Source organism: Paenibacillus sp. R-74696 (genome assembly GCF_055814915.1).
The window spans coordinates 229,401-690,773 of record NZ_JBPULM010000030.1 but is presented as its reverse complement, the minus strand read 5'-3'; the positions used below and the strand labels follow the sequence as shown (position 1 = coordinate 690,773).

General features: G+C 49.7%; 364 protein-coding genes, 1 tRNA gene, 2 other RNA genes, 7 pseudogenes and 1 other annotated feature (2 of these 375 running past the window's edge). Of the genes and pseudogenes, 304 read left to right on the top strand and 70 right to left on the bottom strand.

Going from position 1 to position 461,373, the window contains the following annotated elements; translation table 11 throughout:
- The 5 genes from ACSR9A_RS14665 to ACSR9A_RS14645 form a co-directional block, all read left to right on the top strand.
- Nucleotides 1-1,624, top strand: the 3' portion of a protein-coding gene (locus tag ACSR9A_RS14665) for an ABC transporter ATP-binding protein (RefSeq protein WP_473757859.1). Its footprint begins 104 nt before the window's first position; 1,624 of the gene's 1,728 nt are visible here — the last part of the coding sequence; its start codon lies off the left edge, out of view; it ends in the stop codon at nt 1,622-1,624.
- On the top strand, nt 1,621-3,504 hold the full coding sequence (locus ACSR9A_RS14660) for an ABC transporter ATP-binding protein (protein WP_473757858.1): 1,884 nt from the start codon (nt 1,621-1,623) through the stop codon (nt 3,502-3,504). Before ACSR9A_RS14665 ends, ACSR9A_RS14660 begins: the two co-directional genes overlap by 4 nt.
- 252 nt (nt 3,505-3,756) lie before the next feature.
- The gene (locus ACSR9A_RS14655) at nt 3,757-5,247 is read left to right on the top strand and encodes an alpha-N-arabinofuranosidase (RefSeq protein WP_473757857.1); all 1,491 of its coding nucleotides are present in this window, start codon (nt 3,757-3,759) and stop codon (nt 5,245-5,247) included.
- Nucleotides 5,248-5,283: 36 nt separating this feature from the next.
- Nucleotides 5,284-5,580, top strand: a complete 297-nt coding sequence (locus tag ACSR9A_RS14650) for a hypothetical protein (protein WP_473757856.1) — start codon at nt 5,284-5,286, stop codon at nt 5,578-5,580.
- Between the two features lie 60 nt (nt 5,581-5,640).
- Complete coding sequence (locus ACSR9A_RS14645; protein WP_473757855.1) at nt 5,641-6,579, top strand: glycoside hydrolase family protein; 939 nt, start codon at nt 5,641-5,643, stop codon at nt 6,577-6,579.
- A gap of 148 nt (nt 6,580-6,727) precedes the next feature.
- Here the strand turns inward: ACSR9A_RS14645 and ACSR9A_RS14640 are convergent, their stop codons facing one another.
- The gene (locus ACSR9A_RS14640; RefSeq protein WP_473757854.1) at nt 6,728-8,782 is read right to left on the bottom strand and encodes a beta-galactosidase; all 2,055 of its coding nucleotides are present in this window, start codon (nt 8,780-8,782) and stop codon (nt 6,728-6,730) included.
- A gap of 145 nt (nt 8,783-8,927) precedes the next feature.
- On the opposite strand from ACSR9A_RS14640, the gene ACSR9A_RS14635 reads away from it, so the two are divergent.
- The 10 genes from ACSR9A_RS14635 (at nt 8,928) to ACSR9A_RS14590 (ending at nt 17,999) form a co-directional block, all read left to right on the top strand.
- Nucleotides 8,928-9,767 carry a helix-turn-helix transcriptional regulator gene (locus ACSR9A_RS14635; RefSeq protein ID WP_473757853.1) on the top strand — a complete coding sequence of 280 codons (840 nt, stop codon included), beginning with the start codon at nt 8,928-8,930 and terminating at the stop codon, nt 9,765-9,767.
- Nucleotides 9,768-9,890: 123 nt separating this feature from the next.
- Complete coding sequence (locus ACSR9A_RS14630) at nt 9,891-11,000, top strand: GerAB/ArcD/ProY family transporter (protein ID WP_473757852.1); 1,110 nt, start codon at nt 9,891-9,893, stop codon at nt 10,998-11,000.
- 96 nt (nt 11,001-11,096) lie between these two features.
- Entirely contained in the window at nt 11,097-12,230 is a 1,134-nt protein-coding gene (locus ACSR9A_RS14625; protein WP_473757851.1) for a GerAB/ArcD/ProY family transporter, read from the top strand.
- Nucleotides 12,231-12,307: 77 nt separating this feature from the next.
- Nucleotides 12,308-13,807: a spore germination protein gene (locus ACSR9A_RS14620; protein WP_473757850.1), complete on the top strand. Its 1,500-nt coding sequence runs from the start codon at nt 12,308-12,310 to the stop codon at nt 13,805-13,807.
- 11 nt (nt 13,808-13,818) lie between these two features.
- Nucleotides 13,819-15,039, top strand: a complete 1,221-nt coding sequence (locus tag ACSR9A_RS14615) for a Ger(x)C family spore germination protein (protein ID WP_473757849.1) — start codon at nt 13,819-13,821, stop codon at nt 15,037-15,039.
- 10 nt (nt 15,040-15,049) lie between these two features.
- Nucleotides 15,050-15,277, top strand: a complete 228-nt coding sequence (locus ACSR9A_RS14610; RefSeq protein ID WP_473757848.1) for a hypothetical protein — start codon at nt 15,050-15,052, stop codon at nt 15,275-15,277.
- Nucleotides 15,278-15,294: 17 nt separating this feature from the next.
- A complete protein-coding gene (locus tag ACSR9A_RS14605) occupies nt 15,295-16,395 on the top strand; it encodes a GerAB/ArcD/ProY family transporter (RefSeq protein ID WP_473757847.1) in 1,101 nt (366 codons plus the stop codon).
- Between the two features lie 138 nt (nt 16,396-16,533).
- Nucleotides 16,534-16,932 (top strand): phage holin family protein, encoded by a 399-nt coding sequence (locus tag ACSR9A_RS14600; RefSeq protein ID WP_341278507.1) that lies wholly within the window; start codon nt 16,534-16,536, stop codon nt 16,930-16,932.
- Between the two features lie 89 nt (nt 16,933-17,021).
- The gene (locus ACSR9A_RS14595; protein WP_341278506.1) at nt 17,022-17,417 is read left to right on the top strand and encodes a YhjD family protein; all 396 of its coding nucleotides are present in this window, start codon (nt 17,022-17,024) and stop codon (nt 17,415-17,417) included.
- A gap of 192 nt (nt 17,418-17,609) precedes the next feature.
- Nucleotides 17,610-17,999 carry a cupredoxin domain-containing protein gene (locus ACSR9A_RS14590; RefSeq protein WP_473757846.1) on the top strand — a complete coding sequence of 130 codons (390 nt, stop codon included), beginning with the start codon at nt 17,610-17,612 and terminating at the stop codon, nt 17,997-17,999.
- Between the two features lie 197 nt (nt 18,000-18,196).
- Here ACSR9A_RS14590 and ACSR9A_RS14585 read toward each other — a convergent pair whose 3' ends face one another.
- Nucleotides 18,197-18,454 (bottom strand): hypothetical protein, encoded by a 258-nt coding sequence (locus tag ACSR9A_RS14585; RefSeq protein WP_046230008.1) that lies wholly within the window; start codon nt 18,452-18,454, stop codon nt 18,197-18,199.
- A 111-nt stretch (nt 18,455-18,565) separates the two neighbouring features.
- Between ACSR9A_RS14585 and ACSR9A_RS14580 the strand changes: the two genes are divergently transcribed.
- The 6 genes from ACSR9A_RS14580 to racE all read left to right on the top strand — a co-directional run bounded on the left by ACSR9A_RS14580 (nt 18,566) and on the right by racE (nt 22,429).
- A complete protein-coding gene (locus ACSR9A_RS14580; protein WP_056029594.1) occupies nt 18,566-18,853 on the top strand; it encodes a Dabb family protein in 288 nt (95 codons plus the stop codon).
- A gap of 230 nt (nt 18,854-19,083) precedes the next feature.
- A complete protein-coding gene (locus ACSR9A_RS14575) occupies nt 19,084-19,524 on the top strand; it encodes a DUF86 domain-containing protein (RefSeq protein ID WP_473757845.1) in 441 nt (146 codons plus the stop codon).
- A 72-nt stretch (nt 19,525-19,596) separates the two neighbouring features.
- A complete protein-coding gene (locus ACSR9A_RS14570) occupies nt 19,597-20,268 on the top strand; it encodes a helix-turn-helix transcriptional regulator (protein ID WP_473757844.1) in 672 nt (223 codons plus the stop codon).
- Nucleotides 20,269-20,352: 84 nt separating this feature from the next.
- Complete coding sequence (locus tag ACSR9A_RS14565) at nt 20,353-20,877, top strand: hypothetical protein (protein ID WP_473757843.1); 525 nt, start codon at nt 20,353-20,355, stop codon at nt 20,875-20,877.
- A 58-nt stretch (nt 20,878-20,935) separates the two neighbouring features.
- Entirely contained in the window at nt 20,936-21,355 is a 420-nt protein-coding gene (locus ACSR9A_RS14560; RefSeq protein ID WP_473757842.1) for a YtxH domain-containing protein, read from the top strand.
- A 264-nt stretch (nt 21,356-21,619) separates the two neighbouring features.
- Nucleotides 21,620-22,429 carry a glutamate racemase gene (racE, locus tag ACSR9A_RS14555; protein ID WP_473757841.1) on the top strand — a complete coding sequence of 270 codons (810 nt, stop codon included), beginning with the start codon at nt 21,620-21,622 and terminating at the stop codon, nt 22,427-22,429.
- Nucleotides 22,430-22,617: 188 nt separating this feature from the next.
- Here racE and ACSR9A_RS14550 read toward each other — a convergent pair.
- Nucleotides 22,618-23,082, bottom strand: a pseudogene (locus tag ACSR9A_RS14550) (transposase); the annotation flags it as partial.
- Between the two features lie 323 nt (nt 23,083-23,405).
- Between ACSR9A_RS14550 and ACSR9A_RS14545 the strand changes: the two are divergent.
- Both ACSR9A_RS14545 and ACSR9A_RS14540 read left to right on the top strand, forming a co-directional pair.
- Nucleotides 23,406-24,125, top strand: a complete 720-nt coding sequence (locus ACSR9A_RS14545) for a hypothetical protein (RefSeq protein ID WP_473757840.1) — start codon at nt 23,406-23,408, stop codon at nt 24,123-24,125.
- The gene (locus tag ACSR9A_RS14540) at nt 24,106-24,345 is read left to right on the top strand and encodes a hypothetical protein (RefSeq protein WP_341278499.1); all 240 of its coding nucleotides are present in this window, start codon (nt 24,106-24,108) and stop codon (nt 24,343-24,345) included. Before ACSR9A_RS14545 ends, ACSR9A_RS14540 begins: the two co-directional genes overlap by 20 nt.
- 147 nt (nt 24,346-24,492) lie before the next feature.
- Here the strand turns inward: ACSR9A_RS14540 and ACSR9A_RS14535 are convergent.
- Nucleotides 24,493-24,921, bottom strand: a pseudogene (locus ACSR9A_RS14535) (transposase); the annotation flags it as partial.
- Between the two features lie 173 nt (nt 24,922-25,094).
- On the opposite strand from ACSR9A_RS14535, the gene ACSR9A_RS14530 reads away from it, so the two are divergent.
- The 5 genes from ACSR9A_RS14530 (at nt 25,095) to ACSR9A_RS14510 (ending at nt 28,692) form a co-directional block, all read left to right on the top strand.
- Nucleotides 25,095-26,072 (top strand): M14 family metallopeptidase, encoded by a 978-nt coding sequence (locus tag ACSR9A_RS14530; protein WP_473757839.1) that lies wholly within the window; start codon nt 25,095-25,097, stop codon nt 26,070-26,072.
- Between the two features lie 198 nt (nt 26,073-26,270).
- The gene (locus ACSR9A_RS14525) at nt 26,271-26,507 is read left to right on the top strand and encodes a hypothetical protein (protein ID WP_056029577.1); all 237 of its coding nucleotides are present in this window, start codon (nt 26,271-26,273) and stop codon (nt 26,505-26,507) included.
- Between the two features lie 50 nt (nt 26,508-26,557).
- A complete protein-coding gene (locus tag ACSR9A_RS14520; protein WP_341283032.1) occupies nt 26,558-26,860 on the top strand; it encodes an iron-sulfur cluster assembly accessory protein in 303 nt (100 codons plus the stop codon).
- 44 nt (nt 26,861-26,904) lie between these two features.
- Entirely contained in the window at nt 26,905-27,129 is a 225-nt protein-coding gene (locus tag ACSR9A_RS14515; protein ID WP_341278496.1) for a YuzB family protein, read from the top strand.
- A 120-nt stretch (nt 27,130-27,249) separates the two neighbouring features.
- Nucleotides 27,250-28,692, top strand: a complete 1,443-nt coding sequence (locus ACSR9A_RS14510) for a S16 family serine protease (RefSeq protein ID WP_473758019.1) — start codon at nt 27,250-27,252, stop codon at nt 28,690-28,692.
- A 110-nt stretch (nt 28,693-28,802) separates the two neighbouring features.
- Here ACSR9A_RS14510 and ACSR9A_RS14505 read toward each other — a convergent pair whose 3' ends face one another.
- Together ACSR9A_RS14505 and ACSR9A_RS14500 are read right to left on the bottom strand one after the other, a co-directional pair.
- The gene (locus ACSR9A_RS14505; protein ID WP_473757838.1) at nt 28,803-30,881 is read right to left on the bottom strand and encodes an LTA synthase family protein; all 2,079 of its coding nucleotides are present in this window, start codon (nt 30,879-30,881) and stop codon (nt 28,803-28,805) included.
- 65 nt (nt 30,882-30,946) lie between these two features.
- Nucleotides 30,947-32,113 (bottom strand): THUMP domain-containing class I SAM-dependent RNA methyltransferase, encoded by a 1,167-nt coding sequence (locus ACSR9A_RS14500; RefSeq protein WP_473757837.1) that lies wholly within the window; start codon nt 32,111-32,113, stop codon nt 30,947-30,949.
- Between the two features lie 114 nt (nt 32,114-32,227).
- Here ACSR9A_RS14500 and ACSR9A_RS14495 point away from each other — a divergent pair, with 114 nt between their 5' ends.
- From ACSR9A_RS14495 to ACSR9A_RS14480, 4 genes are all read left to right on the top strand, one after another.
- Nucleotides 32,228-32,860 (top strand): O-methyltransferase, encoded by a 633-nt coding sequence (locus tag ACSR9A_RS14495; RefSeq protein ID WP_341278492.1) that lies wholly within the window; start codon nt 32,228-32,230, stop codon nt 32,858-32,860.
- A gap of 430 nt (nt 32,861-33,290) precedes the next feature.
- Nucleotides 33,291-35,063: a ribosomal protection-like ABC-F family protein gene (gene abc-f, locus ACSR9A_RS14490; protein ID WP_473757836.1), complete on the top strand. Its 1,773-nt coding sequence runs from the start codon at nt 33,291-33,293 to the stop codon at nt 35,061-35,063.
- Between the two features lie 163 nt (nt 35,064-35,226).
- Complete coding sequence (locus ACSR9A_RS14485; RefSeq protein ID WP_473757835.1) at nt 35,227-36,126, top strand: DMT family transporter; 900 nt, start codon at nt 35,227-35,229, stop codon at nt 36,124-36,126.
- Between the two features lie 99 nt (nt 36,127-36,225).
- Entirely contained in the window at nt 36,226-37,008 is a 783-nt protein-coding gene (locus ACSR9A_RS14480; RefSeq protein WP_473757834.1) for an MOSC domain-containing protein, read from the top strand.
- A gap of 193 nt (nt 37,009-37,201) precedes the next feature.
- Here ACSR9A_RS14480 and ACSR9A_RS14475 read toward each other — a convergent pair whose 3' ends face one another.
- Nucleotides 37,202-38,413, bottom strand: a complete 1,212-nt coding sequence (locus ACSR9A_RS14475) for an MFS transporter (protein WP_473757833.1) — start codon at nt 38,411-38,413, stop codon at nt 37,202-37,204.
- A gap of 221 nt (nt 38,414-38,634) precedes the next feature.
- Here ACSR9A_RS14475 and hemE point away from each other — a divergent pair, with 221 nt between their 5' ends.
- The 6 genes from hemE (at nt 38,635) to ACSR9A_RS14445 (ending at nt 45,305) form a co-directional block, all read left to right on the top strand.
- Nucleotides 38,635-39,711 carry a uroporphyrinogen decarboxylase gene (hemE, locus tag ACSR9A_RS14470; protein WP_473757832.1) on the top strand — a complete coding sequence of 359 codons (1,077 nt, stop codon included), beginning with the start codon at nt 38,635-38,637 and terminating at the stop codon, nt 39,709-39,711.
- Nucleotides 39,698-40,639 (top strand): ferrochelatase, encoded by a 942-nt coding sequence (gene hemH, locus ACSR9A_RS14465; RefSeq protein WP_473757831.1) that lies wholly within the window; start codon nt 39,698-39,700, stop codon nt 40,637-40,639. The genes hemE and hemH overlap by 14 nt, the downstream gene beginning before the upstream one ends.
- Nucleotides 40,640-40,665: 26 nt before the next feature.
- Nucleotides 40,666-42,153, top strand: coding sequence for a protoporphyrinogen oxidase (gene hemG, locus ACSR9A_RS14460; protein WP_473757830.1), 1,488 nt, complete (start codon nt 40,666-40,668; stop codon nt 42,151-42,153).
- Between the two features lie 70 nt (nt 42,154-42,223).
- Nucleotides 42,224-43,615, top strand: coding sequence for a CapA family protein (locus ACSR9A_RS14455; RefSeq protein ID WP_473757829.1), 1,392 nt, complete (start codon nt 42,224-42,226; stop codon nt 43,613-43,615).
- A gap of 20 nt (nt 43,616-43,635) precedes the next feature.
- Nucleotides 43,636-44,412, top strand: coding sequence for a glycerophosphodiester phosphodiesterase (locus ACSR9A_RS14450; RefSeq protein ID WP_473757828.1), 777 nt, complete (start codon nt 43,636-43,638; stop codon nt 44,410-44,412).
- Nucleotides 44,406-45,305 (top strand): DUF92 domain-containing protein, encoded by a 900-nt coding sequence (locus ACSR9A_RS14445; protein WP_473757827.1) that lies wholly within the window; start codon nt 44,406-44,408, stop codon nt 45,303-45,305. Before ACSR9A_RS14450 ends, ACSR9A_RS14445 begins: the two co-directional genes overlap by 7 nt.
- Before the next feature lie 122 nt (nt 45,306-45,427).
- Here ACSR9A_RS14445 and pepF read toward each other — a convergent pair whose 3' ends face one another.
- The 3 genes from pepF to ACSR9A_RS14430 form a co-directional block, all read right to left on the bottom strand.
- A complete protein-coding gene (gene pepF, locus ACSR9A_RS14440) occupies nt 45,428-47,218 on the bottom strand; it encodes an oligoendopeptidase F (protein ID WP_473757826.1) in 1,791 nt (596 codons plus the stop codon).
- Nucleotides 47,219-47,495: 277 nt separating this feature from the next.
- Complete coding sequence (locus ACSR9A_RS14435) at nt 47,496-47,678, bottom strand: hypothetical protein (protein WP_099519659.1); 183 nt, start codon at nt 47,676-47,678, stop codon at nt 47,496-47,498.
- A gap of 78 nt (nt 47,679-47,756) precedes the next feature.
- Nucleotides 47,757-47,990: a hypothetical protein gene (locus tag ACSR9A_RS14430; protein ID WP_341278478.1), complete on the bottom strand. Its 234-nt coding sequence runs from the start codon at nt 47,988-47,990 to the stop codon at nt 47,757-47,759.
- A 199-nt stretch (nt 47,991-48,189) separates the two neighbouring features.
- Here ACSR9A_RS14430 and ACSR9A_RS14425 point away from each other — a divergent pair, with 199 nt between their 5' ends.
- From ACSR9A_RS14425 to ACSR9A_RS14410, 4 genes are all read left to right on the top strand, one after another.
- Nucleotides 48,190-48,891, top strand: a complete 702-nt coding sequence (locus ACSR9A_RS14425) for a class I SAM-dependent methyltransferase (protein ID WP_473757825.1) — start codon at nt 48,190-48,192, stop codon at nt 48,889-48,891.
- Nucleotides 48,892-48,973: 82 nt separating this feature from the next.
- Nucleotides 48,974-49,171 (top strand): cold shock domain-containing protein, encoded by a 198-nt coding sequence (locus tag ACSR9A_RS14420; protein WP_046229980.1) that lies wholly within the window; start codon nt 48,974-48,976, stop codon nt 49,169-49,171.
- 169 nt (nt 49,172-49,340) lie between these two features.
- The gene (locus ACSR9A_RS14415) at nt 49,341-50,894 is read left to right on the top strand and encodes a hypothetical protein (protein ID WP_473757824.1); all 1,554 of its coding nucleotides are present in this window, start codon (nt 49,341-49,343) and stop codon (nt 50,892-50,894) included.
- Nucleotides 50,895-51,011: 117 nt separating this feature from the next.
- On the top strand, nt 51,012-51,728 hold the full coding sequence (locus ACSR9A_RS14410; RefSeq protein ID WP_341278475.1) for a YebC/PmpR family DNA-binding transcriptional regulator: 717 nt from the start codon (nt 51,012-51,014) through the stop codon (nt 51,726-51,728).
- A gap of 130 nt (nt 51,729-51,858) precedes the next feature.
- Here the strand turns inward: ACSR9A_RS14410 and ACSR9A_RS14405 are convergent, their stop codons facing one another.
- Nucleotides 51,859-53,037, bottom strand: a complete 1,179-nt coding sequence (locus ACSR9A_RS14405) for an MFS transporter (RefSeq protein WP_473757823.1) — start codon at nt 53,035-53,037, stop codon at nt 51,859-51,861.
- Between the two features lie 260 nt (nt 53,038-53,297).
- Here ACSR9A_RS14405 and ACSR9A_RS14400 point away from each other — a divergent pair, with 260 nt between their 5' ends.
- Nucleotides 53,298-54,326, top strand: a complete 1,029-nt coding sequence (locus ACSR9A_RS14400) for a tetraprenyl-beta-curcumene synthase family protein (protein WP_473758018.1) — start codon at nt 53,298-53,300, stop codon at nt 54,324-54,326.
- A 31-nt stretch (nt 54,327-54,357) separates the two neighbouring features.
- Nucleotides 54,358-55,326: a 6-phosphofructokinase gene (pfkA, locus tag ACSR9A_RS14395; RefSeq protein WP_341278473.1), complete on the top strand. Its 969-nt coding sequence runs from the start codon at nt 54,358-54,360 to the stop codon at nt 55,324-55,326.
- A 175-nt stretch (nt 55,327-55,501) separates the two neighbouring features.
- On the opposite strand, the gene ACSR9A_RS14390 is transcribed toward pfkA, so the two are convergent.
- Both ACSR9A_RS14390 and ACSR9A_RS14385 read right to left on the bottom strand, forming a co-directional pair.
- Nucleotides 55,502-56,689, bottom strand: a complete 1,188-nt coding sequence (locus tag ACSR9A_RS14390; protein ID WP_473757822.1) for a putative glycoside hydrolase — start codon at nt 56,687-56,689, stop codon at nt 55,502-55,504.
- A 208-nt stretch (nt 56,690-56,897) separates the two neighbouring features.
- Nucleotides 56,898-57,092: a hypothetical protein gene (locus tag ACSR9A_RS14385; RefSeq protein WP_046229973.1), complete on the bottom strand. Its 195-nt coding sequence runs from the start codon at nt 57,090-57,092 to the stop codon at nt 56,898-56,900.
- A 272-nt stretch (nt 57,093-57,364) separates the two neighbouring features.
- Here ACSR9A_RS14385 and cshA point away from each other — a divergent pair, with 272 nt between their 5' ends.
- The 4 genes from cshA to ACSR9A_RS14365 all read left to right on the top strand — a co-directional run bounded on the left by cshA (nt 57,365) and on the right by ACSR9A_RS14365 (nt 60,684).
- On the top strand, nt 57,365-58,963 hold the full coding sequence (cshA, locus tag ACSR9A_RS14380; RefSeq protein ID WP_473757821.1) for a degradosome RNA helicase CshA: 1,599 nt from the start codon (nt 57,365-57,367) through the stop codon (nt 58,961-58,963).
- Nucleotides 58,964-59,158: 195 nt separating this feature from the next.
- On the top strand, nt 59,159-59,947 hold the full coding sequence (locus ACSR9A_RS14375) for a YesL family protein (protein ID WP_341278470.1): 789 nt from the start codon (nt 59,159-59,161) through the stop codon (nt 59,945-59,947).
- A gap of 45 nt (nt 59,948-59,992) precedes the next feature.
- Nucleotides 59,993-60,177, top strand: a non-coding RNA gene (ssrS, locus tag ACSR9A_RS14370) — 6S RNA.
- A 111-nt stretch (nt 60,178-60,288) separates the two neighbouring features.
- Nucleotides 60,289-60,684 (top strand): DUF1499 domain-containing protein, encoded by a 396-nt coding sequence (locus tag ACSR9A_RS14365; RefSeq protein ID WP_341278469.1) that lies wholly within the window; start codon nt 60,289-60,291, stop codon nt 60,682-60,684.
- Between the two features lie 72 nt (nt 60,685-60,756).
- Here the strand turns inward: ACSR9A_RS14365 and tpx are convergent, their stop codons facing one another.
- Nucleotides 60,757-61,275 (bottom strand): thiol peroxidase, encoded by a 519-nt coding sequence (gene tpx / locus ACSR9A_RS14360; RefSeq protein ID WP_473757820.1) that lies wholly within the window; start codon nt 61,273-61,275, stop codon nt 60,757-60,759.
- Between the two features lie 94 nt (nt 61,276-61,369).
- Here tpx and ACSR9A_RS14355 point away from each other — a divergent pair, with 94 nt between their 5' ends.
- Nucleotides 61,370-62,026 carry a rhomboid family intramembrane serine protease gene (locus ACSR9A_RS14355; protein ID WP_341278467.1) on the top strand — a complete coding sequence of 219 codons (657 nt, stop codon included), beginning with the start codon at nt 61,370-61,372 and terminating at the stop codon, nt 62,024-62,026.
- A 25-nt stretch (nt 62,027-62,051) separates the two neighbouring features.
- Nucleotides 62,052-62,954 carry a glutamate biosynthesis transcriptional regulator GltC gene (gene gltC / locus ACSR9A_RS14350; RefSeq protein ID WP_473757819.1) on the top strand — a complete coding sequence of 301 codons (903 nt, stop codon included), beginning with the start codon at nt 62,052-62,054 and terminating at the stop codon, nt 62,952-62,954.
- Nucleotides 62,955-63,114: 160 nt separating this feature from the next.
- On the opposite strand, the gene ACSR9A_RS14345 is transcribed toward gltC, so the two are convergent.
- Nucleotides 63,115-63,798: a zinc metallopeptidase gene (locus ACSR9A_RS14345; protein ID WP_473757818.1), complete on the bottom strand. Its 684-nt coding sequence runs from the start codon at nt 63,796-63,798 to the stop codon at nt 63,115-63,117.
- Nucleotides 63,799-63,863: 65 nt separating this feature from the next.
- Nucleotides 63,864-64,313, bottom strand: a complete 450-nt coding sequence (locus ACSR9A_RS14340; RefSeq protein WP_473757817.1) for a MerR family transcriptional regulator — start codon at nt 64,311-64,313, stop codon at nt 63,864-63,866.
- 345 nt (nt 64,314-64,658) lie between these two features.
- On the opposite strand from ACSR9A_RS14340, the gene ACSR9A_RS14335 reads away from it, so the two are divergent.
- The 3 genes from ACSR9A_RS14335 to ACSR9A_RS14325 are packed head-to-tail and all read left to right on the top strand — an operon-like array spanning nt 64,659 to nt 67,883.
- On the top strand, nt 64,659-66,029 hold the full coding sequence (locus tag ACSR9A_RS14335) for an ammonium transporter (RefSeq protein WP_473757816.1): 1,371 nt from the start codon (nt 64,659-64,661) through the stop codon (nt 66,027-66,029).
- A gap of 34 nt (nt 66,030-66,063) precedes the next feature.
- A complete protein-coding gene (locus ACSR9A_RS14330; RefSeq protein ID WP_473757815.1) occupies nt 66,064-67,131 on the top strand; it encodes a DUF294 nucleotidyltransferase-like domain-containing protein in 1,068 nt (355 codons plus the stop codon).
- A 17-nt stretch (nt 67,132-67,148) separates the two neighbouring features.
- The gene (locus ACSR9A_RS14325) at nt 67,149-67,883 is read left to right on the top strand and encodes a 3'-5' exonuclease (protein WP_341278462.1); all 735 of its coding nucleotides are present in this window, start codon (nt 67,149-67,151) and stop codon (nt 67,881-67,883) included.
- On the opposite strand, the gene ACSR9A_RS14320 is transcribed toward ACSR9A_RS14325, so the two are convergent.
- Nucleotides 67,870-68,298, bottom strand: a complete 429-nt coding sequence (locus ACSR9A_RS14320; protein WP_473757814.1) for a M67 family metallopeptidase — start codon at nt 68,296-68,298, stop codon at nt 67,870-67,872. The genes ACSR9A_RS14325 and ACSR9A_RS14320 overlap by 14 nt on opposite strands.
- Nucleotides 68,299-68,501: 203 nt before the next feature.
- Between ACSR9A_RS14320 and ACSR9A_RS14315 the strand changes: the two genes are divergently transcribed.
- Together ACSR9A_RS14315 and ACSR9A_RS14310 are read left to right on the top strand one after the other, a co-directional pair.
- Nucleotides 68,502-69,032: a TlpA family protein disulfide reductase gene (locus tag ACSR9A_RS14315; protein ID WP_341278460.1), complete on the top strand. Its 531-nt coding sequence runs from the start codon at nt 68,502-68,504 to the stop codon at nt 69,030-69,032.
- 24 nt (nt 69,033-69,056) lie between these two features.
- Nucleotides 69,057-69,968 carry a DMT family transporter gene (locus ACSR9A_RS14310; protein WP_473757813.1) on the top strand — a complete coding sequence of 304 codons (912 nt, stop codon included), beginning with the start codon at nt 69,057-69,059 and terminating at the stop codon, nt 69,966-69,968.
- A gap of 256 nt (nt 69,969-70,224) precedes the next feature.
- On the opposite strand, the gene cimA is transcribed toward ACSR9A_RS14310, so the two are convergent.
- A complete protein-coding gene (cimA, locus tag ACSR9A_RS14305; protein WP_473757812.1) occupies nt 70,225-71,838 on the bottom strand; it encodes a citramalate synthase in 1,614 nt (537 codons plus the stop codon).
- Between the two features lie 338 nt (nt 71,839-72,176).
- Between cimA and ACSR9A_RS14300 the strand changes: the two genes are divergently transcribed.
- From ACSR9A_RS14300 to ACSR9A_RS14290, 3 genes are all read left to right on the top strand, one after another.
- Complete coding sequence (locus tag ACSR9A_RS14300; protein ID WP_473757811.1) at nt 72,177-73,445, top strand: DNA polymerase IV; 1,269 nt, start codon at nt 72,177-72,179, stop codon at nt 73,443-73,445.
- A 131-nt stretch (nt 73,446-73,576) separates the two neighbouring features.
- On the top strand, nt 73,577-73,810 hold the full coding sequence (locus ACSR9A_RS14295) for a ferredoxin (protein ID WP_046229957.1): 234 nt from the start codon (nt 73,577-73,579) through the stop codon (nt 73,808-73,810).
- Between the two features lie 339 nt (nt 73,811-74,149).
- Nucleotides 74,150-75,565, top strand: coding sequence for a L,D-transpeptidase (locus ACSR9A_RS14290; RefSeq protein ID WP_473757810.1), 1,416 nt, complete (start codon nt 74,150-74,152; stop codon nt 75,563-75,565).
- Here the strand turns inward: ACSR9A_RS14290 and ACSR9A_RS14285 are convergent, their stop codons facing one another.
- Complete coding sequence (locus ACSR9A_RS14285; protein ID WP_473757809.1) at nt 75,566-75,706, bottom strand: hypothetical protein; 141 nt, start codon at nt 75,704-75,706, stop codon at nt 75,566-75,568.
- Between the two features lie 159 nt (nt 75,707-75,865).
- Here ACSR9A_RS14285 and ACSR9A_RS14280 point away from each other — a divergent pair, with 159 nt between their 5' ends.
- The 4 genes from ACSR9A_RS14280 to ACSR9A_RS14265 all read left to right on the top strand — a co-directional run bounded on the left by ACSR9A_RS14280 (nt 75,866) and on the right by ACSR9A_RS14265 (nt 78,941).
- Nucleotides 75,866-76,963 carry a quinone-dependent dihydroorotate dehydrogenase gene (locus tag ACSR9A_RS14280; protein ID WP_341278454.1) on the top strand — a complete coding sequence of 366 codons (1,098 nt, stop codon included), beginning with the start codon at nt 75,866-75,868 and terminating at the stop codon, nt 76,961-76,963.
- An 18-nt stretch (nt 76,964-76,981) separates the two neighbouring features.
- Nucleotides 76,982-77,785: a GTP diphosphokinase gene (yjbM, locus tag ACSR9A_RS14275; protein WP_341278453.1), complete on the top strand. Its 804-nt coding sequence runs from the start codon at nt 76,982-76,984 to the stop codon at nt 77,783-77,785.
- 86 nt (nt 77,786-77,871) lie between these two features.
- Nucleotides 77,872-78,627, top strand: a complete 756-nt coding sequence (locus tag ACSR9A_RS14270) for a pseudouridine synthase (RefSeq protein WP_473757808.1) — start codon at nt 77,872-77,874, stop codon at nt 78,625-78,627.
- Nucleotides 78,628-78,728: 101 nt separating this feature from the next.
- The gene (locus ACSR9A_RS14265) at nt 78,729-78,941 is read left to right on the top strand and encodes a hypothetical protein (protein ID WP_473757807.1); all 213 of its coding nucleotides are present in this window, start codon (nt 78,729-78,731) and stop codon (nt 78,939-78,941) included.
- A 95-nt stretch (nt 78,942-79,036) separates the two neighbouring features.
- Here the strand turns inward: ACSR9A_RS14265 and ACSR9A_RS14260 are convergent, their stop codons facing one another.
- Complete coding sequence (locus ACSR9A_RS14260; protein ID WP_081418580.1) at nt 79,037-79,129, bottom strand: sporulation protein YjcZ; 93 nt, start codon at nt 79,127-79,129, stop codon at nt 79,037-79,039.
- A 263-nt stretch (nt 79,130-79,392) separates the two neighbouring features.
- On the bottom strand, nt 79,393-81,177 hold the full coding sequence (locus ACSR9A_RS14255; protein WP_473757806.1) for a DEAD/DEAH box helicase: 1,785 nt from the start codon (nt 81,175-81,177) through the stop codon (nt 79,393-79,395).
- 285 nt (nt 81,178-81,462) lie between these two features.
- Between ACSR9A_RS14255 and ACSR9A_RS14250 the strand changes: the two genes are divergently transcribed.
- From ACSR9A_RS14250 to ACSR9A_RS14235, 4 genes are all read left to right on the top strand, one after another.
- Nucleotides 81,463-81,663, top strand: a complete 201-nt coding sequence (locus ACSR9A_RS14250) for a YwbE family protein (protein WP_473757805.1) — start codon at nt 81,463-81,465, stop codon at nt 81,661-81,663.
- Nucleotides 81,664-81,675: 12 nt separating this feature from the next.
- Nucleotides 81,676-81,978, top strand: coding sequence for a hypothetical protein (locus ACSR9A_RS14245; protein WP_473757804.1), 303 nt, complete (start codon nt 81,676-81,678; stop codon nt 81,976-81,978).
- Between the two features lie 194 nt (nt 81,979-82,172).
- Nucleotides 82,173-83,429, top strand: a complete 1,257-nt coding sequence (locus ACSR9A_RS14240) for a GNAT family N-acetyltransferase (RefSeq protein WP_473757803.1) — start codon at nt 82,173-82,175, stop codon at nt 83,427-83,429.
- A gap of 27 nt (nt 83,430-83,456) precedes the next feature.
- Nucleotides 83,457-83,900 (top strand): VanZ family protein, encoded by a 444-nt coding sequence (locus tag ACSR9A_RS14235; protein ID WP_473757802.1) that lies wholly within the window; start codon nt 83,457-83,459, stop codon nt 83,898-83,900.
- A gap of 49 nt (nt 83,901-83,949) precedes the next feature.
- On the opposite strand, the gene lplA is transcribed toward ACSR9A_RS14235, so the two are convergent.
- Nucleotides 83,950-84,945 carry a lipoate--protein ligase gene (lplA, locus tag ACSR9A_RS14230; RefSeq protein WP_473758017.1) on the bottom strand — a complete coding sequence of 332 codons (996 nt, stop codon included), beginning with the start codon at nt 84,943-84,945 and terminating at the stop codon, nt 83,950-83,952.
- A 274-nt stretch (nt 84,946-85,219) separates the two neighbouring features.
- Nucleotides 85,220-85,435 (top strand) — a binding site (T-box leader).
- Nucleotides 85,436-85,515: 80 nt separating this feature from the next.
- Between lplA and leuS the strand changes: the two genes are divergently transcribed.
- Entirely contained in the window at nt 85,516-87,954 is a 2,439-nt protein-coding gene (gene leuS / locus ACSR9A_RS14225) for a leucine--tRNA ligase (RefSeq protein ID WP_473757801.1), read from the top strand.
- A 46-nt stretch (nt 87,955-88,000) separates the two neighbouring features.
- Here the strand turns inward: leuS and comER are convergent, their stop codons facing one another.
- Nucleotides 88,001-88,840 carry a late competence protein ComER gene (gene comER / locus ACSR9A_RS14220; RefSeq protein ID WP_473757800.1) on the bottom strand — a complete coding sequence of 280 codons (840 nt, stop codon included), beginning with the start codon at nt 88,838-88,840 and terminating at the stop codon, nt 88,001-88,003.
- Nucleotides 88,841-89,071: 231 nt separating this feature from the next.
- Between comER and ACSR9A_RS14215 the strand changes: the two genes are divergently transcribed.
- The 7 genes from ACSR9A_RS14215 to holA all read left to right on the top strand — a co-directional run bounded on the left by ACSR9A_RS14215 (nt 89,072) and on the right by holA (nt 98,115).
- Nucleotides 89,072-89,863 carry a ComEA family DNA-binding protein gene (locus tag ACSR9A_RS14215; RefSeq protein ID WP_473757799.1) on the top strand — a complete coding sequence of 264 codons (792 nt, stop codon included), beginning with the start codon at nt 89,072-89,074 and terminating at the stop codon, nt 89,861-89,863.
- A gap of 118 nt (nt 89,864-89,981) precedes the next feature.
- Nucleotides 89,982-90,512 (top strand): deoxycytidylate deaminase, encoded by a 531-nt coding sequence (locus ACSR9A_RS14210; RefSeq protein ID WP_341278443.1) that lies wholly within the window; start codon nt 89,982-89,984, stop codon nt 90,510-90,512.
- A gap of 506 nt (nt 90,513-91,018) precedes the next feature.
- Nucleotides 91,019-93,730 carry a ComEC/Rec2 family competence protein gene (locus ACSR9A_RS14205; RefSeq protein WP_473757798.1) on the top strand — a complete coding sequence of 904 codons (2,712 nt, stop codon included), beginning with the start codon at nt 91,019-91,021 and terminating at the stop codon, nt 93,728-93,730.
- A 949-nt stretch (nt 93,731-94,679) separates the two neighbouring features.
- Nucleotides 94,680-95,054, top strand: coding sequence for a hypothetical protein (locus ACSR9A_RS14200; RefSeq protein ID WP_473757797.1), 375 nt, complete (start codon nt 94,680-94,682; stop codon nt 95,052-95,054).
- A 202-nt stretch (nt 95,055-95,256) separates the two neighbouring features.
- Nucleotides 95,257-95,805, top strand: a complete 549-nt coding sequence (locus ACSR9A_RS14195; RefSeq protein WP_056029404.1) for an RNA polymerase sigma factor — start codon at nt 95,257-95,259, stop codon at nt 95,803-95,805.
- The gene (locus ACSR9A_RS14190) at nt 95,802-96,845 is read left to right on the top strand and encodes an anti-sigma factor family protein (protein WP_473757796.1); all 1,044 of its coding nucleotides are present in this window, start codon (nt 95,802-95,804) and stop codon (nt 96,843-96,845) included. The genes ACSR9A_RS14195 and ACSR9A_RS14190 overlap by 4 nt, the downstream gene beginning before the upstream one ends.
- A gap of 232 nt (nt 96,846-97,077) precedes the next feature.
- Nucleotides 97,078-98,115 (top strand): DNA polymerase III subunit delta, encoded by a 1,038-nt coding sequence (gene holA / locus ACSR9A_RS14185; protein ID WP_473757795.1) that lies wholly within the window; start codon nt 97,078-97,080, stop codon nt 98,113-98,115.
- Between the two features lie 84 nt (nt 98,116-98,199).
- Here holA and rpsT read toward each other — a convergent pair whose 3' ends face one another.
- Nucleotides 98,200-98,472: a 30S ribosomal protein S20 gene (rpsT, locus tag ACSR9A_RS14180; RefSeq protein WP_341278438.1), complete on the bottom strand. Its 273-nt coding sequence runs from the start codon at nt 98,470-98,472 to the stop codon at nt 98,200-98,202.
- Between the two features lie 182 nt (nt 98,473-98,654).
- Here rpsT and gpr point away from each other — a divergent pair, with 182 nt between their 5' ends.
- The 16 genes from gpr to ACSR9A_RS14100 all read left to right on the top strand — a co-directional run bounded on the left by gpr (nt 98,655) and on the right by ACSR9A_RS14100 (nt 116,431).
- Complete coding sequence (gene gpr / locus ACSR9A_RS14175) at nt 98,655-99,656, top strand: GPR endopeptidase (protein WP_341278437.1); 1,002 nt, start codon at nt 98,655-98,657, stop codon at nt 99,654-99,656.
- 200 nt (nt 99,657-99,856) lie between these two features.
- Nucleotides 99,857-101,083 (top strand): stage II sporulation protein P, encoded by a 1,227-nt coding sequence (gene spoIIP, locus ACSR9A_RS14170; RefSeq protein WP_473757794.1) that lies wholly within the window; start codon nt 99,857-99,859, stop codon nt 101,081-101,083.
- Between the two features lie 34 nt (nt 101,084-101,117).
- Nucleotides 101,118-101,573 (top strand): hypothetical protein, encoded by a 456-nt coding sequence (locus ACSR9A_RS14165; RefSeq protein WP_473757793.1) that lies wholly within the window; start codon nt 101,118-101,120, stop codon nt 101,571-101,573.
- 104 nt (nt 101,574-101,677) lie between these two features.
- Nucleotides 101,678-103,495 carry a translation elongation factor 4 gene (gene lepA, locus ACSR9A_RS14160; protein ID WP_341278434.1) on the top strand — a complete coding sequence of 606 codons (1,818 nt, stop codon included), beginning with the start codon at nt 101,678-101,680 and terminating at the stop codon, nt 103,493-103,495.
- 115 nt (nt 103,496-103,610) lie between these two features.
- Nucleotides 103,611-104,780: a radical SAM family heme chaperone HemW gene (gene hemW, locus ACSR9A_RS14155; protein WP_473757792.1), complete on the top strand. Its 1,170-nt coding sequence runs from the start codon at nt 103,611-103,613 to the stop codon at nt 104,778-104,780.
- A 134-nt stretch (nt 104,781-104,914) separates the two neighbouring features.
- Complete coding sequence (locus tag ACSR9A_RS14150; protein WP_081418578.1) at nt 104,915-105,394, top strand: N-acetyltransferase; 480 nt, start codon at nt 104,915-104,917, stop codon at nt 105,392-105,394.
- An 839-nt stretch (nt 105,395-106,233) separates the two neighbouring features.
- Entirely contained in the window at nt 106,234-107,259 is a 1,026-nt protein-coding gene (gene hrcA / locus ACSR9A_RS14145; protein ID WP_473757791.1) for a heat-inducible transcriptional repressor HrcA, read from the top strand.
- Between the two features lie 22 nt (nt 107,260-107,281).
- Nucleotides 107,282-107,854: a nucleotide exchange factor GrpE gene (gene grpE / locus ACSR9A_RS14140; protein WP_473757790.1), complete on the top strand. Its 573-nt coding sequence runs from the start codon at nt 107,282-107,284 to the stop codon at nt 107,852-107,854.
- Between the two features lie 64 nt (nt 107,855-107,918).
- A complete protein-coding gene (gene dnaK / locus ACSR9A_RS14135; protein ID WP_341278430.1) occupies nt 107,919-109,745 on the top strand; it encodes a molecular chaperone DnaK in 1,827 nt (608 codons plus the stop codon).
- Nucleotides 109,746-110,104: 359 nt separating this feature from the next.
- Nucleotides 110,105-111,232, top strand: coding sequence for a molecular chaperone DnaJ (dnaJ, locus tag ACSR9A_RS14130; protein WP_473757789.1), 1,128 nt, complete (start codon nt 110,105-110,107; stop codon nt 111,230-111,232).
- 133 nt (nt 111,233-111,365) lie between these two features.
- Entirely contained in the window at nt 111,366-111,560 is a 195-nt protein-coding gene (locus ACSR9A_RS14125; RefSeq protein WP_473757788.1) for a hypothetical protein, read from the top strand.
- Between the two features lie 213 nt (nt 111,561-111,773).
- Nucleotides 111,774-112,772 carry a 50S ribosomal protein L11 methyltransferase gene (prmA, locus tag ACSR9A_RS14120; protein ID WP_473757787.1) on the top strand — a complete coding sequence of 333 codons (999 nt, stop codon included), beginning with the start codon at nt 111,774-111,776 and terminating at the stop codon, nt 112,770-112,772.
- Entirely contained in the window at nt 112,769-113,443 is a 675-nt protein-coding gene (locus tag ACSR9A_RS14115; protein WP_473757786.1) for a site-2 protease family protein, read from the top strand. The genes prmA and ACSR9A_RS14115 overlap by 4 nt, the downstream gene beginning before the upstream one ends.
- Nucleotides 113,444-113,674: 231 nt before the next feature.
- A complete protein-coding gene (locus ACSR9A_RS14110) occupies nt 113,675-114,454 on the top strand; it encodes an RsmE family RNA methyltransferase (protein WP_473758016.1) in 780 nt (259 codons plus the stop codon).
- Nucleotides 114,455-114,458: 4 nt separating this feature from the next.
- A complete protein-coding gene (mtaB, locus tag ACSR9A_RS14105) occupies nt 114,459-115,889 on the top strand; it encodes a tRNA (N(6)-L-threonylcarbamoyladenosine(37)-C(2))-methylthiotransferase MtaB (protein WP_473757785.1) in 1,431 nt (476 codons plus the stop codon).
- A 110-nt stretch (nt 115,890-115,999) separates the two neighbouring features.
- Nucleotides 116,000-116,431 (top strand): NUDIX hydrolase, encoded by a 432-nt coding sequence (locus ACSR9A_RS14100; RefSeq protein WP_473757784.1) that lies wholly within the window; start codon nt 116,000-116,002, stop codon nt 116,429-116,431.
- 22 nt (nt 116,432-116,453) lie between these two features.
- Here the strand turns inward: ACSR9A_RS14100 and ACSR9A_RS14095 are convergent, their stop codons facing one another.
- Nucleotides 116,454-117,428: a Na/Pi cotransporter family protein gene (locus ACSR9A_RS14095; protein WP_473757783.1), complete on the bottom strand. Its 975-nt coding sequence runs from the start codon at nt 117,426-117,428 to the stop codon at nt 116,454-116,456.
- Between the two features lie 103 nt (nt 117,429-117,531).
- Between ACSR9A_RS14095 and ACSR9A_RS14090 the strand changes: the two genes are divergently transcribed.
- From ACSR9A_RS14090 to ACSR9A_RS13895, 40 genes are all read left to right on the top strand, one after another.
- Nucleotides 117,532-118,911, top strand: coding sequence for a class I SAM-dependent rRNA methyltransferase (locus ACSR9A_RS14090; RefSeq protein WP_473757782.1), 1,380 nt, complete (start codon nt 117,532-117,534; stop codon nt 118,909-118,911).
- 152 nt (nt 118,912-119,063) lie between these two features.
- Entirely contained in the window at nt 119,064-122,651 is a 3,588-nt protein-coding gene (gene addB, locus ACSR9A_RS14085) for a helicase-exonuclease AddAB subunit AddB (protein WP_473757781.1), read from the top strand.
- Entirely contained in the window at nt 122,626-126,618 is a 3,993-nt protein-coding gene (gene addA / locus ACSR9A_RS14080) for a helicase-exonuclease AddAB subunit AddA (RefSeq protein WP_473757780.1), read from the top strand. The genes addB and addA overlap by 26 nt, the downstream gene beginning before the upstream one ends.
- Nucleotides 126,619-126,704: 86 nt before the next feature.
- Complete coding sequence (locus ACSR9A_RS14075; protein ID WP_473757779.1) at nt 126,705-127,322, top strand: hypothetical protein; 618 nt, start codon at nt 126,705-126,707, stop codon at nt 127,320-127,322.
- Nucleotides 127,323-127,451: 129 nt separating this feature from the next.
- Nucleotides 127,452-127,796, top strand: a complete 345-nt coding sequence (locus ACSR9A_RS14070; RefSeq protein WP_473757778.1) for a histidine triad nucleotide-binding protein — start codon at nt 127,452-127,454, stop codon at nt 127,794-127,796.
- A 43-nt stretch (nt 127,797-127,839) separates the two neighbouring features.
- A complete protein-coding gene (locus tag ACSR9A_RS14065; RefSeq protein WP_473757777.1) occupies nt 127,840-128,769 on the top strand; it encodes a polysaccharide deacetylase family protein in 930 nt (309 codons plus the stop codon).
- Between the two features lie 143 nt (nt 128,770-128,912).
- Complete coding sequence (locus tag ACSR9A_RS14060; protein ID WP_473757776.1) at nt 128,913-130,847, top strand: FAD-dependent oxidoreductase; 1,935 nt, start codon at nt 128,913-128,915, stop codon at nt 130,845-130,847.
- Nucleotides 130,848-130,947: 100 nt separating this feature from the next.
- Nucleotides 130,948-131,121, top strand: coding sequence for a 30S ribosomal protein S21 (gene rpsU, locus ACSR9A_RS14055; protein ID WP_046230300.1), 174 nt, complete (start codon nt 130,948-130,950; stop codon nt 131,119-131,121).
- Nucleotides 131,122-131,136: 15 nt separating this feature from the next.
- Nucleotides 131,137-131,580: a GatB/YqeY domain-containing protein gene (locus ACSR9A_RS14050; RefSeq protein ID WP_046229920.1), complete on the top strand. Its 444-nt coding sequence runs from the start codon at nt 131,137-131,139 to the stop codon at nt 131,578-131,580.
- Nucleotides 131,581-131,893: 313 nt separating this feature from the next.
- Nucleotides 131,894-133,282 (top strand): NfeD family protein, encoded by a 1,389-nt coding sequence (locus ACSR9A_RS14045; RefSeq protein ID WP_473757775.1) that lies wholly within the window; start codon nt 131,894-131,896, stop codon nt 133,280-133,282.
- A 47-nt stretch (nt 133,283-133,329) separates the two neighbouring features.
- A complete protein-coding gene (gene floA / locus ACSR9A_RS14040) occupies nt 133,330-134,322 on the top strand; it encodes a flotillin-like protein FloA (protein WP_056029336.1) in 993 nt (330 codons plus the stop codon).
- A gap of 55 nt (nt 134,323-134,377) precedes the next feature.
- Complete coding sequence (locus ACSR9A_RS14035) at nt 134,378-134,917, top strand: hypothetical protein (RefSeq protein WP_473757774.1); 540 nt, start codon at nt 134,378-134,380, stop codon at nt 134,915-134,917.
- A gap of 173 nt (nt 134,918-135,090) precedes the next feature.
- Nucleotides 135,091-135,369 carry a sporulation protein YqfC gene (yqfC, locus tag ACSR9A_RS14030; protein ID WP_341278412.1) on the top strand — a complete coding sequence of 93 codons (279 nt, stop codon included), beginning with the start codon at nt 135,091-135,093 and terminating at the stop codon, nt 135,367-135,369.
- A 12-nt stretch (nt 135,370-135,381) separates the two neighbouring features.
- Nucleotides 135,382-136,575, top strand: coding sequence for a sporulation protein YqfD (gene yqfD, locus ACSR9A_RS14025; protein WP_473757773.1), 1,194 nt, complete (start codon nt 135,382-135,384; stop codon nt 136,573-136,575).
- Between the two features lie 6 nt (nt 136,576-136,581).
- Complete coding sequence (locus ACSR9A_RS14020) at nt 136,582-137,553, top strand: PhoH family protein (RefSeq protein WP_338551966.1); 972 nt, start codon at nt 136,582-136,584, stop codon at nt 137,551-137,553.
- 17 nt (nt 137,554-137,570) lie between these two features.
- The gene (locus ACSR9A_RS14015) at nt 137,571-139,829 is read left to right on the top strand and encodes an HD family phosphohydrolase (protein ID WP_473757772.1); all 2,259 of its coding nucleotides are present in this window, start codon (nt 137,571-137,573) and stop codon (nt 139,827-139,829) included.
- Entirely contained in the window at nt 139,826-140,323 is a 498-nt protein-coding gene (gene ybeY, locus ACSR9A_RS14010) for an rRNA maturation RNase YbeY (RefSeq protein WP_473757771.1), read from the top strand. Before ACSR9A_RS14015 ends, ybeY begins: the two co-directional genes overlap by 4 nt.
- The gene (locus ACSR9A_RS14005) at nt 140,323-140,694 is read left to right on the top strand and encodes a diacylglycerol kinase family protein (protein ID WP_473757770.1); all 372 of its coding nucleotides are present in this window, start codon (nt 140,323-140,325) and stop codon (nt 140,692-140,694) included. The genes ybeY and ACSR9A_RS14005 overlap by 1 nt, the downstream gene beginning before the upstream one ends.
- Nucleotides 140,695-140,715: 21 nt before the next feature.
- The gene (gene cdd / locus ACSR9A_RS14000) at nt 140,716-141,162 is read left to right on the top strand and encodes a cytidine deaminase (RefSeq protein WP_341278407.1); all 447 of its coding nucleotides are present in this window, start codon (nt 140,716-140,718) and stop codon (nt 141,160-141,162) included.
- Nucleotides 141,162-142,085, top strand: coding sequence for a GTPase Era (era, locus tag ACSR9A_RS13995; RefSeq protein WP_473757769.1), 924 nt, complete (start codon nt 141,162-141,164; stop codon nt 142,083-142,085). Before cdd ends, era begins: the two co-directional genes overlap by 1 nt.
- A 107-nt stretch (nt 142,086-142,192) precedes the next feature.
- Nucleotides 142,193-142,351 carry a YqzL family protein gene (locus ACSR9A_RS13990; RefSeq protein ID WP_338556873.1) on the top strand — a complete coding sequence of 53 codons (159 nt, stop codon included), beginning with the start codon at nt 142,193-142,195 and terminating at the stop codon, nt 142,349-142,351.
- 53 nt (nt 142,352-142,404) lie between these two features.
- Complete coding sequence (gene recO / locus ACSR9A_RS13985) at nt 142,405-143,151, top strand: DNA repair protein RecO (protein WP_341278405.1); 747 nt, start codon at nt 142,405-142,407, stop codon at nt 143,149-143,151.
- 160 nt (nt 143,152-143,311) lie between these two features.
- Nucleotides 143,312-144,850, top strand: coding sequence for an MDR family MFS transporter (locus tag ACSR9A_RS13980; protein ID WP_473757768.1), 1,539 nt, complete (start codon nt 143,312-143,314; stop codon nt 144,848-144,850).
- A gap of 364 nt (nt 144,851-145,214) precedes the next feature.
- Nucleotides 145,215-146,375: a pectate lyase family protein gene (locus tag ACSR9A_RS13975; RefSeq protein WP_473757767.1), complete on the top strand. Its 1,161-nt coding sequence runs from the start codon at nt 145,215-145,217 to the stop codon at nt 146,373-146,375.
- 326 nt (nt 146,376-146,701) lie between these two features.
- Entirely contained in the window at nt 146,702-147,559 is an 858-nt protein-coding gene (locus ACSR9A_RS13970; RefSeq protein ID WP_473758014.1) for an ABC transporter permease, read from the top strand.
- A gap of 39 nt (nt 147,560-147,598) precedes the next feature.
- Nucleotides 147,599-148,480: a carbohydrate ABC transporter permease gene (locus ACSR9A_RS13965; RefSeq protein WP_473757766.1), complete on the top strand. Its 882-nt coding sequence runs from the start codon at nt 147,599-147,601 to the stop codon at nt 148,478-148,480.
- A 45-nt stretch (nt 148,481-148,525) separates the two neighbouring features.
- A complete protein-coding gene (locus ACSR9A_RS13960; protein ID WP_473757765.1) occupies nt 148,526-150,139 on the top strand; it encodes an extracellular solute-binding protein in 1,614 nt (537 codons plus the stop codon).
- A 60-nt stretch (nt 150,140-150,199) separates the two neighbouring features.
- Nucleotides 150,200-151,174 carry a LacI family DNA-binding transcriptional regulator gene (locus ACSR9A_RS13955; protein WP_341278399.1) on the top strand — a complete coding sequence of 325 codons (975 nt, stop codon included), beginning with the start codon at nt 150,200-150,202 and terminating at the stop codon, nt 151,172-151,174.
- Nucleotides 151,175-151,303: 129 nt separating this feature from the next.
- Nucleotides 151,304-152,332: a pectinesterase family protein gene (locus ACSR9A_RS13950; RefSeq protein WP_473757764.1), complete on the top strand. Its 1,029-nt coding sequence runs from the start codon at nt 151,304-151,306 to the stop codon at nt 152,330-152,332.
- Between the two features lie 390 nt (nt 152,333-152,722).
- Complete coding sequence (glyQ, locus tag ACSR9A_RS13945; RefSeq protein WP_473757763.1) at nt 152,723-153,604, top strand: glycine--tRNA ligase subunit alpha; 882 nt, start codon at nt 152,723-152,725, stop codon at nt 153,602-153,604.
- Nucleotides 153,604-155,688: a glycine--tRNA ligase subunit beta gene (gene glyS, locus ACSR9A_RS13940; RefSeq protein WP_473757762.1), complete on the top strand. Its 2,085-nt coding sequence runs from the start codon at nt 153,604-153,606 to the stop codon at nt 155,686-155,688. The genes glyQ and glyS overlap by 1 nt, the downstream gene beginning before the upstream one ends.
- Nucleotides 155,689-155,772: 84 nt before the next feature.
- Nucleotides 155,773-156,588: a pyruvate, water dikinase regulatory protein gene (locus ACSR9A_RS13935; RefSeq protein ID WP_473757761.1), complete on the top strand. Its 816-nt coding sequence runs from the start codon at nt 155,773-155,775 to the stop codon at nt 156,586-156,588.
- 37 nt (nt 156,589-156,625) lie between these two features.
- Nucleotides 156,626-157,096, top strand: a complete 471-nt coding sequence (locus ACSR9A_RS13930; RefSeq protein ID WP_473758012.1) for a YaiI/YqxD family protein — start codon at nt 156,626-156,628, stop codon at nt 157,094-157,096.
- A gap of 42 nt (nt 157,097-157,138) precedes the next feature.
- The gene (gene dnaG / locus ACSR9A_RS13925; protein ID WP_473757760.1) at nt 157,139-158,974 is read left to right on the top strand and encodes a DNA primase; all 1,836 of its coding nucleotides are present in this window, start codon (nt 157,139-157,141) and stop codon (nt 158,972-158,974) included.
- 34 nt (nt 158,975-159,008) lie between these two features.
- Nucleotides 159,009-160,145, top strand: coding sequence for an RNA polymerase sigma factor RpoD (rpoD, locus tag ACSR9A_RS13920; RefSeq protein WP_341278393.1), 1,137 nt, complete (start codon nt 159,009-159,011; stop codon nt 160,143-160,145).
- Between the two features lie 149 nt (nt 160,146-160,294).
- The gene (locus ACSR9A_RS13915) at nt 160,295-161,140 is read left to right on the top strand and encodes a hypothetical protein (RefSeq protein ID WP_473757759.1); all 846 of its coding nucleotides are present in this window, start codon (nt 160,295-160,297) and stop codon (nt 161,138-161,140) included.
- Nucleotides 161,140-161,928: a tRNA (adenine(22)-N(1))-methyltransferase gene (locus ACSR9A_RS13910; RefSeq protein WP_473757758.1), complete on the top strand. Its 789-nt coding sequence runs from the start codon at nt 161,140-161,142 to the stop codon at nt 161,926-161,928. Before ACSR9A_RS13915 ends, ACSR9A_RS13910 begins: the two co-directional genes overlap by 1 nt.
- Nucleotides 161,895-163,016 (top strand): Nif3-like dinuclear metal center hexameric protein, encoded by a 1,122-nt coding sequence (locus ACSR9A_RS13905; protein ID WP_473757757.1) that lies wholly within the window; start codon nt 161,895-161,897, stop codon nt 163,014-163,016. Before ACSR9A_RS13910 ends, ACSR9A_RS13905 begins: the two co-directional genes overlap by 34 nt.
- Before the next feature lie 75 nt (nt 163,017-163,091).
- An RNA gene (rnpB, locus tag ACSR9A_RS13900) (RNase P RNA component class A) lies at nt 163,092-163,498 on the top strand.
- A gap of 315 nt (nt 163,499-163,813) precedes the next feature.
- Nucleotides 163,814-164,239, top strand: coding sequence for a DUF488 family protein, N3 subclade (locus ACSR9A_RS13895; RefSeq protein ID WP_473757756.1), 426 nt, complete (start codon nt 163,814-163,816; stop codon nt 164,237-164,239).
- A gap of 117 nt (nt 164,240-164,356) precedes the next feature.
- On the opposite strand, the gene ACSR9A_RS13890 is transcribed toward ACSR9A_RS13895, so the two are convergent.
- Complete coding sequence (locus ACSR9A_RS13890; protein WP_473757755.1) at nt 164,357-166,237, bottom strand: S8 family peptidase; 1,881 nt, start codon at nt 166,235-166,237, stop codon at nt 164,357-164,359.
- A gap of 207 nt (nt 166,238-166,444) precedes the next feature.
- Here ACSR9A_RS13890 and ACSR9A_RS13885 point away from each other — a divergent pair, with 207 nt between their 5' ends.
- The 3 genes from ACSR9A_RS13885 (at nt 166,445) to ACSR9A_RS13875 (ending at nt 167,747) form a co-directional block, all read left to right on the top strand.
- The gene (locus ACSR9A_RS13885) at nt 166,445-166,945 is read left to right on the top strand and encodes a YpuI family protein (RefSeq protein WP_338551943.1); all 501 of its coding nucleotides are present in this window, start codon (nt 166,445-166,447) and stop codon (nt 166,943-166,945) included.
- Between the two features lie 54 nt (nt 166,946-166,999).
- On the top strand, nt 167,000-167,209 hold the full coding sequence (locus tag ACSR9A_RS13880) for a DUF1540 domain-containing protein (RefSeq protein WP_056029269.1): 210 nt from the start codon (nt 167,000-167,002) through the stop codon (nt 167,207-167,209).
- Between the two features lie 88 nt (nt 167,210-167,297).
- Nucleotides 167,298-167,747: a hypothetical protein gene (locus ACSR9A_RS13875; protein ID WP_473757754.1), complete on the top strand. Its 450-nt coding sequence runs from the start codon at nt 167,298-167,300 to the stop codon at nt 167,745-167,747.
- 60 nt (nt 167,748-167,807) lie between these two features.
- On the opposite strand, the gene ACSR9A_RS13870 is transcribed toward ACSR9A_RS13875, so the two are convergent.
- On the bottom strand, nt 167,808-168,437 hold the full coding sequence (locus ACSR9A_RS13870; protein ID WP_341278386.1) for a GTP pyrophosphokinase: 630 nt from the start codon (nt 168,435-168,437) through the stop codon (nt 167,808-167,810).
- 174 nt (nt 168,438-168,611) lie between these two features.
- Between ACSR9A_RS13870 and ACSR9A_RS13865 the strand changes: the two genes are divergently transcribed.
- Both ACSR9A_RS13865 and ACSR9A_RS13860 read left to right on the top strand, forming a co-directional pair.
- Nucleotides 168,612-169,400 (top strand): ABC transporter ATP-binding protein, encoded by a 789-nt coding sequence (locus tag ACSR9A_RS13865; RefSeq protein ID WP_473757753.1) that lies wholly within the window; start codon nt 168,612-168,614, stop codon nt 169,398-169,400.
- Nucleotides 169,397-171,703, top strand: a complete 2,307-nt coding sequence (locus ACSR9A_RS13860) for an alpha/beta hydrolase (protein ID WP_473757752.1) — start codon at nt 169,397-169,399, stop codon at nt 171,701-171,703. The genes ACSR9A_RS13865 and ACSR9A_RS13860 overlap by 4 nt, the downstream gene beginning before the upstream one ends.
- 159 nt (nt 171,704-171,862) lie before the next feature.
- Here ACSR9A_RS13860 and ACSR9A_RS13855 read toward each other — a convergent pair whose 3' ends face one another.
- Entirely contained in the window at nt 171,863-172,564 is a 702-nt protein-coding gene (locus ACSR9A_RS13855) for a queuosine precursor transporter (protein WP_473757751.1), read from the bottom strand.
- 289 nt (nt 172,565-172,853) lie between these two features.
- Between ACSR9A_RS13855 and helD the strand changes: the two genes are divergently transcribed.
- Nucleotides 172,854-175,193: an RNA polymerase recycling motor HelD gene (gene helD, locus ACSR9A_RS13850; protein ID WP_473758010.1), complete on the top strand. Its 2,340-nt coding sequence runs from the start codon at nt 172,854-172,856 to the stop codon at nt 175,191-175,193.
- Between the two features lie 37 nt (nt 175,194-175,230).
- Here helD and ACSR9A_RS13845 read toward each other — a convergent pair whose 3' ends face one another.
- A complete protein-coding gene (locus ACSR9A_RS13845) occupies nt 175,231-176,127 on the bottom strand; it encodes a helix-turn-helix domain-containing protein (RefSeq protein WP_473757750.1) in 897 nt (298 codons plus the stop codon).
- Nucleotides 176,128-177,268: 1,141 nt separating this feature from the next.
- Between ACSR9A_RS13845 and ACSR9A_RS13840 the strand changes: the two genes are divergently transcribed.
- The 17 genes from ACSR9A_RS13840 to ACSR9A_RS13760 all read left to right on the top strand — a co-directional run bounded on the left by ACSR9A_RS13840 (nt 177,269) and on the right by ACSR9A_RS13760 (nt 199,824).
- On the top strand, nt 177,269-178,435 hold the full coding sequence (locus ACSR9A_RS13840; protein ID WP_341283026.1) for a glucose-1-phosphate adenylyltransferase: 1,167 nt from the start codon (nt 177,269-177,271) through the stop codon (nt 178,433-178,435).
- A complete protein-coding gene (gene glgD, locus ACSR9A_RS13835; protein ID WP_473757749.1) occupies nt 178,432-179,541 on the top strand; it encodes a glucose-1-phosphate adenylyltransferase subunit GlgD in 1,110 nt (369 codons plus the stop codon). Before ACSR9A_RS13840 ends, glgD begins: the two co-directional genes overlap by 4 nt.
- 108 nt (nt 179,542-179,649) lie before the next feature.
- Nucleotides 179,650-181,107 (top strand): glycogen synthase GlgA, encoded by a 1,458-nt coding sequence (gene glgA, locus ACSR9A_RS13830; RefSeq protein ID WP_473757748.1) that lies wholly within the window; start codon nt 179,650-179,652, stop codon nt 181,105-181,107.
- Entirely contained in the window at nt 181,089-183,050 is a 1,962-nt protein-coding gene (locus ACSR9A_RS13825; RefSeq protein WP_341278378.1) for a glycoside hydrolase family 15 protein, read from the top strand. The genes glgA and ACSR9A_RS13825 overlap by 19 nt, the downstream gene beginning before the upstream one ends.
- Before the next feature lie 545 nt (nt 183,051-183,595).
- Nucleotides 183,596-185,041: a 4-hydroxyphenylacetate 3-hydroxylase family protein gene (locus ACSR9A_RS13820; protein WP_473757747.1), complete on the top strand. Its 1,446-nt coding sequence runs from the start codon at nt 183,596-183,598 to the stop codon at nt 185,039-185,041.
- Nucleotides 185,028-185,408: an NUDIX hydrolase gene (locus ACSR9A_RS13815; protein WP_473757746.1), complete on the top strand. Its 381-nt coding sequence runs from the start codon at nt 185,028-185,030 to the stop codon at nt 185,406-185,408. The genes ACSR9A_RS13820 and ACSR9A_RS13815 overlap by 14 nt, the downstream gene beginning before the upstream one ends.
- Nucleotides 185,409-185,420: 12 nt before the next feature.
- Complete coding sequence (locus ACSR9A_RS13810) at nt 185,421-186,620, top strand: M24 family metallopeptidase (protein WP_473757745.1); 1,200 nt, start codon at nt 185,421-185,423, stop codon at nt 186,618-186,620.
- 4 nt (nt 186,621-186,624) lie between these two features.
- Nucleotides 186,625-187,644 carry a PLP-dependent cysteine synthase family protein gene (locus tag ACSR9A_RS13805; protein WP_473757744.1) on the top strand — a complete coding sequence of 340 codons (1,020 nt, stop codon included), beginning with the start codon at nt 186,625-186,627 and terminating at the stop codon, nt 187,642-187,644.
- A 19-nt stretch (nt 187,645-187,663) separates the two neighbouring features.
- Nucleotides 187,664-188,320 carry an orotate phosphoribosyltransferase gene (pyrE, locus tag ACSR9A_RS13800; protein WP_473757743.1) on the top strand — a complete coding sequence of 219 codons (657 nt, stop codon included), beginning with the start codon at nt 187,664-187,666 and terminating at the stop codon, nt 188,318-188,320.
- A 184-nt stretch (nt 188,321-188,504) separates the two neighbouring features.
- Entirely contained in the window at nt 188,505-189,695 is a 1,191-nt protein-coding gene (locus tag ACSR9A_RS13795; RefSeq protein ID WP_473757742.1) for an MFS transporter, read from the top strand.
- Nucleotides 189,696-189,827: 132 nt separating this feature from the next.
- Nucleotides 189,828-190,622, top strand: a complete 795-nt coding sequence (locus ACSR9A_RS13790; protein ID WP_473757741.1) for a Cof-type HAD-IIB family hydrolase — start codon at nt 189,828-189,830, stop codon at nt 190,620-190,622.
- A 283-nt stretch (nt 190,623-190,905) separates the two neighbouring features.
- Nucleotides 190,906-191,859, top strand: coding sequence for an ABC transporter permease (locus ACSR9A_RS13785; RefSeq protein WP_341278377.1), 954 nt, complete (start codon nt 190,906-190,908; stop codon nt 191,857-191,859).
- 27 nt (nt 191,860-191,886) lie between these two features.
- On the top strand, nt 191,887-192,786 hold the full coding sequence (locus ACSR9A_RS13780; protein WP_430157036.1) for a carbohydrate ABC transporter permease: 900 nt from the start codon (nt 191,887-191,889) through the stop codon (nt 192,784-192,786).
- Between the two features lie 114 nt (nt 192,787-192,900).
- The gene (locus tag ACSR9A_RS13775; protein ID WP_473757740.1) at nt 192,901-194,688 is read left to right on the top strand and encodes a type 2 periplasmic-binding domain-containing protein; all 1,788 of its coding nucleotides are present in this window, start codon (nt 192,901-192,903) and stop codon (nt 194,686-194,688) included.
- Nucleotides 194,689-194,949: 261 nt separating this feature from the next.
- Entirely contained in the window at nt 194,950-196,704 is a 1,755-nt protein-coding gene (locus tag ACSR9A_RS13770) for a sensor histidine kinase (RefSeq protein WP_473757739.1), read from the top strand.
- The gene (locus tag ACSR9A_RS13765; protein ID WP_473757738.1) at nt 196,697-198,112 is read left to right on the top strand and encodes a response regulator transcription factor; all 1,416 of its coding nucleotides are present in this window, start codon (nt 196,697-196,699) and stop codon (nt 198,110-198,112) included. Before ACSR9A_RS13770 ends, ACSR9A_RS13765 begins: the two co-directional genes overlap by 8 nt.
- 35 nt (nt 198,113-198,147) lie before the next feature.
- The gene (locus ACSR9A_RS13760; protein WP_473757737.1) at nt 198,148-199,824 is read left to right on the top strand and encodes an extracellular solute-binding protein; all 1,677 of its coding nucleotides are present in this window, start codon (nt 198,148-198,150) and stop codon (nt 199,822-199,824) included.
- Nucleotides 199,825-199,984: 160 nt separating this feature from the next.
- Here the strand turns inward: ACSR9A_RS13760 and ACSR9A_RS13755 are convergent, their stop codons facing one another.
- From ACSR9A_RS13755 to ACSR9A_RS13730, 6 genes are all read right to left on the bottom strand, one after another.
- Nucleotides 199,985-200,077, bottom strand: a complete 93-nt coding sequence (locus ACSR9A_RS13755; protein WP_099521728.1) for a dihydroorotate dehydrogenase — start codon at nt 200,075-200,077, stop codon at nt 199,985-199,987.
- A 245-nt stretch (nt 200,078-200,322) separates the two neighbouring features.
- On the bottom strand, nt 200,323-200,781 hold the full coding sequence (locus ACSR9A_RS13750) for a spore germination protein GerPE (RefSeq protein WP_473757736.1): 459 nt from the start codon (nt 200,779-200,781) through the stop codon (nt 200,323-200,325).
- Nucleotides 200,778-200,993, bottom strand: coding sequence for a hypothetical protein (locus ACSR9A_RS13745; RefSeq protein WP_473757735.1), 216 nt, complete (start codon nt 200,991-200,993; stop codon nt 200,778-200,780). The genes ACSR9A_RS13750 and ACSR9A_RS13745 overlap by 4 nt, the downstream gene beginning before the upstream one ends.
- Nucleotides 200,986-201,645: a spore germination protein GerPC gene (gerPC, locus tag ACSR9A_RS13740; protein ID WP_473757734.1), complete on the bottom strand. Its 660-nt coding sequence runs from the start codon at nt 201,643-201,645 to the stop codon at nt 200,986-200,988. The genes ACSR9A_RS13745 and gerPC overlap by 8 nt, the downstream gene beginning before the upstream one ends.
- A 17-nt stretch (nt 201,646-201,662) precedes the next feature.
- A complete protein-coding gene (locus ACSR9A_RS13735) occupies nt 201,663-201,866 on the bottom strand; it encodes a spore germination protein GerPB (protein WP_046229874.1) in 204 nt (67 codons plus the stop codon).
- The gene (locus ACSR9A_RS13730; protein WP_046229873.1) at nt 201,863-202,102 is read right to left on the bottom strand and encodes a spore germination protein; all 240 of its coding nucleotides are present in this window, start codon (nt 202,100-202,102) and stop codon (nt 201,863-201,865) included. The genes ACSR9A_RS13735 and ACSR9A_RS13730 overlap by 4 nt, the downstream gene beginning before the upstream one ends.
- Before the next feature lie 210 nt (nt 202,103-202,312).
- Between ACSR9A_RS13730 and ACSR9A_RS13725 the strand changes: the two genes are divergently transcribed.
- The 8 genes from ACSR9A_RS13725 (at nt 202,313) to ACSR9A_RS13690 (ending at nt 220,176) form a co-directional block, all read left to right on the top strand.
- A complete protein-coding gene (locus ACSR9A_RS13725) occupies nt 202,313-202,747 on the top strand; it encodes an Hsp20/alpha crystallin family protein (protein WP_338551915.1) in 435 nt (144 codons plus the stop codon).
- Nucleotides 202,748-203,174: 427 nt separating this feature from the next.
- Nucleotides 203,175-209,432, top strand: a complete 6,258-nt coding sequence (locus ACSR9A_RS13720; RefSeq protein ID WP_473757733.1) for a family 43 glycosylhydrolase — start codon at nt 203,175-203,177, stop codon at nt 209,430-209,432.
- A gap of 188 nt (nt 209,433-209,620) precedes the next feature.
- Nucleotides 209,621-211,294 carry an extracellular solute-binding protein gene (locus ACSR9A_RS13715; RefSeq protein ID WP_473757732.1) on the top strand — a complete coding sequence of 558 codons (1,674 nt, stop codon included), beginning with the start codon at nt 209,621-209,623 and terminating at the stop codon, nt 211,292-211,294.
- Nucleotides 211,295-211,375: 81 nt separating this feature from the next.
- Complete coding sequence (locus tag ACSR9A_RS13710; RefSeq protein ID WP_473757731.1) at nt 211,376-213,118, top strand: sensor histidine kinase; 1,743 nt, start codon at nt 211,376-211,378, stop codon at nt 213,116-213,118.
- Entirely contained in the window at nt 213,111-214,772 is a 1,662-nt protein-coding gene (locus ACSR9A_RS13705; RefSeq protein ID WP_473757730.1) for a response regulator, read from the top strand. The genes ACSR9A_RS13710 and ACSR9A_RS13705 overlap by 8 nt, the downstream gene beginning before the upstream one ends.
- A 117-nt stretch (nt 214,773-214,889) precedes the next feature.
- Nucleotides 214,890-215,879, top strand: coding sequence for a glycoside hydrolase family 43 protein (locus tag ACSR9A_RS13700; RefSeq protein WP_473757729.1), 990 nt, complete (start codon nt 214,890-214,892; stop codon nt 215,877-215,879).
- Nucleotides 215,880-216,406: 527 nt separating this feature from the next.
- Nucleotides 216,407-219,106, top strand: coding sequence for an endo-1,4-beta-xylanase (locus tag ACSR9A_RS13695; protein WP_473757728.1), 2,700 nt, complete (start codon nt 216,407-216,409; stop codon nt 219,104-219,106).
- 53 nt (nt 219,107-219,159) lie between these two features.
- Nucleotides 219,160-220,176 (top strand): endo-1,4-beta-xylanase, encoded by a 1,017-nt coding sequence (locus tag ACSR9A_RS13690; RefSeq protein WP_473758007.1) that lies wholly within the window; start codon nt 219,160-219,162, stop codon nt 220,174-220,176.
- A gap of 121 nt (nt 220,177-220,297) precedes the next feature.
- Here the strand turns inward: ACSR9A_RS13690 and ACSR9A_RS13685 are convergent, their stop codons facing one another.
- Entirely contained in the window at nt 220,298-221,050 is a 753-nt protein-coding gene (locus tag ACSR9A_RS13685) for a response regulator transcription factor (RefSeq protein ID WP_473757727.1), read from the bottom strand.
- Between the two features lie 283 nt (nt 221,051-221,333).
- Between ACSR9A_RS13685 and ACSR9A_RS13680 the strand changes: the two genes are divergently transcribed.
- From ACSR9A_RS13680 to ACSR9A_RS13640, 9 genes are all read left to right on the top strand, one after another.
- Nucleotides 221,334-222,746 (top strand): extracellular solute-binding protein, encoded by a 1,413-nt coding sequence (locus ACSR9A_RS13680; protein ID WP_473757726.1) that lies wholly within the window; start codon nt 221,334-221,336, stop codon nt 222,744-222,746.
- A 96-nt stretch (nt 222,747-222,842) separates the two neighbouring features.
- Nucleotides 222,843-225,740, top strand: coding sequence for an extracellular solute-binding protein (locus ACSR9A_RS13675; RefSeq protein WP_473757725.1), 2,898 nt, complete (start codon nt 222,843-222,845; stop codon nt 225,738-225,740).
- Nucleotides 225,741-225,756: 16 nt separating this feature from the next.
- Nucleotides 225,757-226,716, top strand: a complete 960-nt coding sequence (locus tag ACSR9A_RS13670) for a carbohydrate ABC transporter permease (RefSeq protein ID WP_473757724.1) — start codon at nt 225,757-225,759, stop codon at nt 226,714-226,716.
- Nucleotides 226,717-226,724: 8 nt separating this feature from the next.
- Entirely contained in the window at nt 226,725-227,594 is an 870-nt protein-coding gene (locus ACSR9A_RS13665; RefSeq protein ID WP_341278358.1) for a carbohydrate ABC transporter permease, read from the top strand.
- A 16-nt stretch (nt 227,595-227,610) separates the two neighbouring features.
- Nucleotides 227,611-229,074 (top strand): hypothetical protein, encoded by a 1,464-nt coding sequence (locus tag ACSR9A_RS13660; protein WP_473757723.1) that lies wholly within the window; start codon nt 227,611-227,613, stop codon nt 229,072-229,074.
- The gene (locus tag ACSR9A_RS13655; RefSeq protein ID WP_473757722.1) at nt 229,055-229,690 is read left to right on the top strand and encodes a YIP1 family protein; all 636 of its coding nucleotides are present in this window, start codon (nt 229,055-229,057) and stop codon (nt 229,688-229,690) included. Before ACSR9A_RS13660 ends, ACSR9A_RS13655 begins: the two co-directional genes overlap by 20 nt.
- Before the next feature lie 16 nt (nt 229,691-229,706).
- Entirely contained in the window at nt 229,707-232,259 is a 2,553-nt protein-coding gene (locus ACSR9A_RS13650; RefSeq protein ID WP_473757721.1) for a DUF5696 domain-containing protein, read from the top strand.
- Nucleotides 232,256-233,167, top strand: a complete 912-nt coding sequence (locus ACSR9A_RS13645) for a carbohydrate ABC transporter permease (protein ID WP_473757720.1) — start codon at nt 232,256-232,258, stop codon at nt 233,165-233,167. The genes ACSR9A_RS13650 and ACSR9A_RS13645 overlap by 4 nt, the downstream gene beginning before the upstream one ends.
- 22 nt (nt 233,168-233,189) lie before the next feature.
- Nucleotides 233,190-234,131 (top strand): carbohydrate ABC transporter permease, encoded by a 942-nt coding sequence (locus ACSR9A_RS13640; protein ID WP_445933867.1) that lies wholly within the window; start codon nt 233,190-233,192, stop codon nt 234,129-234,131.
- Between the two features lie 152 nt (nt 234,132-234,283).
- On the opposite strand, the gene ACSR9A_RS13635 is transcribed toward ACSR9A_RS13640, so the two are convergent.
- Nucleotides 234,284-235,024, bottom strand: coding sequence for a hypothetical protein (locus ACSR9A_RS13635; protein ID WP_473757719.1), 741 nt, complete (start codon nt 235,022-235,024; stop codon nt 234,284-234,286).
- Nucleotides 235,025-235,437: 413 nt separating this feature from the next.
- On the opposite strand from ACSR9A_RS13635, the gene ACSR9A_RS13630 reads away from it, so the two are divergent.
- The 4 genes from ACSR9A_RS13630 to ACSR9A_RS13615 all read left to right on the top strand — a co-directional run bounded on the left by ACSR9A_RS13630 (nt 235,438) and on the right by ACSR9A_RS13615 (nt 239,280).
- On the top strand, nt 235,438-236,796 hold the full coding sequence (locus ACSR9A_RS13630; RefSeq protein WP_473757718.1) for an FAD-binding oxidoreductase: 1,359 nt from the start codon (nt 235,438-235,440) through the stop codon (nt 236,794-236,796).
- Between the two features lie 216 nt (nt 236,797-237,012).
- Nucleotides 237,013-237,717 (top strand): metallophosphoesterase, encoded by a 705-nt coding sequence (locus ACSR9A_RS13625; RefSeq protein ID WP_473757717.1) that lies wholly within the window; start codon nt 237,013-237,015, stop codon nt 237,715-237,717.
- A 187-nt stretch (nt 237,718-237,904) separates the two neighbouring features.
- Entirely contained in the window at nt 237,905-238,714 is an 810-nt protein-coding gene (locus ACSR9A_RS13620) for an alpha/beta hydrolase (RefSeq protein ID WP_473757716.1), read from the top strand.
- Nucleotides 238,715-238,746: 32 nt separating this feature from the next.
- Nucleotides 238,747-239,280, top strand: a complete 534-nt coding sequence (locus ACSR9A_RS13615) for a MarR family winged helix-turn-helix transcriptional regulator (protein WP_473757715.1) — start codon at nt 238,747-238,749, stop codon at nt 239,278-239,280.
- 116 nt (nt 239,281-239,396) lie between these two features.
- Here ACSR9A_RS13615 and ACSR9A_RS13610 read toward each other — a convergent pair whose 3' ends face one another.
- From ACSR9A_RS13610 to ACSR9A_RS13600, 3 genes are all read right to left on the bottom strand, one after another.
- Nucleotides 239,397-240,881 (bottom strand): Lsa family ABC-F type ribosomal protection protein, encoded by a 1,485-nt coding sequence (locus tag ACSR9A_RS13610; RefSeq protein ID WP_473757714.1) that lies wholly within the window; start codon nt 240,879-240,881, stop codon nt 239,397-239,399.
- 304 nt (nt 240,882-241,185) lie between these two features.
- Complete coding sequence (locus tag ACSR9A_RS13605) at nt 241,186-243,540, bottom strand: MMPL family transporter (RefSeq protein WP_473757713.1); 2,355 nt, start codon at nt 243,538-243,540, stop codon at nt 241,186-241,188.
- Between the two features lie 47 nt (nt 243,541-243,587).
- Entirely contained in the window at nt 243,588-244,220 is a 633-nt protein-coding gene (locus tag ACSR9A_RS13600) for a TetR/AcrR family transcriptional regulator (RefSeq protein ID WP_473757712.1), read from the bottom strand.
- Between the two features lie 335 nt (nt 244,221-244,555).
- Between ACSR9A_RS13600 and ACSR9A_RS13595 the strand changes: the two genes are divergently transcribed.
- Complete coding sequence (locus ACSR9A_RS13595) at nt 244,556-244,936, top strand: hypothetical protein (RefSeq protein ID WP_473757711.1); 381 nt, start codon at nt 244,556-244,558, stop codon at nt 244,934-244,936.
- 130 nt (nt 244,937-245,066) lie between these two features.
- Here ACSR9A_RS13595 and ACSR9A_RS13590 read toward each other — a convergent pair whose 3' ends face one another.
- Nucleotides 245,067-245,957 carry a LysR family transcriptional regulator gene (locus tag ACSR9A_RS13590; protein WP_473757710.1) on the bottom strand — a complete coding sequence of 297 codons (891 nt, stop codon included), beginning with the start codon at nt 245,955-245,957 and terminating at the stop codon, nt 245,067-245,069.
- A gap of 126 nt (nt 245,958-246,083) precedes the next feature.
- On the opposite strand from ACSR9A_RS13590, the gene ACSR9A_RS13585 reads away from it, so the two are divergent.
- The 4 genes from ACSR9A_RS13585 (at nt 246,084) to ACSR9A_RS13570 (ending at nt 248,183) form a co-directional block, all read left to right on the top strand.
- A complete protein-coding gene (locus tag ACSR9A_RS13585; protein WP_473757709.1) occupies nt 246,084-247,388 on the top strand; it encodes an MFS transporter in 1,305 nt (434 codons plus the stop codon).
- A tRNA-Ala gene (locus ACSR9A_RS13580) sits at nt 247,379-247,451 on the top strand. The genes ACSR9A_RS13585 and ACSR9A_RS13580 overlap by 10 nt, the downstream gene beginning before the upstream one ends.
- 136 nt (nt 247,452-247,587) lie before the next feature.
- Nucleotides 247,588-247,881: a hypothetical protein gene (locus tag ACSR9A_RS13575; protein WP_473757708.1), complete on the top strand. Its 294-nt coding sequence runs from the start codon at nt 247,588-247,590 to the stop codon at nt 247,879-247,881.
- On the top strand, nt 247,878-248,183 hold the full coding sequence (locus ACSR9A_RS13570; RefSeq protein ID WP_473757707.1) for a hypothetical protein: 306 nt from the start codon (nt 247,878-247,880) through the stop codon (nt 248,181-248,183). Before ACSR9A_RS13575 ends, ACSR9A_RS13570 begins: the two co-directional genes overlap by 4 nt.
- 159 nt (nt 248,184-248,342) lie before the next feature.
- Here ACSR9A_RS13570 and ACSR9A_RS13565 read toward each other — a convergent pair whose 3' ends face one another.
- Complete coding sequence (locus tag ACSR9A_RS13565; RefSeq protein ID WP_473757706.1) at nt 248,343-248,615, bottom strand: helix-turn-helix domain-containing protein; 273 nt, start codon at nt 248,613-248,615, stop codon at nt 248,343-248,345.
- A gap of 208 nt (nt 248,616-248,823) precedes the next feature.
- Between ACSR9A_RS13565 and ACSR9A_RS13560 the strand changes: the two genes are divergently transcribed.
- The 17 genes and pseudogenes from ACSR9A_RS13560 to ACSR9A_RS13480 all read left to right on the top strand — a co-directional run bounded on the left by ACSR9A_RS13560 (nt 248,824) and on the right by ACSR9A_RS13480 (nt 269,504).
- On the top strand, nt 248,824-250,020 hold the full coding sequence (locus ACSR9A_RS13560) for a stalk domain-containing protein (RefSeq protein WP_473757705.1): 1,197 nt from the start codon (nt 248,824-248,826) through the stop codon (nt 250,018-250,020).
- A 292-nt stretch (nt 250,021-250,312) separates the two neighbouring features.
- Nucleotides 250,313-251,056: a hypothetical protein gene (locus tag ACSR9A_RS13555; RefSeq protein ID WP_473757704.1), complete on the top strand. Its 744-nt coding sequence runs from the start codon at nt 250,313-250,315 to the stop codon at nt 251,054-251,056.
- On the top strand, nt 251,049-251,990 hold the full coding sequence (locus tag ACSR9A_RS13550) for a DNA adenine methylase (protein WP_473757703.1): 942 nt from the start codon (nt 251,049-251,051) through the stop codon (nt 251,988-251,990). Before ACSR9A_RS13555 ends, ACSR9A_RS13550 begins: the two co-directional genes overlap by 8 nt.
- Nucleotides 251,991-252,466: 476 nt before the next feature.
- Entirely contained in the window at nt 252,467-253,129 is a 663-nt protein-coding gene (locus ACSR9A_RS13545) for a hypothetical protein (protein ID WP_473757702.1), read from the top strand.
- 1,011 nt (nt 253,130-254,140) lie between these two features.
- Nucleotides 254,141-254,824: a hypothetical protein gene (locus tag ACSR9A_RS13540; protein WP_473757701.1), complete on the top strand. Its 684-nt coding sequence runs from the start codon at nt 254,141-254,143 to the stop codon at nt 254,822-254,824.
- A 124-nt stretch (nt 254,825-254,948) separates the two neighbouring features.
- Nucleotides 254,949-255,833 (top strand): hypothetical protein, encoded by an 885-nt coding sequence (locus ACSR9A_RS13535; RefSeq protein WP_473757700.1) that lies wholly within the window; start codon nt 254,949-254,951, stop codon nt 255,831-255,833.
- 298 nt (nt 255,834-256,131) lie between these two features.
- Nucleotides 256,132-256,734, top strand: coding sequence for a recombinase family protein (locus ACSR9A_RS13530; protein ID WP_473757699.1), 603 nt, complete (start codon nt 256,132-256,134; stop codon nt 256,732-256,734).
- 587 nt (nt 256,735-257,321) lie between these two features.
- Complete coding sequence (locus ACSR9A_RS13525) at nt 257,322-257,729, top strand: recombinase family protein (RefSeq protein ID WP_473757698.1); 408 nt, start codon at nt 257,322-257,324, stop codon at nt 257,727-257,729.
- Between the two features lie 107 nt (nt 257,730-257,836).
- Nucleotides 257,837-258,043 carry a hypothetical protein gene (locus ACSR9A_RS13520; protein WP_473757697.1) on the top strand — a complete coding sequence of 69 codons (207 nt, stop codon included), beginning with the start codon at nt 257,837-257,839 and terminating at the stop codon, nt 258,041-258,043.
- Nucleotides 258,044-258,381: 338 nt separating this feature from the next.
- A complete protein-coding gene (locus ACSR9A_RS13515; protein ID WP_473757696.1) occupies nt 258,382-260,145 on the top strand; it encodes a recombinase family protein in 1,764 nt (587 codons plus the stop codon).
- 141 nt (nt 260,146-260,286) lie between these two features.
- Complete coding sequence (locus ACSR9A_RS13510) at nt 260,287-261,621, top strand: MORN repeat-containing protein (protein WP_473757695.1); 1,335 nt, start codon at nt 260,287-260,289, stop codon at nt 261,619-261,621.
- Between the two features lie 265 nt (nt 261,622-261,886).
- The gene (locus ACSR9A_RS13505) at nt 261,887-263,299 is read left to right on the top strand and encodes an ApeA N-terminal domain 1-containing protein (RefSeq protein WP_473757694.1); all 1,413 of its coding nucleotides are present in this window, start codon (nt 261,887-261,889) and stop codon (nt 263,297-263,299) included.
- 788 nt (nt 263,300-264,087) lie between these two features.
- Nucleotides 264,088-264,984: an AraC family transcriptional regulator gene (locus ACSR9A_RS13500; protein WP_473757693.1), complete on the top strand. Its 897-nt coding sequence runs from the start codon at nt 264,088-264,090 to the stop codon at nt 264,982-264,984.
- Nucleotides 264,985-265,072: 88 nt separating this feature from the next.
- Nucleotides 265,073-266,608: a nitrilase-related carbon-nitrogen hydrolase gene (locus ACSR9A_RS13495; RefSeq protein WP_473757692.1), complete on the top strand. Its 1,536-nt coding sequence runs from the start codon at nt 265,073-265,075 to the stop codon at nt 266,606-266,608.
- Nucleotides 266,609-266,757: 149 nt separating this feature from the next.
- Nucleotides 266,758-267,877, top strand: a pseudogene (locus ACSR9A_RS13490) (IS3 family transposase).
- Nucleotides 267,878-268,267: 390 nt separating this feature from the next.
- Nucleotides 268,268-268,831, top strand: a complete 564-nt coding sequence (locus tag ACSR9A_RS13485; RefSeq protein WP_341278337.1) for an RNA polymerase sigma factor — start codon at nt 268,268-268,270, stop codon at nt 268,829-268,831.
- Entirely contained in the window at nt 268,812-269,504 is a 693-nt protein-coding gene (locus tag ACSR9A_RS13480) for a DUF4367 domain-containing protein (protein ID WP_473757691.1), read from the top strand. The genes ACSR9A_RS13485 and ACSR9A_RS13480 overlap by 20 nt, the downstream gene beginning before the upstream one ends.
- Nucleotides 269,505-269,928: 424 nt before the next feature.
- On the opposite strand, the gene ACSR9A_RS13475 is transcribed toward ACSR9A_RS13480, so the two are convergent.
- From ACSR9A_RS13475 to ACSR9A_RS13465, 3 genes are all read right to left on the bottom strand, one after another.
- A complete protein-coding gene (locus ACSR9A_RS13475) occupies nt 269,929-271,596 on the bottom strand; it encodes a S8 family serine peptidase (RefSeq protein ID WP_473757690.1) in 1,668 nt (555 codons plus the stop codon).
- A gap of 1,083 nt (nt 271,597-272,679) precedes the next feature.
- Complete coding sequence (locus tag ACSR9A_RS13470; protein ID WP_473758005.1) at nt 272,680-273,234, bottom strand: S-layer homology domain-containing protein; 555 nt, start codon at nt 273,232-273,234, stop codon at nt 272,680-272,682.
- A gap of 57 nt (nt 273,235-273,291) precedes the next feature.
- Nucleotides 273,292-274,032, bottom strand: coding sequence for an NHL domain-containing protein (locus tag ACSR9A_RS13465; protein ID WP_473757689.1), 741 nt, complete (start codon nt 274,030-274,032; stop codon nt 273,292-273,294).
- A gap of 180 nt (nt 274,033-274,212) precedes the next feature.
- Here ACSR9A_RS13465 and ACSR9A_RS13460 point away from each other — a divergent pair.
- The 12 genes and pseudogenes from ACSR9A_RS13460 to ACSR9A_RS13405 form a co-directional block, all read left to right on the top strand.
- A pseudogene (locus ACSR9A_RS13460) lies at nt 274,213-274,598 on the top strand (transposase); the annotation flags it as partial.
- A 277-nt stretch (nt 274,599-274,875) separates the two neighbouring features.
- Nucleotides 274,876-278,007, top strand: coding sequence for a carbohydrate binding domain-containing protein (locus ACSR9A_RS13455; RefSeq protein ID WP_473757688.1), 3,132 nt, complete (start codon nt 274,876-274,878; stop codon nt 278,005-278,007).
- A gap of 19 nt (nt 278,008-278,026) precedes the next feature.
- Nucleotides 278,027-279,718, top strand: a complete 1,692-nt coding sequence (locus tag ACSR9A_RS13450; protein WP_473757687.1) for an S-layer homology domain-containing protein — start codon at nt 278,027-278,029, stop codon at nt 279,716-279,718.
- A gap of 80 nt (nt 279,719-279,798) precedes the next feature.
- Nucleotides 279,799-281,334, top strand: coding sequence for an ADP-ribosylglycohydrolase family protein (locus tag ACSR9A_RS13445; RefSeq protein ID WP_473757686.1), 1,536 nt, complete (start codon nt 279,799-279,801; stop codon nt 281,332-281,334).
- 116 nt (nt 281,335-281,450) lie between these two features.
- A complete protein-coding gene (locus ACSR9A_RS13440; protein WP_473757685.1) occupies nt 281,451-283,235 on the top strand; it encodes a cache domain-containing sensor histidine kinase in 1,785 nt (594 codons plus the stop codon).
- A gap of 42 nt (nt 283,236-283,277) precedes the next feature.
- A complete protein-coding gene (locus ACSR9A_RS13435) occupies nt 283,278-284,012 on the top strand; it encodes a response regulator transcription factor (protein WP_473757684.1) in 735 nt (244 codons plus the stop codon).
- 138 nt (nt 284,013-284,150) lie between these two features.
- Complete coding sequence (locus ACSR9A_RS13430; RefSeq protein ID WP_473757683.1) at nt 284,151-285,455, top strand: ABC transporter substrate-binding protein; 1,305 nt, start codon at nt 284,151-284,153, stop codon at nt 285,453-285,455.
- Between the two features lie 77 nt (nt 285,456-285,532).
- A complete protein-coding gene (locus tag ACSR9A_RS13425; protein ID WP_473757682.1) occupies nt 285,533-286,423 on the top strand; it encodes a carbohydrate ABC transporter permease in 891 nt (296 codons plus the stop codon).
- Nucleotides 286,420-287,232, top strand: a complete 813-nt coding sequence (locus ACSR9A_RS13420; protein ID WP_473757681.1) for a carbohydrate ABC transporter permease — start codon at nt 286,420-286,422, stop codon at nt 287,230-287,232. Before ACSR9A_RS13425 ends, ACSR9A_RS13420 begins: the two co-directional genes overlap by 4 nt.
- A 15-nt stretch (nt 287,233-287,247) precedes the next feature.
- Entirely contained in the window at nt 287,248-288,162 is a 915-nt protein-coding gene (locus tag ACSR9A_RS13415; RefSeq protein WP_473757680.1) for a glycoside hydrolase family 130 protein, read from the top strand.
- Nucleotides 288,137-288,916 (top strand): alpha/beta hydrolase, encoded by a 780-nt coding sequence (locus ACSR9A_RS13410; protein WP_473757679.1) that lies wholly within the window; start codon nt 288,137-288,139, stop codon nt 288,914-288,916. The genes ACSR9A_RS13415 and ACSR9A_RS13410 overlap by 26 nt, the downstream gene beginning before the upstream one ends.
- A gap of 50 nt (nt 288,917-288,966) precedes the next feature.
- Nucleotides 288,967-290,910, top strand: coding sequence for a glycoside hydrolase family 127 protein (locus ACSR9A_RS13405; RefSeq protein WP_473757678.1), 1,944 nt, complete (start codon nt 288,967-288,969; stop codon nt 290,908-290,910).
- Nucleotides 290,911-291,175: 265 nt separating this feature from the next.
- On the opposite strand, the gene ACSR9A_RS13400 is transcribed toward ACSR9A_RS13405, so the two are convergent.
- The 4 genes from ACSR9A_RS13400 to ACSR9A_RS13385 all read right to left on the bottom strand — a co-directional run bounded on the left by ACSR9A_RS13400 (nt 291,176) and on the right by ACSR9A_RS13385 (nt 295,964).
- A complete protein-coding gene (locus ACSR9A_RS13400; RefSeq protein ID WP_473757677.1) occupies nt 291,176-292,615 on the bottom strand; it encodes an L-fucose/L-arabinose isomerase family protein in 1,440 nt (479 codons plus the stop codon).
- A gap of 33 nt (nt 292,616-292,648) precedes the next feature.
- On the bottom strand, nt 292,649-293,953 hold the full coding sequence (locus ACSR9A_RS13395) for a carbohydrate kinase family protein (RefSeq protein WP_473757676.1): 1,305 nt from the start codon (nt 293,951-293,953) through the stop codon (nt 292,649-292,651).
- Nucleotides 293,856-294,758 (bottom strand): sugar phosphate isomerase/epimerase family protein, encoded by a 903-nt coding sequence (locus tag ACSR9A_RS13390; protein WP_473757675.1) that lies wholly within the window; start codon nt 294,756-294,758, stop codon nt 293,856-293,858. Before ACSR9A_RS13390 ends, ACSR9A_RS13395 begins: the two co-directional genes overlap by 98 nt.
- 165 nt (nt 294,759-294,923) lie before the next feature.
- Nucleotides 294,924-295,964 carry a LacI family DNA-binding transcriptional regulator gene (locus ACSR9A_RS13385; protein ID WP_473757674.1) on the bottom strand — a complete coding sequence of 347 codons (1,041 nt, stop codon included), beginning with the start codon at nt 295,962-295,964 and terminating at the stop codon, nt 294,924-294,926.
- 497 nt (nt 295,965-296,461) lie between these two features.
- On the opposite strand from ACSR9A_RS13385, the gene ACSR9A_RS13380 reads away from it, so the two are divergent.
- Nucleotides 296,462-296,863, top strand: a complete 402-nt coding sequence (locus tag ACSR9A_RS13380; protein ID WP_473757673.1) for a hypothetical protein — start codon at nt 296,462-296,464, stop codon at nt 296,861-296,863.
- Nucleotides 296,864-297,351: 488 nt separating this feature from the next.
- On the opposite strand, the gene corA is transcribed toward ACSR9A_RS13380, so the two are convergent.
- Nucleotides 297,352-298,302, bottom strand: coding sequence for a magnesium/cobalt transporter CorA (gene corA / locus ACSR9A_RS13375; RefSeq protein WP_473757672.1), 951 nt, complete (start codon nt 298,300-298,302; stop codon nt 297,352-297,354).
- 67 nt (nt 298,303-298,369) lie between these two features.
- Nucleotides 298,370-299,800, bottom strand: a complete 1,431-nt coding sequence (gene pdxR / locus ACSR9A_RS13370) for a MocR-like pyridoxine biosynthesis transcription factor PdxR (RefSeq protein ID WP_473757671.1) — start codon at nt 299,798-299,800, stop codon at nt 298,370-298,372.
- A gap of 158 nt (nt 299,801-299,958) precedes the next feature.
- Between pdxR and ACSR9A_RS13365 the strand changes: the two genes are divergently transcribed.
- Nucleotides 299,959-301,014, top strand: coding sequence for an LLM class oxidoreductase (locus ACSR9A_RS13365; protein WP_473757670.1), 1,056 nt, complete (start codon nt 299,959-299,961; stop codon nt 301,012-301,014).
- A gap of 3 nt (nt 301,015-301,017) precedes the next feature.
- Nucleotides 301,018-301,578, top strand: coding sequence for a methylated-DNA--[protein]-cysteine S-methyltransferase (locus ACSR9A_RS13360; protein WP_473757669.1), 561 nt, complete (start codon nt 301,018-301,020; stop codon nt 301,576-301,578).
- A gap of 254 nt (nt 301,579-301,832) precedes the next feature.
- Here the strand turns inward: ACSR9A_RS13360 and ACSR9A_RS13355 are convergent, their stop codons facing one another.
- Nucleotides 301,833-302,969, bottom strand: coding sequence for a glycoside hydrolase family 88/105 protein (locus ACSR9A_RS13355; RefSeq protein ID WP_473757668.1), 1,137 nt, complete (start codon nt 302,967-302,969; stop codon nt 301,833-301,835).
- A 151-nt stretch (nt 302,970-303,120) separates the two neighbouring features.
- Between ACSR9A_RS13355 and ACSR9A_RS13350 the strand changes: the two genes are divergently transcribed.
- The 9 genes from ACSR9A_RS13350 to ACSR9A_RS13310 all read left to right on the top strand — a co-directional run bounded on the left by ACSR9A_RS13350 (nt 303,121) and on the right by ACSR9A_RS13310 (nt 312,810).
- The gene (locus ACSR9A_RS13350) at nt 303,121-303,957 is read left to right on the top strand and encodes an AraC family transcriptional regulator (protein WP_473757667.1); all 837 of its coding nucleotides are present in this window, start codon (nt 303,121-303,123) and stop codon (nt 303,955-303,957) included.
- Nucleotides 303,958-304,093: 136 nt separating this feature from the next.
- The gene (locus ACSR9A_RS13345) at nt 304,094-304,657 is read left to right on the top strand and encodes an NAD(P)H-dependent oxidoreductase (protein WP_473757666.1); all 564 of its coding nucleotides are present in this window, start codon (nt 304,094-304,096) and stop codon (nt 304,655-304,657) included.
- 187 nt (nt 304,658-304,844) lie between these two features.
- Nucleotides 304,845-306,926 (top strand): serine hydrolase domain-containing protein, encoded by a 2,082-nt coding sequence (locus ACSR9A_RS13340; protein ID WP_473757665.1) that lies wholly within the window; start codon nt 304,845-304,847, stop codon nt 306,924-306,926.
- 148 nt (nt 306,927-307,074) lie between these two features.
- A complete protein-coding gene (locus ACSR9A_RS13335; RefSeq protein WP_473757664.1) occupies nt 307,075-307,758 on the top strand; it encodes a response regulator transcription factor in 684 nt (227 codons plus the stop codon).
- A gap of 12 nt (nt 307,759-307,770) precedes the next feature.
- The gene (locus ACSR9A_RS13330; protein ID WP_473757663.1) at nt 307,771-308,793 is read left to right on the top strand and encodes a sensor histidine kinase; all 1,023 of its coding nucleotides are present in this window, start codon (nt 307,771-307,773) and stop codon (nt 308,791-308,793) included.
- A gap of 24 nt (nt 308,794-308,817) precedes the next feature.
- Nucleotides 308,818-309,603 carry an ABC transporter ATP-binding protein gene (locus ACSR9A_RS13325; RefSeq protein WP_473757662.1) on the top strand — a complete coding sequence of 262 codons (786 nt, stop codon included), beginning with the start codon at nt 308,818-308,820 and terminating at the stop codon, nt 309,601-309,603.
- Entirely contained in the window at nt 309,581-311,503 is a 1,923-nt protein-coding gene (locus ACSR9A_RS13320; RefSeq protein ID WP_473757661.1) for an FtsX-like permease family protein, read from the top strand. Before ACSR9A_RS13325 ends, ACSR9A_RS13320 begins: the two co-directional genes overlap by 23 nt.
- A gap of 174 nt (nt 311,504-311,677) precedes the next feature.
- Nucleotides 311,678-312,274 carry a TetR/AcrR family transcriptional regulator gene (locus ACSR9A_RS13315; RefSeq protein WP_473757660.1) on the top strand — a complete coding sequence of 199 codons (597 nt, stop codon included), beginning with the start codon at nt 311,678-311,680 and terminating at the stop codon, nt 312,272-312,274.
- An 86-nt stretch (nt 312,275-312,360) separates the two neighbouring features.
- Nucleotides 312,361-312,810, top strand: a complete 450-nt coding sequence (locus ACSR9A_RS13310; RefSeq protein WP_473757659.1) for a DoxX family protein — start codon at nt 312,361-312,363, stop codon at nt 312,808-312,810.
- 134 nt (nt 312,811-312,944) lie between these two features.
- On the opposite strand, the gene ACSR9A_RS13305 is transcribed toward ACSR9A_RS13310, so the two are convergent.
- Nucleotides 312,945-313,427 carry a hypothetical protein gene (locus ACSR9A_RS13305; RefSeq protein WP_473758003.1) on the bottom strand — a complete coding sequence of 161 codons (483 nt, stop codon included), beginning with the start codon at nt 313,425-313,427 and terminating at the stop codon, nt 312,945-312,947.
- Nucleotides 313,425-314,372: pseudogene (locus ACSR9A_RS13300) on the bottom strand (endo-1,4-beta-xylanase); the annotation flags it as partial. The pseudogene ACSR9A_RS13300 and the gene ACSR9A_RS13305, both read right to left, overlap by 3 nt.
- 288 nt (nt 314,373-314,660) lie before the next feature.
- Between ACSR9A_RS13300 and ACSR9A_RS13295 the strand changes: the two are divergent.
- Together ACSR9A_RS13295 and ACSR9A_RS13290 are read left to right on the top strand one after the other, a co-directional pair.
- Nucleotides 314,661-316,616, top strand: a complete 1,956-nt coding sequence (locus ACSR9A_RS13295) for an ABC transporter substrate-binding protein (protein ID WP_473757658.1) — start codon at nt 314,661-314,663, stop codon at nt 316,614-316,616.
- Nucleotides 316,603-317,394 (top strand): IucA/IucC family C-terminal-domain containing protein, encoded by a 792-nt coding sequence (locus ACSR9A_RS13290; RefSeq protein ID WP_473757657.1) that lies wholly within the window; start codon nt 316,603-316,605, stop codon nt 317,392-317,394. Before ACSR9A_RS13295 ends, ACSR9A_RS13290 begins: the two co-directional genes overlap by 14 nt.
- Before the next feature lie 321 nt (nt 317,395-317,715).
- Here the strand turns inward: ACSR9A_RS13290 and ACSR9A_RS13285 are convergent, their stop codons facing one another.
- Nucleotides 317,716-318,423 (bottom strand): hypothetical protein, encoded by a 708-nt coding sequence (locus tag ACSR9A_RS13285; RefSeq protein ID WP_473757656.1) that lies wholly within the window; start codon nt 318,421-318,423, stop codon nt 317,716-317,718.
- A gap of 288 nt (nt 318,424-318,711) precedes the next feature.
- Nucleotides 318,712-319,626 carry an arginase family protein gene (locus ACSR9A_RS13280; protein ID WP_473757655.1) on the bottom strand — a complete coding sequence of 305 codons (915 nt, stop codon included), beginning with the start codon at nt 319,624-319,626 and terminating at the stop codon, nt 318,712-318,714.
- 105 nt (nt 319,627-319,731) lie between these two features.
- On the opposite strand from ACSR9A_RS13280, the gene ACSR9A_RS13275 reads away from it, so the two are divergent.
- The gene (locus tag ACSR9A_RS13275; RefSeq protein ID WP_473757654.1) at nt 319,732-320,073 is read left to right on the top strand and encodes a winged helix-turn-helix transcriptional regulator; all 342 of its coding nucleotides are present in this window, start codon (nt 319,732-319,734) and stop codon (nt 320,071-320,073) included.
- Between the two features lie 456 nt (nt 320,074-320,529).
- Here the strand turns inward: ACSR9A_RS13275 and ACSR9A_RS13270 are convergent, their stop codons facing one another.
- Nucleotides 320,530-321,933 carry a sensor histidine kinase gene (locus ACSR9A_RS13270; protein ID WP_473757653.1) on the bottom strand — a complete coding sequence of 468 codons (1,404 nt, stop codon included), beginning with the start codon at nt 321,931-321,933 and terminating at the stop codon, nt 320,530-320,532.
- On the bottom strand, nt 321,917-322,603 hold the full coding sequence (locus ACSR9A_RS13265; RefSeq protein WP_473757652.1) for a response regulator transcription factor: 687 nt from the start codon (nt 322,601-322,603) through the stop codon (nt 321,917-321,919). Before ACSR9A_RS13265 ends, ACSR9A_RS13270 begins: the two co-directional genes overlap by 17 nt.
- Nucleotides 322,604-323,177: 574 nt before the next feature.
- On the opposite strand from ACSR9A_RS13265, the gene ACSR9A_RS13260 reads away from it, so the two are divergent.
- The 10 genes from ACSR9A_RS13260 (at nt 323,178) to ACSR9A_RS13215 (ending at nt 330,775) form a co-directional block, all read left to right on the top strand.
- The gene (locus tag ACSR9A_RS13260) at nt 323,178-323,378 is read left to right on the top strand and encodes a hypothetical protein (protein WP_473757651.1); all 201 of its coding nucleotides are present in this window, start codon (nt 323,178-323,180) and stop codon (nt 323,376-323,378) included.
- Between the two features lie 33 nt (nt 323,379-323,411).
- Nucleotides 323,412-323,636, top strand: coding sequence for a hypothetical protein (locus ACSR9A_RS13255; RefSeq protein ID WP_473757650.1), 225 nt, complete (start codon nt 323,412-323,414; stop codon nt 323,634-323,636).
- Nucleotides 323,637-323,728: 92 nt separating this feature from the next.
- A complete protein-coding gene (locus ACSR9A_RS13250; RefSeq protein ID WP_338551865.1) occupies nt 323,729-324,190 on the top strand; it encodes a Fur family transcriptional regulator in 462 nt (153 codons plus the stop codon).
- The gene (yidD, locus tag ACSR9A_RS13245) at nt 324,190-324,459 is read left to right on the top strand and encodes a membrane protein insertion efficiency factor YidD (RefSeq protein ID WP_473757649.1); all 270 of its coding nucleotides are present in this window, start codon (nt 324,190-324,192) and stop codon (nt 324,457-324,459) included. The genes ACSR9A_RS13250 and yidD overlap by 1 nt, the downstream gene beginning before the upstream one ends.
- A gap of 48 nt (nt 324,460-324,507) precedes the next feature.
- A complete protein-coding gene (locus tag ACSR9A_RS13240) occupies nt 324,508-324,732 on the top strand; it encodes a hypothetical protein (protein WP_473757648.1) in 225 nt (74 codons plus the stop codon).
- Nucleotides 324,733-324,853: 121 nt separating this feature from the next.
- On the top strand, nt 324,854-326,869 hold the full coding sequence (metG, locus tag ACSR9A_RS13235; protein ID WP_473757647.1) for a methionine--tRNA ligase: 2,016 nt from the start codon (nt 324,854-324,856) through the stop codon (nt 326,867-326,869).
- Nucleotides 326,870-327,225: 356 nt separating this feature from the next.
- Nucleotides 327,226-328,275, top strand: coding sequence for a metal ABC transporter solute-binding protein, Zn/Mn family (locus tag ACSR9A_RS13230; RefSeq protein ID WP_473757646.1), 1,050 nt, complete (start codon nt 327,226-327,228; stop codon nt 328,273-328,275).
- Nucleotides 328,276-328,395: 120 nt separating this feature from the next.
- Nucleotides 328,396-329,241, top strand: coding sequence for a metal ABC transporter ATP-binding protein (locus ACSR9A_RS13225; RefSeq protein ID WP_473757645.1), 846 nt, complete (start codon nt 328,396-328,398; stop codon nt 329,239-329,241).
- Nucleotides 329,225-330,034: a metal ABC transporter permease gene (locus ACSR9A_RS13220; protein WP_473757644.1), complete on the top strand. Its 810-nt coding sequence runs from the start codon at nt 329,225-329,227 to the stop codon at nt 330,032-330,034. Before ACSR9A_RS13225 ends, ACSR9A_RS13220 begins: the two co-directional genes overlap by 17 nt.
- Nucleotides 330,035-330,055: 21 nt before the next feature.
- Nucleotides 330,056-330,775, top strand: a complete 720-nt coding sequence (locus ACSR9A_RS13215) for a cytochrome c biogenesis CcdA family protein (RefSeq protein WP_338551858.1) — start codon at nt 330,056-330,058, stop codon at nt 330,773-330,775.
- A gap of 10 nt (nt 330,776-330,785) precedes the next feature.
- Here the strand turns inward: ACSR9A_RS13215 and splB are convergent, their stop codons facing one another.
- Nucleotides 330,786-331,856 carry a spore photoproduct lyase gene (gene splB, locus ACSR9A_RS13210; RefSeq protein ID WP_473757643.1) on the bottom strand — a complete coding sequence of 357 codons (1,071 nt, stop codon included), beginning with the start codon at nt 331,854-331,856 and terminating at the stop codon, nt 330,786-330,788.
- Between the two features lie 336 nt (nt 331,857-332,192).
- Here splB and mntR point away from each other — a divergent pair, with 336 nt between their 5' ends.
- Nucleotides 332,193-332,615: a transcriptional regulator MntR gene (mntR, locus tag ACSR9A_RS13205; protein WP_341278281.1), complete on the top strand. Its 423-nt coding sequence runs from the start codon at nt 332,193-332,195 to the stop codon at nt 332,613-332,615.
- 123 nt (nt 332,616-332,738) lie between these two features.
- Here mntR and ACSR9A_RS13200 read toward each other — a convergent pair whose 3' ends face one another.
- On the bottom strand, nt 332,739-333,044 hold the full coding sequence (locus ACSR9A_RS13200; RefSeq protein WP_473757642.1) for a hypothetical protein: 306 nt from the start codon (nt 333,042-333,044) through the stop codon (nt 332,739-332,741).
- Nucleotides 333,045-333,057: 13 nt separating this feature from the next.
- Nucleotides 333,058-333,975 carry a DUF1385 domain-containing protein gene (locus ACSR9A_RS13195; protein ID WP_473758002.1) on the bottom strand — a complete coding sequence of 306 codons (918 nt, stop codon included), beginning with the start codon at nt 333,973-333,975 and terminating at the stop codon, nt 333,058-333,060.
- Between the two features lie 271 nt (nt 333,976-334,246).
- On the opposite strand from ACSR9A_RS13195, the gene ACSR9A_RS13190 reads away from it, so the two are divergent.
- The 7 genes from ACSR9A_RS13190 to ACSR9A_RS13160 all read left to right on the top strand — a co-directional run bounded on the left by ACSR9A_RS13190 (nt 334,247) and on the right by ACSR9A_RS13160 (nt 340,553).
- Nucleotides 334,247-334,804, top strand: a complete 558-nt coding sequence (locus tag ACSR9A_RS13190; protein WP_473757641.1) for a YqhR family membrane protein — start codon at nt 334,247-334,249, stop codon at nt 334,802-334,804.
- Nucleotides 334,805-334,897: 93 nt separating this feature from the next.
- The gene (aroQ, locus tag ACSR9A_RS13185) at nt 334,898-335,338 is read left to right on the top strand and encodes a type II 3-dehydroquinate dehydratase (RefSeq protein ID WP_473757640.1); all 441 of its coding nucleotides are present in this window, start codon (nt 334,898-334,900) and stop codon (nt 335,336-335,338) included.
- Between the two features lie 25 nt (nt 335,339-335,363).
- The gene (locus tag ACSR9A_RS13180) at nt 335,364-336,437 is read left to right on the top strand and encodes a M24 family metallopeptidase (protein WP_473757639.1); all 1,074 of its coding nucleotides are present in this window, start codon (nt 335,364-335,366) and stop codon (nt 336,435-336,437) included.
- A gap of 69 nt (nt 336,438-336,506) precedes the next feature.
- Nucleotides 336,507-337,064: an elongation factor P gene (gene efp / locus ACSR9A_RS13175; protein WP_473757638.1), complete on the top strand. Its 558-nt coding sequence runs from the start codon at nt 336,507-336,509 to the stop codon at nt 337,062-337,064.
- 284 nt (nt 337,065-337,348) lie between these two features.
- Nucleotides 337,349-338,182: an amino acid ABC transporter substrate-binding protein gene (locus tag ACSR9A_RS13170; protein WP_473757637.1), complete on the top strand. Its 834-nt coding sequence runs from the start codon at nt 337,349-337,351 to the stop codon at nt 338,180-338,182.
- A 116-nt stretch (nt 338,183-338,298) separates the two neighbouring features.
- Nucleotides 338,299-339,552, top strand: a complete 1,254-nt coding sequence (locus ACSR9A_RS13165; protein WP_473757636.1) for an aspartate kinase — start codon at nt 338,299-338,301, stop codon at nt 339,550-339,552.
- Nucleotides 339,553-339,665: 113 nt separating this feature from the next.
- Nucleotides 339,666-340,553 (top strand): aminoglycoside phosphotransferase family protein, encoded by an 888-nt coding sequence (locus ACSR9A_RS13160; protein WP_473757635.1) that lies wholly within the window; start codon nt 339,666-339,668, stop codon nt 340,551-340,553.
- Between the two features lie 73 nt (nt 340,554-340,626).
- On the opposite strand, the gene ACSR9A_RS13155 is transcribed toward ACSR9A_RS13160, so the two are convergent.
- On the bottom strand, nt 340,627-341,343 hold the full coding sequence (locus ACSR9A_RS13155; protein WP_473757634.1) for a 2-phosphosulfolactate phosphatase: 717 nt from the start codon (nt 341,341-341,343) through the stop codon (nt 340,627-340,629).
- A 162-nt stretch (nt 341,344-341,505) separates the two neighbouring features.
- On the opposite strand from ACSR9A_RS13155, the gene ACSR9A_RS13150 reads away from it, so the two are divergent.
- From ACSR9A_RS13150 to ACSR9A_RS13005, 30 genes are all read left to right on the top strand, one after another.
- Entirely contained in the window at nt 341,506-341,772 is a 267-nt protein-coding gene (locus ACSR9A_RS13150; protein WP_473757633.1) for a YqhV family protein, read from the top strand.
- A 186-nt stretch (nt 341,773-341,958) separates the two neighbouring features.
- Entirely contained in the window at nt 341,959-343,014 is a 1,056-nt protein-coding gene (spoIIIAA, locus tag ACSR9A_RS13145; protein WP_473757632.1) for a stage III sporulation protein AA, read from the top strand.
- Complete coding sequence (spoIIIAB, locus tag ACSR9A_RS13140) at nt 343,008-343,526, top strand: stage III sporulation protein SpoIIIAB (protein WP_473757631.1); 519 nt, start codon at nt 343,008-343,010, stop codon at nt 343,524-343,526. The genes spoIIIAA and spoIIIAB overlap by 7 nt, the downstream gene beginning before the upstream one ends.
- Before the next feature lie 15 nt (nt 343,527-343,541).
- A complete protein-coding gene (spoIIIAC, locus tag ACSR9A_RS13135) occupies nt 343,542-343,745 on the top strand; it encodes a stage III sporulation protein AC (RefSeq protein ID WP_046231940.1) in 204 nt (67 codons plus the stop codon).
- Between the two features lie 36 nt (nt 343,746-343,781).
- Nucleotides 343,782-344,186 (top strand): stage III sporulation protein AD, encoded by a 405-nt coding sequence (gene spoIIIAD, locus ACSR9A_RS13130; RefSeq protein WP_046231941.1) that lies wholly within the window; start codon nt 343,782-343,784, stop codon nt 344,184-344,186.
- Nucleotides 344,183-345,541: a stage III sporulation protein AE gene (spoIIIAE, locus tag ACSR9A_RS13125; protein WP_473757630.1), complete on the top strand. Its 1,359-nt coding sequence runs from the start codon at nt 344,183-344,185 to the stop codon at nt 345,539-345,541. Before spoIIIAD ends, spoIIIAE begins: the two co-directional genes overlap by 4 nt.
- 31 nt (nt 345,542-345,572) lie before the next feature.
- Nucleotides 345,573-346,355, top strand: coding sequence for a stage III sporulation protein AF (gene spoIIIAF / locus ACSR9A_RS13120; RefSeq protein ID WP_473757629.1), 783 nt, complete (start codon nt 345,573-345,575; stop codon nt 346,353-346,355).
- Nucleotides 346,356-346,379: 24 nt separating this feature from the next.
- Nucleotides 346,380-347,018 (top strand): stage III sporulation protein AG, encoded by a 639-nt coding sequence (gene spoIIIAG, locus ACSR9A_RS13115; RefSeq protein ID WP_473757628.1) that lies wholly within the window; start codon nt 346,380-346,382, stop codon nt 347,016-347,018.
- 35 nt (nt 347,019-347,053) lie between these two features.
- On the top strand, nt 347,054-347,662 hold the full coding sequence (locus ACSR9A_RS13110; RefSeq protein ID WP_473757627.1) for a SpoIIIAH-like family protein: 609 nt from the start codon (nt 347,054-347,056) through the stop codon (nt 347,660-347,662).
- A 137-nt stretch (nt 347,663-347,799) separates the two neighbouring features.
- Nucleotides 347,800-348,405, top strand: coding sequence for an acetylglutamate kinase (locus ACSR9A_RS13105; RefSeq protein ID WP_473757626.1), 606 nt, complete (start codon nt 347,800-347,802; stop codon nt 348,403-348,405).
- A gap of 462 nt (nt 348,406-348,867) precedes the next feature.
- Complete coding sequence (accB, locus tag ACSR9A_RS13100; protein ID WP_473757625.1) at nt 348,868-349,368, top strand: acetyl-CoA carboxylase biotin carboxyl carrier protein; 501 nt, start codon at nt 348,868-348,870, stop codon at nt 349,366-349,368.
- Between the two features lie 48 nt (nt 349,369-349,416).
- Nucleotides 349,417-350,802: an acetyl-CoA carboxylase biotin carboxylase subunit gene (accC, locus tag ACSR9A_RS13095; RefSeq protein WP_473757624.1), complete on the top strand. Its 1,386-nt coding sequence runs from the start codon at nt 349,417-349,419 to the stop codon at nt 350,800-350,802.
- 109 nt (nt 350,803-350,911) lie between these two features.
- Nucleotides 350,912-351,319: an Asp23/Gls24 family envelope stress response protein gene (locus tag ACSR9A_RS13090; RefSeq protein WP_046231945.1), complete on the top strand. Its 408-nt coding sequence runs from the start codon at nt 350,912-350,914 to the stop codon at nt 351,317-351,319.
- Nucleotides 351,320-351,418: 99 nt separating this feature from the next.
- Nucleotides 351,419-351,976: an alkaline shock response membrane anchor protein AmaP gene (gene amaP, locus ACSR9A_RS13085; RefSeq protein WP_473757623.1), complete on the top strand. Its 558-nt coding sequence runs from the start codon at nt 351,419-351,421 to the stop codon at nt 351,974-351,976.
- A gap of 14 nt (nt 351,977-351,990) precedes the next feature.
- On the top strand, nt 351,991-352,221 hold the full coding sequence (locus ACSR9A_RS13080; protein WP_473757622.1) for a DUF2273 domain-containing protein: 231 nt from the start codon (nt 351,991-351,993) through the stop codon (nt 352,219-352,221).
- Nucleotides 352,222-352,441: 220 nt separating this feature from the next.
- On the top strand, nt 352,442-352,906 hold the full coding sequence (nusB, locus tag ACSR9A_RS13075; RefSeq protein ID WP_341278259.1) for a transcription antitermination factor NusB: 465 nt from the start codon (nt 352,442-352,444) through the stop codon (nt 352,904-352,906).
- A 49-nt stretch (nt 352,907-352,955) separates the two neighbouring features.
- The gene (folD, locus tag ACSR9A_RS13070) at nt 352,956-353,816 is read left to right on the top strand and encodes a bifunctional methylenetetrahydrofolate dehydrogenase/methenyltetrahydrofolate cyclohydrolase FolD (RefSeq protein ID WP_473757621.1); all 861 of its coding nucleotides are present in this window, start codon (nt 352,956-352,958) and stop codon (nt 353,814-353,816) included.
- Nucleotides 353,817-353,820: 4 nt separating this feature from the next.
- Nucleotides 353,821-355,203 (top strand): exodeoxyribonuclease VII large subunit, encoded by a 1,383-nt coding sequence (gene xseA / locus ACSR9A_RS13065; protein WP_473757620.1) that lies wholly within the window; start codon nt 353,821-353,823, stop codon nt 355,201-355,203.
- The gene (gene xseB / locus ACSR9A_RS13060) at nt 355,175-355,429 is read left to right on the top strand and encodes an exodeoxyribonuclease VII small subunit (protein WP_074904853.1); all 255 of its coding nucleotides are present in this window, start codon (nt 355,175-355,177) and stop codon (nt 355,427-355,429) included. The genes xseA and xseB overlap by 29 nt, the downstream gene beginning before the upstream one ends.
- A 3-nt stretch (nt 355,430-355,432) precedes the next feature.
- Nucleotides 355,433-356,347, top strand: a complete 915-nt coding sequence (locus ACSR9A_RS13055; RefSeq protein ID WP_473757619.1) for a polyprenyl synthetase family protein — start codon at nt 355,433-355,435, stop codon at nt 356,345-356,347.
- A 115-nt stretch (nt 356,348-356,462) separates the two neighbouring features.
- Nucleotides 356,463-358,361, top strand: coding sequence for a 1-deoxy-D-xylulose-5-phosphate synthase (gene dxs / locus ACSR9A_RS13050; RefSeq protein WP_473757618.1), 1,899 nt, complete (start codon nt 356,463-356,465; stop codon nt 358,359-358,361).
- A gap of 16 nt (nt 358,362-358,377) precedes the next feature.
- A complete protein-coding gene (locus ACSR9A_RS13045; protein ID WP_473757617.1) occupies nt 358,378-359,208 on the top strand; it encodes a TlyA family RNA methyltransferase in 831 nt (276 codons plus the stop codon).
- A 191-nt stretch (nt 359,209-359,399) separates the two neighbouring features.
- Nucleotides 359,400-359,852, top strand: coding sequence for a hypothetical protein (locus ACSR9A_RS13040; protein WP_473757616.1), 453 nt, complete (start codon nt 359,400-359,402; stop codon nt 359,850-359,852).
- 28 nt (nt 359,853-359,880) lie between these two features.
- Entirely contained in the window at nt 359,881-360,333 is a 453-nt protein-coding gene (ahrC, locus tag ACSR9A_RS13035; RefSeq protein WP_046231955.1) for a transcriptional regulator AhrC/ArgR, read from the top strand.
- Between the two features lie 27 nt (nt 360,334-360,360).
- Nucleotides 360,361-362,073 carry a DNA repair protein RecN gene (gene recN / locus ACSR9A_RS13030; protein WP_473757615.1) on the top strand — a complete coding sequence of 571 codons (1,713 nt, stop codon included), beginning with the start codon at nt 360,361-360,363 and terminating at the stop codon, nt 362,071-362,073.
- A 123-nt stretch (nt 362,074-362,196) separates the two neighbouring features.
- Nucleotides 362,197-363,528: a SpoIVB peptidase gene (gene spoIVB, locus ACSR9A_RS13025; protein WP_473757614.1), complete on the top strand. Its 1,332-nt coding sequence runs from the start codon at nt 362,197-362,199 to the stop codon at nt 363,526-363,528.
- 260 nt (nt 363,529-363,788) lie between these two features.
- Nucleotides 363,789-364,601: a sporulation transcription factor Spo0A gene (gene spo0A / locus ACSR9A_RS13020; protein ID WP_473757613.1), complete on the top strand. Its 813-nt coding sequence runs from the start codon at nt 363,789-363,791 to the stop codon at nt 364,599-364,601.
- A 407-nt stretch (nt 364,602-365,008) separates the two neighbouring features.
- Nucleotides 365,009-365,566, top strand: a complete 558-nt coding sequence (locus ACSR9A_RS13015; RefSeq protein ID WP_473757612.1) for a hypothetical protein — start codon at nt 365,009-365,011, stop codon at nt 365,564-365,566.
- A gap of 210 nt (nt 365,567-365,776) precedes the next feature.
- Nucleotides 365,777-366,034: a DUF7660 family protein gene (locus tag ACSR9A_RS13010; RefSeq protein WP_473757611.1), complete on the top strand. Its 258-nt coding sequence runs from the start codon at nt 365,777-365,779 to the stop codon at nt 366,032-366,034.
- 17 nt (nt 366,035-366,051) lie between these two features.
- On the top strand, nt 366,052-366,669 hold the full coding sequence (locus ACSR9A_RS13005; protein WP_473757610.1) for an immunity protein Imm33 domain-containing protein: 618 nt from the start codon (nt 366,052-366,054) through the stop codon (nt 366,667-366,669).
- A 202-nt stretch (nt 366,670-366,871) separates the two neighbouring features.
- Here ACSR9A_RS13005 and ACSR9A_RS13000 read toward each other — a convergent pair whose 3' ends face one another.
- Nucleotides 366,872-367,504 carry a hypothetical protein gene (locus tag ACSR9A_RS13000; RefSeq protein ID WP_473757609.1) on the bottom strand — a complete coding sequence of 211 codons (633 nt, stop codon included), beginning with the start codon at nt 367,502-367,504 and terminating at the stop codon, nt 366,872-366,874.
- Between the two features lie 176 nt (nt 367,505-367,680).
- Here ACSR9A_RS13000 and ACSR9A_RS12995 point away from each other — a divergent pair, with 176 nt between their 5' ends.
- Both ACSR9A_RS12995 and ACSR9A_RS12990 read left to right on the top strand, forming a co-directional pair.
- Nucleotides 367,681-368,010, top strand: coding sequence for an ArsR/SmtB family transcription factor (locus ACSR9A_RS12995; protein WP_341278245.1), 330 nt, complete (start codon nt 367,681-367,683; stop codon nt 368,008-368,010).
- Between the two features lie 175 nt (nt 368,011-368,185).
- A complete protein-coding gene (locus tag ACSR9A_RS12990) occupies nt 368,186-369,973 on the top strand; it encodes a SulP family inorganic anion transporter (RefSeq protein WP_473757608.1) in 1,788 nt (595 codons plus the stop codon).
- Between the two features lie 49 nt (nt 369,974-370,022).
- On the opposite strand, the gene ACSR9A_RS12985 is transcribed toward ACSR9A_RS12990, so the two are convergent.
- Nucleotides 370,023-370,721 carry a hypothetical protein gene (locus tag ACSR9A_RS12985; RefSeq protein ID WP_473757607.1) on the bottom strand — a complete coding sequence of 233 codons (699 nt, stop codon included), beginning with the start codon at nt 370,719-370,721 and terminating at the stop codon, nt 370,023-370,025.
- Between the two features lie 376 nt (nt 370,722-371,097).
- The gene (locus ACSR9A_RS12980; protein ID WP_338551817.1) at nt 371,098-371,391 is read right to left on the bottom strand and encodes a DUF2627 family protein; all 294 of its coding nucleotides are present in this window, start codon (nt 371,389-371,391) and stop codon (nt 371,098-371,100) included.
- A 189-nt stretch (nt 371,392-371,580) separates the two neighbouring features.
- Between ACSR9A_RS12980 and lpdA the strand changes: the two genes are divergently transcribed.
- From lpdA to lipB, 5 genes are all read left to right on the top strand, one after another.
- Nucleotides 371,581-373,008 carry a dihydrolipoyl dehydrogenase gene (lpdA, locus tag ACSR9A_RS12975; RefSeq protein WP_473757606.1) on the top strand — a complete coding sequence of 476 codons (1,428 nt, stop codon included), beginning with the start codon at nt 371,581-371,583 and terminating at the stop codon, nt 373,006-373,008.
- Between the two features lie 217 nt (nt 373,009-373,225).
- Entirely contained in the window at nt 373,226-374,260 is a 1,035-nt protein-coding gene (locus tag ACSR9A_RS12970; protein WP_473757605.1) for a thiamine pyrophosphate-dependent dehydrogenase E1 component subunit alpha, read from the top strand.
- Nucleotides 374,260-375,243 (top strand): alpha-ketoacid dehydrogenase subunit beta, encoded by a 984-nt coding sequence (locus ACSR9A_RS12965; RefSeq protein WP_046231967.1) that lies wholly within the window; start codon nt 374,260-374,262, stop codon nt 375,241-375,243. Before ACSR9A_RS12970 ends, ACSR9A_RS12965 begins: the two co-directional genes overlap by 1 nt.
- Before the next feature lie 91 nt (nt 375,244-375,334).
- Entirely contained in the window at nt 375,335-376,681 is a 1,347-nt protein-coding gene (locus ACSR9A_RS12960) for a dihydrolipoamide acetyltransferase family protein (protein WP_473757604.1), read from the top strand.
- 17 nt (nt 376,682-376,698) lie between these two features.
- Complete coding sequence (gene lipB / locus ACSR9A_RS12955; RefSeq protein ID WP_473757603.1) at nt 376,699-377,445, top strand: lipoyl(octanoyl) transferase LipB; 747 nt, start codon at nt 376,699-376,701, stop codon at nt 377,443-377,445.
- Here the strand turns inward: lipB and prli42 are convergent.
- Nucleotides 377,401-377,526: a stressosome-associated protein Prli42 gene (gene prli42 / locus ACSR9A_RS12950; RefSeq protein ID WP_150131586.1), complete on the bottom strand. Its 126-nt coding sequence runs from the start codon at nt 377,524-377,526 to the stop codon at nt 377,401-377,403. The genes lipB and prli42 overlap by 45 nt on opposite strands.
- A 48-nt stretch (nt 377,527-377,574) precedes the next feature.
- On the opposite strand from prli42, the gene ACSR9A_RS12945 reads away from it, so the two are divergent.
- Entirely contained in the window at nt 377,575-378,702 is a 1,128-nt protein-coding gene (locus ACSR9A_RS12945; protein ID WP_473757602.1) for a M20/M25/M40 family metallo-hydrolase, read from the top strand.
- 119 nt (nt 378,703-378,821) lie between these two features.
- Here the strand turns inward: ACSR9A_RS12945 and mciZ are convergent, their stop codons facing one another.
- Nucleotides 378,822-378,962, bottom strand: coding sequence for a Z-ring formation inhibitor MciZ (mciZ, locus tag ACSR9A_RS12940; protein ID WP_341278237.1), 141 nt, complete (start codon nt 378,960-378,962; stop codon nt 378,822-378,824).
- A gap of 112 nt (nt 378,963-379,074) precedes the next feature.
- On the opposite strand from mciZ, the gene ACSR9A_RS12935 reads away from it, so the two are divergent.
- The 3 genes from ACSR9A_RS12935 to fur all read left to right on the top strand — a co-directional run bounded on the left by ACSR9A_RS12935 (nt 379,075) and on the right by fur (nt 380,946).
- Nucleotides 379,075-379,638, top strand: a complete 564-nt coding sequence (locus ACSR9A_RS12935) for an NUDIX domain-containing protein (RefSeq protein WP_473757601.1) — start codon at nt 379,075-379,077, stop codon at nt 379,636-379,638.
- A 90-nt stretch (nt 379,639-379,728) separates the two neighbouring features.
- Nucleotides 379,729-380,373: a stage II sporulation protein M gene (spoIIM, locus tag ACSR9A_RS12930; protein ID WP_473757600.1), complete on the top strand. Its 645-nt coding sequence runs from the start codon at nt 379,729-379,731 to the stop codon at nt 380,371-380,373.
- 105 nt (nt 380,374-380,478) lie between these two features.
- Nucleotides 380,479-380,946 carry a ferric iron uptake transcriptional regulator gene (gene fur / locus ACSR9A_RS12925; protein ID WP_046231973.1) on the top strand — a complete coding sequence of 156 codons (468 nt, stop codon included), beginning with the start codon at nt 380,479-380,481 and terminating at the stop codon, nt 380,944-380,946.
- A 93-nt stretch (nt 380,947-381,039) separates the two neighbouring features.
- On the opposite strand, the gene ACSR9A_RS12920 is transcribed toward fur, so the two are convergent.
- Nucleotides 381,040-382,200 (bottom strand): S8 family peptidase, encoded by a 1,161-nt coding sequence (locus tag ACSR9A_RS12920; RefSeq protein ID WP_473757599.1) that lies wholly within the window; start codon nt 382,198-382,200, stop codon nt 381,040-381,042.
- A gap of 192 nt (nt 382,201-382,392) precedes the next feature.
- On the opposite strand from ACSR9A_RS12920, the gene ald reads away from it, so the two are divergent.
- From ald to sigF, 10 genes are all read left to right on the top strand, one after another.
- Complete coding sequence (ald, locus tag ACSR9A_RS12915) at nt 382,393-383,508, top strand: alanine dehydrogenase (protein WP_473757598.1); 1,116 nt, start codon at nt 382,393-382,395, stop codon at nt 383,506-383,508.
- Between the two features lie 171 nt (nt 383,509-383,679).
- Nucleotides 383,680-383,913, top strand: a complete 234-nt coding sequence (locus ACSR9A_RS12910) for a DUF4227 family protein (RefSeq protein ID WP_473757596.1) — start codon at nt 383,680-383,682, stop codon at nt 383,911-383,913.
- Between the two features lie 107 nt (nt 383,914-384,020).
- Nucleotides 384,021-384,911: a site-specific tyrosine recombinase XerD gene (gene xerD / locus ACSR9A_RS12905; protein ID WP_473757595.1), complete on the top strand. Its 891-nt coding sequence runs from the start codon at nt 384,021-384,023 to the stop codon at nt 384,909-384,911.
- Nucleotides 384,912-385,046: 135 nt separating this feature from the next.
- Entirely contained in the window at nt 385,047-386,231 is a 1,185-nt protein-coding gene (gene deoB / locus ACSR9A_RS12900; RefSeq protein ID WP_473757594.1) for a phosphopentomutase, read from the top strand.
- Between the two features lie 64 nt (nt 386,232-386,295).
- Nucleotides 386,296-387,120, top strand: coding sequence for a purine-nucleoside phosphorylase (locus ACSR9A_RS12895; protein WP_341278230.1), 825 nt, complete (start codon nt 386,296-386,298; stop codon nt 387,118-387,120).
- A gap of 165 nt (nt 387,121-387,285) precedes the next feature.
- Nucleotides 387,286-387,456 (top strand): aspartyl-phosphate phosphatase Spo0E family protein, encoded by a 171-nt coding sequence (locus ACSR9A_RS12890; protein WP_338551801.1) that lies wholly within the window; start codon nt 387,286-387,288, stop codon nt 387,454-387,456.
- Between the two features lie 421 nt (nt 387,457-387,877).
- Nucleotides 387,878-389,083, top strand: coding sequence for a D-alanyl-D-alanine carboxypeptidase family protein (locus ACSR9A_RS12885; protein ID WP_473757593.1), 1,206 nt, complete (start codon nt 387,878-387,880; stop codon nt 389,081-389,083).
- Nucleotides 389,084-389,253: 170 nt separating this feature from the next.
- A complete protein-coding gene (gene spoIIAA, locus ACSR9A_RS12880; protein ID WP_056028909.1) occupies nt 389,254-389,607 on the top strand; it encodes an anti-sigma F factor antagonist in 354 nt (117 codons plus the stop codon).
- A 14-nt stretch (nt 389,608-389,621) separates the two neighbouring features.
- Complete coding sequence (gene spoIIAB, locus ACSR9A_RS12875; protein WP_473758000.1) at nt 389,622-390,050, top strand: anti-sigma F factor; 429 nt, start codon at nt 389,622-389,624, stop codon at nt 390,048-390,050.
- Between the two features lie 19 nt (nt 390,051-390,069).
- The gene (gene sigF, locus ACSR9A_RS12870) at nt 390,070-390,825 is read left to right on the top strand and encodes an RNA polymerase sporulation sigma factor SigF (protein WP_046231980.1); all 756 of its coding nucleotides are present in this window, start codon (nt 390,070-390,072) and stop codon (nt 390,823-390,825) included.
- A gap of 398 nt (nt 390,826-391,223) precedes the next feature.
- Here sigF and loaP read toward each other — a convergent pair whose 3' ends face one another.
- The gene (loaP, locus tag ACSR9A_RS12865) at nt 391,224-391,778 is read right to left on the bottom strand and encodes an antiterminator LoaP (RefSeq protein WP_473757591.1); all 555 of its coding nucleotides are present in this window, start codon (nt 391,776-391,778) and stop codon (nt 391,224-391,226) included.
- An 849-nt stretch (nt 391,779-392,627) separates the two neighbouring features.
- Here loaP and ACSR9A_RS12860 point away from each other — a divergent pair.
- The gene (locus ACSR9A_RS12860; protein ID WP_473757589.1) at nt 392,628-393,308 is read left to right on the top strand and encodes an MBL fold metallo-hydrolase; all 681 of its coding nucleotides are present in this window, start codon (nt 392,628-392,630) and stop codon (nt 393,306-393,308) included.
- Between the two features lie 36 nt (nt 393,309-393,344).
- Entirely contained in the window at nt 393,345-396,743 is a 3,399-nt protein-coding gene (gene fabD / locus ACSR9A_RS12855; protein WP_473757588.1) for an ACP S-malonyltransferase, read from the top strand.
- 173 nt (nt 396,744-396,916) lie between these two features.
- Here fabD and ACSR9A_RS12850 read toward each other — a convergent pair.
- A pseudogene (locus ACSR9A_RS12850) lies at nt 396,917-397,138 on the bottom strand (IS110 family transposase); the annotation flags it as partial.
- A 134-nt stretch (nt 397,139-397,272) separates the two neighbouring features.
- Here ACSR9A_RS12850 and ACSR9A_RS12845 point away from each other — a divergent pair.
- The 10 genes and pseudogenes from ACSR9A_RS12845 to ACSR9A_RS12800 form a co-directional block, all read left to right on the top strand.
- Nucleotides 397,273-408,783: an SDR family NAD(P)-dependent oxidoreductase gene (locus tag ACSR9A_RS12845; RefSeq protein WP_473757587.1), complete on the top strand. Its 11,511-nt coding sequence runs from the start codon at nt 397,273-397,275 to the stop codon at nt 408,781-408,783.
- Nucleotide 408,784: 1 nt separating this feature from the next.
- A pseudogene (locus ACSR9A_RS12840) lies at nt 408,785-424,297 on the top strand (SDR family NAD(P)-dependent oxidoreductase); the annotation flags it as partial.
- A gap of 96 nt (nt 424,298-424,393) precedes the next feature.
- On the top strand, nt 424,394-432,694 hold the full coding sequence (locus tag ACSR9A_RS12835) for an SDR family NAD(P)-dependent oxidoreductase (protein WP_473757585.1): 8,301 nt from the start codon (nt 424,394-424,396) through the stop codon (nt 432,692-432,694).
- Nucleotides 432,695-432,989: 295 nt separating this feature from the next.
- On the top strand, nt 432,990-449,009 hold the full coding sequence (locus tag ACSR9A_RS12830) for an SDR family NAD(P)-dependent oxidoreductase (protein ID WP_473757584.1): 16,020 nt from the start codon (nt 432,990-432,992) through the stop codon (nt 449,007-449,009).
- On the top strand, nt 449,006-449,254 hold the full coding sequence (locus tag ACSR9A_RS12825; protein WP_473757582.1) for an acyl carrier protein: 249 nt from the start codon (nt 449,006-449,008) through the stop codon (nt 449,252-449,254). Before ACSR9A_RS12830 ends, ACSR9A_RS12825 begins: the two co-directional genes overlap by 4 nt.
- A complete protein-coding gene (locus tag ACSR9A_RS12820; RefSeq protein ID WP_473757581.1) occupies nt 449,232-450,458 on the top strand; it encodes a beta-ketoacyl synthase N-terminal-like domain-containing protein in 1,227 nt (408 codons plus the stop codon). Before ACSR9A_RS12825 ends, ACSR9A_RS12820 begins: the two co-directional genes overlap by 23 nt.
- Nucleotides 450,459-450,469: 11 nt before the next feature.
- A complete protein-coding gene (locus tag ACSR9A_RS12815) occupies nt 450,470-451,729 on the top strand; it encodes a hydroxymethylglutaryl-CoA synthase family protein (RefSeq protein WP_473757579.1) in 1,260 nt (419 codons plus the stop codon).
- Complete coding sequence (locus tag ACSR9A_RS12810; RefSeq protein ID WP_473757577.1) at nt 451,729-452,502, top strand: enoyl-CoA hydratase/isomerase; 774 nt, start codon at nt 451,729-451,731, stop codon at nt 452,500-452,502. The genes ACSR9A_RS12815 and ACSR9A_RS12810 overlap by 1 nt, the downstream gene beginning before the upstream one ends.
- Nucleotides 452,503-452,524: 22 nt before the next feature.
- Nucleotides 452,525-453,274 (top strand): polyketide synthase, encoded by a 750-nt coding sequence (locus ACSR9A_RS12805; RefSeq protein ID WP_473757576.1) that lies wholly within the window; start codon nt 452,525-452,527, stop codon nt 453,272-453,274.
- Nucleotides 453,275-453,327: 53 nt separating this feature from the next.
- Nucleotides 453,328-461,373: the 5' portion of a PfaD family polyunsaturated fatty acid/polyketide biosynthesis protein gene (locus ACSR9A_RS12800; RefSeq protein ID WP_473757575.1), read on the top strand. The gene runs 4,377 nt beyond the window's last position; only the first 8,046 of its 12,423 coding nucleotides appear in the window; the start codon lies at nt 453,328-453,330; its stop codon lies off the right edge, out of view.

The following is a 461,373-nucleotide window of genomic DNA, read 5'->3' as shown; positions in this document are numbered from 1 at the left end:
AATGGCGGACATCGTCGATGATGGTGTAGCTAAAGGAGACACTCCGCTTATTTGGAAAATCGGTTCCTTTATGCTACTAATAGCGGCGGTAGGGGGCATCAGCTCCATCGGCGCCAGCTATTTTTCGGCAAAAGCCTCAGCGAGCTTCGGGCGCCTCGTGCGGGAGAAGGTATTTGGGCATGTGCAAAACTTCTCGCTGCAGGAGTTTGACAAAATCGGCACGGCCTCGCTCATTACGCGGACGACGAATGATATTACGCAGGTACAGCAAGTATTGATGATGATTTTGCGCATGATGGTGATGGCGCCGATGATGTGCATCGGGGGCATTATTATGGCCGTTTCGAAGGATGCGAAGCTGTCGCTGGTGCTTGTTGTCGCACTGCCGGTTCTCGCTGGCGCGATTTTGCTCGTCGTCCGCAAAGGGATTCCGCTGTTTAAAATGATGCAGATTCGTATCGATAAGCTGAACTTGGTGCTGCGCGAAGGACTGACAGGCATTCGGGTTATTCGCTCATTCGATCGGACAAATTATGAAAATAAGAAATTTGATGCTGCCAACAGCGATCTGACCGAAACAGCGATTAAAGTGAACAAAATTATGGCCGTGATGATGCCGCTAATGATGCTCGTCATGAATTTATCTACAGTGGCGATTATTGCCATCGGCGGGTTGCGCATCGAGAATGGCGATATGGAAGTCGGCTCATTAATGGCTTTTATCCAATATGCGATGCAAATTATGTTCTCGCTTCTGATGTTATCGATGATGCTCGTTATGGTTCCGCGTGCGTCGGCATCGGCGGTGCGTATTAATGAAGTGCTGGACATGGTGCCTGATATTGCAGACAGCGCCAGCGTTAAGAACACAGGCACGCGTAAGGGCTATATCGAGTTCCGTGATGTGACGTTCAGCTATCCTGGAGCCGAGCAGCCTGCTTTATCGAATATATCGTTCAAGGCGGCGCCAGGCGAGGTGACGGCTATTATTGGAGGAACAGGTTCAGGCAAGTCAACGCTCGTTAATTTAATCCCGCGTTTTTACGATACGGCGGGTGGCAGCATTATCATTGATGATGTGGATATAACAGAGCTATCACAGGAAACGCTGCGTGAAAAAATCGGCTTTGTCCCGCAAAAAGCCGTATTGTTCACAGGCACGATCGCCGAAAATATCCGCTATGGCAAAGAAAATGCGACCGATGAGGAAATGGAGCACGCGGCAGAGGTGGCGCAGGCAGCAGAGTTCATTGGGACGATGAAGGAAGGGTTTGGCGCAAGCGTATCTCAGGGAGGAAGCAACCTTTCTGGCGGGCAAAAGCAGCGGCTGTCCATTGCCAGGGCGCTTGTGCGCCAGCCAGAAATTTATGTGTTCGACGACAGCTTCTCGGCGCTTGACTTTAAGACGGATGCGAAGCTGCGTGCCGCCTTGCGTGAGGAAACAGTAGATTCGACGGTGCTGCTCGTTGCCCAGCGGGTAAGTACAGTGCTTGATGCCGATCGCATCATTGTGCTTGATGAAGGACAGCTAGCTGGAATCGGGACGCATCAGGAGCTTATGGAGTCTTGTGATGTGTACCGAGAAATCGTCTATTCACAGCTTTCGGAGGAGGAAATCGCATGAGTGAGCAAAAGCAGAATTCCCCGCAAAGGCCGAAAGGGATCGGCATGGGCCCGCCCGGAATGGGCATGATGATGCCTCCTCAGAAGGCGAAGGATTTCAAGGGGACCTTGAAACGGCTGGCTGCCTACTTGAAGCCGCATCGCACGAAGCTTGCACTTGTGCTGCTGACCGCGATTTTAAGTACCGTATTCAGCATCGTCAGCCCGAAAATGATGGGGCATGCGACAACGAAGCTGTACGAGGGAGTAATGGGAATAGCCCAAGGCGTGCCGGGTGCACGTATTGATTTTGATGCCATTAACACGATTCTGCTGACGCTAGTCGTGCTGTATTTGATCAGCGCCGCATTTGGCTTCATTCAGCAGTATTTAATGGCTGGCGTCGCCCAGAAAACCGTCTACGACCTGCGCAAGGATGTAAATAATAAATTTGCGCGCTTGCCGCTGAAGTTTTTCGATTCGCGCTCCAACGGTGAGGTGCTGAGCCGGGTCGTCAACGATGTGGACAATATTAGCAATACGCTTCAGCAAAGCTTGACGCAGCTTATCACGTCATTCATTACCCTAGTCGGCGTCATCGTTATGATGCTGACCATCAGCCCGCTTCTAACGCTGATCGTTTTCTTGACGATTCCAGCGAGCCTACTTGCAACGAAGGCGATCGCCACGCGTTCGCAGAAATATTTTGCCGGCCAGCAGGCGGAGCTCGGACGCTTGAACGGACATGTCGAGGAAATGTACACGGGGCACAAAATCGTCAAAGCATTCGGCCATGAGCGCAAATCGCTGGATGAATTCAACGAAATGAATGAGAAGCTGTATGATTCCGGCTGGCGCGCACAATTTGTGTCAGGCATCATTATGCCGATTATGAGCTTCATTAGTAATATTGGCTATGTGCTTGTATGCGTCATCGGTGGTTTGCTAGTTACGAGAAATGCAATAAATATCGGTGATATTTTGGCATTTATTCAATACACAAGACAGTTCACAATGCCGATTACGCAGCTTGCCAACATTGCGAATATTATTCAATCTACAATCGCCTCCGCAGAGCGGGTATTCGAGCTGCTTGATGAAGAGGACGAGGTGCCCGAGGCGAAAAATGCTAAAGCGATTAGCAAGCCGACCGGCGCCGTTCGCTTCGAGCAGGTGGATTTCGGCTACAAATCGGATGAGCCCCTCATTAGTGGGATGAATATTGATGTTAAGCCAGGCCAGACCGTCGCCATAGTCGGTCCGACCGGAGCGGGCAAGACGACGATGATAAATTTGCTGATGCGCTTCTATGAACTGAATGGCGGCCGCATAACGATTGACGGCGAGGACATTACAGCGCTTCAGCGCAGAAGCTTGCGCCGGGTGTTCGGCATGGTGCTGCAGGATACGTGGCTGTTCAATGGCAGCATTCGAGACAACGTCGCTTATGGGCGTGAGGATGCTACGGAGGAAGAGGTCTATCAAGCGGCAAGGGCGGCGCATGCCGATCATTTCATTCGGACGCTTCCAGAAGGCTATGACACGATCCTGAATGAGGAAGCGTCGAATATTTCTCAAGGGCAGAAGCAGCTGCTGACCATTGCCCGGGCAATTTTAGCAGATCCATCGATTCTAATCCTTGATGAAGCGACGAGCAGCGTCGATACGCGTACGGAAATTATTATCCAGCGGGCGATGGGCGAGCTGATGAAAAATCGCACCAGCTTTGTCATTGCCCACCGCCTGTCGACGATTCGCGGCGCTGATCTGATTTTGGTCATGAACAACGGCTCTATTATCGAGCAAGGTAGACATGAGGAGCTGCTGGAGCAGGGCGGATTTTATGCCGATCTGTATAACAGCCAGTTCACGGGCAAGCGCATAACCAGCGAAGTTGTATAAGGTTTGAAGTAGAAAGCTTCTCCATCCGAGTGAGGATGGGGAAGCTTTTTTTGGTGTCACGCTGCAGTCCGAATAGTAGGGTAGACGACATATTTAGGTTTATAGCGAGCAATGACGTAAGCGTTTACGTTTATCCGATTTATTTTTCAAAAGAGGGTTGATAATTGTGGTTGGATTGTTTATGATGAAGCTAAATTAATGTTATCAATAAATGATTTATATTTTTATTAATCCATTTGGGAGGCTATAACGATGAGCAATCAAATTACAATTAACGCAGACATTGCTAAAGGTACGATTAATCGCAACATTTATGGACATTTCTCCGAGCATTTGGGACGCTGTATTTATGAAGGCTTCTGGGTTGGCGAGGATTCGGTTATTCCAAACACGAAAGGCATTCGCAACGATGTTGTGGAAGCGCTCAAAAAATTGAATATTCCGGTGCTGCGCTGGCCGGGCGGCTGTTTTGCCGATGAATATCACTGGAAGGACGGCATTGGCCCAAGCGAAGAGCGCAAGCGCATGATCAATACCCATTGGGGCGGTGTAGTTGAAAATAACCATTTTGGCACACATGAGTTTTTGCTGCTTTGCGAACAGCTCGGCTGCGAGCCTTATATTTCCGGCAATGTAGGCAGCGGAACGGTGCAGGAGATGTCCGAGTGGGTTGAATATATGACCTTCGATGGCGTATCGCCGATGGCGGAGCTGCGTGAGAAAAACGGCCGCGAGAAGCCGTGGAAGCTGAAATATTTTGGCGTCGGCAATGAAAACTGGGGCTGCGGCGGCAATATGCGTCCGGAATATTATGCAGATTTGTACCGCCGTTATCAGACTTACGTTCGCAATTATGGCGACAATGAAATTTACCGCATTGCCTGCGGTCCGAACGTCGACGATTACAAGTGGATGGAAGTGCTGATGCGGGAAGCTGCGAACAAAATGGACGGCATCAGCCTCCACTACTACACCGTTCCGAAGGATTGGCAGGACAAGGGAGCAGCTACCGGCTTCCCAGAGGACGAGTGGGCTCTTACGCTTAGAAAAGCGTTGTGGATGGAGGAGCTTATTACGAAGCATTCGGCGATTATGGATCAATATGATCCAGAGAAGCGCGTTGGCTTGATCGTCGATGAGTGGGGCACATGGTTCAATACAGAGCCGGGCACAAACCCAGGCTTCCTGTACCAGCAAAATTCGATTCGTGATGCGCTCGTTGCCGGCCTTACGCTGCATATTTTCCACGATCATTGCGACCGTGTACAAATGGCAAACATTGCGCAAATCGTTAACGTGCTGCAATCGGTTATTTTGACTGAAGGGGAAAAAATGCTGCTGACGCCAACCTATCATATTTTTGATATGTTTAAGGTGCATCAGGATGCAGAGCTTCTGGACACGCATACGACTAGCGCCCGTTACGAGCATGGCGACGAGAAGCTGCCGCAAATTTCTGTATCGGCTTCCAAAGCGGCAGACGGCAAAATCCATATCAGCTTGTGTAATCTGGATCATAGTGCCGAAGCGGATGTATCCATTGCGCTGCGCGGTTTGACACAAGGCTTGAAAACAATTAAAGGTACGGTGCTGTCGGGCGCGGCCATTGACTCGCATAATACGTTTGAGCAGCCAAATGCAGTAGAGCCAGCCGCTTTCACAAGCTTTACATGGGATGGCGCACAGGTATCCGCTAAGCTTCCAGCGATGTCGGTTACGGTGCTTGAGCTGATCGAGCAATAATAAAGTTAGGATTAGAATGAAAAGGAGTCGGACGGCATGAAGCCAGGCATGGACAGGAGTGCGAGAAACTGCAAAGGCTGTGATGACAGCTATACCGTCACAGAAGCGCAGATCCAGCGGATTTTGGCTGCGCCGATGTTTCAGTCGTCTGAACGCTGCGTGGACGATGACGTGTACGCAGCGCGCCTTCGGGAATGCGGCAGCTGTCCGAAGCTCATGAGCGGGACAACCTGCATCGTTTGCGGATGTATTGTGCAAATCTCCGCTAAATATAAGGAAAAAAGCTGTCCGAATCCAAATGATGTCAGGTGGCGCTCTGTTGCAAGCCATTAACCATTGACAGCAGCTGTTTATTTTAGAATGATAACAGAGCTTGCCGGGAGGAATAAGCAGATGAAGGCGCCATTATTCAGAGATCCAATCTTTGACGGAGCGGCGGATCCGGTCGTAATTTATAATCGCGAGCAGCAGGAATGGTGGATTATTTATACGAATCGCCGTGCTACGGTGGAAGGTCCAGGCTTTGCATGGGTGCATGGCACGGATTTAGGCGTCGCATCTTCCGCAGATGGCGGCCGCAGCTGGAATTACCGAGGAACGCTGACGGGGCTGGATATTGAATGGGGACGAAATACATTTTGGGCCCCGGAAATCATTTGGCATAATGGGCATTACCATATGTACGTCAGCTATATTCAAGGTGTGCCCGATGATTGGGCGGGCCATAAACGGGAGATTTTTCATTATACAAGCACTAATTTGCTCGACTGGACGTTCATTTCCAATGTGCGTCTCAGCTCGGACCGAGTTATTGATGCCTGCATCTATGAGCTGCCGGATGGGCGATTCCGCATGTGGTATAAGGATGAGGCGCTCGGCTCGTTCACTTACGCTGCCGACAGCAGCGATTTGTATAGCTGGAAAGTGGTTGGTCCTGTTATTACGGGGCGAGGGCATGAGGGGCCGAATGTATTCCGGCTGCAAGGCTCGTATTGGATGATTGTCGACGAATGGCGGGGACAAGGCGTTTTCCGCTCGGATGATTTGGAGAGCTGGGAGCGCAACAACTTGATCTTGGATGAGCCTGGCCAGCGTGAGGATGACGGGACCATTGGCTTACATGCCGATGTTGTTGTCCAAGGCGAGCAGGCGTATATTTTCTATTTTACCCATCCGGGCAGACGCGGCGATTGGGAGGCACCAGGTCAGGTGCCGGGGTATCTCACGCGTCGAAGCTCCATTCAAGCAGCCAAGCTTGAGGTGAAGGAAGGCAAGCTGGTCTGTGACCGCGATGCAGAGTTTGAACTGGCGCTGGAGGCGGAAGCGAAATAGTGAGATACGATTGACATTTGCTAGCTACCTTCTGCTTGTGGCAAGGTTAAAATAACAGCACCCCGAATCTTCCTCAGCTGATGAGGCGGATTTGGGGTGCTGTTTGCTTTAGGTTATATTTTTTGAATGCAGCTTAGCCAAAGGTCATTTACGTCAATATAAGCACGCCATAAGGCTCCAGTACGACTGAGCCTTGAAGCGTATCGCCGCTTATAAGGTCGGTGCGCGGCTCGCTGAGAGTAAGCTCGGCAGCCTCTTCCGCATAGTTGAGGAGGAAGTAGAGCGGCCCAGCCTCGCCCTCGCGAATAGTCAGCTCCACCTGCTCTGGCAGGGAAAGCCAATTGGCAACAGGCGATGACAAGCCAAGCAGGCCAATCACATGACGAGCCGCTGCCTCATTGAATACAGCTCCGTAATACCAAGCTGAGCCTGCCCCAACGGCATTGCGGGTAACAGCGGGCTTGCCTGCATAATAATCGGAGGCGTATTCGCCAATGATTTCTACGGTATCGCTTTCGACTGCGAGTACATCATTAAACAGATCCGCCGTAGTTGCTTCACCGCCTCCTTGCTTCCACTCGATCGTTGCCGGCTTGCGCGTACCTTTAATTTGCGTAAACTCCTCGACGGAAATGCCGACAAGGCTTGCAGCGGCGCCAGGGAATGGACGCATGTAGCAGTGACCGCGCTCATCCTTGTAGCCCGTGCGGCAGCCGAATATAATAGTGCCGCCGCTCTCGGCGTATTGCTCCAGCAAAGCAGCTGTTTCATCCCGCATAATGGCCGGATGCGGATAGACGAGCACGCGGTAGCGCTGCAGGTCAGCAAGCGTTGTGCCGCTTCGCATGTAAAGAACATCACTTGGAATATGCTGGTGCTGCAGCGCCTTGAACCATTCCTTGCTGCTTTTCCAGGAGAAAGGGCCGTGCCAAATATCGTATTCGCCATCCCACTCATTGTCATAATCGCGTACGAGGGCAACCTCCGCCTGATTGCGCGTACCGACAATGTGCGGACCGGCCTTGGCAAGCTCAGCGCCTATTTGCGCTGCTTCACGAAGGCGGCGGTTCGGCCCATTATGGTAGTCGTTCAGGCCATGCCAATAGATTTCATTGCCGAAGGCTGCCGTGCGCCAGCGGAAATAAACGACCATATCTGCGCCATGGGCAATGGATTGGTACGTCCACAAGCGCATTTGACCCGGCTTCGGCGAAGGCATATCCATGCGGTTCACCCAGCCGCCTGGTCCAGCCTGCTGCTCCATAATGCAGAAATTCGGTGAAATGGAGCGGGTTGTAGACAGCGTCAGGCTCCAGCCGCGATCGAGCAGCGGGTTTTCTTCATTTTTGTCAAAGTTAATAGTGGAAAACTGCGGGTAGGAATCGTAGCTGAAAAAGTCCAGCAGCTCGTCCGTCATCCGGTGGCTGTCGAGATGGCCAAACAAGCCGTTCGTCGTTACCCATTGCTTGGGAGCTGCCTCACGCAGCACCTTGGCCTGCACCTCGGCGTAAGAAATGGTGCTGTCGGATATAAACCGCTTCTCATCCAGCGCTTGATGCGGATTCGGCTGTCTTGGCGCCGCAGTTGGACGCGGAAGAAAGACTTGCTCCCAGTCGGAATACGTCTGATTCCAAAATACAGCGCCCCAAGCCTCATTCAGCTTATCCAGCGTAACGTATTTGCGCTGCAGCCATTCACGAAAAGCCAGATGATCCGCTTCCGAATAAAATTCAGAAATTTCACAATTGAATTCATTGTCGATTTGCCAGCCAACGACTGCCGGATGATCGCAGTAATGCTCCGCCATTTGACGAGCAATGCGGGCGCTCAGCTCCCGATATTTGGGACTGTTATAGTTGGTATGGCGGCGCAGCCCATGCTGAAGCGTGACCCCATCATAGGTTACGTTGAGCACCTCAGGATACTTAAAAGTCAGCCATGCGGGCGGCGTTGCTGTTGGGGTGCCGATGATGACCTTCAGACCATGCTTATGGGCAAGGTTAATAACTTTGTCGAACAGATCGAACTGGAAGACACCTTCCTCGGGCTCGAACACCGACCAGGCAAATTCGGCTACCCGAATGATCGACAGCCCCATTTCCTTCATCCGGCGAAGATCATCATCCCACAGCTCCTCCGGCCATTGCTCAGGGTAATAGCAGACGCCAAGGGCAAACTCATTTATTGGATTTACGTGTGTCATAAGGGGTGTGCCTCCATCAAAATAATAATAAATTGCTATCTATCGGTTATTTTATTATTGTAGAATCAGTATTTCAGTGCGTATATACTATTATGTTGTGATCGATATGAAAATATTGCGATCTTTAACGGAAAGGAGCTAATCCATGCGTTCCTACTATCAATTGCCCGAGCCGGCTGCTTCACATTATGTCTGCTATCCGGATGCAGTTGGCCGATATAATGATTTTCCCCAGCATAACGAGCAGCGGGCGGCAGGGGCTATAGCTGCCTATAATTTGCATGTGATCTGCTCTGGAAGCGGATTTGTTATGAAGGAGGACCAGCGTATTGCTCTGAAGCCAGGGGATGGTTTTCTGTATCCGCGAGGGGCGTTCCAGCATTATGGAACTGATCCCGGGCAGCCATGGGATGTGCGCTGGGTTCATTTTATGGTACCGATGGAGCTGTTGCTGCTGCGGGCAGCGGATGCTTCCAGCGTGTGGCTGTTTGCTGTATCGGAAGCCTCGCTTGCGCGTTTTATCGAGATTACAGAGGAGATGTACGAGTTGTGTGACAGCTTCGAGACGCGGCATGAGCCGCGGATGTCAGCACTTCTATATGAGCTGCTGGCGGAGCTTGCCCATAATTCAGAGCGCCTGGAGCATGATGCGCTGCCGCTTATTACCAAAAATGCGATACGTGAAGCAGCAGATCTTATACGCGGCACGAGTGGACAAGCGTGGACGCTGCCGGAGATGGCAGCGCTGTGCGGCTACAGCCCCTATTATTTTTTACGGCTATTTCGGCAGGTAATGGGGCGTACGCCCCAGCAATATTTGACCAGCTGCCGTATTGCCGCCGCCAAAAGCCTGCTAGTTGCGACCAGACTGCCGATCAGCGAAATCGCCAGCCGAACGGGGTTTTCGCAATCCAGCTATTTCATTCGCGTTTTTCGCAAAGCGGAAAACGCCTCCCCGAAAGCATACCGTGAAATGTACAGCTAGCCTCCCGAGCGGAGCTTGCACAGCTTCGCTTCCCCCGTGCATGCTGGATAATTATTCATTCCTGTGGACAAAATGGATAACGGCAGCAAGTCAACATTTTAAGCGCAAAGCGGGTGAAGCAACATGCAGCAGGGACAGCCATCGATAAGCGCAAGGCAGCTAGCTATCCTCGTTATTTATTTTATTATGGGCGATATGCAGTTGTTTTTACCCTCTCTTACGGCCGAATTCGCAGAAGAAGCTGCCTGGATATCCGGGTTAATAGGTCTGCCCATCGGGCTTGGCATGGCTTGGTTTATATATAGCCTAAGCAAATACTTCCCCAATATGACACTCATTGAAATCAATAATCAGGCTTTTGGCAAATTAGCCGGAAGCCTTGTTTCTCTGCTGTTTTTGACGATGATGTTCAACACCTCGATTACCCAAATTCGGGAAATCGGTGATTTTGTCTCCACACAAATATTGATCGAGACGCCAATTATTATGATCTGCCTCCTGATGATTTTTCCATTAGCGATCGCAATACATGGGGGGATTCGAGCCGTCGGCAGAGTGGGTGAAACCATATTTCCCCTATTTGTAATGGTATTTGTATTGCTGCTGCTGATGCTGCTGCCGAGTTTGACTGCCACTGAACTTTTGCCTATCTGGGGTGCGGGCGCTGCCGGCATCATGAAGGGCTCCATCTTTTTTGTTGGCTTTCCTTTTTGCGAATTGTTCGCTTTTTTGATGATTTTTCCGAATGTTGCTCAAAGCAAACACCGTGCCCGTGACTACATGCTTGGGGTTTTAATAGGTGGGCTGGCGATATGGATTATGGTGCTGCTGTGCTTGCTCGTGCTCGGTACTTACATTACCCAACATTCCTTCTATTCCCCGTACATCATGTCGAAAACAATCAACATCGGCAACTTCGTTCAGCGGATGGAGGCGATTTTTGCCATCAGCTTCATCATTACCGCCTATTTTCGCAGTTTGATCTACGGCTATGCCTTTGTTCTTGGCGTTTCTAGGCTGTTCAAGCTGAGAGATTTTCGAATATTGACGGTCCCCTACGCCTTTATGGCGTTAGGCTACTCCTATATGGTGACGCCGGGGATTGTGTTTCTTAACACGCTTGCCGTACCTTGGGTGCTCTGGATTTTGACCTATTCACCGGGACTACTGCTGCTCGGGTGGGGATTTGCTAAACTACGTGGCAAGCTGCCGAAGAAGGAGACGGCCGAATAGCCGAACGCTGCCGTCATTCCAATTATGGATAATTCAACATCTTGCTGGACAAAATGGATTACGGTTATATTTCAAACGCGAAGCGGGTGATAAGAAGTGCAGCAGCAACGACAAACGATTAGCGTGAGGCAGCTAGCCATCCTCGTTATGTTTTTTATTATCGGCGATATGCAGCTATTTCTGCCACCCTTGACGACTGCTTTTGCAAAACAATCAGCATGGATGTCGGGACTAATTGGCTTGCCGCTTGGCATTGGAGCCGCTTGGTTTATTTTCAGCATTAGCAGGCGTTTTCCAGGGAAAACCTTAATCGATATCAATAATCAGGCATTTGGAAAAATAGCTGGTGGGCTTGTATCCCTCGTGTTTCTCGTGATGATGTTTAATACATCGATTACCCAAGTTCGGGAAATCGGAGATTTTGTATCGACGCAAATAATGACGGAGACGCCGCAAATAGTCATTTGCTTGCTGATGGTTTTGCCGATTACGCTAGCCATACGCGGTGGTATAAAGACGATTGCCCGGCTGGCTGAGGTTATTTTTCCGCTTTTTTCGGCTTTGTTTATTTTACTCATCATTTTGCTTATTCCAAAAATAGATCTTACTCAATTGCTGCCAATCGAGGTAACGGGATTCCCGGGTATCGTGAAGGGGGCGCTTTTTTTTATCGCGTTCCCCTTTTGCGAGATGTTCGCATTTCTCATGATTTTTGATAGCGTGGAGGAAAGCGAGCACGCTGTCCGTGATTATTTGCTGGCTGCTTTCGTTGCAGGAATAGCTATTTGGGTCGTTATTGTGATGTGTATATGTGTTCTGGGGGTATTCACTACTGAACATACCGTATATTCGCCCTATGTAATGGCTAAAAAAATCAATATCGGCGACTTTGTGCAGCGGCTGGAAGCGGTGTTGGCGATTGACTACATCATTTCCACTTATTTTCGATGTCTCATCTATGGCTATGCTTTTATACGGGGAATGCAGCAGCTGTTTAAGCTTCAGGATCATCGGTTTATGATGCGCCCATTTGGATTTCTTATCGTTGGCTACGCTTATTTTTTGGCACCAAGTATCGTTGCTTTTGTACATTTCGATGTGGCGTGGCTGTTCTGGGTGTTTAGTTACTCGCCGGGGCTGCTGCTGCTGAGCTATGTAGCGGCCCGGTTAAGACAGGGCTGGAGTAAGAAGGGGGAGGACTGGCATGAAGCAGGAGAAACAGGCGATTAATAACACCCCATTACATAATTAGTAAACCAGTTGGACAATATATGCAATTATGTGCAGCTTTGAGAGGTGGTTTGTAGATGAACGCTTCTATGGATAAGCGGCTGGACCTTAAACTAATGAGCAATCTCTCGTTCATCAGAGCCAGCCTTGGCAACAGCCAGGATCTCGTGATTAAAGAATTGAATAATGACAATGGCCTGCAGGCGGCGCTTGTTTATATGGATGGCTTAACGGATTCCACGATCATTAATCATTTGATCCTGGATTATTTTATGTCAGAGGAGCAAACGGCGAGCCACAAGAGCGGAAATAGGCTGTTATATTTGAAAAATGCGGTGCTCGCGGTCGGTGAAACCGTTACGATCAATGAATGGGACCCGTTGTTTTATCAACTGCTGTCCGGTTGGGCCATTCTATTATTGGCAGATAGTTCAGAAGCAATATGTATAGCAGCCGAGGGCTGGAAGGATCGCAATGTCAGTGAGCCTACCTCCCAGGTTGTCGTTCGGGGCCCAATGGAAGCATTTACTGAAAATATTGGTACCAATAGAGCGCTCATCCGGCGCAAGATCAAGGACCCGCAGCTGTGGACAGAAGGCATGGACATTGGCAAGATTACGAAAACCGCTATATCGGTCATGTATCTGCGCAATATAGCGGATGAGAAGATCGTGCAGGAAGTGAGAAAGCGGCTCGGTGAAATCAATATCGATGGTATTCTGGAGAGCGGCTATATTGAGGAGCTGATTCAGGATACTGCACTGACGCCCTTTGCTACGATCTACAATACGGAACGGCCAGATACAATTGCTGCTGGTCTGCTTGAAGGCCGAGTTGCGATTTTGGTAGATGGTACGCCCTTTGTGCTGCTGGTGCCAGCGCTGTTTATTCAATTTTTTCAATCGGCGGAAGATTATTATCAGCGGGCAGACATCAGCACCCTGCTGAGGATGCTGCGGTTTGTTGCTTTTATGATCACGCTGCTTGCTCCCTCGCTTTATATCGCCATAACGACCTTTCATCAAGAAATGCTTCCAACAAGCCTGCTTATTAATTTGGCAGCTCAGCGTGAGGGCGTGCCATTTCCGGCCTTTATAGAAGCGCTTGCGATGGAGCTCACCTTCGAAATTTTGCGGGAAGCTGGCGTGAGAATGCCGAAAACCGTCGGACAAGCGGTTTCGATCGTCGGAACGCTCGTTATTGGGCAGGCCGCTGTAGACGCGGGCATCGTCTCGGCGGCGATGGTTATTATCGTGTCCATTACAGCGATATCAAGCTTTGTCATTCCGGCTACGAGCATGTCCATATCGGTACGGATGATTCGATTCGTCTTAATGGGGCTTGCCGCTTCCTTTGGTTTGTTTGGCATTTTGCTGGGCTATATTTTGCTCGTCCTGCATTTGAATAGTCTGCAATCGTTCGGCATTCCCTATATGCAGTCGTTCTCCCCATTCGTATGGAGCAATCAGAAGGATACGCTGTTCCGGCTGCCCTGGACGAAAATGCGCACCCGCGCTGTGGCAACCGCAGAGAAAAATTTGGTTCGGCAAAGACCAAGTAACAAATCGAAAATTTAGGAGGATACAGCATGAGCAGATTTACCAGGCGAGCAGGGAAGCTGCTCTTGCTATTGCTGATAGGGTCGCTTGCCGCTTCTGTGGTCAGCGGCTGCTGGAATCGGCGGGAGCTAGATACGCTTGGCATCCAGCTGGGAACGGCCATTGACAAGGTGGGCAATCAATATCGCGTATCAGTGCAGGTTGTTATTCCTAGCGAGCTGTCGGCCAAGGCAGGCGGGGGAGGGCGCTCGCCGGTAGCCATGTATGAGGCAACTGCGCCAACCGTATTTGAAGCGTTCCGTAAACTGACGGAAACCAGCTCGCGAAAAATATATTCCGCTCATATCCGGGTGCTGATCATTGGGGAATCGCTGGCGAGAGAAGGGATTGCCAACGTACTTGACCTGCTGTCACGAAATCCGGAAGCCCGGACGGATTTTTACTTAATGATTGCGCATAAGGCGCCGGCGAATCAAATTTTGAAAATTTTGACGTCGCTGGAGAAGATCCCAGCGGAAAATTTATTTTACGCGCTGGATACGTCTGCCAAGACGTGGGCGCCTACGACAACGGTTACGATAGAACGTTTGATTGAACAGCTAGTAACAGACGGTATTAGCCCGGTGCTAACCGGTGTACAGCTGGAAGGCAATGCCCGTGAAGGGGAAAATATTTCAAATATCCAGCAGGCAGATTCGCGAACGCGTACCCGAATTACGGGGCTTGCTGTTTTTCATTCTGACAAGCTGGTCGGCTGGCTCAATGAAATTTACAGCAAGGGCTACAATTATATAATGGATAATGTGACAAGCACAGTAGGCCATCAGATTTGTCCGGATGGAGGCTACATTGTTATGGAGGTCATACGCAGTAAAACGAAGCTTACCCCAAAGGTCGTTGACGGGAAGCCGGTCATTAAGGTGAAGATGAAGCAGGTCGCATCGGTGGCCGATGTGGAATGCAAAATCGATTTAACGAAACCGGAAACGATTGAAATGCTGGAAAAAAACGGGGAGAAAAGGCTGCAGGAAATCATTCAGGGAGTGGTTGAGCATGTGCAGAAAACCTATAATACCGACATATTTGGCTTCGGCAATACGTTTCATGAATACAAGCCTCAGCAGTGGGAGAAGTGGAAGGACGATTGGGATGAGCTTTTTCCGCAGGTCAAGCTGCAATATGATATTGAGGTTCAGATTCCAAAGGTCGGCACGACAAATGATGCGTTTCAAAACTATTTGAAGAAATGAGTGAGGCCAAGTGGCTGGAATTTTATTTGTATCGGCTCTGGCCATAACGCTTGCATGTATTGAACTGCCGAAGCTGGCGAAAAAAGGCTGGAAGAAAGAAATCGTTGTTTATTTGATTATGCTGCTGGGTGGGGCTTTTCTGAGCATATGTGCGATCAACCAAATTAGACTGCCCAGTCCATTAAATATTATTGTGTACATTTATAAGCCGATGGAAAATTGGTTCAATGCATTATAATTGGAGGGGGCGAGGGCATGCTGCAGCGGGAAAGCATAAGCACAAGACAAATGGCAGTACTCGTGCTATTTTTCATCGTGGGCGACATGTTTTGGTTTATTCCAACCTTGCTCGCTTCCATTCTGGACTCTGACGCATGGATTCCCTCTTTGCTGAGCATGTTCTCAGGACTCGTCGTCGTCTGGTTTATTGATAAGTGCCACCGCCTTTTTCCTGGACTTACGTTGATCGAGATTTATCGAACTGCACTAGGAAAATGGCTGGGCGGCCTATGCAGCCTGTTTTTCTTATTTCTGCTTTTCAATGCTATAGGTGTTCAATTGAGGGTCGTTGGCGACTTTGTTACGACTCAAATGATGCCAGAAACACCAGCTCGGGTGACCGTCCTAATGGTTACACTTATAGTTGTCATTACCTTAAGGGCTGGTCTGGCTGTTTTTGCAAAATCGGCCGAGATTTTTATCATGGGCGTGGTGCTGATGTTCATTATGTTTATTGTTATGCTGCTGCCGGAGGCATCCCTCTCCAACCTGCTGCCTGTATTTCACCATAAAGCAGTGGACTATGGCAAAGGTGTACTGTATGCCACTTCGTTTCCCTTTTTTCAAATGGTTACCTTCTTTATGTTCTTTCCTTCCATGAAGCAGACGGACGGCTGGACCAGAGATTTTATGCTGGCTTCTCTAGTTGCGAGCTTTTCTTTATTTCTGATCGTTATTATGTCGCTGCTCGTACTGGGTGATTACATGACGGAGCATCAAATTTATGCTGCCTACGCCATGGCCAAAAGAATTAGCATCGGCCGATTTATAGAACGGGTAGAGGCTGTGTTGGTCATCAGCTATATCGTTTCGACCTATGTGAAAATGACCATTAATGCTTTTGCTTTTATATATGGCATATCTCAATTTCTGGGTTTGCGAGAACAACGTGCAATGATATTTCCCTTCGGCTTGCTAATATTTGGACTTGCTTATGCAATTGGCCCCAGCATCCCGTTTATAAATGGACTTGCAACCATATGGCCCTTCTGGGATTTGACCAATATTCTGCTTTTGGTCCTGGCAGCTGTCATCATGGTAGTGTTTAAGAAAGGGAGGACAAGCAATCTGGGGTAAAGTTAGAAAGAAGCTATTAGATCTGGACAGCAGATGAAAGAGTTCTACATAGTTATATGCATATTTAATAGAATGAACAGGCCATCCCTAATCTCTCGGCATACGATAGTGTATAGATTGAGAAGAGGAGGATACCTGATGCCAGGGTTTGTATATCTTTGCTCCATTTGTGCGTTTTTAGGCTCTATTGTGACTTTTGCTTTTGGTGTATGGATGGAATCGCTTACACTGCTCATCGTTGTCATGGCTATAGACTATGTGACCGGGGTGTCTGCATCGTTAAAGGAAGGAAGGGGCCTTAATAGTTCATTTGGAGCATGGGGGATTGCTCGCAAAGGGCTTATGCTGCTCGTCATACTCATCGCCCACCGTGTAGATCTGCTGTTGGATGCCAATAATATGACGATGGGAGCAGCCATTTATTTTTATATTGCCAATGAATTAATCTCCATCACTGAAAATTACGGAAGATTGGGTTTGCCGCTACCGGATAAGATTCGCCAAATGATTGAAGTTTTAAAAGATAAAAATAAATAAAAGTTCATCGTGCAGCACTTGTATATAGCAGCTCGCTTTGTATATAATAGGAACAAATGTTCTTATTGCGAAGGGGGCTGTTTATTTCGATGAAGCCATTGGAGAAACCGACTGCGCGCGTACTGGTTATGAAGCGAGAGCCGATACAGAGAGAGGAGGAGCTTGTGCTTGCAAGGCGTTATGTGCTGCTGGGCATCATTGTGAGGATTTTGGATCATGATATTCGTGTGCTTCATTCAAGCGAAGCAAAGCTTCCTAAGCTTTATGAGACGATGCTGCTTGGTTTGCAGGACCGTGTGCTGCTGGAGCTGGCTGCTCTTCGCAAGCAGCTGCGAAGCAAGGGCATTGAGATGCTTGAGGAGATACGAAGTGAGGATGGGCTGGAAGCCCAGTATATATGCCGAGGCTATCGCCATCGCTTCATTTTATTATGGGGGTATATTCGATCGGAATCTGAGCAGCTGCTTCGGACGTATTGTCGATAATAATAAGTTCTGCTTTACAATTGAAAAGTCAAGCTTCACTCCTGCTGCTTTTAGTGAGGAATGAGAAAAGTTCATCATTTTGTCATAATCTCCAAAAAAGTTTTCCCCTTAGTCAGTTTAAGCTTGAGTACATACGACAATCTTATGTAATATAAGAAGTAAACATTAGATAGTAAAGGGGAGTACGTTGTAATGCATAAGTGGATTATGTTTGTATTAATGACAGCGGCATCACTGCTAGGTGTTTATTTGCTAACAGTAGGTTTGCCTGCAAAGCCAGTGGATGAATCTGCTGCATTGCCTGAAGGAACGGTGCTAGTTAACGTACAAGCCAACGCAGATTTCACTTTTGATCAAACAGAATATAAAGTGAAGGTTGGAGACAAGGTCATTCTTCGTCTGAAAAACAAAAGCGGTATTCATGGTCTGAAAATTGATGAGCTGAATGTTGATCTTGAAGGCGAGCAACTGGAAACAAATATTGAGTTCGACAAGCCAGGCGAATATGTGATGCATTGCTCTATCCCATGTGGTACAGGGCATACGGAAATGAAGACGAAGCTTATTGTAGAAGCGGCTTAATAAACGAATTTTTCATTAAAAAGCGAAGGTGCTCTGGGGCGCTTTCTGTCACATAGGTTTTATCAACAAGAAGAGGAGCCGGCTGGCTCCTCTTTTTAAAAATATAAACAAGTATAAGTTAACCCCTTATAATGGGCTCGTATTTCACCTGCGAAACGGTAGCTTTGCTTCCAGAGGACGGCTTTCGGCCGTTTACACTAGGCGCGATAACGCGTTCTGGATGAGGTGCGGTACACGATGGTGTCGGCAATTAATCCGAGCAGCGCCCATGTTGCGACTGTAAGTACATACATGAGCATTACACTTACCTCATGAACATCAATAAACAAATCAACAAACCAGGCTGGGACGCTGAACATAAAAAACACCATGTTATGCGGATCGTAACCGGTGGAATTATACAGGCATAAGGCGAGTCCAATCAAGGCGGCGATGGCCGTGAATTTATAACGCATGTTAAATCAGTCCTCTCTCATCGGTTTGACGTTGCCGGAATACGGCTGCTTAGGTTATTATGTGACAAAAGGGTTTAAGCAATTCCACTAGTTGAAGGGAGTAATACAATAATGATTACGCATATTGTTTTGTTTAAACTTAAGGATAACAGTGCCGAGAGCGTGGAAACGACCGCACAGGTGCTTCGCAATATGGAAGGTAAAATTGACGAATTAAAATCGATTACGGTTGGTCTGGACGTCCTGCATTCCGAGCGGTCTTATGATATTGGCCTAATCACAACTTTCGAATCGCTTGATGCGTTGGCAGCTTATCAGGTTCATCCAGTGCACCAGAAAGTAATTGAGCATATGACCCAGGTTCGCGAAGCGTCTGTCAGCATCGATTTTGAAAGCTAAGGAGCTGTGAGGAAATTAGTACCGCTTTTGTCAACAAATTAGCGGTGCTTTATTTCATCGCAATCTCCAAGACACGCCAGCCTTAAGAGAGGACGTTAGTGGCAATGGGAGAAGATGTATATCAAATAATGACGTATTTAATCGTCATTATTGCCAGCAGCATTATTATGGTCGCTGTGCTAAAGCGCAAGGCCAAAAAAAAGAAGTAACGATAAAGGTGGCGTAGCGGTATGTATTACGTGAATCGCGAACAAATTGCGGTGAGGCTTGATGCCATTCCTGACATAGCTGAGGCGCTGAACTTTATTGCAGCACAGTGGGATGGCAGTATGCTGCAAGGACTGGCACAGGAGCGGGCGCTGCATCTTGCAGTTGAAACTGTTACCGATGTCGGCAGCTATCTTATTGACGGATTTATGATGCGTGATGCGAGCAGTTACGAGGATATTGTTGATGTGACTGGAGCCGAAGGCGTATTTTCCGCAGAGCTGCTGCCGACATTCAAACAATTGGTACAGCTGCGCAGGCCGCTCGTTCAGCAATATTATGAATGGCAGCGAGCTGAGCTGCATCCTCTAACAAGGCAGCTTGCTCCGCAATTGCTGCGCTTCAAACAGGAAGTGGAGCTTTATCTGGAGCGCGAGCTGGTTGATTTTGAGGGGAAAGTTTAATCCGAATCGTACACATCATACTTTGAGAATATGTTACAATACCTGTAACAAGCGTTCGAAGGTGGCGATAGGATGAAGCAGCAAAATCAACGAAGCTCCGGTCCTGCGCCGGATAAGAGAACGTCTCCAGGCTTTACACGTCAGCGCATTTTGCATTTGCTCAAGATGAATGGCTCCATGAATGCCGCGCAGCTTGCAAGTGAGCTTTCGCTGACTGAAATGGCCGTAAGGCGGCATATGTACGCACTAGAAGAGGAGCAGGCCATTCAAATTGTTACGGTCAAGCAGGCTATGGGAAGACCGATGCATCGTTATGAGCTCACCGCTCACGCGGATGACCGTTTTCCGAAGAACTACCATACGCTGGCGCTTGATTTGCTTGGCGAGCTGGCAGATGAGGCCAATACGGCAGGTCTCATTACCCATATGTTTGAAGGGCGTAAGCAGAAGCTGCTGGAGCGTTACGCGCCTCGAATGGCGGGAAAAACGCTGGAGCAGAAGGTGCTTGAGCTTGCAGCTATTCAAAATGCTGGTGGCTATATGGTTGAGGTCGAGCCGGCAGGCGAGGGGCATTTTGTATTAAATGAGTATAATTGCCCAATTGCTCAGGTAGCGAATCAATATCAGCAGGCTTGCAGCTGTGAGCTGACATTATTTCAGTCGCTGCTTCATGCTGAGGTAGAGCGGACCGAATGTCTCGCTAAAGGCGGGAACAAATGCACATACAAGATAAGTGCCGTATAGGTATCATATACGTTAATGGGATAAACCGATGGATAGGCGGGTCATATGACCTTGCTCTAGCCATCGGTTTTTTTGCATGCAGTTGTGTCAAGTCAAGCCCATGCTGCTTATAATGGCATTACGAAATGGGCAGATGCCCTGCTCTGGTCAACAGCGGGAGGTGAATGGACGATGGACGTTATAGCGGGATGCGCGATAGCAGCGACGTTAGCATTTATTGGGTTGGTGGCGGGCCTATTGCTTGGCTTGCGCAAAGGGTTGGTTCAGCTCGAAAGGCTGCAAACAAGTGCTGATGAGCTGCGGGGACAGCTGCAGCATACAGCGGCCGAGACAGTCGCTTTAATAGAGCCAGCGAAGCAATCCCTCCTGCTGGTGCACCAGCAGCTGCAAAATGTCCAGTCCTTGTTTACAGCGGCAGGACAAATTGGCGAGACGATTGAGCAAACGACAGAAACCGTTAGCAAGGTCTCCTCGCTGTTGTCCGAATCCGCTGCTGAGCATATAGCGAAGGCTGAAACGAGAAATAAGGCAAAAGAAGCGATGGAATGGGCAGAGCTAGGTATGCTGGCGTGGCAGCTTTGGCAAACTAAGCGCAAGCATAATGGCTGACTGCAACAACGGCGCGAAAATGGCGGAATGCGCCGCAATTATGAAGGGAGCGAATCGTATGGCAAAGCAGAAGCAAACGAAAGGATTTTTGTTGGGGGCATTGGCGGGGACGGTCGCAGGGACGGTTACAGCGCTGCTGCTCGCTCCAAAAGCAGGCAAGGAGCTGCGTCAGGATATTGCAGGCGGCGTTCACGATCTGAGCGGAAAAACGGCTAGAGCGGTAGAACAGGCCAGCGAGAAAACGACTAGAACGGCTAGACAGCTGGGCGATAAAGCGGTTCACATCGCAGACCGTGCCAAGGATGGAGCAGAGGCATTGATCAGCAGTGCGCGTACATGGAGGAAAGGCGAGCCCCAATTTACGACGGAGGCTGCCGGCGAAGTGGGGCAAACTGGCTTAGAGGAAGCGGCAAGCCGCTCAGAGGAACTGGAAACGGTGGAAGTTGAGACGGAAGCCACTGAAACGATTGAAAGATAGGGCGTCGACCGCTCTGTGAAGCTGCATTAATATGAGGAATTGAGCAGCAGCGATGCATGGAGCCTGCCTTAAATAGGGAGCAGGCTCTTTCCTTTTGTCCATATTTTCCAGGGCACGCATCGCGCCGTAACTTAAGCGTATTTCTTGATGGCTGTACATAATTGAGATAAGATGTAGGTACGTTTTGATAGCAGAAAACATATGCTGTTGATGAATTATTCTTCTTATGAGCGACTACATTACGTTTAAGAAAGCGGTGTGTTTGTGCAGCAACCGATTGCCATACTAGACTCAGGAGTGGGCGGGCTTACCGTCGCCAAGGAAGTTATGCGCCAACTGCCGCGTGAGAAAATTATTTATTTTGGAGATACGGCTCGAACGCCGTATGGATCGCGCCCTTCTCAGGAAGTCGTTCAATTTACACGGGAAATTGTCGATTATTTAATCCAGTTTCGGCCGAAAATGATTATTATAGCTTGCAATACCGCTACGGCGGTTGCGCTTGAGGATATACGTTCTAGAGTAGACATACCTGTCATTGGTGTTATCAATCCCGGGGCAAGAGCGGCCATCAAGCGCACCCAGACGGGCTGTATTGGGGTCATCGGTACAGAAGGCACGATAAGCAGCGGCGCTTATGAGCTGGCTCTCAAGGAGCTGTCACCAAGCGTGCGTGTTATAAGCGAGGCTTGTCCGTTATTTGTTCCGCTTGTAGAGCGGGGCAACTTTCGTTCCAGCGAAACGTATGAGACGATTCGCCGATCTATCGGTCACTTAAGCCAATATCCGATGGATTGCCTCATTTTAGGCTGTACGCATTATCCTTTTTTGACAGAAGCGATCGCTGAGGTTATTGGCTCCCGCATTGAGCTCATCAGCTCGGCAGACGAGACGGCTCGTGATATTAGTACGATCCTTCATGATAAGGGCCAGCTTTCCCGAGGCGAAGTGCTGCCTGTTCATCAGTTTTTCTCTAGCGGCGACCCAATAATGTTCAAAGCCATTGCCCAGCAATGGCTTGGCGAGCAAATTGAGATGACGCCTGTCGTATGGCAGGTGCCGACGATCGGATAACGGCTCTAGCCGTCTCTGCCATCCTTCGAAAAAGCTTTCCAAGCCGCTGGCAAGTGGCAGAGGCCACTGAAAAACTTGTGATTTTAGAGGAGAGCAATCAAGCACAAAATAAAAGACGACCCAAATTCCCGTTTTAAGGAATATCGGTCGTTTTTTCGCTTTCTAGACAGGCCATTATGGCTGGTTTTTCATTTCATCAGTTTCAATATTCTCTTCATATTTACAGCGAAGATCGCCATAGCTCCTTGTAATTCCATGCCAACAAGACCCGAGGATGAGGCTACATCATACCTGTGTCGGTGTTTCAACTCACTGTTTTTCGCTTCTATTTTGTAGCGTTCCTTTGCCTTTTCTTTGAAATACTCGCTTTCTTGGAACGCCATCTGGTCCGTGTGCTCGCTAGATTTAATCGTCACCGATTTTAGCCCCTTCCGTATAGCATCCCTCTTGAAAGGGGCATCGCTTGCACTTCTCGACATCGAAGTAAAAGGGATCGGTTTGGTTTTTCCTTGCTCCTTTTTGCCTTGCCGTGCTTTCCGAATCGCCAGATGACCAGCTTTGCAAACGTACATACCGGCGTCTTTGTTAAACTCAAATGCTTCTTCTTTCTTGCGACCCCCTTGCGTAATTTGGGGATTCAGCTTCGCCGCTAGCTCCATATCTGAAGAATGCATTTCGACGTTTACCTCTATATGTTTTTTTTATTTGTTTGTTATCTGGTTGCGGTGGAACCGTTACGAATTCTGCCCATGAAACTGAAAGGAGTAACCAACCTGTGGCAAGTGATCTCGTCGATGAGGAACAGGCGACAGAACCACATTTTTTCTTTGATTTCCAGCTGGATTCAGATTTTACGGAAAAAAATAATGAGAGTCAGTAACCATATTATAAACTTAATGGTAAATTTAATGGTGAGTTAACAGGAAAGGTTTTTATTGAAAATACCCAGATAGATAGCAAAATAACATTAATCGCAATGCAAGGGAGGGATACGATATTAATTTCGGAGAAAGGTAAGGAAAAATGGGGTAAATCCTATATTCTTAATTCTAAGAAGAATGAGACGATTGATCTGGATTTAGATATTAAATGGGATCAAAATGGAAGCGAAGAAATCATTATTTTCCCTTTGGTCGATTCGTTTTCCAATTTCTATTTAGGTGCGCATGCGTCAGTGGTTCGTTTATATGTTGGTGATAATAAGGAATACACATTTTCTGATAATGATTTGCAAACTATGGCCTATGATAAGAATGAAGATCTTAGATTGATTCCAGAATTAGTATGGGTTGATGGTAATAATAATAGGATAAGCACAGCGGAGAAAAATGGTTATTTCTTTGCAAAAGGCGCCTACAATTCGCTATTAATTACTTCACTGATCAAAGACTCAACTTTTGACCTTGTTTACTTAAACGAGTTAGGTGAAAGTAAGATCTTATTTAATGACTATTACCAGGTAAAAAACAAAGAAACGGTTATCACTTTTAAGGATGAGATGATGCAGCTCTTCTTTGATAATGATATTAGGCAATATATATTAGTAATTAACAACGAAAATGATTTAATGTTAAGGGACATTATGGCTGTAAATGAAAATATAAATTCAATAACGACAAGTTTTCAAGCAGTTATCCAAATAATTCCGCCTAAAATAGAATGGGATGGTGATTTTCTTGGACGAGAACATCCGTAAATTTATAGAATGGTCTGTAAATGAGAGACGTTTTGTGCTAATTGGCGTAAAAGAGAAAAACGATTTCGTACGAGGTTTTTGTGAAGATATGGACGAAGAATTTTTAACACTTCATTCATTGGAAGGGGAAGTTATAAAAATCCCTACAACCGAGATAATTGATTGCGCCAGTCCGGTAGATCAAAGCATCGAGGCATTGACCCGTAAATTAGAAAATTAACACGCGTTATAATTCACAGCGGCAGCCTAGAAAATTTCGGCTGCCGCTTGACGTTGAAGACATAATACGAATTGCGACATAAGGAAGCAGCCTAACCTATACGAATCGAAAGAGAATGGGGAATGTACTAAAGTTCTTGTCATCCGACATTTCCCGTGGGGACTTCTGATTGTACCGGGCTTTTGTATGGGGCGCGTCGACGATGATCACTTTACTCTGGATTACACCTTTCTCGATTGCAATGGCTACCGTTTTGTTGATCAGCAGGTCCAGCAGATTCATATCCTTTAGCCGCAACTTGCGGAACTTGGTTAACGAACGGGAGTCAATCACCGACTCTTCTGGGGCCATATCCAGAAAGTACTTAAACGACATGTCGTATGTAGATCGCTCGACAAGATCACCGTCAGACCATTCAAAAAGGGCTTTAAGCAGCAAGTACTTAAACATCCGGATCGGGTCGATAGCATTTCTACCCTTGTTCAGGCAATCGTTTACTTTCAATTCCTCATATACAAAAGAAAAGTAAACGAGCTCATTGATTTACCGCAGCATATTATCCTTGGGTATAACCAGTTTATAAAGTTAAATATATGGACAGACAACCAGCGTTTGCTGCATTTGAATCATTAGCTCACCTGTTTTTCTGTATTCCTTTCATTAATACAAGAAAAAAGGTACATTCTCCTCATTTTTCATGAGTGAATGTACCTTTCTTGCTTCAAAAGGACTTTTTCAGTGGCCTCCAAGTGGCATGGGAAGCTTTTTTGCCGAATACAATCAAGGAGAAGCGATTTTGGAGCGAGGTGAGGCATACGGATAATGAAGTAGGGGGAGGAAAATACGGCTATCAGGAGCTGCTGGCGAACTGCCGCGAGCTGACGGGGGCATACCCATTTGTCACTGTTCATACAATTGGGCACAGCGTACTGGGCAAGCCCATCGTTGCGCTGCGCTGCGGAACGGGTGCAAGAAGCATTCATATGAATGGGGCGTTCCATGCGAATGAATGGATTACGTCAGCTTTGCTTATGCGATTTGTAGCGGATTATGCTGCGTCTTGCGCTGAGGGCCGCTCCATCTGCGGGGAGATGGCAGCACGTCTGCATGAGGAGACGACGCTGTGGGCGGTGCCCATGGTCAATCCCGATGGCGTGGAGCTTGCGCAGCAAGGAGCGCTGCCCGCCCACCCTTTCTATTCCCAGCTCATGGAATGGAATGAAGGCCGGGAGTCCTTTGCCGATTGGAAGGCGAATGCGCGCGGCGTTGATTTAAATGACCAGTTTCCGGCGCATTGGGAGGAAGAGTGTCAGCGGCGCGAAGTTCAGGGGCCAGGTCCACGCGATTATCCGGGACCTTATCCTTTAAGTGAGCCAGAAGCGATGGCGATGGCGAATTTAACGACAGCACAGCGCTTTGATTTGACCGTCGCGCTACACACGCAGGGCGAGGAAATTTACTGGAACTACCGGGGCTATGAGCCAAAGGAATCGGAGCAGCTGGCGGAGCGGCTAGGGCTCGTCAGTGGCTATAAGCCCGTGAAGCTGACAGGCAGCGATGCTGGCTATAAAGATTGGTTTATTCAGCGTTTTAGAAGGCCGGGCTTTACGATTGAAGCGGGAAGGGGAGAAAATCCGCTGCCGCCTCAGCAGCTGCCCGCCATCTATGAGTCGGTGAAGCCGCTTCTTGTGGAGGCATTGTCGCTTCATCGGGCACGGGAGCTTTAGCCATTTTCAAATGCAAGCACTGTACGTAAAGCAGAGAGCGAATAGCCGTAGGAAATGAAGCGCTAGCTTCGAATTCCTACGGCTATTGCCGGATGTACGGGGGAGAGCAGCGGGAGTACCCGCCTTTAGTCCAGCTTTTTAGCGGGGATGGTTATGCTATAATGAAGGCGAAAATAACAAAGAAAGGCGGCGAAAGACATGCGTAAATTTTTATCGCTCCGGCATTGGCAGCGTACGTTCAGCCGAATTTTTCAGCTGCTTCGCTCCAAGGAGGTTTCTTGGAAAGACAAGCTGCTGTTCCTTGTTCCGGTGCTGCTGTATTGGGTTTTGCCTGACGCATTGCCCTATTTGCCGTTTGATGATATAGCCGTGACGATGATTGTTGCAGAATGGTTTGCCCGCAGAACCGAGAACAAGTATAATAGGATAAGCTAAAATTTTTTTCTAATTGCTGGTTAGACAAATGAAGGAGTGTTTAAGTGATGATGACAGTCAAAATTTCGCGCAATGCGGCAAAGATATTGAAGCTTGAGCTGGACAAGCCTGAGAATGAAGGAAAGAAGCTTCGCGTACATGTGACGCATTCTCACGGCGACCATGCGCACTATGGCATGGGCATTGATGATCCGACGGATAAAGATATTGTCGTATCCACAGATAAAGATATCGAAGTTATTTTGGAGAAGGACAACAAATTCCTTGATGGCATTCGCATTGACTACTTCTATGTGCCTGAAGAAGGCTTTGCCATTACGAACCCTTCCCAAGGCAATCACGGCGACCATTAACAGGCTGTGATACCGAAGATAATACGGAAGTAGGACTAACAATAATGGCAAATGATATAATGGTATGTGACAAATGCAGGTATTATCAGGTTAAGACTTTGGTGCCAAAGCTGCAAAAGCTTGTGCCCGATGCGGAAATTCGGGTTGGCTGCAAGTCTTATTGCGGGCCTTGCGCTAGGTCGCCATTTATTTTTATTAATGGGCGTTATATTAAAGGCGCTACAGAAGATGAAGCGATTGAGAAGGCCAAACGTTACATTAAAGGATAGTCAAGATAGGGCAGCAGTGAAGGGACTCAACATCTGTTGGGTCTTTTTTGCATCAGCTTATCCATTGGGGAAAAATCAAGCGACCTTCCTCGAAAGGTCCACATGAGAGGTTGAGTGAGCATGCGTCGTTTCCGCTATTATATCGCTGGATTGGTTCTGGCCTTGCTGTACATTGTGGCTGTCGAACTGATCTGGCTCCCCGCACCGCTGAAGCTGGCCGCTTCCGGCATGCTTTGGATTGATATGATCAACTGGCTGCTTTATGCGCTCGCTATCATTCCTTTGCTTTGGCTGGTGGGCGTCTGCCGAGGCATTGTGGAGCGTAGGAAACGAAGCGGCGGTTTTGCACCTGTTGCGACTATTCGTTTCGAGCGGCTGCTTGCCGTTGTTCAATACGGTATCGCTATACTCGGTGTGTCCGCTATTTTTTGCATTGTTATTTTCCCGCAAAGGTTGATGCTGTCACTGCCTCTCATCGGCGGCATGCTGCTGATCGTATGCATTGAAATGGTCTGGAGCGAGCTGCTTGTGCGGCGCAGTCATTCGAATAGCGGAGGGCGCTGGCCTAAAACCTTTGTTTGGATGCTGGGCTCTGCGCTGGTCGCTGCTTTTGTACTCGTGTACCCGACAAATTATATCGTCACTTATCCGGGGCTTACGATGAACATGAACCGCTACGCCCATGTCGAAGGAGGAGCCGCTGGAGGCAGCATTAGCGGCGTGCTGGTGTTTGATCGGCCTGCGGTGCCTGCTGACTGGCTCTACAGCCTGGTGCTGCCGGAATATACGTTTGAGCGCAAGCCTGAGAATGAGCCCTCCTTGTCAGAATCCTATACGCTCGTTTCCACGATGAAAACCGATGCGAACAGTGTAGCCGCGGCGATTGCCGAAGGCAAGGCGGGCATAGGAAATGGCGTAACAACGACGGGGGTCCGCATTGTTGGCATGACGAAGGATTCTATTGCACAGGGCGTACTCGTTCCTGGCGATTTAATCGTCAGCTTGAATGGCAAGGCAGTGGATAATGTGATGGAACTGACTTCCTTTATGGCAGATTCAGCCTTTGTTATACCGGGAAAATCGGTTCAAGTCGGTGTTCAAAGAGGAACGCTGGCAGAAAAATTAACACTTGAGGTGAAGACAGCTGCCGCAGCAGCTACCGATCAATTGCCTGTGCGCGCCGTATTCGGCATATCGGTGCAAAATGAACTGAAGCTGGATGCCCCAAGGCCTGTCAGCTATTATTCGTATATTGCTCATATCGGCGGTCCGTCCCATGGCGCCATGCTGACGCTTGCGCTTTTGGATCAGCTTACGCCAGGCGGGGTGACGCATGGGCTGAATGTTGCCGGCACAGGCACGATAGAGCCGGACGGCTCGGTAGGCCTTGTAGGTGGTGTGCCGCAGAAGGCTTATGCGGTAAGCCGGACCGATGCGGATGTTTTTTTCGTGCCGGAGGAGCTTGCGCCGGAGGCGAAGAGCGCAGCGCCGGAGCTGCTCGTCGTGCCGATAAGGACAATCGACGATATTTTGCTCTGGCTGCAAACCCATGGGAAATCCTGACCAGCGGGTGAAAATAAATCGGAGGGGCTGGCGGCTTGCTTATAAGCGAGCCCCATAAAAATTCCCCATGACACGCCGCGATACAAGCGGTGTGTCATGGGGGATTTGCTTTATTTTTGAACGGCCATTTGATTGCTGCCCGTCCGAACCGTGCTTGTTGCATAAAGCTCCGGGATCAAATTATGAATGACCAGAAGGTCCGACATGGACAGCTGGGTTTGCGCGGCAGCTCGCAGGCTGAGACAAGGAGCCAGCTCTCCAGGTGATTGCTGCGCTACGTTCCAGCATATGCCATGCTCGGCAAGCCCATCCGCGGAAGGGATATAATAAACGTCGCCATTCGTAAATGCGCCATTGCGCAGCACAACAAGCTTGCGGTTCTGATTTTGCAGCTGCGGCTGACTCATGCTTTCCGTAATAAGCGGTGTTCCTATCATAGCAAGCTCGCTTGAGGATATTCCGAGCAAATGCAGCAGCGTTGGCGTGACATCCAGCTGTCCGCTCGGAGAGGGATATGTTCCTGCATAACGATCGTCTGGCAAATGAACGAGAAACGGCACCTGCTTCATGATCTGTTCCCGCTCAAGCTCGTTTAGCGGTTTGCCCAGAAGCGTTTCATACAAGCTCCAATCGCTGATCGAATTATCATGATCGCCATACATGGCAAATATCGTATGCTCCCAAAGTTCTTCCTGCTGAAGCCGTTCAACGAGTTCGCCAAGCGCTTCATCCACGTAATGGATTGCTTGCAAATAATCGCCCATCATCGTGCCTTCAAGCTCGCCGAGCGAAAGCTTCTGGTCAGCTTCTGGCATTTGGTAAGGATGATGGCTGGACAGCGTAATGAGAAAAGAATGAAACGGCTGCGGCTGCTCGGCAATTCGGTCAAGCGATTGGCGGAAAAAGGATTTATCTCCAAGCGACCAGCCGATGGGCTCGTCCAGCTCGTATTGTTTTTTGCTAACAAAAGCATCGTATTTCATATTCGCGTACATCGTATTGCGGTTCCAGAAGCTTCCTTCATAGGCGTGGAAAACACTAGTGTAGTAGCCGTTATTATGCAGTGTTTGCGGCAAGCATTGAAATGCATTCCCGGCATATTGAATAAATACCGAGCCGCTGGCGAGCGGCTGAAGCGAGCAATTGCTGGCAAAATCAGCGTCCGACGTTCGGCCTTGCGCGGTTTGGTGGAAAAAGGAGCTGAAATAAGCGCTGCTCTTCACCAGCTTATTGACGTTCGGTGTTATTTCCTGGCCGTTGAACGACCTGCCGATCATGAAGTTTTGGAAAGCCTCCGCCTGTACCAAAATAATATTGCTGCCTTTATACGCTCCAAAGCTCAAGTCCTGCTCCAGATTGGATCGCGATTGCCCGGATTCCTCCGTCCAGGCGCGCAACTGCGAAGTCGTCTCGGCAGAGACGGCTTCTGCATTCAGCCAATTCAGCGAGGCATAACGGTACAAATCATAGCCGTGAAAGCCCAGAGCACCTGTCACATTGTACAGCGATAAATTCCACCAGTTGCTTTCGAACAATCCTTTTGCCCATGTGCGCTTGGCATCATTAATACCGCCAAAGGTAAGCATCAAGCCCATCACCAGCAGGACGGAGCTTAGAATTATACGCCGTGCGATTGTTGCCCAAGGCGACTGCTTGAAGAATGGGAATAAAGCGGCCTCAGCGTTTGTGGCAGCTGGCAGGGCGACTGCCTTAGCAGCGCGCCGCCTCCATGCGAGCAGACAGATATAGCCAAGCAGCAGCGGGATATCCGCCAGCAATATAAAATCCTTCGCCTCCAGCAGCGTAGCGATGCTGCCCCCAAGTGCTTCTACCTGCCCTGCCTGCAGCAGGACAGGTACGGAAATCAAATCCTCGAAGTAGCGATAATAAATTAAATCGGCATACAAAATAGCCGAAAACAGGGCATTCATCGCGATGAGCGTGATGAATCGGCCCCGTAGCGGCAGCAGCAGCGTCCAGAAGCTGCAAAGCGCAAGTGTGCCAATAGCGATTTTGACATCGTAGATGTTCATTTTCATATTAGGCACCGCTATAAATAAATCAAAGGCATACAGCTTAAGCAGCAGTACTCCGAAAAAGAGCAGGAGCTCCGCGCCATAGGGACGCCATCCCCAGCGGGCTGCCGCTTGCAAGCTGTAAGCTAGAGCTTTGCGATTTTTTTGACGCATGAATTGAAAGTTCCTCTCTTAAAGTCCCTTTCCTCTCCTGAATGGTGAGTCTATTTCTCTATTTATTATTTTTCCGAGGATTGGGATTTGCGGTTCGCATACAGGCCGCCTGGTCCGAAAAATTGATAATAGTTGCATTCAATCCGACCGTTAAACAGCTTGCGTTTCTTGTCGGCAGGACGGCCCATATAATGCTCTATAGCAGCAACAGGCGTAAAAGCGAAAAATGACCAAGTCGGCAAATGGAGCGCCGACATGCCGAACTGGCGCAGCGCCGCTTCCGCCTCGCGATCATCGCCAAGACGCTCTCCATAAGGCGGATTCGTCACGATGACACCGTATTCGCCCTCGGGCTTTATCTTTGCTGCTGGCATGACGCTCAGCTTAATGTCTTTGCCGAAGCCGGCTTTTTTGATGTTGGCTGTTGCGATTTCGATGGCGCCCGGGTCAATATCAGATCCGGCAATTTGCAGCGCGACATCATCCTTCACCGCATCAAATGCTTCTTCGCGTGCCGTTTCCCACAGCTGGTCCGGCACAAGCGGCCAGCCTTCGCTGTTGAAGGAGCGGCGCAGCCCTGGAGCGACGTTCCAAGCCAGCATAGCGGCCTCGATCAGAATAGTACCTGACCCGCAGAACGGGTCATACAGGGGACGCTCGGGCTGCCAGCGGCTAATTTGCAGCAGCGCGGCTGCCATCGTCTCGCGCAGCGGCGCTTCCGTCGCCACATTGCGATAGCCCCGCTTATGCAGGCCAGCTCCCGTCGTATCGAGCGTCAGCTGCGCGCGATCATTAAGCAGCGTCACTTCGATGACATAGCGGCCCTCATTTTCCGGAAACCATTCAGTTCCGTAGCGCTCTTTCATTTTTTCTACGACGGCCTTCTTCACAACGCTCTGGCAGGCAGGAACGCTTGAAAGCTGCGACTTGTGGGAACGTCCATCCACTGGGAACTCGCCATCTCCGGGAATCCAGTCAGGCCAGTTTAGCGCCTTCGTGCCTTCGAACAGCTCCTCGAAGGTGGTCGCCTGAAATTCGCCCATCTTGACCAAAATCCGTCCTGCCGAGCGCAGCCATAAATTCGTGCGGCAAATATCGATCGGCTCGGCTGGGAAGGTAATGCGTCCATTTTCTACTGTCAGATCGGTATAGCCGAGGTCCTTCAGCTCGCGTGCGACAATCGCCTCAAGGCCCATCGGCGTCGTTGCGATCAATTCAATTTTCGTTGTCATTCGTGTCACTCTCTCCTTCGTATGTAAAGCGCAGTTGAATCCTCACGGTCAAAATCATACAATCAAGTATAGTAAACGCAGCTTGTTTTGACAAATGAAAGGATGAGTAAAAAAATGACGAACGAAAATGAACAATATGCAGACAGCTTATATAAGGAAGATTTAGACCTGATTCGGGTGCGTGAAACCCTTGCGGCAAGCGGCATGCCGGACATTTCCGTTGCTGACGGCTATGGCCGGCTGCTGACGATGCTCGTCACCATGTCAGGAGCGAAGCAACTGCTCGAAGTTGGGGCCCTTGGCGGCTACAGCGGTATTTGCCTGCTGCGGGGAGCGGGAGAAGGCGGACGGCTGACGTCGCTGGAGCTGAAGGCGGAATACGCGGAGGTCGCGCGCGGCAATGTGGAGGCAGCGGGCTACGGACAGGCTGTCACGTTCAAAATTGGCGATGGCAAAGCGAGCTTGGAGCAGCTTAAAGCAGAGGGTCAGCAGTTTGATTTTTTCTTTATTGATGCGGATAAGGAAGGTTATCCCGCGTATTTGGAATATGCGCTTGCTCTAGCAACGCCTGGAGCCGTTATTGTAGGCGACAATGTATTTTTGCGTGGACGGACTATGAATGCGGCCAGAGTTGGTCCAGCTATACAAGCGGTAAGAGCGTTTAATGAGCGGATTGCAAATGATGAGCGGCTGCTGAGCACGGTACTTCCCGGCTATGATGGACTGGCTATTGCGATTGTTAAATAGCAGGTGAATGGCGATGGCCGGGCAAATGATTGTCTGTCTGCTTAGCGCGGGGAGAAGGTTGACGCTCGCAAGCTCATTATTCTATAATGAGGGGGAATTAAAATCAGCGCCCCGCGAGAGAGGGAACGGTGTCCGAGGAACATGAGAAAATAACCTATTCGTTCAGAAGCTTGTAAATGACAACTTATGATTCATTAAAAGTTCATTTTCTGAAGATAGGATTATTGCGCCCATTTCCGGACATGTCCCGTATATTTCACCCTCGATACGGTAGGCTTTGCCGCCAAAGGACAGAGACAGCCGTTTCACCTTGGCGTGCTTGTTTGCTGCTATACGTGAACAGGGGTAACTGCATGTTTTTTCGGAATGGCTATAATTGGCGAATAATCCTCTTCAGATCGATACTTATTCGAGCTGGGGAGGTTTTTTTATGGGAAAATTAGAGGTTAGGCATATAGAAATAGCAGTACAGGATCGATTGTTAGGCAAGCTGGACGGTGTCTGGGAGCTGGGTGATCGTGATCGCGTTGGCATCATTGGCGTCAATGGAGCGGGCAAATCGACGCTGCTGGCTGTGCTGGCAGGCAGGCTGGAGCCGGATAAAGGCTTATTGACCCGCAGCGGCTCTATTGCCGAGCTGCGCCAGGCAGCGGGCTATCGGGGCGAGGCAGAGGAGGATGAACAAGCAGAGCAGCGGCCCTCGGATGTGCTCAGCGAGAAGCATGAGCTGCAAGAGGACGTGATTTGCCGCTCCCGCAGCCATAGCGACGGGGAAAATGCCAGCCGCTGGCAGGCGCTGGCTGCGGAGGAGGCGAAAGGCTTTGGCAGCGGAGGCGAAAAGACGAGAACGGCGATAGCCGAGCTGTTCGCAAGCGGAGCGGAAATATTGATTGCGGATGAGCCGACGAGCCATTTGGATGCGGCAGGCATTCGCCAACTGGAAGAAGCCTTCGCGGCGTATCCGGGAGCCGTCATTTTCGTCTCCCATGACCGCGAGCTGCTGGACCTTGTATGTACCTCGATTGTTGAGCTGGAGGATGGGGAAATCCTTATTTTCAAAGGCAATTATTCGGCCTATAAGCGGGAAAAGGAAGCGAAGCGGGCCCGCGCAGCTTTTGAATACGAGCAGTACGCCAAGGAAAAGAGCCGTCTGCTGGGTTCGCTCGCCAAAGTGCGCCAAGCGGCACAGGGCATCAGCCACAAGCCGAAGCGAATGAGCTATAAGGAGGCGAATCTAGGGCTGGAAGGCATGCGCAGCTCACAGGCGAAGCTGAACAAGGCGGCGGATGCGCTGGAAAGCCGTTTGGAGCGGCTGGAGGTGAAGCAGAAGCCGGCAGAGCTGGAAATGCCCTTGTTCGATGCGCAGGTGCATGAGCCTTGCCGCAGCAAGCATGTGCTCAGGCTGGATCAGCTGGAGGCAAAGCTGTCTGATGGCCGCAGGCTGTTCCACGAGCTGTCCGTTCAAATCAAGCCAGGCATGCGCATTGCGCTGGTAGGCGGCAATGGGGCGGGCAAAACGACGCTGCTTCGGAGCATATATGAGTTGGCGGAAGGGGTTATAGTGGCACCATCCTGCCGTATGGGCTATTTTCGCCAGGATTTATCGCTGCTGGATGAATCCAAAAGCGTCTTGCAAAACGTATTGGCATCAGCCGTCTACCCCGATGCGCATGTGCGTACCGTATTGGCAAGGACGCTGTTCAAAGGCGAGGATGTGTTTAAGCAGGTGGCACTGCTGAGCGGCGGCGAACGGGTAAAGGCAGCGCTTGCGAAGCTGCTGCTGGGGCGGCATAATACGCTGCTGCTCGATGAACCGTCCAATTATTTGGATATTTACGCCCGTGAGCAGCTGGAAGAAACGCTTCGGGCGTATCCCGGAACGATTATATTTGCGTCGCATGATCGGCGCTTGGTTAGCGGGGCGGCGACACATATCCTGCAACTGCTCGGTGACGGGGAATGGCGCTTTAGCGAGAATGAAGCGATTGACGATGGCGGCGCTGCTGCAAGCAACTCGGCAGCAGCAGGAACGGAAGCGGCGAAGGCGAGCGTGGAGCAGGAGGAGCTGCGACTGAAGCTGGAGCAAGAGTTCGCGGAGACGTTGGCGCGGCTGTCGCTGCCCCAGCGTTCAGCCGAAGACAAGGCGGCGCTGGAGCTGAAATTCAGCGAGCTGGTCGCTAAGCGCAGGGAGCTGGAGCTTTAAAACGCAGCTTATCGCGCAAGTGCAAGTCGCGCAAGCTTTATTTTTCATGGCGTAAGCGTCTTGGGAAATAAAGCTTTTTTGCTGCTGTGTGTAACATTTATTTTATTTATGCTAAAAACTATTGTATCATTCGGTAAAATGACCTCACAAGGAGCTGTTCAAGGTGCCTGGTATTTCCCGATCAGCGGCAACGATGTATTTAATTTTTCTCGTGTTTATATGGGGCATTAATTGGCCGCTCACCAAATATGCGCTGGACTTTTCTCCACCCTTATTATTTGCAGGCATTCGCACGCTGATTGGCGGCATTTTGCTTGTAGGCTTTGCGATTTGGAAGCGTGGGCCGCTGCGCCTTAAGCAGAATTGGCATATTTATCTCATTGCTTCGATACTGAACATCATCTTGTATTACAGCTTTCAGACGATAGGGCTCCAATATATGCCGGCTGGACTGTTCACGGCGATTGTCTTTTTGCAGCCTGTGCTGCTCGGTGTGTTTGCATGGCTTTGGCTTGACGAGGCAATGTATCCGCTAAAAATTTTCGGTCTGCTGCTAGGCTTCGCCGGCGTTGCCGCGATTACGACGGGCGGCATCTCCGGCCATATTTCCGTGTGGGGCGTGCTGCTTGCGATTGCGTCGGCCATATGCTGGGCGGGAGGAACGATCTATACGAAAAAAATGGCGCCGCGGGTCGATTCCCTTTGGATGACCGCGATGCAGGTGATCATTGGCGGTATTGCCATTTTGGGCGCAGGGTCGGTGACCGAAAGCTGGTCCGATATTGTATGGAATATGCCATTCATATTCGATACGCTGTTCATCTCTGTTTTTGTTATCGCGGTCGGCTGGCTTATCTACTTCAAGCTTATTCGCAATGGCGATTCTGCGAAGGTCGGCTCGTTCATGTTTCTGATCCCGCTTATAGCGATCGTATTCAGCGTATTGTTTTTGAATGAGCATGTAACGATTAATTTGGCGGTGGGCCTCGCGCTTGTGGCATCCAGCATAATCGTAGTAAATAGGAAGCCCAGACGCTTGAAGAAAGAGCTTCCTGTGCTATGATAGCTGATAGAATCGTATAAATATAAACGGGCGCTGCCGCTCTATGGGGGCAGCGCCCGTTTTATGCAGTTATTTTGCAGGAGACAGGAGAAGTGGGCATTGGAAGAAAAACCGGCAGTCGGACTTGTAAAAACACGGATTGGCACGATTAAGGAAATGAACCGTTACCCGATTAAATCGTTTGCGGGCGAGCGGCTCACATCCAGCAGGGTGGAGACGTATGGGCTGTACGGCGACCGCAGCCATGCTTTTATAGATGAAACGAAGCAAGGCTGGGACAGCTTTATTACGGCGCGGCAAATTCCGGCGATGCTTGGCTACAAGGCGAAGCTCCAAGGCAATGCTGATTGTGAAAAGGGTACGGCAGCGGCTTCCGAGTTTCCCGAAGTGACGGTCACGTCGCCTGACAATCGCGAGCTCGCCTGGAGCGAGCAGCTGCTCGCCGAAATACAGGCGCACACCCGCACGATCATTTCCATGCGGCGTTATGCGCCGCAAACACCGGATTTGCTAGGCGCGGATGCCAGCAGCGTGCTCATTGTGACGGATGCGCTGCTAAGCAGGCTGGAGGCGATGTGGGGCAAGCCGCTCGATGCGCGGCGGTTCAGGGCAAACCTGATTGTGGCGCTTGCGGGTGATGCGCCGGATGAAGACAGCTGGATCGGCAAGCGGCTCCAGCTTGGCAGCGCGGAGCTGCGAGTAGATGAGCATTGCGAGCGCTGCTCCATGATTGCGCTAGACCCCGATACGCTGGAGCGGGATATGTCGCTGCTCAAAAAAGTAAATCAGGAGCTTAATCTGCATGTCGGCTTGTACGCCTCGGTTACGAAAGCGGGGCTTGTGCATGTTGGCGACGAGCTATTCCTGCTGTCTGACGATTGAGCGGGCAACCAAGCGTAAACGGCTGTCGCCGTGCTCTGGAGGCAAAGCAACCGTTTCGCGGCTTATATTTTGAAAAAGCAGCCTCGGCGTAAATGCCGAGGCTGCTTTTATCTCCTTTTTCCCTGTGAAGTTTACGTTACAGTTTTGCTGGGAGAGGATTCGCAAGCGCAGAGCTATCTAGAGCTATCTCAAGCTAACTTTGCGCAGCTCTACGTTTGCCCCGCAGCAGCGACCGATACACCCACAGTGCATTCAGCAGCATCATAACTGCGGACACAATGAACAGCCCCCGAATGCCAATCCAGCCGGATAGCGCGCCGCCGGTAATCGGGCCGACCATATTGCCAAGGCCGAGCGTGCTGCTGTTAAAGCTATAGGCACGGGATTCCATGCCGTCCGGCGTATATTTGCGAATGAGCGAGTTGACCGTTGGCACAAGTCCGCCGAGGAAAATACCCAGCACAAACCGGGAAATGAGCAGCTGCGGTACGCTGTCGGCGAGTGCCTGCGGGATAAAGGTCAATCCCGCGCCAATAAGTGAATAGCCGAGAATGCGCTCCGACCCGATGCGATCGCTGAGCTTACCTAGCACGGGCGACGCAATGAGATTGGAGATGCCAGCAGCCGAGCCGACGAAGCCCGCCCAAAAAGCCAAATTGGCTGTCGGGCCGTGCAGGCTTTGGACATGCAGCGGCAGCAATGTCATCGAGCTCATCATTGCGAATTGGATGAGGAAGGTGACCGCATACAGCGATGTCAGCTCATGAATGCCGCGCAGCCGTTTGAAGCCCTCGATGACGGAAATTTGAACTTTAGCTGCTGCCTTTTGCAAATCGAACGTCTCCTTCACGACGAACAATGCCAGCATAGATGCGGCGAACAAGAGGGAGCCTGTCAAATAAAATATCGGACGGTAGCCGACAGCGTCAGCCAGCAGCCCGCCGATAAAAGGGCCTAATATCGTTCCGGCAATGCCGCCTGATTGGAGCGTTCCCATCGCATAGCCCATTCGATCCTTAGGCGTGCTGGCGGATATTAATGCCACCGCTGCGGGGTTAAAGCCGGAAATCGTGCCGTTCAGCATGCGCAGCAGCAGCAGATGCCATGGCGTCGTCGCAAAGCCCATCAGCACAATGACAATCGCCATGCCAATACCGGAGCGAAGCAGCATCATCTTGCGTCCGTAGCGATCGGCGTATTTTCCCCATATCGGCTGAAAAATAAATTGCGTGACGAAGTTGCCGGCGAAAATAAGGCCAGCCCATACGGCAATTTCATGCGGATCGGTTAGACCCAGCTCAAATTGCAAATAAAACGCCATAAAAGGAATGATCATGGTCATTCCAGCCATTACGAGAAATTGCCCGAACCAAAGTACGATGAGATTTTTTTTCCACTGTTCCATGTTTTTTAGTATAGCACAAGCTGCAGGGCAGACAGAAATACGAAGAACAATTTGTCAGAAAAGCACGAAATTCGCCTTGAATCAGGTTATAATAAAGTGAATGCGTAAAGAGAGTGTCATAACATTGTCATAGGAAGTCCGGTGCTGGCGGTTGTTAGCCCCTGCAAAAACGGGCATAATGGAGTTAATAGAAAATTATATAGAAAAGAGGAACGGCGAACATGAGCTATAATGACCGTTTCATTCGGGCCTGCCGCAAGGAACAGCTGGATCAGGTACCCGTCTGGTATATGCGCCAAGCTGGAAGATACGACCCTGAATATCGAAAAATAAAAGAGAAATATTCACTGCTGGAAATTTGCAAGCAGCCGGAGCTGGCTGCGGAAGTGACGATGATGCCGGTGCGCAAGCTCGGCGTGGATGCCGCTATTTTATATTCGGATATTATGAATCCGGTTGCTTCAATCGGTATTGATTTTGATATTGTGGCGAATGTTGGCCCCGTAATCGATAACCCGATCCGCTGCGCGGCGGATGTAGATCGGCTAAAGCCAATCGATGTAGAAGGCGATCTCGGCCATGTGCTGGAGACGATCCGGATTTTAGACCGGGAGCTTGATGTCCCGCTTATTACATTTGCCGGAGCGCCGTTTACGATTGCCAGCTATTTGATTGAAGGCAGACCGTCCAAAAACTATTTGCGCACGAAGGCTATGATGTACAGTGAGCCAGAAGTGTGGAACAAGCTGATGGACAAGCTGGGCGATATGGTTATCGCTTATTTGCGTGCGCACATCGCCAGTGGCGGCAAGGCTTTTCAATTATTTGATAGCTGGGTAGGCGCGCTTGCGCCAGCAGATTTCCGCAAGTTTGTACTGCCGACGATCGAGCGGATTTTCAGCGAGCTGTCGGATTTGCCGCAGCCGAAAATTTATTTCCCAGGCGTAAGCTCGGGCGAGCTGCTGCCGGAGCTGCACAAGCTGCAGGCTGATGTGATCGGTCTTGACTGGAGAGTATCGATTCCCGAGGGACGCCGCCGTTTGAATCACGGCTTTGCGGTACAAGGCAATCTGGATCCTGTCCTGCTGACAGCTCCAATGAGCGTACTTGAATCGTATGCCGCGGAAATTATTGAGCAGGGACTGGAAGAGCCAGGATTTATTTTTAATTTGGGGCATGGATTATTTCCTGAGGCCTCGCTTGAGAAGCTTCAAGAGCTGACGGCTTACATACATTCGTATTCAAAAAAATACATTGCAGCGCGCGAAGGGAAGGAAACGAGCCATGTCGGAAGCTGAAAACAGCAAAATCGGAGTTCTCGTTATGTCATATGGAACACCGGAAAGCCTTGATGATGTAGAAGCGTATTATACGCATATTCGTCGTGGAAATCCGCCTACTCCAGAGCAGTTAACGGATTTATATGGCCGGTATGAGGCGATTGTCGGCGGCGTATTCCCGCTGCGTGAGAATACGAACGGACAGGTGGCTGGCCTTCAGGATAAGCTGGAGCAGCTCGCTCCAGGCCGTTATGCCTGTTATCAGGGGCTTAAGCATGCCCGTCCTTTTATCGAAGACGGTGTGGAGCAAATGGCTCGTGACGGAATTAAGCAGGCAGTAGGCATTGTACTGGCCCCGCATTATTCGACGATGAGCGTTGGCAGCTACATCAAGCGTGCGCAGGAGAAGGCAAGCGAGCTTGGCCTGGAGATGACGTTTGTCAAGCAATACCATCTGCATCCGAAGCTGCTCAAGGCATTGACGGAGCGGGTGACGGACGGGCTTGCACGGTTAAGCGCATCATCTGGCGGAGAGACGAATGTAAAAGTGCTGTTCAGCGCGCACAGCTTGCCTGAAAAAATTCGGGAGCTAGGCGATCCTTATGAGGAGCAGCTGCTGGAGACGTCGCGAGCGATTGCGAAGCAGGCTGACATTGCGGACGATATATGGCAGTTTACTTGGCAAAGTGCAGGCCGGACGAGAGAGCCTTGGCTGGGACCGGACATTTTGGAGACGCTTGCCGAGCTTGCTGAACAGGGGGTTAAGGCTGTACTGGCCGCGCCAATCGGCTTTGTGTCGGATCATCTTGAGGTATTGTTTGACCTTGATATTGAAGCGAAGACAACAGCGAAAAATATGGGCATTACCCTTGAGCGTATTAAAATGTTAAATCGCGACCCGCTGTATATGGAGACGCTAGCGGAGTCTGTAATAGAAGCAACTTAGAGTTTGGTAATGAAAGGATGAATGAGATGCGGAGAATCGGAGAAGCTGATCGAATTGTCATTATTGGCGGGGGGATCAGCGGGCTGAGCTCCGCTTTTTATTTGCAGCGGGAAGCGGAGCGGCAAGGTAAAGCGATTCATATTACGCTTGTCGATAGCGCCGAGGTATTGGGCGGCAAAATTAATACGCTGCAGCGTGACGGCTTCGTCATCGAACGCGGCCCGGATTCTTTTCTTAGCCGCAAGCTGGCGATTATAGAGCTGGCTAAAGAGCTCGGCATAGAGTCCGAGCTGACGGGGACGAACCCAAAGGGCAAGCAATCCTATATTTTGTTCAAAAATAAGCTTCATGCGATGCCGCAGGGACTCGTGCTCGGCATTCCGACGGAAATTATGCCTTTCGCCCGGACGGGCTTGCTTACTTGGGGCGGCAAGCTGCGGGCGCTGCTTGACTTCATCAAGCCTTCGCGTAGTGAAGCTGGCGACGAATCGCTGGGAGGCTTCCTTGGCCGGCGGCTGGGGACGCAGGTTGTGCAGCGCATTGCAGAGCCGCTGCTGGCGGGCATTTACGCTGGCGACCTTAACAAGCTGAGCATTCAAGCGACGTTCCCACAGTTCGCAGCTGCAGAGCGCAAGCATGGCAGCTTGATTCGCGGGATGCGCAGCAACAAAAAGCTCGCTAAGGCTCCCGATATGAGCATGCTGCCGGAAGGGGCAAGAAGCAGCGTGTTTCTTACATTTAAAGGCGGGCTGTCTACTTTGGTAGATGCGCTGGACCGAGCTTTGCCGGGCATGGAGCGTAAGTTAGGTCAGGCGGTGACTGCGATTCATGATAAAGCTGCGGGTGATGAAGCAGCAGCAGGTTTTACTGGCATGACGGCTGGAGAACAGTCCGGGTCCCGTTATACGATTGAGTTGGCAAACGGGGAGCAGCTGTCTGCCGACAAAGTCATTGTGACTGCACCAGCTTTTCAGGCAGCGGAGCTGCTGGAGCCGCTGGTCGATTGCGCGGAGCTGCGGGCAATTGATTATGTATCGGTCGCAAATGTCGTAATGGCTTTTGACAAGGCGAGCCTGGGTATAACCTTCAAAGGTTCAGGGTTCGTTATTCCGCGTTCGGAAGGCTTGCGTATTACGGCATGCACATGGACCTCGACGAAATGGCTGCATACAAGTCCTGGAGACAAAGTACTGCTTCGCTGCTATGTAGGCCGGGCAGGCGATCAAATCACGCCTTTTTTGCCGGATGACCAGCTAATGGCTGCCGTAAGAGAAGATGTGAAGAAGACGATGAATATTGCCGCGGCGCCTTTATTTACGGAAATTACACGGCTGCCGCGCTCTATGCCGCAATATCCGGTCGGCCATCTGGCCCATACGAAGCGTCTGCGCGAGCGAATGGCCCGGCAGGTGCCGGGCATTCATATTACAGGAGCGGCTTTCGACGGCGTAGGTTTGCCGGACTGTATTCGGCAGGGCAAGGAAATTGCGGCTTCCGCGCTGTCCTCTTCCTAGTTATTTCGCATATTTATAGCAAGCTTGCTATAATAGACAGGAAACTTTATTCATAAAGGAGCATCCTGTCATGAATAGATCTAGAACAGAATCGCGACAGCAGCAAAAAATCAGGCGTAAAAGAAGACTAAGACGCCTCATCATTTTCAACGGCTTTATGTTAGGTCTTATTGCAGTCGTTATTGGTTTATGGCTTAATACGCAAAACTGGTTTGATGCTGGGTCCTTATTTAATAGGGAAAATAAGCCTCAGGCAGCCGATGCCGCTTCCGCGGGCACGAGCGATGGTCAGAAGCCGCAAAACGAGGAAACGGACACAGGCAGCAGCTCGCCTTCTCCATCTGATGAAGCGGCAGCAACGAAGGAACCTGCTCCTACAGCCGATGAGGCTAACGGCGGCGCAGGCGAGCCAGCGGCAACGCCGGAGAAGCAGCCGGAAGAGGTTGGCAATGAAGCGGTCGATGGCACAGGTGGCAATGACGTTTCTGGCGAGCAGCCGTCGTTTCAGGCTGGGGACGAGGATACGGTGAAGCTGAGCTTTGTTGGCGATATTTTGCTGGCAGCTTCGGTTGGCGACATGATGAAGCTGAATGGGTACGACTATCCATATAAGCAATCGCTGCTTTATTTGAGCGAGCCGGATATTATGGCCGCTAATTTGGAGTATCCGGTGACGGATAGCGGTGTTCCAGCGCTAGATAAGACGTATGTGTTCAAAGGTTCTCCAGATGCGCTTCCTGCATTTCGCGATGCCGGCTTTGATATCGTCAGCTTGGCGAACAACCATACGCTTGACCAAGGCGTCGAAGGTTTATTTAATACGATGAAGCATCTCGATGAGACGGGAATTTCCCATATGGGAGCCGGCAAAAATGATACGGATGCGTTTGCGCCTGTCATTAAAGACGTGCGCGGCATTAAAGTAGCGTACATTGGACTGAGCAGAGTTGTACCGGAAGTATCGTGGAAAGCAGACAAAAATGTTGCAGGCGTAGCGGAAACCTACGATACGACGAGAGCGAAGGCGGCAATTAAGAAAGCGAAGGAGCAGGCCGATCTGGTTGTCGTGATGGTTCACTGGGGAGAAGAGCGCAAAGATACGCCGCTGCAATATCAGCGGGATTTTGCACGTGAATACATAGATTCGGGAGCCGATCTCATTATCGGCAGCCATCCGCATGTGCTTCAAGGTTTTGAGACGTATAAAGGCAAGTGGATTGCATACAGTTTAGGGAACTTTATTTTTAGCGCTTACCCGAAGGGGCCGACTGCCGAGACAGGTGTGCTGGATGCGATTTGCACGAAAAAAGGGAACTGTGACCTGAAGTTTTACCCGATGTCCTCGGACAAAGCGCAGCCAGTGCTCATGGAACCCGAAAATGCGGCAGCGCTGCTGAAGCGCCTGACGAGCCTGTCCTTTGGCGTGAAGCTCCGTGAGGATGGCGCTCTCGTCTCTAAATAAAGAGCAGCGAGGAGGAGCGCATGGCTGAGCCAAGAAATGTATGCGTTGCCCACCGCGGGTGGTCAGGACGCGCACCGGAGAACACGCTTGCAGCGGTAAAGCTGGCGATGGAAGAGCCTGATGTGTTTTGGATTGAAATTGATGTGCAGCTATCGAAGGATCATATTCCGGTCGTTATTCATGATTATAAGCTAAGGCGCACAACGAATGGCAAAGGCGATGTCCGCAATTGGACGGCTGCCGAGCTTGGCGCGCTTGATGCGGGCAGCTGGTTTTCGCCCTTGTTCAAAGATGAGGGTGTGCCGACGCTTGATCAAGTGCTGGCATTAACAGCCGGGCGCTGCAATGTAAACATTGAGCTCAAGACGAACGGCATTCGCTATCCTGCGCTTGAGGAGCAAGTTCTTGCAAGCGTGCGCCGATTCAGCGTGGAAAATGAAGTGGTGCTGACCTCTTTCTATGCCGGAGCGCTGAATAAGCTGTTTAAGCTGACGGAAGGACGTATTCGTACTGGCTTAATTATTGACGGCTGGCGTCAGACGCTGCCTCTGGAGCTGAGTCAGACGGGGTCGACCTTGCTTTCAATTGATTATTCGAGGCTGAATAAGGAGCGAGTGAAGCTGCTTAAGGAAGCTGGCATTCAGGTAATGGCCTGGACGATAAACGAGGAACGGGCTATTCGCAAAATCGCGGAGCTGGACCGGGAGCTAATGATTTGCACGAATTTCCCGAATCGCTGGCGTCAGGCAATGGCAGGACTGAGAGATAGAACTGGAGAGGAGCGAGAAAAATGGTAGGCTGGATCGATGAATGGTGGCTTAGGCTGCTTGGCGGTCTGTTTGGAAGCGGCTTAATTGCTTTCGTCGCCTATCGTTTCCGCTCTCTTTCGTTATCGGGTGCTTTATCGGCAATGGCAATGGGCACGGGCTTTGTGACATGGGGCGAACCAGTATGGTTCGCCTGTCTTATTGCGTTTTTCGTTACCTCTACCCTATGGTCGAAATGGAAAAAGCACTCCCGAGCGAAAGCGAAGGCGGAAGCGGGATATGAAAAAACAGGACGTCGCGACGCTGGACAAGTGTGGGCGAATGGCGGAGTAGGCCTGCTGCTGTGCTTCGGCCATGCGCTGTTTCCAGCAGCTGGCGATGGCTGGCTGCTCGCCTATATTGGAGTTATGGCGGCCGTAAATGCCGACACATGGGCGACGGAGATCGGTGCGCTGAGCAAGCGCCCACCTCGATCGGTGACGAGCGGCAAAATAGTTGCTCCCGGCACGAGCGGTGCTGTGACGCGGCTCGGCTCACTGGCGGCGCTCGCTGGAGCAGCCTGCATTGGCGCCATCGCCGCCGTTATGCTGGCCTGGTTTCATCCAGCGTCTGCAGCCGATCTGCAGGCTGGAACAGCGGGGCTTGCAGGCGGCGGCCTTAGCCTTGCTTCAGCTGCAGCTCTTATTGCTGCTGCGGCAATGGCTGGCTTTGCTGGATGCTTCGCCGACTCATGGCTTGGCGCCACTTGGCAGGCGATGTACCGCTGTACAAGCTGCGGCAGCGAAACGGAGCGCCGCATGCATTGCGGCGTGCCGGCCGAACGGATACGCGGGTTTGATTTTATGAACAATGACCGGGTTAATATGCTGTCATCCTTGCTTGCAGGTGTAGTCGGTTTGACACTAGGCCTTTGGTGGCTTTAATTGCAAAATAAATAACACCTTTCACTCCATGATGCCGGAGTGGAAGGTGTTATTTTTGCTTTTAGCGCATATCCCCTTAGCTCAGAAAGCAAGCTGGGGAGCAGAGAGGCTGAACAAATTAATTATTTTGTCAGCTCTTCCATTTGGCCGATGAGACTTTCAAATACGCTCATCGCTTGCTCAATCGGCTCTGGCGAGGACATGTCGACGCCCGCTTTTTTCAAAATATTGATCGAGAAGTCGCTGCCGCCGCTCTTCAGGAAGCCGAGATAACGCTCGACTGCTGGCGCGCCTTCCTCCAAAATTTGCTTGGAGAAGCTTGTTGCTGCCGAGAAGCCAGTTGCGTATTTGTACACATAGAAGCTGTTATAGAAATGGGGAATACGTGCCCATTCCATCGCAATATCTTCATCTACGGCCATATCGTCGCCATAATATTGAACATTGAGGTCATAGTAGATTTTGCTCAAATCCTGCGGTGTCAGCGATTCGCCTTGCTCGCTTCTTTCGTGAATGATTTTCTCGAATTCGGCAAACATCGTTTGACGGAACACCGTCGTCCGGAATTGGTCCGCATAGTAGGTGAGCAGGTACATTTTTTCCTTCGGATCGGTAGACTTGTCAAGCAAGTAGTCCATCAGCAGCGCTTCGTTCAGCGTGGAAGCCACTTCCGCGAGGAAAATCGTATATTGCGCATCACGGTAGTTCTGGGTCGTGTCGGAATAATACGAATGCAGGGCGTGGCCCATTTCATGCGTCAGCGTAAACATGCTGTTCAAGTTGTCCTTGTGATTGAGCAGCACGTAAGGATGTGTGCCGAACGCTCCCCAGCTGTAAGCGCCGCTGCGCTTGCCTTCATTCTCATACACGTCAATCCAGCCATCGTCAAAGCCATGCTGCAGCACGTTCAAATAATCGTCGCCGAGCGGCTTCAAGCTTTCTTTGACCGTTTTTTTCGCATCCTCATACGTAATGTTCATATCGAATTCCTCTACAAGCGGAGCGAACAAATCATACATATGAAGCTTGTCAACGCCGAGCAGCTTTTTGCGCAGGTTCATATAGCGATGCATCAGCGGCAAATGCTTATGAATCGTGTCAACCAGGTTTGTATAAACCGTCTCGGGAATGTTATCCCCATAGAGCGACATGGCGAGAACGGAATCATGCTTGCGGGCACGGGAGTAAAAAATATTTTTCGTTACATTGGCATTCAGCGTTGCACCGATTGTGTTTTTGAGCTTTCCGTATGTATCGTACATCGCTTGGAAAGCTTCTTTGCGCACCTCGCGGTTTTTGCTCTCAAGAAACTGAATGTAACGGCCCTGCGTCAGTTCAACCTCTTCGCCGTTCTCGTCCTTGACCTTCGGGAACTTCAAATCGGCATTGTTCAGCAGGTTGAAAATCGTGCCGGGAGCCGAGCTCATATTGCCCACTTGCGCAAGCAGCGCCTCTTCATTTTTCGAGAGAACATGGGCCTTCTGGCGGCGCATTTCTTCGAGCGTATGGCGGAACGCTGTCAGCTCCGGATTCGCGATCAATTGATCCAGCGCCTCATCGCTTAAGGAAAGCACCTCTGGCGTAATGAAAGAGAGAGCTTCGCCTGTTTCTACGCTCAGCTTCTTGGATTTGTCGGACAAAGCCTGATAGGTCGGCTCAGCCGTATCCTCATGATGCTTCATATTGGCATATACGTATAGACGCTCCACATGCAGCGACAATTCATCCTCCTGCTCGAAGCAGGCTTTCAGCTGGGCGGGGTCAGCCAATGTGCCTTGAAAAGCGCTGATTTTGCCAATCAGGCTTTTGGCAGCGGCAAACTCCTTATCCCATGCGGCTTGATCTGCAAACAGGTCTTCGAGCTTCCAACGGGCTTCTACTTTCGTTTCGGAACGCTTAGGTACGTGATTCATCGAATTCCTCCTTGGTATAATGGTAGATGAAGTAGCATGTGGTGCTGTTTTGGAATAGACGGGCTGAATCATTCCCTCAGCGCCACTAATCCCGGCTGTCAGGCTTAAAGAAACAAGGACGGGTAGCCATTTCATAGTTGCAATCGCCTCCGGGCATAAATTTGTACCTAGTATGTACCGGAGGCGGTCTTGTTATGTTGAAATACAAGAATTTACCTTGTATTTGATGCGTTGGCGGCTGCTCCTTGGTGTATGGCTTGTCAGCTGCCGCCAGCGTTTATGAGCTTCCCATCTGAAACAGACTGAATACAATGAGGAAAAACGAGAATGCAATTAAAACAATCGAAGCAAGTGCCAGCCCGCGGCGCAAATTGGGAGCGAGAGTATCGCGTTTTGCAAGGACAATCCACCCCAGTGCAAAGGAAGCGACAATAAAGATGATATTAGTCATTAAATCCATCTGGAAATGTACACCCCCTGTAGCCGCAAGCACAACACTGCCTCGTTAGTCTTCGCTCTAAAGGCTAATTTTTCCTGCTTATACTTCCTTGAAAGCACGGATGATGTTCTCCCGTTCTTCCTCGCGGCCAACATACTGGTCAGCACGGAATCGATTTTCGGCCCAATGCATCATTTCAGGACGGCTTACGAACGTAAAGCATTCTTCGCCCCATTGATCAGAAATATCACGTACGACGAGGGTTTTCCCCTGTACTTCTACCGTCAGCATATTGTATTTGTCGGTTTTGAATATCTCGTGTTTCTTGAACATGTATAGGTCACCTTACCTTTCATTACGGCTTACACCGTATTCTTACTATTTTAGCTATCCAGGGGGTGGAAAGCAATAAGGGACGGTGTTATAATATCAGCTATAATGCGGGAAAGTGGCATTTGTGAGGCGAAGCTTCTATAGAGATAGGAGCGTATTCGCGAGGAAGAGTGTAGCTGAGACGAGGAGAGTTGAGAAGATGAAGCAATTGAAGTATGAGCAGGTAGGCGTTGCCATCACCTGCCGGGGTTTTGATGAGTATGTACACATGTTCGGATTAGCAGAAGACGATTTGGGTGCGGGGCCTTTACTCGACATTGCTGCTGGAGGCGCTTCTTTTACCGCTGAGGCATGTGCCCGAGGGTATGATGCCCATGCTATTGATCCGCGTTATGCCGGAGATGTGGAGTCGTGGATTGCACAATCTGCAGAAGAAATTGAAGTTTCCACAAACAAGCTGATCGCTTTGCAGGAGGCATTCGACTGGAGCTACTATAAGGACGCTGCGAATCATCGCGCGGGAAGAGAGCGTTCGCTTGAGCTGTTTGCAAGTCATTTGCGATCTGTTGCCGGGAAAGCCCGTTATCGTTTTGGGCAGCTGCCGGAGCTCCCTTTTGAACAAGGAACCTTCTCGCTTGTGTTATGCAGCCATTTTTTGTTTTTGTATGCGGAGCAGTTTGATTTCAATTTCCATAAGCAGGCTGTTTTGGAAATGATGCGACTGTGCAAGCCGGGCGGACAGGTGCGGATCTACCCGCTGTTGTCGCTAAGCTGGAAGGCTTACCCGCACATGGATGAGCTGCTAAAGGCTGTCGCAGAGCGGGGCGGTCAAGCTGAGCTTATGCCGGCGAAGCTTCCTTTTATTCCTGGATCAGATTATTTTTTGAAAATAAGGGTTTAATTGCATTTTCCAGTTTAAGACTGTATAATATAGGGTATACGCTGATTAAACAGCGGTTTATTTTTTCTAGGAGGTTGTTCATTTGAAAGGAACAGTTAAATGGTTTAACGCAGAGAAAGGCTACGGCTTTATCTCGGTAGAAGGCGGCGAGGATGTATTCGTTCATTTCTCCGCTATCCAAAGCGAAGGCTTCAAATCGCTTGACGAAGGCCAAGAGGTAGAGTTCGACATCACTGAAGGCAATCGCGGTGCACAAGCGGCTAACGTCGTTAAATTATAAGATTCGAAGTTTCTTATAATACTTGATTGCAGCATGTACAGGAGCTTCCGGTTAATTCGGGGGCTCCTTTTCGCATTTTAACAGGCTATTAGGATAGTGGTCAGTGGATGGTGCTGTATAATTGAGCGAGATAAGCCTCGTATTGAACTATTTTTAAAGGGGGACAATGATGATGGAAGCCGGTGCCGAGTTTCAGCGGTTTCGCTTTAGTGAAATCAAGCAGAAATTGCCTCGCGAGAGCTGGTATTACTTGCGCCATGAACAAAATGATGGCGAATTTGAAGAAGAGGAAGTTTGGTATTATAAAGGGGATTTGCGGCTTAGCGTGCTTTTGCTCGACCTGAATGCTATGCTCATTCTCGTTGAAGGAAATTTAGTTGTGGATCGTTATGTTGGCAATACAGATACAGACGGTGCTACCGGCCTGATCGTTCTTGGCAATATGCGCGCCAGCCATATGGTTGTTGGCGGACAGGAGATCCATGTTGCAGGCAATTTGCAGGTGGATGAAATGTTCTGGGGAGATTATAATCACGGTGATCTCATCGTTGAGGGCAATATGCAGGCAAAGCTGATGATGATAAGCGATCAATATAGAGTGCGTATTCAAGGAACATCAGCTTTTGAACGCTACATAGAGGAATGGGACGACTTCGGTGTATGGCAGGGCTTCGACATGACCGAGCTTTTTGTCCCGGACATTATTTTAGATGAGGATGAGGAGCCGTCCGTCTGGCGAGAGGAAATGCTGCGTCTTCTGAAGGAAGACAAGCCAATTTTATATGAAGCTCTAATTAAGCCGATTCATGAGCAGCCGCAAATTCCTTTTCTATTCGAAGATACACAGCTCCGACCGCTATATATGCAGCAGGTGACTGCTGATTCTCTCTGCTTCCTGGGTGAAACCGAAGCGGCCAGTTCAAGCCATGAGTTTTGGCTGGGAGATCAGTTTTTCCGTGCAACCGCATATGGCAATGAAGCGGTTTCTGGACATTTTCGAAGCGTCTATTTTCAAGATGGGGAAGCGTATGGAGCGTTGCTTAAAATAGAACCTATTGCTGCACAATCGGGCTCTGTAGATCAGTCACGCACGATGCAATGGCAGTTATCAGGCAAATATCGCAGCGTCACGGGCGAGCATACGGATTGGTCGGAGATCGATGATGATTCTCCAGCCGCTATCCAGCAGCTTTGCCAGCAAAACTGGATTCATTTGCTGCAAGCTGTATCGACCTATGAATACGCTCGTCATCTCATTGATCCGCAGCAGGTGCGCGAGCTGTTGGCTCTCCCGCTTGTCGAGCCTTATAACGATTATGATGATGAAGAGCGGAACGGGCTATGGATCGGCGATGTATATTTTTCATTTCGGCAGGAGGGAGAACTTGACAATGATGCTCCGCGATTGGCATTGGTGCGCATGGCCAGAGACTATACCGATGAACAGGGTGATGCTAAGGTCGAATATTTCTCTTACCGTATCCAGAAGCATATGGACGGCTCTGAATGTATTTCCGTTCAGTATTCAGAAGATGAAGATGATGACGATTATACGATGGTCAATTACGAAGGCGGAGCTAAGTTGCTGGATGCGGTCAAATTTTTTGAAAAAGGCCGAAAGCTGCTTACACGCTGCAACCAAGACATGCTGGATGGAACGAAACCTTTTTTTGGCGAAGATTTTGCTATGGAATATTGGAGGGAGAAAGGCTATATTTCTTAAGGATATGTGACAGGAGTTCGTAATTTTGCCATGCGCTTTTCGCATTTTAGACTTTGACCGGATTAGGCGGGAAATGATACACTGTTAGGTGGAATCTTTGTCGGAGGAGCGAGTGGCATGAAGTTTAAATTGTTTAAGGATCGCAAAGGGAAGGCCGATCAGGCTAAAAATAATAAGTTTGTAAAGCTGTCGCGTGAGATTTATGTGCAGGCACGTAAAGGCGGAGCGAATCCCGAAGCGAATTTTGGCCTGAAGACGGCCATTGCCAATGCACGTGCGGAGCAAATGCCCAATGATAACGTTGAGCGGGCAATCAAGAAGGCGACGGGCGGCGACGCAGTCGATTATGAAGAAATTATGTATGAAGGTTACGGCCCAGGAGGCGTAGCGATTATGGTTCGTTGTTTGACGGATAATCGCAATCGTACGGCGGCTGATGTACGTTCGTCTTTTAATAAGCGTGGCGGCAATATGGGAGAAAGCGGCTGTGTAGCCTATATGTTTGATCATAAAGGCTTGCTTGTTGTAGACCGTGAGGATTTAGAAATTGATGAGGACTCTATGATGATGGTGACGCTGGAAGCTGGAGCAGAGGATCTTGTCGTAAACGACGACAGCTTCGAGATTTTGACGCATCCGCATGAGTTCGAGCAGGTGAAAGGCGCACTTGAAGCGGAAGGCTATACGTTCGTTAGCGCAGGTGTACGCTGGCTGCCACAAAACATGGTTGCCGTAGAAGGTGAAAATGCGGACAAGCTGTCCAAAATGATGGACTCCTTCGACGATAATGACGATGTACAGGACGTGTATACAAACTTCGAGCTTGAGGACTAACTTGGGGATTAACGTCTACATAGTCAGGCTGGAACAAAAACAGCTTCAGGAGCCACATGATCGTGTGGAGCCGAAGCTGTTTTTTTGATTTATGGCATGAGCTATGGAGGGACGCTCAGTTAGCGTAAGTTCATGCGCTGCGCCTCGTATAATGTTTATAAATAAAACCTGCTGCTGCAATTAAAGCAAGCGTAGTACCTAAGTTAAAGAAGGCAGTGCGTCCGAAGCTTTCATATACATAGCCGCCAACGGTTCCACTGATCAGACCGGCAAGGCCTGTCCATACAACGGCGTATACCGCTTGGCCAGATGCACGAAATTCATCGGGAATGATCTGCGAAATATAACGCAAAGCAGTCGAGAAATAGATGCCGAATGTAATGCTGTGCATGAGCTGTGTCGCCACGACGAGATAAGGGCTGCTCAAATGTCCAATGAGCCACATTCGCAGGGCATACAATACGCATGCAATAAACAGCAGCGGCAGCTCCTTGAATTTATGGCCGTACTTTCCAAGCAGAAACAGCACGGGAATTTCGCTGCAGGCGGAAAGTGTCCAGGCGAGGCCAATAAGTGAATCGCTAGCTCCCATTTGATGCAGCGTTACAGCAAGAAAGCCTTCATACATGCGATGCGCGATCGATACGATCAAAATGAGGACGAAAAAGGAAACGACCTCTCTTTTGCCCAGCAGCTTGAAAAAACCGCTGAAATCCACTTTGCGGGCACTCCCGCGATAATCACGCAGCAGAAAGGAGAGCGCTAGCGTTATCGTTATCGTACAGACTGCGAGCGGCAGCGTCCAATTGGAGCCCATCTCCTTCAATAAAATGCCGAACAAGTAGGCCGATATGGCAAACCCGAGCGAGCCGAAAATGCGAATGAGCGCATAAGGAACACCTGTATATTGACTGGATAATAAAATCAAGCTGTCATTCAAAGGGTTAATAGGCGTCTGAAAAAAATAAAAGATCGTCATTACTAGACAGATCATCGTAAAATCTTGAATTGGGAACAGCAGCGAGATCATGACTAGCTGCCCGAATAATAAAAATATAAACAATTTTTTTATCGTCTGAAACCGGTCGCTTGCCCAGCCTAACAGTAAATTCGCAAAGACAGATATGAAGGGCCCAGTTGCATATATAATGCCGATTTGATGCTCGGAGTAGCCTCGCGCCAGAAAGTATAATGGCAGGTAGGAGACGAGCAGTGCCTGTGTTGAGTAGGCAGAAAAGCTGAAGGCGCGGAGGCGCAGCGTTTCTTGGGCTGTGTTAGGCTTCGCCTTGTCAAGGCCAAGTTGTGTCATTGCTGTATTCACTCCATAACTGTAAAAAACCTTGATTATACAGGTGTTATAGCTAATTATTAATAGATTGTAAACCATTATAACATGAACTGCTGGATTATTGTTTATTGAAATGGTACATTTATGAGTGGAGGTTTCATTCATCGTGTAATAATGGGCTGGTAGCCGGCGGTTATTCAGCATTTTTTAAGAGGAGGAGGTGCATCGTGAGATTGACAACATTTTCAGGCAGCCGTGCGCCCCGAGGGCCTTTAAAACTTATGCATCGCGTATATAAATATGTGCTGCCGGAAGTTGAAGCGCAGCTTGGGAAGCTGCGGGCAATGGCAGAGCAAATTCCTGACAGGGAGCTGCGGACGCAAGCGCTGAGCAGCATAGCGAGCAAGAAATTCCATTGTCAGGGCGGCGCTGTGTATGCAGCGGCCAACTTGGAACAGCGGCATATTCTGATACCGCTTATTGTTGCGCTGCAAACGATTAGCGACTACCTGGACAATTTGTGCGATCGCAGCACTTCTCTTGATGCGGATGATTTCCGCCTATTGCACCAGTCCATGCTTGATGCGGTTAATCCGGCAGCGCCGCTCCGGGATTATTATGCCCACCGGAAGGAGCGGGACGACGGTGGATATTTGCACCACCTCGTTGCCGTGTGCCAGCACCAAATAGCGCTGCTTCCTTCCTATGCCAGCGTTCAGCGTGATGTAACCGAGCTGGTCAGCCTATATGGCGATTTGCAGGTGTACAAGCACATTCGCCATGACTTGCGTGAGCCGAAGCTGCTCGCTTGGTGGGAGAAGCATGCACAGCGCTACCCGCACTTGCAATGGAATGAATTCGCAGCTGCCAGCGGATCGACGCTTGGCATGTTTATGCTATTTTTAGCTGCCAGCGGTGATGGTCTGTCTTCGCCGGATGCGGCGGCGATTAAAGAAGTTTATTTCCCCCACGTATGCGGCCTGCATATTATGCTTGATTATTTGATTGATCAGGCGGAGGATCAGGAAGGTGGAGATTTGAATTTCTGCAATTATTACGACAGCTTCCATTTAATGGCGGAACGGATCGGTACAATAGTGGAGTGGGCAAGGGAGGATGTGCGGCATTTGCCGGCTTCCCGGTTTCATCGCCTTATCATTGAAGGGCTGCTTGCCCTGTATTTATCCGATCCGAAGGTGCGTGCGCAGAAAGAAGTGCGCAGCGTAACGCGCAAGCTGATGAAGAACAGTCCGCTTACCCGCCTGTTTTTCCTGGTTAACAGCGTGTGGATCAGGAAACAGCAGGCTTAGCAATATATTACATCATTTTGGAGGAATGACTATGTCTTCAGTAAAATCAATCGCAGTATTAACCAGTGGTGGTGACTCCCAAGGAATGAACGCAGCCGTTCGTGCTGTAGTGCGGAGCGCTTTGTATAACGGGCTGGAAGTATACGGTGTACAACGCGGTTATCAGGGTCTTCTGAATGACGATTTGCGTCAAATGGATCTTCGCAGCGTAGGCGATATTATACAGCGCGGGGGAACCATTTTGCAGACGGCGCGCTGCAAAGAATTTATGACAGCTGAAGGCCAGGAGAAAGGCGCTGAAGTTTTGCGTGGGCGTGGCATCGACGGTTTGGTCGTTATTGGCGGCGACGGCTCTTATCAAGGGGCTAACAAGCTGAGCAAGCTCGGCATTAAGACGATGGCATTGCCAGGAACAATCGATAACGATATTCCTTTCACGGATTACACAATCGGTTTTGATACTGCTGTGGGCATCGTTGTTGATGCCATCAACAAAATTCGCGACACGATGTCATCTCATGAGCGTTCGTCTGTCGTTGAGGTTATGGGCCGTCATTGCGGAGATATTGCGCTTTATGCTGGACTTGCAAGCGGCGCCGAGACCATTCTTGTACCGGAAGTGCCGTTCAATTTAACGGAGGTTTCGCAGCGGATGGAAGCCAACTTTGCCAAAGGCAAACGTCACAGTATCGTTGTTGTTGCTGAAGGAGCAGGCAATGGGCATGATGTATCCAGCGAAATTACGCGTGGTTGTGGACTTGAGCCGCGGGTAACCGTCCTTGGACATATTCAACGCGGCGGAACACCGACCGCTGTTGACCGTATTCTTGCAAGCCGTCTGGGCGATTATGCTGTGCATCAACTGATGGCGGGCGATTCGGGCAAAGCTTGCGGTATCGTGCGCGGGGAGTTTCTTTCCACGGATATCGACACGGTTGTCAATACGAAAAAGCCATTCAACCTGGATTTGTATGAGCTTGCGCTGCGTCTTTCGCAATAATGCTTACAGGCCCGTCTGGGCAATAGCAAGGGCTCGTATGAAAAAACAAACAAATAACCTCCGGCAACGCTTAAAAGCAGCGTACCGGAGGTTATTTGTTTGAAATATAGAAAAAGATATCCTAACGCTATCCTTTCTCTATATTTCTCGGAATGAAACGCGCATTATCAAATCGCTATTCGTAATTAACGCCTTCTGAATATTTATTGCCTGCATTCCATAAGAGAAATTCATGAATGTCGGTGTCGGAGAGCGCCTTAATTTGTGCCTCGACTTCTTTCTTGCCATATTTCATATAATTGCCCTGTCCAAGCCAGCTGGCTGTAAAATCCTGAATCCAAGGGCGGATAATTGGCTTAGCATCACCGATCGGGTCCAGCTTGGCATGTGTATCCTCCATAGCGCCTACGATGGTTTCATAAGGGCTTTTGTCCGGCACCTTCTGCTTAAACCAGCCAGTGCTGTAATGGCTCGGATAAACCATGGGAGATATGACGTGCACATCGTTGGAAATTTTCACAAAGTCCTGGCCAATGCCTTCGGCTGCAGGCACCGATGCGGCATAGCCGAAAATATCGACCGATACACGCACGCCAAGCGGCTCAAGCTGCTCACGGGCATATTTTACGAATCCCGCTACGGCATCGACTCTGCTCTGCTCTGTTTTCTCATACTTCAGCGAATCGGCTTTCTTATCAAAGCCTTCAGGAAAACGAACATAATCAAACTGGATTTCTTTAAAGCCCAGCTTAGCTGCTTCCTTGGCAACGGCTACATTGTAACTCCAGACTTCCTTCATATAAGGATTAACAAAGCTTTCACCGCGGCCATTTTTCCAAATCGTTCCGTCGGAATGGCGGAACGACAGCTCCGGATGCTGGCGTGCCAGCACAGTGTCCTTAAAGACGACAATTCTGGCAATCGGGTAAACCTCATGCTGCTTTAATTTCTTCATCAAGTCGCCAATGTCGCGAATGTACTTCTGGGTAGTTCCCAGTTCGAGCAGCTCCGGCGTCTCGGTCGGATAAGTAATATAGCCGTTGTCGTCTTTGACATCGATGACCATGCTGTTAAGCTTCGTATCATCCACAAGCTTAAGCAAGCTATCCATACGCGCTCCACCTGCACTGTGAGCCGTCACGTAGATGCCCTTCACAATGGGAGCATCTTTCTGCGGATCACGCTTAGCGCCCGTCTCAGACGTCCCCTGGCCTTCTCCACCCGATGGGCTTGCCTGCACGATATTTGTTCCTATTGAAGCGTTTAGTACCGAGGCTGCGAGCTCCCGGGCGGCTGCATGATCCTCTCCGCTTCCCGTCAACAAGCTGTATAACAGCATGACAGTTGAAAAGATGATGTCCATTTCCTTCTCTCCCCGCTAGCTCTTCTTTCCAAATTATAAAGCAGAATTAGGCTGCGTGACACTTATTTTTTTCAAAAAGCGTAATTTTACACAGAGAAATGTTGCTTAATGCACCATTTTTGGGCGGGAATTTCCGGAGAGAAAAGCATGCAAAAAACCTGCTGACGCATGCGTCAGCAGGTTTACTATCAATCGGTATATCCCCTTGTCATTGCAGTAAGGCTTCTCTTTGGTGCTCGCAAATGCTGTGCTGAACAATCTCCATTGCATCCGCAGGTTCAAGTACAGCCAGTCCGTCCCTCAATACGATATTGATCGAGAGTTCCCGATCCGTAAGAAAAGGACTGAGCTCGGGTGCTAGCTTCTCTACAATTTGTGACAGTGTTACGGTTTCGATATCCACCTGGCATCACCCTTTCATCATAGGTTCAGGGCAAAACATATGGCATGAAAACGTTAAAACAGCGGGATAACCACATTATAGCAGGATCAACTTTAAAAAAACAGGGTTAACTGCCATGTGCGCTGCGGGCAGGGGCTATACAATAAAGCAACCGCTTTCTCGTACGCCTTTTGATCTGTTTTTAAGCTTCGCTGGTAAACGTGTATGATTGTATGCTATAATAGCTTGGATATTTTTCAAGTAGGCTGAAGATAAAAGGAGTATGAGAAAGTTTGAAAACATTTGCTGAATTTGGCTTGGAACCTAAAGTGTTGCAAGCAATCACGGAGCTGGGGTTTGAGGAGTCAACTCCGATCCAGTCCAAAGCTATTCCAATTGCAATGGCTGGTCAAGATTTAATTGGTCAGGCACAAACAGGAACAGGAAAAACAGCGGCATTCGGAATTCCGCTCATTAATAAAATTCCGACAAGCGAGGAGCGCATTGTCGCCTTAATTATGACGCCTACCCGTGAACTCGCTATTCAGGTAGCTGAAGAAATCGGGAAGTTGACTCGATACAAAGGTTTACGCTCATTGCCAATTTACGGCGGACAAGAAATTGGACGTCAAATTCGCGCTTTGAAGAAGAAGCCGCAAATTATTATTGGTACACCAGGACGTTTGCTTGACCACATCAACCGTAAGACGATCCGTCTTGAAGATGTACAGACGGTCATTCTTGATGAAGCAGATGAAATGCTGGACATGGGCTTTATGGAAGACATTCAGTCGATCCTGAAGCAAGTTCCAGACGAGCGTCACACCATGTTGTTCTCGGCTACAATGCCGGCGAACATTCAGAAGCTTGCACAGCAATTTCTGAAAAATCCAGAGCATGTGTCGGTTATTCCTAAGCAAGTTACGGCGCCGCTTATCGATCAAGCGTATATTGAGGTTCATGAGCGTCAGAAGTTTGAAGCGCTGAGCCGTTTGCTTGATATGGAATCCCCAGAGCTTGCTATCATCTTCGGTCGCACGAAGCGCCGGGTTGATGAGCTGAGCGAAGCTTTGCAAAAACGTGGTTACACGGCAGACGGCCTTCACGGCGACTTGTCCCAAAACCAACGCGACAGCGTAATGCGCAAATTCCGCGATGGCAGCATTGATGTGCTGGTTGCAACGGATGTAGCTGCTCGTGGCCTCGACGTATCGGGCGTAACGCATGTTATCAACTTTGACCTTCCGCAAGATCCGGAGAGCTATGTTCACCGTATCGGCCGTACTGGCCGCGCAGGCAAAGAAGGTACGGCATGGTCGTTCGTAACGCCTCGTGAACTGGATCACCTGCATTTCATCGAGAAAATTACACGTCAAAAAATCAATAAAAAACCTTTGCCTAGCATTGCGGAAGCGATTGAAGGCAAACAGCGCTTGACAGCTGAGCGTTTGCTCGAAGTTGTTCAAGAAGAAGAGTTCACGGAATACAAAGCAATTGCAATTCAATTGCTTGAGCAATATGATTCCGTTCACTTGCTTGCAGCAGCCGTTAAATTGCTGACAGGCGAGAAGAAGGAAGTCAATATTGAATTGACACCGGAAGAGCCGCTTCGTGCGAAAAAACGCAAGCCGGACATTCGTTCGAATGGTCGTCGTTACTCTGGTTCCTCGTCCTTTAGCGGCGGCAGCAGCCGCAGCTCCAGTGGCGGTGGTGGCGGCTATCGTGGCCGTGATGACAGACGTGGCGGCAGCGGCAGCAGTTCGAGCTCCAGCTCGCGCAGCAGTAGCAGCAGCTATGACCGTAACCGTGATGGTGGCAGCAGCAGACCTCGCACTAGCGAGAATCGCCGTCCAAAACCATCGTCCGAAAGCTTCAACAATAACAACAACTAGGGTCATATCATCTTGATAAGCCCGAATAACAAAGCTTAAGAAACCGGGGAAGTCCGTGATGCCTTACGGGCGTCCTGACTTCCCCTTTTTTATTGTTCATTTGATTAAGCCAGCCTGCTTGATTGAATAATATGCTTTGGTGCATGTCACAACCAAAATAGTAACGAACAAGACGGAATAGTGGGGGCAGATCACATGGAGCCAAGGGGTTTAATGGGAGGTTTTTACCGCATCTCCGAATGGATTATGCGATTATCGGTAATCAATGTATTATGGCTAATATGTTCAATTCCTTTTGTATTATTGGCGTTTGTGGGCGTATTTCCAGGAAATGCTTCAGCATTAGATGAGGCGGCTTATCTGGACCATGTTAAAACAACATTGATTTTCATGGCGATTGTTGCTCCGTTCACCTTATTTCCAGCTACAGCTGCGATGTTTGCGGTAGCTCGCAAATGGGTGATGGGTGAAACGGATGTCCCGCTATTCAAAACTTACTTTAGAGGATATAAGGAAAATTATCTTCAAAGTATGATTGGCGGGTTTTTCTACGCTATTCTGTTTGCCATTATGATTGTCGATTTTATTGTTTATCGCGACCAGTACAGCCTGATTTCTTATATCTTTATTGCGTTGCTGCTTCTGCTGGTCATTTCCTTGTTCAACTTTTTCTCGATGCTTGTCCATTATCACATGAAAACGTTTCAATTGTTGAAAAATGCTATTCTGATTACGATTGGCCGTCCAATACGCTCATTCTCTTCTGCGGTAATGAGTGGTGCGGTCATCTATATCAGTACGCGCTTCACCTTTTTGATTCCGTTTTTTATGGGCAGCATTATTGCTTATCTGTCGTTCTGGAATTTCTACATGATTTACCAGAAGCTGCAGGAGCAGGCGGAGAAAGCTAGGCTTGCCCAGGAGGCAGAAGAGGTCGAATTTGCAGAGCTTACAGATGGCGATTCGAGCTCGTCCAATAAATAAACGTTTAGACATTTACAATTGTAAAGGTAACGTTTATAATAACAATACATCCTGCGATGTTCGTTTCGGCTTTACGTTGTTTTGAACCAATGGCTGTTTCTCGGGAGACCTAAATTGTTACGTTGCTGACATGCCCTCTAAAGGGGACTTCAAATTCGTTTCTGCGGACACCCACCTTGCGAAAGCGAGGTTCAGAAACATGTAAGTCGGACGGCATAGGCGGGTTTTTATCTACACTCAAGAGACTCTGCTGCGCTAACACGCTCAGGGTTCTTTTTTTGTGTAACAAAACATGTTAATATAGATATTACATACAAAGATGCTGGAGGGGGAGATCGTTTTTGTTGAAGCGGACCGTAATCGGGCTGCTGCGCAGTCATGAACAAACAGGCGATAAAGCCAAAGACCCGATGCTCAAATCCCATTTTTACAAGTTGTCCAAGGAAAAGGCTTGGGAAGAAGTAGTTTCTACGCTGAAGAAAATGCAGGGCTACAAGGTGCTGCATGAAGTTCAATCGGTTGGGGAGATTGTGCTCGAGAAACGCACGGCTTTCGGCCGGACGATGGACATTACGGTGTCGGTCATTAGTGTGAATCCAGTAAATGCAGCCGTTGATATTTATTCGGCTTCCAGAGGCTCTTTTGGCGACCTTGGTTCGAACTACCGGGTTATTCTTGAGCTTTATCGGACGCTGGACAAGAAGCTCTCTGCTTATAAAACGACCGGAAACTCATAAAACGTACAAAAAGCGAGGAAGGTTTCCCTTCACTCGCTTTGTTTGTGCACATAAAAGATTGTATACTGGATTTTATACGAGCGCTTTAGTCGCGTTAATTGCCGCTTCGTAATTCGGGTGCTCCGTCATTTCTGCCAAGTACTCGACATATTGGATCGTATCATTGGCATCGATAACAAAGATTGAGCGCATATCCAGGCCAAATTCTTTAATGTAAACGCCATATGCTTCGCCGAAGCTTTTAAGTTTGTAGTCCGACAGCAGCTCGACTTTATCGATACCTTCGGCACCACACCAGCGGGCTTGAGCGAAAGGCAGATCTACACTGATTGTAAGTACAGCGACGTTGTCCCCAAGCGAAGCAGCAGCTTCATTGAAGCGGCGAGTTTGAGCGTCGCAGACGCCTGTATCAATAGAAGGAATAACGCTGATTAACTTGATTTTACCAGCATAATCTTTCAAGGATACGCTATCAACGAGTGTTTTGTTTACCTGAAAATCAGGAGCTTTATCGCCGACTTTCAATTCTGGTCCGATTAATGTAAGTGGATTGCCCTTAAATGCGGCAGCTCCAGCACGTTCTTGAGACATGTATAACGTCCTCCTCAAAGTTAAATGGTCAATACCCATTAATTATAATCGGAGCGCGGCAATATTGTCCAATTCTAGAGCGGGGGAATTACTGATGATTTTTTTAAGATACGAAAGCTTTCGCGTTTATTTAAGATCTTATCCCATAACTTCTGCGATAATCGCGTTAAATACGCTCTTTTTTATATTTGTTGCTTTAAATGGTGGAACGACTGGCGGAGAAAACTTGTACCGCTGGGGTGCCTTTTTAACGTTTCATGGAGATCCGTACGGACTGGAAGAGCCATGGCGCTATTTAACGTCCATCTTTATGCATGGAGGCTTTCAGCACTTGCTTTTTAATATGTTTGCCCTGCTCGTGTTTGCACCGCCCTTGGAGCGTCTGCTACGCTCTGTGAAGTATGTTGTTTTTTATCTGCTTTGCGGGCTGCTCGGCAATTTGTTCAGTGCAGTTATTACGGTTATGACAGAGGGTGGCAATGGGGAATTTGTCCATTTGTCAGTGGGAGCATCCGGTGCGATTTATGGCATTTACGGAGCGTATCTATACTTGTCGCTGTTCCGTAAAGCTTGGCTGGATGATGGATCACGCAAAACCGTATATATGATTTTGGGAGCAGGCATCATTTATTCCATTATTTTGCCGACAATAGATTTATGGGCGCATGTTGGGGGTGGCCTTGCTGGCTTCCTCATGTACGGTTTATTCGATCGGGCAATGGTACGCAGGCAGCGGATCGTCCGGAGATAATGTTTGGATAAGATAAGGAGAGATCATGGAACTTCGTCAGCTTTATTATTTCGTCAAAGTAGCGAGAAAAGAGCATGTGACACAGGCGGCGGAAGAATTGCATGTTGCTCAGTCAGCTGTGAGCCGTCAAATTCATCAATTGGAGGAAGAGCTTGGCGTAAAGCTTTTTTTACAAAAGGGCAGAAATCTGCAATTGACGCCTGTAGGTCATTTGTTTTTGAAGCGGGCTGAGGTCATATTGGCTGATCTGGACCGGGCTGTTGTGGAAATACATGAATTTCTTGATCCGGAAAAAGGAGAAATTCGGCTAGGCTTTCCGCATAGCCTCGGCGTATCCTTAATCCCGCAGGTTGTGGCCGCTTTTCGCAAGCATCATCCGAATGTGAAGTTTCGTTTTAGGCAGGGGATGTATCCATCGCTCATACGAGATATGGTGAAGGGTGATATTGATCTTGCTTTCATTTCTCCTTTTCCGGATGAGCATGAGCATGTATGCGGGCAGGTGCTGCTGACAGAGGAGCTTTATGCGATATTGCCGCCATCACATCCACTTGCTGGAGAGAGCTCGATTCAATTGAATCAGCTTAAGGACGAGACGTTTGTCTTGTTCAGCGAAGGTTATTCGTTAAGGCCCATCGTATGGGAAGCGTGCCAGGAGGCAGGGTTTACACCGAAAATCGGATTCGAGGGCGAGGAGACGGAGACGATCCGCGGGCTGGTCGCCGCTGGGATGGGTGTCAGCTTGCTGCCGGAAATGGCGCTTCATCATACGGGTATTTTACAGCCAGCGAAGGTGCGCGTAGAGCAGCCCCATGTAACTCGCAATATCGGCATCATTCATCGTTCTAATGAGAAGCTGTCGCTCGTTGCGAAGGTGTTCCATGGCTTTCTGCTGCATTATTTCAATGAGAAGAAGCATGAGGATTAAAGCAAGAACAGTTATAGGTAGTAGGAGAAAGAACCGCTGCAGGCGCCAATTTTATTCTGGCTGCTGCAGCGGTTCTTTTTTGCGGGAAAAGAAGAGTGGGCCTGCCTAATGCTTAGGCGGGCCCACTCTTCTGAGTTGATCATGTTAGTCTGTAAGCTAGTTATTCCCGGTTTGATGATGAGAAGATCATAATATATTTGACGAGCTCCAGCAGGGAGATGAGCGCGGCTGCTACGTAAGTGAGGGCGGCAGCGTTCAGAACTTTGGCAACACCGCGTTCTTCCTCATTCGTTATAAAGCCTTCGGCAATCATAATATGGCGGGCACGGTTGCTTGCATTAAATTCAACGGGCAGTGTAATAACCTGAAAGGCTACTGCTACGGAGAAGAAGATGATGCCAAGACCAATCAGATTAGCCTGTTGCAGCAAAAATCCGGCGATCAGCATGAATGGAGCAATGCCGGATGCGATGTTAACGACCGGGAAAATGCGATGGCGCAGCGCCAGCATCGGATAATTCGCCTTATGCTGAATCGCATGGCCGACCTCATGGCAGGCAACGGACAAGGCGGATATGGAGTTTTCATAATAAACATGCTCGGAAAGTCGTACTTTACGTGATATTGGATCATAATGATCGCTTAGGGTGCCTCGTACAGGTTCAATCTGTACATGCTGCAGCCCATTAGCATCGAGCATTTTGCGTGCGGCCTGGTAGCCGGTTAGTCCGCTCATGGAGCGAACGGTAGACCAGGTTTTGAACGTTCCTTTAACCCTAAATTGCGCCCAAATCGATAAAGCGAAAGCGATTAGGATGAGAATGTCCATTTTGTGAAAAAACATAACGTCATTCCTCCAAATGATAATTTTGACTTACCAATCAAGGGGTGAAGCTATTATTGTACAACTTACATAAAATTCCCCTTGTTTAGCAGCAGCATTAGCGCTTCTATACAAGCTGCCGTTTGTGGCATGAGACGAGTGTAGAGCTTGTTAGCCTGGCGTGGCTTCATTTGCTTGATTACAGGCTCCAAGTCTTTAACCTCGCGTTCCAGCTCGCTTAGACGAAGCTGTAGGTCGGTTAGCTTGCGTGATACCTGCTCTTCAGCAGTTACGCTATCCCACTGCGCTAATGAATGTTTAATTTCTTCAAGCGTGTGCTTGTTTTGCTTCATTTGTTCAATACGTTTCAAACGGATCAATGTTTCAGAATTATACAAGCGGTAGTTCGTAGAAGAGCGTTCCGCCGGTTCGATAAGTCCCATTGAAGTATAATAGTCAATTGTTCGCGGACTGATGTTGGCCAGTTTAGCGAGTTCTCCAATTTTATAACGTTCAGCAGATTCCAATCCGTTCACCTTCTTTCCTCTATCTATATATGTCTATGTTTAATGATAATCGGAAAGTAACCATACAGTCAAACGTATGACATGGATATGTGAGTGCAGGAGAATTATGCCTAGGAAGATGCTTCCTATAATAGAAGGTGAAAAGCATAAAGGTTAAACTTCAGCGCGACGAAAGCTGCCAAGATCAGGCAGGGACTGTGAAAAAACTTAACATTAACCGCTTTCTTGAGGTAGAATGTTAGATTTTTTTTGAAAATAGAATAAAACGTATTGTCAAATGCGACTATACTGACTATAATGACATTAAGTCTTTCCTGAAATGTTAGGAAACATAACGTATAGGGAGTGGTCGTAATGATTAGAAAGATGTTATTCACACTAGGGGCAATGTGCTTAGTATTCCCGGCAATGGCTTTTGCGAATGACCCATCCAATGCAACATTGAATATGGGTATCGACTCCTTATGGGTCATGGTGGCATTCGTGTTAGTTTTGCTCATGCAAGGCGGCTTTATACTTTTGGAGACAGGTTCGACCAGAATGAAAAATGCCGGCCACGTTGCAGGCAAAACGATTTTCACAGCTGGTCTTGCAGGTTTGGTTTATTGGGCTATTGGTTATGGTATTGCTTTCGGAACGGCTAATGCAGATAGCGGAATGAGCAGTGTTATCGGCTGGGGCGATTTCTTCTTTAATCCAGCTATTTCAAGTGTAAACGACGAGCTTCCGTCAACCATTTTCTTCTTGTTCCAACTAGCTTTCGCAGCTGTATCGCTTTCCATCGCATGGGGCGGCTTTGCGGAACGTGCTAAATTGTCCTCATACCTTATTTTTACCGTTATTTACATTGCTGCGATCTATCCGGTAGTTGCTCACTGGATCTGGGGCGGCGGCTGGCTTGCAGCAGATGGTGCACAAGACTTTGCCGGTTCGACGGTCGTCCATTTATCCGGCGCCTTGGCAGCTTTGGCAGCTACTATTTTACTTAAGCCTCGTATTGGCAAGTTCAACAAGGATGGCTCTGCAAATGAGATTGCAGGACATAACCAAGTGTATACAGCACTATCGGTCTTGCTTCTGTGGGTCGGCTGGTTCGGCTTTAACGCAGGCAGCACGGTGAGCATCGGTGACGGCTTCTTTGGATATGTAGCATTCACAACAATGCTCGGAGCAGGTGCGGGTGCGGTTTCCTCGCTGCTGATTTCGTGGGCTGTAACAGGCAAGGCAGATATTACAACTACACTTAATGGTACACTTGCGGGTCTGGTTGCGATCACAGCTTCCTGCGCATTCGTTGATCCTTGGGCGGCAGTCGTTATCGGTCTAGTAGCTGGTGTGCTTGTATTCTACAGCGCGAAGTTTTTCGAAAAAATGAAAATCGACGATCCGATCTATGCAATGTCGGTTCACGGTGCAGCTGGTATTTGGGGTACGCTGGCTAACGGTATTTTTGCAACACAATTACTGGCAGATAAAGTTGGCGTAGGTCAAGGTGGTCTTATTGATACTGGTAGCTGGAAACAATTGTGGGTCCAATTCGAGAGCGTTGTTGTATGCGGCGCATTCGTTCTTGCAGCATCGTTCCTGGTACTTGGCGTTATGAAGCTGGTTATGGGCTTCCGTGTAACAGAGGAGCAAGAAATTGTAGGTCTTGACCTTAGTGAGCATGGCGCTTATGGTTATCCTGAGCAAATGAAAAAAGCAGGACAAAACCTGCACGGTTAATATTATAAGGGCGATTTAAAGGAGAGAGACTCAGATGACGGACCCTGTGCATGTGGAGCTGCTGGAGCAGATCGGCTCAGCCGGAGAGGCGGGCACGCTGCGCAGCTTGCGGGATCAGGTACATGATCGGATGAAGGAAGCTCTCCTTGCAAGCCCTGTCGAACAGTTTAATGAACAATTGAATGAGATGCATGATTCGGTGATCAGCCGGGCAATTGCACTCGCAGAAGCGGAAATGGCACGGATGGGGAAGGGTTCTCCTCCCGTGCCTTACGCCTATTTATTATTCGGCAGCGGAGGCAGGGAAGAGCAAACCTTGTCCAGCGATCAGGACAGCGGCATTGTTTATGAGAATACAGTTGGTGATGAGCCGTATGTGCAGCGCTACTTTAATGAATTATCAGCGTTAATTGTCAGCTACCTCCAAACAGCTGGATATCCTCCATGTGAGGGAGAGGTAATCAGCAGCAACCCCGAGTGGTGCAAATCACTATCAGCATGGGAGGAGCAAATTAACCTGTGGTTTAAGGAGCCGAGCTGGGAGGCTGTTCGGTATTTGCTAATTATAGCGGATGCACGCTGTATTTTTGGAAGCGAACTGCTCATGCAGAAATTTAAGGATATTTTTTTCACCGACATGCTGGCAACGCCGATTATTATTAGACGCATGCTGGAAAATACGATGAGGCACAAAATGCTGCTTGGCGTATTCGGCCATTTGCTTAAAGAGCAATATGGAGAGGATGCAGGCAGTCTGGACATTAAATATGGGGCCTACATTCCTATGGTCAACGCGATTCGTTTGTTATCGATACAGCGAGGCATTCGCGAGTCTTCTACGATGGATCGCATGCGGAGGCTTTTGGAAGAAAAGGAGCTTTCGGAGCAGGAAGCCAAGCAATGTGAGCAGGCTTTTCTCTTTATTCTTAAGCTTCGACTGTTATCAATTGAAAGCTCGGAAAACGGCTGGTATGGCAACAATGGCAAAGTAGCTTCTCGCAAGCTGACTAAAGAGATGAAAGATCAATTAAAGAAAAGCTTGCGGCTGGGCAAGAAGCTGCAGCGCAAAGTGTATAAAACCACGATGGGAAGGCTTGTGTAAGGCGGTGGATGGAGATTATGAAGGAACCTAAAGGCGTGGGACGGATGTGGAGCTTATATAAAATGGGCGGCTTTACGCCGGCCATAGCCTCAATGCTGGGATCGCAAAACGCCCAGCAAATGGCTTTTATTCGCTCTGTCAACAAAGAGCAGCGCAAGCAATCCCCGCTTGACATGCTGCTTAGAGAAATGGAATTTATCGTGTTCGACTTGGAGACAACGGGATTTTACCCGTCGAATGGAGATGAAATTATTTCCTTTGGCGCCGTATTAATGCGGGGGAGCGAAATTTATTCCTCGGAGACGTTCTACAGCCTCGTTAATCCAAAGCGCCGCATTCCGCGGGCTATTGTGGAGCTAACGGGCATTACGAATGAAATGGTAGAGGATGCCCCTGATTTAATGCAGGTGCTGCATGACTTCATGGAGTTTGTCGGCAAGCGGCCGCTTGTTGCCCATGCTTCCGGACATGATAAGCAATTTCTCAACGCTGCGCTATGGCGAACGTCGAAGGTTAACTTAAATCACCGTGTATTAGATACGATGATGGTTGCCAAGTGGCTGGAGCCGAAGCGTGATAGCTACGCGCTTGATGATTTGCTGGAAGACAGCGGCATTACGATTACACAGCGGCATCACGCGCTGGAGGATTCTTTAATGACGGCGGAATTGTGGCAGGCGTATCTGCGGCGTATTTTTGAGCGGAATATAAATACGCTGGGCGACCTGTATGCTTATCTCAGTCAGCGATAGCCCATTGCAATGGCTGGAAGCATCCGTTCATGTAGCAATAAGCCTGTATTTCAGGCTGCAAAGGCTGCTGCAAAGAAATAATCCAATACGACAATAATAGATCATCCGAATGGATGCCGAGCCCATCAGCAGTTGAAGGATGGGGATGCGACGTTGGGTGAGAGTGAAAGAAGCCGAGCAGAGATTGCCGGCTTTTTTGCATGTGGTAATAAGCCTTTACCCAATCGTCTGGAGCGAAAGCGAAGGCGGTGGCAGGGGAAGAATGGACGTTGGCAATAGCGGTCACGTCCACTATTTTGCCGATATCCCTTTCACCTGTCAAAATTCCGCAGGCTTCCCTGGGCAATGCTTCCCGGCATGAGGCAATGAGCCGATCATAAGCCTGTGTTGTTATATGTATTAGCTGCAACTGCACGCAAATGCCCTCCCGTCAATCGTATATCCTATATCGTATATGGAATAGGTATGATTTGATTTATTTTAACCTAAAATAAAAGGGGAAAACATGGCGGATATGACGGTTTAATGAAGGAAAGCTGTTTTTCTTGAGCTTGTCTTGCCGGCCATGTTACGATAGAAGCAGATAAAAGCATCAATTTGGCAGGAGGATTTGGGAAAATGAAGAAGGCGTCCGCATGGTTTATAGTAGCTTTTGTGCTGGCAGGCTTGGCCATTTCGCAATATATGGAGAAAGACAGCGCAATTATTGCTGCTTCCGGAGATTTTAAGCCGAAAGCGGGATATTCTGCCCAGCAATTTGAGCTGCAGGCGCTTGATGAGCAGATGTACAAAATCGGTGGCGAGCAGGGCAAGCTTAGCTTCGTGAATTTTTGGGCGTCATGGTGTGGCCCTTGTGAGCTGGAGGCGCCTGATTTGCAGGAGCTTCATGAGAAGTACGGGGATAAAATCGCAATGTATGGCGTTAATTCAACTAAGTTTGACAAAGAGCGCGCGGCAAGGCAATTTGTGGCGGATCATGAATTCACGTTTACCATTCTGATGGATCGTGAGGGAGATGTCACGAAGGAATATAAGGTAAATACTTTTCCGACGACGTTTCTAATTGACTCCAAAGGTGTCATTCGCGAAAGAATCAATGGCGTCATTCCGCTTTCGGAATGGGATCGTCTCATTGAAAAATATTCATAAGCAAATAAGGGAGTCTGCACGAACATGAATACAGAACGGAAGAAATTATGGCTCCACCCTTATGTATGGCTGTTTATTGCCGTTTTGGCTGTTGCGGTATCGTCGATTATTATCAAGTTTTCAAGTGCCCCTTCCTCGGTTGCAGGGATGTACCGGTTATTAATTACCGTCGTTATTATGCTGCCGCTTGTACCGTGGAAGGTGCTGCGGAAGATTCGGCTAACCGGCAAAGAGTGGATGGTTTTAAGTTGTGCAGGCTTTTTTCTCGGCCTGCATTTTTTGTTGTGGATGGAATCGCTGAAATATACGTCTGTTGCAAGCTCCATGGTATTTATAACGCTGCAGCCATTTTTTGTTATGCTTGGCTCGTTTCTTCTGTTTAAAGAGCGCCAGACGATAGCGGGCAGCCTTTGTATGGCGATGGCAGTATTGGGCTCCTTCGTTATCGCTTGGGGCGATATCGGAATTTCGCGTGAGGCATTATTTGGCGATTTATTGTCCTTGCTCGGAACGATGGCGGTTGCCGTGTATATGATAGCTGGGCAAAAGGTCAGCAGCAGCCTGCCCTCGAATCTTTATAGCTTAATTGTATTTTTGATTGCAGGAACAGTCATGTTCATTTACAATCTCGTCAATCAAATTGCATTGACGGGGTATGCTGCGGAGGAATGGATGTATTTCGTCTTGCTTGCGATTATTCCGACGATCTTCGGACACTTGGTGTTTAATATGCTGCTGAAGTATATTGGGGCGACGAACGTTTCGATGGCGATTATCGGCGAGCCGGTGCTGGCCATGATTTTGGCTTATTTTCTGCTTAATGAATATTTAAATACTGCGCAGCTAATTGGAAGCTTTTTGACGATTGCCAGCATGGGCCTATTTTTCCGACTAAGGGCCCGGTACACAGCAGTTGCTGCGGAGACAGCCGCTTAAGGAGGAAGCATCTTTCATTGGAGCTGCCTGCAAAAATAGCGTTCGACCATTTTAACAAAGCATAAGCTTCAACGGCCGAAAGCTGTCCTCTGACGGCAAAGCTACCGTTTCGAGGGTGGAATATAGAGAAAGGATAGAAAAATCATATCCTTTCCTTTCCTATATTTTTAAAAAAGGGCATTCCTGCAAGCCAGTTATTACTGCTGGCTTGAGGAATGCCCTTTTTTATCGTTACAGTTGCCTATTATGCGCTAAATTAATGGTTTACTAGTCCATGCTGCTCGGTTACAGGGGCATCAATAGCATCGGGTTTGCCCATGTTGAGCAGAGCGTAGCGAATGCCGTCAACCAATGCTTCCCAGCTTGCTTCGATTACATTGTTAGAAACACCTACGGTGCTCCATGTGTTGTCGATGCTCGTAGACTCTACAAGTACGCGCACTTTAGCGGCTGTAGCGTCTTTTTCGTCGATTACACGAACTTTGTAGTCGGACAAATGGATCTGCTTGATTTTTGGATAAAACTGCACGAGTGCCTTTCTTAAGGCGTTATCAAGCGCGTTGACAGGGCCGTTGCCCTCCGCAGCAGTATAAACCTGCTCGCCGCCAACGTTCAGCTTGACGATCGCCTCGGTGCGGAGCGCACCTTGCGAATTTTCCACCAGCATTTTAAAGGACTCGACCGTGAAAATTTCTTCGACCTCGCCAAAAGCTTCTCTAAGCAGCAGCTCAAGCGATGCATCAGCACCTTCAAATTGATAGCCTTGATGCTCCAGGTCTTTAATCCGCTCCATAATTTGCTTCGTTTTCTCGTTGTTGGCATTCACATCGAGGCCAAGCTCCTGGGCCTTGGATATGATGTTGCTTTGGCCTGCCAGCTCGGAGACGAGTATGCGCTGTTTGTTGCCAACGAGTTCCGGCGCGATATGCTCATAGGTTTTGGAATCCTTCATAATCGCCGACACGTGGATGCCGCCTTTATGGGCGAAAGCTGCATTGCCGACATAAGGCTGTCCTACAGGCATATGAACGTTGGCAATTTCACTGACAAAACGTGCGGTTCCTGTTAGCAAGCCCAGCTTGTCATCCGGTAAACAGTTATAGCCCATTTTAAGCTGCAAATTGGGAATAATCGAACAAAGATTGGCATTGCCACAGCGTTCGCCATACCCATTGATTGTACCTTGTATTTGACGAGCTCCGGCTTGCACAGCAGCAAGCGAGTTTGCAACGGCCAGCTCACAGTCGTTGTGTGTATGAATGCCAATCGGAGCATTCAGCTCGGCGCGAACACGCGACACGATTTCGTGAATTTCGCCTGGCAGCGTGCCGCCATTCGTATCGCAAAGCACGAGCCAATCCGTTCCCGCTTCCTGCGCCTTGCGCAGCACAGCCAGCGCGTATTCCGGATTATGCTTGTACCCGTCGAAGAAATGCTCCGCGTCAAACATCGCTTCAATGCCGTTATGCTTGAGGAAAGCAAGCGAGTCGTAGACCATAGCTATGTTTTCTTCAAGTGTCGTTTGCAGAGCGGTGTGCACGTGAAAATCCCAAGATTTCCCGACTAACGTCGCTGCAGGAACGCCGGATTCTTTAATTCTAAGCAAATTAGCATCCTGGTGAGCTAGACTGAACTTGCGTCTAGTACTGCCAAATGCCGTAATCTTCGCTTGCAAATTATACGCTTTAATGCGCTCGAAAAACTCAATATCCTTGCTATTGCTTCCCGGGTTGCCGCCCTCAATATAATGAACGCCTAGTGCATCAAGCTTTAAAGCAATCTTCAGCTTGTCCTCCGCTGATAGGCTGATGCCTTCTCCTTGCGTACCATCACGCAGCGTCGTGTCAAAAATAGTTAAATTCATTGTCATGGCCAGAAGGCCTCCTTCTTCACTGATAGCCTTTACAATTATAATGAATTATTATAACACTAGTTGACTGGAATGTAGAGGGGAGCCATTACTTTTTTTAAATATAAGAATGTATGAAGGTCAATGTATAAGGGTCACCCTATACATTCCTATTTCACCCTCGAAACGGTTGCATTGCCGCCAGAGGACGGAGACAGCCGTTTTCGCTTGTGACTTTTGCAGTTTGCTGTTGTTCAATTGACTTGCTACATTGGCAGCGGTATGCTGATAAGTACAAATAAACAACGGTGGAGACGTAGCGTTCAAGCGGTTCTCCTCGCAGGTGGTGGAACTCTACAATGACGAATACGCATGAGCATTATCCAGCGAAGGGCCGCGTCATTTTGCATCTGGATATGAATGCCTTCTACTGCTCTGTCCATGAGGCGGAGGAGCCGGATAAATATAAAGATAAACCAACAGCCGTTGCCGGCAGCGTGGAGCTGCGCAAAGGGATCATCGTCACCTGCTCATATACAGCCAGAAGGCTAGGGGTCAAGACCGGCATGACGGTGCGCGAGGGGCTTAGACGTTGTCCTGATCTCATCCTTATTCAGCCGGACTTCCATTTATACCGCAAATATTCACGAGGTTTCATGACGCTTGCCAGAAGCTATACAGATATGGTGGAAGCTGTTTCAATAGATGAATGCTATATGGATATAACCGGTTCGAAAATATTTGGAACACCGCTGGAAATTGCCAGCGCTTTGCAGGAGCGTATCCGTACAGAGTGGCAGCTGCCCAGCTCTATTGGCATTGCTCCGAATAAGCTGCTGGCGAAGATGGCCTCGGATATGAAAAAACCGAATGGGATGACGGTGCTGCGGCTGCGCGATGTACCAGAACTGCTATGGGACAAGCCGTGCGGCGTGCTATTCGGTATTGGGAAAAAGACGGCAGACAAGCTGGCTCGGCTCAATATTCGCACAATTGGACAGCTTGCACAGACGGATGAACGGCTGCTCATTAAGCAGTTTGGCGTCGTTGGAGCGTGGATGAAAGGGGCAGCAAGTGGCATTGACCACGCTCCTGTGAATGGAGAGCGGGAATTGAATAAGTCGATCGGTCATACGACGACGCTGCCGAAGGATTTTATCGTCAGGGAAGATATTCACCGTGTTCTGCTTAACTTATCGGATCAGACCGCACGCCGGCTTAGAAGGCAGAAGCTGATGGCACTTACGGTGCAAATTACGGTTCGCAGACCAGACATGTCGACCATTACCCGTTCGAATACATTTCGCTCGCCAACGCATGCGATGGAAGATATTTTTCAGGAAGCCTGCCGCTTGTTCGACAAGCATTGGCAGGAGGGAGAGCCGGTGAGGCTGCTGGGAGTTACGCTGCAAAATTTGTCGCCTGAGGTGAATACAGCGGTTCAGCTGGATCTGTTCAATTATGAGGAGCAGCCGCGGAAGGAAGCGCTGACAAAGACGATGGACTTGCTGCGGGACAAGTTTGGCGAGAATGCGGTGTTAACGGCGGGGATGCTCAGCGATGATCCTTCCGCACTGATTCGCAATAAGCGGCTGCGGGGCACTTCGCTGCAAAAGGAAGATTTTTAAACGTGGTGTCAGGTTGCCAAAGGCCGAATGATGGTATATATTGATGAATGAAGCTTTATTATTATGATGTCATTAACGGAAGACAAGCTATATAGCGGCATTATTCCGTCACTTTATGGGAGGTATTTTGAATGGCTAAGTACACTTGGGTAGAAAAGGATACTTGTATTGCATGCGGCGCATGCGGCGCAACGGCTCCTGACATTTATGATTACGATGATGAAGGTCTGGCAGAGGTGATTTTCGGCAACGACGGCAATAAAGGCTGTGTTGCAATCTCGGAAGATCTTTATGACGATATGCAAGATGCAGTAGACGGCTGCCCGACTGATTCGATTAAAATCGCGGACGCGCCTTTTAACTAAACCCAGCTTAAACCTAAGCTCCTCAACTATGCAGAAGTTGCACTGCGTAGATGGGGAGCTTTTTTGTGTGCGAAGTGGGCTTTAAATAGAAGAATAGATAAGGCTGGCGCTTATCATTGTGCTTCTATTTCTACGCGAAACGAGCTTTTGCCACTGTCGGTTGGCAAAGCCGTTTACACTAGAAATAGAAGAATAGATAAGGCTGGCGCTTATCATTGTGCTTCTATATTCTACGCGAAACGAGCTTTTGCCACCAAAGGTTGGCAAAGCCGTTTACACTAGAGTCAAAAAAAAGGTAAATGCTGCCGATATAGTGGTATTGGACTTTGAGGGGGGTTAATGATGGAGCAATTAGAGGATAACCTCTATCTGAAGCAATATGTTAGAAATCATCCTGACAATAAAATGGCCTGGTATTTGCTCGGTAAGCAATATTTGCAGTTGGATAAAACGGCGAAAGCAAATTATTGCTTCATTCAAGCAGGGGAAATTTACGAGGCATTTGAGCGCAAGCCTCATCCGCTAGCGGAAAGCCCACAGGAAATGCTGGAGGATTGGAATCGCCAGCAGCGTAAAAAACGGAGAATTCGCCGCGCAATAATGGGAGCGATTTCGATTGCGCTGCTGCTAATGGTCATGCCTTCGAACGCAAGCAAGTTAGCTGATCCTGCTGCAGCAGGAATGGCTGCTGTTATCGACGCGCCTATTGATCCAACCTTCGGCGTCGTGCTGACCGACAAGGGTGAGCGCAATCCGATCGGAAGCGCTTGGGAAGAGCTGCTTTCCTGGACTAAGAGGCCATCTGTAGCGGCAGTAGTCAAACTTGAGGAGCAGGAGGGCTGGCGCAAATGGACAGGCAGTCGCAAGCTGCTGATGTCGGTGGAGCAGCAGTCCGATTATGTACCGATGGAAGTGAAAATGCTTGATGGCGGAGTATGCAGCTGCAAGCCGGCTGATGCATCCACGGTGAAAACAAAGTTCAAGGCGTGGAGCGAGCAGCAGGAGGTTCGTTGGACACTTGCCAGCGCCATCTATCAGTACAAGCGGATGCAAGAGAAGTGGCCGGAAAAGCTGGATGATCTCATTAAGCCATACCCCAACAATGTTTTGGCTGGTGAAACATCTGGCATGAAGGAGATGTTTAAACCACTTGTTGCCGCAATGAAAACGGATCAGTCAGGGGCGAAACAGCCTGCGCAGCAGCAAAATGAAGCAGAAGGCGACAAGCCAAAGACGGATTCAGGGCAACGTCAATCGCAGTTTATGCAGAGTAATTCGGATGAATTAGTAGGTGGAGTAGACCAAACCTGGCGCAAGCCGCTTGAAATCGTCGTCGATAAATCCACTTATAGACTAGCAGTTGTTAGTGGCGACATTATCGTTCGCAGCTTCAAGGTTGGGCTAGGTGGCGACAAAACGCCGGAAGGCAGCTTTTATATTAGCGAGAAGGTGAAAAATCCGAATGGGCGCGATAATGGCCAGTTCGGCAGCAGGGGGATGACGCTTTCCAGTACGCTTTATGCCATCCATGGCACAGATGAGCCGGATAGCCTCGAACAGGATGAATCGCTCGGATGCATTCGTATGGGGAAACAGGATGTGGAGGAGTTGTTTGATCTGGTGCCGATGGGTACGATCGTCAAAATTAAAAACGGGACTCTGCCGTCCGAAATTTCGGAATCCAAGGAGCGCTTCAAGCTGAATCCGAGTCAGGACGAGACGAATCCCGGTAAAGTATATCACTGGCTGGGCTGATTAACCGCTAACCAATAACAAAACGGTGACGGCGACAATGACAACTCCAATAACAGCGCCTATCCAGACGAGTGCTTTCTTATTGACCTCTTCGGGCGCTTTTGCTCTAACTGTGGGTGGTTTGCGTTTGGGTGAACTCATGGCCATCAACCTCTTTCTAATAAATAAGGAATATAGTCATATTGTAATCGTTTTCGGAAAGAGCCGCAATAACAAAGGAGCCGTATTGCCCTTTTCTTTTCTGGGCAAAAACGCTACACTATTGGGTAGGACATTTATTGTAGATCGGAGTGAGTATAATTGCTTTATTCTTCATTAGGTAAGCCGATATTTTTTCGCATGGATCCGGAGAAAGCTCACCATTTGGTTATAGATGGATTGCATGCTGCTGGGCGCGTTCCGGGCATGACGGGCATCATGCATGCGATGTATGGGGTAAATGAGACGCCGGAGCTTGCCGTGGATTTATTCGGCATTCATTTTCCGCATCCGATAGGGCTTGCGGCAGGGCTGGATAAGAACGCCAAGGCAGCCGATGGCTTTTCCAGCATAGGCTTTGGCTTTATGGAAGTAGGAACGGTAACTCCGAAGAGCCAGCCAGGCAATGAGCAGCCGAGACTGTTCCGGCTTCCGCCTGACGAAGCGCTGATTAACCGAATGGGCTTCAATAATGATGGCGTTGATGCGATGGCAGAGCGGCTGAACAAGCGCAAAATACACCGCATCCCGCTCGCTGTCAATATCGGAAAAAACAAAGTGACGCCCAATGAGCTTGCTCATGAGGATTATCGCTTATGCATTCAGGCGCTGTATGGACAGGGCGATTTTTTTGTCGTCAACATTAGCTCGCCCAATACGCCGGACTTGCGTGCGTTGCAGCATGGGGATGAGCTGAGACTGCTCCTTGATACCGTTTTGGAGGAAATCAGGCAGCAGGCGTCGAAATCAGGAAAAAGCGCGAAGCCAGTATTGGTCAAAATTGCTCCGGACATGACGGATGAGCAGCTTAAGCTGACGGTAGCGACAATTAAGGACAGCGGCGTTTCCGGCATTATTGCGACGAATACAACCGTTTCACGCACGGGACTAACCCATTCGAACGCTGGGGAAATGGGCGGCCTGAGTGGCGTTCCGGTTCGCGAGCGTTCAACAGAGGTTATTCGTGCGGTTTACCGTCAGACGGAGGGCAAGCTGCCGATCATTGGCTCGGGTGGCATTTTCACCGCAGCTGATGCATACGATAAAATCCGCGCTGGGGCCTCATTGGTTGAAGTATATACGGCTCTAATCTACAAGGGCCCAGGCTTGCTGCGTGAATTGACCAGCGGCTTGAAAGAGCGCCTGCGCAAAGATGGCTACCGCAGCATAACGGAGGCTATCGGCGCAGACCATAGATAAGATGAGGAGGCGGCCCTGATGGATGGACGAGACTGGAATCTATTTTTACAGCCTTACGAGCAAACGGTTGAAGAACTCAAAGTTAAATTTAAAACGCTGCGCGTAGAGCTGAAAAGGCGTGAATCCTATTCGCCAATTGAATTTGTCACAGGCCGAGTGAAGAAGGTTTCGAGCGTTTTGGAGAAGGCAAGGCGGCTGCATGTGCCAGCTGACCAGCTGGAGCAAGGGATTGAGGATATTGCGGGCATTCGCATTATGTGCCAGTTCGTTGATGATATTCACCGGGTTGCCGGATTAATTCGTTCGCGCAAAGATTTGAAGCTTGTGAATGAGAAGGATTATATTACGAATTACAAGGATAGTGGTTATCGCAGCTATCATATGATCGTGGAATATCCTGTCCAAACGGCGCTCGGTCAGAAAAAGGTATTGGCAGAAATTCAGATTCGCACGCTTGCGATGAATTTCTGGGCGACGATCGAGCACTCGCTGAACTATAAATATAAGGAAAGCCTGCCTGAGGATGTGCGTCTGCGTCTCAAAAAGGCGGCGGAGGCGGCCTCCTCCCTTGATGAGGAGATGTCGAGCATTCGCCATGAAATTTTGGATGCGCAGCGCGGCTTCGAGGAAAGCTCGAATGTTGTCAGCAAGGTGCTCAGCACGATACAGGATCTTTATTTTTACCACCGCGTTCGGGAAGCTGCTCAATTTCAGCTGAAATTTAATGAAATGTGGGAGCAGGAGGATTTGTTCGGGCTCCAGCAGCTTGCTCTTGACGTTGAAGCGGCGGTTTTGCGGGCGAAGAAGGGTACGCAAAGCTAATAACAGACCTCCAGTGGCGCACAAGCGAGCGCCTTTGGGGGTTTGTTGCATAAATAGGGAAGCAGATATTTGGAGGAGAGATCGTTTTGGCAGCAAAAATAAGGCTGGACAAGCTGTTGTCCCATACGGGCAACGGCACGAGAAGTGAAATAAAAAAATTCGTCAAACAGGGGCTCGTTACAGTTAACGGAGCTGTTGTGAAAGATAGCGGCATGATTATTAATCCTGAACTGCATGAGGTCAGGTTCGAAGGACGGCAGGTCAATTACCGGGAATTCGCTTATTTTATGATGAACAAGCCAGCAGGCGTTGTATCGGCGACGGAGGATCGTAAAGATGAGACAGTCGTCGATTTGCTCGAAAATGAGGATCAAGCGATCCAGCCGTTTCCGGTAGGGCGTCTGGACAAGGATACGGTTGGTCTGCTGCTGCTGACCAATGATGGGCAACTGGCCCACGAGCTGCTGTCGCCGCGCAAGCATGTGCCCAAAACGTATGAGGCTGTAGTGCGAGGGAATGTAGGACGTGCAGATCAAGATCAGTTCACTGCGGGCGTTGAGCTGGATGATGGGTATGTGACGATGCCTGCCCGTCTAAATGTACGGAGCCAAGAACAGACGGATGAAGGCGTTATGTCGATGATTACGTTAACGATTATGGAAGGGAAATTCCACCAGGTCAAGCGGATGTTTGAGGCAGTAGGCAAACAGGTTGTCCATTTAAAGCGGGTGGCCATGGGTCCTCTGGCGCTGGATCCTGAGCTTGAAGAGGGTAGCTATCGTGAGCTGACTGAAGGCGAGTTGGAGCTGCTTCGTACTTATCGACGGACAGATTTGCAATAATGACGGGATAGAAAGCAGCAGCATTCGAAGCAAAAGGAATGAGACAATCTGTCAGCATCATAGGGTAGGTTAATAAATACCATTCCTGAGGTGATTGCTGCTTGCGCGCCCAAACCTTTAAAGTATACGTCATTACATCAGCAGATATCAGGCGTTTCATTATAATTGAAATCGTAATCGGTACGCTGACGTACAATGTGGGGCTTAAGCTGCTGCACAACGCCATTTGGGCAGGAACGCTGAGCTTTGCGGGAACCGAGAGCATTAAACGGAGCTTGCAGCTGATCAGGCGTAAGGGTGAAAATAAAAAATGATTCTTACTCCCTTGTACATCAGGAGCAATAAAGCACAGAAAAACCGCCAGGAGCGCGAATCCCGGCGGTTTTTTGCATGCAGTGTGAGGTTAGGATTAGTACAAAAATCCTTTAGTTATGATGACCAGAAGAATAAACAGGACCAGGATGGCACCCGTCGATGTGAAGCCTCCATGTACACCAGACATGCTAATTCCTCCTGTACAGTTAATTTCCGGCTTAGGGTGCTGCTTTATTGAAATGTTCGTTTCCCTGCCGCTCGGTATACAGTATTGTATGTATTTCGCCCTGTTTGGAATGGACTCCTGTCATGGGTCATTTATAATTGGGCTCTTGTAAGGCCGCTAATTTCAGCAGCTTATGATGGATGTTACTATGGCGAATGCCCGGGAGGGATGAAAAAAGCAGCCTTCGTCGATAGGTATCGACGAAGGCTGCTTGAAATGTTAATTTATCTTTTGCGACCGCGACTGCTTCCAGCTCCGCCGCCACGGGAAGGGCTGGATCCACGGCTGGAACCGCCGGAATTGCGACCACCGCTGCCAGAACCGGAGCTGCGTCCACCGGAACTGCGTGTTCCAGAGCTGCGCGGTGCACCTGAGGAGGAACGTTCGCTGCGCTCGCCGCCACCGAAGCTGCGAGGACCGGAAGGCCGTTCGCTGCGCTCGCCACCGCCGAAGCTGCGAGGACCGGAAGGCCGTTCGCTGCGCTCGCCACCGCCGAAGCTGCGAGGACCGGAAGGCCGTTCGCTGCGCTCGCCACCACCGAAGCTGCGAGGACCGGAAGGCCGTTCGCTGCGCTCGCCACCACTGAAGCTACGCTCTCCATTGCCGCCACGCTTGCTTCCAGTATTGCCGCCGCTTGCTGCTTCCCAGGGGCTGCCGCCGCCCGATTTGCTTGGAGCTGCTGACCGTTCAGCCTGCTGCCCACGGCCTCTGCCGCCAGCTTGCTGACGTCCGCGACCACCAGAGGATTCGCCGCCTCGGCGTCCTTGCTGACCGGAACGTCCCGAATCGCGTCCACCGCGTGTTCTTCCGCCACGCTCTGATGAGGAGGAATCTCTGCCATATGCCTTGGCTGGAGCTGCTGAGCGCTTCGTGTTGTCAGCTGTTAATTGGCCTTCTTCATCAATCGTAAAGCGCTGCAGGGAAGCATCAATGCTGCGCTCGATATGAGCAACTGCGCCGCGATCATGCGGTGAAGAGAGAGTTACTGCTGTACCGCGCTGACCTGCACGGCCTGTACGGCCGATACGGTGAATATAAATTTCCGAATCCTGCGGCACATCATAGTTGTACACATGAGTAACGCCTTCTACATCAAGTCCGCGCGCAGCGACATCCGTTGCGACGAGAATTTGCAGCTTGGCATCGCGGAAACGCTTCATGACCTGCTCGCGCTTCGCTTGCGTCAAATCGCCATGCAGCTCGTCCGAAGGAATGCCTTTATCCTGCAAAGCAGCATTCAGTTTTTTGGCCCGCACCTTCGTCCGGCAGAAAATAACGGCCAAATAAGGGTTATGCTGCTCAATGAGCTGCATAACGGCACGTTCACGTCCGCGGTCCGTTGTTTCGATGACGAATTGCTTAATGTTGTCGAGCGTCACATGCGTGCTTTGAATACGGATATCGACTGGCGTATTCATATAGTTCGCAGCAAGGCGCTTAATCGCTTCCGGCATCGTAGCCGAAAACAGCATCGTCTGGCGGGCTCTAGGCATATGCGCGATAATGTTCTCGACGTCCGGCAGGAAGCCCATATGCAGCATTTGGTCAGCCTCATCCAGCACGAGCATTTTCAGCTTGCCCAGGTTGATCGTCTCCCGGCGAATATGGTCAAGCAAACGACCAGGTGTTGCTACAACGATATGGGGAGCGTTGTTCAGCTTGCGAATTTGTGCGACAACATCTTGTCCGCCGTAAGCGGCTAGCACCGTAGCGCCAACAGTCGGAGCAAGCTTCGTAAGCTCACTCGTAATTTGAATGGCGAGCTCGCGGGTTGGAGTCAAAATAAGCGCCTGCACCTGTTCCTTGTGCACTTGAATGCGCTGCAATATAGGCAAGGCAAAGGCAAGCGTTTTGCCTGTTCCGGTTTGAGCTTGGGCAATGACGTCTTGTCCCGCAAGCAGCACGGGAATCGATTTTTTTTGAACCGGTGTTGGCTCGGTAATTCCGTTCTCATGGAGACGCGAGGCCAGCTCCGGCATGACGCCCATTGCAGTAAAATCAGTTGACATTAGACAATTTCCTCATTTCATAAAACATCGTTTGGTGTTAAGTATAACAGGTTGTACCCATCATGTGCATCTTTCCTGTACATATGCTATGCTATTTTGAAAGAAAAGTATAAAATATTTCAAGGTGAAACGGCAATTGCCACCCTTTGGCAGCTTGGCGCGTTTCAATCCGAGAAATATAAGCCTATTATAAGGATTAAACTTATAACTGCTTATATTTTGAAAAAGTCTTAATCAAGTGCAAATTTTGGTTCACCACGCTTTTTTGAAAAGGAAGGGTAACGCATGAAAGGAACGAATCGCGCGGCGGTCAAGCCGGGCCAGCAGGTCGATATTGTGCTAAAGCAGGATCAGCGTACGGGCAAGCTGACGAGAGGCATCGTCAAGGATTTGCTGACGAATTCCGGCACGCATCCACACGGCATTAAAGTTCGGCTGACGGATGGGCAAGTGGGCCGTGTTAAGCATATTTTACCAGGGGAATAAGGAGATGGACGAGTGGCATTCGGCATATCCAGAACCGAAATGAATGCTTGGAAGGAACGGGTGCAGAGCGGCGAAATCGCTTTTTTGACGCATTATTGGCTGGACCCGCGCTTTCCAGCTATGAAGACGGTAACGAAGGTAGGCTGCTCCAATATAGACAAGCTGGCGCAGTGGTGCATGTCTTATGGGCTCGATCCCCGGTATATTCACTACCGAGACAGCTATCCGCATTTTGATCTGTTTGGGCCGAAGCAGCGACCGATTTTAATGGCGGAGCAGCAGCTGGACCAAATAACCCGCTTTAAATTGCTTTAATGGATATATTGTTAATAGATAAATGGTTAATGGAATGGCATGTGCCGCCGTCAGGGCGGCTGTTTGGCTTCGATAAGAGGGCAAAACCTATTATATATCATGCCGAATATGAGATTTCAATTTTACGAGTTTAATGGAATGAATTATAAAAGTAAGCTCACATATAGAGAAAGCGAAGCGAGGGAGAGCGGTACATGGAGCAGGAGCAGGGAAAACAGCAGTTGCTCAAGTATTTTCAGGAATGGATTACATTTGTGGAGGAGCTGGAGCAGCAGGAGGAAGCAGTATGGGAGCTAAGCTTGGCTCCGGGAAAATGGTCTGTTCGCGAAGTCGTCGCTCATATTGCGCTTTGGGATCGTTATTTTCTCACGACAGCAATTGAGAGATTGGGTCGGCAGCAGGTGCTGACGCTCAAGCATTTGGATCATAATGCTTTTAATGAAAATGCCCGTTTATATGGTCGCTATACTTCAATTGCCAAGCTGATCAGGCAGACGATTCAGGATCGTGAAGCGATTGTGGGGCTCATTCAAGCTTTGCCGGAGCAGCAGTATGCAGCTGAATACATAGATAGCGAGGGGCATCCCTTCCGGCTGCAGGCGTATTTGACCGATTTTATCGCGCATGACCGGCATCATATGGCACAGATTAAGCAGCTTCTGGACGGCGCTGCATTAGATTCATCCTTGGAGGAGCGGCTTCATCTCAAGCTGGAGGAGCTATCGATGAATGCTTGGCCTGCGCTGCAGGTGCTCATGTATGAGGGGTGGCAGCTCCGTCTGGCGAACGGCTATACAAAACGGTCAAACTCCATTGTGCCAGCAGCCTGCAGTGGGGAAGAGCTGTCGCGAAAAATCGCCTATGGCGAAGCTTTTTATTCGGCGCATGGACTGGATACGGCCTATAAAATAACTCCATTCTCCCAGCCGCCAGAGCTGGATGAGACGCTTGCGCTGCGAGGCTACGACAAAATAGACCCAGTTTACGTAAAAACGGCGCCCCTTGCTCAAATGCGCAAACCGGCTGGCGGGCTGGACGTTCGCATAGATTCTTTTTTAAGCGAAGCTTGGCTGGAAGCTTATACGTCGATGGCGAAGCATACGGCTGATGAGCGGGAGACGCTGAAAAAAATGTTTGCATCACCGCCGTTCCAGACGGCCTTTGCTGTGCTTTATGTAGAGGGAGCGCCGGCGGCTTGCGGTATTGGCGTTATGGAGCGAGGATATATCGGTCTGTATGCCGTCGTGACCTCACCAGATTTTCGCAGGCGTGGATTTGGCGAGCAGCTTCTGCTGCATATTTTGCAGTGGGGCAAGGAGAGTGGGGCGGAGCACAGTTATCTGCTCGTTACACATGCTAATGAGGCGGCTAATCGCTTGTATGACAAGCTGGGTTTTACGCTGAAATACAACTACTGGTATCGGGTGAAAAAATTAGCGGCGTCCCATTAACCCGGGCGAAGTGGAGGGGCGATTACGTTGAAGCAGGCAGGCGGGAATTCCGGTTCCTTTGCACAAAAAGTGACAGCCGCTCTTATCGTTGTGTATACGATTTGGCTCATTTATGCGATGTTTTTTGGCTTTGGCCGGCAGGCGGGCAGCAGTGCGGAGCTTCGATATAATATCATTCCGTTTTCGACTATCAAGCTGTATGTAACGAACTTTTATCATATAAACCTTGGCGATTGGATCATTAATATGGGCGGCAACATTGTCGTGTTCGTACCTTTTGGCCTCGCGCTTCCCATTGTTTTTCGCTGGCGGCTGGGCAAGACGCTGCTGTCGTTTCTGCTATTTATTACGCTGCTGGAAGTGCTGCAAATGCTCACGAGGCGCGGCAGCTTTGACATCGATGATATACTCATGAACAGCGTCGCTGTTATGCTTGGTTACGGCATTGTTGTCTGGTTTAGGAAGCAATAAAAGGCGCCCTAGGCTCTCTTAATTAGAGAAAGCCGGGCGCCTTTTGCTTTTATTCGAAAATCAGGCCCATTAAGTCGTCCTTCGTCACTTTGCCGAAATAATAGCCTAGATCGATCTCGCCAAGCAGCTTGCCGAGCGCAGCAGCTTCGTAACGCTGGCCAATAAGCTGCTTTGCAAATTCGCTGCTCTCGCCACGGCCGAAGAAATCGCCATATACGGCGGCATCCACAATCAGGCCTTCTTCAACTTGGAGACGCACATCGAATGTACCAGCTCCTTCTATCCGCTTCGTCTGGCGCATATTGAATGCTGGCGACCGGCCATAATTCCAATCCCAGTTGCGATATCTCGTCTGGGCGAGCTCGCGGACATCTGCCCATTGTTCCTCAGTCAGCTCGTAATAAGGAATTTCCTCGCTGCCTTCAAAAATGGAAGCGAGCACGCTTTGGCGGAAGTCTTCAATTGTAATAGGTGCTGCCAGAAACTCGGAAATGTTGGCCACGCGGCTGCGAATCGATTTTGTCGCTTTCGACACATATTTTTCGGGATTCGCTTTTAAAGCCGATACGACATTTTCAATTTCGGAATCAAACAGCAAGGTGCCGTGGCTAAACATTCTGCCCCGTGCCGAAAACTGCGCGTTGCCGGAAATTTTTCGTTCGCCTACTTGAATATCGTTGCGACCCGTAAGCTCTGCCTGAACGCCAAGCGTGGCTAGCGCCTTTACGACAGGCTCGGTGAATTTTTTGAAATTATGGAACGATTGGCCATCGTCACTCATGATGAAGCTGAAATTTAAATTACCTTCGTCATGATAAACGGCCCCGCCGCCGGACAGCCGGCGCACGACATGGATATTATTTTCCTCTACATAGCGCGGGTTGATTTCTTCCATTGTATTTTGGTTTTTGCCAATAATAATGGAAGGCTCATTAATATAAAACAGCAAATAATCGTCTTCCGGCGGCAGCGACCGTAAAATATATTCTTCCAGCGCCAAATTAAGCGCAGGGTCTGTTATATGTTTGTTGCTTACAAAACGCATCATAACGATTCCTCCGAAAATAGTAATAGGTTGCAAAAGCTTGCTGCTCCTATTATACCCCTCCTTGGGGCAAATGCCATGGATAAATGAGAGCGGATTTTCAACCCGCAAGGAGAAATGCTTTTTCTCGCCAAAAAGGACTGTCGTTCACGCATCGTTCATTTTGGCATGCAAGAAGTGAGAATTTTGGAATAAAAAGGGAAGTTGCGGAGGGGCTATCTCTTGACATCGCGCGAAAGCTTCATTATAATCGGAACTAATTCTTAAAATGTCACATTTGGCGTTGATGAGGAGCAGTAGTATCGCGGGGCATGGCTTAGAGAGCCGGCGGATGGTGCAAGCCGGACCTGCAGCGATATGAATCTCACCTTGGAGCTGTGCGCGCAAGCGTACCGTATGGCCTGCGTTAAAGGCAACAAGTGAGCACTCGGCAAAGCATGTCCGGGGGCTAACTAGGGTGGTACCACGGGAGACAGCTCTCGTCCCTAGCGATCATACGCTAGGGGCGGGAGCTTTTTTGTTTGGAAGCCGCTGAAATTTTGCTTTACCAAGCTTAAGGAGGAAACATTCATGAGTCAAGATCAGCAACCGCAAGGCTATAATCCACTGATGGTAGAGCCGAAATGGCAAAAATATTGGGATGAGAACAAGACGTTCGCAACGAAGGAAGAAGCGGGCAAACCGAAATTTTATGCACTCGATATGTTCCCTTATCCATCCGGTTCTGGCCTGCACGTCGGTCATCCGGAAGGTTATACGGCAACGGATATCGTGTCGCGTTACAAGCGTCTGCGCGGCTTTAACGTCCTGCACCCGATGGGCTGGGATGCATTTGGCCTTCCTGCAGAGCAGCATGCACTGGATACAGGGCAGCATCCGCGTGAGATTACATTTAAAAATATCGACAATTTCCGTCGTCAAATCAAGTCGCTCGGCTTTTCCTACGACTGGGATCGCGAGTTCAGTACGACTGACCCGGATTATTATAAATGGACGCAGTGGATTTTCATCCAGCTGTATAACAAAGGCCTTGCTTATGTAGCTGAAGTTCCGGTTAACTGGTGCGAAGCGCTGGGAACCGTGCTTGCCAATGAGGAAGTAATCGATGGACTAAGCGAACGCGGCAACCATCCAGTTGTACGCAAGCCAATGCGCCAATGGGTATTGAAAATTACCGAATATGCGGAGCGCCTGCTGGAGGATCTGGAGGAGCTTGATTGGACGGAAAGCATCAAGGATATGCAGCGCAACTGGATCGGCAAGTCTACAGGCGCCGAAGTGACGTTTGCTATTGAGGGCCATGATGCGAACCTTGTTGTGTTCACGACGCGTCCGGATACTTTGTTCGGTGCTACTTATTGCGTGCTGGCGCCTGAGCATGAGCTGGTTGCCCAAATTACGACAGCGGATCAAAAGGCAGCTATTGAAGCTTATCAGCTGACAGCTTCCCGCAAGAGCGATTTGGAGCGTACTGATTTGGCGAAGGAAAAATCCGGCGTGTTCACGGGTGCTTATGCGATTAATCCGGTCAATGGCGAGAAAACGCCAATCTGGATTGCCGATTATGTATTGGCTGGCTATGGCACAGGTGCGATTATGGCTGTTCCAGGCCATGATACGCGCGACTGGGAGTTTGCAACGCAGTTCGGACTGCCAATTTTGGAAGTCGTGCAAGGCGGAGATATTTCCAAAGAGGCTTACACTGGCGACGGTGCACATGTAAATTCCGATTTGCTGAATGGGCTTAACAATGAAGAGGCGATTGCAAAAATGATTAGCTTCCTCGAAGAAAAAGGCAGCGGTCATGGCAAAGTGACCTACCGTCTGCGCGATTGGCTGTTCAGCCGCCAGCGTTATTGGGGAGAGCCGATTCCAATTTTGCATCTGGAAGATGGCACAATGAAGCCTGTTCCAGAGGATCAGCTTCCGCTGCTGCTGCCGGATGTAGATGCGATTAAGCCTTCGGGTACAGGGGAATCGCCGCTTGCGAATGTAACGGAATGGGTCAATACGATTGATCCGGAAACGGGCATGAAAGCACGCCGCGAGACGAACACGATGCCGCAATGGGCGGGCAGCTGCTGGTACTACCTGCGCTTTATCGATCCGAAAAACGACAAGGAAATTTGTTCGCCGGAGAAGCAGCGCGAATGGCTTCCGGTTGACTTGTATATCGGCGGAGCGGAGCATGCGGTGCTTCACCTGCTGTATGCGCGCTTCTGGCATAAAGTGTTGTATGATCTGGGCGTAGTTGAGACGAAGGAGCCTTTCCATAAACTCGTTAACCAAGGGATGATTTTGGGCACGAACAATGAGAAAATGTCCAAATCCCGCGGCAACGTCATTAACCCCGATGAAATTGTATCGGAATTCGGCGGAGATACGCTGCGTTTGTATGAAATGTTCATGGGTCCGCTGGAAGCAACGAAGCCTTGGAACACGAACGGCGTAGAAGGATCTTTCCGTTTCCTAAGCCGTGTATGGCGCCTGTTCATCGGTGATGATGGCAGCTTGAGTTCGAAAGTTACGGACGCTGAAACAACCGAGGCATTCAAGCGCACATGGCACCGTACGATCAAAAAAGTAACCGATGACTTTGAGCATCTGCGTTTTAACACGGCAATCAGCCAGTTGATGATTTTTGTCAATGAAGCTTATAAAACCGAAGTGCTGCCACGCGAAGCAATGGCTGATTTTGTAAAAATGCTGTCCCCGCTTGCGCCGCATATTGCGGAAGAGCTGTGGGAGAAGCTGGGCGGAACAGGGACGATTACTTATGAGTCCTGGCCGGTATGGGAAGAGGCTTGGACGGTTGACCAAGAGGTTGAAATCGTCGTTCAAGTTAATGGAAAAATCATTGAGCGCCTGTCGATAGCGGCAGACACCGATGAAGCCGAAATGGAACGTCTTGCGAAGGAACTAGGTAAGGTGCAGGAGCTTATTGCAGGCAAAACCATCCGCAAGGTTGTAGCTGTAAAAGGTAAAATCGTCAATATCGTTGCCAATTAAACGGTAGCCACATGAAGAGGTGAACGGTCAGTTAGCTGAAGAACAGCTATTGACCGTTCACCTCTTCGCCGTAGAAAGATATGGAAACTTTGGCGACATCGTCATGGAATTTGGCATGAGTCGTACGGATAAGCCGTTTGAATACATCATCGGTCTCACAGCGAAGCAATTTCAGAGCTTGTGCGGTAATGCCTCCGGGGACGGCTACCCGCGCCTGCACATCAGCTGGCGTAAGGCCTCCTTCAGTCAGGAGCAAGCCTGTTCCGAGCAGCATGGCGCTGGCCACCTTGAGCGCTTCCTCGCGATCAATGCCCGTCTCTTCAACCGCTGCGTCTACGAACTGCTCCAGCAGACAGGAAATAAACGCTGGACCGCAGCTTGACAGGTCCGATACGACTCGCGTATAGGATTCATCAATTTGCAGCGGCTCACTAATAAAGGCGAGCAGCGCTTCGAGCCGTTCCTTGTCTTCGCTGTGGATGCGGGAGCCATAAATACATAAGGAAGCGCCGCTCCATACATGATTTGTAATGCTCGGAATGACTTTGGCCACTTTGCAGGGCACTACTTCCTCAAGGTGCGAGAGCAGAACCGGGCTTGTAATCGAAACTAGCAGCTGCTCAGGCCTTACGACAGACGCTATGTCGTCGATGACCTTTTTAAATTCATGCGGCTTAATGCAAAGAAACACAATATCCTTGCCAAATGCGGCACGTGCATTGCTCGCTTCTGCTTGAAGTCCGGCATAGCGGTCAGCGAGTGCCTGTGCTTTGGCGAAAGTGCGGTTGCTGACGGAAATTTGATCGGATTCCAGCGCTCCCGAAGCGATTAATGCTTCAATGAGCAGACTGCCCATCGTTCCCGTTCCAATAAATCCAACTTTCATGCGATGACCTCCTTCGTTGTGAGGTTGTGAAATGGAAGCGGCCTTGTTGGGGCCTGATTGAATTGCTGTGTAAGCTGTGATGATTTTCCGAAGTGGAACAGGCTTTAAGGCGAAGTAAGCCTATTCGCAGTTTACCTGTTCTTCTACCGTATTCCTGACAACTTGGCAGTTATGTCAACGATTTTTATCTTTTTTGGAGCGGTTATTCATAGCGAAAGGTGTGGGTAAAGGATGAGGCAACGAGCGAAGGAGAAGCAATATGGGAAAAGTTCGGATGCTAAGCGGACGATTATGGCGGTTTGTTTGCTGCTCGCCTGTGGGCTGCTTGGAGCAGCTATATTTATGCCGAAGGAGCAGGCTCCAAGTGGGTGGACGACGCTAAATGAGGCTGTGGAAGCGGCATTGCCGCCAGAGCAAGGCAGTGAATCCGGTTCTGCTGGGGTGAAGCGCGAGGCTGGAGAGGGTAGCGGCTTAGGGAAGCAGGCGGATGCAGAAGGATGGCAGGTGAATGCAGCGACAAATGGCAGTAGTGGAAAACAGTCCTCAAGCGGCGGCGGAGATGGGGGAAACGGAAGTGGGAAGTCTGCTGCTGGGGGAATAGCAGAGGGAACGAGCTCATCTGGGGTAGAAAGTGCCGAGAAGATGATACAAGATGGGGAAAGTGTCGACGCTGGAGGAGCTGCAGAAGCTGGGGCTGGAACTAGCAATGGAATTAGCAGTCAGAATAGCAATGAGAATGGAAATGTAGCAGGCAACGGAAGCGGCGCTGTTGGGGCGGGGCAAAGCGAGACGGGTGAAGGGGCAGCGACGTCGTCGACGGATTCGGGCAAGCTGGATATTAACCGAGCGACAGCTGAGGAGCTTGATGGCCTGAAAGGGATTGGACCAGCCAAAGCTAAAGCGATTGTTGAAAATCGAGAGAAAAATGGGCGGTTCACATCGGTCGATGACTTGCGGCGAGTGAAGGGAATCGGCCCTAAGCTGCTTCAGGGCATGAAAGACAGCATTGTCGCCAATCCTTAAGTATGAGAAAATAACAGGCAGCAGCCGGATTTTATGAAAAACCAATATATCGTGTATTTTTAATAGCAATTGTGGCTGACGATTATTTTGAACGAGCATCAAGGAGGAAGCTGAAACAATGGCAATAGTAGGGCAAGATGCCGAACGTAAAGACTGGGATACGTATTTTATGGACATTGCTTATATGGTATCGACGCGCTCACGCTGCCCGAGGCGGCATGTGGGAGCTGTACTGGTGCAGGGCAAAAAGCTGCTTGGCACCGCATATAATGGAGCGCCAATGGGCGTTCAGGATTGCTCGGAAGCGGGCTGTATGATTGCGGAAGAATGGGAAATTAAGCAGGAAAATGGTGCGGAGCAAATGGTTAAAAAGCAGCGCTGCATTCGCACGATCCACGCGGAGCAAAATTTGCTGCTGTTTACCGATCGAGCTGACCGTGAAGGCTCAACGGTATATGTAACAGACCAGCCTTGCTGGACTTGCGCGAATATGCTCGCGAACAGTGGGATTAAAGAGGTTGTTTACCACCGCGGTTACCCGAAAGACAGCGAGAAGGTTGTGACGCTGATGGGGCACTTAGGCATTGTTTTTCGTTTACTGGAAGGCTATGAACCGCCGCCGCAGGCGGGAATGTCGGTTATTTCTTGATTTTGTATGTGGGTAGAGACGGTTAGAGCTATGGATTATAGTGGGTAAGAACTAGGCTAAGAAGAGAGAGTGCAACAGCCATAGATGCAGCGTTGATAAAAATGAATGGTGATAGAACATAAACAGTGACGGAACATAAACAGTGACAGAACAAAAATAATGATAAAAAATGAACAGCCTTTAAAAGTTAAACAGTAACAGAAATAGAATATTGCAAGAGCAAGAGCAAGAGCAAGAGCAAGAGCAAGAGCAAGAGCAAAGAAGATAAAATAATTGTTTATTTTGAGAGGAAGCACCTCTTATCGCATGCGCATCTGCATGTGATAAGAGGTGCTTTTTTTGCAAATATAGGTGTTTAAAAGTTTGAGCTTATTAATGATTTGTATTCCACCGCGTACCGAGCTTTAGCTGCCAGAGGATGGCGTCAGCCGTTTATGCGGGGCTGTCTCAGTTTGCTTACATGAAAATGAAGTCGATTTCAAGACAAAATGAAGAGGTGATTGAAAATGAATAGAAGACCGCTGCTTTGGTTCGCGGTATGTTTTGTGGCAGGCTGCGCAAGCGGCGCGAAGTTGAGCGGCGCAGGAGCTGCACTGGCGGCGGGCGGCGTGGCGGTAGCCGCCCTGGCGCTGGTTTTGTCGGGACGGCTGACGCGAAAGCTGGCAGCCGTATGTGCAGTTGGCTTCGTCCTTGCAGCTGGGGAACGGATGTGGGCGGATGCCCGCAATGTGACTGGCCTGCTGGACGTGCTGCGCGCCGCAGAGGCGCAGGGGTCGGACGCTGCGATAGCGGTTGAAGCGTCCGGGACGATTGTGTCGGTCGTCGAGATTGACGGCGACCGGGCAAGCTTTGAGCTGGCGGTCGATGCCGCCAGCGTAGCGGGGTTTGGCTCGCCGCGCCAGCTCGGCGGCGAGCGGATGCTTGTGCAGCTGCGGCTCGAGGAGCAGCCGCAGCAGGAGGTCGCCGCTGCTTGGCGGCGCGGCGACGTCGTTGACGTTAAGGGCCAGCTGGCGCAGCCCGCTGGCCCGGCTAATCGCGGCGGCTTCGACTACCGCCGCTACTTGAGCAGCCAGAATATCCACTGGCTGCTTCAAGCTACGGGCACGGGCGCGATCGACATCGCGCCCGGCCCGCCCTGGACCGCGGCCGCGCTGCTCGGCCGCGTCGACACCGTGCGCGCTTGGCTTGGCGCACGACTAACAGGCATGTACCCGGGCATGCAAGCCGGCTACATGCAAGGCCTCGTCCTCGGGATCACGGATAACCTTGATCCCTCCCTCATGCAGCAATTCGCTCGTCTCGGCTTAACGCATATACTCGCCATATCAGGCCTGCACGTCGCGGTGTTCCTTTACGCGCTGGGCCTGATTTTACGGCTATGCCGCATGACGCGGGAGCGCTTGCTGCTGACGCTCGTTTTTGCCGTGCCCTTCTATGTGCTGCTCAGCGGCGCTTCGCCTTCGGTTGTGAGGGCCGGCGTGATGGGCATGCTCGGTTTGTTGGCTGCGCGCATGCACAAGCTGAAGGATGGCCTGCATATATTGGCGGCCGCGGCCGTTATTATGCTGGCGATAAATCCTTTTTATTTGGAAAATGTCAGTTTCCAGCTTTCGTTTATCGTGACGCTCGGTCTTATTCTTGGTGTCCCTCCTGTAAGGCGTGCTATGCCTGACTGGAAGCGGGGAAAAGCGCTGCTCGATTTGACCGCCGTCAGCGTCGTAGCGCAAGCTGTATCGTTTCCAGTTTCCATTTATTATTTCAACCAATTCCATTTGCTGTCGCTTCCGGCTAATTTACTGCTTGTGCCATTTATCAGTTTTATTATTATGCCGTTAGGCGGAGCTGCACTGTTCATTCATATGGCTTGGCCATCAGGCGGCAAGCTGCTCGCATGGGCGAGTGTCTACGCTAATAACTGGACATTTTGGCTTGTGGACTGGCTCGCCAAGGCAGATTTATTTCGTACGATTTGGGCGACTCCACCGCTATGGTGGATCGCGGCTTGGTATGGTGCTTTAGCGCTGCTATTCCGTGCACTTCCAGTGCGCCAATCCTCAGCTTCTCCTGAGCAGGAGCTAGATATAGAGCATGAAGGCCATGCTGCTGGTCGCGAAAATAGTGAGCTGGAAACGCAGCCGCTCCACGAGCTTCCATCCATACATAGAACGGGCGGCATCATTGCTCCCCACAAATCATCTCGAGGATTTAAAGGCTTTCCAAGTACAACCTCTGCGATGGCGCTTCTTTATCCCAGCAGCCTGTTTTCATCCTTCCTCCTGCTGCTAACCCTGCTATTTTTCGCCTATTATCCTGACCTATTTGATCGCGAGGGCCGCGTTCATGTGCTGGATATTGGACAGGGAGACTCTATTTATGTCAGGACACCAGAAGGGAAGCATCTTTTGATCGACGGTGGGGGAACGGTTTCTTTCCGTAAGGATGGCGAGGAGTGGCGAGCGCGCAAGGACCCTTTTGAGGTAGGCAAAAAGGTCATCGCCCCGCTGCTAATGAAGCGCGGTGTCCATCAACTTGATCTGCTCATCGTCTCTCATTTGGATAGTGATCATATTAAGGGGCTTAAAGCGGTTATGGAATCGATCCCAGTCAAAGGGCTGTTATGGAACGGCAGTATTAAGCATTCTCCTGATGCAGAGGAATTGCTTGCTTATGCGGTGCAGCATGAGATTCCAATGTACCGGGCTGAGGCGGGGCAGGAGTGGGAAATGGGCAAGCAAACAAAGCTGACCGTTCTATGGCCCTCTGCCGTTGTCCACGCGGAACGGAGCAGCATTCGCAACATGCAAATCAAGAAGATCGAGGAGCAGAACGAAGCGAGTGTTGTCCTTTATTTGACGATGAAAAATTATACTTTTCTAATGACGGGAGATATCGGGTTTGAGACGGAGGAGCGTTTGCTAGCCGATATGGATGAAAATCCAGCCTTTTATTCGGCCTGCTGCGCCAAAGTCGATGTGCTTAAAGTAGCGCATCATGGAAGCCGTTATTCGACTGCTGCCAATTGGCTGGAACGCTGGCAGCCGCTGAGTGCGGCGATTTCCGCAGGTGCGACAAACAGCTACGGCCACCCTCATGGCGATGTACTGGGACGCTTGAAGGCAGCCGGAGCCGAGGTGCGCCGAACGGATCAGGACGGTGAAATTGAATATCGGGCGGCATCGGAGAGGCTATTGGTCAGAACGATGGATAAGGGGAATTGATATTCAATGACAATAAACACAATCATAAAAAGGAGAATTTTTAATAAAAGTGCTTATAGTTTAGGCGTGTATGTAATGATAAGTGAGCTATATCCAGATCCAAATCCAGATTCAGATCAAATTTAAAGTCACAAGTATTCCCGCTATTGATGGTAATGTCATCGCTTATAAATGTGGACTTACGTACCGAAAGGCAGCTGGGTGTTCTGCGTTCAAGTGGCTTACTCCCTGTACAAAGCTGGACTAGGCGGACACAGATGCAGCTAATTCAACAGAATCAAGGGTATAGCACAAGCGGCGGACTCAGGAGCCGCTAATGTGCTGCAAATGGCCATTTTGTCGCGATAAAGAGGGTATTAACGGATTTCCTGTCCGCTTAAGGTCTGAAATCGGATCAAAACCCAAAATAGCGGAATCTCAGTCCGCCAAAAAAGGAGCGCACGCCCCGAGCCGTAGATTCTCAACCGCAGTGTTTTCAACTACAATGATCTAAGTTACAGTATTTTCAACCACATTGATCTCGGCTACAGTGATCTCAACCGCAGTGAACTAACCACATTGATCTCGGCTACAGTGATCTCTACCGCAGTGAACTAACCACATTGATCTCGGCTACAGTGATCTCAATTATAATGATCTCAGCAACAATCGCAGCATGTGGTTCCCAGCTTTGAATCGACAGCGGACATTTGCGTCAAGTAAACGCTAAGCAAGGAGCAGTGAGCAGTGAGCCAGCTCAGATTGTCATATGCACCCTGAAAAAGCGGTATGTCTCAGCAGCTTTCTGCTCATTTTTAGCGCATGCATCAAGCTATACGCTTCTATCATATTATAGGCATAAACAAAGAAAAGCGGAGTGGAGTGAACCACGGAGTAGGCTTCTTTGAAATGATCCTGTAAAATGAGCATAAGCAGCGGCAGGAGATTAAGGCAAGGAAGTGTGAATTCGATGATAAAAATAAACAGAGCCGGAAAATATGCCATTGATATCCGATTCGATATAAATGGTGCAAGAGAGCTTTGTGAAGCCCTCTGCCTAATGCTTGCAGGGGAGGAAGCGACAATTGCTCTAAGTGAAGCTGCGCAAATTAACAGTAAAAAGGTAAATGAGCTAAGGCTTGTACAGGTTAGCGAAGACGAAAGTCTCCATTACGCGCAATCGGGCCTAATTCTGAAGCTCGATAAGGACAGCATCAATAACATTTTGGACAAGCTCAAGGCATGCGTGGGCGGAAAGGATTTCTTTCCGGCTGAATGCTGTGAAGTGCGCTTTGGCAAAATAAATCTTAACTTATATGCTTTTCTGGAGAAGTCCTCTGTGTAAAAGAAAAAATCGGCTAACTCCACACAGTCATGAACTTGCTATATACGGTGCTTGCTTTTTTTGATATTCTTGAGTGTGGAGTACGCTTGTTTAAATCGGAATATGGGCCTTGTGGCTAAAATAAAAAATGAATTTGTACGAAGGTTTGCAACATTTTACGTAACCTGCTCGTCAGAGAGGTTGCAAGAGAGGGGGATCCTTCGTGGTGGAGCCTGGCCTTATTAGAGCCGCTCAGTCGGGAGATCGCGATGCATTGATTACTCTATTGCGAGAGATTGAAACACATGTTTATCGGACAGCCTACTATATAGTAAACAACGAGCAGGATGCAATGGATGCGGCACAGGAGGCACTCATTCGCATTTATACCAAAATCGGCTCATACGAAGAAAAAGCCCAATTTAAAACATGGATTCAACGCATTGTAACGAATATCTGTATTGACAAGTTTAGAAGAAACAAGCCGACAGTGTCCATTGATGAGCATGATATGGTGTTTCACGAGAAGCAAAATGTAGAGGATGAAGTTTTGTCCGCTTACGCAGCTCAAGACATCCGTAACGCTATTGATAAGCTACCCGATCATCACCGCGCTGTTGTCGTGCTTCGATACTTGCAGGATTTTTCCTACAATGAAATAGCTGAGTCTCTGGATTTGCCCCTAAACACAGTTAAATCCTATTTATTCAGAGCCAGACAGCAGCTTCAAACGTTACTACATGATTATCAGAAAGGTGGTGTCCGGGGATGAACTGTCAAGAGGTGATGGAATATATGCAAAGGGAGCTTGACGGCGACCTTGATGAATACGAGAAAGCAACCATGACAAACCATTTCAAGCAATGTCCGGACTGCGCAGCAATGTTTGAGCGGCTGAAAAATTTGTCTGCGGAATTGGAAAATCTGCCTCATGTAACGCCAAGCTACAGCCTTGTGGATGCTATTATGCCTCAATTGGAGCAGCTTTCATTCGAAGCGGCTGGCTCTGTTGTGGAGCCACAAGAGACGGCAACGCCCAAACGGAGGAGGACACCGGCGCGCGGAGCTTCGTCGAAACTTCGGCAACTTACAGGCGTCGTTGCGGCGTGCCTTGTAGCGGGCACATTTATCGTTTCCTATAACGCAGGCTGGTTTAATGGGTCGCAATCAAACAATGACTTGGGCCGGACGGAAGCAAGCGCTACTGCTGCTGACAGCCCTATAGCCAATTACGACACGTCGGCGGTCAGGCAATTTGTGGCTACTGATCCACAAACTTCGGGTGAAGTGAAATCAGAATCGCTTGATACGGGCATGAGTCTTAAGAAGAACGTAACCGGACAAGATGGCGATGGATCAAATCAAGATGGCGGAAGCGCTACTGGCAATAACAGCAGTGAATTTGGAACTTCTGATGTTGGTTCGGCTTCTGGCCTTACTGCTCCAGATTTCAATGATGCAAAGTCTGACACGGGTACAGACACCAGTACTTCTCAAGCTCCTGCTGAGGAGGATGGAAAACCATTGGAAAGCCTTTCAGGCGAATCAGAGAAGGCTCCTCTTGCAACCGTTCCATTGGTTTCTGCTGACGGCGTTTATTCGGCTGAGATTGTTGGCTATGCCATTAAGATTTATGAGGTAAGCGACCATAAGCTGCTGTTGGAAACGGCGCGCAAAAACGGCCAGATCGCCAATTTGAGCTGGTCGGAGGACAATAAGATATTGAATTATGAAATTCATCTGGAATCGGGCGGCATTGAAAAATATGCAGTTGATCTGAATACGCTCAAGGATGACAAAGCAGCACATTAATTTTAGTTGAAGGTCTACAGGTGTATGCACACTTCCCGCTCTTGCTGCGTATGGTAAAGAGTGGAGAGAAGATGCGACGTGTTAGCCTTGATCGTCGTATGACCATCAGCAGAAGGAGAAGCCATGGATCTTTCTGCTGATGTTTATATAGATGTTCAGGGACAAAGGGATGAAGCCGATCGGGCTCATCCCTTTGTTGCCGTTCACAGGAGAAGGTAGGGAGGAACAACCTTTGGATGGGAAAGAAGCATTGAAGGAAATTAAGGGCAAGCGATTTCGCCCTGTATATGTCGTTTTCGGAAAAGACCGTTACCGAATTCAGCAGTTTGCCGATACGCTTGCGGACGCGATGTTCACCGCTGATGAGCGGGAGCTGGGCATCGTCAAATTCGATACAGCAGAAAGTGTGCTGGATGAGGCTGTACTGGAAGCGGAGACGCTGCCCTTCTTTGTTGAACGTAAGCTGGTCATCGTGAGGGATGCCGTCGTATTTGCGGCTGGCGGGAAAGAGGGGGGAAAGCTGGACCATCGCACCGACCGCTTGCAGCAATATATAGAGAATCCTTCTGAAACTACGGTCATTCTGTTTCTGATTCACGCGGAGAAGCTGGATGAACGGCGCAAGCTAGTCAAGCAGCTGAAGGATCGAAATGCGCTCATTGCTTTTCAAGAGCTGGATGCATCTGAATTGAAGGGCTGGGCCATCCGCCGGGCGGCTGAGCAGAAACGCACGCTGGATGCTGAGGCGGCTGAGCTGCTTCTGTCACGGGTCGGAGCTCATATGCAGCAGCTGGCACTAGAAGTGGACAAGCTCTGTCTGCACGCCGGTGTTGGCGGTCAGATTGGACGAGAGGAAGTGGAGCTGCTGACGGTGTCCACTGTGGAAGAGGATGTATTCGCATTGGTGGATGCAATTGCGGAATTGCAGGTGGACAGGTCGCTGCGATTGTATAGACAATTGCTTATCAGACGCGAGGAGCCGATAAAAATCGCGGCGCTGATTGCACGGCAGCTGCGAATCATGCTGCAAATTAAAGAGCTGGAGCAGCATCGCTATTCGCCGCAGCAAATGGCCGGACAGCTCGGACTTCATCCTTATGCGGTCAAGCTGGCTGCGGAGAAGTGCCGGAAGTTTTCAACGTCGCGGCTAGGGGCATTGCTATCCGCTATTGCTGATCTGGATTATAAGATGAAGACGGGGCAATTGGATAAAAACTTTGGCCTTGAGCTTTATTTATTATCGCTTGGCGCCCCAAAGCGGATGGCATAGAGGCCAGCGACGACATCATATACACACAAAAAAGCTGTCAACCGGATAACCGGAAGACAGCTTTTTTGTATGTTCAAGGACGGTTTAAGCTTGCGCCGAAATAGCGTTAAGCTTTTTAGCAAGACGAGATTTTTTGCGGGCAGCCGCATTTTTATGAATCAGGCCTTTAGTAACCGCCTTGTCCAATTTTTTCGTCGCAGCGATTAGAGCTGTTTTAGCAACAGCTACATCAGTGCCGGCGATAGCTTGGTCAGCAGATTTAACAGCCGTACGAAGCGCGGATTTTTGGGAAGCGTTCAAAGCGCGGCGTTTTTCGCTCGTTTTGACGCGTTTAATTGCGGATTTAATGTTTGGCATCGAGTTTCACCTCCTACGAAATATGCACAGGCAATCTTTAGCATACGCTATAATTCTGGATAACACAACTTAAAATATATTATCACGCGTATACCCAAAAAGCAATAGCACGCATGAAAACCAAATGCTTGCGAACACTAATGGCAGAAAGCATTTATTTTTTCAAGGAAGAAGGGTATGCGGTGGGACAACTTGATTTGCAAGCTTACAACGTTCGAACGGATTTGGCGCTGGAAGCAAAAGAAATGGCCGAGCAGTCGGGCGGCGTCATTCCGGGCATCCATTCCGAGCGCCAAGATGAGGATGGCATCGTCATTACAAGCCTTCATGTCCAAAATGAGCAAGGGGCCGCGGCAATTGGCAAAATGCAGGGTCACTACGTCACACTGGAGGTTCCAGGACTGCGTACGCAGGATACGGAGCTGCAGAACCGGGTTGCGACGATGTTCGCCAAGCATTTTGAGATTTTTCTTGAACGCATCGGAGTCGGCAAGACAGCACGGGTGCTCATTGTCGGACTTGGCAACTGGAATGTGACGCCGGATGCACTGGGCCCAATTGTCGTGGAGAACGTAATGGTGACCCGCCACTTTTTTGAGCTGATGCCCGATCAGGTTGCGCCTGGCTATCGCGCGGTCAGTGCTATTGCGCCTGGTGTATTAGGCATTACCGGCATTGAGTCCAGCGACATTATTCAAGGCATTGCGGAAAGGACGAAGCCCGATGTCATTATTGCCATCGATGCACTTGCTTCCAAAGCGGTGGAACGAGTGAACACGACGATTCAAATTGCCGATACCGGCATTCATCCCGGCTCTGGCATCGGCAATAAGCGCAAAGGGCTGACCAAGGAAATTTTAGGGATTCCAGTAATTGCTATAGGGGTCCCGACAGTCGTGTATGCATCTACAATTGTGAATAATACGCTTGAGCTGATGCGTCAGCACATTGAAACGAACAAGGGCGACAGCAATCAGGTATTTGGCATCATGAACCAGTTGGAGGAGCAGGAGCGGCTGCAGCTCGTCAAAGAGGTGCTTCACCCGCTCGGCCATGATTTGCTCGTCACGCCGAAGGAGATTGACCAATTTATCGAGGACATCGCCAACATTATTGCGAGCGGGCTCAATGCTTCGCTGCATGATGCGGTTGATACCGACAATGTAGCTGCCTATACCCATTAAAAGTAAGCCGCCATATGATGCCTTTCAACACAGAGGCATGGTATGGCGGCTTTTTTTATATAAGCATGCCGCTATCACTCTAAAACTAGCAGATCAATATATTAAAAATGAGGGTGCAGTCGGTTCTACTAATGCCTACTCGTTCATAGATTAATAGCAGCAGGATAGCTCTAGCACAGAACCGGGAGGTAAGCGAAACGATGAGACGAAAAATCATGCTGCTCGATTTGGCGTATGGAAGCCGGAAAATTCGGCAATTGCTGGTCACAGGAAGAACATTCGCTGTTCTTTCTTTATGTTCGATGATTTTTTTCGTCATTATAGGCATTGCGGCAGTTGCCCATCGTCAAGCGTCGGCTGCGCCGGTGTCTTCGATGAAAGGTTTTGCAGCGGCGGTATCTAGCGGTTTGTTCGGGGATATGCTGGAAATGGAGCTGCCTGCCTATCAGGGCAGCAGCCAGTCTGGCGATCTGTCTGTGCCGCAGGTGAGCGCTTTTCTAGTCAGGCTGATGACGGATATTAATCCTACCCAGCCCAAAAGCCTGCTAGCGGCAGGCATTCCCGGCATGAATGCCGGAGATTCCTTCCTCATTCGCAAAGGCAGCGGAACCGATACCGCCGTTGGGCCTGAGGATAATGAGCCGATACCTTCGCATGCCGAAGAAGGGACAGCAGGCGAACAGCCGATTGTGGAGCCGCTGCCATCGCTGCCGCCAAGCGCTGTTGACCCAGCGGACAAGCCAGGGCAAAACGGCAGCGGAAATACGAAGCCATCGACGGGAGAAGCCAAGGTCGCATTCATCTATCATTCCCATAATCGGGAATCGTGGTACCCGGAATTGAAGGATGGCGCCAAGGACCCGAATTCCAGCACAACGAATATTACGCTGGTCGGCAAGCGGCTCGCAGAGCAGTTGGAGCAGCGCGGGGTAGGCGCCTTGCATTCAGAAACGGATTATCCGACCGCCATGAAAAATTACAAATGGGAGCTGTCCTATAAATATTCCATGAAGACGGTAAAAGAGGCGCTGGCGAGCAGCAAGGATTTGAAATTATTATTCGATCTGCATCGCGATTCGCAGAAGCGCAAATATACGACGACCGAGATTAAGGGCAAAAGCTATGCACAGGTTTATTTTATCATCGGCCATAAAAATCCGAACTGGAAGGAAAACGAGGCATTTGCTACTAAAATTCACGAAGCGCTGGAGAAGCAGTATCCGGGCATTTCAAGGGGAATATGGGGCAAAACAGCTGCCACAGGCAATGGGGAATACAATCAATCGCTCGCCTCAGACAGCGTGCTGATCGAGGTAGGAGGTGTAGACAATACGCTGGTAGAGTCGTATCGCACCGCAGATGTGCTTGCTAAGGTGATCGCGGATATTTATTGGCAGGATGAGAAGGTTACAGCTCCACAAAGCTAATTGGCGAATCTAGTGTAGAAAGGATAGGGTCGGTATGAGAAAGCGGCGTGATGCGTTTAAATGGGCGATCATCGGCGGAGTACTCGTTTTTGTTATCTTGTATGGCATAGAAATGTCCTCCTCGGGCATTGAACGGATTTACGGGCCGATTGAGGAGACCGGAGCATCCTCTGTCATGCCGGCAGATGCAATCATTGGGCAAGGCGCGGAAATGGGAGTCAGCGGAACAGCTGTACCTGAAACACAGTCGATTGCCGGCATGTCGGATGCCGCTTCGCGCAAAATATCCGAGCTTGAGAGGGAACTGGCCGAGGTGCGGAAGCTTGCCGAGCAAAATGCGCTCTATGGCGACCGGCTGCCGGGCATGCCATATGAAAATCAGGAGCCGTCGGTCAATAAGCTGGCTGATGGCACGGCAGGCTTGCTGCAATCTTTTTCGACCGGAAGCATGGCGTTTATTGTAGATTTGTTTGAAAAGGTGACGAATTAACAAAGGCGCTCTGCCGGAATTTCGGCAACCGCATTGCTGGCGCTCTCCATTGCTGATATAATGGAAAGAATGATTAGCAATAATGGATGGTGTGGGGGTTAGGCATGGCTGACGTACGTGACCGACAAAAGAAAATTAGAAACTTCTCGATTATCGCGCATATTGACCACGGGAAGTCTACGCTTGCGGATCGCATTTTGGAATACACAGGAGCGCTTTCTTCGCGAGAAATGCAAGCTCAGGTGCTGGACCAAATGGATTTGGAGCGGGAGCGCGGAATTACAATTAAGCTGCAGGCTGTTCGTCTGACCTATAAGGCAGATGACGGTGTGGAATATTTGCTCAATTTGATTGATACGCCTGGACACGTCGATTTTACATATGAAGTTTCCCGCAGCCTTGCTGCTTGCGAAGGCGCGCTGCTCGTTGTAGACGCCGCGCAAGGGATTGAGGCGCAGACGCTTGCCAATGTTTATTTGGCACTCGACAACAACCTCGAAATTCTTCCGGTCATTAATAAAATCGACTTGCCAAGCGCAGAGCCAGATCGCGTCAAGCAGGAGATTGAAGATGTTATCGGGCTGGATGCAAGCGAGGCGGTTCATGCTTCGGCGAAGGCAGGCATTGGCATTAAGGAGATTTTGGAGCAGGTCGTTGCAAAGGTTCCAGCTCCTACAGGTGATCCTGATATGCCGCTTAAGGCACTGATTTTTGACTCTCACTACGATGCATACAAAGGTGTTATCGTTTACGTCCGAGTTATGGACGGCAGCATTAAAGCGGGTAAGAAAATTCGTTTTATGGCGACTGGTGCTGAATTTGAGGTTATTGAGGTTGGAGCGTTCATGCCGCGTATGGGCATTGTGGACGAGCTGGCTGTTGGTGATGTAGGTTTTGTCGTTGCTGGTATCAAAAATGTAAAAGACACGCGTGTCGGCGATACCGTAACCGATGCGAAGCGTCCAGCACCGGAAGCACTTCCGGGCTACCGCCGAATTAATCCGATGGTATTTTGCGGACTTTATCCGATCGAAACACAGGATTATAACGATCTGCGCGAAGCGCTTGAGAAGCTGGAGCTGAATGATGCTTCGCTGCGCTACGAGCCGGAAACGTCAACAGCATTAGGCTTCGGCTTCCGCTGCGGCTTCCTGGGCCTCCTGCATATGGAAATTATTCAGGAGCGTATTGAACGCGAGTTCAACATTCCGCTTATTACGACGGCGCCAAGCGTTATTTATCAGGTGACGCTGACGGATGGAACGGTCATGAGTATCGACAATCCGTCCAACCTGCCAGAGCAGGGCAAGCTTGATTTTATCGAGGAGCCTTATGTTAAAGCGGGCATTATCGTACCGAATGATTATGTTGGCGCGATTATGGAGCTGTGCCAGAATAAACGCGGCGAATTCGTTAATATGGAATATTTGGATACGAACCGCGTCACGATTACGTATGAAATTCCGCTTTCGGAAATTGTATATGATTTCTTCGACCAGTTGAAATCAAGCACGAAGGGTTATGCTTCGTTCGACTATGAAGTGTCCGGCTATCGGAAGTCCAATCTTGTGAAGATGGATATTATGTTGAACAGCGAGCAGGTCGATGCGCTGTCCGTCATCGTTCACCGCGACCGGGCGTTCTTCCGTGGACGGATTATTTGCCAGAAGATGAAGGAGCTTATCCCGCGTCAAATGTTCGAGGTTCCGATACAGGCATCGATTGGCACCAAGGTTATTGCTCGTGAAACCGTTAAGGCGATGCGTAAAAACGTACTTGCCAAATGTTACGGCGGCGACATTAGCCGGAAGCGCAAGCTGCTTGAGAAGCAAAAAGAAGGCAAGAAACGCATGAAGCAGGTCGGCAGCGTTGAGGTGCCGCAGGAAGCGTTCATGGCTGTGCTCAAGATCGACGAAAGCTAGAGGGAGAAGGAGAGCCGGAGGCTCTCCTTTTTATCATGAGAGAGGCAAGAAGCCAGCCGCACTATGACGGACTGGCGCTTGAAGAGAGCTTGCCACAGGAAAGCAGGTGTACAGCATGACGATTCATTACGCGCCGCGAGCGCTTTATATTCATATCCCTTTTTGTACGAATAAGTGCCATTACTGCGATTTTACGTCCTATGTGCTGAAAGGACAGCCGGTGGACGATTATTTGGATGCGCTGGAGCGCGAAATGGAGCGGACAATCAGCGTGCTGCCGCCTGAGCAAATCGATACGGTATTCGTAGGCGGAGGTACGCCGACGGTGCTTACACCGCCGCAGATGGAGCGATTTCTCGCAGCTGTTCGCAAGCATTTTCCGCTGTCTCCAGATGTCGAGTTTTCGATGGAGGCAAACCCGGGCACGACGGATGCTGACAAGCTGGCGGCGATGTATGCCGGTGGGGTGAACCGGATCAGCTTTGGCGTGCAATCGTTTAATAATACGCTGCTGGAGCGTATTGGGCGCATTCACAATGTCGAGGATGTGTATCGCAGCCTGGAGAACGCTAGAGCCGCAGGATTTACGAATTTGTCGATCGACCTGATGTTTGGCCTGCCAGGGCAGACGGTTGAGCTGCTCGCGGACAGCGTGCAGAAGGCGCTTGCGCTTGAGCTGCCGCATTATTCGCTGTACAGCCTTAAAGTGGAGGAAAACACGCTGTTCCACAAGCTGTATGAGCGCAATGAGCTGCCGCTGCCGACAGAGGATGAGGATTTAAATATGTATTTGCTGCTGATAGAGCAGCTTAAGGCTGGCGGCTATCAGCATTATGAAATAAGTAATTTTGCCCGCCCCGGCTATGAAAGCAAGCATAATTCAACGTACTGGCGCAATGAGCCTTATTATGGTCTCGGAGCCGGTGCTCATGGGTACGCAAATCGCGAGCGCCATGTTAATATCAAGGGGGTACAGCCATATATTGACGCTACGCTGTCGCGCTTGCCTCGGCTTGATACGGAGACGATTTCCGAGCTTGAGGCGATGGAGGACTTTATGATGGTTGGCCTGCGTCTGCTGGATGGCATTCGTACAGCTGATTTTACCCGCCAGTTTGACGGGAAGATGCTCGGCAGCTATTTTGGCCCGATTATTGACAAGCATTTGAATGACGGCTTGATGGAGCGTCTGGAGGATGAGCGTGGCGCAGGCTATCGGCTGACGGATAAAGGCGTGTTGCTCGGCAACGAAGTGTTTGGTTCGTTTATTGGTTTGGAAGTTTAGCTAGAGCTGGACAGTTTTGAAAATTTATATGAAGCGTTTTTGAAATTGCCTATTGAGAAAACATGCGTGATGTTGTATATTTATTCAATGATATGAATATGGTGATGAAACAAGCACCGGATGGGGGGAGCAGCATGAAACTAATGGACAGCTTGCAGGCAGTGTGCAGAAAAGCAACCAAAGATGATGTTGACGTATTGTTTGATTTAATTCAAGGCTATGCAGAGAAAGGGATCATGCTGCCCCGTACCCGGTATATGCTTGAGTATTCGATAAATTCTTTTATTGTAGCGGAAGTAGGCGACCAGGTTGTTGGCTGCGGCTCGCTGACGAAGCTCGGCGATAATTTGGTAGAGATCCGGTCACTTGGCATGTCGGATGGCTACAAGGGTCTGGGCATAGGCAGCAAGCTCGTTGACGGCTTGCTTGCTGCGGCGAAGGAACAGGGCATTACGAAGGTAATGGCGCTGACGTATGAGGTCGCTTTTTTTCTGCGGAATGGGTTTACGGTCGTAGATAAAGAAATCTTTCCGGAAAAGGTATGGACCGATTGCGTCAACTGTCCGAAGCAGAATGCTTGCGATGAAATCGCCGTTTTGAAAGTGCTGGAGTAAGGGTTTTTAAATCATATTAATGCTTTCATGCAAGCCTGATGAAAAAGAATATTTCCAAAATGGGAATATTCTTTTTTTATCGGGTTTTTTTACGAGTTATGAAGGAACTAGGACGTGTATGCAAACGCAAGCGAGTTGGATTCCGATGGAAGCCAGTGTTCAAAGGCCTTCCATCTACTACCGGGAATGGCACAACTCATAAATGTGAATAATATGAACCTACTTACCAAAAGGCAGCTTATTGCTGCTCGTTTTAGGGGTTTGCTCCCTTCGCGAAGACACAAACATAGATTTGGAGGACACAGCAGCCGCTATTTCAACTGAATCGCAGGTTTTGGCAAAGGTTGCGGACTCAGGAGCCGCTAATGCGCTGCCCATCGTCATTTTGAGAGGATTATGAAGGCAATAGCGGATCTCCTGTCCGCTTAAGGCCCGAAATGGGAGCGAAATCCAGAATAGCGGAACCTCAGCCCACAAAAAAGGAATCCGAATACGCACTAAGCAGGGAGCAGCAGGGGCTCTCGTTTGCATACACATCCTAACTAGATAATAGTGTAGTGGGAACTGCGGCAGGTACAGTAGAATTAACTTTGGTACCTAACTACGGTGATTGGGACAATGCAAAGGTATTGATTATAAAAGTGACTAAGTAATCCTTTTTTTAACGTATCAATAGATGGATACTTAGTGTTAACAAGTGGCTGAAAATAAAATAGGCTAACTAAAAATGCCAAACTCACTTGACAATGCTCAAGCGGGTTTGGTATTTTTGTATTAACGATTAGCACTCAATCAAGACGAGTGCTAATGACAAAGCCGATGACTTGGAGGGAATGCGCATGTTGACGGATAGACAGCGAATGATTTTAACAGCTATCGTAGATGATTATATCCGCTCGGCCGAGCCGGTCGGTTCACGCAGTATTTCTAAGCGCGGTGATGTTGGCTTCAGCCCAGCTACCATTCGTAATGAAATGGCGGATTTGGAGGAGCTTGGTTTTCTGGAGCAGCCGCATACGTCGGCAGGCCGGATTCCTTCTACTAAAGGCTATCGCTATTACGTCGATCATCTGATGCGGATGGAAGAGTTGAATGATGCGGATATGACGAAGGTTCGTTCTTTTTTCACCGAGCAGATGAGCCAGATGGAGCAGGTTATTCAGCATGCAGCATCGATATTATCCAGCCTGACGAACTACACGTCGATTTTGCTGGGCCCGGAGCTGTTCAATACATCTCTGAAGCATTTCAGCCTCGTGCCGCTGGATGAGCGTTCTGCGGTCGCCATCATTGTCACCAATACAGGGCGCGTCGAGAATCGCACGATTACGCTGCCGTCTGAGGTGAAGATGGAGGAGCTGGAGAAGGTCGTTCATATTTTGAATACGAAGCTTGTCGGCATTCCGTTAGTCCGCTTGAAATCCAAGCTTTATCTTGAGGTCGGTCAGGAGCTTGAGCGTTACGTCGATCATTGCGAGGAAGTGCTGACCGTACTGGATCAGGCGCTGCAGCCTGATAACGATCATCGCCTGTTCCTAAGTGGAACGACGAACATGCTGACGCAGCCGGAATTCAAAGATGTTGACAAGGTAAAAACGATTTTGGATTTGCTGGAAGAAACGCCAGCCGTGATGAAAATGTTTTCCTCCTTGCCTTCAGGCATACAAGTGCGCATCGGGACGGAAAATGATAATCTGGCGATTGCCAGCTGCAGCTTGATTACAGCTTCTTATTCGGTTGACGGGCAGCCGCTCGGTACAATCGGCATCCTTGGTCCCACGCGGATGGAGTATGGCAAGGTAATGAGTTTGGTAGATATGATTTCTAAAGATATGGCTGCATTTTTGGCCCGTTGGTATAAATGATGAAGCCATGCTTTAGCGGCATTTGAAGGAGGTGAATAGGGTGAGTAAAGAGCAACAAAATGATGTGGTTGAGGAGCTAGTGGCAGACGAGACTGTCGAATCGCAAGAAACGGCTGAAGCTGGGCAAAATGAAGCTGAAGCAGTTGATGCGCGTTATGCAGAGCTTGAGAAGCAGCTTGAAGAGAGCCAGCAGCGCTACCTTCGCACACAAGCGGACTTTGACAATTTCCGTCGTCGTTCCACTAAGGAAAGAGAAGAGCTGGCGCGTTATGCGTCGATGAAGCTCGTTACAGAGCTGCTGCCGGTTGTCGACAACTTCGATCGGGCTACAGCTGCTGCTTCCGTTAATGGTGACGTAGAGGCGCTTGCGAAAGGCGTAGACATGATTTTCCGCCAATTGACACAAACGCTGGAGCAGGAAGGTCTCACGGCGATGAATGTCGTTGGAGAAGCTTTTAACCCTGACTTCCATCAGGCGATTATGACGGTGGAATCCGATGAATATGAAGAAGGAATTATTGTGGAGGAAGTTCAAAAAGGCTACATGCTGAAGGAGAAGGTTCTCCGTCCGGCAATGGTTAAAGTGAGCGGCTAACCGATATTTTCCTTTGATAATAGAATGTATGGAATGAAGAACCATTATAAGGAGGAAATTCACGATGAGTAAAGTAATCGGTATCGACCTTGGTACAACAAACTCTTGCGTTGCAGTAATGGAGGGCGGCGAAGCTGTCGTTATTCCTAACCCGGAAGGCAGCCGTACAACCCCTTCGGTCGTTGGTTTCAAAAAAGACGGCGAGCGTATCGTCGGCGAAAGCGCGAAGCGCCAAGCGATCACTAACCCTGACCGCACGATTATTTCGATCAAGCGCCATATTGGTACAAACCATAAGGAAAGCATTGATGGCAAAGATTATTCGCCACAAGAAATTTCCGCAATCATTTTGCAAAAGCTGAAGTCTGATGCAGAAGCTTACTTAGGTCAAACCGTAACGCAAGCCGTTATTACGGTTCCTGCCTACTTCAATGACAGCCAGCGTCAAGCAACGAAAGATGCTGGTAAAATCGCAGGTCTGGAAGTTCTTCGTATCGTCAACGAGCCGACAGCAGCAGCTCTTGCTTACGGCCTTGAGAAAACAGAAGATCAAACGATCCTCGTTTATGACCTTGGCGGCGGTACATTTGACGTATCGATCCTTGAGCTTGGCGATGGCTTCTTCGAAGTTAAAGCAACAAGCGGCGACAACAAGCTGGGCGGCGACGATTTTGACCAAGTCATTATCGATCACCTTGTAGCTGAATTCAAAAAAGAGCAAGGCGCAGACCTTTCCAAAGATAAAGCGGCTGTACAACGTCTGAAAGATGCTGCTGAAAAAGCGAAAAAAGAACTGTCCGGCGTTATGTCGACAACGATTTCGCTGCCGTTTATTACGATGGTAGATGGCGTTCCTCAGCATATGGAAACGAACCTGACTCGTGCAAAATTTGAAGAGCTGGCAGCTGACCTCGTAGAGCGTACGCTGAAACCAACTCGTCAAGCGCTGAGCGATTCCGGCCTGTCCGCAAGCCAAATCGACAAGGTTGTTCTTGTTGGTGGTTCAACGCGTATTCCTGCCGTACAAGAAGCCGTTAAAAAGCTGATCGGCAAAGATCCGCACAAAGGCGTTAACCCGGATGAGGTTGTTGCTTTGGGCGCAGCTGTTCAAGCAGGCGTATTGACTGGCGACGTTAAAGATGTTGTATTGCTTGACGTTACTCCGCTTTCCCTTGGTATTGAAACAGCAGGTGGCGTCTTCACGAAGATGATTGACCGTAACACAACGATTCCAACAAGCAAATCGCAAGTATATTCGACGTATGCTGACAATCAGCCTGGCGTTGAAATTCACGTCCTGCAGGGCGAGCGCGAAATGGCAGCGGGCAACAAAACGCTGGGCCGTTTCACCCTGAGCGATATTCCTCTTGCACCGCGCGGCGTACCGCAAATTGAAGTTACTTTTGACATCGATGCGAACGGTATCGTTAACGTATCTGCACTGGATAAAGGCACAGGCAAAAGCCAAAAAATCACAATCACTTCTTCCAGCGGCCTAAGCGATGCGGAAATTGAACAAATGATGAAGGATGCCGAGCTGAATGCGGAAGAAGACCGCAAACGCCGTGAGCTGGTAGAAGCGAAAAACAACGCTGACCAACTTGTATACTCGGTAGACAAAACGATTAAAGATCTTGGCGATAAAGTAGCTCCAGAAGAAATCGAAAAAGCAAACGTTGCGAAAGAAAAAGTAACGGCTTCGCTTGCAACCGACAACCTGGAGGAAATCAAAGCAGCTTCTGATGAGCTGACTGAAATTGTACAGCAGCTATCCGTGAAGCTGTATGAGCAAGCGGCTGGACAGCCAGGCGCAGAAGGCGAGCAGCCGGAAGCAAAAGGCAAAGACAATGTGGTTGACGCTGACTACGAAGTAGTTGACGACAAAAACTAAGCTTGTAGCGCGGAAGAGGTCAAAGACAGGGCTTCCCCTGTCTTTGACCTTGTTCCATGATTATGTCATCATAAAAGCTTCGACGAATAATTGAGACGAAGCTATACTTTCTTTAAAGGATAAGTTGAACAAAAGAAATATATGTAGCATGGGAGTAACGGAGAGAAAGGTTGGAGCTGGAGAGAGCGGTAGCGTCCGCCTTTGTTTTCGGATTTCAACGTCTAAAGGGACCATATTCAAGAAATCAGAAAACAACAGCGGCCGGAAGCCCAACCTTTCTCGCAGTGGCGACCACGGCGCACATACCACTTTCTTTCGTCCAGCTTATCCAACACATTTATGGGCGGAGGTGATACCGTTTGTCAAAAAGAGATTATTATGAGGTTCTGGGTGTAGGTAAAGACGCTTCAGCGGATGACATTAAGAAATCGTACCGTCAGCTCGCGCGAAAGTATCATCCGGACGTCAACAAGGCAGCTGATGCCGAAACGCAATTTAAGGAAGTTAAGGAAGCTTACGACGTGCTGAGTGACGATGGCAAACGCTCAACCTACGACCGATACGGGCATGTTGACCCGAATCAGGGAATGGGCGGCGGAGCTGGCGGTTTCGACGGCGGTGGCTTTGGCGATATTTTCGATATGTTCTTTGGCGGCGGCGGTGGCCGTCGTGATCCGAATGCGCCACAGCGCGGTAGCGATTTGCAATATACGATGACGATTGATTTCAAGGAAGCGGTATTCGGCAAGGAAACGGAAATTACGATTCCCCGTACCGAGACATGTGATACTTGCACAGGCTCTGGAGCGAAACCAGGAACGAAGCCGGACACTTGCTCCGTATGTAGCGGTACTGGTCAGCAGGAGGTTGTGCAAAATACGCCGTTCGGCCGAATGGTCAATCGTCGTGCTTGCTCCAACTGTAGCGGAACAGGCCGCGTAATCAAAGACAAATGCGGAACTTGTCATGGCGCAGGCAAAGTGAAAAAGCAGCGCAAAATTACTGTGAAAATCCCAGCCGGCGTTGATGAAGGCGCACAAATCCGTTTGTCCGGCGAAGGTGAAGCTGGCCAACGCGGCGGTCCTGCGGGCGATTTGTACATCGTTATTCGCGTCAGAGCACATGAATTTTTCGAGCGTGAAAACGACGATATTTATTGCGAGGTTCCTCTTTCCTTCGTACAGGCAGCACTCGGTGATGAAATCGAAATTCCGACACTGACGGAGAAAATCAAGCTGAAAATTCCAGCCGGCACACAAACGGGCACGTATTTCCGCCTAAAAGGCAAAGGCGTTCCGAAGCTGCGCGGATATGGACAGGGCGACCAGCATGTTAAAGTAACGGTCGTTACGCCACAGAAGCTGACGGATGAACAGAAAGAGCTGCTTCGCCAGTTTGGCGGCGTTACAGGCTCAGTTCCGACAGAAACGGCAGAAAATCATGAATCGATTTTTGATCGGATGAAAAAGGCGTTCCGCGGCGAATAAGCGCGGATCGTCTTTTTTTCTGAAAGCTTGCGAAAAAATGAATAATAATGGCGCTGGTTTTCCATTCTATCGAAGTAGGAAACGGGGCGGTGGAATGCCGCTTATCTATACGAAGAAGGAGGCTTGGCCCATTATGGCTGATCAACACGTACGTGCTGTATTTGAACATTCTGAGGCGGCACAGGGAGCGCTGCGCAAGCTGCAGGCGCTTCGTGTAGATGGACAGGCAGACAGTACGGCACTTACCGCGACGCTTGAAGAGCATGTCAAGGACAGGGCACTGCGCCTAATTGAGGATGCAGGCGGAAGTATGGAGCTATTGATGTAAACGGGCCATGTAAAGCCAGCACTGGCATTTGCAGGCGGAGAGGACAGGGGAAAGCAGCCTGCCCTCTCTTTTTGCTATGCGCAAAAGATGATTTAATAGCTGGAAAGGCTGTAAAATAGCAGGTTTATCACATTTTCAAATACATATTTTGTGCATCAATGCGGATTGGTGTACAATAGATGTTAGTTTTTCACACTGGAGGCGTAGAAGCAAATGAAATGGCATGAACTTACAATCTCGACGACGGAGCAAGCGATTGAGATGATTTCTAACTTTTTGCATGAACGGGATGCGGACGGGGTTTCCATTGAAGAATCCGGCACGCTGAACAAAGAACGGGACACGTCCCTCGGTCAGTGGTATGAGACACCGCTGAATGATATTCCGGAAGGACATGCGGTTATAAAGGGGTATTTTTCGGAAGGAACAGATATCGCCGCTTTGAAAGCAGAGCTTGTAGCACCGATCGAACAGCTTCGTGAATTCGGCATTGATCCAGGCGATTATGAAATTACTTCGCAAATGGTAGATGAAGAGGACTGGGCAACGGCATGGAAGCAATATTTCAAGCCGCTTAAAGTATCGGAAACACTGACGATAAAGCCGACGTGGGAAGAGTACGAAGCTGCGCCGAATGAGAAAATTATTGAGCTTGACCCGGGCATGGCCTTTGGGACAGGTACACATCCAACAACCTCCCTCTGCCTGCAGACGCTGGAATCCGTCATTAAGGGCGGCGAGGAGATCATTGATGTTGGTACAGGCTCAGGCATTTTGGCGATTGGGGCTTGCAGATTGGGTGCCAGCCGTGTGCTTGCGCTTGATCTCGATCCAATTGCAGTCACAAGTGCGACGGAAAATGTGCGTCTGAACGGGCTGGAGGAGCAAGTCGAGGTTAAGCTCAGCGATCTGCTTGGCGTATTAGGCGGCAAAGGGGCACGCGGATCTGTTGGTTCAAATGAGTCCACGACGGTCTCGGTGCCAGTCGATCTGGTCGTTGCAAATATTTTAGCGGAAATTATTTTGCTGTTTATTGATGAGGTTTATCAGGCGCTGAAACCGGGCGGGCTGTATATTTCCTCCGGCATTTATAAAAACAAGGAAGAGCTTGTGGAGCAAGGGCTTGTGAAAGCCGGCTTTACCGTGGAGGAAATACGCCGCGATGAAGACTGGGTTGTATTCGTAGCACGCAAGCCGCAGGTAACGCAATGAGTATGGAAGGATGGTTTGCTTATCCGACCGCTGAATTGCCGTTTGCTGTGCTTGTGCTGATTATTGCTTTCACCGTTCACGAGTTTGCGCATGCTTACACGGCGTACAAGTTCGGTGACAATACAGCCTATGATGCCGGCAGGGTAACGCTGAATCCGCGCGTTCATTTGGATGTGCTGGGGATGATTTTAATTTTGCTTGCTGGCTTTGGCTGGGCCAAGCCTGTACCGGTAAACCAAAATCGCTTTAAGCATCCGCGCTTAATGGGCGTTATTGTGACAGCGGCAGGTCCGCTTAGCAACTTTGTGCTCGGACTGCTTGGCATTATTCTTTATTATATCAGCATCAAGTCGGGACTGTACCATATGGGCTCCATTGGCGTACAGGATGCTTTGCAAGTATTTTTCTCTTATTTCATATCGCTCAACTTTTTGCTGTTTATTTTCAATTTGATTCCATTGCCGCCGCTTGACGGTTACCGGATCATTCAAAATCTCGTACCGCTTAAAGTCGGGTATAAAATGGAGCAGAACATGCAATGGGGAATTATTATTTTCCTGCTGCTGTTGTTCATTCCACCGCTTCGCGCGGTGACCATTAGCCCGATTCTTAATTTTTCGCAGGAATTGGCAGCCAATTTTATGGGCCTGATCGGCGGATTGTTTATTTAATATTTCTCGGATTGAAACGCGCCGCGCCGCCAAAGGGAGAAGGGCAGCCGTTTCACCTTGAAATATAAGAATTTATAAGTTTGACACATATAAATGGGCTTATATTTCTCGGATTGAAACGCGCTGCGCTGCCAAAGGATGGCGCCTGCCGTTTCACCTTGTTTGGCACGGTTTGGTCATGGATTTTCGACATGAAAACATGCTATTATGAAGGATGGTTATGTAGACAATATGCAGCGGTATTTTATAGCGAAAGAGCAGTTTGCAGATGATGAGGTCCGCTTGCTTGGGGAGGATGCTTTCCACGCTGTGCGCGTCATGCGGATGAAGGCAGGCGATACGTTTATAGCAAGCGACGGCGAGCAGCGGGTCGTGCTTGCTTCGGTGCGTGAAGCGGCGTCCACCGAAGTTGTGGCGGATATTGCAGAGGAGCTTCCCAAAAATAGCGAGCCGAGCTGGCTCGTTACGATTGCCCAAAGCTTGCCGAAGGGCGACAAGATGGAATTGGTCATTCAGAAGGGCACCGAAATTGGCGCCTATTCGTTTGTCCCGTTCCAGTCGGAGCGCATGATTGTGCAATATGACGGCAAGAAGGAAGCAAAGCGTCTGGAGCGCTGGGGCAAAATCGCCAAGGAAGCCGCGGAGCAGTCGCATCGCTGCCGCGTACCGGCTGTAGAGCCGGTACGAAGCTGGCGCGAGCTGGTCAAATCGATTGCTTCCTATGATTTAGTTTTGTTTTGTTACGAACGAGAAGGCGATGCAGCGGAAGGCGTGGGCATTAGGCAGGCGCTATCTAGCTGGCGCTCTAACAGGGTAAACGATACTTCCGCTCCGAGCGTATTGCTAATGGTGGGGCCGGAGGGCGGCTTTACCGAGCGTGAAGCAGATGAGGCAGAAGCAGCAGGAGCCATTATTGTCGGCCTCGGCAAAAGGATATTGCGGACGGAAACCGCAGGTATCGTCGGATTGACATGCTTGCTGTATGAAGCTGGAGAAATGGGAGGAGTATAACAACATGCCATCGGTTGCATTTTATACATTAGGCTGCAAAGTGAATTTTTACGACACGGAAGCGATATGGCAGCTTTTCAAAAATGAAGGCTACGAGCAGGTCGATTTCGAAGCGACCGCTGATGTTTATTTAATCAACACCTGTACGGTGACCAATACAGGCGACAAGAAGAGCCGCCAAATCATTCGCCGCGCAGTGCGCCGCAATCCGGATGCCGTTATAGCGGTAACAGGCTGCTACGCACAGACGTCCCCAGCCGAAATTATGGCGATTCCCGGCGTCGATCTTGTTATCGGTACGCAGGATCGCGAGAAAATCATGACATTTGTCGATCAAATTCATGCGGACCGCCAGCCAGTCAACGCTGTTCGCAACATTATGAAGACGCGCGAATTCGAGGAGCTGGATGTGCCTGATTTTGCCGAGCGCACGCGGGCATTTCTGAAAATTCAGGAGGGCTGCAACAACTTCTGCACCTTCTGCATCATTCCATGGTCGCGCGGCTTGTCCCGCAGCCGGGATGCGCATAGCGTTGTTGAGCAAGCGAAGCAGCTGGTTACGGCAGGCTACAAGGAAATCGTGCTTACGGGCATTCACACTGGCGGCTATGGCGACGATTTGGATAACTACCGTCTGAGCGATTTGCTGTGGGATCTGGATCATATCGAAGGGCTGGAGCGTATCCGTATCAGCTCGATTGAAGCAAGCCAGATCGATGAGGCAATGATTGATGTGCTGAATCGTTCTACGAAAATGTGCCGTCATCTCCATATTCCACTGCAGGCCGGCGAAAACTCCGTGCTGAAGCGGATGCGCCGCAAATATACGACCGAGGAATTCGCGGCGAAAATCAAGCGTATCCGCGAGGTTATGCCGGGTGTTGCCATTACCACGGACGTTATCGTTGGATTCCCTGGCGAAACGAATGAAATGTTCGAGGAAGGCTTCCGCTTTATGGAGGAGCTGGGCTTCTCGGAAATGCACGTGTTCCCGTACTCCAAACGGACGGGTACACCGGCAGCGCGCATGGAAGATCAAGTGGATGATGAAATTAAGAATGAACGCGTCCACAAGCTGATCGACTTGTCCGAGCGCATGCAGCTTGCTTATGCAGAGAAGTATGTAGGCGCTGTGCTTGATATTATTCCAGAGCGCGACTACAAGGGAGCTCCAGGAACGGGACTTGTTATGGGCTATTCCGACAACTACATTCAAGTTGTATTCAACGGCTCCGAAGAATTAATCGGGAAGCTGTGCCGCGTTAAGGTTACCGAAGCTGGCGTCAATGAATGCCGTGGCCAGCTCGTGCGAGTGCTGGAAGGCGAAGTGCCGGCACTTCGCGGCTCTGAGACACACAGCTTTGTGCTGGAGCTGGATAATGAGCAGGATCAGCAAGCTGCTGTTCATACAAATGCAGAAGCATTAAGAGCATAACAAAAGGCCATTCAATGTGCGCGGATTTCGGTCGCTGGCTTCGCTAGTAGGCAGCGGCTGGAATTTTCGCTATTGCGATATGATGTCAATCAGGCAAGGGGGAAACAGGTGTGAAGGAAATATCAGCAGGAGGCGTCGTCTACCGCCGCACGGAAGAAGGCAAGCTGCAAATTCAGCTTATTCAGGATCGTTATGGCAAAGTATCGCTTCCCAAAGGCAAGATGGAGACAGGCGAAACCGTTGAGCAGACCGCATTGCGGGAAATTGCTGAGGAAACGGGGCTTCAGGGCAATATCGTAGCACCTATTGACCAAATTAAATATCAGTACCAGCATGATACCTATGGTACGGTCGATAAAGAGGTTCACTATTACCTGGTTGAAGCCATCGGCGGCGATTTGCAAGCTCAAGTAGAAGAAATTCGCGGAGTGGATTGGTTCGAGCCGCTTGATGCATGGAGACGCCAGAAGCAATCCGGCTATGACAACAACAATCGGATTGTCTCCGGCGCATTAGAGCTCCTCGGCATACCATTTACATAGCTTATAGTGCAGGGTTGGAAGTTTAGTTTGGGTGCGGCGCCCGCCGCAGTGCTGGCAAATAGCAAAGCGGCAGGGCAAGCAGCGAGCTGAAAATATTAAACAGCGTTTGCGCATGGGCAATTTGCGCTGCTGGAGCTGCGGTCAGCCAAGCAGATATTTCAGCGAGCAGGCCAACAAACGGCATGAAAAGCAGCGCGCCACCGACATTCAGCGTTATATGGGCGAGCGCAACGAATTGTCCCGCGCGCGATCCGCCAATGGAGGCGAGCAGTGCTGTGACGCAGGTGCCAACGTTTGCGCCTAGTACAACGGCAATGCCAACCTCTAGCGGCATCGCTCCGATTGCCGCAAAACCCATAATAATGGCAATGACAGCCGTGCTGCTATGCACGGCTGCGGTTAGCACCGCACCGGCGGCCAGCCCCCACCAGAGGCTGTCCGCCGTTTTGCTCATAAACCAGTCAAACATGGCGCTTTGCTGAATGTCCGGGCCGACGCTTTGCATCATCGCCATGCCGGCGAGCAAAATGCCAAAGCCGAGCGTAGCAACGGAGGCGGAACGAATCGTGTTTAGCCAGCCGCCCGTCCTTAAGGCGGGAATAAGCTGCAGCTCGCCGAGCAGTGCGGTCAGCAGCCAGGCGGAGACGGAGAGAATGAGCAGCGGCATTGTGAGACGCTCAAGGCTCAGCCCAAGCAGCTCCGTCGTCAGGCAGGTGCCGATGTTGGTGCCAAGAATGATGCCGAGCGTTCGCCGAAAGGTGAGCAGCCCGGCATTGACGAGGCCTATAGAGATGACGGTAACGGCTGTGCTGCTCTGAAGAAAAGCAGTAGAGATGGCGCCAGCCGCCAGTCCGTGAATGGGCGTAGCGGTAAACCGCTGCAAAATACGATTCAATTGTGTGCCGGCAAGGCGATGCAGCGCCAGCTCCATCAGCTTCATGCCGCTCAAGAATAATGCAAAGCCGATCACAATCGGCAAAATAATAGAATGAAGCATGGGCTGAATCTCCTTTTCTAAAAACGAGTGACAGATGTACCCATACATATATGCAGCAAACAAGACAAGCATGACAAGCATGAGAGAGGTTGGTTTTGCCATAATGACGAGAGCAAGGATAGCGCTGCAGCGCGGGCGCAAAAAACGTTTGGAGCAGGGCCACCCATGGGTATATGCAAGCGAGATTGATAAAATGGAAGGCACCGCAGAGCCGGGCGGCTTGGTTGACGTAGTCAGTCACCAAGGACGTTATCTGGCAACGGGCTATTGGAATCCTAAATCGCAAATTACGGTGCGTATTATTTCGTATAAGCAGCTTGAGGCAATGGATGCTGCGTTTTTCCACGATCGTTTCCAGCAGGCGAAGGAGCACCGCAGCCGTTTTGTGCCGGATCAGGATTGCAGGCTCGTATACGGAGAAGCTGATTTTTTGCCAGGCCTGACCGTTGACCGCTTTAATGATGTGCTAGTCATCCAATTGCTGACACTCGGCATGGACATTCACCGCGATGCGATCATTGAAGCGCTTATCCAGGTGTTTGAGCCGCGTGGCATCTATGAGCGCAGTGATGTCGGCGTTAGACAGCTGGAGGGCTTAGAGAAGCGTACAGGCGTGCTGTACGGGGAATGCCCGGCGATTTTGGAAATCGAAGAAAATGGGCTTAAGCTTGAGGTTGATATTGTGGAGGGCCAGAAGACAGGCTATTTCTATGATCAGCGTGAAAATCGCGCCTCCATCGCTCCGCTGATGAAGGGCTGGGGCCTGCGCAGCGGCATTAAGCTAATGCCGAAGCCTGCCGAGGACAGCAGCGCGAGTGCAGAGACAACAGGGGAACTCGTTCCAGTCAATGCAAATGGCAAAGAGGTCACCTTCCCCTACTGGGACGGTGCTACGGTGCTGGAATGCTTTGCGCATACGGGCAGCTTTACCTTGCACGCCTGTAAATACGGGGCGAAGAAAGTGACCTGCTTGGACATTTCCGAGCATGCCATTGATACGGCGCGCCGCAATGTGGAACGCAACGGCTTTACCGATCGCGTACAATTTGTTGTAACCGATGCTTTTGATTACTTGAGACTGCAAACGAAGGGGCTGGAGGAGCGTCTGGAGCGCAGCCGTGCAGGCACGGATACGTCCAAGCCGATCAGCGGCGGCGGCCAAACCTGGGACGTTGTCATTTTGGACCCTCCGGCGTTCGCCAAAACAAAAAATGCGGTAGCAGGTGCTGTCCGCGGCTATAAAGATATTAACTTGCATGGCATGAAGCTGGTGAATGAAGGCGGCTATTTGGTAACGGCGAGCTGCTCCTACCATATGCGTCCTGATTTGTTTCTGGAGACGATTCAGGAGGCCGCAGCCGATGCAGGCAAGCTGCTTAGGCTTGTGGAATGGCGGGCGGCAGGCAAGGATCATCCGCAGCTGCTTGGCGTAACAGAAGGGCATTACTTGAAATTTGCCATCTTTGAGGTGCGCAGCAAATAACGGAAACCTCTTGAACGGCGAGTATGCTTTTTGCTCGTTCAAGAGGTTTTTTTGCCAAATATTTAAGAACGTATGTTTGAAGTGCTCGTGAAAAGTGGCTACGGGTATGGTAGTATGGTTGATAATAGAACCGTAACGGAAGGTAGGGCTGCATGATGCCGCTTCAATTAGTGCTGGGCCGCTCGGGAGCGGGAAAAACGACATATTGCCTGGATGCGGTTCGCGGCAGGCTGAGCGCAGACCCGGACGGGGCTCCGCTAATTTTGCTCGTGCCCGAACAGGCGACCTTTCAGTCCGAGTATACGCTGCTTCGAGGCAGCGGCTTGCAGGGAATGATTCGGGCGCAGGTGCTGAGCCTGCGCAGGCTTGCTCTTCGCGTCATGCAGGAAACCGGAGGAACAGCGCTTATTCCAATTGGCGACGAGGGCAAGAATATGCTGCTCTATAAAATCGTACAGCGGCTGGGCAATCAGCTGGAGCTATTCGAGCATGGAGCGGGAAAACCGGGCTTCATTGAGCGTCTTGGGGAGCTGTTGACCGAATGGAAGCGTTATGGCATTAATTCGGCGATGATTGCAGAGCGCAGGGAAGAGGCAGCTTCTGCCCTGCAGGACTCAGCCTTGCTGAAGCGCAAGCTGCATGACTTGCAGCTTGTATACGAGAAGCTGGAGACCGAGCTCGCTGGGCAATATTTGGATTCGGAGGATTATTTGGCTCATCTGTCGACGGGGCTGTCCGAATTTTCAACGATTCGAGACACGGAAATTTGGATAGACGGGTTTAATGGCTTTACGCCAAAAGAATATGTCGCGCTTAGCTCGCTTATTAGCAGGGCGAAGAAAGTGACGATTACACTTAAGCTGAATCGAACCTATGCGGATGGTGAGCGGCCAGGAGAGCTGGATTTGTTTCATCCTACAGCAGACGCTTATGTAAAGCTGAGGGAGCTGGCGGAGGGCTTAGGCGTTGAAATGCTGGAGCCTATTATGCTCGGCACGCTTGGCCGTACAGTAAACGATGGCGGTGAAGCGGCGGACAGGTTCAGCAGCAGCCCTATGCTGGCTCATTTGGAGCGCCACTACGGGGGCCGGACGCAAATGGCGCTTTCTAATCCGGCTATGCTGGATGCAGCCAGTCCATTATGCGGCCTGTCGCTGCATGCGGCAGCAAATCGGCGAACCGAGGTGGAGCTGCTGGCGCGCGATATGCTGCGCCGGGTAAGGGAAGATAGAACAAACTGGCGCGATATGACGGTTATGGTGCGGAATACGGGAGATTATAGCGACTATATCGAAGCTGTTTTTCAAGAATACAATATCCCCTATTTCCTTGATCAGAGGCACACCACCGTTCATCATCCGCTGGTCGAGTTCATACGCTCCGCGCTGGAGACGGTGCTGCATAATTGGAGCTATGAGGCGGTGTTCCGCTGCATTAAGACGGAGCTGCTGTTTCCGCTTGACGGAAGCATTCCCCGTGATCAATTTGATTGGCTGGAAAACTTCGTTTTGGCGGCGGGCATTGATGGCTGGAAGTGGCTGGATGAAAAAAGATGGCGTCCATTCATTGTCGAGTCGCTTGAGGAAGAACAGGATGCAGCGGCCAATGCGCCATCCATGCGTGCGAAGGCGGAGTTCGAAGCAGTCATGGCGGCGCGCGGCGTAATCGTCCCGCCATTGCAGCAGTTTGGCAAAGAGCTGGAGAAGGCTTCAAATGTCACCATGATGTGTGAAGCTTTATACCGCTTGCTTGAGCATACGGGGGCGGCGGATCGGCTGGAGCGCTGGAGCCGCGAGGACAGCGAGGCTGGGCGTGTACAGCGCTCACGCGGTCATCGCCAGCTGTGGGATGGGGTCATGAATTTGCTTGACCAATTGGTCGAGCTCGTCGGAAATGAACCGCTGTCCGCCGATATATTCGTTGGCATGCTTGAGACAGGACTGGAAAGCCTGAAATTAGGAGCCATTCCGCCTGCTCTCGATCAGGTGCTGGTAGGCAGCATGGACCGGACGCGTTCCGGACAGGTACAGATCTGTTATGTGCTGGGAGCCAATGATGGCGTCATGCCGATGCGTTTTCAGGAGGATGGCGTACTGACGGATCAGGAGCGGGAGCGGCTGGCTGAGGAAGGCTTGGTGATGGCACCTGGCGTCAAGCGAAGGCTGCTCGATGAGCGCTTTCTGATTTATAGTGCGCTCACAACGCCGAGCCGCCATTTGTGGATGAGCTGGTCAGAGGCAGATGAAGAAGGAAAAAGCCTGCTCCCATCCGAAATTATCAGGCAGGTAAGACAGCTGTTTCATGGGCTGCCGATACAGCAAGTGCAGGCGGAGCCTACGCCGGCTATGTCTGTAAAGGAGCAAAGGGAATATATCCAGCATCCAAAGCGAGCCTTGTCTTACTTAATAACGGAGCTGCGCGCTTGGAAGCAGGGTAGCGAGATTGCTCCTTTTTGGTGGGAGCTTTACAATTGGTTCGCAGTACGTCCAGAATGGCAGGCGAAGCTTGCGCTGCTTACGAAATCGCTTGGATATGTGAATCAGGAGGAGCTGTTGACCGCTGATACGGCACAGCAGCTTTATGGCGTTCGCTTGAGGGCGAGTGTCTCGAGAATGGAGCGCTTCGTGTCGTGCCCTTTTCAGCATTTTGCCATTCATGGGCTGAAGCTGCGCGAGCGTAAAATGAACCGGCTGGAAGCGCCCGATGTGGGACAACTATTTCACGCCGCGCTCAGCCGATTGGCCGGAGAAGAAGGGCTTGGCCACGCTTTCGGCTCGGCTTCCGAGCGTGAAATCCGCGCGGCGGCGGTTCATACGGTGGACGAGCTAGCACCAAGGCTGCAATCGCAAATATTGCTGAGCAGCGGCCGCTATCGCTATATTGCCCGCAAGCTTAAGGAAATTGTAGCGCAGGCGGCCATTATGCTCAGTGAGCATGCCCGCCGGGCGGCGTTCCAGCCAGTCGGTCTGGAGGTTGATTTTGGGCCTGGCGGAACGCTGCCGCCGCTTATCATTCCTTTGCAGGATGGACAGTCCATGGAAATAATCGGGCGAATCGACCGGGTAGATGCTGCGGATACGGAGCAGGGCCTGCTGCTGCGCGTGCTGGATTACAAGTCTAGCGTGACTCAGCTGCGTCTGGAGGAAGTGGCCTTTGGGCTTTCCCTGCAAATGCTGACGTATTTGGACGTATTGGTGACGCATTCTTCCGGCTGGCTTGGAAAGCAGGCATCGCCTGCGGGCGTGCTTTATTTTCACGTGCATAATCCGCTGCTTGCGATGTCGAATCAAATGCCGGAAGCGAAAATCAAGGCAGAGCTGCGCAAGCGCTTCAAGCTGAGAGGGCTCGTTACGGCGGAAGCAGAGGCGGTGCGCCTCATGGATAATCAGCTGGAAACGGGATACTCCGAGCTATTGCCTGTAGCGCTTAAGAAGGATGGAGCTTTCTATAGCAGCTCTTCCGTCGTGACGGACAAGCAGTGGGACATTTTGCGGGATTCCGTCAGGAGGACGATTAGCGGAATTGGCTCGGAAATCAGCTGTGGCAAGGTATCGATTGAGCCGTACAAGCTTGGGACAAAAATACCTTGCCAATATTGTGATTATAAAGCGGTTTGCCAGTTCGATCCGCTGTTTGACGGCAATGAATATGTGCGGCTTCGCAAGCCTTCAACGGAAGAGCTATGGCAGCGGCTGGAGAAAGGAGAAAGCATCGATGACGGAAATGATAAAGGCCATTAAACCAGAAGGCAGCACCTGGACCGATGAGCAGTGGAGCGCCATTGTAACAGAAGGATCCAACATCCTTGTAGCTGCTGCTGCTGGCTCTGGCAAAACGGCTGTGCTGGTGGAGCGCATCATTCGCAAAATTTCTTCCGCGACCGATGTGGACCGTTTGCTCGTTGCGACTTTTACGAAAGCGGCAGCTGCGGAAATGAAGGAGCGGATTCGCCTTGCGCTGGAGAAGGAGCTGGATCGCCAGCCTGAATCTGAGCATTTGCGGCGCCAGCTTGCGCTGATGAACAGATCGTCGATCACGACACTTCATTCTTTTTGTCTAGATGTTATTCGCCGTTATTATCCGCTGATTGGGCTTGATCCCGGCTTTCGCATCGCCAATGAGACAGAGAGCGAGCTGCTGCGGATGGAGGTGCTGGATCAGCTGTTTGAGGAAAAATATGACGAGGCTGATGCCGATTCTGGCGCCGGTGGCGCTTTTCTGGCGCTGGCGGACCGGTTGGGCGGAGAACGCGGCGATGAGCCGCTGTACAAGCTCGTACAGGATCTGTATGCTTTTGCGCAAAGCCATCCATGGCCTGAAGAATGGCTGCGAGAAACGGCTCAAAGCTTTAATGTGCAAAATGCAGCCGAGCTTCAGCACAGCAGCTGGGTTGCCAGCTTGCGCGACGATGTGGAGCTGGCGCTTGCCGGCGCGGAGGCTCTGCTGCGGAAGGGGCTTGATTTAACGCGCGAGCCTGCTGGACCAGCGCCTTATGCTGCCAATTTCGAGGACGATCTGGCACTTGTCCTCATGCTCAAGACTGCCGTACAGGAAGGCCCTTGGGAGCAATGGTTTGAGCCGTTCCATACGGTGGAATTTGGGAAATTAAAGGCGATGCGCGGCGACGAATATGACAAATCGCTGCAGGAGCAGGCGAAAGATTTGCGGGACGGTGCCAAAAAGCTGCTCGGCACATTAGCCGATGAGCTGTTCGGGCGTACGCCGGAACAGTTTTTGGAGGAGCTGCAGAAGCTGGCTCCATTAATGGCGGCGCTGAGCGAGCTCATTATTGATTTTGGCAAAAGGTATGAAGCAGCGAAACGGGAGAAGGGGCTGCTGGATTTTGGCGATCTGGAGCATTATTGCCTGCGCATATTGCGCACGGAAGACTCGTCCGTAGAGCAGACACTGCCTTCGAATGCGGCGCTGGAATACCAGAACCAATTCGATGAAATTTTGCTTGATGAATATCAGGACATGAATATGGTGCAGGAAGCGATTGTAACGCTGATATCAAGACCGGGAGCGGGGAACCGTTTTATGGTTGGCGATGTAAAGCAAAGCATTTACCGCTTCCGGCTTGCGGAGCCAAATCTATTTATGCATAAATACAAAAGCTACGCGGTTCAGACTGCTCAGCCGGGCATGGACGAAGCGGATAAAGAAGCTGCCATTCATGCATCGTCAATAGCTCAAGCTGCTTCTTCCGATGAACAATCAGCAGGCTTGCGCATTGATCTGGCGCGCAACTTCCGCAGCCGTCAAGAGGTAGTTGACGGCGTGAATGATGTATTTCGCGGCATTATGCGGGAATCCGTAGCCGAAATGGATTATGATCAGCGCGCAGAGCTTGTATGCGGCGCTTCTTATCCAGCAGCAGAGGAAACGGGCGCATACGAAGTAGAGCTGATTGTCATCGATAAGGCCGGCTCTGTCATCGCGGAGGATAAAGTGCAGCCAGAGGATGAGGAAGAGGGGCAAGACGCTGCTGAGTCGGCGGAGGATTTGCAGACAGCGCAGCTGGAAGGCCGGCTGATTGCGCGGAAAATCCAATCGCTTATGGACAGCGGCTACCGCGTTTATGATGGCAAAAACAAACGGAGCCGTCCGTTGGAATGGCGGGATATCGTTATTTTGCTGCGCGCGACATCGCAGTGGGCGCCTATTATCATCGAGGAGCTGCAGGCTGATGGGGTACCCGCTTATGCCGAGCTGAGCAGCGGCTATTTTGATGCCATTGAAGTGCAGACGATATTGTCCCTGCTTCGTGTCATTGACAATCCGTATCAGGATATTCCGCTCGCAGGTGCGCTGCGATCTCCTATTTTCGGCTTGGACGCCGAGGAGCTGGCGCTCATAAGGATAGAAAAGTCCGGCGTCAGCTATTTTGAAGCGCTGCTAGCTGCTGAAGGCAGCCTAACGCTCCCAGAGGCGTTGCGCCAGAAGCTGACTCATTTTCTCGCGCAGCTTGAGCGTTGGCGCAGCGAGGCCAGACAGGGCGCGTTGGCTGACCTCATTTGGCGTATTTATCGTGAAACCGCTTATTATGATTTTGCCGGCGGTCTCCCTGGCGGCACGCAGCGCCAAGCGAATTTACGCGCTTTGCATGACCGCGCTCGCGGTTACGAGGCAACCTCTTTCCGGGGCTTGTTCCGGTTTTTGCGTTTTGTAGAGCGAATGCGCGATAGCGGAGGGGATCTTGGCACGGCAAGGGCGCTCGGCGAGCAGGAAAATGTCGTCCGCATTATGTCGATCCACAAGAGCAAAGGGCTGGAGTTTCCCGTCGTGTTCACGGCAGGTCTCGGCAAGTCATTTAACCAGCAGGATTTGCGGAGTGCTTTTCTGCGTCATAAGCAGCTCGGATTCGGACCGCGATTTGTGGATCCACAGCAGCGTGTCAGCTATCCGACATTGCCATTTCTAGCCATTCGCCGCAGGCTGCGCATGGAAATGCTGGCCGAGGAAATGCGGATTTTATATGTGGCTCTCACCCGCCCAAAGGAAAAAATGTTTCTGGTCGGTACGGTTTCAGATGCAGCTAAGAAGCTGCCAGGCTGGCTGGCAGCTGTTGACGCAAGCGGCAGCATACCGGATTTTAAACTGGCATCGGCAACGACTTTTTTAGATTGGCTTGGACCGCTCGCCGCATCAAGCTTTGAGCAGCAGGATGCAGAGGAAATAGATCAGCTATCCGGCATGAGAAGGCTGGAATGGCGATCAGGCTTCGTTGCAGCGGCGGTATTCAGCAGTGAAGCAGCAGCAGCGCTCCAGCCAAATGAGGGCCTTGAGGAGAGGGAGCTGCGGCTGCAAGGCATTCTTTCGCTGGCGCAGCTTGAGCTGCAGCCGGAGGAGCAGGACAGCGAGCTGAGCGAGCGATTGGATTTTCATTATTCTCATCAAGCTGCAACTCTTTTGCCGGCCAAAACGTCTGTTACTGAGATTAAACGTCTTCATGGGGAAGCTCTTGCTGACCGCGAAGCGGCTCCTTTGTTTGACACTGGAGCCGCAGCGATGAATGATGTGAATGCAAGCGGCAGCTATTCATCGTCGGAGCCGTTAGAACATCCGGAGCAGTCGGGTGTCGCAAGGGAGCAAGGAGAAGCGAATAATAGCAATGACCTACAGCCAGCGCCTAGAGGCTCCTTCCGCTTGCGCCGTCCGCGGTTTATGGAGCAGATTTCACTTACAGCGGCGGAGAAAGGCTCTGTCAATCACCTTGTCATGCAGCATATACCGCTTAATGGCACAGTTGACGGGGACGTCGTTATTAAGACGGTCCGCGGCATGGTAGAACGCAAGCTCTTGACAACGCGTCAAGCGGAGGTTATTGATGCCATGAACATTGCTGCTTTTTTCGCAAGCCCTCTTGGCTTGCGCCTGCTGGCAGCCGGTGAGGTCAAACGCGAGGTGCCATTCAGCTGCATGCTGTCTGCCTCGCGGGTGCACCCTTCTGTTGCTGACGAAGCAAAGGACGAGCAGATTTTAATTCAAGGCGTGGTGGACTGTGTGTTCGAGGATCAGCATGGATTGGTCCTGGTCGATTATAAAACGGACCGGATCATTAATCAGCAATGGGAGCAGGCAGCAGAGCGCCATCGGTTTCAGCTGGAGCTTTATGCGGAAGCGCTCGAAGCCGTTTTGCTGCGTAAAGTAGCGCAGTGCCACGTATTCTTTTTTGATGGCGGGCAGTCGGTGCGACTTCGTTGAAGCTGGAGCAGCACCTTTATGGCGAAGAGGCAGCAATAGCTGTAATTATTTATAGTAAGGCGATTTAATTTTAGGGGGAAGAAAGCGTGTCAGTAGAGCAACAACCGCCGAAGAAAAAGCCGATTGCATTGGCAATCACTATCGTGCTGCTGGTGTGCAGCCTTAATGGAAACATGTTTTTATATTCGCAATATTTGTCCAACATTCAAGAGAAGAAATATGAGACTGGACAGCGTGTCGCTTCCGATGCCATCGGCGCCGCAGCATTTTATAATGCGGTATTGCCTGAGCTTGAAAAGCTGGGGAAATCAGCGGAGCTTTTGGAGCGGAATGAGGCCAAATTCAGTGCAGGCGCGGCTTTCCGTCATGTGGATCATGTGATGGATTATTTGAAAGAAGCGCATCAGTATAATGGCACGGAGTTTGCTAGCGGCAAGCTGGAAGCTTATTTTAACGCGGTGCAGCAGTCGTTGGCCAAGGTCGGCGGCCATGAGGGTGCCCTAACGGCAGCCGAGCAGGCTTATCTAACGAAGCTTCAGCAGGCATTCAGCAAGCAGCTGGAAGCTGTAATGGCTTTTAATACAGATACATTGGAAAGCAGAAGCTTGTCCATTCAAATCGGCAATGGCTACAACAATTGGCTGGAAATTGCGGATAAGCTGGAGCAGGCGATAGGCGAACACACAGATGCCCGGTTGCAATAGCTGCGAGCCGTCAAAAACCTATGCCGATCCATCTTTTATCCTATAGGAAGACTGAGGGGATTGGACGAGCTTTGCTCATTCCGTTATGATGGAATAAGGTTGTATAACATAATTTAGGGGGAGTTTTGAATGGATTGCATTTTTTGTAAAATTGTCGAAGGTAAATTGCCGTCAACTAAAGTGTATGAGTCGGATACAGTCATTGCTTTTAAAGATATTAAGCCGGAAGCGTCCGTACATATTTTAATCATTCCTAAAAAGCATATTGCCACAATGAATGATGTGACCGCAAACGACGATGCTGTAATGGCTGAGCTGTTCACAGCAGCACGTCAAATTGCGATCGAGCAGGGCATTGCCGAATCTGGCTACCGTTTAATTAACAATGTGAATAGCGATGGCGGCCAGTTGGTGTATCATTTGCATTTCCATTTGCTTGGAGGCGAGAAGCTGGGCCCGCTAAATGCGGAATAAGGCAAAGCTGAACATGCAATAAAGGTTTTTGAAAGGAGTTTGTATGTCCCGTTCCAAAAAAAATATCGCTGCCGGCCTATTGTCATTCGTCCTTCTAATCGCTGTCTATGCTACAGCAGTAGCCCATCCAGGGACGGTTGTTACGAAAAAAATCTGCACCTCTTGGGAATTAGCCAAAAATAGAGCGTTTATTATGACGCATAAACAAGCAAATCAACCGCTGCTGGATTCAAAAGCGTTGACGCTGGCGGACAATGCTGATCGGGTACCCGTATTGATGTACCACTACATTGCTCCAAAGGCTGACATTAGCGAGCCGGACAACAATTCCATGATTAGTTTGGAATCGTTTGAGCAGGGGATGGAATATTTGCACACGAATGGCTACAAGACAGCGACGATGGAGCAGCTCGAGAAATATATAAATGGCGAAGGTGTTTTGCCGGATAAGTCGGTCGTTATTACGTTCGATGATGGGTATCAAAACAATATTATTTATGCTTATCCTATTTTGAAAAAATATGGCTTTCACGCGACGATGTTTGTTGTTGGAACCCATATTCAACAAAAGACGGCAGCATTCGATTCGAAAAAAACAAGCTTTCTTTCCACTGAGGAAATGAAAGCGTCGAGCGACGTATTTGAATATCACAGCCACACCTATGATTTGCACAAAAAAGGGACAGCGGTTTGCGGCATTGCCTATTCTTCGCTTGCAGACGCCAGCCTGATTACGAATGATATTCACCAAATAAAAGAGCTTGGCATTGACTCGCCTTATTTTGCTTACCCGTACGGCGAGGCGAACACACAGATTATTTATCATTTGCGTGAAAATGGTTATCGGATGGCGTTCTCCGTACGCAGCGGTTTTGCTGAGCCGGGAACCGATCCAATGCTGGTTCCGAGGTTGACCGTTACTTCTTCTACGGATATGCATACGCTGCTTCATCCGGAAGCCATTGTGCATTGATGCAGTTTAGGCGCAGCATTCGCATGATACGCTGGCTCCTAATGAGAAGCGGAAGCCTGCTCTTTTTCGGCCAATGAAGTCTATTAATCTAGTAATAAAAGCTTTGCTGCTTGGCGGCATTCATAATTCGGAGGTTATTTTAGTTGTTGAAGAAGAAATATAAAATGTTGACGATCGTTGCTCTCGCTTTTTTGATGCTGGTCGGTTGCTATTATTTATATAAATTTAAAGCAGCTTCTATCGATCGTTTGTCCATTGACCGTGTTCAAGCGCCCTTTACGAAGGTCGAATCGGTTGAGGCCGTAAAGTCGAGCTATGATTTAATTGTCGTCGGTACCGATCCGGAAGGAATAATGGCTGCTGTGTCTGGAGCCAGAAATGGGCTGAGCGTGCTGCTGCTTGAAGGCAGAGACCGCGATATTTTGGGCGGTTTAATGACGCTGGGCGGGCTGAATACGCTCGATTTGAATTATTCCCCAAATCAGCCGTGGTATTATCGCTATTTGCACAAATCGAAGTTTTTGAATGAAGGGTTATTTCAGGAATGGTTTGATCAGGTAGAAGGCAGCTCGGTTGATACACATACGGCGGCCAACGTCTTTTACAAAATGATTAAACAGGAGCAAAACATTGATTTGCTCATGCATGTGCAGAAGATGGAGCCGATTTTGCAGCAGTCTGGCGAGAATATGCAGCTAACTGGGCTGTCGATTACTAAACCGGATGGCAGGGCCGAGAAGGTTGCGGCAAAAGTAGTCATTGATGCTTCGCAGGATGCTGATATCGCTGCCGCCTCTGGCGTTCCTTACTCTATTGGGCGCCAGGATATTGGCGAAGGCAAGGCGAAGATGGCAGCAACGCTCGTGTTTAGAATGGACAATGTGACGAACGAGGCTTGGCGGAATTTCAAAGGGCTGGAAGGCTTAGGCTTAGACAGCACGAGCATTTGGGGATTTGGCGATGCCAGAAAATATCCGCCAAGCGATCCCGAGAAGGTGAAAATTCGCAGTCTTAATATAGGCAGGGAAAACAATGAAACGATGTTGTTTAACACGATGCAGATTTATGGAGTTGACCCGCTAGATCCGGAATCCGTGGCTCGCGGCATGGAAGTCGGCAAAAAAGAGTCGCCACTCATCGTTGACTATTTAAAAAAGACATACCCACAGTTCGCCAATATGAACTACGCGGGTACTGCATCAGAGCTGTATATAAGAGAATCACGGCATATTTATGGCGAGTACAGGCTGACGCTGGCCGATGTGCTGGAAAATCGGGATAAATGGGATGCAATCGCTTATGGCTCCTACGATGTTGATATTCAAAGCATCAACTACAGCGATGTGGGAACAATTATGCTAAGCCCGATGCAATATGGCGTTCCGTTCCGCAGCTTGGTTCCACTTAAAGTCGATGGGCTGCTCGTAGTCGGACGCTCAGCCAGCTTTGACACCATTCCTCATGGCAGCGCAAGGGTCATTCCGCTAGGCATGGCGACGGCAGAAGCTGCAGGAGCGGCGGCGAGCCTTGCCATTAGCAACGAAATCACGGTCAGAGAGCTGTCCCAATCGACGGAGCTCATCAGCAAGCTGCGCAAGAAGCTCGTTAAGCAGGGCATGGACTTGACCTATGAAAAGTTCGAACAGCCTGCTTACATGAAACACAAGGACTATAAGGGCCTTGTGGCAGCAGCCAGCATGTATATGACGTCTGGAAGCTATTCGAATGAGGCATGGGACCTTGATGGCTCGATGAGCATTGGGCGCTATTTGAACAAGCTTAGAACGCTCAAAAAAGCGCATCCTGACCAGTTCCCCGGTTTTCCTGACGGTGCGGTCAAGGATATGAAGGATTTATTGACTGGACCATTGACATTGGAGCAGTCGGCCTATATGCTGGCACTGACGGCTGGGCTCGATACGACGAGAGAAGCGGCGCTTAAGGATCTCATTTCCCGTGGCTGGATTAGTGAGGAAATCATTGGTCAAATGCTCAATGTAGAAGAGCTGACGAATGGGGATACTTATATGATGTTCTACGATATTTTGAAAAATGGATTTGGCATTGTTTACGAGTGAAATTAGTGAGTTGACACTGTATTTTGTTTTGACTTATAATGGAGTTTGATAAACCGTGTTTAATGCTCTGGACGGTCTGTTTCGGAGGGAGGGAAAACTTGTGTCTGAAACTAAGGTTAAGAAAAATGAAACCATTGACTCTGCACTTCGCCGCTTTAAACGTTCTATCGCTAAAGATGGCGTGTTGGCTGAGGTTAAGAAACGCAAACATTATGAAAAGCCGAGTGTAAAGCGTAAGAAGAAGTCCGAGGCTGCTCGTAAGAGAAAGTTTTAGGAGGCTCTTAGTATAATGAACCTGAGCGAAAGATTGAACGACGATATGAAGCAGGCCATGAGGAATCAGGACAAGTTCCGGCTTACAACCATTCGTATGATGCGTGCGTCAGCTAAAAACTTGGAAATTGATTTGAAGCGTCCTCTGGACGACAGTGAAATGCTTGATATCCTAAGTCGTGAGATCAAACAACGTAAAGATTCCCTCCAAGAATTTAGCAAAGCCGGCCGTGAGGACCTGGTAACAGGTCTTAACGCAGAAATTGAAATTATTAGTCAATACCTTCCCACGCAGCTGACCGAAGAAGAGATAAAAGCGATAGTAACGCAGACCATCCATGAACTCGGTGCTTCTTCCAAAGCCGAGATGGGGAAAGTCATGGGCGCCTTGTTGCCTAAAACAAAAGGGCGCGCTGACGGTAAACTAGTAAATCAGCTCGTACAACAATTTCTGCAATAACGATATGTTCGGACGAAAACATCCCTTCCGAGGGGTGTTTTTTGCTTTTTAAAATATAAGAATTTATAAGTTTCACACTTATAAATTCTTATATTTCACCCTTGAAACGGTAGCTTGGCGCCAGAGGACGGCGACAGCCGTTTACGCTTGATTCAGTTATTCATAGGTGGATGCGCATGAAAAAGGACTCTGTTTTCTTATCAAATAGGTCAGTTGGCGTAAGTTGGTGTAAGCTATTTAAGCTTATTTTGCAACGTTTCAGGGTAATCCTTCGTAATAACGAATATAATGGCTATAAAGGAGGGGTGGAAGGTTGAATATAAAAAAATGGCGCCAAACCGCTTTCTGGTCGAAATTAGCTGTTTTTTCAGCATTGGTTGTCGCCTTAGGCAGTGGCCTGCTGGTCGGTATGCAGCCTGTAAAGGCACAGCAGCTTGCCGCGGATGAAGCTGGTGGAGCGGTCTACATTGTTCCAGTCAAACAGACGATTGAGAGCGGGCTTAAATCATTTTTGGAGCGCGCTTACAAAGAAGCGGCCGAAGCAAAGGCGGAACGTGTCGTTCTCGTTATTAACACGTTCGGCGGAGAAGTAACCAGCGCAGAGGAGATCGGGGAGGTCATCCGCAAAAGCGCAATTCCTACAACTGCCTATATTGAAGGCAAAGCGGTGTCGGCAGGTACTTACATTGCGCTCAATGCGCAAAATATTGTAATGGAGCCGGGAAGTACAATTGGCGCAGCGGCTGTCGTTGATGGCGGAGGCCAATTGATTGATAACCCGAAAATCGTCTCCTATTGGACGAAGACGATGATGGAGGCTGCAAAGCTGAATGGCCGGGATGCGAATATTGCAGCTGCCATGGTGGATACGACAGTGGCGGTTAGCTTGCCGAAAGCAGGCATAGAGAAGCCGGCAGGGGAAATATTATCCCTATCCGCCGACGAGGCGCTGGCTAGCGGCTACGCGGAGCATATCGCAGCTTCTGTAGGGGAAGCTATTACATGGCTGAAGCTTGATCAGAAGCAGCTCATTTCGTTTGAGCCGTCGCTGGCTGAGAAAGTATCACGCTGGCTCGTTAATCCGTATGTGATGACTGTGCTGCTCATCCTTGGTATTGCGGGCATCGTAGTTGAGCTTCTGATGCCAGGCTTTGGTGTGCCGGGCATTCTGGGAATCATTTCTTTCAGCTTGTATTTCTTCGGTCATTATGTTGCCGGATTTGCAGGCATGGAATCGATTGTTCTCTTCGTTATAGGCTTAGCTTTGCTCATTATCGAGGTATTCGTTCCAAGCTTCGGCATTTTGGGACTGTTAGGCGGCGCAGCACTCGTTGCTGGTGTAGTTACCGCAGCATCCGATCCGATGACGGCGTTTATCTCACTCGTCACAGCGCTCGTTGTGGCTGTTCTTGTGATGTATTATATTTTCAGAAAATATAGACATAGAGGCATTTGGAATAAATTCATTCTTCGCGATAAGCTGACGAAGGAAGAAGGTTATGTATCCGCAGATGAGAAAGACAGCCTGCTGGGACTTGAGGGGGTTACCCTTACTCCGTTAAGACCTGCTGGAACAGTACAAATCGGTGAAGAGCGGATTGATGTCGTAACGTCAGGCGAGTTTATTTCAACTGGAGCAAGCGTTGTCGTCGTCAAAGCGGAAGGTACTTGGGTAGTTGTGAAAGAGACAATGAAAGCATAACATAAGCGCGACTCAGCGCTTAACTAAAGCAATGGAGGTATTTATAAATGGGTCTGGATCCGGTTGTTTCAATATTGATTATAGCGGTTATTGTTATTATTGCGTTGTCCGTCTTCCTGAGCTTTTTTCCAATTATGCTCTGGATTTCCGCACTTGCGTCGGGTGTTCGTATCGGTATTATTACACTTGTTGCCATGCGCTTACGCCGAGTTGTCCCGAGCAGGATTGTTAATCCGCTCATTAAAGCTACGAAAGCCGGCCTTGGGCTGAATATTAATCAGCTGGAAAGCCATTTTCTCGCTGGCGGTAACGTTGACCGCGTTGTCAATGCATTGATTGCGGCACAGCGTGCCAATATCCCGCTCGTGTTCGAGCGTGCGGCTGCCATTGATCTTGCTGGCCGTGATGTGCTTCAAGCGGTGCAAATGAGCGTTAATCCACGTGTCATTGAGACACCAACGGTTGCAGCAGTAGCGAAGGACGGTATTGAGGTTAAAGTTAAAGCGCGTGTTACTGTACGTGCCAACATTGAGCGACTTGTCGGTGGTGCTGGTGAAGAGACCATTATCGCCCGTGTCGGCGAGGGTATCGTTACGACGGTCGGTTCGGCAAATTCCCATAAAGACGTTCTTGAAAATCCAGACATGATTTCCCGTACAGTTCTCGGGAAAGGGCTTGATGCTGGTACAGCTTTCGAAATCTTGTCCATTGATATCGCGGATGTAGACGTAGGCAAAAACATCGGTGCCCATCTCCAAACGGAGCAAGCTGAGGCCGACAAACGGATTGCCCAAGCGAAAGCAGAGGAACGCCGTGCAATGGCAGTAGCGCAGGAGCAGGAGATGAAGGCGCGAGTTATTGAAATGCGGGCGAAAGTTGTGGAATCCGAATCGCAAGTGCCAGTTGCTATGGCTGAAGCGCTCAAAAACGGAAAAATCGGCGTCATGGATTATTTGAACCTGAAAAACCTGGAGTCGGATACACAAATGCGTAATTCCATTGGCAAGAGCGACGCCCCAACCGAAAAAAATGACAATTAATAATGGAGAATAAAGTACGGGCGTAGCTGCTTACCCTGGAGGTGAATCTGAACCAGTGGAACATATATTTGAGTTTATTACAAAAAATATTTATTTCGTCGTTATTGTCGGCGGCTTTCTCCTGTCGATCTTCAATCGGGTCAGTGCAAAAAAACGGAACAATCCGCGAATGCCGGACTTTAACGGTCAAAGCGCTTCTGATACTGCCTATCCGCAGCAAGGAACAGCTGTGCAGCAGCAGTCTGGCCGTTATGATCAGGAAGAGGCCTACCAGGAATGGGACGACGACGCTGATTATGAGGAACGGTCAATTTCCTATCGCCAAGCGGAGGAGGAGGCTGAGCGTGAGAAGCAGCACCATCTGTCAGAGCTCTCCAGAGCGCTTGAGCGCACGCAGCAGCAGCAAGCAGCTGTAACAGCGTCACAGCAGCGTGAAGCCGCCGCAAGGCGCAGCAATCGGGCTAGCAGCGAGGCTGAGGTTGTTCCTGACACGCGTTTAGCACCTTTGAGCGCTGATGAGCTTCGCAAGGCGGTTATCTGGTCAGAAATATTGGGCCCGCCGAAATCGAAGCGGCCTTATGGCAAGGTCAGATAATATTAGCTTTACTTTTAAATAGCGCAGCTTTCAGAAATCCATTACGGATGACTGAAGGCTGCGCTATTTTTCATAAAACCAGCACCCCGCGCATAGCTTGATATAGTACGATAATGGGCCTTGTGTCATATTTAACGTCTGGCGAGCGTGATAAGGGGGACGATCCTTTACCTATGAACCGTTTAAAACGCAAACTTCGCAAAATGACAGCGGATATTCTGGATTTGCCCCAGGATGTCGTCTATGATCTTCCCCGGCTGACGATGATCGGCGATCGCCAGTTATATATTGAGAACCATCGCGGTGTCATACATTTTTCCAGCGAGCAGCTTAGGCTTGCGCTCAGCAAGGGCGAGCTTGAGGTGACGGGAAACTCGCTCGTTATTCGAACGATTTGGACAGAAGAGGTTTTTATTGAAGGTCAAATTACAGGCATAGCCTTGCGGGAGTAGGAGGGGAGCGGCTTGAAGCTGAAATGGTCGGACTGGGTACTGGGCGTCGTTACGGTTAATATCAGGGGCGGACAACCTGAGCGGCTTGTGAATCGTGCATTGGAAGGGGGGTTGCAGCTTGCGTCCATCGGTTGGACGGGCGATGGCAAGCTGCAGTTTGATGTGTCTGTGAGCGATTATTTTCGCTTAAAGCCTTTTTTAAAGGAGACAGGCTGTAGGGTGCATGTCGTAAAGCGGCAAGGGATGCCGTTTTGGTTGGTAAGGCTGGAAAAACGGAAATTTTTCATCGCAGGCATTGCGTTATTTTTCATTGGCATCTACTTGCTTTCCTCGCTTATATGGTCGGTTGAGGTTAAGGGCAACTTGAAATTAACGGAAGAGGAAATTATAGAGGCGGCAAGGCAGGAGGGGATTTTTCCGCTCCAATGGTCGTTCCGTTTGGAGGATACGGATATTATATCCAAGAGGCTCGTCAACAAGCTGCCGAAAGCAACGTGGATTGGGGTGGAGAAGAAAGGAACGAGAATCATCATTCAAGTGGCGGAAACGACAGAACCGGATCATCGGGAATTGGAAAATCCCCGCCACCTCATTGCGTCAGCCGATGCAGTCATTACGGAAATTTATACGGAACGCGGTCGTGCTGTCGTAAAGAAAAATGCGAAGGTCAAAAAAGGGCAAACGTTGATTTCGGGCACGATGGGCGGCGGCGCTTATACGCAAACGGTTGTGGCAAAGGGCTCGGTACGTGGGCTAGTCTGGTATGAGTTTAATATTGCTTCACCGATGTCGCAGCAGGTTAAAGTATATACGGGGGAAAAAAGGCAGAAGTGGTACGTCGTCATTGGCGGCAGAGCGCTGCAGGTGAGCGGCTACGGCAAAAATCCGTACGAGCAGTCGGAGACGATCGTGGAGGAGGATAAGGCGAACTTTAAAAGCATAAGCCTGCCCTTCGGTCGGATGAAGCAGACGGTAATGGAAGTACATACGGAAGAGCTGAAACTATCAGCGGATGAAGCGCGCGCGGGTGGAATTTTGCAGGCGAAAGCGAATGTTATGACGAAAGCGGGCAGCGATGCGGTCATCCGGGATGAAATTGTTTTGCATGAAAAGACGGAGAATGGTAAAGTTTATATGAAAGTTCTTTTTGAAGTAGAGCAATCGATTGTGAAAGAGATGCCCCTAGTCCAGATGCAAGGAGATTGAGGTTGTTTGCAAAATGAAACAATAGTCGTCAGAATTCCGCTGGAAAACGCGGGAGAAGGATTAGCGGTATTTGGTCCACAGGACAAGTTCCTAAGACTGGTAGAGGCGCAGTGCGAGTCCTCAATCACATCTCGTGAAGCAGAAATCGTCATTTCTGGTGCTGTGCAGGAGGTACGCTCGCTTGAGCAGCTGTTCAGCGTCATGCTGCAGCTTGTAAGAGGCGGCTACATGCCTTCAGAGCGGGACATGATGTATGCGCTTGATTTGGCCCGTACGATGCAGGCAGAAGAGCTTCTTGATTTATTCAAGGCTGAAATTACAACTACGTTTCGTGGCAAGCCCATCCGGGTGAAGACAATCGGCCAGCGCCATTATGTAAAGACCATTCACAAGCATGATGTCGTATTCGGTATTGGCCCAGCCGGCACAGGAAAAACCTACTTGGCTGTCGTGCTCGCTGTAGCCGCCTTAAAGCAGGGCTTGGTGAAGCGAATCATACTGACAAGGCCAGCTGTCGAGGCAGGCGAAAATCTCGGCTTTCTGCCCGGCGATTTACAGGAGAAGGTCGATCCTTACTTGCGTCCGCTTTATGATGCCCTGCATGATGTGCTGGGACCTGAGCAGACGGTAAAGGCTTTTGAACGCGGCACCATTGAGGTTGCCCCGCTTGCGTACATGCGTGGACGGACCCTTGATGATTCCTTTATTATTTTGGATGAAGCCCAGAACACGACGCCGGAGCAAATGAAGATGTTTTTGACACGGCTAGGCTTTGGCTCCAAGATGGTTATTACCGGCGACGTGACACAGATTGATTTGCCAAGAGGGAAAAACTCAGGTTTAATAGAGGCACAGCGGATTTTGCAAAATATAGACGAACTTGGCTTTATCTTTTTTTCCGAGCAGGATGTTGTCCGTCACTCCTTAGTGCAGAAAATCATTGTCGCCTACAATCAGGACGCTGAGAACAAAGCATAGAGAGGAATGTCCGCTCCATGAACCAGAACCAGAATCATTCCGGTAAACAGGGGAACCTGCAGAGCACCAAGGCTGCGGGGTGGAAACAGAGCGTAGCTGTCCGCTTCGTGCTCATGCTATTATTTGTGTTTCTGTTTTATTTCAGTCTTGCTCCGCATCTCGTTCCGGAAACCTATGATATTCAAGAGGGCGTTGCCAGCGAGAAGGATATCGTCGCTCCCCATCAAATACCGGACAGCAAGGCGACGCTGCAGGCGCAGGAGGAAGCGGCTAATCGCGTAGATGCGATCTATTCGAACGTTGCGCTGCGCAGCGAGCTGCTGCTGGGCGAGATATTTTCGCGTATGGAGCAGTTGAACCAGGACGATCAGGTAACGACGCAAAATAAAATCGATATATACCGCAATGAAATCCCTGGCCGGTATCCCGATTTTGTCGATAATTACGTCAAGGTGAACAAAGGCAATGGCACTTATAGCGATACGCTGCTCGATGAGATGGCGGTCGTTATCAAAGAGCAGGAATATGCGATTCCAGAGGAAACGTTTTATAAAATGCCGCGGATGTCGGTAGAGTCAATCACGGAAATGCGCCAGGTTGCGCAGGAGATCGTGCGCAAGCTAATGAGCGAGCAGCTCCGCAGCGCCGATGCTGCGCGTACCCGTGTGGCGGAGCTGGTGAACGCAAGCTCCCTCTCCGACCGGACTAGCCGTGAAATCGTGCAGGAGCTGGCGCGCTTCTCGATTATGCCGAACCGCTTTTTGGATAAGGAAGCAACGGATGAAGCGAAAATCCAGGCGAAGAAGAACACGCCTCAGGTGGTCATCAAGGAAGGCGATGTTCTCGTCAAGCGCGGTCAAGTCATTACGCCGGAAATGTATGAGCTGCTGAAGGATTCGGCGCTGCTGCAGGATAAACGCAATTATTGGCCGCAGCTTGGCTTGCTTATTTTGTCCATTTTGTTCATCGCGGCAATGTACAGCTATTTGCATCAGTCGGGCGGCATTTCCGGCTTGAAGCCGAAATATAATAATGCGCAAATTTTAATGCTGTGGCTCATTTATTTGATCAACATCGTTGTGATGATCATTATTTCATTGATCCAGACGGATGAGATCCCGTATGTCGGCTTCCTCGCTCCTGCGGCGCTGGGGACGATGCTGATTACGCTGCTGCTGGATATGCATTTGGCGTTGATTAGCTCGATTCTGTTTGCGATTATCGGCAGCATTGTGCTGAATTCGGGCACGGGGCAAAATCAAATTTTCGATTTCCAATACGGCTTTGTTATTATCGTTGTATCAGTCGCGGCTATCTTCTCGATTCATCGAGCGAGCCAGCGGTCGACGATTTTAAAGGCGGGCATTATGGTCAGCCTATTCGGTACGTTTTCCGTTCTTACGCTTATGCTGCTGACGGAGCGGCTGGATCAAGGGCCGCTTGTGTATTCGCTTTGCTTTGCCTTTGCGAGCGGCTTGCTTACAGCTGTGCTTGTTATTGGCCTTATGCCGTTTTTTGAAGTGACATTTGGCATTTTGTCGGCGCTCAAGCTAGTCGAGCTGTCTAACCCGAACCATCCGCTGCTGCGCAAGCTGCTCACGGAGACACCGGGAACGTATCATCACAGCGTCATGGTCGGCAATTTGTCGGAGGCTGCGGCTGAGTCCATCGGGGCGGACGGGCTGCTCTGCCGTGTAGGCTCGTTCTACCATGACATAGGGAAGACGAAGCGGCCGAATTATTTTATTGAAAATCAGACGAATATGGAAAATCCGCATGATTCGATTGATCCAAAGCTTAGCCGGTCGATCATTTGCGCCCATGCGCGGGACGGCGTCGATATGCTCAAGGCGCATAATATACCGAAGCCTATTCGTGATATTGCCGAGCAGCATCATGGCACGACGTCGCTGAAATTCTTTTATTACAAAGCGCTTAAGCAGGCTGAGGAGCAGGGGGAGGAGCCTTCATTTACGGAGGATGACTTCCGTTATCCTGGCCCGAAAGCGCAGTCGAAGGAAGCCGCCGTTGTCGGCATCGCCGATTGCGTGGAAGCGGCTGTCCGCAGCCTGCGCAGCCCTACGGTTGAGCAGGTAGAAGCGATGATCAACAAAATCATCAAAAGCAGGCTGGATGACAACCAATACAACGAATGCGATTTGACGCTCAAGGAGCTGGATAAGATCGCACAGTCGCTCAAGGAAAGCGTCATCGGGATTTTTCATTCCCGCATTGAGTACCCTGAGGATGTTAAGTCAAAGGAGCGTTTAGCATGAGTTTGCAGCTGGATTATAGCAATGAGCAGAATAAGGTAGACATTCCCGAGGCTTGGATCGCCCGCTTGGAGCAGCTGCTTAGGCTGGCTGGCGAAGCGGAAGGGATGACAACGGGCGAAGTGACGCTGACTTTCACCGATAATGAGCAAATTCATCAGTTGAATCGCGACTACCGCAATATAGATCGTCCTACGGATGTTCTGTCATTTGCAATGCAGGATGACGGCACGGATGAGCTGGACATCATTTTTGAAGTGGAAAGCGAAGATGAGCTTGATCCTATATCGGGTATGCTGGGCGATATCGTCATTTCCGTTGAGAAAGCGGTTGAGCAAAGCGAGGAGTATGGCCACTCGCTGGAGCGGGAAATCGGCTTCCTGTTCGTTCATGGCTTTCTGCATTTAATCGGTTATGATCACGAGACGGAAAGTGATGAGGCAGTGATGACGAGCAAGCAGGAAGCTGTGCTTTCGAAGGCTGGCTTGTCGCGTTAATGAAAAAATTCATACGCAGTTTAGGATTTGCGTGGGCGGGCATAGCATTTGGCGTGCAAAATGAGCGCCATATGCGCATTCATGTGCTGGTCGCTGCTGCCGTCATTCTGCTCGGTGCTTTTCTATCGCTTTCAGGTATGGAATGGGCACTGCTGCTGCTCACGATCGCACTCGTTATCGTAGCAGAAATGATTAATACTGCGGTAGAAAAGGTTGTAGATCTTGCAAGCCCGGAGCGCCATGCGCTCGCTAAGACGGCAAAAGATGTTGCTGCTGGTGCTGTACTGCTGGCAGCATGCTTTGCCGTCTTCATTGGTTTTATTATTCTTGGCCCGCCATTATGGCAGGTAATAACGGCGGGAAGCCAGTAATTTTAAGGGAGCTAATAATAAATGACAGTTACTTATGAAGGTTTACAGGAGAATTATGCTGCGCTGCTTAATCAGGCAGGTGAGGCGATGACGCGGGCATACACCCCGTATTCCAAGTTTAATGTTGGCGCAGCCCTACTGGATAACGACGGGCATGTCCACTTTGGCTGCAATGTTGAAAATGCCGCTTATGGTCCTGGCAACTGCGCGGAGCGCACAGCTATGTTTCGGGCCATCGCCGACGGCAAGCAGCCAGGTCAATTTCAGGCAATTGCGGTTATTGGAAATACGGAAGAACCTATTACGCCATGCGGAATTTGCCGCCAGGTGCTCGTTGAGCTGCTTTACCCGGATACGCCAGTCATTATGGGCAATCTGCGGGGCAACTGGTCGATTTCGACCGTCTCGGACTTGCTGCCTGGAGCATTTACACCAATGGTATTGAAAAAGGGGCAAGCTGAAGCCTAATGAGTACACCTACAACTGACAACCGTACAAACGGCAAATTTCGTTCCGGCTTTGTAGCCATCATCGGCCGACCTAATGTGGGCAAGTCTACGCTGATGAATCATCTGATCGGGCAAAAAATTGCCATTATGTCGGACAAGCCCCAAACGACACGCAACAAAATCCATGGCGTATACACGAAAGACAATACGCAAATCGTATTTCTAGACACGCCAGGCATTCACAAGCCGCAGTCCAAGCTTGGCGATTACATGATGAAAACCGCGCAAAGCGCGCTTCAGGAAGTTGAAGCTGCCCTGTTCCTTGTTGATGCAGCCGATGGCATTGGCGGCGGCGACCGTTTTATTATCGAGCAGTTGAAAAAGGTTAAGACGCCGATTTTTCTCGTGCTGAACAAAATCGACAAAATCGATCCAGAGCAGCTGCTGCCGATTATTACGAAATATAAAGACTTATATGATTTTGCGGAAATCATTCCGATTTCTGCGCTGCAGGGCAATAATGTGGAGACGCTAATGGATCAGCTGATCCGTTATTTGCCTGAAGGGCCGCAATATTACCCTGCCGATCAAATTACGGATCATCCGGAGCAGTTCGTTGTAACGGAGCTGGTGCGCGAGAAAATTTTGCATATGACGCGTGAGGAGATTCCACATTCCATTGCGGTTGCGATTGAGGACATGAAGGTGCAGGAAAATGGCGTTGTCTACATTGGCTGTGTCATCTATGTCGAGCGTGACTCCCAGAAGGGCATTATTATCGGCAAGAAGGGTGCCTTGCTCAAGGAAGTTGGCAAGCTTGCGCGCCGCGATATTGAAGCGCTTCTTGGCTCCCGTACGTTCCTTGAGCTGTGGGTTAAGGTCAAGAAGGATTGGCGCAACCAGGAGAGAGTGCTTAAAGATTTAGGCTTTAGAAACGACTAATGGGCCGCTTCTAATTTGACGAAAATTGCTAAGGATAACATTCATTCGATCAACGCAATCTAATACCGTCTGGAGCAGCATTTCCGAGGCGGAAAGGGTTGATACGATTGCGGAATTTTTCGTGGAAGTATTTTACATTGACCGGTGATGTGGAGTCTTATATGCTCTACAAGGAAATGGATCAGCTTGGAGAAGCGGATCATCCTAATGCTTTGCTCGGTGATGACCAGCAGTGGGCATCCGAGCTAGAAGAAGCTTCTCCTTAGTACAGTGGGCGCGCAGTCTGACTGTCTTAAGCAGGTCATGGGGGAGTTTCATTATGCTGTATCGTGTGGAAGGCATCGTTATTCGAAGCATGGATTACGGGGAAAATAATAAAATAATTAATGTGCTGACGAATACGAATGGCAAGGTAGGGATATTGATACGCGGCGCGAAGAAGGCTCGGAGCAGGCATGCTTCTCTCGCGCAGCCCTTTACATATGCGGAATTCACTTTTTTTCGCACAAGCGGACTTGGTACGCTGAATCATGGCGAGATTTTAGCATCCAACCATCTGCTTCGCGAACAGCTGGAGCTGACTGCTTATGCTTCCTATGCGGCAGAATTAACGGATAGGGCCATGCAGGAGGAGGATACCAGCTCTTTTCTATTCGAGCAGCTGAAAGCTTATTTAAGCGGCTTGGTAGAAGGGAAGGACCCGCAAATTGTGTCTCATCTTTACGAGATGAGAGTACTGGATATGTCGGGCTATGCGCCTGTACTGGATCATTGTGTAGAATGCGGCGGAGAGGATACTCCCTTCCGCATTAGTGCGGCCGCAGGTGGTGTATTATGCCGTCGCTGCGGTCACAAAGACCCCCAAGGCATCGTATTGTCTGAAGCAGCGTATAAGCTGCTGCGGTTATTTGTCCGAATGGATTTGCGCAGGCTTGGTTCTATACAAGTCAAGCCAGAAACGAAGCAAGAGCTTAAGAAGGTAATGCGTATGCTGATGGATCTGCATATTGGCATTCCACTGAAGTCGCGCGGCTTTCTGGATCAGCTTGATAAATATAGCTTATAAGGAATAGCGTTCGGTCCCAGGACCGAGCGTTTATTCGTTCTCTCGTCTAATAGGACGCTAGGAGGAGATTGTTTATAATAACAAAGCTAAGCGGCGCAAGGCAATACGCTACAACTAGAGCTTTTCAAATACAACACATCACTTCAAGGGGGAATTTTTCATGTCTGCGAGTCAAAGTAGACTTGGCTTCGTCGTAGCAGGGTTATTGCTGGCCATCTTCGTTGCATCGATCGATAATACGATTGTTTCAACGGCTATGGCAACGATTGTGAGCGATCTAGGCGGTATGGACAAATTTGTATGGGTTACCTCCGCATATTTGGTAACGGAGATGGCGGGAATGCCGATTTTCGGCAAGCTGTCCGACATGTACGGCAGGAAACGGTTTTTTATATTAGGCATTTTCTTATTTTTACTCGGATCGGTACTTTGCGGAACCGCAGAGTCCATCACACAGCTCAGCATTTACCGGGCTATTCAAGGTATCGGTGGCGGCGCCATGCTGCCGATTGCCTTCACGATTGTATTTGACGTGTTTCCAGCTGAAAAACGGGGCAAAATGGGCGGCTTGTTTGGAGCCGTATTCGGCACCTCAAGCTTATTCGGTCCGCTGGTTGGCGCCTATTTTACCGACTACATCAACTGGCGCTGGATTTTTTATATTAATATTCCGTTTGGAATTGTAGCTTTGCTGTTTATTTTATTGTTTTACAAGGAATCGATGGAGCACTCCAAGCAAAAAATTGACTGGTGGGGAGCCGCAACACTTGTGGGCTCGATTGTCAGCTTAATGTTCGCTCTTGAGCTTGGCGGCAATGAATACGCTTGGGATTCGGCCCAAATTTTAGGGCTGTTCGCGACTTTCGCTATTTTGTTTATTATTTTTATTTTTGTTGAACGCAAGGCGGCTGAGCCGATTATTTCGTTCAAGATGTTCCGTGTGCGCCTATATGGCGCAAGCACGGGAGCTGCCCTATTTTATGGCGCAGCCTTTATTACAGCAGCTTTGTACATTCCGATTTTTGTGCAGGGGGTGTACGGAGGTACGGCTACTAGCTCTGGCCTGATGCTGCTGCCGATGACGTTAGGCTCGGTATTTGCAGCGCAAATGGGCGGTGTTCTCGCTAATAAAATGCCATATCGCAACGTTATGGTGCTGTCCGCCATTATTTTTATTGCAGGCATTGTATTGCTCTCAACGATCAGTCCGGAAACGACTAAATGGACGCTTGCCTTCTATATGTTCATTACCGGCTTTGGGATTGGCTTCTCATTCTCGGTGCTTGGAATGTCCACCATCCACAGCTTCGATATGAGGCAGCGTGGTTCAGCGAATGCCACGATGTCGTTTATACGTTCGTTCGGGATGACAGTGGGCATTACCGTGTTTGGGATTATTCAGCGCAACAGCTTCACGAATGGCATGACCGACGCTTTTTCAGGCGGCAGTGGCGGAGCGGCGCTTCCTACTGAAAATGTCCGGCAAATTTTAACCCCTGAAAAAAGGGAGTCGATTCCCGCGGAAATAATGGATAAAATCGTTGGCGCGCTGTCGCATTCGATTTCCACAACGTTTATGTGGTCGATTGTGCCGGCTGTGCTGGCGCTTGCTTGTGTACTGCTGATGGGTAATTCCTCGATGAAAGAACTGATCGAGCGGGAACGGATGCAGGCAGGAAAATTGGCAAAGGGAAAATAAGGAATGGTGAGGGAGGGGAGCAGGCCGTGGGCCCGCTCCCTTTTTTTGCAGCAAGAGTGGGTTGCCTCAAAAGGACCCCGGCGCGCTGCTTGGCTTTTTCTTCGATAACCGCTATCCGCAGCACTCCCTTGGTCACCGGTAACTCGAAATGTTGCTGCATAGGCTGCTTTTTGTATGGCCCCTGTTATGAAGCTGTTCCTCACAGCTTGCAAAAAAAGAAAATACTATCCAAAATTTACAAAAAGATGTATAATCAATTCCATCTTGTAAGCGCTTACTATTAGATTGCTGGCTTTCAGGATAGAAAGGAGGATTCGATTGTTCAGCAGCACCACTTCACCAAAACCCAAGAGGAGGTAAGGCAATGCTTTTGAAAAAATGGTCGATGGTTTTACTGAGTACGTTAATGGTCAGTGCTTGTTTAGTTTCAGCGCCCGTATCAGATTTTGGTGTATCTAAAGCTTCAGCGGCTTCAACAGGCGGATATAGCACGACAAACGGCTCTACGGCTGCAGCGGTCACCGTGACCAACCTGGCTGAGCTGCAAGCGGCCTTTAACAGTGGAAAGCACCACATTATTGTTAGAGGAAACATTTACGGCGGTTCGCAATTAACGACGCTGACATTTGCAAGCACCAGCTGGAACAATGTTACGATTGAAGGAGCGGCGGGTGGACAAGCGGTTCTGCAAAATATTCAGCTCAAGTTCAGCGGCGAGCTGCTTGCGGCAGGAACGAATATTGAAAATATCGTCATTAAGAACATTACCTTTTACGGAAAAATTCAGGATTTGCAAAATCTTTCGGGCGCAGCGACACAGCCAGGCGGCAGCGGCACCAACTATTTGGGCGTATCCTTCCGCCGGGTGACGAACGCACTCGTTGACCATTGCACCTTCTACAACATCAGTGACGATTTGCTGCTCGTTTCGCAAAAGTCGGATAATGTAACCCTCTCCTATAATCATTTCTACTTCACAGACAGCTGGGTAAATATGAATCCGAATCCGCTTTGGAATTGGGTAGGCGTTAATCAGGATCTCGCCTCTGAGCGTCTTGCGCTCATTATTGGCTCGAATGCCAGCGATTCATACACCTACGGCGGCGGCAAGCTGCATGTCACGATGCATCACAACTGGTTCGGCCCGAATATGAAAGGCCGTCCGCTGATGAGAGGCTTTGTTCATCTGTACAACAATTATTTTGATAACAGCACAACGCCGAGCGGCAACAATTCAGCCGGATTTAACCAGCAGCAATACAATGCGAACCAGATTGGCAGCGGCAGCGTCATTTTTTCCGAACGCAATTATTTCTACAAAACGAATCAAAGCAACCAGGTAGGACTAGACAGCTCATCACATGCCTATACGTTTTATGAGCGCAACAATTTTTACAACCAGACAACTGGAGCATCGGCTGCTGGAGCTGCATTCCCAACATCGCTGCCGTTCCCATACAGCTATTCGCTGGATGCTGTTCAGAATGTTCCGAATATCGTGCAAGCGAATGCGGGGCCCCATTAATCTGACGAATCAAACGAAAGCTGAAACCCAGTGCTGGCGGGACTTTAAAAAATTCTAAATCGTTTTCATTGCCAAAACGAAAATAAACTGCTAGAATGATAAAAACGTAATGAAAACGCATACATTTATTCTAAAATTACAACGTTGTAAATTTTGGTTAGGGGGAATGATGAGTAGATAATTTGCCTGTTAGTGGTCGATTGGAGTCAGCGTCATATTCAATTTTTCAAACGTTGTAAATTTAAACCTGAGGGGAGTGGATTTTATTGAATAGCCGCACTGCGACTCTGATTAGGCTAATCAAACGGGACAAATATTTACTGCTCATGTTTTCCCCTATTTTTATTTATTATTTAGTCATTATGTACTTTCCAATGCCGGGCGTCATTATGGCTTTCAAAAACTTTACGCCGGGAAAGGGCATCTTCAGCGGGGATTGGGTGGGGTTAAAATGGTTCATCCAATTTTATGACTCGATTTATTTTTGGAGGCTGCTCCGCAACACCTTTTTGCTTGCTTTTCTACCGCTGCTGTTCGGCTTTCCGATTCCGATATTATTCGCGATTTGCATAGTCGAAATTAAAAACAGGGCATTCAAGCGCTTCGCCCAAACGATTACGTATTTGCCGCATTTTATTTCAACCGTTGTCATTGCCGGCATGCTGATCAACTTCCTGTCGCCGACGGATGGCATCGTCAATATTTTGCTGGGGAAATTGGGACTTGACCCAATTAATTTCATGATGGAGCCGGGATGGTTCCGAACGATTTTCACCAGCTCGGACATTTGGCAAAGCTTCGGCTTTAGCTCCATCATCTACATTGCAGCTATTATGAGTATTGATCCGGAAATGTATGATTCGGGAAAAATCGATGGGGTCAACAAATTTCAGGAATTATGGCATTTAACGCTTCCAAGCATTAAACCTACGATTATTATTTTGCTGCTGCTGTCGCTTGGCGGCATTATGAGCGTAGGCTTCGAGAAAGTATATTTGCTCTATAACGCAGCAACGTATGAAACAGGAGATGTGCTTTCGACCTATGTATACCGAATGGGGATCATCGGGCAAAACTACAGCTTCGCAACAGCCATTGGCGTATTCAATTCCATCATTACTTTTATTCTCGTATTTGCGGCGAATCAATTGACCCGTCGGGCAACGAACATGTCGCTATGGTAAAAGCGCACACCTTACAAGCCGCTGGAAAAGGAGTCTGGTATGAAAAAATCTAGCACAGATCTGATTTATTATGGCCTCGTGTATTTCATAACTTGTGTGGCCATTCTCGTAACCTTATATCCTTTCCTCTATGTCGTCAGCGTATCATTCAGCTCCGTCAGCGCGATTGACAAGCAGCAGGTGTTTTTATATCCAGTCGATTTCACGATTTCGGGGTATAAAATGGTGCTTCAGTACAAGGAGTTGTGGGTTTCCTTTTACAATACGGTATGGTACACCGTTGTCGGAACGACGCTGAACATTGTCGCCACCTGCCTGGCCGCTTTCCCTTTGTCCAGAGCGCAATTTTTCCTAAGACGCAAGCTGAATTTCTTCATTGCCTTTACAATGTATTTTTCCGGCGGATTAATTCCGCTCTACATGCTGCTGACGACACTTGGCCTTTACAATACGAGATGGGTTATGGTCGTTCCAGTGCTCGTCATTACGTTCAACGTCATGATTTGCCGCTCGGCCTTTGAGGGCATTCCGAAGGAAATTTTCGAGAGCGCCTCCATCGATGGAGCGAATGATATTACAATGCTGTTCCGGCTCGCCGTACCAATCGTCAAGCCAACGCTTGCAGTGCTGACCTTGTATTACGCGGTGTTTCACTGGAACAATTTTTTCTCCGCGCTGCTTTATTTAGGCAATCAGGAGCTGCAGCCGCTGCAAATTTTTCTGCGAAGGGTGCTCATTATGGCATCTCCGGAAATTATGCAGCGTATGGGAGGTGCGACGTCGACGGCCTCGCTTGCGGTATCCTCTCTGCAGGTCAGGTATGTATCTATCGTCGTAAGCATCTTGCCTATTATTATGATTTACCCTTTTATCCAGCGTTATTTCGTTAAAGGCATTACGCTAGGCGCAGTGAAAGGCTAACGACCGCATGTAAACTCGGCTTTTACTAATGGGAGGGAACGTTAAATGGCACAACAGTTAAAAGGGACAAAAAGAGTATTGTCGGTCATGATTTTGGCAACAGCCTTGGCGGGATGCAGCAACAGTGGAGCACCGGCAGCAACAGATGGGAATGCTGCACCAGCGGCAAGCACAGCAGTGGAGTCGGGACCGGCCTACAACGGGTCAGGACCGATAACCGACCAAGCTAATCAGGAGCTGTCCTTACTAGGAACGAATGCGTGGACGACGAATGTGGACCTGGCAACGGCAGAAATCGTCAAGCAGATTGAGAAAAATGCCAATGTGAAAGTAAACTGGGAGCTGCTGCCTCCGCAAAACTATCCGGATGCTGTAGGGCCGAGGCTTGCAGCTGGAACGGATTTGCCTGACATTGTGTATTTGCCCGACAAGGACCAGACGATGAAATATTTAAGTAGCGGAATGTTTCTGCCGCTTAATGAGCTGTACGAGAAATATGGCGTCAATTTGAAGGAACTTTATGAAAAATCGCCAGATATTAAGGCCAGCCTGACAACGCCAGATGGTAAAATGTATTATATCCCGCAGCAGACGCTGACGAAAAATTACATGCCAGAGTTTATGGTAAATGAAAGATGGCTGAACAAGCTAGGCCTTCAAGAGCCGACCACACTCGACGAATTTACGGAAATGCTGAGAAAATTCAAAACGGATGATCCGAATGGCAATGGCAAGCAGGATGAAATTCCAATGTCGATGGACCCGAAATTTATACCGATGGCCTTTGGACCGGTGTTTGGCATGGATTTGTCGAGTAATTTTTACGCTGATGACAGCGGTAAAGTGCATTATGGCTACTACGAGCCGGTATACAAGGAGTATTTGACTTACCTGAACGGCTTGTATAACGACGGTTTGCTGGGCGTTGATTTTGCCAGTACGACAGCGGATCAAGTGACATCGAGATTTTCGCAAAATATAACCGGAGCGACGTTCAACTTCAGCTGGTATACATCCATGGTTTACAGCCCGCTGTTCGCGGACTACAATCCGGAGGAGCCGCTCATTCAAGGCATTTTGCCGCTGAAAGGGCCGCATGGTGACCAGTTTTATGTAGGCCGTACGCCAGTAAGCGGGATTTTCGGCATTTCCAAAAATGCGAAAAACCCTGAGCTGGCCTTCAAATTTCTGGACTATGCTATTGGCGAAGAAGCGCAAACCTACTACACTTGGGGTATTGAAGGCGTAACATACGAAGAGAAGGACGGCAAGAAGCAGTTCACCGAGAAGGGCAAGGACAATGACTTCATTCAAAAATACGGCATTGGCCCGGTCAACCTGCCTAGCGCACAATCGACGGATTCTGCGGATTCCATTGTAGCGCCGTGGCATAAGGAGCGTGACAAGGAGCTTGAGCAATATATCCGTCCACCATTCCCTAACGTATATGCGCTGCCAGAGGAAGCAAGCGTTGAGAATATGTCGATGCCGGACATCCAAACGTATGTAGATGAAATGAATTTGAAATTCATTACAGGAAAAGAAAGTCTTGATCAATTCGATGCTTATATTGCAAACTTAAAAAATATGAATATTGAACAAATCATTGCGGGCAGGCAGGCTCAGTATGACCGGTACTTGGCTGCCTCGAAATCCTAGCTTCCATAGCATGGGGCAAGAGGGCCGCAAGCGGTTGACGGGAAAGGTGTGGGCTTAGGAATGGTTACTATAAAGGACATCGCCAAGCTTGCAGGAGTAAGCTACAGCACAGTTTCCAAGGCATTGAACAATGATCCGCTAATTAAACCGGCAACTAGACAGAAGGTGCTGGAAATCGCGGAAAAATATCAATACCGAAAAAATATTATGGCGCAGCAGCTTTCTTCGGGCAAAAGCAATATTATTGGCTTTGTTCTGGATGAACTCAGCAACCCGCTCTTTTCCAATATCTCGAAAAATTTGCATAGCGAGCTGAAAAGCCGCGGCTATCAAATGATTTTGGTCATAGCGGGCGATGGGGTAGACATCTTTAGTCAGCTGCGAGTGGATGGCTGTATTTTTTGGGAGTATATGCTGGATGATCGGGAGGCGTTCTGGAAGCTCGTCTCCTCGATGCCAATGCCATGCTTCGTACTCGGCGCTGATGAAAACCCGAATTCGCCTTATATTAAAATCGACCGCAAAGAAGGTATCTTCAAAGCGGTCGAGCATTTGAAAGCGCATGGCCATGAGCGTATTGGGTTTATCGGCAACTCCCAGAACATTAAAATTGAAGGATATAAGGAAGCGCTGCAGCGGACGGGCTTGGAATTTTGTCCAGAAAGTGTGCTTCCGGCGTATTCCTCTTGGGAAGACGGTTATTTTGCCGTACGCAATTATACGTTCACGAGCAGCTCGCCAACCGCATTCATCGGCCTCAACAACTTGGTTACACGCGGGGCGCTGCGTGCTTTCATTGAAGCGGGCTTCCAAGTGCCGCAGGATATCTCCTTAATTGGTTACGATGATTTGCCGGATATGCAGTATGCCGAGGTCGCATTGACGACGATCGGCCCGCCGCTTGGCGAGTTGGCTGTTCAGGCGGCTGAGCTGATCGTTGCGCTTATACGGGGTGAAGACGCTAAATATCCGGTCGTCATCCAGCCACAGCTGTATTTGCGGAATTCGGTAGCGGCTTGCAAGGAGCGAATGTAGCTTGAAGGAGGACATTGCAATGCAACAGACAAAGAAGCTTGCCTGGACGCTGCGGACAGCGGAAGCGATTTTTCAGGAGACGGACGAGAGCAGGCAGCAGGCTTTTCCGGCGGAGGTGTAGCGGCTAGAATGAAAGCAGAAGAAGCTAAGGTTATCCCTATAGTAGTAGCCCCTGACGGAAGCGGCGATTTTACGTCTATTCAAGCAGCTGTTGATACCGTTCCAGCAACGAACCAGGAGCGGGTTGTCATTTATGTTCGCAATGGGTTTTATAAGGAAAAGCTTCATATCGAAAAGCCAATGATCAGCTTAATCGGCGAAAATGTGAACGAGACGATCATCAGCTTTGACGACCATGCCACAAAAGCATTTCCGGACGGCGAGCTCTATCATACGTTTTATTCGTATACTGTGTTCGTAGGAGCGGATGATTTTATAGGAGAAAATATGACGTTGATCAATTCGGCAGGTCGCGGAGAAAAAGTGGGTCAAGCGCTCGCGCTTTATGCCGATGGCGATCGCGCCTGCTTCCGCAACTGCCGCTTAATTGGCCATCAGGATACGCTGTTTACGGGGCCGCTGCCGGAAGTTCCAATTGACCGTAGTTTTTTTGGCGGTCCGCGGGAGGGAGCTCCAAGAAGGCAGTCTCGGCAATATTACGAGAACTGTTATATAGAGGGCGATGTTGATTTTATATTTGGATCGGCGACGGCGCTGTTCAACCGCTGCGAGATTTTTGCTAAAAATCGCGGCGCGACAGAGCCTGGGGCGATTAACGGATGGATTACCGCTGCGTCTACCCCAGAGCATGTTCCTCACGGATATGTATTCAACGAATGCCGTTTGACAGGAGATGCTCCTGCCGGAAGCGTATATTTAGGCAGGCCATGGCGCAATCATGCCAAAACGATTTTTATTAGCTGCTGGATGGGCAAGCATATTGCTCCTGCCGGATGGGATGATTGGAACAAGCTTGATGCCCAACTGACGGTTTATTATGCGGAATATGCAAGTACAGGACCAGGCGGCTCCAGAGACAAGCGAATTAGCTGGTCGCAGCAGCTTACAGCCGACCAGGCAGTGGAGTATACTCTGGCCCAGATTTTGGCTGGTGCCGATGGCTGGTCTCCGCATCAAGCTGAGCAGCTGCTGGATTAGACGGCTTTCAGCCTGTAAGTTTGACAATGGCATGCAAAATGTTTATGATAAACAGATATAAATATCGGACAATGATGGAGAAAGTAGTTGTGATGGTTGCAGCTTTAGCGATTCGGGGATAGTGAGAGCCCGGAGCGGACCAGCAGCGAAAGGGCACTCCGGAGTCGCGTTTAAGAAAGCGGGTTTTCTTGCGCAGCAAGTAGAGAAGAACTAGTGTACGACTAACTGGTTATTGTTGCTGCAGTCAAGAAAGCCAAGTAGGGTGGAACCGCGGGAGATCAGCTCTCGTCCCTATGTCTGGCGGCAGACGTAGAGGCGAGAGTTTTTGCGTTCCCTTGAGACTGCCGCTGCTGGTGAAATAGCAAAAGCAAAAAAAGGAGCGGAAAAGGTATGAACTTTCAGAGCATGATATTAACGCTGCAGCAGTTCTGGGCCGAGCAAAATTGTATTTTGGTGCAGCCTTACGATGTGGAAAAAGGCGCAGGCACGATGAACCCAATGACGTTTTTGCGCTCTATTGGGCCAGAGCCTTGGAATGTAGCTTATGTGGAGCCTTCTCGCCGTCCGAACGATGGCCGTTATGGTGAAAATCCGAACAGGCTGTACCAGCATCACCAGTTTCAAGTTATTTTAAAGCCGTCGCCAGACAATATTCAGGAGCTTTATTTGGAAAGCCTTACTCGGCTCGGTATTGATCCGAGGGACCACGATATCCGTTTCGTTGAGGACAACTGGGAAGCCCCGACGCTTGGCGCATGGGGACTTGGCTGGGAAGTATGGCTCGATGGCATGGAAATTACGCAGTTTACTTATTTCCAGCAGGTGGGCGGCATTGATGCAAGCCCGGTAGCCGTGGAAATTACATATGGAATGGAGCGTCTTGCTTCCTATATTCAGGACAAAGAAAATGTGTTTGATCTTGAATGGGTTGACGGCGTAACGTACGGCGATGTGTTCAAGCAGCCGGAATATGAGCATTCCAAATATACGTTTGAGACGTCTGATACGGCCATGCTGTTCTCTTTGTTCAATATGTACGAAGAAGAAGCAAAGAAGACGATGGAGCATAATCTTGTGTTCCCGGCCTATGACTATGTGCTGAAATGCTCGCATGCGTTCAATCAGCTTGATGCGCGCGGCGCGATCAGCGTGACGGAACGGACGGGCTACATTATGCGCGTGAGAAATTTGGCACGCCAAGTGGCTGCGACGTATTTGGAAGAGCGCGAGCGCCTTGGATTCCCGATGCTGAAAGAAAGGAGCGAGGCGTAATGGCTAAGGATTTATTGCTGGAAATTGGTTTGGAGGAAGTTCCTGCGAGGTTCGTAAGAGGTGCTATGAATCAGCTTAAGGAGAAGCTGGTAAAATGGCTTGCAGAATCGCGTATTGCTCATCAAGATGTACAAGCGTATGCTACGCCGCGCCGGCTTGCCGTTTTGGTGCAGGGTGTTGAAGAGAAGCAGGCGGATGTCAATGAGCAGGTGAAAGGCCCATCCCGCAAAATTGCCCAGGATGATCAGGGCAACTGGAGCAAAGCTGCGCTTGGCTTTGCACGCAGTCAAGGCGCGGAGCCGGAGCAGCTTTATTTTCAAGAGCTTGCAGGAGTAGAATATGTATATGCGAACAAAAGCAGCATCGGTATTGATACGGCGGCTGTATTGTCCGAAGGTTTGACGAATTTGATTACCTCCATGTCGTTCCCGAAAAATATGCGTTGGGGAAGCTACGATTTGAGGTTCATTCGACCGATAAAATGGTTATTGGCTCTTTATGGCCAAGATGTAGTTCCGTTTGAAATTACAGGTGTGCGCAGTGGAAACAGCAGCAGAGGACATCGTTTCCTCGGGGCTGAAACAACTGTAACTGAGCCTTCGGCGTACAAAGAACGTTTGCGTGAGCAGCATGTTGTCGTTGATGTAGAAGAGCGGGAACAAATCATCGTCGCTCAAATTGAGCAGTTGGCGAAGGAGCAAAACTGGGAAATCGCCATCAATCAGGATTTGCTGGAGGAAGTGCTGTTCCTTGTCGAGATTCCGAATGTGCTGTATGGTACATTTGATCCCGAATTCCTCAAAATTCCGCAGGATGTGCTCATTACGTCGATGCGTGAGCATCAGCGGTATTTCCCGGTGCTGGATGGCAAAGGTCAACTGCTTCCATACTTTGTAACGGTTCGCAACGGCGACCGGAACAAAATTGACGTTGTAGCAAAAGGCAATGAAAAAGTGCTTCGCGCCCGTCTTTCTGATGCTAAGTTCTTCTATGAGGAAGATCAGAAGCTTGCGATCGGTGACGCGCTTGCGAAGCTTGAAAACATTGTTTATCACGAGGAGCTGGGAACGGTTGCTAATAAAGTCGGCCGTATCAGCGCTTTGGCTGATTTGCTTGCAGCAAAACTTCAGGTGGATGCAGCTACTGCAGCGCATATTAGCCGTACAGCTGATATTTGTAAGTTCGACCTGGTAACCCAAATGGTCGGCGAGTTTCCAGAGCTGCAAGGCATTATGGGCGAGGATTATGCCCGTAAAGCAGGCGAGAACGAGACGGTTGCTGCTGCCATTAATGAGCATTACCAGCCGCGTTTTGCTGGAGATCGCGCTCCTGCCTCGATCACTGGCGCAGTTGTTAGCCTTGCAGATAAGCTGGATACGATTGTCGGCTGTTTCTCCATCGGCATTATTCCAACTGGGTCGCAGGATCCTTACGCTCTTCGCCGTCAAGCGGCTGGTGTCGTGCAAATTATTTTGGCACAGCGTTTGAATTTGCAGCTTAGCGACTTGTTTGATGCGGCGCTTGACGTTCATGAGGCAAGAGGCATGAAGCGCAGTGCAGATGAAGTACGCAAGGATTTAACGGAATTTTTCGCGCTTCGTGTGAAAAATGTGTTGTCTGAGCAAGCAATTCGTTATGACGTTGTAGATGCTGTAATGGGTGCAGGCTTCAACAATCTGCTGCTGACAGTGGAGCGTGCAGCTCTATTGAATGCACAAGCTTCGGGCGCAGACCGCGCAGCGTTCAAGCTGATTGTGGATGCTTTCAATCGCGTCAGCAATTTGGCTGCCAAAGCAACGACTAAAGCTGTAGACGAAGCCTTGTTTGCGGAGCCAGCTGAATCGGCGCTGTACAAGGAATGGCAGGCGGTTCATGCATTGTTCCAGCAAGCTGTTGCCGGAGGAGAAATTGCTGATGCTGCAGCGAGGCTTGCTGCGCTGAAAGCACCAATTAATACGTATTTCGATGCTGTAATGGTTATGGCGGAAGATGAGAAGGTACGCGCTAACCGTTTGGCGACCTTGGCTTTAATTGCAGAAGATATAGCGGTTGTGGCGGATTATTCGAAGCTTGTCTGGTCATAGGATCACGCAGAAAATAACCGCGGCAATCGATGAATCGCTCATCTTCGAAACAACTTCTAACTAAGAAGGGGAGGATGATAAAACATGACAAAATCGATGACAGATGTCATTATTTATGTCGTTTCGGATGCTGCTGGCGATACGGGCGAACTTGTTGTAAGAGCTGCCGTCGCACAGTTTCATCCGATTCAGACGGATATCCGGAGAGCGCCTTTCATTACGGATGTAGCGGCGCTTGAACGGGTAGTCCGCCAGGCTCAGGAAGCGGGAGCGATCGTGTTGTTTACGCTCGTCATCCCGCATTTGCGCGAGGCGATGGGCAAGCTGGCAGAGCAGTATGATACCGTGTCGATTGATCTGCTCGGCCCGCTCATCCAAAGTCTTGAAGTGAAGACGGGACAGCAATCGCGGCAGGAGCCAGGGCTAAACCATGTGCTGGATGAAAACTATTTCCGCAAGGTGGACGCTGTTGAATTTGCTGTCCGTTACGATGACGCGAAAGATCCTTCGGGTGTGCTGAAAGCCGATATTGTGCTCATCGGCGTATCCCGAACGTCTAAGACGCCGCTATCGATGTATTTGGCTCATCAGAAATACAAGGTGGCGAATATCCCGCTCGTACCAGAGCTTAAGCCGCCCGCAGAGCTGTTTCATGTACCGAAGGCGAAAATTATAGGGCTGACGATTGGCGTGCCCTATTTGAACATCATTCGCAAGGAACGGCTCAAGGCGCTTGGGCTGCCGAACAGCGCATCTTACGCGGCGACGGACCGCATCGAGAAGGAGCTGCTTTATGCGGAGTCCATCATGAAACAGTTGGGCTGTGTCATTATTGACGTATCCCATCGTGCGGTCGAAGAAACGGCAAGCCTGATTATGGAGCATATCCGCTTCACTTAGGGTGCTATTCTAGAGAAGAAACGAGCGGTGAGTCGTTATTTCTATAAAAAAACCTACCATAATCGTTGATGGAGATGCTTGTCCCGTCAAAGTGGAAATTAAGCAAATTGCCCGCAGCTTCTCGTTGCCAGTGCTAATGGTTTCTTCCTACGATCATCACCTTGCAGCAGAAGAGGGCGTTTCGGTTGTACAGGTGGAGGCGGGGAAAGATTCCGTAGACATGTATATCGTCAATCATTTGCTGAAGGGCGATGTCGTTGTTACCCAGGATTTCGGCCTCGCTTGCATTGCGCTTGGCAAGGGGGCACTTGTCCTTTCGCCGCGCGGCGAGCAATATACGGATGACAACATCGATTATTTGATGGAACGCCGTCATGAACAAGCCAAACGCAGGCGCAGCGGTGGCAAATCCAAGGGTCCGAAAGCCATGACAACGGAAGATCGAGATCGATTTCAACAAAAGATGACAAAAGTTTTGCAAAGCGAGCAGGAGAAACATGACATTTAGCGAATATTATTTACGTGTTACTTAGGATGAAGGTGATGAACGATGACATACGGTAATAAAATACCGGAGGAGGTCATAGATGCGGTACGCCGTCATTATGACATCGTAGAGACAGTCGGGAAGTATGTTCATCTCACGAAGCACGGCAAATACATGAAAGGGTTATGCCCTTTCCACTCTGAGAAGACCCCATCGTTTACGGTCACGCCAGAGCTGCAAATTTTCCATTGTTACGGTTGCGGTAAGACCGGACATGTCATACGATTCGTGGAAGAGATCGAAGGCTACTCTTTTCCAGAGGCGGTCAGAGTGCTTGCCGAGGAAGCAGGTATGCCTGTAACCTGGACTGGCGCCGAGGGCAGTCAGCGCGAAGAAGTTGACTTAGACCGCTTAGCCATTGTTGAAGCTCATCAGTTGACAGCGAAATTGTATAACTATCTATTGAATAACACACAGCATGGCAAAATTGCTAAAGACTATTTGCTTGATAGGGGTCTCAGGGAAAAGCAGATCGACCACTTTATGATAGGGTATGCGCCGGACCAATGGGACACGCTTAACCGATTTTTAACAGCAAGAAATTTTGACCCAGCTTTAATGGAAAAGGGCGGTTTGTTATCGGCTAAAAATGACGGCAGCGGTCATGTTGACCGTTTCAGAAGCCGAATCATGTTCCCGATATGGGATCGTGACGGCAAAGTGATTGCTTTCGGTGGAAGGGTAATTGGTGACGGCGGGCCCAAGTATTTGAACTCCCCGGAAACGATGCTGTTTACGAAGAGCCGAGTTTTTTACAATCTGCATCATGCAAGGCCAGCTATTCGCAAGAGCAAACAGGTTGTTCTTTTTGAAGGGTATATGGATGTTATTAAATCTTGGAGTGCAGGCGTAAATAATGGTGTTGCCACGATGGGTACAGCATTGACTGAGGAGCATTGTGCCATACTCGGAAGGCAGGCGGAGGAGATTATCCTGTGCTATGACGGCGATGATGCCGGACAAGCAGCTGCTTTGAAATCCATTCCGATGCTCGAGAAGGCCAAACTTAGAGTCAGAGTGTCCATCCTGCCAAAGGGCAAGGATCCCGATGAGTATATTGAGGAATACGGCCCCGATACCTTCCTTAGGGAAGCAATCGACGGAGCGGCAACCACCACAAAATTTAAGCTTATATATTCAAGGAAAAACCATATACTGCTAACAGAAGAGGGCCGGAAAAACTATTTGCTCGAAGCAGCTGCCATTGTTGCAGATCTTGATTCCGCTATTGAACGCGAAGTTTACTTACAGGAGTTGTCCCGCGAGTTTAATTTCCCCCTTGACGTTTTGAAGCAGGACTGCCAAGCTAAAGTGTTGGAGCTGCAAAAAAAGAAGCCGCAAGGGGATAATAACGATAATTCGTGGAATAATGGTAGGAATGAAAATCGCCGTAGTTCGGGCCCTCCATCCTTGCTGCCCGCATACATCAAGGCGGAAAGGCGTCTGCTCCATGTCATGATGCGTGACCGGGAAGCGGCGCTCGCGGTGCACGACAGGCTTGGCGAAGCGTTCAATGTGGAGGATCATGCAGCGCTTGCTGCTTATTTGTACGCATTTTATGCGCAGGATCATGATCCAGATGTCGGACGCTTTATTGGTTCGCTTCAGGATGAACGCCTGGAGAGAGCAGCGGCAGCCATTTCAATGATGGAGGATGTTCCTTTTGACGAGGACATATTAGCCGCTGATATCGAGGATATTAGCAAGGTGCCCGCATTCAGGGAACTTGAGCTTAAGAAGGAAGAAGCGGTACAGGCAGAACGTGCCGGGGATTATATGTTAGCCGCGCAAATGCACACTGAGATTAATGCCCTAGAGAGACAGCTTAAAGGACGATAGAGGCTTGGGTTTCTAGGGAGGAGGGAGTCGGAATATGGCGAATGATCAGCATACTGGATTGGAAGCTGAACAAAAGCTGGATCAAGTCAAAGACCAGCTGATTGAACAGGGTAAGAAGAGATCCTCCCTAACTTATAAAGAGATTATGGAGAAATTGTCGCCTTTCGACCAGGATCCGGAGCAGATTGACGAGTTTTTCGAGCAGCTGGATGATCAAGGGATTGAGGTTCTCAACGAAAATGATGAGGAGCGTCATAATCCGCTTGATAATCGTGAAGGAGAACAGGAAAGAGAACAGGACGACTTTAATTTTGATGATGATTTGGCGCTTCCGCCGGGCATCAAGATTAATGACCCTGTTCGGATGTACTTAAAAGAAATTGGACGCGTGCCGCTGCTTTCTGCTGACGATGAAATTGAACTCGCACGCAGAATCGAGAATGGCGACGAGGAAGCTAAGCGCAGACTGGCTGAAGCGAATCTTCGTCTCGTGGTCAGTATTGCCAAGCGCTATGTTGGACGCGGCATGCTGTTTCTCGACTTGATTCAAGAGGGCAATATGGGTCTGATTAAAGCGGTTGAGAAGTTTGACCATCTGAAGGGCTTTAAATTCAGTACGTATGCGACATGGTGGATTCGCCAAGCGATTACACGGGCGATTGCCGATCAGGCGCGGACGATCCGGATTCCTGTTCATATGGTGGAAACGATCAACAAGCTGATCAGAGTATCGCGTCAATTGCTGCAAGAATTGGGACGCGAGCCATCACCGGAAGAAATTGCTGCCGAGATGGAGCTGAGCACGGAAAAAGTTCGGGAAATTATGAAGATTGCACAAGAACCCGTATCGCTGGAGACGCCGATTGGCGAAGAAGACGATTCCCATCTTGGCGATTTCATTGAAGACCAGGAGGCGCTTGCTCCTGCGGATGCAGCTGCTTATGAGCTGCTGAAGGAACAGCTTGAGGATGTGCTCGATACGCTTACCGAGCGTGAAGAGAACGTATTGCGCTTGCGCTTCGGTCTTGATGACGGACGTACAAGAACGCTGGAAGAAGTGGGCAAGGTATTTGGCGTAACCCGCGAGCGGATACGGCAAATTGAGGCGAAGGCGCTTCGCAAATTGCGTCATCCGAGCCGCAGCAAACGCTTGAAGGATTTTCTCGAATAAATCGTGTTTTAGAACGGTAGGCAGGTTTTATAACGCGATATAGCTATAACGTTTTACCAGATCAGACCTTTCTGCATGAACGAGCAGCAAGGTCTTTTTTTTCAAAATACAAGTAGGTATAAAGTTCCCTTGAAAGGAATAAGCCCGGGATGAATGAAGAGCGTCGGCAGACCATTGTTAAAGAGATCGATTATTGGAGCAGAAGCAAGCTTCTGCCGCAGCAGTATTGTGATTTCCTGCTTAATTTATATGTGGATCCCGATCAAGAGGAAGATCCTAAAAAAAGGCAAGCTTCTTCGCGCGGAATCGGTAAAGCGGTCATGGCCGCTTCGCAGGCATCAGGGAAACAGTGGCTCCTTACTTTTGGGTTTTTTACCTTAATTTCCTTGGTTGTGCTTTATTTTAACGCTTTTCATCCTTTATTGCAAATAGGGGTCGTCGCTTCGGCAGTCGTCATTTCACTCATTATTTCCCAGCGGGTACGCAAACGAAATGAAGCCACTGGCCTTGTAATCGGCGGGGTAGGCATGCTGCTTATGCTTGGGGCAGGAATGTACATACTCAATTTCCATGGCGTCGAGGAATGGTACTGGAAGGCTAGCTTGCTGGGCTTCTGTTCTGTTTTTTGGATCGTTTATGGCATTAGCGCTCGCATTCATATTTTGCATTTATGCGGCTGGGTTGCTTCCCTGCTCGTATATGCATGGTTGTTGTCACGTTTGACCGATTCTCCAGCATGGTACGGCATTCAGCTTTATTGGCTGCCGCTGTCGGGCTTGTTCGGATGGGCTAGCTGGTTTGTGCATCAATGGTCGAAGCCGGTTTCGGCTGTATTGTTCGTAACATGTGCTTTAGTATGGTTTATGCCTGAGCTGTATGCAATGCTGTTTGCGTTGGAAACGGATTGGCTGCAATTGCAGCTGCTCATTAAAATCGCTTTAGGCGGCATATTATTGTTTGCAATGAGAAAAAAATGGATAGTGTGGGTTGCTTAATGTTGAAACTTTCTAACCGATTACAAACGATTGCGGGATATGTAACAGCGGGCTCGCGTATAGCAGATATTGGATCAGATCATGCGCAGCTGCCTGTTTATTTACTGCAAGCGGGAATAGTGCCTTCGGCGATTGCCGGAGAATTAAATAAAGGGCCGTTTGATGCGGCTCGCAGGCAGGGAGCAGCCGTTGGGCTGCTCCATAAGCTCGATGTTCGCCAAGGAGATGGCTTGTCCGTCATTCAGCCGCTGGAGGTTGACACGGTAACGATTGCGGGCATGGGCGGCGCATTAATGAGCGATATTTTGGACGCTGGCTATCAGGCTGGCAAGCTCGAAGGCGTCAAAGAGCTGGTGCTTCAGCCCAATGTTGGCGAGGACCGGGTCAGAAGCTGGCTGCTTGAGCATGGCTGGTCGCTGCTTGCTGAGACGATCATGGAGGAGGACGGAAAGATTTACGAGGTTCTCCATGCTCAGAAGCAAGGTGGCCAAGAGAGCAAGGAGCATAACGCTAAAGTTTATGATATGTCCTTATTGCCAGACTCCTTGCCTGAGGAAATTCGCTTAGCTCTGCTCGTGCGGATGGGGCCTTTTTTGCTGCGTAAGCCGATTCCCGTATTTCATCAAAAATGGCAGGCGGAGCTTGAAAAGCTGGAACGCGTATGCCAAAGCTTGTCCCTTTCAGAGCAGCCGGAAGCAGCTGGGAAGCTGGCACAGCTGCGTCATGAAATGACGATTATGAAGGAGGTGCTCGGATGCTTGCCAATGGACACACCGTCGTCCAAATAATGGAGCAGCTGGCTCCAAAGCATTATGCGGTAGAAAATGATAAAATCGGGCTGCAGCTAGGAACGCTGGGTAAGCCCATTAGCCATATTCTCGTGGCTCTCGACGTGACGGATGAGGTTGTGGATGAAGCGATTGCTGCTGGGGCAGAACTGATTATTGCCCACCATGCGATTATTTTCCGCCCGCTCTCAAAGCTTGATACGTCTACGCCAGCAGGCAAGCTGTATGAGAAGCTGATCAAAAATGATATTGCCGTGTACATCTCCCACACCAATCTGGACGTAACAGATGGCGGCATTAACGATTGGATGGCGGATTTGGTCGGTATTAAGCCGGAAGGGCGTATTTGCCTGGAGGAAGTGCACACGGACCAGTGGAACAAGCTTGTCGTGTTCGTGCCTAAAGGACATGAGGAAAAGGTGCTGGAGGCGATCTGGAGCGCAGGAGGCGGCCAGATCGGCGATTACAGCCGCTGCAGCTTTATAACCGAAGGAACGGGAACGTTTTTGCCTGGGGAAGGAACGACGCCGTACATTGGCGCTCCTGGCAAGCTGGAAAAAACAGCAGAGGTCCGTCTTGAGGTCGTTGTCCCTGACAGCTTAAAGCGCAAAGCCTTACAAGCGATGCTGAAAGCCCATCCTTACGATGAGGTTGCTTATGACTTGTACGAAATCGACTTAACCGGCCGTTCAGTTGGACTAGGCAGAGCGGGTAAGCTGAGCGAGCCTGTAACGCTTGCTGAGCTTACAGAGCGCGTGAAGCAGGCATTCGAGGTACCCGTTGTTCGGGTAGTTGGTGAAGCAGGTCGTGAAGTGCGTAAGGTCGCTGTACTCGGCGGCTCAGGGGCTCGCTACGTTCGCCATGCGATTTTTGCCGGAGCCGATGTGCTCATTACGGGCGATATTGACTATCATACCGCTCATGATGCACTTGCTGCGGGCATTGCGATTATTGACCCCGGCCATAATGTGGAAAAAATAATGAAGCAGCGCACAGCCGATTGGCTTAATGAGCAGCTGCAGTCGCGCAAATCGGACACGAAGGCGCTCGCCTCTGCGATCCATACGGAGCCTTTTACATTTGTATAAAGCCAAGCGGCAGCTTGGAAAATGATTAAAGCTTGAGCTTTACGCCAATACCTTGTATACTGGTTGATGCACCGGAAAGTTTGACAGACAATCGCTGGCGGCCTTGTTGCCGCGAGAGGAAAGTCCGGGCTCCGCAAGGCAGGATGCTGGATAACGTCCAGTCAGCGCGAGCTGAAGGATAGTGCCACAGAAATGGACCGCCGATGGCTGGCTTCGTGCCAGCACAGGCAAGGGTGGAACCGTGGTGTAAGAGACCACGAGGAGTACAGGTGACTGTATTCCTGGTAAACCCCATCTGGAGCAAGACCGAGAGGACGTTGCAGCTTCGAGCTGCGGCCTTAGCCTGAGGCACGTCCGGGTTGGTTGCTGGAGCCGCTTAGCAATAGGCGGCGTAGATAGATGATTGTCGCTTTCTTAGTGGGAGGGTCGTCACCGTTTGGACCACTGAAAGTACAGAACCCGGCTTACGGCAAACTTTCCGTAACGAACTTAAACAAGCAAAAACGACTTCTTCGTCCTTCTGGGACGCGAAGAGCTTTGTCGGAGAAATATAAGCCTATTTATACGTGAAAAACTTATAAATTCTTATATTTCAAGGTGAAACGGCTATCGCCGTCCTTTGGCGGCAAGGCACGTTTCAATCCGAGAAATATAAGCCTAATGATAAGTGTGAAACTTATAAATTCTTATATTTTGAACCATTCGTCATTTGCGATTATAGAGATGTTAGTGGACGTTCCTTCGGGAGCTAACGGCCCTGCATCTCTTTTTTGCATTTTCGTAGGAGGTTGAATCATATGCTGCCTTCAGGCAAGCTGTATACGAGTAATTTAAATGGCTTGAAAAAAATAAATTTCGCAGCGAAAAAGCTGATGATTACGCGAGCGGAGATGGATATTGCAGATGTGTCCATGTGTCAAGCCTTAGCGCCTTCGCAGGATTTATTCCAGTTTTCGCTTGATGGGCGAAAAGAAGATGCTGATTTCGCATGGTGGCCGAAATATGAAAAGCGCTTTGTTGCGGAGCTGCAATTTGATCGCAAGCTTGAGGCGCTTCGCCAAGTTTACCGCATGCTGCAGGAGGGCAGCCATGTGGTGCTGGTCTGTTTTTGCCATGACCATCGTTATTGTCATCGCCGCCTGGTCGGCGAGTTTTTTGCGCTATACGGGGTGAAGGCGGAGGAGCTTAATCCGATTTTAATCGAGCAGATAAAGCTGTTTTAAAAAAAGCATGGCAGGAAGCGGATGAGCTGCTTCAATGCCATGCTTTTCATGTCTTATGCAGACCGGCTGCCAAGCGGCTCAAACGTTTTTGCCATGCCCGCTCAGCGTCCCAGCAGCTTATTTCTCGTATTTGCGCGTGATGGAATTGAGACGGTTTTTCGTCTTGTCCGGGTACGTCTGGAGTGCCGTATTAAAGTTCATTGCGGCTTTGAGAGCACGATCAATGTCTATTTCTCCATAGCCAAAATAAACATCCTTACCAGGATCGCCCAGATCAACGGCTGATTTGCGCATGATTTCCATCACTTCCTCATTCGTCAAATCCGGATTGACGGACCGAATGAGACCGGCTAACGCCGCTACATGCGGACTTGCCATTGAGGTGCCGGAGAGCGCCGCATATTGGCCTCCAGGGTACGTGCTGGCAATGCTGTCTCCCGGTGCAGCCACATCAATATAGTCGCCGTAGTTGGAGAAAGAGGCTTTTTTCTGCGCGGAATCTGTTGCCGCAACAGCGAATACTTCCGGATAAGCGGCTGGATAGCCCGGGCGATCCGTATTGTCATTGCCGCTGGCGGCAATGAGGACTACGTCATGATCATACGCATATTTAATGGCATCATGCAGGAAATCAGCCTGTGCATAATTGCCGAGGCTCATATTAATAACCTTGGCGCCATGGTCAGTTGCCCAGATCAGCCCTTGAGCAACCGAGTAGGTTGAGCCTGCACCGCTGCTGTCGAGCACCTTGACCGGCATCACCTTGTTGTACCAGGATAAGCCGGCGACACCCTCGCCATTGTTGACGGACGCACTAATGATGCCAGCTACATGCGTACCGTGACCGACATCATCATCCGGCTCAGCCTCGCTGTCGACAATGTTGGTGCCATCCAGCAGCTTGCCCTGCAAATCGGGATGATCCAATTGTACGCCGGTGTCCAGTACCGCTACAATGACCTGATCACTGCCCCTCGACAGCTTCCAGCCTTTCTCCGTTTCGATGGAGGGTAGATTCCATTGATATTTGGCATACAGCGCGTCATTGGGAATGACGTCTCCGCTGTCGCCGTCATTATTTGTTTCATTCGTCATATATAAATAGTGAGGCTCGACATATTCCGTTTTCCAGGAGCGACTAAAATATTCCTTCATTTGCTTCGCTTCCATATTTTTGGATCGGAACACATAGGTATTGTCGATCTGATTAATTTGGTTGACGGAAACTGCGTTAACGGATTGCTTCATTTTTTCAAGCTGCTCATCGGTTACCTTCTCGGCAAAATGAACCACAACATCCTTCACATGGTAATGGCTGGCATTGCCATTGTCTTCCCCGGTCTGTACCGTTGTATCACGGTTCGTATTCGGAATAACCGACTCAATTCGGTAGTTGCCTTCGTTCGGGTAGGGGACAAGCCGCAAATTGCGCTTTTGATGGCGCTCCACCTGAGTGACAATATCCTGCTTAATGACGCCGACGACGCCCATGCCGCGGTATTTCTGATGGGGAACCCCGAGCACGATGAAACGGCTGCCACTCTCATTTACAAATGGCTTGGATTCATAGGTTTTGCCCTGTTTGACGGCTGCCGCAGCTGCTTCTACTTCGCTTTTGCCGGAGTTAGAAGGAATGGCACCGCGCTGTACGCTTCGCTCTCCGTTCATCAAGCGGATGTAGGACATATGCTTATGCATGCTCATCATGCTGGTAACGTGCTTGGTCGACACTGTTTTTCCTGTTTTCCGGGTTTTCCCGGCCTGGCTCGTGTCCATCAGCTTATAAAATTCTTTGGTGCATTCGGAGACGCACAGAAAAGAAGTGGCCTCCATATCACGATTGAGCGTGCGCAGCTTATGCTGCTTCTCCTGGTTGGCAGACAAGCTTTTGACAGGTGCAGCGGGTTTTTTGCCTTGAGGAAGAAACAAAGGTGCAGTCGGAATCAGCAGCGTCGCCGCAACAAGCACGGTAAAGACGCCGATCCATTTCTTTTTCATTTGCGCAAACCTCCATTAAATGACAGCTGGAATAACAGCATGAGCCTGTTTGATGTATAGGTTCGCTTTAAAATCCAGAAAATATGCGGCACAATCAGCGTTTCTCCAGTACCATCTGCAAGTAATTTGTGGTACTATGTTGATGCCTAGAGTTTTATGATCTTGCAACGTTTAAGCTTGTTTGGATTGAAGAAAGGGGAACTACCTATGCCAGCGACTAATGTTAAACCACTTAGTGAGACAACCCGTATTAAACTAAAAGAAGCCGTGAATCAATTGGAGCCATTTTTGAATCACTATTCGCTCGTACAATTGAATGGGGAGCAAAGCAGTGATGAGGCGCAAAATTTTTACAAAGGCCTGCTATCCGATTTGAGACATTTGTTGGTGTTTTCTGAAGTCTCGGTTGAAAAGCTGGGAGTATTGCTCAGACGCCCCAATTTTGATAACGATTTTGCAGAACGTGCCTTGTACGAAGTGTACCATCAATGTGTAAATGCCTTCTTCTATCCTAAAAATGAATGTTATTCCGAAGATGGCCGCTACGCATACACGGGTCAAGACGCGATTCGCTTCTTGTTCAAGCCTGTTCGTGAAGCCCGCGATATCGTATTGTCTTTATCCAAAATTTACGAAGAGCTGCGCGATGAGCTTGCCTACTACGAAACAGACTACATGACCCAGCGTCGGATGCAGGGGCAAAAATAAGGCAGAATGAATCACCTCCGTTCAGGGAAACTTGATAGCGGAGGTGATTTTTTTATGCCAAAGGGCGTATCATGCAGCGTATCAAATTGCACGTTTTGGTCAGAAGGTAATAACTGTGGCGCCGATTCCATTGCCATTGATATTGATCAGCATGCAAGTGCCGATTTTGGATCAGAATTTGCCGCTGAAGAGCTTGGCTTGCAGCATCAGGACCAGGCGGCGAAGTCGTCTGCAACATGCTGCCATACCTTTAAAGCGCGCTAAGCAGCTGGGGATGGCTGTCAGGTGGAGAAGGACGGGCTAGGATGGTTTGAATCGAAAGGCAAAGCTTATGAAGTGGAGGTGAGCCCAAATGGAACGCTGGGATGAAACAGAGGGCAGCAGTCATGGGGAGAAGGAGCAAAACGACGAAGCAGCGTTGGAAGAGCGTCATCATAGAGCATTGTTATCCGATGAAGAAATAAACGGTGCAAGCCGTAATATCAATGAAGAAATGGCGGGGGAATTTGCCGCTGGTGTACCCGTTCCCGTATCTTATGTACCGCGCAGCGAAAGCAAAAGCGAAGGCGAGGATACGGTGAGGGAAAGCACCGGAGGCACCGCGCTGGGCTGGGTCGGTTTGGTGTTTGCGATCGTCTCATGGTTTTTATGGCCCGCGCTAATGGGGGCAGCCGCAGCAGTGCTTGGCTTTGTCGCGTACCGACAAGGGGCGAAGGGACTTGGATCATGGGCAGTCACAATTGGCCTCATTGCCTTTGTGCTCGCTGTAGTCATTATTCCATTGTACCGCGCGATAACCTGACCTTGAAAAAAAAAGCCTCCGGCCATCCGCTTATACAGCGGTGCCGGAGGCTTTTTGCTATTATTCTATCGCGAATTCGCGGTGCTTAAGTACCTCTTGATTCAGAGCGAGCATACGTTTATCGAGCAAATTGATCATGTCGGCGGATTCCTTAAGCTGCTGTTGAATTTCCGGTGGAATGCCTTCATTATATTTGTAATAAATTTTATGCTCCAGACTGGCCCAGAAATCCATCGCGCTCGTGCGGATTTGAATTTCAACAAGCACATTTTCAATGCGGTTCGTCAGGAAGACAGGAATTTCTACAATAAGATGCAAGCTCTTATAGCCATTTGGCTTCGGATTGAGGACATAATCCTTCACTTCAATCACTTTAACGTCGGTTTGCTGGCTGATCATTTCCAGTATTTGATAAATATCAGTGGAGAAAGAACAGATGACCCGGACGCCAGCAATATCGCGAATATGTTCTTTTGCATTTTCCAAATTAATATCCATATTTTTGCGGCGGAGCTTGTCCATGACGCTTTCGGGATTTTTAATCCGCGTTTTGACATGCTCAATCGGGTTGTAGTCATGAATAAATTGAAATTCCTCGTTTAAAATATTCAGCTTCGTCTCCACTTCATCCAAGGCAAATTTATACGTTAAAAAAAAGTGCGCCCATTGCTTCATCATATCTCGCTGCATGCGATCCATCACTCCTAATATCATTATTGCTGCTATTATTGTACCATGTTCCCGTCCACATTGCTCATTTCGGGGGTGGAGGCACAACGTCGCCCCAGTAGGCGGGTGCTGTGGAAGGATTGAATGTTACGGTCAATTTACATATAATTTAGACTACATGGGAGGATGAGAGCAATGGTTATAGACATTCATAACGTAACTTGGGAACGGGAAGAAAAGATCGTCCTTCAAGGGATTGATTGGCAGGTTGAAGCGGGTCAGCACTGGTGCTTGTTAGGGCTTAACGGCTCCGGGAAGACGACGCTTTTAAATATGATTAACGGCTATATTTGGCCAACGACTGGGTCTGTATCGGTGCTGGGACATAAATTTGGCGAATACGATTTGCGTGAGCTGCGCAAAAGCATAGGCTGGGTCAGCACATCGCTCCAGCAGAAGCTGCACGGTCAGGATACCGCCTTCAAAATTGTCTTAAGCGGAAAATTCGCTACGATTGGGCTGTATGATCAAGCGCTGCAGGAGGATGAAGAGCAGGCAATCTTGCTGATGCGCAGCCTCGGCTGTGAAGTATTGCTGAACCGGACGTACAGCACGCTCTCGCAGGGCGAGCGCCAGCGGGTGCTCATTGCAAGAGCGCTGATGGCTGCGCCTAAGCTGCTCATTTTGGACGAGCCTTGTACCGGGCTCGATGTGTTTGCGAGAGAACAGCTGCTGGAGATGATTAATCAGGTGGCACAGCAGCCAGATGCGCCGACTATTATTTATGTAACCCATCATGTGGAGGAAATTTTGCCTTGCTTTAATCAAACACTGCTGATTAAGGATGGCCGGGTTTTTGAAGCCGGTGATACAAGCAAGGTGCTCTCATCAGCGCGCATGAGCGATTTTTTTGGCGTGCCTGTAGAGATCGAACAGCGTGAGAACCGCAATTGGCTCTTTATAAAGGCAGCTGAGAGCAAGTGAATACAGTATTAGGGCCATTAGGCTTTGTTCCGCCACCGAAGCTTCCTAAGCGGCAGCGGTTGGCCCAGTGGTTAAAGGCGCGGATGCAGCAGCGGCTCGCCTATGACAGGACGCTGTTCTACCATGGCTCCGCAGGGCTGCTGATCGCGGGAACGCTGGCGATGGTGCTGGTTGCGCTGGGCATGCCGACGGGATTTGGGACGCTTGTGGATATCGGCGGTTTTGTGTCGTTAAATACCGTGGCCTTGTATGCAGCCGCGCAGCTGTGCTCAGTGCTGCTAACGCTTGTTTTTGTGCCCGTTCCTCGCTTGTTTGCCGGGTTTTTCTTATACGTAGCATTTGAAGCTTATTTTATTTTGTATTATTCGGAATTTGGTATGCTCATGGCGGCGCTGTTTGCAGCGGCGTATGCGATTTGTGGCGCGATGGCAGGCATGCTGCTCGGTCAAATAGTGAAGCTGCCCGGCAGAGGGCTCGCCATAGCAGGCATTATTGTGGCAGGAGCACTATTTGTAAACGTTGCAGCGAATCAATTTCGCGGAGCTTCTGATGATGCAGCACCTGCCGCCGATATGGATTCCAACTATTCATCTGCAGATGGGACCTCGGATATGAGTCTAGGGGACGGCATGCCGGTTGCTTCCATTGAAGCTGACAATCCGGCATTGCCGGGCGATTACAGCTATAAGGCCTTTACCTACGGCAGCGGGAGCGACAAGCAGCGCAGCGAATACGGCGAGCAGACGGAGCTGCTCTCGACCTCCGTAGACGCATCGGTTTACATTAAAAAGTGGGCGTGGCTCAAGCAGCAATTTTGGGGCTTTGATCAACGCGAGCTTCCGTTAAACGCGAGAGTGTGGATGCCGGAAGGCGATGGAGCGTTTCCGCTTGTGCTCATGGTGCATGGCAATCATTTAATGGAGGAGTTTTCGGACGCAGGCTATGCCTACTTGGGCGAGCTGCTTGCGAGCCGGGGCTTTATTGCGATATCGGTAGATGAAAACTTTCTTAATTATTCGGTTTGGTCGAGCATCCCCGAGCAGGATATGAAAATGCGGGCATGGATCATGCTCAAGCACATTCAGCAAATCCAGTTGTTCAGTACGCTGACGGATAATCCCTTTTACAGCAAAGTAGATTTTTCCAAGGTATCTTTAATTGGACATTCACGTGGTGGTCAAGCGGTAGCGATGGCCGTGGATTACAAACGATGGTTTGCCGAGGATGAAGGGCTTTCCAGCATCGCCCAGGTCAATTTTGCTTCAGTAGTGGCTTTGGCTCCGACGGATAAGCAGGTGGACAATGCATCGGCGCGGATTAAAGATGTGAGCTATTTGACGCTGCAAGGCGCAAGGGATGGCGACGTCAACAGCTTTTACGGGGACAGGCAGTACATTCGCACCAGCTTTACGCTAGGCTCGCCATATTTTAAAGCGTCGCTCTATATGTCCGAGGCGAACCACAGCCGCTTTAATTCGGATTGGGGCATGATGGATGAACGGGTTCCCGGCGGCCTGTTTCTTAATCAGCAGAACATGATGACGCAGGCGGAGCAGCAGCAGGCGGCCAAAGTGTATGTCTCGGCTTTTCTGGAAGCTACTCTGCACGGCAACGATGCTTATAAGCCTTTGTTCGAAAATAACAAAACGGCGCCGGATTGGCTCCCCTCCACCAGCAATTATGTAAGCAGATACGAGGATGCTTCCTTCCTCGCGGCAGCGCGTTATGAAGAAGACGTGAACAAGCTGACGCTGCCGAGCGGAGGCAAGCTGAGCGCCGAAGGCTTCAAGGTATGGGAGGAGTCGGAGGCGAAGGACCGGGACAATCGCAATAAGGGCTCGCGCGGTGCTGTGCTGGAATGGGACGCTGCTGCGTCCTATACGTTGGAGCTTGCAGGGACGTATAGCGAGGCCATCGTTTCCAAAGGACTTAATACGTTCAGCTTTTCAATGGAAAATATGGGAGTGGAAAATAGGGATGATGATGCGGCAGCTGCGCCGCAAATCGAGCTGGAGCTTGTGCCTTCACAGGGGCAGGCGGTGCGCTTGCCATTATCCAGCTTTAACGATATTCCGCTGCCCTTCGAAACGCAGTTTACTATTACCCCTTGGCTGGAGAAGCGGATTAAGAAGGGAAAATATAAAGAGAGCATTGAATCGGTGTTTCAGACCTACAGCTTGCCGCTAGCGCGGTTTGCGGAAGCAGGCGGCTGGCCATCCGGGGCGAAAATTACGCGGATAACGTTTTATTTTTCCGGAGCGGCTGGTCGGGTGATGCTGGATGACATCGGCTTTTATCAATAAAATGCGGCTGTAAACAAATAACCTCCCGGCAGAAGGGAGGTTATTTGTACAAATATAGGCAAGGATATCATTTCGTTATCCTGTCTCTATATTTCTCGGAATGAAACGCGCCGCGCCGCCACAGGACGGCGACAGCCGTTTCACCTTGAATGTATGAATTTAGATTGATTCTTTTTTGAACGTGAAGCTTCGCGCTGCATATAGAAACGGCGTCGAGCAGACGGACACCAGAAACTTAATGACATAGGTAGACAGGAAGATCGACATCCATACATCGAACTCATATTCGGTCGCAAAGGCGATCGTACAAAAAATGAGCGTATCGACGAATTGGCTGACAATCGTACTGCCGTTATTGCGAATCCACAGCTGATTGCGGGCTGGAAACAGCCGCTTGAGCAGCGTATAAATTTTCACATCAAGAAACTGGCTTACAAAATAGGCGCATAGGCTGCCAAGTGCAATTTGCGGCAGCATGCCGAATATGCTTTGAAGCGCTGCTTGCGCCTCCAGACCGGGCTCGGCTGGATTAAATAGAAGCGCCATCTGCATAATAATGGTTGAGGCAATTAAGGTGAAAAACCCGAACCACACTGCTTTTTTGGCATCGGCTTCGCCATATTTCTCGTTAAGCAGGTCGGAAGCCAAATAAATGGTGCCATACATCGTATTGCCGAGCGTAATGACGATGGCTAGTGTTCCGATTTGCAAATCAACGGTTTTGACGACTTGAATATTGGCGATAACGGTTGCCATGCCGATCCAGGCATAGACGCCGACCTTGCCGAATAAACGGTAGGAAATGAGAAACAGTGTGAAGTGGGCGAGCATAAAAAGAACGCCGAACCACAAGTTGAACATGTGAAAAAAACCTCCTAGTTTTGATAACGCGGGAGTTTACGAACCGCGGCTTGCTTTGCTGCGATGCAGCATGTATGATTATATTTCTGCCTTTGCCATTATAATCGCTTGTTTTAGGGCGAGCAATGTTTATTTGAAATATAGGAAAGTATTTGATATCGCCATCCTTTCTCTATATTTCTCGGACTGAAACGCAGCGCGCCACCAGAGGACGGCGCGCGGTCGTTTCACCTTGTGATTTGAAACTTTGGGGAAGTACTACTTTTATATATAAGGAGCGTGACCTATGATGCCGAATTCTGAGCTTGAACGAGAACAGCTGCGAGTTAATCGGGTAACGAAGTGGGTCAAGGAGCAAATCGAAGGCTTGCAGGATCAGGCTGGAGAGCTGCGCGAGGACATTGTAGACATTCGTAAAAACTTCTGGGATGACGTAACCGTCAATTTTGAGGATTCCGCCGAATCTGCGGAGACGCATGCAAGCTTGAAGCAGCAGGCGGAACTGCTGTCGGAGCGGGAGCGGACGCGCCGCGTAGCGATGGAGCAGCTGGGACTGCTGAAGAAGCTGGCGCAATCGCCCTATTTCGGTCGCATTGATTTTGTAGAGGATGGCGAGAGCCGCGAGGCAATTGAACCGATTTATTTGGGGGTAGGCTCGCTGCTCGACGAAAGCGGGGCCAACTATTTAATTTATGACTGGCGTGCGCCTATATCCGGCCTGTATTACGACTATTCTCCGGGACCTGCCAAGTATGAGACGCCTAGTGGACAAATTTCTGGAGAAATGACGCTGAAGCGTCAATATATTATTCGCCAGGGCGAAATTGAAGGGATGTTCGACACGGGAGTAACGATTGGCGATGAAATTCTGCAAGCGGTGCTGGGCAAGCAGTCGGATTCGCAAATGAAAAGCATTGTGGCGACGATTCAACGCGAGCAAAATCAAATTATCCGCAATGAGCGGGCTCGCCTGCTGCTCGTACAGGGAGCGGCGGGAAGCGGCAAAACTTCAGCCGCCTTGCAGCGGGTGGCGTATTTGCTTTATCGCTATCGCGGTACATTGAATGCCGATCAAATCGTCCTCTTTTCACCAAATCCGATGTTTAACAGCTACGTCGCAACCGTACTGCCAGAGCTTGGCGAGCAAAATATGCAGCAGACGACGTATCAGCAGTATTTGGAGCATCGCCTTGTTCAAACCTTTGATCTGGAGGACCCTTTCTCCCAATTGGAGTATACGCTCTCTGCCGCCCATGGCAGCGAATATGATGCTCGCATTGAAGGAATCCGCTATAAATCAAGCCTTTCCTTTATTGGGCTTATTGACCGGTATGCCGCTTCGCTCGGCGAGAAGGGACTGCGCTTCCGGGCGTTGAAATTCCGCGGCCGCACCTTAATTACTGCCGAGGCGATACATGAGCATTTTTACAGCCAAAATCGTTCTCATCCGATTCCAAACCGTCTGCGCATGACTGCCGAGTGGCTGCTCAAGGAGCTGACCCGCCTTGGGCGGGAGGAGCGGGGCAAGCGCTGGGTAGAAGAAGAGATGGAGCTGCTCGATAACGAAACGTATAATACGGTTTACAGCGAGCTGCTGGATAAGGAAGGGTTTACGCAAAATTCCTTCGATGATCATAAGCGGGAGAGCGACCGTCTGGCGGCGATTATTGTACAGGAGCGCTTTAAGCGCCTGCGCAGCCGGGTTAAGCGGCTCAAGTTTCTGGATATGCCGGAGGTGTATCGCCAGCTGTTTCATGAAGCAAACGAGCAGGAGGGCGAATATCCGCAGCTTTGGGCTGCGATCTGCGAAGGCACGGCTGAGAAGCTGGCGCGGAAGGAATTATTTTATGAGGATGCCACGCCTTATTTATATTTGAAGGAGCTGCTTGAGGGCTTCCAGACGAATACGTCGGTTAAGCATTTGTTCGTCGATGAAGCGCAGGATTATTCGCCGTTCCAATTCCATTATTTAAAGAAAATTTTCCCGAGCTGCAAAATTACGGCGCTTGGCGATTTGAACCAATCGATTTTCGCCCATGCCGTAGTCGGTGACAGCTTTCATGCATTAGCGGGCATGTATGAGGAGCAGGAAACCGAGCGCGTCATATTGGAGCGAAGCTATCGCTCCACGCGCCAAATTTCCGAGTTTACAAGCAGCTTTATCGCGGGCGGAGAGCGGATTATTCCATTCAATCGCAGCGGCCCATGGCCAACGATTACAGCTATTGCTGGCGAGGAAGAGCTGAAGCAGCAAATTGCCCAGCGGATCGAAGCGCTCAAGCAGCAGGGCAATAGCTCGATCGCCGTTATAGGCAAGACAGCGGAGGAGAGCAGGCTTGCTTTTGAAGCCTTGTCCGCCATCGTGCCGGATATTCATTTGATTGCCAAAGAAACGTCGACGTTCGAGCAGGGGGTTGTCGTCATTCCTTCCTATTTGGCAAAAGGCGTGGAGTTTGACGCTGTTATTTTGTATAATGCTTCGAGCCTAGTCTATGGACGGGAAGACGAGCGCAAGCTGTTTTATACGGCCTGTACGAGAGCAATGCATGAGCTGCACCTTTATTACATGGGTGAGCCAACCTGCTTTCTGGACAAAGCGCAGTTAGCCGAGCCGCTTAATAACATATAGAATGCAAATAAGGGATGGTCCTGAAGGGGACCATCCCTTATTTGCGTATTTTTTGCCAAATCTCTAAACAGTCAACCTTAAGCTCCGAGGCAATCAGTTCAGCCGTAAGCCGCTGGGGCATTTTTATTTTTCCATTGCGCAGCTTAGAAATCGTCTGGATGGAAATTCCTGTGGCAGCCGCGAGTTGGCCTGCGCTTATGTCGCGTTTTGCCATCCAAATTTTCAGCCGCATGCTGGAATCGATATACTCATGCGTATTAATAGGCTGCAAATCAAGCACGATAAAGGCGTATTCCTTAATTCGTCCAAACCCGTCAAAGATGGGAGTGAACGTTATCTTTACTTCAAGCTCTACGCCGTTCACTTTGGTTGTTTTTACAGTAATATGGTTTGTTTTCTTGAATTTTCGCGTTTCCTCCAAAATATGAAGCAGGCGAAGATGCTCGCTTTCGGCCACAATTTCCAGAAAAGACTCTCCATTCAAATGGCCGTCGGCTATCAAATAGGCGGGGAAGGGGTCCTTCAAAAATTGCACCTGGTAGTTGGCATCGAGAATACCGCTAAACAGCACCGTATTCGTCTCGAATTGCTTTTCAATCCAATGATGGGAGCTCAAATCACTCAGTATAATGAGCGATAATGCCTGACGCTCTTCGTTTAGCATGCTCAGGGTATTATGCTCCACCATGACAGGCGTTCCTCCGGGCTTGCAGGTGTGGAGCAGTCCTTCCCGCTTTGTGCTGGTCTTGTAGTGCTTGAGCGACCAGTTCTCAAGCAGCTCGCCTATCGGCTTGTCTATCAAATATTCATATTCCAGACCGGTTAGGCGGATAAAAGATTCATTGACATCCATGATGAAGCCATAATGCTTTACAGATCGGAGAATAGCAGCAGGACTGTCCATCATTTGAAACACTCTTTCAAAAACCGTCAATCGTTTTCGCTCCTTTGAGCCAGCTGTGCGGCATTTATGTAAAGTATATTAAGGTTTAATTAATTAAACTTGAAAGCTTAGCGGGCATATAGCTAGCGGATGTATGGATATCTGTCCGATTTTTACAGCTTATTGGGCGCTCAGCGCGCTTTCTAACTGGTCACTATCCTTGTTAAAATAATCAATAAATAGGGATATATTTTAAAAGGCTTGATTCCGGAGGAGATACACCATGAATAATGAATGCAACATTGAGAACTGCACCAAACCCGTCAAAGCCAGAGAATTATGCTCCATGCACCATCAACGTCTTATGCGTCATGGAGACCCTCTTACTATCCGGCCCCGTAGAACAAAAATTGTAACGAACTGTAAATGGATTAATTGTACAAAAAGCGCCAGCACGAAGGGATACTGCTCTAAACATTATTACATTCATCGGGTAACCCGTACAGTATAAAATAAATACATATTCATCTTCTATCAGTCAGTAAATCAGCAATTTAAGGTTTCATTTGGCTATGAAAGATGTATAATATAACTAGCTGCAAGATGGGGCCCTTGGCCCCATTTACCTCAAAAATAATCAGGCAACCGTCGCTTTTGTCCAATTTAGAAGGAAGGAGCAGACCTTGTCAATCGTAGCTTTCCAAGCTTGCAGGATGATTATCCCCACTACAGCTGTATTTCACTCAATGGCAAGAACACCGCTGATTTAGAACTCTCGCATACGAATTTATCACAACTAAGCTGCTCTGTGCTTCACTTTCATTTTAGCTCCATAGTTCTCTGCTTACGGACGGAAGCTCTTTTCCAGTTCTATTCTGGCATATAATCATATTGCCGGACAATCTGTCATATCATGATTATGATGTGGCAAGGGTTTGTTGTTAAAGCCAACTACTCCAAAATGCTGCTCCAACTATCAAATTGGGGTGCCAGAGCCGGGTTGTTGCCGCTCTTTCATAGACGACAAATCATTTGACCCGGGACTCGGGGATAAGGCAGAAGCCTTATTTCGTCAGCGATACGATTGCTGGGCACGGCTGCAAATGTTGCATCTCATCACATTTTCCCCCGCTATCGCCTTGCTCTCTCAACCAGGTTATGGGGGACACTCATGAATAAGGAGTTGGTGTCCATGGCTCGTAAAGAAATGTTGGCAATGCTGCTTGCAGGGGGTGAAGGAAAACGTCTTGGAGTACTGACGAAGGATTTGGCCAAGCCTGCCGTTTATTTTGGCGGGAAATATCGGATTATTGATTTTACATTAAGCAATTGCACACATTCAGGTATCGATACAGTAGGTGTATTGACGCAATACCAGCCGTTTGAGCTCAATCGTTATTTGGGCATTGGAACGCCTTGGGGTCTGGATCGCAGCGATGGAGGCATGGCTATTCTTCCTCCGCATGTGAAACAGAAGGGCGGCGTCTGGTACAAGGGCACGGCCAACGCGATCTATCAGAATATGGAGTTTATTGAGCGATATAATCCAAGCTATGTCTTGGTCATTTCCGGCGATCATATTTATACGATGGACTACGATCTGATGCTTCAGCATCATAAGCGGTGCGGGGCGGATGTAACGATAGCAGGTATAGAAGTAGATTGGAAGGAAGCCAGCCGATTCGGTGTCATGCATGTCGATGATGAAGACCGCATAACTGCATTTGAGGAAAAGCCTGCAAAGCCTACCAGCAATATCGCTTCGATGGGCGTCTACATTTTTACATGGTCGGTATTGCAAAAATATTTAATTTATGACGAGGCGAACCGCCAGTCCAGCAATGATTTTGGCAAGGACATTATTCCGGCTATGATGCGGGATGGCCTCATCGTCAGCGCTTATTCGTTCCGCGGCTACTGGAAAGATGTCGGCACGATTGAAAGCCTGTGGGAGGCGAATATGGATTTGCTCGCAGAGGAGCCTTCGCTGGATTTATCGGATAAAGACTGGCGCATCTACTCTGTCAATCCTAATCGGCCGGCACAATACGTAGCGGCGGGCGCCGAGGTGATATCATCTATGGTGACGGAGGGCTGCGTTGTGGAAGGACGGGTAGATCGCTCGGTTCTCTTCTATGGCGTCCAGATGGAGAAGGACAGTGAGGTTAGCGAGTCCGTCATTATGCCGAATGTGCGGATTGGCGAAGGGGCGCGCGTTTACCGGGCCATTATCGGCGAAGGCGCTGTAATCGAAGACGGCGTGCAGATTGGCGATCCGGAGGATGATGCGATTACCGTCGTAGCTGTCGGACAGTTTGTTGCGAATGATCACGTATTGCTGGAGGTGGAGCCATCATGAGCAACCGGATAATGGGCGTTATCAATTTAATCCACGAGACGGACGAGTTGGAGCATTTAACGCAAAGCCGCTGCCTTGCGACCGTGCCGTTTGGAGCACGCTACAGGCTCATTGATTTTATTTTGTCCAGCATGGTGAACTCTGGCATTAGCAAGGTAGCGGTGTTTGCGCATACGAAATATCGCTCGCTGATGGATCATCTTGGATCAGGTAAATATTGGGATTTGAATAATCGCCAGAGCGGCTTGTTTATTTTGCCGCCGGCTACGGATGATTTGCAGGAAATCAGCCGTGGCGATTTATACCATTTTTATCAAAATCGCGATTATTTCAACCGTTCAACGGCGGAGTATGTTGTCATTACGCGCAGCCATATGGTTTGCAATATTGATTTCAATCCGATTATTGATGAACATGAGGCACGCGGGGCGGATATTACAATCGTGTGCAAGAAGCAGCATGATCTGCCTGGCAAGGCGCGCAAGGTCAAGATGAGCAGCGATGGCCGAGTTACATCGATTCAGGAAAACTATGGGCGAATGCTGAGCGATGTTTCCTCAATGGAAATGTATGTGATGAAAAAAGATTTGCTCATGGAACTCGTAGAAACCTCGCTCGCTCAGGGGCAGGATCATCTCGTACGCCATGCGATTTTCTCCCGCTTGAACAAGCTGCGGGTTTATGGACATTTATACGATGGCTATTTGGGCGTAGTCAATACGCTTGAAAGCTATTTTACCAATAGCATGAATCTACTTTGTCCTGAAGTGTGGAAGGAGCTGTTTTTCCAGCCGGGCACGATATTCACGAAGGTCAAGGATGAACCGCCTGCGCGATATTTGGAATCCTCTAAGGTTAATAATTCATTAATCGCCAATGGCTGCCGCATTGAAGGAACCGTGGAGAATAGCATTTTGTTTCGGGGTGTCCATATTGGCAAAGGGGCAGTCATACGCAATAGCATCATCATGCAAAATGGCATCATTGGCGAAAATAGCCTGATTCAGCATAGTATTTTGGATAAGGATGTACGAGTCGATTGCAACCGGGATATAAGAGGAGCAGAGAAGCTTCCCTTTCTGGCGGGCAAGCGCAAGACGATCTAACTAACTAAATGAATAGCAGGCATGAGGCTGGGGGTAAAGCTGGGACTTGTCTACAGCGTGTCGCAGCCTCTGCTGGCTACATTTTTAAGCGAAACAGGAGGAGAAAAAATGAATATTTTGTTTGCAACTTCGGAGGCCGCGCCACTCGCAAAAACCGGCGGCTTGGGCGACGTTGCAGGCGCTCTTCCCAAAGCACTGGTTAAACGTCAAATCGGCACAAGCGTTATTTTGCCAAAATATGAGGATATTCCAGCAGAATATTTGGAATATTTCGAACAAATCGCATCCTTCAACGTTTCCTTTAGCTGGCGCAACCAATATTGCGGGCTATTTCGTGGAGAAATCGATGGCGTTTGCTATTATTTGATTGATAATGAGTTTTACTTTAAGCGCAAAGGGTTATATGGGTATGGAGACGATCCTGAGCGCTTTGTGTTTTTTAGCTTTGCTGTGCTGGCGGCGCTAAGCTTTGTTGATGTGCTTCCTGATGTCATCCATTGCCATGATTGGCAAACCGCGCTCATTCCGTTTCTGCTCAAGACGAAATATGCGGCAGAATGGGCGGATATCCGCACCGTTTTCACTATCCATAACCTGAAATATCAGGGCGTACTAGACATCAAGCAGCTGCAGGATTTAACGGGTGCGGGTGATGAGGCTTTTGGCCCGGAGGGGCTGGAGTTTCATGGCGCAGCCAGCTGTTTGAAGGGCGGCCTCGTGTACGCAGACAAGCTGACGACAGTCAGCCATACTTATGCGGAAGAAATCAAGGACAGTGAATATGGCGAGCGTCTGGAGGAGCTGCTGCGGCATCGCGAAGGCGATCTTCTGGGCATTGTAAACGGCATTGATGATGAGTCCTATGATCCGATGAAGGATTCCTCGCTGCATACGCCATTCCGTAATTCGATTAGCCGAAAAAGGAAAAATAAGCTCGATTTGCAGCAGGAGCTTGGACTGCCGGAATCGGAGGAAATTCCGCTCATTGGCATGGTTAACCGGCTTGTTGAGCAGAAAGGGCTGGATCTCATCACGGCCAGGCTTGAGGAACTGCTGCAACAAGATGTCCAGCTCGTCATTCTTGGTTCGGGCGAGTGGCATTATGAGCAGCTGCTGCAGCAGTATGCGCAGCGTCACCCTGACAAAATTGCGGTAAGGCTTGGCTATAATGAGAGGCTTGCTCGCCGCATCTACGCAGGAGCTGATTTATATTTGCTGCCTTCACGCTTCGAGCCTTGCGGAATCAGCCAGCTCCTTGCGCTGCGCTACCGTGCTGTCCCGATCGTTAGGGAGACCGGGGGGTTAAAGGATACCGTCCAGTCTTATGATGAATATACTGGAGAAGGAAATGGATTCAGCTTTGTGGGCTATAATGCCGATGAATATTGGAGTACGGTTAGCAGAGCGCTTCGCCTATACCGGAATCCAGAGGCCTGGAAACAAATTATAGACAATGTCTCCAAGGAGAACTATAGCTGGAATCGCTCCGCCAAAGCCTATGTAGCCGTATATCATCAACTTTTGTTACAGCGAGAGGAGAACAAACAATGCCCCGTCACCTTGTAATTGGCAATGGCAAGCTGCTAGTGAATTTGGATCAAACCTGTTACATCCGCGATATTTATTATCCTTATGTGGGACAGCTCAATCATGTGGGCGGCCACTATTGCCGCTTCGGCATTTGGATTGGGGGCGTCTTCTCCTGGCTGGATGAACCAGAATGGAACATTGAGCTTGGCTACATTGACGATTCGCTCGTTACGAATATTATAGCAAGGCATGAGGGGCTTGGCGTTGAGCTGCAAATGAATGACGGCATTCATCAACGCGAATGCATTTATATTAAACGAGTCGTCGTACGTAATTTACGGAATGATGCCCGCGAGGCAAGGCTGTTTTTTCATCAGGATTTGATGATCGACGGCTCGGAGGTTGGCGATACAGCTGCTTATTACCCGGAAAATAATACGCTGTTTCATTACAAGCGCTCGAATTATTTTATGTTCAGCGGCTCGAGCGATGAAGGCGGCTTAATGCAATATTCGACGGGCATCAAGCGGTTCCACTCTGCGGAAGGCACCTGGCGTGATGCAGAGGATGGCGTGCTAATGGGCAATACGATTGCCCAAGGCTCCGTGGACAGCACGATTGGCCTTAGCGCCAATGTGCCGGGAGGCGGCGAAAAAACCTTTTATTATTGGATGTCAATTGGGAAAAACCTGGAGGAGGTCAAGGAGCTTAATCAATACGTCCTCGATAATAGTCCAGAAAAGCTGCTTAGCCGTGTCGTTATTTATTGGAATCATTGGCTGAGAAGAGCGGAGAGCGATCTGGGCGATTTAAATGAGAGCATCAGCCGGATGTTCCGTCACAGCCTGCTCATTGTCCGCACACAGGTGGATGAGCGCGGCGCGATTTTGGCGGCCAATGACACCGATATTTTGCAATACAATCGTGACCATTACAGCTACATGTGGCCGCGTGACGGCGCATTGATTGCCGAATCGATGTCGCTTGCCGGTTACCAGAGCGTAATCGCCCCATTTTTCAATTTTTGCGCAGCAGCGCTTGCACCAGACGGCTATTTGTACCACAAATACAATCCGGACGGAACGGTCGGCTCCAGCTGGCATCCGTACATCGTGCAGGGCAGCCAAAGGCTTCCGATTCAGGAAGACGAGACAGCGCTCGTCCTGTTCGCATTATGGCAGGATTATTTGCGGAATCAAGTCATTGAGCTGCCTCAGTCCTTATACAGCAACTTAATCCGCAAGGCAGCTACGTTCCTCAGCAGCTATATAGAGCCTGAGCTATCTCTGCCTAAGCCAAGCTATGACCTATGGGAAGAGCGCTACGGCATCTGGACCTATACCGTCGCTTCTGTGTATGGCGGCTTAATGGCAGCAGCCTTCTTCACCGAGCTGTTCGGCGATTACGAGCGCAGCGACCATTATCGCAATACAGCCCAGACGATCAAGCATGGCATGCTGACACAGCTGTGGGATGAAGAAAGCGGACGGTTTGCGCGCGGTCTCATTCAGAAGGACAATGGCTGGGTGAAGGATATGACGCTGGAGAGCAGCGTATTCGGCATTTGGGAGTTTGGCGTGCTGCCGGTCGATGATGATAAAGTCGTTCGGACGATGAATGCGATTAGGGACGGGTTAAGAATCCAGACCGATGTTGGCGGACATGCGCGGTATACAAACGATTATTATTTCCAGCAAACCGGCGACATTGACAAAATTCCGGGAAATCCATGGATTATTTGTACGCTATGGGTCGCCAATTACCAAATTGCTTCTGCTCAGAAGCTCGAGGATCTGGAAGGGCCGAAGCAGACACTGCAATGGGTCGTAGACCATGCTTTATCCAGCGGACTGCTGGCGGAGCAGCTCAATCCGTTCGATGGCAGCCCGCTCTCGGTCGCACCGCTCACTTGGTCGCATGCGACATTCATTCAGAGCGTAAGCAAATACGCAGAGAAGTATAAGCAGCTCAAGGGCTAAATCTATCATTTATTTGAATGAAAAAGGCAGTATTAAGTATCATCCATAAAGAAGGTCCAGCAGGGAAAAGAACGCGGCAAGCGTTCTTTTCCCTGCTATTTTTTTTGCGGTAATCGCAGCATGCTCTGCCAAAAATAGCTTCCAAAAGGGGAATGTGATTACGAAAAAAGCGGACGGGATACGCTGCTGTTATATACAAGAAAGTTTGTCTGTATCATAAGTATAAATGTCGTATATTTACAATTAATAAAACGCTTACATAAAATTGTGTTGCTTTCGTTTTCGCGATAATTAGCTAAAAAGCAGCAGTTTCCATTGAGGGAACGGCTGATTTTATGATATTGAAACGATTTTAAAACTATTTCCGACAAAAAAAGTATGTATTCGACAGCTAATTTCGACAGACTTCTTCGTAAAAGTATTTTACCATTACATATGTAATTTGATAAAATTTATCTATATTTTATTTTCTTTAATTTAAATTATTTGTAATTTGATTATCAAGGATTTTATGGTAAAAAATAATGTAAGAGGTGTTGAACAACGTGCAAACCTATGAATTTTCAGCTAAAAGTGCCTATTTGAAAAGAATGAAAGGCAGAAATTCTGTTTATTTAAACGGAGTTCAAGTTGACGTAGCGACTAGCCCGGCATTTTCAGGAGCCATTGAATGTATTGAAAAATACTATGATTTGCAGGAAGAACAACCAGATATTCATTGTTTTAAAGATGGCAATCATAATGCCGCAATGAGTCTGCTAGTCCCTTTAACAGTGGAGGATTTGCAGCGGAAAAGGGAATCCTATAAGGCTGTAGCGGATATTTCTTTCGGAATGCTGGGCAGAACGCCAGATTTTATCAATGCCGCTTTAGCTACGTTATATGCTCATTCCAAGCAGCTAGGCAGCAATCCATATGCTAATTTCTCTGAAAATATGAGAGCTTACTATCAATATGTGAAAGAGAAGAACTTATTTGTAGGCCACGGAGCGATTAATCCGCAAATTGATCGATCTTTGCCTCTAGGCTCCCAAGTTAATGAATATGCAGCAGTGAGAATCGTAAGCCATGATCAAAAAGGAATAGTTGTTACAGGGGCCAAAATGATTGTAACATTGGCGCCAATTGCAGATGAATTGCTCATTTTTAATATGCCTGGGTTAAAACCGGGTGACGAGGACTACGCGGTTTCTTTTGCTTTGCCTGTCGATTATCCAGGCGTGAAAATGATTTGCAGAAAACCGATGGTGAAGCCAGTGTATCATTCATTTGATCATCCCCTGGCTAATGCTTTTGATGAAATCGATGCTTATTTGATTTTAAATGAAGTTTTTATTCCTTGGGAAAAGGTATTCGTATTCAGAGATGTTGATAAATCGAATTTGTTCTACGATAAAACCTTTGCTCGAAATCACACGGGGCATCAGGGTATTGTAAGAGGATTATCTAAAGCGGAGCTCCTCACAGGCATTTCCATTCAACTGGCGAAAATGCTGAAGCTCGATGGGTTTATAAATGTCCAGGAAAAATTAGGAGAGCTAACCTCCTATGTCGAGCTTGTAAAAGCGAGTATTGCATGGAGTGAGGCAGATGCAACGATAAGCGAGGAAGGGGTTATGACCCCAAGCATTAGCGCTATTCAAGCGATTCGATATAATTTTCCGAAAATGTATGAAGCGATGGTTAAAACGTTACAATCGCTTGCCGCGGGTTCCATGCTGTCTACCCCGCATTATCAGGATTTTCTTAATTCGGATTTAAGCGACTTGGCGAGTTCTCTTTCTACAGGTGAAACGGACGCTTTATCCCGTACAAAATTATTAAATCTCGCTTGGGATGCATCGGGCGATGGCTTTGGCCAAAGACAGTTAGTGTATGAATTTTTTCATGCCGGAGACCCGATGAGAATTGCCGCTGGACATTTTTTGAATTATGACAAGCGCAATATGATAAATATGGTAGATAGGGTGTTGTTACATGACAATGATTAGCTGTGCCTGCCTTGTAAAACAGGATAACAATAAGCTGCTTCTGGTAAGGGTTAGGGATAATGAGCTTTGGTATTTGCCAGGGGGGAAGATAGAGCCAGGCGAGGACCCGAAAGAAGCTTTAGTAAGGGAATTGAAGGAAGAGCTGAACATAGACGTTCAGAGGGATAGCATTCAACATTTGAGAACGGTAATAGGGCCAGCCTATAAAGAGAATGCCAGCGTTGAATTAATCTGTTATACGGCAGCCTGGGCCGGAGATATAGTGCCATGTTCCGAAATTAGCGAAGTTGATTGGGTGGATTCAAGTAATTACAGCTTGCTCGCCCCTGCTGTTATCAAGCTAGTTGAGCAATTGGAGTTCGAATAAAACACGAGGTGAATGATGCTGTTTAATACGAAGCGCTTAATATCAAAAATGAAAGAACATAATCTGTCGGCCATTGTTGCGGCTACGAAAGAAAATATAAAATATTTTACCGGATTTGAGCCTGTAGTCAAAACGTTGAATCCTTATTTTGGACAATGCTTTGCAGTCATTACAAGCTGTTCTCCCGATAAGGTTCATGTTGTGCATTCCGTAGGAGAAATTGATCAGATTTTGGATGCCCGCTCGCCAATTGGACATGTCGTAACCTATGGAACCTTTTATCGGGAATATGCAGCGAGCACCCCCTTAACGGAAGAAGAGCAGCGTTTGAACGATTTATCTAATAATGATAATGGAAATTCAAATGCCGAGGAAGGTCTTGTGGCGTTATTAAATAAGCTTAATCTCGCTAATGAACGAGTGGGAATGGATGAGGATGGCATGAGAGGGAGCCGCTTATCGATGATTAAAAGCAGACTCCCGCATGTTGAGTTTGTTGAAGGCTCGGCGGTTATCCGCAGTGTTAGGGCGGTCAAAACAAGCTTTGAAATCGATGCGCTTGCTCATTCTTCCATTTGTATCGAGAAAGCGATAAAAACCGTGATAGATCAGCTATATGAGGGCATAAACGAACAGGAAATTGTCAAAATTTTCGCTTGTTCCATTGCCGAGCAAGGCGCTATAGCTACGTTGCCGATGATTAAAGTGGGCAGACATGCGGTTGGCGGCCAAAGAAGGCCAAGTGCGGATAACCGCTTAATGGCAGGGGATATTCTCTGGTTTGATTGCGACATTGTATGTGATGGTTATTGGGCGGATATTGCCAGAGTTTTCGCCTATAAGGAGCTTAAAGCCGAATACTTGAAATATAATGCGCTGCATAAAGGCCAACAAGAGGCGATAAAAAGGGTTAAGCCGGGCATGAAGGGCAAGGATGTATTCCATCTGACGATGAATGCTGTTCATGAAGCAGGCTTTGAAAATTATAGAAGGCATCATGTTGGACATGGAATTGGTTTAGAGCCTTATGAATTGCCTATTTTATCTCCAGCGAGCGAAGATGTGATTGAAGAAGGAATGGTCCTTTCCATAGAGACCCCTTATTATGAATTTGGTCTTGGAGCATTGCATGTAGAAGATCCTATCGTCGTTTTGCAGAGCGGCAATAAAGTACTGACCACGGGCGATAGCTTAATTAAAATTGTGGGGTGAGGCAATGATATACAACAATATTACGGAATGTATTGGAAATACGCCGGTTTTAGCTCTAAATGACGATTTAGTTCCTAAGGGCAAAAGCCTATATTTAAAGCTGGATTACTTTAATCCTAACTTTAGCATCAAGGATCGAACGGCTCTTGGTTTAGTAAAAGCGGCGCTTGCTTCAGGGCAATTAAATCATGACAGTATATTGGTAGAATCAACCTCAGGCAATCTTGGGAAATCCCTCGCTATGCTAGGAGCCGTTTATGGATTTCGCGTCATTATTGTGGTTGATCCTAAAGTAAGCGAAAGCTTGCTGAAGTGGTATCAGGCTTATGGGGCAGAAATCAGCATGGTGACTTCACCGGCAGCGGACGGAGGTTTTCAACGGGCCAGGCTAAACCGCGTTCAGGAGCTGCTCCAAAAGTTTCCCAATGCGTACTGGACAAATCAATATGATAATCCACAAAATCCGCAATACCATTCGCAAACAACAGCCTTGGAAATCGTAGACTTGCCGGTAGATGCTATTATTGGCGCAGTCAGCACAGGCGGGCATCTTTGTGGAATTGGGAAATACGTGAAGGAGCAGAGACCGAATGTGAAAATCGTGGCTTGCGATGTAGCGGGTTCGGCTGTGTTTCGAGAAAAATTTTCTCCTTATTTGATTAATGGTGTAGGGCTAAGCTGGAGGAGCGATAATACAGATATTTCAGTGCTGGATCAGGTGTGCATTGCCAGTGACCAGGAAGCGATTTCGATGTGTCGTTTATTAGCCCGACATCATGGCATTTTAATGGGGGGGTCTGGTGGCTTGACGGTAGTAGCGGCTCTAGCTTGGCTGAATCAAAGTGATTCAAAATCGGCTGTTGCGATTATACCGGATACAGGAATCAATTATTTGGATCAGTTTTACGATGACAAATGGCTTATTGAAAAAAATATAACCCTGCTTGACCGTTCCGAGCTGCAAAAAACGATTCAAAATAAAGCGTTTGACTCCTTGCAAATGAAATCGAATGTTTTATCCTAAACGTTTATACGAATGGAAGGTGAATGAAATTCGAAATATTAGTGAAGACTTTGCAAAGTTTATAGTCGATGATGGCATCATTAAATTTGGTGAGTTCACATTGAAATCAGGAAGAGTTAGTCCCTATTTTTTTAATTTTGGCTCCTTCAATGACTCTGCGATGTTAGCGCGTCTGGGAAGCTTTTATGCAGACACGATTGTGAAGGAAAAGATTGAATTCGATATCATTTTTGGGCCTGCCTATAAAGGGATACCGATAGCGTTAACTACGGCACTGGCCTTGCATAACAATGATGCGGGCAATGTAGGTTTTGCCTTCAACCGCAAGCTGCAGAAGCAATACGGAGAGGGCGGAAATATAATCGGCGCAACGCTTGCGGGCAAAAAGATACTTGCGGTAGATGATGTGCTTACATCAGGCAGAACCATTAAAGAGACGAAGCAGTTAGTTGAAAATGAGGGCGGGATATTAACTGCATTTCTAGTGGCATTAGATAGAGAAGAAAAAGGCTCTGAAACGGCATTATCCGCATTGGAGGAGGCGAGCAAAGCCTACAGTGTAAAAATATACGTCGTAGCTCGTATAACCGATGTTGTAGCCTACATGTCCGATCCTGAGGATAAAAAGCAAAATGTGGAAAAAATCAAGGAATACCTAAAGGTGTATGGGAAATAAGGAATCAAATGAAAAGAAGTCCTTTCAGCATAAGATTGGCTTCTTTTTTTAATATAGGAAAGTATATCATTTCGCTATCCTTTCTCTATATTCCACCTTCGAAACGAAAGCTTTGCCGCCAGAGGACGGCAAAGCTGTTTACGCTTGTGCAGTACGACAAACTAGCATAGGATAGAGGATGACTATGGGTAAAGTAATGATTCAAATTAAAACTTTAAATTTTTTAGTGTTTTCGACATTTGCCATTCTGCTTCCCTACCTTCCATTACTGCTTTCAGAGAGAGGCTTCAGCATAGCTCAAATTGGGCTGCTGCTTATGGTAGGCCCCTTCTTTGCGATTTTTCTTCAGCCAATTGTAGGTTTTATAAGCGATAAATGGCATGCAGTAAAGAGGATTTTATTGCTTCTATGGTGCTTGACAGGAATTAGTGCAGTTGGCTTGTTTTATATAAGCAGCAAGCTGTTTTCGGTTGTTTTTGTCGTTTCTTTGTTTATGTTTTTCCTTTCCGCCATACCATTGGTAGACACGCTGACTGTAAAAATGGCCGAAAATTTTAAAAGTACATACAGTACGATCCGATTGTGGGGCTCTATTGGCTTTTGTATAGTAGCTGTCTTTCTTGGCGCCTATTTTGAGCGTATTGGAGGGTTAGATGCCCTCATAAAAATCTATTTTCCGATTTGGCTTGCCGCCATCCTTATCTTATTTAATTTAAATGAAGTGGATGGACAGGAGAATAGCCGCTTTAATTGGAGAGACCTTGTACAGTTAATAGGGAATAAAAGAATATTTATATTTTTGATTTTTTTATTATTTTTAGCGGTTCCCCATCGCATGAATGATGCTTTATTCTCCATATATTTTAAAGAAATGGGCGCAAACGATTCTATGATTTCATGGGCATGGGCCATTATTGGTTTGAGTGAAATTATTGGTTTTTATATGTCGGCTAAATTATTGAAATGGTTCCATCCCTTAAAGCTGATTATCGCAGCGTCTTTGTTTTATATCATTCGATGGGTTTGTTATGTGTATACGAGCGAGCCTTCTATCATTTTAGTTTTACAGCTGTTTCAAGCGATAACCTACAGTCTGTTTTGGGCATCAGCCGTAAATTATATGGTATTAGTGGTGCCAAAGCAGTTTAGGACAACGTCCCAATCGCTGCTGGCTATGATATTTTTAGGCGTATCGGGCATTTTGGGAGGGTCCATAGGCGGTGCGGTTCAGCAAAATTATGGCGGAAGTTATATGTATGTATTTGCTTCATTGTCCGTGTTTATCGCTTTGATTGGGTTTTTCGCTTTAAGAAAACAAGCGGATTCGGCTGTCATAACCTCAGAAGTAGAGGTAAAGAAGAAATATGCAGGTTGATTTAATAGGGGTGGAAATTTATGCAACTTTTATATATAATGGTTCAAGCATAAATGGAAATTTGCAGCCACTTTTGGAAGCCGAATATGCACCTACTAGAAATAAGGACTAACTGGAGGGAATTTTTCAGCAATGTATAAGTTGATCGCAATTGATATGGACGGTACCTTATTAAATGATAATCATATTATTTCTGATAAAAGTATAGAAATTATTAAGGAACTTTCCTCATTAGGCTCTGAAGTCGTATTATGTACCGGCAGAGGGCCGACAAGCACAAAATTTTATACGGATATCATTGGCATAAATGGTGTGGGCATAACGTTCAATGGAGCGATTACGATCGATTTTGAAAATAACCAGATTATGAATCAATATGCGATAAACGCTCCTCAACTTGAAAGCTTTATGAGCTATTGTCGAAAACACCAGATTCATTTTGATATTAACACGCCGTTTGATCTTTATGTGGATAAGGTGGAGCAGATGAGTAAAGAAATAGGTGATATATACGCCAGTTTTTATATTCATCCTAGATCGCTCCCGCAATTTGATAGTCTGGCAGATCCTTTAATAAAATTCACCTGTATTGGTACAAGTGAACAATTAAATCAATTGCAAATCGATTTAAGCCTCTTGAGCCAGGAGCTGAATATTACAAGGTCGGCGGATACCTTTATTGATGTATTGAATATTCAAGCTGATAAGGGAAATGCCTTGAAAAACCTTGCCGAGCAGAGAGGCGTAAAGAAAGCGGAAATTTTAGCGATTGGAAACTACTATAATGATATAACGATGCTGGAGTCTGCTGGGCTTGGCATCGCGATGGATAATTCTCCGGAGGAGTTAAAGCGTTTGGCAGACGATATTACATTGTCAAATAATGAGGATGGTGTGTACCACGCCTTGCAAAAATATTGTTTTTAAAATTTCCAAGCCGCATGGGGTGTAAACGCCATGTGGCTTTTATTTTGTCAATAGGCAAGAAGGAGAAGGTAGGAATTTGGTTCGCTAATGGGAGAATTTCGTTCAAATATACCAAACGACATTCTTTCGAGCTGAAACAGCTGTCACTCTCTGCTGAAGGGCTATTCAGGCTAAACTAAAGGCAAGATCAACCGCTGGGTGCTGGTGAACTCATTTTTAGTAAGCGCTTACTGAAAACGAAAAGCCTGGCAGGCGGTTGCGACATCTTTACAGGAGGGATTACATGAAGGCGGCTATCCGTCCGCAAAGCTCGATGTCTCGGCGCAGCGGCAGCTTAATACCGGACAAATTCCGTTTGTTTTTATTTGCTTCTCCGTTCCTCGTGCTGATTTTATTGTTTAGCTACTTTCCGCTGTACGGCTGGTTATATTCCTTCTACAATTATCGGCCAGGGTTCCCGCTATCGGAGACGCCATTCGTCGGCCTGCAGTGGTTTAAGGCGATTTTCTCCAATCCGACTCAGACGCAAGAGGTCATGCGGGTGATGCGCAATACGCTTGCGATGAGTACACTCGGCATTTTAACATCGGTGTTCCCCGTTATTTTTGCCATCATGCTCACTGAAATTCGCACGACCTGGTATAAGAAAACGGTACAGGTGCTCACGACGCTGCCCAATTTCATCAGCTGGGTGCTTGTTTATTCGATAGCCTTCATGATGTTTTCGGTAGATAGCGGCGTCGTCAATAAATGGATGATTGCCCTCGGATTTCAGGAGATGGGCGTTAACTATTTGGCTCAGGACGACCATACTTGGCTGGCGATGACGCTGTGGGGCTTGTGGAAAGGGCTGGGCTGGGGCGCCATTATGTATATCGCGGCCATTTCCTCCATTGACCAGGAGCAATACGATGCGGCAAAGGTAGATGGCGCGGGCCGTTTCCGAATGATCTGGCATATTACCGTTCCGGGGCTGATGCCGACGTATTTTGTCCTGCTGCTGCTTTCCATCGCTAATTTCATTAACAACGGCATGGAGCAATTTTTCGTCTTCCAAAATGCGATTAACAAAGATCATATCGAGGTGCTTGACCTGTATGTGTACAACACGGGAATGCTCGGCTTCAATTTCTCGTTTGCAACGGCGATCAGCATGCTCAAATCGATTATAAGCATCGTCTTGCTGTTCTTTGCTAATCAGCTGTCCAAAATCGTCCGCGGGGAATCGATCATCTAACTTAAGCGAGAGGAAAGGAGGAGGCGCATGCACACGCAACGCCGGCTTGGAGACTGGCTGTTCCATATTTGCAACTACGGATTTTTCACCTTGTTTACGCTGCTTTGCCTGTTTCCCTTTTATTATCTGTTTATTAATACGATCAGCAGCAATGATCTCAGCGCCAGGGGCCTCGTTACCTTGTACCCGAAAATGATTCATTTTGACAACTACATTCAGGTGCTGCAATTAAAGGGATTGGCGCAAGCGGCGCTTGTCTCGGGCGGCAGAACGATTATTGGCACGCTGCTCACCGTCGCGGCTTCGGCTTTTCTCGGTTATTTATTTACGAAGCGCAAAATGTGGGCCAGAAGCTTCTGGTACCGTTTTGTCATTATTACGATGTATTTTAATGCGGGCATCATTCCGTGGTACATCATTATGATGAAGCTGAATATGACGAACAACTTTTGGGCGTATATTTTGCCAGCAGTCGTCTCGCCGTTTTATGTCATTCTCGTCAAAACGTTCGTGGAATCCATACCGGATGTGCTAGAGGAGTCGGCGGAAATGGACGGGGCGGGCTACATCGTTATTTTCAGCAAAATCATTATGCCGCTCATTACGCCGATTGCGGCGACAATTGCGATTTTTTCGGCAGTCAGCCAGTGGAACTCCTTTATTGACACCGTGTTCCTAATGACAAACAGCAAGCTGTTTACGCTGCAATTTGTGCTCTACAAGTATTTGAACGAGTCGACATCGCTTGCTGCGATTATTCGCAATTCCCAAGGCGCGGTAGGCAATATCGACCTGACGAACAAGCAGACCGCGACCTCCATACGAACGACGGTTTCGATGATTGTCATCCTTCCGATTTTGTTCGTATATCCGTTTTTCCAGCGGTATTTTGTCAAAGGCATTATGATTGGCGCTGTTAAAGGGTAAAAGCGAGATGGCTTTGAGCTATCAGTCATCCGTTATGTGCATGCATTGAAAGGGGGTGGCCTGCCGAAGTCGGAGGTCGAGCATAAGCATGAATAAAAAAGGGAGGCAACTGCATTGAAATCATTTCGTAAAACATTTTCCTTGCTGTTAGCGACTACGATGCTGATCGTATCGACAGCAGCCTGTACATCGAACACAAACAATGGGCCGGCTAGCACGGCTAGCACAGCTCCAGCTGCGGGTGGAGCAACCGAGACGGCAGGCAGCAGCCAGCGAGAAGAAATTACACTAGATGTGTTCTCGATGCTGTCCAATTTCTCGGGCGAGCAGACAGGCTGGTTTGCCAAAGTCATTAAAGATAAATTCAATATTAATTTGAATATTATTGCTTCGAACCTCGAAGGCGGCGGCGACGTCAAATTTGCTACGATGATGGCAGCAGGCAACCTCGGCGATTTAGTTATTTTCGGCGATGACGGCCAGAAGTATTTGGATTCGATTAAAGCAGGCATGCTTGTGGACTGGACGAAGGACGGCCTGCTGGACAGCAAAGGCCAAAATATTTTGAAATATGCACCGAAGGCGATTGAGAAAAATAAAGCGAACTTTGGCGGCGGTTCAAGCGTCTACGGCATCGGCTTCGATGTTGGCGATGACAAGACTGGCCCGTCCGAAGCGAAGGATTTGACCTACAACCCGAATTTGCGCTGGGACTTGTATGAGAAGCTGGGCAGACCGGAAATCAATACGATGGAGGATTATTTGCCGGTGCTCAAGCAAATGCAGGAGCTGGAGCCGAAGAGCGAATCTGGCCGTCCGACCTATGCGTTCTCAATGTGGGCAGATTGGGATGGCAATATGATGGTGCTGACGAAAGCTTGGGCAGGCATTCACGGCTTTGACGAAGGCGACGGCTTTAACCCAGGCGGCTTCTCGCTCGTTTCGGCCGACAAGGACGAATATCAAGGCGTGCTGGATGAAGACGGCTATTACATGCGCGGACTCAAGCTTTATTTTGACGCGAATCAAATGGGGCTTGTCGATCCAGATTCCATGACGCAGAAGTTTGAGGATGTAGTAAATAAAATGAAGGACGGCCAGCTGCTGTTCACGTTCTTCCCGTGGCTCGATGATACGTACAATACGGCTGAGCATATGGCAGAAGGAAAAGGTTTTGCGCTCGTTCCGTTCAAGGAAGAGCGGACGTTCTCTTATGGCTATGACCCTTACGGAGGCAACCGCGTTTGGGCGATTGGTTCAAAAACAAAGCACCCTGATCGCGTGCTGGAGCTCATTGACTGGCTGTACAGCCCAGAAGGCAATATGATTTCCTCCAATGGACCAGAAGGTCTTAACTGGGAGCTGAAGGATGGCAAGCCGGTTCTGACAGCATTCGGCGAGCAGGCGCTTCCAGCAAATGATACAGAGGTACCGGAGGAGTTTGGCGGCGGCACGTGGAAGGACGGCATGAGCCAGCTGAACAATTCTACCTTCAAAAACACGAATATTAACCCCGACAACGGCGAGCCGTACGATTATAATCTATGGCAGTCGACGCTTGAAAAATCGCCATCGAAGCTTGATCAAGACTGGAGAGCTGCGATGGGCGGCGCTCTGACGGCTAAGGATTATTTGGAGAAAAATAATCAGCTGGCCATTATGCGTCCGCTGTTCACTGGCACGCCACCTTCTGTCATCAGCGATGAGCTGGAGCAGAAGCGCGGCCAAGTGGCACAGGTAATCAAGCAGTTTTCGTGGAAAATGGTTTATGCGAAAAATGAAGCCGAGTTCAATAAGCTGCGGCAGGAAATGCTCGACAAGGCGAAGGGCCTTGGCTATGATGAGGTGCTGGCGTGGAACGTCGAGCAAAATAAGAAAGTATTCGGCTACCGCAAGCAGTAGTCAGCAGGTAGTAGGCAGTAGGTAATGGCGGCATAGGATCTAAAGGTTTTAGAATCTAATCGTTGCATCGTTTATAGCCCCGCCAACTGGCGGGGCTAATTACGTCCTGAGGCAAGGGAAATCGCGAAAAGCGTCCATTCCCCCCTTGCATTAATGGCAAGCCAATCGTAAGATAATAACAAGATTTTCTAACTCTAGTAAAAGATCGTCAATCATACAAGTCTGTCAGTGATAGGCCTGAAAGAGAGGGATCAGCCCGCGATGTCAGCACAACATCCTGTGCTCCACAACCGCTTTGCGGCCCGTTCCTTGCGGCGCACATTAATATTTTATGTGATGCTGGGCTGCCTGCTGCCGCTCGTTCTGGTCGGCTTTCTGACGTATTCCTCCATCTATGCGATTTTCTCCAACAAAATTCAAAGCGGAATTAGCGCCAGCCTGGGCCAAGAGGCGGTTAATCTTGAAAACGCTATCAACAATCTTGATTTTGCTTCCAAGCAATTTGCGCTCGACGGTCAAATTGTAGACGAGGTTTCCGATTTTTTGCAGGAGCGGCAAATTTCTCGAAAATCACAAATGATGACCGCTATCGATCAGAAAATCAACCTCTTTAATTTTACGAATCCCTATTTGGGCTTGACTGCTTACATTATGCCAGGTGAAGAAAATCCGGTGCTTTTTTCCAATTTGGCCATGAACCCGAACTTTGACAGCAATGTGCTGCCCTTGTTTATTCATTATAATGGCGCGGATTATTATGGGCCGCATCAAACGCAGTACAGCTCCAGCAGCAATATGGTGTTTTCTGAGCAGCGGATCGTTCGTGTAGACGGTGGGCAGAAGCTGTATATTTACTTGGAAACAAATTACAATTTATTTCGCAGCATTTTGCAGCAGCAGACCTACGGCATGAAGGTTACGCATGTGCTTGTCAATGAGCAGGGCAGCATGACGTATATGGAGGATGAAAGCATGCCGGTGCAGGTGCGGGAGGCGGTAGATGCCGGGTTTCCCGAGCTGCATAAGGAGGTAGCGGATTATCATTTGTTCCGTTATCCGAGCGCCCAAGGCTGGCAGCTTATCGCCGTTGTCAGCAAATCAGCTTTCAATAGCGAAATGTATGCCTGGCTTAGCAAAATGCTTGTGCTGGGTTGTTCCACGCTCGTCTTCGCGCTGCTGCTGGCGCTGTTCATTTGGAAGCAAATTTATCGCCCGCTGCGCAAGGTCAATGTAGAAATTGTGCGCATGGCGGAAAACCGCACAAGCCCGGTTTCTTTTACCAATGTCGAGGAGTTTGACTTCGTGCTTAACAATTTTCAAAATATGAAAACGACGGTTAATGATTTGATTGCCGAGGTCGCCTACAAGGAAAAGCAAAAAGGGCAATTTGAAATTGAAAAGCTGCTGAGCCAAATCAATCCGCATTTTTTGCATAATACGCTCAATACCGTGCAGTGGCTGGCCCGGATGAATGGGCAGAAGGAAATTGATAAGCTGGTCACGCTGCTCGTCAAGGTGCTGCATTATAATTTGGGCAAGCAAAGCCTGATCGTAACCGTTAATGAAGAGATAGAAGCGATGACGAATTATATGGAGCTGCAGCGCATTCGTTATGATTATGAATTCGAATTTCAGCTTAACGTTGCTGATGAGGTGCTGCAGGTTGCGGTTCCGCGTTTTCTGCTGCAGCCGCTCGTCGAAAATGCTATTTACCATGGGATGAGCGACCGTACAGGGCGCATCGTTATTACGATAGAGCCTGTCGGCATTGCGGAGATGCTGCTGCGGGTAGAGGACAATGGCTCGGGTATTAAGCCGGAGACGATTGCAAAGCTACTGTCCGGTGATGACAGCAAGGAGAAGCGAGGTCTTGGCATCGGACTGTCCTATGTGAACCGGATGCTGCGGCAATTTTATAATGGGCAGATGCAGTTTTGCATTGAGAGCGAGCTGGGTCAAGGAACGGTAGTAACCATCGTGATTCCACGTAAAGCGAAGGAGGAGTTCGATGATTAAAGCGATTGTAGTCGATGATGAGCGGCTGGTGCGCAAAGGCTTTATATCGTTATTTGACTGGTCGATGTTTGGCATTTCAATCGTTGGCGAGGCGGCGGATGGAAAAGCAGCGCTGGAGCTACTCACGCACACGGAGGTCGATCTTGTATTCACCGATATAACGATGCCGCAGCTATCCGGCTTTGAGCTTATTGAGCAAATCAAGCAGCGTTTTCCCGCTATTCGCAGCGTCGTGCTGACCTGCCATCATGAGTTTGATTATGTCCAGGAGGCGCTGCGGCTTGGAGCGATTGATTATATTGTGAAGACGCTGCTGGAGCCCGATAAAGCGGATGAAGTGATGCACAGAATTGCCCAGCGCTTTCGGTGGGAAAGCAGCTTTCGAGCAGGAGCGGAGCTGAGCGGCGCATCGGAACGGTTGAAGGCGGATGCTGCGCTGGTGTGCTATCCCTTAACGGAAGGTGCAGGGAAAGACGAGCTGTGTCGGCATCCAGCCTTGAAGAATTTTTCGCTGGTTGAGCTGAATGGACTATGGCTCATCCCGCTGCTGCATCTGACCCCAGAGCCGGACTGGCAGCGGGAGCTGGCTCAGCTGTTAAAGGGCAGGTTTCATTATGCTATCGTTACGGGGCTTCAAGAGAAGGAGCTGGCAGATGTGAAGCGTTTGCTGGAGGAGCGCTTTGCTGCCGTGATGTTTTATATGGCGACCGGCCAGCATGACAGAATTCAATTGAGTTTTGCCGAGCTGCAGCGGATTACGGCAGCAAGTGATCAAGAGGTGCAGCTTCAACTGCTTGATGCTGACATGGCTGATCTGCGCTGGGCGCTTTACCCCACTGCTTGGGAAACGCTCATATGCCGCTTGGAGCAGCTGCGGGCGAGCAAGGAGCAGCTCATGCAATTTGGCCAAAACCTATGCCAGACCTGGTCCGCGCTGCTGATGCAGCCAAGTGAGGCGGAAGGGCTTCGCGCAGAGCTCATTCGTTCGCGCTGCTGGCAGGACTTTAAAAGCTGGCTGCGCCGCTTCTCGGATTATGCCCAGCGCAGAATGCTGGAACTGTCGCTTTCCAAAGAGGTGTTTCAGTGCATGCTGCGGGCAACGGTCTACATTCGCCGTGAAGCGGCCGGCAAGCTTAATCAGGTGGATGTGGCGGATTATGTGAAAATGAGCCGGAGCTACTTTAGCGGCTGCTTTGCCCGGTTTGCTGGGATGCCCTTTGGCGTCATGCTTCGCGGCATAAGAATGGAGCGCGCGAAGGAACTGCTGCTCACGACAGAAATGCCAGTCTACGAAATTGCTTGCGCGGTAGGCTTTGAAGATGATAAATATTTTAGCAAGCTGTTTCGGGAGCTGGTAGGCAGCTTGCCTAGCGAGTTTCGAGCCGAGCGAGTGCGTACGGGCGGTTGAGCAAGCGGCAATCCAAGGGGAATGGAGGGTGATTAATGAGAGCGAGAGTAGCTTTGCTTATAATGGCTGTGCTGCTGCTGACGGGAGCTTGTACAGGCAATAATAGCCCAGCACAGACGGCTGGCTTGCAGGGAGAAGCACTGGCGGATAGCAGCGCAGAGCCGCTCGCTTATGGGAGCATGCCAGAGCGGGTCAGCGTTCGGGTAGGGTTTAAAATTCCCGAATCCCGCTTGTCCGGCAGCGACACCAATGACAACAACCCCATTTCCCGCTACTTGGATCAATTGACGAATATAAAGGTGGTTCATGCTTGGGAAGCGAAGGGCGAAGAGGCTTTTGAGCAAAAAATCAGCTTTGCTATTGGGAGCAATGATATGCCTGATGCGATGGTCGTTGACCGCGCCCAGCTGCGGAAGCTTATCGACAATGATATGATTCAGGATTTAACGGGTACGTACGCGGCCTACAGCTCCAAGCTGGTACGCGATATTTACGCCTCTTCGGGCGGCAAGGCGCTGGAGGAAGCTTCGCGTGATGGCAAGCTTTACGGTCTGCCTAATGTGGCGATTGAGATGGACGCAGTTACCCTTCTCTGGGTCCGCCAGGATTGGCTCGATCGTCTGGGACTGGAGCCGCCGAAGACGCTGCGTGATATTGAGGAGATCGCCCGTGCCTTCGTAGAGCGTGATCCTGATGGCGACGGCAAGGCGAATACCGTTGGTATAGCCGGTGACAAAATTGTCGTATTTGGACAGAAGCCGAACCCAAGCGGTTTTGATTCTATTTTTCATGCGTTCCATGCTTTCCCGAAAAATTGGACGCGGGATTCAGGCGGCAATGTCGTATACGGTTCAATTACGCCCGAGAGCAAAGCTGCGCTCGGCCAGCTGGCAGATTGGTACAAGCAGGGACTGATAGATAATCAGTTTGTGCTGTACAAACAGTCGGAGGAGCCCATTGTGAACGGCAGGGCAGGGATGTTTTTTGGACCGTGGTGGATGCCTTATTGGCCGCTCTCAGAAGCAGTAGCACAGGATACGAAAGCAGAGTGGCGCGCTTATGCGGCTCCGCTGGATGCGAATGGGGAGTATGTAACACATACCGCACCGGTAACGGATCGTTATCTCGTGGTGCGTAAAGGCTACGAATATCCTGAGGCGGTCGTAAAGCTGCTCAATGTATTTACCCGACTGGAGCGGCGGCTGGACCCGAACATTCAGGAAACCCAGTGGCTGGATGAATATGCGTCCCAGTCCGGTGTGCAGCTGCGCCATTATTATCCGTTCGATCTGCTGCTTGATTATTCGGATGCGGTAGACAAGCGGTATGACAATCTGCAGAGCGTGCTGGAAGGCCGGCGTGACCCCGCGACGCTTGATCCTGACACTTACCAGCTGTATGAAATGACGGAGACTGAGCATCAAAACCCGAAGAAAAATTTGGATGCATGGAAGCCCGCAGCGGCTTATGAATATGGTGTCGGTGTCATTCGAAAAACGCCCATGATTAAAGTGAACAGTGTTTTCTATGGCTCCACCCCAGCAATGGGCGCGAAATGGGCGACACTTGAGCAGCTGGAGAATGAGACCTATTTGAAAATAATTGTTGGCGACCAAAGCTTGGACAGCTTTGATGAATTCGTCAAGCAGTGGCGCATGCAGGGCGGGGATGAGATTACGAAGGAAATAGCAGAGCTTGCTTCCGAGCAATAATTAGGCACGCACAGCAATAACCGGCAGGGCCCCATGCCCCCCGCCGGTTATTGCCGTGTCTGTATCCGCCTACCCTTTTACTAGCGAATGCTGCTGAGATGAAGCTGGATTAAAAGCAAGCCGTTTCATTATGCGCTAACGTGCAATGGTGTGACTAGGCTTAGAAGCAGAAGGTACGCAAGATGATAACAAGCAAAATGAAGAGAACGAGAATTGTGCCCGTATTTGTCCAACAGCTGTTGGCACCCGCGATTGGACCGCAACCTACGTTAGCGCCTGCTACAGGGTATCCCACTATTAACAACCTCCTGAATGTTTTTGTTAGTGTGAAGCTTTCGTTCACAAGGTTAATATATGCCGGAGGTGTGTGGGGAAATTGGACGTTTGTACCGTCACATCTGCTTTTCAGCTAATGCCTAGTTGAGAGAACATAAGCTTGGCAAGGGCATTTTGCCTTGCGGGTAATTCGTACCGCACAGCTGTTGTCTATGCTGCCATTCACCTATAAAGCGCAGGCTTGACCGGAGGAAGCGGGCAGCCGATGCCTGGAACTGGAAGGGGACGCTTAAACTGGCGAATATGTTTAATCCGCGATTCGGCGATCGTTTCCATCGCATTCCCCGCTTGCACGCTCGCTGATGAGCCAATGGCAATAATATATACGCAGCCAACCACAATGCGCGGGCAATGATTGGTGCGCTTTGTATGGATGATGTCTTTAGCCGGGCCGTCGAAATCATCAAAGCTCGGAAACGACTGGGTGTATAGATCATACGATTCAAAATAAACATCGCCTGCCTGGTCATGGCCTATTTCCCGCTGCAGGGCAAGCGCGCGAAGCTTTGGCGTCGATTGCCCGCGATCTCCAAGCTGGACGATGGCGGCTCCTGAGGCACTTACAATCGTCAAAACGCCGACCTCAGCTGTGCGAATAGGATAATCGAGTGGAAAGGTCATTCCGCGCCTTCTCCCTCAGCGCTGCTGGCGCCGCCCGGCTCGGGAAAAGGCGCGAGTGGGCCAACGATTACGGATTCGGGCGGCGTATCAAAAATGGAATACAACGTAACATAATCGCTATCGCCGATCTGGAAATGCGATGCGCTGGATACGCCGAGTATGTCAACTTTACCAACGCTTAGGCAATCATTGTGAACAATAAATTTAATCATGGGTTTCTCTTACGCCTCCCTTCTGTAATTGCTGCATATATTGAAGCATGGCTGCGTCAGCATCGCGAGCTGTTTTGGCGAATACCTCGGCTCTGTTCTGCTGGGCAGCGGTTTCCTCGCTAACGCCATCCTGGCGCGGCAGCGACCTTGCATAATATTGGATGCGAGCAGGCATTTGGCTGCGGATATCGGACAGAATGAGTCTGCGGTGATGGGGATCGAGCGGCATGCAAAATTGCTTCTCCATCTGCATCAGCTTCTGCGCGCCTTCGTTATCAATATACTGGTTCAAATCATTTTGTATCGGGGCATAGGGATCCGATGGCTGAGCTGCGCCATTAGGCGGAACAGGATAGACGAGCGGCTTGGATACGGCCATCTGCTCAATATCGCCATTCATATCCGGCGATCCCTGTGGCGTCATGCCGATATTGAGCGTGCCTTCAAGCTTTTCTACCTTCAACTGGTCAAAATGGTACTGCAAATTTTCCACATTATAAGTAGGCTTCGCTTCAAGCTTTTTGAGCTGCTCGCAGATGGCCGCAAGCTGTTGCTCGAGCGAAGTGATGCTTTCCTGCTGGGATTGGAGCTGCCTTGCGACGTCAAGCGACCAGGCTTGCCATGGAGACAGCTGATTCGGCTGCTGCTGCATCGTTGAAACCTCCTGTCTTAGGTCGGATTAGGCAGCGGAACGAAGGAGAGCGGATTTTCTCCACCCAGCTGGGCGGCTGGACCGGTGAAGCCGCCAGTATTATACAGCTGGGACAAGGAGCGAATGGAGCCTGCGCTGCCAATTTGCAGGACAGAGCTGTTCGAGACGCTGTCCACGCGGAGCTGATGAATCGTAATCGTCTGATGAACGGTCCAATTCATACGATATTGACCCCGTTTGCTACTTCATTTTGCGTGCCGTCCTGTACGTCTGGATCAAGCGTATTTGTGGCGCTTACGGCGTTGTTGGAATTCGTCAGGCTTCCGGTAAGGAAGGAGCCCGAGCCAGCATAGGTTTTGGAAGTGCTGGAGGGCGACATTTGCACGGCGTCGCCAAACTGGACGATGGAGCTGGAGCCGACGCTAACGATTTTCACAAAGCCGACTATAGCGGGCATAGCAAAGACCTCCTTGCTGCTAAGCGTATGGTTATAATATCGTATGCGGCATTCGCCCAGAGGTTCCCTGCTAGATATGGTGTTGAAGCCTTGCGCAAACGGAAAAGCCATGTCTTCTTACTTTTGTTTTGCGGCAGCAGCAGCTAAGAAGTATCCGCCTAGCTGGGTGACGCATATAGTGGAGAGAGGCTGGGAGGCGGGAGGTAAACGATGGATTCTAAATGGGATGAGCTCGAACGCTGGGTAGAGGGGCAGAAGCTGCCTAAAGGGTTTGATGTGCTGCGTGAGCCAGATTGGGTAGAGCAATTTGTGCGCAAAATGATGACCAAAGCGCTGCCTGAAGCTGCCGGAGCAATTGCGGAGCAGGCTTCGCCGTACTCTTTTTCCCAGAGTGAGCAATTTATCATCGTCAAATACCCGCTTCCCGCACATGTGCGCTCGGAAGAGCTTCGTTTATGGGTAAAGGAAGACCGCCTGCGTGTGGAAGGGCTGCCCGGCAATCGGAAAGAAATCATAAAGCTACCTGTTGGAGTGCGCGCCCGTGTGTGCAGAGCAATTGTGAAGGATGGCGAGCTGCGTGTGAAGCTGCGCAAGCGGCCGGTGAGCCGGAAGTATTATGAGGCGGATATTCGGTGGCGGGAATAGTGTAGAAGCAGGGTATAAGACGATGCGACCTTAGAGAACAACAAACTTAAAAAAGAAATAAGTAGAGCCTGTTTACTTCTTGCCGAGGCTTCCTTGTGGGCGTCCTGAAGCTCAAGAAGAGAAGGAATGCAGGTGATGTAAAAATATGAACGTTGTTTTTTGTTTTATGGATATCCCATAATAAGAGGAGTAAATGAAAGCGATTACATATGCGTCATACATTTTTCTATTAGATAGGTTAAAAGATTGGAGAGCGGATTAGCTAATGAGCTGCTCTTTATTTCGTGTTTATTTTTATTAAATAATGGTAAATAAATAATTTTATAATAATAATTTTAACCTTTCGAATAAAAAAATACATCGATTAATGATCGTAATTATTTTAAGATATACAAAGAAATAATCATTTTAAGGAGGAGAAGAAAAAATGTATAGAAAGTCATTTGTATTGTTGATAGCGTTTACATTTTTAATGAGCCTTGTACCCAGCACCTTCATATTCGCTAAACAGGAGGAGGCTGAGTTTCAGAATCCAATCATATGGGCAGACGTTCCGGACCCCGATGTGATTCGGGTAAACGACGTTTACTATATGACCAGCACGACGATGCATATGAATCCAGGTGTGCCGATTATGAAATCATATGATCTTGTACACTGGGAAATCGTCAATTATGTGTATGATATTTTGGCTGACAATGACGAGCAGACGTTTCGAAACGAAAAAAACGATTATAGCAAAGGCTCGTGGGCCAGCAGCTTAAGGTATCATGATGGCAAATATTACGTGGCCTTTGCTTCATACAGTACCGGTAAAACCTATATCTATCAAACAGCTAATATTGAAAAAGGGCCTTGGACGCGTTCCGAGCTTGATGGGGTTTATCACGACATGTCCTTGCTGTTTGATGAAGATGGACGGGTATACATGGTGTACGGCGGAGGTGATATAAAAATCATTGAGCTTACCGCAGATGCGACTGCGATTAAAGCAGGCGGCCTTGACAAAATAGTTATCCCCGACGCAAGTTTAGCAGCAAGCACAATAGAGAATGTTGGCTTGCCTGCTGAGGGCTCTCACATTCAAAAAATAAACGGCTACTATTATATATTCAATATCGCATGGCCTAAAAATTCACCTCGTGTTCAGATTGTGCATCGCGCGTCTACTATCGATGGTACCTACGAGGGAAAACTCGTTTTAAGTGAAGGTGCCGCACAAGGTGGCATTATTGATACACAAGACGGCGAGTGGTATGGCTTGCTGTTCAAAGATCATGGAGCGGTTGGCCGCATACCGTTTCTTGTACCCGTTGCTTGGGAAAATAATTGGCCGGTGTTCGGCGTCAACGGTACAATTCCGGAAAACATCAAAATTCCCGTAAGTGGAGTAGGCGCCAACAGCTATTTTGCAGCTTCTGACGAGTTCTATCAGAACACAGAGAGAGTGGGGGCCTCATCATTCAACGCATTAGGTCATTCATCAGCGAATGCGGCTGCTAGGCAGCAAATTTCAGGCCCAGATGCAGAGCTTTACGAAGCTTCTACCGAAACGCTATACACGGCTGCTAATGTTGGGCAAACGGAGCTTGCGGAGGAAGGACAAGAGCTTCTGGTCAACGGCAGCTTTGAAGAAGGTCAAGACCCATGGATAGCTCATGATCAAGCCATTGTTGCAGTTACAGACAGCGTATATAACAGCGGCGAAAGCAGCATTCACGTCAGCAGCAGACAGGCTACAGGGGCAGGTGTTCAGCAACGGCTTGCCGGTAAAGTAAAAGCAGGCGGCACTTATAAATTTTCTGCAAAAGTAAAATATGAAGGCGACGATACACTGCCTGCCGCAAGGCCATTTAATTTCGCGATTCAGGATGGAGATTGGACAACAATCAAGGTAATTGGAACGGCTGCGGTCAATAAAGGGGAATGGGGAACCATTGAAGGAACCTACACCATCCCAGCAGACGCTGTGCTCCATGAACCGATTATTTTCATTGAGACTTCCTGGACAGCTGAGCAGGATCCGATTAAGGATTTGATGGATTTTTATGTAGATGACGTTTCTCTTCTTGATGTTTCGCTGGATCCTAATCTTCTCATCAACGGCGGGTTCGAAAAAGGACAAGCCCCATGGACGGCCCATGATCAGGCAACGGTTACAGTAACAACGGATGAAGCATTCAGAGGAACACATAGCCTACAGATTACGGACAGACAGGCTACAGGGGCAGGTGTTCAGCAACGGATTGCCGGTAAAGTAAAGGCTGGCGGCATTTATAAATTTTCTGCAAAAGTAAAGTATGAAGGTGACGACACACTGCCTGCTAGAAGGCAATTTAACTTTGCAATGCAGGATGGAGATTGGACAACGATCAAGGTAATTGGATCGGCTGTGGCAAATAAAGGGGAATGGGTAACGATTGAAGGGACTTATACCATCCCGGCAGATGCCGCGCTCCATGAACCGATTATTTTCATCGAGACTTCCTGGACAGCTGAGCAGGACCCGGTTAAGGATTTGATGGATTTCTATGTGGATGACCTTTCTCTTATTGACGTTACACCGCCCGGAGGGTTGGACAAAACAAACAACGGGGAATATGACTACAATGGCTCTAACCTTGCCTTGGCTTGGCAGTGGAATCATAACCCGGACCATAATAATTGGTCTTTGACGCAGCGTCCTGGTTATTTGCGACTTACGAACGGAAGAAAGAGCACAAGTATTGAAAATGCTAGAAATACGCTTACCCAACGAACGTTTGGACCAGAAAGCTCAGGAAAAGTGGCCGTGGATATCAGCCAAATGAAAAATGGAGATGTTGCGGGTCTCGCTGCTTTCCAGAAGGACTATGGATTCGTAGGTGTGAAAATGGAGGGGAATACGAAATCCCTCATTATGGTAAATGCAAGCACAGGGACAGCGGAAGAGCTTGCAAGCGTTCCGCTAACTCAGGACAGAGTCTATTTAAAAGTCGAATTCGATTATCGGAATTTAACCGATAAAGCCTATTTCTATTATAGTCTTAATGGAGTTGAATGGCATGCGATAGGCAATACCCTTCAAATGAGCTATAAGCTGGATCATTTTATGGGCTATCGATTTGCATTGTTTAATTTTGCTACCAAGACTACAGGCGGATATGTAGATTTTGATTACTTTAGAATAGCTGACAAGATGACGGGAACCGATTCATCCGCAACCGTCCTGCAAGCAGATCTGGGAGATGTGCCCGATGTGATTGGCGTTCAGAATATGGAGCTTACCGTACCCGTAAAGATGGAAGCGCTCCCGAGTGGAAATTATACGTCGATTTCAGCGTCCTACAGCATACCCGAATATTTAACAGTAACCGGTGTAGAGTTTAATGCTGACAATCTAGTTGGAAAGGGGACTTATACGTATGAGAACCATCGTCTTCAGCTGCATGTATCTGGGGAAAATGTGAAGTTTACGCATGCATCCTCCGACCTCTTAGCGACGATAAAACTGAAGGTCGATGGATTTGTGCCATCTGATCGCACCGTTACCATTCGAACGGATTACATTGATGTTGAAGGCGGCGATGTCGTTTACAACGTGCATGATGCCTTAGCGAGCATTGGATTAAAGCTGCTGGATACGAAAGCGCTTGCGAAAATCCCAGGCTACTCCAATCCCTTGATGAGCCACAAGCTGGGGGCTGATCCGTATGCGTTAGCTTACGATGGAAGAGTCTACATCTATATGTCGAGTGATTCCTTCGAATATGACAGCAACGGGAATATTAAAGACAATTCATTCGCTAATTTAAATCAAGTACATGTAATCTCCTCAGCAGATATGGTGAACTGGACGGACCATGGCGCAATTCCAGTGGCGGGCTCGGGTGGCATCGCTGGCTGGGCGACATTCTCGTGGGCGCCGGCAGCTGCACATAAGCAAATTAATGGCGAGGACAAGTTCTTTCTTTATTTTGCTAACGGTGCAGGAGGAATTGGCGTGCTAACTGCGGACAGCCCGCTCGGACCGTGGGTCGATCCGCTCGGAAAAGCTTTAATTACCGGAAATACGCCCGGCGTTCCCGGCGTAATCTGGCTATTTGACCCGGCGGTATTGGTTGATGACGATGGCAAAGGTTATTTGTACTTTGGCGGAGGCATTCCTGGGGAACCTAACTCGACTGCTGAACAAATCGCTAACCCCAAAACCGCCAGAGTGATTGAGCTTGGCGAGGATTTGATCAGTACAGTAGGGGCGGCGGTTATGATCGATGCGCCTTACATTTTCGAGGATTCCGGCATTCATAAATATAACGGAAAATATTATTACACCTATTGTTCAAATTTCTCGGGTACCCATCCGGAAGGCACACCGCCTCCAGGTGAAATTGCCTACATGATGAGTGACAGTCCAATGGGGCCGTTTACTTATGTTGCACCCATTTTGAAAAATCCGTATACGTTTTTCGGAGTTGGCGGCAATAACCATCATGCTATTTTCGAGTTTAATGGAGAGTGGTATGTTACCTACCATGCGCAGACCGTCAGCAAAGCGGCTATTGGCGATGGAAAAGGCTATCGTTCCACTCATATTAACAAGGTTGAATTTTATGAGAATGGATTAATGAAAGAGATTCAAGCTGATATGGAGGGTATCGCTCAACTGAAAACGCTCAATCCCTATCAAAGGACTGAAGCGGAAACCATTGCGTGGAATGCAGGTATTTTGACAGAAATATCTGTTGCTCCAGGTAGTACAAAATCAGCGTTTAATCTGAATGTCACGAATATTCATAACGGAGATTGGCTGGCGGTTGCGAATGTGGATTTCGGCAATGATGGGGCCGGGTCATTCGAAGCCAATATTGCCTCAGTTGTAGGCGGAAGAATCGAGATTCGTGTAGATAGCCCTATTGGTGAGGTTATAGGTACGCTTGATGCGGCTTCAACAGGCGGGGAGCAAGCTTGGAAGCTGATGAAAACCGATGTAAGCCCTGTTAAAGGGGTTCACAATGTTTTCTTTATATTTAATGGAGAAGGCGAGAGCAATCTATTCAATATGGATTATTGGAAATTCACCGCTCTTGAAGCGGAGGAAAACATTCCCTTGCAATCCGTTAGCATTTCAGATGGGGCACAGCTGCTTAAGGTAAATGAGCAATTAACTTTCAGCTCGGCGCTCAATCCAATTGATGCAACCAACCCTGCTTATCAATGGGAGGCAGGCGGTCATATCAGCATCGTAGGAGACAGCAACAAAGCTGCCGTTACAGTTAAAGGCTTATCCGCTGGAGCAGGCACGCTGACATTGACAGTCGCTGCCGGAGGCACAGAGAAGAAGGCTGTAACGCAAATTACGGTAGCTGGCGAAAACAATGGAGGCAGCAATCCTGGCGACAATGGCGGAAGCATTGGTGGGGGTACATCGACAACTGCACCAGGGACAGGCAGCAGCCGCATCGACATCCTAATCAACGGCAAGGCGGTAAGTACGGGAGAGGCAATAACGATTGAAAAAAATGGAAAAACCGTTACAACGGTTGTGTTTGACGAGCAGAAGCTGGGTCAACTGCTTGCCGTGCAAAGGGAGAGTGCCGTCGTTACCATTCCCGTTCTTAACGGCTCCGACATTGTCATCGGACAGTTGAATGCCCAAATGCTTAAAGTCTTAGGAGAGAAGAAAGCTGTAATCGAGCTCCAAACGGATCGGGCAGCCTATACGGTGCCTGTGCAGAAAATCGATATGAACGCGGTGATCAGCCAGCTAGGAGACTCGGTCCATTTACAAGATATTACGATTCAATTTGAGATCGCTGCAACGTCTGAGGAAATGAAAAAGGTGGTAGAGCGTGCGGCTGAATTAGAGGCATTCACCTTGGTAGTACCGCCAATCGATTTTGCAATTAGGGTTATGAATAAAGATTCAGTCATTCAGCTAACGAAGTTCAACGCTTATGTAGAACGGACAATTGCTCTTCCAGAAGGTGTTGTTCCTAGCAAAATAACAACAGGTGTTGTCGTTGAGCCGGATGGAGAGGTTCGTCATGTGCCAACTAAAATCGTTCAGTTGGACGGCAAGTATTTTGCGTTGCTGAACAGCTTGTCTAACAGCACCTACTCGATTATCTACCATCCGACAGCGTTCAAGGATGTCGAAAATCATTGGGCAAAGGATGCCGTGAACGACATGGGGGCAAGAATGGTCATCAATGGTATCGGCAAAAATTTATTTAACCCGAGTGCAGCCATTACACGTGCCGAATTTGCGGCGATCTTGGTGCGGGGACTAGGCTTGAAGCTGGAAAGCGGGACACCGGCATACTCGGATGTGCTGGCGGGGGATTGGTACAACAGCGCGGTCAAGACGGCCGAGGCCTACGGACTTATCCAAGGGTTCGAGGATGGTACATTCCGGCCGAAAGAAAAGATTAATCGCGAACAGGCAATGACGATTTTAGCCAAGGCGATGGTTGTTACTGGTCAGAAGGCGAAGCTTCCGAACCAATCCGCAAGCGAGCTGTTACAGCCTTACACCGATGCATCGGAGGCGGCTGGCTGGGCGAAAGACGGAATAGTAGACACGATTCAAGGAGGCATCGTAAGCGGGAGAGGCGTAGGCACGCTAGCTCCGAAAGCACAGGTGACAAGGGCCGAGGTGGCCAAGATGATTCAGCTGCTGCTGCAAAAGTCAGATTTAATCTAACAAATATATCCGTCCATCATCCAAAGCAGGGGATGGGCGGATTTTTTATTTGCTTTTAAAGTAAAGGATGGGTAACAATATAAAGAGATGTGTATTGTGTTTCTTCTCGTAATTTGGATAATTAGAGTCATAGACTGGGTCGATATTTTCTAATGTGAAATGGGGCACACCTGTTGAGGATACCAATAATGAACAAGGTCAAGCTTTTGCTTGCTGCATTATTGTCTGTTCAACTCCTAACGTCATGCGATTATAGCAGCGGCACTAATAAAGAAAGCTCGAACAGGCTTGAAGGAGGGACTATCTATGAAGAGCCCGCGCTAAGCCCATATAATCCAGCTATTGAACTAACCTTTGCAAGAGAAAGCGACGATAGCTTAGAGGATTTAATCAGCCAATTGCCGGGAGAAACATTCGAGAATAATAGGTGGATTCGTCTATATGAACAGGTGCTTGGCATTAAAATCAATTATGAATGGATCGCCAAGGGTGACCTTTATCATCAGAAGCTAAGCGGGGCCTTTGCTTCAGGAAATATTCCCGATGTCGTCAAAGTCAATGCGCAGCAGCTGAGGATGCTCAGCAATGCTGGACTGATTCAGGATCTGTCTGAAGCTTATGAGCAATATGGCTCATCGTTTACTAAGAACATTTTAAGCCAAGAGGGAACGGGGCCTTTTGAAGCAGCAACGGTTGAAGGGAAGCTGATGGGAATACCAGAGACCAGCTCTTCTATTGAAGGGGCGATGTTTATATGGCTGCGTACAGATTGGTTAAACAATGTGGGATTGGAACCGCCGAAAACCATGGACGACGTGTTAGCTATTTCGAAAGCGTTTACAGAAAATGACCCTGACCAAAATGGCATTAATGATACGTTTGGCCTAGCGGTGACTCAGTATTTATTTGATCCCGTTATGGGATTGACGGGCTTTATGGCTGGCTATAAGGCTTATCCTAATATATGGATGAAGGACGGGTCGGGAAAACTCTTATATGGCGGGATTCAACCAGAAGTGAAAGAGGCGTTAAAGGTTCTTCAAAATATGTATCGGGATGGTCAAATTGATAGCGAATTTGCTCTTAAGGATGGCTTGAAAGAAGAAAAGCTAATTGCTGAGGGGAAAGTTGGCATGCTTTATGGAGAGCAATGGGGGTCTTTTACGGTTCAATCAAGCCGTGCTAATGAACCAAATGCGGAGTGGCAGGCCTTTCCGATCGTTTCTGTATTAGGAGAAGCGCCCAAGGTTCCGCTGCGGTTCAACACCAGCCATTTTTTTGCCGTCAGAAAAGGGTATCCGCATCCTGAAGCAATCGTTAAGCTTTTTAATTTGCATCTGGAGAAGAACTGGGGTGGGACAGCGGAATATGAAACCTATTACAGCTCCCCGTTTCCGGTCTGGAAGCTTTCTCCAGTGACGCCGTTCCCGGCAATGAAGAATCTGGAGGCGTATCGCCAAATAGCTGAGGCTGGCGGAAACGGCGATCATTCGGTCTTAAAGGATGAAGCCAGTTTCATCTATAAAAATATCGAAATCTCCCGTTCCGGAAATGCCAATAAAGAGTCAGGCTGGGGCTGGGAGCGGACCTATGGGCCATCTGGTGCTTTTTCCGTCCTTGACCAATATATGAAAAAAGACCAGCTATTATACGAAAGCTTTGTAGGACCACCAACGGAAACGATGCTTGTTAAGCAAGCGATTTTGTATAATCTTCAAATCGACACCTTCGTTAATATTATACTTGGCAGTTCCATCGACGAATTCGACCGGTTTGTAGACGATTGGAATAAGCTGGGCGGGAGCAGCACAACAGCGGAGGTAAACCAGTGGTATGCGGAAAGAGGCAGTAATCTGAAGTAGGGAGAGGTTTCTTCGACTTTTGTCTGCTGGAAGACATAATACTTGCTCACGACTTATAAAAGCAGCATCGGAGGATTTTGTTTGCTTAAATTTCCCGCTCATTCTTGGCGTAATACGATATTCATGCGACAGGTCATTATTTATCTCATCGTCATTCTTCCTATTATCCTGCTAGGCGTATATTTGTATAATTGGAGCTATAAAAATGCCAGCGAAGGCCTGTCGAGAACTTCTGAAGCGCAATTGACCAATTATTTGGAAGCCCTTAATCGGGAAATCGAATGGATGGAGCTGCAGGAGTTCGACTTGTTGGAAGATACTGAATTAAATAGGCTCGTTGTCACTTGGGAGATGATGGACAATGTTGAAAAAAGAGCGAGCTTAAATTACTTGATCCGTCGCTTAACTTCCTTTAAAAATAGCAGTGTATATATTAAGGATGTTTATGTGCATATCCGTCCTGTTAACAAAACCATCTCGTTTAGCAATGCGATCTCTGATCTTGACGTTAATAAGTACAATTTCTTTCGCTTCAGTATTGGAAGGAGCGAGCAGCGACTTGTAAAGTGGGAGAACACCCTTCATCTTAGCACCTCCAAGTATAGCGGTAAGAAGGGAGAAGAGCCGCTATTCGTCATACAAATTGAATTGGATAGGGAAAAGCTGAGATACGCGTTGGACCAAGTCAATATTTATCCAGAAAGCGGATCTTTTCTTATTTCGGATACGACGGGATTTGTATTGATGAGCGACGAGGAATTAAGTGGAAGGCTTCAAGGCGATATAAGAGAAGTAGAAGAGGCCAGCACGACCAAGCTGGTTATTGATGGAAAAAGGTATCATATGGATAAAGCGCATTCCGATAAATTGGGTGTTACCGTTGCTTCGTATTTGCCCGAGGAAACGGTACGCAAACCGCTGGGCAAATTCGTAATCTGGGCATGGCTATTCGCGATCATGACCTTCATTGCCATCGCTCTCTATTCTTATTCAACTTATAAATTCGTTCATAAACCATTGCTGCTTCTCGTTCAGAGCTTTAGGAGAATGGAAGGAGGTGCATTGGATATTCATATTGAGCACGAGGAGAAGGATGAGTTCGGCTATTTGTATAATAGGTTCAACCAAATGCTGAATAAATTGCAGGCACTTATTGATCAGGATTTTAAGCAAAAGCTGATGATGCAGCGGGCGGAGCTCAAGCAGCTTCAATCTCAAATCAATCCCCATTTTCTTTATAACAGCTTTTTCATCCTCAATTCATTGGCCAGAACGGGAGATACGGAGCGCATTGAAGAATTTACGAATATGCTAGGGGAATATTTTAGATTCATTACCCGTAATGGGGAGGATAATGTGCTGCTGGCTGAGGAAACGAGGCACTCTCGCATGTACACCGAAATTCAGAAGCTCCGGTTTTCAAGACGGATTCGCGTGGAGTTTGATGACTTGCCAAAGGAAATGGAGAATATCCGTGTGCCCAGGCTCATCATTCAGCCTATTATCGAAAACGCATATGAGCATAGTCTGGAGAAAATGACGGAGGATGGACTGCTTCGCGTTGCTTTTGAGCTGGATCAGACTGAGGCCCGGATTATAGTGGAAAATAACGGGAATCGATTGAGCGATACCGAGATCGAGTCCTTACAGAATCGCCTAGACAGTACGACAGAGTCTTATGAAATGACGGGCATGATGAACATTCATAGGCGCATTATTTTAACCTATGGAAGAAATAGCGGTTTGCTTCTGTCTAGAGGCGAGCTGAATAGTCTCAAGGTCGTCATTCGCATCAAGCTGAAGGAGGAGAATGAGATTGCTTAGACTGTTAGTCGTGGATGATGAAGACATCATTACGGATGGGTTATATGAAGTATTTCAGCGATGGATGCCAGATAAGCTGGATGTCTGTAAAGCATACTCTGGTAAAGAAGCGCTCAATTGGCTGCAACGTACCCGAATTGACATCGTTATCACTGACATTAGCATGCCAGGCATGAGCGGCTTGGAATTGTCTGATGAAATCCAGATGTATTGGCCGCGGTGCAAAATCATCTTCCTAACGGGCTATAGCGAGTTTCAGTATGCCTATAAGGCGATTCAAATGTCGAATGTCCGGTATTTATTGAAGACGGAAGGTTATACGAAAGTTACGGAAGTTGTACAAGAAGTGATGCAAGAGATCCATCAAAACAATCAATTGAGCGCATTAGTCGAGCGATCCCGTGAACAGATGTATGCGCTTGAATTTATGGCACAAGGAGAGTATATCAGACATCTTTTGCAAAAAAGCCATCTTCTTTGCCATGATCAAGAGGTGTTGGTTAAGGAATTTGGCAAACTGAACATTGATCTGAGTCCGTTGATTCCGGTTGTGATGGTAGTTGGTCATTTGTCATATCCAGCTGAGACCCCTTACTCCGATAGAAGCGAGATTGTTAATTCCGCCAGAATGATCGGGCATTCCTATTTGTCAGAGCAGACGCGGCATATTGGAATTGTTGATAAGCACGACAATTTGTTATGGCTGCTTCAGCCCTCTGAACATGTCGAGGAAAGGTTTTATAGTCATTTAATTCGCTATTTGGAAGGAACGCTCGAGCTCATTCAGGAGACATGTTTGGAATCGCTAGGCTTAACGATTGCCTTCACTATAAGTGGTGCTTCTTGTGAATGGGAAGCGGTATCGCAGCAATATGAAAGACTGCGTCAGCTGCATCAAATGACCATTGCTGACGGGTTATCCATTATTTTAACGGATCGCACGGAGCAGCTTGAGCCTTCAAACAGGAAAGAAGACAGTATGATTGCTCAAAGAACGGAGTTAATGGAAGCCTATCTTGAAGCTGGGAAAAGAGAGAAGTTTTATGAGGTAGTGGAGGAAATGACGACTGGCATGCTGCATCCAACGGGCAATGTTCACCGAACGATAGAGAGCTATTATTCTATCGCGCTTGTGCTGCTTGCTTCCATTAATCGCTGGGGGCTTTACCACCAGATTGGTGATTATGGAAAACTGATGCGTCTTGATGAGCATTCATCCATGAAGGAGGGGATTGCCTATTTGCATGTCATTGCCGACCGCCTATTCAAAGTTAAGCATAACGGCGAGCTAGAGCGGACAACCAGTGTAATCGACCGTATATGCCGATATATTGAAGAACATTTAAGCGAGGACTTATCCTTAGTGCGGCTGGCGGAAATTAATTATTTTAATCCATCCTACTTATCCCGGTTTTTTAAGCAGGAGCGAGGGGTGAATTTATCCGAATATATAGATAGCTGCCGCTTGAAAAAAGCTAGAGAGCTGCTAAGAAACGGGGAGCTTAAAATTCGAGAAGTATCATCCGCCGTCGGCTACGAAGCGGCACATTCATTTACGCGCTTTTTTAAGAAGGCGACGGGAATAACGCCGCAAGAATATCGGGATACCTTTCCTACCGTTATAAACGAAAACGAACGTACAAGGAAGATATGAAATGAATGACCAACTGCCCGCCCGGATGGCACGAAAGGGATTAAATTTCACGAGTGGCAGTTTAGCGAATAAGCGATACGTAAGTTAGAAATGACCCTGAATTGGAGGAGATTTCATATGTCTAATGTACCAGTACCTAATCAACCGCTTGTTACCCATCTTTTTACGGCAGATCCTTCTGCACATGTATTTGAAGGCAAAATTTATATTTACCCGTCTCATGACCTTGACCACGATGGTCCTGACAACGATAATGGGGATCAATACGCGATGGAGGATTATCATGTGCTGTCTATAGACAGTTTTGAAGCTGCTGTTGTAGACCATGGCGAGGTATTGCATCTAAAGGATGTCCGTTGGGCTTCTAAGCAGCTATGGGCGCCGGATGCTGCCTATAAGAACAATACGTATTATTTGTTTTTCCCCGCTCGGGATCATGAAGGAATATTTCGGATTGGCGTAGCCACAAGCACGACACCAGCGGGTACCTTTACCCCAGAGCCTGAATACATTGCGGGCAGCTTCAGTATTGATCCGGCTGTATTCGTGGATGAAGACGATAAGTCCTACATTTACTTCGGAGGTCTTTGGGGAGGACAACTGGAAAAATGGCAGAACGGCGTCTTTGAGCCGGGCGCAGAAGGTCCGAACGCGGGGGAGGCAGCGCTGGGTCCGCGGGTCGCATTGCTGAGCGAGGATATGCTGTCTTTTCAAGGTGAGCTACAGGAGATTTCGATTCTCGACGAAAACGGAAGCCCGATTCTAGCTGGTGATGAGGATCGAAGATATTTCGAGGGACCTTGGGTGCATAAATATAACGGCTGGTACTATTTGTCGTACTCAACAGGGACTACGCATAAGCTGGTTTACGCGATTAGCCGTAACCCGATGGGTCCCTATACGTTCAAAGGGACCATTCTTACACCGGTAATCGGCTGGACGACCCATCATTCTATCGTTCAGTTTGAAGACAAATGGTATTTGTTCTATCACGACAGCTCCCTCTCCGAAGGCGTCAATCATAAGCGCTGTGTTAAATTCACGGAATTGCATTACAATGATGATGGAACGATTCAAATAATCGATCCTTATGCGATGGAAAGCTAGCTAGACCGCAATGATTAAATAACAAATAACAAATAGTAAATATGGATAATAAAGCACAAAGATCGCAACCCCTGCCACTTGGTTGGGAATTGCGGTCTTTTTGTTATTTAGACAGCTGCTTTGAAAGCAGATGGACAAGCATAAACCTATAATATGACGGGTAATTGAACACAAGCTAGACAGGTTGTTGTCCAAAAATGTAAGCGCTACACTTTTAAGTGTAGTAACGATCTGCGGTTCATGGACGAGGAATTCAGCCTGGCAGCCTGAAGGAGCTGGATCGAATTTCTCAACGTTTGGCCCGATTTCGCAAAAGGATCTATGATTTATCGGGTGAATTCACAAAGATCAACGGGTAGTTGGCTCAAAATGAAAACGCTATACTTGCAAGGAATGCAAGATTAGGTATAAATGAACAAAGACGTAGCGGTATTCGCCGGGTTCATTTTGCTAGAAAGCAAATGATGCCATGACACGCCCCAAAAGGGAGCTTTATGGAATATAAGTTGAAAGGCAAGGTGTTTTAAATGAAGAAGAATCGACTGAAACGCTCTATTTCGTTGTTACTGGTTGCTATTTTGATGGTAACGTCCTTATCGCTAAGCGTGCTGCCAAAGCAGACGAATGCGGAAGCTAGCACAGCGCCGCCAAGCGAAGCTGAACAAATCACGACGGATTTCGAAGACGGCACTACACAAGGCTGGTATGGACGCGGCGGCAACGAAAGCCTGACGGCTGCTGCTTCGGCTGCCCATTCGGGTAAATTTGGTCTTCAGGTTACAGGAAGAACGGAAGGCTGGAACGGCCCAATGCTCAATCTAGCCTCGTTTATGGAGGTTGGCAAATCCTATGAGCTCTCAGCTTGGGTTCGCCTGCCTGCGGGAACGCCTGATTCGTCCGTCTCCATGCTGATCGAGCGGAAAACGAATGGGGATATGTTTTATGAGTCAGTTGCTGCCAAAACAGTAACGGAAAGCGGCTGGGTGAAGCTAACTGGCGCGTATAGCTTGCTCCATCCGATTGAGACCCTAGGTGTTTACTTTGAATCCATAGATAATGCGAAACTGGAATTTAATGTGGACGATGTTGTTATTGCGCGCATTCCAGATTCGGTACCTATTGAAATTCAAAAGGATATTCCATCTCTAAAAGATGTATATGCCGATGATTTTTTACTGGGCACTTCCTTGCTCGTAAGTGAAATTGAAGATGCCACCGGCCCAGATGCACAGCTGCTTCAGAAGCATTTCAACAGTCTGACCGCAGGTAATGAGCTGAAGTGGGATGCTACCGAGCCGAAGGAAGGCCAATTTGATTTTACACGCGCGGATAAAATCGTTGATTTTGCTGTAGACAATGACATGGCTGTACGCGGCCATACGCTCGTCTGGCATTCCCAAACGCCAAATTGGGTGTTCTACGATGAGAACGGCAATCTTGCCAGCAAGGAATTGCTGTATGCAAGGATGAAGCGGCATATTGAGACGGTTGTCGGCCGATACAAAGGCAAAATCTACGCTTGGGACGTTGTGAATGAGGTTCTTGATTCCGGTGACCAGAAGCCGAATGGTTTGCGCAACAGCCTATGGTACCAAATAGCAGGCGAGGAATTTATTGAGAAGGCGTTTGAATATGCACATGCTGCAGATCCACAGGCCAAGCTGTTTATTAACGACTACAACACGGATATTCCTGAAAAACGACAAGATTTGCATGATTTAATCAAGCGCCTACAAGGCAAGGGTATCCCTGTGGACGGCGTCGGCCATCAAACACATATTGGCATTGCGGCCCCGTCCGTTCAGTCACTTGATGATATGCTTCAGGCGTTCCGGGGTCTTGGCATTGAGCAGCAGATCACGGAGCTTGATATGAGTGTCTATACGAATGACGCCGATTCCTATGATGCGTTTCCGCTTGAATTGCAAATTAAGCAGGCAAATCGGTACAAGGAAGTTTTCGATGTGTTTAAAAAGCATAAGGACCAGCTCAATGCAGTAATCTTTTGGGGCAAGGACGATCTTAATACATGGCTCCGTACTTTCCCTGTCACGCGCAATAATTGGCCGCTATTGTTCGATGAACGGCTGCAGGCGAAATTCGCGTACTGGGCGCTCGTCGATCCGAGCAAAGTGCCAGTCGAAACGATGCAAGCAACGGCAGCTGAGGGAAGTGCGAAGATCGATGGCAAGCTGGAGGAGGCTTGGAATAGAGCACCGCTCGTATCCATCTCGAAGGATGGCAGTGCAATTGCCAAGGTGAAGACGCTTTGGGATAAGAAACATCTTTATATAACGGTAGATGTGTTGGATAAAACGGCGAATAGCAGCGATGCGGTTGAGCTTTATTTGGACGGCAACAATGGCAAGACAACGTCTTACGAGGCGGACGATAAAAAATATACATTCCAGCGCAGCGGAGCGAATAAGGATAAAGCCGTGAATTATAAAGCGGTCAAGACGGAAGGCGGCTACCGCATTGAAGCTGCGGTTCCAATTAAAGGGCTGCTAGGAAAAGAGCTTGGGTTCGATGTGCGAATGGTCGATAAGTCTGGCAGCACAGTGACGAAGACATCCTGGAATGACGAGACGAATTCACAGGATACCGATACGTCCAAATTCGGTGTTTTGAAGCTGGTTGAAGGACCTCAATACGCTAAAGCTGTAAAAGGTACGCCAGTCATTGATGGCAGTATTGATGCGGTATGGGCAAATGCAAAATCAATCGTGACCGACCGCTGGGTCAATGGAACAAGCGGATCGAAGGCCAAGGTCAGGACGTTATGGGACGGCCGCCGTTTGTATGTGCTGGCCGAGGTGACTGACTCGCTGCTATCGAAAAAGAGTGCTAATGCGTGGGAGCAGGATTCGGTGGAAATTTTCATCGACCAGAATAATGCAGCGAGCAGCAGCTATGATTCCGATGACGGCCAGTACCGGATTAACTTTGATAATGAGCAGAGTGTCAGTCCGGTTTCACTAGGCGAGAATCTAATCTCAGCTGCGAAGCGGACGGCGAATGGTTATGTGGTGGAAGCATCTATCGCGTGGATCGGAAAGGCGCCAAAGGCTGGAGATCTGATCGGCTTTGACGTACAAATCAATAATGATGAGGATGGCGACGGAGACCGCGACAGTGTGTCCGTCTGGAATGATCGGTCGGGACAGTCGTACCAGAACACATTCGGCTTTGGGGTTTTGAAGCTGACGGACGTGAAGGGAAAGTAGCATCGTCATAGAAAAAAGCGAGAGGCGGCAGAAGAATGACAGAGAAGAAGCATATGAATTCAGCGGATAGTCTGGCGGGAAGCTTCAAAAATGATTTTCTGATCGGTGCTGCGGTTAATAGTCACACAATCGTAAGCCAACGTGAATTGCTGGTCAAGCACTACAACAGCTTGACGGCGGAAAACGAAATGAAATTTGAGAGCCTTCACCCTGCAGAGGATACGTATACATTCGAGGCGGCTGATCGGATTGCCCAGTTTGCCAGAGAGCATGGCATGAAGCTGCGCGGGCATACGTTGGTGTGGCATAATCAGACACCAGATTGGGTATTCGACGATGGAAACGGCGGTACAGCAGCTCGGGAAACGCTGCTTGCCCGGATGAAGGCGCACATCATGGCGGTTATGCAGCGTTACCAAGAAACCACCTACTGCTGGGATGTCGTCAACGAAGCGATCAGCGACGAAGGGGATGAATGGCTGCGGCCCTCGAGGTGGCTGGAGGGCATTGGCGAAGATTATATGGTGCAAGCCTTCCGATTGGCCCATGAAGCCGATCCAGCGGCGCTGTTGTTCTACAACGACTACAATGAGTGCAATCCGGCGAAGCGCGAGAAAATTTATCGGCTGGTCAAGTCGCTTCTTGAACAGGGAGCTCCGGTACACGGTATTGGGCTGCAGGCACACTGGAATTTAACAGATCCATCTCTGGATGACATCCGCGCGGCAATCGAGCGTTATGCATCACTTGGCTTGAAGCTGCAAATTACTGAGATGGATGTGTCAGTCTTCGCCTTTGAAGACCGACGTACAGATATAGCGGTACCGACAGCTGAAATGCTGCGTCAGCAGGAACAACGTTACCGGCAGTTTTTTGAGCTGTTTCGAGAATATAAGGATGTGCTGACAGGTGTGACGTTTTGGGGAGCGGCAGACGACTATACTTGGCTGGATTATTTCCCGGTAAGAGGCCGCAAAAATTGGCCGCTATTGTTTGATACGGAGCAGCAGCCAAAAGGTGCCTATTACGAGGTTGTCAATTTGTCTGCCAGTAGAGCAACAGAGCAGTAGAGCGGCATCAGTAAATTTTACAGGGAATGGATTTATAAGGTTGATAGACATGCAGCAGGCCAGCTTCCTCATCCAAGGGAAGCTGGCCTGTACGTTTGTGCTCGCAATTACAGCTATGAATTTAAGAGATTTGCTTTCTATATTCGTTCGCACTGGCTCCTGTATACGCTTTAAATTTTTTGTAGAACCAATCGATTTCAGTGTAACCAACCTCATTAGCAATTTCATAGATGCGCATATCCGTTTTTTCGAGCAGCAGCTTTGCTTTTTCCATCCGTTGCTGAAGGAGGTATTCATTAAACGACATGTTTTCGTGATCCTTGAACTTTTGACCCAGATAAGCGCAGTTGAAGTGCAATAGGGCGGATATTTTTTTCAGCGTAATGTTAAGGTGCAATTCTTCCTCCACGTATTTTTTTACGATATCGATAATCGACTTGCCCTGCTTGCTCCTCTTAAAGGGAACAGGCGATGCATGCAACGGCTGTTGATCATCAGCGATGGATTCTAGTTCTTTTTTTACAGCAAGTAAGCTTGCCGTTAAATCGCTTGCTTGAACAGGCTGCGCAATGTAATCGCTTACTTGAAAGGACAAAGCTTTCCTAGCCAACTGGAAATCATCGCCGCCTTCCAAGAGGATGATCGAAACGCGGCTTTGCTGGCGGATATGCTCGCAAAGCAGCATGCCATCTGCTTGAGCGTTTTTAATATTAATTAGAACAAGGGAAAAGGGCTCCCTATCCATTAAAGCCAGGGCGTCCGAGGAATTGCCCGCATACGCTTGTATGATAAAACCTAAATGTCTCCAGTCAAGCATGTTCTGCGTCTTTTCCCTCGAATGAATCATTGGATCAACAAGCAATACCTTATACACGGTTAGAACCTCACTTTCATTTTCAATAATAGGCTTCGGATAAATTTCCGTACGAATGAAGTAATTATGTTTCCATTATGTTCAACGTACGGCTTCTCCACAACGTGCATTTCTTTATCCCTCAACCATTTGTTTACCATTTGTAAACGGGAGTAGCACAGCAAGTAAGCGATTTCATTGAAATCTATAACTTATAGGGTGATTCATCTAAATACAGGCAGGTTGTTACCCAGAAATGTAAGCGCTACACTTTTTATGTAATCCATTTTCAGGGGGGATCCATATGCAAGTGAGAAAACTGTCAGTCTTTTTATTAAGTTTAATGTTGATATTTACACTAGCAGCATGCAGCGGTAACGCAGGCAGTAATGCAAGTGGAAGCAGTAATGGTAACAGCAATAAGGAACCGGCAGAGGCAAGCGTTAACGAAGGCTCGGAAACGACTGAGCCTGCTGAGGCTAATAATGCCGGTGAGGCAACTGGAGATGAACAATCGACGCCAGATATGGATTTTGACATGGGCGGACGGGTGATCAAAATCGTATCATGGTGGGATATGACGATACCCGAGGACAATCCAGACAACATTCAGCGCAAGAAAAATCTGGATGATCTAATGATGAAGCATAATTTTAAAGTGGAATACGTCGCTGTTGACTACGGTGAGTATCAGCAGAAAGTTGTCGCATCTTTGGTGGCAGGCGAGCCACTCGGCGATATCGTCAGACTGGGTAAAGCCTATATGATTCCGTCATTGGTCCAACAAGATTTAATTTGGCCGATTGATGAGTATACGAAAAATACGAAGGTATTCAATCAGAAGGTTACAAATGAGTTTATGCAGTATGAGGGCAGAGGCTATGGTTTTACGGATAATCAGTCTGATTTCATGAGTGGCGTTTTCTATAATCGCACGCTTCTGAATCAGCTAGGACTTAAGCCGCTTCAGGAATATGTAAATGAAGATAATTGGAATTGGGACACGTTCATTCAAGTTGCCAAAGAGGCCAATAAGGATACGAATAATGACGGGAAGCTGGATAGATGGGGACTTTCACAAGGCTCGCTAATGGATCAGTCGCTGTACTCCAATGAAGCAAGCCTTACCCTTGGAAATAAGCAAAATTTAGAAGATCCCAAAACGGTTGAAGCCTTTAATTTCATTTCCCGTGTGGCAACTGAGAAGGTTGCAAGAGCTACGGAAGGTGGAGATTGGACAGAGCCTGGCCAGTTTTTCCGTCAAGGCAATACGCTGATGTATGCAGGCGCCATTTGGGAGATCGGAGGACTCAAGACGGATATGAAGGATTTTGACATCGGCTTCGTTCCCTTCCCTAAAGGCCCGAGTGCTTCCGAATATCATGCTGGCGAAGCTCTCTTCCAGTCTCTGGCGATTCCAAAAAAAGTCGAGAATCCAGAGCAGCTCATGTACATTTGGGAAAAAATGAACGATGTCGATTCGATTTATGATTATCCAGACCAAGCTACGCTGGAGAGCAACTTTACGAATGAGGATGATATTGAGAACGCTATCATTTCCGGAAAAGGCATGCTTGTTCTCGATCACAATACATTCCCGAAATTGCCTTATTACGATATTATAGGCGACCTTACTTCTGGAAACTCGGTATCTACCGTTATAAGCAAATTTAAAGCGAATGTTCAAGCTGCCATTGACGAAGTGTATAAAAAATAGCGATTCCTTACGAATGTCAAACAGTCCCTATTGAGCCATTCTATTAATAGGGGCTGTTTGGAATATTTTATCTCTAGCAGCAGGAGGGGAGAAGAATTGAACAGCAAAGCGAAGAAATACGCAATCGCCATACTAGCTCTAGTTTTATTTTTTTTGTCCATTTGGAGCTATAACCCTCAGAATCAATCTGACATGGGGAGAGTTCAAGCCAAGAGTGCTTTTGAGATGGGAGAGCATTCCTATGCTAAGGGCGGCTATGACGACTATTTGAACAGCTATTCGAATGCCGAGCGTCCGGCTGAGGTTATCCGAATCGAAGGGGAAAGCTTTTCAAAAACGGTTGGAGACGGCTTTGAAATGGCAGATCGGTTTGAAGGCTTGGATGGAAAAGCGGTGATTACGCCGGAGGCTGGAACCATTAGCTGGAATCTGGAGATGGCAGAGCCGGGACTTTACAACATCAGAATTCATTATTACCCAATAGAGGGAAAAAGCTCTGCGATCGAAAGGCAGCTTGCTATTAATGAGAAAGTGCCATTCAAGGGTGCGGAAATGCTGTTGTTCAACCGACTGTGGGGTAATCTGGAGGATGCTATAAGAAGGGACGATAGAGGAAACGATCTGCGCCCGAGACAGGTCGAGAAGCCGTCATGGCAGCTCAAGACTTTAACGGATAGCGGCGGTTATTATGACGAGCCGTATTTATTCTATTTTGACCAAGGGCAGCAAACCTTGTCGCTGACGTCATCACGGGAGCCAATGGCTATCGATTATATCGAGCTGTATCAGGAGAAAGTCGCAAAATCTTATGCGGAAATCAAAAAAGAATATGAAGCCGCAGGTTTAGCACCTGTTAAAGATCAATACGTGACGATTCAGGCGGAAGAGGCTGTGCTGAAGTCATCTCCAACCTTAAGCCCGCTTATCGACAGATCAAGTTCGTCGGTTGTTCCGTACGATGTTTCCAAGCTCAGAATCAATACGATTGGCGGACTGAATTGGAAGCTGCCCGGGCAGTGGATAGAGTGGGAAGTAGAGGTGAAGGAGGACGGCCTGTATCAAATTGCCTTGAAGCGCAAGCAGGATCAGCTCCGGGGCGTTTACAGCACACGCAGCCTGATGATTGACGGCCAGTACCCGTTTACGGAAATGAAGCGAATCCCGTTTAAATTCGATATGAACTGGCAGATGAATGTACTCGGAGGAGCGGAGCCGTATTTATTCCATCTGACGAAAGGCACGCATCGAATTCGGATGGAGGTTTCTCTCGGCGAAATTGCGCCGCTGCTGCGAACGGTTGAGTCCAGCGTTTTGCAGCTTAATGAAATGTTTAGGAAAATATTGATGATTACCTCGAATACGCCGGACCCCTACCGCGATTATCAATTGGAGAAGCGTATACCGGAGATGACGAAGGTGTTCCAGGAGCAAGCGGCAACGATTCAACGTGTGGCCGATTACTTGGAGCAAGCAACGGGGGAGCGCAGCGACAAAGTAGCTGTTCTGCATACGATGGTTCGTCAATTGGAAGAAATGGTGGACAAACCGGAAACCGTTGCAAGGCGCTTGAATGCATTCAAAATCAATGTCGGCGGTCTTGGAACATGGATTCTGACCGTACGTGAACAACCGCTTACACTTGATTATTTGGTTGTCTCCTCACCAGATCGGGAGCTTCCTCAGGCGGAGGCAACGGCATTGGGGCGAATAAAGCACGAGCTTGGCGGCTATATAGCCTCTTATACCGAAGACTATGACAGCATTGGCAATACTGGAGAAAATCAGCGTTCCATAACCGTCTGGATTACGACAGGACGGGATCAGGCGCAAGTGCTGAAAAGCTTGATTGACGATTCGTTTACATCGGCATCGAATATTTCGGTGAAGCTTAGGCTCGTCCCGGGCAACATCCTTCTACCGGCTACTTTAGCTGAGGAAGGGCCTGACGTTGCTATGCAGATTGGCGAAGATGTACCCGTCAACTATGCGATGCGGAACGCCTCTGCGGACTTATCGAGCTTTGCTGATTTCAAGGAGGTGGCTTCCCGTTTCCGCGACAGCGCACTGGAACCGTATGTGTACAGCAACGGGGTGTATGCCCTTCCGGAGCAGCAGACGTTCCCGATGCTGTTTTATCGCAAGGATATTTTGGAGGAGCTGGAATTGACGCCGCCTAAAACCTGGCAGGAAGTATACAACATGATTTCCGTTCTTCAAAAGCATAATATGGAGTTTTATTTGCCTATTGAGGCGGCAACCAATAACGCGAACCTCGTTCCGAATGCGACATTCGCGATGCTGCTGTACCAAAATGGCGGAGCGTTCTATCGGGATGAGGACAAAAAAAGCGCTTTGGATTCCGAGATATCGATGGAAGCCTTCAAGAGATGGTCGCAGTTCTATACGAACTACAAGTTTCCGCTGCAGGCGGACTTTCCTAATCGCTTTCGGACGGGAGAAATGCCAGTCGGCATTGCGGACTATACGACCTACAATGCACTGACGGTCATGGCACCGGAAATTAAAGGCCTATGGGACTTTACAATCGTGCCCGGCATGGAGCAGCAGAACGGCTCGATCAATCATGAAGTTGCCAGCCATACAACCGCAGTGATGATGCTTGAGAATGCGAATGACAAGGACTCGGCATGGGAATTTATGAAATGGTGGACAGACAAGGAAACCCAAGTGGCATACGGACGCGAGATGGAAGGGCTGATGGGTGAAGCCGCACGTTATCCGACAGCTAATATGGAGGCGCTTGGGCAATTGCCTTGGCCGATCAAGGACTATCAAAATTTAGAGAGCCAGTGGCAGTGGGTGCGAGGAATCCCGCAGGTTCCAGGCGGCTATTTCACGGGCAGGCATCTGGATAATGCTTTCCGAAAAGTCGTCAATGGAAATGAGAATCCTCGCGAGGCATTATCCGATTATATTTTGTACATTAACGATGAAATTGCGATCAAACGAAAGGAATTCAATTTACCGTACTAGATTGGGGTGAAAGCCGATGCAAGCTGAAACAGCAACAGGTAAAACCGTTCCTAAACTCGTCCAGCCAAAGAAGACGTCCAAATGGGCACATACGATAAAGGAGTTGAAAAGAAACAAGCATCACTATATTTTGATGAGTCCGTATATGCTTATTTTCTTCTTATTTACGGTCATTCCAGTCGTATTCTCTTTATGTCTAAGCTTCTTTTATTTTAATATGCTCGAATTTCCGCGTTTTGTTGGCTGGCAAAACTATTCAAGGCTGTTTCTTAACGACGATGTATTCATGATTGCCTTAAAAAACACCTTTATGTTCGCGGTCATTACTGGCCCGGTCAGCTATATCGCTTGTTTTCTATTTGCATGGATCATCAATGAGCTGTCACCGAAGATTCGTGCGGTCATGACCTTGATTTTCTATGCGCCATCGATTTCTGGAAATGTGTTCTTTATCTGGCTGATCGTATTTTCCGGAGATAGCTACGGCTATTTAAATGGGTTTCTGATCAAATATGGATTTATGCTGGAACCGATTTTATGGCTGACCAATGAGAAATATATTTTGCCGATCGTGATTCTCGTCCAGCTATGGCTTAGCCTGGGCACGAGCTTTCTCGCCTTTATCGCGGGCCTGCAAACGATTGATCAGACGTTGATTGAAGCGGGCGCCGTTGATGGCATTAACAATCGTTGGCAGGAATTGTGGTTCATTACGCTGCCTTCCATGAGGCCGCAGCTGTTATTCGGGGCCGTCCTGCAGATTACTGGAGCATTCGCGGTTGCGGACATCTCCATTGCGCTGGCTGGCTTTCCAAGTGTCAACTATGCTGCGCATACGGTGGTTACGCACCTGATGGACTATGGCTCGATTCGCTTTGAAATGGGCTACGCGTCAGCCATTGCGACGGTTCTTTTTGTCATTATGATTGGAACGAATATGCTGACACAGAAAATGCTGCGAAAGGTCGGTGAGTGACGTTGGCCATGAAAATGCTCGCGGTCCTTCGGACGCCCAAAAGGCTCAATCGTTCCTTTCTAGTCAGCTTTTTGCTATTCGCGCTTCTGGCCTTATTCGGCGCTTTTATGGCAATGCCCTTGATTTATGCAGTGAACAATGCATTTAAGCCGCTTGATGAGCTGTTTATTTTCCCGCCACGCATATTTGTGCACAACCCGACGCTGGATAACTTTTTTGACCTAGTGGCGATAATGGGCAATTCGTGGGTTCCGCTCACGCGATATATTGCAAATACGGTGATCATTACCATTATCGGTACGGCCGGCCATATTTTGCTTGCCTCGGCCGCAGCATATCCACTAGCGAAATACCGATTTTTGGGATCTAAAACGCTTTTCTCCATCGTAGTGCTGTCCTTGATGTTTTCTGGGCATGTGACGGCAATTCCCAACTATATGGTGATGTCCTGGCTTGGATGGATTAACACGCATGCGTCGATTATTGTGCCGTCACTTGCCTTTCCGTTAGGCCTGTTCCTCATGAAGCAATTCATGGAGCAAATACCGGATGCCTTGCTGGAGGCGGCAAAAATTGATGGTGCTAATGAATACCGGATTTTTTGGAGCATTGTCATGCCGAATGTGAAGCCAGCATGGTTAACGCTCATGATTTTACAGTTTCCTATGTTATGGGGGACCGATGGGGGCAGCTTTATCTACAGTGAGAATTTAAAGACGCTGCATTATGCTTTGGGTCAAATTACGCAAGGGGGAATTGCCAGAGCAGGAGTCGGTGCGGCAGTTGCGCTAATCTTGATGGTGGTTCCGATCACACTCTTTATCATTTCCCAGAGCAGCGTCATTCAGACGATGGCAACTTCCGGAATGAAAGAGTAGAAGGGAGTCGTGCAGGATGTTGAAAGGCAGATTACAGACAAGGGTATACCTTTTCATTGCGCTTTGTTGCCTGATAAGCATGGGCATGGGAGGAACGATTGCCAAGGCGGAGGAGGATGCGGGTTCTTACAATTATTCATTTTGGGGGAACACGGTAGCCGCTCCTGCAGCTTACAAAGCAACAAGCTTATGGAACGGCGAGAGCATGGGAATTGGGCCGTTAAAGGAACCGAGCGATTTGTACGTTACGGCTGATAAGCAGATTTATTTGCTCGACACAGGCAATAATCGTGTCGTCATTCTGAATCAGCAATTTGAGCTGGTGCGAATGATTACTTCATACGTCCATGAGGGCAAAGAGGAAACGTTCCAGAACCCTCAAGGTTTATTCGTAACGGATGAGAAGCAGTTGTTCGTAGCTGATACAGGAAATCAAAGAGTGGTTCATCTCGATCAGGACGACAAGCTGGTGAAGGTTATCGAGTCGCCCGAGTCCGAGCTGCTGCAGGCCCCATTTAAATTTGAGCCGGTAAGAGTTGTCGTGGATAAGGCGCAGCGACTCTATGTGATGGCAGCCGGGGTTTTTGACGGATTTATGGAATTTAATTCGAATGGCGAATTCACATCGTTTATCGGCGCAAACCGTGTGTTTTTCAGCCCAGTCGAGTATTTTTGGAAAATGCTGTCCACTCAAGCGCAGCGCAGCCAGATGGTAATGTTCACGCCGACGGAATTTTCTAATTTGGATATTAATGATGAAGGCTTCCTTTACGCGACAAATAGTCAAATGCAAAACAACGTCAGAAAATTGAATGCACGGGGGGGCGATATTTTAAGGGAGGAAGGTTATTTTCCTCCGGAAGGAGATATTCGTTTCATGACGGCTGATGGTCCAACCCGATTGGTTGATATCGATGTCACGGACAGTGAGATATACGCCATTTTAGATGCCAATAGAGGCCGAATTTTCACTTACAATGGTGACGGACATTTCATGTATGTTTTCGGCGGGGTAGGCAATCAATTGGGTGAATTCCATACACCGGTGGCGCTTGAGCGCGTTGGTGATGATTACCTCATATTGGATAAGGCGCTTGGTGAAATCACGGTATTTCAATCGACGGAATATGGCCGCACCTTGAATGAAGCGGTCAGGAGTTATTATAAAGGCGATGAAGAGCAGGCCCACACGTTGTTTCAACAGACGATTAACATGAATGCAAATCTAGAATTCGCCTATGCGGGCATTGGCAAAGCACTGATCCGGCAAGGAGATTATGGCGAGGCGATGAAATATTTTAAACAAAGCATGGATCAGAAAGGCTATTCGAAGGCGTTCCTGCTTTATCGCAAGCAAGTGCTGCGGGAACATTTTACTGCGATTATGACGGGCATGCTTGGTCTTGTGATCGTTGCCTTGCTTATTAAAAAGTATCGGAAAAAGAAAGGGGGACGTCAGGTTGCCTCCATTGAACAGTGAGCTGTATAAATACCCTTTCTATCTCATTATGCATCCCTTTAATGGCTATTGGGAGCTGAAATATGACCGCAATCAAAAGGCGAGCATCGTCATTTCTTTTGTGATTCTGATTTTGCTGGCCGTGACCAATATTATGAAGAGCCAGTACAGCGGGTTTGTGGTCAATCTCGTAAATCCAAATGGAATGAACAGCTTTATGGAGATTTTGTATGTCGTTGTTCCCGTATTGTTTTGGTGTGTGGCCAATTGGTCGCTGACGACCTTAATGGATGGGGAAGGGAAGTTTGTCGACATCTTTACTTCAACATGCTTTGCATTAATACCGTTCGTTATTATTCATCTACCTTGGATTGTGTTGAGCAATTTCATTTCGCTGCAGGAGACGGCGTTTTATCATTTTTCCAGCAGTATCGCCATGATATGGTGCGTGTTTCTGCTCTTTGTCGGCAATATGACGGTTCATCAATATACGCCGTCCAAGACGATCGGGACCATCATTTTGACGATTGCAGCTATGGGGTTCATGGCCTTCTTAAGCTTATTGTTCTTTAGTTTAATCCAGCAGATGCTGGCTTTTATATCGGTTATTTATCAAGAATTGGTTTTGAGAAGCTAAGGGAGGAGGCATAGAGATGAATATAGCCAAAAATGCCCTGTTGGTCGCATGCTTCCTAGTCGGGATTATCCTTGCAGGTTGCTCCGATACGTCATCTGGCAATCATAGGGAGGAAGATGATCAGGCTTTGCCGGTATTGTCGCAGGGGAAGGCCTTGAGCGCTGCTTTCACGGATTCTCGTGTCGCCGGTATGAAGGGAGTAGCTGAAAATGACCAACTGCGGCTATTCGTAGATGATCAAAATGGGGCGATAGCGGTTCTTATCAAACAAACGGGTGAAGTATGGAACAGCAACCCGCTTGATCGAGACTCGGATTCGCTAGCTACGGGAGTAAACAAGGATTTATTGTCCTCTCAAATAAAGATTGATTTTTATAACAGCTTTGGCCAGCTCAACTCTATTAATTCATACACAGACAGTGTTGTCCATAAACAGATTAATGTCACAGAGATTCCGAGTGGGATCAGCGTGTCTTATCAATTTGGTACGAGTACAAAAACAGCAGAAGATTTACCCCAAATGCTAAGCAAGGCCCGTTTCAAAGAATTGTCGGGCAAGCTGGAGAAAGCAGGAAAAAGAGCCTTGCTCATCGCTTATACAGAGGATGCGGAAAAAGCGGTATATACAAGAAATGACAGCGCATTGAATGGGCTTCAATTAGAGCGGGCGCTCGCTGCAATGGAACAATCGGGTTATACAGAAGCGGAGCTGCAGGAGGACATGGCCGAGCTTCAATTTACGCAGGAGAAGCCCGCCGCGCGCATTTTTCAAGCATCGATTGAATATACGCTGGATGCGGATAGCCTAGTTGCCAAAATTCCCGTTTCCAGCATCCGCTATCCCGATGAATATCCCGTTAACACGATTTCACTCCTCAGCTTTTTTGGCGCAGGAGGGAAGGATGAGGACGGTTCAATGTTCGTTCCGGACGGTTCAGGTGCTCTTATCCACTTTAACAACGGAAAAACCAAATATCCAGCCTATCAGCAGCTTGTCTACGGGGCGGATCAAACGATAGACAGGACCGAGAATGCAGCTAGAGAACAGAAGGTGAGACTCCCCGTGTTTGGAATTATTCGGGAGGGCGGAGCTTTTCTCGGGATCATTGAGGAGGGCGCATCTGTTGCTACCATCCACGCGGACATTGGAGGCAGGTTGAACAGCTACAACTATGTTTATCCGAATTTTTATGTGATCAATAAGGGAACAGTATACCTAGATGGGAATGGGCAGCAGCGTTCACTCCCAAGATTTCAAGAAAATCCGATGAAAAGCGATTATACGATCCGTTATGCTTTTCTAAGTGGCAAGCAAGCTTCTTACCAAGGAATGGCTCGTTATTATCAGCAATATTTGGAGAAAAATAATGGATTGCTTAAGCACGAAGAAGACGATACGACAGTGGATACGCCCTTCTATTTGCAGCTAGTTGGAAGCATATCCAAGCAGAAGCACTTCGTGGGCATTCCCTATCAGGCACTTGAACCGCTTACGACATTCGAGCAAGCGCAGACCATTGTCGAGCAGCTGCAGCAGCGTGAGATAAGCGATATTAAGCTCAAGTATTCTGGCTGGTTCAATGAAGGTCTCGATCATAAAGTCCCGAACCACGTTAGGGTCGATAAGGAAATCGGGGGGGGCAAGGGCATGCAGGATTTTATTGCGTTTGCCCAGAGCAAAGGGATTTCTCTGTTCCCGGAGGTTGCCGTTTTGACTGCGCTTACAGGAGGAGGGTTCGATGAGTCCGATGAAGCTTCAAGAACGCTAAGAGAGGTTCCTGCTATGCTTTATCCGCTTGATCTGGCATTGAATCGACGTGATATAACCAAATCGCCGTCCTATGTCATATCCCCACGGCTCGTAGTGGGCTATACGGATTCCATGCTCAAAGGCATTCGTGATTTTCAGCCTGGAGGCCTATCGCTGCAGGATTTGGCTGATCAATTGAATAGCGATTTCCGTAAAAACAAGCAAATTGATCGAACGATGTCTGAAGCTATATCGGGCGAAGCATTAGACAAAATTCGGGATGAAAAGTTGAAGGTGATGGCTAACGGCGGAAATGCCTATGCGCTGCCTTATTTGTCCCATATTACGAATGCGCCGTTGTCTGGCAGCGGATTTAAGCTTGAGGATGAAGAAATTCCTTTCTATCAGATGGTCATTCGTGGGTTTATTGAATACGCGGGGGCACCGTATAATCTTTCTACTTATACGAATGAAAAGCAATATGTGCTGAAAAATTTGGAATATGGAGCGGGTGTTTACTTCGAATGGATTTACGAGCCGAACTATAAGGTAAAGGATAGTGAATACAATCATCTCTACGCTGTCAATTACAAGCTCTGGCTCGATAAAGCCTCCGAGATCTATCAAGAAGTGAACGCCGTTCTGAGGAGCGTTCGAAACGAGCGGATTACCGCGCATGACAAGCTGGATGAAGGCGTATTTAAGACGGTTTACGAGAATGGAATATATGTGATTGTGAATTATAACCAGACTCAAGTGACGGTTGAAGGCAGGACGGTAGAAGCCGAGAGCTATATTACGGGTGGTGAACGCTCTTGAAGCTTATAACGAAGCTCGGGTTGAAGCAGCGGACATATGCGCAGCAGAAGGCTTTTTTAGGTTTTATTTTTGTACTGCCCTGGCTGCTTGGATTTGTTTTTTTCTTTTTTATTCCGATGGTCTCCTCCTTACGCTACAGCTTTAGTTCTATTTCGGCTAACTCGGAGGGCCTGAGCATCCAATTTATCGGATTTTCAAACTTTGTGGAGGCTTTGACGATCAATACGAGCTTTAATCGCATATTGACAGAAGCGATTGTGGACATGGTCGTAAACGTACCGTTGATCGTTATATTCAGTTTGTTTTTAGCTGTATTGCTGAATCAGAAATTTTTCGGCAGAGCTATTGCAAGGTCAATCTTTTTTCTGCCTGTCATTTTGGCCTCGGGGGTTATTATGACGCTTGAGAGCACAAGCTTGATCCAAGCTGTCAATGACCAAAATGCGGGCTCCAGCATCATCAATGCTTTTGGCGCTTATGAGCTGGCCGGATTAATGCTTGATGCGGGAGTTAATGAAGACATTGTCTTGTATCTTACGGGGGCAGTCGACTGTATTTATCAGATTGTAAGCCAGTCGGGCGTGCAGCTCTTGATCTTCCTAGCGGGCATCCAGACGATATCTCCTCAACTGTATGAGGCGTCCAAGATGGAGGGAGCTACCGGCTATGAAGCATTTTGGAAAATTACGTTCCCGATGGTCAGTCCGCTCATTCTCGTCAATATGATCTATACGATTATCGATTCGTTCTCAAGGAATAATATGACGGAATTGATTCGGGAGACGGGCTTTACCACCTTTAACTTTGGACTCAGCTCAGCGATGGCATGGCTTTATTTTCTGGCAATCATGATTATTTTGCTGATCAGCTCGTATTTTGTATCTAAAAGGGTGTTCTACCAAGACTAAAAGGAGCGTGAATGCCTTGATAATGGACCGATTATTATCGCTAGAAAGCTGGAAGCGGTGGCTGTGGTCATTCGTCCGTTTAACTTTAATCGCAGGATTATCCTTCGTTATCCTTTATCCCATTCTGCAAAAGATTTCTACAGCGATAAAGTCCAAGACAGATCTATACTCACCGATTGTAATATGGATTCCACAAAATTATTCGCTGGATAATATTAAGCAGGCGATAGCCATTATGGATTATTGGCAGACGCTGCTGAACACGTTTGCGCTGTCGTCGACAACGACCCTGCTGACAGCTGCCTCCTGTGCGCTCGCGGGCTATGCTTTTGCAAGACTTAAGTTTAAAGGGAGCAAGCTGCTTTTTGGTGGCGTCATTCTAACGATCATGGTTCCGCCTACGACTATACTTATTCCCGTTTATTTAAACCTGAAGGACTTTACCCTGATGGGCTTGATTCCTTTATTGACGGGGAAATCTGTCAATTTGCTGAACACATATTGGCCGTTTATTTTAACCTCCATAACAGCCAATTCCTTGCGAGCAGGGCTGTATATTTTTATTTTTCGCCAATTTTTTAGAGGTGTGCCCAAGGAGGTTGAGGAGGCCGCATATATGGACGGTGCGGGTGTCGGGCAGACGTTTTTACGCATTATGCTGCCAAATGCGATGCCGGCAATCGTAACCGTGTTGCTGTTCTCGTTCGTATGGCAGTGGAACGACAGCTTCTTTACGACAACCTACTTGACGTCGAGCAAAGTGATGTCTACCCAATTGGCTTCCTTGCCCTATAATTTATCTATCTTTCTCCAAGACGGCGCGTCCTCCAAAGCAGACCCGTTTTACTTGAGCATGGTACAGGATACGGGAATACTGCTCGCGATTTTGCCGCTAATTATTCTTTATTTGTTTGTGCAGCGCTACTTTGTCGAAAGTATCGAGCGGACAGGACTTGTTGGATAAGAGATACTTCCAAATGACAGGCAAGCATCTAGTGGGAGCAGCGAATTGCTGGATAGCCCGCTAGGTGCTTTTTTTGTGAAATAGTGCCAACTGTTTGCAGAGAAGAAGGGGGGCACTAGGATAGCTTCGCTTTGCCTGTGAAATAATGGTCGCTATTTTATCCCCTTGAGTAAGGCAATCGCCGTTTTCCACGCTTGTTCATCGCTCTTCGGAATGACGCTGCCTTTACGAGTTGTTAGCGTAATGGATGGACTTTCGCTCTCCTCATCCTTGTCTCGGAGTTGATAAAATACGAGATACTCTTCCGCGGCTTCCACCTCGCTTGGCAGCGTTAAGCTTTCTTTTCTCTGAATCCGCTCATCGCCTTTATAGACGTGAACGAAATCAACCGTATACTCGCGAATGACGCTGTTCTCGAACCGCAGCTCATGAGGAACAATATGAATGATATAGTCCGACTCTTCAATAAGCTTTTCCATGCTTTCAGGCTGCTGAATGACCCTATGTTTGTCGTTGTCTATCTTTTGCAAGCCGGGAGAGTTAATAATATCTTTCAGGAGCTTATTCAACTCCATTCCTTTATAAGGACCGGTTTGGAGTCTTTCGCCCTCCAATGCATGAACCGAATGAATCACGCTGTACGTAACCTCATCGTAATATTCCGAATCATTCGCATAGAGAAACAAAACGTAGCGCTTATAGTCCTCGGATAGTCCCTGTAAAGCATACACGTCAATTATGTTATTGGGGAGCACCCCTTTAAGCTCTTGCTCCACCTCCAAGGAATAGTGGGGTGCTCCATTTTCATGCCTCTTTTCTCCTACTCTAGCAGCTATAACAATGTGATCGGCAGCACTCGTCCAGTCCTCCATTGTCTGGATATTGCTGTCCATGCTTGCCGCATTATCCTCATCCAAAGGCAGAATATCGTTGGAACTGTTGCTGCAAGCGGCTAGCCAGACTAACATTATGAATAGTAGCGCGAGCGGTCTTGCGTCAGAAATAAACGGGTTTATAACAATCACTCCCTCGCTTTAGTATAGGAATGTTTAATATGTTCCTTGTCTCTGTTTAAAATGGATATATCTAGCATATTATGAATTTGGAATTTTTGAAATGAAAAAGTGTCCTCCCGCCTGCAATTCGCCGAGCCATCCAATCAGACATGCCGAAGAAATAGATCATAGCTTCGATAAAATTTATTTCAATACATTAGCCCATTCCCTAAACGAATGTCCTTCATACGATATACGGTGCCTTATGTTGAGTTGCCGAGTCATCATCTGCTCAAAGGGAGTTGCGATTATTGAAATCAAAAACGAAGCTTACTGGGCGAGTTATTTTCAAAGGCGATCCAGGTTATGAAGCAGCACGTAAAAATTGGGACCCCCATACGGACAAATTCCCTAAAGTGTTTGTTTTTGCCCAAAGAACACGAGATGTAGCCAACGCTATAAAATGGGCCCGTGAGCATAAGGTGCCGATTCGACCGCGAAGTGGAAGACATTCTCTCGAAGTCAATCTTTCACAGGTCAATGGCGGAATTGTCATCGATGTAAGTAATATGAAAAAAATCAAATTAAATAAAAGATGCGGAACGGCTGTTGTCGAGACGGGCAATAGAGTGGGAAGAATTGCAAACACGCTTGCACGGCAAGGTTTTATAGCTCCTTTTGGTGACAGTCCTACTGTAGGGATCGGCGGTATCACACTCGGTGGAGGAATCGGGCCGCTCCAACGGTCGATTGGCCTCATCAGCGATAATCTTCTTGAAGTCGAAATGGTTGATGCGAAGGGAAGGGTGATTCGTGCCAACAAAAAGTGCAACTCTGATCTGCTATGGGCCTCCCGTGGGGGTGGCGGCGGCAACTTTGGCGTATATACCAAATACAAATTTAAAGTACATCGCGCTCCAGCCAAGGCTACCGTATATCGCATCACTTGGCCCTGGAATCAATTCGAAGCGGTACTCAAAGCCTGGCAAAATTGGGCCCCTTTCGTCAATAACAGGCTAGGCAGTGAATTATCCATTGGTCCGAAAAAGGGCGGCAATGTAACCATGGAAGGGCTGTTCCTCGGATCAAAAACGGAGGCGATCCGCCTATTAAGGCCCGTTACGAGCGTCGGAACGCCAACGAGCACAATAATCCGGTTGCTGCCGTACACGGAAGCGGTGAAATTTTTATTGCCTCCAGATCCGGTGCTTACTCAAAGATACAGCAATCAGTTCTCCTCCGGTTTCGGAAGGAAGCCGTTCCCCAATCAGGCGATAAAGTCCATGCGCAAATTTTTAGAAAATGTAGAAGGAGAGTTCGCGGGATTCTTTTTCCTCAACTGGGGTGGGGCCGTAAGCCGTAAAGCTCCTCGATCAACGGCATTTTACTGGCGTAAAGCGAAATTTTATGTGGAGTGGAACAGCTCATGGCTTAAGAAATCCGAAGCTGCTAAAAATATCGCCATCGTTCGCAAAACACGCCGGAAGCTGCAGCCCTTTATCGTAGGGTCCTATATAAACGTTCCAGACCAAGGAATTAAAAATTCCGGGCCGGTATACTATGGAGCGAACTATCCTAGGCTTCGGAGAATAAAAGCTAAATATGACCCTCAAAATGTGTTTAGAAATCCCCAAAGTATTACTCCGGCTTGCAGAGCAACGAGAAAGTAAAGTAACCATTTTTCCAGGTAACTAGCTTTGTGATTTTGCTAAGATTAAAAACTCCTTCGTTGTAGGCATGTAGGCATGCATGTAACGAAGGAGACCCAATATATGTGGTACATAGAATTTTCAAAGTAAATACTATAGTTAGTGATGTTTTTAAGGAAGGTTTTGCGTGTTATCCTATACAAGGATAATATATCCAAATATAAAGGGAGAAAACTTATGAATGTGGAACGCACATTGGTAATTAGCGATATTCACGGCTGTTACCGCGAGTTTATAGAACTCTTGGAAAAAGTCGAATATCGTTCAGTACAAGATAGACTGATTCTTCTGGGGGATTATGTAAGTAGAGGGCCGGAAAGCAAAGAGGTCGTTGACTTAGTCATGCATTTAGTCCAAGAGCAGGGGGCAATTGCAATCCAAGGCAACCATGACCATCGTTTTGTTAGGGTGATAGAGAATCGGGCGAGTGAACAAGAAATAATTAAATTTTTTGAGCATGGCGGCAGCGAAACTTTACATAGTTACTGTAAGACTACCAAGAGTAATGGTTTAGATCATTTGAAGGAAGTGCGAGATGTGATTATGGGGGAGCTTTCTTCTCACATGGACTTTTTGAAAAACCTTCCTTTCTTTTACGAAGATAACGATTACATCTATGTGCATGCAGGTTTAAATCCTTTAGTATCCCAATTATCTGAGCAGAATGTTCATGACTTGCTGTATATCAAGGAGGAGTTTTACAGGAACAAAACTCGTATGGAAAAGGTTGTTGTCTTTGGTCATACGATTACAAAGGATATTCACGGTTCCTGTGAGATCTGGCTTGGCGGAGACAAAATAGGAATTGACGGTGGTTGTTCCTTTGGAGGACAACTCAATTGCCTAGAGCTGGTCCATGGCAAAGTAAGCCGATTTTTTTGAAAGCGCTTAAATTTTGCGTGGACAAAAAGTTGTGATGGTGATAATATTGTTTCTACAAGAAACAATATTATTTTAAAAGAATATAATTTTCTGGGCAATCAAACATTAAGCACACTAACAAACGCTCAGGGCTGGTGGAATTCAATCTGTTTTGTGCTTGAGCGTAGCGAAAGGAATGGGAGTTATTATGAGCATTATTGAAACAACGATCGCCTCCTTTGACGGTACAAAGCTTTATTTCAGTAAAAATATGGTCAGTGATGCAAAGGCCGCAGTTGTAATCGTCCATGGTTTATGCGAGCATGCTGGACGCTACGATTATTTGACGGAAAAATTAAACAAGCGTGGTTTTAATGTATATCGTTTTGACCATCGTGGCCATGCCAGGTCAGAAGGTCCGCGCACCTTCTACAACGATTTTCATCAAATGATTGACGATGTAAATGTCATTGTTGAGGCGGCATTGCAAGAGAACGGCGATACCCCTCTTTTTGTAATCGGACATAGTATGGGAGGCTTTGCTTCCTCTTCTTTTGGAACTAAATACCCAGGCAAAGTAAAAGGGATTGTTTTATCTGGAGCGCTTACGCGTTATCATACGAAGGTTGCCGGAGAACTGCCGCTAGCGCTTCCTTTGGGCACGTATTTTCCAAATGAGCTTGGCAGCGGAGTATGCAGTGATCCAGAGGTTGTATCCGCTTACGCGAATGATCCGCTAGTAGAAAAGCAAATTTCTGTAGATCTATTCAATAGCCTAGGGTATGGAGTAGAGTGGCTGAAACAACATGCGAAAACATTTGTTGATCCGGTTTTAGTGCTGCACGGAGCTAATGACGGGCTAGTAAGCGAACAGGATTCTCGTGATTTTTACGGAGATATTGCTTCTACTGATAAAACGTTGAAAATTTATGCTCATCTCATGCATGAAATATTTAACGAACCAAGTCGCGACGAGGTCATTGAAGAAGCCGTTTCTTGGATGGAACAACGAATCTAATTTTTGTACATGTAAGATGAAAGGGATCGCCAATGAAATTAGAATGGATGGGCAACCATCGAGCACTTATTGAGAAGATCATTAAGTACGGGAATGCTTACTCAAACACCTATAAGCTGCAGCGAAGCTATGGAACAGATGTGATGTTTTCTGCCTCGCAAATTCAGACGCTGGAATATATTCTGGAAGCTGAGGACAAGGATGAGAAAATGTCGGAAATGGCAGCACGTCTTGGGGTTAGTCGCAGCACCTTTTCCAAAAACGTTAAAAATTTAGAGGAAAAAGGCCTATTGGAGAAATATCATTTAAGCGGCAATCGCAAAGATATATATGTAAAGCCTTCTGCCGAAGGGCGCGAGGTGTATGCAAAATACACAGAATTTGTCCGCCAAATTTGCTTTGATGATATTTTTCAGTATGCTGACAAAGTATCAGAGGCGGACAAGGATAACTTCATTCGTATTTTAGATTTATTTGCTGATGTGCTGCTATGGTATGGTGAAAAAGAACAAGTGCCGCGCAAGCTAATAAAAATGGATGCAGTAATGGATGAAATAAATGAGTAAATTCGCTACTTCCTGTGACAGTTGAGTTACTCATCCCCTATTTAAATGGAATTTCCCCTCAGGCTGTAAAATGGCTTGAAGGGAAATTCCTTTTTTATAGAAAAAAATGAACAATGCTAGCCTTTCAATTCCACGACCTTGGTCGCCACCTGCTTGCAAAACTCGCTGTCATGCTCTACAAAAAGTATCGTTGGCGCATGCTCCAGCAGCAGCTCTTCGATTTGCATCCGGGAGATGACATCGATAAAATTGAGCGGCTCATCCCAAATATGCAGATGGGCGGGCTCGCAAAGGCTTTTAGCGATCAGCACCTTCTTTTTCTGGCCGCCGCTGAAGGAGGCTAAGTCCTTTTCGAATTGAATACGAGAAAAATCCAGCTTCCTTAAAATCGCTTTGAACAAGCTTTCGTCGATTCCATGGCTTTCGGCATAAGCTGACAAATGGCCTCGCAAATGCGCGGTGTCCTGCGCTACATAGGAAATCTTCAGCTGGCTTCCTTTGCGGTACGTTCCAGAGAAGGGGATTTCCTCACCATAAATCAGCTTGAGGAGACTTGATTTTCCAGAGCCATTCGGGCCGGAAAGAGCAATGCGATCCCCTTGCTCGATCGTGAAGCTGACGTCGCGGCAAACCGGCTTCTCGCCATACTGAATCGAGACGTGATCCAGCTCAATCAGCTGGGACTTGTGATAAGCCAATTGCGAAATTTTGAGGCTATCGGAGCTTTCGACATTTTTCAGAAGCTGGGATCTTTCGTCGATAGCCGACTGCTGTCTATGTTCAAGCGACTTGGATCGCTTCATCATTTTCGCGGCCTTGTGACCGATGTACCCTTTATCCACCTTGGAGCCAGAATTTCGGGTGCCATTTTTCGTTTTCTCTACTTCATGTGACCAGCTGCTCGTTCGTTTTGCGGCTTCGTTCAGCCGCTTGACGTCCTTGCGCAGTTTTTCGTTCTCGGCCATTTCGAAGTGGTCCTGCCGTTGTTTATTTTCCCACCAATCGGAAAAGCTGCCTTTCTGAATTTCGATGCCAGCTTTGTTGATCGTCAGAATATGATCGACGCAGTTGTCAAGAAATGCCCGATCATGGGATATGAGAATAAACCCTCTCTTGGCTTTCAAATAATCGCTGACCAGCTTTCTGGCATGGATGTCCAGATGGTTCGTCGGCTCATCGATGAGCAGAAAGCTGTTTTCCTTCAGAAACAAGGCAGCAAGCTGTACTTTCGTTTGCTCTCCGTTCGATAAAGTATCGAAGGGCCTGTATAAAACATCCTCCGACACCTTCAGCAGGGAAAGCTCGCGCAGAAGCTCCCAATGCTGATAGTCCGGGCATATGTGGTCGATGATATCCAGCGTATTGTTTTCCTTATTTTCGATTGGGAATGGAAAATATTCAAAGCTGACATCGGCAGAAATGGTGCCATTGTATTCATAGTTGCCGAGCAGCAGATTAAGAAACGTCGTTTTCCCCCGGCCATTTCTTCCCGTAAAGCCCAGTTTCCAGTCGGTATCGATTTGAAAGCTGACCTGATCAAAGATATTGTCGTAGCTGCCTTCATAGGCAAATGTAAGGTTCGTCACTTTAATTAAGGACATGACAAATTCCCCCTTTTGAAAAAATAAAAAGAGCTACAAGAAAGTTACCCTTCTTGTAGCTCAAAAAATACAGCAAATTCAGCCCAGCATGGGCCAAATAAGCCTATATATTTGAGTGAAAAGAATAAGTAACTTTCTTGCACGCAAAGAACAAAACACGATGTTTTATTCTTCAAACGTTCAGCAAGAAAGTCTACATTATCCTCTTCAGCTCCTATCGTTAAGTTTAGTGAATTTTAACATATCCTTTGTTTGGTTGCAACCTTCGCCGTTTGCGACATAGCTGGCATGAAAAAGTTGATCGTTATGCGGGCTTGTTCGCCTTCTTTTTGCTGTCGCTGCTGCTCTGTGCATTCAGCGCGGTAATCAGCTTATCACCCTCGACATCGAGGTTCGGCAGCAAACGGTCTAGCCATTTTGGCAGCCACCAAGCTTTATCTCCGAAGACAGCCATGACGGCTGGAACCAGCGTCATACGGACAATGAATGCATCGATAAGTATGCCAATAGCCAGCGCGAAGCCGATCTGTTTGATCATGGCATCAGGTGCGAAAATGAATCCGGCAAAGACGGATACCATAATGACAGCAGCAGCAAGAACAATGCGGCTTGCCAGATCATAGCCGTGTACGACACTGTCGGTTCCTCTATGGCCATGCACGTAAGACTCACGCATAGAGCTGACTAGGAAGACCTGATAATCCATCGCCAGTCCGTAAAGAATTCCGGTGACAAGGATTGGCATAAAGCTGAGCAGCGGGCCGCCTGTGTCAAAGCCGAAGAGCGAATGCATCCAACCCCACTGGTAAACCGCCGTGGTAAGGCCGAACGTTGCAAGTATGCTGAGAATAAAACCGACCGTCGCTTTAATTGGAACGATGATCGAGCGAAACACCAAGAGTAAAATAATAATGGACAGGATGACGATAATGCCGACATACAGAGGGAACGCCTCCGACAGCTTAGACGACATATCAATATTAATAGCGGTGAACCCAGTAACGCCAAGCTTCACATCCGTATTTTGCGCAATGCTTGATTCTGGGGCACGCAGATCGTTTACTAGATCCTTTGTTGCTAAGTCCGTTGGTCCTGTTTTAGGAATCAGGCTAATAATCGCCATATCGCCCGTTTTGTTCACACCCATCAGTGTGACGAGTGAAACATTGTCATGCTTTTGAAGCTCCTGAACGAGATTGCCGAGTTTTTCAGGAGTGAATGTATCGGAGGAATTTTGCGGCTCGCCCACCAGAAGCAGGGGACCATTGAAGCCTTCTCCGAACCCTTTGGAAATCGCGTCATAACTTTGCCTAGCAGACGTATCCAGGTTTGCCGAAGCGCCAGAGGGAATCCCGAGCTCCATTTTCGTAACCGGAATCGCTGCCGTGCCTAGAACGATAATCACTCCGATAATAATCAGCCAGCGATATTTCACCGTTCCCTTAACCCAGCGAATGGAGAAGCCATGCTGAGCTTTATGGCCTGTGCTGCTGTTTTTCATGCGGACTTTAGGCGAGCAGATACGTTCACCTACGAAACCAAGCAGGGCAGGCAGCAGAGTCAGGGCCAGCAGTACAGTGACGAAAACCGTCACTCCAGCGACCATTGCCATCGTAGACAAGAACTCAATGCCAATGACGAGCATGCCGAACAAAGCAATAATAACGGTTAAGCCTGCAAAAAATACGGCGCTGCCAGCTGTACCAACCGCTCTGCTCGCAGCTTCACGCGCACTTAGTCCCTGATCTAAAATCATGCGGCGCTGACGATTTACAATAAATAGGGAATAGTCGATGCCGACAGCAAGTCCAATCATGATCGCCAAAATAGGCGTAATGTCATTGATCGGGATAAACTTCGAGAGGGCAAATGCGCCTCCAATACTGATCGCTACGCCAAAAATAGCGGTAAGCAGCGGCAGACCCGCAGCAACAACAGAGCCAAGTGTAATAATGAGTACAACGGCTGCAACGAGAAGACCGATTGCTTCTGTCGAACCGATGGCCGGCGTGCTCTTAAGCGAATCACTAGGTATAGCTGTAATGCCGGAATTATTCTGCTCGACAGCAGCGACGGCGTTGATTACAGCATCTGGTACGGATTTGGGCAGTGACGCCTGCTGCTCGGTGAATTGGAACTGGAACAGGGCGAGACCACCGTCAGATGAGAGCATGACTCCGATTACCGGAACGCCATCTACCATCAAAGGGCCATAAGGAGGTATTTCAGCGGTGCTTGGCTGGCTCGTTTGCGTCCCTTGATCTGCTTGTCCAGCCGCGGCGCCCATTTGGCTGCTGTCAGCAGCCGAAAGGCCAGCTTCCGCCGCCAATTTGGCAGGATTAATGACAAAGTCTACATTATAAACGTCATTAACAGCCTTCTGGATTAAAGCTAACCGTTCCGGCGTGTCTAAACGTTCTCCTTCTGGAACCGTAAAGGCAATGCTGGCTTGTCCGCCAGAAGCTTCGGGAAGCTCTTTCGTTAGTTGATCGAGTACCTTCTGCGATTCTGTGCCGGCAATTTTCATTTCAGAGCTGGAATGGATGCCATTGACTGCGAGCATAGCAATTACGACTCCAAGAATAGCGATCCAGCTGATGAGGAATTGCCAGGGCTTGTCGTAAGCGGATTTCCCTAATTTGTATAAAAATGTTGACATGTGATGTTAATCTCCTTTATATCATGATGATTGGTCGTCAAAAGTGGCTAGAAGCCCTTTCGCAAATACTCGAACATCGCATTTAAATATTGATCGAATGGGATCGCAGCTGTCGGTTCAGCTTCTGTCTCACCCGGAAGCAGGACGTTCAGACTGCCGTCAAGTATCGGCACAAACGCTCCATAAACAGCGCCGACTAGAAGATGGGTATACCCGTCTTTATAACGCCCGTGGGTAAAGGGCTCCAGTGCTTCCTGAGCTCCCATTTGCAAACGACGGAACACACCTAGGATGTACGGTTCAAGTGTGGGGTACTGCTTCGAAAGGGAGACAAATTTGCGTATTTTAAGCAAAAACTCAGCGGTAAACTGCATCTGCATCAGGCTGTACAAAACATCAAGTGGTGTTGCTGCTTGTGGCAAGCCCGCAAGTAACTTCTTATATTCCTCTACACTTGTTGTTGGGACGGCAACGGCAACGGCAGCAACGGCTTCTTCTTTGCAGGAAAAATAGTTGGCGAACGTTCGTCTGGAATATCCGGCCTGCTGCACAACGTCGTCGACTACGAAGCCATCCAAACCTTTTTCAAGTGCGAGCTCGAATGCGGCTTCGGCCAGGGCAGCGGCGGTGGCTTCTTTTTTTCTGTCACGCAAGGTTTGTTTAACAATCAATGAGTACACCTCCTTCGTAAATTCGTATAAATGGGAAAAGCTTATCTTATACAACTCTCATGAATATTATTGCCCAAAATGCAAAGATGCACAATGGGCAAGTTTTTCGAAATTGTGAACGTTACCTGCCAAAGGTATTGAGCACGACCTTAGGCGTGTTCAATTGAATATAGTAATTAGGTTAATATATATAAAGTAAGTAAAGTGTATTGCGAATAGGTTTATTCTAAATCGATTTTTAATTGCGTTACTATAGTTAAGCTGATACTCGTTTTGCCGTTATTTTATGCTATCGCAATCTCACATGAGCGTTTGAAAGAACTTTAATTAGGAGGCGGATTTTGGTGAGTCAATCACAATTGCTCAAATTGCTAGAGGGCTTGGAGGCAGGGAGCCTGCTTACGGCACAAACATTTTCTGAACTGGATGCTGACCAATATTTAGATAGGCGTGATGCGAATGATGACGAATGGATTACGGCTTCAAAGCGATGGGAGCTCAACGCTGATGGTTCTGATGTGGAAGAGAGTGAACAAATACGTGGGGGGCGAGAACAAGCATTTAAGCAAGCATTCCGCTTGACAGAGAACCATGATTTGGCCGGGTATATAAGTGATGATATTCGTTTGCTCTGTATGGCTTTAAAGCAGGACGGGGGCGAAGATCCGGTTATTAAGCATATGCTATCGTCCTATTTGCATGGCCAATTGCCTTTCTTAAGCTAGATGCTGTATATGGAATAATCGTGATGTGCCGCACCGTAACCGATTCATTTAAGGCAGCTAGAACAAGGGACAACCCTTGTTCTAGCTGCCTTTTTTTACATCATTGCCGCTGCCTGAAGGCATAGTCGCTCTAGCTATTTTTCCCATGAAAAAAATCAATTAGCCCATCCGTTAATTGTTGATGCGAGCGGCTAATAAAGCGATCCGTACAGTACATCAGCTCCATATGGCGCACAGGCGTAGGCCCTGTGAAAGGTACAGCTACAATGTCCAGCCGTTCTGGAAATTGACGAAGCAAGCCTTTGGGCTGTATAGTAGCGCCTATCCCAGCAGAAACTAATTGCAGCAGCGAATGGGCTGAACTCGTTTCCATAACAGTAGCTAATTCGAAGCCCTCTTTGATGCAAACCTCATCAACCAAATCACGGCCGAGAAAGCCTTTCGGATACATAACTAATGCATGCTGCTCCAGTTCCCGCAGGGTAATTTCCTTTCGTTTAGCGAGCTCGCTTGCTGCATGAACGAAGAGATGATAGGGCTCCGACCCAAGCGGAACTTGGACTAGTCTTTTATCTGGTGCACCTTGCAAGCCAATGCCGATATCGACTTTATGGTTAAGCACTTCTTTTTGCACATGTATAGTTGAGAAAACCTGCAGCTGGATCTGAGGATATTTCGACTTAAATGCAACGAACAGTGGGACGAGCTGAAAATCCAAATCCGAGGGCAGCACGGCCAGACGAACGTTGCCGCCTTCTCCAGATAGAAGCTCCTTTATCGCATTTTTGGCATCCCGTTCTGCTTGCAGCATCTTCACTCCGTAATGCCACAGAAGCTTGCCGGCTTCCGTTGCCACAACCTTTTTACCGATGCGGTCAAAAAGCGGCGTGCCGAGCTCTGCTTCAAGGATGCGAATTTGCTGGCTTAAAGTAGGCTGTGAGATGCCAAGTCTTTCGGCAGCCTTCGTAAAATGAAGCAGCTCAAATACGGCCATAAAGTATTGTATATTTCGATTGTCCATGCAGCGGCTCCTTTGAATGATAGTATTTTACTATCATAATAATATAAACTATAGAATTGATCAATGGATTGTGACGCCATATACTTGATGAAGAGTTACAAAGCTAAAAAGAGAGAGGCAGCAGCTATGAAAAAATATTTTTTATTGTTAGCTATATTTATTGCAGCTTTAAATTTAAGACCGATTATAACATCAGTTGCTCCATTGCTTCGTACGATGCAAAATGATCTAGCAATGAGTGGGCTAACCGCAAGTCTGCTGACGACCTTGCCTGTATTATGCATGGGGATTTTTGCTCCAGCGGCAACCGTATTGCGTGATCGAACAGGGCTTGAGCGAACTATTTTCTTTGCATTATTTCTCATTACAGGGGCTACCGCTTTGCGGGGGATCGTTAGCTCCGTTTTTATACTGATTGTAACTGCGTTAGTTGGGGGTATCGGGATTAGCTTGGCAGGACCGCTGCTGTCTGGGTTTATTAAAAAATATTTCCCCACAAAGCCCGGAATTGTGAGTGTTTATTCCGCCTCGATGACCGTAGGGGCAGCCATTGCCTCTGCCTTTGCTATACCTTTATACAATCGCAGCAATCATAGCTTAACGCTGACTTTGTCAATCTGGGCTATTTTCGGAGTGATTGCTTTAATCGTTTGGTCGGCTTTTCTTGGAAACAATGGGATTAAGGGGGACAAGGAAAGCTTGGTACGATCTAGTTCCAAACTTCCTTCAAGACTGCCAATTCGCAATAAAAAAGCGGTTCTGTTGACCTTGTTTTTCGGATTAATGGCCAGTGTGTTTTATTCGGTTACGGCGTGGATTTCACCTATTGCTCTGAACTTCGGGTACAGCGCAGCAAGCGCGGCTATGCTCCTTACCGTCTTTACGATTATTCAAATTCCTGTATCGTTGACGATTCCCTTCCTTGTTGCTAGGTCAGGGAAACGGAGATTTTATCTGATCCTTTGCAGTGTGTCTGAGCTAATCGGGATTGTTATGCTGCTTTTCCATCTGCCGATGCTGCCAGCTGTAATATTGCTAGGCATTGGGGCGGGAGGATTGTTTCCACTCGCGCTTATGCTGCCGATTGTCGAGACAGATACACCAGAGGAAGCAGGGGCATGGTCGGCGATGTCTCAGTGTGGTGGCTACATTATAGGCGCAATGGGGCCATTATTAATTGGGGCGATTTATGATAGTAGTGGGAGCTTTATGGCTGCGCTTGTTGCGCTGCTTGCTGTTATTGTGGTGATGATTGGGGTGCAGGTGGTTATTACGGGGGGAAGAGTGAGGGAGAGGCGAGTGCGTGAATATACGGATTACCAGCATAAAGATTTATTAAAGAGCCTTAGCTCAGCTGGGAGCACACCATGTAGCATAAACCAACCAGTGGAAAAAGGCTTGGAAGTAAGATTTATTGATTCGGGGAATTAGCTCAGCTGGGAGAGCGCATCGCTGGCAGCGATGAGGTCATCGGTTCGATCCCGTTATTCTCCATAAGAGTAAGGCGAAAAACGGCAGAGATGCCGTTTTTTTACGTTGTTATACTTTATTAATTTAACGCTTTATCCTATTGAAATATTCTTGAATTCAAGGTACCATCAACAAAACATTTCTTTAGGAGGTTTTGTTGGTGGTCAATCATTCAACGGATAAAGGGTCTGAACATGTAGCTAATACCAAGCTCACAAACGGTCGTCTCTTGCTCGGAATAAAGTTAGATGACACGCAGACACAAGCGCTTCTATCCATCGCCAGACAGCATTCTAAGCTGGCTCTTGAGCATAGCCAAGTAAGCACAACCCAGGAACGGCGGCAGGAAATAAGGGATGAAATTCAGAGCTTACGTAAACATCGAGAGCAAATAATCACTGTGTCTAATCATAAGTTGAATGATGTGCATCTAGGTCAGGAGGATGTATCATGAGGGCGGTGCTGCCCCAATGGATGCGTCCATCAATAGAAGCAAGACTATTGGAACTGGCACAGCAGCCGATGGATCAACTCGAACTGTTTGATTTAAGGCAGCAGCAAATCGGGGTCATGAATCGATTGCGTTCAGAACTATCGGAACCGCTCTATCTTTGGCTATTGAACTATGAGGAGATCATCAATCAGCGTCATACGTTGGAGAAAGACCTTATGTACGAAATTGGTTTGCTTGATGGTTTAGTATGGGGCAAGCGGTGTCATGATCTCCTATCAGGATTAGAAGAAAGCCGCCAGTAGGTTATGCTGGCGGTTTCTTTCTTTGACGAGCGAATTGTTGTTAATATTGAGCAACTCATATGCCTGTTGCACCATTTTTTAATTAATGTTACACGGATGAAACAGTCAAAATGATTGTGTTCATTTAATATAAAAGACGACCAGTTGTAAACTGATCGTCTAGTCATTCTCTGATTTGCGCGAAGCAGAGTATTCATCATATTCTATTTCTATGAGCTTGAAAAAACTAGAAGGTTTTATGCCCAGACCTTCACATATCCCAAAAATTTTGCTAACTGATGGCTCATTCTTACCCACTTCAATTAAGGAGATATATGATCGGTCGACGTTAGTGAGCTCCGCGAGATCTTCTTGACTAAGCCCTTTGTTGATGCGGATAGATTTAATAGTTTTCCCAATAATTTGTTTGAGGGTGAGAGAATATTCGTCCAAGAGGAAACTCCTTTTACAACCATTGTCAATGTGTTATAATAAAAACGACAGATCGAGTATTCAACAAAAAGTAAAATATTAACAATTAAATGAATTGATTTTGAAGGGAATTTATGTGGGGAATGTTTTTGTGCTTGTCAGATATAAAAGCAATTAGCGACATGGTTAGTGAGCTTAGGTATAACTCTTAAGGAATGGGATGATGATTATGAAAGATATTCTTAGTCGGAAGATACAGCATGAGGACAACAAGAAGAACCGCAATGAGGGGTTGAGGTATGCTTTACGTTCTACGACTCTATTGGTCAGCGCAGTAGTCGCTGGGAGTTTGCTTCTATCCTCTGGGGTAGCAGCTGCCGCAGGTTCTGAGGTTTCGAAGCTCTCGGTCAATCAGAACTATAAAAACGTCATCGTCACTATCGACGGAATTAAGCAGACGTTCCCGCAGTCGGCGGTAGAAGTGGACGGTAATCGTTATATACCAGTACGGAGTGTTTTTGAGAAAATCAATGCAAAATTTTCTTGGAACCAAGCTACGAAAACGGCAACCTTAACTAAAGACTACAGAGAAATTAAGCTAACGAGCGGCAGTAACAAGGTTATATTGAACGGTGCGACAGTAGAAATATACGCTCCGGTTATAACGTATAAAGGCACTTTGATGGTACCTGCTTATGTTGTGAATAAAGCATTCGGTGGTCTAGTTGATTGGGATCAAGTAAGCAACACTCTCAAAATCCGATCATCAGAGGATTACATGGCTAAAGGTCTGCGCATGAGTTATATGACGGTGCGCCACGGTTATCACACCTACGCATCCGAGAACCAGACTCAATACAATAAGGTAATGGAAATCATCAAGGACGCCTTAAAGGATGTAAGCACAACCAAGTTTGACGCTTATAACGACCAGTATTTGCAGTATATCGACGGAGCACGGCACACAGACTACGTCAGGGGGTCGGAAGAGTATCGGGGTTTACTCTCGGCTGACAATAATCTGTACCACATGGTAAAAGACAATGTCTCAACAGCGGACATGATCAAGGTGATAAACATTGTAGGAGCAACAAGTGATTTATATGCCGGAGTTCGTGATCCTTTGGACAGAAGCCCAAGATCCGCTTACGATGCTTTAGTTGGCAGAGGTGGTAATATCGGTAGGATAAATGACTGCGATTCGCAAGCTCAAATCATTTCTGCTGCATTAGATTCTTTTGGTTTCAACACCATGATCATCGCAGGCAACAACCACGCTGACCCTTACGTCAAGCTAGGAAAAAATTGGTACAGAGTAGTAGGTTCCTCCTTCGAGCGTGCTGGAGCGGACGCCAAGATCCAAACAATCGTAACCAAAGGAACATCGTACGTCATGTCCCAACCAACGAGTGGAGTTTCATTTTAAGGGGTCTCCATCTAAAAGCCTTTCTCTTTATGAGAAGGGCTTTTTAATTGTGAATGGAATTGTAAGGAGGTTTCACCCATTTCATCCGAGAATAATCATAAGCACATCCGCAATAAAGGCAGGCGTTGTTCTGCCTGCTTTACTAGTATGGGGTAGTTGCTTATTTCTGTCGGCTGCTTTTTATGAAGGTAAGGGGTTTCAGGGTGATGTTCTTTTTGATAGAATAGATTTGTTGGATTGGCGTAAATTATCGGAGTAAAGCTTCACTACATCAAGAACAGGGGGACAATACATGCTATCTGTTGTTAAGCAGCGTGAGGTTGTTGAAGATCAGGGAAAACTTATAAATCCAGTTGAAGACCTGTGGCAAATTATTTTGCTTTTTGGTAACCATCCCGAATTTACATATGCTACGTACGCAGTGAGGTTTACGACTCGTTTGGAGGGTGGCGCATCTGCGAGTTATTTGGTCGTGGATATGCGGGATAACTTTGACGCTATACTGAGAGAACTTAATATTTTTGGAGTTATGGAGAAGGCACAGCTTCATCGGGTCATTGATTATGTGACAAAGCTTAAAATTAAAGGTGACTTCACTCGTGTTCCTAATCTCCTTTCAGCTATGGAGGGGAAAGTCGATTCTGATGAGGGGAGCCAATATTACGAAATCATTGTTGAAAGTATTTCAAACGAGCTTGATGCGTATCCGACTGTTTCTTCCAATCAGTATGTGCATGGTGAGAGTGCTGGGGTTGTTCTCGATTCGGAGCAGTATGTTGCTAAGTTTGGTGAAGGTGCGGTTGGGGTAACGACTGAAGCGTTACTTGACATTTTTGGTTTGGAGGGCACTATGCGCCAGCAGCGATTGTTGGATATAGTCAGGGGTCTCAAGGAAATGGGCAAGCTTCTCTACAATTCTCGGCAAAGTCGGTTGCAGGAAGCAGTTAAGCCTAATATGAACTCGAAAGCGACAAAGCGCTTCTATATCTTCCGTATAGACGCACTCGCTCATCAGCAGCACAGTCAAAATGAGTAAGGTGCTAAGTACGTCTGGTGAGAAGCATGCCAGAAGTGTCATCCCATATATCGGTGGAAAACATCAACTTGTCGAAAATATCGTGCCAATAATTGAGTATGTGACTGGTGCTTATAATATACATTCCTTTTATGAGCTTTGTGGCGGCGGTGGTAGAATGCTTTTAAATCTACCACCTACCCTTTTCGCTTATCGCTGTTATAACGATATGGACATTGGTGTATGCCATTTTTTCGCTTGTCTTGGCGTACGTGAAGATGCGTATGCTCTTATATCTCGTCTTGAGGAGCTCGGTTGTAGCGAAGAGACATTCCAGTGGGCGCGGGAAATACGACAGTATGAGGCTGGTCTCCTTTCTCAGGGGTATTCTGAAACATCTAGTGTGGATAGGGTAACGTCAGCAGCTGCACTCTTCATTTGTGCTTGTTTAAGCAGAGCAGCCGATATGATTAAATTTGATCCGACTCGTGTTGTGAATCCTGCTAGGCAAAAATCATATCTAAAACGTATTGGTGAGCTTTATACCTTTTATCCGACTTTGTCTGGGGTTGAGGTCACGCACGGTAGCTGTCTTGAATGGCTTGGTCTACTTGAGGGGAAGAACGATGTGGTTTTGTATATTGATCCTCCCTATTCGCCCGACTCTGGGATGATTCGTGACGATCACTATGGGACACGTTCGTGGTCTGTAGAGGATCATGGAGTGTTGGTTGCTAAATTGCTTAAGACGAAAGCTAAGGTGCTTCTCAGCGGTTATGATAATGCAAGTTATGAGCGGCTTGTTGCAAATGGCTGGAAAAAAGTGTACTTAAAGAACGTCCATGTGAGTTCTGCTTCTAACGGCAGACGTCATGATGAATTCTTATGGCTGAATTTCGAGTTGCCAGCGTCCCTTGTAGATCAGGTTAGCCGTTATGATTATACTGCTTGGTGAAGTGGTTTTAAAACCTTCAGAATGGTCTGTAAAACCAGTGCTGCTGGCTCTAATACCACTGAAACCAGTCAAAACCACCGAAATCAGTCTGAAATTATGGTTATGTGCCTTTCCTGCAGCAATGTACGCGAGGCACATTTTTTATTTCAACGTCGGATAAAATCATTTATTCTGGAAAATTCATTTGACCTAAAAAGTAATCGTTAAGGAGCATTCTGATGATGCTGATAATTAAACAAGCCGATTAGTAAACAGGAGTTATCGGTTAGTCGAAGCTGACTCGACTACTTCGGGAATTTTCCCATTTTGTTTTGTTCTGTTTCTTCCTGCCACTCCCCCACCTCTCTAGCCGTTTTGCAAGATGCCCTCGGCTCCTTAAGTTCTCAGTTAGTCTGCTAAACAAATCCATTTCCAGACTGTTTACTTGAGAAACTTCATAATAGGTGTTCTTAAAAAACCTATTTGGAGGAATAAGTATGCATTTTAAAAATCAAATATCGCAATTCCCCGATTCCTTTCCGCATGTCGTGGACACACCGAAAGTTCGTGCAGTATGCAGCATGTTTGCTTCTACTGAGAAGATCGATGACTATTCTTATGTATTTGCTGTTGGTAACAAGCGTGTGGTTATTCATTGGAATAGATCGATTGAAATGGTCACTTTACCGCTAGAGTACGAGTATTTGATTAAAGATGGTTGCTTGTTTGTTCGGCTTGTTGGGACAACGGCTTGGATCGAGTTATTTGTGAATGGTTCTGTTGTAGGCAATCCTCAGATGTTAGGAGGACTGCGTCTAGTAAACACGAAGCCTTATGGTCGTTATCGTAGTTTGTCGTTTATGTTTGAAGGGGTACGTGTATCTCTGTCTAATCGTTTGATAACTCTGGGATTATTCGGTGTAGGTATTAACGTAGTACGGACACTTGGGAAAGGTCCGAAATCCTTCATTAGGGGGATGAAAGAAATGGGGAAGGGTTGCTGTGACCCTGGCACTTTATTTTTACAGAATCAGTCTAAGTTTGTTCCTTGGTTTCAAAAGCGGTTTTGTAAGGGGAGTGCGAAGGAATTCCAGCGGTTTGAGGATAAGTGGAGAAGCTACCATGATTCTTCTTATTTAGATATGGCACAAGAGAGTTGATTCAACAGTGGTAGTCTTAAGTCTCGTGCTAAGCCAAGCGCGAGACTTCTTTTGTCAGTAGCCGTTAAAATCATGGCGAAACTTGGAGTTAACTGCTCGTTGCTGTACTCTAAGTCGTTTCGGGAAGCATCGTTCTATTTTTCATGCCTTGTTCCCCGCCTTCATCGGTTTATCTATTGGGAAGTGGTAGTGTTGATAACACCCGATCTTGCATACTGTAAGCTCAGCTTTGTTTTTTTCTAATTGAGGGGTATTCAATGAACTGCTCATTTTGGTCTTTTTAGACATTTCTCGCCAAGAGTAAATAAAGCCCTTCTTCCCCTTAAACCTATGGATTTCATTCTGTTACAGTACAGACCCGTGGAGCCTGTCCTCGTGGATCTATTCTTATTAGATGCTTTTATGTCTTTTGCTTATTATACGCCACTTCGCTTACTACTATCGCAGTTTGAGGATACGCTTGTTTCGAGAGAATAATCTCGTTGTGCATTATTGCTTCCGCTTCTCTGGACTCGTCTTTAAAAGTTGTTGTTTTGTATTCTGCTCATTTAGGGGTACTTGTCTTCCTTTTCTCGTAGTTTGAAGGCGGCGTTTGTCGTGATAGATATTTCGTTCAAAATCGCCTTTTCTGTTTGGTGGGTATGCTCTTTTGAGGCTTTCTATGCTGGATAAGAATCATGATTTGTTGGTAATATTACAATTTTTTTAGAAGGTAGATTTACTATAATCACGAGCTCGCTATGGCAACGCTCTATGCCACTGACAGTGCAAAATTTGCTGAGCGGTTAATGCCGCTGGGATTTTCGCTTGTGGCTCTAGGGAATTCAAAAAAACAAAGCTGGCTCGTCAAACAGTGGGGGTGATTTCTTTAAGTATCTGTCTTGTATTTCTTTAAGTCTTTTTAAGTTTAACGGCATCGGTGGTAAAAGTTTTATTAAGTGCTCTTTTTATCGGTTTTGGCGTTACAGTTGCTCTTGTAGGCTCTTGGTTGTTGGAAGGGGTTTGTCTGTTATGAATGCGTTTGAATCGTTGGAAATGGACGTACAGGCGGTCAAGGATCGTTTGTTGGGTTTAGGTCAGGATGCTGACCCACTTGACGTAGCGCGGTTAAAATTGCTTCTTTCTATCGTCAGCTATGTCAACAGCTTTAAGTGGCTGAGTCATGCGAGAACGATAGAAAAGGTTAAAGCGTTCCTTCGTAACCGTTATAACTATTCTTCGACGGCACGACAGTTCGGAGTTTCAGTGCAGTCCTTGCATGTTTCCATTAGTTATGCGGGTAAGAAGCTGCGGACACGTATCGGGCTAAATACTCTTGAACTTATTCGCGCGGGTCGTCTTATTGAAGCTAAGAGTCAGTTCTCTCTTTGCAGCGGCAATCTCTCCCTTTCATCGATGCTAATGGGGTTACCTAGTCGTATCGAAGCTGTGGAGGATGTAAGTATTGATCTTGTCGATTGTAAGTTGGAGCTCGAGCTGCTCCAACAGTACAGCGTTTCTCGTTTGGAACAGCTGGTAGGCATGGTGGACGGGAAAAAGCTTGGACATCTTATGTATCTTATTACTTCGTCTAGCCCTAGGGGAAGTCATCTGTCTGATCGTGTTCTCTTGCAGAGATTGTTACTCGGTGAACTTGACAGCGCAGGGGTAGTTCTGGCGAAAAATGACGACTTTATTTATGGCTATCCGACTTAGCAGTTTATCTTAAAAAATATTATGCGTTTTTTCGCATTAGACAGACGTTCGTTTATCGACACTTCATGCATTTGATTCTCAACTATTCGTGTTTTGTTACACGCTCTCAAGGGGGAAACGGGATATGAAAACTCTAAATCATTTTGTTTATCTGGATAGAGGCGTACACCCTGAATCGCTGCATGTAAATAACATCTTTCATCGTAAGATGTCTGCTCGCGGGAGCTATGGCGGTGTTCTCGTTACAAATAATTTGACTCCTCGTTGTTTTCGTTCGGAAGACCTTAGTGAACTTAGTAATGAAAAAGGAACCATGGATGAGCAGGTCGCCCTTTCCAGTTATACGGAGCTTGCTTCCCAAGGGCTTTCAATGCCGCCTGGGGTAGCTAAGCAGTTCAAGTCGCGGCTGATATCGTCGTACATGCTTAGCAGTAGCTTGTGCTATGTAGAGGTGCAGACGAAGGATGGGGTTGAACGGTTCTTTGCCACAAAAAATGCAGCGGTGCTTCTTGCGATGCGTTCCCGTATGGCTCTTGGTGACCAGAAGAAGCATTTGGATACGTTTAAGGAGCAATGTTCAAATAGCTATGCTGAGCTAGAGAGTGGGCAGTTTAGGGTTGTTAAGGTATTGCCTGACGTTGACGGCTTCCGCCTGTCTAAGCATCGTATTTCTACTAGCACTGGCAAGGCGATCATCCTCCCTGTTTATGCGGTTTCGAACTATGCTGATTTCATTGCTGAGTTTTTGCATCGTCATCGCGGGAAACTTGTTTACTCCGTTGAAGGGGTAGATCAGGTAGTTTACACATCGGTTCATCCTTCCATTTCGAGTCGCTGGCTTGGGACGGACGAGCAGGACGCAGCAGCGCGTATGCAAGATGTGTGGATGAATCCACTTAGCTTTGGGCAGGTAACTTTTCCTGATTTGGCGAATGAGCAGCAGTTTCTGACAGTGCCATTGTTCTCTATTCGTTCGATTGAGTCATTCGGAAATCCCTTTTATCGTTAGCCTTGTTTCTGGAAATCAGCAGCAGCCCCTCTATGGTCTCGCACCGTATAGGGGTATTTTCTTTTAAGCCGTCTCAAAAACTATTGGTTTATGGATTTTCCTTAAGTTTATTCTTGCGGTGGTTTTTGGCGTGTTCCTCGCTCCCTATACTATTCCCGAAATTAGAGTGCCGAAAACCTCCCTTCTGGTCTCGTGAGTGAGGGGCTGCGACTCGATGGCTCCGTCTTCCATGCGGATCTTTTTTTAGGTTCTTTATGACCGTTCGGTCAGCCTGAAAAAGGATGGGACGTGGTAGAGGATGACTGGTAAAATTTTTGGTTATGTTCGTATCAGCAAGGCACTCGGTCAGGTTGTAGACCGCCAAGTGGATCTTCTCTCAGATTATGGGGTATCCGAGCAGGATATCTTTATTGACAAAATTAGCGGTACAAAGTTCTCACGACCCAGCCTTGATTTACTCCAGCAGGTGCTTCGCTCGGGAGATACGGTAGTGGTTGAATCGCTTAGCCGTGTTTCTCGTTCATCTCAGGATTTGTTGAAGTTGCTGTCCGATTGGGATGCTCGGGACATCAAATTTGTGTCCTTAAAAGAAAATCTCGACTTTTCTACAACAACGGGCAAGCTAATTTTGGCGGTACTTGCCGCTTTAGCTCAGTTCGAGCGAGATAATTTACGTGATCGCGTAAATGAAGGCATTCAAGCTGCCCGAGAGCGTGGTCGCATTGGTGGTCGTCCAAAAACCGACAATAAAGCGATTGCTAGAGCGTTAAAGCTATATGACTCGAAGACTCACTCAATCTCTGAAATAAAAGTGGTGACGGGAGTGTCGCGGTCTGTTTTGTTTCGTGCCTTGAAGGCTAGGGGTGAAACAGAGTCTTTGTTAGCATCCGATATTTTGTAGCTTTCTTGGATCAGACTGTGTAGCTCATTTTCTGGTGTTTGGGACGGTCTGCCGGATGTCTTTATCTGCTACCTGACTCTGGGCTGTAAATACTCATATATTGGTAGGTTTTGCAGCTTAGCTTGTTGGTTTACCGCCCTCTATACTGCCCGAAATGGTATATAGTACAGTAGATGCTCTAAAAACACCTACAAAAACATTCAAATAAATTAGAGTTAAGGACGAGGTGATGGATGCTTAGTGGTCGGCGTTTCGGTTAGGTGGCGATTTCATTTACTTGTGTTTTAAAGCACTTTAGAAGGCAGTCAAGCGGATAGAGCGATTCCTCGTCGTTCCGACCGTTTGGCTGTCTTTTTTTATTTTTTCTTAGCTGCTCGACTGTTTTTCTACTTAGGGATAATTTGGTCGACTTTAATTTATAAAAATGTTCAAAAAATAAAGCGGCTTGGGGTGATGCTTATGTATGTGAGGTAGTGACGGATGGTTATTGGGGACTAGAGACTTCTTTGTATAATTAGTGCTTTGTCAACGTTTTATGGACTCTTTATCTTAATTGTTTTTTCACTCATTCTTAGGAGGAAAGTACATTGGAAAATATTTCAGTTAAGGACGTAAAAAATGTGGGCATCTATGTACGTGTTAACAAGGGACATGGCTTAGTTGATCAAGTGTCTTCTCTGTTGGAGTATGCGAGTGCTAAGGGCTGGGAGGTTGCGGGGATTTATACCGATAATTCTAGTGCTATGGTGCATACACGTCTTGGTCTCACTCGTTTAATTGAGGATGCCCAGCGTAACCATTTTGATGCGGTTTTGACAATAGATGCAGCAAGATTATGTAGGGATAGTAGGATCGGGGTTCAGCTTTGGAGTTCTTTATTCTCTGGTACGGTTAGCTTAGTAACACTCGATGGACAATTTCCTCTGGTGAATAATGCTTCTCCGTTTGCTTTTGAGGCACTTGTGGATTATATAAAAAAATATTCACGCTTCTGATATGTTGTAAATTGTGAGTTGGCTTTAATTGGGCACAAATTAGTTGACCTTATTCATAGGTGGGCAGGGGTTAGTCGCTCCTAGCCTAATCCGAAAGGGTGGCTCTCATGTCCACTGAAGAGAAGGTAATTGTAGATGGTACGGAATACTTGGTTATTAGCGTGAATGGAGGAATTGTGGGTCTTCGTCGTTTTAATCTGGAACATAAGATGTGGGTGCAATTAGATTTTCGCGAGGAGTTGGGTGCTGCTGAGCATTTAATAGAATTGCTCACTTCCGCATATATCCGTGGAGAGGTTGCTTCTAATGATTAATCTCCGTAAGTTGGAGGAGTTCTCGTCTGGATATCTTGCGGAATTAGCTTTTATGGATGAAGGTACTTGGGACGATGTCCTGATGATGCTTTCGATGCACCATCGGAAATAATGTAGAAGACTTGCTCGGATGAGCGCTTTCCACACCTAATTCAAAGTAAAAACATGAAATTAATATGAATTAGGTGTGGTTTGCGATTGTAGATATATTGTGTGCAATTTATTGCGCATATGGATGCAGATGGATGCAGATGGACTAGCCAGCGACTTAAAAACATGGTAATACAAACATACGTTCTGTAAATGATTGAAAATACCCTCACGGAGGTGGCAGCCTAATGGCTATTTTAGAAGAACATTTGGTACAACCTTGGAATGTTGCGAGCTCGGATTTGATTAAGAAAAATATAGGTTTGATCAAGCAATTAACGGCGGTAGGAAAATCGTTTAAGCGTGTAGCGGTGTTATATCGCGTATCTACCAAAAAGCAACTTAATCGTTCCGATCATGGTGAGGATATTCCCACTCAGCGGAATGCCTGTTTAAACTATATTGATCAACAAACGGATTGGTTTTTGGTTAAGGAGTATGCGGAAAAAGGGGTGTCGGGCTTTAAGAAGAAGTCAGCAGATCGTGATGAACTACAGCAAATTATGAAAGATGCCATGGATAAACAATTCGATATCCTGCTTGTATTTATGTTTGACCGAGTGGGGCGTTTGGATACAGATTCGGCATCCTACTTGGAAGACTTGGTTGAACTCGCTGGGGTTGAGGTATGGTCGGTAAAAGAAGGGCAACAAAAATTCGATGAGCATATGGATCGCTTTACGAACTTTTTACGCTTCTGGCAGTCTCACGGTGAAAGTTTAAAGACTTCTATGAGAGTAACGGAGTCGCATCGACAAATGGTCGAACAAGGGGTATATCGCGGCGGTTCAGTGCCTTTCGGGTATAAGTTGATTCCCTCGGGTAAGTACAACAAGAAAGGTAAAGAGTTGCTTAAAATGGAAATTGACGAAGAAGAAGCCACTGTAATCAGGCAAATATTTGATTGGGTTGATTTGGAGGGGTATGGACAATATGTAATTCCAAAGATGTTGAACGAGAAAGGCATAACGACTAAAAAGGGAAAGCCGTGGGCATCCAATACAATTAGTTCGATTCTGAAAAATCCGACTTATACAGGTTACATGAGTTATGCACGAGGAAAGGAAAAGGAAGTTCGTTCAAATGTGGCAAATCCTGATCTCATTATTATCTCCGAAGAAAAGTGGAATCGGGTACAGGAGATCCGAGCAGGACGTAACTCAGAACAACGCAAGAAGCTGGGCGTTGAGGTTGTGGTTAAGAATACAAAAGGTGATATGCTCTTGATTGGACTCGTGCGTTGTGGACATTGCGGGCATACGATTTCTTCCACACCAAACACAAAGAAAGGCAAGCTAAAAGACGGAACGGAAGTGAAGTATAAATATTTGAAATACCGTTGTTACGGTATAGCATCAAAAAAAGCAGTTTATTGTGAAGGACAAACGACTTATTCTCAGAATAAAGTAGAAGGCGTAGTGCTTGACGAAGTACTGCGGTATCTGGATCACTTGGAGCGAGTTGACTTGACTAAGAAACTGAACGAGGTGAAAAAACGAAATGGGGATCAAGATGTAATCCAGCTTCAACGCTTAAGCAAAGAGCTTGATGATGCCCAAGAAGAAATGAAGATGTACAAGGCTGAGGTCAAGCTTTCCCTCAAAGGAACAGGTAAATTTACTAGTGAGTTGCTTGGTGAGTTAATTGAAGAAACAGGTCAAAAGATCGCTGAACTGGAAGAACAAGTAGAGCAAGCCAGACGTAAGGTTGAAGCAAAACGAATCGAACGCAAGGAACTGGAGACGTTGCAGCAACACATTCCCAACTGGCGCACGGTGTTTAATCAGGCATCTGCTCAACAAAAGAAAATGATGCTTAAAACGATTATTGGCGGTATCGAGATTTGTAGAGACGAAATCAAGGTGCATTTCAAACTTCGGATTAGCCAGTTCATTGGTACGATGGGTGTTGAGGTTGGTGGTCTGGTGGATTCGGATAAGGTGCTTGAGTAAGGTATATAGAACTAGATTGAGGAGAGCTCCCTATTGTGATTAAGGGGCTTTTTCTCTATAAATATGGTGATTTATAGATACTACGACTTCCTTTTGTGGTACAATTTAACTAGAAATTATTTGGGAGGAACATAGACATTCATGAGTATACTATTTGTTTTATTAACTATGCTTTTAATATTTGCTTCTGTATGTTTACTGATTATCGGACTTATCAATCCTAAATGGGCAATGTTCTGGGGAAAAAAATCTAGACTTCGCGTATTTGGGTACTACAGTTTGTTTACGTTCGGTTTTTGTATCCTATTTATTATTTCAGTGGTACGTTTTGGTATGGATGAAAGTAGTGGAATTTCAAATAACACTTCAACCAAGGCTGCTAGTGATGTAACTAATGAACAACAAACTTCTAATCTTATTCAGGATGTAGATAGTTCGCCTGAACCTGTAGTTATCGAGCCTACAACAGTCTCTCCAGAGCCCACAACTGAAATTGAGCCTACTACTACAGTTTCTCCAGAGCCATCAGCTAAAATTGAACAGACTACTCCCTCCGTTGAACCCGAGATGATTGAGGATATTAAACAACCGTCTCAAAAAAGGGAATTCGAGTTTGAGAAGCAAAGAAAGTCATTGGAAAAATCGCTTTTAAAAGAATACGAACCGATCTACCTCGAACTTGAAAATAAATGGTTAGGTACAGATTATTTCAAAAGGACTTTACAAACCTCCCCCTTAAAGTATGTCTACATCGGTGAAACAAAAGATAGTAAGCCACATGGAAATGGAACACTTTTTCGGAAATCGTATTCTAGTCTTTGGGTAGGAGTTTATGCACCGCTATATATGGGGGAATTTGAGGATGGCTACTATAACGGGTTTGGAATGGAATTTGAATTAGCTTCAAGTTTATATAATGATGTATTTTCAGAATTTGATGGAAAATATTATGGTTCTCTTGATAATTATGGGATTGTCTATCTTGCGTATGAAGGGTACTTCAAAAAAGGTAAATATAGTGGAAAGGGTATAGAACGAATAGTCAATGAACCAATTGATATTGAAGCTTATTTAGATGAAAAAGTTGAGCGATATGAGTCAAAGTATATATTGAAGTTTCTTGAAGATAACAAGAGTAAGATTGAAAAAGTCGAAACTGAATTGCAATCAATGGAAACGCCAATCATTATACCTGATATTCCTGCATTAGAAACTAAGTTGCTTTTCTATGGGGAATTTGATGATAATAATAAAAATGGTAAAGGTGAATCATTCAGATTGGATGGAAGTCTTGTTTATAAGGGGAGCTATAAAAATAATTCCTATCATGGCAAGGGTGTCTTATACTTTTCCGATGGAAAACCTGAGTATGAGGGGGAATTAAAACATGGGGAGTATGACGGCAAAGGCACGCTATATAACAAAGATGGAACGACTAAATATAAGGGAACATGGAAGTCAGGTGACATTAAATAAAATTCAAGTTGTAAAACGTCAAGCTATGGATCAGCCAGTTCATTGGTACGATGGGCGTCCAGCCAGGTTAACGGTCTGGTAGATTTGGATAGGGTACTTGAGTAAAAGCTATAACTAGATTGATGAGGCTCCTGATGACAGGGGTCTTTTTCATCAAATTTATTATAGTATCTGGCTATTTTTGTGATGTTGAGTTACGATTATTATCGAATCGAGATAGAGTAATTTCTTGTATTAGGAGGTGGCTTCAATCAAGACTATTGAAGTGTCGGGTGTTTGGAATATCTCAGGATATCATAAGGATAATGTTGAGGGTATCCTTCGTTTAAACCCTACTGATGGGTTCATTAATCTAATCGTTTACTCAGAAAAATCAATTGGATTGATGAGAGAGATAGAAACTATTACCGGAGTAACTACATCTGGCTCTAAGGTTACACTTGTTAGTTGTTCAGTACGGAGTGAAAATATTAATGTCGGGTCTTCTTGGCAACACAAAACAGTTATCACTGCAAAATATGCATTGGATGGTATTCACATAAAATCTAAGAATGAAATTGTATTCCATGATTTTTTTTGCAGGTTTAGTAACTTAGATGAATGGGCATTTCTTCAAGGATTTGAGTTATATTCAGTTGATAATTGTGATTTCTCATTAACCTATAAAAAACCAGAAGTAATGAAATTTAATTATGATGAGAATACAGTTATTTCTATAGAAACTGGTTTAACACATCCTTTTGCTTTAGTTGTGGAAAAAGACGTGACAGTAACTCAGAAGGTCTACGTTTCAATAAATCACAAAGTACCACAAACACTTGAGAAAAATTTAGAAATTATAAATGCGTTTATAGGATTTGTTAGTTTAGGAATTGGAACAGCAGTGAACTATACAGAGATTTTTGGACATAATCCAAATCAGTATGAACTTCTTGGAGATAGTTCTCGAAAGATCTACAAAAAAATATCAGTGTATAATTGTAATTTTGTGGATGGATCTTCCTACAACACGATTGACCCAAGAGATACTCTTTTAAGTTTGAAGGACATAAAAGATGATTTTTCTCAGATAATGCATAATTGGTTCGAAAAATGGGAGATACTCGAACCTATTATAGAACTATACCTGAATACACTAAATTATAGTGAAATGTCACTTGAACGACATTTTTTAAGTTTAGTTCAAGCGCTTGAGTCGTACCATAGAAGGACAAGAAAAAACGCTCTTTTACCAAAAGATGAGCACAAGATGAGAACAAATGCTATTCTAGAGTCAGTACCACATGAGCATAGAGAATGGCTTCAGCAGAGGCTTAGCTTTAGTAATGAACCCACATTAAAAGATCGACTACTTGATCTAAGCTATGACCAATCAAATCATCTGCGATTTATTGGTGGAACAGATAAAACAGAAGAGTTTGTGAATAAAGTTAGAAATACAAGGAACTATCACACACACTACGATACATCTTTAGCTAAAAAGGCAGTAACAGGCGAGGACCTTAATTTTGTGACCTTCTATTTAAAGATAATGGTTGAGTATTATATTTTAAAGGAAATTGGGATTCCTTCTGAGCATATTCGTAAAAAGGCAATTGAGAAAAAAAATAGATTAAGTGATATTCAAAGCATTAAAGAACATTGGAATAGAAATAGGGAGCAATTATCAAGCAATTAGGTTCTTTATGGGTGTGTAAATGACCATCCGTGGTAGAGCGCATCGCTGGCAGCGATGAGGTCAGGGGTGAGGGTCCCCCTAGGCTCCGTACAAAAAGGAACGCTATCACATTACGTGATGGCGTTTTTTTATGGATTGCCAAGGGGGCAGACCGCGCGCACGAAGCGAATGCGGAGGAGCACGGCATCGAAATTTACCGCTGCGAATTGCTTCATTGAAACACATCGTTGACCATTCATTCGGAATTTTAATACCCCGGGGTTCATTCCGCGCGGAGGAAGTGGTTGAGACGCTACGAGGAACAACATCAAACGCATGAGCACGTCGTCTGAATCTACCGCTAAAAGTCCTCATCGAGTCGGCTTCGTCAGCCATATAATCAGAATTTGGACATCCAATGCTATGCAGCCCGGTGACGGGTGAAGACGACTCACTCATGAAGATGGGGAACTGACGTAGGAAAGCTGTGTGCGGGAAATACGCATGCACGGTTTGAGGGGGAGTCCGGGGGAATTAATTCCCCGTCTTACCCTACTTTTACATAGTGGAATGCCTAGGAGATGAAATCTAAGGCGTCTGAATCTTCTGCCAAAAGTTCTCGACGAGTACGGCTCATCAGCCTATAATCAAGGTTTTCTGTGTATAGGGTACTTTTCTACTTCATCCTTGGAATAGTATATCGATAATAAAGATGAGTTTGGTTGTTATATTGCCGATTTCTGCTCAGTATTCTATGATCAATATAAGTGATTTTGAAGCGGGTATTTTCGTTGAAGAGGGGGATAGCGATGGATTATCTACAGGCGATTCAGCGTTTTGTTGATTCAGTGGAAGACCAAATCGAGGAACAAGTCGACATTGATCGGCTGATTGGAATGACCTATATCTCGAAGTTTCATTTCTATCGTCTCTTTACAGCAGTGGTCGGTATAACGGTATACGATTACATACGCAAGAGGAAGTTGATTTGGGCTGCTGCTGAATTAAGAAAAGATCGCGGCAGTATTTTGGATATTGCGGTTAAGTACGGTTTTGGCTCACAGGAGGTTTTTAGCCGCAATTTCAAAAAAATGTATCAGATTCCTCCCGCAAAATATCGTTCAAAGTATGCAGGCAAGAATCACCGGTTGGAGAAGCTGTCTTCGAGAATCGATTTAGAATCGATCTGGTTGGATATTAAAGCTAAACATGGTCATGTGGTCGTAACAGACCATCGTGAAAAGATTGAGAATTTACAGCTCGTCGGCATTGAACGACTGTCGTGCGACGAGAATGTGAGCACAATCTTTCCGTCTATCGAATCGTTCATTCAGCAAACTGAAGGAATTCCTAACCGGAAATCGGATACCGTATTCCGTCTGTGCTACGATATTACTTACATCGGCGAAACAGCTTATTTTAAGGAGATGGTTGCGGTCGAAGTGAAGGAGTGGGGGAGTATCCCGGCCGGAATGAAGCGAATCGAATTAAACGGGCTGAACATGATGAAGTTTGTACATCGGGGCAAGTTGTTTCAAACGAATAAGGACAACATTCTCTCAACCTACCATTTTTTATACCAATACCGCATTCCTGCTTCAAATGCGAAACTGACAGGCGAGCTTCTGCTTGAGAAGTATGCACCCACATTTCAATCTCCTTACTCAGACGATGCGGAGGTGGAAATTTACCTTTCGGTTCAGTAGCCCTTTCGATATATGTTGTAAATGAGAGCAATAAACGTCAAACGTGACCTGCGATTCTTTGCTACAGTAAGGGCAAGAATGAAAGGAAGTGAATGATGTGCGGTTTAATTCGAATATCTGGTTAATAGCTGCTGTCTGTTTATTCTATTTGGTGCCAATTACTTCGAATCTCTATGTGTTGACGGCTTGGTTAGCGCCAGCTTTACTGCTGAACTATATGTATAGAGAGAGGGTGAAGCATTCAGTCCCGATCGCGCTTGCGTTCGTTAGTGTCGTGATGATCATTTCCAATCGAAGCGTCATTCCTGGCGGTCTCGTAGTTGATTCAATCACGGTGTTGATTTCTACCGTTATGTTGATTGTGTTGCTGTTGTTAAATAAATGGGTGGTCACCCAAACCAGACATGCAGCAGCTTTGTTATTTTTTCCGTTGTTGATGACATCATTTGAGTATTTTGTAAGCTATGGGAACGCGTTCGGGACATTCAATTCTACCGCATATAGTCAATTGGCGATAAGACCCCTTGCGATGTTGGCATCTGTGTTTGGTATATGGGGGATCGTATTTATCCAGTATTTGTTCGCCTCGCTGCTGGCATATACGTTTCAATCCGGATTTCGCGAGGGTGTTCGACAACATAAACGGCTATTGATCAGTACAGTAACAGTATTATTACTATTTGTCGGAGGAGGCGTTGTGCTGGAATCGGGACAGAATCAGGCAGAAACGATCAAGGTGACAGGTATTACACCGGATCGGATCATATGGGATGACACAATACAACATTTATTCGACCAATGGGAAAAGACAGGTTTTTATGATCAACTAGCGGAACAGTCCGTATTAGTCGAACAGATAAACCGTATAAATGAAGGCTTATTCCTACGTACTGAGCAGGAGCTCGACCGTGGTAGCAGCTTGATCAGTTGGTCGGAGGGAGCTTCGATTGTGTTGGAACAAGAGGAACAGGCATTTCTGAGACGTTTGCAGTCACTTTCGGCAGCGCACGGAGCGGTTTTGGTTGTAGGATATGTGAGAATAAACGCACCGGATGGAGCGAAGATGGATAACCAAGTGGTTATTATTGATGCAGATGGCATGATAAAAGCGGAATACTCTAAATTTTCTTTAGTACCCGGGGAGGAGCGCTACTTCCATAAAGGCGAAGAGGCAGTGCCAGTTGTCGAGACTGCCATTGGGAAAATTGCGGTAGCGATCTGCTTCGATGCGGATTTCCCGCACCGAATTCGCGAAGCCGGATTACACAATCCTGATATATTCATTATTCCATCCAGCGATTGGGAGTCGATTACACCTTATCACACGGAAATCAGCGCTTTTCGAGCGATTGAAAATCAGATGCCGGTTCTGCGCGTCACACATGCCGGAATGAGTGCGGTATATGATGCGAAGGGCCGGGAGGTCTCAGAAATGAACGATTTGGATAGCGATCACGGCATTGTCTTCACCGCAGAGCTTCCTCTATCAGATCAGAAACATACCGTATACAAGATCATCGGCGATCTATTGCCTTTACTGAGCGGAGCTGCAGCTCTACTGATTCTTACTATTACCGTAGCAGTAACAATCATCAGCAAAATGCGTAAAGCACGAACAACATAGATATGTTTGGGTAGCGATACTGAGCTTAACGAGAGAACAACGATCCCCTGCACTTTAGTGCAGAATCGTTGGATCGGCTACACTAAGTTGGACAGAAAAAATAAGGGCTTGTAGAATAAACCTATCATGTTAAGGAGCGAATCTCTACAATGCCAAAAAAACAACGACGTACCTTTACAGCAGAATTCAAAAAACAAATGGTGGGACTCTATGAAAATGGAAAATCCAGAGCAGCCCTTGTGGAGGAATATGGCCTCATAGCCTCAGCTTTAGACCGCTGGATCAAACAAGCTCAGGCGACGGGTTCCTTCAAAGAGAAGGACAATCGCTCATCAGAAGAAAATGAGCTGATCGCTTTGCAAAAAGAGAACCAGCGTCTGAAAATGGAAGTAGATATTTTAAAGCAAGCTGCGCTGATCATGGGACGAAAGTAGCTATCATCCAGAATAATCGGGATAAATACTCGGTATCAGCCATGTGTGACGTCCTACAAATCGCAAGAAGTACCTATTATTATGACGCCCAAGAACGAGCCACTGAAGACGATGTCACCGAAGCTATTGTGGATATCTTTCACAAGAATCGAAAAGCCTACGGCACACGCAAGATCAAAGTGAAGCTCCATGAGCGTGGGTTGATCGTCTCCAGAACTCGCATTGGAGACATCATGAAAGAGCAAGGGCTCGTTTCCACCTACACGGTGGCACAATCTAAGCCTCATAAAAGGCATGTAACGAAGCAACGACGGCGAATGTTTTAAAGCGGGTGTTTGAGCAAACGGAAGCCAAACGCTTCGTCGTCAGTGATTTGACGTATGTGAAAGTCCAGAACCGATGGCATTACAGTTGTGTGCTGGTGGATCTGTTTAATCGAGAAATCATTGGTCATAGTTCAGGCCCGAGTGAGGACACTGCTCTGATTACCCGTGCCTTCGCGACCGATAAGGGTGATCTACATCAGATTCAATGGTTTCATACCGACCGTGGCAGTGAGTTCAAAAATCAAAAGATGGACGAGCTTCTGGAGACGTTTGAAATCGGTCGATCGCTAAGTATGAAAGGCTGTCCGTACGACAACGCGGTGGCTGAAGCCACCTACAAGATCATGAAAACAGAGTTTGTGAACCAGATGAACCTCCAGAGCCTTCGTCACTTGGAACTCGAACTATATGATTACGTCAACTGGTTTAACAAGCATCGTATCCATGGAACCTTAGGCTATATGACGCCTGTTCAGTATCGCCAAGAAGCCCTTAAAAAAGCTGTCTGATTTACTGTGGACAATCCAATTTAAGGATTCTGAAGAAATAAAGAAATTACATGAGGAGATCGTAACGGATCTCAGCTAGAGCTTTAATGGTTGTTCTGGGTAGTGAAACCAACTATGGCGGCAGAGCGCATCACTGGCAGCTAAGAGGTCATCTAGATAAAATAGTGTTAGTATAAACGGATATTGGGGATTTTTTAAACTAAAGATGAAGTCGAAAAGCCGCATCAACAGGCATACTGTTCATGTGGCTTTTATCGTATGAAATTCAAGCTAGAAGGAGTATAGGGAATTAAGCTCAAATTCGCGAAATCCTAATTGGACTGTCAGATTTAAAACGCAGTGCAGCGAAAAATGCGCTCAGGCCGTCTAATAGGTGGAGGTGATAATTCAGTGAAGCTGGCCGGCTCGAATAACAAGGGGAATTTCCCGAAAGATCCCTCTCAAGCTCTAGAGCAACTGATGGAAAGCTTTGGCTCGACGATCATGCGCACCGCTTATTTTTATACCGGCGATCAGCATCTTGCCGAGGATATCAGTCAGGAGGTATTTCTTCGCGCTTATCGCAACTGGAACTCGTTTCGTGGAGATAGCGCGGTTAAAACCTGGTTGACGACGATCGCTATCAACGTTTGCCGGGACAAGATGGGCGTGCGGATGTTTACGGAACAGCCGACCGATCCGAGCCTGATGGAACGGGGACGGATATTCAACGTGGAAGAAGAAGCGCTTAAAAGATTGCAGAAAAGCGAGATTTTGCGGCATATGCTGCGTCTGCCTCTGCCGTATCAGGAGGCTTTGTATTTATATTATTATCTGGACTTGGACACACGGGAAATTGCGAAAGCGACATCGTCGCCTGAGGGTACCGTGAGAAACAGGCTGCACCGGGCTCGCGAGGCGTTGGCTCGGGAAATGCGCAAGGAGGAGACAACCGATGACGGACATGGAGCGTAATTTACGTCAAGATTTGCAAAAGGAGTTGGATGAGATGTTGTTTTCTAGAATGGAAATGAGCGATAGCGTTAAACAGAAGATCAGGAAACAAGCCACTGCGGAGCAGAGCCGCCGCCGCCGATTCGTTCTTCCGAAAGCCTGGACTGCAGGAGCGGCAGCGCTGGTCGCGGCAGTCGTCATAGTGACGGGATTGCCGATGCTGCAAGAGCCCGACGCAGTCCCGACGCCAACGGATAATTCGCCCGGAATCGTGCTGCCCGGTAACGGAGGAGCCACAGGTTCGGAGCTGTCCCAATTGATCACAACTCCGTTAGGAACGGCGGAGGCAGCGAAAGCAGCTTTCGGTTCCGGTGTGCTTGTTCCTCAAGTCGCCCCGGAAGGCTTCAAGCTGGCTGAGATCGTCGGCGTGGGAATGAAGGACCAACCGCTCAGAGATTTAAACTTCACATACGGCTCGGGTGATAAGACGGTGACGTTCAGCGCGAGCCGCATGCCGGCGGCGTTCCCGACGGAGCTGTTCACACAGACCAAAGTGGGCGGAGCGGACGGCTTTATTTTCGAGCAAGCCGAGTTCACGGAGCTGTTCTGGGTGGTTGACGGCATTCAGTATGGCGTGTCCGGTCCGATTTCGGGCGATGAGGCCATGAAGGTAGCCGAATCATTGGAGCCTTAATGAGTTGATGCGTGTATATCGTGAATGAATGGAACGCCCCTCCCGTCGAATGCTAGATAAATTAGGGTAGTGTAATATCCCCATACGGGAGAGCGCATTACTTGCAGCGATGAGGTCAGGGGTGAGGGCCCCCCTAGGTTCCACCATAATATAAATGTAAAAACCCTTGAGGAATCAAGGGTTTTTACATTTTTTAGAGGTATACCATTAAAGCAATATCATCAAAATATATATCTTGGGGACGAATAGGGGACGAAAAAACGGCATGCCATTACGTAGCGTTTCTTTTGAGATAATTTCTGCTTTCGGAGACATTATAGGGTTGAATGTATTGGCAGCGGCCTGATCTATCGATTGTAGAGCGTGACCGTAAATATTCATTGTAGTACGGATATCTACATGCCCAAGTCGGCTTGAAATCTTTTTAGTAAGGACCGAGCACAGTCCAAACATCGTAGAGATTACTATTCAGATCTGGAGGTTGATTTTGCGTCCACCATTTGGCTTTATACTTCACTCCGTTATAAGAAACAATGTCATCTTGAACATAAATGGAGGAATCGCTCCATGGAGTAAGGGAAGCGTCAACTTGAACCGTCACCGAGTCACTTTCCGTAGACAAATTACTAAAGCCATCCCGAGCCTTTACAGTAAACGTATATGAACCACTTGTTAATCCACTGATCGTAGCGGAGTTGCTAGTCGATCTTGCTTTAGCAAATGGATCGTTATTCATATAAATGTCATAACCGATCAATCCAACATTGTCCGTAGAAGCTGTCCAATTCAAGGTAACTGTGTCAGTGATAGTACTAACAACTAAATTGGTTGGTGCTAGTGGTGCTACTGTATCGTTAGGTACAGCACCTGGCTTAGGTAAATTTGATATAATTTGTTGCAAATTCGGTAGGGTGCCAATTCTATCATTTGCTATATCGGAAGTCGGGGTATTGAATGGTAACCATCTCAGTATTCTACGAATTTCAGCTGGCGAATACGGCTCGCCGAATGTAGCCTTAGCGATCCCTTGCAGTTGTAGAATCGCACCTACAACGACAGGTGAAGCGGAAGATGTTCCATTGAAATAGTCGGTATAACCAGTTGTCGAAGCAGTACTTGTTGAACTTAAGGTAGCAACGTTCTCACCAATACCGAAAACGTCGATTCGATTACCATGGCTACTAAAGTCGAGTCTGTAGTGAGGTGCAGTTGATGATCCCGCTCCTACAAGTATTGCACCAGAATCTTTAAAATCTGGGAGATCCCGATTGTAGATGTATTTATTATCCCAATGCTGGTACTGATCGAGATCAGCACCACCGTTGGCTCCCGCTTCTACAACGACAATACCTAAGCTTGTTGCATATTGGATTGCATCAAACTCTGCTGGCTGTGTTTCGATAGGTAACCAAGGACCGCCAAAACCGATCTGTAATTCGAGCAGAATAACGTCACCCGGAGATAATACTTGTGTGGCCGCTAAAATGGCTTCTGCTGCGCCACCTGAACGAACTAAAGAGGATACATAGGGCGTTGCTTTGTTAGCTAGCCCGATATTGCCGATAGCATTGTCAACCGCGGATACAACCCCGAGTACAGCCGTACCGTGACTACCATCTCCATCATTAATGCCGCCTGGCAAAAGCTGTATGTTATGAGCGGCTAGATCTTCATGATTTAATGCCCAACTCCACTCGACATCGGCCCACTGGGTGCCTTTGCCATCGCCACCTTCAAATTGCCAAGCATACGGAGCGTTAATACCTAGAGGATCTGCTTGCGCATAACGTTGTAATGAGAAGCGTGGATCGTTATCTGGAAGGACAGTTGTTGTGTTCGGAAAAGGTGTATTGGCTAATTCTGGTTTTTTGCTTAAATATGCTTCCTCAACGAGCGACAAGCTTCGCAACCTTAGTAACAACTGTTCGACGTCAGCGCCAGTAGGGATTTTGGAATAATAATAGCGATCAAACACGGATGCAAACGGACTAGCAGTAATGCCTTTGTTAGCTGACGGTAAGAATTGCTGCGAGATTAGCGGGTCAAACGATAATTCTGGGACAGTTGATAGCGGCGATACTTCTTGTTGCAATTGAAGTTTTCCTTCTTTACTTGGAAGGAAGGCTTGTTGTTTAAGTTTGACAACAATTTTTTCTTCGAATATTGAAGTTGCAGTGTTTGAGAATGATGTACTCGTCGGAAAGGACTGTCCACTCTCTGAAGCGTATGCTCCATTTGACAAAGTACCTAATGATAAAAGCAAGGTCGAGGCTAGAGCGACGGACAACGTTTTTTTAAATTTGGAATAAGTATGTATAATCGTAATCTCTCCTTTGTAATCGTTTCTTTTTTAGTTCCGAGCACTACCGTCTAAAAGTCAAAAGTAATCAAAAAGCTGAACGCTAGTAATAAAGAGTAGACGAGTGCGATAGGTTACGTTCTGATTAAATGCGAATACAAGTCTATCATCTCCTCTTATCCAATATATTTAATTTTTTGCTTCTATCTGGATGATTAGTATAATGATTCACAGTATAAGTTAAGGGAAATATTGGATCAAATCTGAGGTAAGCGTAAACAACGACAGTAATGTACAGATATCAGGTTAAAACTTCCATTTACTCTATTTCCCATAGGTTCAGTAGGAGATAATGTCGAATAATTCCCTTTTAATGTAATTTATCCTTGTGAGCTGTTTCTAAAGTCCTAATTTTCGAAAAAGCTGTTACTAGTGAATCAATACGATTTGCATCTGCTACCTCCTTTTTGTTGATGGTGGTACACTGAAACTAACATAGCCAATGAACTAGGAGTTACAAATGCTGCCCCACATATTCTTTTAAATAACGTACTAGAACCCAAAATATCTCGTATGTTTAAATTAGTAAATGGTTGTGAAAGCGACTAATCTGGTAGAGCGCGTCGCTGGCAGCGATGAGGTCAGGGGTTCAGTCCATGCGGAGGGGATGAAAAGAGCTTCAAAGGAATGCTTCAAATGGAGGAGCCTGGCATCTAAATTTTCCTTTAGGAGCAACATCCATGATTTGAGCTGGAGATATTGGATTAATAATTGAAAGAAACGCTGAATGCGACCAGACTCTTCCGCTTAAAATTTGAGGCTGCTCCAAAAGGTTGCGTAATCCCCTCTGAAGCAGCCTCCAATCAACTGCGTCTATTATTCAATTAGCTCGGATTTCCGAAGCAGTTTCTGTACGATCACGGCAGCTTCCGCTCTCGTAATGAACGCCTTTGGAGCGAGCTCTTTGCCGCAGCGGCCGGAGATGATTCCGGACTGTATGCCAGCTGCAATACCGCTTCTTGCCCATGCACTTATGCTGCCCTCATCCGCGAAAGACTTGAGCAGTTCATCCTCCGCTTGAGACGCAGCAAGCTTGTTATCCAGCCCAGTCAGCTTCATCGCCTGCTCCCGCGTAATGCTGGCCGCAGGATGGAAGGTTCCGTCCCCGAAGCCATTGACCAGATAATAGGCATGAGCGGTTTTAACAGCTCCGCTGTACGATGCCTCCGACTTCACGTCCGAGAAAGAGGATGCTGCGCCGTTATCCGCCTTCAGTCCCAAGCCCCGAACGAGTATCGCCGCGAACTCCGCGCGGGTTATGTCATGGTTAGGGTGGAACAGAGCATTGCTGTCGCCGCTCACCACCATGCGCGAGCCTAGGTCGTTCACAGCATTCTTGGCCCATTGCGCTGTTACGTCCCTGAAGGTGATCGAATGCTGAATTACAGCATAGGTGCTATTCGATAGGCTGTATACATTTGCGTAAACCTAATACACATTTCCTGCGCTATCAACCGCTATTTCACTAGGATATCTCAAATTTGATTTCACGGTACTGATTATTCCTGTCAATGGGTTAACTTTTCGGATACGTAGATTCGTAGTATCCGATATATACAGATATCCGTCTCTATCTACTGCTATTCCTACTGGATATTTCAATTGTGCTGAAGCGGCTAATCCGCCGTCCCCCGAAAATCCGGCAACACCCGTACCTGCAATTGTACTGATTATACCCGTCGCTGAATGAACCATACGGATACAACTATTTAATCTATCCGTGAATAATAAATTCCCCTTGCCGTCGAACGTGACTGCCACGGGTGTATTTAATGAAGCAGACATGGCCAAACCGCCGTCTCCTGAATATCCGGCTGTACCCGTACCTTCTACGGTACTGATTTTTCCAGCTGAATCAACCTCTCGGATACGATGGTTATCTCTGTCCGCAATATATAGATTGTCGTTATTGTCGAACGCTAATCCTCTAGGAAGATTAAGCTCAGCAGATATGGCTAACCCTCCGTCCCCCGAGTATCCATGGGAACCTGTACCCGCAACGGTGGTAATATTCCCTGCTAAGTCCATTTTCCTGATAACATGATTCATCGAGTCTGATATATATATGCTCCCTACGCTATCGATTGCTATTCCAGTTGGCTGGGACAGTTTTGCATTTAAAGCGGGCCCTCCATCTCCTGAATATCCCTGTGTACCCACTCCAGCCACGGTTTCAATAAACCCTCTCGTCGTCGCGGCGCCAACACTATGCCCCATACCTAGGTATACATTTGTTGGTTAACCAGTCGTGAAAATGGGTGTGCAAAAAAGTAGTAGAGGGGGGAGTGGGGGCTGATAAATGCCGGATGGTGGCAGAGCACATCGCTAGCTGCGATGAGGTCAGGGGCTACGAAACCTACGTATACCCTAGCTGCTGCGGATGAAGCCAAGCAGCAAGTCTTTACTGAAGTGGCGTTTCCTGCTTTGCAAAAAGAGTAATGGACGAAGATATTGCTCATTTGCTTTTCGAAGATGAGTCCATGATCCGGGATTACCAAGCGCTTCAGCATACATGGGTTCTTAAAAGCAAACAACGCATCATCCAGACCACAGGCAAACATCGTGGCGTCAAATTGTTAGCTGTACTGGATGATATGACGGGTCAAATTCTATGGAAAGAAGATGAGCAACATAACGCAGAGACATTTCAGTCTTTCCTACAAATGGTGGTTGAAGCGCACCCACAAGGAAAGATAGTCATGATACTGGATCATGCTCGTATTCATTATGCGAAATGACTACAGCCCTTTTTGGAAGATTACAAATCGTCATGCTTATTGGGCCGTTGTGTCGAATAGGTGACGATCTTTATTCGTGTTTCCTATTTAAATTCGATCAGGTTCCTCTGCGATGACCCAATATAGATCGTTATAGTCATCACAAGACTATAAATGTAAGGGTGATCCATTATCCGGAGCAAATGAATATGATAACATTTTTATTGTAAGCGGTATCATTTTGAAGTGCGAATCCACGATACCCTATAACATAATTTGAAGGGGCGAGAACAGGATGAGAAGTAAGCTTACAGCATCATTTTTTTATTATGTAATGGGTTTTAGTTTCATTGTCATGCTAGTTGTGTTGTTCTACACACCTACGTCAGCATATGCGGCCAATTATTACATAAGTAATAATGCCTGCAGCAATGAGAACACGGGGAACTCCGGAACGCTCACGGCTGGAAACGAAGGTCCATGGTGTGATTTCACGAATGTAAATGCCAAGACATTTGCAGCAGGAGACACGATTTATCTTGAGCGGGGAGGCAGTTGGACGCAAGAGTTCAAGCCTAGCGGAGGGACAGGCACGCCAAGCAGTTGGATTGTTGTCGATGCTTATGGCACAGGTGATCGTCCTGTTATTCGTGGCAGCAACAACGCGACGGATAAGACGCTTACGTTACTGAATGCTGATTTCTGGGAAGTCCGCAATTTGGAGTTCAGTCATGCAGGCATAGGACCGCAGTTTCTGTACTCGACAACCGGCCATCAAGGCATTGTTTTTCGAAATAATTATATCCATAGCATGGTGGGAGGGCCTAATGCAATCGCGGTGCAAGTCAGAAGTGCTGATAACGCGGTTACTCCATCTTCAGGACAGTGGCTGGTGAAGGATGTAGAGATTTCGCATAACGAGATCGGGCCAACAACCTCTTATGGGATTGTTGTCATGCATAATAACTCTGCTGCACCGACGAGCACATTCCAAAACGTACTAATTAAAAATAACGAACTGCAGGACATTTCCGCCAAAGCTCTCGTATTTATGAGTACAAAAAATTCGTATTGGATTGACAATCGGATAGACAAAGCGGCCAACGCAAATCAGAGTGGTGGAACGACGGCAAGCTTTCTATTCGGGACTCAGAATATGACGATAGCCAATAATCTGTTTTTAAATACACCAGACACGGGCTCGACTGATCAATCCGCGATTGATAACGAAGGGAAAAATGACTCCAATAATTTCAGAGGCAATTATTTTGCTAATAATTATGGAGGAGCTTTGGAATGGCTGCTATGTAATTGTGTCGTTCCCGACAGGTTCGGTACTGATTTTAATAGCAACAATGAGGTGATAGGCAACACGTTTGTCCGTAATGGGGGAGGGGCCATTTGGGCAACGAGCGATACGGGGCAAACAACTGGAACCATTAAAGACAGCCTGTTCTTCGAGAATGAATTCATTATTGATGAAAGTAAATTTATCGAATGGTCGGAAATATCGAATAATGTTTTCATTCCGGCCGCTAGCAAAATCAACAATGCTGCGAATGAGTTTGGAGCGACAGGAACTACAGGAAACTGGTCGTACCAATTGTTCGATGGTACTAGCTATGCGAGCTTGACGTATGACCTGGCGGAGAAATGGTACGGGACTGCGGGCGGTCATATTTCACAGTTTAATCTAAGCGCTTCCGATTCAGCGGACCACTGGATCTCTAACGCATGGACAGCTCCATATAATGGCGTGATTAGTATTCGAGGGCAAGTATTTAAGAATGAAATCGGTGGTGACGGTGCACTAGCCCGCATAACCAAAAACGGTCAAGTCATTTGGCCAGCCGGTAATGCTGCACAATTAATCGCATCCGACGATTTGGCAGGATACGCGACGAATTTGGATGCGATCTCTGTTAACCAGAATGATGTTATACGGTTTGAGGTTAATAATGGCGGGACAAGCACAGACCATGATGTGATCAGTTGGGCACCAACAGTAGCTTTTACAAATGGCGGACATGATTCTGCAAGTGATTCCATGCTGCCTGGTGCTATTACGGACCTTGCGATTAGTTCCATCGATCATAACAAGGCGGTATTAACTTGGACGGCATCAGGAAGCGATGGGGCAACAGGCACAGCGAGTCGTTATGATATCCGTTACTCGACTTCGCCGATTACCGATGCGAATTGGTCAAGTGCTACAAGAGTAGGAAATAGACCATTCCCTGAATCGTCTGGCACTTCACAGTCCGTTACCGTGCCTTTTTTAACGGCCGATAGCCTATATTATTTTGCTGTGAAAACAGTAAATGGCATTCCTAATGAATCTCTCTTATCCAACGTAGCAAGCGCTTCAACTTTAGCAGATATTACTGAGCTCGTTAATCCCGGATTTGAAGAGGGGATAGCGCCATGGGCTGCACAAGGGGCTTCCATTGATGTGAGCAATATCTATGCACATTCGGGGAATTATTCGCTTTGGGCCTTTAATCGAACGGATACTTGGGCGGGAGCCAATCAAGACATTACAAGCTTACTAAATGTAAAAGGACCAGGTAATTATTCCTTTGGGACATGGGCGAAGTACGCTAATAACTCAGCCGGGGGATTTGTAACGATAAATATTACGGATAGCGCGGGGTCACGATGGTTTACGGCACCTATAACGATGATAAGCCATGAGCATTTTACTGAGATCACAGGTGTTGAGAATATTACATGGACAGGCACGGTTAGCAGCGCAATGATGTATTTTCAGTCAGACGGTTCGCTAGATGATGTCTATTTGGATGATTTCTTTATCAACAAGGTTACGGAGTCCAGCAATGAGTCGACGCTTGTTGGTGACGACCAAATATACAATGGGGAAGAGTTTGGGCTAACGTACGGACTGAAAGATTTTAATGTGAATGGGTTTGAAAACATCTACGCGCAGGACCTGGTAATTACATTTGATTCAACGAAGCTAGAATTTATCGATGCTATTTCTTTGAAGTCAGGATTTGCTGTGCTTAGCCATCAGGCAGTTGAACCCGGGAAAGTAAGAGTCATTGCAGCAGCACAAGGGACGGGGCTTGCACCTAACGGGGATTGGTTGAAATTTACGTTCAAAGCTAAGCCTTCGACTCAGAACACAGAAGCGGTCACCGCCTTAAGTGACATTGTGGTTGCAAACAGTCAAGGAGATGAGTTTGAAGTGGCAGGCATTTCTCATGCGGTTCAGATTCAAAAACGAGGAGACCTAAACGCGGATAGCAGGATCAGTATAGGCGACCTTGCTATAGTTGGCTCCTATTATGGGAAAACATCCGCCGATGCGAACTGGAACAGTACGTATATGAAGGCTGATTACAATCAAGACAATGTAATTGATATTGCGGATATGGCCGCGATCGCTCAGCTAATATTAAATTGAAATGATGGGAGGGACAGCGATGATGCTGTCTCTCTCGATTTTCATAAAAGGATGGGGTCCATTAATGAAAAATAGATGGTTGAAATTAAGCTTAGTCATTTCTCTAGCTATTGCTGTTTTTGTACCGAATCAAGCAGCAGCAGCACCAGTACCAGTGCCAGTGCCTTCTTATTCCTTAATGGCTTCGACACTGTCGATTCAGGCTGGCAGCGAGTTCACGGTTAGAGTCGAAGGCAGCAACATCGTCGATCTTTATGGCTATGAGGTAAACCTAACGTACGATTCAACTCGCCTACAGCTTCAGGAAACCAAAGATAAGATTGGCAGTTTTGCTATTGATCCTATCGTTACTCAAAATCGAATTCAATATGCGAGCACCAAGATCGGTCCAGTGCAGGGCGACAATGGATCGTTTACATTAAGTGAATTTAAATTTAAGGCGATCGCTACTGGTGCCTCTTCCATTTCTTTAACGTCTGTCAAGGCGATTAATAGTCAATTGTTATCGACCATACAATATCCGACAGCTAGAGCTAGCATTCAGATTAGCTCAGATTCTTCTGTCAGCGGCAGTGAAGTCATACAGGGGAATAGCAACGTTTCAACTCCCGTGAAAATAATCGATCAAATTGCTGTTGCGAAAGTGGATTCCACTCAAAAATCCGTTTCTATTCTTAATAGCGAAATTGGAAGCCTACCGCTTAAAGTTCAAACGCCACTTCTGACGATAAACGTTAAGCCGGAAGTGATACAAGCATTGAGAAACCAGTTAGGTAATGTAAAGGATGCCTTACTGAAGGTTGAATTTCTTCCCCTAGTCGATGAGAGCGGAATTGCGGAAACGATTCTGAAGCAGCAGCATGCTAAGGTGAAAATCATTGGACAGCCATATGATATTAGCCTTGTGCTTGTTGCCCCTGATGGGCGGAAAGCCATAGCGGAGCAAGTAGGGTCTGGCGTAGAGCTTGTTTTCTCTTACTTGGACAAAGAAATGGATAGAGAGCTTCTAGGTGTCTATTATTTCAACGAGGCAGCTAGTAGTTGGGAGTATGTGGGTGGTACCCTCGACGCTCTAACAGGTAGGGTAGCTGTTTCGCTTGATCATTTGAGCAAATATGTTTTGCTAGAGTACAACAAAACCTTCAAGGATATTCCGGCAACTCACTGGGCATCCCGAACGTTACAGATCATGGCAGCCCGGCATATTGTTTACGGTGTGACGGATGACGAGTTTAAGCCAAACTCATCCACGACTAGAGCCGAATTCACATCATTATTAGTCAGAGCACTTGGTATGAAATCAGAAGGTGCAGCTGTTACTTCTTCATTATTTGCCGACGTTGCAGCTGGGGCCTGGTATGCGGGCGACGTGGAAATGGCTTACGAAGCAGGTTTAATCAACGGAATTTCTGAAGGGCGATTCGACCCAAATGCTAAGATTACACGCGAGCAGATGGCTGCCCTTATCGTAAGGGCATTCGAATGGAAAACCAAGAAAGCTATGCAATCATTGGATGAGCCAGTAAGGTATCGTGACGCTAACGCTGTTTCCGGATGGGCAGCCAAAGAAGTTGAAATGGCACTTGCTGCGGGTTTAATGAGAGGTAAGCCAGGCGAGCTATTTGATCCAAAGGCGAATTCGCTTCGTGTTGAAGCGGCGCAGGTCATGATGAATCTCTTGAACCAAATATCCATACTTGAAGGACTATAAATGTAAGGACAGACCATTAAGATCGAAAATCGGATTCGATATAATAAACTTGTTCATCTTTACTATCAGGAGGAGATACTGTGAAGCTAACTTTTCAGGAATATAAAAGTAAATTGGAAGGCTGTTGGTTAGGGAAAAATATCGGAGGGACGCTCGGAGCCCCTTTTGAATGTAAACGCGGCGTATTCGATGTTTCGTTTTATACACAGGAGCTGTATGGGGAGCCTTTGCCGAATGATGATTTGGATTTGCAGCTGATCTGGTTGAATGCCGCTGAAAAATATGGAAGCGCTTTGAATGCACATATATTAGGCGAGTATTGGATTTCTTATATCTCTCCTAATATGGGAGAGTATGGAGCAGGGAAAAACAACCTGCGTGCAGGAATTGTGCCTCCATTATCTGGCTACAATCATAACCTGTATCGTGATAGCAACGGTGCATTCATACGCTCCGAAATTTGGGCCTGCCTTGCACCCGGGCATCCGGAAATTGCCGTTAAATACGCCTATGAGGATGCAATCGTCGATCACAGCCATGAAGGAGTCTATGCGGAGGTATTTTGCGCAGCTATCGAAAGTGCAGCTTTCGTAGAAAGCGATACTTACCGATTAATAGACATCGGGCTATCCTATATCCCAGAAGATTCCGGCATTGCAAAGGCCGTACATACGGCCATTCATTCTTATCAATCTGGAGCTACTTGGCAAGAAGCAAGAATACATGTATTAACGGCGGTACCTGGAAGCTTTGGGCTGCTGAGTACTTCCGCGATACAACCTCAAGCTGAAGGTGATATTCCAGTAGGGCCTATCGGTTACGATGCTCCTAGCAATGTTGGCATTATGATCATCGGTTGGTTATATGGTGAAGGTGATTTCGAGAAAAGTATTTGCATCGCCACGAATTGTGGAGAAGACGCAGACTGTACAGCAGCCACGATTGGGTCCATTATGGGTATTATTCTTGGCAAAGAGGGGCTTCCTGCGAAATGGCTCGATCCGATTGGCGACTCCATCAAGACCATAACGCTCAATGTATGTGATCAAGGGACACGTATTCCTTCCACTGTCGGAGAGCTGACTGAACGAGTGATGCGGCTTGCTCCTGAATTTCTAGGCTCCGAGTATTGCGACCTGCTTCATGCAGGGGAAGGTTATCTGATTGACATGAATGAAGGTGACGAGCTGCTTGATCATCCGGTTCACATTAATGCATGGAAAGACAGTAGCTTCAAAGACACGCTATCCCTTAGTCCTTTTACGGTAAAATATGACTTTTCTATTTTCAACGCATTCTTGTTTTATGGACAGGAACCAGTGGTTAGTGAAGGAAAGCCTCGTACCTTTAAGCTGATGATTGAAAATAATTTATACATGCAGCAATTTATTCAGGTGAAATGGCATGTTCCAGCTGATTGGGAAGTAACACCGGGGGCACATCTGGGCTTTCCTCTAGAGCACTATCATTGCAATATCGGCATGACAGAAATTGAGTTTACTGTAACCGGTCATGGGCTCTCACAACCGAGATATGACCTCTTGATAGAGGTGACATCTGTAGGCCGTCCTACCAAAGGGATAATCCCCATTGTATTAATAAATAATGGCTATTGATTCATGATAAGATGATATTGAAAAAAGTAAGCGTTCTCGCTTGCTTTTTTCATGTTTCCAGACACTTTATATGTTTTAATGAGGTTAACGGCTAACCGATAGAAATGAGGTGCAGGATGCACAAAATTAAATTCAAGTTTTCTAGTCTAGGCATGTCTAAAAAGCTGGTCATTATCTTTGTTTTCATGCTGATTATTCCGATTACCATCTCCGCGCTCGTTTCTTATAACTATTACCGGAAATCAATTGAACAAAATACGGCTGATTACGTTTCACAAACGTCCTTGGAGGTTCTAAATCGAATAGAGGATTATATTGAAGATATGCGCATGATTACGAAGATTCCGATGTACTCCAGCGAGCTTCAGAGCTACATCGCCTCTCCTGAGAATGGAATAGAGAAGGACAGCCGCATCGATTTTTTTATCCGCTTGATGTCCGATATGAAGAAGGGGACGAATGCAGTCTACATTTTCGACAATTATGGCAACACCTTTTACCGCAACAGTCTGAATGGAAACAACAAGGAGATTGCCACGCACTATGACCGCTTAAAGCAAATTGCAAGGGACCAGAGCGGCTCTGCCGTATTAATTAATACGCAAGCGGGCACAACAGCTTCTGGAAAAACGAAATATGTGTTAACGATGGTTCGTGACATCATTGATTTAACGACGTATAAGCCTGTTGGTTTTGTAGCGGTTGAGACGGATTTAAGTGCGGTAGAAGCTTATTTCAAACATCTGGATCAGATTACGGGCGGTAAAACAACAATTGTAGATAATAAAAACAACGTTATTTTTGATAGCGCTTACGAGAATATATCGAGTTCATGGGGAGACTTGGAAAGCATTGAGAAATCACAACAGGATTCGGGTAATTTCCATATTAATCAGAAAGGCGAGCAATATTATGCCATTTATTTAACCTCTCAGAAGCTGGGCTGGAAAGTATATGTATACGTGAAAACAAAGGAATTGTTCAGCAAAGCAACAAAGGTTCGTAATTCCACGCTAATTATCACTTTCGCGATTTTGCTCGTTACCTTGATCAGCTCCGTATTCATTTCTTTGGCATTTACCAAACCGCTGCGGGCATTAACTCGGTTGATGAAAAAGGTGCAGGAGGGGGATTTCAGCGTTAGCTTCCCTGTCCGATTCTCAGACGAGGTTGGTATATTGGGACTTAATTTTAACCGGATGATCAAACGGATCGATGAATTAATTAAAGACGTACAAGCAGCCTCTTATCGGAAGCAGGAGGCGGAAATGGAAGCGCTGCAAGCTCAAATTAACCCGCATTTTATTTATAACACCTTAGAGAGCTTAAGGATGAAGGCGCTGCTTAATGAAGATAGAGAGGTATCCCAAATGTCCTTATTTCTCGGGAAGCTGCTGAGGTACAGCATTATCCAAGGGAGAGAAATCGTAACGGTAAAACAGGAAATTGAGCATCTCACGAACTATATCAAGCTTCAAAACTACCGATTCGAGAATCGGTTTTCCCTGCAGAATCACATTGATGTCAAGCTTGAAAACTATACGATGATCAAGCTTGTCTTTCAGCCTATTGTTGAGAATGCCATATTCCATGGCCTCGAGAGTAGGTCGGGCAAGGGTAGCATCACTATTTCATCCAGGGTGGAAGGTGAGATCTGTTACTTTACCTTTGCAGACGATGGCATTGGCATGACACCCGAAATGGTAAGTCAATTGAACAGCCGAATTCAATTGGGGAATGAGAATAGCAGCGGAAACAGGGTTACGGGTAGTGGGATCGGACTTAGAAATGTGAATGAACGTATTAAGCTTCACTTCGGGACCAAGTATGGTTTGTTTGTTTACAGCGAGCTGGGGAAAGGTGCCGTTGTTCAATTGAAGCTGCCCATGATGGAGAGTTGAATCTACTGCACCTATGTTTTCATCTAGAGAGGAGAGCGCCGTATGTTAAACATTGCGATTGTGGATGATGAGGTAGCCATATTAAAAGGAATGACCAAGCTTATAGGTGAAATGAATGCAAACTATCATGTACAAGCTGCCTATAACAATGGACAAGAAGCGATAAACGCGTTAAATGCCATGCAATCAGGGAAGCTCGATCTGCTTATTACCGATATTAAAATGCCATTTATGGATGGCTTGGAGCTCATAAAGGAAATTAAAATCCATCAGCCGGATTTGTCTTGCTTGATTATTAGCGGCTTCTCGGATTTTGATTATGCAAGGACAGCCATGCGCTACGGTGTATTAGATTATCTGCTTAAACCGGTAGACCCTGATGAGCTTGATGAGAAGCTGTCTGCTATTCTTCTAGCCAAGCAGCAGCCTATTAGAGCGGCAGCGGTAAATGGTGACGAGAAGAAAGCGATTCGCGTCGTTAAAAGCTGGATATCGGATCATTATCATTTGGATTTGGACATGATCGCTATTGCAGAACGCGTTCACTTGAATCCGAATTATCTATCTCGCTTATTTAAGCTGGAGACAGGAGAAAGCCTAACTGGTTATTTGATTGATGTTCGAATGCAGAAGGCAAAAGAACTTCTGATGGAGCAGACTGAACTAAAGGTATATGAAGTAGCCGAACAAATTGGATATCAGGATTCTACGTACTTCACCAAGCTATTCAAGAAAATGAACGGCTACACGCCGTTGGAATATCGGAATAAATGCTGAGGTGAAAAGTGTAATCGTAACTATGGAAATGTAATTACAGACCATTAAGGTCACGGAAATGCTATGTTACAATTTTATATGTAAGCGATATCATCGGCCGAATGATTCAGCTGCAATAAGACAAATAGGGGGATTTGTATGGGGAAAACATCAATGAGCAGTTTATTGGCAGCCGTTCTTTCTATGTCGTTGATTTCCGCATGTGGTGGAAACAATGCAAGCAATAATAACGGGCAATCAGAGGCGAGCACACCTCCAGCCGAGTCTGCAGCAGCAACGGAAACGTCGTCAACCAGCGAGATTAAAGGGAAGATTACCTTTGCAATCAACCGTACGGATGTAGATGAGAAGCTCAAAGAATATGCGGCGAAATTTCATGAGAAATACCCAGAAGCAGAAGTCGTGATCGAGCCTATTAAGGATTATGAAGGCACTCTAAAAATTAGGTTAGCTTCCAACGAGGCACCTGATGTCATGTACATGAATGCGATTATTACGCCAACGACCGATTTATGGCCGGAGTTTTATGCCCCTATAGACGACCTTGGATACGAAGGGAAAACGTACCTGCCGCTATCTAAATTTGAAGGAAAAGCTTATGCCGTTAGTGAAGGGGTATACGTGACAGGGGTTTTATACAATAAGAAAACATTCGCCGCAGCGGGTATTGATGCCGCTCCGAAAACCTATGATGAGCTGCTTGCTGCCTTGGAGAAGTTAAAGGCCAAGGGGATTCTACCGATGGGAAGCATGCTGAAAAGCAATTGGCCGCTTGGCACATGGGAGACGGTAGCCTTTGCGAATACAGCGGATTCCAATGCGATGTATGAGCAAATGGCTAACGAGGATGCCCCGTACAATCAAGAGAATCCCTTAGTAAAAGGATTTAGTTTTGTTAGGGGTTTAGTAGATAAAGGGTATTTCGAGAAAGATCTGCTTTCCAGCGATTGGGATATTCTGAGAAAACAGATGGCTTCTGGTGAAGTAGGAATGCTTTATCTGGCTAACTACGGTTTGGCAGCTCTAGAGGGAACACCAGCAGAAGATATTGGATTTTTCCCGCTACCTATCGATAATTCTGGAGAGCCCGTCACCATGATGACACCAGGCTGGAATGTAGTCATTAATAAGAAAAGCAAAAATATGGAGACTGCCAAAGCCTTTTACAAATTTTGGATAGAAGAGTCCGGTTACCAGGACTATACCGGCATGATTCCAGCTCTTAAGGATATGAAATCTAATAATAGTCCGCTTGCGGAGTTCCTGGCTAACGGGCCGCGCATTGTTACGGTATTGCCTCCGCCGGATCGTTACAACCAAATTTTGAACAAATCACAAATTACGAATCCAACGATCCTACAGGAAGTGATGTTGAACAAAGACAGCAACATTCAGCCTATATGGGATAAGTACAATAAAAAATGGGCAGATGCAAGAAAATAATAAGGGGATTATTGGAGAGCAGGGCGCTGCTATACGCAATCAACTGTTCTCCAAATAAGCCGGAAAGGCTGCTGAATATGGCTATTCTATCGTTGCGAATGCAGAAGATTATTATTCTGTGGTCGTTTCTGATTATTCCTTTGCTGCTGCTAGGTGTATTCACGTATTACCCTGCAATCAGTTTGATTTCAATAAGCTTTACGGATTGGAATGGAATTTCATCGGTAAAAACAGGAGTAGGCTTGGATAATTACATTCGGGTGTTTAGTGATCCCAAGTATTTCGAAATCTTTAGTCATAATCTGATCTACTTTTTTGTAGGCTTTGTGCAAATCGGCTTATCTCTTTATTTCGCGGTCATCTTAAACAGCAAGCTGCGCGGAAGAAATGTCTTTCGTGCGATTCTGTTCTCGCCGTATATCATTAATAGCGTAGCCATTGCATTTATGTTTACCTTTCTGTTAAACAATGAAGTCGGTGCCCTAAACGTCGTGCTGAAGGAGATCGGTCTTGGGTCTTTATCCATGAATTGGTTGAGTGATCCGAAGATTATCAACTATACGCTGGCTTTTATGTCGACGTGGAAGTACATGGGCTTTATGATGGTTATCATCATTGGTGCCCTTCAATCGATACCGAATGATATTTATGAGGCAGCAAGCATAGACGGAGCAAACGGGTTTCAGGCGTTCCGCTTCATTACACTGCCGAGCCTAAGAAGAATATTGGAATTATGCTTTTTCCTAAACCTGAATGGAGCTTTATCTGCCTTTGAATTTCCGTTTGTCATTTTCCCATCGGGTTCACCCCTCGGCATGAGTGATACCTTCGTAACGAATACACTGCTGACCTCTTTCCGCTACAGTGATTTCGGTCTAGCTTCTGCAATGGGTGTTCTGTTAATGATCATTACCATCATTCTAGTTCTAGCTCAAAGATGCCTGCTCTTCGGGAGGGATGAGAAATGATTCGCACGCTTAAATATATCAGTCTGTTAATTGCTGCAGTCTGCATCCTGTTCCCGCCTTACATTGTGATAGTAGCGGCGTTCAAGACTCCAACAGAGTTTGCGTTATCGGCGGGGTATGCACTTCCAGGCAGCTTCTTTAACTTTGATAATTTTGCAAATGTTTTGCAAAAGGGTAACTTCCTGCGTTCTTACTTTAATATTTCGTACATTATTATTCTCTCTCTCGCTGGAAATATCTTGTTAGGCACGATGGTGGCTTATGCACTAGGCAGGTTTCAGTTCAAATTGAGGTCATTGATTCTAGGGGCATATGCAGGTGCGCTTGTCATTCCTGGAATCACAACTCAGGTAGCGACCTTCGGAATCATCAAGAATTTGGGTTTGTTTAATACTCACTATTCCATGGTGCTTCTATCACTCGGCGCAGATGTTGTTCAAATTTATATTTATTTGCAATTTATTAAAAATATCCCTTATGAGCTGGATGAGAGTGCTTATTTAGAAGGAGCGTCATTGTTTCGAATTTATCGATCTATTATATTTCCGCTCCTTACGCCAGCAACAGCGACCATTCTAATCTTGCGCACGATTAGTATTTATAATGATTTGTATTCACCGTATTTGTATATGCCTTCTCAGAGTCTAGGCGTTGTCACGACTGAGCTGATGAGGTTCTCCAACAGTTATGGCTCGTCCTGGACGATGCAGTCTGCTGCTATTATTCTCGTAGCGATTCCGATGGTTATCTTTTATTTGGTTCTTCAGAAATATATATTTTCAGGTGTAGTTAATGGAGCCGTGAAATAAGAAGGGGAAATGATCATGAAAACTAGAGTGCTGACCAAATATGTAAACAATCCAATCATGTCACCTGAACAAATGCCGCAAGAGGTGTTGTACACGTTTAATCCGGGGGCAATTAAATTTAACGATGAATACATCATGATGATGGACGTCACGACTTTGGATGACATTCATCGCATTTGGATTGCAAGAAGCCATGATGGGTATAAGTTTACTCCAGACCCTGAGCCAGTCAATTGGCCTGCTCCGGATCCGGACCATCCAGAGACCTGCACGTATGATCCGAGGATTACGCAAATAAGCGAGAACGAATTTATTATTTTATACGCCAGCGATTTATCCCAAAACGATGTGAGAATCGGCATATTGCGTACTTCCGATTTTGTCCATTTCGAGCGTGTTTGTACGGGAAGCGAACTTGGCAATCGGAATGGCGTGTTATTCCCTGAGAAACGGGATAATCTTTATGTGCGTTTCGATCGTCCATTCGGAAATGAATTGAACCCCTCCTATATGTGGGTCAGTTATTCTCCAGATCTTGTATTTTGGGGAAAAAGCAAACCTCTTTCCTATGAAGGCAAGCCATTCCGAGACGGATACAAGATGGGAGCAGGCGCTGTGCCAATCAAGACCGACAAGGGCTGGCTTGAGATTTACCATACCGTATCACAGACTTGTAATGGATTTATTTACCGGCTCAAAGCTTGTTTGCTCGATCTTGAAGATCCTTCTCGCGTTATTGGTTATACAAGGGACTATATATTATGGCCGGAGCATGACTACGAAATGAAGGGTAGAGTGGCGAACGTCGTATTTACTTGCAATGCGATCGTTGAGCCAGATGGTACGGTCAAAATTTACTACGGCGCGGCGGATACGAATATTGGCCTCGCAGAGGGGCGTCTCGATGACATTATCTCAGCCTGTGTTTAATTTGGAGGCTCAATTGCATCCCTATATAACAGCCGGCAATCATCCAACAGGAGCCATCATCATTTGCCCTGGCGGAGCTTATGGGGGTTTAGCAGAAAACGAGGGTGAGCCAATCGCCCTTTGGCTGAATACAGTAGGCATTTCCGCTTTTGTTCTGGAATATCGCGTGTCACCACATAAGCATCCGGCTGCATTATATGATGTGCAGCAAGCAATCCGGCATGTTCGCGAACATGCCGGGAGCTGGAATATAGATCCTAATCGTGTAGGCGTTCTCGGTTTCTCAGCAGGGGGACATCTAGCTTCAATGGCAGCTACTCAGTTTGATTTGCGAATACCTGGCGATGATGAGACAGCGCAGACAAGTTGTCGTCCGGATTTGATTATTGCTTGTTATCCTGTGATCAGTTTTGGCGAATACCGTAATGATCCTTCGATGATCAATCTGCTCGGTGCTTGCCCGGAGGAAGCGTTCAAGCGGCAATTATCCTCCGAACTGCGGGTCACAAGCCAGACCCCGCCAGCCTTTCTATGGCATACGGCTGATGACCAGGCTGTTCCCGTTGAGAACAGCTTGTTGTTTGCACTTGCGCTCAGTAAACATAAGATTCCATTTGATTTGCACATTTACGAGAGTGGCCCGCACGGAATGGGATTAGCGACTGGGAATGACCATGTAGGAGCATGGAAATCTTCGTGTGTAGAGTGGTTGAAGATTAGGAAGTTCATTCCATCAGCTCAAAAGAAAACTTAATCATCATAATAGCTACCAAAGTCAGGAGATGAATTCGTATGTTTAAGAGAGTGAACAAAATTCCTTACGATCAGGTGTCGATCAATGATGCTTTCTGGTCTGAGAGACTGGCCAGTATGCGTGAGCATACACTGCCGCATTTATGGGACAAATTCAGGGAAGACGGTTTTTTCCGAAACTTTGCCAGAGCTTCTGGAAGCTTGAAGAGTGCTTATGAAGGAGCGATCTTCAACGATGGTATATTTTATACGATGCTTGAAGGAGCTTGCTGGATTTATAAGGAGTGTCAGTCTCCTGACGTCCTAGCTCTGATAGATGAAGTTGTTGACAAAATTATCGCCATGCAGCAACCGGATGGTTATTTGAATTCTTATATCATAACGGTTGCTCCAGAACAACGATGGAGCGATCTGCTATTCGGACATGAGCTCTATACGGCTGGCACTTTTTTCGAGGCGTCCGTTGCACACTTTGAAGCAACCGGCAGTGAAAAATTGTTAACAGCGGCTTGTCGGTTTGCGGATTTAATTGATGCGACCTTTGGCGTGGATAAACGACTTGTTTATGAAGGGCACGAAGAGATAGAGCTCGGCCTAATCAAATTATTCGAGCTCACAGGCGAACGAAGATATAAGCAGCTGGCGGAGTTCTTTATCGAAATGAGAGGCAATCCCGAAGCTGAAGAGCAAATGTATAACGGTTGGTCGGCACTTGAAGGCGTTCCTCGTGAAAGAGGAGCACTTCCGTTCAGAGAGTACGGCATAGCTAAGTACATGCAGGCACATTTGCCTGTTAAAGAACAAGATACTATAGAAGGTCATGCAGTGAGAGCAACCTATTTGTATGCTGCGGTAACGGAAATTGCTGGAATGAACAATGACGCGGAGTATGCGGAAGCCATGCATCGCTTGTGGTCGAATATGGTAAATAAGAGAATGTACATTACAGGCGGGATTGGGGATAACGTCTGGCGGTGGGAAGGCTTCTCCACAGATTATAATCTGCCAAATGACGAAGCATATTGTGAAACTTGCGCTTCCATTGGCTTGGTATTTTGGAGCAGTCGGATGAATCTCCTTTTTGCGGATGCGCAGTATGCGGATGTATTGGAGCGGGTTCTTTATAATGCGCTTTTGGCCGGAATCTCTTTGGATGGAAAAGCATTTTTTTATACGAATCCGCTTGAGAACGAAGGAAGTCATCTACGCCAGCCTACATTTAGCTGCGCATGCTGTCCGCCTAATTTGACCCGGTTTATTCCTAAGATCGGTGAGTACATTTATGGATTGAAGGATAAAGAATGTTATGTGAATTTGTATATTGGCAGTGAGACAAAACTAAACATCGAAGGAAATACTATAAAACTAAAGCAGGAGACACAATATCCTTGGAATGGAATGACCAAGCTTACTATAAATCCTGAGGCCCCAACGTCGTTTACTTTAAAGCTACGGATACCGAGCTGGTGCAACCAAGCGGAAATTCGGGTGAATGGCGATTCAATTCCTCTAATAACGAATAAAGGCTATGCAAAAATTGATCGACAATGGCAAGAAGGAGACATCATCGAACTTTTGCTTGAGATGAAGGTCAAACGGGTGGAATCACATCCTAATGTCGAGAGCAACCGCGAGAAAACGGCTTTGGTGCGAGGGCCGCTTGTGTATTGCCTAGAGGGTGCTGACCATGATCATGATGTAAGAGATCTGGCTTTGAAGCGCAATTCTGAGTTCAGAGTTGAACATGTTTCCGAATTGCTCGGCGGGGTGACTGTTATTAAAGGTTCTGGTAGTGTCATAAGAAAAGCAGAATCCGCGCATAGGGAGCATTTCTGGCATACGCAGTTGTATGCAGAGACTGAGAGCTGCGAATGGCAGGAGGAAGCGGTGGACATTCAGGCTATACCTTACTATGCATGGGCTAATCGTGAGCCCGGAAGCATGGCAGTCTGGATTAATGATACGCCGAAATGGACGAAAGCTGGTCGAAGGTAGTCCTAACATTAGCTTCATTAGAATTCATTAACCTGTTGTTGTCTATAACCGCTAGCATAAATTGAAGTGCCTTATGAAAGATCCACATTAAACCTTGGTATCAGCCGAGATTAGATGTGGATTTTTATTATGGGATGGTGAAGCCCGAACGGAGACGGATATTTCTTTAGATACAGATAGAAAACAAGGTTTTGCCATATGCGAAACAAAATGCAGCTAACCTAACAGGCAGGTGAGCTGCATTTTTCTTTTTAGCTATTGTAGGCTAGCGATCGTGACGAGCTTCTTCATGACGATAGGTTTTCCAGCCCATATACTTGCCAAACGCTTCCTCCATAGAATCAGCAACGCTTGACATATTGGATGATACATGGTGTTCAAAGCCATTTTCACAAATATAACGAAGCAGCTTTTGGAATTTCGGTACTTGGACAACACCGTAACCTCCGAACGTCAGCAGTGGATCACGCGTAAACTGTCCTTCACCCGTATAGACTGCAATACCGCCATTCAAATCATCGGTTGCAATGCCGCAGTACGTGAATGTACTTGCTTTAATTCGTCCTTGGATCGTACCGAGCGTATTTTCCCTGCCCACCGTACCTGATAGGATCTCATGGTAATCCATATGAATTTCTTCGAAGACTTCCTTAGGCAAATTACTGCAGTGGAATACTACGCCTTTGTTCGGATCTTCCCCATAATTGTTGTTCCAGTCCAGCAATGCGCTTGGTCTGCCTGATGCCTGCTGCAGCGCATACATTCCGACAAGACCTGTAATGTCTACTTCGCAAGCGCTTGGAATCAGGCTGCTGCTCAGCATACTCATGATGGTGCAAGGCACGACACCAAAATATTCTTCCATGGAAGTCCAGCATTGCAGCGCCGTCCCCGATAGGTCATTATCGTTCATCCATTCCTCGACGACAACCCCGAGAGACGCCATACGAACCAAATTAGCCTTTGGAAATCCCTTTACATCGACATAAGCTGCGATTTCTTCTAGTTTACGTTTCACTGCGGGGTCATCTTCTTTGCGTTTGCCTGCTCGTCCGAATACTTCTGATAGATCCAATGTCTCAATCGTAATACCTGAACGCTCTAGCAGCTTTTCACTGTAACGGACGGTATTGAAGGAGGCTGGCCGGGCACCAATAGAACCGAGGCGAGCATTGCAAAGCGATTGGACAACACGGCAGGTAGCTGCGAAGCGTCGTAAATCAATTCGAAAGCTATCGCTATCTGGAGCTACGGTATGTAGTGTTGTCAATGTGAACGGAATGCCGTACTGCTTCAGGTTATTGCAGACTGACATTTTACCACAGAAGCTGTCGCGTCTATCTTGGATGCCCATCAAAGTAATATTGTCACTGAAGGCGTGGACGAGGATAGGGACGTTCAGACCCGAATAACGGATCGTGTTCGCAACAGCCTTCTCATCACCAAAATTAGGCAATGTGATGAGAATACCATCGATATGGTCGCGGTTAGCTTTAAATAAATTCCCGCAAACTTTGGCGTCGTCCAAGGTCATAACCGCACCGTTCTTAGTTGCATTTATGTCCAAAATGACGACATCGATGCCTTCTTCTTCAAGCACACGCAGTATCTCCACACGTCCTGTGTCACAGAGGTGACTAGGGAAAAATCCGCGATTGCCTACAATAACGCCAAGCTTCGTTCGTTTTAATTCTTTCCGTGCCATCGTTTGTATCCTCCTATAGGGGTAGCCCCAATATTAATGGTTATTCGTTGATTGTTTGTCTGCAGGCCCTGCCCATATGCCTTCTTGTTCTCTCCAATACCAGCCTTTTAATGGTCTACCGATAGGAAGCCGCTCCCAGCCCGAATGAATTCGGTTCTGAACCGTTTCCCATGGCTGGATACCGCCTGTCGCACCAAGGTGTTCGACACTGAAGGCTCCGACTGCTACGGCTCCGGTCATCGTAGCTGCTGGCCCAAGCTGAAGGATAAGACCTTGTATGAAGCCGGCAATTGTACAGTCTCCTGCACCTGTTGTGCCTATGACATTCGTACGAAAGCAAGGTGCCCATAACTCACGGTTTTTCCATTCCTCGCGAATGTCCAGAGCCAATTGGTTTGTTGAATGCAGCAGGAGCTGTTGGGAGCTGCGCATATATAATCCCGATGCGCCGAGCTTGAGTATGACCATGCCGCAGCCCATTTGGAGAAGTTCATCTGCAAGTTCCTGAATGGTCTCCTCAGGCACTACCTCGCATAAATCTCCGCCTAGCTGAAAGTATTTTTCATACTGGTCACGATTAATCATCATTAACATCTCTTCCAGACTAGGCATGAAAACGTCGACATAAGGAAGACATTTAGTTAATATGCCAATCCAATCTGCTGAGAAAGCGGCTGTCCCTTTACCTGGCATCGCCATATCTAGAGAAATGCTCATTCCTTTCGCCTTGGCCGTTCGTAGAATGTTGGATAATTGATCGCCACCATCGGCGTACATGCTTTTCATTAATGGGGGATAACCGAAATGAAAATGGCGAGATCCACTTACTTGGTCCCAAGCGATATCATGCTCGGAGAACGTGTCGTTTGTACCAGGGCAGTGCAGGAAAATACGATCTATCCCTGGAGGGTTGAGGACTATCGTATAGGAGCTAGTTTCTCCTGCTACCTGAGTAATGCCTTCCGCAAGAGAGGAATCAATGTCTCCGAGCAGTTTTAGGGTCAAGCTTCCGAAAAAATCGTCACTGACTTTTCCGATGAGACTCACGTTCGTCCCAAGCTGATGTAAGGCAATGCCTGTATTCGACACAGCCCCGCCTGTACAATATTCTGCCTCGCCTACCTCTACGAGAGTGCCTGGTAGTAGATGGCGGTTGCTGGGCTGAGTAGAGATGAACCTCGGTATAATATCTACCGAGATATGTCCGCACACGATGACGTCTACCTTTTCGGTAGACTCCTTATTGCGTGACATATTTCCGCCAGTAAGCAACAGATTCCTGATGATCAGGAATAATGTCGAATTCGGATGACCATGCTTCACGATGATAAATTTCAAAGATCAGCTCCGCTTCAGTAGCACCAGATGCTTCAAGGGCTTCAATGACTTTATTAGCGTGAATAATGCCTATTTCGTTGTATGCACTCGTGAATGGCCAATGTCGGCTGTATCCAGCCTCTGTTTGCTGGAGGTGGATAATGGGAGATTCGCTTCCCAGCTCACGAATCCAACGATACGGGTCGCGATCGTTCGGATGAGGGGCATGACCGGGATCAAGACAAAGTTTAAAAGGAAGACCCGCACCATCATTCAACCTTGCGAGCAGCTCCCTTGTTTCCTCAACGGTATTGGCGAACTCACGAGGAATGGACATCGGCTCGAAGATCATGCAGTTCATGCCGAGGTCTCGGCAGAACCAGCTGAGCTCCTGCCAATATTTGATGCCTTCAGCTGTTCTCTCTTCTCTGCATGCAGGATCATCGTAGTCATTGAAGGTAAGAATACCTGGGTGGCCGCCAGTCATCTTTGCCCCCATTCTTGAGGAAATAACAGCAAATTTCTTGAACCAATTCAGCCATGCCTTGCGCTGCTTGGCATCGGGATGCATGAAATGATTGACTCTAGTGAAAGAACTGAGGAAGCTGCTCGTTATCGAAAGCCCATATTTATCTGCGTTCTCTATAATTTGCTCCGTCTGTTCTTCAATAATGTCATCAGGGAGGTAGACGTTAAGGAGGTCGGCGACAAATTGGACATATTTAAGCCCCATTTCTTCGGCGACGATTCGTGTCCATACTTTTGGTTCAGGGTATTTGTTATTCGCGAATCCCATATTAATTCCTAGCTTCAAATCAAGCGTCATATAAAAGATATCCCCTTTACGTTCGATTTACATTAACGATAATGTTAACGTTAATGTTAATTAATATAGATCATATTGAAAGAGCTGTCAACGATTTATTACAGGGAATGGCAACAAATAAAACCCTTCATCTCTAGAGGATGAAGGGCAGGTGGAGGTGGAGTATTATTCCAGAAGCGATTTTGTACTACCACGGATAATTAGCTTTGCATCAGCGATTTCGTGATAGTGAAGTTCTGTATTTTGCTTATACATTCGTTTTATTAATATTTCAAAGGCTTTACGAGAAGTTTTACCTTTGGAGTTGCTTATACTCGTCAACGGAAAGGGAATATACATCCGTGATTGAATGTTATCAAAGCCCACAATGCTAATGTTTTCGGGTACCTTAATATTACATTTGTTTAAGAAAAAGACGGATTCCCACGCCATCATATCGTTGAAGGCGAATATGGCCGTAAACTGCAGCTTCGATTTGATCACTTCTTGGAGCTCATCTCTAGAGCCTCCCGAGATCGTAGATACTTCACGAATCAGTTCCGATCTTACGGATATTCCATATTCCTCCAAAGCTCGTTTGTAACCAATAAGTCGCTCACGAGCACTGGAAATCGAATGATGGGCATTAAGGAATAAGATCTCCTTGTGTCCAAGCTCTAATAGGTGCTGCGTAGCTAAATAACCACCCTTTGCATCATTGCTAACAACATAATCCATCGTGTCATTTTCCAAGTGGCGACCGAGAAGCACAAACGGGATTCCTAAGCGTTGAAGTATTTCCATATTGTTGTCGCTGCCTTGAGCGGGACAAATAATGATACCATCGACGTTCTTGGACAAAGCCGAAAATATCGCATTTTTCTCTACTTCTTGATCCTCATAGGAGTTTAAGATGAATGTGGTATATTCTTGCTTCCTTGCTGCCTTCTCAATTTCTTTCACAGCTATAGAGAAATGGGGATTCGATACATCAGCCACGATCACTGCAATGGTCTTCGTCATTCCCGAACGAAGAGAGCTAGCCAATGCATTACCGATATAGCCGAGCTCCTGTGCTTTTAGTTGGATGAGTTCAATTGTTGTCGCGGAAATATCTTCTTTATTCTTAAGCGCACGAGAAACGGTATTGACCGTAAATCCAGTCTGCTCGGCGATATCCTTTAAAGTAACGGCTCTAGTGGTTTTTTGATCCTTTTCTTTGCCCATTTCATCATTCCTTATCCCGAGTATCGGCGGTCCATTAGTATATGGTTTAAATACTAATGACAGCTATGCGAGTTGTCAATGTGACCGTGTAGCCAAGTATAGGTCAAGCACCTCAACGTAACTACGGATTCAACGCTAAATCCCTTTGCTTGTTAAAGGCGACGAAAACAATACATAGCAGCAATACAAGTCCTGGTCAAAAATCCGAATGAGTCACGGGCTATGTCTTTAGCTTGCCTGAATTCATAGTAGGAGAGCAAGGAAGTCTTTGTTTTAGTGAATACCTAGCGGCAGCAATCATTAAATGTAAACGATTGTACTTTAAGTAAATTAATGCACATATTAACCAATTTGGTTTTCTGCCTATAATTAAAATGCAAGTTAGTAGCTAAACAGAAGGAAAGAGGTGGTGTTTCTAGTAAGAAACAGGCACCAAAATAAAAGATTTATGGGATGTGCCAGGTTAGAAGGCTTATGACTATTTTGGAGGTGGATGTATGATGAAGAAGAAGTTTGCGATGTTTATCTCTATTTGTTTGATTTTTTTGTTAGCGCTTCCAGTATCGGCTTTTGCAGGTCCTGCTGTTCCTGGCAATGGGACGGATCTGAGTGAAACATTCGGAAACCGGAAAATTACGGTGAATGTCACTTCTTTTGATGCCAACTATCAGCCTGCGTCTAACGGTCCGGTCGAGGTCAGAGTAAAACTTTTGAATGGATATCCGGGTAATTACATTTATCAAACGGTCAACCTGACATTGACATCCTCGAGTCCAAGTCTAGGCTCGTATGTCTATACTTCAAACACGCTGGATTACGGTTGGAGGATTATTGAAATCGTAGCTGTCTTTGGTAATTTCGTTATTGGGAAGTCTACTAACTATTTAGTTGAGTGGTGACATCAATTTTATTTGCAAGCAAGCGATGAACAGAAGGAGCTGTCCCAAAAGCATGAAGTTCGCTGGAGAGATAGCTCACTTTCAACCCAAAAACATAAAAACATAGCCGTACAGGGTGTCTATTCCTGTACGGCTATGTTTCTCTTTTGCTCTATGGTTGCTTGTTTCATGAGATTATGGGCAAGCGCCTGATTTTGTCTTTACCATTTGCCGCTCTATGATTAAGGAATATAAGAAAATAGGAATTTAGGCAGCCCATATGGATTTTGGTTATCACCGCAAAGTACACCGTGAAGGTAAAGTCGTCAAGCATCTCAGAAGTAATATCGGGGTAGTTGCCAACGGATTTTCCCGCATATTAAAGATCTATCCCCATAAAAAGGATCTGGATATTCGACTTCACCTGCAATCTCCTTAACACTTTTATAAAAAGCCTACGCAACGGTGATCATTATAATGAAACAGGATATCGGCTTTTATACATTAATCTATTTAAACCAGCCCTTGCGCCATAACCAGAAAATCATGATAGACCCAACTCCCAACAAAACCCATAAGACCCCAAAATAACCCCAACGCCAAGTAAGTTCTGGCATATACTCAAAATTCATTCCATAAATGCTCGCAATGAAGGTTAAGGGAATAAATATGGATGTCATAACGGTTAGTGTCTTCATTATCTTATTCATTCTGTTTGCATTTATTGAAATGTAGCTGTCCCTCATATCTGCGGTCATTTCTCGATTAGATTCAATCATTTCGGAAAGCTTCAGCAAATGGTCGTAAATATCGGTAAAGTATACGACTTGTTCTTTTATTCCATCAATTTTCTCAGAATTAATTACTCGGTAAAGAAGCTCCCTCATAGGTAAAACGGTTTTTCTGAGTTTGAGCAAATCAGAGCGGATATCGAAAATGGTATCCATTAATTTTTCAACGCTTTCATTTTTAACATTGTCTTCAATTTCATTTAATTGGTCTTCTATTTGATACAAAGTTGGAAAGTAATTGTCAACCAATTTGTCCATGATTGAATAAGCAACAAAAATATGACCTTTCTCTGATAAACTTTTATGTTCAATTATGCGGCTCCAAGCCTCATCTACCTCTCTGCAATTGGATAAATGGAATGAAACCACGAAGTTTATGCCTATAAACAAATCAATTTCTTCAGCTTGCAAAGTTTTTTGGTCAATGGAGTGCAGTACAAAAAAGTGGTCAGCATCATAATGGTCTAATTTTGGACGCTGTAAAAAGTGCAGACAATCTTCAATAGCTAAGGGGTGGAAATGGAAATAAGTCTCCAATAACTTTGTTTCTTCTTCTGTTGGAGAATTAAAATCAACCCAAAACCATTTAATGTTTGAATTAGTAAGGTCAGTTATGGAAATATCCGTTATCACTTTCAAGTCATTGGTTACAGCAATTGTTCGAAGCACAAAACACCATCCTCATGTGAAATCCTGATTAAGGATAGTATAGCATTTCCCATTTTATTTTACTTGCTCATGTTGAACCAAACCAAGCACGGTATAGCGCATGTACTCCCTCTATGATATCCTCCTTGCTCAAACCGCCGAATCCGATCTGCACCATGGAATTCTCAGCTTCAGCCCGTTCTGCCCAAAAGGGAGATACAGGGTAGACCCTGACGCCTTCTTCCTCCGCAGCGGCAATCAACTGATGTTCATCCATGCCATTATGCACACGCAACAAAATATGAAGTCCGGCATCCTGGCCGATTATGGTTGCTTGAGCGCCCATCACTTGCTGAATCGTTGATATCAGCGTGAATTGCTTCTCTCGGTATACATGGCGCATCCGGCGAATGTGGGCTTCCCAATGTCCATTTTTCATAAACAGCTCCAACGTTTTCTGGTGAAAACGTGATACCGTTTGGTCATACAACGGGTAGTTTTGCTCACCGTGCAGCTCTATTAGCTCCTGAGGCAGCACCATGTAGGCGATGCGTAGGGAAGGGAGCAGGCATTTTGAAAAAGTCCCCAGGTAAACCGTGCGATGATGGGTATCGAGGCTCTGCAGGGACGGTATGGGTTTGCCGACATATCTGAATTCGCTATCGTAATCGTCCTCGATAATAATCCCATTCTGGTCGGCTGCCCATTTCAGCAATTGCATTCTTTTGGGGAGCGGCATGACCATTCCATAGGGGAACTGGTGGGACGGCGTCATGTACACGATGCGGGATTTGCTTTCATAAAGCTTCTGTATATTCAGCCCATCCGTTTCCAGCGGAATAGGGTGGATGTGAAAACCATGATGCGCAAAAATCGTCCTCACTCCGTCATATCCCGGCTCTTCCATTGCCATCCCGTTGCTGTTGTCGTTGCTTGCCCCACCTATTAAGCGGGATACCACGCCAAGTAAATACTGCACACCAGCTCCAATCATAATTTGATCAGGTGTGCAATTGACTCCTCTGGAGCCGTGCAAATATGTGGCGATTTCTTCTCGAAGCCCAGGTTCTCCAAGCGGATCGCCATATGAACACAAGTCCTGTTGATCCTGGTGCAAGCTTAGATTGGATAGCTTTCGCCAAGTGGCAAATGGAAAATGCGCAGCATCAACATCGCCATAGCGAAAATCGTAGCGGATCGCCGAGCTAACCTGTGCCCTATTTTTCAACTCCATCTTATTTATTTGATGCGACAAAGGCAACGACTCCAGCTCCAGATCAATAACGTATAGGCCGCTCCTGGGCCTGCTTTGAACATAACCTTCGGCTAACAGCTGTTGATAGGCCAAATCCACCGTATTGCGGCTAATATGGAGGTGGGCAGCCAGCGACCGAATAGAAGGCAGCCGTGTCTCAGCGGCCAGCTTTCCTCTCAAAATTTCTTGCTTAATATATTGATAAAGCTGGGAGTATAACGCCTCTCCAGACGCTCTGTTCAACAATACCGTCAAATCGATCATTCATATCCTCCTTGTAATAAAAATTGACCCTATAAACTAGTTTAGTTTTGTCACTACTTATGGGGTCAATTGATTAATACAATTATAACACTTCCAGTCAGTCGAATTTGGATGAATGCCAGAAGACAGGAACACTATCGCTTTAGGAGGAGAAGGAATTGAATAAACAAATAGGCTCCAATGAAAAAATAGATGCAGGCCACCAGTCAGACTTGGCGATGAAGACCTTTAATGACCACCCGGGTTTCCGCCGGATGTTTGCCCCAGACAAATTGACAATCGGATTATTTTTGCCGCTTAAATTTTATACAGGTCAGATGGATGTTTTACAGGGCCAAGCTGATCTAGTTGAAAAGATGGATCAAAGCAATTTTGCTGCCGTCTGGGTACGGGATGTCCCGCTATTTGACCCCGGCTTTCGGGATGCAGGGCAAGTATTCGATCCATTCGTTTATCTGGCCTATCTTGCTGCAAGGACAAAAAACATATCCTTAGTAACAGGAAGCGCGGTCTTCACGCTTCGCCATCCCATAGATTTGGCCAAGGCGGCTGCATCCATAGATGTGCTTTCTGGCGGGCGGCTTGTGTTAGGGATTGCTTCCGGAGACCGTGCCGCTGAGTTTCCAGCTTATGGACTAGATGCGGATCATCGAGATGGACGTTTCCGGGAGACGGTACAGTTTTTTCGGGAGCTGATTCATCAGAGAAGTCCTGAAATTCAATCTTCGCTTGGTAGAATGGGAGGGCTTGAATTGCTGCCTAAGCCAGCAGCTGGCGGTATTCCACTTATCGTGACGGGTTCAAGCAGGCAGTCTCTTGATTGGATTGCGGAGCACAGCGACGGCTGGCTCACTTATCCCGAAGCGACGGCAAATGAGGCAGGTCCCCGAATGCTCGGCCGTAAGATCAAGGCTTGGCGGGAAAAAATCCCCGGCGGCATATTCAAGCCGCATATGACCAACGAATGGATTGATCTTGTGGAAGATGTCAATTATCCTCGAACCCCGCTTCGCGGCGGATACATATTGCGTACAGGGCGTGCAGGCCTGATTCAGCTGTTGGAGGAATGGCAGGCAGTTGGGGTCAATCATGCTGCGCTCGGCATCCAATTTTCAAGCCGGCCACCTGCCGAAGTCATTCAGGAGCTGGCAGAGGAAGTATTGCCGCTTTTCCCTACGCATGCTGGGCCGAAGCCGCTGTTTACTGGGTGGTAGAGGATGAAGGGGGCTCAAACAGAAATTTACTGGACAACCTTTACCCATTCCCTGTTTAGTGGCATACCGCTGCAAGTAGCGGCGACCGAGCGAGGGTTATGTCTAATCGCGTTGCCGGATGACACCCATATGAACCTGAAGCAATGGGTCGGAAAGAAGTTTCCTAATGCGAAGCTGATAAAACATCAGAGCAGGCTTTCTCCATATCTGGAGCAGCTGCAGTCCTATTGTGAGGGGGAAAGCACGTCATTCGAGATCCCTCTTGATTTACAGGGGACTAATTTTCAGATTTCTGTTTGGACAGAGCTGATGAAAATTCCATATGGGCAAAGCCGCAGTTATTTTGATATTGCGAAGATGATAAATAATCCCCAGGCCACACGCGCAGTGGGAAGCGCCAACGGGGCCAATCCGATTCCTATTGTCATTCCATGTCACCGTGTTATCGGGAAGAACGGCACATTGACGGGGTACAGTGGAGGCTTGCAGGCAAAAGAAAAGCTGCTTCGATTAGAAGGTTATTTTGATTACACGGTTTCGGGCCATGCTCGTTTTGACTTTTGAACGGATCTTCATCGTCCATTTCCTGAAAATCGATATCCAATGCCTCGCACGGTATGAATATGGCGCGGAGCATCGGACATGTCTTCGAGGATGGAGTTGTGCTCCCAGGCAATGCATCCTCAACTGCCTCTACAAAGGCTATCTATATTATGAATGACGTACGCTGTTTCTTACGGATAGCTCTTAATAACGAGCAGTGGAGCGTGTCGCCAGCAAAAAGCTGAAGCCCATAAAGAGGCTCCAGCTTTTTTGTATTAGTTGCCTATCTTTTCCGCCAAGCTCATTTCCACGCACATGAGAATAAAAGCGCCTGCGCCATGCAGATCATTTTCGCTGGTAGGACGGGCGATATAGTGGGCGTAATCACCTATTCCTGTGCCGATACAGATTTGGCCAATGATGACGTGGCCATTCTCATCAAGCTTCAGCGTATCAATAACGCCCTGATAGCCCTTCCAAGCATATTGCAAATACTTGGCATCCAGATAACCGAATCTTACCGCTTTGGCAATGGCATGAACGAACAGGGCGGTACAGGAATTTTCCAGCCAATTATCCGGCTGCTCTGGCTTGTCGACAACCTGATACCATAAACCGGTCGCAGCATCTTGGAAGTTAGTCAGTGAAAGGAGCAGGTCCTGTAGAATACGGACTAGCGCTGCTTTATCCTTATGATCCTCAGGCAGGTATTCGAACATTTCCAGCAAGGCGACAGGGTACCAGCCGATCGCTCTACCCCAGAACTCTGGAGCAAGCCCCGTATCTGGGTCAGCCCAAGCGGCTTCCTTCGTTTCATCCCACCCGTGGTACAATAAGCCGGTTTTCGGGTCCTTGGTGTGTTTTGCCATCATAAGCGCTTGGAACGTCATCAAGTCAAAATAGTCGCTTTCCCCAAACGTCTTGCCGAACTGGACGGCAATAGGGCCCGCCATGTATAAGCCGTCCAGCCACATTTGATTCGGGTAATGCTCCTTATGCCAGAACCCGCCCGAAGGATTCGTTTTCCATGACTTTAACAGCGGAACAAGGGTATGCAGCGCTTTTTTATACCGTTCGTCGCCCGTTTGCTCATACAATCTAAACAGAAGAACACCAGGCTGTATATCATCCAGTTCATCCGGATTGTATTTCTTAATGCTTCCGTCCACGAGAATTTGGCTGTCTACCCAGCGTTTAATATAATCATTGTATTTGTCCTTCTTCGTTTCCTGCCAGCATTTCTCCATACCCGACAGAAACACGCCCTGATGATAGTGAAACCGGTCTGGCGGAAGCAATTCCGGCTCAAATTTATCCATTAACGCCTCGCAGGCCTTCTCGGCCCATTGGATGGGGGAAAGGGTGTCTTGCACTCGATTTTCAGACGTAGTATTAGCATTCGAAGCATTCATTGCATTCATTCCTCCTTCTTGTATTAAGTTTAGTTTAGCAGAGGATCATGTACATTTTTTGCGAAAATACCTTTATTCTTCTTATATCTTGCAGAAAATAAGCTGAGGCGTATAATAAAATGACATAACAGATGAGGGGCGGAGCCTAAAGATGGGAGATTTTCAATATGAAAATAAGGACGGGACTTTATTGGTTTCCCACCGGAAGGCGCTAAGCCACAATATGCCAGCCAGCCATTTTCACAGCACCTATGAAATTTTTTATTTAATGTCGGGAAAACGGGAGTTTTTTATTAAGGACAGGACCATGGTGATCAATGAAGGGGATGTGATTATCATCTCTCCCAATATTTTGCACCGGACGACCAACACAGAAACGCCCCAGCATGAGCGGCTCATTATTAATATTCATGAGAGCAACATGGCCTCGGCTAATGGCTCTTATATAGACACGCTGCAGCCGCTGTTTGAGCAGGAGTACATCATTATTAAATGCTCCTTGCAGGACAGGCTCTCCATCGAGGCGCTATCCAAGCGGATCATCGAGGAAATTCAGCATAAAAAAACAGGCTTCGAGATGTATGCGCAAACTTTGGTTTTGCAGCTGCTTCTGGTTTGCTGCCGGCATATTAGACAAAACAGCATCGAGCCCCTAGAATCGCCAAGTCCGATGCATGAAAGAATTTCGGAGGTTGTCCGCTATATCAACAGCCATTATATGCAGGAGCTGTCGCTTCATCCGCTAGCAGAGAGATTTTATGTCAGCCCCTATTATTTAAGCCGTTTTTTTAAAGAGGCAACAGGCTTTACGTTCGTGGAGTATTTGAACAGCGTCAGGATCAAGGAGGCGAAAAAGCTTTTGGAGCAATCGTCGATGAAGGTCAATCTGATTGCGAGGAAGGTAGGCTTCGGCAGTGTGACGCATTTCGGCAGAGTGTTCAAGTCAACGACGGGACATAAACCATTATTTTATAGAAAGGGAAAGTGAGCGATCGTTTCGGTGGGTTTATAATGGATGTGACACTAACCAACAGGAAAGTAGCTATACTTAAAGTGCGTACTTATATAATGGCAGCGTGCGCTTTATACTCAAGAGGCCAATCACACTTTAGGAGGAGCCTTCATTGAAAACACTCATTATTGTCACACATCCCAGCTTAGAAACATCGGTCATCAATAAGCGATGGATAGAAGAGCTTGCGAAATATCCGGAAAAATATACGATACACGAATTGCATAAAGCTTACCCTGATGGAAACATCGACGTGGAGAAAGAACAGCAGTTGGTTGAAGCACATGGAAATCTGATTTTGCAGTTTCCTATTTATTGGTTTAATTGTCCCCCTCTCCTTAAAAAATGGTTGGATGAGGTTTTAGCCTATGGATGGGCCTTCGGTTCCAAAGGTGGGGACAAATTGAAAAATCGCAAAGTGGCGTTAGCTGTATCCGCGGGAGCAACAGAAGAGAATTATCAGGAAGAGGGAAAATATCGCTACACACTTGCCCAATTATTGGCTCCTTTTGAAATTTCCTTCCTGTATTGCAGTGCTGATTATCGCTCCTATTTTGCTTTTTATGGTACAGAAGCGGAGCCGGGTGAAAATGAACCCGGTGCAGCCGTCTCAACGTCTGCAAGCAAGCTAGAAGCAAACGCAGTGGCTTATTTGAATTTTGTTGACAGCCTGTGACCTTGCCGCTGCTCAGTCTCCAACGCAGGCGAACATGACAAAAATGTAACCATTCCTCTCTTGTTTATCATCTAAATCGAACGACGGGACTGGCTGTAAACCCTAAAATGAAGAGGTTGGAGCGGCAGTATTGATTTGTTCGAGCTAGCCAGCTCCAAAATTAGGGTAAGCAGGGAGAGGATTTTAATTGATCCACAATAAGAAACGAACCCGCATCACATCCGGTATTTTGGCGGCACTTCTGACGCTGACTTTTGCAGGTGAAGCAAGCGCAAACGCGCAGCGGCCGGAATCCCCTTCTTCTGTCGCAATCAAACCTCAAGCCTCACTTAGCAGTGCCGCTACAAGTCATTTCACGAGCGGCCCGCGTGATGCCAAGGAGGTCGAGGCCTTTTTTGATGCTTTTTTTGAGCAGGATGCCATCCGGCAAAAAGCGGGGGCCGCTGTCATATCCGTCGTGCAAGGAGGAAAAGTACTCGTATCCAAAGGCTACGGTGTAAACGACCTGACGTCCAAGTCGCCTGTTGAGGCAAGCGAGTCCACCTTCCGAATCGCCTCGATCTCCAAAGTGTTTACGGCTGCTGCCATTATGCAGCTTGTCGATCAAGGGAAAATATCGCTTCAAGATAATATTGAAAAATATTTGGATGGTTACCAACTAAACAATCCCTATGGTACGCCGGTTACCATCGAGAATCTGCTGACGCATACGACGGGCTTTGAGGTGCGCGAGCCTACAGATGCCAGTTATTTATTTGATCCCGCCCAAAAGCCGATTTCGCTCAAGGAAAGCATCTTTGCTGTGTTTCCGCCAGTCACTCGTCAGCCGGGAACCTCTTATATGTACGATAATTTCGCATCGCGGCTGCAAGGCTACATCGTCCAGCAGGTAAGCGGAGAGCCTTTCGCGAGCTATGTGCAGAGGCATCTGTTCGAGCCGCTTGGCATGACCTCCAGCCATTTTAGCCTTACGAAAAATGAAGCCGAACGGCTCGTCACCTCTTACGATGCGGCGGGAGGGGCTATTCCGGTGTACGATTTTTCACCGAGCGAGTGGCCGGAGGGCAGTATGCTATCGACAGCCGCCGATATGGCGCTGTTTATGAAAGCCTTTTTGAACGATGGCCGGGCGGAAGACGGCACGATTATTTTGTCGCCCGAATCGGTGAAGGCCATGTCGACCTATCACATTGCCATCGATCCGGACTTTCCGGATATGACATACGGCTTTGAATCGTCTGTGGCTCCATCTCATACGAATGGTGAAGCTGTCATCTCCAAGGGAGGCGATATACTTGGCTTCAGCTCGCTCCTCTGGCTGCTGCCAGATCGCAAAACTGGTGTTTTCGTATCCTATAATTCGAATCAGGATTTGCGCAATGAGCTGTTTGCCGCATTTATGGATCACTATTACGCTGGTCACCCATCGAAATATGAAGCTGCTGCTGGCTTTAAGCCGCAGCCTGCGAAGGAGCTCGCCAAGTTTGAAGGCTTGTATTCGGATTTGCGAATTAAGCTGCTAACGAAGGTCGAAGCGACGGGCAACGGCATTCTTACCGTAAGCGATATTTCCAGCCGTCAACAATTGAAGCAGGTCGATGATTTGCTGTTTGTGGATGAGCAGGGCAATCCCCTTGCATTCAAGGAGGATGCGGACGGGAAAATCAGCTATCTGAAATATGCTAATCTCTTCAGCTACGCCGCTAAAATACCGGAGCATCAGGAAGGCTTCCCAGACGTATCGATTGGTCATCCCTATGCCAGCTACATTTTGGGCTTGAAGTCGCTTGGTCTTTTGACAGATGATTTGTCTAAGCCGTTTCAACCGGAGCAAGCGGTCACCCGCGGCGCCTTCATCCAAGCTTTTAATGCGATATGGAGCATTCCTGAATCCGCGAACCCGTCCTCGTTTAAGGACGTCGAGCATTCACCGTATCGCAAAGCGATTCAAGCCGCCGTTGAGGCGGGGCTGCTGAATGGGAGCGAGGCCGGCTTGTTTGAGCCGGACCGGCCTATTCTTCGGGAAGAAGCGGCGGCGATCGTTTTTCGCTTGCTGACGATGACGGGCATCAGGACGCAGGATACGACTGCAACGCTTGCGCCCGGCACATCGAAATGGGCGATTGATGCCGTTAGCTCTATAGTGAAATGGCAGCTGCATGGGCCAGAGGTGACCGAAGCCGGCGGGAAGATGGACTACGGCTCGCGTCGGGCATTAAATAAGCAGGAGCTGGCAGCGCTGCTGTTCACAATGCTGCTTCCGGCATAAAGCTGCGAAGCAGGGTTATTACTTGGGGGGCAATAATTTGCCGCCCCTTTTTGTGTGGAAACTTGTAATGGTATGATGTAGGAAGCGGACACTTGGGTGGCGGGGCTATTCAAGGCTGCGAACAACCGCGGGAAGGGATTTGGCTCTAGTGGATTTGAAAATATTGCTGATAGAAGATGACGATGCCATTTTCCATTCGTTGAAGGAGAGGCTGGAGCAGTGGTCGTTTCAAGTAACGGGCCCAGAGCGATTTGACGATGTGATGCACACTTTTATTAAAGTGCAGCCGCAACTTGTTATTATTGATATTCAGCTTCCTATGTATGATGGCTTTCACTGGTGCCGGGAAATTCGGGCGGTGTCGAAAGTGCCGATTTTCTTTTTGTCCTCGCGTGATCATCCTTTAGATATGGTCATGGCGATGAACATGGGGGCGGATGATTATATTCAAAAGCCGTTTCATATGGACGTGCTGCTGGCCCAAATTCAGGCGATTTTTCGCAGAACCTATGCTTACGGAGAGGCAGCGGCTGATCTGATCGAATGGAACGGCTCTATTATTGATATGAAACGTGGGCTGATCCGCAAACACGGACAGGATGTGCTTTTGACGAAAAATGAATTTTTTATCCTCGTCGTGCTCGTCCAGGCGAAGGATACGGTTATCTCCCGCCATGATCTCATTCGCAGGCTGTGGGATGATGAGCAATTTGTCAACGACAATACGCTGACAGCGAATATAACCCGGCTGCGCCAGAAGCTGGCGGTTTTCCAGCTGGAAGAAGCCATTGTAACTAAGAAAGGGCTGGGCTATATGGCCGCCACGTTATGAGGGGGGAAAGACTTGCTGCACCGTTATTTATATGACAGAAAAAGCTGGATCGCGTTCTACCTGCTTTCTTTGCTGTTCGTGGATTTGCTAATCTGGCTTGACAATGGCATTGCGATTCAGGCGGTTTCGATGCTGTATATGAACGGGCTGCTCATGCTTGCGCTGGTGGCTTTTTTAGGGTGGCGCTTTCAAAAAGAAACAGCTTACGCGCGCGCACTGGCAAGCACAGCTGAACAAATAGAGGAGGACTGGAGCGAAACGCTGCCGCCCGCTTATTTTTATCATGAAGAAGCTGCGAATCGACTTTTGCGAGCGGCCGGCCACTGGTATTCGGACAAGCTTTCAGCTAGCTATGCGGCCCATACGGTGGAGCAGGAGGATACGGCGGCATGGGTGCACGAAGTGAAAGCGCCGCTGACCGCCATGAAAATGACGATAGATGCCGACAGGAGCAGCCAGGCGCTGCGAAAAATAGAATCGGAATGGCTGCGCATTCATCTGCTCATTGACCAGCAGCTGTACATTTCACGGCTCCCTTCGCTCGAGGCGGATTATGTGCTGGAGCAGGCCGGGATTCAGCAGCTTGCTGCCCTGGAAGTAAGGGAGCTGGCTTCTTGGTGTGTAGAGAAAAATATAGCCGTCCTGTTTGAAGGCGAAGAAGCAATAGTCAGGACGGACCGTAAATGGTGCCGTTTTGTGATGAGGCAATTGCTGACGAATGCGGTCAAATATAGCCCAAAGGGTGGTACGATACTTCTATTGACGACCGTAGCGCCCGAGGGCCAGGTGAGGATCACGATCAAGGATGAGGGACCAGGGATTGCCGCTCATGACCTGCCACGTATTTTTGATAAAGGGTTTACTGGGGGAAACGGCAGGCTGCAAAATGCGGCAACCGGACTGGGGCTTTATTTAGCACGGACGGTTGCGCTCAAAATCGGGGTTGACCTGACTGTGCAATCTGGGCTGCACGCAGGAACAGCAATGGAGATGACCTTCCCTATAAGCAATGCGTTCGAAGCGATTCGGGCATGACCGTCAGAGCAGGAGGCTATGGAGATGAATCATAACAATTTGCCAAAAACCGTGCTGCATGCACAGCAGGTTCGTAAATCATTCGGTGTCAGAGGCAACGTTCAGCAGGTGCTTAAGGGGATCGATCTACGTGTCATAGAAGGGGAGTTTGTCGGCATTATGGGGCCGTCCGGCTCAGGGAAGTCCACGTTGATTCATGTACTGTCGACCCTCGATAAAGTGACGGAAGGTAAAATATTCGTCGAAGATGCGGACATCTCAAATATGAAAAATGCCGAGCTGTCTATTTTTCGGCGCAATAAGCTTGGTTTTATTTTTCAGGATTATAATTTGCTGGACACGTTGAGTGTAAAAGAGAACACTTTGCTGCCCGTATCGCTTGGCAAGTTGAATAAGAAAGCGGCCGAGGCAGCATTCCAGACGATTGCCGCAGACCTGGGCATTTTGGAAATTGCCGATAAATATCCGCATGAAATTTCCGGAGGCCAGCGGCAGCGGACTTCTGCGGCACGGGCATTGATCCACGAGCCCTCCATTGTATTTGCAGATGAGCCGACAGGGGCGCTGGATTCGAAGGCAGCTTCCTCGCTATTGGGAAAGCTGGAGGCGCTTAATCGGTCGCGCAGCCTAACCATTATGATGGTTACGCATGATCCGGTAGCCTCAAGCTATTGCAGCAGGGTCGTGTTTTTGAAGGATGGCCAGCTGTATTCGGAAGTGTACCGTGGTAGCAAAACCCGGCAAGCCTTTTACAAAGCTATTATGAATGTGCAGGCTGTGCTCGGAGGTGACCACGTTGACACTGTTTGAGCTGGTCATCCGCAGCATGCGCAGCAATATGAAGCATTATTATCTCTATTTTTTTGCGCTTATTGCCAGCACGGCCCTTTATTTTGTATTTGCTACCTTGCAGCACGATACTTCCATCATGGCAGCGACATTCGGAGATGTTCAATTCGCTTCGTTGTTTAAGGTGTCAGGGATGCTGCTGCTGGCCATTGTCATCCTATTCATTTTGCAAGCAAACCGTATTTTTCTGGGACGCCGCAGCCGTGAAATCGGGCTATATCAGCTGGTAGGTCTGACCCGCAGAGGGGTGCTGCTGCTGCTCGTTGCCGAGCATATGCTGCTTGGAATAGGTGCGCTCCTTCTTGGTATCGGGTCTGGTGCGCTCGCTTCGCGACTTTTTATCCTTATTCTGATGAAGCTGATCGGTATTGAAAAGGTCATAACCCTCTCATTCTCAAGCTCAGCGGCTGTTCAAACTGCTATTGTATTTGCCATGCTAATCGGTCTTACATGGATACAAATCGTGTTTAAAGTTTATTTTACTACACTCCTCGAGCTGTTCAAGAACGATCGGCAGGGGGAGCATCCGAGACAGCCGAAAGCGGTTCTCTCCGCCATGATGGGACTGCTCAGCTTGGCGCTGATCGGGGCGGGCTATATGCTAGCTGGCAAACCGTTTAGTCAGGAGCCGTTTCTGCAAATGCTGGTTATTCTGGCTTCAACCATACTCGGAACCTACCTGCTGTTTCGTGTCACAATCGGCTGGCTGCTTTACTTTGTACGAAGGAGCAAGAACGGACAGCTTGGGTTGAAAAACAGCTTGTCATTGGCTCCGGTTATGCATCGAATGAAAGCCAATGCGAGCTCACTTACGCTCATAACGGTTTTGTCGGCGATGACTCTGACCATGGTGGCAATCGCATATTCGCTGTATTACTCAGCCGAGAGCGAGGCCCGCGGGCTGCTGCCTTACGATTTTATTTTTGAAAATAAGGGGCAGGCTGCAAGTTCATTTGGTGCGGAGCTGGAGCAGGCAGAGCTAACGTTTAAGCATCAGGCGGTTGAGGCTGTTCGGCTGACAGGTCAATTGGGCAATGGCAGGGAAGGAGAGCGCAGTCTCCTGCTGCTTGCAGCGGAACAACTGCAGGCGAGCGGTGCCGATATTGTCATGCCTGGGGAAGGCGAGGCCGTCTGGTACAAAGGACATAGGGATGCATTAAGCAAGGAGACGGATACCGTACTTTTTCCGCAAACCGTGGATTTTGAAGCAAGCGGAATTCCCCTAGCCATTAAGGTGATCAAAGGCCTAGATCGTTATGCGATGAACTACTACGTAAAAGGTAGTCAACTCATCGTATCCGAGTCGACCCTGCATGCTATTCGGGAGCAGCTGCCCGCTGCTTCTGAATCGGCAACCATTCGGATAAATACGTACCAAGTTGCAGCTAAGAGCGAGCGCGCAGCGGCAGCGGGCTACTATGCAAAATATGCCAAGGCAGATGAGAACCGGCCGGACTTTGACACCTATTATAAGCAGTCGCTTCAAAAGTTCGGACTCATCATTTTTATAGCAGGTTTTTTAGGACTTATATTCCTGGTGGCGACTGGCAGCATTTTATACTTTAAGCAGATGACAGAGGCGGAGCAGGAGAGGAAGAGCTATACTATTTTGCGCCAGCTTGGGTTCGGAGAACAAGAGATTATGGGCGGTATTATCCGTAAACAGCTGTTCGTGTTTGCGATTCCACTGGTGATTGGACTTGTCCATTCCATTGTCGCCGTAAAAGCAGCTTCAGCGCTGACGTTGTCAGATATTACATTTCCGGCAGCTGCGGCCATGGCGATGTATACGGTCATTTATTTCGTGTTCGCTGTGCTTACCGTAGGTTATTATCGCCGAATCGTTAGGCTGGCGTTGTAGCAGCTAGGTTGGTAAGCTGCTTAGGAATCCTTCATCCAACAAACAAGCTGGAGCCCGTAAAGAGGCTCTAGCTAACCGCCTGCCTGACTCATTTTTCTCTATTTACAAACCAATGGTCGGTTTGTATAATCAGAATATATACATAAATCGCTACATTTAAACGGGAGGCAAACGATGAAGAATGAAGAACGCCGGAAGCAGACCATCCGGCAATTGCTGGATGCAACGAAGGAACTGCTGCAGGACAAAAGCTGTCATGCAATTACTTTGAAGGATATTATGGAGCAATCGCAATTATCCAAAGGAGCTATTTTTCATTACGTGAACAGCAGGGATGAGATTTTTGCCTGGGTGCTGCAGGATCGACTCGAAAGCATCAATGAACATTTTAACGCCGAAGTTGCCAAAACCACGGGTAAATCATTCGAAGGACCGATGCATATTATTTCCAAAAACCTTGCAGGGTTGGAAGACAGTGATGAAGTGACGAACAAAGTACTTCTATATTTGCTGGGCAGGGAGGATGAACCCGCTATCGCGGAAGTGCTCCAGCATTTTTATGAGCGATCGGTGTTTTTATCTAAGCAATGGATTGTAGCGGGTCAGGAGCATGGGGTGATTGAGGAGACGGTGAATCCAGATATAACGGCTGAATTGTTCGTTCTGCTGTCGTTAGGGCTGCGTGTCCGGGCGTCCTTCCCCTTATCATCAGCCTCACTTGCTGTGAAAGAGCTAACGGACTTCATGGCCGGCATCCTCAAGAAACAGTAGTTCCTCGATAAAAACAAGGTATCACTATCGATTATTTTTTATATCATGCTTGCAATAAAACTTCTAAATGATACGGAGGAATCATCATGGCACCATTAATAGCCCTTGTCGCATCTTTTTTGTTATTCAGGATCATAGGTTTGCTGGGCTTATCCTATTTCGATGATTGGCATACAGCCTTGCAGGCAGCGATAGCCATTATGTTTTTGCTGACCGCTTCCGCTCATTGGGGTAAACGCAGAAAGGATCTCATACGTATGGTTCCGCCTGCTTTTCCAAAAAAAGAATGGATCGTGACTGTAACCGGATGCCTGGAAATTGCCGGAGCAATCGGTATATGCCTGCCTGCATTTTCACTTGCTGCTGCTATAGGCTTAACGTTGATGCTCGTCGCCATGTTCCCGGCCAATATCTATGCGGCACGCGAAAAAATGACGATTGGCGGCAGGCCTGTACCAAAGCTGCCTTTCCGTGTCTTGCTGCAGCTTATCTTTATTGCAGCGATTCTGCTAGCCTCCCCGTTGTTCGGGCAGTGAGCTTGACCTAGAGACAGAATAGTGATCAAGCGCTGTGATATCTAGTACAGGGCTGACTAAGCCTACAAGCCATTTATATGATAACTTATAGGCATAGGCTGCCTTTCATTTACTGTCCGCTAACCCCTATTGATTTAATTCCCAAGTACTACATTGTCCACATAAACGGCAGTGGTTCCGGAAGCGTTGCTGGCACCGATGAATTGAATGCCATATTCCTTAATATCGGCCAAATTTACACCTGCCAAATCCAGTGTCAAATTTGCCTGGCCACCCGCACTAATAGTCACCCAGCCGCTATCCTTCCAAGCGTAGCTGCTGCCATGCTTGACGAATAGCTTTACACCTAACCCAGAGCCGTAGCTGCCCCAGCTCGCACCTTTTACTGTAGCCCTAAGCTTCGTATATCCTGTGAAATTGGTATTGCCGCTTTTAAATAAATAATGCGCGCTGCCACCGGACATGGTAATATCGCCTTGCAGCGAACGAGAGCCCTGCGAGCTCCACGCGGTAGTTGACCAAGGTCCTCCAACTAATGAAGTACTGCTCCATCCCTCTGTTCCGGCTTCAAAAGTAGCGAGTACGCTGCCACCGCCATTGCCACCATTGCCGCTCAAATATTGCCGCAGCCATTGCAAGGCGGGACGCTCAACGCCAGAGCTTGTAATGAGATGACTTCCAGTAACCCAAGTCTGGTTCTGGATATATCCCCATAGCGTAATGCCTTTGACCGCTGGATGCTCCCACAATACCGGGAACTTCTGCTGATATCTGGCCAGCTGCGTGGCGTCATCACCTGTCATGTCAAGCTCTGACACATAAATAGGCAATCCGGTTGCTGCCAATGTATTCAGAACCGAGTTCATTGTGCTTACGGACACCGTGTCCATATTAAAGTAGTGGGATTGAATTCCGATTCCGTCGATTAACCCTCTGTTTTTGAGAAGATTAATAATTTGAACGTATGTTGCGGCTTTGCTAGGATCACCAATGATGCCATATTCATTTAGCAGCAGCTTCGCATTTGGAAAAGCAAGACGTGCTTGCTCGAACGACCAGATTACCCAATCCCATCCGGTTGCGCCATCTCCTCCAATGGCATTGCGGAAGGATGGTTTGGCATGCAAGGGCTCATTGACCACATCTACATACTCCGCATTTGGATAACGCTGGGCAGCCGCCTGAATCCATTGAATAACCTCTGCCCGCTGATCAGCTGCGGAAAGCCCTCCTATCCATCCAGGTTCCTGGCTGCCCCATACTAGCGTATGGAACTTGAAAGGGAAGCCGTTATTTTTCGCGTAATTATAGGCGGTATCTGCCGCGCCCCAGTTCATGCTGTTTCTTGTTGATTCCACGGCTCCCCACTTGGTCGAGTTTTCTGGCGTCACTTGGTTCCAGTAGGTGCCAAAATTTGATGGAGTACTGCCCGCAATAATATTTCCCAAAAATTTGTTACCCGAGGCTAGTCCAGCCGAAGCTTGATTGCTCCAGGCAGATGGTATTAATGATACGACAAATGCAAACACGGTACACCAAATAATGAGTTTTGACCTTAGCATAACTGATAGCTCCTTCACAATGAATGATTTCAGTATCGTCTCATCTCTCTATCATCCTCTCGGGGTTCCACAGCCTCCTTCTTCTTTGGAATATAAAGCGCTTACAATTTTATTATATCAGCAAATGGATTAAAAAACAAAAAATAGCAAATTTTAGATAGATAGGAATTTCACATCTCTGGCTTGCGCTCCGGAAAATTTTTTTTGATAATGAGAATGATTCTTACTATAATGAAAGAGTTGGAAGCGATAAAAAGAAGCGGTAAACAGACATGGAAGGTGAACATAATGAAGTTGCAGGAACAATTGCCCTTATGGAATCATGCGGCTATACGGGTGCTTGATGTTCGTCGGTCTATGCTGCGATTGGGTGACGGGGTGCACGGCTTCCGTTTGCCGGCGAGCGCCTTCTTGGTAGCTGTTGCTGGAGAGGCGAGAGTCCTCATTGACGGTACCGAGCATATCGTCGACCGTTGTTATGTATGCCACGCTGGAAAAGGAGCAACGATTGACATTAAACAAGTTGCTGAGCCATTCGATTACTATATGATTTTTTATAAAGCCGTTCTCGCTGTGCCCAGCCGCAAGGAGCTGCTAAATGTGTATAGGGACAACAATCCCTTCCAAATGCAATATGGCTTCGCTCCTAACTATCCCCTCGGTGTTCTTGCGAAAATAGAGCAAATGCACACCTACTGGCTGCTGGATGCCCCATTGGAGAAATTCCATGTGAGAGCTATTTTTCACCAATTGGTGTACGACCTTCTGCTGCAGCTCCATGCGCATGAAGGAACGCCAATGGCTCAGCCGAACTATGTAAGCCAGACGATTCGGTTTATGGAAGAGCGTTATGCCGAGCCCATCAGCCTCCAGGATATAGCAAGTACCCTTCATTGCAGCGAAAGGCAGCTGCAGCGATTATTTAAGGCGAAGCTGAGTATTGGACCGCTGGAATATTTAATCCGAATTCGTATGGATCATGCGCAAGCGATGTTATTGAATACGAATTTACCGCTAAAGGTAATCGCGGAATCGGTAGGCTATGGGGATAGTTATTATTTTAGCCGAGCTTTTAAGAAGCATTGCGGCGTTTCCCCGCTTTATTTTAGGCAAAACCGTCGCATAAGTTCATCCTATGTGTCGGGATATTCCATTGGCTCTCGTTCTAATCTCTCCTATAATAATGAAGGTGATAATCATTATCAACATATTAGCGGGGGAGTTTTAGGAATGAATAGGAGCAAGGGGTCTATTTTAGCGGTCAGTTTGATGTTGAGTTTAATCTTGTTATTGAGTGCATGTGCAACTGCGCCCGGCAATAGTTCAGGGAACAATACAGGGGGAGCAAGCCCAACGAGCACCGTTTCATCCAATACAAACGCTGCGCAAACGGCACAACAAGCTTATCCGGTCGTTATTAAACATGCTAAGGGTGAAATAACGCTGGAGCAGCATCCTACGAAAATTGCGGTGCTTGATACTAAGTTTGTGGATCAGCTGGTGACGTTAAGCGAGCAGCCTGCGGGCAGTGTGAAAGCTGCGGCAGATAAAACCGATTTTCCGGAGTATTTATCCGAGAAGCTGACGGATGTTAAATTGCTCGGTACGAGAGATGAGCCGAATTTGGAAGCTATTGCTGCTATGGAACCGGATTTAATCATTTGTACAGAGTTTCAGGAAAAAGTATATGATAGCTTGTCTAAAATTGCGCCTACCATCATGCTCGATTTTGATGAAAATTGGCGCGATACATTAACGACCTTCGGCAAAATTACAGGGAAATCAGAAGAAGCGAGTGCTGTTCTGGAAGCATATAACGAGAAAACAGCTAAGCTGAAGGAAGAGCTTAAGGCCAAGCTGGGAGATCAAACCGTTGCGCTTATTCGCCCACGTGATGAAGGTATTCGCATTCATACGCCAAGCCACCGCACAGGAGACATTCTATATAACGATCTAGGCTTGTCTGCTCCACAGCAGGTGCTGGATGAGAAGGATACGGCTTATCAAATTTCGTTTGAGGCTTTTCCAGAAGTAGGGGCAGACCATTATTTCCTCGTGCATGACGACATGTTCAAGGAGGTCGTTGAGGAGTTCCAGCAGACTGAAACTTGGAAAAGTGTTGAAGCCGTGAAAAACAATCAAGTTTATGAAGTAGATTCGAACATCTGGATTGCTTATTATGGGCCGATTGCGATTAATATGATTGTGGATAGAACGGCAGAAATTTTCCTTGGAACGCGATAACATGCCGATCAATCTTTCACCAGCACAGTGGAAAGAGCTTGAAGTGAGGTTCAAGTTTACGCCTGAAAAAAAGGATCTGCCTGCTGCTCTCTCCATTGTAGCCCAAGATTTGCTAGACCTAGAGAAATGCGAGTCTTATCTGGATCAATTAGCAAATGAAATAGGGGCGCCATCAAGAAGGGTAGCAGCGTCCATGCTCGCAAAGCGATATGCTTTTTTATTCGTTGCACCTATCTTGTATGCGATGACCGTGTACAACAAGGGCTTACCGTTAACGGTAAATAACTGCCGACTGGCTTCGCCTGATGAAAGCGAAAGTAAGGTGAGCGGCTCCAAGTTTCCTAATTTAAGCGTTGATGGACTGGAGGTTACCGAGCCGGAGGCGGGAAAACGGCTGGAATGGCGGGAGCAAATGCTGCGTCAGCTATTTGCGGAGCATCTTTCGCCCTTATTTCGTTCATTATCCGCAGCTGGCAAAGTTCCGCTGGCGATTTTGTGGGAAAATGCCTTTGTCCGCATAGCTCCGCTGTATGAGGATGGTTTGGAGGAGGCAGAGGGCGATCCATCTGTTATACAGCGTCTTCATGACGATTTCAAGTTTATGACAGAGACTGCATCAGCGGACCTGTTTGGAGAACGCCGCAACCCGCTTGCGAGGTTTATAAAACCCAGTCACGCTGGCATTGCCGGGGAAATGATCGCTTCCATTCGGCAAACCTGCTGCTTTTATTACGAAATGTCCTCCGAATATTGCAGAGCTTGTCCGAAGCCTCTCTAGCTGTCATTGACAAAAGGGAGGGAGACTAGGGCGTGTCTGAGAACTCTGAGGACAGCAAATTTTGCCGAATTTTCGTTCCATGCAAGGCGCGCTTGTGAAGGCGTACCGGGGGTACGTCAAGCAAACGGAACGAAGCAGGGTCGAAAAGGCGGTGAAAGGTGCCACTGAACGGGTTTTCAGACACGCCCTAGACGATTGTAAATTCAATCGTTTAAGAGACCCGCATGTAAGCTATGGATACGATAATAAGTTTCAGCAGAAAAGCAGCTATCGGTATGATGCCGATAGCTGCTTTTCATTTTTTTAATTTGACTTCCTTTTTTAATTCAACTTAATCGCAGTAAGACTGCCATTTGTTTTAAAATCCGTTGTATAGGAAACGGTAGCTGTGGCGGAGTAGGTGCCAGTGGGTCCTGTGATGGATATCGTGGGAGCGGAGGAATAACCTGCACCTGCATTTATGATTTTAATTCCGGTCACTTTGCCGTTCGCTAATACGGTTGTAGCGGTCGCCGCCGTATGCGTCCATAACTCACCCTTGCTGCCATTGTAACGATAGTAGTTTGAAACCTCATCGAGACGGTCGTTGGTAATGCCATAGGGAGCAAGCACCTTCAGCAGAGCTGCTTTATTAGATTGTGCCTGCTCAGAGGTAGGTCCATCGCTTCCGGCGCCTGCTGGTGTTACACCGCTGAAGGCTTCCCTGAATACTTCGGCAGATACGTCAAGCGCGGCTGCAATGAGTACGACGGGTCTGCCATGATCCACGGAATCAGTGTCAAAACCGCCTGTGATCGAGATTGTATAACCGTTCTGATCGGTTACGCTGGTGCTAGCTCCTGATCGAGGCCCCGCATGTGCAGCTGGCTTAGAATTTGCAGAAACCGGAGAGGAGGGGGGATTTTTGTCCGGTTTTTTTTGCTTATGGACTTGGGGTGGGACTGTTTCGTTGGCAGTGGTCAATTGAATGGCACCTGCACTCACCGCAAGCAGAATCAGCAGGGTGACAATCGTTTTTTTTGCTTTCATTGGGGGAAGCTCCTCTCAAATGGGGGGGATGTTGTTCTATAGCTAGATTAATATAGCTATGTGTCAGGAAGATGTTGAGGGAGCATGGCGGGGAACTAGGATATGTATGCAAACGTGAGTGAGCCAGATCCTGATAGAAGCCAGCGTCACACGTATGCCGTTTCTAGCCAACCAATCATGATTTTTGAATTAGCTTCCACATAAAAATACACCCTCGCAAACATAAAGCGCGAACGTGTATTTTATGATTAAGCAGAACAGTGTTCGATTCTATTTCGGACGATGACTTTACTTATTAAAGATAGGTATTTCGCCGAGCAGCTTCTTCAAGTTAATTGCATCCCATGGCATATGCTCCGTTATGCCTAATCCAACTACCTCTGTTTCTTCTGACAATTCTTTAATCAGATGAAGTAGCTGAGGCATTTGCATGGTTCCCGCAGGAGAATAAGTATAAGGCGCTTCAGGGTTCGCGAACAATAGGGAACGAAATGCTTTTGGATCGAGCACATCTAAATCAAGATGAATAGCTAGGTGCTTAATTTTGCTTTCTTTAATCCACTTTTTTATAGATTCCGTGCTGCTTGCTAACTCTTCAGTCCCTGCCGTTCTAATTCCTAATCTTTGAATGACTTCGGAATCTGGTTCTGTAGGAGCAATGCCTAGTCTTTGAAATGCTTCTGAAATCACTTCTATTTCTTGTGCTGTAGGAGCTGCAAGTCCCGCAATAAAGACATTTTCAGGCTTTAGAGGGATTTTCACATGTTTTGCAAAATCCGCATCACCTTCTCCGAGCAGATTTCCGAGCGGTAAGGTATGTCCGTTATCGTAGCCCGCATATCTAACTAAATCACTGTGAGCATCAATCCAAATTAAGCCTAATTCCCCGCCGTAGCGTTCGTTTAAATAGGCAAATGGGGCTTGCTCGACTAAGCAGTCGCCACCAAACATGATGATGCGGTCTGGCTTATGCGCCTTAATAATATGCTGAGCAGCCTCTAATTGTTCAAGCAGCTGTTGTCTCCCATTCATACCGTTCTCGTGTTTAAGTGGAGTGCCGTCATAAGCTTGCACTGGCACATGGATAAGGGGTTGATCATTGCCTGGAGCTAACCAAGCAAGCAATTCAGCTCCAAAAGAGTAGTTAGGGTTATAGCCCCCTTGCCATTGTGGCATTAACAGGCGTATTGTTTTATTAGTCATGTTTTGCTCTCCCTTACATCAAAGTAAGGCTAGTATAAACTGAACGCAAATTAAAACGTAGTACGCACTTTATTGATAGGTACTACCCGAGAGGATAGTGTAAATATGAGTATGGCTGAATATAAAGGTAAAGTTAAAAATATTCAAGATACACCTTTTGGTTACACAGTGTCAGTTATTGGTGGTAAATGGAAAATGGTTATTATTTATCTCCTGGCAGAAAATCAGCCGATTCGCTTTAATGATCTGAAAAGACAGATAGGAACGATTACTTATAAAACATTGAGTTCACACCTTAAAGAATTGGAAGCGGATGGTTTGGTGAATCGGAAAGAGTATCCTCAGATTCCGCCTAAGGTCGAATACAGTCTCACAGATAAAGCGGAAACGCTATTGCCTGTCTTAGAACAGTTATGTGAGTGGGGAGAAAAAAATCAAAATATATAATATATATTATATATAGACGTAAAAACGAGGTGTGTCTGCCTGCGAGAGTCTGCCTGCTCCGCCTTGCTTAGCGCTTACTCAAGGCCAAGCTCATCGGACGATTCAAGGCTTACGAAACCGCAGCCTTCCATGGTGGCTGAAAACATGGTTACAGCGAACACTTTTGCTTAGAAAACGCAGCCGGGACGCTCAGCTCCTTTTTGAAGGACTGAGGGTCCGCTATTCTGGATTTTAACCCCATTTCTGGTCTTATGCGGACAGGGGAATCGCTATTGCCCACATAATCACCTCAAAATGGCTTTCGCCAGCCCATTAGCGTCTCCTGAGTCCGCAGCCTGTACCAAAACCCATGCTTCTGTTGAAATAGCTGCCGCTGTGTCCGCTACAAGTCGATCATTGTGATGGTTAGACACCTAGACACCTAGATAGCTAGACCCGAAACGGCCTCACGAACAATTACGGCTGCTTAGGGAGCAGTAGCTGGAACGTCGTTCCCTGGGGCGAACTGTGCTTCAAATTCAGCTGGCCTCCCATGGCGATGGCAAGCATCCGGCTGTAGGTTAGACCAAGGCCGAGGCCGCCGACAGAAAGCTTGTTACGCTCACCGCGAAAGTATCGCTCAAAAATATTTTTCTGCTCCTCATCCGGTATGCCGGGACCGTTATCCTGAACAATCATTTCATAGCTGCCAGCTGATGATTGCGATAGGGATACATGGATGAGGCCGCGGCCTTGCAGCGCTTGTCTGCTATTGTTTAGCAAATTCACAATAATTTGCTGAATGCGGCTGGCGTCCCCGACAGCTAGGAAAGCTCCGCTCGGAATATCGGCTGTTAGCTCGAGCCCCTCTACAGGATCAAGCAATCCCCATTGGTACACAATTTCTCCAACCAGCTTGCCGAGATCAAGCGAGTCCTGCCGAACGCTGATTTTGCCGGAAGCAAAGGCATTGAAATCCAGCAGGTCGGTGACCATATGCTGAAGCCGGCGTGTCTGCTGCAAGGAGATGTCGAGAAATTCCTCAGCCTCCTCCTCCGCAACCACTTGATCGCGAACGGCATGAATAAGGCCATGAATGGAGGAAATCGGTGTTTTCAGCTCATGGGTCACGCCAGCAAGCAGCTCCGTCCGCAGCTCTTCCAAAGTGCCGAGGCGTGCAGCCATCGTCTGGAACGACACCAGCAGATCGTGTATTTCCTTTTCCTTCACATGGTTGGGGACGACGACCTGATAATTGCCAGCCTCCATCTGATTAAGTGCTTCGGCGAGCTGCTTGATCGGCCTTCTTAAATTTCGAGATAGAAAGAAAATGATGAGCCAGCCAAGCAAGCCTGAGCCAAGGAGCAGAGAAGCAATGAGGCGATAGTTCTGATTAACATGAACTAACTCCTTATAGGCGTAGGAAATGACAATCGATCCGATCGCCTCCTCTTTATTTTCGCCCCATATGGGAGTTGTCAGCGTGTATTGATCATTCGATATGGTGACGTTCAACTCGCCCGAAAGTGGAGGCACAGCCGGAGCAACTTCACTGTCTCTGGGACCCTGTTTAAGAAAAATAATGTTCCCGCTATGATCAAATATGCGCAGCGAAAATTGCCCTGGCAGCGAGTAACGGCGCTGGGTGCGGTCGATCCATTCATAGAAATTGCCCGGAATGTACCCGTTCTCATTGCTCACATACTGCGAGGCGACCATTGCAAAGGTTTTGAGATTTTGCTTCCGCTCATGAAGCGTTTCCTGGCGAATCCAGAAAATCGATACCAATCCGATGGCAAGCAGTCCAATGAATAAGGTGAGCACGTAACGAAAGGTCCAGCGGCTGAGCAGCGTTTGGCGGCGATTATTGGGTGTTGGCATAAAGCATATACCCCGTCCCCCGCAAGGTGCGGATTTCTCCTTCTTCTGGCGGCCAATGCAGCAGCAGCTTGCGCAAACGCTTAATGGCCAAATCTACCGCGCGGTCGCTGCCCTCATAATCCATGCCCCATACTTTATCTATTAACTGCTCGCGGTAAAAAATCTGGTTCGGATGCTCGGCGAGGAACATGAGCAGCGACAGATCACGGGGCGTGATCGAAAGACTGGCGCCATTTAAATAAACCGTATGTGATTTAAAATCAATGCGAATGCTGCCAAAAGTGACTTGTTCCGAGCTGACGAGTGAGCGGGGCGGCCGTCTGAGCACCGCATGGATGCGGGCAACAACCTCTTCTGGCTCAAAAGGCTTTGTCATATAATCGTCCGCCCCTTCATTAAGTCCAAGAATCCGGTCGCTTACATCGCCTCTGGCTGTCAGCATAATGACGGGACAAGCGCTTTTGTAGCGGATATGGTTCAAAATCTCCCAGCCATTCATTCCCGGCAGCATGACATCGAGAATAATGAGCGTGGGCGTTGTCGCATCAAAAGCTTTAATAGCCTCCAAGCCATTTCGATATATGTTGCAATTGAATCCCGCCTTGCGTATATAAGCAGCGAGCACCCTTGAGATGGCGTCTTCGTCTTCGACAATCATAATCGTATTCATAAGCAATCCTCCGATGTGGCGGTCTAACATACAGTCACCTCTGAAAAAAGTATACCGCCTGAGCTAGGGAATGACTATACGCTGCACTTAATGCTGACACATATTTTAAATGGTTATTGAGTCAGGGGGATGTCGGACGAGGGGAAGGGCGAGGGTATGCAGCATAATGGCTCACATAAACGCATAATTGAGAAAAACGGCATTTCAGATAAAAGCTTCTGAAATACCGTTTTGAATCCCGCCTAATTCGTATTTATTTGATTGATCCGCCTGTCTTGATTTATTTCGCTTAGCATATAGGCGGCAAACTCCGTCAACCGTATGTATGTGCTCTCATTTTAGCTGTCAATTATTAAGACTGATTCAGATAATCGTTAACGATTCAATCACCCAGCGCTTTTTCGTCAAGGGCGTGCTGCTTTATTCGGTTAAAGATTAAGGCGCTTTCATGCCAAACGTGACAAATTCGTTACTTATGGTAGGAAAGTGGCGGCACGCCTATCGTTAACACTGGCTTTATGCAGGGCAAATCCCTTATAATGCTAGATAGAAATGTTATGGGGGAGTGTATCGCGTGAGTTTAGTTGATGTCAGCAATGTCTCGGCAACATTATTTATATTGGGCGTTGTTTTTTTGCTGCTCATTTTCGGATTGCTGAGCTTTGGCATTATGCGTATGTTCGGGCAGCGGTTCCGTTCCGGTTGGATGTGCATCGGTGGGGCAGTTGTCAGCTTCGTTGTATTTATGTTGATATTAAATCGATGGTTCCTGTAGCCCAGGGATTTTGCGGTTAGAGGAGGCGTCGATATGTTTTGGACAGCAGTATGGTTTATTGTTAATATGTTTTTTGTCACTTCATTAATTTTATTTCTATTTATGCAGCGCTCTTATACGCTCGCTAAGCTGGAAGCGGGTAGCGGCGACAAGCTTCGCAAGGCGCACAAAATACGACTGACGTTTGGAATTATCAGCCTGATTTTGTTTGTCGCGATGGTCGCCAGCTTCCTTATTAATATGCGGTTGAACGGTTAAAATAGCAGCGGCAGGAAGGCTCTCATTGACGAGAGTCTTTTTTTTCGGCATTATTGGGAGAGAGAGAATTTCAGAAGCAGGAGGTTTGTCGCATGAGTACACATGCACATTCACATACGAATACGATTGAAGATATTGTGAGAATCATGTCGAGCCAAGGTTTGCGTATTACCGACCAGCGCAAGACGCTTGCTAAGCTATTTGCAGAATCGCCAGGCTATTTGGCTCCTAAGGACGTATATGAATACATGGGCAAGTCCTACTCCGGACTTAGCTTTGATACGGTATACCGCAACCTGCGCGTCATGGAGGAGCTGGGCGTACTGGAGCAGGTGGTGTTCGAGGAGGGTGTGAAGTTCAAGCTCCATTGCCGCGAGCATGATCATCACCATCATATGATTTGTCTGAACTGCGGCAAAACGTACCCGATTATGTGCTGCCCAATGGAACAGACAACGGCGCCCGCTGACTTCCGAATCGTCAAGCACAAGTTTGAAGTATTCGGTTATTGTAAAGACTGTGACCAGGAAGAAGCAGCAGCGGCTCAAAGCTAATGGAAAAAAAACCTGTTGCCATTAGCGTATTTCAGGCGCCGATTCATTTTTACCGCAAAGCGATTTCACCGCATTTGCCGCCTTCCTGCCGCTTTGCTCCAACCTGCTCCGCGTACGCATTGGAGGCCATCGAGATGCATGGCGTGCTAAGAGGCTCATGGCTTGCAGCTCGGCGAATTAGCCGCTGTCACCCGTTTCACGCCGGTGGCTATGATCCGGTTCCCCCTGTAAAAGGCGGAAAGCAGAGCAACGGGGATCGGCCTACTTGACAGAAGGGCTGGCGGTTCGGTATATTTTGTCATATATGAGTCTGATGAATGGATAAGTACAATGGAAGCTGCGTCGCAGAGAGCCGGGCAATAAGGTGCGAGCCGGTACGGGCAAAGTTGGAATATGGTCCTGGAGGATCTGTTTTTGAGCAGCGCGGGTGGCTGGGCTTGACCAGTCGGCAGCGGGTAAGAGGGCAGCGTTTGACCGGCGTTAACGGTATTGTCCGCCTTCAATCGGCGGCACACGAAGCCATTGCATTTTTCTGCAAATGAGGAGAGGATGCAAGGGGAATTTGGGTGGTACCACGTGAGTTTGATACTCTCGTCCCATGTTGGACGGGAGTTTTTTGCGTTTTTATGTGTTTTTGGAATCGAAAATTGGGAGGCTGCTGAAATGGCAAATGACAACAAAACGTTTTATTTGACAACGCCGATTTATTATCCGAGCGACAAGCTGCACATAGGGCATGCGTATACGACGGTGGCGGGCGACGCGATGGCAAGATACAAGCGGCTGCGCGGCTACGACGTCTGGTTTTTGACTGGAACCGATGAGCATGGACAGAAAATCGAGCGCAAGGCACAGGAGCAAGGCAAGACGCCTCAGCAATTCGTCGATGATATCGTTGTCGGCATTAAAAGCTTGTGGTCAAAGCTGGAAATCTCCAATGATGATTTTATTCGCACGACGGAGGAGCGCCATAAGAAGGTCGTTGAGAAAATTTTCGATCAGCTGCTGAAGCAGGATGATATTTATAAGGGCACGTATGAAGGCTGGTACTGTACACCGTGCGAATCCTTTTTCCTAGAGCGCCAGCTTGAAAATGGCAATTGTCCGGATTGCGGTCGTCCGGTCGAGCTGGTTAAGGAAGAGAGCTATTTTTTCCGGATGAGCAAATATGCGGATCGCCTGCTTAAGCTTTATGAGGACAACCCGCATTTTATTCAGCCGGAATCACGTAAAAATGAAATGATCAACAATTTCATCAAGCCGGGCTTGGAGGATCTTGCCGTATCGCGTACGACCTTCGATTGGGGAATTAAAGTGCCAGGAGATCCGAAGCATGTCATTTATGTGTGGATCGATGCTTTGTCCAACTATATTACGGCGCTTGGCTATGGCAGCGATGATCCCGAGGCTGTCGCTAAATATGAGCGCTTCTGGCCGGGGGATGTCCATCTTGTGGGCAAGGAAATCGTTCGCTTCCATACGATTTATTGGCCGATTATGCTCATGGCGCTCAACCTGCCGATTCCGAAAAAGGTATTTGCCCATGGCTGGCTGCTCATGAAGGACGGCAAAATGTCGAAATCCAAAGGCAATGTCGTAGACCCTGTCATGCTCATCGACCGTTATGGCCTCGATGCAGTCCGTTATTATTTGCTGCGCGAGGTGCCTTTCGGCGCGGATGGCACCTTTACGCCGGAAAACTTCGTCGAGCGCATTAACTTTGATCTCGCCAATGACCTTGGCAATTTGCTTAATCGTACCGTTGCGATGATTGATAAATATTTCGACGGCGAGATTCCAGTTTACGCTGGACAAATCACGCCATTCGACGCTTCGCTTGAAGCGCTGGCGCAGGATACGATTGCTTCTGTAGAAGCTGCCATGGAAAACATGGAGTTTTCCGTTGTGCTCGCAGCGATCTGGCAGTTCGTCAGCCGGACGAACAAATATATTGATGAGACGCAGCCATGGACGCTGGCGAAGGATGAAGGAAAGCGCGCAGAGCTGGCTGCGGTTATGCAGCATTTGGCAGAGGCGCTGCGCATCACGTCGATCATGCTCCAGCCGTTCCTGACGCATGCGCCGCGAGAGCTATGGAAGCAGCTCGGCATTCAGCCGGGCGAGCTGACGTCATGGGAGAGCATGCGCACGTTTGGACAGCTGCCGGCAGGGACGCGAGTGCAGAAGGACAGCCCGCTGTTCCCGCGCCTGGAGACGGCGGATGAGGTTGCTTTTATCGCAGCCGAGATGGGCGGCGGCGCAGCCAAGGCGGAAGCGCAGCCAGAAGCTGCGCAGCAAGCGGCTGGCGCTGGAGCGGAAGGAGCCGCAGCAGACGCGGCTTCGGTGGAGAGCAAGGAAGAAATCGGCATCGACGATTTCGCCAAGGTAGAGCTGCGAGTGGCACAGGTCATCGCTGCCGAGCCCGTGAAGAAAGCCGACAAGCTGCTGAAGCTGCAGCTCGATCTCGGTTATGAGCAGCGCCAAGTCGTATCGGGCATTGCGAAATTTTATACGCCGGAGTCGATTGTCGGCCGTAAAGTGATTTGCGTTACGAACTTGAAGCCGGTGAAGCTGCGCGGAGAGCTGTCGCAGGGGATGATTCTTGCTGCGTCGCACGGCGACCAGCTAACGCTGGCTACAGTGCCGGACGATATGCCGAACGGCGCCGTTGTGAAATAAAAGGGAATGCAGTATAGCAGGCAGTATAGGAGGGAACCGTACGGAGCTAATCCGCTGCGGTTCTCTTTTTATCCTATGAGGGAAGCGGGGGCGGAATAGACACAGAACGGCCATACTCGCTTGGTGATCTGCTTAGAAGAGACAGGGAACCTACGAATAGCAGTTGACAGTGATGCCAAGCACTCGTATAATCTGAACGTAATCATAACGATTAGCAAGGTGAAACGGCTGTCGCCGTCCTTTGGCGGCGCAGCGCGTTTCACTACGAGAAATATAAGCCTAATGATAAGTGTAAAACTTATAAATTCTTATATTTTAAAAGAAAACGGTTTTTACAGAAATGGAGCATTTGCGAAATGAAAAATTTATTTTCAAGCAAGAAAATAACGGCTATGGCCGCTTTATTGTTATCTGTTGTACTTGTGCTGTCCGCCTGCGGCAGCAATTCGAAGTCTTCTATTGTAGAAGGCAAGACGAATGTCGTGACTAGTTTTTATCCCCTCTATTATTTTGCCTCAGAAATTGGCGGAGAATATGTCAATGTCGTCAATCTAATTCCGGCAGGTGTGGAGCCGCATGACTGGACGCCGAAAAGCCAGGATCTGAGCACCGCCTCCAAAGCGCAGCTGTTTCTGTACAATGGCGCAGGGCTGGAAGGCTGGACGGACAGCTTTCTGAAGGGATTGCCTAACGATCAAACGATCATTACCGCCGAAATGAGCAAGGGCGTAGAGCTGATTCAAGGAAATCCAGAAGAAGAGCATGACCACAGCGGAGAAACGGCAGAGGAGCATGCCGAGCATGAAGAACATGCGGAGCATGACGAGCACAGCGATGGGGCAGAAGGAGCGGCTGCGGATGAGCATGATCATGAGCACGCCTTGGATGTTGATCCTCATACTTGGGTCAGCCCAAAATCGGCAATCATTATGGCTGAAAATGTGAAAAACAGCCTCATTCAAGTGGACAGTGCCCACAAAACCGAATATGAGGCGAACTATGAAGCGCTGCAAAGCAAGCTTGCAGCACTCGATGCGAAGTTCGAGCAGGAGCTGTCCAAGACATCGATGAAGGATATTGTGGTATCCCATCAGGCATTTGGTTATTTGGCCCGCGACTACGGCTTGACGCAAACGGCTATAATGGGATTATCGGCTGATGCAGAGCCTAGAGCGCAGGATTTGCTTAACATCGCCAAATTTGTGAAGGAAAATGGCATTCGCTATATTTTCTTCGAGGAGCTTGTATCTCCAGCGCTTGCTGATACGCTCGCGAGTGAAGCGAAGGTAGAAACCTTGATGCTGAATCCGGTAGAAGGGCTGACGCCAGAGCAGGAGAAAAACGGCGATACCTACATTACGCTCATGGAAGCGAATTTGCAAAATCTTCTGAAAGCACTGCAATAAGGAGCTGCGAGGAAATTAACGGTACTTTATTTCGTCGCAGTCTCTAGGTATACGGTGCTGTATAAATGATATAATCAGGGAAGTATAGCAATATAGTAAAAGGCAAGGGAGGTTGACAGGATGCAACAAATGACAGAGATGCGACCGGAAACGGACTTGCTGCCTGGCCCAGCAGGAGACTGCCATCAGGATATTATTTCGCTGGAGGGCGTTACCTTCTCGTACCAGCAGCAGCGCGTCATTACGGGGCTTAATCTGAGCGTTCGCGAGCGTGATTTTATCGGGCTGATTGGCTCGAACGGTGCGGGAAAAACGACACTGCTCAAAATGATTGTCGGCTTGCTGAGGCCTGAGAGCGGCGTCATTCGTTTATTCGGTGAGCCTGTAGGCCAGTTTAAGGCATGGGAAAAAATCGGTTATGTGCCGCAAAAAAATGCATTTAATCCGCTTTTTCCAGCTACGGTTCGTGAAGTGGTGATATCCGGTCTATACGGCCGCAATAAGCTGTTTCGCCGCATAACAAAGAGCGATCACTTAAAGGCAGATGATGCGCTGCATGCGATGAAAATTGAGGATTTGGCGGACAAGCGAATCGGCCAGCTATCCGGCGGCCAGCAGCAGCGTGCTTTTTTGGCGCGGGCGCTCATTAACAATCCGTCGCTGCTCATTTTGGATGAGCCTACAGTGGGGATCGACGCCGAGACGCAGGAAAGCTTCTTCCATATGATCAAGCATATGCATCAGCATCACAACATCACCTTTCTCATGGTGTCCCATGATATGGAGATGATCCGCACTTATTTGGGGCTGCATCAGGCGGCGCAAAGCGGCAAGCTGAAATTTTATAAAAAGCATTCGCATGATTTGCAAAATTGTGCGCAAGATGATCTGACTCACAGCCTGCGCGGGCTTCGTAAGGAAATGGATAGCAGAGAAGAGGTTGTTCAGGTTGGAGATCGTTACTAGCGAATTTTTTCAAAGGGCGCTGATTGGCGGCTTGCTTATCGGAGTGACAGCACCGCTGATGGGCATTTTTCTCGTGCTGCGCCGTTTGTCCATGATTGGCGATACGCTGTCGCATGTATCCATTGCAGGTGTTGCGCTTGGTTTCTTAATTGGGGTATATCCGGTTGCAGTAGGCTTGCTGTTCGCTGTTGCGGCTTCATTCGCAATCGAAAAGCTGAGGAAAGCTTATAAATCCTATGCCGAGCTGTCAATTGCGATTATTATGTCGGGAGGCGTTGCGCTGGCTTCAATATTGTTTACAATGGGCAAGGGCTTTAATGTCAATGTCACCGGCTATTTATTTGGCAGCATTTATACGCTGAGCAATATCGATTTAATTACGATTGCCGTTGTAACGGTTGTCGTTCTTGTAGCCATCAGGCTGCAGGTGAAGGAGCTGTTTTTGCTCACATTTGACGAGGATGCAGCAGCGGTGAGCGGGTTGCCGGTCCGTTTTTATAATGTTATGATTAGCGTGCTAACCGCGCTTGTCATTAGTGCTTCCATCAAAATTGTTGGAGCGCTGCTTGTGTCTGCGCTGCTGACGATTCCAGCGGCTTGCAGTCTTATTATTGCGCGCAGCTTTCGGCAGAGCATTATTACCGTCGTCATTATTGGTGAAATTGCCGTTATTTGCGGCTTGATGATTGCAGGGATTTGGAACTTGGCTCCTGGCGGCACGATCGTGCTTCTGTTGATTGTTATTTTGCTGGGCCTCTTGCTGTTCAAGCGGGGAATTAGAACAGGGAGTTAATCAAAATCGAGGTGCTGTACGGTGAACGATATTAATATTTGGCTCGCACTTGGGGCTGGCTTTGCCTCCTTTATCTCTCCATGCTGCTTGCCCTTGTATCCATCTTATTTGTCTTACATAACCGGTATTTCTGTCAGCGATCTCAAAAATAATGAGCATACGAGCAAGCATATGCGCTCCCGCACGATGCTGCATACGCTGTTTTTCATTATCGGCTTCTGTACGGTGTATTACACGCTTGGCTACGGCACGAATGTGTTCGCTGAAACCTTCAGTGAGTATGAGCCGCTCATTCGCAAATTATCGGCGATTTTGATTGTGCTGATGGGGCTGTTCCTGCTCGGCGTTTTTCAGCCGCAATTGCTAATGAAGACGCGTAAGCTACCTTTCGATCCTTCGAAAAAAACGGGCTATTTGGGCTCGTTTATTTTTGGTATCGGATTTTCGGCCGGGTGGTCGCCATGCACAGGTCCTGCCTTAACGGCCATTCTGGCATTGGCGGCATCCGAGCCGAATACCTGGTTTAAGCTGACAACGGCATATGCTCTAGGTTTCGCCATTCCTTTTTTCGTATTAGCCTTTTTCCTTGGCTCAGCGAGATGGCTGCTGAAATATACGAATACGGTGATGAAGGTGGGCGGAGCAATTATGATTGTGCTCGGCATTATGCTCTTCACGGATCAAATGACGCAAATTACGTCGTGGCTTAACCTCATAACGCCGGATTGGCTGAAGTTTTAAGCTTTATGAGTTAAGTGAAATATTCAATTTTCGCTTGTGGAAAATGCTCAAAGATGCGCTCTGATATAAACAATCGGAGCGCATCTGCTTGTTCTGTAGGGTAGACGTATTTTCCTTGTCCCCAGCGGCCCCATTTGTATTTGCGCTTCTCAATATCCATTTCCAGCTTCGTGCGCGGATAACGGCGCTCGATTACATTTTTTGCTGTTTTCGTAAAGCGGTGCTGGATGAGCTCAAAGGTCAGATCGGCTTGCTTTGCCTCCTCAGGCAGAGCCTCTGCTAGCGATGCGAGCAGCTCGGCGTAGCCTTCCTCCCAGCCGTCATGCCAGATAATTGGCGCAATGATAAAGCCGAGCGGATAACCGGCTTTAGCTACCTTGGCTGCGGCTTCAATCCGCTGCTCGAAGCGCGAGGTGGCCGGCTCGAAATTTTTAATCACGTATTTGCTGTTGACGCTGAAGCGAATGCGAGTATGGCCATTATGCTTAACATCCAACAGGGAATCCACATGATGAAATTTGGTGACGAAGCGCAGTCTGCCAAGAGGCTGCTCCGCCATAAATTCAATGAGCTCGCGCAGACTGCCTGTAATCGGCTCCAGCCCGACGGGATCGGACGTACAGGCTGCCTCGAAGCGAGTGATTTCCGGTGCTCGCTCGTCGATGTATTCCTTGGCCGCGTCTATAATATCATCGATGTTGACGTAAACGCGAATATAGGGCTTGGCGCCAAGCGTCGTCTGCAAATAGCAATAATGGCAATGCGCCATGCAGCCGGTGGCAATGGGAATAGCATATTCCGCTGAAGGCTTGGACGTTTCGAAGGTTAACGTTTTGCGAATGCCGACGACAAGTGTTCGTTTGGCAATCCGGTATTTTTCCAGCTCGGTTTCACCGGGCAAATTGGTAATCCGGTTATGCGAGCTGGTCATGCGGAAAGGAATGCCTTCCTTTTGAACCCAGTCATAAATGCGCTTGCCTTTCGGATAGTTGAGCGCATCCGGCTCAAAATAGACGAGCTCGGGAACGAAGGATAAGCTTTTCAGCGCTGCTTTCGGACGCTCCTCTACGGTGGAAGCCATGGGCCGCCCCCTCCTTTGCTTTGATGCTTCAAAATAAGAAGCTTACGCTATAATATGCGACAAAGGAAAGGGCTTCAAACTGGGAGTTGCAAGGTGAAACGGCCGAAAGCCGTCCTCTGGCGGCGCAGCGCGTTTCAGTCCGAGAAATATAAGTCTAATGATAAATGTGAAACTTATAAATTCTTATATTTCAAGAAATGCCGCAATCGCTAATGTCATTAATTATTGTGTACCCCGGATTGTCCTTAAGGTTGCAGACAGGTTTCAAAACAGTGTATGATACTAAAGTAACGCCGAGGAAACAAGGTGAAAGAAGTTGGGTTAGGGGGTTCTTCAATGCCGACACCGAGCATGGAAGACTACTTGGAACGAATTTATAAGCTCATAGACGAAAAAGGTTACGCGAGAGTGTCGGATATTGCGGAAGGGCTGGAGGTTCACCCTTCGTCAGTGACGAAGATGATTCAAAAGCTCGATAAAGATAACTATTTAATTTATGAGAAATATCGTGGCCTTGTATTAACGACAAAAGGCAAGAAGATGGGCAAGCGGCTTGTGGAGCGCCACCATCTGCTGGAATCATTTTTGGCCATTATCGGCGTCCAAGATGAGAATATTTATCAAGATGTCGAAGGCATTGAGCATCATTTAAGCTGGGATTCGATTACCTGCATTGAGACGCTCGTCGCTTTCTTTGAACGCGATCCCTCCCGATTAGACGCTCTTAAAGCGGTTCGCGCTGAGCTCGATAATGAGTGATTATGCAAATATGTTGTGAAACGCAAGCTGATGCAGGTACATGCAAAAAGAGCGTGACCCCCGTAAAAAGGAGGTCACGCTCTTTTTAATTGTCTGCTAGTTGCTAGTGCCCGCTAGAACGGCCTAATGATACTTCGGCAGATCATCATCTTCCTTGCCGCCTTCGATAACGCGGAACGGCGTACGCTGCGATTTCGGGCGTTTGGCAGGCTGTGAGCGGTTGCCTGGGCGCGCCTGAGGCGAAGCAGAGCCGGAACGGCCTCTCCATCGGTCAGGCGGAAACTTGTAAAGCACATAAATGAGGCCGAATACGATAATGGGGATAAGGAATGAACGCATATCTGTCAAAACGCCATAAATAACTCCGATGCCAAGCAAAGACATAATAATAATTGCCGGCACGCTCCATTTTTTAGGCCTGTTTGCCATAATCATTCCGCCCTTACGCTTTAATATTGGACATTTGTTGATCGAGCTCGCGCATCCGGTTGAAGGAAGCGATCGATACGGCAACCTGATCGTCCTTTGGCTCTTTCGTTGTCAGTAATTGCAGCCATAGGCCTGGGTAACCGAGGTAGCGCAGCACGGGTATGTTGCGCAGTGCATTTGTAATGCGCAGCACCTCATAAGAAATACCAAGAACAAGAGGAAGCAGCAAAATACGAATATAAATTCGTTCCCATATGGAATCCCAAGTGAAGAAGGGCAGCGAATAAATAATAACGCCGACAATGACGGTGAAAATAATAAAGCTGCTGCCGCAGCGATAGTGCAGGCGGCTGTATTTTTGCACATTGCTGATCGTCAGCTTCTCGCCAGCTTCATAGGCGCTAATTACTTTATGCTCGGCGCCATGATATTGAAACAGTCTTTTGATAATCGGCGTCAGCGACATCAGGTACAAATAAGCAAGCAATAAAATGATTTTGATAAGTCCTTCTAATAGGTTATGACCAATTTTGCTCTCAAATACGTTGCTGAACAATAGTTCTTCCAGCGCAGCGGGAGCTGCGGTGAAAATCAGCTTGCCGAAAATAAACGACAGGACGCCAGCCACGGCAACGCCGACTATCATGCTAAGGCTGAAACCAGACTTTTGCTCCTTTTCAGGCTTCGGCTGTGCTTCGGGATTTTTAGCGGCTTCTTCCTGCGCCTCATCCTCCGCGTAATTTTCCATGGAAAAATTCAAATGCTGCGAGCCTTTGGCGCTGGAATCTATTATGCCGACAACCCCGCGCACAATCGGAATTTTTTTCAGCTGCTGTATCCAGCGCTTCGTCGTCCGCGGAACCTCATAAAAGATAATTTCGTCATTTTTGCGGCGAACAGCTGTAACATTGACATGGCTTCCTGCGAACATGACGCCTTCAATGACAGCTTGTCCTCCATAAATGCTTTTGGATTTTTGCGACAAGTGTTGGTCACCTTCCTTAAAAGTGTATCGTCCCGATCAGGTGACGAATCAATTTGTTTCATTTTCTTACGAATAGTTCTATTGTACTTGATCAGTGCGGCAATTGCCAACGTTTGAGCTGCACGGGGCATCCATAAACAGCTGCCAAGCGAGGCGGTTACTTCTATGCTTTTTTTCACATACTAAATCATGGCTTCTTTTAGCTAGGAAGCGAAGGATGATCTCAAGTTTGGAGGCGAAGGAAACGATGGCAGAAAATAAAAAAAATAAACGTACCGCCGGAGATGAAGGCAATCCATATGAAGGCAAGCATCATACGAATATTTGGACGTATTGCTTATCGACGGGCTTTTTTGCCGGACTGATTTGGGGCGTTTTACGCTGGTTTTTTTATGAAATGAAATTTACGCTGGAGCTGCCAGGCATTTTGGCGGACCCGTTTTTCCGCTCCTCCTTTTTGAAGTCGGGCTGGGGCCTTGTGGTGGGTATTGGCAGTTACATTATTTTTTCAATGGTTGCTGCCTTGCTATACGGACTGTTATTCCGCAAGCTAAAAGGCCCGTGGCCTGGCCTGCTCTATGGGCTTGTCTGGTGGGCAATCATTTTTCTTGCTTTAGGGCCGCTTCTCCATGTGACCCGATCGGTGTGGAAATCAGGCTGGAATACACTCAGTGCCGAGCTTTGTGTCTTTTTGCTATGGGGTGTTTTTATCGGCTACACCATTGCTTTTGAATTTACGGACGAGGCGTCCCGAGAGCCTTTGCAAGCAAGCTGAATAGTTGTCCCTTCTCAAGGGGCGGGCATATGTGGTAAAATGGCAATTGATCTTTGTCTTTAGCATGAATTTGTCCGTTAGGGAGGTGTGCAAATGCTCAAAATTCTGGTGCTTAATGGCCCGAATCTGAATATGCTTGGCGTACGGGAGCCAGGAATTTATGGATCGGCTACGCTTGCTGATATTGAGGCTAATTTGCTGGAGCAGGCTAAGGGTCTGAATGTACAGCTGGATTTTTTCCAATCCAACCATGAGGGCGCCCTTATTGATCGGATACATAGCGCTTATGGCGCAGAGGATGGCATACTTATTAATCCCGGTGCGCTTACGCATTACAGCTATTCGCTGCGCGATGCGCTCAGTACGGTAGCTCTTCCTGTAGTTGAGGTGCATTTGTCCAACATACATACGCGCGAGGCATTCCGTCACGTTTCGGTTATTGCACCTGTAGCGGTCGGGCAAATTGCCGGCTTCGGTCCACAGAGCTACGAGCTTGGCCTTGCGGCGCTTGTCCGCAAACTGAAAATTTCTTAAATAAACGGAAAGGGGATGAACATAAATGTCAAAGGAAAGAGTGAATCGCTTGCGCAGCGCCCTTGCGGAGCTGGGTCTGGATGCTATTCTTATTAACAGCGAATATAATCGCCGTTATATAAGTGGATTTACAGGCTCCTCTGGTATGGTCCTCATTACGTTAAGCGACAGCATTTTGCTGACCGATTTCCGCTATATGACGCAGGCTCCTGAGCAGGCGATCGGCTATGAAATTGTTGAACATGCGCCTAAAGCGATGCAAACGGTGAAAGAGCTGTTGAAAGCGAGAAAAATCAGCAAGCTGGGCTTTGAGCAGGAGCATGTCGTTTATGGCGAATTCGCCGATTGGACGGCTGTGCTTGGCGATATCGCCCTTCATCCGGTATCGGGTCTAGTTGAAGGCTTGCGCATGATCAAGGATGAAGCGGAGCTGCAAGTGATGCAAGAGGCTGCTGATCTGGCGGACGCGACGTTTACGCATATTCAGAAGCTGCTTCAGCCTGGCGTGAAGGAAAGCGATATTGCGCTGGAGATGGAAATTTTTATGCGCAGCCACGGTGCTCATTCATCTTCGTTTGAGACGATCGTAGCGTCCGGAGAGCGCTCGGCATTGCCGCATGGTAAGGCAAGCGAGCGAATCATTGGCAACAATGAATTCGTGAAGCTGGATTTCGGTGCCTATCTGAAAGGATATTGCTCTGATATTACGCGTACGGTTGTCGTTGGCACGCCAACGGACAAGCATCGCGAAATTTATGACATTGTGCTGGAAGCGCAGTTGAATGCCCTTGCTCATATCCGTCCGGGTATGACAGGACGTGCTGCGGATGCGTTGACGCGCGATGTCATCACAAAATACGGCTATGGCGACAAGTTCGGTCACGGCACCGGACACGGACTCGGCATGGAAGTTCATGAAGCTCCGCGTTTGTCCAAGCTTAGCGAAACGATTTTAACCCCCGGTATGACGGTAACGGTTGAGCCTGGCATCTATCTCCCCGGTTTCGGCGGAGTAAGGATTGAGGATGACATCGTAATTACGGACACCGGTATTAAAATATTAACCGCATCGACTAAGGAGTTTCTCACTTTAGGCTGATTTGTGGTAACAGTGGTAAAAGGGCACGATCAAGCATGCTATTTTTCTAATCCCAGGAGGTAATCAGCAGTGATTTCAGTGAATGATTTTAAAACAGGATTGACAATTGTAGTAGATGGAGACATTTTCTCCGTAACCGATTTTCAGCACGTTAAGCCAGGCAAAGGCGCGGCATTCGTACGCTCCAAGCTGAAAAACCTCCGCAACGGCAACGTTGTTGAAAAAACATTTCGTGCTGGCGAGTCGCTTGCTCGTGCGATCATCGAAAACCGTGCTGTACAATACTTGTACAACTCCGGTTCCGAGTACACGTTCATGGACAACGAAACTTATGATCAGTTCGAACTGAATGAATCGCAGCTGGAATGGGAAATCAACTTCCTGATCGAGAATATGACGGTAAACATCTCGAGCTACCAAGGCGAAATCATCGGTATTCAAATGCCGAACAGCGTTGAGCTGAAAGTTATTGAGACGGAGCCAGGCATTAAAGGCAACACGGCTACCGGCGCAACTAAAAATGCTAAGCTTCAAACGGGACACAACGTACAAGTTCCATTGTTCATCAATGAGGATGATGTGCTGTTGATCGATACACGCGAAGGAAAATACATTTCCCGCGCATAGGAGATGGCAAGCAGCTGCTTCAAGGGGCAACACCCCTTGGAGCAGCTTTTTTCAAAATATAGGAAAGGATATGATTTTTCGATCCCTTCTCTATATTTCTACGCGAAACGGTGCTTTGCCGCCAGAGGACGGCGATAGCCGTTTACGCTTGTGATTGGGCATAACTTCACACGAACTTCTCATTTTTCTCGTAAAAAGCATTGATGGATAAAGGCTTGCTATTGTAACATTCAATATAATAGTTAAGCTCATGCATCTAGCGACGACGTAGAGGAGTAGAGTGAATGGCAAGAAAAAGCTTTGTTTTTCTGCTGCTGGCTTGTTGGTTTTTGCTGGTGGCATGTGGCACGGGGCCGGAGCGGCAAGAAATGATTAAGCCGGTTGCAAGTGCGGAGGCGGCCGCGCCTAGTGGACAAAACTCCTTGGAGGCTGTTCAAGCAAAGGGCAAGCTGCGTATTGGAACGGAAGGAAAGTATGCCCCATTTACTTATCATGACGAAAACGGCAAGCTTGTCGGATTCGATGTAGAGATAGCTGAGGAAATCAGCAAACGTATTGGCGTGGAGCCTGAATTTATCGAAACGCCATGGGATGAAATATTTACGGGACTGGATGCGAAGAAATATGATGTCGTTTTTAATCAAGTCAGCATTCGGGAGGATCGATTGGAGCAATATCAGTTTTCCGATCCTTATATTTACTCCCATATTGTGCTAATTGTGAAGCAGGATAATACGGATATTAAGAAGCTTTCGGACTTAAACGGGAAAAAGGCGGCGCAAGCGCTGCGAAGCAATTTGCTTGATATCGCACAGCGGTACGGCGCGGAAATTGTGCCTACCACAGGCTTTGATGAGGCGATATCTTTGCTGCTGACAGGAGAAGTGGATGCAACGGTAAATGATGGTTTAACTTATTTGGATTTATTGCATCGCCAGCCAGAGATGCCGCTCAAAATTGTGGATGAAATGTCGGAGGCAACGGCAAGCGGCGCTCTGTTTACGAAAGGGCATGATGAGCTTGTTCTAGCCGTCAACGGTGCGCTTGCAGATATGAAAAAGGACGGTACTTATTTGGAAATTTCAACAAAATATTTCGACACCGACGTTTCCAAATAGCATGCTTAAGCTGTGAAGGTTACTTGTATTTTTGTGATGGGATATACCCAGATGTGTTGTGGTTGTGCTATAATATTGACTTGTATGTATATGTCAAGGTTGGGAGTGAGTCCGCTTTGTCGTTGATAGTGATGAAGTTTGGCGGAAGCTCGGTGGGAACGCCGGAGCGGATGCAACGGGTAGCAAAACGAATTATTGAAAATAGGCAGGCGGGAAACCGTGTTGTTGTTGTCGTATCAGCAATGGGGGATACAACGGATGATTTGATCGACCAATCGAAGCTGCTTAATCCTAATCCGCCAGCGCGCGAGATGGATATGCTGCTTACGACTGGCGAGCAAATATCGGTAGCGCTTTTGTCGATGACGATTCACCAGCTGGGACACCACGCCGTTTCGTTGACAGGCTGGCAGGCGGGAATTCGTACAGATGCTGTTCACAGCAAGGCGAAAATTACAGATATTCGTACGGATCGCATGTTCAAGGAATTGGATGCTGGTCATATTGTTATCGTAGCCGGTTTTCAAGGCATGTCCGAGGATGGCGACATTACGACGCTGGGACGCGGCGGCTCCGATACGACGGCGGTTGCACTGGCAGCTGCGGTTAAAGCGGATGTGTGCGAGATTTACACCGATGTGGACGGCATTTATTCGACCGATCCGCGCGTTGTGAAATGCGCTCGCAAGCTGGATGAAATTTCGTATGATGAAATGCTGGAGCTTGCCCATCTGGGAGCTGCTGTGCTTCATCCGCGCGCGGTTGAATACGCAAAGCATAACAATGTAAAGCTAGTCGTTCGTTCAAGCTTTACCTACAACGAAGGTACAAGTGTAAAGGAGGAAGTAACGATGGAACAAGGCGCTGTCGTTCGCGGTATTGCATTCGATAAAAATGTAGCTAGAATCAGCATTCTGGGCGTTCCAGATTTGCCAGGCGTGCTCGCGACAGTATTTGGCGCGCTTGCAAACAATGGCGTGGATGTAGATATTATTGTGCAAAGCGGCGTACAGGACGGCACAGCCGACTTCTCCTTCACGCTTTCGCTCGATGATAAAGACAAAGCGGTTGCAGTCATTGAAAATCTGCACGGAGAGCTCCCTTACAGCAAAGTAACTTCCGAAGACAATTTGGTTAAAGTTTCAATCGTCGGTGCTGGCATGGTTAGCAATCCAGGCGTTGCTGCTACGATGTTCGCAGCGATTTCGGGTCTGGGCATCAGCATTAAGATGGTCAGCACGTCTGAAATCAGACTTTCCTGCGTTATCGATGCTGAACCACTGCAAGAAGTGGTTCGTGCGCTGCATACGGCATATGGTTTGGATACAGCTGAGCAAGCTTTCGTTGGCGGGCCGCAGGATCGCCGTTAGACGACTTGCATTAAACGCAAGAGACATAGGGGAAAAGGCAAGGAGCAAACGCTCTTTGCCTTTTTTTGTGTCTCGGGGGACATATAGAGTAGTACGATCAGCTAGGATCAGATATGATTAATTTAAAGGAAGGGGTGATTGGTTTGGAGTGCTTAAGTGAGATGATTTGGGCTGACAGCACGAGCTTCATGAATGAGCTGCTGAAACAAGAACTAGCCTGCAGCAGCATGCCGGGTGGACTGGAGGCTAATGTGTGGAAATTTTCGTCTGTTGCGGACAGCTTCGTTCTAAAAATATGGAACAAGGATTCCGATCCAGATGTGCATTTTCAATATATTCTGCTGCAAACGCTTCGAAATATAGGTATTTCTGTTTCCACTGCTTACGGATGGGGTTATACCGCTTCTGGGCATAAAGCGCTGTTAACCAGCTACGATGGCAGCCCGCTTTCCCCAATAAAAAATCAGCATGTAGAGAATTTGGCTCATTTATTGTTGGACATCCATAAAGTATCCGACCATGAATTAGATCCTCTGCTTCATAGAAAATACGATTTTATCCGTTATTTTTACCCGCAAATTGAAGAGCATCCAGATATCCAAGCGGATTTAATAGAGCTAATTAATGGCTCGGATTTGCAGCAAAATACATTTATCCACGGTGACTTCAACTTAGGCAACGTAGTAGAAAATCAAGGGAAGTACACGATAATTGACTGGACCAATGGACAACTAGGGGATACCAGATATGATTTTGCCTGGACGAGCTTTTTAATTTATTTATACAATGGGGAGCAATTAGCCGCGGTATTCCAAAATACGTATTTGGCACAAAGTGAATTTGATAAGGAAGAATTACTAATCTTTGAAGCTATTGCGTGCCTCAGATGGCTGTTGCTCTATAGATTCGCGCCAATCCCTAAAGACGAGTCAACGATCGAACGTATGAATTGCAAAATAATAGAAAATAAATATATCAATAAGTCGCTTGTGCTGGAGTAGCAGTATACAGCGAGAATAGGGCAGACTAGCGGGTGATTTTCTCGCCGTAGTCTGCCTTTTTTTTATGGTGCAATCAGCGCGTCAGCAGCACAAGCTTCTCCCCTTGCAGTATGGGAACGTCTTTATAAATATCGACTTCTGCGCATGCCTCAATGTCCCGCTGGAGACCAAGCTTAAGCAGCCGCTTGCCAGTTGCGCCAGAGGCGAGTGTTTCGAGTGCGAAAGCACTGCGGCTGCGATAGAAGCCCAGCATAGCGAGTGCGAAGTCATCCAGTTCCAAAGCGTTCATGCCTGCCTGGGTCATCCGTTCAAGCAGCAGCCCGGCGCCAAAGCCATCCTCGGCAGCAAACGCATCATTATAGCCCGCGCATAAAATGACGACATCGCGCCGCAGCGCTAGCGCCGCACGGGCACAGGCAGCGGCGTTCATTAGCGCAGCTGCCAATACGTAATCGGCACGGGCGGACTTTTGCAGCGCGCGTGTTCCGTTCGTTGTAGTTAATATAATACGGCGGGCGCGTACCGCAGGGGCTTCATATTCGTCAGGCGAATTGCCAAGGTCAAAGCCGGATATTTTTCGGCAAAATCGTTCTCCCCCTAATAAATCCCCCGCCATCTGCGCTGCTTTGGCCTCCATGACCGTTTCCACCGGAACGATGGCTTCGGCCCCGGCCGCAAGCGCCGTCACAATCGTGCTGCCTGCCCGCAATACATCAACAACGATGGCTGTTTTATGATGAAAGCGCGCCTGGCTGGCTTCATTCACGCTTGATATGACCTCAACCTGCATGTCATTATCCGCCTTTCTTTACCTTAACTTCTCCTAGCCTTATGCCTGCAATATATGCACATCCTTCTGGGCATGTGTCCCGGGCTACAGTGGTTATGAACGCAGAGGTCTGCTGCATAAGCTAGAAACAGGTCGGCTGGACAAGGGTGGAGGTGGATTTTTATGATGAATAAAATCGTGCTGGCAATGGCCTCCTTGCGCCTTGCCTCGGGAACCATCGAAATTTGCGCGGCAATTATTATGCTTAAACTCAATCAGATCGACAAGGCGCTGGTCGTCAATTCCTCTTTGGCGCTTGTAGGGCCGCTTATTTTGATTGCGACTACGACGATTGGTTTGGTAGGGCTCGCAGACAAGCTGTCCTATAGCAAATTTCTCTGGGTAGCGGCTGGCATTCTATGTCTAATGATTGGTATTTTGAAAAAATAACGAGAATTGGCGCCGTTCCGAGTACTAGGGCCATTTCTATATTTTGCTGCTGGCCTCGTAATAGGAGTCGCGGTACTCCTAGTTAAATAAATCTAATCTAGCAATTTCGATCCAGTTGGACATATTTTAGCTGGCCAAGCATACATATTAAAGGACTAAGGACAAACATCCGGGAGTGATGAACGCATGCTTAGCCGCATTACGCATTTGCTGCCGCTAGAGCTGAAAGCGATATTGGAACGGCTGCCTGCGGAGGTTCAGGAGCAGCTGGAAGAGATACGGATTCGCGAAGGGCGCCCGCTGGAAATTGGCATGGCAGGCCAATCGCGTTTCGCTGCAAACGATGGCACACTCTTAACCCAAGCTGGCGGAGCGTACAAGCCTACTGCTGACCTTTGCCGCAAGCTGCTGGAGCGGATGACCAATTATTCCTTGTATGCGATGGAGGAGGAGCTCAGGCGGGGCTTCATTACAGTTGCAGGCGGACATCGGGTTGGACTTGCAGGGCGTACCGTTCTCGATAACGGCAGCGTTCGCGGCATTCGTGAAATAGGTGCCTTTAATATTCGGATTGCCAGGGAGGTTCCCGGCTCAGCAACTCCGCTCATGCCGAAGCTGCTCGACCGATCACGCAAAACGATTCGCTCCACGTTGGTGCTCGCCCCGCCCCAGCAGGGCAAGACGACGCTCGTTCGCGATATTGCAAGATCCGTCAGCTACGGTTTATGGGGAGGCGGGGAGGCGGCAAGCTGGCCGGGCAAGAAGGTTGCAATCGTGGACGAGCGCTCCGAAATAGCTGCTTGTGTGCGAGGTATTCCCACCTTTGATATTGGACCGCGCTCCGACGTCATGGATGCTTGTCCCAAGGCGGAAGGAATGATGATGCTGCTGCGCTCGATGTCGCCGGATGTCATTATTGCGGATGAAATTGGAAGGCCTGAGGATGGCGAGGCGATTCGGGAAGCCAGCCATGCCGGAGTCAGCGTCATAGCGACAGCTCATGCGTATGATGCTGAGGATGCTAGAGGACGGCCTGTATTGCGCTCGCTGCTAGAGGAAGGGGCGTTCTCCCTTATTGTTGAGCTGCGCCGAACGCCTTCGGGCATTATGCACCGGGTGCTTACGGCGGAGGCTTGCATAAGAGGCTGGGCGGCGCGCGAGCCAACAACAGCAGTGCCGCGATTAGCCAAAGATGCTGCGCCGCTGTTTTCCGGGCTGATGCGAGGCGATGCCATGTGCTGAAGCTGCTTGGCGCGCTGCTGATTTTGTTCGCCGGAACGATGCTAGGCTTCCAGCAGGCGGCGCGTTTTGCTGCAAGGCCCCGGCAGCTTCGCCAGACCGCTCATGCGCTACAGAGGCTCGAAACCGAAATTGGCTACGGGCATACACCGCTGCCGGAGGCGCTATCCCGAACCGCAGCATTTGTTCCAGATCCACTTAACCGGATGCTAATGCTTGCCTCCGAAGGGCTTGCGAGTGACGAAGGGCTTTCCTTTCGAGAAAGCTGGGAACGGGCTGTTCGAGAGATTTGGGGAGCAACGGCCATGCGGGCAAGCGAGCAGGCGGTGTTGATCCGTCTTGGCTCGACGCTCGGTATAAGCGATCGTGAGGATCAGCTTAAGCATTTGAAGCTGGCGCTCATTCAACTGAAGGCGGAGGAAGATTCGGCACGGGAAGATCAGGCGAGGTATGAGACGATGTGGAAAAGCCTCGGCGTTTTAATCGCCGTGCTGCTCGTTATTTTGATGGTTTAATGGGGTGCCGCGGAAATGAATATGGATGTGAGCGCCATTTTCCAAATAGCCGGTATCGGAATTATCATTGCGATGATTCATACGGTGCTTAAGCAGATGGGGAAGGAAGATATGGCGCATTGGGTGACATTAATCGGCTTTGTTGTCGTGTTGTTTATGGTCGTACGTATGCTGAACGAGCTGTTTCAGGAAATTAAAACGATTTTTCTGTTCCAATAGCTAGCTTGAAGAGAAGCCGCAAGTAGGTGAAGCGAAGTGGAAATCATTCAAATCGTCGGTCTTGGGCTGATTGCAACAGTCCTCATCCTTGTCGTTCGAGAGCAAAAGCCGCTGTTCGCTTTCCTGCTTGCGGCATTTACCGGCCTCTTTATTTTTCTGTTCCTGCTTGGCAAAATCGATTCCGTTATTGCGGTGCTTTCTGATTTGGCGAATCGCTCCGGCATACCCTCTATTTATTTGAAGACGGTGCTGAAAATAATAGGTATCGCCTACATTGCTGAATTCGGCGCTCAAATTGTCCGCGATGCCGGACAGGAAAGCATTGCGTCGAAAATCGAATTCGCTGGAAAAATATTAATTCTCGTCATGGCGGTGCCGATTATCAGCGTCATTATCGAAACAGTTATCAACCTGCTGCCGACAGGGGGAGGAGCCAGTTGAGAATAAAGCTTGCTGGCAGCTCCTATCCGACGAACGCCATTTGGCTCACGGTGCTTACAGCAGTTTTGTACTTTTTGCTGCTTGTGCCAAGCTCCGAGGCAGCAGCGCAAGGTGCGTCAACGTCAGACTGGCAGTCGGAGCAGACTTCCTACCAGCAGCTAGCTTCACAGGTGGCGTCTTCTCCTCAGTCGCAGCAGTCGCAGCAAAGTCAGCAATCGCAGTCTATGCAGCAGCAAACTCAGCAGGCCCAGACGCAAGCTGCACTCGGGCAGTTGACCGGCAGTGGGCTGAACGATATGGATACGGATGCGGTGGAGAAATACTGGAATCAGCTCAAAAACGAATATGGCGGTTTTTTCCCTGAGCAGAAGCTGCCTAGCTTTGCCCAAATGCTGCTGCCGGGCGGAGAAGGGCTCAAGCTGGAAACGGTGCTGAAAGGACTGCTGTCTTATTTTCTGCATGAGGTGCTGTACAATGGCAAGCTGCTAGTCACAATCGTCACGCTGACCGTGTTCAGCATGATGCTGGAAACGCTGCAAAACGCCTTCGAGCGCAATGCAGTCAGCAAGGTAGCTTACTCCATTACCTTTATGGTCATCCTTATCATCACGGTCAACAGCTTTAATGTAGCGATCGGCTATGCCAAGGACGCGATTGAAAGCATGATTCAATTCATGCTGGCCATGCTCCCGCTGCTGCTCGCGCTGCTGGCGTCGATGGGCAATGTCGTGACGGTGTCTGTGCTGCACCCGCTCATTATTTTTATGATTCATGTTGTAGGCACGCTTGTTTATACGCTCGTATTCCCGCTCTTGTTCTTCTCGGCCATCTTACACATCGTCAGCGCCATGACCGAGCGCTTCAAGGTGACCCAGCTGGCTAATCTGCTGCGCAGCATCAGCATTACAATTCTGGGTGCGCTAGTTACGATTTTCCTTGGTGTCGTTTCTGTGCAGGGGGCGACGGGAGCGGTAACCGATGGTGTGACGATGCGAACGGCGAAGTTCGTCACGGGCAACTTCGTTCCTGTCGTCGGTCGCATGTTCTCGGATGCGGCGGATACCGTCATATCGGCTTCCATGCTGGCGAAAAATGCAATCGGGCTTGCAGGCGTCATTATGCTGCTGTTTATAAGTGCTTTTCCCGCGATCAAAATTTTGACGCTAGCGCTTATTTACAACGTATGCGCTGCTGTCATGCAGCCCCTTGGAGATTCGCCGATTGTAGCCTGCCTGCAAACGATTGGCAAGACGCTGATTTATGTGTTTGCCGCACTGGCCGCTGTAAGCTTGATGTTTTTCCTCGCCGTCACAATCGTGCTGACAGCAGGAAACGCAGCAATGATGGTCCGGTAGATCGGCTGTTTGAAAAAAGGGGGCGAATCGCATGGTAGCTTGGCTGGGCGATTGGCTGCGTGACATTATCGCCGTCATTATGCTCGCTGTATGCACCGAGCTGCTGCTGCCGAACAAGGCGATGCTGCGCTATGCCAGACTAGTTATCGGTCTTCTCGTGCTGCTGACGCTGCTGTCTCCGCTGCTTCGCCTGGTGCAAGGCGACGTAACGGCAGGACTGAGCGCAGGCATCCAGCAATGGGAGATGAGCACGGCGCAGAAGCAAGTGAAGATGCCAACGCTTGCCGACATTCAGCGTCAGTCGGAGGAGCTTAAACGCAAGCAGCAGCAGCAGGCGGCTAACCTTACCGGCAGTACGCTCTCCAAAGCGATGGAATCCGCAATCATCCGCTATACCGGTCAGACGGCAAGCTCGGTTGAAGTCAAACTGAAATGGATCAAGGAAGGAGATGTAGAGATGGTCGAAATGGATACGGTGACAGTTACGTTTCCGCAGATACTTCCTGAAGAAGAGGCTGCTCCGCCGAGAGGGTCCCCTACCAATTTGGGTGCGAATTCGACTCAGGATGTGCAACAGGATAATAGACAGATCGAAGCAGTGGAGCCAGTAAGCGTGGAGGTCATGGTGCCTGAGATAGTCGAGACTGGGCCGCATCAAACATCAAGTGAACAGAGTACGGCTGGTGAACAGTTATGGCAGCCCGTGAACGCAGAGCTTGATAAGCAGACGAGAGCTGTGCTCGCCGAGGGCTGGGGCTTATCGCCCGAGGCTATCATTATTCGCCAGCCGGCAAGCATTCGCGGACAAAAGTAAAGCGAAAGGAGAGGGTAATGACAGGTGGCGAAGTGGCTGGAGAAGCTGGAAGCGATGGCGGGCGGAGGCCCTGGGGGACCGAAGCGAGTGAAAATGCTGCGCCTCCTGCTCATTATCGGCTGTGTTGGAGCGCTGCTGATGCTGATTAATTCTTTCCTCACCTTTAACAAAGTTGAGCCTTCCTTACAGGGGCAGGGGCAAAATCTGCAGTCAGTAGATGACACGGCCTGGACCAGCCCAGGCTCGCGGGAAGGAGCCTCATTCGAAACGGTGGAGCAGCCGCTGGAGGCGAGGCTTAAGGAAATTTTGGAGAAAATCGTTGGTGTTGGCGAGGTGGATGTTCTGGTCACTATTGATTCAACAGAGGAAATCGTCGTTGAACGCAATGAGAAGGAGACGCAGTCGGTGACAGACGAGAATGACAAAAACGGGGGCAAACGGCATATTACGGCGATTAACAAGGATGGCGAGGTTGTACTCGTCGAGGTGTCCGGCGATCAGAAGCCGATTATCAAAAAGACGATCAACCCACGCATTCGCGGCGTCCTTATCGTCGCCAAGGGTGCGGAAAATGTAACCGTCAGACGTTTAATTATAGATGCGGTCGAAAAAGGCGTAAATGTCGCGGCAACTCGCATTTCTGTTGCACCGAGGAAGCAATAATCCAGCTTTTATACCATTTTGAGGAGGGTGTTCACATGAACACGAAAAGACAAACGATTTGGCTCGTATCGATGCTCAGCTTGATGGTGGTACTGTCCGCCTATTACTTGTTTACGCAGGACGCAAGCTCGCCAGAATTGCTGACAGACAACACGCAGCTGGAGCAGACGGTGGGACAGGGAGCGACGGAGGCTGCGGGCAGCGGCATCGTCGTGGATGAGGTGCAGCAAGGTGCAGACAATGGGGTGAGCGAGGCTGATAAAGAGGTGCTGGAGCAGTATGAGCAAGGGGGAGCGGCAACGAGCGTATTCGCAGATATTCAGCAGAAGCGGACGCAGGATAATAACGAGGAGCTGGATAAGCTGATGGCGGATATCGCAAATACACAAGTAGATAAAGAAAAATCTACTGAAGCGGCTAAACAGCTTTCCTTGCTCGAAGAAAAAAATGTAAAGCTGACAGAGCTGGAAGAACAGCTGATGCAAAACTATGAATCCGCAATCGTGGATGAAGAAAACAACGTTTATAAAGTCGTCGTAGCCAGCGAGAAGCTTGAGAAAAATCAAGCAGCCGATATTGTTGATCTCGTCATGAAAAAAATGGAAATCAATGCCGATCAGGTATCCGTGCAGTTTGTACCTTAATGAGGCCTTGCAAGAGCATAAAATCCCGGACGTCAGCTATGCTGGCGTTTTCGGGATTTTTCCCATGTCCAATGATGCACAGTAATAGGGTTTCGCCTATATAATGCAAAAAAGGATAAAGGAGCAAACCATACGCTATGTATCGCTATTATCCCGCTCATCCCCATCAAATGGTCAAACCGGCTCATCCTGCATGCTGGACAGCGTCCAGTATAGAATTGAACCGCAAGCTCAGGGCATTATGGGTGCAGCATGTGTACTGGACGAGATTGACGGTGAACAGCATTGTTGACCGTCTTGCCGACGAGCAAGCAACGACCGCTAGACTGCTGAGGAACCCTACCGACTTTGCAGCGGTGCTTGAACCTTTTTATGGAAGGGCTATTGCGGCAAGGTTTGCCGAATTGCTGCGGGAGCATCTTGTTATCGCAGCCGAGCTCGTCAAGGCGCTCCAGGCTGGAAATAGCTCGGCAGCAGCGGATGCCCAAAAACGCTGGTATATGAACGCAGAAGACATTGCCGATTTCCTAAGCCGGATAAATCCTTATTGGTCCAAAGTGGAATGGAAAAAGATGCTTGATGAGCATCTAAGGCTGCTTACTGGCGAAGTGGCAGCCCGGCTTGCTAAAAACTATGAGCAGAACGTTGCCTTGAATGATTTAATTGAACCGCAGGCGGCTGAAATGGCAGACGTAATGACGAACGGAATTATCCAGCAGTTTCCTTCTTTATTTTCCATTTGATCAAAAAATAGCGGAGTTCAGGTTTTTTTATCACCTGGGCTGCCGCTATTATTTAAATTTAAGCAAGTATAAGTTACCCCCTAATAATCGGCTTATATTTCACCCGCGAAACGGTAGCTTTGCCGCCAGAGGACGGTGACTGCCGTTTACGCTTGATACGCTGCTTAATTGTGACTGAGGATAAAGAGTAATCAGGACGTTTTTTGTAAAGGGGGGCAGGCAGCTGTTTAAGGGGTATTTTATGCATTTGTAAAAAATAATTCGTGTTCCTGAGCGTTTATGATATAATGTTAAACGTTATTGTGCCAATTATAAAAGTGAACAATGCAAGCTAAGCTTACTATGCGGTTTTACTGCCGCAATACGAAGCGGATGCCTACGAAGCGGTTTTGCTACCGCAAAACTAGGCAGATGCTTACGAAGCGGTTTTGCTACCGCAAAACTTTAAGGAGTGAAAAATTCATGTTCAAATTGAGCGAGATTAAAGAATTGATCAAGCTGGTCGATCAAACCTCCGTTCATGAGCTGGAAATCGAAAACGAAGGGACTCGCCTGCTAATTCGCAAGCCCGGGAAAACGGAAGTCGTCAATGTGCAAGCAGCCCCGCTAACGCATACATATTCACAGCAGCAAGTTCCCGTTTACACACAAGCGCCTGCTACTCAGCCAGCTTCGCAGTCTACAGCGTCTGAGACACCTGCAGCGCGTGCTGCAAGTGAGAATTTGCACCAAATTACTTCCCCAATGGTTGGTACGTTTTACAGCTCGCCAAGCCCTGATGCTGCGGTATTCGTAAAACCAGGCGATCGCGTATCCGAGAAAAGCGTCGTGTGCATTTTGGAAGCGATGAAGCTAATGAACGAGCTGGAAGCGGAAGTGCGCGGCGAAATCGTCGAAGTGCTTGTAACGAATGGCCAATTGGTGGAATACGGGCAGCCGCTATTTCTGGTGAAGCCGGAATAACAGCATTGCTCCTTCTGGGAGAACTAGCCATTTGAAAGGAGTAACAATGTGAATTTCCAAAAAATTCTTATTGCCAACCGCGGCGAAATCGCCGTGCGTATTATTCGCGCTTGCCGCGAACTGGGCATTACAAGCGTAGCCGTTTATTCGGAGGCGGATCGCGATTCGCTGCATGTGCGCCTTGCAGATGAAGCTTATTGCATCGGGCCTACTTTGTCGAAGGACAGCTATTTGAATTTAACGAACCTGATGAGCGTAGCGACCATTACGGAATGCGATGCGATTCACCCAGGCTATGGCTTTTTAGCTGAAAATGCGAATTTTGCTGAGATCTGCGAATCCTGCAACATTACGTTTATCGGCCCATCACCTGAAGCGATTAGCAAAATGGGCGACAAGGCGGTAGCCAAGCAAACGATGCAGCAGGCTAACGTTCCGGTTATTCCAGGCTCTGAGGGCTTGATCGAGACCATGGAAGAAGCGGTTGTAGTCGCACGTCAAATTGGCTATCCCGTTATCATTAAGGCGACTGCAGGCGGAGGCGGCAAAGGTATCCGTATTGCTGACAGCGAGGAAACGCTCGTTTCGCAAATTACGACGGCGCAGCAGGAAGCACAGAAAAATTTCGGCAATGCAGGCGTCTATTTAGAAAAATATTTGACAGGTATGAAGCATGTCGAAGTTCAAATTATGGCGGACAAGCATGGCAACGCTGTACATCTTTTTGAACGCGATTGCTCGGTTCAGCGCCGCCGCCAGAAATTGGTAGAAGAGGCGCCATGTCCAGTTCTGTCTCCCGAGCTTCGTGAAGCGATGGGACAAGCGGCTGTTCGCGCAGCGCTTTCCGTTCAATATTCAGGCGCAGGAACGCTTGAGTTTTTGCTAGGGCCGGACGGCCAGTTTTATTTTATGGAAATGAATACTCGTATTCAGGTTGAGCATCCCGTTACAGAAATGATAACGAATGTCGATCTGATTAAAGAGATGATTTCCGTAGCGGAAGGCAATCCTCTTTCCTTTAAGCAAGAGGATCTTGCGATTAATGGCTGGTCGATCGAATGCCGGATTAACGCAGAGGATCCGGAGCGTAATTTTATGCCGTCTCCTGGACATATTCCGTTCTATCTAGCTCCAGGCGGCACAGGCGTGCGGGTCGACAGCGCGGTTTATCCGGGTTATACGATTTCGCCGCATTACGATTCCATGATCGCCAAGCTGATCGTTTGGGGAAGAACGCGTGAGGAAGCGATTGCCCGCATGAAGCGAGCTTTGTCAGAATTCGCGATTGAAGGCATAAAAACGACGATTCCTTTCCATCAAAAACTGTTAGAGCATCCAAAGTTTATTGAAGGGAATTTTGATATCAAGTTCCTCGAGGAATATGATGTTTACCATCCAGAGCAGGATGAAGCAAAAGCTGCGGACAATCTGTAATGGTTTGTCATATTTCATGGCGAATGATATAGTATAGAAATAAGATGCGGAAGCTTTACCCGTTCGATGCAGGGCGGGACGCGCAACTTTAGGGAGGTGTAAAGCTATCATGAGTACAACAGCAACGGAGTATGAGAAAACGGACATTGGCGTTATTCAGATCGCACCCGAGGTTATTGAAGTCATTGCTGGACTGGCTACAGTTGAGGTGCCTGGTGTAGCTGGCATGAGCGGCGGTTTCGCAGGCGGAATCGCAGAGATGCTTGGCCGTAAAAATTTGTCTAAAGGCGTTAAAGTTGATGTTGGACAGCGTGAGGCGGCGATTGATGTATCCATTATTGTGGAATACGGCAACCGCATTCCAGAAATCGCTTCGGAAATTCAGCGCAATGTGAAACGTTCGATTGAAACGATGACAGGTCTGCATGTTATTGAAGTGAACGTACATATTCACGATGTTCATTTCAAAGCTGCTGAGAAGCCGGTAGAGGAAGACCAACTGCTGCGCGTCAAGTAATAACTGCATGGAAGAGAATTGACTATAACCCCCTCGTGATCGGCATGCCGCTCGGCGCAAGGGGGTTTTCATTCGGTCTGCCCGGAGGAGGCATTTGCATTGTTTAGAATTGTGGACAAGTTGCTATTGTTTATTTATAGCATCGTAATCGGTGCCGCTTCCATTATGATCGCATGTATTGGCTTTAATTGGATTTCGAAGCGAGCGCTTTTAACGGCTTTAGACCGTCTTTTTGAGCAACCATCGCTGCAGATTTCCGTTATTATTGTTGGGATTGTCTTGTTTTTGCTCAGTTTGAGATTTTTTATTGTTTCCTTGCATCGCGGCTCTGCCGCTCCGCCTTCAATTGATCAACGGACAGATTTTGGCGACATTCGCATTTCCATTGAAACGATTGAAAATCTAGCTCTTAAAGCAGCTTCCAAACGCCGTGGGGTTAAAGATTTGCGTGCGCGCATTCGTACTTCCGACTCTGGCCTTGACATTGTGCTTCGCGTGTTTGTTGATGGAGAAAGCTCTATCCCAACACTCACGGAAGAGATTCAGCTTGCTGTCAAAAGCCATATTGAGGATATTACAGGCATACCGGTTTCGAATGTGACGGTATTCGTGGCGAATGTCATTCAGACAGGCATGTACAAGAGTCGCGTGGAATAGAGGTGGGCTAGCGGATGTGGAGGGAATTTTGGGTTCATTACGGAAAGCGGACAATTGGCGCAGCAGCAGGACTCTTTTTCGGCTTCGTGTATTTGTTTGTTGGTTTTTGGGATATGCTGATTTTTATGCTGCTTATTTCAGTCGGTTATTGGATAGGCAAAAAGAAAGATTTGCGGCAGGATCCGGTCGCTCCATGGCAGCAAGTTTGGAGCGTACTAATGGAAAGATTTCGCCCGTTTAGATAATCCTGTGGTCTCCTCCGTTCTCCGGAAGCCGGATTGCCGGTTGTTCGAGGCAGGGAGGAGATCATAGGTTTTTTTGAAATTCTAAGACTTTATAAGTGATGTGCTTATATTGGGCTTCTATTTTAACGCGAAATAGGCTCTGCCGCTATCTTAAGGGCGAAAGCCGTTTACGCTAGCAATAATAAATTTCAGTAAGCAGTGCAACTGCTGTGGAGGTCCCATGAAACGTAGATTAGCGAGAGAAATTGCAGTATCAAGTTTGTACCAAATGGAAATGAATGAAGTCACTGCTGATGAAGCGGTGGACATGCTTCTTGAAGAGGCTCATTCCGCTAATGAGATCGGCGCAGAGCCAGGAGATATTGGCAATGCGGATGATGATTTTGTAAGACAGCTCGTCATGGGCGTCGCGGAGCGGAAAGCGGCGATTGACGACATGCTGCAGGATCATTTGACTGGTTGGCAGGTTGACAGGCTGTCTCGGGTAGACCGTCAGGTTTTGCGTCTGGCATGCTTTGAGATGGTATTCAGCGACGATGTGCCGCCGAAAGCGGTTATCAATGAGGCAATTGAGCTAGCGAAGCATTTCGGCACGGAAGAGTCGGGCAAGTTCGTAAATGGCGTGTTAGGCAAGCTGATTAGCGGACTTGATCAGCTGAAAGCCGAGCCTGATCATACAAACTAGGAAACCGCCGGCGCGAAAGGCCGGTTGGCAAGAAGGGGAGCGACACATTATGAGCGCACATATCATTTTAGGCAAACAGATTTCGGATCTTATTCGTGAGGAAATTGGGGCAGATACGGCTTCGCTTAAAGAAAAGGGTGTTGTTCCGGGTCTTGCAGTTGTATTGGTTGGTGAAGATCCCGCTTCTAAAGTATACGTCGGTTCCAAGGAAAAGGCCTGCCAGCAGCTTGGATTATATTCCGAGGTTCACCGTTTGGCCGAATCGGCAACGGAAGAGGAAGTTTTGGCGCTGATCACCAAGCTTAATGAGCAGGATAGCATTAATGGTATTTTAGTGCAGCTGCCGCTGCCTAAGCATATTAACGAGAAGGCCGTTATTGATGCAATTCGTGTGGAAAAGGACGTCGACGGTTTCCATCCTGAAAGTGTGGGTAATCTGGTAATAGGCGATGATAGCTTGCTGCCATGTACGCCGGCAGGCGTTATTGAACTAATTAAACGCAGTGGCGTTGATATTGCAGGCAAGCATGCAGTTGTCATAGGACGAAGCAATATTGTCGGCAAGCCTGTCGCAATGCTGCTGCTTAGAGAGCATGCTACGGTGACGATCTGCCATTCCAAAACAGCGAATATGGAAGAGATCGCCAAGCAGGCGGATATTCTTGTCGTAGCCATCGGCAAAGCGAAAGCGATTGACAGCAAGTTCGTGAAGCCAGGCGCAGTCGTTATTGATGTGGGCATTAACCGTCTGGCTGATGGCAAGCTGGCGGGCGATGTGGATTACGAGGATTGTCTGGAAACTGCTGGTTATATTACACCTGTGCCAGGCGGCGTGGGTCCAATGACGATTACGATGCTGATCCAGAACACCATTAAGGCAGCTAAGCGCGCAAACGGAATCGGAGAGTAAGGCGATGAAAGAACAGCCGCGGGTTTATTCGATAAAGGACATTAACCGATATATCCGGATGAAAATGGATTCGGACGCTGTGCTTGGCGATGTGTGGCTGCGCGGAGAGATTTCTAATTTTACGCATCATTCCAGCGGTCATATGTATTTTACGCTTAAGGATAAAGACAGTCGGTTGAAATGCGTCATGTTTGCTTCGCATAACCAGCGGCTGCCTTTTATTCCTCGTGAAGGCGCTAAAGTGATGGCGCGCGGAAACATTTCTGTCTATGAGCGGGATGGCAACTATCAGTTTTATGTGGCCGCCATGCAGCCAGATGGTATTGGAAGCTTGTATCTCGCTTTTGAGCAGCTCAAGAGCAAGCTGGAGGAAGAAGGGCTGTTTGCCGCTGAGCGTAAGCGCCCGATTCCACGCTTTCCTAGAGCGATCGGGCTGATTACTTCGCCGACAGGGGCAGCGGTTCGCGATATGATGATTACGCTGCAGCGCCGCTATCCCGCTGCGCGTATTTATGTTTATCCGGTGCTGGTGCAAGGAGCGCAAGCAGCACCTTCCATTTCACATGCGATAGAAGCAATGAATCGTTTTGGCGAAATCGACGTATTAATTGTAGGACGCGGCGGCGGCTCGCTTGAAGAGCTTTGGGCGTTTAATGAGGAGCAGGTAGCGCGCAGCATAGCTGCATCCGCTATTCCAATCATCAGCGCAGTCGGCCATGAGACCGATTACACGATTGCTGATTTCGTTGCAGATTTGCGGGCAGCGACGCCTACTGCAGCAGCTGAGCTGGCTGTACCGCATGCAGACGAGCTGGAGAAGCATTTAAGCAGGCAGCGCCAGCAGCTGGAGCAATCGCTGCGCCAGCTTATACGCAGCCGCAAGGAGCAGCTTGCACGTGTGCGCCGTTCGCCTTTTTTCCTTTATCCTCGCAAATATTTGCTGGAGCAGGCGCAGCGCCTTGATTTGCTGGAGGAACGCTTGCGCCAGCGAACACTTAATGCAGCGCAGCGCGGGCGAAGCAGGCTGGAGCGATTGCATGCGACGCTTGCCGGGCATCATCCGGGGCAGCGCGTGCATTTTGCCGCAAGCAGGCTTAAAGGAACTTCGAAACGGCTGGAACAGATCATCCAGCAAACGCTGCAAGAGAAGCAGCTTAGGCTCCATAGCTCCATACGTCAGCTTGATGCGCTTAGTCCGCTTAAGGTGATGGCAAGGGGATACGGATTAGTTTATGAAGAGTCGGAGCAGCGCTTGGTCAAGTCAGTAGCAGATGTGAAGGTAGGGGATACCGTACAGGTGAAACTAGCCGATGGTCAGATGACCTGTGAGGTATCGTCGTTGGAGGGAGAGGGCAGCAGTGGCAAAGAAAGAAGCAACGGAGCTTAGCTTTGAGCAGGCGATGGAGCAGCTTGACACGATTGTAGAAAAGCTTGAAAACGGTGATGTTCCGCTGGAGACAGCGATTGATCTATTTCAAGAGGGCATGCGTCTGTCAAAGCTGTGCAGCGGCAAGCTGGAGCAGGTGGAGCAGAAGATCGAGACGCTCATTGAAACAGAGCAGGGCTTTCAGAAAAAAACGTTTGCTCCACCGAGCGAAGACAAAGGAGAATAACGCTTGAGCGACACGGTTTTGATAAAAACTTATTTGGCGCAATGCGCCGCCATCGTAGAGCAGTCGCTAACCGAAGTGCTGCCTGCGCAGTGGGAGGTTCCGGATAAGCTCCGTGAATCCATGATGTATTCCCTGGAAGCAGGTGGAAAACGCTTGCGGCCAGCTCTTGTGCTCGCTGTAGCTGAGGCTATTAGCGGTGATGAAGATACGGTGAGCAAAGCTTTGCCTGTAGCTTGCGCGATCGAATGCATACATACGTATTCCTTAATTCATGATGATTTGCCAGCGATGGATAATGATGATTATCGCCGCGGCAAACTGACGAACCATAAGGTTTACGGAGAGGCTATGGCGATTTTGGCTGGTGATGCGCTGCTGACCCATGCGTTTCATTTAATTCCTAAAGCGGCTAAAGCTGGCGGTGTCAGTGCGCAGGTTGCACTCGATATTGTGGAAGATTTGGCGATGCTTGCCGGAGCCAGAGGCATGGTCGGTGGGCAAGTAGCAGATATGCTGGGTGAGCAGGGCATCACGTCGCTTGCAGAGCTTGAATATATTCATTTGCACAAAACCGGCGATCTGGTTGTGTTCTCTGTTACAGCTGGCGCACGTATAGGCGGTGCAACGGAAGAGCAGATCAAACTGCTGGAGCAGTATGGCCGCAATATTGGGCTAGCTTTTCAAATTCAAGATGACATTCTAGATTTGATCGGTGATGAGAGCAAGCTTGGCAAGAAGACGAACAGCGATGTCGAACAACAAAAAGTAACATATCCTTTTCTGATGGGGCTTGAAGAGAGCAAGGCTCAAGTAGAGCGTTTGACGCAGGACGCGAAGTCAGCGGTGCTGAGTGCGGGACTTGCAGCACCTGACAGACTGCTGCAAATCGCTGATTATCTGGTGCAGAGGGATCATTAATCCGCTCTAATGTCTTAAGGATTGGGAAAAAAATAAAGCCTATGTTATAATAGTTTAAATATTTTGACGTCTATTGAACAGTGATGGCTGCTGTTCGCGAAAGCGAGGAAGTACTGTGCTGCTTGAACATATAAACGGTCCTCAGGATTTAAAAGGGTTTTCCAAGAAAGAGCTGGAGCAGCTTGCAGGTGAAGTGCGCCAGTTTCTCATTGAGAAGCTTTCCGTTACGGGTGGTCACCTTGCTTCCAATCTAGGAGTTGTGGAGCTGACGCTCGTTCTTCATTATTTATTTGACAGCCCAAAGGATAAATTTGTATTTGATGTAGGTCATCAATCTTATGTGCATAAAATTTTAACAGGGCGCATGGATCGCTTCGATTCACTGCGTCAATATAAAGGCATGTGCGGGTTTGTGAAACGCGATGAAAGCGTGCATGATGTTTGGGAAGCTGGACATAGCAGCACATCACTGTCTGCAGCAATCGGTATGGCGATGGCGCGGGACTTTAAAGGCGAGGACAATCGGGTTGTTGCCGTCATTGGCGATGGTGCTTTGACTGGCGGGATGGCCTTTGAGGCGCTTAATCATATCGGTCATGAGAAGAAAAAAATGATTGTGGTACTGAACGACAATGAGATGTCCATTGCGCCGAATGTCGGTGCGATGCATCAATATCTAGGGAAAATCCGTTCTGATCGCCATTATCAGAAGGCGAAGGAAGAACTGCAGCATTTCTTGAATAAAATTCCTGCTGTCGGCGGCAAGCTGGCCAAGACGGCGGAAAAGTTTAAAGACAGCCTGAAATATTTGCTTGTAACCGGCATACTTTTTGAGCAATTTGGTCTCACTTATTTGGGACCAGTTGACGGGCATGATATGGAGCAGCTTTTGGATATTTTCCGCCAGGCAGACTCCGTTCCAGGACCTGTTCTTGTACATGTGGTGACGGTTAAAGGTAAAGGCTACTCGCCTGCGGAAGCAGATTCACACAAATGGCATGGCATCTCTCCTTACAAGATCGAGTCGGGTCAGGTTGTCAAGGCGGTCGGCTCGCCAATGTATACGCAGGTATTTGGCGATGTACTGATTGAGCTGGCCGAGAAGGATGAGCGCATTATTGCCGTTACGCCTGCTATGCCGGGCGGATCAGGGCTAATGGAATTCGCAGCTCGTTTTCCAGGGCGCATGATCGATGTTGGCATTGCTGAGCAGCATGCGGCGACGATGTCCGCGGCACTGGCAATTGAAGGAATGAAGCCGGTATTTGCCGTTTATTCCACGTTTCTTCAAAGAGCGTATGATCAGGTTGTGCATGATATTTGCCGCCAAAACCTGAATGTTATTTTTGCTATCGACCGTGCTGGCTTTGTTGGTCCCGATGGGGAAACCCATCATGGCGTGTACGATATTCCATTTTTGCGTCATGTGCCAAATCTCGTCATTATGATGCCAAAGGATGAAAATGAGCTGCGCCGGATGATGAAGACGGCGGTTGATTATAATGAGGGTCCGATTGCGGTCCGTTATCCGCGGATCAACGGTCTTGGCGTAACCATTGATGCTGAGTTGCTGCCGCTGCCAATCGGTTCATGGGAAACTGTGCGCGAAGGTGATTCGGCAGTTATTATTGCTATCGGACCCATGCTGCAAGTGGCGGAAGAAGCAGCTGATCTGCTGAAGCGTGATGGCATGAATGTCCGTATTATAAATGCTCGCTTTATTAAGCCTATGGATGAGCAAATGCTGTTGTCTCTTGCGAATGAAGGCAAAAACATCATTGTGCTGGAAGAAGGAGCAGAACTTGGCGGTCTAGGCAGTGCGATTCTTGAGTTTTATTCACTGCGCGGCATTTATGGCCTGCCAATCCGCATTGTCGGTATTCCAGACCAATTTATTGAACATGGTTCCATTAAAGAGCAGCGCGCTGAAGTGGGCCTGACGGGCGAACGGATAGCGGCTGAGCTCAAAAACATGCATCCTCGCAGTAAAATGCGCGTAACCGGACAGCATTAGAAGGCTAGGTAAAAGAATGACGACACCTAAAGAACGAATAGATGTGCTGCTCGTCGAGCGTGGTTTTTATGAAAGCAGGGAGAAGGCGAAGAAAGCGCTAATGGCAGGCCTTGTTCTGGTGGACAACGAACCGATCGATAAGAGCGGAATGAAAGTTGCCCGCACGGCGGATATTAAAGTAAAAGGCGCTATTCATGCCTATGTGAGTCGTGGGGGCCTAAAGCTGGAGAAGGCCATTCGCGCCTTTGAGCTTGATCTCGCTGGACGTACGATGCTGGACATTGGAGCTTCTACTGGCGGTTTTACGGATTGTGCTTTGCAAAATGGAGCGGAATACGTTTACGCCATTGACGTGGGCTATAATCAGCTGGATTGGTCGCTGCGCCAAGATCCACGTGTGAACGTCATGGAGCGTGTTAACTTCCGTTATATAAAGCCTGAAGAGCTGCTAGGGCCCAAGCCTACATTTGCCACTATTGATGTTTCTTTTATCTCTTTGAAGCTCATTTTGCCTGCGCTTGCTGGATTAATTGATCCAGGCTCAGGCGTGATGGCGTTAATCAAGCCGCAATTTGAGGCAGGGCGCGATAAAGTAGGGAAATCTGGCGTGATAAGGGACTCTAAGGTACATGCAGAGGTACTGCGCAATGTAACGCAGGCTGCTGCTGAGATGGGTTATACGCTGCGCGATCTATCCTTTTCACCTATTACAGGCGGAGAGGGCAATATTGAATTTTTAGCTTACTGGATTTGGGATAACCAGCCTAATCAGCAGGTTCCCGATGATGCGGCAATTATGGAGCTCGTCAAGCAGGCGAGCGGTACCTTTTCCGCTGAAAAACAGTAACAAGCTGCGAGGGGAATGCCTGCATCGCTAAGGCGATCAGGCGTTCCCCTATTTTTTACTTTACAGAGTTGGGTCTTTTTTGATACACTGGACTCAACCAAACATGCGTTCGCTTTATAAACATTGACAGGAATATGCCTCGTCCATCACGAACCAATACATATAAGGATGTTTTGGATGGAGGGTTGCATATGGACAAATACGGTGACTGGTTAATTATGCTAGTTGCCTCCGCCTTGTTAATCCTGTGGTTGTTTCGATTGTTTCATCGCTGGCTGCATGAGCCAGCCTCCTTTAACCGCTTGAAGCTCGGTAAAGGTGTTCCGCTTGATCCGAATGATGAGAACGTTCTGTTTCTTGAGCAGAGTGGATATCACGTCGTTTCAGGCAAGCACCGGATCCCCGTTCAGATTGACTTGGATGGTCAAGAGCTGGACAGCCGCTTGTATATTGATTATATTGCAGAACTTGACGGAGAGTTATACATCGTGAAGACTGCAAGGGATCGTATGCCGATGGATTGGACGGGAAGCGGAATAAGGGACAGGCTGCTTGTGTACGCGCTGTTGCTGCCGAAATGCCAGGGCATCCTGTTTATTAATGTGAAGGAACGCTCCATTAGAAAAGTTGTTTTTCAGTTGTAGAATAGCATGTTTGGGAGGCGCTTTATTTATGAAAGGAATACGTCAATTTAAAATTAAGGAAATTATTACGAATCAGGTTGTGGAGACGCAGGAGGAGCTAGTTGAAGCACTGCGCAATACCGGATTGCAGGTAACGCAAGCTACAGTATCACGTGATATTAAGGAGCTTATGCTCATTAAGGTTCCAGCAGAGGATGGCAGATACAGATATTCGTTGCCGCAGGAGAAACAACGGATCAATCCGATTCATAAGCTCAAGCGGGCACTGCTCGATCACTTCGTAAACATCGATTTCACAGACAATTTGGTCGTAATGAAGTGTTTGCCGGGCACAGCCAATACGATTTGCGCGCTGCTGGACAATATGGAGTGGCAGGAAGTAATGGGAACCATTTGCGGAGACGATACGATTTTGATTATTTGCCGCACGAAAGCTCAGAGCAATGAGGTCGTAGAGAGGCTGCTGGAGCTATTGAACTAACACACCAATTTTAGGAGGCATCAGTTTATGTTGCGAGAGCTGTCCATTCGAAATTTAGCTGTAGTTGAGCAGGTGACGGTTTCGTTCCACCATGGCTTTCATGTTTTGACGGGGGAGACGGGAGCGGGTAAATCCATCATTATTGACGCACTTAGCTTAATTGTTGGAGGACGGGGCTCCGCAGATATGGTCAGGTATGGCTGTCAGAAGGCGGAAATGGATGCGATGTTTGATTTGCCGCGGATGCATCCTGTATGGCATGTGCTGGAGAGACTAGGAGTAGAGGCATCACATGACGAGATGCTCGTCATTCGTCGTGAGCTCACCTCCCAAGGCAAAAGCAGCAGCCGAGTGAATGGACAGCTGGTCACCATGACGATGCTTCGTGAAATTGGAGAATGCTTAGTTAATATTCATGGTCAGCATGAGCATCAATCTTTGCTGCGTACAGAGAGGCATCTGGAGTGGCTTGACATGTTCGCAGGTGATTTATTGATTGAGCGCAAGCAGACTTATAAAGCGGTATATAAAGAGCTGCAGCAGGCAAGAGCGGCGCTGCGAGAGCTTGAAGATTCAGCACGCCATAATGTGCAAATGCTGGACTTGTACCGTTTTCAAATCGAAGAAATTTCCAATGCCCAGCTGAAAGTTGGAGAAGACGAAAGCTTGGCAGAAGAGAAACGCAAGCTGCAATACGCCAGCAAACGGATGGATAATGTAACAGAAGCTTATTCTTTATTGTATGGCGATGCTGGCTTGGATGCTTTGAATAAAGCGATTATTAAGCTATCGGATATTCAGACGTATGATCCTAATATTGTCGGGCCGTTGCTTGAACAGCTCCAATCGGCTTATTATCAAGCTGAGGATGCTGCTTTTCAACTAAGAGATTACAGAGATACCATTGAATCAGATCCGGAGCAGCTTGCGACTATCGAAGATCGTCTAGACCTCATTCATGGTTTGAAACGCAAATATGGCGAGAGCATTGAGGATATACTCGTTTATTATAAAAGCATCGTCGTGGAGCGCGACAAGATCGAAAACCGCGATGACTATTTAGAAAAGCTGCGTAATAGCGAAGCAACGCTTTATAAATCGGCACTTGAACTTGCTGAGGAGCTGTCGAAGCTGCGCAATCATGCTTCAACACGTTTGGCGGAATCCATTGAACGTGAGCTGCGTCAATTACAAATGCCTAATACGATTTTTTCTGTTCAGATGGACAGAATCAAGCAGCATGATCAAAAGGAATCAGCTGTAGTGCTTAATAGCAATGGCTGTGACGAAGCAGTGTTTATGCTGGCTCCCAACCCTGGAGAGCCGCTTAAACCATTGAATAAAATTGCTTCAGGCGGCGAGATGTCGCGTGTTATGCTTGCCCTGAAAGCGATATTTGCTGAGCATGATCAAATACCAGTACTCATATTTGACGAAGTGGATACCGGTGTAAGCGGACGCGCGGCACAATCGATTGCAGAGAAACTTTCCCAACTATCGCGTCGCTGCCAAATTTTCTCTATTACGCATTTACCGCAAGTAGCTTGTATGGCCGATCACCATTATGAGATCCGCAAGCAAGTTGTTAATCAGCGTACAGCGACCTCCATTAAAGAAATTATGAGCAGTACCCGGATAGAGGAGCTGGCGCGTATGCTGGGTGGTGTCGAAGTCACCGAGAAAACGAGACATCATGCACAAGAAATGCTTGATTTGGCATTGCGACAGAAAGGAGCCTAATGGAGGGCATTCAGGGAAGTTTTTTGTGGTCATAAAACGGTCGGGGCGGGGTAAGTTAAAGGTACGCCAATGGCGATTAAACCTTTATCGTCATGCGATGGAATTACAGGGAGCGTGAAATCATTGAACTCCAGCAAGAGGAAGAGATGGTTCGGTCTGGTTCTCGTGATTTTGATTTGCATGGTAGGCTTCTCCACACCGTTTCAGCACTTAGCCTCAATCCCGAATGAACTGCGATTGTTCACAGGCCAATCGAAACGATTACAATATGGAGTTCCTGTTCATGCTCAAGTTACGGTGGACCCGCGTATGCTTCAAGTGAATGGCTCATCGACCCGGTCTTTATCAGTCAATTTGAACGAACCGCTATCCTTGCATTCGCAGCAAAGCGGCGAGACGAGGATGAAAGTGAAATTATTCGGTAAAATTCCTTTCAAGACGGTGAAAGTCAATGTTGTGCCTGATTTAAAGGTCATTCCTGGTGGTCAAACCATTGGGGTTAAGGTGAAGTCAGCGGGGATTTTAGTCGTCGGTCATCATCAAGTGACTAGTCAGAATGGCAGTAAACAGTCTCCAGGTGAGCTTGCAGGATTGCGTCTTGGGGATTTGATTGTCAAGATCAATGGGCAAAAGGTTACCGAAGTGAGGAAAGTAGCAGAGCTCGTTGGTCAGGCCGGCAACAACAAGAAAGCGCTTGATATTGTATATAAGCGTAGCGGGCAATTAAGCAAAACCGTTTTGAATCCTTCTTATGATGCTGAGGATCGAACGTGGCGGCTAGGGCTTTATATACGCGACTCTGCTGCTGGTGTAGGCACACTGACGTTTTATGCTCCTGATCAGGGCGTTTACGGAGCACTTGGACATGTCATTACTGATATGGACACGCAAACTGCTATTGAAGTTGGCGATGGTCAAATTCTTCAATCCAGTGTAACGTCGATTAACAAAAGCCAAAATGGCGAACCGGGCGAAAAAAGGGCCCATTTTGTGAAGGAAAGTAAAGTGCTTGGCAATGTGGAACGAAATACGCCATTTGGCATTTTCGGAAAAATGAATGAAAACCCTACCCATAGCTATAACAGCAGTGCTGTGCCGGTTGCTTTTGCTGAGGAGGTAGCTGAAGGTCCTGCTCAAATTTATACCGTAGTAAACGGGCAAAAGGTTGAGAAATTTGATATTGAAATTTCCCATGTTATGAAGCAGAACAGTCCGGCAACTAAAGGAATGGTTATCAAAATAACGGACAAGCGTTTGCTTGATAAAACGGGCGGCATAGTACAAGGTATGTCAGGCAGCCCAATCATTCAAAATGGCAAGCTGGTTGGTGCGGTGACCCATGTTTTTGTAAATGATCCTACATCGGGTTATGGATGTTTCATTGAATGGATGCTTCAAGATGCAGGGGTGTTATTGAAATCTACATTACAGCAGGGCAGTCAAACAGCAGCATAAAAACAACCGCCAGCGGCAGGGAGCTTATAAGCTGCAGGCGGTTGTTTTATTTTTGCGGAAGGCCTTCTTTTGTCGAAACTCAGCGAAACGAAGCGCTAATTGTAAATAAATAATCAGTATAACGGTATTGCGAAAAAAAATAAAGAAAAATAATTTTCGACAGAAGGAATTTATATCGACGTGTCGAAAATGTTACACAAGACAACTAGGGGAAGGTTCAAGAGTGAAAATTGGATTATCATTTGAGGGAGGATAATATCTTGCAAAAAATTGATGTATTATTGGCAGATGACAACAGAGAATTTACAAATTTGTTATCGGAATACATATCCGATCAAAGTGATATGAATGTGAGCGGCGTAGCGTATAACGGTGAAGAAGTGCTGAGGCACTTGGAAGAATCCCGTAAAATGCCGGATGTACTCATTCTTGATATTATTATGCCTCATTTGGACGGACTTGGCGTTTTGGAGCGCTTGCGGGAAATGAACATTTCTCCAATGCCTAAAATCATTATGTTGACCGCTTTCGGTCAAGAAAATATCACACAAAAAGCAGTTCAATTGGGTGCTTCTTATTATATTCTCAAGCCTTTTGATATGGATATTTTGGCTAACCGGATTCGCCAGCTTTTTGGAAATTCTTCATACTCGGCATCTGCTTCTTACAATTCGAATTCATCAACAGTGAAATCGAATGTCGTGCCGCTTGCTAAAGGCAAAAATCTGGATGCCAATATTACAAGCATCATTCATGAAATCGGTGTGCCTGCTCATATTAAAGGCTACCAGTATTTACGCGAAGCGATCACAATGGTGTATAACAATATCGAAATTTTGGGTGCGATTACAAAAACGTTATATCCAGCAATCGCCGAAAAATTCAAAACGACACCATCCCGCGTCGAACGGGCGATTCGCCATGCTATCGAAGTCGCTTGGACGCGCGGCAACATCGACAGCATTAGTCACCTATTTGGCTACACGATCAATATCAGCAAGTCCAAGCCGACGAACTCTGAATTTATCGCGATGGTTGCTGATAAGCTGCGGATTGAGCATAAGGTGTCTTAAACCTACGTTGTTGCTGGGTTTTCGCCTCTCAATCGGTTGCTGAATCGGTGAATTTCCGGCCGGTACCGCTTGATTATTCCAATAAACAATCTCGTTAAGATTGCGATAAACTCACACAGTTCCGAATAGTTAACGTAGACGTAGATTCCACGATAAATAGATACTGACGCTAACAGCGGTCACTTACGGGATTTATCCCGTAATGTGGCCGTTTTCTTTTCATATTTCGTTACATATATCTACGACACACGTATTAGCTAAAAAGAAAGTCGTAGGGGGTTTAAGCAATCAAAAAGGTAAATATCGCTCTTCTAGGGTTCACTATAATTACGCTGTTAACAACAGGCTGCTCAAGTGAAAAAGACGTCCCGGTAGAAGAGAGTACCAGTTCTACGCAGGCATCAGACATGTTTCCGTCTTCTAGTCCGTCAGCAGAGGCGTCTCCAGAGCCGTCACCAAGCGCGAGTCCATCCGCTGCTCCATTTGATTGGGCGACCGCTGAAGTGTCAGAGGGAAATGTCAAACAGGCGCTAAAAAGCAACGTAGGAGCTGCATTTGCTATTCCGGTAGAGGACGAGACTTTCCGTAATTTCGTGTCTAGTTTCGATGATAATGGAGAATACATAGCGATTACGGTTAATCCGGGAATATTTGCGGATGAAAAAGATTTCGTGAAGAAAGCAGGCGGATCGTTAGTTGCGTACTCTAAGATTCTGTTTGAGAATCCGGAAGTATACGAGATAACCGTAAACGTGCTCATCAACGATGTGGCTGGCGGAGAAAATGAGGGTGTGTCCATTTCGTGGAGAAGAGAAGAAGCGGAACGCATTAATTATGACATAGTGTTGGAGAGCATGTTCGGGGATTACACGATACCGTATAAGCTAGCACGTAAGTATTCGGTACAGAAAGCGTTATACGAAGGGTTAACGAATTTTGAGCTTCCGCAATATAACAATCTATAGAACGCACCAAATAGCGAGCTCATTGCGTGGGTGGCAGATAAGCTGCGAATTGAGCATGCCAATACCGTTTGTTATTGGATTTTAAAATTCCAATAACAAACGGTATTATATTTTTCAAAACCATCTTGCTAGTGGTCGTACAATTCAACCATTGTTATAATGACATTGCGGACATTTAGGACAATTGTGCCTGCGAGAGGTTGTGCTGTAATGGTGAGGCCAAACGATTTGATAGATCATATAAAGACAAAAGAGGATTTTATCCAATTTGTTTCTTTACTCAGAGACAATCTCGCTCATAAACCGGAAGAGTGGGAGAATAGAGCATTAACCGATTATTTTGATGCAATTGAAAGCTGGATGCAGGATATGGATGGGTTTTATCAAAATCAAAACAAAGAAGCACCGGCAGATGCATCCTGGCAGCTTTTCGCTTCCATTCTAATGGCTGCTAAATACTACGAATGAACCAAAGGAGGGTATTCATGACTTGGACGCTGGACAGCATATATGATCGTAACAAAGAAGCACCTTACACTTTTTATTTGCCTAGCCCTCAAATGTTAAAGCTGCTGCAGGTTGGGGAATTTGTGAAGTTGATCTTTTTGTCCGATGAGGAGCACGAGCAATTTATTGGCGAAAGAATGTGGGTTGAAATTGTGGAGCGAAATGAGGACAACTTCAAGGGCTTGCTCAGAAATATACCATCTTACATAACTGAACTAAGCTATGGGCAAGAAATTCAATTTACTTATGAGCATATATGCGATACGAAGCTGGAAGACCCAGAAGCGAGCAAATGGAATTATTATATGGATACAAAAATCGTAATGACCCGAGATGCTCTAGAAAAGAGAAGCTTCAATCTCATGTTGAAAGATGAACCGAATGAAGAGAATCATTTAGGGTGGATCTTTTTTAGCGGCTATGAACCTGAAGGATACAATGGAAATCTGGAAAATTACCAAGTTGTATCTCTTGGAGCGGCGCTTAATATTGACGATTCTTTTTTAGCATTTGTAGATGACGAACCGTTTTCTGCCTATGAAAGAGATCGTAAATCGGGAAAGTTTAATAAAGTAATGGATTATGATTGGGGTTGATTCACAAATTGAATAATTATTGTTACAGAGTTTAATAGCGGAAAAAAAGCCCATGCAGGTTCGAATAGAACGCAGGTTGCCCTGCAACAAACAAGTATTAGTAGAACCCTGCATGAGCTGCTCCCATCTAAGTGAAATTCAATTTTCCTTAATTAGTAAAACCCCGACTCTGCGTGCTTTTCACTTTCAAAGTTGGATTTTTTCACTTAGCATGATGATCCATCATTTTCATAAAATCGTCCAAGGCGAGATGGAAGCGTTCAAACGGTAGGGATAAAAATTGGATCCGTTTTCTAATACGGGCTTGTTTTCCAGTATCATCATGATAAAACATGAATTGATCTATATTTTTATCCAGCTTCTCTCTAAGTGTTAAAATAAAACCGATAGCGATATGAGTTTGGGCCAGTTCCTGCAAATCAGCAGCAAGTGCTTCGCTTAAGCTGCGCATGTTTGGAATATTTAAAGATCTTTGAATGAAAAACAAATCTGGCGTGAAATCTACGCGGAAGTCCTGTCCAGGCACTTGCTCCCAAAAATCGTTCCATTGCTGCAAATATCCCGTCTCATAAAGGACGTATTTAATAAACCCACATAACCATGCGGTACAGCTTGTATTGCGACGCTGGCATCCAACCCGATCTGAAAGATGGCTGCAGCCGCTGCAGCAGGAACCGCTATTTGAAATGCAAACTTTGCAAATATGCTCTGATCCTATAGATTGCAGAGAGGCCATTCCAAGGTCTATGACCACTTGCTTGCTAATTTCATGCGGTTTTTCATCAAAGATTAGCGAATTTTCTCTTGATGGGTGGTCAATCGTAAATCGGGGCATTCGCATCCTTACCTTTCCTGTAAATCAATTTAAAATCAAATATTCAAAAGTATGAATATAAGGAGTATTATACCCGCTAAGAAATTAATGGACAAGCGTACGGATCGTTTTCATTCATTTCTGGATATGTGCTATGATATTCATATATTTAAAAGTTTAATAGTAAGGAGAAGTTTATGAATCAGCACATTCAACAGTTTAAAGCCGATTTTTATAAAGCATTGGCTCATCCCATGCGGATTCGCATTCTTGAAGTATTAAGTGAAGGGGAAAGGAACGTAAATGAGCTGCAAAGCATTTTAGGATCGGAAGGTTCAGCTGTATCGCAGCAGTTGGCTGTTTTACGCAATAAAAACGTTGTCCACAGTGTGAAAGAAGGCACCTCAGTCATTTACTCCTTGCGTGATCCATTAATTAAGGACTTATTGTCGGTAACGAAACAGATTTTTGACAATCATCTCGTTGATGCCATTACCCTACTCGAAGATATTCGTAAAGAGCCATAATTGAAAAAACAAGGGAATCCGTGAGCAAGATTTAGGAAAACCTTGTTTTTTTGCTTTTTATAAGGACTTATTCGAAAACTCGACTGAATATTGTGTTTGACATAAAGGAAGCGTAGGAGTATCTTTTCCTTATATTCAAATAATCAAATATATGAAGAAAAGAAGGTTATGGCAAATGAAGGGAAGAGGGAGATTTGATGGATATCAATTATCTGCGCTTCGCAAGGATGTGGTTTCGGGCCTCATTGTCGGTATTATCGCCATTCCACTCGGAATGGCGTTTGCTATTGCTTCAGGCGTCAGGCCGGAATATGGCCTCTATACGACCATAATAGCGGGCATTCTTATCTCGACTTTCGGAGGTTCAAAATTTCAGATTGGTGGCCCTACGGGTGCTTTTATTCCTATTCTTTTCGCTATTGTACTGCAATATGGCTATGAAAATTTATTGCTTGCTGGTTTCCTTGCGGGATTTATGCTTGTTGTGATGGGTCTTTTTAAGCTGGGCTCGTTGATTGCATTTATACCTCGGCCTGTTACAATTGGGTTTACCGCAGGAATTGCCGTCATCATCTTCAGTGGGCAAATCGCTAACTTTTTAGGTTTGAAAGGGATCGAAAGGCATGAAGATTTTTTGTCTAATATGAAAGAGATTGGGTTTCATGCTTCGAGTTTAAATAGCTACAGTCTGCTGACGGCTGGTATTTGTTTGGTGATTATTCTGCTGGCACCGAAATTTGTGCCTAAGCTGCCTGGGGCATTGCTGGGGCTCGTTGTATCGAGCGTCGTCGCAGCTTTATTTTTTAACGGAGAGGTTGCAACTATTGGTTCTGCTTATGGAACGATTCCGAGCACACTGCCTGACTTTCGCATACCCGACATGACTTGGGAGCGGATAGTGAATTTGCTTAAGCCTGCTTTTATTATTGCCATGTTGGGTGGGATTGAATCGCTGCTGTCCGCTGTTGTAGCTGACGGCATGACTGGCAATCGCCACAACAGCAACCGCGAGCTTATTGGACAGGGGATCGCCAATATGATCACTCCGCTGTTTGGTGGAATACCGGCAACGGGAGCGATTGCACGCACAGCTGCTAATATTAAGAGCGGAGCAGCCTCGCCCATTTCCGGCATCATTCACAGCCTCGTCGTCCTGCTGGTGCTTATACTGTTTGCGCCTTATGCGTCCCATATCCCACTTGCCAGCATGGCTCCCATCTTAATGGTAGTTGCATGGAATATGAGTGAACGAAGCGCATTTATCCATGTTTTAAAGACGAAAACGAGTGATTCCCTTTTACTTGTTATCACTTTTATTCTTACGGTATTTACGAATCTAACAACGGCAGTAGAAGTAGGATTATTAATGGCACTGCTTTTATTTGTGAAACGGATGAGCCATTCTTTAACGGTCGAGAAGGTGCTGCCAGATCCAAATCATAAACATGAAAAAGTCAGAGCAAATATGGTATACGAGGGACATGATTGTCCTCAGATTAGTATATATACGATTGACGGGCCTCTGTTTTTTGGGGCGATGAATAAGTTTGAACAGGTTATGAAGGATACGGCTAAACAGAGGTCTGAAATTTTGCTGCTGCGCCTTGGGAAGGTGCCTTTTATGGATACGACAGGAGCAGCCAATTTGACTACGTTAGTCAAGGCATTCCAGAAATCCGGGGGAATCGTGCTGCTGTCAGGAGCCCAACCACAGCCACTGCAGATGATGAAAAAAACAGGTTTATATGAGCGCATGGGTACTCATCACTTCTTTAATCATACTGGTGAAGCAGTTGGCTATGCCTTGCTCCATCTGGATACAAATAAATGTTTTGGATGTAAAAATTTTGTATTCCGTGAATGCACGGCGCTATCCAATGGAGAAACGCAAAGCGTTACAAATCGAGGGGGAAATGATCCTATCCAAAAAAACGCTCCTTTGTCGGTTACAGTGAACCAATAAAGAAGCGGAATGATCCATGAGCTTTATAGACTTATAGGCCAGTCTATTGTTATATCCGAATGTCAATGGATTGCGCTGCTGCCGCTGACTGTACGTTCGGTTTCTGAACAGAAGCCTCAGGCTCTTCCTCTGTCTGCCTGTTGTTGCGTTCTCTTACCTTGTCACTATTTGCGACTTCACCTGTGAGTACTTTGCCGCGAGCGGCTTTCTCATCACTTTCTGAAGAGCTGTCATCCGTAGTGTTGATGTCGTTGACAAGCTCGCCCATTTTTTGATCGACCGCATGAATTTGGCTGGTTGTTTTCGCCATCATTTCACGCTTCAGCTTGAAGACGGTTTGCTCGGCATTTTCCAGCATTGCGTATTTCCCAGCGTCAGTGTAAGGGTTTGATTCAATGACCATACGATCGAACCGGATGCCGCTTTCCATGGTGACGTTGGAGCCTTGCAACTTCTCCCGAACGCCGGCGAGCTTGCCGAGATTATCATAGGTCATGCTGTTTTTAACAGCCTTGTCCAAATTTTTCTCGGGATTGTCCGAGTTGTTTTGTTTAGGCTGATCGTCCTTTGAGGCACCGATTTTGGTCTTTTCCTGAATTTCTTCTGAGCGAATCTGTGAGATTTGGGCGTCTATTTGAGAAATAGAAGCAGTTAATGCTTTGACACGTTCCATTTTCGTCTTTGTGTCGAGCTTTTCATTCGTTTTGACGGATTGCATTTCTTCGTTTAATCTAGCTTTTTGCTTCATGAGCGCCTGAATTTCTTTTTCGCGTGGCGAAGCGGATACGGCGCCTTCCCTCGAAGCAGCAGCAGACGTTGAGCGTGCTGCTGATGAGGCAGATGATATAGCAGAAATGGCAAGCTCCCCCTTTTATTCATTATGATGATTGCCTAATGCTTATATCGGAAATAATGGAAACAAAAATAATATACGTTTCAGCAAAAAGAAAAATTATTATAGATTTTTACAATCCAGATGCTTGTTTCATTCGAGTTTACATATTGTGGAATGGGAGATCCCGATACTCTGAAAAAAGAAAAAGCCCCCACGAGCCACTTAAATGAAGTGTGGCATTTCGGCAGGAGCTTGATGCAAGGCAGCGATCATGCGAGCGAATAAGTGACTAAGCGGTTGGCTTTGGCGGCTTCGGACGCTTCGGACGGAAACGAGGAGCGACATAATTGCGCTTGCGGTCGCGGAAAAAAGTCCAGCCGCCGATAAAGCCGACACCAATGGCAAACAGCAGCAGGCCCAGCAGGAAGGGCAGCCATTCAAAGTTAGGCTGCATGTCATCATAGCCGAAGGAGACAAAGTAGTTGTAGACGGCATTTTTCATTTTTAAAAATCCGATACAGGCAAGTATGCCTGGAATGACAAGCAGCAAAATAGCAATCAGCCTTGCTGTAACTAGCTTCATAATTGAGTAACTCCTTAATGATAGTGAGATGGGCTTGTGCTAATATGATACCCTTTTCAGCGAAAAGTGTCTATTTCAGAAAAGTTTACGATGAAAACCGCTGCTAAAAAGGTTACAATAATAATGATGCAAACAAACGACGCTCATAAATATAGCATACATATGGAATACAGGTGGAGGTTAAAATAGATGGCGGTAGAAGTAGATGTAGCTGTGCTGGGCGGCGGCCCAGGAGGATATACGGCGGCAATTCGCGCGGCCCAAATGGGGAAAAGCGTAGCGATTGTCGAAGCGGACAACCTTGGCGGAACATGCCTGCATAAAGGTTGTATTCCTAGCAAATCGCTGCTTAGAAGCGCGGAAGTATACGCCACTTTGCTGGAGTCAGATGCCTATGGCATTGCAGTAGCTGAAGGAGCGATCTCGCTGCAATTTGATAAAGTGCAGAGCCGTAAGGAACAGACGGTGGAACAGCTTCATAAAGGGCTGCAATATTTGATGAAAAAGCATAACATTCAAGTCATAAAAGGCAGAGGGCGCGTCATTGGGCCATCGATTTTCTCGCCTCGCAGCGGATCGCTCGCTGTCGAGCTCGCCGATGGAGAAATGGAGCAGGTCGTTTCCAAAAACCTGATTATTGCAACAGGCTCTAGACCTCGTTCTTTGCCTGGCTTAACGCCAGATGGCGAGTATATTCTCACAAGCGATGATGCGCTTGTTTTAGAAGAGCTTCCGGTATCGATTCTGATCGTAGGCGGCGGCGTAATCGGTGTGGAATGGGCATCGATGCTGCAGGACTTTGGCGTACAGGTGACGCTTGTTGAAGCGGGAGCGAGGCTGCTTCCTGGCGAGGATGCTGAGGTGTCGGCTGAGCTTACGCGGCTGCTTAAGCGCCGCGGCGTTCGTATACTAACAAGTATGCAATTGAACACGGCTGAGCTAAGCGTGGGAGATGGTGAAGTTTCCATACCTGCTGCAACTGCGGATGGCGATGTGCTGCTAAGTGCAAGCAAGCTGCTGCTGGCCGTTGGCCGTCAAGCAAATGTGGAAGCAATTGGGCTTGAAAATACCGATATTCGCACGAAGGACGGTTTTATTCAAATTAATGAATTTGGTCAGACGAGTGAGCCGCATATTTATGCAATCGGCGATTGCATCGGCGGAGTTCAGCTTGCGCATGCAGCAGCACATGAAGGAATTGCGGCGGTGGAGCATATTGGCGGCCAGGGGCATACGGCGATAGAGCCGCATCTCATAACCCGCTGCGTATACTCGCGTCCGGAAATTGCCTCATACGGATTGACGGAGGATGGAGCGAGAACGAAAGGCCATGACATTAAGACGAGTAAAGTCCCATTTCAAGCGATTGCTAAAGCGCTCGTACTTGGAGATGCGGACGGCTTCGTGAAAGTGATAGCCGACCGGGCGACCGGCGATATTTTGGGTGTTCATATGATAGGTCCGCATGCGACCGATCTTATTTCGGAAGCTGCGCTTGCTGGTTTCCTCAATGCAACGCCTTGGGAAGTCGGGCAATTGATTCATCCGCATCCGACGCTGTCCGAAGCGCTCGGTGAGGCCATGCTGGCGATAGACGGAAAGGCGACTGCGATGTAGCAGCTGCCCATGCTTGCTTAAAGCATGGGTTTTCTTTTTCCGCAAAAAGAGGTTATAATGGGTAATATCAAGTATTAGTACCTGGTTTTAATTTTGGTTAGGCGTAAACGGTAGCCCTCGTACTTAGGCGGCAAAAGCACGTTTCGCAGTGAAGTATAAGCCGAGTATAAGCGCGTAGCTTAAACACTCTTGCATTTTTAAAGGAGGCCGAATTCTCATGGGGAAATCCGGTTCAATTGAGCAGCAATCCCGTCATGCCGCAGTTGGCTTGTCGGATGAGCAAGCTGTCGAAATGTATGCCATGATGCAGCTGGCGCGCAAGTTTGATGAGCGCAATTTGCTGCTGCAGCGGGCAGGGAAAATCAACTTCCACGTATCGGGTGTGGGTCAAGAGGTCGCACAGGTTGCTGCGGCATTTGCTCTTGATCGCTCAGTCGATTATTACTTGCCTTATTATCGGGATTACGGTTTTGTGTTGTCCGTCGGAATGACGGTGAAAGAGCTGATGCTGTCTGTATTTGCGAAAGCGGAAGATCCGAATAGCGGCGGCAGGCAGATGCCTGGGCATTTTGGCAGCAAAAGACTGCGTATTGTCACAGGCTCAAGTCCTGTAACGACCCAGGTTCCGCATGCAGTAGGCATTGCACTCGCTGCGAAGATGAAGAAGCAGAAGCTGGTAAGCTTCGTAACCTTTGGAGAAGGCTCAAGCAATCAGGGCGATTTCCATGAAGGCTGCAATTTTGCTGGCGTTCATAAGCTTCCAGTCATTTTTATGTGTGAAAATAATCAATATGCGATTTCTGTTCCCGTTCACAAGCAGCTTGCAGGCCGCGTTGCGGATCGGGCGCTTGGCTATGGCTTCACAGGCGTGCAAATTGACGGCAATGATGCGCTGGAAGTGTTCCGCACTATAAAGGAAGCGCGTGAGCGTGCGATTGCTGGCGAGGGGCCAACGCTTATTGAGGCTATGGTTTATCGCTTGTCTCCGCATTCGACGTCGGATAATGATCTGGCTTATCGGACAAAGGAAGAAGTCGATGAGAACCGTGCGAAGGATGGACTTCCGAAATACAGGCAGTATTTGATGGACTGTGGACTCCTCACGGAGGAGAAGGATGCCGAGCTGCTTGCTGGCATTAAGAAGCAAATCGACGAAGCGACTGAATACGGCGACAAAGCGGCATTCCCATCGCCGGAATCGGTGCTTGACCATGTGTATGCAGGAGATGCTGGGCAAGGAGGGGACATCTAGTGGCAGTTATCGAATATATTGAAGCGATCAGACTTGGCATGAAGGAAGAGCTTGAGCGTGATGAAGACGTGTTCGTGCTTGGCGAGGACGTTGGCGTCAAGGGCGGCGTTTTTACAACGACAAAAGGTTTGATTGACCAGTTCGGAGAGCAGCGCGTCATGGATACGCCCCTTGCGGAATCGGCTATTGCTGGAGTAGCTATTGGTGCGGCCATGTACGGAATGAAGCCCATTGCAGAAATGCAATATTCGGACTTTATGTTTCCGGCAACGAATCAAATTATTAGCGAAGCGGCTAAAATTCGTTACCGCTCCAACAATGACTGGAGCTGTCCGATTGTCATTCGAGCCCCAATTGGCGGCGGGGTATTTGGCGGGCTGTATCACTCCCAGTGTCCGGAGTCGGTGTTTTTCGGAACGCCTGGCTTGAAAATTGTAGCGCCGTATCGGGCATACGATGCCAAAGGGCTGCTTAAAGCGGCTGTGCGCGACCCGGACCCCGTTCTCTTTTTTGAAAATAAAAAATGCTACAAGCTGATTACGGGCGAAGTACCGGACGACGATTATATTGTGCCGATTGGCAAAGCGAATGTATTGCGTGAAGGCGATGATATTACCGTCATCAGCTACAGCATGCCGCTTCTGTTCGTTGAACAGGCAGCGCAGGAGCTAGCCCAAGAAGGCATCAGCACTCATATTCTAGATTTGCGTACGCTGCAGCCGCTTGATCAAGAGGCTATTTTGGAGTCGGTTCGCAAGACGGGCAAGGTTTTAATTATTCACGAGGATAACAAGACGGGCGGCGTAGGTGCCGAAGTATCGGCGATTATTGCAGAACAGCTGCTGTATGAGCTGGACGCTCCTATTATGCGTTTGTGCGGCCCGGACGTTCCGGCGATGCCTATTAATCCGCCTGGCGAGAAGTTTTTCCTGCTGAATAAAGAAAAAGTGAAAGAGGCTATGCGCAATTTGGCTTTGTATTAAAGCTTGCCCGAAGGAGACATTTCGCCGCAATGCGTTAATTTGGACGAAAGCCAGTCCACGTAGCACAAGCCTTTAGGGAGATGGATAATTGATGAAATCGGTGACGGAGATTGTTATTCCGCAGCTGGCGGAATCGCTCGTATCGGCAACAATCGATAAGTGGCTTAAGCAGCCTGGTGACCACATTGACATGTATGAGCCTATTTGTGAGCTTATTACGGACAAGGTAAGCGCGGAGCTGCCTTCTACGGTATCGGGTACGATGGTTAAAATTTTGGTTGGCAACGGGGAAACCGTTCCTGTTGGGACGCCTGTATGCCTAATTGAAACGGAGGGCGCAGTAGAAACGCAGGCTGCTGGCGGGGCCCCATCGGGTTATAGCGCAGCAGGGCAAGGCGCGGGATCATCCACAGCCTCGCAAAGCGGTGCACAGGAGGCGGAAGGTGATATGTCGATGCGCAATCGCTTCTCTCCAGCTGTTCAGAAGCTGGCAGCCGAGCATAATATTCGTTTGAGCGACGTTCCAGGTACTGGTCTGGGCGGGCGTATTACCCGTAAAGACGTGCTCACCTTCGCCCAGTCGGGCGGAGCGGAAGGCAATTCCGCTAATAAAGGAAATCCGCAAGCCGGGCGAGAGCCGATTAATGAGCAGGTTCGTTCGTCTGGCTTGCATTTGACAGAAACACCGCGCTTGCCAACGATTCAGCAATATAATTCCCCAGTTTCCGGGGTGCCTGGGCGGGGTGAAGATTATATTGAGGTTACGCCGATTCGCGGCGCAATTGCACGTAATATGAAACAGAGCGTCACCGAAATTCCGCATGGCTGGATGATGATTGAGGTTGATGTCACGAATCTCGTCGTGCTGCGCAACAAGGTGAAGGATGAATTTATGAAGCGCGAGGGCATTAATTTGACTTATCTTGCTTTCGTGTTGAAAGCAGTCGTTAATGCGATCAAGGAGTTCCCAATTATGAACTCCATGTGGGCGGTCGATAAAATCATCGTGAAGCGCGACATTAACATTTCGCTTGCGGTAGGTACCGAGGAATCGGTTGCAACCCCCGTCATCAAAAACGCCGATCACAAAACGATCGCCGGTCTGGCGAAAGAAATCGACGACCTTGCTCGTCGTGGACGCGAAGGGCGCCTAACGCTTGCTGACATGCAGGGCGGTACGTTTACCGTCAACAATACGGGCTCCTTCGGCTCGATTATTACGCATCCGATTATTAACTACCCTCAAGCGGCCATTATGACGTTTGAATCGATCGTGAAGCGTCCGGTTGTCATTAATGACATGCTCGCCATTCGATCGATGGCAAACCTCTGTTTGTCGCTGGATCACCGTATTTTGGACGGTATTATTTGTGGCCGATTTATGCAGAAGGTAAAGGAAAACTTGGAGAGCTTCAACAACGATACGAAATTGTATTAGAAATGAGGGACGCCGCTATGACTGACTCTACTCATGTATCTAATGGGAAGAAACCGCTAGAAGCCCGTTATATTTCCATGCTTGGCTATGCGGAGGCGTGGGAGCTGCAAAAATCGATGGTAAAGCAAGTTGACCAGGAGGAGCGTCCAGAGACGCTTCTCCTTCTTCAACATCCGCCGACCTACACGCTTGGCTCAGACCGTCATCCCGAGCATTTGCTGCTCGGTGAGGCGGAGCTTGCGGAGCGGGGCATTTCTGTATTTGAAATTGACCGTGGTGGGGATATTACCTATCATGGGCCCGGGCAGCTTGTCGGCTATCCGCTGCTATATCTCGATGCGGTGGGTCTCGATCTGCATGCTTATTTGCGCAACGTCGAGCAGGTCATCATCAATTGGCTGAAGGATTATGGTATCGAATCAGGCAGAAAGCCCGAATACACCGGAGTGTGGGTAGGGGATGAGAAAATTGCGGCTATCGGTGTGAAATTTAATCGGGCGCGGAGGCGCGGCGGATTTGTGACGAGTCATGGATTTGCGCTGAATATAGAAGCGGGCATAGCGGAGAGTGGCTTTAGCGGCATCGTGCCGTGCGGCATTGAACAGTTCGGAGTCACTTCATTTAATACGCTGACGGGCCGCGAGCTGTCGGTAAGCGAAGCGGCGCAGCAGCTGCTGCCGCATTTCTGCGATGTGTTTGGTTTTGCGCCGGATGCTGCTCTAATAAGAGAACAGCATCCCGATGCCGGCTACCAAGCTGGATAACAGCATGGCGGCAATAACAACGATGGCAACAATTCGAACATACTTGGAAGGATTCACAAGGCAGATCTCCTTTCTAAACATTTCTATAAGCCCTATTATAGTCGAAAATGACGAACGGAGGAAACGTTAATGATTAATGAGCAACGGTTAGTAGATGAATTTGTACAATTGGTGAAAATTGATAGTGAAACGAAGCATGAGCAGCTCATAAGCGTGGAGTTAAAAAAGAAATTCGGGGAACTGGGACTTTCGCTGGAAGAGGATGATGCGGCAGCCAAAACAGGTCATGGCGCGAATAATCTCTTTGCCTTTCTTGAGGCAGCCGGTGTGGAAAACGCTCCGACTATCTTTTTCACCTCCCATATGGATACGGTAACGCCTGGTAAAGGCATTAAGCCGCAACTGGATGCCGATGGGTACATACGCAGCGATGGTACTACGATTCTTGGAGCGGATGACAAAGCGGGTCTTGCGGCCATGTTTGAAGCGATTCGCGTGCTGAAGGAGCAATCGATTCCTCATGGTCCCATTCAATTTGTGATTACAGTAGGCGAGGAATCGGGACTGCTCGGAGCTCGCGCGCTGGATGCGTCCAAGCTGAAGGCGAAATTCGGCTACGCGCTCGATTCCAACGGCTCGGTAGGCGAAATTGCGGTTGCTGCTCCAACACAAGCGAGAGTAACGATTGAGTTTCATGGCAAGTCTGCTCATGCTGGCGTTAATCCAGAGGCGGGCATCAGTGCGATCCAAGTGGCGGGAAAAGCGATTTCAAGAATGCCGCTCGGCCGCATCGACAAGGAAACGACAGCGAATATTGGCTCTTTTGAAGGCGGCGGCGCTACGAATATCGTAGTGGACTATGTGAAGCTGAATGCGGAAGCACGCAGTATTGTTCAGCATAAGCTGGATGCCCAGCTCGCCGCTATGCGCGAGGCAGTAGAAAGTGCGGCAGCGGAGTTTGGCGCCAAGGGCGTTTTCAACAGCGAGGTCATATACCCGTCGTATTCGTACGATGAGAGCGATGCTGTAGTGCAGCTTGCACAAACGGCGATTAAGGCGATTGGATTGACGCCAAAAACCTTCCACTCTGGCGGGGGCAGCGATGCCAATGTGTTCAACGGACTCGGCGTACCGACGGTTAACTTGGCTGTTGGTTACGAGCATATCCATACAACGCAGGAGCAAATTAAAGTAGCCGATCTGGTCAAAACGACGGAATTGGTCGTTGAGATTATGAAGCAGGCTGCAAAAGCTTAATAGGCACTGTGACATAATAGCAGAACAGCAGAGAAACCAAACAAGCGATAGGTCAGGAAAAGAGCATTTTCCCGGGCGTATCGCTTGTTTTCCATTTAGTCAAGAGGGCAAGCTGCTGGCTATTGGCGTTCTTTTAAAAAGCTTGCTAATGGCTCAGAAGCTCCGCTCGCTGCCTTGCAGGACATCATGCGCAGTTGATGGCGAATCTCCCATGCTTTGCCGACAAGGCGAAGATGGCTGACGCTTGTATAGGTTTTCATCGTTACCTAAGCTCCTTCCCTATTAAAAATATTTGGATAAGGATAGGTATGCGGATATCGGACAAGTTATGCATGTTACCATATTCTTACACGCAAAGGGGCATATTCATTCATGAATCAGGAAATTAATCGCTGGAAAGAAGAAACAACCCATACCGAACCAATTTTTTCTGGCAAAATCATTTCGCTGCAGGTAGACACGGTCGCCTTGCCGGATGGCAGTACGGCGACAAGGGAAATCGTCAAGCATCCGGGCGCTGCGGCCGTTATCGCTCTATTAAATGGCAAGCTGCTCGTCGTGGAGCAGTACCGCAAGCCTCTTGAGAAATTCCAGATCGAGCTTCCGGCTGGCAAGCTGGATGCTGGTGAAGATCCACTTGAGGCGGCGAAGCGCGAGCTGGAGGAGGAGACAGGCTACAAAGCGGATACGCTACAGCTTGTGAGCGCTTTTTATACGTCGCCGGGTTTTGCGGATGAGAAGCTGTACGTTTATTTCACGGATCAGATCGTTTCCGGCAAGCAGCAGACGGATGAGGATGAGTTTCTGGAAGTGATGGCGATTACGCTTGCGGAAGCGGAAGCCTTCATCTCCGAAGGCCGCATTAGTGATGCCAAGACAATTATGGCTGTCTATGTATGGAAGCTGTATTTGCTAACGGGCAAACTGCCTGTTTAGAAAGGAGAACGATATCAGTGCCTTCTCTTCCGTCATAGGTGTGCTTGAAGGAACATACAATTTAGCACATGGGACAAGAGGGGGAAGGCTATGCGTTCGCGAATAGGGAAGGGGCCCGCAGGGAGCCAGCTGACGCTGTATGTATTTGTGGGCGTGCTGTTTGTCGTGGGCGTTATTTTTGGCGCGTTGATGGTGAATGCACTGACCTTTGAGCAGCAGCAGGACTTGGCAACGGACATGGGCCAATATGTGCAGCTCATGCATGGCGGGACGGCAGCGGGTAGCGAGGCTATGTTTTGGGAGCGCGTTTTTTTTCATGGAAAATGGCTGCTGGTGCTGTGGTTTCTTGGAATTACCGTTGTCGGAATACCGCTGGTGCTAGCCATGGATTTTCTAAAAGGCGTGCTCGTCGGCTTTGCGCTCGGAACGCTTATTACGCAATATTCATGGAAGGGCGTGCTGTTTTCGCTCGTCTCGATTGCGCCGCCTAATTTAATTATTGTGCCGGCCATTTTGATGGCGAGTGCTTCTGCGCTTTCTTTTTCGATTTATGTGGTGAAAAATAGGCTGCTGCGGCAAAATGGCACGCTTGCCCCGCAAATGCTCAGCTTTACGACGACAGCGCTGATGATGCTGATGGTTTTAATTGGTGCCGCTTTGCTTGAAGCTTACGTCTCTCCACTATTAATGAGCTGGGCAGCACCGATTTTAGACGCTTCTGCCGCGGCAATCTGATGCCCATTCTATGCCAAAATGTTTGACTTTCACAAGGGTTTGAATCTATAATGAAAGCAAACGTTTTCTGATGTTGGCGCAGACATGTGTGGTAGGGGGGAAATCATGGAAGCCCGGATTGATAAGATTAAACAACAGTTGCAGTCGCAGGGCTACAAATTAACCCCGCAGCGTGAAGCAACAGTACGTGTATTGCTTGAGAATGAGGAAGATCACTTGAGCGCTGAAGATGTGTTCATGCTTGTGAAGGACAAGGCACCCGAAATTGGCCTTGCAACCGTGTATCGGACACTTGAGTTATTAAGCGAAATGCATGTAGTGGAGAAGCTTAATTTTGGCGACGGGGTTGCCAGATACGATCTGAGAACGGACAGCAGCAAGCATCATCATCATCATCTTATTTGTGTGCAATGTGGATCGATGGATGAGATTAAGGACGATTGGCTGCTGCCACTTGAGGAGCGATTGGAAGAGGAATTTGGTTTTTCGGTTCTCGACCATCGTTTGGACTTCCAGGGCATTTGTCGTAAATGCAATGAGAAGAATGCGAATGCGAAAAAAGATGAATCATAAACGGCTTTGCTGCCCAGTGCTTCTGGACGGCGAAGCCGTTTTGGCGTTTCGTATGGCTAGACGGTTTGGGCTATATAGCGGATACCCACTGCATCAGGATTTTAGATTGCCAATCCGTCCGAGCCGCAGCAAGCCGGAGCCCTGCGCAATGGGCAAATAACCATTCAGAGGTACGGACCATTTTCGGAAAACAGTTGTTACGCGGGCGGAGCTTAGCTTTGGCCTTACGGAGAGCAATAAAGCAGCACCGCCAGCCACATGGGGAGAGGACATGCTTGTTCCTGACATGATGGCATATTTGCCATTCAGCCAAGTTGAGAGAATTTCTGTTCCCGGCGCGGCAACATCAATGCCCATTCCTCGATTGCTGTAATCGGCAATTTGATTAAGCCGATTGGTAGCAGCGACTGCGATCGTCTCTGGAAAGGAAGCTGGCTCGTCGATCGTCGTCGTATTTGGCCCCTCGTTGCCGGCTGAGGCTGAAATGACGATTCCCTGCTTCGCTGCCCGCTTGATCGCCTGGCGCAGCAAATCACTATGCTGGCCGCTGACGATGCCAAAGCTCATATTAATAACGTTCATTTTGTTGCGGATGCACCATTCAATGGCATCTACAATATCCGACACGTAGCCAGAACCGTAACGGTCGAGTGCCTTTACGGCATACAGCTTTACATTGGGAGCTACGCCGTACAAGCCTGTTAAGCCTCTGCCTGCGGCAATGCCAGCAACATGCGTACCATGACCATTATCATCGTAATAGCTTATACCCCCCATTGTATTGACACCACCTGCTATGCGCAGATCGGGATGCTTGGCAATGCCGGTATCAATAATGGCAAGCTTGACAGGCCTGCCGAGTGTGCGCTTCCAAGCAAGCGGCGCCTGTACTCTTTTAATATTCCAAGGCACCTTATTCGCGTCTAGGGTCGTTTTTATAATGGGAAGATTTGGTTTTATAGTACGGGTTGTCATACGGGGAGTGGTATCATGCTTGCGGATCTTCACATCCCGCTCCATCACCTTGACATCAGGATGCCGAACAATATTTTTCCACGAGCTGCGCCGATCCAGCAGAAAGCCAATCATTTTGCAGCCGGGCATCGTTTTGAATGGATGAATGCCGCGCGATTCAAGCAGGCGCAAGCAGCGTTTATAAGAGCTGTGCGTGGTAAAGCTGATGAGCTGGCGTTCTGTATGTTTAGATGGTTTATAGGCAGAACAGGAAGCGATCAGGTTATCCAATCGAGGCATGATGGGCTCCTCCTTCATGTTATAGGCAGACATGAGACTACTTGTGTAGTGTATGGAGGAGGGGCAGGTGTGGACTGGGTATTCGTCCCCATGTACATATTTTTTGCAGCAGTTGGAAAATGTATCGCTTAGGACAATCAGTTGACGTACAATATGGCTATATCCCCAATATTTTCTTTAGGAGGTTTTTTCATGATCATTGGCGTTCCCAAAGAAATAAAAACGAGTGAATACCGGGTGGCATTGACGCCAGCAGGCGTCACCATGCTTAAGGCGGCCGGACATCAAGTGCTTGTACAGACAGGGGCAGGAGATGGCAGCGGCTTTCAGGACGGCGACTATGCAAGCGAGGGTGCCGTAATTGTAGACTCGGCTGCTCGAGTATGGGAACGCGCAGAAATGATTATGAAAGTAAAGGAGCCTCTCTCAGAGGAATACGGTTATTTCCGCAAAGGGCAGCTTTTGTTCACTTATTTGCACCTTGCTGCTGCGTCGGAGCTGGCGAAAGCTTTAATGGACAGCGAGGTAACAGCCATTGCCTATGAAACGATTCAGCTTCAGAATGGGAGCCTGCCGCTGCTGACGCCGATGAGCGAGGTTGCAGGGCGAATGGCCGTACAAGTTGGCGCACAGTTTTTAGAGGCGTTTAACGGGGGACGTGGCGTTCTGCTAGGCGGTGTGCCTGGAGTAGCACCAGCCGAGGTCGTCATTATCGGGGGCGGCATCGTCGGAACGAATGCTGCGAAGGTTGCGCTCGGCATGGGAGCAACCGTCGTGCTGCTTGAGCGGAGTCTTGATCGAATGCGCTACCTCGATGATGTATTTGGCGGTCGTATTCAGACCCTGATGTCGAGTACGTATCATATTGCCGAGGCGGTGGCGAAGGCGGACCTGCTCATTGGTGCCGTACTGATCCCGGGGGCCAAAGCGCCTCATCTGGTGACGGAGGATATGGTCAAAACGATGAAAAAAGGCGCAGTCATCGTCGATGTCGCCGTAGACCAAGGCGGCTCCATTGCTACGGTTGACCGAGCTACTACGCATAAGGACCCGATTTACATCAAGCATGGCGTCATCCATTATGCGGTAGCGAATATTCCAGGTGCTGTACCGCGCACCTCGACCTTTGCGCTGACGAATGTTACGATGCCATATGCGCTGCTGCTCGCAAATGATGGGCTGGCGGCAATAAAGCTGAGCGAGCCTCTGCAGAAAGGCGTCAATACGCATAGCGGCAAATTAACTTATGAGCAGGTTGCTGCCGCACTGGATTTGCCATTTACACCGATCCAAACACTGCTGTCGTAAGCAAATGATGCTAAGATGGTTAAGGATACCTGGCTGCTTTTGAATGGGCATAAACACCGCCGCAAGTCGGCACACAAGACCCTTTCCTTCCGCATATAAGCCCCTCTCTCATCATATGGTAAAGTGGGCGGGACAAACCTGCCTGCATGTCTAGAGAGGGGTGAGGGGCAAATGGTATTGTCTGCACGCAAATGGTTCAGCCGCTTCGTATTTATGCTGCTGTTCATCGGCTTGTTCGTAGTTGCCACTGGCGGCTATGATTGGCTCGTTGATGTCGTGTCGCCAAGCAATCCTTATGAAGTTCCGCAGGGCGAGGCCGTAAAGGCTATTTGGCATAGTACATATGAGTGGGATAATGGTAATATAGCGGATAGGCTGCGTTTTTTCTATTGGTACGGCGAATAGCGAGGCGGGATAAAAAGCTTGCCAAGCAGGATTTATGATCCTGGGTGTGGAAATACCGAAGTACGCATGAATCGCGTGCAGAGGCTGGAAGCATGAAAGGAAACAGGATGAAATCTTTGGTGAACTCTTTTATTCGTTTTTTAAGCGTAGAACGCTCCTTGTCGAAAAATACATTGGAGTCGTATGGGCGGGATTTGCTGTATCTGCTGGATTATATGGAAAGCCAGAAAATTGAGGAAGCAGCGGCCGTTCAAAAGCATCATTTGGCGCATTATTTGCTGCAGTTGAAGGAGGAAGGGCGCAAGCCGTCCACTTTATCGCGGCACATCGTGTCGATACGAGCCTTCTTTCATTACTTGCTCGTTGAAGGTTTCATCGATCGCGACCCTTCCATCTATATTGAATCGCCGAAGCAGGAAACGAAGCCGCCGCAAATTTTATCGATGGAGCATACAAGTCTGCTGCTGGACACGCCGCAATGCGTAACGACAGCAGGGAAGCGGGATAAGGCGATGCTGGAGCTGCTGTACGCGACAGGCATGCGTGTGTCGGAGCTCATTTCACTCGATGTATCAAGCGTCAATCAGCAGCTCGGTTTTATCCAGTGTGTAGGCAGCAACCGCAAGGAGCGCATCGTTCCATTTGGGAGAAAAGCTGCCGAGGCGCTGAATGACTATTTGGAGCATGGGCGAATCGGGCTGCTGCGGCACGGCAAGCAGGAGGATGCGCTGTTTTTAAATCATTTGGGAACTCGGATGACGCGGCAGGGCTTCTGGAAAACGGTCAAAAAGTATGCAAAAGAGGCGGGTATTGAAGCAGATATAACGCCGCATACGCTGCGCCATTCGTTTGCCGCTCATTTGCTGGAAAACGGCGCAGATGTGCGTACCGTACAAGCTTTGCTTGGCCACGCCGACGTTGCTACAACCCAGAAATACTCCAAGCTTACAAAGGTGAAAATGAAAGACGTATACAACAGCGCGCATCCACGCGCTTGAAAGATAGCGAGATCGCCGGTTGCTTAAGACTAGGTCAGGCAGAGCGGATGCGCACCGAATGCTGGTGGAAAGTCAAACCTTTCACATAAGCCTATTGTTTTTCACCAGATTTAACATTAGAAGGGTTGGGACTACATGAGTAAATTTGATCGTATTGCCGTTATTGTGCTTGACAGCGTTGGAATTGGCGAACAGCCGGATGCAGAGGCGTTCGGTGACCTCGGGTCGCACACGCTTGGTCATATCGTGGAAAGAGTGAAGGGGACAAGCCTGCCGAATTTGCGCCAGCTTGGTCTTGACCGTATTGCGCCACTGGGTGATTGGAAGCCCGCAGATGGCCCTTCTGGCGCCTACTATGGAAAAATGCAGGAGGTATCGGTCGGCAAGGATACGATGACCGGGCATTGGGAGCTGATGGGGCTGAAGCTGACGGTTCCATTTCAGACGTTTCCGGATGGCTTTCCGGAAGAGCTGATCACTTTATTCGAGGAGCGCACAGGGCGCAAGGTCATTGGCAATAAGCCGGCAAGCGGTACGGAAATTTTGGACGAGCTGGGCGCTGAGCAAATGGAGACGGGGGCATGGATCGTCTACACTTCTGCTGACAGCGTTTTTCAAATTGCAGCGCATGAAGGCATCATCCCGCTAGACGAGCTGTACCGTGCTTGCGAAATTGCACGCGAGCTGACGATGGATGAGCGTTATACAGTAGGCCGGGTCATTGCAAGACCGTATGAAGGAGAGCCAGGCGCGTTCAAGCGGACGCCTAACCGCCATGATTATGCAGTCAAGCCGCCAGAGCCTACGGTGCTAAATGCGCTTCAGGATGGGGGACTCGACACGATCTCCATCGGTAAAATCAATGATATTTTTGACGGAGAGGGCATTAATGCTTCTACGCCGACGAAGAGCAACGCCGATGGTATCGCCCGTACGATTGCTGCTTTGAAGGAGCCGTTCAAGGGATTGCTGTTTACGAATCTCGTTGATTTCGATTCCTTGTACGGGCATCGCAGAGATCCAGAAGGCTACGCCGCTGCACTCGAAGAGTTTGACCGCGCCTTGCCTGAGCTTGTCCAAACTATTGGATCGCGCGATTTGCTAGTCATTACTGCTGATCACGGCAATGATCCCGTTCATCCGGGTACGGACCACACGCGGGAGTATGTGCCGCTGCTGCTTTACAGCCCGGCTTTCAAGCAGCCAAGGCAGCTCGAAACAAGAGCAACCTTCTCGGATTTGGGAGCGACGATTGCTGACAACTTTAATGTACAAGCTCCGCCAAACGGCACGAGCTTTCTCGACTTGCTTGAAGCTTAATTAAATGTACGCACGAACTAATATGCGAATTAATGAACGAACTAACGACTTGGAGGATATCACTATGAGCGTAATTACAGCAGCACAAATTAAAGAAGCGGCAGCTTACATTGCCGGACGTACGAACTTGTTGCCAGAGGTCGGCCTTATTATGGGTTCTGGACTTGGCGTTCTCGGCGATCATTTGGAAAATCCAGTGACGATTGCGTACAACGATATTCCCCATTTCCCAGTGTCCACAGTGGAAGGCCATGCAGGCGAGCTGCTTATCGGTACCCTGTCAGGCCGGCCAGTGCTATTGATGCGGGGCCGCTTCCATATGTATGAGGGCTACGGCCCTGAGCTGACGGCATTTCCGGTGCGCGTAATGAAGGCGCTTGGCGTATCGACGCTGCTTGTGACCAATGCAGCTGGCGGTGTCAACCTTGCTTTTGAATCCGGCAATCTGATGCTGATTTCCGACCACCTGAACATGACAGGCAAAAACCCGCTAATTGGCCCTAATGATAACGAGCTGGGTGTTCGTTTTCCTGATATGTCGGAGGCTTACAGCAAGCGTCTGCGCGGTATTGCCCGTGAACTTGCGGCAAGCCAAGGGCTTGCACTGGCTGAAGGGGTATATGCCGGACTGCTCGGACCAACGTATGAAACACCAGCGGAAATTCGCATGCTGCGCGTTTTGGGGGCAGATGCTGTCGGAATGTCGACCGTTGCGGAAGTGATTACCGCAAGACATGCGGGAATTGAAGTTCTTGGCATTTCTTGTATTACGAATATGGCTGCGGGCATTCTGGATCAACCGCTTAACCACGAAGAGGTTATGGAAACGGCAGAGCGCGTGAAATCTGAGTTTTTAGACCTCGTAAAAGGTTTGGTCCCGCTCATTTAAAGAACAGTTTATTGCTAAAGTAGATAAAAAAAGTAAAATAGTCGTGTTATTTTGTCCGCGTATTTGTAACACAATTGTAATATTTGGCTCGACTCATTGTGACAGTATTTTAAAACGCCATCGTCGTATAATGTCCGTAATTATAGAAAAATGGAGTGGAGTGAAATGGACAACCAATTGCTCTTGGAGATGGAGAAGTTGCGCGATAAAATGGTTGAAACGGCGCTCATCAAGCAAACTTTTCTGAACCGGGAGGTACTGCGGCTAAGCCAATCGCTAGACGTTTTAATCGTGCGTGCTCAGGAAGAGCGACGGACCGTTTCCAGCCATAAATAAACAGAGCAAATGGCATGAAACGTATGATAAGAACGGTCATATGATGCTTGAGCGAGGGCGAGAGTCGCATTACAAATTACAAAGGGGTAGTTAGATTTATTAAGCAAGTGATAATGTGAAAAAATTCAAAAACCGTGCTTGCGGAAGCGAAAGCTTCTGTGAGGGCGGTTTTTTTTGTGAATATAGGAACTTTGGAATAATTTACATAAAAACAGGCGACACTGTGGAAGACAAGCGTAAACGGTTGAAGCCGTCCTTTGGCGGCAAAGCTGCCGTTTCGCAGGTGGAATATAAGCCCATTTATAAGTGTGAAACTTATAAATTCTTATATTTAAATATAGCCGAATTGCGGCGACTTCCCGTGAACCGAACCTTTTTGTGAAATCCGGGCTGCCGCAGCTTCATAGGAGGGAATCTGTTCTTGAAAAAATTACGGAATAAACTTTGCTTATGCATCCTTGCGCTCGCTGTCTCTTTGCCAACTGCTGTATTCGCCGAAGAAGCGGCTGAGATGCCCTCGCTGCCAGCAGCGGAGCAGTCCGGAAGCGTGGAGCCTCATCTGGCGCCATCAGCCCGGTCTGCCATACTTATGGACGCGGACAGCGGAACGATTATTTATGAGAAAAACAGCCACGATCAGCTGCCTCCGGCAAGCATCACTAAAATTATGACCATGCTGCTTATTATGGAAGCGCTGGCTGACGGCAAGCTCAAGCTGACCGACAAGGTACAGACGAGCGAATATGCTTCCTCCATGGGCGGCTCGCAAATTTTTCTGGAGCCTGGAGAGGAAATGAGCGTGGATGACATGATTAAAGGAATCGCTCTGGCTTCCGGCAATGACGCCTCTGTTGCGATGGCAGAAAAGCTCGGAGGCACTGAGGAGCAATTCGTGGCAATGATGAACGAGAAGGCGAAGCAGCTCGGGCTGAAGGAAACCCATTTTGCCAATTGCAATGGCTTGCCTTCAAAGGATCATTATTCGTCGGCCCATGACATTGCGGTTATGTCTCGTGAATTGCTCAAGCATACGGATATTACGAAGTATACCGGCATGTATCAGGATTATTTGCGCAAAACGTCAGAGAAGCCATTCTGGCTCGTCAACACGAATAAGCTTGTACGGTTCTATAGCGGGGCAGACGGCCTGAAAACCGGATTTACGAATGAAGCCAAGTTTTGTTTGTCGGCAACGGCAAGACGGGATGGGCTTCGCGTCATTGCGGTCGTGATGGGTGAGCCGAATACGAAGACGCGCAACACGGAAGTGTCGCAAATGTTTGATTATGCGTTTGCCCAATATACGACGCATCCGATTTTTAAAGAGGGCGATGCCATGGGCAAGGTGCATGTAGAGAAGGGCGTTGTGTCCGAGCTTGAGCTGGTCGCTCCCCATGCTTACAGCATACTGCTCAAAAAAGGGGCAAACACAAGCGATATCCGCTACGAGCTGAAAATCGACGGCTCGCTTAAAGCTCCTATTGCAATTGGTGCGCCGATCGGCAAGCTGCTCGTGTATCAGGGAGATAGACTGCTTAAGGAATTCCCAGTTGATGCGCCGCAGACGATTGAACGGGCTGGCTGGTGGAAAATGCTGAAGCGCTCGTTTGGCGGATTGTTCGCTTAAATCGGGTTATCGGAGCAAGGTTTTGCCGGAAAATAGCGAGCTTAGGCTGAATATTTTGTCACCTCTTAGGGCTCTGCTTCTAGTTTTGTCGCCGTGCAGGAAACGTGTGTCCCGCTGGAGAAATGCTAGTTCTATCCAAATGCACAGCTTAAAGGAGATGAACAGCAATTATGAATTTGCAAGCTGAACTGGAGCATTATCGCAATGTGCTTATTGTACGTCTGCGTGGAGAGCTGGATCATCATACAGCCGACGTCGTAAAGGTCAAGATGGAGGATGCGATTTTACGCGGAAGCAGTGACCACATCATTCTCAGCTTGAAGGATTTGCAATTCATGGACAGCTCGGGGCTTGGCGTCATTCTGGGCAGGTATAAGCAGGTTAAGGCAAGAGGCGGGAAAATGGTTGTATGCGCCGTTAGTCCAAGCGTTCACCGGCTTTTTGAAATGTCGGGCTTGTTCAAAATTTTGGAGATTCATGATAATGAACGGATGGCGATTTCAAGTCTGGAGGTGGTATCGTGAATGGACGCAATGAAATGACGTTAACCTTCAGCGCCCGCTCAGAGAACGAGGCTTTTGCCCGCGTAGCGGTGTCAGCCTTCGTCTCCCAGCTCGATCCGACCTTGGGGGAGCTGAATGATTTAAAGACAGCAATCTCGGAAGCGGTAACCAATGCGATTATTCACGGCTATGATAGCGACGCAGCCGGCAAAGTGACGATAGAGGGTTATATTGAAGGAGACGCGGTTTCCTTGACGGTTATTGACCATGGACGCGGTATTGAAGATTTGGACTTGGCTCGCCAGCCGCTTTACACTTCCAAGCCGGAGCTTGAGCGCTCGGGCATGGGCTTTACGATTATGGAAAATTTTATGGACCGATTCGAGGTTGTCAGCGAGCTTGGCGGCGGTACGCGCGTCAGCATGCTGAAACGAATTGAATCGAAAAAAGCGCTATACAACTAGCGCATAGGGGTTGAACCTCATGGATTCCGGGTTGAAACAAACGGCTCAGCCGTATTTGGATGATGCGGAAGTAAAGCGGCTTATTGCATTAAGCCAGTCTGGCGACACGTTGGCAAGGGACACGCTTGTAGGATGCAATATTCGTTTGGTATGGTCAGTCGTTCAACGTTTCATCAACCGCGGCTATGAGCCAGATGATCTGTTTCAGATCGGCTGTATCGGCCTGCTCAAGTCGGTTGACAAATTCGACCTTTCCTATGATGTGAAATTTTCTACCTATGCCGTGCCGATGATTATCGGTGAAATTCAGCGGTTTTTGCGCGATGACGGTACGCTTAAGGTTAGCCGCTCGCTCAAGGAAACGGCCAATAAGGTGCGCAAAATGAAAGACGAGCTGTCCAAGGTGCTGGGAAGGCTGCCGACCATTAGCGAAGTGGCAGAACGACTGGGTATTACGCCGGAGGATGTCGTATTTGCGCAGGAAGCGAATAAGCCGCCAACCTCGATTCATGAGACGGTATTTGAAAATGACGGCGATCCCATTACGCTGATGGATCAAATTGCTGATGATTCCCAGGAGCGCTGGTTCGACAAGCTTGCGCTGACCGAGGCCATTGAAGGCCTCAGCGAGCGGGAGCGGCTCATCGTATATTTGCGTTATTACCGGGATAAGACGCAGTCAGAAGTAGCGAGTCGTTTAGGCATTTCACAAGTACAGGTGTCGCGTCTGGAGAAAAAAATATTGCAGTCCATCAAAGATCAAATCGCCTTATAGGGCGGTTTGATCTTTGAGATTGTCGAGAAACCCTACGTCTTGTTCCAAGACGCCTCGGGTTTCTCTTTGTTTTGGGGATTTAAACGACATGGGTCGAATCGAAAACCAGTACACGACCGCCGACCATATTCGGTTAATCCCAGACCTAAAAACCAGCGATAGGCGAGATTCGTTTGCACTTACAGCAGGCACTAAGCCTTCAATGGATACGAACTCGTAACTTTGTTTTTTATCTCGATTAGAACGCAGCATAGGGCGACACCTTCCGTACGTATAAGTTACCATTATTACACCATAGTAACGCGGTATCGTATTAAACTAAATACTTATAAAGAGGGCTGTCGAGACTTTCTCGACAGCCTGAACATCCTAGTTCCTAACCGGAACGGGGATGTTTTTTACGTGACATTTTGTAGCTGCGGGATGCATGGGGAGAGGATCTCCACACCTACGTCGATGAGCTTCTCGGCACCCATGAAATTGAGGTGGATCTTCGCCCGCTTTTTGCGACGGTCTATTTTGGTGATGATGCCTTCCATGCCCTGCAGCGGGCCGGAGGTTACGGAGACACGTGAATTTTCTATGTAGATGCCCGAATAGCCAACGATCTCTCCGTCTCCGATCAGCTGCAAGATCAGCGACATCTCGCGTTCGTCAATTTTGGAGTAATAGGTTCCTTCATCTTTGGAGTAGAGCGTGCCTTGGCTGAGCAGCTTGTAGCACTTGGGGACTTTTTTCAAGGTGTGAAAAACTTCATCGGTCATGCGGGTCTTGATCAACACGTAGCCGGGGAATATTTTCTTCAGCACGTGCTTGACAGCGCCTGCCTTCTTCTCGGGGACTCTGCGTTTCGGTACGACAGAGTGGAGGGAAGTTTCATCAAAGTACAGGTTCAGGAACTTTTGCACCACCTCTTCTTGACCGGTTTCTACGAATAGTACGTACCAATTCAAAATAGCCATCCCCCAACTTGTGTATTATGTTGAATAAATATCCAAGCAAAAAATAGTATATTTTACAACATTATACCATGTATTATTTTACCATACCATACCAAGACCTGGGGATAGAATAAATAGGTTTCTGGTAAGTAATCCTTGACGAACAAAGTTGAATGAGGGTAGTATTAAGCTGTATTCGTGTAATGGGTTATGTTGTTCAATTCGTAAGTTCGTTGATCGGATATTAGGTTGAATCTAGGAAAATCCCTAAGCTAATTTAATCGATGTTTAGGCACGTTGAAGGAACTTAGGGTATCATATTGATTCGTATTGAGAGGAAGAAGCATGGGGGAAGTGTGTCCTCCGGAGAGCTTCGTGCAGGGACTTGACGTGAGCCGTACAGTGCTTGGTTGAGCGTTTGCTGTGCGCAATCGGCGGCGGCCTCTGTGCAGGAAGAACGTCTGGATCGATCGGGGGATTCTTCACCAGCCGCTGATCGTACACCCTGCTGCTCTCAATCTGCTGGTTAGCATCTCTCATTGTGACGAGCTGGGGGCGGAGCTTGTGTTTCCGGAAGTGCTGCCGATGGGGTTGGATGTCGAGCAGATCCGACCGGCTCGGCAAGCCGTGCTGGCGGCTTACTCTCATTTTCTGCAGTTGCTGGCTGGGGCGTGGGGGAGCGCGTCTTTGCGATCGCCTATCCCAAGGACTGCCGTTTGAGCTTGGAGGCCGTGCAGGATCTGTTGTGCAAGGTGGAAGAAGTTATATAAAATAGCCAAAGCAAGCACAAAAAAGTAGAGGAGACCGTTCCTCTACTTTTTTGTGCTTGCTTTTTAGGATTTGAAGAGGAGGGGAGGAAGGATGAAGCGGAGCTATGAGCTGCACCCATTGAAGGTTGAGTTTTTGTTCATGAAAAATTATGCGTACATACTCGTAGACAAAGCCACCCGGCAGGCGGCTGTGGTGGACCCGGCTTGGGACTTGGAGTTGCTCGACGGGATGCTTCGCTCATTGGAGGCGGAGTTGGCTTGCATCCTGCTGACACATTCGCATCACGATCATGTCAACAAGGTGGAGCCGCTGCTCAAGCTCTACCCGGCGGCGCGGGCGTACATGTCGGTCAAGGAGATCGATGCCTACGGGTTCGCATGTCGGAATTTGCATCCGTTTGAGGAGGGGGAGACGATCTGGCTGGGAGAGACGCCGATCAGCTGCATGCTGACGCCAGGGCACACGGCCGGCGGGGCTTGTTTTCGGCTCGCAGACGATCTGATCACGGGGGATACGGTGTTTATTGAAGGCTGCGGCGTCTGCGATGGGGCCGGAGGTTCCCCGGAGCAGATGCATGACAGTTTTCAGAGGATTCGCAAGTCCACTCCCCCTCATGTGCGGGTGTATCCGGGTCATTCTTATGGCAAGGAGCCGGGCATGGCGTTTCGGGATGTGCTGGAGCACAACATCTATTTTCAGATTGAGCAAATAGAGCATTTTGTCCGGTTTCGGATGCGAAAGAATCAGGGGCAATTGTTCAATTTTAAATAAATCAAGGCAGACGAGTCGCGTTCAGGAGGGACATGGATGGGCAAGCCGATAGTGTTTCTTTTCTCCGGGCAGGGTTCTCAGTTTTACCAGATGGGTCGAGGGCTCTATGAGGAGGTATCTGAGTTTCGCAAGTGGATGAACAAGTTGGACGAGATGGTGACGCCGCTCGTCGGGGAGTCGGTGCTGGCGCGTCTGTATGCGGAGGACAAGCGCCGAGACGAGCCGTTTGAACGGACGCTGCTGACCCACCCCGCGATCTTCATGGTGGAATATGCGCTGGCGCAGACGGTGATGGCCCGCGGGGTCAAGCCAGATGCGGTCCTTGGCAGCAGCATGGGCGAGTTCGCGGCGGCGGCTGTGGCAGGTGTGCTCGATGTGGAGGTCACGCTAAAGCTGGTGGTGGAGCAGGCCAAGGCGTTTGAGGCTACCTGTCTCCCCGGCGGGATGATCGGGATTCTGCAGGAGCCGAGCCTCTATGATAGGATGCTGCTCTTGCGTCAGAACACGGAGATGGCGTCGATCAATTCGGACGCGCATTTTGTGGTGGCCGGCCCGGCGGCGATGCTGCCGAGCATCGGGGTGGCGCTGCGGGAGAAAGGCATCACCTATCAGATTCTGCCGGCCTCCTTTGCATACCATTCCTCATGGATTGATCCGGCTGCCGCTTCCTATGTGGCGCGGCTGCGCGGGCTCTCGTATCGCCAGCCTCGGGTACGATTTTATTCCGGGGTGACCGGGCGGCGGGAGACAGCGCTGAGGAGCGAGTATTTCTGGGAGGTGGCGCGACAGCCGATTCGCTTTTCCGAAGCGATGCAGGCGCTGGAGCGGGGAGACGATTGCCTGTACGTGGACTTAGGTCCTTCGGGAACGCTGGCTAATCTGGCCAAGCGGAATTTTAAACAGGATTCGCTCTCGCAAAGCTATGCGGTCCTCACGCCGTATCAGCAGGATCTCAAGAACTTCAACAAGGTTTGCGAGCAACTGGAGCAACTCATTTCATCGCGCATCAGAAAGGGAGGACAACCTATGAAAGCATACGTGTTTCCTGGACAAGGTTCTCAGCACAAAGGCATGGGAGGTACGCTGTTTGACGAGTTTGCAGATCTGATGGCACAAGCGGATGAGATCTTGGGCTATTCAATCAAAAGGCTGTGCTTGGAGGACCCGGACAATCAGCTGGGCCAGACGCAGTACACGCAGCCGGCTCTGTATGTGGTCAGCGCACTGAGTTTTCTCAAGAAGGTGCTGGAGACGGGATGCAAGCCGGATTATGTGGCCGGGCACAGCTTGGGTGAGTACAATGCGCTGTTTGCAGCAGGGGCGTTTGATTTTGCTACCGGTCTGCGGATAGTCAAGAAGCGTGGCGAACTGATGAGCCTTGCGAGCGGTGGGGGCATGGCGGCGGTGATTGGGTTTACGATGGAGCAGATCGACCGGGTGCTGATGGAGAACGGGTTGGACGGGATCGACATCGCCAACTACAATTCGCCGGGCCAGATCGTCATCGCTGGCTTGAAGACGGACATCCTGCGCGCGCAGCCGTTTTTTGAGGAAGCGGGCGTGCGCATGTACGTTCCGCTCAATGTGAGCGGGGCTTTCCATTCCCGGTATATGGCGGAGAGCAAGCGGAGTTTTGAAGCGTATCTGGAATCGTTTGAATTTTCAAAACTGGAGATTCCGGTCATCTCAAACATTTATGCGCGTCCGTACAAGCAACGGCAGGTGAAGGATAATTTGGTGCAGCAGATCGTGTCTCCGGTCAAGTGGACGGACAGCGTGCGCTATCTGATGGGCCTTGGCGAGATCGAGATCGAAGAGGTCGGGCCGGGCAATGTCCTGACCAAGCTCGTCACCACGATCCGCCGCAAAGCGGAACCGCTCGTGATCGAGCCGGAAGCGGATGACGTGGAGGAGGCGGTGCCGGTGGCTGTGGCGGCGTCTGTGACTGTGCCTGTGCCTGAGGTGACGAAAGCGTCGGTCGCGGTCGCGGAGGTGGCAGTCGCTGTTGAGGCGCTTGCTCCCGCTCCGGTGGAGGTCGTGCCGGTGAGGGAAGCTGTGAGCGAGCCGGTCGTGCGTGTGTCGAGAAGGGCGAGCATGGCAGAATCGCTGGGCGATGAGGAGTTCAAGAAGGATTATAACTTGAAGTACGCCTATGTCACGGGCTCGATGTATCGCGGCGTGGCTTCTGAGCGCCTGGTCATTCAGGTCGGCAAGGCGGGCATGCTGGGTTTTTACGGGACCGGCGGCATGAAGCTGGAGCAGATCGAACAGGCGATCCGCACGATTCAGCAGGTGTTGACGCGCGGTGAGGCGTATGGCATGAACCTGCTGCATAACCAAGGCAGCCCATCGATGGAGGAGATGACGGTCGATCTCTTCCTACGCACCGGCGTGCGGAACCTGGAGGCAAGCGCCTACATGGCGGTGAACTCCGCATTGGTCCGCTACCGAGCGAAAGGGCTGAAACGCTCGGCAGAAGGCGGCGTGATTGTCGAAAACCGCATCCTCGCCAAAGTCTCGCGCCCGGAAGTTGCTGAGGCGTTTCTGAGCCCGGCACCGGAGCGCATCGTCGACAAGCTGTTGCTGGAACAGCGGATCACGCGCGAGGAAGCAAATCTGCTCCGCGAAGTTCCGATGGCGGATGACATCACTGTCGAGGCCGATTCCGGCGGACATACCGATCAGGGGGTCTCTTCCGTGCTGCTTCCGTCGATCGTTCGCCTGCGCGATGAGATGATGGCCAAATACGGATACAAGAAGAAGATTCGCATCGGAGCGGCCGGCGGCATCGGAACCCCGGAAGCGGCGGTGGCGGCACTCGTGCTCGGGGCGGATTATCTCGTGACCGGCTCGATTAACCAATGCACGGTGGAAGCGCAGACGTCCGAGTCGGTGAAGGATCTGCTGCAGGAGATGAACGTGCAGGACACGGCCTATGCGCCCGCGGGCGACATGTTTGAGATCGGCGCTCGCGTGCAGGTTTTGAAAAAAGGCGTCTTTTTCCCGGCCCGTGCAAACAAGCTGTACGATCTCTACCGCCAGTTCAACTCGCTGGAGGAGATCGATGAGAAGACCCGCCGCATTTTGCAAGAGCGTTACTTCAAGCGCAGTTTCGACGAGGTCTACCGCGAAGTACAAGCCTATGTGGCCCCGCAGGAGATCGAGAAGGCGGAGCGCAATCCCAAGCACAAGATGGGGCTGATCTTCAAATGGTATTTTGGCTATTCGTCGCGTATGGCGCTCAGTGGGGACGCCGAGCACACGGTGGATTATCAGGTGCATTGCGGCCCGGCCTTGGGGGCGTTCAACCGCTGGGTGAAAGGCACGTCGCTGGAAAGCTGGAGAGCGCGCCATGTCGATGTGATCGGCGAAAAACTGATGCACGAAACGGCAAACCTGCTGAACCGGCGCATCTCTGAACTGGTCGGATTGTAAGCAAAAAGTCCAGCAGTATGATGTCAAGTCCCTGAGTCGGTTGAACTTGAAATTTTCTTGGCTGTAACGGCTGGGAGTTCCGAAAAATAGGCGCATCAAATTAGACCTAGTAGAAAATCAAGCAATATCCAGATTTTAACTAGGAATTCGCAAAGGACTTTAGCAAAGGGGCGTTATTCCTTCGCCGTGTTCACCTTCCTTCGAGGCGTGTAGAGTTGGCCGTTGCGCAGCAGCACATCGACCAGTCGCACAAGTTTTCTTGCCGTTAAGACGACGGCGCGTTTGTGTTGGTGCTTAGGGACTTCCATGTATTTCTTCAGGCAATGCTCGCCGAATTCTTCATCGCAGTTCTTCATTGAGTTGGCTGCTTCAACCAATTGTCCAGAGGCATACCGGAAAGTCCAGTCCCTAATTCAGATTTCAAGGAGCAAACTTACTCGAAGTTTTGAAGGTCGCCACCAGCTCCCGAGGACGCTGGAAAATGGCTTAGAAATAGATTCAAGAAATACTAAACGAGGAGCGGAGCTGGATGACTCAAACGCCAAAGCGAGAAGTTGCCATCGTCGGAATCGCCGGTCGTTTTCCGGGGGCAAAGAACACGCAGGAATTCTGGAACAACCTCAATGCAGGCCTCAACTGCATCTCTGTCATTCCGCAAGACCGCTGGAAGTGGGAGGATGTGTACGGCGACCCGCAAAAGGAAGAGAACAAGACGAACAGCAAGTGGGGCGGATTCATCGAGGAGGTGGATCGATTCGACCCGCTGTTTTTTGGCATCTCGCCCAAAGAGGCGAATTTTATCGACCCGCAGCACCGCCTGTTCCTAGAAACGGTCTGGCAGGTGATTGAAAACGCTGGCTACAGCCCAAAGAGTCTGTCGGGCCGGAAGATCGGCGTCTATGCGGGCGTTTCGAAAAACGACTATGCCGAGCTGTTGGGGGAGAACATCAGCGCCTTTGTTTCCACAGGAACGGTACACTCGATCCTCGCGAACCGCGTGTCGTATTTTTTTAACTTCAGAGGGCCGAGCGAAGCCATAGACACCGCGTGCTCCAGTTCTCTGGTCGCCCTACACAACGCGGTGCGCGATATTCGGGAAGGGGAATGCGAGGCGGCGATCGTCGGGGGCGTCAATGCGCTGCTCAGCCCACGGATGTACATCTCCCATGCCAAGTCCGGCATGCTGTCGGTGGACGGGCAATGCAAAACGTTTGATGCGTCGGCGAACGGCTATGTGCGCGGTGAAGGCGTGGCGGCCCTGTTCCTCAAGCCGCTGGACAAGGCGGTGGAAGACCGTGACAACATCTTGGGTGTGATCAAGGCGACGGCGATCAATCATGGTGGGCGCTCGAATTTCCTGACGGCCCCCAACGTGACTGCTCAGTCTGAGGTGGTCTACACGGCGCTGCAGCGCTCCGAAGCGGACCCGCGCAACATCTCCTACATAGAAGCGCACGGCACAGGCACGCCGCTGGGCGACCCGATCGAGATCAATGCGCTGAAGAAAGCATACGGGCAGTACTATGAGGAGCGGGGCCTGCAGCCGCGCGAGAACTCTTGCTTGCTCGGCTCGGTCAAGACGAACATCGGCCATCTGGAGAGCGCGGCCGGGATGGCTTCGATCATCAAGGTGCTGCTGGCGATGAAGCATGGCGTGCTGCCGGAGCTGCTCAATTTTACAGAGCTCAATCCGTACATCTCGTTTGAGGGGTCGGCGTTTGGCCTCGTCACGGCTCCGACCGCGTGGAAAAAGCGGCGTATCGAAGGCAAGCTGCTGCCGAGACAGGCGGGGGTCAGCGGGTTTGGCATGGGCGGCGTCAATGCGCATGTGATTTTGGAAGAGCCGCCGCGCAGCAACAGACCTCGCGCCAAGAGCGCGTCGCAGAAGCGGTTGGTGCTTTTGTCTGCGAAAAAAGGGAAGTTGCGGGCATCGGCGGAGCGACTGCTCACATTTTTGCAAAGCGAAGCCGGACAGTCTGTGCATGTGGACGATCTCGCGTTCACGCTGATGTTCGGGCGCGAGGAGTTCGAGGAGCGTCTGGCGATGGTCGCTTCGTCGGTGGAGCAGGTGGTGGAGGAGCTGGAGCGGTATGTGAGCGAGCAGGCCTCGCTGTCGCTGTTCCAAGGCGTGGCGGTGACGAAGCCTGACGCGCCTGTGCAGGTCGCTACTTCGACGGACGATCTATTCCTGCTCGCCGAGGCTTGGGTGAAGGGAGAGGGGATCGAATGGGAGCAGGCGAGCTTCCACGGTTCTCGCATCGAGGTGCCGGGGTATCCGTTTGAGCGGTTGCGATGCTGGTTTGAGCCGAAGACGGTGAAGGCGGATGCGGCTTCCGGCGACAAGCAGATCCTGCTCCCTGCTACGGAGCGGATGGTGCAAGACCATCTCGTTCAGCGGCAGAAAGTGCTGCCGGGCGTGGGCTATCTGGACCTGATCGTCGGAGAGCTGAAGGAAGAGTGGACAGCTGGTGTAACGTTCCAAGATGTGTACTGGCTGAAGCCGTTGGCCGTTCTCGACGAGCCGCGCACCCTCCTCTTGAACGTGAAGGAGGAAGGAAGCGACCGGGCTGTGCGCATCCGTTCAGGTGCGGACCTGCACTGCCAAGGCCGCCTGCTCAAGCAGGTGGCGCGGACGGAAGAGCGCATCGAGGTGGAGGAGATTCGCAAGCGTTGCGAGACGAAGGAATCGAAGGCCGGGCTGTATGGTCTCTTTTCCGAAAACGGTCTGGTGTATGGGTCTTCGTTCCAGGTGATCGAGACGCTGCACTGCTCGGCTGATGAGGCGATTGCGGAGGTGGACGTTCGGAATCACGAGCGCATTGCAGCCGGCATTCTGGACGGGGCGCTGCAGACGGCGGTGTGCTTGAGCGTGCGAAACGGAACGGCGAGCGAATCGCAGTATGTGCCGTATTATGCGGAGAGCTTCACGGTTGCGGGAAGCTTGGAAGCTGTGCGCTATTACTATGTTAAGCAGCGTCAGGTGCAGCAGAGCGGTTCGATCCAGTTCGATCTGTATCTTTGCGACAGCGAAGGTCGCGTGCTGGCTTCGGTGAAGAATTTTACGAAGCGGGCGTTGGTGAGAAAAGAAGAAGCAAGGAACGAAGAAACGAGAAAAGAAGCGCCGAGCGAACAAGGTCTGCTCTATTACACCTCGAAGTGGCGGGAGGAAGCCTGCGGTCCGGAAGCGGAGGCGAAGGGCTTGCTCCTCCTCAACGGTTCGGAGTCGCTGGCCGATTGGATACGCGGCAAACTGGGCGAGGAGGTGCCGTTCCGGCGCTTGACGATCGCCGAGCAGGACCCGGATCGCTATCTGGAAGCGCTGCAGGAAGTCAAGGCGAGCGGGTTTCCCGTGCGGCAGATTCTCGTGCCGGCCGTCCATATGGGGGTGGAAGACCTGCGGGGGCTGCTCGTGCTGGCAGGAGCTCTGATTAAGAGCCGGTTTAAAGACCCGATCAAGATCCTCTACGCCGGCGAGAGCATGTCGTCCGAGGCGCTGCCCGCCCTGTATGCGGCCGGCGGGCTGGCTCGCACGCTGAAGTATGAGTACCCGCGCCTTCATCTGGAGGTGGCGGCGTTCACAGATCACTTTGAAAACTGTGGCCGGGCGCTTCTAGAGGAGCTGTTTGCGAGTGCTCCGTCCCCGCTGCATGAAGTGAGATATGTAGGTGGGACAAGGCAACTGCGCGAGATGGTGACCGTGGCGGGCGGCTTGCAGAAGCAGGCTTATGCGCTGCGTCAAGGCGGGGTGTATCTGATTGCAGGCGGCACGGGCGGCCTGGGGCAGATTTTTTCCGACTATCTTGCCAAGGAATATAAGGCGAAGGTCGTGTTGCTCGGGCGAAGAGAGCAGGATGAGAGAATCGCGGCACAGCTTGACAGGCTGGCAAGTCTGGGGGGCTCTGGCCTGTACATTCGGGCGGGCCTCGGCGATGCCGGACAAGTGCGTGCGGCGGTGGAGCAAGCGCGTGCGACCTATGGCTGCATCCACGGCGTTTTGCAGGGAAGCGGGTTGATTGAAGACAGCTTCATCCTGCGCAAAACAACCGAGTCTTTTGAAAAAGTCCTGCAGCCCAAACTCGCGGGGACGCTCCATCTGGACGACGCGACGGCCGGCGACGAACTGGACTTTTTTGTCATGTTCTCATCAATTGCAGCGCTGATGCCCAATCAAGGGCAGTGCGATTATTCTTCGGGCAACAGCTTCATGGATGCGTATGCGGTGCACCGGCAGCAGCTCGTCGCCGAGGGCAGGCGCAGCGGTCTATCGCTGGCGATCAACTGGCCGCTCTGGGCGAACGGCGGGATGACCGTGGAGCCGGAGGAGAAGGAGCACCTCTGGAAGGTGTTCGGGATGCAGCCGCTGGAAACGCCGCAGGGCTTGGTCCTGCTCCGGGAAGCGCTGCATCTGGCAAGTCAGGAAGGTTTCGCTCACATCGTAGGGATCGAAGGTGACCAGATGAAAATCAACCAGCACTTTGGCATACGCAAGAAGGTGGAGACTGTGCGAGAACTGGATGTGCCGACGATGATCCGTCGGGATCTCTACAGCATCCTCGCACAAGCGCTGCACCTGGCTCCGGCGGAGATCGGTGCCAGCCAGCCGCTGCAGCAGCTCGGGGTGGCGTCGCTGTCGCTGCTGCAGATCGCGAACCTGATCTCGCAGTATTTTGGCGTCGATTTCAAACCGCCGTTGCTGTTTGAGCATGAAACCTCGCAACAGATTCTGGACTATCTGCTGCAAGACAAGCAGCGCGCGGTCATCGAGGCGCACTATGCCGAGCTGGGGGCTCTGGCTCCGCTGTATCGCAGCTCGGGGCTGATCGATCTGAACAAGGTCGCTGGCGAGCAGGGGCTGTACCAGCGACGTTATGACAACACGGAGTTCTATCAGGTCGATCATGTGGTGGACAACAAATACAATGTGCCAGGCGCGTGCTATGCCGAGATGGCCAGACAGGCCGGCGCACTCGCTCTTCCGGGCCGGCGGGTGAGCAAGCTGCTCAACTGCTACTGGGCGAAGCAACTGTCTTCGAGCGGAGAGCCGTTTGATGTGTTCATTCAACTGCTGCCAAAAGGGGAGCGCACCGACTACGAGATCTACAGAATGGAAGGGGCCGAGCGCGTCGTGCATGCGACCGGGGCGCTACAATATGCTCCGTGGCAGCTGGCGCAGAGCGAGGTGGAAACGCTCGATCTCGCAGCGATTCGAGAGCGATGCACGGCGAGCTGGACGCGGGAGCAGGTCTATCAGCAGATTCATGCGGAGGGCTTGATAGTCGGGGAGAGCTTCATGCCGATGCAGGAGATGGTGCTCAACGAGCAGGAAGCGCTGGCGACGCTGGAACTGCCGGAGATGATCGCAGACACGTATGAGGAGTACCTGCTGCACCCGACGATGCTAACGGGCGTGTTCCAGACGGCGCTGATCAACAACCGCTTCCACGGCGATGACGAGCGCGATTTTATCCCGATTGCGATCGAAAGCTTGGAGATGTGGGGGATCGTGCCGCGCAGATGCCACGTCTACAGTGAAGTCAGCCCGAAGACGAAGAACAATCCGGACATCAAGAAGTTTAACCTGACCGTTTGCGACGAGGAGGGGCGCGTGGTGGCGCGGCTCGTCAATTTCTTGATCAAGGCGACGAATTATGAAAAATCGGCCTTGGTGCAGGTGGCAGCCCCGGTGTCGACGGCCCAAACGCAGGCGGCTCGCGACCGTGGAGTGGCGGTGCTGAGATCTCGTGCACAGGAATTCGTGCGGGGTCTGCTGTCTGAGGCGATCGGGCTGGAGCCGTCGATGATCCGGACGGAGGAAGCGTTCGAAGCGTATGGCATCAACTCGGTGATGATCTTGGAGCTGAACAAGCTATTCGAGGATGCGTTCGGGACCGAGCTGTCCAAGACTCTGTTCTTTGAGTACCGCAACTTGGAAGATCTGACGGGTTATTTCCTGGAGGAGTATGAAGAGATGCTGCATTCGCTGCTGCAATTGCCGGAAACGGTTGAAGTGGATGAGGTTGTAGAGGTGGCAGTTGAATCGACAGTAGCAGCTGTGGCGAGTGCTCAAGAAATCGCGCGTTCCGCGGATGTGGTCGAGACGGTCGCGATGACACCGCACGCTCCGGCTGTGCGGGATATCGCGATCATCGGCCTTGCCGGGCGCTATCCGCAGGCCGGATCGCTGGCGGAATTCTGGGAAAACATCCAAGCGGGCAAGGACTGCATCGAAGAGATCCGACCGAATCGATTTGATTATGTGCGCTACTATGATCCGGACAAGCAAAACGACAAGCTGTACAGCAAATGGGGTAGTTTCCTCGATGATGTGGACAAGTTCGACCCGATGTTCTTCAACATCCCGCCGCGTGAAGCCGAGCTGATGGACCCACAGGAGCGTTTGTTCCTTGAGGTGGTCTGGCATGCGCTCGAAGATGCCGGCTATACGAGACAGAGCCTCAGCGATCAGTCGGTCGGCGTGTTCGTCGGGGCGCTGTGGCAGCCGTATCAAGAGCTTGGTGTGCTCGCACAGGCGCAGGGCCATGTGCTCAGCCCAAGCACGCTGCTCTACAGCATCGCCAACCGCGTTTCGTATTTCTGCAACTTCAACGGGCCGAGCCTGACGGTGGATACCGCGTGCTCTTCGTCCCTGACCGCGCTGCATCTCGCCTGCCAGAGCCTTCTGAACGGAGAGAGCAGCGTCGCCATCGCCGGCGGCGTCAACCTGTCGATCGGCGCGGGGAAATATCTGTTCCTGAGCCAGTACAAGTTCCTGGCGACGGATGGCAGATGCAGAAGTTTTGGCGCGGATGGCGACGGGTATGTGCCGGGCGAAGGCATCGGCGCCGTGCTGCTCAAGCCGCTCGAACAAGCGGTGAAGGACGGCGACCACATCTACGGTGTCATCAAGGCGACCGCTGTCAATCACGGAGGCAAGACCAACGGGTATACGGTGCCGAACCCGACGGCGCAGTCGGACATGATTCTGAAAGCGCTGGAGCGGGCGAAGATCAACCCGCGCGCGATCAGCTACATCGAGGCGCACGGCACCGGCACGGCGCTGGGCGACCCGATCGAGATCACCGGGCTCTCCCGCGCGTTTGGCAAATACACGCGAGACAAGCAGTTCTGCGCGATCGGCTCTGTCAAGTCAAACATCGGGCATCTGGAAGCGAGCGCCGGCATCGCCGGCCTGACCAAAGTGCTGCTCCAGCTCAAGCACCGCAGAATCGCTCCGTCCTTGCACTCTCAACAGCTCAACGCAAACATCGACTTCCGGAACAGCCCGTTTGTCGTGCCGCAAGAGCTGATGGAATGGAAGCGCCCTCTGGTGGAGATCGACGGTCAGACAAGGGAGTTCCCGCGCCTTGCGGGTCTCTCGTCGTTCGGGGCCGGCGGTGCGAACGCGCATGTGATCATCGAGGAATACCAAGCGGTAGAGCAACAGCGTGACCATTTCGGAACGGATCCGCACGTCATCGTGCTCTCGGCCAAGAACGCAGACCGTCTGCAAGAACAGGCACAGCGCTTGCTGCAGGCTGTTGAGAGCGGTGCATACAGCGACGCGGACATGCCGGCGATCGCCTACACCTTGCAGTTGGGCCGCGAGACGATGGAGGAGCGTCTGGCCGTGCTTGCCTCGTCGCTCAAGGAACTGAGTGCCAAACTGCAAGATTTCCAGTCCGGCAAACGAGGAATCGACGGCCTGTTCCACGGACATGTCAAGCACTACAAGGACACGCTGGCCCTCTTCGCGCAGGACGAGGACATGCAGGCGGTGATCGAGGCATGGCAGGCAAAAGGCAAGTTCGGCAAGCTGCTCGACCTGTGGGCTAAAGGGCTGTCGATCGATTGGAGCCGGCAATATGCAACAGGCAAGCCAGGTCGCATCTCGCTGCCGGGCTATCCGTTTGCCAAGGAGAGCTACTGGCTTCCGATCGACGGAGCTGTGCAGAGCGGGACGGGCGTAGGACGGGCCGCGATGCTGCATCCGCTGGTGCACGAGAACACGTCCGACCTGACCGAAGTGCGGTTCCGTTCGACGCTGCCGGGCCGCGAATTCTTCCTCCGCGATCACGTCGTCTATGGCAACCCGGTACTGCCGGGCGTCGCAGAGCTGGAGCTGGCGCGAGCGGCTGCCTTACTGGCGACGGGTCTTGAAGCGAACGATCCGACATCCATGCGTTTGAAAGATGTCGTCTGGCCGCAACCGATCGTTGCAGTAGGCGAATCTATACGTCTGCATGTCGGACTCCATGCGCTGGAGGACGGCGAGATCGCCTATGAGATCAGCGGTGACATCCCACAAGGGGAGGAAGCTCCGACGCTGTATAGCTATGGCGAAGTCGAGATCTGCGCGTTCGATCCAGCACCGCCGCTCGATCTGCACGCCTTGCAGGTGCAGTCGGGACTCCGCGTTCTGACGGCTGAGCAATGCTACGATGCCTTCCGCGCGATGGGGACGGCCTATGGGCCGAGCCTGCAAGGGATCGAGACGCTCTATCTGGGAGAGAGCCACGTGCTGGCCAAGCTCGTCCTGCCGTCAGCAGCTCTTGCCACGGAAGCAGACTATGTGCTGCACCCGACCTTGCTGGAAGCTGCGGTTCAGGCCGTGAACGCTTTTACGCTTAAACAGACCGATCGCAAGCCGACTCGACCGGTCTCCCTGCAGTCGCTGGATATCCTCCGTCCGTGCCCGTCTGCGATGTGGGCGCTGATTCGAAGCGGCGAGGCCAGCTATGACCTCGACCTCTGCGACGAAACGGGTGAGGTCTGCGTGCAGATGCGCGGACTGGTGCTGGAGTCGGTCGAAGGCGAGTGGCAAGGAAACAGCACGGCGGCAGAGCGCAAGATGTATTTTCTGAAAAAAGTGTGGGAGCCATGTTCGGCAGCTCCAAGCCGCAGCGTCAACCTGGCGGTGGCGATCCTGACCACGCCGGAGACGCGCAGTTTGGCCACCGAGCTGGCGAAGAGACTGCCGCAAAGCCGCCTATTCGATGTGGCGCAAGAGCCGCAAGAGCTGGATTGGCAGGCGTATGACGGCCTGATCGATCTGGTCGGCTGCGGTCAGGAGCGCAAGGAGTCGGCGGAATGGATGAGCTGGCTTCAGCTGCTGATCGAACACGGCCGCCGTGATGGGATGATGCTTTTGGGTGTCACCAAGGGGCTGGAAGGGTATCAGAATGCGACGGTCAACCTCGCAGGTGCCTCCCGTGCGGCGCTCTATCCCATGCTGCAGAGTGAATATGGCCATGTGCAATCCCGCCATCTCGATCTGGAGCCGGTCTCTGATGAGATGAGGCTGGCCGAGCAGATCGCCGCTGAGTTCCTAGTCGAAGATGAGGAGACGGAAGCGTGCTGGCGAAACGGGCTGCGTTATCGCGCGCGGCTCAAGGAATGGGAAAAAGGCGAGCAGCAAGCGCGAACGCCGTTCCCGGAAGATCAAGTGCTCTGGATCACCGGGGGCACGCGGGGCCTTGGGTATCTGTGCGCGCAGCATTTTGTCAAACACTATGGCGTCAAGCGCCTGGTGCTGACCGGACGGGAAACCTTGCCGCCGCGCGAGACGTGGGCGGCGCACCTTCTGGAGCAGACGCCTGTTTCCCGGAAGCTTCAGGGTATCCAAGCTCTGGAGCGAGAAGGGGCGCAGGTGATGGTTCTGTCTGTGCCGCTGTCCGATGTTCAGGCGGTCGAAGAGAGCGTGCAGGCGGTTCGCCGCAGCCTCGGCCCGATCGGGGGGGTGCTGCATGCGGCGGGCCTGCTCGATGAAGAGAACTCGGCCTTCATTCGCAAGACGGTCGAAGGCATCGAGAAGGTGCTGGAGCCGAAAGTTGCGGGACTTGACGCGTTGTACCGCAGTCTCCGCGCAGAGCCGCTGCAGTTCTTCGTCGCGTTCTCGTCTGTGTCGGCCACGATCCCGTCGCTCGCGGCGGGGTTGAGCGACTATGCGGTGGCCAATGCCTACATGGATTATCTGGCGGAAGCGAAGCGTCCGGAATGTCCGATCGTCAGCGTGCAATGGCCGAGCTGGAAAGAGGCGGGCATGGGCGAAGTCAAGAGCAGAGCCTACGAGCAGACAGGCCTTCTGACGATGACCAACGCCGAGGGGCTGGAGTTCCTCGATTATGTGCTGGCGAGAAAAATCGGCCCGGTCGTCATGTCCGCCGTGGTCAACCCATCGCTCTGGAATCCGCAAACGCTGATGCAGCGCAAAAAGCAGACGGTGGCGCTCCCGACAGCCCCTGTGGTTCCGGCACAGCGTCCGGCGGCCCCTGCGCAGAAAGCAAACGTGGTGGCAGGCGGTCAAGAGCAGACAGCGGAGGCTTGGGTTCGGTCGATTTTTGCAAAAGAGTTGAAAATGGACCCGGCCAAGATCGAGGTCGATGCGCAGATTGCAGACTACGGGGTCGATTCCATTTTGCAAGTGCAATTGCTGCGTCAGATCGCGCAGGCGTTGCAAGTGAAGCTCGACCCGTCTCTCCTGCTGGAGTTCCCGACGATCGAATCACTGGCGAAGCATTTGGAGGCTCTGCATGGGCGAGCCCTCGCCAACGCGACGGGGGCCACGCAGGATCAGCAAGAAGAGCTGGCGGCACCTTCTTATCGTGCGCCGAGTCGTCCTGCCAAGCCGCGTGTCGCGAAGCAAGGACAAGCAGCCATGCGCAAAGCGGCCCCGGCCTCTGGGGCCGCTGATCTGGCCGTCGTCGGCCTGTCTTGCCGACTGCCGGGGGCGGCTTCTCTGGAGCAGTATTGGCAGTTGCTGTCCGAGGGCCGTTCCGCCATTCGCGAGGTGCCGCAGGGGCGCTGGGGGTATTCGAGCGGCTTCGATGCCGGATTGCTCGACGACATCACGCAGTATGACCCGTCGTTCTTCCATCTCTCGGAGGAAGACGCCAAAGCGATGGACCCGCAAGCCCTTCTGGTGCTGGAAGAGAGCCTCAAGCTCTTGTGCCACGCCGGCTACACCCAGCAGGAGGTCAAAGGCCGCTCGGTCGGCGTCTACCTCGGGGCGCGCAGCAAGCACTCGCCGAGCACGGCGGATTTGGGCCAGATGCGCAACCCGATTTTGGCTGTCGGACAGAACTATCTGGCGGCGAACATCTCGCAGTATTTTGACTTGCGCGGCCCGTGTGTCGTAGTGGACACCGCTTGCTCCTCCGCTCTGGTGGGGATGAACATGGCAGCGCAGGCGCTTCAGAGCCGGGAGATCGAGTCGGCGATTGTCGGCGGGGTCTCTCTGCTGACCACCGATGAGACACACCGCATCTTTGAACAGCGCAACATCCTGAACCGAAAAGGGGCGTTCCACCTCTTTGACCGTCGAGCGGACGGCATCGTGGTCGGGGAAGGGTGTGGTATGGTCTTGCTAAAGACGGTGGAGCAGGCTTTGCGCGATGGCGATGCGATCTACGCCGTCATCAAAGCGGTCGCTGTCAACAACAATGGACGGACCGCCGGACCTGCCACCCCGAGCCTTGAGGCACAGAAACAAGTGCTGCAGGCGGCGCTCCGAAAAGGCGGAGTATCGCCTGAAGCGGTTCGCTATATCGAAACAAACGGTTCGGGCACGGAAGTGACCGACCTCTTGGAACTGAAGACGATCCAATCGGTGTATCGCGCTTCCTCGAAACTCCCGCTGGGATTGGGGTCGATGAAACCGAACATCGGGCATCCGTTGTGCGCGGAAGGGATCGCCGGATTTATTAAAGTCGTCTTGATGCTACAGCGCCGGCAGATGGTGCCGTTCCTGTCGGGCGAAGAGGCGATGACGCATTATGATCTGCAGGCGTCGCCGTTTGAGATGGCTCGTCAACTCATGCCTTGGACGGACACGGCTCGCATCGCGGCGATCAACTGCTTTGCCGACGGCGGCACCAACGCGCACGTGATCCTCGAAGGCTGGGAAGAGTCTGAGGAGCGTTCGATCCTTCGCAAGCCGATTCCGCTTCCTGTCTTGCAGCGCCGCGATGTGAGCGGGCGCGGACAGGGCGAACGGGCAGAGAGCGCGATGAATATCTGGAAGCAAATTGGAGTTGAGGTGTAACATGGAAGATCAAATTATAATCGGCAAGGATCATCCGGTCGTCAAGCATCACAAGGCCTACGGTCAAGAGCTGTTTCCGGGATTTGCGTACATCGATCTGCTCTATCAGCTGTATCGAGAGCGGGGCTATGATTTCGCACGGCTGGAGCTTCTTAATCTTTCCATTTATAACCCGCTGGTCGTGGGGCAGGATCTGAACGTCCTGCTCCGCGTTCAGTGTGACGAGACGGAAGCCGGCCGCTGGCAGATTCGCGTGGAAGGGCAGGAGCAGCGCAAGGGGGTCTTGTCCCCGGAGCGCAAGTTGCACATCACGGCGGAGATGCATCTGTGCGATCCGCTGACGTTCGACGAGGTTCTTGATATCAGCCAGATTAAGCAGACGGCCGCGCGCTCGGTATCGCTTGATTCGTTTTACGCGCAGTGCCGCCACCAAGAGCTCGTGCATACCGGGTTCATGCTGGCGGACGGCGTGGTCTATGAGGGCGAGAACGGGGCGTCTTACATCGAGATCGCGCTGGGGGACGAGGCGCGCCGCAGTGCGGAGGGCTTCATGTTCCACCCGACGCTGATCGATGGCAGCGGCGTTGGCACCGGTGTCTTGTTCGACAACACGAACGAGGAGGAGCAGCGGCTGTTCCTGCCGCTGTTTTATGAAAAATTCCGCGCCGCCGCTCTGCTCGGAACGGAGTGCTGGACGCGTATCGCCAAGCCGGTTGAGCGGAAGAAAGAGCTCAATTTTTTGACGATGGAGTTTTTTGACACGAACGGAAAGAAGATCGCGGAGCTGCTCAATTACAAGGGCAAGCTGGTGCGCGGGGCAGGGCTGATCAATCCGGCCCGCAAGGCGGAGGCCACCGTGCAAGAAAAGCCGAAGCCAAAACCACAGCCCCGACCTTCCGCACCGGTCGCACCTTCTGCGTATGCGTCTGGAGGCGGTTCGGCGGTCGAGGAGGCGTCCTCATTCCTGCGCCGGTTGATCGCCGAAAATCTGGGCAAACCGGAAGATCAAGTGGCGACAGATGTCGGGTACTACGAGATCGGCCTCGACTCGTCGATGCTGCTGGAAGTCGTGACGGCGATCGGCAGCAAGCTCGAAACGCAGCTCATGCCGACGCTGTTGTTCGAGTACACGACGATCACGGAACTGGCCGAGTACCTCGCTGAGCATCATGCGGATCGCTTCGGCGGCGGTGCAAGCGGAGCGAATCAGGCAGAGGCAGAGTGGAGTGAGCCGACGGACGAGCTGTACGAAGCTGAGCGCGAACTCCCGGAGACCGGCAGCTATGGCGTGCCGGATGCGGGAGAGGACATCGCGATCATCGGGATGTCCGGCAAGTATCCGCAATCGCGCGACCTTCACGAGTTCTGGGAGAATCTTCTGGCTGGCAAAGACTGTATCACGGAGGTTCCGGAGTCGCGCTGGGAGCGGGAGCGGCTGGAGGGCGTCAAGTCTCCATCCGGCAAGCCGATGTCGCGGTGGGGCGGTTTTATCCATGATCCGGACCGCTTCGACCCGCAATTCTTCCGCATCTCGCCACGGGAGGCGGAGACGATCGACCCGCAGGAGCGCTTGTTCCTGGAGACCTGCTGGGAAGCGGTGGAAGACGCCGGCTACACCCCGAAGACGGTGGTGACGCCAAAAGGGCCGAACAAGCGCCGCAACGTAGGCGTGTTCGTCGGGGTGATGCACAAGGACTACACGCTGATTCAAGCCGAAGCGGTGCGCGACGGACAGCCGCAGCCTTTGTCGCTCAGCTATGCATCAATCGCGAACCGCGTGTCGTATTTTTGCAATTTTCACGGACCGAGCATGGCGATCGACACTGTCTGCTCGTCTTCGCTGATCGCCGTGCATCTGGCGCTGGAGAGCATCAAGCGCGGCGAGTGTGAAGTGGCGCTGGCCGGCGGGGTGAACCTGTCGCTGCATCCGAACAAGTACATGACGTATGGCATGATGGACATGCATTCCAGCGACGGGTACTGCCATACGTTCGGCAAGGGCGGCGACGGGTATGTGTCGGGCGAAGGCATCGGCGCGGTGCTTCTCAAGCCGCTGAGCAAGGCGATTGCGGACAACGACCACATCTATGCGGTGGTCAAAGGAAGCACGACCAACCACGTGGGCGCGGTGAGCGGGATCACCGTCCCGAGCCCGGTGGCCCAAGCGGACATGATTCAGACATGTTTGGAAAAAACGGGTGTCGATCCGCGCACGATCTCGTATATGGAAGCGCACGGCACCGGGACGTCGCTCGGCGACCCGATCGAGATCCAAGGGCTGGTCAAGGCGTTCCGAAACTTCACGCCGGACAAGCAATACTGCTCGATCGGGTCGGTCAAGTCCAACATCGGCCACAGCGAATCGGCGGCCGGCATCAGCGGTCTGCACAAAGTCGCCCTGCAGCTTCATCACAAAAAGCTCGTGCCGTCGCTGCATTCGGCGGAGCTCAACCATTATATCGATCTAGAAAATTCGCCTTTTTACGTCCAGCACAAGACCGAAGAGTGGCAGCGTCCGACGCATATCGAAAACGGTGAGCGGGTCGAATACCCGCGCCGTGCCGGGCTGAGCTCGTTCGGGGCGTACGGATCGAACGCGCACGTGATCTTGGAGGAATACATCCCGCCGCAAGCGGTAACGAGCACGGAAGGGCAGGGTGCCGCGCTGGTTCCTCTGTCCGCGAAGAACAAAGAGCGCCTGGTCGCCTATGCGGACCGCTTGCTGGCGGCTCTGAACAAGAACGAGGTGGCGCAACGTCAGAATCCGGTGCGGGTGGCTGTGCAGGCTGTTGAGCCTGTGCAAGCGCAAGGGGTTGAACTGCGTTTGGAAGCGGTGATGCGGGAGATGCTCGCGGAGCTGATCCATGTGAAGGCAGACGCAGTGGAAGCGGATGTCGAGTGGAGCGAATATGGCATCGAACCGATTCACCTCGCCCAGCTGAGCGAGCGTCTGCAAGCGGATTTCCAACTGGAGGTCGATCCTAAAGAACTGCTGGAGCAAGAGTCGATCGCGGCGGCGGTGGCCCACGTGGCAGGGCTTGAAGGAGCGGTGCGGGAAACGGTGGCGGCTGGCCTGCATCTAGAGTCTGACCCCCCGGCTGCGGAGGCTCTTCAACGCCTTAACCTGATCGACCTCGCGTACACGCTGCAAGTCGGTCGGGAGGCGATGGAGGAGCGCGTGGCCTTTGTCGTCCGCGACCTCTCGGAGCTGAAGCAAAAGCTCGAAGCGTATCTGGCAGATCCGGACGGGCAGGCGGGCGTGCATCGCGGCTCCGTCAAGCAGAACAAAGAGATGGTTGCGCTCTTCAGCGCAGACGAGGACTCGCGGGAACTCCTGAACCGATGGTTCGCCAAAGGCAAGTATGACAAGCTGGCAGACCTCTGGGTCAAAGGCGTGGAGATAGACTGGAATCGCCTCTACCGTCAAGGGCGTCCGCAGCGCATCAGCCTGCCGACCTACCCGTTTGCCAAGGAGCGCTATTGGGTTCTCAAGGCTGCAAACAGAGCGACGGAACAGGTCGCGGCTGAAACGGCGGGCGTGCAGAGCGTGCTTCATCCGCTGCTGCATCAGAACACTTCCGATTTTGCCGAACAGCGTTTCTCATCGACCTTTACCGGCGAGGAGTTCTTCCTGAGCGATCATCGGGTGCAAGGCAATCGCGTCCTGCCGGGCGTGGCTTATCTGGAGATGGCGCGGGCCGCAGTCGAGCATGCAGCCGGCGGGCTGGTTGAAGGGCCGAGCGAGGTGCAACTGCAGAATGTCGCATGGGTTCGCCCGATCACGGTAGGAGAGCAGCCTGTGCAGGTGCACATCGGACTGTTCCCGGAAGAGAACGGCGAGGTCGCGTATGAGATATACACCGTGGGGCAGGACTCCGAGCCGGTGGTGCATGGCGAAGGCCGCGCGCTGCTCGCTTCTGTCACGGCTCCTCCGACGGTCGATCTTGCCTCGTTCCAGAAGCAAGCGTCCTCGCAGGTGCTGACTTCGGCAGCCTGCTATGAAGCCTTCTCGTCGATGGGCATCGAGTACGGGGAAGGTCATCGCGGCATTCAAGAGCTCTACGTCGGCGCAGGTCTCGTGCTGGCTCGACTGTCTCTGCCGTCCGCGCTGTCAGCGTCCGCCAGCCGGTATGTACTGCATCCGAGCCTGATGGATTCTGCGCTGCAGGCGTCGGTCGGCTTCCTGCTCGGCGCGCGCGGAGACCTCTCGCCGAACCCGATTTTGCCGTTCGTGCTGCAAAAGCTGGAGGTCTACCAAGCCTGCACCTCTGAGATGTGGGCGGTGCTCCGCCACAGCGAAGGCAGCCAAGCAAGCGGCGCGGTGGAAAAGCTCGACATCGATCTGTGCGACGAGGCAGGCCGCGTTTCGGTTCGAATCAAAGGCTTCACGTACCGTGAGCTGGATGCGAAAACGCCGTCCGGGCAGGAGGGCAAAAACGACCCGCTGGTCGGCAACTTGACCTTGGCACCGGTATGGGATGTCGTCACACCGGAACGCGTGCCGTCTTTCCCGGCTTCTGCCGATCGCGTGCTGGTGGTCGGAGGCACTTCGGAGCAGCAGCGTTCCGTGTGCTTACACCTTTCAAACGTGGAATCGCTCGACCTACAGGCGAGCGATTCCATCGCAGAGATCGGGGACAAGCTTCAGAGCCTGGGCAGCTTCGACCACATTTTCTGGATCGCTCCGGAGCGCGCTCTCTCCTCGGTGACGAACGAGGCGCTGGTCCGCGAGCAGGAAGAAGGCGTGCTGCTGCTCTTCCGCACGGTCAAAGCTCTTTTGCAAGCGGAATACGAATCCCGCCCGCTGGGCTGGACGGTACTCACGACGCAGGCTCAACCGTTGCACGCGCAGGAGAAGGTCAACCCGACCCACGCCAGCTTGCACGGATTAGTCGGCTCTCTGGCGAAGGAGTACCCGCGCTGGAAAATCCGCCTGGTCGATCTCGAAGCGGGCGCCTGGCCGCTGGTTGACTTGCTGCAGCTCCCGACGGATCGCCGTGGTCGTTCTTGGGTCTATCGAGGCGGCGCCTGGCACCGCCAACAGCTAGTCTTGCTCCAAGCGGCGCGGGCTGACGGCACGCTGTACCGACAGGGCGGCGTGTATGTGGTCATCGGTGGGGCCGGACGGATCGGAGAAGCATGGACCGAGTACATGATCCGTCGCTACGAGGCGCAGGTCGTCTGGATCGGTCGCCGTCAACCGGATGCCTCCATTCGAGCCAAGCTCGAAGTCCTCGGACGGCATGGCAAGGCTCCTCACTATGTGACCGCCGATGCGACCGATACCGCGTCGCTCCAGCAGGCGCGTGACGAGATCAAGCAACGATATGGCCGAATTGACGGGATCATCCACTCGGCGATGGTGTTGCAGGACACAGGACTGGATCGCATGGATGAGGCGCAATTCCGCACCGGATTCTCGGCGAAGGCGGACGTCTCTTTGCGCGTGGCCCAGGTGTTCCGCGACGAGCCGCTTGATTTTGTCCTGTTCTTCTCTTCGATCATCTCGTTCATCAAAAATGCGAACCAGAGCCACTATGCGGCTGGTTGCACGTTCATGGATGCTTTTGCCCATCAGATGGCGCACGAGATGTCTTGCCGCGTGAAGGTAATGAACTGGGGCTACTGGAACGCCGGAGAGATCGTGCATTCTAAAGAAGGGGAGCTGTTATCGCAGGTCGGCATCGGATTTGTCGAGCCGAAGGAAGCGATGGAAGCTCTGGAGACGCTGCTGACGCGTCCGATCGCCCAATTAGGGCTGATGAAAACCACCAAGGCCGTGCAGATTGAAGGGGTGAACGCGACCGAAACGATGCAGATCGGGACGGACGTTCTGCCTGCGCTTGCAGAGTCGCTGCAAAAGCGCCTGCCGGATCAGAACGGTCGCGTGGCGCGCATGAAGGCGGACGAGAGTTTGGACAAGACGGACATGGAGGAGTTGCTGGTTCGTCTGCTCGGCGCGCAGCTGCAAGCGCTGCAATTGCAGGACGGAAATGCGGTGCGCGGATTTTACCGCAAATGGCTGGCGGAGAGCGTCGCCGTTCTGGAGCGCGATCCTGCGCTCAAGTTCGATACGCCGGCACAGGTGCTCTGGCAGGAATGGGAAGCGAACAAGCCGCACTGGCTCACCAACCCGAACCTGAAAGCCCAGGTGCAGCTCGTTGAGGCCACCTTGCACGCCTTGCCGGATATCCTTACCGGCCGCGTGCCGGCGACGGAGATCATGTTCCCGAACTCCTCGATGGCGTTGGTGGAGGGGATCTACAAGAACAACCAGATCTCCGACTACTTCAACGAGGTGCTCGCCGACACGGTGGTGACCTATCTGCAGGAACGGATGGCGGACGATCCGGCCGTCTCCCTGCGCATTCTGGAGGTCGGCGCCGGCACAGGAGGCACGAGCGCGATGGTTTTCCGCAAGCTGCGGCCGTATCAGGATCGCATTGTGGAGTACTGCTACACCGACATCTCGCGTGCGTTTCTGCTGCATGCAGAGCGTGAGTACAGGGCTGACAATCCGTATCTCGCACCGAAGATTTTCAACGTCGAAGCACCGCTCGCCGGACAGGACATTGAAGCGGGGGCCTACGACCTTGTCATCGCGACCAACGTTCTGCATGCGACCAAGAACATCCGGCAGACGATTCGCAACGCCAAAGCCGTGCTTCGACGGAACGGCCTCCTTTTGCTGAACGAGATCTCGCAAAATGCGCTGTTCACGCATCTGACGTTCGGCCTGCTCGAAGGCTGGTGGCTATACGAAGATGCAGAGTTGCGCATTCCGGGCAACCCGGGCCTGTTCCCGGAGGTCTGGGGCAAGGTGCTGGCGAGCGAAGGCTTCTCCGGCGTGTTCCATCCGGCAGAGCAGGCGCATGAGTTCGGCCAGCAGGTTGTTGTCGCCATGAGCGACGGCGTCGTTCGCCAGAAGCAGGCGGCGAAGAAAAGCAAGCCGGTGGCCAAACAGGCGACCAAGCCACAAGCAGCAAAACCGCAAGCGGTATCGATCAAGCCGGCCTATGTGCAGGCGACGGTCGCCGCGCTTTCTCCTGAATCTCTGCGCGAGAAGAGCGTGACGTATCTGAAAGAGCTCGTCAGCGACACGCTGAAGATTCCGGTACACAAGATCGACGAGACGGAAGCGTTGGAGGAGTACGGCATCGACTCGATCCTCGTCGTGCAGCTGACCAATGCTCTGCGCGAGGTGTTTGGGGAGATCAGCAGCACCTTGTTCTTTGAATATCAGACGCTCGGCGAGCTGGCCGACTATTTTGTCAAGGCGCACAAGGACGCTTTGCAAAAGGCGATCGGCTTCGAGCCGGAACCGGTGAGAGCAGAACCGATTGCGGTTGTGCAGCCGGCATCCGTCGCGCCTGTCGCGCAGGCTCCTATTACGAAAGAACGCCTGCGTGAAAACGTCATCGCCTACCTTCAAAATGTTGTCGGTGACACGCTTAAAATTCCGAGTGACCAGATCGACCCGTCCGAATCGCTGGAGGAGTATGGCATCGATTCGATCCTCGTCGTTCAGCTGACCAATGCGTTGCGCGAAGGGATCGGGGAGGATATCAACAGCACGCTGTTCTTTGAATACCAGACCCTAGACTCGCTGGCCGATCATCTGGTCGACACGCAGCGCGAGGAGCTTGTCGCAATGCTCGGGCTGGCCGGGCAGACGGAGGTGCAGCAGACGCCGCGCACGGAGGCTTCCGTGCCTGCACAGGCCGTGCAAACACGCACGAACCTGACCTTCCGCACGTCCTCCAAGCGCTACCTGCAGCGGCAAGAAGAGGCACCTGTCCCCCGTGAAGTGAGAGCTGAAGAGCCGCCGATGCGCCTGCAGGACATCGCGATCGTCGGGCTGGCCGGGCGCTACCCGGGCGCTGACGATGTGAACAGCTTCTGGAACAATCTGAAGCAGGGCCGCAGCAGCGTGGGCGAGATTCCACAAGAACGTTGGAACTGGCAGGACTATTTTGACCCGGAAAAAGGAAAAGCGGGGACGATGTACACCCGATGGGGAGCGTTCCTGAAGGGCATCGACAAGTTCGATCCTTTGTTCTTCCAGATCTCCCCTGCCGAAGCGGAGAAGATGGACCCGCAGGAGCGATTGCTCCTGGAGACGGTATACGCGAGCATCGAAGATGCGGGGTACACGCCAGGCACTCTCGCGGAGAGTGGCAAGGTCGGGGTGTTCGCCGGGATCATGAACGCTTTTTACCCGACGGGTGCGAACTTCTGGTCGCTGGCGAACCGCGTCTCGTATCTATTTAACTTCCAAGGACCGAGCATCAATGTGGACACGGCTTGCTCGTCCTCTTTGACGGCGATTCATCTCGCCTTGGAGAGCTTGTACAGCGGCACGAGCGATTGTGCGATCGCAGGCGGTGTCAACCTGATCTCTGATCCGGCGCACTATCTGCGGCTCTCGGCGATGACCATGCTCTCGGCGACCGATGCGTGCAAGGCGTTCGGCGATGGGGCCGACGGCTTTGTGGACGGAGAGGGCGTCGGCGCAATTCTCCTAAAGCCGCTGCACAAGGCGATCGCCGACGGCGACCATATCTATGGCGTCATCAAGGGCAGCATGGTAAACGCGGGCGGCAAAACCAACGGCTACACGGTGCCTAACCCGAACGCGCAGTCTCGCGTCATCGCAGACGCTCTGCAGCGGGCGGGCGTTCGCCCGCGGACGGTTTCCTATCTCGAAGCGCATGGAACCGGCACATCGCTGGGCGACCCGATCGAGATCACTGGCCTGACCAAAGCATTTGAAAAAGGCACGGAGGACAAGCAGTTCTGCGCGATCGGCTCGGCCAAGTCGAACATCGGCCATTGCGAGAGCGCTTCAGGCATCGCGGGCGTGACCAAAGTGTTGCTGCAGATGATGCATGGACAGATCGCGCCGACCCTGCACGCCAAGACGCTTAACCCGAACATCAACTTCGGCAAGACGCCGTTTGTCGTGCAGCAGGAACTGGGAGAGTGGCCGCGTCCGGTTCTGGAACTGGATGGGGTTCGTCGAGAATATCCGCGCATCGCAGGGATCTCGTCGTTTGGCGCCGGCGGTTCGAACGCGCATCTGGTGATCGAGGAATATATCCCGAGCGGAGCACGCCAGACCAATGGCACGGCGCCGGAGCAGCCGGTGATCGTCGTGCTGTCGGCGAAGAATGAGGAGCGCCTGCAGGAAAAGAGCCGCCAACTTCTCGCCTTCGTGGCGGAAGGACGCATCACGGATGCCGATCTAGTGGACGCGGCCTATACGTTGCAGGTGGGACGCGAAAAGATGGAAGAGCGGATGGCCCTCGTGGTCCTTTCCTTGCAAGAGCTGACAGACCGTTTGGAAGCGTACGTGCAAGGGCAGGAAAACATCGCCGGGCTGTACCGTGGTCAGGTCAGACGCGGCAAGGACAAGCCGAGCCTTGGCCACATCGCATCCGAGGCAAACGATTGGATGCAGAATCGTCAGCACGACAAGCTCGCCGAATTCTGGGTCCTTGGTGGCAGCATTGACTGGAACGAGCTGTATCAAACCCTACCGCAGCGCATCAGTCTGCCCACCTATCCGTTCGCCAAAGAGCGCTACTGGATGTCCAAGGAGGAGGGGACGGCGGGCAGCGGACGTCGTTCGTCGCACGCGATGAACACGGCGCTTCACCCGCTGCTTCACCGCAACACGTCCGACCTGACCGAGCAGCGATTTACCTCGACCTTCACAGGGGAGGAGTTCTTCTTGGCCGACCATGTCGTGCAAGGCCAGCGCATGCTGCCGGGCGTGGCGTATCTGGAGATGGCGCGCGAAGCTGTCGAACTGGCGGCCGCTTCTCTGAAAGATGGAAGAGAAGGCCTGCGCCTGAAGCATGTCATCTGGGCAAGCCCGCTCCTCCTCGGGGAGCAGCCGCTGGATGTGCATCTGAGCCTGTTCCCGGAAGCGGATGACGAGATCGGGTTTGAGGTCTATCGCGAGGAGGAGGCAGGTCAGGAACTGGTCATTCACTCGCAAGGGCGTGCGGTCTGGAAGTCGTTTGAAGCCATGCCAAGCCTTGACCTCAAGACTTTGCAGTCTCAGTGCTCCCTGAAGACGCTTGATGCCTCCGCGTTCTACTCGATGTTTGAGTCGCTTGGCATCGACCACGGGCCGGCACATCGCGGCGTCGAGCGCGTGCATCTGGGTACGGATCGAGCGCTCGCCCGCCTTGTGCTGCCGGCTTCCGTTGAGCAGGAAAGCTCGTTTGTGCTGCATCCGAGCCTAATGGATTCGGCCTTGCAGGTCACGCTGGCCCTGCTGTCCGACGGTGCCGACATCAAGCGTCCGGCTCTGCCGTTCGCGTTGGAGGAAGTGGACATCCTCGGTTCGTGCACGGACGAGATGTGGGTGCTCGTGCGCCGCAGCGCTGGCAGCCGTCCGGTGGACAAGGTGCAGAAGTTCGACCTTGACCTCTGCTCCGCAGAAGGCGATGTCCGCGTTCGCATCAAGGGCTATTCCGCACGACAACTGGACGATGGGCGCGGCCGGGAAGGAACGCTGATGCTGCTCCCGAACTGGACGGAGCAATCGGTCGGCGAGCCGGCAAAACAGCCGAGCTACAGCCAGCACTTGGTGCTCCTCTGCGACATGGAGGCAAACGTGCACGACGCTCGCTGCATAACTTTGCGCTCGGAGACATCCGATCCGGCAGAGCGTTATGAAGCGCACGCGACCCAAGCGTTCCGAGAGATCAAAGCTCTGCTCCAGCAGAAGCCTAAAGGCCAAGTGCTCGTGCAGATCGCAGTCGGCACCGAGCCGGAGCATCGCTTGAGCGCAGGACTCTCCGCTCTGCTGCGAACGGCGTCGCAAGAGAATCCGAACCTGATTGGGCAACTGATCGAACTGGAGCGCACGTCCGATGCGACGGAAGTGGCCGCTCGCCTGCAAGAGAATCTCGCCCGCTTGGAAGACCGTCACGTTCGCTACCAAGACGGCAAGCGCAGGGTGGCAGGCTGGAGCGAAGCGGAGGTCTCCCGGCAGGAGGTGCACATCCCGTGGAAAGATGGCGGGACGTACCTGATCACGGGCGGCGCAGGCGGTCTCGGCCTGATCGTGGCTCGGGAGATCGTGCAGCAAGTCAGCAACACGACCTTGTATCTCACCGGCCGCTCTGCTCTTGGAGCGGTACAGCAGACTGCGATGCAGGAGCTGCAAGCGACAGGTGCTCGCATCGAGTACAAGCGTGTGGATGTGACCGATAGAGCACAGGTCGCGCGCCTATTTGACGCCATCCGCGCCGACTCCGGCAAGCTGGATGGACTCGTCCACAGCGCCGGCGTGATTCGCGACAACTTCATGCTGAAGAAAACGGAAGCGGAACTGGCCGAGGTGCTGGCTCCCAAAGTGGCGGGTCTGGTGAATCTGGATCAGGCGAGCGGCGATATGCCTCTCGACTTCTTCGTCACCTTCTCGTCGATCGCCGGTGTGCTCGGCAATCCAGGCCAAGCGGACTACAGTATGGCCAATGCCTTCTTGGATGCATATGTCCAGTATCGCAACGGGCAGGTGGCAGCCAAGCAGCGCCAAGGTCGCACGCTGTCGATTAACTGGCCGCTCTGGCAGGACGGCGGCATGCACTTGGATGCCGAGACGGAGCGAACCTTGCAAGAGCAGCTAGGCATGACCGCGATGCCGACCTTGAGCGGCGTAAAGGCGCTGTATCAGAGCCTCGCGGTGGAACAGGATCAGGTTGTCGTGTTTCACGGCGACATGAGACAGCTGCGGGCTTCCCTTTTGGAGCAGCCGCAAGAGACGGCAGTTCCGGCTGCATCGGCTTCTGTGCTGAGCATGTCTTCGGTGTCGGAAGAGATCCTGCGGGACAAGTCGATTCTCTTTTTTAAAAAATTACTATCGACCGTCCTGAAGATGCCGACGGCCCGCATCGAAGCGGATGCGCCGCTTGAGGACTATGGCATCGATTCGATCATGGTCATGCAGATGACCAACCAGCTGGAAAAAACGTTCGGTTCGCTGCCGAAGACCTTGTTCTTCGAATATCAGAACATCGAAGATCTGACCGGGTACTTCATCGACTCCTATCCGGAGCCGATGAAGAAGCTGCTCGGGGTCGAGGTGCCGACAGATCAGCCAGCTGCGGCAGCCGCTGAGCCGGTCGCCGCAGCCGAGCCGATCGGAGAACGGGAAGCGCCCGTGCTCAGCAAGCGAGGGAGAGGCCGTTTCGTACAAGCTCCTTGGAAGGTGGGTGCAAACGTGCCGACCGTTGGAGCAACTTCTGATGCAAAACCGCTGGATATCGCGATCATCGGCGTATCCGGCCGCTACCCGGAGGCTCAGAACCTGCGCGAGTTTTGGAAAAACCTGCGCGACGGCCGGGACTCGATCACGGAGATTCCAGCTGACCGCTGGGATCACAGCCCGTATTACGACGCCGACAAGCGCAATCCGGGCAAAACGAACAGCAAGTGGGGTGGCTTCCTCCAAGATGTGGACAAGTTCGATCCACTGTTCTTCAACATCTCCCCTCGCGATGCGGAGTTCATGGACCCGCAAGAGAGGCTGTTCCTGCAGACCGTCTATGAAGCGATGGACGATGCGGGGTACACCCGCGATACGCTCGCCAAGCACCGCGCTTATGGGCTCGACGGCAATGTCGGGGTGTTCGTCGGCGTGATGTATGAAGAGTATCAGCTGTACGGGGCGCAGCAGACGCTGCTCGGCAAGCCGATGGCGCTGGCTGGCAACCCGTCTTCGATTGCCAATCGCGTGTCCTATTTCCTGAACCTGCACGGGCCGAGCCTGGCGGTCGACACGATGTGCTCTTCGTCCTTGACCGCGATTCATCTGGCTTGTCAGAGCTTGCTGCATGGCGGGTGCGAGGTGGCGTTTGCCGGCGGCGTCAACGTGTCGGTGCACCCGAACAAGTACCTGCTGCTCGGGCAGAACAACTTCGCGTCGAGCAAAGGGCGCTGCGAGAGCTTTGGCGAAGGCGGCGACGGATATGTGCCGGGCGAAGGCGTGGGCGCTGTGCTGCTCAAGCCGCTGGCCAAAGCGCTGGAAGATGGAGACCAGATATACGGCGTGCTGAAAGCGACTGCCATCAACCACGGCGGCAAGACCAACGGCTATACCGTCCCGAACCCGAACGCGCAGGCGAGCGTGGTCGGCCGCGCCTTTAAAGAGGCCGGCATCGATCCGGGCACGCTCTCCTATGTGGAAGCACACGGCACCGGAACGTCGCTGGGCGACCCGATTGAGATCGCCGGTCTCACCAAGGTCTTCCAAGAATCGCGTGTCGGCGGGCAGAGGTGCGCGATCGGATCGGTCAAATCGAACATCGGGCACTCGGAGAGCGCCGCGGGCATCGCCGGTCTGACGAAGGTGCTGCTGCAAATGAAACATCGTCAGCTCGTGCCTTCTCTGCATTCAGCTGTGCTCAACCCGCACATCGACTTTGACCGCACGCCGTTCGTCGTCCAGCAGGAGCTGGCGGAATGGAAGCGGCCGGTGATTGACGGGCGGGAAGTGCCGAGGAGAGCAACTGTAAGCAGCTTTGGCGCGGGTGGTTCCAATGCCTGCCTCTTGCTGGAGGAATACGTTCACGAAGCGGAGGTTCGCGTGCAGCGGAAGGTCACCGCAGAGAACCCTGCGGTCGTTGTGCTGTCGGCCAAAGAAGAGCTGCGCCTGATCGAGCAGGCAAGGCATCTCCTGACCGTTTTGCAAGAGGAAGCGTTCACCGAAGCCGACCTCGTCGATCTTGCCTACACCTTGCAGGTCGGACGAGAAGCGATGGAGGAGCGGTTGGCCCTGACGGCTTCGAGCGTCGGCGAGTTGGTGGAAATGCTGGCGGGCTTCCTGAATGGGGAGGATGGTATCGACGGCTTGTACCGTGGTCAGCTCAAAGGCAACAAAGAGACCCTGTCCTTGTTTGCGGCCGATGAAGACTTACAGGCGGCGATCGAGGCGTGGGTGAGCAAGCGCAAATATGCGAAGCTGCTCGACCTGTGGGTCAAAGGATTGGCGTTTGACTGGAGCCGGCTCTACGAAGAAAACAGACCGCGACGCATCTCCCTGCCGACATACCCGTTCGCCAAGCAGCGCTGCTGGGTGGAGCCACTGATGGAGAATCCGGGAGTGGCTTCCTTTGCACCGCAGACTTCAAGCGCAGTAGCGAACCTTTTGCACGATGAGCAAGGCGAGGTTGTGAGTCTGGTTCCTGTCTGGGATGCGGTTCCCTTGGAGCGAGGCCCCTTGCACCCATCCCCGCTCGATCAGATCGCCATCGTAGGCGGCACGCCGGAGCAGCAGCAAGCGATCCGGCAGTATCTGCCGAACGCGCGCGAACTTGACATCAAGCCGGGAGAGAGCTTGGAGGCCATCGTCAGCAAGCTGCAGGCGCGCGGTGCGCTCGATCACATTTTCTGGATCGCGCCCGACCGTTCTTCTGACGGGCTGGAGCTGGAGGCGGTGATCGCCGGGCAGCACGAAGGGGTTCTGCTCGCCTTCCGTCTGATCAAAGCGGTGCTCGATCTCGGGTACGGAGCTCGAAGCCTTGGCTGGACGGTGCTGACGACGCAGACACAGGCTCTGCACCGCGAAGAGATGGTCAACCCGGTTCACGCCGGCTTGTATGGCCTGATCGGTTCGATGGCCAAGGAGTATCCGAACTGGAACATTCGCCTAGTCGATCTGGACGCAGAGGAGGCATGGCCGCTGCCCGACCTGTTCACGATCCCGGCAGACCCGCAAGGGGATTCATGGGTCTATAGAGGACGGCAATGGCATCGCCAGCAACTGGCGGAGCTGAGTTGCCCACAGCCGGATCAGACGATCTACAAGCCGGGCGGCGTATACGTGGTGATCGGCGGGGCTGGCGGCATCGGCGAAGTCTGGAGCGAGTACATGATCCGTACTTACGCGGCGCAGATCGTCTGGATCGGCCGCCGTTCGCAGGATGCCGCGATTGAAGCCAAGCGGATCACCCTGTCCAAGCTGGGGCCTGCACCGTACTACATCGCGGCGGATGCGACGGATCGACAGTCGCTGGAGCGCGCCTATGAGGAGATCAAGGCTCGCTACGGACAGGTCGACGGGATCGTACACTCCGCGATCGTGCTGGCGGACAGCAGCCTTGCCAACATGGAGGAGGGGCAGTTCCGCGCCTCGCTCGCAGCCAAGGTAGATGTCAGCGTCCGCATGGCGCAGGTGTTTGGCGAAGAATCGCTCGACTTCGTGATGATCTTCTCCTCGGTGAACGCGTTTCTCAAAGCGGCAGGCCAGAGCAATTATGTGGCCGGCTGCACCTTTACCGACGCGTTTGCGCACCGGCTCGCACAGGAATGGTCTTGTGCTGTGAAAGTGATGAACTGGGGCTACTGGGGCTCGGTCGGGGTCGTCGCATCTCCGGCTTATCAGGAACGTATGACCCAGGCGGGGATCGGCTCTATCGAGCCGTCTGAGGGCATGCAGGCGCTGGAGAAGCTGCTGGCAGGTCCGATGGATCAGATGGCACTGATGAAGATTCTGAACTAGATGAAAAGCGCTCCTCTTCCTGTCCGGGAAGGGGGCGCTTTTTATTATGCAAAAGATAGGAAAGCAAATCACCTGACTTGAGGGGGCAAGAACATGATTCGGTATCTAGGGACAAGAGCAGGAGACATCATCACCGTTTATCCGCATAAGCATCCCTCCATTGTAAAACAGATCCGAAAGGAGTTCGTGTCTGATGACGCCACCCTCCTTCGCGTCTGGGCGGAAGGCAGCCGTGATCGCGAGGAACTGGATGAACTCCTCTGTCGTCTGCTCGGGGCGCACCTGCGCGAACTGGGACTGCATCCGGTCAAGAACCCGGCTCGCGGGTTCTTGACCGACTTATATAACAAGTGGTACGAAGAAAGCCTCGCCCTCTTGACCCGTTATGCGCATCTCAGCTTCGACGAATCGTCGGAAACGCTCTGGCAGGAGTGGGAGGCGAGAAAGTCTCGCTGGCTGGAAAAAGCGGAGCTCAAGGCGCAGGTCGTGCTGGTAGAGACGACGATGCGCGCACTGCCGGACATTCTGACGGGCAAGCGGGCGGCGACGGACATCCTGTTCCCTGATGCCTCGATGAAGCTGGTGGAAGGCGTGTATAAAATCAACGCGATCTCCGACGGCTACAACGAAGTGCTGGCCGACATGGTGGTCCTCTACCTGCAGGAGCGTTTGAAAAACGAGCCGGCGGCGCGCATTCGCATCTTGGAGATCGGAGCCGGAACCGGCGGGACGAGCGCGATGGTGTTTGACAAGCTGCAACCTTATCAGCAGCACGTCGAAGAATATTGCTACACGGACATCTCCAAGGCGTTTTTGCTCCATGCCGAACGGGAGTATGCTCCGAAGGCTCCGTATCTGACCTATCGAGTGTTCAATGTGGAGGAGCCGATCGCCGGGCAGGGACTGGAAGCGGGGGCGTATGACCTCGTGTTGGCGACCAACTGCCTACACGCCACAAAGAACATTCGCCAGACCTTGCGCAATGCCAAGGCTGTTTTAGCAAAAAACGGCCTGTTGCTGCTCAACGAGATGAGCCGCAATTCGGTGTTCACGCACCTGACCTTTGGCCTGCTCGATGGTTGGTGGCGATATGAGGATGCGGAGCTGCGCATACCGGGTTGCCCGGGCTTGTCTCCGGAGGCCTGGTCCTCGGTGCTGAAAGCGGAAGGATTCCGCGCGGTCGATCATCCGGCGCAAAAGGCGCACGATCTTGGCCAGCAGATCATCGTGGCGGAAAGCGACGGGGTGGTGCGACAGAAACAGGGGCAAGGGCCGACGGTGGCCTCCACCGCAGCGAAGTCGCCGAAAACGGAGACCCACGTTGTGTCGAGAGAAGCGGGCGAGGCTTCGGCATCCGAGGTGACGGAAGCGCTGATCGAGGAGCGGGTGAAGAAGGCGATCAAGGACCAGCTCTTCTCTTCGTTGAAAGTGGATCGGGATCGGATTGATTCCGACAAGTCGTTTGCCGATTACGGTCTGGATTCGATCACGGGTATTCATCTGGTGCAGGCGCTGAACGACAAGCTGCCAGTCGGGTTGAAGACGACGAACCTGTTCGATTACAGCTCGGTCAACCAACTCGCTTCCTACATGCTCCGGCAATACAAAGAAGCGCTTGTCACAGCGTTCGCTCCCGCCAAGCCTCAAACATCGGCGACGACCTCAGCGACTGCAATCGCAAATGACCCTGCAATTGCAAATACAATTGCATCGGCAGCAACATTGGTGCAAACGGCAAGAGCTCAAGCTGACGTTCAGCAAGGCGCTCGAGAAAGTGCTCGAGAAGGCGGTCGAGTTGACGGTCGAGACGATGCGGGGAAAAAGATCTCCGAACAAGGCGGAGATCTTGATGCGATTGCGATCGTCGGCATGAGCGGGCGTTTTTCGAAGTCGGGGGACTTGGGCGAGCTATGGGAGCATCTGGCGAACGGAGACGATCTCGTTGTCCCGGTGACGCGATGGGATCTTCGCTCTTATCATGCGGAGGGAGTACGTTTTTGCAACGAAGGCGGCTTCCTCGATGACATCGACCGCTTCGATCCGCTGTTCTTCCACATCTCGGGCGTTGAAGCGACGTACATGGACCCACAGCAGCGCATTTTCCTCGAAGAGTCTTGGAAAGCGCTCGAAGTGGCCGGTTATGCCGGCGACGCGGTCAAAGGAGCCTCCTGCGGGGTGTATGTCGGGTTCAACGGAGGCGATTACCAGCAGTCGATGGTTGAACAGGCACCAGCACAAGCGATGTGGGGCAACGCTGCCTCTGTGATTCCGGCGCGCATCTCGTATTTCCTAGACCTTCAAGGACCAGCGGTCGCGGTCGACACGGCTTGTTCGAGTTCGCTCGTCTCCATCCACTTGGCTTGCCAAGGGTTGCGGTCAGGGGAGACGGACATGGCGCTGGCCGGCGGCGTTTTCATCCAGAGCACGCCTCGTTTCTACTTGACGGCAGAGCGTGCGAGCATGCTCTCGGCGACGGGGCGCTGTCACACGTTCGATGACCAGGCGAACGGATTCGTGCCTGGAGAAGGCGTGGGGGTCGTCGTCCTCAAACGACTGAAAGACGCGCTCGCCGACCGAGATCATATCTATGGCGTGATTCGAGGCTCAGCGCTCAACCAGGACGGCACGACGAACGGAATCACCGCTCCCAGCGCCAATTCGCAAGAGCGCCTAGAGCGCGAAGTCTATGAGACGCACGGGATCAACCCGGAGCAGATTCAACTGGTCGAAGCGCATGGCACCGGAACGAAGCTCGGCGATCCCATCGAGTTCGACGCTTTGACCCGCGCCTTCCGCGCCTACACGGATCGTAAGGAATACTGCGCGATCGGTTCGATCAAAACGAACATCGGACACGCAGCTGCGGCGGCCGGGGTCGCCGGGGTGCTCAAAATCCTGCTTGCGCTGGAACACAAACAACTGCCGCCTTCGCTTCATTTTGGTGCGTGGAATGCAGACATCGAGCATCAAGGCAGCCCGTTCTATGTGAACACCAAGCTACGGGACTGGTGCATCGAGCCGGGGAGCAAGCGCCGCGCTGCGATCAGCGCCTTCGGGTTCAGCGGCACCAACGCGCATATGGTGATCGAGGAAGCGCCGCAGACCGTTCGGAAGCCGATTGACAGAGCGGGGCATCTGATCGTGCTGTCCGCTCGCACCGCCGAACAGCTGCGCAAGCAGGTGCAGAATCTGATCGCCTTCTGCGAGCAGGAACCGAATGCGGATTGCGGCAACATCAGCTACACCTTGCTCGTCGGACGCAAGCATCTGTCTCACCGCTTGGCCTGCGTGGTGTGCGATGTGCCGGAACTGGTCAAGTCGCTGCAAAAATGGCTGGAGACGGGAAAAGTCGCTGGTGTGCATCACGGCGAATTGCTTGAGAACGAACTTCGGGAACAGCCGTCGCTCAAACGCTACGGCAACCAGTGCATCGAAAACTGTCGCCATGCTGCCCAAGGGGCAGACCTGCTCGAACAGCTCGCGGCCGTGGCCGATCTGTATGCACAAGGCTATGCGCTGGAGTACGGACGCCTGTTTGAAGGGCTGCCCTATGCGCGCATCCCGCTTCCGACATATCCGTTTGCCAAGGAGCGGTATTGGAAGCCGGAGGGTTCGGCGCAGTCTGTCGCGAAGGCGGGTGGCACAAACTCCCGCATGCTGCATCCGTTGCTGCACGAAAACATTTCGGTGCTGGAAGAGCAGCGCTATGCGTCTGTTTTTACAGGAAAAGAGTTCTTCCTTGCCGATCATGTGATCAACGGACAGCGGATTTTGCCGGGCGTGGCCCATCTCGAAATGGTCCGCGCAGCTCTTGAGCTGGCGGCAGGAGCGAGCGAAGAAGGCAGCGCATGGCGCTTGCAGCATGTGGGCTTCGCAAGCTCGATCCTCGCAGGGAACGGGCCGGTTGAGGTTCAGGTCGGGTTACGGGCGGAAGAGGCCGAGGAGATTTCCTTTGAAGTCAGAGACGGGCGGGGGGCTGTCGTACACAGCCAAGGCCGGGCGAGACGCTTGGGTAAGGCAGATGCTCCTGCCGTCGATCTCGTTACTCTGCAGACGGCCTGCTCGCAGAACCGAATCAGCGCTTCCGAGCTGTACGAGCTCTTCCGCCAAGCCGGGCTGGACTACGGGACGGCACACCAAGGGATAGAGAGCCTGTCGATCGGAACGGGGCAGGTGCTGGCGAAGTTGTCGCTGCCCGATTGCGTGGCTGACACAGAGAGCCGCTACGTTCTGCACCCGAGCCTCATGGACGCGGCGCTGCAGGCCGCGATCGGCCTGATGCTCGGCACTGCGTCATTCAAGCCGTTTGTGCCCTTCGCATTTGAGGAAGTCGAGATCTACGGTCCGTGCACGCCCTCGATGTGGGCCGTGGTGCGCCGCAGCGAAGGCAGCAGAGCAGAAGCCAAGGTGCAAAAGTTCGACGTGGACGCGTGTGACGAAAATGGTCAGGTGCGCGTGCGCTTGAAAGGCTACACCTCGCGCGTGCTGGAAGAGGGAGCAGGGGGGCGCACGCAGGGAGCGCACTTGCTGCAGCCGAGCTGGAAGCAGCAGGGCATCGCGCAGAAGACGGCCCTTCCTGCCCTGTCGCAGCATCTGGTGCTGCTCTGCGAGCTGACGGCACCTCTCGTGCTCGGTGGACAGGTCGTGGCGCTGCAGTCGGATCGTCAGGACATCGCCGAGCGCTACCAAGCGTATGCGGTGCGCGTGTTCGAAGAGATTCAGACCCTTCTGCGCAGCAAGCCACAGGGCAAGGCGCTGGTGCAAGTCGTGGTGCCTGCCGACGGAGAAGGTCAGGTCTTCAGCGGCCTTGCTGGACTGCTTCGCAGCGCCCGCCGCGAGAACCCGAACCTGATCGCGCAGCTGATCGAGGTCGAGGACACGGCAGGATTGGAACACAAGCTTTTGGAAAATCGCCATTCCCTGCAAGATGACCACATCCGCTACCGATACGGGCAGCGCTGGGTCGCTTCTTGGGATGTGGCGGAAGTCTCGCAGCAGGCGTTACACATCCCGTGGCGCGATGGCGGCGTCTACCTTCTGACCGGCGGTGCGGGAGGACTCGGCCTGATTTTTGCCCAAGAGATCGCAAGCCAAGTCAAGGCTCCGCGACTGATCCTCACCGGCCGCTCCCCCTTGGGCCTAAAGCAGCAAGCGGCTCTGCGGGAGCTTAAGGATCTCGGCGCACACATCGAGTACCAACAGGTCGATGTGACGCGGGAAGAGGCGGTCGCTGGACTGTTTGAGGAGATCCGGGCGCGCTATGGCACCCTCCAAGGCATCCTGCACGGAGCTGGCGTGATCCGCGACAACTTCATCATCCGCAAGACCGGGCAGGAGATGCAGGAGGTGCTGGCTCCCAAAGTGAGCGGTTTGGTCCACCTCGACCGTTCGAGCATTGGGCTGCCGCTGGACTTCTTCGTGCTGTTCTCCGCTGTGGCCGGCTGCCTCGGCAATCCGGGGCAGGCCGATTATGCGGCGGCCAACGGATTCTTGGATGCTTATGCTGCCGAGCGCAATCGTCTGGTCGCTCGCGGGCAACGCCAAGGCCGCACGCTTGCGATCGACTGGCCGCTCTGGCAAGACGGCGGAATGCAGGTGGATGCAGAGACGGAGCAATGGATGAGAGAGCAAACGGGGATGATCTCACTGGAGAGCCGGAACGGGATTCGGGCTCTCTATCAGGGCTTGGCCATCGGGTGCGATCAGGTGATGGTGGTGCAGGGCGACCTCGCCCGGATCACGGAGAAGCTGCACCCGCTGTTCCCTGCCCCTGCTGCCCGTCCGGTTCACAGCGTGGCTGGCCATGTGCAAGCGAGAGTGCTGCAGATCGCCTCGGACTTGCTGCAGGTCAGACCTGATGAACTGGATGCCGAGGCCGAGTGGTTGGACTACGGGATCGATGCGTTTCTGATGAATGAGCTGGCCGATCGTCTCAACGAGGAGTTCGGCCTGGATCTGAAGCCGAGCACCTTCTCCGAACTGCCGACGATTCAGCAGGTGATCGATCTGCTGACAGGTGAGACCGACAAGCAGGTTCTCGCAGCTCCGATCCCGAATGCCAAGGAAGAGGCGGTTCTGGCGAGCGCAGCGGCCGATTTTTTCAAAAAGCAGCTGTCCTCCGTCCTGGGAGTTCCGGCTGAGAGCATCGAAGCGTCTAGGCCGCTGGAAGTGTACGGCATCGACTCGATCATGGTGATGCAGCTGACCCGTCAATTGGAAAAAACGTTCGGTGGGTTGCCGAAGACGCTGTTCTTCGAGTACCAGAACATTCGCGATCTGACCGGGTACTTTTTGAAAAATCACCGTGCCCATCTGATCGACCTGCTCGGGGTCGAGGAGCGATGGGCAGAGTCTGCATCGGTTTCGGTGGCAAAGCCTGTGCGGAAGGTCGTCGCGCCGGTTCGCGCTGCGGTCAAGGAGCCGACCAAACAGAGCGGCGCGCTCGACATCGCGATCATCGGCCTGTCTGGGCGCTACCCGCAGGCGGATGATCTGGAGGCATTCTGGAGCAACTTGCGCGAGGGTCGGGACTCAATCACCGAGATTCCAAAGGAGCGCTGGGATCACAGCCCGTATTATGACACGGATCCCAGCCAGCGTGGCAAGACGTACAGCAAGTGGGGCGGGTTCGTGCGCGATGTCGACAAGTTCGACCCGCTGTTCTTCAACATTGCACCTCGGGAAGCTGAGATCATGGACCCGCAAGAGCGCCTGTTCCTGCTGTCCGTGTATGAGGCGATGGAAGATGCGGGCTACACTCGCGACACGCTCGTGTCAGGCGGGGAATCGGGCGATGAGCGCAATGTCGGGGTCTACGTCGGGGTGATGTACTCGGAGTATCAGCTCTACGGAGCGGAGGAGACGCTGCGGGGCCGTCCGATGGCTTTGTCGGGCAACCCGTCGTCGATTGCCAACCGCGTGTCCTATTTCTTCAACTTGCACGGCCCGAGCCTTGCGGTCGATACGATGTGCTCCTCGTCGCTCACGGCGATTCATCTGGCCTGCCAGAGTCTGGAGCAAGGCGACTGCGAGCTGGCCGTGGCAGGCGGGGTCAACCTGTCCTTGCATCCGAACAAGTACCTGATGCTCGGCCAAGGCAAGTTCGCGTCGAGCAAAGGGCGCTGTGAGAGCTTTGGTGAAGGAGGCGACGGGTACGTGCCGGGTGAAGGTGTCGGCGCTGTGCTGCTCAAACCGCTCGCCAGGGCGCTAGAGGACGGCGACCAGATCTACGGCGTGATTAAGGGGACGGCGGTCAATCACGGCGGCAAGACCAATGGCTACTCCGTCCCGAATCCGAATCTGCAAGCTCGCGTGATCGGACGCGCGTTCAAAAAGGCAGGCATTCACCCGCGCTCCCTCTCTTACTTGGAAGCGCACGGCACGGGAACGGCGCTCGGCGACCCGATCGAGATCGCCGGATTGATGAGAGTCTTCCAAGAAGACACGACAGACACGCAATTCTGTGCGATCGGATCAGTCAAATCGAACATCGGCCACTGCGAGAGTGCGGCTGGCATCGCGGGCTTGACCAAAGTGCTGCTGCAGATGAAGCATCGCCAGCTAGCGCCGTCTCTGCACGCAGACGTGCTGAACCCGAACATCGACTTTAATCGGACGCCGTTCGTCGTGCAGCGGGAACTGGAGGAGTGGAAGCGGCCGCTGCTGGAGGTGGACGGCGAGCTTCGCGAGGTTCCGCGCATCGCTGGCATCTCCTCGTTCGGAGCGGGAGGTTCCAATGCGCATCTTGTGATCGAGGAGCATGTGCCGGAGGTAGCACCGCGAGCGGCTGCCCGTATCGAGCAGAACCGTCCGGCTCTGCTCGTGCTATCCGCCAAAGACGAGCAGAGCCTGCACGAGCAGGTGCTGCGCCTGCAGGCGGCGATCGACAGACAGGTCGTGACGGATGACACGCTCGCCGATGCGGCCTATACCTTGCAGGTGGGGCGCGAAGTGATGGAAGAGCGGCTCGCCGTGGTGGCAACCTCCGCACAGGACCTGCAGCAGAAGCTGTCCGCTTTTCTGCAAGGCCATCCGGCGCTTGGCGCGGTCTTCCGCGGTCAGGTCAAAGGCGCGACGGACAGCTCGCTGTCGTTCGCGGCGGATCAAGATATGCAGGAGCTCGTGACGAAATGGTGGGAGAGCGGCCAGCTTGCCAAGCTGGCCGACCTCTGGGTCAAGGGTCTGCATGTGGAGTACGGTTCTTTGTATGGCACGGAGAGACCGCGCCGTCTCTCGCTACCGACCTATCCGTTTGCCCGTGAGAGATGCTGGGCGGTGGAGGGGCCGAATTTTGACGAAGGGTTCTATGAGCAGATTTTGGACGAGATGGTGGACGAAGAGATCACCCTCGAAGAAGCCCTTCTGAAAATCAGCAGCGCCCTGATCCCGAATTGATCTCTTGACTAAATGAATGTTGCGAGATTAGTATTAGGTAGAAGATGGTAAATGATGGCATGATTGATACAAACTCCTTATTTGCTTTCCAATCGATGTTGCGGCGCGTTGGCGGGTGTAAGGGGCACATCCAGTTGCATTTTGTCGTGTGCATGTGGGCAGATGACATGGGAAGAGTATGTCCGCATGACATATTTTCATAGCAGAACCTAAGAAAAGGGAGGAGCGATCCTCTCTTTTTTTCTATTTTATGAGAGAAATTAGAAAAGGAACGCCGAAGCGCGAGGAGGTACATATGAAAGATTTCCTGCAGCAACTATTGTCTGAAGTGAAACAAAATCGTTTGTCCAAATCCGAAGCGATAGATATGATTCGAAATGCACAGGTGGCAAACAGAAACGAGTCCGTTTCTGAGCCGGCTTCTGAATTGTTGACCTATGAAGAAGTCTGGAAGGAGGAAAAGGCGGCCGAGGGAACGCCGCTTCGTGCGAGCAAGCTGATCTGCTTCCTGACAGAGCCGGAGCATCAGCAAGCGGTCGTGGAAGCGGTGCAGGCTGTCGATGATCGCGCACAGGTTGCGTTCGTCACCAGCGGGGAGAGCCTTCAGGACGTGCTCGGCGACGGGCGGCAGGACTGGCAAGAGGTGGACGCCGTGCTGTACCTCTGTCCGCTGGAGGATGCGAGCTGCCGTCAGGACCCGGCTGCGCTCGTTCCACTTGTCCAAGATCTGGCGAAGTCGAACGTGCAGGCCAAGCGACTGCTGCTCCTCGGTTCTTATGCAAACGAATTGGAGCGCTGTCATCTGGAGTCGTGGATCGCGCTGACCCGCTCGCTACGGCTCGTGCTGCCACAAACGCAGGCGGCCATGTTCATTCAAGAGGGAGAGGTCTCGTTCGCTGCGTGCCTGCCGAAGATTTTGACGGAACTGCAAGCGCCATCGCTCTCCAGCGTTCTCTACCGATCCGGCAAGCGCTATGTCTGCTCCGTTCAGCCGACCGTCTTGCAAGCGGGCGACTTGAAGGTGAGAGCAGGGGGCACTTATCTGATCACCGGAGGATGCGGCGGGCTTGGGTATTTATTTTCGGAATATTTTGCGAAAAAAGGTCCGGTCAGGCTGATCCTAACTGGCCGATCTGCGCTTGACGATGAGAAGCTGGCCAAGCTCCGTGCTCTGGAACAGCTGGGCAGCCAAGTCCTGTATGTGAAAGCGGATGTCTGCGATGCGGATGCGATGCGGGAAGGGCTTGCTGAAGCGAGTGAGCAGTTTGGTGCGATTCATGGCGTTGTGCATGCGGCGGGTGTCACGAGCGACCGGAGCATCCTTGAGAAAGATGAGGAGAGTTTCAAGCGCATCCTCGACCCGAAAATCAGGGGCACCCAAGTGCTTGACGAGCTGCTCGCAGACGAAGAGGCGTTGGAGTTCGTCTGCTATTTCTCGTCGTCTTCGGCGGTCCTCGGCGACTTTGGTTCGGGTGACTATGCGCTGGCGAATCGGTTCCAGATGGCCTATGCAGCCATGCGAAACGAACAGGGGCTTCCCGGTAAGACGCTGGTGATCAACTGGCCGCTCTGGAGAGACGGAGGTATGGGGCTGGAAGGTGAGGAGAGCGCCAAGATCTACCTGAAAACGAGCGGTCAGCGCTTCTTGGAGGTGGAAGAAGGGCTGGCGATGTTCGACCTTCTTCTCTCGCAGGAGCGGACGCAGCATCTGGTCATGGCCGGAGAGCGCCGTCGAGTCGAGCGCTTCCTTTGCCCGTCGCAGCCGGATCCTTCGATGGCTCCGACCTCGCAAGCGATCCTCTCTTCCGGTTCCGGAAGATGTCCGGAGATGAAGGGATTCACGGTGGCACAATGCTTGACGTGGGATTTGCAAGAACTGATCGGCGGAATTCTAAAGGTCTCGCGGGCCAAGTTGGACGTGGGGACGAACCTTGCCGATTTTGGATTTGAGTCGGTCAGCTTGACAGAGCTGTCCGCTGCGATGACGAAGCATTTTGGCGTGGATATCTCCCCGGCGGTGTTTTTCGGGCATTCGACGATTCAGGCGCTGGTCTCGCATCTGGAGAGCGAGCATGGAGAAGTCGTGCGCGCCTTCTACGCAACGGAGCGAGTGCAGCCTGAGCGTGTGGAGAGACAGCCGGAAGCGTCTCTTGAGGACACTATTGCGGAAACGGCGGCGGCCGAGACCTCGGGAGCAGGGCCGGAGCCGATTGCGATCATCGGAATGAGCGGGCGCTTCCCGCAGGCGCGCAACATCGACGAACTGTGGGACATCCTCGCCGAAGGACGGGATGCGGTCACCGAGATTCCGGAAGACCGCTATGACTGGCGGGAGTATTATGGCGGCCGCAGCCGCAGCAAATGGCTGGGTGCGATCCCGGGCGTGCGGGAGTTCGATCCGCTGTTCTTTGAGATCTCGCCGATGGAAGCCGAAGCGATGGACCCGAAACAGCGCCTGCTCCTGCAAGAGGCGTGGCGGGCGCTGGAAGATGCGGGATTGGGCAAGCGACATCTGAACGAGAGCAAGATCGGCATGTTCGTCGGCGTGGAAGAAGGCGACTATCAGATGCTGTCTCAAGGCGAGGACACCAGCATCACGTCGAACCATAACGCGATTCTTGCGGCGCGCCTGCCGTATTTCCTAAACTTTAGCGGCCCGGTGATGGCGATCAATACCGCCTGCTCCTCCGGGTTGGTGGTAGCCCATCAGGCCTGCTTGAGCCTGCGAAATGGGGGGTGTGACGCGGCGGTGGTCGCCGGCGTGAACTTGCTGCTGACGCCGGCCGCTTACCTAGGCATGACGGAGGCCGGCATGCTGTCGGAGGATGGCAAATGCAAGGCGTTTGACAACGGGGCGAACGGTTTGGTGCCGGGGGAAGCCGTGGCGGTGGTCGTGCTCAAGCGGCTCTCGCAAGCACTGGCGGACGGCGACCCGGTCTACGCGGTCATCCAAGGCAGCGGCGTGAACTATGACGGCAAGACGAACGGCATCACGGCGCCAAGCACCGTCGCACAGGCGAATCTCGTACAGGATGTGTACGAGAAGCACGAGGTAGACCCGGAAGAGATCGACTACATCGTGACACATGGCACCGGAACGAAGCTCGGGGACCCGGTTGAGGTTCATGCGCTGCAGGACGTCTTCAAGCGCCGCACGCAAAAGCGCGGGTATTGTGCGCTGACTTCGACCAAGACCAATCTGGGCCATACGTTTGCGGCGTCAGGTTTGGTCAACCTGATCAGCTTGGTTCAGGCAATGCGGCATGAGACCATCCCGGCCAGCCTGCATTGCGAGACGGAGAACGAGTACATCCGTTGGGAGAACAGTGCCTTTTATGTGAACAAGACGAGCAAGCCGTGGACGAAGCGGGCAGGCGCAGGCCGTGTGGGAGCGTTGAGTTCGTTCGGCATGAGCGGCACCAATGCGCACATGGTCGTCCGCAGTTTTGAAAAGGGTGTGAATACCGGTCCCGAGGACTCGCATTACCTGCTCCCATTTTCGGCGAAAACGGACGAGGCGCTGCAAGAGAAACTGCAAGACATGATCGCGATGCTGGAGACCGATCCGGGCGCTGCAGGCAGTCTCGCGCAGATCAGCTACACGTTGCTGGAGGGACGTCAGCATTTTGCTCATCGTCTGGCGGTCGTGGTGCAGGATGCGCAGGAGATGCTGCGCGTTCTGAAACAGGCGCGGGAAGGTGTGCAAGATGCCAGCGTGTTCCGCGGCAAGGTGGCGCGCGAGAAGACCGGAGAGTCGGCCCTGCAGGAGCAGGCGTTGGAGCTGGCAGGGAAGAGCCGCGAATTGGCGACAAACCCTGCTGCCTATCAGGAGCACCTTCGTACACTTGCCGGTTTGTATTGCCAAGGCGGCGAGATCGCGGGAGACGCGCTGTTCGGCGCAGAAAGACCTACGCGCACGAACCTGCCGACCTATCCGTTCGCGCGGGAAGAATACTGGGTTGCACAGAAGATGGAGGTCAGCGCTCTTCCGACGGCGTCGCAGTTGCATCCGCTGCTTCATCGGAACACGTCTGATTTTGCGGAACAGCGCTTTTCCTCGACATTCACGGGAACGGAGTTCTTCTTGGCCGATCATGTGGTTAAGGGGCAGAAGGTGCTGCCAGGCGTGGCCTATCTGGAGATGGCCCGCAAGGCGGTCGAGCAGGCGGCTGGCCTGAAGGATGCTCGCCTGCGCAATGTGGTCTGGGCGCGGCCGATCCTCGTCGGCGAAGAACCTGTCGAGGTGCACATCGCCCTCTTCCCGGAGGCGGGCGGAGAGGTTGGATATGAGGTCTACACCCTGCAAGACGGGGAGGAGATCGTACACAGCCAAGGACGCGCCGTGCGGAATGCACCGGTGGAAGAAGCGCCGAAGCGGGACCTGAAGGAACTGCAAGCATCCTTCGTGCAGGGACAGTACGGGGCAGCGGAGTGCTATGAATTTTTCCGTGCGATGGGCATGGAGTACGGGCCGGCCTATCAAGGCATCGAGCAGGTGCAGGTGGGCGAAGGGCACGTGCTGGCCGGATTGAGGCTGCCGTCCGTCGTCACCGACTCTCTGGCCGACTACTTTCTGCATCCGAGCCTTGCAGATGCGGCCTTGCAATCGGCCGTCGGGTTACTGATAGGGCAAGAGATCTTCAAGCCGGCACTGCCGTTTGCGCTGCAGGAGCTAGATGTCTTCGGGCCGTGTGAAGCCGAGATGTGGGCGCTCGTTCGATACAGCGCGGGCAGCCGGCCGGAAGACAAGGTGCAAAAGCTCGATGTCGACCTCTGCGACAAGGAAGGAAGCGTTCGCATCCGTCTCAAAGGGTGTACCTCCCGCGTGCTGAAAGCTAGAGCGGTTGCGGAAGACGAGCAGGCTGCTGTGCCGGAGAAGCTCGTGGAAACGAGCCGTAAAGAGGTAGCTGCTGCAAGCGCGGACCCTTTGCAGGAGAGAGCGATCGCGTATCTCAAAGAGCAGGTGTCCACCGTTTTGAAATGGCCGGTGAGCCGCCTTGATGCAGATGCGTCGCTTGAACAGTACGGAATTGATTCCATGCTGGTGATGAAGCTGACCAACCAGTTGGAAAAAACATTTGGCTCCCTGCCCAAGACGCTCTTTTTTGAGTACCAGAACCTCCGAGACCTGGCTGGGTACTTCCTCGACTCGCATCGAGCGCAGCTGGTGCGGTTGACAGGGGAAGAGGAACCGGAGCAAGACGCCGCGCCGGCCCGCAAGCCTGCGGTCAAGGAGACGCCGGATCGGACGGTGCTCGTCAGCCGTCGACGCCAACGGTTCGCTTCGATGGCGCATGCACAAGAAGAGGGAGCGAACGGCAGGCAGGACGTCGCGATCATCGGCGTCTCCGGGCGCTATCCGGGGGCGCGCAACCTTCAGGAATTCTGGGGCAATCTGCGGAACGGCGAGGATTCGATCACGGAGATTCCGCAAGAACGCTGGGATCATAGCCTCTATTTTGACCCGGACAAAAACAAGGCGGGCAAGACGAACAGCAAATGGGGCGGATTTATTGACGGCGTGGATCAATTCGATCCGCTGTTCTTCAACATCTCCCCGCGCGAGGCGGAGATCATGGACCCGCAGGAGCGATTGTTCATGCAGACCGTCTATGAAGCGATGGAAGACGCTGGTTATACCCGCGAGACGCTCGCCAAGCAGCGCGGACGGGGGCTTGACGGCAACGTTGGGGTCTATGTCGGCGTGATGTACGAAGAGTATCAGCTGTACGGCGCACAGGAGACGCTGCTTGGCCGCCCAATTGCGCTGGCGGGAAGTCCTGCTTCGATAGCCAACCGGGTGTCGTACTTCTTCAACCTGCACGGGCCGAGCCTTGCCGTCGATACGATGTGTTCGTCTTCGCTGACGGCGATTCATCTGGCTTGCCAGAGCTTGCTGCAAGGCGGCTGTGAACTGGCGATCGCCGGCGGTGTCAACGTCTCGATTCACCCGAATAAGTACATTTTGCTCGGCCAAGGCAAGTTCGCGTCGAGCAATGGGCGATGCGAGAGTTTTGGCGAAGGGGGCGACGGGTATGTGCCGGGCGAAGGCGTTGGCGCGGTGCTGCTCAAGCCCTTGTCCAAAGCGATGGAAGACGGAGATCAGATCTACGGCGTGATCAAGGCGACGACGATCAACCACGGGGGCAAAACCAACGGGTATACCGTCCCAAACCCGAATGCGCAGGCGAATGCGATCGAGCAGGCGCTGCGGCAGGCGGGACTTGACCCGAGCATGGTCTCCTACATCGAAGCGCACGGAACCGGCACCTCGCTTGGCGATCCGATCGAGATCGCAGGCTTGACCAAGGCCTTCCAGGCCACGGCAAACGCCAAACTGCAATCCTGTGCCATCGGCTCGGCCAAGTCGAACATTGGGCACTGCGAGAGCGCAGCGGGCATCGCTGGCGTTACGAAGGTGCTGTTGCAGATGAAGCATCGCCAACTCGCGCCTTCGCTGCATGCCAAGGTGCTCAACCCGAACATCGACTTTGACGCGACCCCGTTCGTCGTGCAGCAGGAGCTGGCGGAGTGGAAGCGTCCGCTGGTGGAGATCGGCGGTCAGGTTCGCGAAGTGCCGCGCATCGCAGGCATCTCGTCGTTCGGGGCGGGCGGTTCCAACGCGCATGTGATCATCGAGGAGTACGTTCCGGCAGAGCCGCTGCGAACGCCTGTCGAGGTGTCGCCGCAAAATCCGGTGCTGCTCGTGCTGTCGGCCAAAAATGAACAGCGCCTTCGTCAACAGGCGGAGAACCTGCTCGCGGCACTGCAGGAGGGACGATTCGCTGACGAAGATCTCGCGGACATGGCCTATACCTTGCAGGAGGGACGAGAAGCGATGGAAGAGCGTCTCGCCGTAGTTGCAGGTTCGGTGCAGCAGCTGGTTCGCAAGCTGGAGGCGTTTATCAGCGGACAGGAAGAGATCAGTAAACTGTTTCGAGGGCAGGTCAAAGGCAACCGAGACACCTTCTCGCTCTTCGCCGCCGATGAAGAGCTACAGGAAGCGATTGAAAAATGGATTCAGCGCCGCAAGCTGTCCAAGCTGGCCGACCTGTGGGTCAAGGGCCTGGCGCTCGATTGGAGCAAACTGTGGGGCGAGGAATTGCCGCGCCGCATCAGCCTGCCGACCTATCCATTTGCCAAACAGCGTTGCTGGGCACCGCAGCTTGAGCGTCCGTCCGTCGTTCGAGCAGGCATGACGACGGATGCGCTTCATCCGCTTTTGCATCGAAACACATCCGATTTTTCCGAACAGAGATACAGCACGAGCTTGACGGGGCAGGAGTTTTTCCTCGCCGATCATGTGGTGAAGGGACAGCGCGTTCTGCCGGGCGTCGCCTATCTGGAGATGGCGCGCGCCGCCGTCGAACTGGCGGCCGGAGCTCCCGACGAGGACACGCAATTCCTTCGTCTGCAAAATGTGGTTTGGACGCACCCTGTCACAGTTGGCGAGCGGCCTGTCGAGGTACACATCGGACTGTGCGAAGAGGAAGATGGCACGATCTCCTACGAGATCTTCAGCGGCGTTGACACGAACATACACAGCCAAGGGCGTGCTGTCGTGATGGGCAAGAAACAGGTGGAGCAGTTGCCTGTTGAGGAGTTGAAGGCAGCTTGCAGCACGCGTGAGATCAGCGTGTCGGAGTGCTATGAGAGCTTTGCCGCGATGGGTTTGGAGTATGGTCCGGCGCAGCGTGCGCTCGATCTGTTACAGGTCGGCGACGGGCAGATTCTGGCTCGTTTGACACTGCCGACTTGCGTGACGGGAACCGATTCGCAATACGTCCTGCACCCGAGCCTGATGGACGCGGCCTTGCAGGCGGCGATCGGGTTCCAGCTAGGCGTGGCACCGCTGAAGCCGGCGCTTCCGTTTGCGTTGCAGGAGCTTGACATCTATGCTCCTTGCACGTCTTCGATGTGGGCGCAGGTTCGCTACAGCGAGGGGTGCAAGCCGGGGGATAGCGTGCAGAAGCTCGACATTCGCCTTTGTGACGAGCAAGGCAACGTGTGTGCGCACATGAAGGGATTTTCCTCTCGCGTGCTGGAAAATCAGGCCGACTCGGAGGCGTTCGAAACGCTCATGCTGGCACCGCATTGGACGGAACAGGCGCACGAACAGCAAGAGGCGACGGCCTATGCGGATCATCTCGTGCTGTCCTGCGAGTTCGAAGCTGACGTGCAAGGGGCGCGCTGCCTGACGTTGCAAGCGGATGAGAGAGACATCGAGGTGCGTTTTGAAGCGTACACGATGCAGGCATTGGAGGAGATTCAGCGCATCTTGCAAGGCAAGCCCAAGGGTAAGGTGCTGGTGCAGATCGTCGTGCCGGCCCATGAGGAACAACTTCTGCTCGCTGGGCTGTCAGGTCTGCTGAAAACCGCCCAGATGGAAAATCCGAACTTGAGCGGGCAGCTGATCGAAGTCGATGAGCTCGAAGCGGTTGAGGAGAAGCTGCTGGCAGATCGCAACAGCGGGAAGGAAGACCGCATTCGATATCAGGGAAGCTCGCGACAAGTGGCGGGCTGGCGCGAAGTTCGCGCATCCGCAGATGCAGATGCCCTTTTGACACCGTGGAAAGAGGGTGGCATCTATCTTCTCACCGGCGGTGCGGGCGGTCTTGGACTGGTGTTTGCCAAGGAGATCGCCACACAGACGCCGGGTGCAACGCTGGTGCTCACAGGTCGATCCGTGCTGAATGATCCTCAACGAGAAGCCCTGTCCGAACTGGAGTCTCTGGGGGCGCGCGTGGTGTACAAGCAGGTGGATGTGACCGATCGAGCGGCAGTCGATAAGCTGTTTGCAGAGCTGCGGGCGGATCATGGTACCCTGAACGGCATCCTGCACAGCGCCGGGGTGATCCGAGACAGCTTCATCATCAAGAAAACAGCAGCGGAACTGACGCAAGTGCTGGCACCGAAGGTGCGCGGGCTTGTGAATCTTGATGTCGCCAGCCAAGACATGGCCTTGGACTTCTTTGTCTTGTTCTCTTCGCTGTCCAGCGGTCTTGGGAATCCGGGGCAGGCCGACTATGCGGCGGCTAATGCGTTCATGGATCAGTACGCGGCGCATCGCAACAGACGGATGGCCGCCGGGGAGCACCTTGGCCGGACGCTGTCGATCAACTGGCCGCTCTGGAAAGAGGGCGGCATGCATGTCGATCCGGAAACCGAGAAGATGATGATGCAGAGCCTCGGCATGATCCCGCTGCGCACCAAGAGCGGACTTCGCGCCTTCTACGAAGGCTTGGCATCGGATCAGGATCAAGTGCTGGTGATCGAAGGAAAAGTGGAGCGCATCAAGAAGAAACTGCTGCCGGCATCTGTCTCCGTCTCGCCGTCCTCTGTCGCTGTTGCTGTCGATGACAAGGCGGACAGCATGAACCTGCGAGAGCGCGTGCTGGGCCTGCTGACTCAGACGGTTACCCGTCTGCTCAAGGTCGATGCAGAAGAGCTGGTTGCGGATGCAGAGCTGAGCGAGTACGGTTTTGATTCGATCACGCTGACCGAGTTTGCCAATGATCTAAACGAGGCGTATAAGCTGGACCTGATGCCGACGATCTTCTTCGAGCATCCGACGCTGCATGAGTTTGCTGGTTATTTGTCTGACGAATTCCGAGATGTGTTCGCCTCGCGCTTGACGGCTCCTTCCTCCCCGGCTGCCCCCGTGCAAGCGGAAACGACACGGGCGGAAGTCGCAGCGGCCTTGCTTCAAGAAGCTACTTCGACCCGGGCGACGAGACAAAGGCGCCGCCCGGGTACCGCTGTGGTGCAACAGGCACAATCGGCGGTGACCGAGCCGATCGCCATCGTGGGGATGAGCGGGGCCTTCCCGCAATCCCGCGACATGCAGGAGTTCTGGCACAACCTTGTGGAAGGCATCGACTGTATCTCCGAGATTCCTCCGGAACGCTGGGATTGGAGAGCCTATTTTGGCGACCCGAAGACGGAAGCCAACAAAACGAACATCAAGTGGGGCGGCTTTCTCGACGAGACCGACAAGTTCGATTCGCTCTTTTTCGGCATCTCGCCGCTTGAAGCCAAGCTGATGGACCCTCAGCAGCGCCTTTTGATGACCTATGTCTGGAAGGCGATCGAGGATGCGGGCTATTCGGCACAGAGCCTGTCGGGCAGCAAGACGGGGATTTTCGTCGGAACGGGAAGCAGCGGGTACAGCGGGCTGATCACGCAGGCGAACTTCCCGATTGAAGGGTACTCGTCCACGGGCGTCGTGCCGTCGGTCGGACCGAACCGCATGAGCTATGTCCTGAACCTTCACGGCCCGAGTGAGCCGGTGGAGACCGCTTGTTCAAGTTCGCTGGTCGCCATCCACCGCGCCGTCAGCGCGATGCAAAACGGCGACTGCGACATGGCGGTCGTCGGCGGTGTGAACACGATCGTAACCCCGGAGGCGCACATCAGCTTCAATAAGGCTGGCATGCTATCTGAAGACGGGCGCTGCAAGACGTTCTCGGACGGAGCGAACGGCTATGTGCGCGGCGAAGGGGTCGGCATGCTCGTTTTGAAAAAGCTGTCGGTTGCCGAGCGCGACGGAGATCATATCTACGGCTTGATTCGCTCGACGGAGGTCAACCACGGGGGACGCGCGAACTCGCTGACGGCTCCCAACCCGAAGGCCCAAGCGGACCTGTTGATCAACGCGTACGACAAAGCCGGCATCGACCCGCGGACAGTCACCTACATCGAGGCGCACGGAACGGGCACCGAATTGGGCGACCCGATTGAGATCAACGGATTGAAGAGCGCATTCCAAGAGTTGTACAGAAGAACAGGTACGCAAGAGGTTGAGAGCGTTCACTGCGGGCTGGGTTCGGTGAAAACGAACATCGGCCACCTTGAACTAGCGGCTGGCATCGCAGGCGTGATCAAAGTGCTGCTGCAGCTCCGTCACCGGACGCTGGCACCTACGCTGCATTGCGAAACGGTCAATCCCTACATCCAACTGGAGGGCAGCCCGTTCTATCTCGTGCGGGAGGCGAAGCGATGGGAGGCTCTGCAAGACGCAGCCGGCCAAGACCTGCCGCGCCGTGCGGGCGTCAGTTCCTTCGGGTTCGGCGGCGTCAACGCGCATGTCATGATCGAGGAGTATCTGCCGAAGGAGCAGCCTAAATCGAAGACGGAGAACTCCACCGAGAACCCGGTCGTCATCGCGCTGTCAGCCAAGAATGAACAGCGCCTCCAGGAGCAGGTGCGGCAACTGTGCAACGTCCTCGTCGCGCAGGAGTTTGCCGACGAAGACCTCGCATCCCTCGCTTATACGCTGCAAGTTGGGCGCGATGCGATGGAAGAGCGCCTGGCGCTGGTAGTCACGTCGGTTGAAGAGATCGAGCGCAGATTGCAGGCGTTCTTGCAAGGGCAGACCGGGCTGAACGGTGTCTGGCGAGGACAGGTCAAGCGCGGCAAGGCGAGCTCGGCCGAAGCGGCCGCTCATCCGGAAACGCGAGGGGCGGAGCACATCGCCGAACTCTGGGTGAAGGGCCAGCTTTCTGACTGGAACCAACTCTACGGCGAGAACCGACCGCGCCGTCTCAGCCTGCCGACCTATCCGTTCGCGAAGGAGCGCCACTGGATTTCGCAAGCGCAGGATGTCTATGAAGCGCTGCTGTTTGAACCGATCTGGACCGAGCAGGCGGTGGTCCCGCAATCTTCACCGCCGTCTCTCGCGCAGCATATTGTGCTGCTCTGCGAGGTCGAGGCGAAGCTCGATTCGTTGCAGTATCGCGTTCTGCAAGCCGGCTCCGCTGCGCTTGCAGAACGCTTCCAAGCGTATGCGACACAGGTGTTCACGGAGATTCAGACCCTTCTGCACAGCAAGCCGAAGGGCAAGGTGCTGATGCAGATCGCCGTGCTGTCACAGGCGGATTCGCAGCTGTTCACCGCGCTGTCCGGCCTGTTGCGAACGGCGCAGTTGGAGAACCCGAACTTCATCGGGCAAGTGATTGAAGTGGAGTCGGGCGCAGGGCTTGAAGCGAGACTGCAAGAGAACCTGCACGCCCTGCAAGACGACCATGTCCGCTATCAAAACGGCAAGCGTCTTGTTGCCGGGTGGCGCGAAGTGGAGATCAACCAAGAGCGCGCCCCGGTTCCGTGGCGTTCAGGAGGCATCTACCTGTTTACGGGCGGCGCCGGCGGGATCGGGATGATCGTCGCCGAGGAGATCGCACGGCAGGCCGCCAATCCAACCTTAATTCTCGCGGGCCGATCCCCGCTGTCGGACGCTGGTCAGGCCCGTCTGCGGAAACTACGGGGCATGGGCGCATGCGTGGAATATCGACAAGTCGACGTGAGCTCTGCTCCTGAGGTTACACGCCTGATCGAAGGCATCTGTGAAAAATACGGCACCCTGCACGGCATCTTGCATGGTGCGGGCGTTAACAGGGATCAGTTCATTTTCAAGAAAACGCAAGAGGAGCTGGCCGAGGTGCTGGCTCCCAAGGTTGCAGGTCTGGTGCATCTGGATGCGGCCAGTAAAGGCCTGAACCTCGACTTCTTCGTGCTCTTCTCCTCCGTCGCAGCCGTCCTCGGCAATCTCGGACAGGCCGACTACGCGACGGCGAACGCATTTCTGGATGCCTTTGCGAACTCTCGCGGGGGACGCATCTTGTCCATCAACTGGCCGCTCTGGCAAGAGGGCGGAATGCGCGTTGACGAAGAGACGGAAAAGCTTTTGCTGCAACGCATGGGGATGATCCCTCTGCGAACTCAAACCGGGTTGCAGGCCTTGTATCACGGTCTGGCAACCGGCAAAGATCAGGTGATGGTGTTGGAAGGCAAACGTGCACAAATCAAGCAGAACTTGCACTCAGAACCGGTTCACGCAACGTCCGCTTCCTCGACGGCGGTCCTGCCGCCGCTGGAAGCAGCCCTGCTGCACATGGTTTCCGAGTTGCTCAACGTGAAGGGGAACGAGATCGATCCGGATGCCCAACTGACGGAATACGGCTTCGATCCGTACCTGCTCAGCGAACTGGCGCAGAAGATCAACCGTCAATACGGGCTGGAACTCACGCTGGCTTCGCTCTATGAGACCACGCTTCGTCAAGTGTTAGAACGCATCGAGGCACGCGCAGCCAAAGCCGAAGCCGCAGTGGTCGTCAAGCCTGCAAAGGAGCAAGACGACGCACTGCGCGCCAAAACCTTGCATGCGCTAAAAGTTCTCTTCAGCGAGACCACTGACATCCGCGCGAACCAGTTGGATGCCGAAGAGCCGCTGGGGAGCTACGGAATCGATTCGCTGATGATTTCCAAGCTCAACCAGAAGTTCGCAGAGATCTTTGGCGATCTGTCCAAGACGCTCTTCTTTGAATACCGCACACTGGGCGCGTTAGCCGACTATTTTGTCGAGGAAGAACGGACGGCCTGCCAGCGTTGGACGGGGTATGAAGCACCCGTCGCAGCGGATGCAACTGTTGCACAACCGCCAGCAAGACCTGTCGAACGGATCGCGCCTATAGCGCCATTGCCGACGAAACCGAACAAGCGCGAACCGATTGCGATCATCGGAATCTCCGGTCGCTATCCCAAGTCGCCTTCGCTACAGCACTATTGGGAGAATCTAAAAGCGGGCCGAGACTGCGTCTCCGAGGTTCCGAGCGAACGCTGGTCGCTGGATGATTTTTACCATCCGAATCAAGACGAAGCGATGAGACAAGGCAAAAGCTACAGCAAATGGGGCGGTTTTGTAGACGGATTCGCAGACTTCGATCCGAAGTTCTTCAACCTGTCGCCCCGAGAGATGATCAACATCGACCCGCAGGAGCGCCTCTTCTTGGAAGAGAGCTGGAAGGCGCTGGAAGATGCCGGATATACCAAGGAGCGCATCGCGGACCAGCACGAAGGCCGCGTCGGGGTGTTTGTCGGCGTGACCAAAACTGGCTTTGAGCTGTATGGGCCGGATCTGTGGAAGCAAGGGGAGAAGATCTTCCCGCGCACGTCTTTTGCTTCCGTTGCGAACCGCGTGTCGTATTTCCTCAACCTCAACGGGCCGAGCATGCCGGTGGATACGATGTGCTCCTCTTCGCTGAGCGCGATTCATGAGGCTTGCGAGCACTTGTATCGCGGGGACTGCGAGATGGCGATCGCGGGCGGGGTGAACCTGTACCTGCATCCTTCCACCTACGTGTTCCTCAGTGCGCAGCGCATGCTCTCGACGGACGGGCAGTGCAAGAGCTTCGGGCTGAACGGCAACGGATTCGTGCCGGGCGAAGGTGTGGGCGCAGTATTGCTCAAGCCGTTGTCGCAAGCGCTCGCGGACGGCGACCAGATTCATGTGCTGATCCGAGCCTCCCGCGTGAATCACGGCGGCAAGACCAACGGGTACACCGTGCCCAACCCGACTGCGCAAGGCGACCTGATCTTCGAGACCTTGGAGCGGGCTGGACTCAACGCGCGCCAAGTCAGCTACATCGAAGCGCACGGCACGGGCACAGAGCTCGGCGATCCGATCGAGATCACTGGGCTGACACAAGCTTTCCGACGCCATACGAAGGACACCGGATTCTGCGCAATCGGCTCGGTGAAGTCGAACATCGGACATCTGGAAGCGGCAGCCGGCATCGCGGGACTTGCGAAGATCGTCATGCAGATGAAGCATGGACAACTTGCGCCGAGCCTGCATGCGCAAGAGTTGAACCCGAATATTCAGTTTGGGAAAACGCCGTTTGTGATGCAGCAGGAGTTGACCGACTGGAAGCGTCCGGTGGTAGAGATCGACGGCAAAGAACAGGAAGGTCCGCGCATCGCAGGTCTGTCCTCGTTTGGTGCAGGGGGTGCCAATGCGCACATCCTCATCGAAGAGTACAGACCTGAGCAAGCGTCTGGGACGCAGGCGCGGGTCACGCCGCAGAACCCGGCTGTGATCGTGCTGTCGGCTCGCCAGGAAGAGCAGCTTCGCCAACAGGCTCTGCAGCTGCTGGTAGCCGTCGAGGACGGGCGAATCAAGGAGGCCAATCTGTCCGATGCGGCCTACACGCTGCAGGTGGGACGCGAGCCGATGGAAGAGCGGCTGGCGCTGGTCGTTGGCTCTCTGCAAGAGATGACTGACAAGCTGAAGCGCTATGCAGCTGGCGAGACGGGTGTAGAAGACCTGTATCGCGGGCAATTCAGACGCAACAATGAGGATCTGATGCTGTTTGCCGCCGATGAAGACATGACGCTGACGATTGAAGCGTGGATTGCAAAGCGCAAGTTCGGCAAACTCCTTTCCTTGTGGGTCAAGGGATTGACCTTAGATTGGAAAAAGCTTCACGGTGCACACCAGCTCCGCCTGATCAGTCTCCCGTCGTACCCGTTCGCCAAACAACGTATCTGGCTCCCGGCGATCCGTGTAGCACCGGCAGCACCAGTAGCACCAGAGGGCGAACTCAAGCCGATCGGACCGGCCAAAGCGTCGTCGAACCGTTCCGTCCGAACGAACGGGATCGCGCTGCTGCCGCTGTCGGCTGTCCGCGAGCCGTTCTTGGAACGGTCAGCACCCCGTCGACCGATCCAACTGTCACCTGTAGGTCAAGCGACGACGGCACCGGCCCCTGTGGAGATCAAAGTGGCGATGCCTGCACCGTCTGTTCCGGCCTCCATCCCGGCGGAGTCTTTGCAAAAAGAGCTGCAAGCGACCCTGGCCGAAGCGCTGTTCTTGCAGCCGAGCGACATCGACGTGAACAAGGCATTCGTGGACATGGGGCTGGACTCCATCGTCGGTGTGGAATGGGTTCGCGTGGTCAATCAACAGTACGGAACGGACATCTCGGCGACCAAAGTCTATGACTACCCGACCATCCGCGAGTTTGCCGGCTACATCGCAAACGTTTTAAGCAAAAACGCACCAAGAGCGGCACTTGCACCGACACAAGCGTCTGCACCAACACCAGCGCCGACGCTTGCACCAACACCTGCACCGCAAATCGAAGCTCCTAAGGCGGCTCCTTCCGTCTCGGCGGCCACCCTGCACGAAGAATTGCGCGCAAGTCTCGCAGACGCGTTGTTCCTGCAAGCGGCCGACATCGACCTCGACAAAAAGTTCGTCGACATGGGGCTGGATTCCATCGTCGGAGTGGAATGGATTCGCGTAATCAACCAGCAACATGGCACTGACATCCCGGCGACCAAAGTCTACGACTACCCGACTCTACGCGAATTCGCCGCCTACTTGAGCAAGCAGTTGCACAAGCATTCGATCGCGGAACAGCCGGCAACGGAGCTCTCCGTAGACGATCTGCTCTTGCAGGTGTATGAAGGGAATCTCGACAGCGAACAAGCCGATCAATTGCTTCAGCATTTCAAAATTAAGGAGGAAGTAAAATGACCAAACAAGAGATCTTTGAAGTCGTCGTCCGCAATACCCGTGAAGTGCTCCCGGAGCTGGAAGGTTACACCTTCCAGCCGACGGACCAACTGGCCAATCTTGGCGCGAATTCGGTGGATCGCGCGGAGATCGTCATGATCATCATCGAAGAGCTGGACCTGAAGATCCCGCTCGTCGAGCTGTCCACGGCGAAAAACATCGGTGAACTGGTCGAGGTCCTCTATGGCAAGCTCCAGATCGCCTGAGTTGCTCATCACGGGCCTTGGCGTAACCTCGGCCATCGGGCAGGGCAAGTCGGATTTTACCTCCGCTCTGCTGGCAGGCCGCCATGCGTTCGGCCTGATGCAACGCCCGGGCAGACAAAAAGGAACCTCATTCCTCGGAGCGGAGGTTCCTTCCTTGTCTCTTCCGGAGCGTTTTACCAAACGGCTGTTGCGCACGCTCTCTTTATCCGGGCAAGTGGCGCTGGCCACCTTGCAAGAGGCGTGGGACGAAGCGCAGCTCAGCACGGTCGACCCGTCCCGCATCGGCCTTGTGGTAGGCGGCTCCAACCTGCAGCAGCGCGAACTGCTGCAAACGCATGAATCCTACCGGGACCAGCTCGACTTTCTGCGTCCGACCTACGGACTCTCTTTTCTGGACAGCGACCTGAGCGGCCTGTGTACCGAACAGTTCGGCATACGCGGGTTCGGCTACACGATCGGTGGGGCTTCGGCCAGCGGACAGTTGGCGGTCTTGCAGGCCGCTGAAGCGGTTCGTTCGGGACAAGTTGATGTCTGCCTCGCGATGGGAGGCTTGATGGATCTGTCCTACATGGAGCTTCAGGGATTACGAGCACTCGGCGCGATGGGAAGTGACCGCTATGCGGACGACCCAGATCGGGCATGCCGTCCGTTTGACAAGGGACGCGACGGGTTCATTTACGGGGAAGGATGCGGCGTCATCGTGATCGAACGGGCCGAACATGCGATCCAACGGCAGGTCCGACCCTACGCGAGCGTGGTCGGCTGGGGCCTGGCGATGGATGCCAACCGCAACCCGAACCCTTCGTGCGAGGGAGAGGTTCGAGTGATTCGACAAGCGCTGGAACGAGCGGGCCTGTCACCCGAGGATATCGACTACATCAACCCGCATGGAACGGGATCGGGGATCGGCGATGAGACCGAATTGCAGGCTCTGCGCGAATGCGGGCTGCTTACGGCGCGCATCAACGCCACCAAGTCGATCACGGGCCACGGGCTGACGGCGGCCGGCGCTGTGGAGATCATCGCCACGCTGCTGCAGATGAAAGCGTCTCAGCTGCATCCGACCCGCAACTTGGAGGACCCGATGGACGTCGAGTTCAACTGGGTGCGTGGAGAAGCGGAGCTGCATGACATGCACAGAGCCCTGAGCCTGAGCATGGGATTTGGCGGCGTTAACACCGCCATCTGTTTACAACGAGTATGAGGAGGACGACTATGGTTGCCGTCGGTATCGAAGCGATGAATGTGTTCGGGGGGACCGCGTATCTCGATGTCATGGATCTGGCCAGACATCGAAACCTGGACATCCCCAGATTTGAAAATTTGCTGATGAAGCAAAAGGCAGTCGCCTTGCCGTTTGAAGACCCGGTGACATTTGCAGTCAACGCGGCCAAGCCGGTGGTCGATGCGCTGTCCGAGGAAGAAAAAAACCGCATCGAACTGCTGATCACCTGCACGGAATCCGGGATCGACTTCGGCAAGTCGCTCAGCACCTACGTGCATAATCATCTGGGACTGAGCCGTACCTGCCGCCTGTTCGAGATCAAGCAAGCCTGCTATTCAGGCACAGCCGGATTCCAGATGGCGATCAACTTCATCCTCTCCCAAGTCTCGCCCGGAGCCAAAGCGCTCGTAGTCGCCACGGACATCTCCCGGTTCCTGGCCGTCGAAGGCGGAGATGCGCTCAGCGAAGACTGGTCGTTCGCCGAACCGAGCGGCGGCGCAGGCGCGGTGGCGCTTCTGGTCAGCGACAAGCCGCACGTGTTCCAAGTCGATGTCGGAGCCAACGGATATTACGGCTACGAGGTGATGGACACCTGTCGCCCGGTGGCCGACAGCGAAGCGGGCGACGCGGACCTCTCCCTGCTCTCATATCTGGATTGCTGCGAGAATGCGTTCCTGGAATACCAGCGCCGCGTCGCCGATGTCGATTACCGCGACACGTTCCAGTACCTGTCCTTCCACACGCCGTTTGGCGGCATGGTCAAAGGCGCGCACCGCACGATGATGCGCAAGATCGCCAAGGTCAAAGGCCCGGAGATCGAAGCCGATTTCCAACAGCGCGTGGTGCCGGGTCTGACCTACTGCCAGCGCGTGGGCAACATCATGGGGGCTACCGTTCTGCTCTCCTTGGCGAGCACGATCGACAACGGGCAGTTTGAAGGGAACAAGCGCATCGGGATCTTCTCCTATGGCTCGGGCTGCTGCTCCGAATTTTACAGCGGCGTCGTCACTTCTCGCAGTCAAGAAGTTCTACGCGGCTTCAAGCTTCAAGAGCAACTGAACAATCGCTACCGACTGTCGATGGACGAATATGAAAAGGTTCTCCACAGCAGCAGCACCGTCAAATTTGGCACCCGTAATGTCAAGCTGGACTTGAACCTGATACCGGGCGCCCTCGCTTCCGGGCAAGCCAAACAGCGCCTGTATCTGGAAGAGATCTCAGAATTCCATCGAGAATACCGGTGGTGCTGATGAACACGGCCGCCTACGAGACGATCCGGGTGCGGATGCAAGGCACGGTGTGCTTTTTGCAGTTCAACCGTCCCGAGGCGAAGAACACGATCAACGAGCGCTTGGTGTACGAGTGTCGCCAGGTGATCGATCACTGCCGGGAACAGGCTTCGATCCTCGTGCTGGAGGGGTTGCCGGACGTGTTCAGCTTCGGGGCCGATTTTCAAGAGCTGCATGAGAAAAAGGCGAGCGGGCAGAGCTTCGACCCGTCACCGGAGCCGCTGTACGACCTGTGGCTCGATCTGGCGACTGGCCCGTTTATCACCATCTCGCACGTTCGCGGCAAGGTCAACGCAGGCGGCGTCGGGTTTGTCGCCGCCTGCGATATCGTGCTGGCGGATGAAACGGCGGAGTTCTCCTTATCCGAATTGCTCTTCGGACTTCTGCCGGCATGCGTGCTGCCGTTTTTGATCCGGCGGATCGGTTTTCAGAAGGCGAACTATCTGACTCTGATGACGCAGCCGGTCAACATCCGACAAGCCGTGGAGTGGGGACTTGTCGATGCCTGCGATGCAGAGAGCGAGACCTTGCTTCGCAAGCATCTCATGCGGCTGCGCTATGTGCCCAAGCGCGGCATCGAGCGATACAAGCGCTTGGTGAACAGCTTGCAGGCCGGTCTGCACAGCGCCAAGCCGTTGGCGCTCGAAGCGAACCGGGAAGTGTTTGCAGATCCACGCAACCAAGAGCTGATTTTCCGTTATAGCGAAACGGGGCAATTCCCGTGGGAGAGCTGATCCACGGAGAGTGGAGGAGAACATGACGAATCCAGTGGTGGAGTGCAGAGAGATCGAGAAGGGGATCGTGCAAGTGACCTTGCAGGATCGGGAACAGAAGAACACTTTTACCGAAGGGCTGGTGCGCGGCCTGATCGAATCGTTCGAGGAGATCGCCGCGAATGAACGCTGCAAGGCGGTCATCCTCACCGGCTATGGCAATTATTTTTGCTCCGGCGGCACGATGGAAGGGCTGCTGGCGATTCATGAAGGAAGAGGCCGGTTCACCGATGCGAACGTCTACGCGCTCGCCTTGGAGTGCCAGGTTCCGGTGATTGCCGCGATGCAAGGACACGCGATCGGCGGCGGGTTTGTCGTTGGGCTGTTTGCCGACTTTGTGATCTTGAGCCGTGAGAGCGTGTACACGACCAATTTTATGCGATTTGGATTCACACCCGGCATGGGAGCTACCTATATCGTGCCGAAGAAGTTGGGCTTTTCCCTCGGAGAAGAGATGCTGATGAGCGCCAACAATTACAGAGGCGCCGATTTGGAAAAAAGGGGCGTGCCGTTCCCCGTCGTTCCGCGTGAAGACGTGATGAACCGGGCTCTGCAGCTGGCACGCCAACTGGCAGAAAAACCGAGAGTGTCGCTGATCACCTTGAAGGACCATCTGGTCCGACCGATCCGGGAGGAACTGCCTCGCGTGATCGAGCAAGAGATGGCCATGCATGAAAAGACATTCCATGAACCGGAAGTGAAAGACAGAATCATCTCCCTGTTCGGAAATTAACAAGCACTCGCCGTGCTTGCGACCATACATTTTGCTGTAAAAGAGGGGTTCAGATGAAGATACAAGAGATCTTACGTACGCTTGAAGCCAAAGAGATCAGCCCTGAAGAGGCCAAACAGGCCCTAGCACGGGCTCGATCCCACGAGTTGCAAATGTCCGTCCCCCTTGCGAATGCTGTACGCGAACTGTTCGTTGATCCGGCGGTTCGCCTGCAGCCGGAATCGCTAGGCCAGCCTCTGTTCCAAACGAGATACCGCACCATTTGGAGTTACTTTGCCGGCTCGATGTATCGAGGGATCGCATCTGAGGAGATGGTGGTGCGCATGGGGCAGGCTAGTCTGCTGGCCTTTTTTGGCAGCGCCGGTTTTCAGGTGCATGAACTGGAGCCCGTCCTGCAGCGCATTCAGGCGCGGCTGGGTTCGGACAAGCCGTATGGCATGTGCTTAATCGCCAACCTGAACGACCCGGACGAAGAGCGGCGCACAGCGGAACTATACGTCGAGTACGGCGTGAAGGCGATCGAAGTGTCTGCCTTTTCCGCTCCGACGCTCCCGCTGGTCTATCTGCGCCTCAAGGGCCTGTCCCGTCAAAACGGCCGTCTGATCTTCCCGCGCCGTCTGATCGCCAAATGCTCGCATCTGGACACGGCGCGCGTGTTTCTCTCGCCGCCGCCGGAGCCGCTCGTCCAGCAACTGCTGCGCTACGGCCTGATCAGCGAGGAGGAGGCCGCCCTGTCGCAAACGATTCCGCTGGTCGACGACCTTGCGATCGAAGCGGACTCGGGCGGTCACACGAACCAAGGCGTATCGTTCTCCCTCCTGCCCGCCATCCGCGCGCTTAAAGACCAGCTCCAGCGGCAGTATCGCTACCAAGAGGAGATTCTCATCGGCTGCGGCGGAGGGATCGGCACGCCGGAAGCGGTCGCGTCAGCCTTCATGCTCGGGGCTGATTTTATTTTCACAGGATCGATCAATCAATGCACGGTGGAGAGCGGGGCCCATCCGGTCGTCAAGGACCTGCTGCAGTCCGTTTCGATCCACGACATGGCGATCACGGTTGCAGGCGATATGTTTGAGATCGGCGCGAAGGTGCAGGTGGTGAAAAAAAACACCCGGTTCGCCGCCCGCGCCAACAAGCTGCACCAGCTGTTCCACCAATACAACTCGATCGACGAGATTCCGTTGTCAATCCGGCATGAGATCGAAACGAAATATTTTAAGAAGACGTTTGAGGAAGTCTGGGATTTCGTCTGCGCTTACAAGCGCGCCAAACATCCGGAGCAGCTCGAAGAGGCGGCCGAGAACCCGCGTTTCAAGATGGGGCTGATCTTCAAGTGGTATTTTGCCCATTCCGCACAGGCGACTCTGCGAGGGGATGAGCAGGAGCGGGATAATTTTCAGATCTTCTGCGGCCCGGCGATGGGGGCGTTCAACAGGTGGGTACAAGGCACGCCGTATGAGTCTTGGCAGCAGCGCCATGTGAACACGGTGGCAGAACTGCTGATGCGCAAGGCGTGTGAACATCTGGAATCCCGTCAGTCCACGTCCGTTTCGGCAGCCGGCGCAGAAGCGGTGCCGAGTTTTGAAGGAGCGGCGATCGCGATCATCGGGCTGAGCGGTCAATTCCCGAAGTCCAAGAATGCAGACGAGTTCTGGAACAACCTCGCACAAGGCCGCGACTGCATTTCCGAGATTCCGGCGACGCGCTGGTCGCTCGACGAGCACTATTCGCCGGACCCGAGCGCACCGGGCAAAACCTACTCCAAGTGGATGGGCGTTCTGGAGGATGCGGACAAGTTCGACCCTCTGTTCTTCAACATCTCGCCTGCCGAAGCGGAGTTGATGGACCCGCAGCAGCGGCTGTTCTTGGAGAGCGCATGGCAGGCCATCGAAGACGCCGGCATCGCGCCGTCCTCTATGTCCGGCAGCCGAACCGGCGTGTTCGTCGGCTGCGGCACGAACGACTACGGGCAGGCGCTGAACCATCAAGGCTTGAACGCACAAGGCCTGATGGGGGCGGCTTCCTCGATCCTCAGCGCTCGCATCTCTTATCTGCTCAACCTCAAAGGGCCTTGCCTTGCGATCGACACCGCCTGCTCCTCCTCGCTGGTGGCGATGGCCGAAGCCTGCAACAGCCTGCTGCTCGGAACGAGCGACTTGGCATTGAGCGGCGGGGTGTACGCGGCGGCCGGGCCTTCCTTGCACATCATGACGAGCAAGGCGGGCATGTTGTCGCACGACGGACGCTGCTATTCGTTTGATACGCGCGCCAACGGCTTTGTGCCGGGGGAGGGCGTGGGCGTCTTGGTGCTCAAGCGCCTTGAAGATGCTGTGCGGGACGAAGACCCGATCTATGGCGTGATTCGCGGCTGGGGTGTCAATCAGGACGGCAAGACGAACGGGATCACCGCGCCGAGCGTCAATTCGCAGATCCAGCTGGAGCAGGACGTGTATGAACGATTTGGCATCGACCCGGAGACGATTTCCCTGATCGAAGCGCATGGGACGGGTACGAAGCTGGGCGACCCGATTGAAGTCGAGGCGCTGAACGAGTCCTTCCGGCACTTCACGGAGAAAACCGGCTATTGCGCTCTCGGCTCGGTGAAAAGCAACATCGGACACCTGTTGACGGCAGCCGGAGTGGCCGGGGTGATCAAGGTGCTGCTGGCCATGAAGCATCGAGAGGTGCCGCCGACGGTGCATTTTAACCAATTGAACGAGCACATTCGGCTCGCGAAGAGTCCTTTTTACATCAATACCGACCTGATTCCATGGGAGGTACCAGCCGGGATGCCGCGCCGTGCCGGGGTGAGCTCTTTCGGATTCAGCGGGACGAACGCGCATGTCGTCATCGAAGAGCATTTGGAAAAAGAGAGTCTGGCTTCGGCAGCAGGAACATCGGATGCGCCGTTGCTCTTTGTGTTGTCTGCGATGACCGAGGAACAGCTGCGGACGTATGCAGCCTCGATGGCGGGCTTCCTCGAACGGGAGTGCGACCTGAGCCTTGCGAGCATTGCGTACACCCTGCAGACAGGACGCGATGCAAGAGAGGTGAGGCTGGCGTTTGTGGCCCATTCGAGAGACGAAGCGCGTCAGAATTTTGAAACCTATGCAGAGGGGGAGATACTCCCCAGTCTCTTGACGTCGCAGTCGGGATCGGGGCAGGAGGAGGCGCAGGGCATTGCAAACAAGCCACTGCAAGAGATCGCCGAACTCTGGGTGAAGGGCGTCCGAATCGACTGGTCGGAACTCTATGCCGATTCGAGGCCGCGCCGTGCTCATCTGCCGACCTATCCGTTTGCCAGAGAGCGCTTCTGGGTGCCGGAGCCGGAGATGGAGGAAGGGGAGGCTTCGACGCTGACAGCCGCCCTGCATCCGCTGCTGCACAGCAATACCTCCAAACTGACGGAGCAACGCTTCTCCTCGACGTTTACTGGGCGAGAATTTTTCCTGTCCGATCATCAGGTGCAAGGGCGGAAGGTGCTGCCGGGTGTCGCCTATCTGGAAATGGCGCGCGCCGCGCTGGAGCAGGCCGCCGACATGCCGTCGATCACTTTGAAAAATGTGGTCTGGGCGCGTCCGATCATCGCAGAAGAAGACGCGGTGTCGGTGCAGATCGGGCTGTTCCCGGAAGAGAACGGCGAGATCGGATTTGAAGTGTACAGCGGCTTGGATGGCGAGATCGTACACAGCCAAGGGCACGCGGTACCGGCTATGTCGGACGACGAGGCTCCCGTGCTCGACCTTGCTTCTCTGCAAGAGCAGTGCGGGCAGCGCGAACGAGGCGCGGCGGAATGCTATGACTTGTACCGCCGAGCGGGCTTTGAGTACGGGCCGGCGTTCCAAGGGATGGAGCACCTCTATGTCGGGCAGGAGATGATCTTGGCCCGCTTGTCGCTGCCAGCCGCCGTCGCCAGCACCGCGCGTCAGTTCATCCTGCACCCGAGCCTGCTGGACGCGGCTCTGCAGACGGCCATTGGCTTCCTGACTGACGAAACGACGCTCCAGACGGCCCTGCCGTTCGCGCTGGAGGAACTGGAGATCTTCGGGCCTTGCACCACTTCGATGTGGGCCTTCATGCGCCGCAGTGAAGGTAACAAGCCAGGTGACAAGGTACACAAGCTCGATCTCGACCTGTGCGACGAGAGCGGAAGCGTCCGCGTGCGGATGAAGGGCTATTCCTCTCGCATACTCGACCGTGAGCGAGGAGCCGAGGTGGGGACGCTGATGCTAAGACCGGACTGGACAGAGCATCCGGTCAATCTACAGGCTGTGCAGACGGTGTATGCGGACCATCTGGTGATGCTCTGCGAAGTGGTCGCTGAGATCGAACAGAGCGGGATGCGGAGCCTGATCTTGCAGACAGAGGAAAAAGGGCTTGCCCAACGCTTCGAGGCCTATGCAGCACATGCGTTTGAGGCGATCAAGTCGATTTTGCAAGAAAGAAGCAAAGGGAAGACGCTCGTGCAGATCGTCGTTCCGGCGCAAGGGGACGGGCAGGTCTTCGCCGGCCTCTCTACACTGCTGAAGACCGCTCAACTGGAGAATCCGAACCTTGTCGGGCAACTGATCGAAGTTGACGATGCGAGCAACCTTGCGGAGACCTTGCGAGAAAATGCTCGCTGGGCAGGCGACGCACACGTCCGTTACCAAGGCGGCAAACGATGGGGAACAGGATGGAGCGAAGTCGAGCCGGGCGAAGAGGTGTTGCGCATGCCGTGGAGGGACCAAGGCGTCTACCTGCTCACAGGTGGCGCAGGGGGCCTAGGCCGCATTTTTGCTGGCGAAATCGCACGGCAAGTGAAAGGGGCGACGCTTGTCCTGACGGGACGGAGGCCGCTGAGCGCTGAGAAACAGGCAGAACTTCAGTCCTTGGACGCAAATGTTGTGTACAGGCAAGTGGACGTGACCGACTTCGCGGGGGTCATGCAGCTGATTGAGAGCATTCAAGCTGAGCATGGCGCTCTTCACGGCATCCTGCACAGCGCAGGCGTGATTCGCGACAACTTGATCCTCAAGAAGACGACAGCGGAGTTGCAGGACGTGCTGGCTCCCAAGGTGGCCGGTGCCGTGCATCTCGATGAGGCGACGCAACATCTGCCGCTCGACTTCTTCGTGACGTTCTCCTCGGTGGCCGGAGCCATCGGTAACCCGGGGCAAGCGGACTATGCGACGGCCAATGCCTTCCTCGATGCTTTTGCGGGGTATCGAAACGAGCGGGTCGCAAACGGCAAACGCTCCGGCCGGACGCTGTCGATCAACTGGCCGCTCTGGCAAGACGGCGGGATGCAGGTGGAGCAGGAGACGGAGCAGACGTTGCGAGAGACCCTCGGCATGATGCCGATGCAGACGGCAACCGGGATTCGCGCACTGTATCAGGGCATGGCTTCCGGGCAAGACCAGATTCTTGTCTGCGAAGGCGATCTGGATCGCATCCGCACCGTTTTTGTAAAAACAGCACCGACAGCCGCAGCTGGGCCAGTGTCTAGGCTGGAAGAAGAGCCGACTCTCATTTCGAGCGATTTTGAAGAGAGAGCGATCGAGTATTTCAAGACGTTGCTCTCTTCCGTCCTGAAGATGCCAGCCAGCCGGCTTGAAGCCAATGCGCCTTTTGAAAAATACGGCATCGATTCGATTCTGATCATGCAGCTGACCAACCAACTGGAAAAGACGTTTGGCTCCTTGCCGAAAACGCTGTTCTTTGAATATCAAAACCTCCGCGAGCTGACCGGATACTTCCTGGACGCCCATCGTGTTCTCTTGCAGCAGCTCTTGGGCATCGGGGAGCAGGAGTGGGTTTCGGAATCCGCTTCGGTGGCGGCCGCGTCCACTCCTGAGCCGTCGGCTATCAGCAGCCGCAGACGTTCGAGGCTGGCCGCGAGTTCGACGGCTGTGCATGCAGCGCCGGTCACGCAACCTGCAAAGGCGGCCAAGGAAGAACAGGATATCGCGATCATCGGCGTCTCCGGGCGCTATCCGGGGGCGCGCAACCTTCAGGAATTCTGGGGTAATCTGCGGAACGGCGAGGATTCGATCACGGAGATTCCGCAAGAACGCTGGGATCATAGTCTCTATTTTGACCCGGACAAAAACAAGGCGGGCAAGACGAACAGTAAATGGGGCGGATTTATTGATGGCGTGGATCAATTCGATCCGCTGTTCTTCAACATCTCCCCGCGCGAGGCGGAGATCATGGACCCGCAGGAGCGATTGTTCATGCAGACCGTCTACGAGGCGATGGAAGATGCGGGGTACACGCGCGAGATGCTCGCCAAACATCGCGGGCTGGGGCTTGACGGCAACGTCGGGGTCTATGTCGGCGTGATGTACGAAGAGTATCAGCTGTACGGCGCACAGGAGACGATCCTCGGCCGACCGCTTGCCCTGTCTGGCAACCCCTCGTCGATCGCCAACCGGGTGTCGTACTTCTTCAACCTGCACGGGCCGAGCCTTGCCGTCGATACGATGTGCTCGTCTTCGCTGACGTCGATTCATCTGGCTTGCCAGAGCTTGCAGCAAGGCGGCTGTGAACTGGCGATCGCCGGCGGTGTCAACGTCTCGATTCACCCGAACAAGTACCTGCTGCTCGGCCAAGGCAAGTTCGCGTCGAGCAAGGGCAGATGCGAGAGTTTTGGCGAAGGGGGCGACGGGTACGTGCCGGGCGAAGGCGTTGGCGCGGTGCTGCTCAAGCCTCTGTCCAAGGCGATGGAAGACGGAGATCATATCTACGGCGTGATCAAGGCGACGGCGATCAACCACGGGGGCAAAACCAACGGGTACACCGTCCCGAACCCGAATGCGCAGGCGAATGTGATCGAGCAGGCGCTGCGGCAGGCAGGGCTTGACCCGAGCATGGTCTCTTACATCGAAGCGCACGGAACTGGCACCTCGCTTGGCGACCCGATTGAGATCGCCGGCTTGACCAAGGCTTTCCAAGCAGGGAAAAACGCTAATCTGCAATCCTGTGCCATCGGCTCGGCCAAGTCGAACATTGGGCACTGCGAGAGCGCAGCGGGCATCGCCGGCGTTACGAAGGTGCTGCTGCAGCTGAAGCATCGTCAACTCGCACCATCGCTGCACGCCAAGGTGCTCAACCCGAACATTGACTTTGACGCGACCCCGTTCGTCGTGCAGCAGGAGCTGGCGGAGTGGAAGCGCCCGCTGGTGGAGATCGGCGGTCGGGTTCGCGAAGTGCCGCGCATCGCTGGCATCTCATCGTTTGGAGCGGGCGGTTCCAACGCGTACGTGATCATCGAAGAGTACGTACCGGCAGAGTCGCTGCGCACGCCTGTCGAGGTGACGCCGCAGAATCCGGCCGTGATCGTGTTGTCGGCTAAGAACGAAGAACGGTTGCAGGAGCTGGCCGCGCGTCTGCTTCACGCGATCGAGACGCAGCCGTTCACAGATGCTGACATCGCTGACATCGCCTACACCTTGCAGATCGGTCGCGAAGCGCACGATGCGCGCATGGCGCTGCTCGTCGACTCGCTTCAAGACCTCGCGACCAAGTTGCGCGCCTGCGTGTCCGGTCAAGAGAATGTCCCAACCCTCTATCGCGGTCATGTCAAAGCCAACCGAGACACCCTTTCGCTCTTCCTCGCCGATGAAGAGCTACAGGAAGCGATTGAAAAATGGATTCAGCGCCGCAAGCACGTCAAGCTCGTCGACCTGTGGGTCAGAGGATTGGAGCTGGACTGGAACAAGTTATACGGCGAACACAAGCCGCGCCGCATCAGCCTGCCGACCTATCCGTTTGCTAAACAGCGATACTGGGTGCCGGAAGGAATGGCGGGAGCGTCACGCACCATGATGTCTTCGAGCGTCGTGGAAAACCTTGAAGTGCTGGCCCCGGTCTCGACGAACCTGCAAGCAAGGGTGCAAGAGGGGAGCGATGGTACGCTCAACATCGAACTGTGCGACGCCCAAGGGAACATCTGCGTTCGCCTGACTGGACTGCAGGCTGAACCTGCACAAGCCAAGAAGCAGCCGGAATCCTTCGAGTTGATGACATTCCGAGAAATCTGGCAAGAGCAATCCCTGCCTTCTGTCACAGTCCGGAACGTTGGAACGCTCGTCTGCTTCCTGTCCGATCCGGCACTG

What these genes read in the sequence shown, in the direction of transcription:
- ACSR9A_RS14660 (WP_473757858.1), top strand. Translation starts at nt 1,621, where the DNA reads ATGAGTGAGCAAAAGCAGAATTCCCCGCAAAGGCCGAAAGGGATCGGC.
- ACSR9A_RS14655 (WP_473757857.1), top strand. Translation starts at nt 3,757, where the DNA reads ATGAGCAATCAAATTACAATTAACGCAGACATTGCTAAAGGTACGATT.
- ACSR9A_RS14650 (WP_473757856.1), top strand. Translation starts at nt 5,284, where the DNA reads ATGAAGCCAGGCATGGACAGGAGTGCGAGAAACTGCAAAGGCTGTGAT.
- ACSR9A_RS14645 (WP_473757855.1), top strand. Translation starts at nt 5,641, where the DNA reads ATGAAGGCGCCATTATTCAGAGATCCAATCTTTGACGGAGCGGCGGAT.
- ACSR9A_RS14640 (WP_473757854.1), bottom strand. Translation starts at nt 8,782, where the DNA reads ATGACACACGTAAATCCAATAAATGAGTTTGCCCTTGGCGTCTGCTAT.
- ACSR9A_RS14635 (WP_473757853.1), top strand. Translation starts at nt 8,928, where the DNA reads ATGCGTTCCTACTATCAATTGCCCGAGCCGGCTGCTTCACATTATGTC.
- ACSR9A_RS14630 (WP_473757852.1), top strand. Translation starts at nt 9,891, where the DNA reads ATGCAGCAGGGACAGCCATCGATAAGCGCAAGGCAGCTAGCTATCCTC.
- ACSR9A_RS14620 (WP_473757850.1), top strand. Translation starts at nt 12,308, where the DNA reads ATGAACGCTTCTATGGATAAGCGGCTGGACCTTAAACTAATGAGCAAT.
- ACSR9A_RS14615 (WP_473757849.1), top strand. Translation starts at nt 13,819, where the DNA reads ATGAGCAGATTTACCAGGCGAGCAGGGAAGCTGCTCTTGCTATTGCTG.
- ACSR9A_RS14605 (WP_473757847.1), top strand. Translation starts at nt 15,295, where the DNA reads ATGCTGCAGCGGGAAAGCATAAGCACAAGACAAATGGCAGTACTCGTG.
- ACSR9A_RS14600 (WP_341278507.1), top strand. Translation starts at nt 16,534, where the DNA reads ATGCCAGGGTTTGTATATCTTTGCTCCATTTGTGCGTTTTTAGGCTCT.
- ACSR9A_RS14595 (WP_341278506.1), top strand. Translation starts at nt 17,022, where the DNA reads ATGAAGCCATTGGAGAAACCGACTGCGCGCGTACTGGTTATGAAGCGA.
- ACSR9A_RS14590 (WP_473757846.1), top strand. Translation starts at nt 17,610, where the DNA reads ATGCATAAGTGGATTATGTTTGTATTAATGACAGCGGCATCACTGCTA.
- ACSR9A_RS14585 (WP_046230008.1), bottom strand. Translation starts at nt 18,454, where the DNA reads ATGCGTTATAAATTCACGGCCATCGCCGCCTTGATTGGACTCGCCTTA.
- ACSR9A_RS14580 (WP_056029594.1), top strand. Translation starts at nt 18,566, where the DNA reads ATGATTACGCATATTGTTTTGTTTAAACTTAAGGATAACAGTGCCGAG.
- ACSR9A_RS14575 (WP_473757845.1), top strand. Translation starts at nt 19,084, where the DNA reads ATGTATTACGTGAATCGCGAACAAATTGCGGTGAGGCTTGATGCCATT.
- ACSR9A_RS14570 (WP_473757844.1), top strand. Translation starts at nt 19,597, where the DNA reads ATGAAGCAGCAAAATCAACGAAGCTCCGGTCCTGCGCCGGATAAGAGA.
- ACSR9A_RS14560 (WP_473757842.1), top strand. Translation starts at nt 20,936, where the DNA reads ATGGCAAAGCAGAAGCAAACGAAAGGATTTTTGTTGGGGGCATTGGCG.
- ACSR9A_RS14545 (WP_473757840.1), top strand. Translation starts at nt 23,406, where the DNA reads ATGCAAGGGAGGGATACGATATTAATTTCGGAGAAAGGTAAGGAAAAA.
- ACSR9A_RS14525 (WP_056029577.1), top strand. Translation starts at nt 26,271, where the DNA reads ATGCGTAAATTTTTATCGCTCCGGCATTGGCAGCGTACGTTCAGCCGA.
- ACSR9A_RS14520 (WP_341283032.1), top strand. Translation starts at nt 26,558, where the DNA reads ATGACAGTCAAAATTTCGCGCAATGCGGCAAAGATATTGAAGCTTGAG.
- ACSR9A_RS14515 (WP_341278496.1), top strand. Translation starts at nt 26,905, where the DNA reads ATGGCAAATGATATAATGGTATGTGACAAATGCAGGTATTATCAGGTT.
- ACSR9A_RS14510 (WP_473758019.1), top strand. Translation starts at nt 27,250, where the DNA reads ATGCGTCGTTTCCGCTATTATATCGCTGGATTGGTTCTGGCCTTGCTG.
- ACSR9A_RS14505 (WP_473757838.1), bottom strand. Translation starts at nt 30,881, where the DNA reads ATGCGTCAAAAAAATCGCAAAGCTCTAGCTTACAGCTTGCAAGCGGCA.
- ACSR9A_RS14500 (WP_473757837.1), bottom strand. Translation starts at nt 32,113, where the DNA reads ATGACAACGAAAATTGAATTGATCGCAACGACGCCGATGGGCCTTGAG.
- ACSR9A_RS14495 (WP_341278492.1), top strand. Translation starts at nt 32,228, where the DNA reads ATGACGAACGAAAATGAACAATATGCAGACAGCTTATATAAGGAAGAT.
- abc-f (WP_473757836.1), top strand. Translation starts at nt 33,291, where the DNA reads ATGGGAAAATTAGAGGTTAGGCATATAGAAATAGCAGTACAGGATCGA.
- ACSR9A_RS14475 (WP_473757833.1), bottom strand. Translation starts at nt 38,413, where the DNA reads ATGGAACAGTGGAAAAAAAATCTCATCGTACTTTGGTTCGGGCAATTT.
- hemE (WP_473757832.1), top strand. Translation starts at nt 38,635, where the DNA reads ATGAGCTATAATGACCGTTTCATTCGGGCCTGCCGCAAGGAACAGCTG.
- hemH (WP_473757831.1), top strand. Translation starts at nt 39,698, where the DNA reads ATGTCGGAAGCTGAAAACAGCAAAATCGGAGTTCTCGTTATGTCATAT.
- hemG (WP_473757830.1), top strand. Translation starts at nt 40,666, where the DNA reads ATGCGGAGAATCGGAGAAGCTGATCGAATTGTCATTATTGGCGGGGGG.
- ACSR9A_RS14455 (WP_473757829.1), top strand. Translation starts at nt 42,224, where the DNA reads ATGAATAGATCTAGAACAGAATCGCGACAGCAGCAAAAAATCAGGCGT.
- ACSR9A_RS14450 (WP_473757828.1), top strand. Translation starts at nt 43,636, where the DNA reads ATGGCTGAGCCAAGAAATGTATGCGTTGCCCACCGCGGGTGGTCAGGA.
- ACSR9A_RS14445 (WP_473757827.1), top strand. Translation starts at nt 44,406, where the DNA reads ATGGTAGGCTGGATCGATGAATGGTGGCTTAGGCTGCTTGGCGGTCTG.
- pepF (WP_473757826.1), bottom strand. Translation starts at nt 47,218, where the DNA reads ATGAATCACGTACCTAAGCGTTCCGAAACGAAAGTAGAAGCCCGTTGG.
- ACSR9A_RS14435 (WP_099519659.1), bottom strand. Translation starts at nt 47,678, where the DNA reads ATGGATTTAATGACTAATATCATCTTTATTGTCGCTTCCTTTGCACTG.
- ACSR9A_RS14430 (WP_341278478.1), bottom strand. Translation starts at nt 47,990, where the DNA reads ATGTTCAAGAAACACGAGATATTCAAAACCGACAAATACAATATGCTG.
- ACSR9A_RS14425 (WP_473757825.1), top strand. Translation starts at nt 48,190, where the DNA reads ATGAAGCAATTGAAGTATGAGCAGGTAGGCGTTGCCATCACCTGCCGG.
- ACSR9A_RS14415 (WP_473757824.1), top strand. Translation starts at nt 49,341, where the DNA reads ATGATGGAAGCCGGTGCCGAGTTTCAGCGGTTTCGCTTTAGTGAAATC.
- ACSR9A_RS14410 (WP_341278475.1), top strand. Translation starts at nt 51,012, where the DNA reads ATGAAGTTTAAATTGTTTAAGGATCGCAAAGGGAAGGCCGATCAGGCT.
- ACSR9A_RS14405 (WP_473757823.1), bottom strand. Translation starts at nt 53,037, where the DNA reads ATGACACAACTTGGCCTTGACAAGGCGAAGCCTAACACAGCCCAAGAA.
- ACSR9A_RS14400 (WP_473758018.1), top strand. Translation starts at nt 53,298, where the DNA reads ATGCATCGCGTATATAAATATGTGCTGCCGGAAGTTGAAGCGCAGCTT.
- pfkA (WP_341278473.1), top strand. Translation starts at nt 54,358, where the DNA reads ATGTCTTCAGTAAAATCAATCGCAGTATTAACCAGTGGTGGTGACTCC.
- ACSR9A_RS14390 (WP_473757822.1), bottom strand. Translation starts at nt 56,689, where the DNA reads ATGGACATCATCTTTTCAACTGTCATGCTGTTATACAGCTTGTTGACG.
- ACSR9A_RS14375 (WP_341278470.1), top strand. Translation starts at nt 59,159, where the DNA reads ATGGAGCCAAGGGGTTTAATGGGAGGTTTTTACCGCATCTCCGAATGG.
- tpx (WP_473757820.1), bottom strand. Translation starts at nt 61,275, where the DNA reads ATGTCTCAAGAACGTGCTGGAGCTGCCGCATTTAAGGGCAATCCACTT.
- ACSR9A_RS14355 (WP_341278467.1), top strand. Translation starts at nt 61,370, where the DNA reads ATGATTTTTTTAAGATACGAAAGCTTTCGCGTTTATTTAAGATCTTAT.
- gltC (WP_473757819.1), top strand. Translation starts at nt 62,052, where the DNA reads ATGGAACTTCGTCAGCTTTATTATTTCGTCAAAGTAGCGAGAAAAGAG.
- ACSR9A_RS14345 (WP_473757818.1), bottom strand. Translation starts at nt 63,798, where the DNA reads ATGTTTTTTCACAAAATGGACATTCTCATCCTAATCGCTTTCGCTTTA.
- ACSR9A_RS14335 (WP_473757816.1), top strand. Translation starts at nt 64,659, where the DNA reads ATGATTAGAAAGATGTTATTCACACTAGGGGCAATGTGCTTAGTATTC.
- ACSR9A_RS14330 (WP_473757815.1), top strand. Translation starts at nt 66,064, where the DNA reads ATGACGGACCCTGTGCATGTGGAGCTGCTGGAGCAGATCGGCTCAGCC.
- ACSR9A_RS14325 (WP_341278462.1), top strand. Translation starts at nt 67,149, where the DNA reads ATGAAGGAACCTAAAGGCGTGGGACGGATGTGGAGCTTATATAAAATG.
- ACSR9A_RS14315 (WP_341278460.1), top strand. Translation starts at nt 68,502, where the DNA reads ATGAAGAAGGCGTCCGCATGGTTTATAGTAGCTTTTGTGCTGGCAGGC.
- ACSR9A_RS14310 (WP_473757813.1), top strand. Translation starts at nt 69,057, where the DNA reads ATGAATACAGAACGGAAGAAATTATGGCTCCACCCTTATGTATGGCTG.
- cimA (WP_473757812.1), bottom strand. Translation starts at nt 71,838, where the DNA reads ATGACAATGAATTTAACTATTTTTGACACGACGCTGCGTGATGGTACG.
- ACSR9A_RS14300 (WP_473757811.1), top strand. Translation starts at nt 72,177, where the DNA reads ATGACGAATACGCATGAGCATTATCCAGCGAAGGGCCGCGTCATTTTG.
- ACSR9A_RS14295 (WP_046229957.1), top strand. Translation starts at nt 73,577, where the DNA reads ATGGCTAAGTACACTTGGGTAGAAAAGGATACTTGTATTGCATGCGGC.
- ACSR9A_RS14290 (WP_473757810.1), top strand. Translation starts at nt 74,150, where the DNA reads ATGATGGAGCAATTAGAGGATAACCTCTATCTGAAGCAATATGTTAGA.
- ACSR9A_RS14285 (WP_473757809.1), bottom strand. Translation starts at nt 75,706, where the DNA reads ATGAGTTCACCCAAACGCAAACCACCCACAGTTAGAGCAAAAGCGCCC.
- yjbM (WP_341278453.1), top strand. Translation starts at nt 76,982, where the DNA reads ATGGATGGACGAGACTGGAATCTATTTTTACAGCCTTACGAGCAAACG.
- ACSR9A_RS14260 (WP_081418580.1), bottom strand. Translation starts at nt 79,129, where the DNA reads ATGTCTGGTGTACATGGAGGCTTCACATCGACGGGTGCCATCCTGGTC.
- ACSR9A_RS14255 (WP_473757806.1), bottom strand. Translation starts at nt 81,177, where the DNA reads ATGTCAACTGATTTTACTGCAATGGGCGTCATGCCGGAGCTGGCCTCG.
- ACSR9A_RS14250 (WP_473757805.1), top strand. Translation starts at nt 81,463, where the DNA reads ATGAAAGGAACGAATCGCGCGGCGGTCAAGCCGGGCCAGCAGGTCGAT.
- ACSR9A_RS14240 (WP_473757803.1), top strand. Translation starts at nt 82,173, where the DNA reads ATGGAGCAGGAGCAGGGAAAACAGCAGTTGCTCAAGTATTTTCAGGAA.
- lplA (WP_473758017.1), bottom strand. Translation starts at nt 84,945, where the DNA reads ATGCGTTTTGTAAGCAACAAACATATAACAGACCCTGCGCTTAATTTG.
- leuS (WP_473757801.1), top strand. Translation starts at nt 85,516, where the DNA reads ATGAGTCAAGATCAGCAACCGCAAGGCTATAATCCACTGATGGTAGAG.
- comER (WP_473757800.1), bottom strand. Translation starts at nt 88,840, where the DNA reads ATGAAAGTTGGATTTATTGGAACGGGAACGATGGGCAGTCTGCTCATT.
- ACSR9A_RS14215 (WP_473757799.1), top strand. Translation starts at nt 89,072, where the DNA reads ATGAGGCAACGAGCGAAGGAGAAGCAATATGGGAAAAGTTCGGATGCT.
- ACSR9A_RS14210 (WP_341278443.1), top strand. Translation starts at nt 89,982, where the DNA reads ATGGCAATAGTAGGGCAAGATGCCGAACGTAAAGACTGGGATACGTAT.
- ACSR9A_RS14205 (WP_473757798.1), top strand. Translation starts at nt 91,019, where the DNA reads ATGAATAGAAGACCGCTGCTTTGGTTCGCGGTATGTTTTGTGGCAGGC.
- ACSR9A_RS14200 (WP_473757797.1), top strand. Translation starts at nt 94,680, where the DNA reads ATGATAAAAATAAACAGAGCCGGAAAATATGCCATTGATATCCGATTC.
- ACSR9A_RS14190 (WP_473757796.1), top strand. Translation starts at nt 95,802, where the DNA reads ATGAACTGTCAAGAGGTGATGGAATATATGCAAAGGGAGCTTGACGGC.
- rpsT (WP_341278438.1), bottom strand. Translation starts at nt 98,472, where the DNA reads ATGCCAAACATTAAATCCGCAATTAAACGCGTCAAAACGAGCGAAAAA.
- spoIIP (WP_473757794.1), top strand. Translation starts at nt 99,857, where the DNA reads ATGAGACGAAAAATCATGCTGCTCGATTTGGCGTATGGAAGCCGGAAA.
- ACSR9A_RS14165 (WP_473757793.1), top strand. Translation starts at nt 101,118, where the DNA reads ATGAGAAAGCGGCGTGATGCGTTTAAATGGGCGATCATCGGCGGAGTA.
- lepA (WP_341278434.1), top strand. Translation starts at nt 101,678, where the DNA reads ATGGCTGACGTACGTGACCGACAAAAGAAAATTAGAAACTTCTCGATT.
- hemW (WP_473757792.1), top strand. Translation starts at nt 103,611, where the DNA reads ATGACGATTCATTACGCGCCGCGAGCGCTTTATATTCATATCCCTTTT.
- ACSR9A_RS14150 (WP_081418578.1), top strand. Translation starts at nt 104,915, where the DNA reads ATGAAACTAATGGACAGCTTGCAGGCAGTGTGCAGAAAAGCAACCAAA.
- hrcA (WP_473757791.1), top strand. Translation starts at nt 106,234, where the DNA reads ATGTTGACGGATAGACAGCGAATGATTTTAACAGCTATCGTAGATGAT.
- dnaK (WP_341278430.1), top strand. Translation starts at nt 107,919, where the DNA reads ATGAGTAAAGTAATCGGTATCGACCTTGGTACAACAAACTCTTGCGTT.
- ACSR9A_RS14125 (WP_473757788.1), top strand. Translation starts at nt 111,366, where the DNA reads ATGGCTGATCAACACGTACGTGCTGTATTTGAACATTCTGAGGCGGCA.
- prmA (WP_473757787.1), top strand. Translation starts at nt 111,774, where the DNA reads ATGAAATGGCATGAACTTACAATCTCGACGACGGAGCAAGCGATTGAG.
- ACSR9A_RS14115 (WP_473757786.1), top strand. Translation starts at nt 112,769, where the DNA reads ATGAGTATGGAAGGATGGTTTGCTTATCCGACCGCTGAATTGCCGTTT.
- ACSR9A_RS14110 (WP_473758016.1), top strand. Translation starts at nt 113,675, where the DNA reads ATGCAGCGGTATTTTATAGCGAAAGAGCAGTTTGCAGATGATGAGGTC.
- mtaB (WP_473757785.1), top strand. Translation starts at nt 114,459, where the DNA reads ATGCCATCGGTTGCATTTTATACATTAGGCTGCAAAGTGAATTTTTAC.
- ACSR9A_RS14095 (WP_473757783.1), bottom strand. Translation starts at nt 117,428, where the DNA reads ATGCTTCATTCTATTATTTTGCCGATTGTGATCGGCTTTGCATTATTC.
- ACSR9A_RS14090 (WP_473757782.1), top strand. Translation starts at nt 117,532, where the DNA reads ATGACGAGAGCAAGGATAGCGCTGCAGCGCGGGCGCAAAAAACGTTTG.
- addB (WP_473757781.1), top strand. Translation starts at nt 119,064, where the DNA reads ATGATGCCGCTTCAATTAGTGCTGGGCCGCTCGGGAGCGGGAAAAACG.
- addA (WP_473757780.1), top strand. Translation starts at nt 122,626, where the DNA reads ATGACGGAAATGATAAAGGCCATTAAACCAGAAGGCAGCACCTGGACC.
- ACSR9A_RS14070 (WP_473757778.1), top strand. Translation starts at nt 127,452, where the DNA reads ATGGATTGCATTTTTTGTAAAATTGTCGAAGGTAAATTGCCGTCAACT.
- ACSR9A_RS14065 (WP_473757777.1), top strand. Translation starts at nt 127,840, where the DNA reads ATGTCCCGTTCCAAAAAAAATATCGCTGCCGGCCTATTGTCATTCGTC.
- ACSR9A_RS14050 (WP_046229920.1), top strand. Translation starts at nt 131,137, where the DNA reads ATGAACCTGAGCGAAAGATTGAACGACGATATGAAGCAGGCCATGAGG.
- floA (WP_056029336.1), top strand. Translation starts at nt 133,330, where the DNA reads ATGGGTCTGGATCCGGTTGTTTCAATATTGATTATAGCGGTTATTGTT.
- yqfC (WP_341278412.1), top strand. Translation starts at nt 135,091, where the DNA reads ATGAACCGTTTAAAACGCAAACTTCGCAAAATGACAGCGGATATTCTG.
- ACSR9A_RS14015 (WP_473757772.1), top strand. Translation starts at nt 137,571, where the DNA reads ATGAACCAGAACCAGAATCATTCCGGTAAACAGGGGAACCTGCAGAGC.
- ybeY (WP_473757771.1), top strand. Translation starts at nt 139,826, where the DNA reads ATGAGTTTGCAGCTGGATTATAGCAATGAGCAGAATAAGGTAGACATT.
- ACSR9A_RS14005 (WP_473757770.1), top strand. Translation starts at nt 140,323, where the DNA reads ATGAAAAAATTCATACGCAGTTTAGGATTTGCGTGGGCGGGCATAGCA.
- cdd (WP_341278407.1), top strand. Translation starts at nt 140,716, where the DNA reads ATGACAGTTACTTATGAAGGTTTACAGGAGAATTATGCTGCGCTGCTT.
- era (WP_473757769.1), top strand. Translation starts at nt 141,162, where the DNA reads ATGAGTACACCTACAACTGACAACCGTACAAACGGCAAATTTCGTTCC.
- recO (WP_341278405.1), top strand. Translation starts at nt 142,405, where the DNA reads ATGCTGTATCGTGTGGAAGGCATCGTTATTCGAAGCATGGATTACGGG.
- ACSR9A_RS13980 (WP_473757768.1), top strand. Translation starts at nt 143,312, where the DNA reads ATGTCTGCGAGTCAAAGTAGACTTGGCTTCGTCGTAGCAGGGTTATTG.
- ACSR9A_RS13975 (WP_473757767.1), top strand. Translation starts at nt 145,215, where the DNA reads ATGCTTTTGAAAAAATGGTCGATGGTTTTACTGAGTACGTTAATGGTC.
- ACSR9A_RS13970 (WP_473758014.1), top strand. Translation starts at nt 146,702, where the DNA reads ATGTTTTCCCCTATTTTTATTTATTATTTAGTCATTATGTACTTTCCA.
- ACSR9A_RS13965 (WP_473757766.1), top strand. Translation starts at nt 147,599, where the DNA reads ATGAAAAAATCTAGCACAGATCTGATTTATTATGGCCTCGTGTATTTC.
- ACSR9A_RS13960 (WP_473757765.1), top strand. Translation starts at nt 148,526, where the DNA reads ATGGCACAACAGTTAAAAGGGACAAAAAGAGTATTGTCGGTCATGATT.
- ACSR9A_RS13955 (WP_341278399.1), top strand. Translation starts at nt 150,200, where the DNA reads ATGGTTACTATAAAGGACATCGCCAAGCTTGCAGGAGTAAGCTACAGC.
- ACSR9A_RS13950 (WP_473757764.1), top strand. Translation starts at nt 151,304, where the DNA reads ATGAAAGCAGAAGAAGCTAAGGTTATCCCTATAGTAGTAGCCCCTGAC.
- glyQ (WP_473757763.1), top strand. Translation starts at nt 152,723, where the DNA reads ATGAACTTTCAGAGCATGATATTAACGCTGCAGCAGTTCTGGGCCGAG.
- glyS (WP_473757762.1), top strand. Translation starts at nt 153,604, where the DNA reads ATGGCTAAGGATTTATTGCTGGAAATTGGTTTGGAGGAAGTTCCTGCG.
- ACSR9A_RS13935 (WP_473757761.1), top strand. Translation starts at nt 155,773, where the DNA reads ATGACAAAATCGATGACAGATGTCATTATTTATGTCGTTTCGGATGCT.
- dnaG (WP_473757760.1), top strand. Translation starts at nt 157,139, where the DNA reads ATGACATACGGTAATAAAATACCGGAGGAGGTCATAGATGCGGTACGC.
- rpoD (WP_341278393.1), top strand. Translation starts at nt 159,009, where the DNA reads ATGGCGAATGATCAGCATACTGGATTGGAAGCTGAACAAAAGCTGGAT.
- ACSR9A_RS13915 (WP_473757759.1), top strand. Translation starts at nt 160,295, where the DNA reads ATGAATGAAGAGCGTCGGCAGACCATTGTTAAAGAGATCGATTATTGG.
- ACSR9A_RS13910 (WP_473757758.1), top strand. Translation starts at nt 161,140, where the DNA reads ATGTTGAAACTTTCTAACCGATTACAAACGATTGCGGGATATGTAACA.
- ACSR9A_RS13905 (WP_473757757.1), top strand. Translation starts at nt 161,895, where the DNA reads ATGCTTGCCAATGGACACACCGTCGTCCAAATAATGGAGCAGCTGGCT.
- ACSR9A_RS13895 (WP_473757756.1), top strand. Translation starts at nt 163,814, where the DNA reads ATGCTGCCTTCAGGCAAGCTGTATACGAGTAATTTAAATGGCTTGAAA.
- ACSR9A_RS13890 (WP_473757755.1), bottom strand. Translation starts at nt 166,237, where the DNA reads ATGAAAAAGAAATGGATCGGCGTCTTTACCGTGCTTGTTGCGGCGACG.
- ACSR9A_RS13885 (WP_338551943.1), top strand. Translation starts at nt 166,445, where the DNA reads ATGCCAGCGACTAATGTTAAACCACTTAGTGAGACAACCCGTATTAAA.
- ACSR9A_RS13880 (WP_056029269.1), top strand. Translation starts at nt 167,000, where the DNA reads ATGCCAAAGGGCGTATCATGCAGCGTATCAAATTGCACGTTTTGGTCA.
- ACSR9A_RS13875 (WP_473757754.1), top strand. Translation starts at nt 167,298, where the DNA reads ATGGAACGCTGGGATGAAACAGAGGGCAGCAGTCATGGGGAGAAGGAG.
- ACSR9A_RS13870 (WP_341278386.1), bottom strand. Translation starts at nt 168,437, where the DNA reads ATGCAGCGAGATATGATGAAGCAATGGGCGCACTTTTTTTTAACGTAT.
- ACSR9A_RS13865 (WP_473757753.1), top strand. Translation starts at nt 168,612, where the DNA reads ATGGTTATAGACATTCATAACGTAACTTGGGAACGGGAAGAAAAGATC.
- ACSR9A_RS13855 (WP_473757751.1), bottom strand. Translation starts at nt 172,564, where the DNA reads ATGTTCAACTTGTGGTTCGGCGTTCTTTTTATGCTCGCCCACTTCACA.
- helD (WP_473758010.1), top strand. Translation starts at nt 172,854, where the DNA reads ATGCCGAATTCTGAGCTTGAACGAGAACAGCTGCGAGTTAATCGGGTA.
- ACSR9A_RS13840 (WP_341283026.1), top strand. Translation starts at nt 177,269, where the DNA reads ATGGCTCGTAAAGAAATGTTGGCAATGCTGCTTGCAGGGGGTGAAGGA.
- glgD (WP_473757749.1), top strand. Translation starts at nt 178,432, where the DNA reads ATGAGCAACCGGATAATGGGCGTTATCAATTTAATCCACGAGACGGAC.
- glgA (WP_473757748.1), top strand. Translation starts at nt 179,650, where the DNA reads ATGAATATTTTGTTTGCAACTTCGGAGGCCGCGCCACTCGCAAAAACC.
- ACSR9A_RS13825 (WP_341278378.1), top strand. Translation starts at nt 181,089, where the DNA reads ATGCCCCGTCACCTTGTAATTGGCAATGGCAAGCTGCTAGTGAATTTG.
- ACSR9A_RS13815 (WP_473757746.1), top strand. Translation starts at nt 185,028, where the DNA reads ATGACAATGATTAGCTGTGCCTGCCTTGTAAAACAGGATAACAATAAG.
- ACSR9A_RS13810 (WP_473757745.1), top strand. Translation starts at nt 185,421, where the DNA reads ATGATGCTGTTTAATACGAAGCGCTTAATATCAAAAATGAAAGAACAT.
- ACSR9A_RS13805 (WP_473757744.1), top strand. Translation starts at nt 186,625, where the DNA reads ATGATATACAACAATATTACGGAATGTATTGGAAATACGCCGGTTTTA.
- ACSR9A_RS13795 (WP_473757742.1), top strand. Translation starts at nt 188,505, where the DNA reads ATGGGTAAAGTAATGATTCAAATTAAAACTTTAAATTTTTTAGTGTTT.
- ACSR9A_RS13790 (WP_473757741.1), top strand. Translation starts at nt 189,828, where the DNA reads ATGTATAAGTTGATCGCAATTGATATGGACGGTACCTTATTAAATGAT.
- ACSR9A_RS13785 (WP_341278377.1), top strand. Translation starts at nt 190,906, where the DNA reads ATGAAGGCGGCTATCCGTCCGCAAAGCTCGATGTCTCGGCGCAGCGGC.
- ACSR9A_RS13780 (WP_430157036.1), top strand. Translation starts at nt 191,887, where the DNA reads ATGCACACGCAACGCCGGCTTGGAGACTGGCTGTTCCATATTTGCAAC.
- ACSR9A_RS13770 (WP_473757739.1), top strand. Translation starts at nt 194,950, where the DNA reads ATGTCAGCACAACATCCTGTGCTCCACAACCGCTTTGCGGCCCGTTCC.
- ACSR9A_RS13765 (WP_473757738.1), top strand. Translation starts at nt 196,697, where the DNA reads ATGATTAAAGCGATTGTAGTCGATGATGAGCGGCTGGTGCGCAAAGGC.
- ACSR9A_RS13760 (WP_473757737.1), top strand. Translation starts at nt 198,148, where the DNA reads ATGAGAGCGAGAGTAGCTTTGCTTATAATGGCTGTGCTGCTGCTGACG.
- ACSR9A_RS13750 (WP_473757736.1), bottom strand. Translation starts at nt 200,781, where the DNA reads ATGACCTTTCCACTCGATTATCCTATTCGCACAGCTGAGGTCGGCGTT.
- ACSR9A_RS13745 (WP_473757735.1), bottom strand. Translation starts at nt 200,993, where the DNA reads ATGATTAAATTTATTGTTCACAATGATTGCCTAAGCGTTGGTAAAGTT.
- gerPC (WP_473757734.1), bottom strand. Translation starts at nt 201,645, where the DNA reads ATGCAGCAGCAGCCGAATCAGCTGTCTCCATGGCAAGCCTGGTCGCTT.
- ACSR9A_RS13735 (WP_046229874.1), bottom strand. Translation starts at nt 201,866, where the DNA reads ATGAATTGGACCGTTCATCAGACGATTACGATTCATCAGCTCCGCGTG.
- ACSR9A_RS13730 (WP_046229873.1), bottom strand. Translation starts at nt 202,102, where the DNA reads ATGCCCGCTATAGTCGGCTTTGTGAAAATCGTTAGCGTCGGCTCCAGC.
- ACSR9A_RS13725 (WP_338551915.1), top strand. Translation starts at nt 202,313, where the DNA reads ATGGATTCTAAATGGGATGAGCTCGAACGCTGGGTAGAGGGGCAGAAG.
- ACSR9A_RS13720 (WP_473757733.1), top strand. Translation starts at nt 203,175, where the DNA reads ATGTATAGAAAGTCATTTGTATTGTTGATAGCGTTTACATTTTTAATG.
- ACSR9A_RS13715 (WP_473757732.1), top strand. Translation starts at nt 209,621, where the DNA reads ATGAACAAGGTCAAGCTTTTGCTTGCTGCATTATTGTCTGTTCAACTC.
- ACSR9A_RS13700 (WP_473757729.1), top strand. Translation starts at nt 214,890, where the DNA reads ATGTCTAATGTACCAGTACCTAATCAACCGCTTGTTACCCATCTTTTT.
- ACSR9A_RS13695 (WP_473757728.1), top strand. Translation starts at nt 216,407, where the DNA reads ATGAAGAAGAATCGACTGAAACGCTCTATTTCGTTGTTACTGGTTGCT.
- ACSR9A_RS13690 (WP_473758007.1), top strand. Translation starts at nt 219,160, where the DNA reads ATGAATTCAGCGGATAGTCTGGCGGGAAGCTTCAAAAATGATTTTCTG.
- ACSR9A_RS13680 (WP_473757726.1), top strand. Translation starts at nt 221,334, where the DNA reads ATGCAAGTGAGAAAACTGTCAGTCTTTTTATTAAGTTTAATGTTGATA.
- ACSR9A_RS13670 (WP_473757724.1), top strand. Translation starts at nt 225,757, where the DNA reads ATGCAAGCTGAAACAGCAACAGGTAAAACCGTTCCTAAACTCGTCCAG.
- ACSR9A_RS13665 (WP_341278358.1), top strand. Translation starts at nt 226,725, where the DNA reads ATGAAAATGCTCGCGGTCCTTCGGACGCCCAAAAGGCTCAATCGTTCC.
- ACSR9A_RS13660 (WP_473757723.1), top strand. Translation starts at nt 227,611, where the DNA reads ATGTTGAAAGGCAGATTACAGACAAGGGTATACCTTTTCATTGCGCTT.
- ACSR9A_RS13650 (WP_473757721.1), top strand. Translation starts at nt 229,707, where the DNA reads ATGAATATAGCCAAAAATGCCCTGTTGGTCGCATGCTTCCTAGTCGGG.
- ACSR9A_RS13640 (WP_445933867.1), top strand. Translation starts at nt 233,190, where the DNA reads ATGGACCGATTATTATCGCTAGAAAGCTGGAAGCGGTGGCTGTGGTCA.
- ACSR9A_RS13635 (WP_473757719.1), bottom strand. Translation starts at nt 235,024, where the DNA reads ATGGACAGCAATATCCAGACAATGGAGGACTGGACGAGTGCTGCCGAT.
- ACSR9A_RS13625 (WP_473757717.1), top strand. Translation starts at nt 237,013, where the DNA reads ATGAATGTGGAACGCACATTGGTAATTAGCGATATTCACGGCTGTTAC.
- ACSR9A_RS13620 (WP_473757716.1), top strand. Translation starts at nt 237,905, where the DNA reads ATGAGCATTATTGAAACAACGATCGCCTCCTTTGACGGTACAAAGCTT.
- ACSR9A_RS13615 (WP_473757715.1), top strand. Translation starts at nt 238,747, where the DNA reads ATGAAATTAGAATGGATGGGCAACCATCGAGCACTTATTGAGAAGATC.
- ACSR9A_RS13610 (WP_473757714.1), bottom strand. Translation starts at nt 240,881, where the DNA reads ATGTCCTTAATTAAAGTGACGAACCTTACATTTGCCTATGAAGGCAGC.
- ACSR9A_RS13605 (WP_473757713.1), bottom strand. Translation starts at nt 243,540, where the DNA reads ATGTCAACATTTTTATACAAATTAGGGAAATCCGCTTACGACAAGCCC.
- ACSR9A_RS13590 (WP_473757710.1), bottom strand. Translation starts at nt 245,957, where the DNA reads ATGGACAATCGAAATATACAATACTTTATGGCCGTATTTGAGCTGCTT.
- ACSR9A_RS13585 (WP_473757709.1), top strand. Translation starts at nt 246,084, where the DNA reads ATGAAAAAATATTTTTTATTGTTAGCTATATTTATTGCAGCTTTAAAT.
- ACSR9A_RS13570 (WP_473757707.1), top strand. Translation starts at nt 247,878, where the DNA reads ATGAGGGCGGTGCTGCCCCAATGGATGCGTCCATCAATAGAAGCAAGA.
- ACSR9A_RS13560 (WP_473757705.1), top strand. Translation starts at nt 248,824, where the DNA reads ATGAAAGATATTCTTAGTCGGAAGATACAGCATGAGGACAACAAGAAG.
- ACSR9A_RS13555 (WP_473757704.1), top strand. Translation starts at nt 250,313, where the DNA reads ATGCTATCTGTTGTTAAGCAGCGTGAGGTTGTTGAAGATCAGGGAAAA.
- ACSR9A_RS13550 (WP_473757703.1), top strand. Translation starts at nt 251,049, where the DNA reads ATGAGTAAGGTGCTAAGTACGTCTGGTGAGAAGCATGCCAGAAGTGTC.
- ACSR9A_RS13545 (WP_473757702.1), top strand. Translation starts at nt 252,467, where the DNA reads ATGCATTTTAAAAATCAAATATCGCAATTCCCCGATTCCTTTCCGCAT.
- ACSR9A_RS13540 (WP_473757701.1), top strand. Translation starts at nt 254,141, where the DNA reads ATGAATGCGTTTGAATCGTTGGAAATGGACGTACAGGCGGTCAAGGAT.
- ACSR9A_RS13535 (WP_473757700.1), top strand. Translation starts at nt 254,949, where the DNA reads ATGAAAACTCTAAATCATTTTGTTTATCTGGATAGAGGCGTACACCCT.
- ACSR9A_RS13530 (WP_473757699.1), top strand. Translation starts at nt 256,132, where the DNA reads ATGACTGGTAAAATTTTTGGTTATGTTCGTATCAGCAAGGCACTCGGT.
- ACSR9A_RS13520 (WP_473757697.1), top strand. Translation starts at nt 257,837, where the DNA reads ATGTCCACTGAAGAGAAGGTAATTGTAGATGGTACGGAATACTTGGTT.
- ACSR9A_RS13515 (WP_473757696.1), top strand. Translation starts at nt 258,382, where the DNA reads ATGGCTATTTTAGAAGAACATTTGGTACAACCTTGGAATGTTGCGAGC.
- ACSR9A_RS13510 (WP_473757695.1), top strand. Translation starts at nt 260,287, where the DNA reads ATGAGTATACTATTTGTTTTATTAACTATGCTTTTAATATTTGCTTCT.
- ACSR9A_RS13500 (WP_473757693.1), top strand. Translation starts at nt 264,088, where the DNA reads ATGGATTATCTACAGGCGATTCAGCGTTTTGTTGATTCAGTGGAAGAC.
- ACSR9A_RS13480 (WP_473757691.1), top strand. Translation starts at nt 268,812, where the DNA reads ATGACGGACATGGAGCGTAATTTACGTCAAGATTTGCAAAAGGAGTTG.
- ACSR9A_RS13455 (WP_473757688.1), top strand. Translation starts at nt 274,876, where the DNA reads ATGAGAAGTAAGCTTACAGCATCATTTTTTTATTATGTAATGGGTTTT.
- ACSR9A_RS13450 (WP_473757687.1), top strand. Translation starts at nt 278,027, where the DNA reads ATGATGCTGTCTCTCTCGATTTTCATAAAAGGATGGGGTCCATTAATG.
- ACSR9A_RS13440 (WP_473757685.1), top strand. Translation starts at nt 281,451, where the DNA reads ATGCACAAAATTAAATTCAAGTTTTCTAGTCTAGGCATGTCTAAAAAG.
- ACSR9A_RS13435 (WP_473757684.1), top strand. Translation starts at nt 283,278, where the DNA reads ATGTTAAACATTGCGATTGTGGATGATGAGGTAGCCATATTAAAAGGA.
- ACSR9A_RS13430 (WP_473757683.1), top strand. Translation starts at nt 284,151, where the DNA reads ATGGGGAAAACATCAATGAGCAGTTTATTGGCAGCCGTTCTTTCTATG.
- ACSR9A_RS13425 (WP_473757682.1), top strand. Translation starts at nt 285,533, where the DNA reads ATGGCTATTCTATCGTTGCGAATGCAGAAGATTATTATTCTGTGGTCG.
- ACSR9A_RS13420 (WP_473757681.1), top strand. Translation starts at nt 286,420, where the DNA reads ATGATTCGCACGCTTAAATATATCAGTCTGTTAATTGCTGCAGTCTGC.
- ACSR9A_RS13415 (WP_473757680.1), top strand. Translation starts at nt 287,248, where the DNA reads ATGAAAACTAGAGTGCTGACCAAATATGTAAACAATCCAATCATGTCA.
- ACSR9A_RS13410 (WP_473757679.1), top strand. Translation starts at nt 288,137, where the DNA reads ATGACATTATCTCAGCCTGTGTTTAATTTGGAGGCTCAATTGCATCCC.
- ACSR9A_RS13400 (WP_473757677.1), bottom strand. Translation starts at nt 292,615, where the DNA reads ATGGCACGGAAAGAATTAAAACGAACGAAGCTTGGCGTTATTGTAGGC.
- ACSR9A_RS13390 (WP_473757675.1), bottom strand. Translation starts at nt 294,758, where the DNA reads ATGACGCTTGATTTGAAGCTAGGAATTAATATGGGATTCGCGAATAAC.
- ACSR9A_RS13385 (WP_473757674.1), bottom strand. Translation starts at nt 295,964, where the DNA reads ATGGGCAAAGAAAAGGATCAAAAAACCACTAGAGCCGTTACTTTAAAG.
- ACSR9A_RS13380 (WP_473757673.1), top strand. Translation starts at nt 296,462, where the DNA reads ATGATGAAGAAGAAGTTTGCGATGTTTATCTCTATTTGTTTGATTTTT.
- pdxR (WP_473757671.1), bottom strand. Translation starts at nt 299,800, where the DNA reads ATGATCGATTTGACGGTATTGTTGAACAGAGCGTCTGGAGAGGCGTTA.
- ACSR9A_RS13360 (WP_473757669.1), top strand. Translation starts at nt 301,018, where the DNA reads ATGAAGGGGGCTCAAACAGAAATTTACTGGACAACCTTTACCCATTCC.
- ACSR9A_RS13355 (WP_473757668.1), bottom strand. Translation starts at nt 302,969, where the DNA reads ATGAATGCTTCGAATGCTAATACTACGTCTGAAAATCGAGTGCAAGAC.
- ACSR9A_RS13350 (WP_473757667.1), top strand. Translation starts at nt 303,121, where the DNA reads ATGGGAGATTTTCAATATGAAAATAAGGACGGGACTTTATTGGTTTCC.
- ACSR9A_RS13325 (WP_473757662.1), top strand. Translation starts at nt 308,818, where the DNA reads ATGAATCATAACAATTTGCCAAAAACCGTGCTGCATGCACAGCAGGTT.
- ACSR9A_RS13315 (WP_473757660.1), top strand. Translation starts at nt 311,678, where the DNA reads ATGAAGAATGAAGAACGCCGGAAGCAGACCATCCGGCAATTGCTGGAT.
- ACSR9A_RS13310 (WP_473757659.1), top strand. Translation starts at nt 312,361, where the DNA reads ATGGCACCATTAATAGCCCTTGTCGCATCTTTTTTGTTATTCAGGATC.
- ACSR9A_RS13295 (WP_473757658.1), top strand. Translation starts at nt 314,661, where the DNA reads ATGAAGTTGCAGGAACAATTGCCCTTATGGAATCATGCGGCTATACGG.
- ACSR9A_RS13285 (WP_473757656.1), bottom strand. Translation starts at nt 318,423, where the DNA reads ATGAAAGCAAAAAAAACGATTGTCACCCTGCTGATTCTGCTTGCGGTG.
- ACSR9A_RS13280 (WP_473757655.1), bottom strand. Translation starts at nt 319,626, where the DNA reads ATGACTAATAAAACAATACGCCTGTTAATGCCACAATGGCAAGGGGGC.
- ACSR9A_RS13275 (WP_473757654.1), top strand. Translation starts at nt 319,732, where the DNA reads ATGAGTATGGCTGAATATAAAGGTAAAGTTAAAAATATTCAAGATACA.
- ACSR9A_RS13270 (WP_473757653.1), bottom strand. Translation starts at nt 321,933, where the DNA reads ATGCCAACACCCAATAATCGCCGCCAAACGCTGCTCAGCCGCTGGACC.
- ACSR9A_RS13265 (WP_473757652.1), bottom strand. Translation starts at nt 322,603, where the DNA reads ATGAATACGATTATGATTGTCGAAGACGAAGACGCCATCTCAAGGGTG.
- ACSR9A_RS13255 (WP_473757650.1), top strand. Translation starts at nt 323,412, where the DNA reads ATGTTTTGGACAGCAGTATGGTTTATTGTTAATATGTTTTTTGTCACT.
- ACSR9A_RS13250 (WP_338551865.1), top strand. Translation starts at nt 323,729, where the DNA reads ATGAGTACACATGCACATTCACATACGAATACGATTGAAGATATTGTG.
- yidD (WP_473757649.1), top strand. Translation starts at nt 324,190, where the DNA reads ATGGAAAAAAAACCTGTTGCCATTAGCGTATTTCAGGCGCCGATTCAT.
- ACSR9A_RS13240 (WP_473757648.1), top strand. Translation starts at nt 324,508, where the DNA reads ATGGATAAGTACAATGGAAGCTGCGTCGCAGAGAGCCGGGCAATAAGG.
- metG (WP_473757647.1), top strand. Translation starts at nt 324,854, where the DNA reads ATGGCAAATGACAACAAAACGTTTTATTTGACAACGCCGATTTATTAT.
- ACSR9A_RS13230 (WP_473757646.1), top strand. Translation starts at nt 327,226, where the DNA reads ATGAAAAATTTATTTTCAAGCAAGAAAATAACGGCTATGGCCGCTTTA.
- ACSR9A_RS13225 (WP_473757645.1), top strand. Translation starts at nt 328,396, where the DNA reads ATGCAACAAATGACAGAGATGCGACCGGAAACGGACTTGCTGCCTGGC.
- splB (WP_473757643.1), bottom strand. Translation starts at nt 331,856, where the DNA reads ATGGCTTCCACCGTAGAGGAGCGTCCGAAAGCAGCGCTGAAAAGCTTA.
- mntR (WP_341278281.1), top strand. Translation starts at nt 332,193, where the DNA reads ATGCCGACACCGAGCATGGAAGACTACTTGGAACGAATTTATAAGCTC.
- ACSR9A_RS13200 (WP_473757642.1), bottom strand. Translation starts at nt 333,044, where the DNA reads ATGGCAAACAGGCCTAAAAAATGGAGCGTGCCGGCAATTATTATTATG.
- ACSR9A_RS13195 (WP_473758002.1), bottom strand. Translation starts at nt 333,975, where the DNA reads ATGTTCGCAGGAAGCCATGTCAATGTTACAGCTGTTCGCCGCAAAAAT.
- ACSR9A_RS13190 (WP_473757641.1), top strand. Translation starts at nt 334,247, where the DNA reads ATGATCTCAAGTTTGGAGGCGAAGGAAACGATGGCAGAAAATAAAAAA.
- aroQ (WP_473757640.1), top strand. Translation starts at nt 334,898, where the DNA reads ATGCTCAAAATTCTGGTGCTTAATGGCCCGAATCTGAATATGCTTGGC.
- ACSR9A_RS13180 (WP_473757639.1), top strand. Translation starts at nt 335,364, where the DNA reads ATGTCAAAGGAAAGAGTGAATCGCTTGCGCAGCGCCCTTGCGGAGCTG.
- ACSR9A_RS13170 (WP_473757637.1), top strand. Translation starts at nt 337,349, where the DNA reads ATGGCAAGAAAAAGCTTTGTTTTTCTGCTGCTGGCTTGTTGGTTTTTG.
- ACSR9A_RS13160 (WP_473757635.1), top strand. Translation starts at nt 339,666, where the DNA reads ATGATTAATTTAAAGGAAGGGGTGATTGGTTTGGAGTGCTTAAGTGAG.
- ACSR9A_RS13155 (WP_473757634.1), bottom strand. Translation starts at nt 341,343, where the DNA reads ATGCAGGTTGAGGTCATATCAAGCGTGAATGAAGCCAGCCAGGCGCGC.
- ACSR9A_RS13150 (WP_473757633.1), top strand. Translation starts at nt 341,506, where the DNA reads ATGATGAATAAAATCGTGCTGGCAATGGCCTCCTTGCGCCTTGCCTCG.
- spoIIIAA (WP_473757632.1), top strand. Translation starts at nt 341,959, where the DNA reads ATGCTTAGCCGCATTACGCATTTGCTGCCGCTAGAGCTGAAAGCGATA.
- spoIIIAC (WP_046231940.1), top strand. Translation starts at nt 343,542, where the DNA reads ATGAATATGGATGTGAGCGCCATTTTCCAAATAGCCGGTATCGGAATT.
- spoIIIAF (WP_473757629.1), top strand. Translation starts at nt 345,573, where the DNA reads ATGGTAGCTTGGCTGGGCGATTGGCTGCGTGACATTATCGCCGTCATT.
- ACSR9A_RS13110 (WP_473757627.1), top strand. Translation starts at nt 347,054, where the DNA reads ATGAACACGAAAAGACAAACGATTTGGCTCGTATCGATGCTCAGCTTG.
- ACSR9A_RS13105 (WP_473757626.1), top strand. Translation starts at nt 347,800, where the DNA reads ATGTATCGCTATTATCCCGCTCATCCCCATCAAATGGTCAAACCGGCT.
- accB (WP_473757625.1), top strand. Translation starts at nt 348,868, where the DNA reads ATGTTCAAATTGAGCGAGATTAAAGAATTGATCAAGCTGGTCGATCAA.
- ACSR9A_RS13090 (WP_046231945.1), top strand. Translation starts at nt 350,912, where the DNA reads ATGAGTACAACAGCAACGGAGTATGAGAAAACGGACATTGGCGTTATT.
- ACSR9A_RS13080 (WP_473757622.1), top strand. Translation starts at nt 351,991, where the DNA reads ATGTGGAGGGAATTTTGGGTTCATTACGGAAAGCGGACAATTGGCGCA.
- nusB (WP_341278259.1), top strand. Translation starts at nt 352,442, where the DNA reads ATGAAACGTAGATTAGCGAGAGAAATTGCAGTATCAAGTTTGTACCAA.
- folD (WP_473757621.1), top strand. Translation starts at nt 352,956, where the DNA reads ATGAGCGCACATATCATTTTAGGCAAACAGATTTCGGATCTTATTCGT.
- xseA (WP_473757620.1), top strand. Translation starts at nt 353,821, where the DNA reads ATGAAAGAACAGCCGCGGGTTTATTCGATAAAGGACATTAACCGATAT.
- ACSR9A_RS13045 (WP_473757617.1), top strand. Translation starts at nt 358,378, where the DNA reads ATGACGACACCTAAAGAACGAATAGATGTGCTGCTCGTCGAGCGTGGT.
- ACSR9A_RS13040 (WP_473757616.1), top strand. Translation starts at nt 359,400, where the DNA reads ATGGACAAATACGGTGACTGGTTAATTATGCTAGTTGCCTCCGCCTTG.
- ahrC (WP_046231955.1), top strand. Translation starts at nt 359,881, where the DNA reads ATGAAAGGAATACGTCAATTTAAAATTAAGGAAATTATTACGAATCAG.
- recN (WP_473757615.1), top strand. Translation starts at nt 360,361, where the DNA reads ATGTTGCGAGAGCTGTCCATTCGAAATTTAGCTGTAGTTGAGCAGGTG.
- ACSR9A_RS13015 (WP_473757612.1), top strand. Translation starts at nt 365,009, where the DNA reads ATGTTTCCGTCTTCTAGTCCGTCAGCAGAGGCGTCTCCAGAGCCGTCA.
- ACSR9A_RS13010 (WP_473757611.1), top strand. Translation starts at nt 365,777, where the DNA reads ATGGTGAGGCCAAACGATTTGATAGATCATATAAAGACAAAAGAGGAT.
- ACSR9A_RS13005 (WP_473757610.1), top strand. Translation starts at nt 366,052, where the DNA reads ATGACTTGGACGCTGGACAGCATATATGATCGTAACAAAGAAGCACCT.
- ACSR9A_RS13000 (WP_473757609.1), bottom strand. Translation starts at nt 367,504, where the DNA reads ATGCCCCGATTTACGATTGACCACCCATCAAGAGAAAATTCGCTAATC.
- ACSR9A_RS12995 (WP_341278245.1), top strand. Translation starts at nt 367,681, where the DNA reads ATGAATCAGCACATTCAACAGTTTAAAGCCGATTTTTATAAAGCATTG.
- ACSR9A_RS12990 (WP_473757608.1), top strand. Translation starts at nt 368,186, where the DNA reads ATGAAGGGAAGAGGGAGATTTGATGGATATCAATTATCTGCGCTTCGC.
- ACSR9A_RS12985 (WP_473757607.1), bottom strand. Translation starts at nt 370,721, where the DNA reads ATGAAGCAAAAAGCTAGATTAAACGAAGAAATGCAATCCGTCAAAACG.
- ACSR9A_RS12980 (WP_338551817.1), bottom strand. Translation starts at nt 371,391, where the DNA reads ATGAAGCTAGTTACAGCAAGGCTGATTGCTATTTTGCTGCTTGTCATT.
- lpdA (WP_473757606.1), top strand. Translation starts at nt 371,581, where the DNA reads ATGGCGGTAGAAGTAGATGTAGCTGTGCTGGGCGGCGGCCCAGGAGGA.
- ACSR9A_RS12970 (WP_473757605.1), top strand. Translation starts at nt 373,226, where the DNA reads ATGGGGAAATCCGGTTCAATTGAGCAGCAATCCCGTCATGCCGCAGTT.
- ACSR9A_RS12960 (WP_473757604.1), top strand. Translation starts at nt 375,335, where the DNA reads ATGAAATCGGTGACGGAGATTGTTATTCCGCAGCTGGCGGAATCGCTC.
- lipB (WP_473757603.1), top strand. Translation starts at nt 376,699, where the DNA reads ATGACTGACTCTACTCATGTATCTAATGGGAAGAAACCGCTAGAAGCC.
- prli42 (WP_150131586.1), bottom strand. Translation starts at nt 377,526, where the DNA reads ATGTTTAGAAAGGAGATCTGCCTTGTGAATCCTTCCAAGTATGTTCGA.
- ACSR9A_RS12945 (WP_473757602.1), top strand. Translation starts at nt 377,575, where the DNA reads ATGATTAATGAGCAACGGTTAGTAGATGAATTTGTACAATTGGTGAAA.
- mciZ (WP_341278237.1), bottom strand. Translation starts at nt 378,962, where the DNA reads ATGAAAACCTATACAAGCGTCAGCCATCTTCGCCTTGTCGGCAAAGCA.
- ACSR9A_RS12935 (WP_473757601.1), top strand. Translation starts at nt 379,075, where the DNA reads ATGAATCAGGAAATTAATCGCTGGAAAGAAGAAACAACCCATACCGAA.
- spoIIM (WP_473757600.1), top strand. Translation starts at nt 379,729, where the DNA reads ATGCGTTCGCGAATAGGGAAGGGGCCCGCAGGGAGCCAGCTGACGCTG.
- fur (WP_046231973.1), top strand. Translation starts at nt 380,479, where the DNA reads ATGGAAGCCCGGATTGATAAGATTAAACAACAGTTGCAGTCGCAGGGC.
- ACSR9A_RS12920 (WP_473757599.1), bottom strand. Translation starts at nt 382,200, where the DNA reads ATGCCTCGATTGGATAACCTGATCGCTTCCTGTTCTGCCTATAAACCA.
- ald (WP_473757598.1), top strand. Translation starts at nt 382,393, where the DNA reads ATGATCATTGGCGTTCCCAAAGAAATAAAAACGAGTGAATACCGGGTG.
- ACSR9A_RS12910 (WP_473757596.1), top strand. Translation starts at nt 383,680, where the DNA reads ATGGTATTGTCTGCACGCAAATGGTTCAGCCGCTTCGTATTTATGCTG.
- xerD (WP_473757595.1), top strand. Translation starts at nt 384,021, where the DNA reads ATGAAATCTTTGGTGAACTCTTTTATTCGTTTTTTAAGCGTAGAACGC.
- deoB (WP_473757594.1), top strand. Translation starts at nt 385,047, where the DNA reads ATGAGTAAATTTGATCGTATTGCCGTTATTGTGCTTGACAGCGTTGGA.
- ACSR9A_RS12895 (WP_341278230.1), top strand. Translation starts at nt 386,296, where the DNA reads ATGAGCGTAATTACAGCAGCACAAATTAAAGAAGCGGCAGCTTACATT.
- ACSR9A_RS12890 (WP_338551801.1), top strand. Translation starts at nt 387,286, where the DNA reads ATGGACAACCAATTGCTCTTGGAGATGGAGAAGTTGCGCGATAAAATG.
- spoIIAA (WP_056028909.1), top strand. Translation starts at nt 389,254, where the DNA reads ATGAATTTGCAAGCTGAACTGGAGCATTATCGCAATGTGCTTATTGTA.
- spoIIAB (WP_473758000.1), top strand. Translation starts at nt 389,622, where the DNA reads ATGACGTTAACCTTCAGCGCCCGCTCAGAGAACGAGGCTTTTGCCCGC.
- sigF (WP_046231980.1), top strand. Translation starts at nt 390,070, where the DNA reads ATGGATTCCGGGTTGAAACAAACGGCTCAGCCGTATTTGGATGATGCG.
- ACSR9A_RS12860 (WP_473757589.1), top strand. Translation starts at nt 392,628, where the DNA reads ATGAAGCGGAGCTATGAGCTGCACCCATTGAAGGTTGAGTTTTTGTTC.
- fabD (WP_473757588.1), top strand. Translation starts at nt 393,345, where the DNA reads ATGGGCAAGCCGATAGTGTTTCTTTTCTCCGGGCAGGGTTCTCAGTTT.
- ACSR9A_RS12845 (WP_473757587.1), top strand. Translation starts at nt 397,273, where the DNA reads ATGACTCAAACGCCAAAGCGAGAAGTTGCCATCGTCGGAATCGCCGGT.
- ACSR9A_RS12835 (WP_473757585.1), top strand. Translation starts at nt 424,394, where the DNA reads ATGATTCGGTATCTAGGGACAAGAGCAGGAGACATCATCACCGTTTAT.
- ACSR9A_RS12830 (WP_473757584.1), top strand. Translation starts at nt 432,990, where the DNA reads ATGAAAGATTTCCTGCAGCAACTATTGTCTGAAGTGAAACAAAATCGT.
- ACSR9A_RS12825 (WP_473757582.1), top strand. Translation starts at nt 449,006, where the DNA reads ATGACCAAACAAGAGATCTTTGAAGTCGTCGTCCGCAATACCCGTGAA.
- ACSR9A_RS12820 (WP_473757581.1), top strand. Translation starts at nt 449,232, where the DNA reads ATGGCAAGCTCCAGATCGCCTGAGTTGCTCATCACGGGCCTTGGCGTA.
- ACSR9A_RS12815 (WP_473757579.1), top strand. Translation starts at nt 450,470, where the DNA reads ATGGTTGCCGTCGGTATCGAAGCGATGAATGTGTTCGGGGGGACCGCG.
- ACSR9A_RS12810 (WP_473757577.1), top strand. Translation starts at nt 451,729, where the DNA reads ATGAACACGGCCGCCTACGAGACGATCCGGGTGCGGATGCAAGGCACG.
- ACSR9A_RS12805 (WP_473757576.1), top strand. Translation starts at nt 452,525, where the DNA reads ATGACGAATCCAGTGGTGGAGTGCAGAGAGATCGAGAAGGGGATCGTG.